Annotated in this window: 320 protein-coding genes, 6 tRNA genes, 1 other RNA gene, 6 pseudogenes and 1 CRISPR repeat array (1 of these 334 cut by a window edge); of the genes and pseudogenes, 141 read left to right on the top strand and 192 right to left on the bottom strand. The window is 68.1% G+C overall.

Annotated features, from left to right (window positions below; genetic code table 11):
• The 3 genes from SLW52_RS13840 to SLW52_RS13830 all read right to left on the bottom strand — a co-directional run.
• On the bottom strand, positions 1-240 hold a 240-nt coding region (locus tag SLW52_RS13840; RefSeq protein WP_320740299.1), incomplete at its 3' end, for a hypothetical protein.
• Positions 240-6842, bottom strand: coding sequence for a non-ribosomal peptide synthetase (locus tag SLW52_RS13835; protein ID WP_320740300.1), 6603 nt, complete (start codon positions 6840-6842; stop codon positions 240-242). The genes SLW52_RS13840 and SLW52_RS13835, both read right to left, overlap by 1 nt.
• Complete coding sequence (locus SLW52_RS13830; protein WP_320740301.1) at positions 6842-16453, bottom strand: non-ribosomal peptide synthetase; 9612 nt, start codon at positions 16451-16453, stop codon at positions 6842-6844. The genes SLW52_RS13835 and SLW52_RS13830 overlap by 1 nt, the downstream gene beginning before the upstream one ends.
• A gap of 932 nt (positions 16454-17385) precedes the next feature.
• Between SLW52_RS13830 and SLW52_RS13825 the strand changes: the two genes are divergently transcribed.
• Entirely contained in the window at positions 17386-18849 is a 1464-nt protein-coding gene (locus SLW52_RS13825; RefSeq protein ID WP_320740302.1) for a serine hydrolase domain-containing protein, read from the top strand.
• A 165-nt stretch (positions 18850-19014) separates the two neighbouring features.
• On the opposite strand, the gene SLW52_RS13820 is transcribed toward SLW52_RS13825, so the two are convergent.
• From SLW52_RS13820 to SLW52_RS13810, 3 genes are all read right to left on the bottom strand, one after another.
• Entirely contained in the window at positions 19015-19215 is a 201-nt protein-coding gene (locus SLW52_RS13820; RefSeq protein WP_295936069.1) for a hypothetical protein, read from the bottom strand.
• Positions 19216-19468: 253 nt separating this feature from the next.
• Complete coding sequence (locus SLW52_RS13815) at positions 19469-20719, bottom strand: ATP-binding protein (RefSeq protein WP_320740303.1); 1251 nt, start codon at positions 20717-20719, stop codon at positions 19469-19471.
• Positions 20716-21405 carry a response regulator gene (locus tag SLW52_RS13810; RefSeq protein ID WP_320740304.1) on the bottom strand — a complete coding sequence of 230 codons (690 nt, stop codon included), beginning with the start codon at positions 21403-21405 and terminating at the stop codon, positions 20716-20718. Before SLW52_RS13810 ends, SLW52_RS13815 begins: the two co-directional genes overlap by 4 nt.
• A 109-nt stretch (positions 21406-21514) precedes the next feature.
• Here SLW52_RS13810 and SLW52_RS13805 point away from each other — a divergent pair, with 109 nt between their 5' ends.
• From SLW52_RS13805 to SLW52_RS13785, 5 genes are read left to right on the top strand one after another with little or no spacing between them, the layout of a single operon-like run.
• The gene (locus SLW52_RS13805; RefSeq protein ID WP_320740305.1) at positions 21515-22975 is read left to right on the top strand and encodes an efflux transporter outer membrane subunit; all 1461 of its coding nucleotides are present in this window, start codon (positions 21515-21517) and stop codon (positions 22973-22975) included.
• A 29-nt stretch (positions 22976-23004) separates the two neighbouring features.
• Entirely contained in the window at positions 23005-23823 is an 819-nt protein-coding gene (locus tag SLW52_RS13800) for a MipA/OmpV family protein (protein ID WP_320740306.1), read from the top strand.
• 23 nt (positions 23824-23846) lie between these two features.
• Complete coding sequence (locus SLW52_RS13795) at positions 23847-24965, top strand: efflux RND transporter periplasmic adaptor subunit (RefSeq protein ID WP_267122481.1); 1119 nt, start codon at positions 23847-23849, stop codon at positions 24963-24965.
• Positions 24962-28036, top strand: coding sequence for an efflux RND transporter permease subunit (locus SLW52_RS13790; RefSeq protein WP_320740307.1), 3075 nt, complete (start codon positions 24962-24964; stop codon positions 28034-28036). The genes SLW52_RS13795 and SLW52_RS13790 overlap by 4 nt, the downstream gene beginning before the upstream one ends.
• Positions 28033-29904, top strand: coding sequence for an alpha/beta hydrolase (locus SLW52_RS13785; RefSeq protein ID WP_320740308.1), 1872 nt, complete (start codon positions 28033-28035; stop codon positions 29902-29904). The genes SLW52_RS13790 and SLW52_RS13785 overlap by 4 nt, the downstream gene beginning before the upstream one ends.
• Before the next feature lie 401 nt (positions 29905-30305).
• Here SLW52_RS13785 and SLW52_RS13780 read toward each other — a convergent pair.
• The 4 genes from SLW52_RS13780 to SLW52_RS13765 form a co-directional block, all read right to left on the bottom strand.
• Positions 30306-30381 (bottom strand) — tRNA-Glu (locus tag SLW52_RS13780).
• Positions 30382-30425: 44 nt separating this feature from the next.
• Positions 30426-30501, bottom strand: a tRNA-Ala gene (locus SLW52_RS13775).
• 114 nt (positions 30502-30615) lie between these two features.
• Positions 30616-30691: transfer RNA gene (locus SLW52_RS13770), tRNA-Glu, on the bottom strand.
• A gap of 46 nt (positions 30692-30737) precedes the next feature.
• Positions 30738-30813 (bottom strand) — tRNA-Ala (locus SLW52_RS13765).
• Positions 30814-31245: 432 nt separating this feature from the next.
• Between SLW52_RS13765 and SLW52_RS13760 the strand changes: the two genes are divergently transcribed.
• The 3 genes from SLW52_RS13760 to SLW52_RS13750 all read left to right on the top strand — a co-directional run bounded on the left by SLW52_RS13760 (position 31246) and on the right by SLW52_RS13750 (position 35839).
• Positions 31246-31332, top strand: a tRNA-Leu gene (locus SLW52_RS13760).
• 163 nt (positions 31333-31495) lie between these two features.
• Positions 31496-31876 carry a response regulator gene (locus tag SLW52_RS13755; protein WP_043092069.1) on the top strand — a complete coding sequence of 127 codons (381 nt, stop codon included), beginning with the start codon at positions 31496-31498 and terminating at the stop codon, positions 31874-31876.
• A 159-nt stretch (positions 31877-32035) separates the two neighbouring features.
• Positions 32036-35839 carry a PAS domain-containing protein gene (locus SLW52_RS13750; RefSeq protein WP_320744248.1) on the top strand — a complete coding sequence of 1268 codons (3804 nt, stop codon included), beginning with the start codon at positions 32036-32038 and terminating at the stop codon, positions 35837-35839.
• A 79-nt stretch (positions 35840-35918) separates the two neighbouring features.
• On the opposite strand, the gene SLW52_RS13745 is transcribed toward SLW52_RS13750, so the two are convergent.
• From SLW52_RS13745 to SLW52_RS13735, 3 genes are all read right to left on the bottom strand, one after another.
• Positions 35919-38282 carry a Tex family protein gene (locus tag SLW52_RS13745; protein ID WP_267098541.1) on the bottom strand — a complete coding sequence of 788 codons (2364 nt, stop codon included), beginning with the start codon at positions 38280-38282 and terminating at the stop codon, positions 35919-35921.
• A 96-nt stretch (positions 38283-38378) separates the two neighbouring features.
• Positions 38379-40013, bottom strand: coding sequence for a hybrid sensor histidine kinase/response regulator (locus SLW52_RS13740; protein ID WP_148828217.1), 1635 nt, complete (start codon positions 40011-40013; stop codon positions 38379-38381).
• A 75-nt stretch (positions 40014-40088) separates the two neighbouring features.
• Positions 40089-40304, bottom strand: coding sequence for a hypothetical protein (locus SLW52_RS13735; RefSeq protein ID WP_017907884.1), 216 nt, complete (start codon positions 40302-40304; stop codon positions 40089-40091).
• Between the two features lie 177 nt (positions 40305-40481).
• Here SLW52_RS13735 and SLW52_RS13730 point away from each other — a divergent pair, with 177 nt between their 5' ends.
• Positions 40482-41693, top strand: a complete 1212-nt coding sequence (locus SLW52_RS13730; protein WP_267109504.1) for an FAD-dependent oxidoreductase — start codon at positions 40482-40484, stop codon at positions 41691-41693.
• 150 nt (positions 41694-41843) lie between these two features.
• Here SLW52_RS13730 and SLW52_RS13725 read toward each other — a convergent pair whose 3' ends face one another.
• From SLW52_RS13725 to SLW52_RS13700, 6 genes are read right to left on the bottom strand one after another with little or no spacing between them, the layout of a single operon-like run.
• A complete protein-coding gene (locus SLW52_RS13725) occupies positions 41844-42299 on the bottom strand; it encodes a hypothetical protein (protein WP_320740310.1) in 456 nt (151 codons plus the stop codon).
• Positions 42296-42496 carry a PspC domain-containing protein gene (locus SLW52_RS13720; RefSeq protein ID WP_026144177.1) on the bottom strand — a complete coding sequence of 67 codons (201 nt, stop codon included), beginning with the start codon at positions 42494-42496 and terminating at the stop codon, positions 42296-42298. The genes SLW52_RS13725 and SLW52_RS13720 overlap by 4 nt, the downstream gene beginning before the upstream one ends.
• Before the next feature lie 28 nt (positions 42497-42524).
• Positions 42525-42893 carry a DUF5329 family protein gene (locus SLW52_RS13715; RefSeq protein WP_052250737.1) on the bottom strand — a complete coding sequence of 123 codons (369 nt, stop codon included), beginning with the start codon at positions 42891-42893 and terminating at the stop codon, positions 42525-42527.
• 58 nt (positions 42894-42951) lie between these two features.
• Positions 42952-44028: a class III poly(R)-hydroxyalkanoic acid synthase subunit PhaC gene (locus tag SLW52_RS13710; protein WP_320740311.1), complete on the bottom strand. Its 1077-nt coding sequence runs from the start codon at positions 44026-44028 to the stop codon at positions 42952-42954.
• Entirely contained in the window at positions 44025-45146 is a 1122-nt protein-coding gene (phaE, locus tag SLW52_RS13705; RefSeq protein ID WP_043092075.1) for a class III poly(R)-hydroxyalkanoic acid synthase subunit PhaE, read from the bottom strand. Before phaE ends, SLW52_RS13710 begins: the two co-directional genes overlap by 4 nt.
• 45 nt (positions 45147-45191) lie before the next feature.
• Positions 45192-45806, bottom strand: coding sequence for a CDP-alcohol phosphatidyltransferase family protein (locus SLW52_RS13700; RefSeq protein ID WP_017909499.1), 615 nt, complete (start codon positions 45804-45806; stop codon positions 45192-45194).
• 141 nt (positions 45807-45947) lie between these two features.
• On the opposite strand from SLW52_RS13700, the gene SLW52_RS13695 reads away from it, so the two are divergent.
• Positions 45948-46706 carry a 3-hydroxybutyrate dehydrogenase gene (locus SLW52_RS13695; protein ID WP_267101936.1) on the top strand — a complete coding sequence of 253 codons (759 nt, stop codon included), beginning with the start codon at positions 45948-45950 and terminating at the stop codon, positions 46704-46706.
• A 543-nt stretch (positions 46707-47249) separates the two neighbouring features.
• On the opposite strand, the pseudogene SLW52_RS13690 reads toward SLW52_RS13695, so the two are convergent.
• The 5 genes and pseudogenes from SLW52_RS13690 to SLW52_RS13670 all read right to left on the bottom strand — a co-directional run.
• Positions 47250-47366, bottom strand: a pseudogene (locus tag SLW52_RS13690) (7,8-dihydro-8-oxoguanine triphosphatase); the annotation flags it as partial.
• A gap of 172 nt (positions 47367-47538) precedes the next feature.
• Positions 47539-47655, bottom strand: a pseudogene (locus SLW52_RS13685) (7,8-dihydro-8-oxoguanine triphosphatase); the annotation flags it as partial.
• Between the two features lie 176 nt (positions 47656-47831).
• Complete coding sequence (locus SLW52_RS13680) at positions 47832-48320, bottom strand: 8-oxo-dGTP diphosphatase (RefSeq protein WP_017909497.1); 489 nt, start codon at positions 48318-48320, stop codon at positions 47832-47834.
• A 69-nt stretch (positions 48321-48389) separates the two neighbouring features.
• The gene (locus SLW52_RS13675; RefSeq protein WP_017909496.1) at positions 48390-48896 is read right to left on the bottom strand and encodes a DUF1249 domain-containing protein; all 507 of its coding nucleotides are present in this window, start codon (positions 48894-48896) and stop codon (positions 48390-48392) included.
• 155 nt (positions 48897-49051) lie between these two features.
• Entirely contained in the window at positions 49052-49873 is an 822-nt protein-coding gene (locus SLW52_RS13670; protein WP_010342958.1) for a pyruvate, water dikinase regulatory protein, read from the bottom strand.
• A 145-nt stretch (positions 49874-50018) separates the two neighbouring features.
• Between SLW52_RS13670 and ppsA the strand changes: the two genes are divergently transcribed.
• Both ppsA and SLW52_RS13660 read left to right on the top strand, forming a co-directional pair.
• Positions 50019-52394: a phosphoenolpyruvate synthase gene (ppsA, locus tag SLW52_RS13665; RefSeq protein ID WP_017909495.1), complete on the top strand. Its 2376-nt coding sequence runs from the start codon at positions 50019-50021 to the stop codon at positions 52392-52394.
• 5 nt (positions 52395-52399) lie between these two features.
• A complete protein-coding gene (locus tag SLW52_RS13660) occupies positions 52400-53350 on the top strand; it encodes a mechanosensitive ion channel family protein (RefSeq protein ID WP_267092264.1) in 951 nt (316 codons plus the stop codon).
• Positions 53351-53442: 92 nt separating this feature from the next.
• On the opposite strand, the gene orn is transcribed toward SLW52_RS13660, so the two are convergent.
• The 3 genes from orn to mntR all read right to left on the bottom strand — a co-directional run bounded on the left by orn (position 53443) and on the right by mntR (position 55077).
• Positions 53443-54015 (bottom strand): oligoribonuclease, encoded by a 573-nt coding sequence (orn, locus tag SLW52_RS13655; protein ID WP_152182633.1) that lies wholly within the window; start codon positions 54013-54015, stop codon positions 53443-53445.
• A gap of 100 nt (positions 54016-54115) precedes the next feature.
• Positions 54116-54616 carry a tRNA adenosine(34) deaminase TadA gene (gene tadA, locus SLW52_RS13650; RefSeq protein ID WP_320740312.1) on the bottom strand — a complete coding sequence of 167 codons (501 nt, stop codon included), beginning with the start codon at positions 54614-54616 and terminating at the stop codon, positions 54116-54118.
• Complete coding sequence (mntR, locus tag SLW52_RS13645; RefSeq protein ID WP_026143893.1) at positions 54613-55077, bottom strand: manganese-binding transcriptional regulator MntR; 465 nt, start codon at positions 55075-55077, stop codon at positions 54613-54615. Before mntR ends, tadA begins: the two co-directional genes overlap by 4 nt.
• Positions 55078-55224: 147 nt before the next feature.
• Here mntR and SLW52_RS13640 point away from each other — a divergent pair, with 147 nt between their 5' ends.
• Positions 55225-56571: an Nramp family divalent metal transporter gene (locus SLW52_RS13640; protein WP_320740313.1), complete on the top strand. Its 1347-nt coding sequence runs from the start codon at positions 55225-55227 to the stop codon at positions 56569-56571.
• Between the two features lie 80 nt (positions 56572-56651).
• On the opposite strand, the gene SLW52_RS13635 is transcribed toward SLW52_RS13640, so the two are convergent.
• The 3 genes from SLW52_RS13635 to SLW52_RS13625 form a co-directional block, all read right to left on the bottom strand.
• Positions 56652-57017, bottom strand: coding sequence for a nuclear transport factor 2 family protein (locus SLW52_RS13635; protein WP_320740314.1), 366 nt, complete (start codon positions 57015-57017; stop codon positions 56652-56654).
• A gap of 225 nt (positions 57018-57242) precedes the next feature.
• A complete protein-coding gene (locus SLW52_RS13630; protein WP_267102602.1) occupies positions 57243-57695 on the bottom strand; it encodes a VOC family protein in 453 nt (150 codons plus the stop codon).
• An 81-nt stretch (positions 57696-57776) separates the two neighbouring features.
• Entirely contained in the window at positions 57777-58598 is an 822-nt protein-coding gene (locus SLW52_RS13625) for an AraC family transcriptional regulator (protein WP_319019739.1), read from the bottom strand.
• 572 nt (positions 58599-59170) lie between these two features.
• On the opposite strand from SLW52_RS13625, the gene SLW52_RS13620 reads away from it, so the two are divergent.
• Positions 59171-60688: an MASE1 domain-containing protein gene (locus SLW52_RS13620; RefSeq protein ID WP_320740316.1), complete on the top strand. Its 1518-nt coding sequence runs from the start codon at positions 59171-59173 to the stop codon at positions 60686-60688.
• Here the strand turns inward: SLW52_RS13620 and SLW52_RS13615 are convergent.
• A complete protein-coding gene (locus SLW52_RS13615) occupies positions 60672-61091 on the bottom strand; it encodes a hypothetical protein (RefSeq protein WP_267098529.1) in 420 nt (139 codons plus the stop codon). The genes SLW52_RS13620 and SLW52_RS13615 overlap by 17 nt on opposite strands.
• A gap of 299 nt (positions 61092-61390) precedes the next feature.
• Here SLW52_RS13615 and SLW52_RS13610 point away from each other — a divergent pair, with 299 nt between their 5' ends.
• Together SLW52_RS13610 and SLW52_RS13605 are read left to right on the top strand one after the other, a co-directional pair.
• The gene (locus tag SLW52_RS13610; protein WP_043092084.1) at positions 61391-61834 is read left to right on the top strand and encodes an Rrf2 family transcriptional regulator; all 444 of its coding nucleotides are present in this window, start codon (positions 61391-61393) and stop codon (positions 61832-61834) included.
• Between the two features lie 2 nt (positions 61835-61836).
• The gene (locus SLW52_RS13605) at positions 61837-62757 is read left to right on the top strand and encodes an NAD(P)/FAD-dependent oxidoreductase (protein WP_017913847.1); all 921 of its coding nucleotides are present in this window, start codon (positions 61837-61839) and stop codon (positions 62755-62757) included.
• A gap of 151 nt (positions 62758-62908) precedes the next feature.
• Here SLW52_RS13605 and SLW52_RS13600 read toward each other — a convergent pair whose 3' ends face one another.
• The 4 genes and pseudogenes from SLW52_RS13600 to SLW52_RS13585 all read right to left on the bottom strand — a co-directional run bounded on the left by SLW52_RS13600 (position 62909) and on the right by SLW52_RS13585 (position 69542).
• Positions 62909-65074, bottom strand: coding sequence for an ATP-binding protein (locus tag SLW52_RS13600; protein WP_295843720.1), 2166 nt, complete (start codon positions 65072-65074; stop codon positions 62909-62911).
• A 483-nt stretch (positions 65075-65557) separates the two neighbouring features.
• Positions 65558-65749, bottom strand: a pseudogene (locus SLW52_RS13595) (LysR family transcriptional regulator); the annotation flags it as partial.
• 16 nt (positions 65750-65765) lie between these two features.
• Positions 65766-68474, bottom strand: a complete 2709-nt coding sequence (locus SLW52_RS13590; protein WP_320694694.1) for an AAA domain-containing protein — start codon at positions 68472-68474, stop codon at positions 65766-65768.
• Positions 68475-68651: 177 nt separating this feature from the next.
• On the bottom strand, positions 68652-69542 hold the full coding sequence (locus tag SLW52_RS13585; RefSeq protein WP_043092087.1) for a LysR family transcriptional regulator: 891 nt from the start codon (positions 69540-69542) through the stop codon (positions 68652-68654).
• Between the two features lie 107 nt (positions 69543-69649).
• On the opposite strand from SLW52_RS13585, the gene SLW52_RS13580 reads away from it, so the two are divergent.
• From SLW52_RS13580 to SLW52_RS13570, 3 genes are read left to right on the top strand one after another with little or no spacing between them, the layout of a single operon-like run.
• Complete coding sequence (locus SLW52_RS13580) at positions 69650-71221, top strand: proton-conducting transporter membrane subunit (protein WP_320740317.1); 1572 nt, start codon at positions 69650-69652, stop codon at positions 71219-71221.
• Between the two features lie 24 nt (positions 71222-71245).
• Positions 71246-73681 carry a DUF2309 domain-containing protein gene (locus SLW52_RS13575; RefSeq protein ID WP_320740318.1) on the top strand — a complete coding sequence of 812 codons (2436 nt, stop codon included), beginning with the start codon at positions 71246-71248 and terminating at the stop codon, positions 73679-73681.
• Between the two features lie 4 nt (positions 73682-73685).
• On the top strand, positions 73686-74120 hold the full coding sequence (locus tag SLW52_RS13570; RefSeq protein ID WP_295909860.1) for a helix-turn-helix domain-containing protein: 435 nt from the start codon (positions 73686-73688) through the stop codon (positions 74118-74120).
• Here SLW52_RS13570 and SLW52_RS13565 read toward each other — a convergent pair whose 3' ends face one another.
• The 3 genes from SLW52_RS13565 to SLW52_RS13555 form a co-directional block, all read right to left on the bottom strand.
• Entirely contained in the window at positions 74121-74642 is a 522-nt protein-coding gene (locus tag SLW52_RS13565) for an arsinothricin resistance N-acetyltransferase ArsN1 family B (RefSeq protein ID WP_152244511.1), read from the bottom strand.
• A 31-nt stretch (positions 74643-74673) separates the two neighbouring features.
• Positions 74674-75105 carry an arsenic resistance N-acetyltransferase ArsN2 gene (gene arsN2 / locus SLW52_RS13560; protein ID WP_017908088.1) on the bottom strand — a complete coding sequence of 144 codons (432 nt, stop codon included), beginning with the start codon at positions 75103-75105 and terminating at the stop codon, positions 74674-74676.
• A gap of 125 nt (positions 75106-75230) precedes the next feature.
• The gene (locus SLW52_RS13555) at positions 75231-75545 is read right to left on the bottom strand and encodes a metalloregulator ArsR/SmtB family transcription factor (RefSeq protein WP_017908089.1); all 315 of its coding nucleotides are present in this window, start codon (positions 75543-75545) and stop codon (positions 75231-75233) included.
• Positions 75546-75586: 41 nt separating this feature from the next.
• Between SLW52_RS13555 and arsH the strand changes: the two genes are divergently transcribed.
• Together arsH and SLW52_RS21090 are read left to right on the top strand one after the other, a co-directional pair.
• Complete coding sequence (gene arsH / locus SLW52_RS13550) at positions 75587-76321, top strand: arsenical resistance protein ArsH (RefSeq protein WP_017914550.1); 735 nt, start codon at positions 75587-75589, stop codon at positions 76319-76321.
• A pseudogene (locus SLW52_RS21090) lies at positions 76318-76571 on the top strand (ArsC/Spx/MgsR family protein); the annotation flags it as partial. The gene arsH and the pseudogene SLW52_RS21090, both read left to right, overlap by 4 nt.
• Before the next feature lie 84 nt (positions 76572-76655).
• Here the strand turns inward: SLW52_RS21090 and guaA are convergent.
• The 3 genes from guaA to folD form a co-directional block, all read right to left on the bottom strand.
• The gene (gene guaA, locus SLW52_RS13545) at positions 76656-78221 is read right to left on the bottom strand and encodes a glutamine-hydrolyzing GMP synthase (RefSeq protein ID WP_017917281.1); all 1566 of its coding nucleotides are present in this window, start codon (positions 78219-78221) and stop codon (positions 76656-76658) included.
• 127 nt (positions 78222-78348) lie between these two features.
• Positions 78349-79806, bottom strand: a complete 1458-nt coding sequence (guaB, locus tag SLW52_RS13540) for an IMP dehydrogenase (RefSeq protein ID WP_150410736.1) — start codon at positions 79804-79806, stop codon at positions 78349-78351.
• A 269-nt stretch (positions 79807-80075) separates the two neighbouring features.
• Positions 80076-80987, bottom strand: a complete 912-nt coding sequence (gene folD / locus SLW52_RS13535; protein WP_043092093.1) for a bifunctional methylenetetrahydrofolate dehydrogenase/methenyltetrahydrofolate cyclohydrolase FolD — start codon at positions 80985-80987, stop codon at positions 80076-80078.
• 51 nt (positions 80988-81038) lie between these two features.
• On the opposite strand from folD, the gene SLW52_RS13530 reads away from it, so the two are divergent.
• Positions 81039-81335, top strand: a complete 297-nt coding sequence (locus SLW52_RS13530) for a DUF1244 domain-containing protein (RefSeq protein WP_017913743.1) — start codon at positions 81039-81041, stop codon at positions 81333-81335.
• Between the two features lie 4 nt (positions 81336-81339).
• Positions 81340-82113, top strand: a complete 774-nt coding sequence (locus tag SLW52_RS13525; protein ID WP_320740319.1) for an alpha/beta fold hydrolase — start codon at positions 81340-81342, stop codon at positions 82111-82113.
• A gap of 402 nt (positions 82114-82515) precedes the next feature.
• Here SLW52_RS13525 and SLW52_RS13520 read toward each other — a convergent pair whose 3' ends face one another.
• From SLW52_RS13520 to ndk, 11 genes are all read right to left on the bottom strand, one after another.
• Positions 82516-84363 carry a monovalent cation:proton antiporter-2 (CPA2) family protein gene (locus SLW52_RS13520; RefSeq protein ID WP_320740320.1) on the bottom strand — a complete coding sequence of 616 codons (1848 nt, stop codon included), beginning with the start codon at positions 84361-84363 and terminating at the stop codon, positions 82516-82518.
• Between the two features lie 483 nt (positions 84364-84846).
• The gene (gene moeB / locus SLW52_RS13515) at positions 84847-85983 is read right to left on the bottom strand and encodes a molybdopterin-synthase adenylyltransferase MoeB (RefSeq protein WP_295935681.1); all 1137 of its coding nucleotides are present in this window, start codon (positions 85981-85983) and stop codon (positions 84847-84849) included.
• Positions 85984-86148: 165 nt separating this feature from the next.
• Positions 86149-87366 (bottom strand): gephyrin-like molybdotransferase Glp, encoded by a 1218-nt coding sequence (gene glp, locus SLW52_RS13510; protein ID WP_320740321.1) that lies wholly within the window; start codon positions 87364-87366, stop codon positions 86149-86151.
• Positions 87363-87974, bottom strand: coding sequence for an NTP transferase domain-containing protein (locus SLW52_RS13505; RefSeq protein ID WP_320740322.1), 612 nt, complete (start codon positions 87972-87974; stop codon positions 87363-87365). Before SLW52_RS13505 ends, glp begins: the two co-directional genes overlap by 4 nt.
• Before the next feature lie 7 nt (positions 87975-87981).
• Entirely contained in the window at positions 87982-89379 is a 1398-nt protein-coding gene (gene der / locus SLW52_RS13500) for a ribosome biogenesis GTPase Der (RefSeq protein ID WP_017910713.1), read from the bottom strand.
• A gap of 18 nt (positions 89380-89397) precedes the next feature.
• Positions 89398-90753 carry an outer membrane protein assembly factor BamB gene (bamB, locus tag SLW52_RS13495; protein ID WP_320740323.1) on the bottom strand — a complete coding sequence of 452 codons (1356 nt, stop codon included), beginning with the start codon at positions 90751-90753 and terminating at the stop codon, positions 89398-89400.
• On the bottom strand, positions 90753-91391 hold the full coding sequence (locus tag SLW52_RS13490) for a tetratricopeptide repeat protein (RefSeq protein ID WP_017913736.1): 639 nt from the start codon (positions 91389-91391) through the stop codon (positions 90753-90755). The genes bamB and SLW52_RS13490 overlap by 1 nt, the downstream gene beginning before the upstream one ends.
• 64 nt (positions 91392-91455) lie before the next feature.
• Entirely contained in the window at positions 91456-92331 is an 876-nt protein-coding gene (locus tag SLW52_RS13485) for a RodZ domain-containing protein (RefSeq protein WP_320740324.1), read from the bottom strand.
• Positions 92328-93119: a type IV pilus biogenesis/stability protein PilW gene (pilW, locus tag SLW52_RS13480; protein ID WP_267099864.1), complete on the bottom strand. Its 792-nt coding sequence runs from the start codon at positions 93117-93119 to the stop codon at positions 92328-92330. Before pilW ends, SLW52_RS13485 begins: the two co-directional genes overlap by 4 nt.
• Positions 93120-93132: 13 nt before the next feature.
• A complete protein-coding gene (rlmN, locus tag SLW52_RS13475; RefSeq protein WP_017910708.1) occupies positions 93133-94314 on the bottom strand; it encodes a 23S rRNA (adenine(2503)-C(2))-methyltransferase RlmN in 1182 nt (393 codons plus the stop codon).
• Positions 94315-94349: 35 nt separating this feature from the next.
• A complete protein-coding gene (ndk, locus tag SLW52_RS13470) occupies positions 94350-94775 on the bottom strand; it encodes a nucleoside-diphosphate kinase (RefSeq protein ID WP_002812972.1) in 426 nt (141 codons plus the stop codon).
• Positions 94776-94990: 215 nt separating this feature from the next.
• On the opposite strand from ndk, the gene SLW52_RS13465 reads away from it, so the two are divergent.
• From SLW52_RS13465 to SLW52_RS13455, 3 genes are all read left to right on the top strand, one after another.
• Positions 94991-95623, top strand: coding sequence for a TetR family transcriptional regulator (locus SLW52_RS13465; RefSeq protein WP_017916933.1), 633 nt, complete (start codon positions 94991-94993; stop codon positions 95621-95623).
• A 34-nt stretch (positions 95624-95657) separates the two neighbouring features.
• Positions 95658-98030 (top strand): 3-hydroxyacyl-CoA dehydrogenase/enoyl-CoA hydratase family protein, encoded by a 2373-nt coding sequence (locus SLW52_RS13460; protein ID WP_320740325.1) that lies wholly within the window; start codon positions 95658-95660, stop codon positions 98028-98030.
• 163 nt (positions 98031-98193) lie between these two features.
• Positions 98194-99399 (top strand): acetyl-CoA C-acyltransferase, encoded by a 1206-nt coding sequence (locus SLW52_RS13455; RefSeq protein ID WP_017913732.1) that lies wholly within the window; start codon positions 98194-98196, stop codon positions 99397-99399.
• A 449-nt stretch (positions 99400-99848) separates the two neighbouring features.
• On the opposite strand, the gene galU is transcribed toward SLW52_RS13455, so the two are convergent.
• From galU to cmk, 8 genes are all read right to left on the bottom strand, one after another.
• The gene (galU, locus tag SLW52_RS13450; protein WP_295925210.1) at positions 99849-100730 is read right to left on the bottom strand and encodes a UTP--glucose-1-phosphate uridylyltransferase GalU; all 882 of its coding nucleotides are present in this window, start codon (positions 100728-100730) and stop codon (positions 99849-99851) included.
• Positions 100730-102640: a nucleoside-diphosphate sugar epimerase/dehydratase gene (locus SLW52_RS13445; protein ID WP_284467288.1), complete on the bottom strand. Its 1911-nt coding sequence runs from the start codon at positions 102638-102640 to the stop codon at positions 100730-100732. The genes galU and SLW52_RS13445 overlap by 1 nt, the downstream gene beginning before the upstream one ends.
• Positions 102640-103629, bottom strand: a complete 990-nt coding sequence (locus SLW52_RS13440) for a glycosyltransferase family 4 protein (protein WP_320740326.1) — start codon at positions 103627-103629, stop codon at positions 102640-102642. The genes SLW52_RS13445 and SLW52_RS13440 overlap by 1 nt, the downstream gene beginning before the upstream one ends.
• Positions 103629-104807 carry a lipopolysaccharide assembly protein LapB gene (gene lapB / locus SLW52_RS13435; RefSeq protein WP_017910701.1) on the bottom strand — a complete coding sequence of 393 codons (1179 nt, stop codon included), beginning with the start codon at positions 104805-104807 and terminating at the stop codon, positions 103629-103631. The genes SLW52_RS13440 and lapB overlap by 1 nt, the downstream gene beginning before the upstream one ends.
• Before the next feature lie 6 nt (positions 104808-104813).
• A complete protein-coding gene (locus tag SLW52_RS13430; RefSeq protein WP_043092107.1) occupies positions 104814-105113 on the bottom strand; it encodes a LapA family protein in 300 nt (99 codons plus the stop codon).
• Between the two features lie 73 nt (positions 105114-105186).
• The gene (locus SLW52_RS13425; RefSeq protein ID WP_010342890.1) at positions 105187-105492 is read right to left on the bottom strand and encodes an integration host factor subunit beta; all 306 of its coding nucleotides are present in this window, start codon (positions 105490-105492) and stop codon (positions 105187-105189) included.
• Between the two features lie 80 nt (positions 105493-105572).
• Positions 105573-107252 (bottom strand): 30S ribosomal protein S1, encoded by a 1680-nt coding sequence (gene rpsA, locus SLW52_RS13420; protein WP_010342889.1) that lies wholly within the window; start codon positions 107250-107252, stop codon positions 105573-105575.
• A gap of 230 nt (positions 107253-107482) precedes the next feature.
• Positions 107483-108154, bottom strand: a complete 672-nt coding sequence (gene cmk, locus SLW52_RS13415) for a (d)CMP kinase (RefSeq protein ID WP_017910699.1) — start codon at positions 108152-108154, stop codon at positions 107483-107485.
• A 172-nt stretch (positions 108155-108326) separates the two neighbouring features.
• Between cmk and ykgO the strand changes: the two genes are divergently transcribed.
• From ykgO to SLW52_RS13390, 5 genes are all read left to right on the top strand, one after another.
• Positions 108327-108452 (top strand): type B 50S ribosomal protein L36, encoded by a 126-nt coding sequence (ykgO, locus tag SLW52_RS13410; protein WP_010342887.1) that lies wholly within the window; start codon positions 108327-108329, stop codon positions 108450-108452.
• A 127-nt stretch (positions 108453-108579) separates the two neighbouring features.
• Positions 108580-108909: a hypothetical protein gene (locus SLW52_RS13405; protein ID WP_017913727.1), complete on the top strand. Its 330-nt coding sequence runs from the start codon at positions 108580-108582 to the stop codon at positions 108907-108909.
• A gap of 149 nt (positions 108910-109058) precedes the next feature.
• Positions 109059-110096 carry an agmatine deiminase family protein gene (locus SLW52_RS13400; RefSeq protein ID WP_320740327.1) on the top strand — a complete coding sequence of 346 codons (1038 nt, stop codon included), beginning with the start codon at positions 109059-109061 and terminating at the stop codon, positions 110094-110096.
• A 141-nt stretch (positions 110097-110237) separates the two neighbouring features.
• On the top strand, positions 110238-111122 hold the full coding sequence (locus tag SLW52_RS13395) for a carbon-nitrogen hydrolase (RefSeq protein ID WP_320740328.1): 885 nt from the start codon (positions 110238-110240) through the stop codon (positions 111120-111122).
• 158 nt (positions 111123-111280) lie between these two features.
• Positions 111281-112561, top strand: coding sequence for a TraB/GumN family protein (locus tag SLW52_RS13390; RefSeq protein ID WP_191091331.1), 1281 nt, complete (start codon positions 111281-111283; stop codon positions 112559-112561).
• Positions 112562-112703: 142 nt separating this feature from the next.
• Here the strand turns inward: SLW52_RS13390 and SLW52_RS13385 are convergent, their stop codons facing one another.
• From SLW52_RS13385 to SLW52_RS13375, 3 genes are read right to left on the bottom strand one after another with little or no spacing between them, the layout of a single operon-like run.
• Positions 112704-115790: an efflux RND transporter permease subunit gene (locus tag SLW52_RS13385; RefSeq protein ID WP_320740329.1), complete on the bottom strand. Its 3087-nt coding sequence runs from the start codon at positions 115788-115790 to the stop codon at positions 112704-112706.
• A complete protein-coding gene (locus tag SLW52_RS13380) occupies positions 115787-119293 on the bottom strand; it encodes an efflux RND transporter permease subunit (RefSeq protein WP_320740330.1) in 3507 nt (1168 codons plus the stop codon). The genes SLW52_RS13385 and SLW52_RS13380 overlap by 4 nt, the downstream gene beginning before the upstream one ends.
• Positions 119293-120411: an efflux RND transporter periplasmic adaptor subunit gene (locus tag SLW52_RS13375; RefSeq protein WP_320740331.1), complete on the bottom strand. Its 1119-nt coding sequence runs from the start codon at positions 120409-120411 to the stop codon at positions 119293-119295. The genes SLW52_RS13380 and SLW52_RS13375 overlap by 1 nt, the downstream gene beginning before the upstream one ends.
• A gap of 194 nt (positions 120412-120605) precedes the next feature.
• Here SLW52_RS13375 and SLW52_RS13370 point away from each other — a divergent pair, with 194 nt between their 5' ends.
• On the top strand, positions 120606-120989 hold the full coding sequence (locus tag SLW52_RS13370) for a cytochrome c (protein ID WP_026143839.1): 384 nt from the start codon (positions 120606-120608) through the stop codon (positions 120987-120989).
• A 7-nt stretch (positions 120990-120996) separates the two neighbouring features.
• Positions 120997-121458: a cytochrome c gene (locus SLW52_RS13365; RefSeq protein WP_017911097.1), complete on the top strand. Its 462-nt coding sequence runs from the start codon at positions 120997-120999 to the stop codon at positions 121456-121458.
• A gap of 350 nt (positions 121459-121808) precedes the next feature.
• Here SLW52_RS13365 and SLW52_RS13360 read toward each other — a convergent pair whose 3' ends face one another.
• Positions 121809-123524: a transmembrane repetitive protein gene (locus tag SLW52_RS13360; RefSeq protein WP_320740332.1), complete on the bottom strand. Its 1716-nt coding sequence runs from the start codon at positions 123522-123524 to the stop codon at positions 121809-121811.
• Positions 123525-123537: 13 nt separating this feature from the next.
• Complete coding sequence (locus SLW52_RS13355; RefSeq protein WP_017915596.1) at positions 123538-124134, bottom strand: NfuA family Fe-S biogenesis protein; 597 nt, start codon at positions 124132-124134, stop codon at positions 123538-123540.
• 86 nt (positions 124135-124220) lie between these two features.
• On the opposite strand from SLW52_RS13355, the gene SLW52_RS13350 reads away from it, so the two are divergent.
• The 4 genes from SLW52_RS13350 (at position 124221) to SLW52_RS13335 (ending at position 127877) form a co-directional block, all read left to right on the top strand.
• A complete protein-coding gene (locus tag SLW52_RS13350) occupies positions 124221-124562 on the top strand; it encodes a 4a-hydroxytetrahydrobiopterin dehydratase (protein ID WP_267085686.1) in 342 nt (113 codons plus the stop codon).
• A gap of 5 nt (positions 124563-124567) precedes the next feature.
• Positions 124568-124999, top strand: coding sequence for an energy transducer TonB (locus SLW52_RS13345; protein ID WP_152236258.1), 432 nt, complete (start codon positions 124568-124570; stop codon positions 124997-124999).
• Between the two features lie 85 nt (positions 125000-125084).
• Positions 125085-125906, top strand: a complete 822-nt coding sequence (gene zupT / locus SLW52_RS13340; RefSeq protein WP_320740333.1) for a zinc transporter ZupT — start codon at positions 125085-125087, stop codon at positions 125904-125906.
• Between the two features lie 126 nt (positions 125907-126032).
• The gene (locus SLW52_RS13335) at positions 126033-127877 is read left to right on the top strand and encodes a DUF3300 domain-containing protein (RefSeq protein WP_320740334.1); all 1845 of its coding nucleotides are present in this window, start codon (positions 126033-126035) and stop codon (positions 127875-127877) included.
• A gap of 51 nt (positions 127878-127928) precedes the next feature.
• Here the strand turns inward: SLW52_RS13335 and SLW52_RS13330 are convergent, their stop codons facing one another.
• Positions 127929-128918, bottom strand: coding sequence for an RluA family pseudouridine synthase (locus tag SLW52_RS13330; RefSeq protein ID WP_320740335.1), 990 nt, complete (start codon positions 128916-128918; stop codon positions 127929-127931).
• A 394-nt stretch (positions 128919-129312) separates the two neighbouring features.
• On the opposite strand from SLW52_RS13330, the gene SLW52_RS13325 reads away from it, so the two are divergent.
• A complete protein-coding gene (locus SLW52_RS13325; RefSeq protein WP_320740336.1) occupies positions 129313-132864 on the top strand; it encodes an Rne/Rng family ribonuclease in 3552 nt (1183 codons plus the stop codon).
• 600 nt (positions 132865-133464) lie between these two features.
• On the opposite strand, the gene SLW52_RS13320 is transcribed toward SLW52_RS13325, so the two are convergent.
• Complete coding sequence (locus SLW52_RS13320) at positions 133465-134112, bottom strand: response regulator (RefSeq protein ID WP_026143418.1); 648 nt, start codon at positions 134110-134112, stop codon at positions 133465-133467.
• A 460-nt stretch (positions 134113-134572) separates the two neighbouring features.
• Here SLW52_RS13320 and SLW52_RS13315 point away from each other — a divergent pair, with 460 nt between their 5' ends.
• A complete protein-coding gene (locus SLW52_RS13315; RefSeq protein WP_320740337.1) occupies positions 134573-135034 on the top strand; it encodes a GNAT family N-acetyltransferase in 462 nt (153 codons plus the stop codon).
• Between the two features lie 27 nt (positions 135035-135061).
• On the opposite strand, the gene SLW52_RS13310 is transcribed toward SLW52_RS13315, so the two are convergent.
• Positions 135062-136249, bottom strand: a complete 1188-nt coding sequence (locus tag SLW52_RS13310) for a DUF2252 family protein (protein WP_017914456.1) — start codon at positions 136247-136249, stop codon at positions 135062-135064.
• 346 nt (positions 136250-136595) lie between these two features.
• Between SLW52_RS13310 and SLW52_RS13305 the strand changes: the two genes are divergently transcribed.
• From SLW52_RS13305 to SLW52_RS13295, 3 genes are all read left to right on the top strand, one after another.
• Positions 136596-137174: a DUF3617 domain-containing protein gene (locus SLW52_RS13305; protein WP_320740338.1), complete on the top strand. Its 579-nt coding sequence runs from the start codon at positions 136596-136598 to the stop codon at positions 137172-137174.
• Between the two features lie 200 nt (positions 137175-137374).
• The gene (locus tag SLW52_RS13300) at positions 137375-137779 is read left to right on the top strand and encodes a hypothetical protein (RefSeq protein WP_320740339.1); all 405 of its coding nucleotides are present in this window, start codon (positions 137375-137377) and stop codon (positions 137777-137779) included.
• A 29-nt stretch (positions 137780-137808) separates the two neighbouring features.
• Entirely contained in the window at positions 137809-138558 is a 750-nt protein-coding gene (locus tag SLW52_RS13295; RefSeq protein ID WP_320740340.1) for a BPL-N domain-containing protein, read from the top strand.
• A gap of 68 nt (positions 138559-138626) precedes the next feature.
• Here SLW52_RS13295 and SLW52_RS13290 read toward each other — a convergent pair whose 3' ends face one another.
• The 5 genes from SLW52_RS13290 to SLW52_RS13270 all read right to left on the bottom strand — a co-directional run bounded on the left by SLW52_RS13290 (position 138627) and on the right by SLW52_RS13270 (position 142576).
• Positions 138627-139931: a hypothetical protein gene (locus SLW52_RS13290; protein WP_320740341.1), complete on the bottom strand. Its 1305-nt coding sequence runs from the start codon at positions 139929-139931 to the stop codon at positions 138627-138629.
• Positions 139924-140517, bottom strand: a complete 594-nt coding sequence (locus SLW52_RS13285; RefSeq protein ID WP_320740342.1) for a hypothetical protein — start codon at positions 140515-140517, stop codon at positions 139924-139926. Before SLW52_RS13285 ends, SLW52_RS13290 begins: the two co-directional genes overlap by 8 nt.
• Entirely contained in the window at positions 140504-141082 is a 579-nt protein-coding gene (locus tag SLW52_RS13280) for a hypothetical protein (protein ID WP_320740343.1), read from the bottom strand. Before SLW52_RS13280 ends, SLW52_RS13285 begins: the two co-directional genes overlap by 14 nt.
• On the bottom strand, positions 141079-141741 hold the full coding sequence (locus SLW52_RS13275) for a hypothetical protein (RefSeq protein WP_320740344.1): 663 nt from the start codon (positions 141739-141741) through the stop codon (positions 141079-141081). Before SLW52_RS13275 ends, SLW52_RS13280 begins: the two co-directional genes overlap by 4 nt.
• 121 nt (positions 141742-141862) lie before the next feature.
• Positions 141863-142576: a DUF2306 domain-containing protein gene (locus SLW52_RS13270; RefSeq protein ID WP_320740345.1), complete on the bottom strand. Its 714-nt coding sequence runs from the start codon at positions 142574-142576 to the stop codon at positions 141863-141865.
• 114 nt (positions 142577-142690) lie between these two features.
• Here SLW52_RS13270 and SLW52_RS13265 point away from each other — a divergent pair, with 114 nt between their 5' ends.
• On the top strand, positions 142691-143611 hold the full coding sequence (locus tag SLW52_RS13265) for an AraC family transcriptional regulator (RefSeq protein ID WP_152236300.1): 921 nt from the start codon (positions 142691-142693) through the stop codon (positions 143609-143611).
• A gap of 285 nt (positions 143612-143896) precedes the next feature.
• A complete protein-coding gene (locus SLW52_RS13260; protein ID WP_320740346.1) occupies positions 143897-145069 on the top strand; it encodes an integrase arm-type DNA-binding domain-containing protein in 1173 nt (390 codons plus the stop codon).
• A 437-nt stretch (positions 145070-145506) separates the two neighbouring features.
• Here SLW52_RS13260 and SLW52_RS13255 read toward each other — a convergent pair whose 3' ends face one another.
• From SLW52_RS13255 to SLW52_RS13090, 34 genes are all read right to left on the bottom strand, one after another.
• The gene (locus tag SLW52_RS13255; protein WP_320740347.1) at positions 145507-145935 is read right to left on the bottom strand and encodes a hypothetical protein; all 429 of its coding nucleotides are present in this window, start codon (positions 145933-145935) and stop codon (positions 145507-145509) included.
• 182 nt (positions 145936-146117) lie between these two features.
• Complete coding sequence (locus tag SLW52_RS13250; protein ID WP_320740348.1) at positions 146118-147203, bottom strand: hypothetical protein; 1086 nt, start codon at positions 147201-147203, stop codon at positions 146118-146120.
• A gap of 653 nt (positions 147204-147856) precedes the next feature.
• On the bottom strand, positions 147857-148348 hold the full coding sequence (locus tag SLW52_RS13245; RefSeq protein ID WP_320740349.1) for a hypothetical protein: 492 nt from the start codon (positions 148346-148348) through the stop codon (positions 147857-147859).
• Positions 148349-148576: 228 nt separating this feature from the next.
• A complete protein-coding gene (locus SLW52_RS13240; RefSeq protein ID WP_320740350.1) occupies positions 148577-148804 on the bottom strand; it encodes a hypothetical protein in 228 nt (75 codons plus the stop codon).
• A gap of 46 nt (positions 148805-148850) precedes the next feature.
• The gene (locus SLW52_RS13235; protein WP_320740351.1) at positions 148851-149063 is read right to left on the bottom strand and encodes a hypothetical protein; all 213 of its coding nucleotides are present in this window, start codon (positions 149061-149063) and stop codon (positions 148851-148853) included.
• Positions 149060-149695, bottom strand: a complete 636-nt coding sequence (locus tag SLW52_RS13230) for a hypothetical protein (protein WP_320740352.1) — start codon at positions 149693-149695, stop codon at positions 149060-149062. Before SLW52_RS13230 ends, SLW52_RS13235 begins: the two co-directional genes overlap by 4 nt.
• 232 nt (positions 149696-149927) lie before the next feature.
• Positions 149928-152555 carry a glycoside hydrolase TIM-barrel-like domain-containing protein gene (locus SLW52_RS13225; RefSeq protein ID WP_320740353.1) on the bottom strand — a complete coding sequence of 876 codons (2628 nt, stop codon included), beginning with the start codon at positions 152553-152555 and terminating at the stop codon, positions 149928-149930.
• Positions 152556-156602, bottom strand: coding sequence for a DUF1983 domain-containing protein (locus tag SLW52_RS13220; RefSeq protein ID WP_320740354.1), 4047 nt, complete (start codon positions 156600-156602; stop codon positions 152556-152558).
• Positions 156593-156985 carry a peptidoglycan endopeptidase gene (locus SLW52_RS13215; RefSeq protein WP_320740355.1) on the bottom strand — a complete coding sequence of 131 codons (393 nt, stop codon included), beginning with the start codon at positions 156983-156985 and terminating at the stop codon, positions 156593-156595. The genes SLW52_RS13220 and SLW52_RS13215 overlap by 10 nt, the downstream gene beginning before the upstream one ends.
• A 1-nt stretch (position 156986) precedes the next feature.
• Entirely contained in the window at positions 156987-157448 is a 462-nt protein-coding gene (locus SLW52_RS13210) for a DUF1833 family protein (RefSeq protein ID WP_320740356.1), read from the bottom strand.
• On the bottom strand, positions 157445-157801 hold the full coding sequence (locus tag SLW52_RS13205; RefSeq protein ID WP_320740357.1) for a hypothetical protein: 357 nt from the start codon (positions 157799-157801) through the stop codon (positions 157445-157447). The genes SLW52_RS13210 and SLW52_RS13205 overlap by 4 nt, the downstream gene beginning before the upstream one ends.
• On the bottom strand, positions 157801-160470 hold the full coding sequence (locus SLW52_RS13200) for a phage tail length tape measure family protein (RefSeq protein ID WP_320740358.1): 2670 nt from the start codon (positions 160468-160470) through the stop codon (positions 157801-157803). The genes SLW52_RS13205 and SLW52_RS13200 overlap by 1 nt, the downstream gene beginning before the upstream one ends.
• Before the next feature lie 163 nt (positions 160471-160633).
• Positions 160634-161107 carry a hypothetical protein gene (locus tag SLW52_RS13195; RefSeq protein WP_320740359.1) on the bottom strand — a complete coding sequence of 158 codons (474 nt, stop codon included), beginning with the start codon at positions 161105-161107 and terminating at the stop codon, positions 160634-160636.
• Entirely contained in the window at positions 161104-161862 is a 759-nt protein-coding gene (locus tag SLW52_RS13190; RefSeq protein ID WP_320740360.1) for a hypothetical protein, read from the bottom strand. The genes SLW52_RS13195 and SLW52_RS13190 overlap by 4 nt, the downstream gene beginning before the upstream one ends.
• Before the next feature lie 33 nt (positions 161863-161895).
• A complete protein-coding gene (locus SLW52_RS13185; protein WP_320744247.1) occupies positions 161896-162327 on the bottom strand; it encodes a hypothetical protein in 432 nt (143 codons plus the stop codon).
• A complete protein-coding gene (locus SLW52_RS13180) occupies positions 162320-162643 on the bottom strand; it encodes a hypothetical protein (RefSeq protein WP_320740362.1) in 324 nt (107 codons plus the stop codon). Before SLW52_RS13180 ends, SLW52_RS13185 begins: the two co-directional genes overlap by 8 nt.
• Positions 162640-163407, bottom strand: coding sequence for a hypothetical protein (locus tag SLW52_RS13175; protein ID WP_320740363.1), 768 nt, complete (start codon positions 163405-163407; stop codon positions 162640-162642). The genes SLW52_RS13180 and SLW52_RS13175 overlap by 4 nt, the downstream gene beginning before the upstream one ends.
• A complete protein-coding gene (locus SLW52_RS13170) occupies positions 163404-163712 on the bottom strand; it encodes a hypothetical protein (protein ID WP_320740364.1) in 309 nt (102 codons plus the stop codon). The genes SLW52_RS13175 and SLW52_RS13170 overlap by 4 nt, the downstream gene beginning before the upstream one ends.
• Entirely contained in the window at positions 163712-164224 is a 513-nt protein-coding gene (locus SLW52_RS13165; protein ID WP_320740365.1) for a hypothetical protein, read from the bottom strand. The genes SLW52_RS13170 and SLW52_RS13165 overlap by 1 nt, the downstream gene beginning before the upstream one ends.
• Positions 164221-164505 carry a hypothetical protein gene (locus SLW52_RS13160; protein ID WP_320740366.1) on the bottom strand — a complete coding sequence of 95 codons (285 nt, stop codon included), beginning with the start codon at positions 164503-164505 and terminating at the stop codon, positions 164221-164223. The genes SLW52_RS13165 and SLW52_RS13160 overlap by 4 nt, the downstream gene beginning before the upstream one ends.
• The gene (locus tag SLW52_RS13155) at positions 164502-164966 is read right to left on the bottom strand and encodes a hypothetical protein (protein ID WP_267122338.1); all 465 of its coding nucleotides are present in this window, start codon (positions 164964-164966) and stop codon (positions 164502-164504) included. The genes SLW52_RS13160 and SLW52_RS13155 overlap by 4 nt, the downstream gene beginning before the upstream one ends.
• Complete coding sequence (locus SLW52_RS13150) at positions 164966-165394, bottom strand: structural protein P5 (protein WP_320740367.1); 429 nt, start codon at positions 165392-165394, stop codon at positions 164966-164968. The genes SLW52_RS13155 and SLW52_RS13150 overlap by 1 nt, the downstream gene beginning before the upstream one ends.
• A 71-nt stretch (positions 165395-165465) precedes the next feature.
• The gene (locus tag SLW52_RS13145; RefSeq protein WP_320740368.1) at positions 165466-166506 is read right to left on the bottom strand and encodes a major capsid protein; all 1041 of its coding nucleotides are present in this window, start codon (positions 166504-166506) and stop codon (positions 165466-165468) included.
• 37 nt (positions 166507-166543) lie between these two features.
• A complete protein-coding gene (locus tag SLW52_RS13140; protein ID WP_267116486.1) occupies positions 166544-166909 on the bottom strand; it encodes a head decoration protein in 366 nt (121 codons plus the stop codon).
• Positions 166910-166924: 15 nt separating this feature from the next.
• On the bottom strand, positions 166925-168223 hold the full coding sequence (locus tag SLW52_RS13135) for a S49 family peptidase (protein WP_320740369.1): 1299 nt from the start codon (positions 168221-168223) through the stop codon (positions 166925-166927).
• Positions 168220-169839, bottom strand: coding sequence for a phage portal protein (locus SLW52_RS13130; protein WP_320740370.1), 1620 nt, complete (start codon positions 169837-169839; stop codon positions 168220-168222). Before SLW52_RS13130 ends, SLW52_RS13135 begins: the two co-directional genes overlap by 4 nt.
• On the bottom strand, positions 169839-170060 hold the full coding sequence (locus SLW52_RS13125; RefSeq protein WP_267116483.1) for a gpW family protein: 222 nt from the start codon (positions 170058-170060) through the stop codon (positions 169839-169841). Before SLW52_RS13125 ends, SLW52_RS13130 begins: the two co-directional genes overlap by 1 nt.
• Before the next feature lie 154 nt (positions 170061-170214).
• Positions 170215-170694 carry a hypothetical protein gene (locus SLW52_RS13120; RefSeq protein ID WP_320740371.1) on the bottom strand — a complete coding sequence of 160 codons (480 nt, stop codon included), beginning with the start codon at positions 170692-170694 and terminating at the stop codon, positions 170215-170217.
• A 92-nt stretch (positions 170695-170786) separates the two neighbouring features.
• The gene (locus tag SLW52_RS13115; RefSeq protein WP_320740372.1) at positions 170787-171191 is read right to left on the bottom strand and encodes a hypothetical protein; all 405 of its coding nucleotides are present in this window, start codon (positions 171189-171191) and stop codon (positions 170787-170789) included.
• Entirely contained in the window at positions 171191-173281 is a 2091-nt protein-coding gene (locus SLW52_RS13110; RefSeq protein ID WP_320740373.1) for a terminase gpA endonuclease subunit, read from the bottom strand. The genes SLW52_RS13115 and SLW52_RS13110 overlap by 1 nt, the downstream gene beginning before the upstream one ends.
• The gene (locus tag SLW52_RS13105) at positions 173281-173844 is read right to left on the bottom strand and encodes a hypothetical protein (protein ID WP_320740374.1); all 564 of its coding nucleotides are present in this window, start codon (positions 173842-173844) and stop codon (positions 173281-173283) included. Before SLW52_RS13105 ends, SLW52_RS13110 begins: the two co-directional genes overlap by 1 nt.
• Positions 173845-174282: 438 nt before the next feature.
• Positions 174283-175689: a VapE domain-containing protein gene (locus tag SLW52_RS13100; RefSeq protein ID WP_320740375.1), complete on the bottom strand. Its 1407-nt coding sequence runs from the start codon at positions 175687-175689 to the stop codon at positions 174283-174285.
• A 96-nt stretch (positions 175690-175785) separates the two neighbouring features.
• On the bottom strand, positions 175786-176844 hold the full coding sequence (locus tag SLW52_RS13095) for a DNA primase (protein WP_320740376.1): 1059 nt from the start codon (positions 176842-176844) through the stop codon (positions 175786-175788).
• Positions 176841-177056 (bottom strand): hypothetical protein, encoded by a 216-nt coding sequence (locus SLW52_RS13090; RefSeq protein ID WP_320740377.1) that lies wholly within the window; start codon positions 177054-177056, stop codon positions 176841-176843. Before SLW52_RS13090 ends, SLW52_RS13095 begins: the two co-directional genes overlap by 4 nt.
• Before the next feature lie 290 nt (positions 177057-177346).
• Between SLW52_RS13090 and SLW52_RS13085 the strand changes: the two genes are divergently transcribed.
• The 3 genes from SLW52_RS13085 (at position 177347) to SLW52_RS13075 (ending at position 178936) form a co-directional block, all read left to right on the top strand.
• A complete protein-coding gene (locus SLW52_RS13085) occupies positions 177347-177610 on the top strand; it encodes a hypothetical protein (protein ID WP_320740378.1) in 264 nt (87 codons plus the stop codon).
• A gap of 213 nt (positions 177611-177823) precedes the next feature.
• Positions 177824-178141, top strand: coding sequence for a hypothetical protein (locus tag SLW52_RS13080; RefSeq protein ID WP_320740379.1), 318 nt, complete (start codon positions 177824-177826; stop codon positions 178139-178141).
• A gap of 423 nt (positions 178142-178564) precedes the next feature.
• Positions 178565-178936: a hypothetical protein gene (locus SLW52_RS13075; RefSeq protein WP_320740380.1), complete on the top strand. Its 372-nt coding sequence runs from the start codon at positions 178565-178567 to the stop codon at positions 178934-178936.
• A gap of 11 nt (positions 178937-178947) precedes the next feature.
• Here the strand turns inward: SLW52_RS13075 and SLW52_RS13070 are convergent, their stop codons facing one another.
• On the bottom strand, positions 178948-179208 hold the full coding sequence (locus SLW52_RS13070) for a hypothetical protein (protein ID WP_320740381.1): 261 nt from the start codon (positions 179206-179208) through the stop codon (positions 178948-178950).
• Between the two features lie 84 nt (positions 179209-179292).
• On the opposite strand from SLW52_RS13070, the gene SLW52_RS13065 reads away from it, so the two are divergent.
• Together SLW52_RS13065 and SLW52_RS13060 are read left to right on the top strand one after the other, a co-directional pair.
• Positions 179293-179859, top strand: coding sequence for a helix-turn-helix transcriptional regulator (locus SLW52_RS13065; protein WP_320740520.1), 567 nt, complete (start codon positions 179293-179295; stop codon positions 179857-179859).
• Positions 179860-179898: 39 nt separating this feature from the next.
• Positions 179899-181464, top strand: coding sequence for an MASE1 domain-containing protein (locus SLW52_RS13060; protein ID WP_320740382.1), 1566 nt, complete (start codon positions 179899-179901; stop codon positions 181462-181464).
• Here SLW52_RS13060 and SLW52_RS13055 read toward each other — a convergent pair.
• Positions 181380-181808 (bottom strand): hypothetical protein, encoded by a 429-nt coding sequence (locus SLW52_RS13055; protein WP_320740383.1) that lies wholly within the window; start codon positions 181806-181808, stop codon positions 181380-181382. The genes SLW52_RS13060 and SLW52_RS13055 overlap by 85 nt on opposite strands.
• Before the next feature lie 209 nt (positions 181809-182017).
• Here SLW52_RS13055 and SLW52_RS13050 point away from each other — a divergent pair, with 209 nt between their 5' ends.
• From SLW52_RS13050 to SLW52_RS13005, 10 genes are all read left to right on the top strand, one after another.
• Entirely contained in the window at positions 182018-182302 is a 285-nt protein-coding gene (locus SLW52_RS13050; RefSeq protein ID WP_320740384.1) for a hypothetical protein, read from the top strand.
• Entirely contained in the window at positions 182299-182616 is a 318-nt protein-coding gene (locus SLW52_RS13045; protein ID WP_320740385.1) for a hypothetical protein, read from the top strand. The genes SLW52_RS13050 and SLW52_RS13045 overlap by 4 nt, the downstream gene beginning before the upstream one ends.
• A complete protein-coding gene (locus tag SLW52_RS13040) occupies positions 182613-182834 on the top strand; it encodes a hypothetical protein (RefSeq protein ID WP_320740386.1) in 222 nt (73 codons plus the stop codon). The genes SLW52_RS13045 and SLW52_RS13040 overlap by 4 nt, the downstream gene beginning before the upstream one ends.
• Before the next feature lie 226 nt (positions 182835-183060).
• Positions 183061-183285, top strand: coding sequence for a hypothetical protein (locus SLW52_RS13035; protein WP_320740387.1), 225 nt, complete (start codon positions 183061-183063; stop codon positions 183283-183285).
• A complete protein-coding gene (locus SLW52_RS13030; protein ID WP_320740388.1) occupies positions 183282-183665 on the top strand; it encodes a hypothetical protein in 384 nt (127 codons plus the stop codon). The genes SLW52_RS13035 and SLW52_RS13030 overlap by 4 nt, the downstream gene beginning before the upstream one ends.
• On the top strand, positions 183662-183829 hold the full coding sequence (locus SLW52_RS13025; RefSeq protein ID WP_320740389.1) for a hypothetical protein: 168 nt from the start codon (positions 183662-183664) through the stop codon (positions 183827-183829). Before SLW52_RS13030 ends, SLW52_RS13025 begins: the two co-directional genes overlap by 4 nt.
• Positions 183826-184164 carry a hypothetical protein gene (locus tag SLW52_RS13020; protein ID WP_320740390.1) on the top strand — a complete coding sequence of 113 codons (339 nt, stop codon included), beginning with the start codon at positions 183826-183828 and terminating at the stop codon, positions 184162-184164. The genes SLW52_RS13025 and SLW52_RS13020 overlap by 4 nt, the downstream gene beginning before the upstream one ends.
• Positions 184158-184334, top strand: a complete 177-nt coding sequence (locus SLW52_RS13015) for a hypothetical protein (RefSeq protein ID WP_320740391.1) — start codon at positions 184158-184160, stop codon at positions 184332-184334. Before SLW52_RS13020 ends, SLW52_RS13015 begins: the two co-directional genes overlap by 7 nt.
• On the top strand, positions 184316-185224 hold the full coding sequence (locus SLW52_RS13010) for a recombination-associated protein RdgC (protein ID WP_320740392.1): 909 nt from the start codon (positions 184316-184318) through the stop codon (positions 185222-185224). The genes SLW52_RS13015 and SLW52_RS13010 overlap by 19 nt, the downstream gene beginning before the upstream one ends.
• Positions 185221-186099, top strand: coding sequence for a KorB domain-containing protein (locus SLW52_RS13005; RefSeq protein ID WP_320740393.1), 879 nt, complete (start codon positions 185221-185223; stop codon positions 186097-186099). Before SLW52_RS13010 ends, SLW52_RS13005 begins: the two co-directional genes overlap by 4 nt.
• A gap of 197 nt (positions 186100-186296) precedes the next feature.
• Here the strand turns inward: SLW52_RS13005 and SLW52_RS13000 are convergent, their stop codons facing one another.
• The gene (locus SLW52_RS13000) at positions 186297-186872 is read right to left on the bottom strand and encodes a hypothetical protein (RefSeq protein ID WP_320740394.1); all 576 of its coding nucleotides are present in this window, start codon (positions 186870-186872) and stop codon (positions 186297-186299) included.
• Positions 186873-186904: 32 nt separating this feature from the next.
• Between SLW52_RS13000 and SLW52_RS12995 the strand changes: the two genes are divergently transcribed.
• Positions 186905-187063: a hypothetical protein gene (locus SLW52_RS12995; protein ID WP_320740395.1), complete on the top strand. Its 159-nt coding sequence runs from the start codon at positions 186905-186907 to the stop codon at positions 187061-187063.
• 157 nt (positions 187064-187220) lie between these two features.
• Here the strand turns inward: SLW52_RS12995 and SLW52_RS12990 are convergent, their stop codons facing one another.
• On the bottom strand, positions 187221-187922 hold the full coding sequence (locus SLW52_RS12990; protein ID WP_320740396.1) for a hypothetical protein: 702 nt from the start codon (positions 187920-187922) through the stop codon (positions 187221-187223).
• A 31-nt stretch (positions 187923-187953) separates the two neighbouring features.
• Between SLW52_RS12990 and SLW52_RS12985 the strand changes: the two genes are divergently transcribed.
• From SLW52_RS12985 to SLW52_RS12965, 5 genes are read left to right on the top strand one after another with little or no spacing between them, the layout of a single operon-like run.
• Positions 187954-188112, top strand: a complete 159-nt coding sequence (locus SLW52_RS12985; RefSeq protein WP_320740397.1) for a hypothetical protein — start codon at positions 187954-187956, stop codon at positions 188110-188112.
• Complete coding sequence (locus SLW52_RS12980; RefSeq protein WP_320740399.1) at positions 188105-190090, top strand: DNA cytosine methyltransferase; 1986 nt, start codon at positions 188105-188107, stop codon at positions 190088-190090. The genes SLW52_RS12985 and SLW52_RS12980 overlap by 8 nt, the downstream gene beginning before the upstream one ends.
• Positions 190091-190145: 55 nt before the next feature.
• Entirely contained in the window at positions 190146-190571 is a 426-nt protein-coding gene (locus SLW52_RS12975; RefSeq protein WP_320740400.1) for a hypothetical protein, read from the top strand.
• On the top strand, positions 190568-191350 hold the full coding sequence (locus SLW52_RS12970; protein ID WP_320740401.1) for a hypothetical protein: 783 nt from the start codon (positions 190568-190570) through the stop codon (positions 191348-191350). The genes SLW52_RS12975 and SLW52_RS12970 overlap by 4 nt, the downstream gene beginning before the upstream one ends.
• Positions 191343-191555 carry a hypothetical protein gene (locus tag SLW52_RS12965; protein ID WP_320740402.1) on the top strand — a complete coding sequence of 71 codons (213 nt, stop codon included), beginning with the start codon at positions 191343-191345 and terminating at the stop codon, positions 191553-191555. The genes SLW52_RS12970 and SLW52_RS12965 overlap by 8 nt, the downstream gene beginning before the upstream one ends.
• Before the next feature lie 11 nt (positions 191556-191566).
• Here SLW52_RS12965 and SLW52_RS12960 read toward each other — a convergent pair whose 3' ends face one another.
• Positions 191567-191800 carry a hypothetical protein gene (locus SLW52_RS12960; protein ID WP_320740403.1) on the bottom strand — a complete coding sequence of 78 codons (234 nt, stop codon included), beginning with the start codon at positions 191798-191800 and terminating at the stop codon, positions 191567-191569.
• Here SLW52_RS12960 and SLW52_RS12955 point away from each other — a divergent pair.
• Both SLW52_RS12955 and SLW52_RS12950 read left to right on the top strand, forming a co-directional pair.
• Positions 191799-192494, top strand: a complete 696-nt coding sequence (locus SLW52_RS12955) for a hypothetical protein (RefSeq protein ID WP_320740404.1) — start codon at positions 191799-191801, stop codon at positions 192492-192494. The genes SLW52_RS12960 and SLW52_RS12955 overlap by 2 nt on opposite strands.
• A complete protein-coding gene (locus SLW52_RS12950; protein WP_320740405.1) occupies positions 192481-192696 on the top strand; it encodes an AlpA family phage regulatory protein in 216 nt (71 codons plus the stop codon). Before SLW52_RS12955 ends, SLW52_RS12950 begins: the two co-directional genes overlap by 14 nt.
• A gap of 65 nt (positions 192697-192761) precedes the next feature.
• On the opposite strand, the gene SLW52_RS12945 is transcribed toward SLW52_RS12950, so the two are convergent.
• From SLW52_RS12945 to serS, 3 genes are all read right to left on the bottom strand, one after another.
• Positions 192762-192851: transfer RNA gene (locus SLW52_RS12945), tRNA-Ser, on the bottom strand.
• 101 nt (positions 192852-192952) lie between these two features.
• On the bottom strand, positions 192953-193942 hold the full coding sequence (locus SLW52_RS12940; protein WP_010342573.1) for a LysR family transcriptional regulator: 990 nt from the start codon (positions 193940-193942) through the stop codon (positions 192953-192955).
• 383 nt (positions 193943-194325) lie between these two features.
• Positions 194326-195606, bottom strand: coding sequence for a serine--tRNA ligase (gene serS, locus SLW52_RS12935; protein ID WP_017914468.1), 1281 nt, complete (start codon positions 195604-195606; stop codon positions 194326-194328).
• A 131-nt stretch (positions 195607-195737) separates the two neighbouring features.
• On the opposite strand from serS, the gene SLW52_RS12930 reads away from it, so the two are divergent.
• Together SLW52_RS12930 and SLW52_RS12925 are read left to right on the top strand one after the other, a co-directional pair.
• Entirely contained in the window at positions 195738-196394 is a 657-nt protein-coding gene (locus SLW52_RS12930) for an energy transducer TonB (protein WP_295940188.1), read from the top strand.
• A 105-nt stretch (positions 196395-196499) separates the two neighbouring features.
• On the top strand, positions 196500-196760 hold the full coding sequence (locus SLW52_RS12925; RefSeq protein ID WP_320740406.1) for a hypothetical protein: 261 nt from the start codon (positions 196500-196502) through the stop codon (positions 196758-196760).
• A gap of 67 nt (positions 196761-196827) precedes the next feature.
• Here the strand turns inward: SLW52_RS12925 and aroA are convergent, their stop codons facing one another.
• The 3 genes from aroA to serC form a co-directional block, all read right to left on the bottom strand.
• Positions 196828-198141 (bottom strand): 3-phosphoshikimate 1-carboxyvinyltransferase, encoded by a 1314-nt coding sequence (gene aroA, locus SLW52_RS12920; protein WP_320740407.1) that lies wholly within the window; start codon positions 198139-198141, stop codon positions 196828-196830.
• Positions 198142-198732: 591 nt separating this feature from the next.
• Positions 198733-199881 carry a prephenate dehydratase gene (pheA, locus tag SLW52_RS12915; protein WP_017916069.1) on the bottom strand — a complete coding sequence of 383 codons (1149 nt, stop codon included), beginning with the start codon at positions 199879-199881 and terminating at the stop codon, positions 198733-198735.
• 79 nt (positions 199882-199960) lie between these two features.
• Positions 199961-201046, bottom strand: coding sequence for a 3-phosphoserine/phosphohydroxythreonine transaminase (serC, locus tag SLW52_RS12910; RefSeq protein WP_267087238.1), 1086 nt, complete (start codon positions 201044-201046; stop codon positions 199961-199963).
• A 154-nt stretch (positions 201047-201200) separates the two neighbouring features.
• On the opposite strand from serC, the gene msrP reads away from it, so the two are divergent.
• Together msrP and msrQ are read left to right on the top strand one after the other, a co-directional pair.
• Positions 201201-202169: a protein-methionine-sulfoxide reductase catalytic subunit MsrP gene (gene msrP / locus SLW52_RS12905; protein ID WP_267124490.1), complete on the top strand. Its 969-nt coding sequence runs from the start codon at positions 201201-201203 to the stop codon at positions 202167-202169.
• Positions 202170-202303: 134 nt separating this feature from the next.
• Complete coding sequence (gene msrQ / locus SLW52_RS12900; RefSeq protein WP_150409404.1) at positions 202304-202933, top strand: protein-methionine-sulfoxide reductase heme-binding subunit MsrQ; 630 nt, start codon at positions 202304-202306, stop codon at positions 202931-202933.
• Here the strand turns inward: msrQ and SLW52_RS12895 are convergent.
• The gene (locus SLW52_RS12895) at positions 202902-203699 is read right to left on the bottom strand and encodes an FHA domain-containing protein (protein ID WP_152239092.1); all 798 of its coding nucleotides are present in this window, start codon (positions 203697-203699) and stop codon (positions 202902-202904) included. The genes msrQ and SLW52_RS12895 overlap by 32 nt on opposite strands.
• A gap of 116 nt (positions 203700-203815) precedes the next feature.
• On the opposite strand from SLW52_RS12895, the gene SLW52_RS12890 reads away from it, so the two are divergent.
• Positions 203816-204091, top strand: a complete 276-nt coding sequence (locus SLW52_RS12890; protein ID WP_017916064.1) for a polyhydroxyalkanoic acid system family protein — start codon at positions 203816-203818, stop codon at positions 204089-204091.
• A gap of 382 nt (positions 204092-204473) precedes the next feature.
• On the opposite strand, the gene SLW52_RS12885 is transcribed toward SLW52_RS12890, so the two are convergent.
• Positions 204474-205193: a hypothetical protein gene (locus SLW52_RS12885; protein WP_320740408.1), complete on the bottom strand. Its 720-nt coding sequence runs from the start codon at positions 205191-205193 to the stop codon at positions 204474-204476.
• A gap of 87 nt (positions 205194-205280) precedes the next feature.
• Between SLW52_RS12885 and SLW52_RS12880 the strand changes: the two genes are divergently transcribed.
• The 3 genes from SLW52_RS12880 (at position 205281) to SLW52_RS12870 (ending at position 208521) form a co-directional block, all read left to right on the top strand.
• Positions 205281-206546, top strand: a complete 1266-nt coding sequence (locus SLW52_RS12880; RefSeq protein WP_017916054.1) for a patatin-like phospholipase family protein — start codon at positions 205281-205283, stop codon at positions 206544-206546.
• Between the two features lie 122 nt (positions 206547-206668).
• Positions 206669-207319: a phasin family protein gene (locus tag SLW52_RS12875; RefSeq protein WP_267122451.1), complete on the top strand. Its 651-nt coding sequence runs from the start codon at positions 206669-206671 to the stop codon at positions 207317-207319.
• 200 nt (positions 207320-207519) lie between these two features.
• Positions 207520-208521 (top strand): restriction endonuclease, encoded by a 1002-nt coding sequence (locus SLW52_RS12870; protein ID WP_320740410.1) that lies wholly within the window; start codon positions 207520-207522, stop codon positions 208519-208521.
• Between the two features lie 159 nt (positions 208522-208680).
• Here the strand turns inward: SLW52_RS12870 and SLW52_RS12865 are convergent, their stop codons facing one another.
• From SLW52_RS12865 to SLW52_RS12855, 3 genes are all read right to left on the bottom strand, one after another.
• Entirely contained in the window at positions 208681-210669 is a 1989-nt protein-coding gene (locus tag SLW52_RS12865) for an SDR family oxidoreductase (RefSeq protein WP_017911925.1), read from the bottom strand.
• 278 nt (positions 210670-210947) lie between these two features.
• A complete protein-coding gene (gene hutC / locus SLW52_RS12860) occupies positions 210948-211679 on the bottom strand; it encodes a histidine utilization repressor (protein WP_267117763.1) in 732 nt (243 codons plus the stop codon).
• 49 nt (positions 211680-211728) lie between these two features.
• A complete protein-coding gene (locus SLW52_RS12855; protein ID WP_320740411.1) occupies positions 211729-213126 on the bottom strand; it encodes a formimidoylglutamate deiminase in 1398 nt (465 codons plus the stop codon).
• A gap of 63 nt (positions 213127-213189) precedes the next feature.
• Here SLW52_RS12855 and hutI point away from each other — a divergent pair, with 63 nt between their 5' ends.
• From hutI to SLW52_RS12820, 7 genes are all read left to right on the top strand, one after another.
• On the top strand, positions 213190-214392 hold the full coding sequence (hutI, locus tag SLW52_RS12850; protein ID WP_320740521.1) for an imidazolonepropionase: 1203 nt from the start codon (positions 213190-213192) through the stop codon (positions 214390-214392).
• Positions 214389-215927 (top strand): histidine ammonia-lyase, encoded by a 1539-nt coding sequence (hutH, locus tag SLW52_RS12845; RefSeq protein ID WP_152239085.1) that lies wholly within the window; start codon positions 214389-214391, stop codon positions 215925-215927. The genes hutI and hutH overlap by 4 nt, the downstream gene beginning before the upstream one ends.
• A 124-nt stretch (positions 215928-216051) precedes the next feature.
• Positions 216052-216915: an N-formylglutamate deformylase gene (hutG, locus tag SLW52_RS12840; RefSeq protein WP_320740412.1), complete on the top strand. Its 864-nt coding sequence runs from the start codon at positions 216052-216054 to the stop codon at positions 216913-216915.
• A gap of 50 nt (positions 216916-216965) precedes the next feature.
• A complete protein-coding gene (hutU, locus tag SLW52_RS12835) occupies positions 216966-218633 on the top strand; it encodes a urocanate hydratase (RefSeq protein ID WP_295930012.1) in 1668 nt (555 codons plus the stop codon).
• 140 nt (positions 218634-218773) lie between these two features.
• Positions 218774-219598, top strand: coding sequence for a hypothetical protein (locus SLW52_RS12830; protein ID WP_320740413.1), 825 nt, complete (start codon positions 218774-218776; stop codon positions 219596-219598).
• 93 nt (positions 219599-219691) lie between these two features.
• A complete protein-coding gene (locus SLW52_RS12825) occupies positions 219692-219949 on the top strand; it encodes an acyl-CoA-binding protein (protein ID WP_048490289.1) in 258 nt (85 codons plus the stop codon).
• A complete protein-coding gene (locus SLW52_RS12820) occupies positions 219949-220575 on the top strand; it encodes a TetR/AcrR family transcriptional regulator (RefSeq protein WP_152245787.1) in 627 nt (208 codons plus the stop codon). The genes SLW52_RS12825 and SLW52_RS12820 overlap by 1 nt, the downstream gene beginning before the upstream one ends.
• A gap of 42 nt (positions 220576-220617) precedes the next feature.
• On the opposite strand, the gene SLW52_RS12815 is transcribed toward SLW52_RS12820, so the two are convergent.
• From SLW52_RS12815 to SLW52_RS12805, 3 genes are all read right to left on the bottom strand, one after another.
• Entirely contained in the window at positions 220618-221106 is a 489-nt protein-coding gene (locus tag SLW52_RS12815; RefSeq protein ID WP_242004189.1) for a GNAT family N-acetyltransferase, read from the bottom strand.
• 157 nt (positions 221107-221263) lie between these two features.
• Positions 221264-221962, bottom strand: a complete 699-nt coding sequence (locus SLW52_RS12810) for an SGNH/GDSL hydrolase family protein (protein ID WP_267104066.1) — start codon at positions 221960-221962, stop codon at positions 221264-221266.
• A 161-nt stretch (positions 221963-222123) separates the two neighbouring features.
• The gene (locus tag SLW52_RS12805; protein WP_267101906.1) at positions 222124-222540 is read right to left on the bottom strand and encodes a hypothetical protein; all 417 of its coding nucleotides are present in this window, start codon (positions 222538-222540) and stop codon (positions 222124-222126) included.
• A 162-nt stretch (positions 222541-222702) separates the two neighbouring features.
• On the opposite strand from SLW52_RS12805, the gene SLW52_RS12800 reads away from it, so the two are divergent.
• Complete coding sequence (locus SLW52_RS12800) at positions 222703-223557, top strand: hypothetical protein (RefSeq protein WP_320740414.1); 855 nt, start codon at positions 222703-222705, stop codon at positions 223555-223557.
• 202 nt (positions 223558-223759) lie between these two features.
• Here the strand turns inward: SLW52_RS12800 and SLW52_RS12795 are convergent.
• The 7 genes and pseudogenes from SLW52_RS12795 to ligA form a co-directional block, all read right to left on the bottom strand.
• Positions 223760-225457: pseudogene (locus SLW52_RS12795) on the bottom strand (PQQ-binding-like beta-propeller repeat protein).
• A 375-nt stretch (positions 225458-225832) separates the two neighbouring features.
• Positions 225833-228649: a DNA gyrase subunit A gene (gyrA, locus tag SLW52_RS12790; protein ID WP_320740416.1), complete on the bottom strand. Its 2817-nt coding sequence runs from the start codon at positions 228647-228649 to the stop codon at positions 225833-225835.
• 210 nt (positions 228650-228859) lie between these two features.
• A complete protein-coding gene (gene mtnA / locus SLW52_RS12785) occupies positions 228860-229924 on the bottom strand; it encodes an S-methyl-5-thioribose-1-phosphate isomerase (RefSeq protein ID WP_320740417.1) in 1065 nt (354 codons plus the stop codon).
• A gap of 61 nt (positions 229925-229985) precedes the next feature.
• On the bottom strand, positions 229986-230630 hold the full coding sequence (locus SLW52_RS12780; protein WP_320740522.1) for a DUF3011 domain-containing protein: 645 nt from the start codon (positions 230628-230630) through the stop codon (positions 229986-229988).
• Positions 230631-230829: 199 nt separating this feature from the next.
• Positions 230830-231780: an EF-P lysine aminoacylase EpmA gene (gene epmA, locus SLW52_RS12775; protein WP_320740418.1), complete on the bottom strand. Its 951-nt coding sequence runs from the start codon at positions 231778-231780 to the stop codon at positions 230830-230832.
• Entirely contained in the window at positions 231780-232265 is a 486-nt protein-coding gene (locus SLW52_RS12770; RefSeq protein ID WP_320740420.1) for a GNAT family N-acetyltransferase, read from the bottom strand. The genes epmA and SLW52_RS12770 overlap by 1 nt, the downstream gene beginning before the upstream one ends.
• The gene (gene ligA, locus SLW52_RS12765; protein WP_320740421.1) at positions 232262-234778 is read right to left on the bottom strand and encodes an NAD-dependent DNA ligase LigA; all 2517 of its coding nucleotides are present in this window, start codon (positions 234776-234778) and stop codon (positions 232262-232264) included. Before ligA ends, SLW52_RS12770 begins: the two co-directional genes overlap by 4 nt.
• 441 nt (positions 234779-235219) lie before the next feature.
• Here ligA and SLW52_RS12760 point away from each other — a divergent pair, with 441 nt between their 5' ends.
• The gene (locus tag SLW52_RS12760) at positions 235220-236350 is read left to right on the top strand and encodes a pyridoxal phosphate-dependent aminotransferase (RefSeq protein ID WP_320740422.1); all 1131 of its coding nucleotides are present in this window, start codon (positions 235220-235222) and stop codon (positions 236348-236350) included.
• Positions 236351-236711: 361 nt separating this feature from the next.
• On the opposite strand, the gene zipA is transcribed toward SLW52_RS12760, so the two are convergent.
• The 7 genes from zipA to SLW52_RS12725 all read right to left on the bottom strand — a co-directional run bounded on the left by zipA (position 236712) and on the right by SLW52_RS12725 (position 243560).
• Positions 236712-237449, bottom strand: coding sequence for a cell division protein ZipA (gene zipA, locus SLW52_RS12755; protein ID WP_148828584.1), 738 nt, complete (start codon positions 237447-237449; stop codon positions 236712-236714).
• A 114-nt stretch (positions 237450-237563) separates the two neighbouring features.
• On the bottom strand, positions 237564-241067 hold the full coding sequence (gene smc / locus SLW52_RS12750) for a chromosome segregation protein SMC (RefSeq protein ID WP_320740423.1): 3504 nt from the start codon (positions 241065-241067) through the stop codon (positions 237564-237566).
• Positions 241068-241398: 331 nt separating this feature from the next.
• A complete protein-coding gene (rplI, locus tag SLW52_RS12745; RefSeq protein WP_010342531.1) occupies positions 241399-241848 on the bottom strand; it encodes a 50S ribosomal protein L9 in 450 nt (149 codons plus the stop codon).
• Between the two features lie 191 nt (positions 241849-242039).
• Entirely contained in the window at positions 242040-242270 is a 231-nt protein-coding gene (rpsR, locus tag SLW52_RS12740) for a 30S ribosomal protein S18 (protein ID WP_002804494.1), read from the bottom strand.
• Positions 242271-242281: 11 nt separating this feature from the next.
• Positions 242282-242716 (bottom strand): 30S ribosomal protein S6, encoded by a 435-nt coding sequence (rpsF, locus tag SLW52_RS12735; protein WP_010342529.1) that lies wholly within the window; start codon positions 242714-242716, stop codon positions 242282-242284.
• Between the two features lie 99 nt (positions 242717-242815).
• Positions 242816-243280: a CbrC family protein gene (locus tag SLW52_RS12730; protein WP_267100408.1), complete on the bottom strand. Its 465-nt coding sequence runs from the start codon at positions 243278-243280 to the stop codon at positions 242816-242818.
• On the bottom strand, positions 243213-243560 hold the full coding sequence (locus SLW52_RS12725; protein WP_017907178.1) for an iron-sulfur cluster assembly accessory protein: 348 nt from the start codon (positions 243558-243560) through the stop codon (positions 243213-243215). The genes SLW52_RS12730 and SLW52_RS12725 overlap by 68 nt, the downstream gene beginning before the upstream one ends.
• Before the next feature lie 137 nt (positions 243561-243697).
• Between SLW52_RS12725 and asnS the strand changes: the two genes are divergently transcribed.
• From asnS to SLW52_RS12705, 4 genes are read left to right on the top strand one after another with little or no spacing between them, the layout of a single operon-like run.
• Entirely contained in the window at positions 243698-245092 is a 1395-nt protein-coding gene (gene asnS, locus SLW52_RS12720) for an asparagine--tRNA ligase (RefSeq protein WP_017907179.1), read from the top strand.
• Between the two features lie 22 nt (positions 245093-245114).
• Positions 245115-245420 carry a hypothetical protein gene (locus SLW52_RS12715; protein ID WP_320740424.1) on the top strand — a complete coding sequence of 102 codons (306 nt, stop codon included), beginning with the start codon at positions 245115-245117 and terminating at the stop codon, positions 245418-245420.
• On the top strand, positions 245417-245731 hold the full coding sequence (locus tag SLW52_RS12710) for a hypothetical protein (RefSeq protein WP_017907181.1): 315 nt from the start codon (positions 245417-245419) through the stop codon (positions 245729-245731). Before SLW52_RS12715 ends, SLW52_RS12710 begins: the two co-directional genes overlap by 4 nt.
• 7 nt (positions 245732-245738) lie before the next feature.
• On the top strand, positions 245739-246359 hold the full coding sequence (locus SLW52_RS12705; RefSeq protein WP_267083332.1) for an FMN-binding negative transcriptional regulator: 621 nt from the start codon (positions 245739-245741) through the stop codon (positions 246357-246359).
• Between the two features lie 75 nt (positions 246360-246434).
• On the opposite strand, the gene SLW52_RS12700 is transcribed toward SLW52_RS12705, so the two are convergent.
• From SLW52_RS12700 to SLW52_RS12660, 9 genes are all read right to left on the bottom strand, one after another.
• Positions 246435-247145 carry a response regulator transcription factor gene (locus SLW52_RS12700; RefSeq protein ID WP_017912470.1) on the bottom strand — a complete coding sequence of 237 codons (711 nt, stop codon included), beginning with the start codon at positions 247143-247145 and terminating at the stop codon, positions 246435-246437.
• Between the two features lie 334 nt (positions 247146-247479).
• Positions 247480-248532 (bottom strand): hypothetical protein, encoded by a 1053-nt coding sequence (locus tag SLW52_RS12695; protein WP_320740425.1) that lies wholly within the window; start codon positions 248530-248532, stop codon positions 247480-247482.
• A 48-nt stretch (positions 248533-248580) separates the two neighbouring features.
• Positions 248581-249363: a hypothetical protein gene (locus SLW52_RS12690; RefSeq protein WP_320740426.1), complete on the bottom strand. Its 783-nt coding sequence runs from the start codon at positions 249361-249363 to the stop codon at positions 248581-248583.
• 41 nt (positions 249364-249404) lie between these two features.
• Entirely contained in the window at positions 249405-249593 is a 189-nt protein-coding gene (locus SLW52_RS12685) for a hypothetical protein (RefSeq protein WP_017910929.1), read from the bottom strand.
• Complete coding sequence (locus SLW52_RS12680) at positions 249586-250044, bottom strand: hypothetical protein (RefSeq protein WP_148828591.1); 459 nt, start codon at positions 250042-250044, stop codon at positions 249586-249588. Before SLW52_RS12680 ends, SLW52_RS12685 begins: the two co-directional genes overlap by 8 nt.
• Positions 250044-250304, bottom strand: coding sequence for a hypothetical protein (locus SLW52_RS12675; RefSeq protein ID WP_017910927.1), 261 nt, complete (start codon positions 250302-250304; stop codon positions 250044-250046). The genes SLW52_RS12680 and SLW52_RS12675 overlap by 1 nt, the downstream gene beginning before the upstream one ends.
• 46 nt (positions 250305-250350) lie before the next feature.
• Entirely contained in the window at positions 250351-250983 is a 633-nt protein-coding gene (locus tag SLW52_RS12670; protein ID WP_026143450.1) for a DUF2589 domain-containing protein, read from the bottom strand.
• Between the two features lie 13 nt (positions 250984-250996).
• Positions 250997-251575: a DUF2589 domain-containing protein gene (locus SLW52_RS12665; protein ID WP_173003349.1), complete on the bottom strand. Its 579-nt coding sequence runs from the start codon at positions 251573-251575 to the stop codon at positions 250997-250999.
• A 70-nt stretch (positions 251576-251645) separates the two neighbouring features.
• Positions 251646-252185 (bottom strand): glycosyl hydrolase 108 family protein, encoded by a 540-nt coding sequence (locus SLW52_RS12660; protein WP_017910924.1) that lies wholly within the window; start codon positions 252183-252185, stop codon positions 251646-251648.
• A 194-nt stretch (positions 252186-252379) separates the two neighbouring features.
• On the opposite strand from SLW52_RS12660, the gene can reads away from it, so the two are divergent.
• The 8 genes from can (at position 252380) to SLW52_RS12620 (ending at position 261450) form a co-directional block, all read left to right on the top strand.
• A complete protein-coding gene (gene can, locus SLW52_RS12655) occupies positions 252380-253042 on the top strand; it encodes a carbonate dehydratase (RefSeq protein WP_017910923.1) in 663 nt (220 codons plus the stop codon).
• 37 nt (positions 253043-253079) lie between these two features.
• The gene (locus tag SLW52_RS12650) at positions 253080-253601 is read left to right on the top strand and encodes a 3-hydroxyanthranilate 3,4-dioxygenase (protein ID WP_267092380.1); all 522 of its coding nucleotides are present in this window, start codon (positions 253080-253082) and stop codon (positions 253599-253601) included.
• Between the two features lie 31 nt (positions 253602-253632).
• A complete protein-coding gene (locus tag SLW52_RS12645) occupies positions 253633-255777 on the top strand; it encodes an FUSC family protein (RefSeq protein ID WP_320740429.1) in 2145 nt (714 codons plus the stop codon).
• Between the two features lie 139 nt (positions 255778-255916).
• Positions 255917-257188 (top strand): kynureninase, encoded by a 1272-nt coding sequence (gene kynU / locus SLW52_RS12640; RefSeq protein WP_148828595.1) that lies wholly within the window; start codon positions 255917-255919, stop codon positions 257186-257188.
• A 46-nt stretch (positions 257189-257234) separates the two neighbouring features.
• Positions 257235-258599: an NAD(P)/FAD-dependent oxidoreductase gene (locus SLW52_RS12635; protein ID WP_320740430.1), complete on the top strand. Its 1365-nt coding sequence runs from the start codon at positions 257235-257237 to the stop codon at positions 258597-258599.
• An 83-nt stretch (positions 258600-258682) separates the two neighbouring features.
• A complete protein-coding gene (gene sbcB, locus SLW52_RS12630) occupies positions 258683-260122 on the top strand; it encodes an exodeoxyribonuclease I (RefSeq protein WP_320740431.1) in 1440 nt (479 codons plus the stop codon).
• A complete protein-coding gene (locus tag SLW52_RS12625; protein ID WP_017914978.1) occupies positions 260119-260805 on the top strand; it encodes a DUF2461 domain-containing protein in 687 nt (228 codons plus the stop codon). Before sbcB ends, SLW52_RS12625 begins: the two co-directional genes overlap by 4 nt.
• Positions 260806-260913: 108 nt before the next feature.
• A complete protein-coding gene (locus SLW52_RS12620) occupies positions 260914-261450 on the top strand; it encodes a DUF2939 domain-containing protein (protein ID WP_267114857.1) in 537 nt (178 codons plus the stop codon).
• Between the two features lie 139 nt (positions 261451-261589).
• Here SLW52_RS12620 and SLW52_RS12615 read toward each other — a convergent pair whose 3' ends face one another.
• From SLW52_RS12615 to SLW52_RS12595, 5 genes are all read right to left on the bottom strand, one after another.
• On the bottom strand, positions 261590-262402 hold the full coding sequence (locus SLW52_RS12615; RefSeq protein ID WP_320740434.1) for a fused MFS/spermidine synthase: 813 nt from the start codon (positions 262400-262402) through the stop codon (positions 261590-261592).
• Positions 262399-263364: a 5'-nucleotidase gene (locus SLW52_RS12610; RefSeq protein WP_320740436.1), complete on the bottom strand. Its 966-nt coding sequence runs from the start codon at positions 263362-263364 to the stop codon at positions 262399-262401. The genes SLW52_RS12615 and SLW52_RS12610 overlap by 4 nt, the downstream gene beginning before the upstream one ends.
• A 134-nt stretch (positions 263365-263498) precedes the next feature.
• Entirely contained in the window at positions 263499-264269 is a 771-nt protein-coding gene (locus SLW52_RS12605) for an NAD kinase (RefSeq protein WP_026143327.1), read from the bottom strand.
• Between the two features lie 201 nt (positions 264270-264470).
• Positions 264471-265097: a hypothetical protein gene (locus tag SLW52_RS12600; protein ID WP_295939992.1), complete on the bottom strand. Its 627-nt coding sequence runs from the start codon at positions 265095-265097 to the stop codon at positions 264471-264473.
• 279 nt (positions 265098-265376) lie between these two features.
• Positions 265377-270494, bottom strand: a complete 5118-nt coding sequence (locus SLW52_RS12595; RefSeq protein WP_295839442.1) for an NAD-glutamate dehydrogenase domain-containing protein — start codon at positions 270492-270494, stop codon at positions 265377-265379.
• A gap of 241 nt (positions 270495-270735) precedes the next feature.
• Here SLW52_RS12595 and SLW52_RS12590 point away from each other — a divergent pair, with 241 nt between their 5' ends.
• Genes SLW52_RS12590 through SLW52_RS12580 form a run of 3 tightly spaced genes read left to right on the top strand, consistent with a single transcriptional unit; the run spans position 270736 to position 275855 of the window.
• On the top strand, positions 270736-271389 hold the full coding sequence (locus SLW52_RS12590; RefSeq protein ID WP_152236462.1) for a TetR/AcrR family transcriptional regulator: 654 nt from the start codon (positions 270736-270738) through the stop codon (positions 271387-271389).
• The gene (locus SLW52_RS12585; RefSeq protein WP_017907604.1) at positions 271386-272669 is read left to right on the top strand and encodes an efflux RND transporter periplasmic adaptor subunit; all 1284 of its coding nucleotides are present in this window, start codon (positions 271386-271388) and stop codon (positions 272667-272669) included. The genes SLW52_RS12590 and SLW52_RS12585 overlap by 4 nt, the downstream gene beginning before the upstream one ends.
• A 12-nt stretch (positions 272670-272681) precedes the next feature.
• The gene (locus SLW52_RS12580; protein WP_017907603.1) at positions 272682-275855 is read left to right on the top strand and encodes a multidrug efflux RND transporter permease subunit; all 3174 of its coding nucleotides are present in this window, start codon (positions 272682-272684) and stop codon (positions 275853-275855) included.
• Positions 275856-276193: 338 nt separating this feature from the next.
• Here the strand turns inward: SLW52_RS12580 and SLW52_RS12575 are convergent, their stop codons facing one another.
• The gene (locus SLW52_RS12575) at positions 276194-277342 is read right to left on the bottom strand and encodes an acyl-CoA dehydrogenase family protein (protein ID WP_017907602.1); all 1149 of its coding nucleotides are present in this window, start codon (positions 277340-277342) and stop codon (positions 276194-276196) included.
• 126 nt (positions 277343-277468) lie between these two features.
• On the opposite strand from SLW52_RS12575, the gene SLW52_RS12570 reads away from it, so the two are divergent.
• The 4 genes from SLW52_RS12570 (at position 277469) to SLW52_RS12555 (ending at position 283431) form a co-directional block, all read left to right on the top strand.
• Positions 277469-278458 (top strand): metalloregulator ArsR/SmtB family transcription factor, encoded by a 990-nt coding sequence (locus tag SLW52_RS12570; protein WP_193312655.1) that lies wholly within the window; start codon positions 277469-277471, stop codon positions 278456-278458.
• The gene (locus tag SLW52_RS12565; RefSeq protein WP_320740438.1) at positions 278455-279600 is read left to right on the top strand and encodes a homocysteine S-methyltransferase family protein; all 1146 of its coding nucleotides are present in this window, start codon (positions 278455-278457) and stop codon (positions 279598-279600) included. The genes SLW52_RS12570 and SLW52_RS12565 overlap by 4 nt, the downstream gene beginning before the upstream one ends.
• Before the next feature lie 103 nt (positions 279601-279703).
• Positions 279704-282466: a methionine synthase gene (gene metH, locus SLW52_RS12560; RefSeq protein ID WP_320740439.1), complete on the top strand. Its 2763-nt coding sequence runs from the start codon at positions 279704-279706 to the stop codon at positions 282464-282466.
• Positions 282467-282519: 53 nt separating this feature from the next.
• On the top strand, positions 282520-283431 hold the full coding sequence (locus SLW52_RS12555) for an NAD(P)-dependent oxidoreductase (protein ID WP_295839427.1): 912 nt from the start codon (positions 282520-282522) through the stop codon (positions 283429-283431).
• A 250-nt stretch (positions 283432-283681) separates the two neighbouring features.
• Positions 283682-284825: direct repeats of the CRISPR family, unit length 31 nt; unit sequence GTCGCGCCCTCACGGGCGCGTGGATTGAAAC.
• A 120-nt stretch (positions 284826-284945) separates the two neighbouring features.
• Here the strand turns inward: SLW52_RS12555 and SLW52_RS12550 are convergent.
• The 7 genes from SLW52_RS12550 to SLW52_RS12520 all read right to left on the bottom strand — a co-directional run bounded on the left by SLW52_RS12550 (position 284946) and on the right by SLW52_RS12520 (position 291927).
• Entirely contained in the window at positions 284946-285803 is an 858-nt protein-coding gene (locus tag SLW52_RS12550) for a transporter (RefSeq protein ID WP_320740442.1), read from the bottom strand.
• A 39-nt stretch (positions 285804-285842) separates the two neighbouring features.
• Positions 285843-287990 carry an acyltransferase family protein gene (locus SLW52_RS12545; protein ID WP_320740443.1) on the bottom strand — a complete coding sequence of 716 codons (2148 nt, stop codon included), beginning with the start codon at positions 287988-287990 and terminating at the stop codon, positions 285843-285845.
• Positions 287991-287992: 2 nt separating this feature from the next.
• Positions 287993-288694, bottom strand: coding sequence for a DUF2058 family protein (locus SLW52_RS12540; RefSeq protein WP_320740445.1), 702 nt, complete (start codon positions 288692-288694; stop codon positions 287993-287995).
• 27 nt (positions 288695-288721) lie between these two features.
• Positions 288722-288958, bottom strand: coding sequence for a SlyX family protein (locus tag SLW52_RS12535; RefSeq protein ID WP_017908102.1), 237 nt, complete (start codon positions 288956-288958; stop codon positions 288722-288724).
• Positions 288948-290294, bottom strand: coding sequence for a UDP-glucose/GDP-mannose dehydrogenase family protein (locus SLW52_RS12530; protein ID WP_017908103.1), 1347 nt, complete (start codon positions 290292-290294; stop codon positions 288948-288950). The genes SLW52_RS12535 and SLW52_RS12530 overlap by 11 nt, the downstream gene beginning before the upstream one ends.
• A 15-nt stretch (positions 290295-290309) precedes the next feature.
• Positions 290310-291260 (bottom strand): FKBP-type peptidyl-prolyl cis-trans isomerase, encoded by a 951-nt coding sequence (locus tag SLW52_RS12525; RefSeq protein ID WP_148827766.1) that lies wholly within the window; start codon positions 291258-291260, stop codon positions 290310-290312.
• 100 nt (positions 291261-291360) lie between these two features.
• Entirely contained in the window at positions 291361-291927 is a 567-nt protein-coding gene (locus tag SLW52_RS12520; RefSeq protein ID WP_267126770.1) for a glutathione peroxidase, read from the bottom strand.
• 129 nt (positions 291928-292056) lie between these two features.
• Between SLW52_RS12520 and SLW52_RS12515 the strand changes: the two genes are divergently transcribed.
• From SLW52_RS12515 to SLW52_RS12490, 6 genes are read left to right on the top strand one after another with little or no spacing between them, the layout of a single operon-like run.
• Positions 292057-292299: a hypothetical protein gene (locus SLW52_RS12515; protein WP_010344229.1), complete on the top strand. Its 243-nt coding sequence runs from the start codon at positions 292057-292059 to the stop codon at positions 292297-292299.
• A 2-nt stretch (positions 292300-292301) separates the two neighbouring features.
• Positions 292302-292664 (top strand): GntR family transcriptional regulator, encoded by a 363-nt coding sequence (locus tag SLW52_RS12510; RefSeq protein WP_017908106.1) that lies wholly within the window; start codon positions 292302-292304, stop codon positions 292662-292664.
• Positions 292661-293542, top strand: a complete 882-nt coding sequence (locus tag SLW52_RS12505; protein ID WP_017911485.1) for an ABC transporter ATP-binding protein — start codon at positions 292661-292663, stop codon at positions 293540-293542. The genes SLW52_RS12510 and SLW52_RS12505 overlap by 4 nt, the downstream gene beginning before the upstream one ends.
• Positions 293539-294531: an ABC transporter permease gene (locus SLW52_RS12500; protein ID WP_193312654.1), complete on the top strand. Its 993-nt coding sequence runs from the start codon at positions 293539-293541 to the stop codon at positions 294529-294531. The genes SLW52_RS12505 and SLW52_RS12500 overlap by 4 nt, the downstream gene beginning before the upstream one ends.
• Positions 294532-294574: 43 nt before the next feature.
• Positions 294575-295396, top strand: coding sequence for a DUF2807 domain-containing protein (locus tag SLW52_RS12495; protein ID WP_017908109.1), 822 nt, complete (start codon positions 294575-294577; stop codon positions 295394-295396).
• A gap of 45 nt (positions 295397-295441) precedes the next feature.
• Complete coding sequence (locus SLW52_RS12490) at positions 295442-296002, top strand: DUF2884 family protein (RefSeq protein WP_152238381.1); 561 nt, start codon at positions 295442-295444, stop codon at positions 296000-296002.
• 100 nt (positions 296003-296102) lie between these two features.
• Here SLW52_RS12490 and SLW52_RS12485 read toward each other — a convergent pair whose 3' ends face one another.
• Positions 296103-296966 carry a DMT family transporter gene (locus SLW52_RS12485; RefSeq protein ID WP_026143342.1) on the bottom strand — a complete coding sequence of 288 codons (864 nt, stop codon included), beginning with the start codon at positions 296964-296966 and terminating at the stop codon, positions 296103-296105.
• A 161-nt stretch (positions 296967-297127) separates the two neighbouring features.
• Here SLW52_RS12485 and SLW52_RS12480 point away from each other — a divergent pair, with 161 nt between their 5' ends.
• Together SLW52_RS12480 and SLW52_RS12475 are read left to right on the top strand one after the other, a co-directional pair.
• Positions 297128-298495 (top strand): PLP-dependent aminotransferase family protein, encoded by a 1368-nt coding sequence (locus tag SLW52_RS12480; RefSeq protein WP_320740523.1) that lies wholly within the window; start codon positions 297128-297130, stop codon positions 298493-298495.
• Positions 298496-298574: 79 nt separating this feature from the next.
• Positions 298575-299015 (top strand): hypothetical protein, encoded by a 441-nt coding sequence (locus SLW52_RS12475; protein ID WP_017915026.1) that lies wholly within the window; start codon positions 298575-298577, stop codon positions 299013-299015.
• Between the two features lie 217 nt (positions 299016-299232).
• Here the strand turns inward: SLW52_RS12475 and SLW52_RS12470 are convergent, their stop codons facing one another.
• Positions 299233-300666 (bottom strand): class II fumarate hydratase, encoded by a 1434-nt coding sequence (locus SLW52_RS12470; RefSeq protein WP_267085782.1) that lies wholly within the window; start codon positions 300664-300666, stop codon positions 299233-299235.
• A 319-nt stretch (positions 300667-300985) separates the two neighbouring features.
• Positions 300986-301990 (bottom strand): YiiG family protein, encoded by a 1005-nt coding sequence (locus SLW52_RS12465; RefSeq protein WP_295913887.1) that lies wholly within the window; start codon positions 301988-301990, stop codon positions 300986-300988.
• A 399-nt stretch (positions 301991-302389) separates the two neighbouring features.
• Between SLW52_RS12465 and SLW52_RS12460 the strand changes: the two genes are divergently transcribed.
• From SLW52_RS12460 to SLW52_RS12420, 9 genes are all read left to right on the top strand, one after another.
• Positions 302390-303709, top strand: a complete 1320-nt coding sequence (locus tag SLW52_RS12460) for a hemolysin family protein (protein ID WP_320740451.1) — start codon at positions 302390-302392, stop codon at positions 303707-303709.
• A gap of 36 nt (positions 303710-303745) precedes the next feature.
• Positions 303746-305113 carry an adenylosuccinate lyase gene (gene purB / locus SLW52_RS12455; RefSeq protein WP_320740453.1) on the top strand — a complete coding sequence of 456 codons (1368 nt, stop codon included), beginning with the start codon at positions 303746-303748 and terminating at the stop codon, positions 305111-305113.
• Between the two features lie 240 nt (positions 305114-305353).
• The gene (locus tag SLW52_RS12450) at positions 305354-305956 is read left to right on the top strand and encodes a DUF3060 domain-containing protein (protein WP_295957333.1); all 603 of its coding nucleotides are present in this window, start codon (positions 305354-305356) and stop codon (positions 305954-305956) included.
• A 287-nt stretch (positions 305957-306243) separates the two neighbouring features.
• On the top strand, positions 306244-307485 hold the full coding sequence (locus SLW52_RS12445; RefSeq protein WP_320740456.1) for a cupin domain-containing protein: 1242 nt from the start codon (positions 306244-306246) through the stop codon (positions 307483-307485).
• 7 nt (positions 307486-307492) lie between these two features.
• Positions 307493-308389 (top strand): GNAT family N-acetyltransferase, encoded by an 897-nt coding sequence (locus SLW52_RS12440; protein WP_320740457.1) that lies wholly within the window; start codon positions 307493-307495, stop codon positions 308387-308389.
• A 185-nt stretch (positions 308390-308574) separates the two neighbouring features.
• Positions 308575-311400, top strand: a complete 2826-nt coding sequence (locus tag SLW52_RS12435; protein WP_148829755.1) for a 2-oxoglutarate dehydrogenase E1 component — start codon at positions 308575-308577, stop codon at positions 311398-311400.
• A 47-nt stretch (positions 311401-311447) separates the two neighbouring features.
• Complete coding sequence (gene sucB / locus SLW52_RS12430; RefSeq protein WP_267122415.1) at positions 311448-312662, top strand: dihydrolipoyllysine-residue succinyltransferase; 1215 nt, start codon at positions 311448-311450, stop codon at positions 312660-312662.
• Positions 312663-312811: 149 nt separating this feature from the next.
• Positions 312812-314248 carry a dihydrolipoyl dehydrogenase gene (gene lpdA, locus SLW52_RS12425; protein WP_017915813.1) on the top strand — a complete coding sequence of 479 codons (1437 nt, stop codon included), beginning with the start codon at positions 312812-312814 and terminating at the stop codon, positions 314246-314248.
• A gap of 145 nt (positions 314249-314393) precedes the next feature.
• Positions 314394-314987, top strand: coding sequence for a TIGR00730 family Rossman fold protein (locus SLW52_RS12420; RefSeq protein ID WP_152235794.1), 594 nt, complete (start codon positions 314394-314396; stop codon positions 314985-314987).
• Between the two features lie 716 nt (positions 314988-315703).
• On the opposite strand, the gene SLW52_RS12415 is transcribed toward SLW52_RS12420, so the two are convergent.
• On the bottom strand, positions 315704-318589 hold the full coding sequence (locus SLW52_RS12415) for an EAL domain-containing protein (protein ID WP_320740460.1): 2886 nt from the start codon (positions 318587-318589) through the stop codon (positions 315704-315706).
• A 219-nt stretch (positions 318590-318808) separates the two neighbouring features.
• Here SLW52_RS12415 and SLW52_RS12410 point away from each other — a divergent pair, with 219 nt between their 5' ends.
• From SLW52_RS12410 to SLW52_RS12390, 5 genes are all read left to right on the top strand, one after another.
• Positions 318809-319363, top strand: coding sequence for an RNA polymerase sigma factor (locus tag SLW52_RS12410; RefSeq protein WP_017915811.1), 555 nt, complete (start codon positions 318809-318811; stop codon positions 319361-319363).
• Positions 319360-320508 (top strand): hypothetical protein, encoded by a 1149-nt coding sequence (locus SLW52_RS12405; RefSeq protein ID WP_320740461.1) that lies wholly within the window; start codon positions 319360-319362, stop codon positions 320506-320508. The genes SLW52_RS12410 and SLW52_RS12405 overlap by 4 nt, the downstream gene beginning before the upstream one ends.
• Positions 320509-320569: 61 nt before the next feature.
• Complete coding sequence (locus SLW52_RS12400; protein WP_017908536.1) at positions 320570-321163, top strand: YigZ family protein; 594 nt, start codon at positions 320570-320572, stop codon at positions 321161-321163.
• A complete protein-coding gene (locus SLW52_RS12395; protein WP_295935290.1) occupies positions 321160-322926 on the top strand; it encodes an ABC transporter transmembrane domain-containing protein in 1767 nt (588 codons plus the stop codon). The genes SLW52_RS12400 and SLW52_RS12395 overlap by 4 nt, the downstream gene beginning before the upstream one ends.
• A 118-nt stretch (positions 322927-323044) precedes the next feature.
• Complete coding sequence (locus tag SLW52_RS12390; protein ID WP_010344257.1) at positions 323045-323257, top strand: hypothetical protein; 213 nt, start codon at positions 323045-323047, stop codon at positions 323255-323257.
• Positions 323258-323607: 350 nt separating this feature from the next.
• Here SLW52_RS12390 and SLW52_RS12385 read toward each other — a convergent pair whose 3' ends face one another.
• The 6 genes from SLW52_RS12385 to hrcA form a co-directional block, all read right to left on the bottom strand.
• On the bottom strand, positions 323608-324720 hold the full coding sequence (locus SLW52_RS12385; RefSeq protein WP_320740462.1) for a prephenate dehydrogenase: 1113 nt from the start codon (positions 324718-324720) through the stop codon (positions 323608-323610).
• The gene (gene pdxY, locus SLW52_RS12380; protein WP_017917723.1) at positions 324717-325637 is read right to left on the bottom strand and encodes a pyridoxal kinase; all 921 of its coding nucleotides are present in this window, start codon (positions 325635-325637) and stop codon (positions 324717-324719) included. Before pdxY ends, SLW52_RS12385 begins: the two co-directional genes overlap by 4 nt.
• A 428-nt stretch (positions 325638-326065) precedes the next feature.
• On the bottom strand, positions 326066-327196 hold the full coding sequence (dnaJ, locus tag SLW52_RS12375; protein ID WP_267085548.1) for a molecular chaperone DnaJ: 1131 nt from the start codon (positions 327194-327196) through the stop codon (positions 326066-326068).
• Positions 327197-327354: 158 nt separating this feature from the next.
• Positions 327355-329280, bottom strand: a complete 1926-nt coding sequence (gene dnaK, locus SLW52_RS12370; RefSeq protein ID WP_017908541.1) for a molecular chaperone DnaK — start codon at positions 329278-329280, stop codon at positions 327355-327357.
• 145 nt (positions 329281-329425) lie between these two features.
• A complete protein-coding gene (gene grpE / locus SLW52_RS12365; RefSeq protein ID WP_010344263.1) occupies positions 329426-329947 on the bottom strand; it encodes a nucleotide exchange factor GrpE in 522 nt (173 codons plus the stop codon).
• A gap of 166 nt (positions 329948-330113) precedes the next feature.
• Entirely contained in the window at positions 330114-331172 is a 1059-nt protein-coding gene (hrcA, locus tag SLW52_RS12360) for a heat-inducible transcriptional repressor HrcA (protein ID WP_017908542.1), read from the bottom strand.
• 111 nt (positions 331173-331283) lie between these two features.
• On the opposite strand from hrcA, the gene recN reads away from it, so the two are divergent.
• Positions 331284-332945 carry a DNA repair protein RecN gene (gene recN / locus SLW52_RS12355; protein ID WP_267122409.1) on the top strand — a complete coding sequence of 554 codons (1662 nt, stop codon included), beginning with the start codon at positions 331284-331286 and terminating at the stop codon, positions 332943-332945.
• A gap of 323 nt (positions 332946-333268) precedes the next feature.
• Here recN and fur read toward each other — a convergent pair whose 3' ends face one another.
• Positions 333269-333691 (bottom strand): ferric iron uptake transcriptional regulator, encoded by a 423-nt coding sequence (fur, locus tag SLW52_RS12350; RefSeq protein WP_026143876.1) that lies wholly within the window; start codon positions 333689-333691, stop codon positions 333269-333271.
• 103 nt (positions 333692-333794) lie between these two features.
• On the opposite strand from fur, the gene bamE reads away from it, so the two are divergent.
• Positions 333795-334193 (top strand): outer membrane protein assembly factor BamE, encoded by a 399-nt coding sequence (gene bamE, locus SLW52_RS12345; RefSeq protein WP_017908545.1) that lies wholly within the window; start codon positions 333795-333797, stop codon positions 334191-334193.
• A 27-nt stretch (positions 334194-334220) separates the two neighbouring features.
• Here the strand turns inward: bamE and SLW52_RS12340 are convergent, their stop codons facing one another.
• A complete protein-coding gene (locus tag SLW52_RS12340) occupies positions 334221-334475 on the bottom strand; it encodes an RnfH family protein (protein ID WP_152235801.1) in 255 nt (84 codons plus the stop codon).
• A 5-nt stretch (positions 334476-334480) separates the two neighbouring features.
• Entirely contained in the window at positions 334481-334912 is a 432-nt protein-coding gene (locus tag SLW52_RS12335) for a ubiquinone-binding protein (protein ID WP_026144297.1), read from the bottom strand.
• 58 nt (positions 334913-334970) lie between these two features.
• On the opposite strand from SLW52_RS12335, the gene smpB reads away from it, so the two are divergent.
• The gene (gene smpB, locus SLW52_RS12330) at positions 334971-335474 is read left to right on the top strand and encodes an SsrA-binding protein SmpB (RefSeq protein WP_010344270.1); all 504 of its coding nucleotides are present in this window, start codon (positions 334971-334973) and stop codon (positions 335472-335474) included.
• 577 nt (positions 335475-336051) lie between these two features.
• Here the strand turns inward: smpB and SLW52_RS12325 are convergent.
• On the bottom strand, positions 336052-338301 hold the full coding sequence (locus SLW52_RS12325) for a S8 family serine peptidase (RefSeq protein WP_320740524.1): 2250 nt from the start codon (positions 338299-338301) through the stop codon (positions 336052-336054).
• 46 nt (positions 338302-338347) lie between these two features.
• Here SLW52_RS12325 and SLW52_RS12320 point away from each other — a divergent pair, with 46 nt between their 5' ends.
• The 5 genes from SLW52_RS12320 to SLW52_RS12300 all read left to right on the top strand — a co-directional run bounded on the left by SLW52_RS12320 (position 338348) and on the right by SLW52_RS12300 (position 341175).
• Positions 338348-338773 (top strand): hypothetical protein, encoded by a 426-nt coding sequence (locus SLW52_RS12320; RefSeq protein ID WP_267100482.1) that lies wholly within the window; start codon positions 338348-338350, stop codon positions 338771-338773.
• 107 nt (positions 338774-338880) lie between these two features.
• Positions 338881-339232, top strand: a transfer-messenger RNA (tmRNA) gene (gene ssrA / locus SLW52_RS12315).
• Positions 339233-339621: 389 nt separating this feature from the next.
• Positions 339622-339798: a hypothetical protein gene (locus tag SLW52_RS12310; protein WP_267085543.1), complete on the top strand. Its 177-nt coding sequence runs from the start codon at positions 339622-339624 to the stop codon at positions 339796-339798.
• On the top strand, positions 339795-340616 hold the full coding sequence (locus SLW52_RS12305) for an enterotoxin A family protein (RefSeq protein WP_167336245.1): 822 nt from the start codon (positions 339795-339797) through the stop codon (positions 340614-340616). Before SLW52_RS12310 ends, SLW52_RS12305 begins: the two co-directional genes overlap by 4 nt.
• 235 nt (positions 340617-340851) lie before the next feature.
• Positions 340852-341175, top strand: a complete 324-nt coding sequence (locus SLW52_RS12300) for a hypothetical protein (protein WP_152182078.1) — start codon at positions 340852-340854, stop codon at positions 341173-341175.
• A 93-nt stretch (positions 341176-341268) separates the two neighbouring features.
• Here the strand turns inward: SLW52_RS12300 and SLW52_RS12295 are convergent.
• Positions 341269-341398, bottom strand: a pseudogene (locus SLW52_RS12295) (IS30 family transposase); the annotation flags it as partial.
• Between the two features lie 423 nt (positions 341399-341821).
• On the opposite strand from SLW52_RS12295, the gene SLW52_RS12290 reads away from it, so the two are divergent.
• A complete protein-coding gene (locus SLW52_RS12290) occupies positions 341822-341995 on the top strand; it encodes a hypothetical protein (protein WP_167336246.1) in 174 nt (57 codons plus the stop codon).
• Between the two features lie 505 nt (positions 341996-342500).
• The gene (locus SLW52_RS12285) at positions 342501-343493 is read left to right on the top strand and encodes a GGDEF domain-containing protein (protein ID WP_052250742.1); all 993 of its coding nucleotides are present in this window, start codon (positions 342501-342503) and stop codon (positions 343491-343493) included.
• Positions 343494-343878: 385 nt separating this feature from the next.
• On the opposite strand, the gene SLW52_RS12280 is transcribed toward SLW52_RS12285, so the two are convergent.
• The 6 genes from SLW52_RS12280 to SLW52_RS12255 form a co-directional block, all read right to left on the bottom strand.
• Entirely contained in the window at positions 343879-345336 is a 1458-nt protein-coding gene (locus SLW52_RS12280; RefSeq protein ID WP_320740464.1) for an efflux transporter outer membrane subunit, read from the bottom strand.
• The gene (locus tag SLW52_RS12275) at positions 345330-346064 is read right to left on the bottom strand and encodes an SDR family oxidoreductase (protein ID WP_017909475.1); all 735 of its coding nucleotides are present in this window, start codon (positions 346062-346064) and stop codon (positions 345330-345332) included. Before SLW52_RS12275 ends, SLW52_RS12280 begins: the two co-directional genes overlap by 7 nt.
• 31 nt (positions 346065-346095) lie before the next feature.
• Positions 346096-349266, bottom strand: a complete 3171-nt coding sequence (locus SLW52_RS12270) for a multidrug efflux RND transporter permease subunit (RefSeq protein WP_017909474.1) — start codon at positions 349264-349266, stop codon at positions 346096-346098.
• 140 nt (positions 349267-349406) lie between these two features.
• A complete protein-coding gene (locus SLW52_RS12265; RefSeq protein WP_267122405.1) occupies positions 349407-350612 on the bottom strand; it encodes an efflux RND transporter periplasmic adaptor subunit in 1206 nt (401 codons plus the stop codon).
• A complete protein-coding gene (locus SLW52_RS12260) occupies positions 350609-351382 on the bottom strand; it encodes an SDR family oxidoreductase (protein ID WP_267085539.1) in 774 nt (257 codons plus the stop codon). The genes SLW52_RS12265 and SLW52_RS12260 overlap by 4 nt, the downstream gene beginning before the upstream one ends.
• A complete protein-coding gene (locus SLW52_RS12255) occupies positions 351379-351603 on the bottom strand; it encodes a hypothetical protein (protein ID WP_017912790.1) in 225 nt (74 codons plus the stop codon). Before SLW52_RS12255 ends, SLW52_RS12260 begins: the two co-directional genes overlap by 4 nt.
• Positions 351604-351729: 126 nt before the next feature.
• Between SLW52_RS12255 and SLW52_RS12250 the strand changes: the two genes are divergently transcribed.
• Positions 351730-352827 carry a LysR family transcriptional regulator gene (locus SLW52_RS12250; protein WP_043092204.1) on the top strand — a complete coding sequence of 366 codons (1098 nt, stop codon included), beginning with the start codon at positions 351730-351732 and terminating at the stop codon, positions 352825-352827.
• Between the two features lie 90 nt (positions 352828-352917).
• On the opposite strand, the gene SLW52_RS12245 is transcribed toward SLW52_RS12250, so the two are convergent.
• From SLW52_RS12245 to SLW52_RS12235, 3 genes are all read right to left on the bottom strand, one after another.
• Positions 352918-353625, bottom strand: a complete 708-nt coding sequence (locus SLW52_RS12245; RefSeq protein ID WP_198526544.1) for an OmpA family protein — start codon at positions 353623-353625, stop codon at positions 352918-352920.
• Positions 353626-353716: 91 nt separating this feature from the next.
• The gene (locus tag SLW52_RS12240) at positions 353717-355171 is read right to left on the bottom strand and encodes a wax ester/triacylglycerol synthase family O-acyltransferase (RefSeq protein WP_017909015.1); all 1455 of its coding nucleotides are present in this window, start codon (positions 355169-355171) and stop codon (positions 353717-353719) included.
• 95 nt (positions 355172-355266) lie between these two features.
• A complete protein-coding gene (locus SLW52_RS12235; RefSeq protein WP_320740465.1) occupies positions 355267-356688 on the bottom strand; it encodes a deoxyribodipyrimidine photo-lyase in 1422 nt (473 codons plus the stop codon).
• Between the two features lie 497 nt (positions 356689-357185).
• Between SLW52_RS12235 and SLW52_RS12230 the strand changes: the two genes are divergently transcribed.
• Complete coding sequence (locus SLW52_RS12230) at positions 357186-357698, top strand: hypothetical protein (protein WP_043092206.1); 513 nt, start codon at positions 357186-357188, stop codon at positions 357696-357698.
• An 82-nt stretch (positions 357699-357780) separates the two neighbouring features.
• Here SLW52_RS12230 and SLW52_RS12225 read toward each other — a convergent pair whose 3' ends face one another.
• The 6 genes from SLW52_RS12225 to SLW52_RS12200 form a co-directional block, all read right to left on the bottom strand.
• On the bottom strand, positions 357781-359199 hold the full coding sequence (locus SLW52_RS12225; protein ID WP_017909018.1) for a replicative DNA helicase: 1419 nt from the start codon (positions 359197-359199) through the stop codon (positions 357781-357783).
• Positions 359200-359462: 263 nt separating this feature from the next.
• Positions 359463-360017, bottom strand: coding sequence for an NADPH-dependent FMN reductase (locus tag SLW52_RS12220; RefSeq protein ID WP_320740466.1), 555 nt, complete (start codon positions 360015-360017; stop codon positions 359463-359465).
• Between the two features lie 52 nt (positions 360018-360069).
• Positions 360070-360747, bottom strand: coding sequence for a glutathione S-transferase family protein (locus tag SLW52_RS12215; RefSeq protein ID WP_295932404.1), 678 nt, complete (start codon positions 360745-360747; stop codon positions 360070-360072).
• A gap of 37 nt (positions 360748-360784) precedes the next feature.
• Complete coding sequence (locus tag SLW52_RS12210; protein WP_295932406.1) at positions 360785-361324, bottom strand: GNAT family N-acetyltransferase; 540 nt, start codon at positions 361322-361324, stop codon at positions 360785-360787.
• Between the two features lie 48 nt (positions 361325-361372).
• Positions 361373-362548, bottom strand: a complete 1176-nt coding sequence (locus tag SLW52_RS12205) for an acyl-CoA dehydrogenase family protein (RefSeq protein ID WP_208602417.1) — start codon at positions 362546-362548, stop codon at positions 361373-361375.
• Positions 362549-362648: 100 nt separating this feature from the next.
• A complete protein-coding gene (locus SLW52_RS12200; protein ID WP_026143201.1) occupies positions 362649-363464 on the bottom strand; it encodes a glycine zipper 2TM domain-containing protein in 816 nt (271 codons plus the stop codon).
• 173 nt (positions 363465-363637) lie between these two features.
• Here SLW52_RS12200 and SLW52_RS12195 point away from each other — a divergent pair, with 173 nt between their 5' ends.
• The 3 genes from SLW52_RS12195 to SLW52_RS12185 all read left to right on the top strand — a co-directional run.
• A complete protein-coding gene (locus SLW52_RS12195; RefSeq protein WP_017912800.1) occupies positions 363638-363874 on the top strand; it encodes a DUF6116 family protein in 237 nt (78 codons plus the stop codon).
• Between the two features lie 6 nt (positions 363875-363880).
• Entirely contained in the window at positions 363881-364675 is a 795-nt protein-coding gene (locus tag SLW52_RS12190; protein ID WP_320740467.1) for a TatD family hydrolase, read from the top strand.
• Between the two features lie 481 nt (positions 364676-365156).
• Positions 365157-365246 carry the 5' end (the start) of an EAL domain-containing protein gene (locus SLW52_RS12185; RefSeq protein ID WP_320740468.1) on the top strand. The gene runs 1347 nt beyond the window's last position, so the window shows 90 of its 1437 coding nt (coding positions 1-90); its start codon is at positions 365157-365159; its stop codon lies off the right edge, out of view.

Genomic DNA, 365246 nt, shown 5'->3' with positions numbered 1-365246 from the left:
GTGCAGGCGGCGCTGCATGTGCGACAACGGATACTGCGTCTGGTGCAGCGCCGCGATCGGCGCGGCCTGCCCGTGCGCCGCGGACAACCAGACGACCAACGCCTCCCGATGCGTGCGCACCAGTTCGCGCAGCGGCTCGGTGAACTGCCCTGCCCGCGCCTTGAACGCAAGATTCCCGCCATCCAGATACAGGATGACGCCGGCGTCGCGCGCGGCCCTGACGATCTGTTCCGGCCGCATCAGATCAGCCCTGATTCGACGGCATCGGCGTCGCCCAACACGGCCGTGTCGTCCTCGTCGGCCCGCTGCAGCAGGCGCTCGACGATCGCCGCGACCGAGCGCACGGTTGCCGCGGCGAAGAAGTCGTTGAACTGGAATGCATCGCCGGACAAACGGTACTTCTCGCGGATGGCGGTGATGGCGCGGACCGCCACGATCGAATTGCCTCCGAGCGCGAAGAAGTTGTCGGTGACCCCGAAGCCGTCCTTGCCGAGCAGGCCGCTCCACACTGCGGCGATTTCGGTTTCCAGGCGTGTCGCGGGCGCGACCGGTTCGTGCCGCGTGGTGGCGATGTCCGGGTCCGGCAGGCTGCGCCGATCGACCTTGCCGTTGCCGGTCAACGGGATAGCCGGCAATGCGACAAAGGCCTCGGGCACCATGTAGCCCGGCAGGACCCGGCGCAACGCGGAGTCGAGCCGCTCGGCCAGCACGTCGGGCTGCCACTGCGGTGTGGCAAGCGCGTCCTTCGCGGCCGGCACAACGTAGGCGACCAGGCGCCGCGCGTCGCGATCGCCGGTGGCGACGGCCACCGCTTCAGCGATGCCATCGAGCCCGATCAGGTGGCTCTCGATCTCGCCCAGTTCGATCCGGTAGCCATTGATCTTGACCTGGCTGTCCAGGCGTCCCAGAAACTCCAGGTTGCCGTCGCCCATCCAGCGCGCCAGATCCCCGGTGCGGTACAGCCGGCGTCCCGCGGCATCGGTGATGAAGCTGGCAGCGGTGAGCTCCGGATCGCCGTGGTAGCCCATCGCCAGGCCGATGCCGCCAATGTACAGGTCCCCGCGTACCCAGGCCGGACATGGCTGCCCCGCTGGGTTGAGCACGTGCATGCTCTGATTTTCCAGCGCGGTCCCGTACGGCACGCTGCGCCAGTCGGGATCGACGGCATCGATGCGGTAGCCGACCGACCAGATCGACGCTTCGGTGGCGCCGCCCAGGCTCTGGATGACGGCGTCGGGCAACGCCGCGCGAATCTGCGGCGGCAGATCCAGCGGGATCCAGTCGCCACTCATCATCACGACGCGCAAGGACAGCTCGGCGGCTGCGCGCTCGACCTCGTCGAAGAGCAACTTCGCCAGCGCCGGCACGCTGTTCCAGATGGTGACCGAATGCCGCGCCAGCAGCGCGGTCCACGCCTGCGGATCGCGGGTGTGGCGTGCCGCCGGGATCACCAGCGCGGCGCCCGCGGCCAGGGTTCCGAAGATGTCGTACACCGACAGGTCGAAGTTGAGTTCGGAAATGCCGAAAACCCTGTCGTGCGGGCCCACGTCGAAGCGCGCGTTGATGTCCAGGATCGTATTGACCGCGCCGGCATGATCGATCATCACGCCCTTCGGCACGCCGGTCGAGCCGGAAGTGAAGATCGTGTACGCCAGGTCGGCCGGCGTTTGCAGGGTCGGACGCGACCATCTTTCGCATGCCGCGAGCACCGCCGGCGGATGCAGCAGGACCGCTTCCACATGCAGCGCCGGGTGCAGCGCCACGATATGGTCGCGCTGCACGAGTACCACCCGCGCCTGCGTCTGCGCGACGAGATGGGCGACGCGATCGGCCGGCAGATCCGCATCGATCGGCAGATAGGCCGCGCCGGCCTTGAGGATCGCGATGACCGCGACCACCTGCTCCCAGCCCTTGCGCATCAGCACGGCGACATGATCACCCACGCCGACGCCATGTGCGGACAGCGTGTAGGCCAGCAGGCTGCTTTCGCGGTCGAGGCGGTCGTAACTGAGTACGACCTCCTCGGCGATGACGGCCGGGGCGTCGGCGCAAGCCTGCACCTGGTCGAGAAACAGGTCATGCAACAGGCGCGATGGCCTGGGCACCTCGGTCGCGTTGCTCGCATCGATCACGGCCTGCTGGCCCGCCGGCAGCAGCGCGAGCACTGGCGTGGTGCGCGCTTGCTCGTCCAGCGCGATGGAGGAGACCCATTCGACGTAGGCGGTGAACATGGCATCGACCACCCCCGGGAAGAACAGCGCGTCCACCGTATTCCAGGTCACCGCGATGCTGTCGTCGGCATCGTAGACCTGGCAGTCGAGATAGACCTGGGAGGTCTGGGTGGCGCCGATCGTGGAGGATTCGCTGTCGACCAGTTCGTAGGCGCGGGTCTGGCGCTCGATCTCGCCGTGCGACCCGACCAGGCCGGTGAACACGACCGGCATCAACGCCGCGCCGGCGGTGCCATTGCGCGTGACGAGCTGCCGCAATACGTCCACCCCGCTGTAGGCGCGATGATCGATATCGTCCAGCAGCCGGGTCTGCACCGCCCGCGCCCGGTCGGCAAAGGTCGATCCTGGCGCCACCTGCATCTGCAACAGATTCGAGGAGGTGAAGTCGCCGATCAGCCGGTTGACGTCCTCGTGCAGAGGCATTCGATTGAACAGCGTGACGTTGACCGTGAAGTCGCTTCGGCTGCCCCAGTACGCCAGGATGTCGGCGAATGCCGTCATCAGCAGACACAACGGGGTGACCTGCAGTCCGGTAGCGCAGGCCCGCAGCTGATCCCACACCCGACGATCGAAGCGCTGGTTGCGGCGCACGAACACTGGTGTCTCGAGCCGGGACGGGTCTAGTGCCAGCGGCAGTTCTGGAGCTGGCGGCAATGTCTCCAACCGGTCCCGCCAATACTGCTGCGCGCGCGCGAACACCTCGCCCTTGCGGTGCTGCGCCTCGGCGAGGACATAGTCGCGGAAGGTGATGGCCAACGGCGGCAACGCCAGCGCCGGATCGGCATACAGGCGCATGAGCTCGTCGACGAGAATCGCGCGGCTGCGCGCATCGAGGATGATCGCATCGGTGCACACATGCAGCCGGCCCACGCCGCCGGGCAGCAGCGTCACCCGAAAATCGAAGATCGGCCAGACGTGCACTGAGCGCACTTGGCTGCTCATGTCCGCGCGCAGCCGCTTCAGGTGCAGATCGAGTTCGCTGCGCGGCCGGGCGTTGTAGTCGCGGACCGGGATCGTGTAGGCGGGCACGGAAGGCAGCACGCGCTGCTCGCCCGACTCGGTGATCACCGCGCGCAACATGTCGTGACGGTCGATGACCGCCTGCAAGGCGGCGACCATCCTTGCATGATCGTAGGCCGGAACGTCGTGTTCCACATAGCCCTGGGTGGCGACATTGCCGAGCGCGAACGCGCCACTGCGTCCGAGCCAATACGCCTGCTGGATGGGCGTGAGAGGAAACGGATCGTGGCGGCCGCCGTGGTCGGCCACGAGCGGCGCGGCCGCGACGGTCGGCCTGGACGCCGCGCGTCTGGCGTCGATGCAGCGCGCACAGCCCGCGATGGTCGGCGCATCGAAGAAGTCGCGCAAGCTCAGCTGGACAGAAAGGCGCCGCGCCACCGCCGAGATGATCTGCAGCGACTTGAACGAGTTCCCGCCCAGCGCGAAGAAGTTGGCCTCCACCCCGATCTCGGCGACGCCGAGGACGTCGCTCCATATCGCGGCCAACTCCCGCTCCAGTTGCGTGCGTGGCGCGATGTCTTCGTCCGTCGTGGCGGCGGCGACCGTCATGCCTGCAAGGCCGCGGCGATCGATCTTGCCGCTGGCGGTGCGCGGCAGGTCGGGCAGTTCCAGCAGGACCGTCGGCACCATGTAGGTGGGCAGTGCGTCCGCCACCTGCCGGCCGATTGCCTGCTGCAGTGTCTCCCAGGCGGGCGCATCGCTGGCGCGCACCACGCATGCGGCGATCACGTCGTGCCCTTGCCCGTCCTGCGCCAGCACCGCGGCGGCGGCACGCACCCCCACAACGCCGCCGATGGCGGCCTCGATTTCCTCCGGAGCGATGCGTTGCCCATGCAGCTTGAACTGGTTGTCGCGCCGCCCCAGGTAGCGCAGCGTTCCATCGGGGCGCAGGAATGCCAGGTCCCCGGTGCGATAGGCGCGCCCTCCGTCCTCGGCGGTGGTGAAACAGCGTGCCGTCAGCTCTGACAGATTGAGGTAGGCGAGCGCCAGCGCATCGCTCTCCACGACCAGTTCGGCAGGCTCGAACAGGCCCGCCGGACGTCCATCCTCGCGGAGCGGATACAGGCGCATTCCCGGCATGACGCCGCCGATGTCCCGGCAGTCAGCAACGGCGCGCGACGCCGGCGCCTCCCGCATCGACACCAGGGTCGCCTCGCTGCTTCCGTACAGGTTCGTCACGGTGCAGTGGGCCGGCAGCAGGCGCTGCGCGAGGTGCAGCGCGGCGGCATCTGCGGCTTCGCCGCCGAACACCACGGCGCGTAGCCGGTCCGGGAGCCGTTCGCCTCGCGCCGCGAACAGGAACTTGAAGACGCTCGGCGTGGAGTGATAGATCGTCGCTCCCTGCTCGACGGCGGCGGTCACCGCCTCGGGGCCGTGCCGCTTCAGGTCCACGAGATGCAGGCAAGCGCCCTGACTGAGCGCGGCGAACATGTCCAGCACGGCGGCATCGTGGCCGAACGAGGCCAGTTGCAGGATCCGGTCGGACGCGTCGATCCGCAGCCGCTGAACATAGCAGGAGACGTACAGCGCGACGTGCGCGTGGGACTGCACCACACCCTTGGGGGTGCCGGTGGAGCCCGAGGTATACAGCACGTACGCCTCTTCCGCGCCGGTCGCGTGCGCGACGCCGGGCTCTTGCGGGATCGATGCGATATCGATGAGCGCCGCAGGCGCGAGCCCCGCCGCGACCGCGGCGGTATGCGGATTGTGCAGCACACAGCCGATGCACGCGTCGGCAAGGATGTACGACAGACGCGCCGTCGGATAGACAGCATCCAACGGGACATAGGGTCTTCCGGCCTTGATGCAGCCCCAGATCGCGACGACCATCTCGGCGCTGTGCCCCAGGCACAGCCCGATGCGTCCCTGCGGCGCGGCCGCGAGCACGCCTGCCAGTGCGTCGCTGCGACGATCCAGCTCCGCGTAGGTCAGGCTCAGGTCGTCCGTCACGACGGCAGCGGCGTCGGGACGTGCCGCCACCTGGCGCAGCAGCCGCTGCAGCAGTGGCGTGGTGTCCACGGTCTCGCCGCGGCGGTCCAGCGCCGTCGCCGCCGGGACGTGGGCGAACGGCGCGTAGGCATCGGTCGCTAGCGTCGGATCGGCGATCACGTCCTGGACCAGGCTTGCGAAAGCGTCGGCGAAGCTGGAGATGGTCAATGGATCGAACAGCGCCGCGCGCGCCACCCACGCCACAGCCAATCCCGCCGCGTCCTCGGTGACGTACAGATTCAGTTCGTGCTTGGCCGAGTCGACCTGCCCCGTCTGGTCCGCATGAATGATGCAGCCGGGCAATTCGGTGGCGACCTTGGCATTGTTCTGAAGCACGAACCACACCTGGAAGATGGGGTGATGTGCATTGCTGCGCAGCGGATTGAGTTCCTCCACCACCAGCTCGAACGGCAGGTACTGGAACTCATGCGCGGACAGGATGCGCTCGCGCATGCGCTGCAGGTGCTCGTCGAAGGACTCGCCCGACGCGAATCGATTGCGCAGCACGACGGTATTGATGAACAGCCCGATCAGCGGCTCCAGCGCCACGTCGGTGCGCCCGGACATCGGTGTGCCCATGACGATGTCCGAATGGCCACTTGCACGGTGCAGCAGCAGCGCGAACACGCTCTGCAGGAACATGAACAGCGTGATTCCACGCGCCTTGCAGAACGCCTGCATGCTGGCGAGGGTGCGCATGTCGATGCGCTGCTCCACGCGCACGGCGGCGACGTCCTGAGTGGCCGGGCGCGCCCGGTCCATCGGTAGCGTGTGGACGTCCGGGATCCCAGCCAGCGCCGCCGTCCAGTACTCGACCGCCCGTGCCCGCGCCGGCCCCTCCAGCAGCGCCCGTTGCCAGGCGGCGTAGTCCACGTACTGCAACGGCGGCGACGCGCCCGCGCCCTCCGCGGCCTGCTGCGCGAGGAAGCGCTTGAGCTCCTCGATGAACACGCCCAGTGACCATCCGTCGGAGGCAATATGGTGGAAGCAGAAGATCAAGACATGCGTCCGTTCCGCAATACGCACCACCTGCATGCGCAGCATCGGATCGCGCTCGAGATCGAATGGCGCAAGCGCATCCTCGCGGACCAAGTCGGCCAGCGCGTCCTCGCGCGCCTGTGCGTCTAGCATCGACAGGTCAACGCTACGGAACGGCACGTCGAACGTAGCTTGGACGAACTGGAAGAAGATGCCGTCTAGCTCCACGATGTTAGTGCGCAGAATCTGGTGGCGCTCGACGATCCGGCTAACTGCCTTCTGCAAGGCGCGCACGTCCAGCGCGCCCTCGGCGCGAAACACCCCCTGGATGTTGTACTGCTGGCTGCCTTCGCCGAGGCGGTCGGTCAGCAGCAACTGCTGTTGCGCATACGACAGCGGCGCATCGTCCGCGGCCGCGCGTGGCGCGATCGGCGGCAGCGTAGCGGCGGCGGGCTGCAGCGCTGCGAGATAGGCGATGATCGCATCCTTGTTGGCCACGATGTCCTCGCGCAGCGCCGCGGGCACACCCTTGCCCGCAGTCGTCCTGTACGCCAGGCCGCCTTCCTTCAGGAACAGCACGACATCCAGTTCCAGCGCCCTTTCGATGATCGCGTTGGGTGACATCAGAACGTTCCCTCTTCCAAGTCGGCGCTCATTGCGAGCATTGATCGTTCCTTGGCCAAGAGCCTGCCGTAGCTGCGCCGGGCATCGATGACCCGCGCCGCGGCCGCGATGGTCGGGTTCTGGAAGAATTCCTTCACGCTCATCGATGCGTCCTCGAGATCGAAATCGCGCGCGACCCGGCTGGCCAGGCGCGTCACCAGCAGCGAATGGCCTCCCAGTTCGAAGAAGTCGTCGTCCACGCCGATCGCCTCGGTGGCCAGCAGTTCCTTCCATATCGCCAGCAGCGCCGCCTCCGTCTCGGTCTCCGGCACACGCGTGTGGCGCGCGAACCGCCATCCTGGATCCGATCGGGTCTGCGTCAGCAGCGCCGCCCGGTCGATCTTGCCGTTCGGCGTCAGCGGCATCGCCTCCACGCGGATCATCCTCCCAGGTAAGATGAAAGCCGGCAGTTGCTCGACCAGGCTGGCGCGGATCTGCCGGAACAGCGTGTCGGCCGCCTCGGCGTCCGGCGCCGGCGCCGCGAACGCGATGCAGGTCGCCAGCGACGTCTCCCCGGCCGCATCCTCGTGCACCAGGGTGAACGCATGCCGCACCCGCGGATGGCGCGAGACCAGGGCATCGATTTCGGCCGTCTCCACGCGATAGCCGCGAATCTTGACTTGCTGGTCGGCGCGGCCGATGTAATGGAACACGCCCAGCGCGTCGATGCGGACGAGATCGCCGGTGCGATAGGTGCGGCCCGCGCCCGGCAGGACCTCGTCGGCGAAGCACCTGCGGTTGAGGTCATCGCGATCAATGTAGCCATCGCTGACGCCGACGCCGCCGATGTACAGTTCGCCCACGACGCCGCGCGGCTGCAACTGCCGCTGGTCATTGAGCACGAACGCGAAGCAGTTCGGGATCGGGCGCCCGATCGGAACGGTGACCGCGTGCGCCGCCGCCGCGTCGCGGCCATAGAGGCCGGCAATGGCGATATCCGTGCATTCGCTGGGGCCGTACATGTTCAGCAACTGCGCGCGGCACGAGGGGCTGCGCAACCACGGACGCAGATCGCTCAGCCGGATCGCCTCGCCTCCCAGCGCGAGCAGGCGCACAGAGGCGAGGCGCTGCCAGTGCGCCGGCGATTCCAGCAGCTGCGCCGCCGCGCTCGGTGCGCAGTTGATGACGCTCACGCCCGTCGCGTCGATCAGCGCGGCGATCGCGGCGGGATCGAACACGTCGTCGGGCACGACCAGCGTCGCGCCCGCCAGCAACGGCGTGAACACGTTCTTCTGGGTCATGTCGAACCCGATCGACCCGATCAGCAAGCAACGGTCCGCCGCGGTGAACGCGTAGTCGGAGAGATACCACAGCACGAGGTTGAGAAAGCTGTCCTGACGGACCCGCACTCCCTTGGGTTGACCGGTCGAGCCAGAGGTATAGACCACATAGGCGTGCCGCCCCGCGTCCAGAGGCGGCATCGACCGCAATGCTGCGTCAGCCGCGGCCTGCTCGGCGCAAGCCGCTTCCAGCGCATCGTCGATCCTGCACACGCGCGCCGCGCCGGCGACACGGGACAGGCGCGATGCGGTCGCTTGGTCGCACAGGACCAATGCAACGCGGGCGTCCTCCAGGATGAAGCCCACGCGCGGCGCGGGGTAGCCGAGGTCGATCGGCAGATAGGCGGCGCCGGACTTCATGACCGCCAGCAGCGCGACCACCAGCTCCACGCCGCGGGCCATGTAGATCGCCACCGGCCCGGCAGTGGCGTGGCCGTTGCGGACCAGCCACGACGCTAGGCTGCGCGCGCGCGCGTCGAGTTCGGCGTAGGTCACCTGGCGCTCGCCGTGGATCACCGCCACCGCATCGGGCTGCTGCTGCGCCATGCGCTCGAACCGTGCGCAGATCGATCCTCCGGGGATCAGCGCGGCCGGCAGCGTCCGCGCCGGCGCCAGCAGAGCCTTGCGCTCGGCGTCGCGGACGATGGCGTGTTCGTGGATACCCAGCGCGGGATGGGCGAGCAACGATTCGAGCAGGCAAGTGAAGCTGTCCGCGAACCGCTCGATGGTCTGCGGCTGGAACAGGCTGGTATCGAACAGCCACTGGCAGGCCAGCCCGTCCTCGCCACCGCTGATGGCCAGTTCCAGGTCGAACTTGACCGGACGCGGTCCGTCCTCGTCGAGCACCTTCACTGCCAGACCCGGAATGCGCAGCGAGGCCAGCTTGGCCTGCGGGTTCTCGCCGTAGGAGAACAGCAACTGCACGAGGGGCGAGTGCGCGGCGGTGCGCACGGTTCCGGTCGCCTCCACCACCATCTCGAAGGGCACGTGCTGGTGCGCGAAGCCATCGAGGAAGGCGGCCCGGCTTTCCAGCAGCAGGGTCGCGAATGGGACATTGCGGTTACAGTCGGTTCGCACTACCAGCGTGTTGGCGAAGAAACCGATCAACTGCCCGAGTTCGGCGCGGTGGCGGTTGGCGATCGGGGTGCCGATCACGATGTCGCGGTGCTCGCTCCAGCGCGACACCAGCACCGCGAACGCGGACTGCAGCACCACGAACAGCGTGGTGTCGTGTGCCCTGCCCAGCCCGGCGAGCCGTGCCGCCAGCGCGGCCGGGATCCGGCTCGTCCACGCGCGGCCGCGCAGCGACGCCGTGGCGCCACGCGGCGCGTCCAGCGGCAGGCTGTGGCAGGCGGGCACCCCCTGCAGGCGCGTGCGCCAGAATTGCAGCCCCGCCTCCAGACCTCCGCCCAGCGCCTGGGCCCGCTGCATCGCCGCATGCTGGCCGTACTGCAGGGGCAGCGCCGGCAGCGGATCCGGGCGCCCCTCGAGCATCGCGCCGTAAAGCGCGCCGAATTCGGCGATCAGGCGATCGACCGACCAGCCATCGGCGGCGATGTGGTGCAAGGTCAGGAACAGCACGGCCTCGTCGTCGGCGACGCTCAGCAGGCGCGCCCTCAGCATGAGCGCATCGGCAAGGTCGAAAGGCATCTCCTGCTCTTGCTGGCGCAAGCGCTGCGTCCATTCGGCGCCGGCTTCGCGCGGCACCTGGCGATGTTCCAGGCGCAGGCCCAGATCATGGCGGACCGACTGCACCGGCGCGCCGTCCGCGCCAGTGCTGAAGGTCGTGCGCAGACTTTCGTGACGCGCCACGATGCGCTGCAGCGCCGCTTCGATCAGCGCCGCCTCGACCCGCCCCCGCAGTTGCAGGGCGACCGGCATGTTGTAGTGCTGGCTGCCCTGCTCCAACTGATCGATGAACCACAGGCGCTGCTGTTCGAACGACAGCGGGTAGCTGCCGCCCTGCCCGCCCGCAGTTGACGGCGCCACCGTGTCATCTGCTTCCTGTTGCAATGCGCGCGGCTGGCGGTCAATGAACGCCGCGAGCGCGGCGATCGTCGGATGGTCGAAGAACTGGCGGTAGCCCACGGCGATGCCGAAGCGGTTGCGCAGTGCGGCCAGCGCATCGGACACCAGCAGCGAATAGCCGCCGAGTTCGAAGAAGCCGCGGTCAGGATCGTTGGCCTGTGGCCCGAGCAACTCCACCCACAGATCGCGGACGATGGACTCGGTGGCGGTTAACGACCGCCGCGGTGTGGTGGCGGCCACCACGTCGTCGCGCGCGGCCAGTGCCTTGCGATCCACCTTGCCGCTCTGGTTCAGCGGCAACGCATCGAGCAATACGAAGCTGGACGGCACCATGAAGCCAGGCAGGGCGCCGAGCAGATGCTGACGCAGCGCCTCGATACGCGCATCGCCAGCGAACTCGCCGTCGACCGCCAGATAGGCGACCAGCACGCGGTCACCGCCCGGGACGTCGCGCGTGCCCACCGCGGCCTCGCGAATGCCGGGGAACGCGGCAAGGCGCGCCTCGACCTCTCCACATTCGACCCGGTGGCCACGGATCTTCACTTGCTCATCGAGGCGGCCCTCGAATGCCAGTTCGCCGTCGGCAAGGCGGCGTACGCGGTCGCCGGTCCTGTACACCCGACGGCGCTGCCCGTCCTCGCACTCCAGCTCCACGAAGGCCAAGCGGGTCTGCTCGGGCTTGTTCAGGTAGCCCTTGGCCAGCGCGACACCGGCGATGCACAGTTCGCCGACCGCGCCTTCCGGCAGCGGCCGCAGATCGCGATCGACGACGTACAACGTCAATCCTCCCATCGCGCGCCCGATGGTGACGTCCCCGGAGCTGTCGCTGATGCCGCCGACCGTGGCACAGACCGTGGCTTCGCTGGGGCCGTAGGCATTGATGAATCGGCAGTGGGCGGCCCAGCGGCGCGCCTCGTCCAGCGTGACCGCTTCGCCCGCGGAGATGACATGAGTCAGGGTCGGCCATGCCTGCGGCGACAGGCGACGCAGCACCGTGGGCGGCAGGGTGGCATGGGTGACCCGGTACCGCAGCGCCCAGGCGGTGAGCGCTTGCGCGTCCGGCAACACGTCCTCGGGCACGAGCACCAATTCCGCTCCCGCGGACAGCGTGGTACTCCACTCCGACACCGCCGCATCGAAGCTCGGCGAGGCGAACTGCAGGACACGCGCGTGCGCATCGATGCCGAAGGCATCTGCCTGGGCCAGGGCCAAGTTGATGAGACCGCGATGGCCGATGAGCACACCCTTGGGCTGTCCGGTCGAGCCGGAGGTATGGATCACGTAGGCGTCACTGTCTGGCGACAACCCTACCTCGGCCGCCGCGATCGCGGTAGCCGGCAGCACGGTCAGCGTGGCATCCATCGTTCCATCATCCAGCATGAGCGCCCCGCGCGACTGCACCAGCGCCGCCACCTCCTCGGCCAGGGTGGACGTCGCAAGGACGCAGGCCGGAGCGGCATCGTCCAGCAAGTAGGCAATACGCGCCGGCGGATAGCCCGGATCCACTGGCACATATGCCGCGCCTGCCTTGAGGACCGCCAGCGTGCTGATTATCTGCAGCGGGCCGCGCGGCAGGCACAGCGCCACCCGCTCGCCGGGCCGCACGCCGCGTTGCAGCAGCAGCCGCGCTAGGCGGTTGCTGCGCTGTTCCAGCTCAAGATAGGAGACGGCCTGCTCGCCCCAGCGCAACGCTACGGCGGCAGGGCACGATCGCGCCTGCGCCGAAATCAGTTCATGCACGCCAGCGACCGTGGCCGGTCGCGCCGGCTCCCCCATTGCCGATGGCGTACTCGCGAGGCAGATCTGCGCCATCGCGCGGTCTGGCATGCAGACCAGTTGTTCGAGCGCAGAGGCGAACGCGTCGGCGAGTGAACGCAGGACGTCCGTTTCCATCACCCCGGGCGCTGCAAGCCAGCGGCACGACCACCCGTCTGAGGCGCGGGCCACCAGGCATTCCAACTCGTATTTCGAGACGGGCGCCGGATCTGGCAGCCGCTGCAGCCGCAGCCCGCCCGCATCGATCACATCGGGCAGCTCGTCCTGGAAGGCGAACACGACCTGGAACAGCGGATGCCGGCCTGCTTCGCGCGGAGGCTGCAGCGCCTCCACGATGGCCTCGAACGGAAGGTCCTGATGGTCGAGCGCGCGCGCAGCGTCGCGCTGGAACCGCGCCAGGTAGTCGGCGAAGCGCTCGCCGTGCGTGAAGCGATGGGGATACGCCAGCATGTTGACGAACATGCCCACACTGCCCTCGAACTCCGCGGCCGTGCGGCCGCGCACCGGGCTCCCGATCACGATCGTGTCGCTGTAGCTCCATTTGCATAGGGTCAACGCGAGCGCACTCTGCAGGACGCTGAATTCCGTAGCCGCCGCACGCTTGGCGTACGCGCGCAGGCGATCCACCAACGGACGCGCCAGCACGCTGTCGACCGCATCGGGGGCCGAACCACTAGCCTTGTGGGAACGCGGCGGCGGCAACGCGTGGGTCGGCGGCAGCCCGGCGAGCCGGTCTTTCCAGTATTCCAGTTGCTCCGCCCAGGCATTGCCGGACAACATCGCGTCCTGCCACGCCGCGAAGTCGGTGAACTGGCGCACCGGCGCCGGCATCCATGAGTCGCGACCGCGCGTCGCGGCGGCATGGTCCGCCAGAAACTCCCGTAGCGCGATCTCCACCGATGCGCCATCGGCAGCAATGTGATGAACGCTGAGCAGGAGCACGGACTCTCGACGGCTAAGGGCGATCAATCGGGCACGGAACGGATAATCGTGCCCCAGATCGAACGGCCTCCGTGCGAACGCCTCGTGCTCGGCCTTCGCGGCCTGTACGCGTAGTGTCTCTTCTTCCGCGCTTGCATCCACCTGCTCCAAGCTCCAGCCCCGTACGGGGAGGAGAAACTGCACCAGGCCTTGGTCGCCGTCACGAAAGACGGTCCGCAACGCATGATGCCGCTCAACAAGGCGCTCCAATGCTGTCTGCAGGACGTCGACATGCAACGCGCCTTCGAGTCGGTAGCCGGCGGTCATGTTGTAGCGGGTGCTCCGCGGATCCTGCTGGCTGAGCAGCCACAGCTGTCGCTGCACCATGCTCGCGGGGACTTGTGCATGATCCGCGGCGGCTGCCGGAGGCAGCCTGGCCTGCCATGGCCCCAGCGTGTCCACGCGCGCGGCCAGATCGGACAACCGCGGGTACTTGAAAAGATCCGCCGTTTCGACGTGGTTGCCGGTCGCCGCGCGAAGGCGAGCGACCATCCGCACCGCGAGGACCGAATCGCCGCCGAGTGCGAAAAAGTCGCTTTGTCCGCCCAGGGAGTCGAGTCGCAGACCGAGAAGTTCGGACCAATGCGCTGCGATGAGGCATTCGGTAGCGCTCTCCAGGCTGTGTGGTTGCTCCGCGTTCTGCGGTTCGGCTGCCGGCAGTCGTGCGCTGTCCAGTTTACCGTTGGTATTGATTGGCAGTGCTGGCAGGGCCGTAAAGGTCGCTGGCACCATATAGGCCGGCAGATGCTGCTTGGCATGGGCGCGCGCCGCCTCGAGCATGGTCAAGGAATCCTCGCCCGCCTTCGCACAGAGATACGCCGACAAGTGCGCCGGGCGGTCCGCTACAGCCGCTCGGTGCACCACGGCGGCATCGCGCACCCCGGGGGTGGCAAGCAGGACCGAGCGGATCTCGCCCAGTTCGATGCGGTAGCCGCGCAACTTGATCTGGTCGTCGTTGCGCCCCAGGTAACGGAAGCATGCGCCCCCAAGCTGCCTCACCATATCGCCGGTGCGGTACAGGCGCGTCTCGGGCAGGCCTTGCGGTACCACGAACTGGCGTGCGGTGAGCTCCTCGCGATTGAGGTAGCCGGCTGCGAGCCCGGCGCCTGCAATCACCAGCTCCCCGGTCAATCCGGCCGGAATCAGCCGTTGCCAACGATTGAGCACATAGTGCCGATAGCCTGGCAACTGGTCGCCGATAGCGACGCGAAGTTCCGCCGGCTCGGCGTCATGCACGCGCTTGACCAGCGAATACACCGTCGCCTCGGTCGGGCCGTAGCCGTTCCACAGGACGACGCCACAAGCCAGCAGATCCTGCGCGAGTTCCTGCGGAAGCGGCTCGCCCGCACTGATGACGAGCTGTCCGGAGCAAGGACGCCAGCCAGCGCTACGCAGTTGCTTCAGGCGCGAGGGCGTGCTTTGCAACAACGACAACTTCGCCTTGTTGGCCAAGTCGGCGAGCGCGAACGGATCGGCCAGTTGTGCCGCCGACGGAATCACGCAGGTCCCGGCCGAACCCAGACAGCCGAGCCACTCGACGATCGAGATATCGAAGCCGACGCTGGACATGAACAGCCAGCGCCCTCCCTCGACCGTGCCGAGCCTGGCCAGGAGGCTCCCCAGCAGATTTCGCGCCGACCGCCGATGGATGAGCACCCCCTTCGGCAGGCCGGTGGAGCCGGACGTGTAAAGAACATAAAGCGCGCCGTCCGCGTCGGCGGGTTCGCTGGCGGGGCGCACCGCATGCCCGCCGCGGTTGCACAATTCGAGCAGCGTGACCCTTCGCAGGCCCGTGGGTTCGGGCTGGAGCGCCATGTCGCCAACCAGCAGCGTCGCACCGCAGTCCTCCAGAATGTGGCGCGTTCGCGCCGCAGGACTCTGTGCGTCGATGGGCACATACACGGCGCCAAGACGGACTAGGGCCATCAGCACGATCACCAGTTCCGCCGAGTGCTCCAGCAACACTGCAACGCGGTCGCCGGGGCGGACGCCATTGTCTTGCCACAGTGCGGCAGCGACGGCGTCGATCCGACTGGCCAACTCGGCGTAGGTGACCAGCTGGGACCCGCATTCCAGCGCGATGCGTCCTGGATCGCGGTGCGCAACTTCGGAGATCCGCCCATCCAGGGCGAATGCCTCCGTCGCCTCCACCGCGCAGTGCTGCGCTTCGCGGACAAGCGACGCGCGCTCCTGCCCGGTGACACAGTCCAGATCGAGCAGGCGCCGATCCGGCGCCTCATGCAATTGGTCGATCAGGTGCGTCATGCGCGCCTGGAACGCCGCGATATGCGAGACGGAGAAGCATCCGAGATTGAAGTCGAGCAGAATGCTACTGTCCGCCGATCCGCCATCCCAGAACGTGGCCAGCAACGGATTCGGCTCATGGTCGTGAGAACAGTAAACGAGTTGCGCCGGAACGGTATCGAACGCCAGGGCCGCGCCGGCAGGTACATAGCTGTAAGCGAAGTCGAACGGCTGGCCGTGCGGGCGCCGATTGCCGGACGGATGGAGGATGCCGGTCAAAGGATAGCGGCGATGGCGGAGCAGCTCCCGCTGACCACGCCCGATGCAATCTAGCAGCGAGGCCATGCCGGCATGTACGTCCGGCTCCACCACAAGGGGCAACATCTGGGTGAATAGGCCGATCTTTGCGCGCTCGCGCGCGCCCTGCCGCCCGTGTTGCGGAATGCCGATTACCAGTGCGTCCGCGCTGTAACACTGGCTAAAATAGACCGACAACACGCCGAGCAGGACGGCGTGCGATTCGACGCCCAGCCGAGTCGCCAACTCTCCCAGCTTTCGATACAGCTGAGGCGTCAACGGCATCCGTTGTCGCACGCTGCGCTTCGCATTGTCGGCAACGGCGGTCATGTCGTTGGCAAACAGGCCGTCGGGAAAGCGTGCAACCTGGCCCGACCAATAGCGCCGATCCCGCTCGTATTGCGCGCTTCCAAGGTAGTCGGCATCCCGCGCGGCGAGGTCGGCGTAGCTCGGTTCGTCCATGGTCGCGGATGCATCCGCGCCATCTTCATCGTAGTAGCGGGCGAGCGTGTGGGCCCAGTTCACGAACCCCATGCCATCCACCGCAATGTGGTGCGCCATGCCGACATACCAGTAGACGCTGTCGGACAACTTCAGCAGCGCGGCTCGATGCAGCTCGGCGTCCTCGAGAGGAATGCACTGCGCGAAGAGCGCGTCGATCCAGGCCTCCGCCGCTGCGTTCGGATCCTTCCGCGCGGAGAGATCGATCAGACATAAATCACAGCCGACCGCACTGCCATCAATCAGCGACTGCCGCGCACCATCTTGCGTGTCGGCCACATGGATCCTGATCCGGAACGCTTCGTGGGTCCGTACAAGCCTGGCATGCGCCCGTTGCAGGCGCGGCACGTCAGGGCGGTCGAGCCGGATGTAGCCACCGACGTTGTATAGCGGATTTTCCTGTTCCTTGCACTGGTGAAGGTAGATTCCGGATTGCGCGGATGACAGCGGAAACCACGTGTGCACTGAAAGCTCCCTGCTCAGCAAGAGGACGCCAATCCTGCAGCGCCAACGGTACATTCAGACTTTCATACGACAGATGTGCGCCCGCATGGGGCTGAGCAGCGAGGCCATGCGATACAACGTCAAAAAGAAGTGAGTGATCACTCGGCGCCGGGAAATAAAACACACCGCAATGACAGGCGCAAGTGAATTTTCTTTACAATTTTCACTCACGTTGTTTATGAATAGAGCCCAGCGATGGCCGACAGTGCTCGAGCTCTCCATCCCATCTTGGATTAAGTAATTTTGTCTACAAAAACGACCAAAAACCAATGCATTGACCTGTATGATATTCGCCCGCTAGAAGTTGCCGAGCTTCAGTATTAGCATCTCGTCGGCGCCAAGCTTTCATTAGCCGAGATTGCGCTTTTTTGAATGAACGGCGATACATGGAAGCGTCAGTATTGGACGCACTACCACATCGCAGCCTGATGGATGGATGCGCCGATTTTCCACTTAATTTCAAATGATTTTTCGTCAGAGCGCAGGTAGCTTTTAAGGCCTAAGATCTCTTGCGCTCAAGGGCTGACGCAATTGTCACGATGAACACATAGTCATTTGAGACGCTGTAGACGTAAGAATGTGCGCCATAGTAGAAACGCAAACGTGCGCATACTGTCCACCTCGGGCAGGCAATTCGGATTAAGACGCCTAGCACGAATTAGCGGGCACCGCAAAGCGCTCGCGTTGGCAACACGCTAGATGCTTAATCGGTTCGCAGAAATTCCACTCTACTTTCCGACATGCACAAGTCGTGCAGCCGTTCGTAACCGCAGCGCGTGACGTGTGGCGGGACACGTCGTACCATCCATCCTGTCCGGCTGCTCCACCTCCATCCAGTAAGAGAGCAGGAAAAACGGCGAGCGCAATTGCTACCTTGGCAAGGAATGGATGTGATGGAAATAACGCGTTTGCTTTTGGCGCTACTTGCTATCCTTTTGTCATATTCGGCTGCAGCTGACGATGGAATAGCGTCCAGGCTTGAGTTGCAACTACAGAAGAACCGCGAGCGCTATGGAATCGCCGGGCAGGCGTTGCTGATCGAGCACAACGGCCGCATCTTGTATCGCGGCGCCGATGGTCAAGCGGACATTACTAGCCATCGCACGGTGACGTCCAGCGATGTGTTTCCCGCTTATTCGCTCAGTAAGTTGCTGGTGAGCACATTGATCATGCAATTGGTAGAGAAGGGACAGGTAGATCTGGATGCTCCTGCAAGTCGCTACCTCACCACGCTGCCTCCGCGTTGGCGCGACATCACCGTTAGCCAGTTTCTGGATCATGCGTCTGGTATACCCGAGTACTTTACGACTGAACAGGGTCAGGTCGTGACGCCGCTGGGCGGCTTCCCGCCCAACGTCGATGCGCTCTTCGCATCGCTGGCAGACGTTCCGCTGCAGTTCCCGGCAGGTACCCGCACGCTTTACACACAAACCAACTATGTCGTACTGGCTGCGCTGCTGTCGGCGCACTACCACATGCCCTATGCACGCATCGCTGAGCAGCGCATCTTTTGCAAGCTAGGCATGCGCCATAGCACGTTGGGCGAGCCTGTCTCCGGCGAGCGCCATGTCGTCACCAGCTACATTGGCCGCGACGGTGTACTTCAACCGATGCAAGACATCCCATGGCCAGAGTATGCTTACGGCCACGCCGCGTTGTATCTGACCATTGATGACTTGCACCGATTCCTGCGCGCCATTACGACCGGCAAACTGGTGAGCAAGCGCACCTTGCAACGCGCATGGCAACCTATCCGGCAGGCGGATGGGGCGTTTGGCTGGTTCGCAGGTGGTTGGGAGATCGGCGACACTGATGGCTATCAAATCGTCGGGCACGATGGCGGGGCGCGCGATCGCGTGCGCATCCTCTTCCGCGGCGTGCCTTGGAACGATACATGGATCGTGATCTACTTGACCAATGGCAGCGTACGGAATGTATGGTCGCGCGTTCTGGTCGACAGCGCCATGGCCGCTGCGGCGCCCGAACGCTTTCCTACTTCCGCGCTCTCTGAGTCGCTGATCAACCAAGCAACGTCGGCGTCTCCTCCTGCTGCAGACGCATGGGCAGCCGAGCTGCGGGCGCGCCGCACGCTGAGCGATGATACGTTGCAGGACGTTGTAAGACGAACTGCCGAAAGCGCATTCGAAAATCTTGGCGTCGACACTGCCATTCGGATATTTGCCCTCAACGCGGCACTGTTTCCAGAAGCTGCGGCGACGTGGTCAGACCTCGCCAGTGCACATGCCAGCCGCGGAGATAAAGCCGCCGCAACCATGTTCTTTGCCAAGGCGCATCAGATAGAACGGAGGCATCTCCAATCCGTTGGAACCGATAGCCACAACGCAACAAGGCCTTAATCGCCTGATTGGTTTTGGATGCCTGTCGGTGCTGGCAGATGGCCGCGCTCATGTTACTTACTGGAGATCGCGCGTCGGAAATGGAGCCTTTCTCGCCACGAGCGCCGACCGCTGCGGCATCAAGCGCCCGCAGGGCACAATTGCTGTGCAATGCGGCCGTGGGATTCAGCCGCCCTGCCCCAAGCGCCGCCGGATCTCGGAGCGCTGCTCCGCGCTGAACGCAGCGGCATGGATCTGCAGCAGCGCGATCAATGCCATATGCGCCGCTTTGGTGCGGCGCTGCAGTTCACGAGTAGCGGCCTGTTCGATGGCACGCCATTCTGTGGCGGTGGTTCCTATTGGGGTGGCTGTGCTGGCTACACGCATTGCGAGGTCCGATTGCGAGATTGGGCGGGCCGATGCGGGTCTCGGCCTCGCCGTACTTTATCGCTAAGCGGTCGTTATTGGCTCGTGTCGCGTAGACGGCCAGATGCAGAATCGCATCTACGCTACGCAACCCAGCGTGGGCGATTGACGCGATCTGCGATTTCATGGCGAAGTGCTGTCAACCCAAGACTCACCGTGGCGCGCTGAAGCCGGCCAAGGCCCCCACCACATCCCTCCCCAGCCGTTACGAATCTCAGGCTAGGCGCCGCTTGCTAGGGGGAGCCGCTGCCGCACTGGCCAGTGCATCAGCATCGCCCGCAGGCGCATGCGGCAAGCGCACCCGCGCGCACAGTCCACCGCCCGCGCGGTTGGCGAACTCCAGCGTGCCGCCGTGGGCCTGGCAGATGGCCGCGGCGATCGACAGGCCCAGTCCGCTGCCGCCGGAATGGCGTGCCCGCGAATCGTCGGCGCGCCAGAAACGGTCGCCCATCCGCGCCAGCGCTTCCTCGTCGACGCCGGGACCGCGATCGGCCACGAGGATCAGCACGCCATCGGCATCGGCCTGCGCCTCCAGCGCCAGTTCGCCGCCGGCCGCGGCGTAGCGCAGCGCATTGTCGATCAGCACCGACAGCACCTGGCCCAGGCGGTCACGGTCGGCGCTGATGTGCAACTGCTCCGGAATGCGCACCTGCACCTGCATGCCGGCCTCCTGCAGCGGCTGCGCCGCCCAGGTCAGGCGTTCGCGGACCAGGGCGCCGAGTACGAACCGCTGCGGCTCCAGCATCAGCTGGTTGGCGCGGGCCATCGACAGCAGGTGCAGGTCGCCGACCAGGCGATTGATCTGCTCCAGCTGGCGCTGGACCATACGCAACTGCTCCTCGCTGCTCGGGAACACCTGGTCGAGCATGCCCTGCACCCGCCCCATCGCCGCGTTGAGCGGGGTGCGCAGTTCGTGCGCCAGCATCGCGCTGGACTCGCGCACCTCGCGCTCGTACCGCTGCAGCTGCGTGCTCATGCCATTGAAGTCGGTCGCCAGCCCGGCCAGCTCGTCGGGGGCGCCAGGCACCACCCTGGCGCGCGCGGCGAAATCGCCATCGCTGATCCGCCGCGCCGCCTCGGCGACGTTGGAGAACTGCCGCGACAATGGCCGCGAAGCGAGCAGACCGCAGACCACGATCACCGGAATCGACGCCAGCACCATGCCCGCCAGCAGCCACCAGTCGCGGCTGGCCAGTCCGGGCAGGAAGTCGGCCACGTCGTAATAGGTTTCGAACAGCTCCCACAGGCGCCGCGCATTGCTGTGCGGATCCTCGCGCAGTTGCAGCATCTCCTGCCGCGCCTGCGGCGGCAGGCGGCTCAGGGTGGAGACGTCCCAGATCGCGAAGCGCAGCACCATGCCCAGCGCGATCGCGATGATGGTCAGCACCGCCAGCGCGCTCATGCGCAGGCCTACCCACTGCCACAGCGGCGCGTGGCGTTTGCGGCGGAACCAGGCCCAGTTCATCGGAAGCGGTAGCCGATCGCGCGCACGGTCACCAGCAAGCCGGTGACCCGCTCGTGTTCCAGCTTCTTGCGCAGGTTGTGCACGTGCGCATCCACTACCCGTTCCAGCGCGTCGCTGTCGGGCAGACAGATCTCAAGCAGTTCGCTGCGGGTGAAGGCCTTGAACGGCGTCGTCATCAGCGTCGCCAGGATGTTGAATTCGGTCGGGGTCAGTTCCAGCGCCACCTCGTGGCCGTCGGCATCGCGCACCGTGGCGCGCACCGCCGCGGTGTCCACGGTGAGGCGCTCGTGGCGCAGCGGCTCCTCGCTGGCGCGCGCCGGCCCGGCGCGGCGCAGCACCGCAAACACCCGCGCCACCACTTCCTTGGGGCTGTACGGCTTGACCACGTAGTCGTCGGCGCCGTAACGCAGCGCGCCGAGCTTCTCCGGTTCGTCGCCCATCGCGGTGACCATGATCACCGGCGTGTCGCTGCTGCGGCGGATCGTGGACAGCACCTCGGTACCACTGAGCCGCGGCAGCATCACGTCCAGCAGCACCAGGTCCGGTTTCCACTGCGCATGCACCGCCACCGCCTTCTGCCCGTCCTCGGCGATGGTGACCTCGAAGCCGTCGCGGCGCAGGTAGGCCTCGAGGATGCTGGCGCTGTCGGCATCGTCTTCGACCAGCAGGATCTTCTTCGCGTGCATTGCCCGGTGCCCGTGTTTGGCGTCTTGATGGAATCTTGAAGATTCCTAGAAGGCGGCTTGAACATGCCCGCCGATGCTGGCAGTCGAGTTCGATCACCCGACCGCTGCCATGATTCTACCGTCCCTGCCGCTTCGCCCGTGTCGCACCCGCGCCCTGCTCGGCCTGCTCTCGCTCGCCCTGGGTGGCTGCTCCCTGGCGCCGGTCTACCAACGCCCGCAACCGGCCCTGCCGCCCACCTTCGGCGCGACCAACGCGACCGCGGCCGCCGCACCGGATCGCGGTGAGAGTGCGCTCACCGACCAGGAACTGCAGTTCGTACGGACATTCTCGCCGCAGCACGACCTGACCCCACTCGTCACCCTGGCGCTGGCCCACGATCCGGACTTCCGCAATGCCGTGCTGACCGTGCAGCAGGCACGCGCCCAGTACCGCATCGAACGCGCGCAGCAGCTGCCGCAGCTCGGCCTCGATGCGCAGGGGACGCGCCGCAGCTACGACGACGCGGCCACGCAGGCGCGCTATGGCCAGAAGCTGAGTACCGTCGCAGTCGGCGTGGATGGCTTCGAACTGGACCTGTTCGGCAAGCTGGCATCGCTGTCGGCGGCGGCGCAGCAGCGTTACCTGGCCTCCGAAGACGGCCGCCAGGCGGCGCGCGGTGCGCTGATCGCCGAGGTGCTGCGCGCCTACACACTGGAGCGTGCTGCCCTGCAGAGCCAGCAGCAGGCGCAGACCATCGCCGAGCGTAGTGCGGCGCTGCTGGCGATCGCCACGCGCCAGCAGGCGGTCGGGCTGATCGCCCGCGATGCGCTGGACCGCCAGCGCCACGACGACGACCAAGCGCAGGCGCGCGCGCAGCAGGCCACCAGCGAGCACGCCGCCGCTCGCCGCGCCCTGCAACTGCTCGCCGGCTACGCCACGCCGGACGGCGCCGGCACCTTGCAGGACCTGCTGCCGGGTGCCGGGCAGGACGATGGCCGCACCTGGCGCGACCTCGACTCGCAGTTACTGCTGCAGCGCCCGGACATCCGCCAGGCCGAGGCCGAACTGCGCGCGCGCAATGCCGACATCGGCGCCGCACGCGCCGCGTTCTTTCCGTCGATCCGCCTGAGCACCTCGCTGGGCACCGCCAGCGAGGCATTGAACGGCCTGTTCATGCCCGGCAGCCGCACCTGGAGCTTCATGCCGCAACTCGTGCTGCCGCTGTTCGACGGCGGCCGCAACCGCGCCAATCTGGATCTTGCGCAGTTGCGCAAGGACGGCGCGGTGGCCGACTACGAGAAGACCGTGGAGGCTGCGTTCCGCGAGGTCGCCGATGCGCTGGATGCGCTGCCGGCGCTGCAGCAGCGCGAACGCGGCGAACGCACCAATCTCGAGCGCGAACGCCAGCGTGTGGCGCGCCTGCAGCAACGCGTGGCGCAAGGCCTGCAGGACCGCCCCGAGTTGCTGGCCGGCGACATCCAGGCCGCGCAGGCCGAACTGGCGCATCTGCAGGCGCGCCAGGACCTGTTGCTCGATCGCATCGCGCTGTTCCGCGCGTTCTACGGCGTGCCGCTGCCGCACGTGCCCTGATGACCTTTCCCCCGCACGAGGTTGCTCCGATGAAACATCTCCTGTCCGTTCTGTCGCCCACGCTGACCGTGGCGGTGCTGGCGCTGCCGCCGGCCGCGCACGCCGCAGACACCGATCCGGCCCCCAGCGCCGGCCTGTTCGGCGACCGCACCCAAGTGAGCGTGGGCGCCGGCGCGATGCTGACCCCGCGCTATGCCGGCTCCGCCGACGACCGCGTGCAGGCGGTGCCGGTGTTTTCGATACAGCGCGGCATCCTGTTCGCGGACACGCTGCGCGGCGCCGGCGTCCAGTTCCAGAACGCGCACGGCTTCTCCGCCAGCCAGTCGTTCGGCTACGACCTGGGCCGCCTGCAGCGCAACAGCAGCTGGCGCCCCGGCTCCAAGCGCCTGGCCGGCATGGGCGACGTGCCTGGCGCGATCACCGCGCGCAGCCTGGTCATGCAGCAGCTCACCCCGTACCTGGCGCTGGACGCCGAGGCGGAGTTCGCGCTGAAGGACGGTGCGCGCCGCAACCGCTACCGCGCCGGCGCGCGCTTCACCCTGCTGCAGGCCGCGGCCGACAACGTGACCCTGGACCTGGACGCGCACGTCGGCGACCGCCGCTTCAACCAGGCGTATTTCGGCGTTACCGAGGCGCAAAGCCTGACCAGCGGATTCCAACCGCACCGTGCCGATGCCGGCGTGTACGCCTACACCGTCGGCGCCGAATGGGATCACACCCTGTCGCCGCACTGGACCGCCTCGCTGCTGCTCAACGCCACCCGCTACGTCGGCCCCGCCGACGGCAGCCCGGTGGTGCGTCGCCGCGCCGCTGCCGGCGGCGGCGCCACCGTCACCTACACCTTCTGAACGTTCCCGGGACACCGCCGATCATGACCCTGCGCCCCACCCTGCTTCTCACGCTGTGCCTGCCGCTGGCCGTGCTGGCGCTGTCCGGCTGCGGCCGCGAGGCCGCACCGCCCGCCGACGCGCCGCGCGCGGTCAAGCTGGAAACCGTCGGCAGCGATGCCGCGCGCGACAGCACCCGCTACCTCGCCCAGGTGCGCCAGCAACAACGCGCCGATCTCGGCTTCGAAGGCGGCGGCCGCATCGCCGCCATCGCCGTGGACGTGGGCGACCGCGTGCGCGCCGGCCAGGTGCTCGCACGCCTGGACCCGGAACCGAACAACCTGCGCCTGCAGCAGGCCGAGGCCGGCGTCGGCATCGCCGCGGCAGACCTGCAGCAGCAGCAGACCCAGCTCGCCCAGCAGCAGGCCATGTTCGACGACGGCGCCGCCTCGGCCGCGACCCTGACCGCGGCCAAGAGCGCCTTCGCCGCGGCGCAGGCGAAGGTCCGCAGCGCGCAGTCGGACCTGGCGCTGGCGCGCCGCGCGGTGCGTCAATCGGAACTGCGCGCACCGTTCGACGGCAGCGTGGTGGCACGCCTGCAGCAGCCCGACAGTCTTGTGAGCGCGGGCCAGCCGGTCCTGCAACTGGACGGCGCCGATCGCGCGCAGGTGCTGGCGACGCTGCCGGCCGATCGCGCGGCGGCGCTGCAACCGGGCCAAAGCGTCCTCGCCTACCGCAGCAGCGCACCGCAGCAGGCGCTGCCGCTGCGCCTGCGCAGCGTGTCCGAACGCTTGGACGGCGGGGCCACCGTGCAGGCGCTGTTCGACAGCACCGGCGCCGACGCGGCGCAGCCGCGCAGCGGCGAATCGCTGCTGCTGGCCCTGCCCGACAGCGCCGCCGATCAGGCGCCGAGCGTGCCGTTGAGCGCGCTGATCCCGAGCATGGCCGACGGCCAGACCATGCTGTTCGTGTACCGCCAGGACAGCGGCAGCGTGCGCCGCCGCCAGGTCGTCACCGGGCACGCCGAGGGCGGCCGCGTGCAGATCCTGCGTGGCCTGGCTCCGGGCGAGCGCATCGTCGCCGCTGGCGCCGCCTTCCTTCACGACGGCCAGCACGTCGTGCCGTTCCGTCCCACCACCCGCCTCGGCACCACCTCGCCATGAACCTGACCCGCGCCACCTTGCAATCGAGCCGCCTGGCGCTGTTCAGCGCCGCCCTGATCCTGATCGGCGGCATCGTCACCTTTCTCGGTTTCCCCTCGCAGGAGGAACCCAGCGTGACCGTGCGCGATGCGATCGTGCAGGTCGGTTACCCCGGCATGCCCAGCGAGCGCGTGGAGAACCTGCTCGCGCGTCCGCTGGAGGAACGGCTGCGCGAAGTCAGCGGGCTGAAGAAGATCGTCACCACCATCCATCCCGGCAGCGCCATCGTGCAGGTCACCGCCCAGGACAGCGTCAAGGACCTGCCGGCGTTGTGGCAGCGGGTGCGCAGCAAGGCGGCCGAGGCCGGTGCCGAGCTGCCCGCGGGTACGCAGGGGCCGCTGGTCGACGACGACTTCGGCCGCGTCGCCATCGCCTCGATCGCCGTCACCGCGCCCGGCTTCAACACCGCCGAGATGCTCGGGCCGCTGCGGCAGATGCGTGCTCAGCTGTACGCCGTGCCGGGCGTCGAGCGGGTCACCTTCCACGGCCTGCGGGACGAGCGCGTCTATGTCGCCTTCGACCGCACCAGGCTGGGCGAGGCCGGCCTCACGCCGGCCGCGGTCGCGCAGCAACTGCGCGCGCAGAACGTGGTCGCCGGTGGCGGCCTGGTCGCCGCGTCGGGCATGGCGATGACCGTGACCACCTCCGGCGAAGTGCGCGACCTCGACGACCTGCGCAATGCCCCGATCGCGACGCAGGGCGCCGACGGCCCACGGCAGATCCCGCTGGCGCACCTGGCGCGGATCGAGCTGATGCCGGTGGATCCGCCGGAGGCCGGCGCCATCTACCAGGGCCAGCCGGCGGTGGTGGTGGCGGTGTCGATGGCGCCGGGCAACAACGTCGCCGAGGTCGGCAAGGCGCTGCGCCGCACCCTGGGCGAGACCGCCAAGATGCTGCCGGTGGGTTTCGCACAGCACGTGGTCACCTTCCAGGCCGACGTGGTCGAGCGCGAGATGGGCAAGATGCATCACGTGATGGGCGAGACCATCGTCATCGTGATGGCGGTGGTGATGCTGTTTCTCGGCTGGCGCACCGGCCTGATCGTCGGCGCGATCGTGCCATTGACCATCCTCGGCGCGCTGATCGCGATGCGGGTGCTGGGCGTGGAACTGCAGACCGTGTCCATCGCCGCGATCATCCTGGCGCTGGGCCTGCTGGTGGACAACGGCATCGTCATCGCCGAGGACATCGAGCGGCGCCTGGCCGCCGGCGAGGAACGCCGCGCCGCCTGCGAGGCCGCCGGCCGCAGCCTGGCGATCCCGCTGCTGACCTCCTCGCTGGTGATCGTGCTGGCGTTCTCGCCGTTCTTCTTCGGCCAGACCAGCACCAACGAATACATGCGCTCGCTGGCGATCGTGCTGGCGGTGACCCTGCTCGGCTCGTGGCTGCTCAGCATCACCATCACCCCGCTGCTGTGCATGTACTTCGCCCGCGCGCATGTCGCGCCGGCCGATGGACATGGCGACAGCTACACCTCCAAGCCGTACCGGCTGTACCGGCGCACGATCGAGGCGCTGCTGGCGCACAAGGCGCTGTTCCTGGGCAGCATGCTCGCCCTGCTCGCCCTGGCGGTGACCGTGCTGGCCTCGGTGCCGTACAGCTTCCTGCCCAAGTCCGACCGCCTGCAGTTCCAGATGCCGGTGACCCTGCAACCGGGCAGCGATGCGCGCGAGACCCTGCGCACCATGCAGTCGATCAGCCAGTGGCTGGCCGACCGTCGGCAGAACCCGCAGATCGTCGACAGCATCGGCTACGTCGCCGACGGCGGTCCGCGCATCGTGCTCGGGCTGAACCCGCCGCTGCCGGCGGCCAACATCGCCTACTTCACCGTCAGCGTGCGGCCGGGCAGCGACATCGACGCGCTGATCGCCAAGGTGCGCTCCCGCCTGCGCCAGGCCTACCCGGCGGTACGCGCCGAGCCCAAGCGATTCTCCCTGGGCTCGACCGAATCCGGCGTGGCGATCTACCGGGTGATCGGTCCGGACGAAACGCAACTGCGCCGTATCGCCGCCGGCATCGCCGACGCCCTGCGTGCCCTGCCCGGCACGCTGGACGTCAGCGACGACTGGGACAGCCGCATTCCGCGCTACGTGGTGCAGGTGGACCAGGCCAAGGCGCGCCGCGCCGGCGTCGCCAGCGAGGACATCGCCCAGGCGCTGCAACTGCGCTATGGCGGCGTGGACGCCTCGGTGATCCACGACGACGGCAGCTCCGTGCCGATCGTGCTGCGCGGCGACAGCGACCCGCATGCACGCGGCGGCAATCCCGGCGACACGCCGATCTACCCGTCCTCCGGCGCCGCGCCGCTACCGCTGGCGGCGATCGCCGACATCCAACTGAGTTCGGAACCCTCGACGATCCAGCGCCGCAACCTGAGCCGCGCCATCACCATCACCGGCCGCAACCCGGACCTGACCACCGACCAGGTGGTGGACGCACTGGCCGACAAGGTCGCGGCGCTGCGCCTGCCGCCGGGCTACCGCATCGAGATGGGTGGCGAACTGGAGGACGCCGCCGAAGCCAACCAGGCGCTGCTGCAATACATGCCGCATGCGCTGGGCGCGATCCTGCTGCTGTTCGTGTGGCAGTTCAATTCGTTCCGCAAGCTGTTCATCGTGGTCGCCAGCATTCCGTTCGTGTTGATCGGCGCCACCCTCGCCCTGCTGGTCACCGGTTATCCGTTCGGCTTCATGGCCACCTTCGGTCTGCTCGCGCTGGCCGGCATCATCGTCAACAACGCGGTGCTGCTGCTCGAACGGATCGAGGCCGAACTGGCCGATGGCCTGAGCCGGCACGAGGCGGTGATCGCCGCCGCGGTCAAGCGCCTGCGCCCGATCGTGATGACCAAGCTGACCTGCATCGTCGGCCTGATCCCGCTGATGCTGTTCGCCGGGCCGCTTTGGACCGGCATGGCCATCACCATGATCGGCGGCCTGGCCCTGGGCACGCTGGTGACCCTGGGGGTGATTCCGGTGCTGTACGACCTGCTGTTCGCACGCCGCGCCGGCAAGCCGGCGAAGGTCGCGGCATGAAGCGGCGGCGCTGGCACCGCGCGATCCTGGCCTGTGTCGTGCTGTGCATGGCGATGTGCACCGGCGGCTGTGCCAGCGTCACCCTGCAACGCGTGGATGCGGCGCGCTACATCCAGGCCAAGCGCGGCGACGCGCTGAGCACCGCGCGCCCCAGCGATGCCGCGCTGCAGACACTGAACGTGGCCGGCCTCGACGCGGCACGCTGCACGGCGACGGTGCCGCCGTGCATCGACCGGTTGCTCGGCAATGCCGACATGGACCAGGAACGTACCCTGGCGACGGCGGCGGAACTGTCGCTGCTGGCCGCACAACGTGCCGCCAGGCAACGTCCGGACAGCGATGCCACGCTGGCCGCCTGGCTGCAGACCGCGCGTTACGCCTACGCCTATCTGTTCTTCAGCGCACGCACGCCCAGCGAACGCGCTTTCGAGGAACGCCAGACCCAGGTGCGCGACTACTACAACTACGCCGTGCAGCAGGCGGTGACCGCGTTGTTCGCCCGCTACCGGCGGCATCCGCCGGCCACGCACGAGGCCGGCGCGCAGATCGCCGCCCTGCCCGACTGGACGGTGACGCTGGATGCCAGCGGCGTCGGCAACCCGCAGGACATGCCGATGCCCGAGACGATGCTGGCGGCCAGCGGCCTGCGTTTCGACGGACTGCGCAGCGTGTATCGGCGCGATGGCTTCGGCGCGGAGATGGTCGCGGTCCTGCCGCAGCCGGCGGCGGAGGCCATCCGCAGCACCGACGCCGCTCCTGTCTACAGCGACATGCCCACCCCCAACCTCACGGTGTTGCTGCGTTTCGATGGCCGCACGCTCAAGCAGGTGCTGGCCAGCCACAGCGCGCACGTGGAAGTCCACGACCCCTCGCTCGGCGATCGGGTCACGATGGGCGGTGTCGACGTGCCGCTGGCGGCCAATTTCAGCGCCGGCTACGGCGTGTGGATGGCGCGCGCCGGTTTCGCCGCGCAATCGCTGCGCACCCTGCTCGGCCTCGGGCGCGGCATCGACCGGCCGCACGTGTTCCTGACCCAGCCCTACGATCCGAACCGGCGCGTGCTGGTGCTGCTGCACGGGCTGGCCAGCAGCCCGGAAGCCTGGGTCAACCTGGCCAACGACCTGCTCGGCGATCCGCAGGTCCGCGCGCGCTATCAGATCTGGTTCGTCTACTACCCGACCAACCTGCCGATTCCCTACACCCACCTGCAGGTTCGCAACGCCCTGGAGCAGACGCTGGACCAGTTCGATCCGCAACGCCGCAGCGTCTCCGCACATGACATGGTGCTGATCGGGCACAGCATGGGCGGCGTGCTGGCGCGCTTGATGGTGTCTTCCAGCGACGGCGAGCGGCTGTGGCGAACCCTGTTCGACGGGGCGGCGCTGGATCCGCAGGCGCGCCAGGCACTGCACGCAAGGCTCGGACCGATGCTGCAGTTCGCACCGATGCCGGAAGTCTCCGAAGCGATCTTCCTGGCAACCCCGCAGCGCGGCACGCCCGAGGCCGCCGGCACGGTGGGCGAACTGGCACGCGCCGTGATCGGGCTGCCACGGCGCGTGCTCGACCAGTTCCAGGACATCGCGGGCAAGAACATGCTCGACGGGCTGCCCAACAGCATCGACAGCCTCAGCGACCACGACCCTTTCATCCTCGCCGCGGCGCAGTTGCCGATCTCACCACAGGTGACCTATCACTCCATCATCGGGCAGGAGGATCCGCGCGTGCCGCTGGCGCAGTCCAGCGACGGCATCGTGCCGTACTGGAGCGCCCACCTGCCCGGCGCCGCCTCGGAAACGGTGATCGTCTCCGGACACAGCGTGCAACGCACGCCGCAGGCGATCCTGCAGATCCGCCGGCTGCTGCATTGAACTGGTGCAGCGTTAGCCCCTCAGCGATGCAGCACCAGCCCCACCCAGCCCCTCTCCCTCCGGGAGAGGGGTTGGGGTGAGGATACGGGGCGCACAGCGCCTGCACCAATCTGGCCATGCGAGGCGACGCCCGGACCCTCATCCGCCCCTGCGGGGCACCTTCTCCCGGAGGGAGAAGGGAGCAGCCAAAGCCCCTCTCCCCTCGGGAGAGGGGTTGGGGTGAGGGTACGGGCGCCCTCGCACATCCTGGATGCAGGCAGACAAGGAACAGCAGCACCACTCGCTCGAAGAAGCCAGCGATCCACTCGGCTTCCAGCGCATGCTTGCCGCATCTCGCAGCCGCCGCACACGGCCACCGCACGCATAAAAAAACACCCGGCAGTGCCGGGTGTTTTCGAAAGTGGCGTCCCCACGGGGATTCGAACCCCGGTCGCCACCGTGAAAGGGTGATGTCCTAGGCCTCTAGACGATGGGGACGCGGATAACGATGTTGCTTTGCGGACGGCCTATGTCCGAAAAGTTGGTGGAGCCAGCCGGGATCGAACCGGCGACCTCTTGCATGCCATGCAAGCGCTCTCCCAGCTGAGCTATGGCCCCACGTGTACTGGCAGAAGCGGAATCTTACCCGACTTTCTTCCGATGTACAAACCCCGCACTCAGTGCGTTCGGCAGAGCCGAACCCGGATGCGCGCGAGGAATTCCTGCGAAAAATGGCGTCCCCACGGGGATTCGAACCCCGGTCGCCACCGTGAAAGGGTGATGTCCTAGGCCTCTAGACGATGGGGACGCTGTGTACCGATGTCGCCTTTGCGGACGGCCTATGTCCGAAAAGTTGGTGGAGCCAGCCGGGATCGAACCGGCGACCTCTTGCATGCCATGCAAGCGCTCTCCCAGCTGAGCTATGGCCCCACGTGCTGCGAGGAGCGGAATATTAACGATCGTGATCGGCACACGCAAGCGTTTTTTTCGGAACGTTCGCGACGCCGCACACGCCCTCGCCACGACCGGCTGCATCCGCGCGCACGCCTGCATTGCGCGACGTCTGCGCCTCACGTCCAACGATGGAGGCGACCTGCGGAACTCGCCGCACACGGCCCCAATCCGCCTCCGCAGCCCTCCGCCACTCGTGTCGATGATTGCCGATATCGGCACAACGGGTGGATTTGCGCGCCCCTTGCGCGGTCGGCAGCAACCGAATGCTTCGCCTAACGTGCGACGCACATAGAGAGATGTGCTCGGGAAGTACCCATGGCCACTGCCATTCCCCCCGCCTCCTCCAACGACGGCAAATACAGATGCGCTGGCGGCGCGGCCGAACTGTCGGCTATACTCCGCGGCCGCGCCGAAGTGGCGGAATCGGTAGACGCAGCGGACTCAAAATCCGCCGCCCTTAAAAGCGTGTGGGTTCGAGTCCCACCTTCGGCACCAGGACTACGGCAGCTTCGGCTGCCGTTTGTTTTTTGCGCGACCGCCGCGGCGCACGTCGGCGTCGATCACAGGTAAACGCTTCATCTTCCTGCGCCCGTTTGTCTAGGCGGTGGCAGTGACGGTCCCGCTATACTTTCCGTTCCCAAACCTTAACGAGCAAGCGATGTCGGCATTGCGGGGCCTGCGTATCCTGGTGGTCGAGAACGACGAGATGAACGCCACGCTGCTTGAGTTGCAGCTTGCCCAGGCCGGTGCCGAGGTGGTCGGCATTGCCGCATCCGTGCAGCAGGCCCTTGCGCTGATCGACAGCGAGCGCCCGGACCGGGCGGTGCTCGACTTCCGCCTCTCCGCCGGCGAGACCAGCGAACCGGTGGCCCGGGCGCTCAGCGAACGTGGCACCCCCTTCGTGCTCGCCACCGGCGTGGCCGCCGACGCGCTCCCTCCCGGTTTTGCCGCCGGTGTGGTACTGACCAAGCCCTACCTGTCCGAGCAGCTGATCAAGGCCTTGCAGGACGCTCACGCCAAGACGACCACGCGCCCCTGAGAATCCTCGGCCGTAAGCCCGCCGCCTGGCGGGAACGCTTCGAGGAACTCCGCCATCAACGCCAAGGACTGTTCGCCGCCTCCTGTCCGGTTTCCCGCCGGCAGCGCCACGGGGGCCTTGCTGCGCGCCATCGATTGGCGTGAGCACGAACTGGGCCCGATGGAGCACTGGCCGCGGAGCCTGCTCACGGCGCTGTCGATCTGCCTGAACTCGCGGTTCCCGATGGCGGTGCGTTGGGGCGAGCGCCAGTTCAACCTGTACAACGACGCTTACGTGCCGATCCTCGGGTTGCGGCACCCGCAAGGGTTCGCGCGGCCGATGGAAGAGGTATGGCCGGACGTGTGGCCCGAGGTGCGGGCGCAGGCCGACCAGGTGATGGCCAGCGGCGAATCGACCTGGAACGAACATATTCCGTTGACGATGATGCGCAACGGCTACGGCGAGCAGGTGTATTTCACCTTCTCCTACAGCCCGCTGTTCGACGACGAGGGCCGCATCGCCGGCGTGCTGTGCGTGTGCACCGAGGATACGGCGCGGATCACCCTGGCGCGCGAACGCGACACGCTGCTGAAGGCGCTGGACGCGCAACGTGCGCAGATGGCCGATGCCTTCGAGCAGTCGCCGGCGGCGCTGGCGATCCTGCGCGGCCCGGATTACGTGATCGAGACCGTCAACCGGCGCTACCAGCAGCTGGTCGGACCGCGCGAGGTGGTCGGCCGGCCGCTGACCGAGGCCATCCCCGAAATCCAGCATCAGGGCGTCATTGGCCTGCTCGACAACGTCCGCACCAGCGGCGTGCCATTCATCGACGAGTCGATGACCTTCCAGCTGTGCCGCAGTCCGCACGAAGCGACCTCGGACACCACGCTGGAATGCGTGTACCAGCCGATGCACGACGCCGAGGGCCGGGTCAGCGGAATCCTGGTGCATGGCATCGACCGCACCGAACAGGCGCGCGCGCAGGCGCACGACAGCTTCCTGCTGATGCTCGAGGACACCCTGCAGAACCTGCACAGCACCGAAGCCATCTGCGAGACCGGTGCCGCCCTGCTCGGCCAGCACCTCGGCGCCAATCGCTGCGCCTACGCGATCGTCGAGGCCGACGAGGACGAGTTCGACGTGCGCGCCGACTACGTCGACGGCGCCTCGCACCTGACCGGGCGCTCGCGCTTCAGCGATTTCGGCAGCGACCTGCTGGACTGCATGCGCGAAAACCGGCCGTGGGTGGTGCAGGACACCGAGACCCACCAGCCGCCGATGCGCCTGGACGACCAGAACTACCGTCGTCTAGGCATGCGCGCCGTGCTGACCGCACCGCTGCACAAGGCCGGCCGCCTGGTGGCCGCGATCGGCGTGCACCAGGCCCAGCCGCGCGTGTGGACCTCGGCCGAGATCGAGCTGGTGCGGCTGGTGGCGGCGCGCTGCTGGGAATCGATGCAACGCGCGGGCGCGCAAAGCGCACTGGCCAGCAGTGCCGCGCGCCTGAGCGAACTGGCCGATGCGATGCCGCAGATCGTGTTCACCGCCATGCCCGACGGCCACGTCGACTACTTCAACCGCCGCTGGTACGAGTACACCGGGCTGCCGGTCGGCGAGGCCGGCTACGACAGCTGGCGCCATGTGCACACCGAGGAAGGCCTGGCGCGGGTGATGGAGGTGTGGCCGGAAGCGCTGCGCAGCGGCAAGCCGTACGAGATCGAGTACCCGCTGCGCCGCCACGACGGCGAATACCGCTGGCATCTCGGCCGCGCCCTGCCGATCCGCGACGACAGCGGCCGCATCGTGCGCTGGATCGGCACCAACACCGACATCCACGACCGCCGTCTGGTCGAGCAGCGCCTGCAGGAAAGCGAACTGCGCTTCCGCCAGCTGTGCGACAACGCGCCGGTGATGATCTGGATGTCCGATGCCGACGGCGACTGCGAATACATCAGCCGCCAGTGGTATCTGTTCACCGGGCAGAGCGAGCAGGAGGCGCTGGGCAGCGGCTGGCAGGAAATGATCCATGCCGACGACCTGGCCACGGTCGGCCGCACCCTCGCGCGCGCCTGCGCCGACCGCCGCGCCTACACCGTGGAATACCGCCTGCGCCGCCACGACGGCGAGTACCGCTGGTGCGTGGACACCGCCACGCCGCGCTTCAGTTCGTCCGGCCAGTTCCTGGGCTTCATCGGCTCGCTGCTGGACATCGCCGAGCGCAAGCGCATCGAGAATGCCACCACCGCCGAGCGTGCGGCGCTGGAGATGATCACCACCGGCAAGCCGCTGAGCACGGTGCTGGAGGCGATCGCGCGCGGCATCGAGTCGCAGAGCGATGTCGGCCTGCGCTGCACCATCATGCTGGTCGACGAGCACCGCCAGTGCCTGCTGGAAGGCGCCGCGCCGAGCATGCCGCCCGCCTTCCGCAAGGCGGTGCAGCGCCTGCCGATCGACCCCAACACCGGCTGCTGCGGGCGCGCGGCCTACCTGCGCCGGCAGGTGCTGTGCAGCGACGTGCGGGTGAACCCGCATTGGCAGGCGTATCTGGCGACCGCCCTGGAGGCGGACATCGTCGCCTGCTGCTCGACGCCGATCCTGGCCAGCGACGGCGAAGTGCTGGGCGTGGTCGCGCTGTACTACCCGTTCGTGCATTACCCCAACCCGCACGAACAGGATCTTGCGCGCTCCGCCTCGCACCTGGCCGGCATCATCATCGAGCGCCGCGGCACCGACCTGCGCCTGCAGCAACTGCTCGCCGCCGAGCAGAGCGCGCGCAGCGAGGCCGAACGCGCCAGCCGCATGAAGGACGAGTTCCTGGCCACGCTCAGCCACGAGCTGCGCACGCCGCTGAACGCGATCCTGGGCTGGTCGCGGCTGATGCAGGACGATGCGGTGCGCCAGAAGGACCTGACCAAGGGCCTGGAGGTGATCGAGCGCAGCGCGCATTCGCAGGCGCAGATCATCGACGACCTGTTGGACATGAGCGCCATCCTGTCCGGCAAGGTCCGCCTGGAGGCCGGCGAGTTGGACCTGCGCGCACTGCTCAGCGAGACCATCGATGCGGCGCGCCCCGGCGCGCAGAACAAGGGCATCGACATCGTGCTGGTCGCCGACGAAGCGACCGCCCTGCCCTATCTGGGCGATCGGGTGCGGCTGCAGCAGGTGCTGACCAATCTGATCGGCAACGCCATCAAGTTCACCCCCAGCGCCGGCACGGTCACGGTGACCCTGGACAGCACCAGCACCCACGTCCGCATCGCCGTCGGCGATACCGGCATCGGCATCGACCCGGCGTTCCTGCCGCACGTGTTCGACCGCTTCCGCCAGGCCGACGCCAGCAGCACGCGCAGCGCTGGCGGCCTCGGCCTGGGCCTGGCGATCGCCAAGCAGCTGGCCGAACTGCATCAGGGACAGTTGTCGGTCAGCAGCGACGGCGTCGGCCTCGGCGCAACCTTCACCCTGCTACTGCCGCGCAACGACGTGCAGAGCCTGGATCCGATCCGCCGTGGCAACGACGCCGCGCTGTCCGGCAGCATGCTGCGGCGTGACGGCATTCGCCTGGATGGCGTGCGCGTGCTAGTGGTGGACGACGACATGGATTCGCGGGGTGTCACCCAGCGCTTCCTGCAGGAAGCCGGCGCCGTGGTCGAGGCCGCGGTCTGCGCCGACGATGCCGAAGCGCTGCTGCGCGAACGGCCGTATGCGCTGCTGGTCAGCGACGTCGGCATGCCGCGCCGCGACGGCCACAGCCTGATCCGCAGCATCCGCGCCCGTGGCGCCGGCGCGGCCAGCCGCATCCCGGCCATCGCGCTGACCGCCTACGTGCGCAGCGAGGATCGCGCGCTGGCCCTGGAGGCCGGCTTCGATGCGCACCTGGGCAAGCCGGTGGATCCGGTCAAGCTGCTCGGGCTGGCCGCATCGCTGGTGGCGCCGGCACCGGCCGCGCTCGCCACCGACCAGAGCCAAAGCGCCGAATCGGCCTGAGTCGGCGCTGCGCGGCCGCACCGTGTGGCCGGCACTGGATGCACCGGCGCGAGCGCGCCGGATTTTTTCTGCTGGAACCTCAGCTGCGCTTGGCGCGCGCGAACGCGTCGGCCAGCGCGCTGTTGACCGGCGCCGCGGCAGCCGGCCGCGGCTTGGCATTGCCGCCGCCCGCATTGCCACGCCCGTCGCGCTCGCGCCGCGGCGGGCCGCCGGCGCCACGTGCGTCGCGGTCGCGGTCGGTCGGACGCGCCGGCGCCGGCGTGTCGTCCAGGCGCCGGGTCAGCGCGATGCGCTTGCGCGCCACGTCCACTTCCAGCACCTTGACCTTGACGATGTCGCCGGCCTTGACCACGTCGCGCGGATCCTTGACGTAGCTGTCCGAGAGCGCGGAGATGTGCACCAGGCCATCCTGATGCACGCCGATGTCGACGAACGCGCCGAAGGCGGCGACGTTGCTGACCACGCCTTCCAGCACCATGCCCGGCTTGAGGTCCTTGATGTCCTCCACGCCGTCGGCGAAGCGCGCCGCCTTGAACTCCGGGCGCGGGTCGCGGCCCGGCTTTTCCAGTTCCTTGAGGATGTCGCGCACCGTCGGCAGGCCGAACTTCTCGTCGGTGAACTGGTCCGGCTTGAGGCCGCGCAGGAAGCCGCCATCGCCGATCAGCGCCTTGATCGGCTTGCCGGTGGCACCGACGATGCGCTCCACCACCGGATAGGCTTCCGGGTGCACCGCCGAAGCGTCCAGCGGCTCCTCGCCATCGGCGATGCGCAGGAAGCCGGCGCATTGTTCGAACGTCTTGTCGCCCAGCCGCGGCACCTTGAGCAGGTCCTTGCGGCGCTTGAACGGGCCGTTGTCGTCGCGGTGGCGCACGATGTTCTCGGCCACGCTCGACGACAGCCCGGACACGCGCGACAGCAGCGCCGCCGAGGCGGTGTTGACGTACACGCCGACCGCGTTCACGCAGTCCTCCACCCTGGCGTCCAGCGCCCGCGCCAGGCGATACTGGTCGACGTCGTGCTGGTACTGGCCCACGCCGATCGCCTTGGGCTCGATCTTGACCAGTTCCGCCAGCGGATCCTGCAGGCGCCGCGCGATCGACACCGCGCCGCGCAGCGACACGTCGAGCTGCGGGAACTCCTTGGCGGCGAACTCGGACGCCGAATACACCGAGGCGCCGGCCTCGCTGACCACGATCTTTTCCAGCTTCAGCTGCGGGTTCTGCTTGATCAGGTCTGCGGCCAGCTTGTCGGTCTCGCGGCTGGCGGTGCCGTTGCCGATTGCGATCAGCTCCACGCCATGCTGCGTGCACAGCTGCCGCAGCGTGTGCAGCGACTGATCCCACTGCCGGCGCGGCTCGTGCGGATAGATGGTGTCGGTGGCCAGCAACTTGCCGGTGGCGTCGACCACCGCGATCTTGCAACCGGTACGGATGCCCGGGTCCAGGCCCAGGGTCACGCGCGGCCCGGCCGGCGCCGCCAGCATCAGATCCTGCAGGTTGTCGCCGAACACCGCGATCGCCTCGGCCTCGGCCTTTTCGCGCGCCTGGTTGAACAGATCCAGCAGCAGGTGCATGTGCAGCTTGGCGCGCCAGGTCAGGCGACAGGCATCCAGCAGCCAGCGGTCGCCCGGGCGGCCCTGGTTGGCGATGCCGGCGCGCAGCGCGACGCGGCCTTCGGCGTACTGGTGGCCGGCTTCGGCCTCGCTGCCGGGATCCAGTTCCAGATACACGATCTCCTCGCGGCGCGCGCGGAACAGCGCCAGCAATCGGTGCGAAGGAATCTTGGCCAGTGCTTCGGCGTGATCGAAGTAGTCGCGGTACTTGGCGCCTTCCTGCTCCTTGCCCTCGGCCACGCGGGCGCGGATGACGCCCACCTCGCCCAGCCAGGTGCGCAGTTCGCCGACCAGTGCGGCATCCTCGCCCCAGCGCTCCATCAGGATCGCGCGCGCGCCTTCCAGCGCGGCCTTGACGTCGGCCACGCCCCTGTCGGCATCGACGAAGCCGGCGGCGAAGGTTTCCGGCACCTGGCTCGGATCGGCCAGCAGGCCATCGGCGAGCGGTTCCAGCCCGGCCTCGCGGGCGATCTGCGCGCGCGTGCGCCGCTTGGGCTTGTATGGCAGGTACAGGTCTTCCAGTCGCGACTTGGTGTCGGCTGCGACGATCTCCGCACGCAGTTCGTCGCTGAGCTTGCCCTGCTCGGCGATGCTGGCGAGCACCGCGGCGCGGCGCTCTTCCAGTTCGCGCAGATAGGTCAGGCGCACTTCCAGGTTGCGCAACTGGGTGTCGTCGAGCCCGCCGGTGACTTCCTTGCGGTAGCGTGCGATGAACGGGACGCTGGCACCCTCGTCGAGCAAGGCGATGGCGGCGCGCGCCTGCGCCGGCTGCGCGCCGATCTCGGCGGCGATGGTGTTGGCGATCTGCTGGGCGAGCTGAGTGTCGTGCATTGCGTCCGGCCGAAGCCGCCTTGCGGAAAACCCGCATTTTCGCAGTGCGCGCGCCGCCGGGGAACCCGTTGACAGGCGCGCGCCAAGCTGGCGGCGTCAGGTGACGCCGTTCGGCCCGTCCAGCACCATGCGCACCTTGCGGATCAGTTCCTGGCGGTTGTACGGCTTGGCCAGCACCTCGAACTCGTTGCCGCCGGCATCGGTACGCTCGATCGAGGACTCGGCATAGCCGGTGGTCAGCAGCACCTTGATCTTGGGCCGGCGCCGCCGCGCCTCGCGCGCCAGCATCACCCCGTTGAGGCCGCCGGGCATGATCAGGTCCGAATACAGCAGGTCCACGTGCACGCCGGTGTCGAGCAGCTCCAGCGCCTCGCGCGCGTTGTACACCACGTGCGTGGCATAGCCCTGGTCGCCCAGGAACAGCCGCGCCAGTTCGGCGATGTCCGGCCGGTCCTCGACGATCAGGATGGTCTCGTCGCCTTGGCGATCGAACGGACGGCGCGTGCGCGAATCGCGCGGGGCCATGTTCTCGACGTTGTCGTCGATCGGGAAGTACAGGCGCACGGTGGTGCCGTGGCCCTCCTCCGAATACAGGCGCACCGCACCGCCGGACTGCTTGGCGAAGCCGTAGACCATGGACAGACCCAGGCCGGTGCCCTTGCCCTCTTCCTTGGTGGTGAAGAACGGATCCAGCACGCGCGCCAGCACCTCCGGCGGCATGCCGCTGCCGTTGTCGGTGATCGACACGCACACGTAGTGGCCAGGCAGCAGGTTGTCGTAGGTGGTGGGTTCGTCCGCGCGCACCGAGACGTTGCGGGTCTGGATCACCAGACGCGGCGCCGCCTGGTCGGCCATCGCATCGCGCGCATTGATCAGGATGTTGAGCAGCGCCACTTCGGCCTGTGTCGGGTCGATCCGGCAGTTGCGCAGGTCCGGCGACAGTTCCAGCGAGAACGCGATGCCGTCGCCCAGCGTGCGCTCGGCCACATCGCTCATCCCGGCCACCAGGGCATTGAGATTGAGCACGCGTCCTTCCAGCTTCTGCTTGCGCGCGAACGCCAGCAGCTGCTGGGTCAGGCGTGCGGCCTGACCAGCCGCATCGCGTGCGCGGTCCACGCTCTTGCGCAGCAGCGACGGATTCAGCGGGTCGCTCTCGACCGCGTGCTCGATCAGTTCCAGATACCCGGACATGACCTGCAGCAGGTTGTTGAAGTCGTGCGCGATGCCGCCGGTGAGCTGACCCAGCGCCTCCATCTTCTGCGCCTGGCGCAGCGCGTCCTCGGCATCGCGGCGGCGGCTGACGTCCAGCTGCGAACCGAAGAAATACACCAGCTCGCCGCGGTCGTCATACACCGGAGAGATATACAGCGCGTTCCAGAAGCTGGAACCGTCCTTGCGGTAGTTGAGGATCTCCACCGCCACTTCGTCATGCGAGGTAATGGCGTCGCGGACGCTGCGCACCGTCTCGCGATCGGTGTCCGGCCCCTGCAGGAAGCGGCAGTTATTGCCGATCAATTCCTCGCGACCGTAACCGGTCATTTCCAGGAACGCGCGGTTGACGAAGATGATCGGATTGTCCGGCTGCCGCGGATCGGTCACGATCATCGGCATGCGCGTGGTCTGCACCGCAGCGAAGAAAATATCGCTGCGCTGGTTGGACATGTCGGTGGGGGCGTTCGGGTCGACGGTCGTCGGCGGCGCCGAGGTGTTGCTGGTTTCTGGTGCGGGCATGGTCGGTGGCAGGTCGATGCGAACCGTCGCTGGCCCGCCTAGGCGGGCGGCCACACCGGGGTTCGCACGCCGGCGTCAACGCGAATAATACCTGTGCAGGCGTTCTACCACGATATCGTCCTGCAGCGACTCCAGCGCCATGATCCGCACCTGCCGATCGCTCAATGCCAGCACGCGCTCAACATAGATCTCCGGGCCTGCCTCGGTTTCCTTCATGGACTTGCGGAACCCGTAGGGCACGACGCCCTTCTCTCCGTCCTTGCTGCCACCGATATACAGAACGACCGACATGACGCTTCCTCTACAGGGAATTCGTGGAACTGGCGCGCACCATACACAGCGCCATGTGAGGGACTTCTGCACCGAGATTAATCGCGGCTGTTTGCCCGAACATGACGTCCGCGGCGGCTCACGCGGACTTAACCGGACCTGCGCCTAAGTCGCACATCCTTTCTGCGCCGGGGCGTCATGGATCTCAAGAGCGGTTATCCCTTCTGGTCGGTCCGCAACGGCCTGATGCAGAGCTTTCCGCAGCTGCGCGACGACGTGCGCTGCGATGTCGCGGTCGTCGGCGGCGGTATCACCGGCGCCTTGATCGCCGAAGAACTGAGCGCGCACGGGCATGCCGTGACGGTCCTGGAGCAGCGCGACATCGGCTGGGGCAGCACCGCGGCCAGCACCGCCCTGCTGCAGTACGAGATCGACACCCATCTGATCGATCTGGCCAAGCGCTATGGCGAACCTGCCGCCGCCCTCGCCTACGGCGCCTGCGCGCAGGCGCTGGAGCAGTTGCGCGACCTGGTCCGGCCGCTGCGCGATGTCGACTTCGGCTGGAACGACAGCCTGTACTACGCCAGCAAACGCCGCCACGTGCGGGTGCTGCTGGAAGAGCTGGAAGTGCGCGCGCGACACGGCCTGGACGTGGAATGGCTGGACGCGCAGACGCTGGACGCGGACTACGGCCTGCAGGCGCACGGCGCGATCCTCAGCCACCAGGCGGCACGGGTGGATCCGTACCGCCTCACCTATCGCCTGCTCGGCCGCGCCTTCCGACGCGGCGTCGGCGTCTACGACCGCACCCGCATCGCGCGGATCGTGGTCACTGGCCGCGGCGTGACCCTGCACACCGATCATGGCGCGCAGGTGCGCGCCGGCCATGTGGTGATGGCCGCCGGCTACGCCAACCAGCACTGGCTGGATCAACGCGTGGCCCGCAACCGCAGCAGCTACGCCTTCGTCAGCGACCCGCTCGAGCCTTCCGTCCTCGGCCCATTGCGCGACACCATGATCTGGGAAAGTGCGCGGCCGTATCTGTACCTGCGCAGCACCGGCAACGGCCGCATCGTCGCCGGCGGCGAGGACGACAGCGTGGACGTGCCGGCGCGCCGCGACGCGCGCGTGGACAGCAAGGCACGCACGCTGTCGCGCAAGATCGCCAAGGTGATGCCGGGACTGGAGCTGCAGCCGACCTTCGCCTGGGCCGGCACCTTCGCCGAGACCGAGGACGGCCTGCCGTTCTTCGGCCCGCACCCGCAGCACGGCCCGCGCGTGCAGTTCGCCATGGCCTACGGCGGCAACGGCATCACCTACAGCATGATCGGCGCCGGCCTGCTGCGCGCCCAGATCGAGCGGCATGCGCACCCGCTCAAGCGCCTGTTCGGTTTTTCCCGGCTCGACTGACCCGAGCCACCAACAAGCGCCACTGGTATATCCGTACGAGTGGCTTCAGCCGCGACCGGGGCGTTCCCGGGAAAGCCCGTCGCGGCTGAAGCCGCTCCTGCGCGGCAACGTCGTGCATTGCGAAAGCAGCGGTTTGCGGACGCCACGCGCTCAACCCGTCCCCGGCCACCAACCCCGACCGTACAGCGCATAGCGATCGGCGGCGCGTTCCAATGGATTGCGCACGCTGACCCCGCCGCAGGCCAGGTACACCGGCAGGAACAGCGGCCCGAGCAGCATGTACTGCAGCACGTGCGCACGTTCGTGGTCGCCGAGCCGTACCGCAGGATGCCGGCAGCGACCGGCAGCGTGTTCGTAGGTGGCGCAGGCCACGTCCAGATCGTCTGCGCTGAGCAGGATCACGTTGCCCAGCGTCATCGCCCCGCGTGGCCGCATCGGCACGCGTTCGAACACCAGCGCCAGTTCGCGCCGGCTGAAGCGCAGGCGCGCACCGAAGGCCAGCGCGATGGTCCCGACGAGCATGCCCAGGACAGTGTTCGGCGAGGTCCAGAGGACGCCGACGACGATGCCGGCACGGCGCCAGACCCGCGACAGCGGCCGCGTCAATCGGCTTCGTTGGGAATCAGCAGCCACAGGATCAGATAGACCAGGATGCCGGGGAAGGCGGCCGAGACGATCGACCCGACCACGTACAGCACCCGCAGCAGGGTCGCATTCCAGCCGAAGCGGTGGGCGATCCCGCCCATCACGCCCGCGATCATGCGGTCGTTCAACGAGCGCGACAGCGAACGGGGTTGCGACATGGCAGCGGCTCCAGCGACGGCGGCCGGCTCACTCTACGCGCGCCGGTGCGGGCGCGGCGTGACGGCGCAATGCCGCCAATTGTTGCTCGAACCAGGCCGCCGCCTCCTGCTCCGGCCGGCCAGGACAGGCGACACGGTAGGCGCTTCCGCTGACGCTGCTGCGGCTGGCGCCGCGCGCGATGAACTGCTCGGCGCTGTCCACCAGGTCGCGCGAACGCAGTGCCGCATACTTGCGCTGCAGATGCGCCTCGGCCTCGCGACCGGAGTACCAGGTCCCGTTGCGTTGGAACCGGCACGGCGAGGACTGCAACGCCGCCAGCAGTCCGCGGATTTCACGGTCGGCCGCGGCCGCAGGCGCAGCGATGCCGCACTCCACGCTCAGCCAGGCCAGCGCCATCGCCAACACGACGCCAGCAAGACGCGCCCCTGGCGGCACGACGCGTCGCCGCTGGCGCTCAGTGCCCGCCATCGCGCTCGGCCAGCCACTGATGCAGCGCCGCCGGCACTTCGCGTTGGGCGCGGCCGGAGACGTAGATACCGATATGGCCGCCGCGGAAACTCAGTTCGGCGTAGTCGCGGCTGCCGACCACGCCGCGCAGCGCCCGCGACGCGTCCGGCGGCACCAGGTGGTCCTGCTCGGCATAGACGTTGAGCACCGGCATGGTGACCCGCCCCAGGTCCACCGTGTGCGCACCGATGCGCGCGCGCCCGTGCATCAGCGCGTTGTCCTGATAGAACTGCTTGACGAACTCGCGGAAGGTCTCGCCGGCCAGATCCGGCGAATCGAAGATCCATTTCTCCATGCGCAGGAAGTCCTCCAGCGCCCGCGGATCGTCGAGGATGTCGAGCAGGCCGACGTACTTCTGCAGGTTCAGGCGGAACGGCTTGAGCATCAGGTAGCTGACGTTCATCAGGTCCGCCGGCACGTTGCCCAGCGTGTCCACGAACAGGTCGACGTCGACCTGGCGCGCCCAGTTGGACAGCATGTTGTCCGGGGTGTGGAAATCCACCGGGGTGACCATGGTGATCAGGTTGCGCACCTTCTCCGGCTGCAAAGCCGCGTAGCACAGCGAGAACGTGCCGCCCTGGCAGATGCCGAGCATGTTGACCGGGGCGCCGTCGCCGGCCGCGCGCAAGTGGTCCACCGCGCCGTCGATGTAGCGCAGCAGGTAGTCCTCCAGCGTCAGGTAGCGCTCGGAGCGGTCCGGGTAGCCCCAGTCAAGCACATAGACGTCCTCGCCCAGCGCCAGCAGTCCCTGCACCAGCGAGCGGTCGGCCTGCAGGTCGACCATGTACGGGCGGTTGACCAGGGCATAGACGATCAGCAGCGGCACCTTGGCGGTGGGCGGGCGTTCGCCGACGAAGCGGTACAGCACCACCTTGCCGTCGCGCCACACTTCCTGGCGCGCGGTGGCGCCGTAGTCCACCGTGTCCAGGCCCGGCAGCACGCGCAGACCTTCGAGCAGCTTGCGCTGCAGCTCCAGGGTTTCCTGGACCAGATCGTCGCTGCTGAAACTCAGCGGTCCCTTCATGCGCGACTCCGGCGTGCCGCCGGCGTGGTCCCGGCCCGCCGCGGCTTGGCGGCGGGCGCGGCCTTCGCTGGCTTGGCGGCGTTGGATTTGGATTTGGATTTGGGCGCGGCGGCTGCCGCCCGCGCAGGGGCCGGCCTGGTCGCGCTCTTCCTGGGAGTTTTCTGCGGCGCAGCCGGGGCCGTGGCAACCGGTGCAGGTCCGGCTGCGGCAGTCGCGCCCTGCCCTTCGCCGCGCTCCAGTCGTCGCAGCCGCCGTTCCAGGTCGGCGATGCGTCGATGCGCGGCATCTAGTTCGGTACGCGTGGGCAGGCCCACCTGCTCGCACACCTGCTCGGTCTCTCGCTGCAGCAGGGCGCGCAGGCGCATCTGCGCGTTCGCGACGTCGGCGTAGACTTGGCGGAACTCGGGCGACAGCGCGGCGGCCGCATACGCTTCCTCGGCCGCGTCGATCCACAGGTCGAACATCGCCCGCGCGTTGGTCAGTTGCCGGCCCGGATCCTCGTGCGCGCGCAGCTTCTCCTCGAACAGGCCGAAGGCGCGGTCGATGGCGCCCTGCAGCAGTCCCAGATAGGCCTGCAACTGCGCCTGATAGTCCTGCTGGGCCTTGGCCAGCGCCCGCCAGCGCGCCTGGTGGTTGCGCGCCGGGCCGAACCCGGGCATCTGCAACCATGGGCCACTGTCGCGTTGCAGGCCCTGCAGCCACTGCGCCGCCTGCTGCAGCCAGGGGTCGATCCCGGCCTGGCCGGCCCCGCGCACCGCACCCAGCAGCCACTGCAGCAACTGCTCGCGTTGACCCTGTACCTGTCGCTTCCAGGCGTCGGCGACGTCGGCACTGCTGGCGTCGCGGCCAGCGAACTGCGCTGCCACCTGCTGCATCGCGCCGAGCCAGTCGCCGGCATGCTGCTGGAACTGCGCAAGCGCGTCCTCGGCCTGCGGCGCGCTGCCGCGCGGCAGCCACTGGCTCCAGGCCGCGATCGCCTCGCGCCAGGAACCGGCGCCATCGCCAGCCGCGGGCGACGCGGGGGCCACGGCGCCCTGGCGCAATGCGGCGCTCCAGGCGTCCCAGTACTGCCGCGTCATCGCCTCGAAATCGCCGGCGCCACCGCCGCTAGCCTTCATCGCCACTCTCCAGACCTGGCCCGCGATGATAGCAACCCGCTGCGATCAGGGCTTGGGGATGCGTAGCGTCTTGCTGATCATCAGCGAGCCGGACAGCGCGAACAGCAGCGCCAGCGGGTGCAGCAGCCACGGTCCCAACCGCCACTCGCCCCACCACAAGGCGTCGCCGATATGGCCCAAGTGCGCAGCGATCGCCAGCACGATCACCAGGCCCAGGCTGCTCGGGATCGGCGTGCCCTCGAAGTACGGCACCTTGTCGCCGTCGCCGGCAATCTGCTCGGCGGTGACGTTGTAGCGGGCCAGGCGGCTGACCCCGCAGCAGACGAAGAAACTCAGCACCAGCCAGTCCCAGCCGCCCTGCATGCCGCAGGCGTAGGCCAGCGCGGCCGGGGCCACGCCGAAGGAGATCACGTCGGCGAGCGAGTCCAGCTCGCGGCCCAGGGTCGAGGACGACTTGCGCCAGCGCGCCACCCGCCCGTCCAGCGCGTCGAACACGAATGCCAGCGGGATCAGCGCCATGCCGAACAGCAGGTCGCTGCGGCGGCCGTCCTGCAGGAAGCGCATCGCCGCGAACACCGCGCCGGTGCCGCAGAAGGCGTTGGCGAGGGTGAACCAGTCGGCCAGCTGGAACTCGCGCAGCATGGAGAAGTGGCGTTTCATCGGCATAACGTGGCGGATCCGGCGTGAGCGGCGAGCGACGGCACAGGGTAGCGTGGCGCCGCCGCACTGGCGAGCGGCCGCTGCCAGGCGTCACGGCGCGCTGCTACGCTGATCGCCCCCCACTCCGCGCAGGTACTCCCCATGCAGACCGTCCTGATCACCGGCGCCGCCAGCGGCATCGGCGCCGGCATCGCCCACGCACTGGCCGCCGACGGCCGCCACATCGTCGTCAGCGACCTCGATCTCCAGGCCGCCGAAACGGTCGCCGCGCAGGTGCGCCAGGCCGGCGGCTCGGCCGAGGCGGTGGCGCTGGACGTAGCCAGTGCGGACAGCATCGCCGCGGCGCTGGCGGCCGTCAGCCGGCCGGTGGACGTGCTGGTCAACAACGCCGGGCTGCAGCATGTGGCGCCGCTGCAGGAGTTCCCGATGGACAAGTGGAGCCTGCTGGTGGAGGTGATGCTGACCGGGGTCGCCCGGCTGACCCAGGCGGTGCTGCCGGGCATGCGCGAACGCGGCTTCGGCCGCATCGTCAACATCGGCAGCATCCACTCGCTGGTCGCCAGCCCGTACAAGAGCGCCTACGTCGCCGCCAAGCACGGCCTGGTCGGCTTCTCCAAGGTGATCGCACTGGAGACCGCCGACACCGACATCACCATCAACACGCTCTGCCCCAGCTACGTGAAAACGCCGCTGGTGGACAAGCAGATCGCCGACCAGGCGCGCACCCGCGGCATTTCCGAAGCCGACGTGATCGCCCAGGTGATGCTCAAGCCGATGCCCAAGGGCGTGTTCATCGCCTACGACGAACTGGCGGGCTGTGTGGCGTTCCTGGCCTCGCCGGCGGCGCGCAACATCACCGCGCAGACGATCGCCATCGACGGCGGCTGGACCGCGCAGTAGCGTTGCGGCAAGCGCGCACGTGCGCCTGCTGGATCGCGCGATCGACACTGGTCAAATTTTCGCCATTGCGGCGGCGGCCGTTGCGGCACAACGCCACTGGCATCTTATCCACAGCGTTCGTGCGCTTTCATCCACACCAGCTGTGGAGAAGCGCGACCGGGACTGATGAAATTTTCGCCACCCGGCAAAATCGGGCAGCCATTTCAGCGACTTGGCCAGTTTGCCCACAGGCTTGTGCAGGATCGATCCACAGCCGCTGTGGACAAGACGGACGCGGTGCCGCGCGAGCGTTCGACCGAGCGGCGCGCCGGCCCCTCCGGCCCCTCGCCCATCCGCCGACGCGAAAGGCAGAGGCTGTTCCTTCTCCCGCCGGGAGAAGGTGGCCCGAAGGGCCGGATGAGGGTACGGGCGAAGGCTGGTGCACTCAAGCTTGGCGCCGTACCCTCACCCGCCAGCAAACTCCGCGAGTCGCTTTCGCGCCGTACCCTCACCCCAACCCCTCTCCCGGCGGGAGAGGGGCTTGATGGCAGCGCGAGCGTGTCGGACCCGCGAGTCTCGCCAGGACTGCATGCGTCCGTTGCGGTATGGCATGACCCCGCGGAACGGGCGCGGGTCGCCGTCGAATACCAGCGGCAAGAAGAGGCTGTTCCTTCTCCCGTCGGGAGAAGGTGGCCCGAAGGGCCGGATGAGGGTACGGGCGGAGCCTGGTGCAACCAAACATCGCGCGTCGCTTTCGCGCCGGACCCCCAAACTTCTCGAGTCGCTTTTGCGCCGTACCCTCACCCCAACCCCTCTCCCGATGGGAGAGGGGCTTTTGGGCAGCGCGAGCGCGTCAGACCCGCGAGTCGCGACAGGACTGCATGCGTCCGTCGCGGTACGGCATGACCCCGTGGAACGGGCGCGGATCGCCATCGAACACCAGCGGGAAGAAGAGGCTGTTCCTTCTCCCGCCGGGAGAAGGTGGCCCGAAGGGCCGGATGAGGGTACGGGCGAAGCCTGGTGCAACCAAACTCCGCGCGTCGCTTTCGCGCTGTACCCTCACCCCCCCCCCCGAAATTCCGCGAGACGCTTTCGCGCCGTACCCTCACCCCAACCCCTCTCCCGATGGGAGAGGGGCTTAGCGCGTCAGACCCGCGAGTAGCGCCAGGATTGCATGCGTCCGTCGCGGTATGGCATGACCCCGTGGAACGGGCGCGGGTCGCCGTCGAACACCAGCGGCAGGAAATGGCGATCGCCCTCCCACAGCGGCAGCGTGTCCATCTGCGCGATCGGCACCCAGGCCAGCGTGCCCTCGGCGTTCTCGGCGAACGGCTCGCCCGCGTAGGCGTCGATCAGGAACACGAAGCCCAGCCAGTCCTCGCCGTGCTTGCCGAAGCCCGGCCAGCTGATGGTGCCGCGCAACTGCAGCGCCTCGCAGGTGATGCCGGCCTCTTCCAGGATCTCGCGGCGCATGCCGGCCAGGACGTCCTCGTCCGCCTCCACCTTGCCGCCCAGGCCGTTGTACTTGCCCAGGTGATGGTCGCCGGGCCGGGCATTGCGATGGACCAGCAGCACCTGGCTTCGATCGGGCGAGAGCACGTAGCCCAAGGTGGCGACGATGGGGGTGTAAGGCATGCGGAGAAGGCAGAGGACGACGGGCGCGCAGTATGCCGTAACCGCGCCGTCGCCTGGTCCAGCCTGTGGCTAGACGGCGGGCGTCGCCGCGTCCTGCGCCGCGCGCGGCAACGGCGGCGCCGACCGCAACGTGGCCACGCCGTGGCCGCGCTCGGCCAGGTATTCCAGCCATTTGCCGAGGAAGGTGTTCATGCGCATGCGGTGGCTGATCAGTTCCGCCGGCGGCGGATACAGCCCCATCACGTCCTGCCAGCGGCGGCCGACATAGCAATGCGTGGTCTCGGCCTGGCGCGCGTCCAGGTACAGGCGCACGTAGGCCGACGGGTCCGGCTCGCCGGTCAGCGGGTCGCACAGATCGTAGGTCAGGCGCAGTTCGACGGTGTAGCGGTGACGCTCGATCACGTCCAGGCGCAGGTCCAGGCCGTCGCCGATGCTGGACACGTAGCTGCCGGCGGCCAGGTCGGCCGGCACGAACAGGCGGTTCAGGTGCAGATAGTTCTCGGCGTACAGCCCCATCAGCCAGCCGAAACGGCTGAGCCGGGGGATGCGTTCGCTGCGGGTCATGGCGTGCTGCATGGACCGATCCTACACGCTGGATCGCGCCGGCGGCAGCATTGACGGATCGGCGCCAGCGGCCTACCGTGGAAATCCCTGCGAGGACGTGCGGAAATGCCGTCGCCGCCAGGAACGGCCCCGCCCGACCAGCGCGCGCTGGCCCGTCGTCCCCTCTCTCAGAACATCTCGCGCTGCAGTCCCAGCGTCGCCAGCACCTTGCTGGAAATCTCCTCGATCGAGGTATGCGTGGTGCTCAGGGTCGGAATCCGCTCCATGCGGAACATGGTTTCGGCCGCCGCCACTTCGCGCCGGCAGGTCTCGGCGTTGGAGTAACGCGAATTCGGCCGCCGCTCCTGGCGGATCTGCTGCAGCCGCTCCGGATCGATGGTCAGCCCGAACAGCTTGTTGCGATACGCGCGCAGCCGCGGTGGCAGCCGATCGCTCTCCAGGTCCTCGTCGGTCAACGGATAGTTCGCCGCGCGCACGCCGTAATGCAGCGCCAGGTAGATGCAGGTCGGGGTCTTGCCCGCGCGCGACACCGCCACCAGGATCACGTCGGCTTCGTCGTAGGTGAGCGCGATGCCGTCGTCGTGCGCGAGCGCGAAGTTCATCGCGTTGATGCGGCGGTGGTAGGTCTCGAAGTCGACCAGGCCGTGCGCCTGTCCCACCCGCGAGTGCCGCGGCGCGTTCAATTCGCGCTCCAGCGGCTCGATGAAGGGCGCGAACACGTCGAGCATCAGCGCCCCGCTCTCGGCCAGCAGCATGCTCAGTTGCGGATCGACGCAGGAGTTGACCACGATCGGCCGAACCTGATAGCGCTCCCCTGCGGCATGGATGCGCTGCGCGGCGTCGCGGGCTTTTTCCGGATCGTCGACGAACGACATGCGGTCGGTGACGAAGCTGAAACCGCTGAACTGGGTGAGCAGGCTATGCCCAATGGTTTCAGCGGTGATACCGGTTCCATCGGACACGTAGAACACCGGTCTGATCGTCGACATTGCCTGCATTCTCCTGGCTGAAACCCAACGGATGCGCCCGCTTCGCTTGTGCCGGCTCGGGTGCGCACTGCATCATATCGGCTTCTTCCCTCACGGACGCGGCCATTCAGCCCGCCTCGGGCGATGGCCTAACGGAGCATCGCGCTTGAACGAGAACATCCTGTGGTTGCATGAGCTGCGCCTGGCCGACCTGGCTCGCGTCGGTGGCAAGAATTCCTCCCTCGGCGAAATGATCGGCAATCTGGCGGGGCTCGGCGTGTCCGTGCCGGGCGGATTCGCCACCACCGCCGAAGCGTTCAAGGCCTTCGTCGCCCACAACGATCTGTACCAGCGCATCTTCGACAAGCTGGCCACGCTGGACGTGGAAGACGTGGGCGCGCTGACCGCCGCCGGCAAGGAAATCCGCGGCTGGGTGATCGACGCACCGCTGCAGCCGGAGCTGGACCAGGCGATTCGCGACGCTTACGCGCAACTGTGCAACGAGAACGGTGGCGGCGACATCGCGGTCGCGGTGCGCTCCTCGGCCACCGCCGAAGACCTGCCCGACGCCAGCTTCGCCGGCCAGCAGGAGACCTTCCTCAACGTGACCGGCGCCGACGACGTCGTGCACAAGGTCAAGGAAGTCTTCGCGAGCCTCTACAACGATCGCGCCATCGCCTACCGCGTGCACCACGGCTTCAAGCACGAGGACGTGTTCCTCTCGGCCGGCGTGCAACTGATGGTGCGCTCCGGCGTCGGCGCCTCCGGCGTGCTGTTCACCCTGGACACCGAGTCCGGCTTCCGCGACGTGGTGTTCGTTACCTCGAGCTTCGGCCTCGGCGAAATGGTCGTGCAGGGCGCAGTCAATCCCGACGAGTTCTACGTCTACAAGCCCACCCTCAAGGCCGGCAAGCCGGCGATCCTGCGCCGCTCGCTGGGCAGCAAGCTGATCCGCATGGTGTATTCGGACGTGCCGGGCGAGCGTGTGCGCATCGAGGACACGCCGGCACAGCTGCGCAACACCTTCTCGATCAACGACGAGGACGTGCAGGAACTGGCCAAGCAGGCGCTGGTGATCGAGCAGCACTACCAGCGGCCGATGGACATCGAATGGGCGAAGGACGGCGTCAGCGGCAAACTGTTCATCGTGCAGGCGCGTCCGGAGACGGTGAAGTCGCGCGGCCACGCCACTCAGATCGAACGCTTCGCGCTGCAGCAGCGCGGCGAGGTGATCGCCGAAGGCCGTGCCATCGGCCAGAAGATCGGCGCCGGCGTCGCCCGCGTGGTGCGCAGCCTGGAGGACATGAACCGGGTGCAGCCCGGCGACGTGCTGGTCGCGGACATGACCGATCCCGATTGGGAGCCGGTGATGAAGCGCGCTTCGGCGATCGTCACCAACCGCGGCGGCCGCACCTGCCACGCGGCGATCATCGCCCGCGAACTGGGCGTGCCGGCGGTGGTCGGCACCGGCAATGCGATGGAGCTGGTCGAGGACGGCAAGGAAGTCACGGTCAGCTGCGCCGAAGGCGACACCGGCTACATCTATGGCGAGCGTCTGCCGTTCGAGCGCACCACCACGGACCTGGGCAACATGCCGCCGGCGCCGCTGAAGATCATGATGAACGTGGCCAATCCGGAGCGCGCGTTCGACTTCGGCCAGTTGCCCAACGCCGGCATCGGTCTGGCGCGCCTGGAGATGATCATCGCCGCGCACATCGGCATCCATCCCAACGCGCTGCTGGAGTACGCCAAGCAGGACGCGGCGACCAAGAAGAAGATCGACGAGAAGATCGCCGGTTATGCCGACCCGGTGAGCTTCTACGTCAACCGCCTGGCCGAAGGCATCGCCACGCTGACCGCGTCGGTGGCGCCGCACCCGGTGATCGTGCGCCTGTCGGACTTCAAGTCCAACGAGTACGCCAACCTGATCGGCGGCAGCAACTACGAACCGCACGAAGAGAACCCGATGATCGGCTTCCGCGGCGCCAGCCGTTACGTCGATCCGAGCTTCGCCGCCGCGTTCGCGCTGGAATGCAAGGCGGTGCTCAAGGTCCGCAACGAGATGGGCCTGGACAACATGTGGGTGATGATCCCGTTCGTGCGCACCCTCGAGGAAGGCCGCAAGGTCGTCGAGGTGCTGGCCAGCAACGGCCTGCGCCAGGGCGAGAACGGCCTGAAGATCATCATGATGTGCGAGGTGCCGTCGAACGCGCTGCTGGCCGAGGAATTCCTGGAGATCTTCGACGGCTTCTCGATCGGCTCCAACGATCTCACCCAGCTCACCCTGGGCCTGGACCGCGACTCCTCGATCGTGGCGCACCTGTTCGACGAACGCAATCCGGCGGTCAAGAAGATGCTGTCGATGGCGATCAAGGCCGCGCGCGCCAAGGGCAAGTACGTGGGTATCTGCGGCCAGGGCCCGTCCGATCACCCGGATCTGGCCGAGTGGCTGATGCAGGAAGGCATCGAATCGGTCTCGTTGAACCCCGACACCGTGGTCGACACCTGGCTGCGCCTGGCCAAGCTCAAGAGCAAGGGGTGATGCCGATGCAGTCGTGGCTGACGGCACTGACGGCGGCCACGACCGCTGCACCGGCGACGCGGGCGGCGCGCCCGTTCGACTGGCGACAGCTGGACTGGGCGCAGTACGCGCTCAACTGGGGCGTGGCGCTCCTGATCCTGGTGGTCGGGATGTGGGTCGCCAAGCGCCTGAGCGAATGGCTGCGCAGCGCGCTGCTGCGCGCCAGGGTGGAAACCACCCTCAGCAACTTCCTGCGCAACGTCGCCTACGCGTTGATGCTGGTGCTGGTGCTGGTCACCGCGCTGCAGAAGATCGGCGTGCCGCCGACCTCGCTGTTCGCCGTGCTCGGCGCCGCCGGCCTGGCGGTGGGCCTGGCGCTGAAGGACTCGCTGTCCAACATCGCCTCCGGGGTCATGCTGATCGTGCTGCGGCCGATGCGCGACGGCGACCACGTGGTGGTGGCCGGCCAGGAAGGCGTGGTCGACGAGATCCGGATCTTCCAGACCCGCATCCGCACCTTCGACGAGCGCATGGTGACCCTGCCCAACAGCACCATCACCACCGCGCCGATCGTCAACTACAGCACCCTGCCCAACCGGCGCCTGGAGATCACCGTCGGCGTCGGCTACGGCGACGACCTGAAGAAGGCGCAGGAGCTGTTGCTGAAGATCGCCCAGGACAATCCGAACATCCTGAAGACGCCCGCCCCGTTCGTGCAGGTCACCAACCTGGGCGAGAGCACGGTGGACCTGATGCTGTTCGGCTACGCCAAGAACAGCGATTTCGGCGCGGCCAAGAGCAGCACGCTGGAGCAGATCCGCAACCAGTTGCTGGAGAACGGGCTGAGCATTCCGTATCCGCAGCGCGACCTGCACGTGTACCACCACGATGCCGACGGGCGCCCGATCGCCGAGCTGCTGACCAAGGGCGTCACCGACGACGGCGAGACCAAGCCGGGACCGCCGCTGGCGCGCTGAGCGGCGGCGTCATTTCCTGCACTGCCTGTGCATCCGCCCGATGATCGTCGGGCGGTCTTCCGTATGCGCCTCGACGGCGTCTGGATCGCGGATCAGCCCTCGCCCTGCCCGCCCAGCCTGCCCATGAACGGGCGGTAGTAGCGCAGTTCGTCGATGGAATCGTGCACGTCGCTGAGCGCGGTGTGCGAGGAGGTCTTGGTCAGGCCGGCCGACACCGTCGGCGCCCAGCGCCGCGCCAGTTCCTTCAGCGTCGACACGTCCAGGTTGCGGTAGTGGAAGAAGCGCTCCAGCCGCGGCATCTGCCGGTGCAGGAAACGCCGGTCCTGGCAGATCGAGTTGCCGCACATCGGCGAAGTGCCAGACTTGCACCACTGGGTCAGGAACGCCATGGTCTCGGCCTCGGCCTGGGCCAGCGTGACCTGGCTGTCGAGCACGCGCTGCCACAGGCCGGAGTGGCGGTGCTGGTTACGGTTCCACTCGTCCATCGCCTCCAGCGTCTGCAGCGAATGGGCGATGGCGAACTCCGGGCCCTCGGCCAGCACGTTGAGTTGCGCGTCGGTCACCACCGTGGCGATTTCGATGATCGAATCGCGATCGGTATCCAAGCCGGTCATTTCCAGATCGATCCAGATCAGCCGATCGTTCGCCACGTGCGCTTGCGCCATATCACCGTCCTGTCGTTCGCGGCGGCGAGGCCGGCGCGGAAGTGTCGTATCAGGCTTCAATGATACCGCGCGGCCTGCGCGACCGGCAGGGGCTGGCCGCTCACGCGCCCAGCGGCGGCTTGCCGCGCTTGGCGCGGAAATAGTTGGTCAGGCGCGTGCTGGCCTCTGCCGCCAGCACCCCGCCGCGGACCTGCACGCGGTGGTTGTGGCGCGGATCGGCGAGCAGGTCGAACACGCTGCCGCAGGCGCCGGTCTTGGGATCGGTGGCGGCATAGACCAGTTCCGCCACCCGCGCGTGCACCACCGCCATCGCGCACATCGCGCACGGCTCCAGGGTCACGTACAGGCGGCTGCCGACCAGGCGGTGATTGCCGAGCCGGCGGCCGGCCTGGCGCAGCGCGACGATCTCGGCATGCGCGCTGGGATCGTGTTCGGCGATGTTGAGGTTCCAGCCCTCGCCCAGCACCTCCTCCTCGGCCGAGACCAGCACCGCGCCGACCGGGATCTCGTCGAACTCGCGCTCGGCACGCTCGGCCAGGGCCAGCGCATGGCGCATCCAATGTACGTCGCGCGCCAGTTGCGCGTCGTCGCCGACGCTCATCGCGACGCGCCGTGCTTGCGCACGAACTCGGCGAAGACCGCCAGCGTCGCTTCGCTGACGTGGTGCTCGATGCCCTCGGCATCGCGGCGCGCGGTGTCGGCGTCGATGCCCAGGGCCAGCAGGAACTGCTCCACGGTCTGGTGGCGCTGCCGGCTGGCCGCGGCCAGCGCCTCGCCCTCGGCGGTCAGAAACACGCCGCGGTAGGGCCGCTGCACCACCCAACCGCCCTTGACCAGGCGCTTGAGCATCTTGGCCACGGTCGGCTGGGCCACGCCCAGGCGCGCGGCGATATCCACCTGCCGCGCTTCGCCGCCGTCGGCGAGCAGGTCGGAAATCAGCTCCACATAGTCCTCGATCAGCTCCAGGCGGTGCGCCTCGCGCACCTGGCGGAAGCTTTCGACCTGCACTTCGGCGTCGAGCAGCACCGCCGGCGGCGCCATCGACTTCCCGCTTTTCTGCATCGCAACGCCCTTGTCCTGTGCCGGCGCCCGCCGGCCACCCGCCTATTCTGGCCGAATCCGGGCTATCGCAGCGATCTGAATTGCCAATGCTAATCCATATAGCACCTGCTATATACTCGTTCGCACCCCGCCCCACGTGTCATTGCCATGGCCGCCCCCCTGCCCCTGCCGAGTTCCGCTGCCGCGCACGCCAGCCGCGGAGAGGCGCGTCCCAGCCTGGGCGCGATGCATGCCAGCGTGGCCGTGCCGCGCAGCGGCCTGGGCTGGCGCCGCTTCCTGGCCTTCCTCGGCCCCGGTTACATGGTCTCGGTCGGCTACATGGATCCGGGCAACTGGGCGACCGACATCGCCGGCGGTTCGCACTTCGGCTACCTGCTGCTGTCGGTGATCCTGCTGTCCAACCTGATGGCGATCGTGCTGCAGGGCCTGGCCGCGCGCCTGGGCATCGCCACCGGGCTGGATCTGGCCCAGGCCTGCCGCGCGCACTACTCCAAGCCGGTGAACTTCCTGTTGTGGCTGGCCTGCGAAGCGGCCATCGTCGCCTGCGACCTGGCCGAAGTGATCGGCACGGCGATCGCGCTGAAGCTGCTGTTCGGCATCCCGCTCACCGCTGGCGCGATCATCACCTCGATCGACGCGCTGCTGGTGCTGTTCCTGATGCGCCGCGGCTTCCGCGCGCTGGAAGCGTTCGTGATCGCCCTGCTGACGGTGATCTTCGCCTGCTTCCTGGTGCAGATCGTGCTGGCCGCGCCGCCGCTGCGCGAGGTGCTGTCAGGCTTCATCCCGCGTGCGCAGGTGGTGACCGATCCGGCCGCGCTGTACCTGGCGATCGGCATCATCGGCGCGACGGTGATGCCGCACAACCTGTACCTGCATTCCTCGATCGTGCAGACCCGCGCCTACGAGCGCACCGACCAGGGCCGCCGCTCGGCGCTGCGCTGGGCGCTGGCCGACAGCACCATCGCGCTGAGCCTGGCGCTGTTCGTCAACGCCGCGATCCTGATCCTGGCCGCGGTGTTCCACGCGCACGGCCGCACCGACGTGCAGGAGATCGAACAGGCCCACGAACTGCTCGCGCCGATGCTTGGCGTCGGCCTGGCCTCGACCCTGTTCGCGGTGGCGCTGCTGGCCTCCGGCATCAATTCCACCGTCACCGCTACCCTGGCCGGGCAGATCGTGATGGAGGGCTTCCTGCATCTGCGCCTGCCGCCATGGGCGCGGCGCCTGCTGACCCGTGGCCTGGCAATCGTGCCGGTGGTCGCAGTGACCTCGCTGTACGGCGAACAGGGCACCGCCAAACTGCTGGTGCTGAGCCAGGTGGTGCTGTCGATGCAGTTGCCGTTCGCGGTGATCCCGCTGGTGCGCTTCGTCACCGACAAGCAGCGGATGGGACCACTGGTGGTGCGCCGCGGCCTGGCCTGGCTGGCCTGGGCGATCGCCGCGCTGATCGTGGTGCTGAACCTGAAGCTGCTGGCGGATACGTTGTTGCACTGAGCGATCCCGCCGCCGACGCCGTGCGCAGACGCGGACAGGATGGCCGCGCTGCGAACGGACGTCCGAGCACATGCGCGTCGCTACCTGTCCTGGGCTGCAGCCAGCGGCACCACGTACGCCTCCAGTTCCGCCATCCGCCCATCGCGAAACCGCCAGACGTCGCAGTAGGAGAGCAACGACGTCCCGGCGTCGCCGGTCTCGAGCGTGATCTGGCCGAGGGCCACGACGTGGCCGTCGCCGGTGATGTACTTGCGAACGTCGAACTGCGGCGGCTGCCGGTAGGCCTCGGCCATCCACTCCCTGACCGCCTGCTTGCCCCGCAATGTGCGCTCGCCGATGAAGTGCCAGGTCGTATCTTCGGTGCAATGGGCGAGAAAGCCTTCGTAATCGCCTGCAGCGATGGCGGCGTTCGCGGCCTGCAGGACGTGCTGGTTCGCCTCGGTCATCGGATGGCCTCCTCTGGCTGGGAACGGTCGAGATGGCGCCAACCTAGCGTCGCCCGTGTCACACCTGCGTACACACCTCAGCGGCTCGCCGCGCGAGCGACCGGCGACGCACGCAAGCATTGCAACGACCCGATACAGAAGTCTCGTGCATCGGCAGTGATGGCGAAACCTGAGTTCTCGCTGGCACGCACCGGCATGCACGGGCGCTGACGATCTCGCGCCCTCTCAGGTTGTCGGTGCTTTCGCGAACAGCCCCGTATAGCGCCGCTGCATCTCCTCCGGCGTCACCGACTCGATCGCATGGCCGATCAGCCAGCGGTGGCCGAAGGGATCGCGCACGGTGCCGGAGCGTTCGCCGTAGAAGTGGTCCTGCATGCCGCGCTCGAGCGTGCCGCCGGCGGCGAGCGCGCGGGCGACCAGCGCGTCGGCATCGTCCACGTGCAGGTGCAGCGTGACCGGCGTGGCGCCAAGGTGTTCGGGGCTGCGTACGCCCATGTCCGGATACTCTTCCGACAGCATCAGCGTGTGGCCATCCAGATCCACCTCGGCATGGCCGATCCGTCCATCGGGCTCGGTAAGGCGGAACAGTTCGCGCGCACCGAACGCGCGCGCGTAGAACGCCATCGCGGCGGCGGCGTCGCGCACGCACAGATAGGCATACAGTTCGTGGATCGCCATGGCATGTCCTCGTGTGGGCCAGGCGCCCATTGTGGAACCCTGGGTGCGCCGCGTCTTGCAGGAAATTGACCTGCGCCGCGATCAGCGCGGCACATGCCGGGGGGCGGCGGGATCGGCCGCCCGCCGCCAGGCGGACGGAGTGACACCGGCCACGCTGCGGAAGGTGTTGGTCAGGTGCGCCTGGTCGGCGAAGCCGCTGGCGGCGGCAATGTCGGCCCAGCCCAGCGAGCGGTCGCACGCCAGGTCCAGCGCGTGCGAGAAGCGTTGCAGCCGCAGCCAGGCGTTCGGTGCCAGACCGGTCGCCTGCCGGAACAGGGCGATGCAATGCCGATGGCTGAGTCCGCTGGCGCGCACCAGGGTCTCCACGCGCAAGTCCGGATGCCAGCCACCGGAACGCAGCACGCACAGCGCCGGATGCCGCACGGGCGGGCGGCCGCCGGCGCGGTCGACCAGCCACCGTTCGAAGGCAGCCAGGCGCGCCGGCGCCTCGGCGCATGCATGCAACCGCTCCAGCAGCGCATCGACCTCGCCGGCAGGCAGCAGCAGTTCCAGCGGCGTGTGATGCCCGGCCAATGCGGATTCGGGCACACCGAGCAACACGCTGGTGGCGCCTGGACGCAACATCGCACCGACCGAGACCGCAGGCTGCGTGACATCGCGCACGTGATACGCCGTGCGTACCCCACCCACCACCGCGTGGCCGAGGCAATGGCCGCACAGGTCGTCCGCGTGGTCGAACACCCGCAACGGTGCACCGCCGATCCGCACGGCGAGATGCGTGGCACCGGTCGGCAGCACGTGCTCGCGCGCAGGCAGCCGCAGGACCGCAGACACCGGTGCGGGCTCGTGCGCCCACACCGCTGTCACCAGACCGCGCAATGCGGAAACGGGAGGTCGATGCATGGACGCCATGGCGCGATGCTACGCCTGTCATCGGCCCCGTCGGTAGTCCGCCCGACGACGCGCCTCCGCCGCCACTCCCGACGCGATGATCGAGCGCTGTCGCACAGGCTCGGCCGCACGTCGCCGGCATCGATCCGATTCGGTCACGCAGCAGTATCGGACGCCCTCGGAATGCCTCCGCGACGCACCTGCAGTGATCATGCCGCATCCGTTGTGGCAGGGCGTTTCAGGTTTGCTGGCGCACATCCTTGCCCTGCTGTCGCAGTCACTTTCGAGGAGCACGTGGCCATGCATCATCGCACCTAACCATGCTCGCGTGGCTCGACATCGAAGCGGTCGAAGACATGCTGCCGCCTGCACGAGCGACGCGCAGAATCACGCAGACGACACAGCGGCACGACTGCAAGCGCCCCCTTGCCGGCTCGCGAATCCGGGCGAAAGAACACCCGGCATTCGCCTGCATGCGCCGCGCACTTGCGACGCATCTCACACTGTCGTCGACACCGCCAACTGTCTACCCTCGCCGCCGATCCGGCTTATACAGTAGCCGCGACATACCACGGATGGCGGGAATGGCCGCGGCAAGAGATATCGCCAAAGGCGTTCTACTGAGCGCCACTTACTGCGCCGCCTTCCTGCTGGCCTGGCGGTGTTCCGTGGACCAGTGGTATCTGCCGGCCGGCGTGCGCGTCGCCAGCCTGCTGTTCCTGCCCGCACGGCGCTGGCCGTGGTTGCTGGCCGGCGATGCCGCCGCGCTGCTGACATTGCGCATTCCCATGAGCGAGACCTGGGGCGCGAGTGCCACCTGGGCGTACCTGAGTCCGTTCCTGCTGATGCCCGCCGTGTCGCTGCTGCCGGTCCTGGCGCGTCAGCGGGTGCCTGACCTGGCACGCAACGATCACTGGCTGCTGCCGCTGACGCTGGCGACCGCGCTGTGGAGCACGCTCTGCAACATCGCGATCAACACCGCGCTGGGCGGCCCCGCCGGGCCGGCGCCGCTCGATGTGCTGCTGCGCTACTGGCTTGGCGACTACCTGGGCACCTTGATGTTCGTGCTGCCGGCGTTGCTGTGGCTGCGCCGGGACGAACCCACGCGAGTGCGGGCCTCGCTGTTGCGCGAGGGGCTGGCGTCGATCGCCGTGGTCGTCGTGCTGTCGGCGTCGATCGCCGTGGCCGGCGACGCGCTGCTGCGACAGTTGCTGATGGTCCTGCTGGTGGTCCCGGCGATCGTACTGACGCTGCGCCATGGCTGGCGGGGCGCGGCGCTCGGCGTGGTCATGGCGAACGTTGCGGTGGCCCTGTCCATGCCCAAGGTCGTCGCACCGGGCATGCACGATGCCGATGCGTTCGTGGTGCAGATCCTGCTCGCCGCCACCGCCACGGTGATGTTCGCGTTCGGATCACGGATCTCCGCCGCCTATCGGCATATGCGCGACGACGGACGCCTGCGCGAACAGGCGCTGGCCTTCGCACAGGCCGGCTACCTCTCCGCCGAACGCACGCTGCGCCGACGTGTGGTCGACTACACCGACCTCAGCACCCAGATCAACAAGCTGCGCCGCGATGTGGTGGAAGATCTGCGCGCACGCGGCCATTACGCCGCCGCCATGCAGATGACCCGCACCGGCGTGATCCAGGCGCAGTTGCTGGACGAGTACGTCACCGCGCTCTACCCCCTCGGTATCGAGACGCATGGGCTGTACCACACGCTGCACTCGCCGACCTTCGCCAACCTGTGCGCCACGGAGTTCCGCTGCCGCCTGCATGGCGATCCGCGGCGCCTCTCGCTGGGTCTGCAACTGGTGGCCTATCGCTGCATCCTCGACGCCATCGAGACGCTGCCCGTGGCCCACACGCATCTGCTGCAGGCAAGGGTATGGCGTGCGAAAGGACGACAGGGCATCGCCATCCGCATCACCGCCGATGCGGCGATGCTGAGCGCGTTGCGGCGCCGTCCGGAAGCGCCCGAGCGGGAACTGGCGGTCCGCCTGCAGGCGCATGGCGGCACCTGCCGGCGCCGCCATGCGTTGAGCTTCAGCTTTCTGGTGTCCGAAAGCCCGATCTCCGGCGGCCTCACTCCACCGCCGTGACCTCCCACGCGTCACCGCGTGCATCCGAGCGCAGGCGCACCACCACATCGGCCGTCCGGTAGATCACGCGTGACGGCACCGCAGGCGATGCCGTCAGCGAGACCCGCCCCACGTCGCTGCCCATCGGCAGCACCCACAAGGTCTTGCCGATGCGGCCGACCGCGGCACGGACCACGCCGCTGGCGTCGTTGATCTGCAGGTAGTTCACGCCATCGCGCGAGAACTCATAGACGCGCCAGGCCGAATCCGTGGCGAGATTCAGCGCCTTGGGCACGCTTTCGCCCAGTCCCTTGCCCACCACCCCATGCCCGCCGGAGGGGCAGCAGGACTGCGCCTGCGCCTGAAATGACAGCGCCAACCCCGCTGCGACCACGATTGCCAAGCTCTTCGCCTTCGTTTCCATTGCATCGATCCTTTCCCACCCGGGGAATTCCGCCTGCATCTCAGGCGGGATCAAGGTACGTGGTCCGGGCCGGGAAGCGGTCGACAAACAGCATCGCCGCCATGGCGAGAGATCAGGTCGTTGCCTGTCCACGATGAACAAGCGTCGTGCCGGAGCTCGCCGCTGTTTCGATCGCACTCGCCGTGCGTTGCGGGCGCCAGACGCGCACATGTTCGCGGCACACCCCGTTGAACGCGATCGACAGCGCCGGGACGCAACCACGCTTGACCTGCCGCAAATTTCGAAACATCATTAGTTACATGAAACGCGACAGCCGCCTGTCCTCTGTCCTGCATGCCCTGCTGCACATGGCCGAGCACGATGGTCCCATGACCTCCGACGCCCTGGCCCAATGCCTGGGCACCAATCCCGTCGTGGTCCGGCGGACCATGGGGTACTTGCGCGAAGCCGGCATCGTGACCTCGGATCGCGGGCACGCGGGTGGATGGCGCATCCATGCCGACCTGGCCACGGTCACCCTGCGCCAGTTGCATGAAGCGCTGGGCGAACCGGCGCTGTTCGCCATCGGCAATCGCCACGAATCCCCGGAGTGCCTGGTTGAGCAAGCGGTGAATGCCGCACTCGAGGGAACGTTCGCAGAGGCAGAGGCGTTGCTGTTGAAGCGGCTTTCGGACATCACCCTTGCCGACCTGGCCGCCGACTTCGCGCGCCGGCATGCGGCGGCACGACGGACGAGGAGTTAGGCATGCACCACGACATCATCGTCATCGGCGGCAGCTATGCGGGCATGGCCGCCGCCCTGCAACTGCTGCGAGCGCGGCGTTCCGTGCTAGTGATCGATGCGGGCCAGCGCCGCAATCGCACGGCCCACCATGCACATGGCTTCCTCGGCCAGGACGGCGTGCCGCCTGGCACCATCGCGGCGACCGCGCGCCAGCAGCTCAGCGCCTATCCGACGCTGACGTGGCTGGACGCACACGCCCTGACCGCCACTGGATCCTTGGACGTCTTCCGGGTGACCACCTCCGATGGCGGCACCCACCAGGGTCGCCGGATCCTGCTCGCCACCGGCGTGGCCGACCAGCTTCCGGCCGTCGACGGCCTCGCCGAACGCTGGGGCACGGCCGTCTTCCACTGCCCGTACTGCCACGGCTACGAACTGGACCAGGGACGCATCGGCATCGTCGGTGCCGGCCCGCTGTCCGTGCACCAAGCCGAACTGCTCACCGAGTGGGGCAATGTGACCTTACTCGTCAACGGCGCACTGCAGCTCGACGACGCGGCCAGGGCTCTTCTGAGCGGCCGCGGCGTGGCGATCGAGGAGGCGCCCATCGACAGGATCGAGGGGCATGCCGACGTGGTCCTGGCCGACGGTCGGCGCCTGGTCTTCGCCGGCCTGTTCACGGCGACACGCACCACCCCGTCCTGTCCCCTGGCCGAGGCCATGGGCTGCGTGCTGGAGGAGACGCCAATGGGCACCCAGGTCCGCATCGATGCCGAGCATGGGACCTCGGTCGCCGGCGTCTTCGCCTGCGGCGACCTGGCGAAAGCGCCGCATTCGCTGTCATTGGCCGTGGGCAGCGGCGCCATGGCCGGCGCGCAGGTTCACCGCTCGCTGGTATGGCCGGAAACCTTCGCGCCGCCAGCATCAACGCGCACAGGATGACGCGCGCTCGGATTCCACTGCGGTATCGGTCTACGCCGGGCGAATCGCGCAGGCGCGATCATGGCAGGTGTAGCCGTTTGTCTCGGCTGCCCGTCCGCCCATGGCCACAACGCACCAGACGCGACGTGCGCGTACGCTGGACCTGACCAAGTCAGTCGAGCCCGGCAAACAGTCCGTGCAACTCGGCAAACCCCACCGGTTTGACCAGGTGAGCGTCGAACCCTGCATGCGCCGAATCGCGGCGATCGCTGTCCTGCCCCCAGCCGGTCAGCGCGACGATGGTGATGTCCTTGCCCCAGTGGCAATCGCGAATGCGGCGGCACGCCTCGTGCCCGTCCATGCCGGGCATGCCGATGTCCATCAGGATCACCTCGGGGCGCATGCGCGCACCGATCGCCAGCGCTTCCTCTCCGCCGCCAGCGGTGCGCACAGCGTGTCCGTCCAGTTCCAGCAGGGCGGCCAGCGCCAGCGCGATATCCGCATTGTCGTCGACCACCAGGATCCGGCGCATCGTTTGTGCCGGCCGGACATCCCCCGTGGCCGACACGGCAACCGGCGCGGCGTCGCAGGGAAGCCGCACGACGAACGCGCTGCCCTTGCCGGCCCCCTCGCTGCGCGCCTCGACGGTGCCGCCGTGCATCTCGACCAGCCGCCGAACCAGCATCAGGCCGATGCCGAGTCCACCTTGCGCACGCTCCAGGGTCCGGTCCACCTGGGTGAACAGTTCGAAGATGGCATCGACCTTGTCCGGCGGAATGCCGGATCCGTTGTCCGCGACCACGACCTCGACGCTGCCCGCGCCCGCCTCGACCCGCACCTCGATGTCTCCCCCGGGTGGCGTGTACTTGCACGCGTTGGTGAGCAGATTCCCGAACACCTGGGTGAGACGGACCGGGTCTCCTTGCAAGGGCAGCGGCGTCTCCGGCAACACCACGCGCAAGCGATGCCGCTGCTGGTCCAATGCAGGACGGCAGACCTCGACGGCCTGCTGGATCACCTCGGCCAGCAGCAGCGACTCGCGCCGCAATTCCAGTTTTCCCTGCTTGATGCGATTGACGTCGAGCAGGTCGTCCACCAAGCGCACCAGCTGCCGTACCTGCCGTTCCATGACCTCGTGCGCCTTCCGCGACAACGCCTCGTTGCCATGCGAGCGCTTGAGCACTTCCAGCATGTTGCGCAACGGCGCCAACGGGTTGCGCAGCTCGTGCGCGAGCATGGCCAGGAACTCGTCCTTGCGCCGCCGCTCCTGCGCCAGCTCCGCTTCGATCTGATGCCGCTCCACCAGTTCGGCGGCCTGGCGTGCGAGCAGGTCGATGTAGCGCAGCGCGTCCGGGTCGGGGCCGCCCGGCCAGCGGTAATGATTGTTGAGCATGCCCAACAGCCGGCCATCGCGGCTGAGCAAGGGCATGCACTGGATGGAGCGGATCTGATCCTCCAGCACGATCTCCAGCCCCAATGTCCCCTGCAGGCCTTCCAGCTTCTCCACGTCGGCGACGACCAGACGCTGCACCTGCTTCGCCGCTTCCCCGCAACTGGCATCCCACCCATCCTCGCGGAAATGCTCGACCAACCGCGGGCCCAGTCCCTGATGCACGACGATCCGCAGGGTTTTCCTGACCGGATCGAAGATCTGGATGTTGCCCTTGTCGGTTCCCGAGATGTCGGCGGCCGCCGCGAGGATCTTCTGCAGCAGCGGCTCGAACTCTCCCGGCCCCACCAGCTCGGCACTCAGTTCCTGCAGGCGGGCGAGCGCCGCCATTTCCTTGCGCAGATGCGCGGCGGCCCGTTCCCGCTCCACCACGATGCTGGTCACCAGCGCGCCGAACTCGGCGACCTTGCGCTCCCACGCAGTAGCCTGCCGCGCTTCCGCAAGACACAGAAAGAACGATCCGACCGCCTTGCCGCCCTGCCCGATGGCCGGGTGCGAATAGCACGCCAGGATGCCGTTTTCCAGGCAAAGCGAGCGCCAGGGCGCGGCCCATTGCGGCGCGTGCTCCACGTCCTCGCACTCGACCGGATGCCCCTCATGGATGGCGGTCCCGCAGGTACCGATGAGCGCTTCCCCGATCGGCAAGCCGCGGATGGCCGCGGCGAATGTCGGCGGGAAGTGCGACGAGTAGCCGCCGCCCATCGTGCGGCGGTCCTCGCTCGCCAGGAGTACGCACGCGCGCGCGCCCGGAGCAAGCCGCGCCACGGCGTCGGTCAGTGCATCCAGGCATTCCTCCATCGGCGCGCCGGACGCGATCATGAGCAGCGCTTTTCTCTGCTCCGCATCCAGGCATGCATCACGTTGGGCCTGTGCAAGTTCTCGGTACACGCGCACCTGCTGGATGGCGGCGCCGGATGTTATCGAATAACACCAGCGCGATGGATTTCGGAGCGAATGGATATACGCAAAAATGGAAACGCTTTCCGAAGAGATGCGAAAACGATGGTGGCATAGGTCACGCGTGAAGCGCGTGCGACGTGCATCTAAGTCTATGGGTGAATGCCTCGTTAGACCTCAAGCCGTGTGAGCGCTGCATGCACGGGAGTCGTGCGCTCCACGCTCGCCAAGCTGCGTGAGGGGGCAATGACGCTTGTTCGCAAGGGCCGCAGCCCCCATCGCGTCGTCAACCGCCCCTTCGAACCGCTGCGGTTGAAGGACATCGCACGATCGAGACAAGCGCATATCGCCGTGTTCGCGTCACGGGATGGCATGCCACATGTCGTCGCTTGCCTGCGCGACGAACGCGCAGCGGTCGCTCATCGCTGACACACCTAGGGTTCGTCGCAGTTGGCGAGACGTTTCGGCGAGGCGCTACGCGCCACCCGCCGCAGCCGCTGGCTGCAACAGCAGCCGCACCAGCGGATTCGGGAAGCGCCGCGACATGGTGACGGCGTGGAAGGTCTCCACGATGTCCGGCAATTGATCGCCTTCCACCAGCACGCCCGCGGCGATCTCGTCCTTGACCACGATCGGCGGGAGCACGGCCAGGCCGATGTCCTCGCGCACCTTGTCAGGCTATTCAGCTCTCGGCCACAGCACTCATCCACTCTACAAGAAAATCGGTGATCTTCTCCTTGATGCCGCTTTCCACAGTGCGCAAGCGCAGGATGGCAATGCCGCTTTTGGACAAGATTCCGTTCTTCAAGCGATCCCGCTCCATCTGCTCGGGCCGGTCGTGAAGGCCGCCATCGACTTCAATTACCCCCACTGGGATCTTTCCAACCCGGAAATAAACAACAAAATCGCAACTGGCACGCGCCATGAAGGCCCGCTCGCGTTCCGTCAACTCCGGGTTGCTCGAGGCTGCGACTTGATCCAGCTTGACTTGATCGTGGAACATCAAGGCATGGCACTCGGATGTGGACAGAACCTCGCGCAGTAGCTGTGCCACGATCTGCTCGGACTTGTACTGTGAATCTTCGGGGCGCAAGCGAGCATTCAAGCGGGCCAGGGACTGGTCGTACTCGCGGTACAGCAGATCAAATGCAGAGATCACAGGCGCCCGCACGACTTGCGCACCCTCGGCGTAATAGCTGATATAGCGCACCAAGGCAGCGATGTGGCCATTGTCGGCAAATACGTCATCGCCAGTCACAAGGGTGAAGCGCTGCTTGGCTCGCGATACCGCCACATTGATCATGCGTGGGTCGTCAACGAAGCTCAGGCGCTTCGGATCCTGGTTGTAGCGCTTCTTGTCCAGCACCGTGGAGAAGACGATCTCATCGCACTCTCGACCCTGGAACTTATGCACCGTGTCTTTCACGAACTCCGCCGGCAGGCGCGAATCAGAGAGATTCACCTGCGCCCGGAACGGCGCGATGAATCCACGCCCATCGCCATCAATGCCAACCGCGTCATCCTCATCATCGAGCACCTTGAGCAGGGAATCCAATTCGCGGAGATTGGTGTTCTGACGGGTGTGGTTGCCCTTGGCGGTCACAATCAGGCGCAAAGGCGCTTCGCTTTGATCTTCGGTCATCGGCACCAATGCGTTATCGTAAAACTGCTGGTTGCAGAACTGGATGATCCTGGGATGGCAGCGATAGTGCTCTTTGAGCAGTGTCCTTGGTAGCGCCTGCTTGAACACGGCGATACACGAATCGAGCAGGCTGTAGCGCTCGCAATCGTAGGCCTCGGCGGGCGCTGACAGACCCAGCTTAACTGGAATGTGTGCCAACTGGCGGTTGTCGCCGACAACAATAAGGTTCCTCGCACAGCCCAGTGGCAAGATGCCCGGTACGATGTCCTGGAGCGAGGCCTCGTCGATGATCACGTAATCAAGGATCGTCTCCGGTGCGATCGAATTGATGATGGAGTGCGTACCGCTTCCCAGGATCGGGAAGCGCTTCAAGAAGACATCGAACCTTTGCCGGTAGGTTTTGCCATCGAAGCTGTCCGATGGCAGGGGCAGACTTTGTAGGTGCTGCTTCAGATGGCGCATGGACGCAGAAGTCATTGCATCCAACAAGGCAGTAAAGTTTCCTTGCGCCAGCGATTTGCGGCAAGCCTGCAACTCCGCCGCCTTTTCCTGCAGCGCCTTGTCGTAGTAGTGCATCTGCAGCGCATGAAACACGGACAGTCGCTCATCTGCGTTGGCGAAAGGCTTGACACGAAGGATCCCGAAGTTGAACAACAACTCGATGCGATCCCGCAGGCGGACACGCTCTTGGCCGAGATGGGCCAAGTAGGCCATCAAGTCTGCGGTCTTGTGCGGCGTCAACCCGTACTTTTCCAGCGAGACGGCAGCATGCACGCCGTTTTCCGCCTGCCATTGCTGGAGATAGCGCCGCTCGATGGTCAACTCGTCGAGTTCGGCCTGCAATTGCGCCAACCGATTGCGATCGCGCAACTGCTGCGTCAAGCGACCCAACAGACCCTGGATCTCCTCCAGCGTCGGCGCCGGCTCGGGTGCGTCAGATGGCCATGGCGGCAGATCGGCGAAAAAATCGTCGCGGTTTTCCTGATTGCCGAGTTTAGCGACCAGATAGCCCAGTCCGCACTTCTCCAACTTCTCGTAGACGTTTTCTACTGCTGCATTGTTGTTGGACAACACCGCCACTGTCTGCCCACGCAGCAGGATGTTGGCAAGGATGTTGAGAATCGTCTGGGTCTTGCCCGTCCCGGGCGGACCCTCGATCACGCTGACCTGAGCACGGAACGCATGCTCGACCGCCGCCAACTGGCTCTCGTTCAGACCGAACGGATAGATCAGGCCCGGCCCGGGGAGCAGCGTGCCGTTGTGTCCCGTGCAGTAGGCATGCAAGGCCGTTTCGACACTGACAGGCAGCCTGCCCAGCTGGTCTACGACATTGGCCGCGATCTTGCTATCTGTTTGCGACGTTGCATGCGCCTGCCGCGCCTTAGCCACCCTGATGAAATATTGCAGAACCGGCGCGCCGTTCTTCACCATCGGCGCAATGAAGTCGATTCCCTCCATTTTGAAAACGTAGGGCTTGTCGGCAGCGCCAGGGTAATGCACCACGGCATACCGCTCGCCATATATCGTCGCCTTCGCGACAGGCGTAACGTTCGTGCTGCCTGATCTGGTCAGCAGCACATCATTCAGTTCGCGAGTGGGAACGATGACGCAATCTTTGAGCGCGTGTAAAACGGCGCCCTTATTTAAGTAGGAACATATCAGCTGCAGACCTGCGCGCTTATCGCTCCAGATCAACCAATTGACGATCTCTGCAGTCTTGTCCTCGCCACCCACCTGGATCGACACCATACGTCTCTGTCCGTGTACTTGGCCGTCGTTCACCCTTCGACCGACAGCCAGATGCCGTTACTTATTCACATGACTTCATATTGCCAGTCTCTCTTCCGACGCAGGTAGACGGCCCAAGCGTTGCATCACGTAGCCTAGAACCTGCCTGAAGATCGGGTAATCACGGGGAAAAAGGAACTACAGGCTTTCTGCTGTTGCCGTCGGCAGCAGCAGCAGCCGCACCAGCGGATTCGGGAAGCGCCGCGACATGGTGACGGCGTGGAAGGTCTCCACGATGTCCGGCAATTGATCGCCCTCCACCAGCACGCCGGCGGCGATCTCGTCCTTGACCACGATCGGCGGGAGCACGGCCAGGCCGATGTCCTCGCGCGCCAGCAGGCGCATCATCGCCATGTCCTCCACTTCCGCCACGATCTGCGGGCGCACGCCCAGACGATCGGCCAGGGCGTCGAATCCCGCGCGCACGCTGTTGTCCACCGTCGGCAGGATGATGGGATGCTGGCGAAGCCGATCGGCGATGCTGGCGGCATGACCCAACCGGTCCGGCGTGCCCACCAAACTGACCGGGCGCTCGGCGAGCCGATGGGTCACGAACGGGGTCAGCGCGTCGGTGGCCGGCGCCTGGTTGAGCAGGACCACGTCGAGATTGAGCGCCTCCAGCGCCCGCAGCAGTTCGCCGGCACTGCCCGAGCGCAGGATCAGGTCGATGTCGGTTCGGCCGAGCAGCGGCCGCAGGAACTCCAGCTGGAAGTTGCGCGACAGCGTGGCCAGCGAGCCAACTCGCAGCGCCTGCCGCGCGGCGCCGGTCTGCCGCAGCGTGCCCAGCAGTTCGTCGCCGGTGGCGAAGATCGCATCGGCGTGGTCCAGCGCGATCTGCCCCGCCTCGGTCAGGTGCAGTTGCCGCCCGCGCCGCTCGAACAGTGCATGGCCCAAACGCTCCTCCAGCTTGCGGATCTGCACCGACAAGGCGGACTGGGTGAGGTTGAGCCGCTCGGCAGTGCGGGTCAGGTTGCCGTCGTGGGCCACGGCCCAGAAGTAACGCAGGTGGTTGTAGTTCAAAGCAGCCATCGTTCGATAATAACGAACGATATCGTGAAAACAATGAATTTTTGCTCAGCCCCACCGATCGCTATCGTGGCGCCGCCCGCCACTGCGCTCGATCCAAGGGGATTGCCTTGTCGCTCTATCTGCTGCCGCTCTCTGCCCCACTCCTGCTGCTGGTCGCGGCCGTGTTCGGCTTTGTCCGCAGCGGCCGACGCCCCCGCTTCCTCCCCGCCTTCGCCGAACGTGCCGCGCTCGGCGCACTGCTCGTCGCCATCGCCTCGCTGGCGCTGCTGATCGCCCGCGGCGCCGGCGGCAGCGCATTGATCGGATGGAGCGGCATCGGCCTGTCGGTCCGGCTCGATGCGGTGAGCACCACGATGCTGCTGCTGGTCGCCTTCGTCGGCTGGATCGTGGTGCGCTATACCCGCACCTATCTGGATGGCGAAGCGCGGCAGGGCTATTTCACCGGCTGGCTGTGCGTCGCGCTCGCCGCGGTGCTGCTACTCGTGCAGGCCGGCAACCTGGTCCAGGTCGTGGTGGCCTGGATCGCCACCAGCATCGCGCTCAATCGTTTGCTGCTGTTCTATCCCCAGCGTGTGGCCGCGCAACGCGCCGCGCGCAAGAAGCGCCTGTTCTCCAGCATCGGCGCCATCGCCCTGATCTGCGCGGCACTGCTTGTCTGGAAGAGCCTGGGCACCACCGACATCGTCACCATCAACACGCTGGCGCGGAACGGCCAGCATGGCGGTGCCCTTACCGCGGCGGCCGCCTTGATGGCGCTGGCCGCGGTGCTGAAATCGGCGCAGTTCCCCACCCATGGCTGGCTCACCGAGATGATGGAGGCGCCCACGCCGGTGTCGGCGCTGCTGCATGCCGGCGTGGTCAACGGCGGCGGCTTCCTGCTGATCCGCTTCGCCGACCTGATGCTGGCGGCCCCCGGCGTACTCGCCGTGCTGGCCATGCTGGGCGGGTTCACCGCGCTGTTCGGCGCGCTGGTGATGCTGACCCAACCCGCGGTCAAGACCTCGCTGGCCTGGTCCACGGTCGCGCAGATGGGCTTCATGATTCTGCAGTGCGGGCTGGCGCTGTTCCCGCTGGCGCTGCTGCACATCGTCGCGCACTCCCTCTACAAGGCCCATGCCTTCCTGGCCTCCGGCGGCGCCGTCGAGCAGGTGGCGTCCATTCGCCGGCCTGGGCAGGTCGCCGTGCCCAATGGGGCGGCGGTGTGCCGCGCCTTCCTGATCGCGCTGGCGATCTATGTCGGGATCGGCGCCGCCTTCGGGTTCGCCTTCGGCTTCGAGCACAAGTCGCCGCAGGCGCTAGCCCTGGGCGCCATCCTGATCTTCGGCGTCGCCTATCTGCTGGCCCAGGGTCTGGCCGATGCCGCACCCCGTCCGCTCACCCGAAAAACCGTGCTCTACGCCAGCGCGGCCGCGGTCGGCTACTTCGCGCTGCAGACCGCAGCCGAATGGCTGACCACCGGGGTGCTGCCAGCGACGCCGGCGCCGGGTCGGCTGGAGTGGACGCTGATGGCGCTGGCGGTGCTGAGCTTCGGCCTGGTGGCGGTGGCGCAGGCGCTGTTCCCGCTGTGGGCGACGCACCCGGCCGCCGCCGGACTGCGCATGCATCTCGCCAATGGCCTGTATGCCAACGCCACGCTCGATCGCCTGCTCGGCGGCTGGTCCGTCCGCAAGACCTCGTGACTCCCTAACCGCCAGGACACCGCCATGCTGATGACCACCACCGACGCACCGTCCTTGTCTCACGAGCTGATCATCGCCGCCGCCGCGTGTGCGGCGCGGGCCATTCCCCCGCTTTGGCCGCTCGCCTCGAGCGTGGCGGTCAACCCCTTCCTCGGCCAGACCGGCGAACCGCTGCCGATCGCGGCGGCGCGGCTGCGGCGCGCCGCCGGCATCGCCGTGACCATGCCGCGCGCCTGGTATGCGCAGCGACTGCAGTCCGGCGAGATCGCCGAAGAAGATCTGCAGGCGGCCTGGCACAACGCGCCGGCGGCGCTGCGTCCGCCGAGCGTGTCCGCACTGAAGCTCGTCATCGAAGCCACGCGCCCTGCCCCGCAGGCGATCCCGACCGTCGCCGATCTGGCACGCGATGCGTCGCTGGTCGACTGGCCGGGCATCGTCGAAGAGCGCATCGGACACTGGGCCGCCAGCTACTTCGACCAGGGCCAGGCGCTGTGGGTCGCCGGGCAGTCCGGCGGCGCCTACAACGCGTGGCGGCTGGTCGCGACACGCGATCTGACGCCGGAAATCGCCGGACTCACCCGATTCGCCCAGCAGGTGGCGGACGCGCCAGCGACTGCCGAAGAGGCGATCGTCGAGGGCGTCGCCCGCCTCGGCCTCGCGCCCGACGCGCTGGACGGCTATTTCCACCGTCTGCTGACCACGCTGGGCGGCTGGAGCCAGGTTGCGCGGTATCGGCTCTGGCAAGCGGAGTTGAGCGGCGGAACCGATGCCTGCGTCACCGATCTGCTCGCCATCCGCATCAGCTGGGAAGCCGCCCTGCTGGGCAAGTTCGGTTCGGAGATCGCGCCCGAGTGGCGAAGCGCCGTCGCCGCTTACGCCACGCCGGTGGCAGCGACTTCGGACGACGTCGTCGACAGCATCCTGCAGGAAGCGGCCGAACGAGCTGCACAGCGGCGGCTCGGCAGCGTGCTTGCAGCCCCCGCCTCGGCCCCGGTCGCCCCCGACCGGATGACGTTGCAGATGGCCTTCTGCATCGACGTACGCTCGGAAGTGTTCCGCCGCGCGCTGGAAAGCCTGGATGCCGGCATCCAGACCCTGGGATTCGCCGGATTCTTCGGGCTGGGCATCGGCCATCGCCGGTTTGCCTCGGACGTGGTCGAGGCACGCCTTCCGGTGCTGCTGACGCCAGCGGTGCACACCTGCGCGGGAGCGGCCACGCCGTCATTGTCCGAGGCGGACCTCGCCGCGCGGATCGCGGCGCGCGCGAAGCGGGCCTGGGGACGCTTCAAGCTGGCCGCCATTTCCTCGTTCGCCTTCGTCGAGGCCACCGGCCCGATCTACGTCGCCAAGCTGCTACGCGATGGCTTGGGACTGACGCGGCACTCGGCGCCGAACGATCCCGCGCCGCGCCCGGCCGAGGCGCTCGACCTCGACACGCGCCTGACCATGGCCACGCGCATCCTCACCGCGATGTCGCTCACCAGCGGGTTCGCGCGACTCGTGGTGATCGCCGGCCACGGGGCAAACGTGATCAACAATCCGCATGCCAGCGCCCTGCACTGCGGCGCCTGCGGCGGCTACTCGGGCGAAGTGAACGCGCGGCTGCTCGCCGCGCTGCTCAACGACCCCGAGGTGCGCGCCGGGCTTGCCGAGCGCGGCATCGCCATTCCCGCCGACACGCTGTTCGTCGGCGCCCTGCACGACACCACGACCGATGCGGTCACGCTCTACAGCGCCGACCATGCTTCGCCCGCGCATACCGCCGACCTCGACCAGGCGACGCGTTGGCTGCACGCCGCCGGCACGCTGGCGCGCGGCGAGCGGGCACTGCGCCTACCGCGCGCGCAGCGCAGCCAGGACATCGCGCATCGCGCCCGCGACTGGGCCGAGCTGCGCCCGGAATGGGCCCTGGCCGGCTGCCAGGCCTTCATCGCCGCGCCGCGCGCGCGCACGGCCGGGCGCGACCTGGCAGGACGCGCCTTCCTGCACGACTACGATTGGCGGCGCGACGAGGGTTTCGGCGTGCTGGAATTGATCCTGACCGCCCCGGTGGTGGTCGCCAGCTGGATCAGCCTGCAGTACTACGGCTCGACCGTCGCGCCCGAGGTCTTCGGCGCCGGCAACAAGCTGCTGCACAACGTCACCGGCGGCATCGGCGTGGTCGAGGGCAACGGCGGCCTGCTGCGCGGCGGACTCCCCTGGCAGTCGGTCCACGACGGCGAACGGCTGATCCACGAACCGCTGCGGCTGTCGGTGCTGATCGAAGCACCGACCGAGGCGATCACCGACATCCTCGAACGCCATCCGCAGGTTCGCGCGCTGTTCGACAATCGCTGGCTGCATCTGTTCGCGCTGGACGACCAGGGCCGCATGGCGTCGCGCTACACCGGCGATCTTCGCTGGGAGGCGTGTCCTGGCGATGCGCCGCCCAAGCGCAGCGCCGTGCCGGCACACGCGTGACCGGATGTCACCTGGTCACATCGACCCACCTGTCGACGTCCCTGCACCTGATGCGGGCGGCTGCCTGGCGACGCGTCAGATCCTGGATCGCATCGGTGACAAGTGGAGTCTCTACATCGTCGCCATGCTGGCGAACGGCCCGCAGCGCTTCAACGCATTGAAGCGTGGCATCGACGGCATTTCCCAGCGCATGCTGACGCTGACCCTGCGCGGACTGGAACGCGACGGATTGGTCACGCCCACGCTGTATCCGACGATTCCTCCGCGCGTCGATTACGCACTGACCGACCTTGGACGCACGCTATTGAAGCCGGTCATGGCGCTGGTCCATTGGGCGAACGAGAATCAACGCGCCATTGCCGAAGCGCATCGACGTTTCGACGAGGCGCCGGAGCAAGATCAGGTCTTGGTTCAGGGCGACGTCTACCAGCGGCGTTAGTCAGACTCCGTTTTCGTGGGGCGCGACTGGAAGAAGCAACTGCCAGTAAGCGACATCCACCCAACGGCCGAGCTTGTAACCGACCTGCTCGAAGTGCGCGACCTTCTTGAACCCCAGCGCCTCGTGCAGCCGGGCACTTGCATCGTTCGGTTGAGCGACACCGCCGATGACTGCGTGCAACTCCAGCCGTCGCAGTGTTTCCAGCAGCGCGCCATACAGGACAGCGCCCAGCCCTCGCCCGCGATGCCCATCAGCCAGGTAGATCGTGGATTCCACCGAACGCTGGTACGCCTTTCTCGCTCTCCATTGTGTGGCGTAGGCATACCCGGCAACCTCGTCGCCCACCAGCGCCACCAGCCACGGAAGGCCGACGCTCTGTACGTCTTCAATGCGCCTGGCCATGTCGGCCGACGTCACGGCATCCAGTTCGAACGTGACGCACGTGTTGGCGATGTAGTGGTTGTAGATGTCCGCGATGCGCTGGGCATGCACGGGACTGGCCGAAACGATGGTCGCTGTCACGGTCACCGGCTTCCTTTGTTGATGGTCTGGATCACAGCCGCTTCGACATGCAGACGGCGCTGGACGGACAGAGGCGTTCGAACTGGCTCGACGCCCCGACCAGCGGCGGCACCTGCCCCCGGTCGCACTGCACGTAGCCCATGGCGGCGAACACATCCTGCGCCGTCGTGGTCAGCAGATACAAGGCAAGCACCTCACGCTGCACAGCCAGGCGCTCCGCCTCCCGAACCAGCCGACGCCCGAGGCCATCACCGCGATGCCCCTCCGCGACGCACAACGAACGCAGCACGCCATGTTCGCCATGGAATTCGACAGCCACGGTGCCGAGCAACCCACCCCGACGCGCGGCAAGGAACTGTCGCGACGCGTGACCGGCGATCAGGTCGGAGGTGGGCAACCCCGAGGACTGCAGCAGTTCTTCCGTCTGCGGATCGAACTGCGCCAGGCTGATCACCACGTCCATGACATCACCTCGGTATGTGCAGAAGAACGACACGGCGGTTGGCGACTGCCTGGCGATGCGCCGTCGGCACGACATGAGCCGCGCCCACGCTCATGTCGCAGCCATTCCGCATCGAATGCCAAGCGTCAACAAGTCCGCCCCTCTCCGCAACGCGCGTCGCCGCCGCAGCAGTTCTCGGTCAGGTAATCGAGCAGGCGCGTCATCGTGTCGAACTCGGCGCGATAGCAGACCGTCCTGCCCCTTTGCTCGGCGCGGATCATTCCGACAGCAGCCAGCTCCTTCAGGTGGAAGGACAGGGTCGGCCCCGGCAGGGTCAGCGCGCTGGCGATCTCGCCCGCCAGCTTGCCCGCCGGTCCGGCCTGGACGAGCAGCCGGAAGATGGCCAGACGGGTCTCGTGGCCCAGTGCCGACAAGGCCTTGGTTGCGGTCAAATGTTCCATTATTTTAGAATAATGGAATTAATGAACCCAGGCAATCCATCATGGACCTTCCCAATCTGGATGCAACGCTTGCGCCCGCAGCGGATCGCGCGCGCCTGGCCGCCGGCGATGCCGAGCACAAGCCGCGCATCCTGATCCTGTATGGATCGCTGCGTCCGGAGTCCTACAGCCGAAAGCTGGCACTGGAAGCGCAACGGCTGCTCGACTACTTCGGCGCCGAGACCCGCGTTTTCGATCCGCACGACCTGCCCATGGTCGATGCCGTCGGCCCGGACCATCCGAAGGTGCAGGAACTGCGCGCCGCTTCCCTGTGGTCGGAAGGCCAGGTCTGGGTGAGCCCCGAACGTCATGGCGCGGTGTCGTCGGTCTTCAAGAACCAGATCGACTGGCTGCCCCTGCAGGAAGGCAGCGTCCGCCCGACGCAGGGACGCACGCTCGCGGTGATGCAGGTCTGCGGTGGATCGCAATCCTTCAACGTGGTCAACGCGCTGCGCCTGCTTGGTCGCTGGATGCGGATGGTGACCATCCCGAATCAGTCGTCGGTGCCCAAGGCCTGGCAGGAGTTCGACGCCAATGGCCGCATGAAACCATCGGCGTACTACGACCGCGTGGTGGACGTCATGGAGGAACTGGTGAAGTTCACCTATCTGGTGCGCGGCCGCAGCGACTACATGGTCGACCGCTACAGCGAGCGCAAGGATACGCAGGCCGCCGCTGCACTGGCGGCGGCCGCAGGCGCGGTCGAAGCCAGCCAGGCGGCAAAGACCGCGCCATGAAGGCCGTGATCTGCCACAACCCGGAATGCGGCACCTCGCGCAACACCTCGCCCTGATCCGTCACGCGGGAGCACTCCCACAGGTCGTCGAATACCTCAAGACGCCTCCAAGCCGGAAGCGACTTGTGGAGCCGATCGCCGCATCCGGGCTGACGGCACGAGAGGTTCTTCGGGAGAAAGGCACGCCGTATCACTCGCCGAAGCTACGGCATCCCGAGTTGACGGACAGCGACCTGCTGGACGCGATGCTGGAAGGCGAGCCGGAACACGACCGAAATGCCAAGCCTGCTTCAGGGCGCGCCGATCAGCCAGCGCCGCCCACGAAGGAGGTCACCTCACTCCCACTCGATCGTCGCCGGCGGCTTCCCCGAAATGTCGTAGACCACCCGCGAGACACCGCGCAGTTCGTTGATGATGCGGTTGCTCACCGTGCCGAGGAAATCATAAGGCAGGTGCGCCCAGTGCGCGGTCATGAAGTCGATGGTCTCCACCGCGCGCAGCGCGATCACCCATTCGTAGGCGCGGGCGTCGCCGACCACGCCGACCGACTTCACAGGCAGGAACACGGCGAAGGCCTGGCTGGTCTTGTCGTACAGGTCGGCCTTGCGCAGTTCGTCGATGAAGATCGCATCGGCCTTGGCCAGCAGTTCGGCATACTCGCGCTTCACTTCGCCGAGGATGCGCACGCCCAGGCCGGGGCCGGGGAACGGGTGCCGGTAGACCATGCTGCGCGGCAGGCCGAGTTCGACGCCCAGGCGCCGCACTTCGTCCTTGAACAGTTCGCGCAGCGGCTCGACCAGGCCCAGCTTCATGTGCTCGGGCAGGCCGCCGACGTTGTGGTGGCTCTTGATGACGTGGGCCTTGCCGGTCTTGCTGCCGGCCGACTCGATCACGTCCGGGTAGATGGTGCCCTGCGCCAGCCACTTGGCGTTGCGGAGCTTGTTCGACTCTTCGTCGAAGATCTCCACGAACAGGTTGCCGATGATCTTGCGCTTGGCTTCCGGGTCGCTGACGCCGGCCAGCGCCTGGAAGTAGCGGTCGGCGGCGTTGACGCGGATCACCTTGACGCCCATGTGCTCGGCGAACATCGCCATCACCTGGTCGCCTTCCTGCCAGCGCAGCAGCCCGGTGTCGACGAACACGCAGGTCAGCTTGTCGCCGATCGCCTTGTGCAGCAGCGCGGCGACCACCGACGAATCCACACCGCCGGACAGGCCGAGGATCACCTCGTCGTCGCCGACCTGGGCGCGCACGCGGGCGATCTGGTCGTCGATGATGTTGGCCGCGGTCCACAGCGTGGCGCAGCCGCACACGTCGACCACGAAACGGCGCAGCAGGGTCTGGCCCTGCAGGGTGTGGGTGACTTCCGGATGGAACTGCACGCCGTACCAGCGCTTGACCTCGTTGGCCATGGCCGCGACCGGGATGCGGTCGGTGACGGCGGTGATGGTGAAGCCCGGCGGCACCTGCGACACGTGGTCGCCGTGGCTCATCCACACGTTCAAACGCGACGCGCCTGCGTGATCGGTCAACCCGGAGAACAGCGCATCGGCAGCGACCACCTCGACCTCGGCATGGCCGAACTCGCGCTGGTCCGCCGCTTCGGTGGCGCCGCCGAGCTGCGCGGCCAGGGTCTGCATGCCGTAGCAGATGCCGAAGATCGGCAGGCCGCTGTCGAACACTTCCTGCGGCGCGGCCGGCGCGCCCGGCAGCGTGGTCGATTCCGGGCCGCCGGAGAGGATGATGCCTTTCGCCCCGAAGCCGGCGATCTCGGCCGGATCGTGGTCCCACGCCCAGATCTCGCAATACACGCCCAGTTCGCGAATGCGCCGCGCGATCAACTGCGTGTACTGCGCACCGAAATCGAGGATGAGGATCTTGTCGCTGTGGATGTTGGTCATCTGGGGCCGGGATTGGGGATTCGGGAGTCGGGATTCGCAAGAGCGGGTGGCCGCGCTGCGCACGGCCGGTGGAGACGCGGCGGGCGACGACTCCCCAATCCCGACTCCCCAATCCCGCGGATGGGCGTCAGCCCATCCTGTAGTTCGGCGGTTCCTTGGTGATCTGCACGTCGTGGACGTGGCTTTCGCGCTGGCCGGCACCGGTGATGGTGACGAACTTGGGCTTGGTGCGCATGTCCTCGATGGTGGCGCAGCCCACGTAACCCATGGTCGCGCGCAGGCCGCCGATCAGCTGGTGGATGATGCCGCTGAGCGGACCGCGGTACGGCACGCGGCCTTCGATGCCTTCCGGCACCAGCTTGTCGGCGTCGGAGGCGTCCTGGAAGTAGCGGTCCTTGCTGCCCTTCTCCATCGCGCCCAGGCTGCCCATGCCGCGGTAGCTCTTGTAGCTGCGGCCCTGGAACAGTTCGACCTCGCCCGGGGCTTCCTCGGTGCCGGCGAACAGGCCGCCGACCATCACCGTGGAGGCGCCGGCGACCAGCGCCTTGCCGATGTCGCCGGAGTAGCGGATGCCGCCGTCGGCGATCAGCGGGATGCGGTCCTGCAGCGCCTCGGCGACCATGTCGATCGCGGTGATCTGCGGCACGCCGACGCCGGCGACCACGCGCGTGGTGCAGATCGAGCCGGGACCCACGCCGACCTTGACCGCGTCGGCGCCGGCGTCCATCAGCGCCAGCGCGGCGTCGCCGGTGACGATGTTGCCGCCGATCACCTGCAGCTGCGGGTAGGTCTTCTTGACCCAGGCCACGCGGTCGATGACGCCCTGCGAATGGCCGTGCGCGGTGTCGACGATGACCACGTCCACGCCGGCCGCGGCCAGCAGTTCGATGCGCTGCTCGGTATCGCCGCCGACGCCCACCGCGGCGCCGACCAGCAGCCGCGTGGCGGCGTCCTTGGCGGCGTTGGGGTTGTCGGTTTTCTTCTGGATGTCCTTGACCGTGATCAGGCCGCGCAGCTCGAAGCCGTCGTTGACCACTAGGATCTTCTCGATGCGATGGCGGTGCAGCAGCTGCAGCACTTCCTCGTCGCTGGCGCCTTCGCGCACGGTGACCAGGCGATCCTTCTTGGTCATGATGTGGCGGACCGGATCGTCGAGCTTCTTCTCGAAGCGCATGTCGCGGCTGGTGACGATGCCGACCAGCTCGCTGCCGTCCACCACCGGCACGCCGGAGATGTTGCGGGCGCGGGTGAGTTTGAGCACCTCGCCGATGGTGGTCTCCGGACCGACCGTGAACGGCTCGGTGATGACGCCGGCCTCGAACTTCTTGACCTTGGCCACTTCGGCCGCCTGCTGCGCCGGGGTCAGGTTCTTGTGGATGATGCCGATGCCGCCGAGCTGGGCCATGGCCACCGCCAGGCGGTGCTCGGTGACCGTGTCCATCGCGGCCGACAGGATCGGCAGTTTCAGGCGCAGGTCGCGGGTCAGCCGGGTTTCCAGGCTGACGTCCTTGGGCAGGACGATCGAATGGGCGGGGACGAGCGAGACGTCGTCGTAGGTGAGAGCTTCAGCCTGGATGCGCAGCATCGGCGGACCCGAGTGTGGGGAAGCGCGGCATTTTAACGCATTTGGGGCGGGGATTGGGGATTCGGGAGTGGGGATTCGTCAAGACGCCCCCCTGCGCAGTCGACCGTTTGCCTGGCTGTCAGATGGCCGATTCGAAGGCCTACCGATCCCGGATGCGCCGTGCATGCGCTTTTGCTATTGCCTTTAACGAATCCCGAATCCCGAATCCCCAATCCCGCGCAGCCTTCAACGAATCCCGAATCCCCACTCCCCAATCCCGGCCACTGCCCTCAACGAATCCCCGATCCCGAATCCCGACTCCCCGCCGCCTCAGCAGCCTCGATCGTGTTCTGCATCAGCGTGGCCACGGTCATCGGCCCGACCCCGCCCGGTACCGGCGTGATCCAGCTGGCCCGCTGCGCCGCCGCGTCGAAGCCGACGTCGCCGACCAGGCGGCCGTCGTCCAGGCGGTTGATGCCGACGTCGATCACCACCGCGCCGGGCTTGACCCACTCGCCCGGGATCAGCCCCGGCCGGCCCACCGCCACCACCAGGATGTCGGCGTCGCGCACCCGCGCCTGCAGCACCTCCGGCGGGGTGAACTTGTGGCAGCAACTGACCGTGCAGCCAGCGATCAGCAGCTCCAGCGCCATCGGCCGGCCAACGTGGTTGCTGACGCCGACGATGGTGGCGTTGCGCCCGCGCACCGGCTGGTCGGTGTGCGCCAGCAGGGTGACGATGCCGCGCGGCGTGCACGGGCGCAGGCCGAATTCGCGCAGCGCCAGGTGGCCGACGTTCTCCGGATGGAAGCCGTCCACGTCCTTGCGCGGATCGATGCGGTGGATCAGCCGGCTGGCGTCGGGGATGCCCGGCAGCGGCAGTTGCACCAGGATGCCGTGGATCTTGGGGTCGGCATTGAGCCGGTCGATCAACGCCAGCAGCTCGGCCTCGCTGGTGCCCGCCGGCAGGTCGTAGTCGAACGCCTCGATGCCCACCTTCTCGGCCGCGCGACGCTTGTTGCGCACGTACACCGCCGAGGCCGGATCGCCGCCCACCAGCACCACCGCCAATCCGGGCCGCGGCTGCCCGGCCGCCAGCCGCGCATCGACCCTCGCCTTCAGTTCGTCAAGCAGGTCTTCGGCGATGCGCCGCCCGTCGAGGATGCGGGCCGGGACGGAGGAGACGGGCACGGAATCGGTCATCGGGGCGGGCGGGTGTAGAGTCGGGGGATGTCCATTGTCCCCGATTCCGCCATGACCGACACCACCCGCATCGAGGCCGCCGCCTTCCGCCGCCTGCTGCAGCACCTCAACCAGGACCGCCCCGACGTGCAGAACATCGACCTGATGATCTTGGCCGGGTTCTGTCGCAACTGCCTGGCCGACTGGTACCGCGAGGCGGCGGCCGCCGAAGGCGAAGACCTCAGCAAGGAACAGGCGCGCGAGCGCGTCTACGGCATGCCGTTCGCCGACTGGAAGGCGCAGCACCAGGCCGAGGCCACACCTGAGCAACTGGCCGCCTTCGCCGAGGCGCAGCGCAAGCACGGCTAGCGCGATGCTGCGTTACACCGCGATCGCGGCGGCCATTCTCGCCGCGGCCTATGTGGTGGTCTGTGCCTTGCTCTACCTGGGCCAGCGCGACCTGCTGTATTTCCCGCAGGGCACGCGGGTGGCACCGGCGCAGACCGATTTCGCGCTGCGTCGCGGCGCGGACGTGGAGCTGCGCGGCTGGCAGGTCCATCCCGGCCGCGACAAGGTGCTGCTGTACTTCGGCGGCAATGCCGAGGATCTGCGTTTCGCACGCGCGCAGTTGCAGGCCGCCCTGCCCGACCACAGCCTCTACCTGCTCGCCTACCGTGGCTACGGCGCCAGCGACGGCAAGCCCAGCGAGACCGCACTGGTGGGCGATGCCGTGGCGCTGTACGACCGTGTGCGCGCCGCGCAGCCGCAGGCACAGATCGCGGTGCTGGGGCGCAGCCTGGGCAGCGGCGTGGCCAGCCAACTGGCGGCGCGGCGCGCGGTGGCGCAGCTGGTGCTGGTGACGCCGTTCGACAGCCTGGTGTCGGCGGCGCAGGCGCACTACCGCTGGGCGCCGGTGCGCTGGCTGCTGCGCGATCGCTACGATTCGGCGCGCGCCTTGCGCGCCTATGGCGGCCCACTGCTGATCCTTCGCGCAGGCCGCGATCAGGTGGTACCGCCGACCAGCACCGATGCCCTGCTCGAGGCCCTGCCGCAACGCCCGACCGTGATCGCCTTCGCGCAGGCCGACCACAACGACATCAGCGACGATCCGGGCTACGTGCGGGCGCTGCAGGCGTTCTTGCGCTGAGGCGGCATCGCTCGGGCGGGGTACTCGAAAGGTACCCGGGAGTCGACTGTCATGCAGCCACGACGCGCGAAGTGGTGTGTGCTTCGGAAAGCGCAATGCGTCGGGACTGAAGTCCCTCCCACGGTGCATCCGGCGGGCTCGTCGCAAGTCCCTGTGGGAGCGGCTTCGAGGCACTTCCAATAACCCGCATCCGGCACCATCGAGCCGGATGCTGGTTGCACGGTAGAAGCGGCTTCAGCCCGCGACCGGGCTTTGCCTGAAAAACGCCCCGTCGCGGCTGAAGCCCCTCCTAGAGGACGCTTCCCGAGGCAACTGGAGGTGCCCTTCAGTCGCGACGGGCTCTACCGGTCGTGCGTCATCGGTTCCCCCACGGGCACCGCACACAATGCTGCCTTGCCGTGGCTAATCGCCGCGACGCGGCTCGCCGGGCTCGACCGGCACGCCTTCCGGATTGAGCGTGCGGCTCTCGCGCCGCGGCGGCGTGAACGGAGTCGGGGTCGGCACCACTGGGGTGATGTTGCCATACATCAGGCCCCTGCCAGCACGCACGTCGCCGGCGGCGATCTCCAGTTCCAGCCGCTCGGCATCGCGGCGGCGGATCTCGCGGGCGATGGAACGCGCCTCGCTCTCGTCCATACACAGTTCGATCAGCGCGGCCTGGCCGAATTCCACTGCCGATTCGAAGGTCTCGCGGATGTGGTAGTCCACACCGGCGGCGATCAGCTCCAGCGCGTGCTCGCGGTCGTAGGAGCGCACCAGCAGCTTGGCCTGCGGAAACTCGGTGGTGGCCAGTTCGACGATGCGGTTGGCCGCTTCGCGGTTGTCCACGCACACCGCGATGGCACGGGCGCTGTGCGCACCGGAAGCGTGCAGCACATCCAGGCGGGTGCCGTCGCCGTAGTAGATCTTGAAGCCGAACTTGGCCGCGCTCTGGATCATCTCGATGTCGTTGTCGATGATGGTCACGTCCACGTCGCGCGCCAGCAGCGACTGGCTGGCGACCTGGCCGAAGCGGCCGAAACCGATGATCAGCACGCTGCCGGTGAGGCCGTCGGCTGCATCCACGCCTTCCATCGACGGTGCCTCCACCGGCGCCCAGCGCCGGTACAGCAGCACGAACAGCGGCGTCAGCGCCATCGACAGCACCACGATGGCGGTCAGGTTGGCATTGATCTGCGCGTCGATGACGCCGGCACCGCTGGCGGCGGCAAACAGCACGAAGGCGAACTCGCCGCCCTGCGCCATCAGCACGCCGCGATCCAGCGCCTGCGCATGGCCGCTGCCGGTGAGCCGCGCGACCAGGTAGATGCACGCGGCCTTGGCCGCCATAAAGGCAAGCACACCGCTGAGGATCAGCGTCCAGTTGGCCGCTACCACCGCCAGATTCAGCGCCATGCCGACGCCGAGGAAGAACAGCCCCAGCAGGATGCCGCGGAACGGTTCGATGTCGGCTTCGATCTGGTGGCGGAAGGTCGATTCGGACAGCAGCACGCCGGCCAGGAAAGCGCCCATTGCCATCGACAGCCCACCGAGTTGCATCAGCAGCGCCGCGCCCAGCACCACCAGCAGGGCGGCCGCGGTCATCACCTCACGCGCTTTGGCGGCCGCCAGCAGCCGGAACAGCGGGTTGAGCAGCCAGCGCCCCGCCGCCAGCAGGCCGACGATCGCCGCGGCGCCGATACCGATGCCGATCCAGCGCGACGGCGCAGACGCGTCCGCCGGCACCGGCGCCATCCACGCCACTACCGCCAGCAGCGGCACGATCAACAGGTCTTCGAACAGCAGGATCGCGACGATCTTCTGCCCCGCCGGCAAGGCGATGTCGCCGCGCTCGCCGAGCAATTGCATCACCACCGCGGTGGAGGTCAGCACGAAGCCGGAGGCCGCGATGAAAGCCACCGGCAATGGAAAGCCGAAGGCCAGTCCGACCCCGGTCAGCACGCTCGCGCAGACGATGATCTGCGCGGTACCCAGGCCGAAGATCTGCTTGCGCAGGCTCCACAGGTGCGAGGGCCGCATTTCCAGGCCGATCACGAACAGGAACATGACCACGCCCAATTCGGCGACGTGCAGGATCGCCTGCGGATCGGAGAACCAGCCCAGGCCGAACGGCCCGATCGCCAGGCCGGCGGCGAGATAGCCGAGCACCGACCCCAGGCCGAGCCTGCGAAACACCGGCACCGCCACCACGGCCGCGCCGAGCAGCGCCACCACTTTGATCAACTCACTGCTGTCGGCTGCACTGGTCATGCGCCGATTCTACGCACAAGGCCTCAGCATCCCCATGGATCAGGGTGCGACATGAGACGCGGCGCACTGCGTGCTGCGCGCAAGGAACTTCTTGTGCGACATGCAAGCGGTCGCGCGCTGCGCGCCGCACCCTCACCCCAACCCCTCTCCCGACGGGAGAGGGGCTTGAGCTTGAGCGTGCGCGACGCTGCTTCAGCCATCGAGACCGCATCTCCCTTCTTCCACCGGGAGAAGGTGCCCCGAAGGGGCGGATGAGGGTACGGGGGCCGTCGCGTACAACGAAAGCCAGCGCTGCCCTGCATCGCGAGTCGCTTCGCGCCGTACCCTCACCCCAACCCCTCTCCCGATGGGAGAGGGGCTTGAGCGCGCACGGCGCTGCTTCCGCCATCGAGAGCGCATCTCCCTTCTCCCACCGGGAGAAGGTGCCCCGCAGGGGCGGATGAGGGTACGGATGCCGCCGCGTACAACGACAGCTAGTAGCAGCTAACCCTCAGCCCCACAGAACCGCGCGTAGTCGATATAGCCAGGGAACGGCCGCTCCGGCGCACACAAGGGACACTGCGGATCGGCGGACAGGCGGGTTTCGCGGAAGCGCATCGCCAGTGCGTCGAAGTGCAGCAGGCGGCCGCGCAGGGGTTCGCCGATGTCGAGCAGCAGCTTCAAGACCTCGTTGGCCTGCAGCAGGCCAACGATGCCGGGCAGCACGCCGAGCACGCCGGCGTCGGCACAGTTCGGTGCGAACTCCGGCGGCGGCGGCTCCGGGAACAGGCAGCGGTAGCATGGCGCCTGCCCGCGCCGACGGCCGGCATCGAACACGCTGACCTGGCCTTCGAAGCGCTGCACCGCGCCGTACACCAGCGGCTTGCCCAGCTTCACGCAGGCATCGTTGAGCAGGTAGCGCGCGGGAAAGTTGTCCGAGCCGTCCAGCACCACGTCCACGTCCTGCAGCAGCCGCTCGACGTTGTCCGCGGTGACCCGCTCACGCACCGCCTCCACCCGCACGCCCGGATTCAACGCGCCCAGGCTCGCCGCAGCCGACTCCACCTTGGCCTGGCCGATCCGCGCGTCGCCGTGCAGGATCTGCCGCTGCAGGTTGCTGCGTTCGACCACGTCGTCGTCGGCGATGCGCAACTGCCCCACCCCGGCCGCGGCCAGGTAGAAACCGGCCGGCGAGCCCAGGCCGCCGGCACCGACCAGTAGCACGCGCGCGGCCTGCAGCCGGCGCTGGCCCTCGACCCCGACTTCGGGCAGGCGCAGATGCCGCGAATAGCGGTCGAAGAAGTCCTCCTGCTCCGGTTCCAGCGCCGGCCGCTGCAGCGGCAAGCCTTCGCGCTGCCAGCGCGTGGTGCCGCCCAGCACGGAAGCGACACGGGTGTAACCGGCCTGCTCCAGGAACAATGCGGTGTCGTGCGAACGCTTGCCGCTCTGGCAAATCAGCAGCACCTCGGTGTCGGCGCCAAGATAGGCAGCCGGGTCGGCCTGCAACTGCGCGCGGGCCACGCCCTGCGCGCCCTCGGCCATGCCGGTGACGCGCTCGTGCTCCTCGCGGATGTCGATCAGGCGCGCGCCCTGCGCCTGCCGCGCCTGCGCCTGTGCCGGGGTCAGTTCTCGAATGCCCATGCGCGCATTATCGGCGCAAACCGGTTCCGCGTCCGCTGTCGACGGCGCGGCTGAAGGAACCTCGCGACGCGCTTGCCCGGGAACGCCCCGTCCCGCTGAAACCATTCCCACAGGCATCCTGTATCCGGCTTGATGATGTTGGATGCAGGTGCTTAGGGGGTGCCCTCAGTACGGCACCACCTCGACCACGTCGCCGGCCTGGAACTGGCGTGCGCCCTCCTCCAGCCGCAGCAGCACGTCGCTGTCGGCGGCGCCGCGCAGGCGATGCGAGCCGTCCGCGGGATTCGGCTCTGCCCACAGCTGACCGTGGGCGTCGCAGCGCATGCGCCCGCGCAGAAACTCCAGCCGGTCGTGGCGTTTGTCCCAGCCGGCCGCCAGCCGGGCGCGCCAGGCCCGATGCGGCTCGCTGCGCCGCTGCAGCGCATCCAGCAACGGTCGCCCGATCGCCAGGAAGGTCGCCAGCACCGACACCGGATTGCCCGGGAGACCCAGGAACAGGGCGCGGTCCCACTCGCCGAACAGCAACGGCATGCCCGGGCGCATGCGCACCTTCCAGAACAGGATGCGGCCGTGCTCGGCCAGCAACCGCGGCAGGTAGTCCTTCTCGCCGGCGGAGACGCCGCCGCAGGTCAGCACCACGTCGAACGCCGAGGCCGCGTCGGCGAGCATGGCCTGGATGCGCTGCGGATCGTCCGGCAGGGTCGGCCAGGCGGTCGGCGCCAGGCCGAGCAGGCGCAGTTGCGCCATCAACATGTCGCGGTTGCTGTTGTAGATCTGCCCCGGCTGCAACGGCAGGCCCGGCTCGACCAGTTCGTCGCCGGTGGCGAACACCGCCACGGTCGGCCGCGCCGCCACCATCAACTGGTCCACGCCCAAGGCCGCGGCCAGGCCGATGCGTGAAGGCGTCAGCAGCATGCCGGCCTCGAGCACACGCTCGCCGGCGCGCACGTCCTCGCCACGCGACCGCACGTGTGCGCCGACGGCGATGTCGGCGGGGACCTGCACTACGCCGTCATGCTCGTGCACGTTCTCCTTGATCACCACCGTATCGGCCCCGGCTGGCAGTGGCGCGCCGGTCGTGACCCGCAGGCATTCGCCGGGCGCGAGCGCCTGGTGCCGATCGGCGCCGGCGAACTGCTCGCCGGCCAGCCGCAAGTCGGTCGCCGCCCCCGGGGTCAGATCGGCATGGCGCAGCGCGAAGCCATCCATCGCGCTGTTGGCGAACGGCGGCAGGTCGATCGGCGCATCCAGCGGTTCCAGCAGGATGCGGCCATCGGCGCGCGACGCTGCAAGGCGCTCGCTGTTGACGGGACGGGCACGCGCAGCGGCAGCGACGATCGCCAGCGCGTCGGTGTAGGCGATCCGGGAGGGATAGTCGGTCATGGTGGCGGCAGGATACCCGCTGCAGCCAGGTCCTGCGGCGTGTTCAGATTGCCCAGCACGATTTCCGGCAGCGGCACCGGCTGCATCCGCAGGCGCTGCTGCAAGGCGCGCGGCGCGTAGCGGGCGGCTGTCAGGGCCTCCTCCAGCGCCGGGCGCAGTGCGGCCAATCGGTACAGCGCCACCAGCGGCTGCGCGCCGGCGGCATCCTCGACCCAGGCGCCATCGCACTCGTCAGAGGCTGCGACTGCGGCCATCATCGCAGGCAGATCACGCGGCAACATGCAGATGTCGACCGGCACGGTCAGCAGCCAGGGCGTGGCACAGGCAGCGGCAAGCGCGTCCAGCCCGGCGATGGGTCCCAAGGAACGTTCCGCCCCGGCCGGTGCCGCGACGCGGTCCGGCACGGCCTGCAGGCCGATGGCGGCATAGCGCGGCAAGCTGCGGTTGGCGCTGACCAGCACTTGGGCAACCTGAGGCGCCAGCGCCTGCACCAGCCATTGCACCTGCGCCTGCCCGTCGCGCTGCAGCCAGGCCTTGTCGCATCCGCCCAGGCGCTGCGCGCGGCCGCCGGCGAGAATGCCGAGGGTGATCGCGCGCCGCGTATCCATTATGCGACTACTTGCCGCGGACGTGCTTCATCAGGCGCCGCTTCTTGGCGATCTGGCGCTCGGTCAGCACGTTCTTCTTGCCTTCGTACGGATTGGCGCCTTCGCGGAACATGAAGCGCACCGGCGTGCCGACCAGCTTGAAGCGCTTGCGGAAGAAGTTCTCCAGGTAGCGCTTGTACGACTCCGGCAGCACCTTCAGGCGCGTGCCGTGGACGATGAAGGTCGGCGGATTGCTGCCGCCCGGATGCACGTAGCGCAGCTTGGAGACGTGACCGCGGATGCTCGGCGGCGGATTGCTTTCGTAGGCGATTTCCAGCGCCTGGTTGACTTCGCTGGTGCTGAACTCGCGCACCGCCGAGGCGTGCGCGCGATGGATCGCCTGGAACAGTTCGCGCATGCCCGAACCGTGCTTGGCCGAAATGCGCACCGCCTCGGCCCAGGCCACGAAGCCGAGCTTGCGCGACAGCAGGTCTTCGGCCTGCGCACGCTGGTAGTCGCTCTGCCCGTCCCACTTGTTGATCGCCACCACCAGGGCACGGCCGGCATCGAGGATCGCGCCGAGCACGGTCGCGTCCTGATCGGTCACGCCCTCGCCGGCATCGAGCATCAGCACCGCGACCTGGCATTGCTCGATGGCCTGCAGCGTCTTGAACGCGCTGAACTTCTCCACCGCCTCCTCGACGCGGCCGCGGCGACGCAGGCCGGCGGTGTCGATCAGCCGGTACAGGCGGCCGTCGCGCTCCAGGTCCACCGCGATCGAGTCGCGGGTGGTGCCGGGCACCTCGGAGGCGATCATGCGCTCCTCGCCCAGCAGGCGATTGACCAGGGTCGACTTGCCCACGTTCGGGCGGCCGACGAAGGCGATGCGCATGCGCGCCGGATCGGTGTCCAGGGTCTCGCCGGCGCCCTCTTCCGGCAGCCGCTCCAGGACCTCGTCGAGCAGGTCGTCGATGCCGTGGCGATGCGCGGCGGAGACCGCGATGGCGTCGCCGAGGCCGTAGCGCGCGAATTCGGCGCGCACCTGGTCCTCGTCGGTGCCGTCGATCTTGTTGATCAGCAGCAGGGTCGGCCGCGCCAGCTTGCGCAGCCAGGCCAGGATCTCGTCGTCGAGCGCGGACGATCCCTCGCGACCATCGACCACGAACAGGATCAGGTCGGCCTCGCCGGCGGCGGCGCGCGCCTGCTCGGCCGTGGCGCCGGCCAGGCCTTCCTCTTCGCCGGAGATGCCGCCGGTGTCGACGATCACGAACGGGGTGTCCGGCTGCAGCCGGCATACCCCGTAGTGGCGGTCGCGGGTGACGCCGGGCTGGTCGTGGACCAGCGCGTCACGGCTGCGCGTCAGCGCATTGAACAGCGTGGACTTGCCGACATTCGGCCGTCCAACCAGGGCGACCAGCGGCAGCATCGCGACATCCTTCTCTTGTTATTGACCCAACCGGAACGCGGTCAGGTCGCCTTTCGTGTTCTGCATCAGCAGGATCCCGTCCGCGACCACCGGCTGCGCCACCAGCGGCTTGCGGCCGACCCGCTCGCGCGCGGCGAACTCGCCGTTGTCGAGCCGGAGCCAGTGCAGATAGCCCTTGTAGTCGCCGACCACGGCGTAATCGCCCTGGATCGCCACGCCGGTCAGCGACCGGCGCGCCAGCCCCGGCTGCGACCACATCGCCGATCCGGAGGCCTTGTCCAGCGCCCACACGGTGCCGGCGTTGTCGGCCACCACCACGTTGCCGGAACTCACGCCGACACCGCCGGCGCCGCCATGATCGCGGTTCCACAGCGGGCGGCCGCTCGGGCCTTCCAGCGCCACGGTCTCGTTCTTGAAGCTGGTCGCATACAGCGTGGTGCCGTCGAGCACCGGAGCGCCGTCGACGTCGGCCATGCGCTCCAGCTCGGTGCGGCCTTCCGGCACGCCGATGGTCTGCTCCCACAGCACGCGACCGTCCTGCATCGCCAGCGCGGCCAGCGTGCCGTCGTCGTTGCCGATGAACAGCACGCCCGGACCCGCCACCACCGGCGCATTGCCGCGCACGGTCAGACTCGGCAGTTCCTGCGCATTGAACCAGCGCTGCTGTCCGGTCGACGCATCGAAGGCGGTGGTGCGGCCGTCGTTGCTGCGCACGAACACCATGTTCTGCGCGATCACCGGCGCGGCGATCACTTCGTTGGGCACCTTGGCGCGCCACTTCTCGGTGCCGTTGGCGGCATCGAGCGCGATCACGGCGCCGTCCAGCGCACCGACGACCACCAGGCCGTCGCCCACGCCCGGGCCACCGGCAAAGCGCGGCAGCGGACGCTTCTTTTCGAGCCGCTTGCGCTCCTTGGCCTGCTGCTTCTCGTTGCGCAGGCGCTGCTTGTAGGCGGCGCGCTCGTCCTTGGACAGGTTCTTGCCGGACTCGCTCTCGACCTGGCTCTTCGGCTGGTCCTCGGCCTGCGACAGCTGCTGCTTGCGCGCCTGCTTGGCGTCGTATTCCCAAATGGTCTTGCCGGTCTGCAGATCCAGCGCGTACACCGTGCCGGAGGTCGCGGCCGCATACACCTTGCCGTCGGCCACCACCGGACGCTGGCGCACGCCGATCTGGCGCTCACCCTTGCCGGCATCGGTGGACCACAGCTTCACCACCTTCACCGACGGGGTGAACTTCACCAGTTCGGCCGGCTCGGCGGCTTTCTTGGCGGCCGCATCCTTGCCGGCGAACCAGCCCTTGACGGTGGTACAGCCCGACAAGGCCAGACCCAGCAGGGCCACGGTGGCGACACGCTTGAACATGACTACCTTCATCAGATCGGCTCCGCGGCATTCGGCACGCTGCCGCCCGCATCCATCAATTTCGTTTCGACCACGCGCCGCTGCGGCGAGGCCACGTCCAGGCTGGTCAGCGCCTTGGCGTACGCATCGCGCGCCGCCTCGCGCTTGCCCTGCGCGATCAGCGCATCGCCGCGAATCTCCAGACCCTGCGAATCGGTGGCCGAGGCCACCAGCGCCAGCGCGTCCTGCGGCTTGCCGCCGGAAATCAGCAACCGCGCCACGCGATGGTCGACCAGCACCTTCATTTCGCCGTCGGCCTTGAGCGCGCGCAGCGTGGTCAACGCGGCATCGGACTTGCCGGCATCGACCTGCGCCTTGGCCAGGCGCAGCGCCGCCAGTTCGGCGTAGATGTTGGTCGAGCCCTGCTGCAGTTCGGCCATGTCCTTGGCCGCCTTGTCCAGCTGATTGGCCTGGATGCTCTTGAGCACCGCTTCGTAGCGGGTATTGGCCTGGGCCAGATCGTTGGACCGCTGCTTGGTCCACCACTGCCAGCCGATGATCGCGCCAAGGCCCAGGACGATGCCGCCGATCAGGCCGGCGCCGTTTTTCCTGAGCCAAGTGCGGACGCGTTCGCTTTGTTCGTGCTCGTCGAGCAGGTCGTCAATCGCCATGCGTACTCTCGCCCCGCCGCTGCGACGGGACATGAAATGTTGAAGATGAGGAATCGCGCCGCCGTCACTCGGAGGCGGGCACCACGGAACCGTCAGAGGATACCGCAAAGCGCGCCACGTTCGCGCGCCTGAACGGGGTCAGATCCACGGTACTCCCGGATTGCTGAACCTGGACCGCAGAGGCATTGCCCAGCACCACACGCCCGACCTGCCCCGGCGCATACGTGCGGGTCTCGCCGGCCTTCAGCAGCGCCTTCTCCACCGGCGTGCCGTCGGGCGCGAGGATCTGCACCCAGCTGTCGCCCTGGAACGACAGGCTCAGACTGTTCTTCTCCGGCTCTGCCGTCGGACGCGGCATCGGCGTCAGCGACGCGATGTACGGCGCCGCGGCGCTTGGCGCCGGACGCGTGGCCGCCGGCGTGGTCGGTGCCGGCGCAGCAGCACCGTTGGCCGGCGTCGCCGTCGCGGCAGCGGTCGTGCCCGGCGTGCCAGGCACCACGTCCAGCGAGGCGGTGCTGGGGCCGTTGTCGTCGGCGAAATGGCTACGGGTGGCGTACCACACCGGCACCGCAAGTCCGGCGGTGATCACCACGTAGACCATGCGCCGCGTGGCGCTCTCGAGCATGCGCCGCAGCGGCGGCGTGTGCGTGTGGCTGATCAATTCGACCGGCTGCACCGGCGCGATCTGCGCGGTCTGCAGCAAGGGCTCCAGGTCGACGCCGAGCAGGCGCGCGTAGCTGCGCAGCTGCCCGCGGACAAAGACCGGCGCGCCAAGGCGCTGCCACTGCTCCGACTCGAGTGCCTGCACCACATGCACCGGCATGCGCAGTCGGCTGCCGACGTCGTCGATGCTCAGGCCGGCCGCTTCGCGCGCTTCGCGGAGCTGTTGCCCGCAGCCTTTGGCGCCATCGAAAGCGTTCGGATTGGAATCACTGATCACAATGCACTAGCCCCGGGTGTCGTGGTCGCGGCGTCGGGAAACTCCTTGCGCAACCGCTGTTGGTAACGGCCGGCGGCAGCCTTGTCGCCCAGCCTTTGCTCAATCTGAATAGCAAGTTGTAACACGGAAGCGGTGGCAGGCGCAGCCGCCAGACGCCGCTCGGAGAAGGCCCGCGCCTCGAAAAAGCGCCCTTGCGCGACCTCGTTGCGGGCCATCGCCTCGAGCGCGTACGCGTTGTCCGGATCCAGCTCCAGCGCCTTGCGCAGGTCGCGTTCGCCACGCTCGCGCTGGCCGACCTGCAGTGCGCAGCCACCGGCGTTGGCCAGCGCCGAGGCTGGCGTGGCGTAGTCCTGCAGCGCGAGCGCGCGGTCGAACCAGGCCAGCGACTCCGCCGGCGAGCCGTTCGCGCACAGCCAGGCGCCGTAGTTGTTCAAGGTCGCGCCGTTGCTCGGCGCCAGCTCGGCGGCCTTGCGGTAGTACCCACCGGCGGTCGCGGCATCGCCCTTGCGATCGGCGACCACCGCCAGCACGGTCAGTGCGTCGACCGAGTCGGCGTCCATCGCCAGCGCCTTGCGCGCGTGCGTCTGCGCTGCATCCAGGTCGTTGGAGGCGAGCCCGTTGGCGGCCAGGCCGAGTTGTTCCTGCAAGGCCACGCGCGACTTCACCGCGCGGCTGTCGCGGAAGGAATAATGCGGCTGCACCTGTTCGGCGGTGCGCACGGTGCCGGTCTTGGCAGCGATCCAGTTGCAGCCCGGCAAGGCCAGCACTGCGATCGCCACCACCGCGATGGAACGCCCTTGGCTACGCCGCCGCATCCCGATCCGCCCGCGTCTGCAATTCGCGCTTGAACTCGGCCTGCCGGCGGGTACGGTCCATGACCTGCCCCTTGAGCTGCCCGCAGGCGGCATCGATGTCGTCGCCGCGCGTGCGCCGCACCATGGTCAGCACCTGTGCGTCCAGCAGGATCTTCTGGAATGCACGGATCTCGGTCTCGCCGGAGCGCTCGTAGCGCGTGCCCGGGAACGGATTGAACGGGATCAGGTTGACCTTGCCGGCGTTCGACGCCTGCACCGCGTTGTCGAACTGGCGCATCAGCCGCGCCAGTTGCCGCGCATGCTCGGGCTGGTCGTTGATCCCCTTCATCAGGGTGTATTCGAACGTCACCGACTCGCGGCGCTTGTTGGCGCGCAGGTAGCGCGCACAGGCGTCCATCAGTTCGGCGATCGGGTACTTCTTGTTGAGCGGAACCAGGGTCTCGCGCAGCGCGTCGTTGGGCGCATGCAGCGACACCGCCAGCGACACGTCGCTCTCGCTGGACAGGCGGTCGATCTGCGGCACCAGACCCGAGGTGGACAGGGTCACGCGCTTGTTGGCCAGGCCGTAGCCCAGGTCGTCGCGCATCACGCTCATCGCGCGCACGACGTTGTCGAAATTCATCAGCGGCTCGCCCATGCCCATCATCACCACATTGGTGAGGCGGCGCATCTGGTGCGGCACGTTGCCCAGATGCCGCGCCGCCACCCACACCTGGCCGATGATCTCGGCAGTGGAAAGGTTGCGGTTGAAGCCCTGGGTGGCGGTGGAGCAGAAGGTGCAGTTGAGGCCGCAGCCGACCTGCGAGGACACGCACAGCGTGCCGCGCGTCTTGTCGGGGATGTAGACGGTCTCGATCGCGTTCTTGCCGTCCACGCCCATCGCCAGCAACCACTTGTGGGTGCCGTCGGCGGAAGGCTTGTCGAACACGATGTTGGGGACGACGACCTCGGCATGCTGCTGCAGCTTGGCGCGCAGCGCCTTGCCGAGGTCGGTCATCTGGTCGAAGTCGGTGACGTAGCGGTGGTGGATCCACTTCATCACCTGGTGGGCGCGGTAGCGCGCTTCGCCGAGGGTCTCGGCGAAGAAGCGCTCCAGCCCCTCGCGATCGAGGTCGAGCAGATTCTGCTTGGCCGCCGCGCCGGTCCGCACGGGATCGGCGATGGCCAAGGGAGGATGGACGACCTCGTTCACGACGACCTCGCTTAGCGCGAAACCACTTCGGTGGCGGCGAAGAAATACGCCACTTCGTTGGCGGCGTTCTCGACCGAATCCGAGCCGTGCGCGGCGTTGGCGTCGATCGAATCGGCGAAGTCGGCGCGAATGGTGCCCGGCGCGGCGTCCTTCGGGTTGGTGGCGCCCAGCAGGTCGCGGTGCGCGGCCACGGCGTTCTCGCCTTCCAGCGCCTGGATCATCACCGGGCCGGAGATCATGAACTCGACCAGCGCGTTGAAGAACGGACGCTCGCGGTGCACGGCGTAGAAGCCCTCGGCCTCGCGGCGCGACAGCTGCTTGTACTTGGCGGCCACGACCTTCAGGCCGGCCTTCTCGAAGCGCGAGTAGATTTCGCCGATGACGTTCTTGGCGACGGCATCGGGCTTGATGATGGACAGGGTGCGCTCCAGCGCCATGGGAAGTTCTCCGTTGGGCGGGCCACTGAAGGCCCGAGGTTAACATGAAAAAAACCCGCGTCAAAACGCGGGCTTAGCCAGAATTGCGATGGACAATTCTATCCAATCGGCGCCGGCTTTGCACGGCCGGCCCTGAATCGTGCTGCAAAGCAGCATGACGCGCCCACCGCCCAGGCCTAGACTCAAACAATCGTTTGATTGATTCTGGCGGCCGCATGGCAAAGCAAGCGCACTTCTCGACCAAGGACCGCATCCTCAGCGCGGCCGAGGAACTGTTCGCGCAGCACGGCTTTTCCGGCACCTCGCTGCGCCAGGTCACCAGCCAGGCCGACGTCAACATCGCCGCGGTGAACTACCACTTCGGGTCCAAGGAAAACCTGGTCAACGAGGTGTTCCGGCGGCGCATGGACGAAATGACCGCCGCACGCATGGCGCAGCTGGAAGCCGCGCAACGGCAGCATCCCGGCCAGCTCGGCCCGGTGCTGGCGGCCTTCGTCGAGCCGGCCCTGGCGATGGCCCAGGAGCGGCAGAGCGGCGGCGCCTTCGTGCGGGTGATCGCCCGCGCCTATGCCGAGAACAACGACAGCCTGCGCCAGTTCCTGTCCGACCACTACGGCCATGTGCTGCGCGAGTTCGGCAAGGCCATCGCCGCCTGCGTGCCCGGGCTGAGCAAGCAGGAACTTTACTGGCGCCTGGATTTCCTGGCCGGCGCCCTGACCTACGCCATGGCCGACTTCGGCCTGATCAAGCGCCCCGCCGGCGTCAGCGAGGGCGCGCACCGTGCCCACGCCGCCCGCGAACTCATCCGTTTCGCCGAAGCCGGCTTCCTCGCCCATTCGGTTCCCTGATCCCGCAAACGTTGACCCACAGAGGCTGATCGCTATGTCCAATCCCCTGCTCGTCCGCCGTGCCGCCGTCCTGGGCGCGGGCGTGATGGGTGCGCAGATCGCTGCGCACCTGACCAACGCCGGCGTCGACACCGTGCTGTTCGACCTCCCCGCCAAGGAAGGCCCTGCCGATGGCGTGGTGCTCAAGGCGATCGCCAACCTGACCAAGCTCAGCCCGGCGCCGCTGGCCAGCACCGCGCTGGCCGAAGCCATCACCCCGGCCAACTACGACTCCGGCCTGGAGCAGCTGCGCGGCTGCGACCTGATCATCGAAGCCATCGCCGAGCGCATGGACTGGAAACAGGACCTGTACAAGAAGATCGCGCCGTTCGTGGCCGACCATGCGGTGCTGGCCTCCAACACCTCCGGCCTGGGCATCAACGCCCTGTCCGACGTGCTGCCGGAACAGCTGCGCCACCGCTTCTGCGGCGTGCACTTCTTCAACCCGCCGCGCTACATGCACCTGGCCGAGCTGATCCCGGCCAAGCACACCGAGCCGGCGGTGCTGGAAGGCCTGGAAAGCTTCCTGGTCACCACCCTGGGCAAGGGCGTGGTCTACGCCAAGGACACCCCGAACTTCATCGGCAACCGCATCGGCGTGTTCTCGATCCTGTCCACCATCCACCACACCGAGCAGTTCGGCCTGGGCTTCGACGAGGTCGACGGTCTCACCGGTCCGCTGGTCGGCCGTCCCAAGTCGGCGACCTACCGCACCTCCGACGTGGTCGGCCTGGACACCATGGCGCACGTCATCAAGACCATGGGCGACACCCTGCCGAACGATCCGTGGCATGCCTTCTTCAAGGCGCCGAAGTGGCTGGAGGCGCTGATCGGCAAGGGCGCGCTGGGCCAGAAGACCGGCGCCGGCATCTTCCGCAAGGTCGGCAAGGACATCGTGGTGCTGGACCTGCAGAAGCAGGACTACCGCCCGGCCGACCGCGCCGCCGCACCGGAAGTCGTCGAGATCCTGAAGATCAAGAACCCGGCCGAGAAGTTCGCCAAGCTGCGCGAGAGCCCGCATCCGCAAGCGCAGTTCCTGTGGGCGACCTTCCGCGACCTGTTCCACTACAGCGCCTACCACCTGGCCGACATCGCCGAGACCGCGCGCGACGTGGACCTGGCGATCCGCTGGGGCTACGGCTGGGCGCTGGGTCCGTTCGAGACCTGGCAGGCCGCCGGCTGGAAGCAGGTCGCGCAGTGGATCGCCGACGACATCGCCGCCGGCAAGAGCATGAGCAGCGCGCCGCTGCCGAACTGGGTGTTCGATGGCCGCGACGGCGTGCACGCCGCCGAAGGTTCGTACAGCCCGGCGCGCGACGCCAAGCTGCCGCGCTCGGCGCTGCCGGTGTACAAGCGCCAGCGCTTCCCCGATCCGCTGCTGGGCGAGAAGTTCGCGCAGGGCGAGACCGTGTTCGAGAACGACGGCCTGCGCATGTGGCACGACGGCGACGACATCGCCGTGGTCAGCTTCAAGACCAAGATGAACACCGTCTCCGACCAGGTGCTGGACGGCCTGCAGGAAGCGGTGCGCCGCGCCGAGAAGGACTTCAAGGGCTTGGTGCTGTGGCAGCACAAGGAACCCTTCTCCGCCGGCGCCGACCTGGCCGGCGCGCTGGGCCTGCTGCAGGCCGGCAAGGTCGATGCGTTCGAGGCGATGGTCGCCAACTTCCAGGCCACCAGCCAGCGCATCAAGTACTCGCTGGTGCCGGTGGTCGCGGCGGTGCGCGGGCTGGCGCTGGGCGGCGGTTGCGAGTTCCAGATGCACAGCGCCAAGAGCGTGGCCGCGCTGGAGAGCTACATCGGCCTGGTCGAGGCCGGCGTGGGCCTGCTGCCGGCCGGTGGCGGCCTCAAGGAGATCGCGGTGCGCGCGGCGCAGGCGGCGGGTCCGGGCGGCGACGTGTTCGCCGAGCTGAAGAAGACCTTCGAGACCGTGGCCATGGCCAAGGTTTCCACCTCGGCGGTCAACGCCAAGGAACTGGGCCTGCTGCGCGGCACCGACAAGGTGGTGTTCAACAGCTACGAATCGCTCTACATCGCCAAGGCCGAGGCGCGTGCCCTGGCCGAGGGCGGCTATCGCCCGCCGCTGCCGGCGCGACGCATCCAGGTCGCCGGCGACGTCGGCATCGCCACCTTCAAGATGCTGCTGGTCAACATGCTGGAAGGCCGCTTCATCAGCGAATACGACTACGAGATCGCCACCCGCATCGCCACCGTGCTGTGCGGCGGCGAGGTCGACCGCGGTGCGCTGGTGGACGAGGAATGGCTGCTCAAGCTCGAGCGCAAGCACTTCGTCGAACTGGCCCAGCAGGAAAAGACCCAGGCGCGCATCGGGCACATGCTGAAGACGGGTAAGCCGCTTAGGAACTGAGATTCGGGAGTCGGGATTGGGGATTCGTTACGGCGGATCCCCAATACCTGATGCCACCCTCGCCTCCCACCATTTATCAGCCGGGCAAAGCATTCGACGCCGGGATCCGCTCTGACGAATCCCCAATCCCGAATCCCCAATCCCGGCTTTCGGAGAAAGCCAAATGAGCAAACAGATCCAGGAAGCCTACATCGTCGCCGCCACCCGCACCCCGGTCGGCAAGGCACCCAAGGGCATGTTCCGCAACACCCGTCCCGACGACATGCTGGCGCACGTGCTGCGCGCGGTGGTGGCGCAGGCGCCGGGCATCGACACCTCGCGCATCGACGACGCGATCATCGGCTGCGCGATGCCCGAGGGCGAGCAAGGCATGAACGTGGCGCGCATCGGCGTGCTGCTGGCCGGCCTGCCGAATTCGGTGGCCGGACAGACCATCAACCGTTTCTGCTCCTCGGGCATCCAGGCCGTGGCGCTGGCCGCCGACCAGATCCGCCTGGGCAACGCCGACCTGATGCTGGCCGGCGGCACCGAATCGATGTCGATGGTGCCGATGATGGGCAACAAGGTCGCGCTGTCGCCGAGCGTGTTCGCCGACGACCATGTGGCCATCGCCTACGGCATGGGCATCACCGCCGAGAAGGTGGCCGAGGAATGGAAGGTGTCGCGCGAGGACCAGGATGCCTTCGCCCTCGCCTCGCACCAGAAGGCCATCGCCGCGATCGCCGCCGGCGAGTTCCGCGACGAGATCAGCCCCTACGAGATCCTCTCGCACCAGCCCGACCTGGCCGGCAACGTCATCGCCCTGCGCAAGAAGCTGGTCGATACCGACGAAGGTCCGCGTCCGGACAGCTCGATCGAAGGCCTGGCCAAGCTGCGCCCGGTGTTCCGCAATGGCCAGTTCGGCGGCAGCGTCACCGCCGGCAACTCCTCGCAGATGAGCGACGGCGCCGGTGCGGTGCTGCTGGCCTCCGAGCAGGCGATCAAGGACTACGGGCTGACCCCGCTGGCTCGCTTCGTCAGCTTCTCGGTCGCCGGGGTGCGTCCGGAAGTGATGGGCATCGGTCCGATCGAGGCGATTCCGAAGGCGCTCAAGCAGGCCGGCCTGAGCAAGGACCAACTGGACTGGATCGAGCTCAACGAAGCCTTCGCCGCGCAGTCGCTGGCGGTGATCCGCGACAGCGGCCTGGATCCGTCAAAAGTCAATCCGCTGGGCGGCGCCATCGCCCTGGGCCATCCGCTCGGCGCCACCGGCGCGATCCGCACCGCGACCCTGGTGCACGGCCTGCGTCGCCACAAGCAGAAGTACGGCATGGTCACCATGTGCATCGGCACCGGCATGGGCGCCGCGGGGATCATCGAGGCGCTGTAAGCGCGCGGCGCCCTCCCCTCATCCGGCCATGCGGGCCACCCGACGGGAGAGGGGAGCAGTACACAGCCCCTCTCCCACCGGGAGAAGGGTTGGGGTGAGGGTCCGGCGCGAAGCGACTCGCGATGCAAGGCAGCGCTGGGTTTCGTTGTACGTAGCGGCACCCGTACCCTCATCCGCCCCTTCGGGGCACCTTCTCCCGGTGGGAGAAGGAAGGAGAGATCTCGATGGCTGAAGCAGCGTCGCGCACGCTCAAGCCCCTCTCCCTCCGGGAGAGGGGTTGGGGTGAGGGTCCGGCACCAAGCGTTGTTGTCAGACCAGCGCAAAAACAGAAAAAGGCAGCCTCACGGCTGCCTTTTTCTGTTTGTCACCTGATTCGGCCTATCTGGATCGGATCAGTGCCTGAAGCTCATTGGCCCGTGCGCCGCCTACAGCGGCGCACGGCACCAGGCTTACTCCTCGGCGAGCATCTGGGTCAGCTTCTCGCGCGCCGGCTTGGCCAGCTTCTTGTTCTCCAGCGCAAACCGGATGGTCGCCTCGACCAGGCCCAGATGGGTCCCGCAGTCGAAACGGGTGCCCTCGAAACGGTAGGCGTCCACTTCCTCGCTCTTCAGCAGCGCGGCGATGGCGTCGGTCAGCTGGATCTCGCCGCCCGCACCGGTGCCGGTGCTTTCCAGCAGTTCGAAGATCTTCGCGCTGAGCACGTAGCGCCCGACCACCGCCAGATCGCTCGGCGCGTCTTCCGGCTTGGGCTTCTCGACGATCTGCGCGATGCGGCCCTTGCGGCCGTCGAAGGCCTCGGTGGCCACGATGCCGTAGCTGGCGGTGTTCTCGTGCGGCACGTCTTCCACCGCGATCACGCTGGCGCCGCTGCGTTCGTTGAGATCGGCCATCTGCTTCAGCGCGCCGTCGCCACGGTTCCAGATCAGGTCGTCCGGCAGCAGCACCGCGAACGGCTCGTCGCCGATGACCGACTTGGCGCACAGCACGGCGTGGCCCAGGCCCAGCGCTTCGGCCTGGGTCACGAAGATCGCGCGCACGCCGTCCGGCAGCACGTGGCGGATCATTTCCAGCTGTTCGTGCTTGCCGGCACGCTCCAGCTTCTGCTCCAGTTCGTAGGCCTTGTCGAAATAATCCGCGACTGCGTGCTTGTAGCGGTTGGTGACGAAGATCAGGGTGTCGCAACCGGCCTCGATCGCCTCGTCCACGGCGTACTGGATCAGCGGCCGATCGATGATCGGCAGCATTTCCTTGGGAACCGTCTTGGTGGCGGGAAGGAAGCGGGTACCCAAACCTGCCACCGGGAATACTGCCTTGCGGATTCTCTTGCTCATCAGAGCCTTCTGGCCTCGCGTGCGGGGAATGGAACGATGGTAGCGGAGCCGTCGTGACCGTCTTGCTGACGCAAGGGCGCGAACTCCGGCATGGTCATGCGCAACACCTTCTCGATGGTGTCGCTGTCGTAGTCGGCCACGGCGGCGCGCAACTGCTGCACGCCGCGCAGCACGTCCTCGCGCGAGAAGCTGCGCACGCCGGCCTCGAGGATCTTCGGGTGCGAGGTGGGCCGGTAGTTCTCGTCGGCGTAGAACAGCGTCTCGTGCAGCTTCTCGCCCGGACGCAGGCCGGTATAGACGATGGCGATGTCGCGCCCGGGCTGCTTGCCCGCCAGGCGGATCATCTGCTCGGCAAGCAGTCGGATCGGCACCGGCTCGCCCATGTCCAGCGTATAGATGGCGCCATGCGACGCCGAGGCCGCCGCCTGCACGATCAGCTGGCTGGCTTCGGGAATGGTCATGAAGTAGCGCGTCACCTGCGGATCGGTGACCGTCACCGGGCCGCCCTGGCGGATCTGCTCCCGGAACAGCGGCACCACGCTGCCGGCCGAGTCCAGCACGTTGCCGAAGCGCACGGTGACGAAGCGCGTGCTCACCGCCTGGTCGTCCAGCGACTGGCACACCATTTCGGCGTAGCGCTTGGACGCGCCGAGCAGGTTGACCGGATTGACCGCCTTGTCGGTGGAAATGAACACGAAGGTCGAGACCTTGGCCGCGACACAGGCGCGCGCCACGTTCTCGGTGGCCAGCACGTTGTTGCGCACCGCCTCGCGGCACTGCCGCTCCAGCAGCGGCACCTGCTTGTAGGCGGCGGCATGGAACACCGCGTCCGGCTCGGCCACCTGCATGGCGTGGCGGATCACCGCCGGATCGCCGCAATCGCCGAGCACGCAGTCGATCTCCAGATCGGGGAAGGTCCGGTGCAGGTCGGCATGGATGGTGATCAGCGCCAGCTCGTTGATCTCCAGCAGCACGATCTTATGCGCACCGTGACGCGCGCACTGACGGCACAGTTCCGAGCCGATCGAGCCGCCGGCGCCGGTCACCAACACGGTACGCCCGGACAACCAACCCTTGATCAGTTTCCAGTCCGGGGTCACCGGCTTGCGCCCGAGCAGGTCCTCGATCGCGACCTCCTTGAGCTCGCCCGGCAGGTAATGGCCCTCGAGCACGTCGAGCAGGCGCGGCACGGTGCGGAACGGCAGGCCGGTGCTCTCGCAGATCGCCACCACCCGCTGCATGCCGGCCGCGTCCAACGACGGGATCGCGATCACCAGCAGCTTGGCGGCGGTTTCCTTGGCGATCGCACCGGCTTCGTCGATGCGGCCGAGGATCGGCAGGCCCTGCAGCTTGGCGCCGTGCAGATGGCCGGCGTCGTCGACGAAGCCGACCGGATGATAGGCACCGGAACGGCGCAGGTCGCGTACCAGCGCCTCGGCCGCACGGCCCGCGCCGACGATCAACACCCGCCGCGCGGTATCGTCCGAGTGCGCGATCTGATAATCCTTCCAGGCGCGGTACAGCAGGCGCGGTGCGCCCAGCAGAGCTGACAGCGCGAACGGGTACACCATCAGCACAGAGAGCGGGATCGCGTCGAAGCGGCTGTAGGCCAGCCCCAGCACGATCGCCACCAGGCCATAGAAGCTGGCCTTGAAGATATTAAGCAGGTCCGGGACGCTGGCAAAGCGCCACAGGCCGCGGTACAGGCCGACCTTCCAGAACACCAGCCCCTGCGCCACCAGCACGATGGCGGTGTTGAGGTTCCACAATGGCAGCGGGTGCTCGCCGGGGAGCATGGTGTAACGCGCCGCGTGCAGCAGTTGCCAACAGACCCAGACGATGACCAGATCGTGGACAACCACGGAGGCCTTCGGAAACAGCTCGGTGACTCGGTCGCGCGTGGAAAGCATCAGTGATCCGTGAGAGTTCGGCGCATCCGGTTGCGCAAGGCCAGCCAAAGCACACCTGCCGAACAGAACCAGGCGATCGTCAGACCGGCCTGCGTGCCCGCATCCAGGGGCCTGCCCAGCCGCGCAATTGTAATCGCGACAATGCTGAACAGACCGTAGGCGAGCGTGACGACAGTATGGCTACTGCCGGTGTGTACCCAACGCTGGTAAAAATGTTGCGCGTGCGGTTGCCACCAGCGTTCGCCGGCGAGCATGCGCGAGACGAGCGTGAAGCCTGCGTCGATGGCAAAGGCCGACAGCGGCAATGCCGGCAGCCAGGGCGCCTGTCCGCCGGCGACGAGGCACCAGGCGAACAGCGCGGCGATCAGGTAACCAAGCGCGCCGCTGCCGACATCGCCGAGGAAAATGCGCGCCCGGGGGTAATTGAACGGCAAAAATCCCGCGCAGGCCACCAGCAGCACCCAGCACGGCCAGCGCAGCGGCGCCGGCAGCAGGCAGGCGAATCCCAGGGCGGCGAGCATCGCCTGGCTGCTGGCCAGGCCATTGATGCCGTCCATGAAATTCCAGATATTGATTAGCGAAACCGTCGCCAACCACACCAGCGCGACCATCCACAGCGGCTGGCTCGCCTTGTAGACAAGTGCAGCCAGCAGGGTCGCGGCGACCGCATGCACCAGCAATCGCAGCGCCGCCGATAGCGACCGGTGGTCGTCCCACCAGCCGACGCCAGCGACCAGCACCAGGCCGGCGGCGACGGTGGCGATGCCCGCGCCGTGCTGCGGCCATTGCAGGGCCGCCCAGCCGCAGGCCAGCAGCACCGCCGCCACGATCGCCACGCCGCCGCCGCGCGGCGTCGCCACGGTGTGGCTGCGCCGCTCGCCGGGCGTGTCCATCAACTTGCGTTTGAGTGCGTACTGGCGCGACAGCCAGGTGCCGGCCGCGCTGAACACCCCGAGCGCCAAGAGCAGCGCGGCTCCTGCGATGGGCACTACACCACCGCGTAGTTGAGCAGGGGCTTGACCGTGCCCCACTCCTTGCAGCTGGGGCATTGCCAGTGGTGGGTGCGCGCGCCGAAGCCGCAGCGGGTGCAGCGGTAGCTGGGATTGCGCACCAGCAGCTGGTCGGTGATGTGCTTGAGATCCTGCAGGGTCGCGGTGGAATCGGCGCCCTCGGCCAGGGTCAGGTCGATCAGCGCGGACTCGCCGCGCACCGACGGCCGGTCCTTGAGCTGCCGGCCCAGGTAGGAACGCGCGGCGGAAATGCCTTCCTGCGATTCCATCAGGCGGGTCAGCGCCAGCACCGGAGCGATGCCGCGGTAGTGCTCGGTCATCTCCGACAGGAACGCGCGCGCGCCGCTGAGATCGTTGCCGCGGCGGTAGCACTCCATCAGCGCCGGCATGATCTCCGGCAGGTAGTCCGGGTCGTGGCGCGCGGCGCGCTCGAAGGCGCGGATGGCGGCCTCGTCGTTGCCGTCGTCGACATCAATGCGCCCTTCCAGGATGCCGGCACGCACCGACTTGGCATCGGCCTGGTAGGCGCGCGCGATCGCCTCCCGCGCCAGATCGTTCTTGCCGGAGGCGCGGTAGCGGTCGGCCAGCTCGCATTCGAACTGGGCGATCAACTTGCCCATCGGCTCGCCGGTCACCTCTTCGTAGCGGGTGGCGTTGTCGATGGCCTTTTCCCAGTCGCGTTCGGCCTGGTAGATGCCGATCAGGTGCTTGAGCGCCTGCGGCGCACGCTGGTCGATCTGCGCCAGCTCGGTGAACACGGTTTCGGCGCGGTCCAGCAGCCCCGACTTCATGTAGTCCTCGCCCAGCGCCAGCAAGGCCTGCACGCGTTGCGCGTCGCTCAGATCGCCGCGCTGGACCAGGCCCTGATGCAGGCGGATGGCGCGGTCGACCTCACCGCGGCGACGGAACAGGTGGCCCAGCGCGACCTGGGTCTCGAAGGTTTCCTTGTCCAGTTCGGCGATGTGCAGGAACAGCTCGATCGCCTTGTCCGGCTGCTCGTTGAGCAGGTAGTTGAGGCCGCGGAAATAGGTGCTGGACAGCCGGCTGACCTGGGTATCGCCATGGCGCTGGCCGCCACGGCGGCCGATCACCCAGCCGCTCAATGCCGCCAGCGGCAGGAACAGGAAGAACCAGAACCACTCGGTCAGAAAGTCCATCGAAGATCAGCGTCCGTCCAAGGGCTGGTGGGCATGGGTGGAAACCGGCGCGACGGCCGGGGTCGCGGCGTTCGCGGCCTTGTTGGCGCGACGCAGCTTGGCATACAGGGGGATCACCAGGGCCGCCAGGACCAGCGAGGCGCCGATCAGCACGCCGGCGAACAGCGAGACGATGATGGCGATGCCGGAGGTGGTGGCGATGCTGGAGAACACGAAGTTGATCTGGATCGGCTGCGAATTGAGCGACCCGATGACCAGGCCGGCCAACAGCAACACCAGCAGGATCAGCAGTCGTGCGATCTTCATGAGCAACTCCAGCGTCGGGAGACACTAGATTAGCCGAACAGGCATGGATTCCGGCAAGCGCCGGACGCCGGGCTCAGGGCGTGTCGGATTCGACCGGGACGACGCCGCTCACGCGCTCGCGCAGCTCCTTGCCGGGCTTGAAATGCGGCACGTGCTTGCCGGGAAGCGCGACGGACTCGCCGGTCTTGGGATTGCGTCCCAGGCGCGGCGGCCGGTAATGCAGGGAAAAGCTGCCGAAGCCGCGGATCTCGATGCGATCGCCGCCGGACAGGGCGCCGCCCATCATTTCCAACAACGACTTCACCGCCAGATCGACGTCGTCCGACTTCAGATGCGCCTGCTTGCGCGCCAGGATTTCGATCAGCTCGGATTTGGTCATTTACGGATGCGTGCAGTGGGGTCGCAACCTGGCACGGCCCGGGAACACCGGGCCGTGCCAGTAACGCTGCGTGTGGCGGATTACTCGGACTTGTTGCCGTTCAGCTGCGCACGCAGCAGCGCGCCCAGCTGGGTGGTGCCGCCCGACGCGGACTGGTATTCCTCCAGCACTTCGCGCATTTCGGCATCGTCCTTGGCCTTGATCGACAGCTGCAGGGTGCGGCCCTTGCGGTCCATGCCCACGAACTTGGCTTCGATCTTGTCGCCGACCTTCAGGTGCTGGCTGGCGTCGTCGACGCGCTCGTTGGCGATGTCGCGCGCGGCGACGTAGCCTTCGATGCCGTCGGCCAGGTCGATGGTGGCGCCCTTGGCGTCCACTTCACGCACCACGCCCTCGACCTTCGAGCCCTTCGGGTTGGCGGCCATGTACTGGCCGAACGGATCCTGCTCCAGCTGCTTGACGCCCAGGCTGATGCGCTCGCGCTCCGGGTCCACCGCCAGCACCACGGCTTCCAGCGTGTCGCCCTTCTTGAAGTTGCGCACGATGTCTTCGCCGGTGGTGTTCCAGCTGATGTCGGACAGGTGCACCAGGCCGTCGATGCCGCCGTCCAGGCCGATGAAGATGCCGAAGTCGGTGATCGACTTGATCTGGCCGGACACCTTGTCGTTCTTCTTGTGGGTGGCGGCGAAGGTTTCCCACGGATTGGCGGCGACCTGCTTCATGCCCAGCGAGATGCGGCGACGCTCTTCGTCCACGTCCAGCACCATCACTTCGACTTCGTCGCCGACCTGCACGACCTTGGACGGGTTGACGTTCTTGTTGGTCCAGTCCATCTCGGACACGTGCACCAGGCCTTCCACGCCCGGCTCGATCTCGACGAACGCGCCGTAATCGGTGACGTTGGAGACCTTGCCGAACACGCGGCTGTTGGCCGGGTAACGACGCGCGATGTTGTCCCACGGGTCCTCGCCCAGCTGCTTCAGGCCGAGGCTGACGCGGTTACGCTCGCGATCGAACTTCAGCACGCGCACGTCCAGCTCGTCGCCGACGTTGACCACTTCGGACGGATGGCGCACGCGCTTCCAGGCCATGTCGGTGATGTGCAGCAGGCCGTCGATGCCGCCCAGGTCCACGAACGCGCCGTAGTCGGTCAGGTTCTTGACCACGCCCTTCAGGATCGCGCCTTCCTGCAGCTTGTCCATCAGCTGCTCGCGCTCTTCCGAGTGCTCGCTCTCGACCACCGCACGACGCGAGACCACCACGTTGTTGCGCTTGCGGTCCAGCTTGATCAGCTTGAACTCCAGTTCCTTGCCTTCCAGGTAGGCCGGGTCGCGCACCGGGCGCACATCCACCAGCGAACCGGGCAGGAACGCGCGGACATCCTTGATGTCCACGGTGAAACCACCCTTGACCTTGCCGCTGATGCGGCCGGTGATGGTCTCGTTCTTCTCCAACGCTTCTTCCAGCTCGTCCCACACCATGGCGCGCTTGGCCTTCTCGCGCGACAGCACGGTCTCGCCGAAGCCGTTCTCGAGCGAGTCGAGCGCGACCTTGACCAGGTCGCCTTCGGCGACGTCGATTTCGCCAGCGTCGTTACGGAACTGCTCGATCGGCACGATGCCTTCGGACTTCAGGCCGGCGTTGATCACCACCACGTCGCCGCGGACTTCCACGACGGTACCGGTGACGATGGCGCCGGGCTTCAGCTTGGCCAGGTTGGCTTGGCTGGCTTCGAACAGTTCGGCAAAAGATTCGGTCATTTGAAATTACTCTAGTGGACACACGGACAGGGCGTTTTCTTCTGGAAAACAGCGACTGTCCACCTGTTAGTCGGCCCGAACAGCGGCCGGGTGTGGAATGGAAAAACCGCAGCGCGGAATTGCGCAGCGGAGCCTTTGACGCTATCGGTGGAACATGGATGTTGCGGGTGTAACGAGGAACCGGTGGCGTGCACGACGCCACCAAACTGCTGCCCTGCCCTGCGTGCCGCTCAGACCGGCAGCAACTGCAGGACGCGGCCCACCACCTGGTCGATGTCCATGCCGGTGGTATCGAGGAGGACGGCATCGTCTGCCGGCCTCAGCGGGGCCACCGCGCGTTGCGCATCGCGTGCGTCGCGGGCCATGATCTCGCGCAGCAGGTCGTCGAATATAACCGAAACCCCTTTTTCCTTCAACTGTTTATGCCGGCGCTGGGCGCGCTCCTCGGCGCTGGCGGTCAGGAACACCTTGTACGGGGCGTCCGGAAAAATCACCGTGCCCATGTCGCGGCCGTCGGCGACCAGCCCCGGCGGGGTGCGGAAGGCGCGCTGGCGCTGTTTCAGCGCCGCGCGCACCTCGGGGATGGCGGCGATCGCCGAGGCCACCGCACCGGTGGTCTCCAGGCGCAGCTCGTCGGTGGCATCGGCGCCGTTGATCCGCACCCGCAGGCCGCCATCGGCGACCTCGTCGAAATCCACCCGGGTGTCGAACGTGCAGCGCACCAGGGCGGCGGCGTCGGAAATGTCCAGATTGGCCCAGCTGGCCGCCACCCCGACCGCCCGGTACAGCGCCCCCGAATCCAGGTAATGCCAGCCCAGGCGGGCGGCGACGATGCGGCTGACGGTGCCTTTGCCGGCCCCAGAAGGGCCATCGATGGTCAGGACGGGAGCGGGCTCGTTCATGCGGTTCCTCGGACGGGGGGCGGCGCATTGTAGCGCCGACGCCGGCCGGGCTGGCGCAAGCAGTTGAAACCATGAAGAAAACCAGGCTACAATCGCCGGCTTACTGATCCCGCGCCATGGTTTCGGCCGTGCCGCCCTCCTTCGAATCCACAAGTTTACGCCGAGGTGTGCCATGAAAGTCCTGTCCTCCCTGAAGTCGGCGAAGGCCCGTCACCGCGACTGCAAGGTGGTCCGCCGCCGCGGCAAGGTCTTCGTGATCTGCAAGTCCAACCCCCGTTTCAAGGCGCGTCAGCGCTGATCCGACCCGGCCTGCCCTGCCGCGCCGCGCGCAGCGGTGGCCGGTCGTCGACGAAAGCCGCCTTCGGGCGGTTTTTTGTTATCGAAGTTTGCTGTAATCGGCGCTCGTCCTCTGGGGAGTACACGTGATGAAGCATCGTCTGTCCGTCCTGCCGCTGCTGGCCGTGTTGGGCCTGGCCGGCGGCGCCCACGCCGAGACCCTGCTGGTCGACCGGGTCAAGGAAGAGCCCGCTGCGGCGCTGCCGACCCGCGGCCTGAGCATGGCCCAGGTGCAGGCGCGCTACGGCGCACCGCAGCAGAAGCTGGAGCCGCGTGGCGGCCAGAAGCGGCAATGGCCGACCATCAACCGCTGGGTCTATCCGGCCTTCACCGTGTACTTCGAGAAACAGAAGGTGGTGGACGTGGTCGCCAACAAGGCCGACGCCAACGAGATCGGCCCGAAACCCGCGATCCGCTGACGCCGACCCTGCGCCCGGTCGCGCGTGCGCCTGGCCGAGCACCCCAGCACTGCCGCGTCGCGGCGCAAAGCTCCCGCGCCCCGCCGGTGCGGGATACGAACGACACACACCCTGGCGCGATGCCGGGCACAACCTGAGTAGTGGTCGCAATGACTGATCGTCTTCGCCTTCCCGCGGAATGGGAGCCCCAGTCCGCCATCCTGATCGCCTGGCCGCATGCCGGCACCGACTGGGCCGAGCGCCTGGCCGAGGTCGAGGAAACCTACATCGCCCTGGTCGCGGCGATCGTGCGCTTCCAGCGGGTGCTGATCTGCGTGGCCGACGCCGATCTGCAGATCTACGCCGAGGCGCGGCTGCGCTCGGCGCGGGTGGACATGCAGCGGGTGCGCTTCGTCGAGGCCGAGTACGACGACACCTGGCTGCGCGATTCCGGCCCGATCGCCCTGGCACGCGCCGGCGGCGGCTTCCAGTTGCTGGACTTCCGCTTCACCGGCTGGGGCGGCAAGTTCCAGGCCAGTCGTGACGACCAGTTGGTAAGCGTGCTGGCCGAGCAGGGCCTGTTCGCCGACAGCGACGTGCGCCGCATCGACTTCGCCCTGGAAGGCGGCGCCATCGACTGCGATGGCGCCGGCACCCTGCTGACCACCTGGCAGTGCCTGCACGAGCGCCACCCGCAGCGCAGCCGCGAATCGCTCAGCCACGACCTGGCCGACTGGCTGGCGCAGCAGCGCGTGCTGTGGCTGGACCACGGCTACCTGGAAGGCGACGACACCGACGCGCACATCGACACCCTCGCCCGCTTCGCCGGGACCGATGCGATCGTCTACCAGGCCTGCGACGACGCCGGCGATTCGCACTACGCCGAGCTGCAGGCGATGGGCGCCGAACTGGCCGCGTTGCGTACCGCCGACGGCGCGCCCTATCGCCTGTTCCCGCTGCCGTGGGCGCAGCCGGTGATCGATCAGGGCCGGCGCCTGGCCGCGTCCTACGCCAATTTCCTGATCGTCAACGGCGCGGTGCTGATGCCGGCCTACGGCGACGCGGCCGATGCGCAGGCGCAGGCGGTGATGGCGCAGGCCTTCCCGCAGCACGAGATCGTGCCGATCCCCTGTCGCGCGCTGATCTGGCAGAACGGCAGCCTGCACTGCATCACCATGCAGCTGCCGGCCGGACTGCTGGCGGACTGAACCGCCGCGCCTGCGCCGCACGCCGGCGCAGCACCGAGCACCCGCGCCGCCGCCACGCGTGGCGCGGGATTCATCTCCCCGGAACCTGCCGCGCGGCCATCCGCGCTAACATGCCGGTTTACCGCGAACCTTGATTCCGCAATGAGCCGAAACACTCTTTCCGTCGCGCTGATCCAGGAGCGCAACCACGGCGACGCCGCGGCGAACCTGGCAGCGATCGAATCGCGTGTGGCCGAGGCCGCCGCGCAGGGCGCGCAGCTGGTGCTGCTGCAGGAACTGCACAACGGCGCGTACTTCTGCCAGCACGAATCGGTGGACGAATTCGACCTGGCCGAGCCGATTCCCGGCCCCAGCACCGAGCGCCTGGGCGCGCTGGCCAAGCGCCATGGCGTGGTCCTGGTCGGCTCGCTGTTCGAGCGCCGCGCCGCCGGGCTGTACCACAACACCGCGGTGATGTTCGAAAAGGACGGCAGCCTGCTGGGCAAGTACCGCAAGATGCACATCCCCGACGATCCGGGTTTCTACGAGAAGTTCTACTTCACCCCGGGCGATCTGGGCTTCACCCCGATCCAGACCTCGGTCGGCCGCCTCGGCGTACTGGTGTGCTGGGACCAGTGGTACCCGGAAGCGGCGCGGCTGATGGCGCTGGCCGGTGCCGAACTGCTGCTGTATCCGACTGCGATCGGCTGGGACCCCAGCGACGAACAGGCCGAGCAGGAACGCCAGCGCGATGCCTGGATCCTCAGCCATCGCGGCCATGCCGTGGCCAATGGCGTGCCGGTGCTGAGCTGCAACCGGGTCGGCCACGAGCCGTCGCCGCTGGGCGCGTCGGGCATCCAGTTCTGGGGCAACAGCCACGTGCTCGGGCCGCAGGGCGAGTTCATCGCCGAGGCCGGTGGCGAGCCGACCGTGCTGGTCTGCGACGTGGACCTGCAGCGCAGCGAGCACGTGCGGCGGATCTGGCCGTTCCTGCGCGACCGCCGCATCGATGCCTACGGCGACCTGCTGAAGCGCTACATCGACTGACCCGCAGCGCCGTGCCGGGTCTTTGCTAGTGCAGCGCCGTTGACTGCGGCGCGGCGCGACCCGGCCGCAGGCGCCCATGCCGATCGCGGCCGATGCCCTCACACCCCCATGCCCGCTGAGCCCCGGCGCTGCCGAGGCGCCCTCCGATGAGTGATGGAATGAACGAACTTTCCCAGGCCGACGGCGACGATGCGCTGTTCGACGGCCAGCCGTACCGCATCGTCGAACGCGATGGCATCCGCTACACCCTGCTCGGCACCGCGCACGTGTCCCTGGCCAGCGTCGCCGCGGTGGAACGGGCGATCGGCAGCGGCCGTTTCGATGCGGTGGCGGTGGAACTGGATCCGCAGCGCCTGCAGGCGCTGACCGATCCGGACGCGCTGACCAAGCTGGACCTGGTGCAGGTGATCCGCAAGGGCCGCGTGGCCCTGTTCGCCGCCAACCTGGCGCTGGCCGCCTACCAGCGGCGCCTGGCCGAGCAACTGGGCATCGAGCCCGGCGCCGAACTTAAGCGCGCAGTCCTGCTGGCGCGCGAACGGCAGTTGCCGGTGTACCTGATCGATCGCGAAGTCGGCCTGACCTTCAAGCGCGCCTCCAGCCGGCTCGGCTTCTTCGGCAAGCTGAAGCTGGCCAGCGGCCTGCTCGGCGGCTTGTTCGCCTCCGACGAGGTCGGCGAGGCGGAGATCGAGAAGCTCAAGCAGGGCGACATGCTCGAAGCCAGCTTCGGCGATTTCGCCAGCGAAAGCCCGGCGCTGTACGACACCATCATCGCCGAGCGCGACCGCTACATGGCCACGCGCCTGCGCGAGGAACAGGCGCAACAGCGCGCGCTGCCGCTGGCCGGCAATGCCGAACCGCTGGATGGCGCCCCCGGTGCCGGCGTGCGCGACGTGCTGGCGGTGGTCGGCGCGGGCCACCTGGCCGGGCTGGCGCGGCACCTGCAGGGCGACCAGGACGACCCGGCGACGCTGCGCAAGGCGCTGGAAGAGGTGCAGACCAAGAAGAAGGTGCCGTGGATCACCCTGACCCTGACCGCGCTGGTGCTGGGCGGCGTGGCCTGGGGCTACTGGCACGGCGGCTTCGCCCTGGGCACCGACCTGCTGCTGCAGTGGGTGCTGTTCACCGGCGGCCTGGCCGGGCTGGGCTGCATCCTGGCCGGCGGGCATCCGCTGAGCGTGATCGCCGGCGCCATCGCCGCGCCGCTGAAGCCGTTCCGCCCGGGCGTGCCGGCCGGGGCATTCAGCGCCCTGGTCGAAGTGCACATGCGCAAGCCGGCCTATGGCGATTTCCTGGCCCTGCGCGACGATGCGCAGAACCTGCGCGGCTGGTACCGCAACCGCGTCTCGCGGGTGGTGCTGACCTTCCTGCTGACCAACCTGGGCAGCATGCTCGGCGTGTGGCTGGCCGGCTTCCGCATCTTCGGCAAGCTGGCGGGTTGAACACCCGCCGCGCGGCGGCGGCAACTGTCACCGCGCGGGTTCGCCTTTGTGGGAGGGACTTCAGTCCCGACGCCTCGGCGCTACGGCGTCGGGGCTGAAGCCCCTCCCACATGTCGTTTGGAGCAGCGACAGAGCCTCCGGATCAGGACACCATCTGCGCGGCGACGTCGCGACGCCCACGCGCGCGCCGCACCAGGTTGGCCACGCCGTTGCTCAGATCGTCCAGGATCGCGTAGATGGTCGGCAGGAACAGCAGGCTGACCACGGTCGAGAACGCCAGGCCGCCGGCGATGGCGCGCGCCATCGGGTAGTAGGCCGGACCGTCGCCGAACATCTGCGTGGTGGTCAGCGAGATCGGCACCATCGCCAGGATCGCCGTGCCCATGGTCATCATGATCGGCCGCAGGCGCTCGCGCGAGCCTTCGATCAGCGCCTCGGTGCGGCCCAGGCCGCGCCGGCGCAGATTGTTGATGTGCTCGATCATCACGATGCCGTTGTTCACCACCACGCCCATCAGCACCAGGATGCCGATGAAGGCCATGATCCCGAAGCTGGTGCCGGTGATCCAGAACAGCCAGAACACGCCGAACACCGAGAACAGCACGCCGCTCATGATCGCCACGGGAAACAGCAGCGATTCGAACATCGCGGCCATGACCACGTAGATCATCACCAACGCGATCAGCAGGTTGAACAGCATCTGCTTGCTGGCCTGGTCGTCGTCCTGGCCGTCCGCGCCGTCGAAGCTGTAGCGGTAGCCGACCGGGAAGCTGACCGCGTTGAGGGTGTCCTCGATCGCCTGTTTGGCTTCCGGCGCGGTGACCTTGGCACCGAGGTTGGCGGTGATGGTCAGCGTGGTCTGCCGGTTGGTACGGGCGATCTGGGTCGCGGCCGCGCGCGGCTGCGTTTCGACCAGGCTCAGCAGCGGCACGCTGCGCCCGTCCTGGGTGCGCACGTTGAAGCTGTCCAGGTCTTCCGGCGAGGTCTGTTCGGCGCCGGCGAAACGCACCCACACCGGCACCTCGTTGTCGCCGTGGCGGAACTCGCGCAGCGACGCGCCGCGCAGCGCCAGGCCGACAAAGCTGGCGACCTGCTCGGCGCTGAAGCCGAACGCGGCGGCGCGCTCGCGGTCCACCCGCACCGCCAGTTCGGCGCTGCGATCGCCGCTGTCCACGCGCACGTCGCGCAGCTCCTTGCGCCGCGCCAGCACCGGCACCACGTCGTCGGCGAGTGCGCGTAGCGCCTCGGTGGAATCGCCGACCAGTTGCACCTGCACGGTCTGCCCGCCGCCGTTGCCGCCATCGCCGCCGTTGCTGTTGCCGACGTGGAAATCCACCCGCGCCGAGCGCGGCAGTTCCTTGCGGATGCGTTCCATCAGCGTGGGCAGGTCGCGGACCTGCTTCAGATCGACGGTCAGCGTGGTGCTGCTGCCCTCCTCCTCGCTGAACCAGGAATACACCTGGGTCACGTGGTACTGCGCGCGGCGCGCGTCGATGAAGCGTTCCAGCCGGGTCACTTCCTCGGCCATCTGCTCGCGCGTGTAGGCGCCCTTCCATTGGTAGCCGATGAAGACCTGCTCGCCGCCGTCGCCGCCGAACATGTCCTTCTTGGTCTGCAGCATCGGGATCACGCTCAGCGCGCTGATCAGCAGGATCGCGCACACGCTCCAGCCGCGGTGCGCCAGCGACCAGGCCAGCACCCGCGCGTAGCGGCGCTGCAGGCGCGGGATCAGCCCATGCGGGGAATGCAGCAGCGCCGGGGTGCGCATGCGCGCCGACAGCATCGGGATCAGGCTCACCGCCACCAGCCACGACGCCAGCAGCGACACCGAGATGGTGATGGCGATCTGCGACATGAAAATGCTGATGTTGTTGGTCTCGCCGAACAGGTTCGGCAGGAACACGATGCAATGGCACAGGGTGCCGGCCGACAGCGCGATGGCGACATTGCGGGTGCCGAGGATGGAAGCGCGCTGCGGCTGGTCGGGCATGCGCTCGCGCTCCTGGTAGATGCTCTCCACCACCACCACCGCGTTGTCCACCAGCATGCCCACCGCCAGCAGCAGGCCCATCATGGTCAGGATGTTGAGGGTGACCCCGGCGAAATACATGAAACCCAGGGTGATCGCGAAGCAGATCGGGATCGCCAGGGTCACCATCAGGGTCGACGGCCAATGCCGCAGGAAGAAGAACAACACCGTCACCGACAGCAGCAGGCCGACCGCGCCGGCTTCGGCCAGCTCCGCCAGCGACGAGGTCACCGCCTTGCCCTGGTTGTCGATGACCTTGATCTGCACGTCGCTCAGCGCCGGCTGCTTGCGGATCTGCTCGACCTCGGCCAGCACCGCGCGCGAGACCTCGACCAGATTCGCGCTGCGCTCCTTGAACACGTCCAGGCCCACCGCCGGGCGCCCGTCCAGGCGCCGCCCGTAGCTCATCCGGGTCGGTTTCAGCCGCACCTCGGCGATGTCGCCCAGGCGCAGGCCCTTGGCGTCGATGACCAGGTCGCGCAGCTCCTGCAGGTCGCGCAGTTCGCCGACCGGCTGCACCCGCAGGCGCTGGCCGTTGTCGTCGATCTGCCCGGCCGACAGCGAGAAGTTGAGCTTGCCCAGACGCTCGCTGAGCTGGTTGAGGCTGAGGTTGTGCGCGCTGAGCCGGTCCGGGGCGATGGCGATCTCGACCTCGTTCGGCGGCGCGCCGGACACCGACACCTTGGCCACCCCGGGAATGCGCTCCAGGCGGCGCTTGAACTCGCGGTCGAGCATGTCGTACGCGCCGGTCAGGTCGGCTGCGCCGGCCAGGCGCACCTTCAGTACCGGCTGGTCGCTGCTGGACCACTTGAACACGTTGTAGCGCCGCAGGTCGGCCGGCAGGTCGGCGCGGATCGCGTCGATACGCTCGCGCGCATCGGAGGCGGCGATGGCGATGTCGCGGTCCCAGTCGGAGAACTCGATGAAGATGTTGGCGCCGTCGGCGGTGGCGGTCGAGCGCATGCGCTTGATCCCGGTCATCGTCGCCAGCGCTTCCTCGGTCGGCCGCACCAGGTTGCGCTCGACCTCGTCCGGAGTGGAGCCGGTGTACGGCAACTGCACGAACAGGAACGGCGCGGAGATGTCCGGCAAGGCCTCCAGCGGCAGGCGGAAGGCGGCGATCAGCCCGACCACCACCAACGACACGAAGCACATGATGGTGGTGACCGGACGGCGGATGCTGAACTCGGCGACGCTCATGCTGGTGCGCCCTCGCCGTCCTGCAGGCGCCGCTCGCCGTTTTCACGTTGCCGCGCACGTCGCCCGCGTTCGGCGTAGTACGCGTCGGCGCGGCGGTCCAGGCGGTCGTAGACCACCGGGATCACCAGCAGGGTCAGCAGCGTGGACACCAGCAGCCCGCCGATCACGGTGATCGCCATCGGCGCGCGCACCTCGGCGCCCTCGCCGCTGGCGATCGCCAGCGGCAGGAAGCCGAACAGCGTGCACAGCGTGGTCATCACGATCGGCCGCAACCGCGAGCGTGCGCCTTCGATCAGCGCCGCGCGCTTGGCCACGCCCTCCTCGCGCAACTGGTTGACCTTGTCGATCAGGATGATCGCGTTCTTGGTGACCAGGCCCACCAGCAGGATCAGGCCGATGAACACCACCACCGACACCGGCTTGCCGGTCAGCAGCAGCGCCAGCACCGCGCCGACCAGCGCCAGGGGGATGGTGAACAGGATGACGAACGGGTGCAGCAGCGACTCGAACTGCGAGGCCATCACCAGGTACACCAGGAACACCGCCAGACCGAACGCGAACAGCAGCGAGCGCGCCGACTGCGCCAGTTCCTCGCCCTGCCCGCCGATGTGCATGCCGACGCCGGCGCCGAGCGGGTCGCGCGCCACCATCTCGCCCACCTCGCGCACCGCCGTACCCAGGTCGATGTCGCGCAGATTGGCCGAGACGATCGCCACACGGATCTGGTCGGCGCGGTGGATCTCGCTGGGGCCGGTGGTGGCGACCACGTCGGCGACCGCGTCCAGGGTCACCGGCCGGCTGCTGCCCGGATTGACGATCAGCCGGCGGATGCTGTCGACGCTGGCGCGGTCGCTCTGCTGCGCGCGCACCAGCACGTCGATCTTGCGGTCGCGGAAGCTGTAGCGGGTGGCGACGTCGCCGCGCACCTTCTTCACCACCACGTCGGCGATCTGCCGGGTGGTCAGCCCCAGCGCGCCGGCACGCTCCTGGTCGAAGCGGATCTGGATCTCCGGGAAACCTTCTTCCACCGTGGATTTGACATCGGCGAAGTGGCCATTGCCGCGCAGCAGCGCCGCCAGCTTCTGCCCGGCGTGCTGGATGGTCTGCAGGTCCTGGCCGCGCAGTTCGATCTCCAGCGGCGTGGAGAAACTGAACAGCTCCGGCCGGCTGAAACCGACCTGCACGCCCGGGTGGTTGCGCATCGTCGCGCGAATGCGCTCGCTCTGCTGCGCCTCGAACTGCGCGCTGCCGCCGCCGGCCATGGCGATGGTCAGCTTGCCGATGTTCTCGCCGCTCTCGGTGGGGTTGGCGTCGAGCCGGGTGCCGCTGCCGCTGACCCCGTACAGCGCCTGCACGCCCGCGTCCTTGCCGTGCACCTCCTGCAGTTCGCGCACCAGCGCATCGGTCTGCCGCAGCGGCGTGCCGGCCGGCAGCTTCACCGTCATCTCGAAGCGGTCCTGCGCCAGCTGCGGGATCAGGTCGGCGCCCAGCAGCGGCGCCACCGCCAGGGTCGCGGCGAAGGCCAGCGCCGCCAGCCCCAGCACCCAGCCCGGACGCGCCAACGCGCCCGGCAGCAGCCGCAGATAGCCGCGCTCGGCCAGCGCATACGGCGCCATCGCCACATCGCTGGCCTTGCGCATCACCGGCGCGACCACCGCCACCGCACCGCGCCACAGCCGCACGACCAACCAGGCCACGCCAAAGAACACCCCACGCACCGCCGCACCTGCGCCGCGCCGGCTCCAGGCCAGCGGCTTCAGCCAGCCGCGCCGCGGCTGCCAGTGCGGCGGCGCCGGTTCGACCAGGAACGCCAGCGGCGCACGGCCCTTCAGCGAGCTGAGCATCGGGATCAGGGTCATCGACACCACCAGCGAGATCGCGATGGCGATCGCCACGGTCAACGCCTGGTCGCGGAACAGTTGCCCGGCCACGCCCTCCACGAACACCAGCGGCAGGAACACCGCGATCGTGGTCAGGGTCGAGGCGACCACCGCCATGCCCACCTCGCGGGTGCCGACGATCGCCGCATCCAGCACGCTCAGACCGCGCTCGCGCGCCTTGGCGATGCTTTCCAGCACCACGATCGAGTCGTCCACCACCAGGCCAGTCGCCAACGCCAGGCCGCCCAGCGACATCACGTTGAGGCTCAGGCCGAGCCGATCCATGAAGAAGAACGTGGTCACGATCGACACCGGCAGCGACAGCCCGATCACGAACGTGCTCCACCCATCGCGCAGGAACAGGAAGATGATCAGGATCGCCAGCAGGCCGCCGATCACCGCATCCTTCTTGACTTCGCCGATGGCGTGTTCGATGAAGCGCGACTGGTCCTCCAGCGTGGTCAGTTCGGCGTCGGCGGGAATCTGCGCCTGCAGTTGTTCCAGGCGCTTGCGCAGCGCCGCCGCGGTGGCCACGGTGTTGGCGTCGCCCTCCTTGTAGATGGCCAGTTCCACCGCCTCCTTGCCGCCCAGGCGGATGATCGCCTCGCGCTCCTTGTAGCCCTGCCGCACCTGCGCCACGTCCTTGAGCCGGATCGGCATGCCGCCAGCGACGGTGGTGGTGGTGCTGGAGGTCGCGCTCTGCGCCGCCGACGCCGCCGCAATCGCGGCTTCCGAGCCGGTGGAGGCGGCGATCGCATACATCTGCTGCAGGGCCGCGTCGGCCGCGTTGCCGCCGGCGCCCTGGGTGGTCAGCAACAGGTTGCGAATCTCGTCCAGGTCGGCGAACTGGTTGACCGTGCGCACCAGGTAGCGCTGCGTCCCCTGCTCCAGGCGTCCGCCGGAGAGATTGACGTTCTCGTCCTTGAGCCGCGCGATCACCGTGTCGATCGGCATGTTGAGCTGCGCCAGCCGCTGCTGGTCGATGTCGACCTGGATCTCGTCCTCCAGCCCACCGCCGACCTTGACCGCGGCCACGCCCGCCACCGGCTCCAGCTTCTTCTTCAGGTCCTCGTCGGCGTAGCGACGCAACTGGGTCAGCGCGCGCACCGCCTCGGCGTCGGTGTGCGCGGCGGTCTTGCTCGACAGCACCAGGCGCATGATCGGTTGGGTGGAGGGATTGAAGCGCAGCAGCACCGGCGCCTTGGCCTCCAGCGGCAGCGACAGCGCCTCCATCTTGTCGCGCACCTCCAGGCTGGCCTGGTCCATGTTGGTGCCCCAGGCGAACTCCAGCACCACGTCGCTCTGTCCGGTGCGCGAGACCGACTTGAGCTTGCGCAGGTTCTTGACCACGCCGACCGCTTCTTCGACCGGCTCGGTCACCAGCGTCTCGATCTCCGACGGCGCGGCGCCGGCGTACTCGGTGCGCACGGTCAGGGTCGGATAGCTCAGGTCCGGCAGCAGGTTGACCTTGAGCCCGTGCAGCGCGATCGCGCCGAACAGCAGCATGGTCAGCGTGATCATCGCGATGGTCACGCGACGGCGGGTGGCGAACTCGACCAGGCCGCCGCCTTGCGCGGCGGCGGGCGCAGGCGGTGCGTGCGCGTCGGAATCGGCGCCGTGCATCAGCGCGCTCCGCCGGTGGTGGCCGGGGCGGCGTCGGCAACCTTGCGCTGCGGCGCGATCACCTGCACGCGGCTGCCGTCGCGCAGCGCGACCTTGCCGGCGGTGACCACCTGGTCGCCGGCCTGCAGGCCCTGGCGGATCTCCACCCACGGCCCTTCGGCATAGCCCAGGGTCACCGGCACCCGCGCGACCTTGCCGGCGACCACACGGAACACCGCCGGCTCGCCGTCGTCGAGCAGCGCCAGCCGCGGCACCACCAGCGCATCGGCGCGCTGGTCGTAATCGATGCGGATGCGGCCGAACATGCCCGGCTGCAGCGCCTCCGCCCCTTCGTCGAAGGCGCAGACCACGCGGAAGGTGCCGCTGCCGGCATCCACCACCGGCGCGATGCGGTCGACCCGGCCGCGGAACTGCTTGCCCGGCAGCGCATCGGCCAGCAGGGTCACCGGCTGCCCGGTCTTGAGCGTGGCCAGTTCGCGCTCGGGCACGTTGAGCGTGGCTTCCAGCCGCGAATCGTCGACGATGCGGAAGATCGGCGTATTGATCTGCACGAAGTTGCCGGTCTTGATCGAGCGCGAGGCGATCACTCCGGAGATCGGCGCCACCACCGTGGCATAGGACAGTTCCAGCGCCGCCAACTGGTGTTGCGCGCGCACGTTGGCCAGGTCGTACTTGATCTGGTCGACGTCGGCGGCGCTGACCAGTTGCTGGCCCACCAGCTGCTGCGAGCGGCGGTAGTTGTTCTCCAGCTTGCGCAGTTGCGCCTCGCTCTGCGCCAGCGCCAGCCGCGCGCGGTCGGGGTCCAGCCGCACCAGCGGCTGCCCGGCGCGCACCTGCTGGCCTTCCTCGGCCAGCACCGCCAGGGCCACGCCGGAGGTCTTGGCCACCACCTGCGATTCGGCGCGCGCCTCCAGCGCCGCGGTGCCGCTATAGCTGGCCGCCACCGCACGGCGGCTGGCCGCTGCCACCTCCACCGGCACCGCCTCCGGTGCCTTCTCGCTGTCGGCGGCCTTGGCCTTGGCCTCCGCCGCCGGCTTGCAGCCGCTCAGCAGCAGCGTGGTGGTGACCAACAGCGCGGCAGCGCAAGTGGCAGTGCGGCGCGTGAGCGGTCGCGTCATCGTCGTGTCCTTGGTGGATGGCGTGAATGGTGTTGTAGATAAGTAGATCACCAATCGACGTCGTGCCGAATGCCCCAAAGGTCACGGGTCGCCCACCGCCGCCAGTTTCGAAGCCGCGAAAGGTGAGGCTATACTCGGGCCGTTCCGTGTTCCCCCACGCCGGAACCCCAATCCGTCCTCCGGACCACGAAACCATGCGCACGCAGCCGCTAGCCGCTTGTTTTGCTCTGGCCGTACTCGTTTCTGTTGGGGCCGCCCCGGCGATGGCGCAGACCGCGCCGGCGCCCGCCGCTCCCGCTGCCGCAGCCGCGGCACCCGCGCCTGTTCAGGGCAACGCGGCCAACGGCCGGGTGCTCACCTACACCTGCCAGGGCTGCCACGGCGTCACCGGCTACAAGAACGCCTATCCCAGCTACCGCATCCCCAAGATCGGCGGGCAGTCGGCGCAGTACCTGACCCAGGCGCTGACCGAATACCGGCTCGGCAAGCGCAAGCATCCGACCATGCAGGCCCAGGCGGAAAGCTTCTCCGACCAGGAGATCGCCGACATCGCCGCTTTCCTGTCCACCCTCAAGTAGGCCTCCCATGCCGAACGCCGCGCACGCCTTGCGTCCCGCCCTCGTCCTGCTTGCCGCCCTGTGCCTGGGGGCCTGTTCGCAATCGCAGGTGGAATCCACCAGCAAATCCGCCGGCGACCCCGGCCACGCCAGCGGCGAGCACGGTTCCGGCTCCTCCGCCGGCCTGCCCGGCGGGCGCATCGACGCCGGCGACAAGCTGGCCCACGCCAAGGGCAAGGCCACCGGGCAGAGCTGCATCGACTGCCACGGCGCCGACGGCAACGCGCCGATCGACCCGACCTATCCCAAGCTCGGCGGCCAGTACGGCGACTACCTCGCGCACGCGCTGCAGGCCTACCGCGGCGGCACCCGCACGCATCCGCTGATGAGCCCGCAGGCAGCGCAGCTGAGCGACCAGGACATCGCCGACCTGGCCGCCTACTTCGGTTCGCGCAGCAGCCAGTTGCGCGATTTGCACGGCGTGAACTGAGCGCGCCGCGCGCAGGGACCGCGCACGCCACATGACGCGCGCGGTCGCCTGCACCAGGCTGCGCCGAGCAGCGGCGACGGGACTGCGCACAGCGCGCGCTCCGGATGCGACATCGTCGACGCGTGACCAGCTCGCCGCCACTTTCGCGTGGTGCGCGATCCGGTGTCGCTTCTACCCTATCCAACGACGTGAGGCACACACGTAAGAGCGGCTTCATCCGCGATGAGCCCTCGCAGGCAACGCCGTGCTAGCTGAAGTCGTCCACTCGGACCAAACCGCGCCCGGTCCGCGTGTGCCGCAGCTGGTGATGTGCGGCGCCCGCATGTGTGAGCGGGCGGGTACCCCGCCACTCAGCGACTGCCGTTGTCTTCCTGCAGCTCGCGCTTGAACGGCACGTTCGGCGGCGGCCGCGCGCCAGCCGGCTGCTCGTTGAGATTGGGGTCGGTGATGCTGCAGCCGCCGCCCACCTGCAGGATCGAGACCACACAGGAAATGCTGCTGGTGGTGCCCGGGATCGGGATCTTCACCGACTTGATGCCGCGCCGCACCCACTCTTCCAGCAGCGTCGCGTTCGGCAGCCAATACTTGTCGAACGAGGTCGGCGTGTAGTCGTACGGCGGACGCTTGAGCCACTCACCGGCCTTTTCGATGCGCTCGCGCGTCCAGGTGTCGGTCTCCGAGCCGGGCGCGCTGCGCGCCGGCGCCTGGTCGTTGCCGCGGCCATCGGCCAAACGCACGCTGCCGTCGGCATTGAACAGGCCGCCGCCCTTGCTGGCGCCGGCACCGGCATCGCCGGGGCGGTTGCGTGCGGCCGCGCCCCAGTCGTCGCCGCGCTGCGGCGTGGCCCAGCCACCGTCACGTGCGACCGGCGCCGGACCGCTGCCCGGGCTCGCGGCCTGGCTGCCGGGCGGCGCGGTGCCGGCCGCGGGCGCGGTCGGCTTGGCAGTCGCACTGGCCGCAGCGCCGGCCGGCGCCGGCTGCGGGGTCTGCGCGCTCGCCGGCGTCGTGTCCGGGCTTGCGGCCGGGGCAGCCGGCGGTGCCGGCGTGGGTGCGCTCGCGGTGGCGGTGCTCGGCGTCGGCACTTCGATCTGCCGCACCTGCGGCACGTCCGCACTGGGCAACACCGGCGTGGGCGTCGGCGTGCGCAGCTGTGGTGCGGGAACCTGCACCTGCGGCAGCGGTGCCGGCACTTCCCGTTCGCGCACCTGTACCTGCGGTGCGACTGGGCGCGGCACCGCGATGTCGCGCGACCGCAGTTGCGCCACGGTCGGCACGTCGGTGACCACTTCGACCTCGCGCACCGGCACCTGCACGTCGGGCGGCACCACCGCGCGCGGTGTCGGCACCGCTACACGCACGCTCGGTGGCGGCGGCAGTACGAAGTCACGGGTGGGCGTCGGCGTTTCGGTCACCTGCAGCGGCTGCTCCGCCGGCGGCGGTGGTGCACTGGCCGTGGTCGGCGTGGTCGGCGTGGGCGCCGGCGCTGCCGGCGTCGGCTCCGCAGGCTGTGCAGGCGCAGCAGCGGCGGGCGGCGTCGGCCGCGGCCGCGCGGACGCGGCGCGCTGCGCACGCGGCGGGGTCGGCGACGTCGCCTCCGTGGATGCGGCCGCCTCGGCCGGCGCCCCGCCGCCGCTCTCGGCGGGCGTGCCGCGGCCGACGAATTCCACCTGCACGCGTCCGGCCTGGTCCGCATCGGTCAGCGGCGGCAGCCAGCGCACGAACGCCACCCACAGCAGGAAGATGGCGAACAGCAGATGCAGCAGTAGGCTGAGCAGCACGGCGATGCGCCGCCACCAGCGCTGGTCGTACGGCGCCGGATCCCAGTGCTGCCACCACAACCGGCGGAACGCCTGCCACAGCGGCAAGGCCGGCAGGCGCAGGGTCGCCGGCGGCTGCGCCGGCGGCATCGCCGCGATCAGTTCGGGGGCCGCGAACGGCCTCGGCAGCGCAGGCTGCGCCGCGATCCAGTGCGCCCATGCATACGGCAGGCCGGTGCGGCGATCGCGCAGCAGCTTGCGCGGCGTGCGCGCCAACAACACATTGAGGATGTCGGCGGCGCGCGTCACCGGCAGCGAAACGTCAGGCGGCCGAATCGCGCGGGATGTAGGGAGCGCTGCCGCTGTCGTGGTCGGTGGCGTCGCGCACCGCGGTCACCCCCGGCACGCGGCCCATCAGCGTCTTCTCGATACCCTGCTTCAAGGTCACGTCGGCCATGCCGCAGCCGTGGCAGCCACCGCCGAAGCGCAGCAGCACCACGCCGTCGGCGGAGACTTCCTGCACCGCCACGCGGCCGCCGTGCTGGGCCAACTGCGGATTGACCTCGTTCTCCACCACCCAGCGCACCCGCTCCACCAGCGAGGCCGCCTCGCCCGGCGCTTCGCCCTTGATCTTGGGCGCCTTGATGGTGAGCTGCTGGCCGGTGCCCTGGGTGACGTAGTCGATTTCGGCGCCGTCGAGCCAGCCGACGCTGTCGGCCGCCACGTACAGGGTGAAACCGTCGCAATCGATCGCCCATTCGTCGCCGGCCAGGTCCGCCGGCTCGGCGAACTCCAGCCGCGCATCGGCACGCGGGGTGCCGGCATCGACCGCGCTCAGGCGCACGCCCATGCCGGGCACGGCCTCGCGTTCGAGCAACTTGCGGAAATGGGCCTGTGCGTTGTCTGAGATCTGGATCATGCGGGTATTCTAGACCCTTCCACGCCCTGCGCTCATCGCGGGCGGTATCTTGACCGGCCCTGTCCGTTCCACCGCAGAGACCTTCCATGAACGACCTGATCCCGCTCGCCCAGGCCCATTGCTCGCCCTGCAAGGGCAGCGAATACAGACTGACCCAGGCGCGCCTGGCCGAACTGCTGCCGCAGGTGCCCGGCTGGGAAGTGGTCGAGAACGGCAACGCGATCAGCCGCACCTTCCGCTTCCCCAACTATTACCACACCCTGGCCTTCGTCAACGCACTGGCCTGGATCGCGCACCGCGAAGACCACCACCCCGACCTGGGCGTGCACTACGACCGCGTGGTGGTGCGCTATTCCACCCACGACGTCGGTGGCCTCAGCGAGAACGACTTCATCTGCGCCGCCAAGGCGTCCGCCCTTCCGGAATGATCACGATGACAGCCACCGCCCGCCATCTGCTCCCCCTGGCCTGCCTGAGCGCCGTGCTGCTCAGCGCCTGCGGTCAATCCCAGCAATCCCAGCAACACACCGTGACCCAGCCGCCGACCGAGGTCGCCGCGGTGAAGACACCGCCGCCGGACTACCCGATCGACGTGGCCTGCGCCGGCATCGGCGGCACCGTGGTGCTGAAGGTGGTGGTCGGCGTGCAGGGCAAGCCCACCGAAGTCGACGTGGTCACCGGCAGCGGCCAGGCCAAGCTCGACGCCTCGGCGCAGGAAGCGGTGCGCGGCTGGACCTTCAATCCCGCTACCCGCAACGGCCAAGCGGTGCCGTGGACCATCCAGGTGCCGGTCAACTTCAATCCGCCGCAGCCGCGCCCGGACCGGTGCTTCGCGCTGGACGCGCAGGCGCACAAGGCCGGCTGAGCCACGGGCGCGCACCGCGCGCCTTCACGCGACGCCCGCACCACGCCGGGTCTGATCGACGCCTCTTCCTCGGAGCCGCCGGCGCATGCTGGAGATCCCGCTGCACAATGTCCTGGTCGCGCTCGCCGTGACCCTCGGCGCCGGCCTGGCCACCGGCGTGGGCAGCGTGCTGGTGTTGTTCAGCAAGGGACCCAATCCGCGCCTGCTCGCCTTCGGCCTGGCGTTCTCCGCCGGCGCGATGGTGTATGTGTCGCTGACCGAAATCCTCGGCAAGTCGATCACCGCCTTCAGCGCCGCCTTCGATCCGCGCCTGGGCCAGGCCTATGCCACCCTGGCATTCCTGGCCGGCATGGTGCTGATCGTGGCCATCGACCGGCTGGTGCCCAATCCGCACGAAAGCCTCAACAGCCGCGATCCGCTGTTCCGCGACGACAACCGCGCCTACGTCAAGCGCGTCGGCCTGCTCACCGCGGTGGCGATCACCGCGCACAACTTTCCGGAGGGTCTTGCCACCTTCTTCGCGACGCTGGAGAGTCCGGCGGTGGGCATGCCGCTGGCCTTCGCCATCGCCGTGCACAACATCCCCGAGGGCATCGCCATCGCAGTGCCGGTGCATTACGCCACCGGGCGCAAGTCCTATGCCTTCGCCGCCAGCCTGCTGTCCGGCCTGGCCGAGCCGATCGGCGCGCTGATCGGCTACGTCGCGCTGGCGCGCTTTTTGTCCGAGGCGGTGTTCGGTGCGGTGTTCGGGCTGATCGGCGGGGTGATGGTGTTCCTGGCCCTGGACGAATTGTTGCCGGCCGCCAAGCGCTACGCGCAGGGGCACGAGACGGTATACGGCCTGGTCGCAGGCATGGCCACGCTGGCGCTCAGCCTGGTGCTGTTCCGCCTGTCCGCACCGGTCTGATGGCAGCGGCCGACGCCGGCTGAACGCGCGCTCGCTGGCCTGCGCGAGCGCGCCGCGCAGAAAGGTCGCAGACACCCAGGGCGGCGCATGCTGCGGCGACCTTCGCCCCGCTCGATGAGGTGTCGCATGGATTTCCGTCCCCTGCCCCCGGCCAGGCTGGCCCTGTTCACCGCACTGAGCGTGGTGGCGCTGGGCGCCTGCCAGCGGCAGGACACGCCCACTCCTGCGGCCCAGGCCGATGCGCCCGCCCCGGCCGCGGCACCCGCACCTGCCCCCTACGTGGCCCCGACCGCCGACCAGCTCTATCAACTGGTCGCGCCTATCGCGCTGTTCCCGGACAAGCTGCTGGCGCAGACCCTGGCCGCCTCGGTGTACCCGGACCAGGTGGTGTCCGCGCAGGATTGGCTGCGCAACAACCGTACCCTGTCCGCCACCGACCGCCTGCAGGCGGCCGCGGCGCAACCCTGGGACCCCAGCGTCAAGGCGCTGACCGCCTTCCCCGACGTGGTCGACCAGTTGGCCGGCAACGGCGACTGGACCCGCGCGCTGGGCGACGCCTATGCCCACGATCCCAACCAGGTGCTGGACGCGGTGCAGGTGATGCGCCAGCGCGCTCAGGCGCAGGGCCACCTGCGCAGCACCCCGCAGCAACGCGTGCAGGTGGTGCAGCGCACCGTGGTGGAATCGGCCCCGGCCTACGCCGACGCGGTGCCGCCGCCGACCCGCAACATCGTCATCGAACCGGCGCAGCCGGACGTGGTCTACGTGCCGCGTTACGACCCCGACGTGGTCTACGGCGCACCGGTCAACGTCTACCGCGAGTACCGCTATCGCCCGCCGCGCCCCTACTACGACACCGGCGACCTGGTCACCGCCGGCATCATCTCCTTCGGCGTTGGCGTGCTGGTCGGCGACGCGCTCGAACACCACCACCACAGCGTGTTCGGCTGGCTGGAACCGGCGCCGCCGTGGCACAGCTGGGGCTGGAACAACTGGGGGGTGAACTGGAACGCGCCGCCGTCGGCGCCGAACTACGTGGTCTACCGCAACAGCGTGTACGCGCCGCGCACCACCATCATCAACAACCACTACGACAACCGCAGCTACGTGCACAACGACTACCGCGGTGCGCCGCCGCCGGCCGCGCCGATGGGCGGTCCGGGCGGGCAGCAGGCCTTCGCTGGCGCGCGTGCGCCGGCGGGCGCCGCGATGGCCGCCGCGGCGATGGCGGCGCGTGCGCCGGCAGCGGCGTTCGGACCCGCGCGGGCCCACCCCCCGGCGATGCCGCAGACCATGCCGCATTTCACCAGCCAGATGCTGCAGGCCGGCCGCCCGGTGGCAGCGATGCCACCGCCGGTGCAGCGCCTGCCGGCTCCGGGCACGCCAGCGGCCATGGCCGCCGCACGTGACCAGCGCCTGCTGCCCGGTTTCGCCCAGCATGCCGCGGCTCCGCAACGCAGCGTGGCGATGGCCCAGCCGAACGCGCCGCGCGCGGCTCCGGCGATGCCGGTCCCGCAGTTCCATGGCCGCCCGGTACCGCAGGCGCTGACGCCCAGCCAGGCGCCGCGCGAGGCCATCGCCAATCGCGGCATGCCGGAAGCGCGCTTTGCGGAACCGCCGCGGCGCGGCGACCCGGGCATGCAGCCGTCCGGTTTCGCCCGCGAGATGGCACGCACGGAGCCGCCGCGCCAGGCACTGCCGAGCGAAGCCCCGCGCGCGCAGGCCTGGCATGCGCCGGCGCCCGAGCGCGAGGCGCGCGCGCCGCAGATGCCGCGCGAGGCGATGCGTGCGCCGATGCCGGAACCGCGCCAGGAGCAGCGTCAGGAACAACGCCAGGAGCAGCGCGTGGCCCGCTTCTCCCCGCCACCGCGCATGCCCGAGCCGCGGCCGGCCGAGTCGCATCCGGCACAGCAACGGCAGGCACCCGCCCATCACGACGGACATCACGACCACGACCACCACGAGAGCTGAGCACGATCCGGGGGCGGCCACGCTGCCGCTCCCGGATTCAGGAGCCTCGCCTCAGCCGAGGCGGTTCAGCGCTTCGGCCAGTTCGTCGGCCAGCGGGGCATTCAATAGATAAGGCGTCTTGCCGTCGTCCAGGCTGAACTCCAGCGAGGCGGCATGCAGGAACAGGCGCTTGAGCCCGATCTGTTCGCGCAGGCGCTTGTTGACCGCCGGATCGCCGTACTTGTCGTCGCCGGCGACCGGATGTCCCAGATGCTGGGCGTGCACGCGGATCTGGTGGGTGCGACCGGTCTCGATCCGCACCTCGCAATAGGAGTGCCCGCCACGCCGCTCCAGCACCCGGAAGTGGCTCAGCGACGGCTTGCCGGCCGCGTTCACCTGCACGTGGCGCTCGCCGCCCTGGCGCAGGCCGATGTGCAGCGGCGCGTCCACGCTCATGGTGCCGTCGGGCATGCGCCCGACCAGCAGGGTCAGGTAGCGCTTGCTGATGCCGCGGCCCTGGACCCGGTCGTCCTCGCGCATCAGCGCCTGCAATTCGGTCAGCGCCGAGCGCTTCTTGGCCACGATCAGCAGCCCGGAGGTGTCGCGGTCGAGCCGGTGCACCAGCTCCAGCGACTGATTGGGACGCAGCGCACGCAGCGTCTCGATGGCGCCGAAACTGATCCCGCTGCCGCCATGGCTGGCGACGCCGGATGGCTTGTTCAGCGCCAGCAGCCGCGCGTCCTCGTAGACGATCGCCGCCTCCAGCCGGGCCATGAACGCATCCGGCGGCGCGCTCTTCTCGCCCTCCTCGGTCAGCCGCACCGGCGGGATGCGCACCTCGTCGCCGGCCTCGAGCTTGCGCTCGGCCTTGGTGCGGCCGCCGTTGACCCGCACCTGGCCACTGCGCATCAGCTTGTAGATCAGGCTGCGCGGCGCGCCCTTGAGCTGGCCGAGCAGGAAATTGTCTACGCGCTGTCCGGCCCTGTCTTCCGGGACCTTGAGAATGCGCACCGCGCTGGTCGCGACATCGCGCGGCTTTGGAGGGATCGCGGGGGAAGTCATCAGGCAGTTTATTCTGTTACACTCGGGGGGCGAGATAAGGGTTTGATTTCGTTGGAAGTTAGTTGAGGGCCAGAAGCCCGGCTTACGACGATTCCGGCACAGTGCGCGACCACCGCCCCCGGGGCGGCCATGTTAGCGGCTCACCGGCCTACCCGGCCATCGCCGGATGCCGCAAGCGTCCGCGCTGAACATGCCCCGTGCGGCGCCCAGCCTGGCTGGAGTCGCCGCCGGTCCTGAACCACCTAAAAGCAAGAAGCGCTCCCGCGGCTCGCCGTGGTGTCGTAGCGCTGGAAACCCAAGACGCCCACCCCGCGCCTGCGCGATGGGCGACGAAGCGTGACCAGAAGCGAAACCCCATGGCGTTCCGCGCGGTAGCAGCGCGAGGAACGCAACAATGAAGCGAATGCTGATCAACGCCACGCAGGCAGAAGAACTGCGTGTGGCCATCGTGGACGGCCAGACCCTGTACGACATCGACATCGAGCAGCCGTCCAAGGAACAGAAGAAGTCCAACATCTACAAGGGCCGCATCACCCGGCTCGAACCCTCGCTGGAAGCGGCCTTCGTCGAATACGGCGGCGAGCGCCACGGCTTCCTGCCGCTGAAGGAAATCTCCCGCGATTACTTCCAGGCCGGCGTCGACCACAACAAGGCGACGATCCGCGAACTGCTGCGCGAGGGCCAGGAAGTCGTGGTCCAGGTGGACAAGGAAGAGCGCGGCAACAAAGGCGCGGCCCTGACCACGTTCATCTCCCTGGCCGGCCGCTACATGGTGCTGATGCCGAACTCGCCCAGCGCCGGCGGCGTCTCGCGCCGGATCGAAGGCGAGGACCGCGCCGCGCTGAAGGAAGCGCTGGACAAGCTGAACATCCCCGACGACATGGGCGTGATCATCCGCACCGCCGGCGTCGGCCGCGATGCCGAAGAGCTGCAGTGGGACCTGGACTACCTGCTGCAGGTGTGGAAGTCGATCGCCGAGGCCGCCCTGGCCAAGCCGGCGCCGTTCCTGATCTACCAGGAGTCGCGGCTGATCATCCGCGCCCTGCGCGACTACCTGCGCGCCGACATCGGCGAGATCCTGGTCGACACCGCCGAGATGTACGGCGACGCCCAGGAGTTCATGCAGCAGGTGATGCCGCAGAGCCTGCGCAAGCTCAAGCACTACACCGACGACATCCCGCTGTTCAACCGCTTCCAGATCGAGTCGCAGATCGAGGCCGCCTACGAGCGCAGCGTGCGCCTGCCGTCCGGCGGCTCGATCGTGGTCGACCAGACCGAGGCGCTGACCGCGGTGGACGTCAACTCCTCGCGCGCCACCAAGGGCAGCGACATCGAGGACACCGCGTTCCAGACCAACCTGGAGGCGGCCGAAGAGGTCGCGCGCCAGCTGCGCCTGCGCGACCTCGGCGGCCTAGTGGTCATCGACTTCATCGACATGGCCTCCAACAAGCACCAGCGCGAGGTCGAGAACCGCCTGCAAAACGCGCTCAAGTACGACCGCGCGCGGGTGCAGATCGGCCGCATCTCGCGCTTCGGCCTGCTGGAGATGAGCCGCCAGCGCCTGCGTCCGTCGCTGGGCGAATCCAGCCAGATCGTCTGCCCGCGTTGCGACGGCCACGGCCGCATGCGCAGCGTCGAGTCGCTGTCGCTGTCGATCATCCGCGTCGCCGAAGAGCACGCGATGAAGGAGAACACCGGGCAGGTGCTGGTGCAGGCCCCGGTGGAGATCGCCAACTACCTGCTCAACGAGAAGCGCCGCGCGCTCAGCGAGATCGAGAAGCGCCACGACGCGCCGATCGTGATCGTCGCCGACGAGCAGCTGCACACCCCGCACTACGAAGTGACCCGCCTGCGCGAGAACGAGCTGGGCGAGGAAAGCACCAAGCCCAGCTACCAGCGCGGCACCCCGCGCAAGCTGCCGGTGCACGCGCTGACCAAGGCGCAGTTGAACATCCCGGCGCCTGCGGTGACCAATGTGAAGCACTCGCAGCCGGCCCCGGTGCGCGAAGTGGTCGAAGAACCGGTGGCCGCACCGGCACCGGCGCCCGTGGTTGCGCCGGCACCGGTCGCGCCGCCGGCCACCGGGGTGGTCGGCTGGCTGAAGCGCATCTTCGGCGCCGGCGAGAGCCCGGCGCCGGCCCCGGCCGCCGCCGAGCCGGCACAGCGCCAGCGCCCGCAGGACGGCAACCGCAACCGCAACGACCGTGGCGATCGTCACGACCGCAATGCGCGCCGCGACGGCAACCGCAACGGCGGCCAGGGCGGCAATGCCGCGCGCGGCAACGGCAACAACGGCGGCGGCAACGCGCGCCGCGACGAGCGCCGCACCGGCAACGGCGCCGCCGCGCCGGCCGGGCAGCAGAACCAGCAGCCCAAGGCGCCGCGCAACGAGCAGGCCACGCAGCAGGCCACGCAGCAGGCCAAGCCGCAGCAGCAGCCGCAACAGCCCAAGCCGCCGAAGCAGCAGCAGCCGCAGAACCCGCCGCGCCAGCCGAAGCCGCAGCAGGAGCCGGCACAGGCCGCCGTGCAGGGCGACAAGCCGCAACGCCAGCCGCGCGCCGACGAAGCCGTCGCCAAGCAGCAGGCCGCGCCGGTCGCCACCGCACCGGCGACCCCGGTGCAGGACGCCACCACCCTGGCCGCCGCCGCGGTCGCCGGTGGCGCGATCGCCGCGTCGCAGGAACCGGCAGCAGCCGTCGACGCGGCAGCCGCCGCACCGGTGCAGCCGGCGCAGACCGCGGCAGCAGCGAGCATCGATGAACGCGAAAACGCCGCCGAAACCGCGCAGGCCGTGCCCGCCGGCGAAGGCGCCGAGGGCGAGGACGGTACCGGCGATGCCGGCGGCCGCCGCCGTCGTGGCCGTCGCGGTGGCCGCCGCCGTCGCCGTGGCAATGGCGAAGCCGGTGCTGCCGGCGATGCCGCCGGCCTGGACGATGCCGACCTGGATGCCGGCGACAGCGACGGCGAAAGCGCGCCGGCGCCGAGCCGCAGCCAGCCGGAGTTCGACTTCGACGACGACGGCGCCACCGATGCCGCTCCGGCCAAGTCGCAGCCGCCCGTGCAGGAAAAGCGCGAGCCGCAGGAGAAGCGTGAGCCGCGTCGCGAGCGTCCGGCTGCTGTCGGTGCACCGGCACCGGCCGACGGCGCTGCCCAGGCCCCCGCGCCGATCGCCGCCGACCCCGTGCCTACGCCGGCCACCGCACCGATGCAGCCGGCCGCCCCCGTCGAGGCCGTGACCGCATCGCCTGCGCCGACCGCGCCGGCCGCTGCAGCCCAGGGCGTCAGCGCTGCCGCCGTGGCCCACGCCGACACCGTGGTCGCGGCCACACCGATGGCGGCCGCAGTCGCCGAGGACAAGCCGGTCGCGCAGGAAACCGTCGCCACCGAGCGCACCGCGGCACCGGCCGAACCCGCAACGCCGGCCGTCGCGCCGCAGCCGCAGGCGGTCACCACCGCCATCGAGCAACCGACTGCCAACGCCGCCAAGGCGCCGGTCGCCGAGCCGGACGCGGCGGATGCCACGGCCACCGTCGAGGATCCGGCGGGCGTGACCACGCCGACGGCGACCACCGTCGCGCCGAGCGCAGCGCCGGCCGCCACGTCCACCGCTCCCGCGGAACCGCGTGCGGAAGACGCTGCCGCGGCCAAGCCGGCCTACGCACCGGTACAGACCACCCTGCTCGATGCCTTCGCCGAGGCACCGGCGGCGGTTCCGCACAGTGGTCAGGCAGCGGCCGCAGCGTCGACCGAGGCCGCATCGGTCACGCCGGCACGCGACGACAGCGCAACGTCCGTCGCTGCTCCGGCGACGCCGGCGCAAGCGGAGATCGCGGCTGTGGACGAGGCGGCGCGGAAGGAACGTGCTGCTGCCGCGGCGCAGTCCGCAGCGCCTGCGCCGCATGCCGCGGACAAGGCGGACGGCGACGAGCACAAGGATCGCGGCTGATCCCCGCCCCTGCCGGTGCAGCATGAAAGAAGCGGCCTTCGGGCCGCTTTTTTTGTGGACGCCCGTGAAGCGTTTCCATCGCTACGGCTCAAGACGATCGTCTGCACGCGTACTGCCTTTCGCGCGTCCTGTTCGGCGCGGCAGCAGCGGCTTCAAAGCCACGGCGAAACTCGCTTTGCCGTGACTCGACGAGACACACCATCACCTCCGCAGAAGCGGCTTCAGCCGCGACGGGGCTTTCCCGATGCGCCGGTCGCGGCTGAAGCCGCGCCTGCGAAAACACGCGATGCGTGGAGTACGTGCTGCGCGGAAGGCTACCGAAGTGTCTTGAAGATCCACCACCACATGCACGTCCGCGTCGTTGCGCGCTCGCTGCAGTCGCGAGCGATGCATTCGCGCAGAGCACGCACTCCCTACTCCACCGCTTTCGCCAAACCCAGCCATTTCGACCGCGGCACGCGCCAGTGCCGGGGGCGTCGGCGATAGCCGCGGACGCGGGTTCGCAATCGAGCCACTGCGAGCAGGTCCGCACGTTGGCGCAAGCACAACGCAAAAGCGGCCCGAAGGCCGCTCTCGTGTCAGCTCGGCAGGAACCGCCGACTACAGCGGATGCGTCGGATCCAGCAAGCCGTATTGCGTGGCCAGGCGCGCCAGGGCGATGTTGTCCTGGATGCCGACCTTTTCGAACAGCCGCGCCTTGTGCGTATTGACGGTCTTGGCGCTGAGGCTCAGGCGCTTGGCGATGTCTTCCTGGCGCAGGCCGCGGGTCAGCAGCAGGGCCACTTCCAGCTCGCGCGGCGACAGCGCGTCGAATGGCGAACCGCCGCCTTCCAGATTGGCCAGCGCCAGGTTCTGCGCGATGTTGGCGCCGAGGTAGCGCTTGCCCATCGCCACGTCGCGGACCGCGCGCAGCAGCTCCTGCGCGTCGCCGGCCTTGCCGACGTAACCGGAGGCACCGGCTTCCAGCAGGCGCTTGGGCAGCGGGCCGTCTTCCAGCACCGAGACGATGATGACCTTGGTGCCGTGGTCGCCCTTGACGATGCGCTCGGTGACTTCCAGCCCACTGACGCCGGGCATGTGCAGATCGCACAGGACGATGTCCGGCTTCAGCTGCCGGATCTGCGGGAGCGCATTTTCGCCACTGTCGGCCTCGCCGACGATCTCGATATCCGTTTGATTCGACAGGATCAGCTTCATGCCCGTACGGACAAGAGCGTGATCATCGACCAGAAAAACCCTGATGGCCATCTCGTATAACCCCAACGCAGCGGATACCGCACCATCCAGACTATCTGCGTGAATTATTCAGGGCAATACGAATTTGTAGACAAACGAAGACGCTTCACGGAGTGCTCATCTGCACTTCGCGAAACGTCATCGTGTCGTCATCAAAACCCTGCCGAGCTTACTCAAGGCTCGGCACGCAGGGTCGAGTGACCTGCCAGCGCTCTCCCCGTAAGGCGCGCGACGGTCCCTGCGTCAGGCCGAGGCCAGTATGCTGGTGCGGCGGGAAAAGCGTTATCAGGACAATCCTGATCTCACGTCAGAATTATCTGACCCTCCCCCTTCCCGCTTCCGGACACCACCCCGCTGCGGATCCCGGACAGGCCCGGCGAAATTTTCCGACACTCGCGTCGGAAATGGCCGATGCGACCTCCACACCCGGCGCAGCCACGACATGCCTGGCCGCCTGCGACACACTGCCCGAGTGAACACGATCCGTCCCTACGTCATGCAGGACCGCGCCGCCTGCCTGGCGCTGTTCGACAGCAACGTCCCGCAGTTCTTCGATCGCAGCGAACGCGCCGGTTTCGACCGCTTCCTGCAGCACGACACCGGCGCCTGGCACTACCTGGTCGTCGTCCGCGCGGGCGCGGTCATGACCTGCGGCGGCCACGCGCTGCGCGCCGACGGCCGCGTCGCCAGCTTCGGCTGGGGCATGGTCGACCGCCGCCTGCACCGCCAGGGCCTGGGCCGCGCACTGACCGAGGCCCGGCTCGACGCCTGCCGCAGTGCCGGCGTCGCGCGGATCGAACTGGACACCAGCCAGCACACCCAGGCGTTCTACGCGCGCTTCGGCTTCACGGTCGAGCGCGTGGTCGCGAACGGCTACGGCGCGGGGCTGGACCGTTGGGACATGGCGCTGGACCTGGACCGCACGCGCGGCTGAAACGGATCGCGCCTCAAGAAGTCGCCGTCAGGCGGCCAACGCGTAGCGGCGGCAGTGCTCCAGATAACCGGCTTCGTGATGCCCGGCGAGCGCGACCACGCTCTCCCACAGCCACGACGGCGTGTCGATGGCCTTGCGCCTGTCGGCATCCAACTGTTGCAGCCACGCGGCCCGCGTCCTGGGCTTCATCTGCCGCGCATGCGCCTTGCCGACGACGAAGGCGAGGTAGCGCGCCGAGCGCACCGCCTCGACGTGATTGAACTGGTCGACTTCCAGTTTCAGGTCGCGCGGCGAGAGTTCGCGAATGAACAGCGAGCGGCCCAGCATGTGCACCGGCATCATCCTGCTGCCCAGGTAGGGCGACAACGCCCGCGCGGCGGCGGTGACGCGTTCGGCGTTGTCCGCCGGCATCCGCGCATCGGGCGCGGCCGGCGCGATCGGTGCGATCGCCTCCTTCAGATCGACCAGCGCATAGGACCAGTGGCCCTTGCCGGTCTTCAGGCCGACGATCGCCGCGTAGCGCAGCAGGCCGAGCGAACTGCAGCCCTTCATCCAGTACGCCGCATCGACCAGACGCACTTCGCGATCCTTGGGTTTCCCCTTCAGCGACAGCACCATCTGCGCCACCTTCGGATCGGCGAACAGCCGTTCCAGCGCCTCGCGTTCTTCCGGCGCCAACGCCCAGAACTTCTCGCCCAGCGGGATACGCGGCTCCACCGCCTGCAGCCGCTCCTTGGCCAGATGCCGCCAGCGCCGGCCGAAGGCCTCGCGGCGGATGCTGCGCACGGTCTCGGGTTCGGCACCGGGGTGATCGCGGGTCGGATCCTCGATGGCGGCGCCATAGCCGTCGATCATCGCCTCCATCATCCGTGCCGTGGTGACGCCGGGCAGGTCCGAGCCGCGTGCCGCGGTGGCCAACGACAGGCCCAGGCGGATCAGATCGTGCGCGGGATTGCCGATCACGCCCTGGTCGAGGTCGCGGATCTGGATCTCGACGCGCCCCTCGCCGTCGGCGACCGGGCCCAGGTTGCCGAGATGGCAGTCGCCGCAGATCCAGATCGCCGGTCCCATCGGCACGCGCCGCGCCGCCGGCGACGCTGCCAGCCATTCGTAGAACTTGAGCGTGTTGCCGCGGACATAGGCGTGGGCGGAGCGGGCCATCTTCAACGTGCGTTTGCGTTCGAGGATGACGGGGCGTTCGGCGAGGCTGGGCATCGAAGGTCGGACCTGGAGCGGATGGCGTGGGGGTCACGCGCGGCGGCGCAGACGCTAGCAGAGCCGAACGGAATGGTCCGTGCACGGCAGGCACCTGGGCAACATACGCAGTGATCGCGGAGATCGCGCGGCCACGCACCGCATGCAGGCGCGGTGGCGGCGTGCGATTGCGCAGGGTTGCTGATTCTTCTGCCGCCGACGCGCGTGCCCGCGGCGGTCGGATCCAGCCTCTCCGCCGCCTCCTGCGTGACCAGGCACGCGCCAACGGCAGCGCCCGGCGTCGACGTCATCTTAATTACGCCCCCGGCTATGCTCCGCGCACCTCACATAACTTAGGGAGAAGTTCATGCGTCTGACCATGCCGGCAACGGTTGCTGTGTGTGTGCTGCTCGCCGCCTGCAGCAAGGGTGGCGACAAGAACGGCGACGACGTCGCGATGTCCAACGCCTCGGTCGCCGATGTGGCCAAGGTGCAGGCGGCCAAGCTGCAGCCCGGCCAATGGGAGATGCGGATCGAGCAGGTGAGCAGCGAGACCAGCGGCGGCTCCGGCAACATGCCGCAGATGCCGAAGGTGCCGCCGAGCACCGCCAAAGTCTGCCTTACCGCCAAGCAGATCAACGATCCCACCAGCCTCTTCGGCAGCGCCTCGCCGATGCAGAAGAACTGCGTGTACGACTCCTTCAGCATGAAGGACGGAAAGATCGACGCGAAGATGCATTGCACGATGGGCGACATCAAGGTCGCAGGCACCAGCACCGGCACCTTCAGCGCCACCGAGATGGCCTCCGAATCGCATTCCACGATCACCGGCCTGCCGGGCGGCATGTCGATGAAGACGCACATGAAGATGGACGGCAAGCGCCTGGGCGAGTGCCAGCCGGGCGACATCAAGCCGGGCGACACCAAGGCGCCGGCCGCCGGCTGAGCCCGCCTGTCCTGATGCCGACGCCCAGCGTCGCTTTTGGAAGCATCCCAGTCCTGTTCCAAGCGCCGCGACGGTGACCCGTCGCGGCGTTTTTCATGCGCGGGCGTCCGCGCTTGCCGCGGCGCGATCCACCCTCCGACCAGTTGCCTGCGCAGCGAGGCACTGGCCTGTTCATACCTGGTTGCAGGCCGATCGGCCGAATGTACGCCTCCAGCGACAGCCGCGTCGCTCCTTGCGTCCTTGCCGTGCCGCCCCACAACGAACAGGAGACACCCATGCGCAACACCCTTCTGGCCACGATCATCGCGCTGGCCGCAGTACCCGCCCTGGCGAGCGCACGTACGCCGGCGCCGGACTGTCACGCGATGATGCTTGCCACGGTGAAGGACGACATGCAGAACACCTGGAACAAGGGCCAGACCTTGCCGGTGGACATCGCGCGCGACACGCCGTCGGGCGGCGCGTTCTGCACGCATGGCGGCAGTTGCCTGCCGCGCAAGGTGGCCGGCAAGGAGGCGGTTCGCCTCACCGATTGCAAGATCGGGCCGTCGATCGGCGACGGCGACTACAGACTGGTCGCATTGCCGCGTTCGCACAAACGCTGAATCTCCGACTTGCGCCAGGAGCGCCGACCATGAAACTTCCATTGCGACTGGCGGCGCTGTGCTGCCTCGCGTTCGCCTGCGTGTCCGCGGCGAATGCGCAACCCACGATCCGTGTCGCGGTCTATCGCGGCGCAGCCGGCTGCGACGATTGCTCAGAAACCGCCAAAGAAGCGATCGAGGCACTGAGTCCGCAGTACAAGGTCGACATCATCGGCCCGAAGGAGGCGCAAGACGTCACGCCCGCCACCCTGCGCGGCTATGCGATCTATGTGCAACCGGGCGGCGGGCAGGACATTCCGGCCGCATTGCGGGCGATGGGCGAGCGCCGGATCGCCGCCATCCGCGACTTCGTCGCGCAGGGCGGCGGCTATCTAGGCCTGTGTATGGGTGCCTATCTTGCCGATGACACCAACATGGGCCTGATCGGCGACGATCTCGATGGCGAGGTCGGCCGACCCGGCTTCCCCGTCACCACCATCGATGAGGAAGCCGTCGCGGTTCGCTGGAAGGGCCGCCCCGACAGCGTGTTCTTCCAGGACGGCCCCTACTTCCCGAAGAGCACCCAGGGTGGCTTCCGTGCGCTCGGCACCTACGCCAATGGCGATGTGGCTGCGGCGCGCTACAGCTTCGGCCGCGGCACCGTCGTGCTCAGCGGTCCGCATCCCGAGGCGGACCGGAGCTGGTTCGAACAGGCCGAGATCCCGCTGGACAGGATGCCCAGGACGCCGGTCCTGCAGGCGCTGTTCGACGAGTTCGCCCTGCCGTCGTCGCAGCCCTGAGTCCATCGGTGCCGACCGCCGCCGGCTGACGCGTCACCGCCCGATGCGGACGACTCGGGCGGCGCGGACTACTTCAACGCCCGCCAGCTCCGCCCCGCACGGAAGGCGCGCTCGAGGGTCGCCGCGAGCAGGCAGATCTTCAGCGTCTGCGGCAGGATGCCGTCGCCCGGGTCGCTAGGCGTGCCCAGCACCACCGACAGCTGATTGGCGATCGCCTGCCACACCACCTGCGGGTGCGGGCCGATCAACCGGGTCAGTCCCATCCAGGCCCAGGCCGAGGCCCAGTCCAGGGCGCGATACAGCACGATCAAGGTGACCAGGGCCGCCAGCCCAGTGGCGCCGGCCAACTGCACGCTGTTGGCCGCAGCGCGATAGCGCGAAACGGTCCCCGCCCAGAAATGGCCGATGAAGTCGCGTAACCACGTCGGCAGCTTGCGCCACAGCCCCAGCGTGCCGTCGACCTTGCTCGACCACTTGGCAGGCGCATTCCATTCGGCGTTGTGCACGTCGTAGCGGTAGATCAGCGCGGCCAACGCCAGCCAGACCACCGGCAACAAGGCCGAGAAGAAGATCACCACCAGCGTGTCCGCCACGCCCGGCGGCGCCTGCTCCACCGCGCCAGGCAACGCAGCATGCGCGACACCGATGGGATGGGTGATGCCCTGCCACAGTTGCTGGCCGAGATCGGCGATGCGCAGATGCGCCAGCCAGCGGAACACGCCGCCCTTCCATTCGGTGAGCACGTACATGCCGACGAAGGTCCAGCCGGCCTCGCACAGCACGATCAGCACGTTCCACGCCGGATGCGCGCTGCGCTGCTTCTGTTTTTTCGCGCCGCGCCGGATCAGCCACAGCAGCGCCACCGACGCCGCCAGCCACCAGCCGCCGGACACCTCGAACAGCGACCCGCGGTAGGTCGGGTCGAACGGATTGAACTGTCCCAAGCCCTCGCGTCCGTAGGCGCGGATGGTCTCGCCGAGAAACCCCCAGGCGGCGTAGTAGGCGAAGAACGGCACCAGCGCCTGCGAGACGATCGCCGACAGGCGGCGCCAGCGCGCCCTACCCTCGTCCTGCGCTGTCGTCGCGTCGGCCTGTTCGGCCAGCGCCGCGCTGGCGATTCCCGGCAAGGCCGGGCGCAGCGTTTCGAACAGCAGCACGAAGATCACCAGCTTGACCAGCACCACCAGGGTCAGCGACAGCAAGCCGGCGAGCCGGTTCTGGTAGCCGATCCACACCGCCGCCTGCAGCAGCAGTTCGTTGAGCAACACGCCGGCCAGCGCCACGGCCAGCAGTTGCGGCAGATAGCGGAACCACAGCCGCAGCGTGTCGCCGATCAGCCCCAGCGGGCCGCCGCGCAGCGCCAACTCAGTCATGGCCTTGCCCCCGCGCGAAACGGAGGTAATGCGGGCGACCGCCGCGCGTGCTCACGGTAAGTTGCAGCTGCGCGGCCACCGCACGCGGCACCAGATAGTAGCCGTCGATCGCCAACGGCACGCCCGGCTTGGCCGCGGACACGGCCAGTCCATCGCAGGCCACGCCGGGCGACTCGCCAGGCTTGGCCAGGGCACGCTGCAACAGGTCCGGCACGGTATCGATCGCGGACCAGGATCGGCCAGTGCTGTCGATCAGTTTGAGCGTGCAATCGCTCCACTGCGCTCCGGCGGCGCCCGGCGCCAGCGCCAGGCGCGTGCGCACGAAGGTGCGATCGGCGGGCAGCCCCGCCTCGAACGGCAGCACGTCGACCGACGCGAGGCGAACGGCGGCGCCGTCGTAGTCCACGGTCTGCGCCATCGCCACATCCACCGGCCGCCATTCGCGCGCATGCAGCAGTTCACGCACGTCGCGCCAGCCGGTCGCGGCCATCGTGCACGGCACCAGCACCACCAATGCCGCCAGTGCGAGCCAGCGCATGCGCCGCTCGGAAACGGCCGGGGCCACGTCGCGGTCAGAGGCGTGCATGCAGCACATCCAGATCGAGCACATCGGTGACCGCCGCTGCGGGCGAGGGCGGCGGATAGCGCACCTGCGCATCGGCCGTCAGTTGCGGGTCGCGGTCTTCCGACAGCAGCAGCGTGCCGCCGGCCCTGGCGAGCGCGGACGGCAGTTCGAACACCAGCACGTCCTTGCGCTCCAACCCGGGCTGCAGCGTCTTGATCGACGACAGCACCGCATCGCCCATCTCGGCGCGGCCGCTGGCGCGGTAGCGGCGGCCATCAGGCGTTGCCCAGACCCGGCCGTACACGCGCGCGGTCGCGCGCGCGACCTTCGACCGCACCGGCACCACCAGCCACACGCCGCCGCTGTCGCGCTGCTGCAGCGCGCCCGCCGCTTTGAAACGGATGGTGCGCGCGAGCTGCGGCGTGCCGGCGTCCACGGCCAGATTGTCGGTCTGCACCCAACCGTCCGGCGCTCCGGAGACCGCGATCGGGCCAGTAATGCGCTCGTAGCGCGGCATCGTCCAGCGCATCCCGGCAAGCAGCACGAAGCCGAGCAGCAGGACCGCGATGGCGGCCAGCCGCTTCACGGTTCACCCGCCTGTGCGCCGGCACGCGCTGCGCCAAGCGGCAACTCCACGACGCCGACCGGATGCGGATCGGTCCATATCGGCTGCGCGTAGAGATTGTCGAAGGCCCTGAAGGTCCTGGCGGTGATGTCGAAGCGCACGCGCCCAGCCACCTGTTCCGTCGCCGGATAGGTCCAGACCAGGGCAATCTGTTCCGGCAGGCCCGGTTGCAACTCGGTAGTCGCCGCGCGATCGCGCACGAGATAGGCGGTCGGGCGTACATCTGCGCCGCGCGGCGGCGCCTTCAACGCCACCGCCTGCACCAGCGATCCGCTGGTCTGCGTGGTGCGATTGGTCGCCTGCAGATACAGCACGATCGCCTTGCGACCGTCGCGCGACACCACCTCGCCATCCGGTAACCGGTCGCTGGTCTCCACGTGGTCGAAGCGCAGCGACCACTCGCCAGCGGCCACGTCCTTCCCAGACTGCAGCGCGGGCGGCACCGGCACGTCCTTGGCCTCGAACAACCCGATGCCCCACCCCACCACGATCGCGGCGATGCCACCGATCCCGGCCAGCATCCGTGTCCGCCACTGTCCTAGAGATGCTTTGCTCACCAAACCGGGTGACCCTTTTGGAAGCTCGGCCGGACGGTAGCACCGGGTTGCGAAGACGTGCAACCCGCAACTGAATGAAGAGAAGCAGTATACCGTCCGCACTGTGGATCCTACTTCCAGACCACCTTGCAAATGCTCCAAGCGAGAGACAAGGCGCTTATCGCGGATCCCACGACGCGGGTACCTATTCTGAGCGCTTGAAATCGGGGCTAACGTCATCTCGCCCGAGGGCCGATGGGCGCGCTTTCATCAGCCACTCGGCCACCAGAAGATTCGGTAGCCAGCATAACCAGGCAATCGCCCGATAGGCCACGACAAATTCGATGCCCAAGACAAACGTCGAGAAAGGCAGGTAAAGACGCAGCGTTACCGCAGACAGGGTCAAGGCGAACGAGCGCATCATCCAGCGCCGATGCTCAGCCAGCCGACCTGTCAGAACCTTACGCAGCGCGATGGCCGTTGTCGCCATCCACGCGATTCCAAGCGCACCGAATCCCGCGCCAGCGACAGGCCCGGTGGATATCCCGGCAGCAAGAAACACGGCGGAGAGGCCTCCGACCATGCAACCCGCGACATACACGCGTCCGGTCGCCCGATGCCACCCTGGGTGACGCAGACGAAGCCGGCGAACGAACTGGAGGGGCCCACAGAGCAGCGCCGTCGCGGCGCTGGTCGCGTGCACGATCAACCAGGGATGCACGTGCCGGTTGGCTGCGACCCCAGGTGGCACCGGACCTCGGTCGAACAGATAGCGATAGGACAGCAGGGCGACCGTGCCGCTCAATACAGCGAGCACGCCCCATGCATAGCCCGACCGTCTGGATTTCGCTGTCGTGCTTGCCTGCGACCGATACGCCGAATGCATCATGCTGCCCCCTGGAGTGACAAATGCGGCCATGGGCCGGACTTCAAGCCGCGGCATGTCCGCCGCGTCCTTCAAGTGCAACACTATCGGTGCCGGGCAGCCGAGCCCATGTTCGATCGTCGAAACATCTGTCGCTATCGTCCAGACATGACCGACCCGCTTTCCGACATCCTCACCCTCGTTCAGCTCGACTCGTATGGATTTCGCGGGTTGGACGCTGGAAGCGACTGGGGACTGCGTTTCCCACCAGCCGACGGCATCCGATGCTTTGCCATCGATTCGGGGGAATGCAGGATCGTGCTGCAGGACGCCCGCTCTCATATCGCCTTGGAACCGGGTGATGTGATTCTTGTGCAAGGAGGAGCCGCCATGCAGCTGTATGCGGGCGCCCCCGTGACGTGGCAGGACGCCATCTCGTTCCTGACACAGGTGCCGCCTGGCCACGTCGCTGAACTCAATGGCGGCGGGGTGTGTCGAGGCATCGGGGGTTTCTTTTCGTTGCGCGGCCAACATGCTGCGGCCATCCTTTCAGCGGTACCGCCGGTGGTCCACATTCGGTCTCAAGATCACAAGGCGGCGCTTCAAGCCAGCGTACGGCGCCTCATCGTCGAACTGCGCGAACCTCGGCCAGGCAGCGATCTGCTCGCTGGACACCTTGCGCAGGCGCTCTTGATCGAGGCCTTGCGCGCCCATCTCGAGACAGGCCAGCAGCAGATGGGATGGCTGGCCGCGCTCGGCGTGCCCGCACTGCATCGTGCCCTGACGGCCATGCACGCGAACGTCAGCCATCGGTGGACGGTCGCAGAATTGGCCGCCGCCGCACGGATGTCGCGCTCCAGCTTCGCCGCACATTTCGAGCGCGTCACCGGCGAGACGCCGATGGATTATCTGACCCGGTGGCGCATGGCCCTGGCGTCTCATCGTCTGCTGACGTCGACGCTGTCGGTCGGTGCGATCGGGATGTCTGTCGGTTACTCGTCTGAAAGCGCGTTCGCGGTTGCATTCAAACGCAACTTCGATGCATCGCCCAGCCAGTATCGCGCGCAATCAATAGCGGCCAAGTTCTGACGCTGTGGGTGTCTTAAGGACGCAAACACTGCTTAGGTCCCACCGCCCTAGATCAACGCAGGCGTCCCACCCTTGGACTCCGCAAACGCCATCACGCCTTGACCGCCAGTGTGGCGGAGAGAGTGTCTGCCTCCGGCACATTCGCGCGTGTTCGCACACGTTCGTGAAACTCGCCGAAACCCTTGCACCTCAAAGCTCTAAACCTTCTCCATCGTTCGCTACTTTTCGCTACAATCCGCGACAACTGGGTGGGTAGATGGGCGGGTACGCGGCATGCCAAGGGAGATGTTCAAGCTGACGGCAAGAAAGGTCGCGACAATCTCGGCACCCGGCTACTTCCCGGACGGCGGCGGCCTTTACCTGCAAGTGACGGCAGCAGGGGCGAAGTCCTGGATCTTCCGCTATCGGTTCGCCGGCAAGCGCCCGGAAATGGGCCTGGGCCCTACGCACACTGTGAGCCTAGCAGAAGCTCGAGAGGCAGCGCTGTCCGCACGCAAGCAGGTCCAAGCCGGTGTCGACCCCCTCGCCAGACGACGCGCAACTCAAGAGGCGGCGGCTTCGACCCCCACATTTTGGAACTTCGCCACAGAGTTCATCGAGCAGCAACGCGCGGGCTGGAAGAACGCGAAGCATGCAGACCAGTGGACCAACACGCTGGAGACCTACGCAAAGCCCTTTATTGGCAGCAAGCGCATCGATCAGATTGGGACTGAGGACATCATGACGATCCTTCAACCGATCTGGACCACGAAGACCGAGACAGCGAACCGCGTACGCCAGCGTATCGAGACGGTACTTGATGCTGCCAAGGTGAAAGGGAAAAGGTCGGGCGAGAACCCGGCGCGATGGAAAGGCCATCTTGCGATGCTCCTGCCGAAGCCCACCACTGTGTCCCCGGTTCAGAACTTTAGCGCCCTACCCTACAGAGAACTACCAGCGTTCATGGCCTCGCTTCGAAAGCGCCATGGCGAGGCAGCACGTGCGCTGGAGTTCACCATCCTTACAGTTGCCCGTACGGGGATGATCCTTGGCGCGGTGCCGTCGGAGATACGTGGCCCAGACTGGACGTGCCCAGCCGAGCGGATGAAGTCAAAAAAGGAACATGTCGTGCCCTTGTCCCCAGCAGCACAGGCGATCATCAAGCCGCGGCTTGAACGAGATTTACTGTTCCCCAACGACGTAAGCGGCGAACCGCTGTCCGAGAACGCCATGCTGGCGCTGCTCAAACGCATGGGCCGTGGTGACGTCACCGTCCATGGGTTTCGCTCGACTTTCAAGGATTGGGCGAGCGAAACGACTGATTTTCCTGACGACCTGTCCGAGGCGGCACTGGCACACGAGATACCGGACAAGTCCAAGGCTGCGTACAAGCGAGGCAAGATGCTGGAAAAGCGGCGAAAGATGATGGAGGCCTGGGCGGCCTACTGTGATTCGCCCGCACTGCCAGCCGGCGAATAGGGGGCGGTACGGCAGCCGCGGCCAGGACCGGCCGCATGAGCGACAGCATTCTCCAGTCCAGCGTAGCCTTTGAAGTCGTCAGGAAGCGCCATGGCCAAATGCGATGATGATGCTTCCCGCCGCCCAAGACAGCTGAAATATCGCTCATGGACCTGGCGACGTCTTGCTCAGGGCAAACGGGTTGAGTCCAGGCTGCGTGATACAAGAACTGCAACTAAGTGGCTCAAACACCATCAGCGGGGACGCTCGGTATCGAAGGCATTCTCAGTGCCTGGCCTATGCACTAATGCTCCGCGCAACGACCTTCGAGGGTGACTAAGCTATCAGCGTGTTGGAGTCGCACCTCTGTGAGTGGCGCCCCACGTTGATTATTTCCGTATTAGGCAGATCAGCAACAACTCATCATTTTTCGGGGCGCATTCACACCTCAGACCTTACTAACCTTGCTTCGATTCATTGCCAGGGCGAATAGGCTCTGGAGGCATTGCCTCTGGATCCTGCCAATGCATTCTATCCGATAAGTAGTATAGAGTCACAAGGGTCACGAAAACCATTTGCATTAATAAAAATACATAACAAAATATAAAGCCCATCCTCACCCACTGCAGGACGCCTTCAGAGACCCATCCCTTAAAGTTTGGAGCTAAGATTTGACCCAAAAGTCCGCTGGAGTAAAGCATAATGGAGAGAAAGGAAAGATATCCAAACATCAGGCTCAAAAACTGCCTGCGCGAAAGCTTCTTATCCTCTCCTGCAACGACGAGATATACTGGATCAGCCTTGATTTTTTGATCTAGAGCTCGGCTATGAAGCGACGCGACGGCGGCAAGTGCAGCAATATAGAACCCTACCAGGACTTGCAACAATTCATTAACTCCGTGAACGAGCCCTTTTTCACCCAATATTGGCACCGGCTTAGGCAAGACGTAAACCCCCGCGACCGCCGCTAGCGAAAACGCAAGCGGAAGCCATATATCCCAATAGCGCTTCGTCTGATTTCTCGCAAAAAGATACTTCAGAGGCGCGAAAAGGGGTGGGATACTTGATCTCATTTCATCAACGCCGTCATGGCCTTTATCAGATCAACGCAAGGTGCAGGATGAGTTTGAGCCAAATCAATATTCTGAAGTACTATGCGATCGACCTGTTTAATCAAAAAGTCCTCTGCGTCTTCGCGATGTGTCCCAAATGTCAATGACCTATTTTTGCCATCTTGGCGCACGTAGTGAACACGAACTTTATCATAACCCTGCCCCCTACAGGCCTCAGCGATTTTGTTCAGCCACCCCTTAACGGGACCATCAAATTCTTTACTTGGCTTCAACTTTGTTATCTGACTGGCAACACGCAGACCCGTCAATTCATCAAAGGATGGCTTATCCTTCTTCTCCTTGATCGCGACGAAATAAGAAATGCGACCTTTTTCCATATCTTTTTCAAGTTTCTGATCATCAAGCCCGTCCAAGTAGAAGCGAGCAGAAGCGGCGACAACATTTCCCTCCTCATCCTTAAAAGAGAAATTCCTTCTGGAGGCAATGAAATGGTTCAACGCGGCTTGCATCTTCGTTTTACCCAACCCACCCACATCTTCCAGAATTGCTGGCCAGTAAGAGTGCCCCTTTCGATGCTTATCTTTTAGTGAAATCACCAAATGCGCCGACGTCGCATTACCTTCGCCCTTCTTTTTCGGCGCGGTTCGACTCGAACCAGTATCAAGGTTCCTAAAGCCTGGATCGGCTCCACTCTTATTCGTATAGGTGAAAAGAAGCACCATGTGAGTCGGGTACGCCGGCACAGGGTACATATGAACAAAATCCAACGTGACAACTTCGTCTTTGTTCGCAGGGTCTGGATGAAAAGTGACGTTTCCTGCAGCTATAGTCTCTTCCAGAATCTGACGCAGTTCGCTAATGGGCATAACATTTGGAGCCTTTGACGGCACAAATCGCACCCCAGCCTCCATATGGATGACCCACCGTTCATCATTCCTCAGCACATCCTTCCCCTTGGCGAACGCCGTAGACTCACTCTCTCCAGCATAAGCCAATTGCTCTTCAGCGCGCTGCTGGCCCCTATTCATGTCTACAAAGACGTCATTGCGAAGGCCGGCAGAACCACCAGTGAGACTGGTCAAGCCAAGCAAGGCATACTACCGAGCACCATGTCAGATATTGCAACAAACGACTACATCCTTAGAAATCCAACGCCGTAGGCGCACGGACCAGCCCGTCAAGCGGCATACGGCTGCTGCGCCGACTCCCGATCGCCGGCGGACTAAGCGGACGGCTGTTCCCCAATGTCCCGTTAAGTGGTTTCTCACCAGGCTAGGACGAACCGCATGCTTTGAGATCAGAGACCCGGAAGCGGATCTTATTGCTTTCGTGTCGCATGCGCTGACATTGATCGCTGAGAATTTCAGGATGCCCGCCCGGCGCTAGTGAGGCGCTCTTCGGTTGAGCGGCCTTGGCCCCAACGCGGGTAGAGGTAAAGTTTCACGGCTCCCATTCGCAAGGGTGAGGGCGCTGGTCACCTTCATGTCAGCACAGCTGGCCCAACTCCGGATGCGACAGCAGCAGCAGCAGTAGGATTGTCTCGGCCTCGACCAGAGTGTCGATTTAAGTCGGCACTCTAACGCTTACCCGCACTCCTGCTCTAGCTGTATTAGTTCAGCTTCGTCACAGTCGGCTAGTGCGGCCATCACCTCACGGCAAGACTAACTCCGGCCGCTGCGCGCTCACAGGGGACAGAAGACCCTGCAGCCGCAGGCTTCTAGATCGTTCGGCGTGACTAGGTCCCCGGCTTGGGAGTTCCCGGGGTTTTCGTCTTGTCGATCACCACCGTCTGAATGTACTCGCCGTTTGCACCGTAAATCACCACGATGCGCGTGGTGGCGTCGTCGTACACGACTTGGGCGCTACAAGGGCACGTCGCCGCAGCGGTCACCATCCCCATCGGCTGCTGCTTGTCGTCGCTCACTACCGCCATGGTCGTTTCACCGGCACGCCCGAGGGGAAGTGTGGACTGCACACCAGGCGTCACGATCGTGACCGAAAGCACCTCGTCCTTCAGCGAGTTGACTTGGACGTAGTCCAAGCCATCCTTCGAAAATTTATAGACCTTGAACTTGGGTGAGAGGCTGATGTTCTTCGCGCCCGCCGGCACACTTTCGCCCAGGCCTGGGATCAGGTCGGTCGGGTTGGGCGTTTTTGTGGCTGCGGTGGCCGTACCGGCTGTGATCGCAAGCAGGATGGCTGGGAAAAGCAGCTTCAGGTTGCGCATCGGGGACGCTCCGAGCAGGTCGACTAGGGAAAAGCTAGACCTAGACTGGGCGTCATACAACAGCCCGGGATCCCGTCCGCCCTTTCTGTCTACCAAAACGTCCAGCGCGATCAGGCCGCAACCCGGTGCTCGTAGAAAGTCCGGACGTACTCGTCGATGTCCATCACGGCGCCGAAATCGCGCTGGTATTTCTTGAACTCGGCATACACCTGCGCGCTGTAGCACATGCTATTCGGCCATCCTCGACTTCACGTTTTCGATCATGATGTCGATGCGCTGGGTGACGTAAGCGCAGTCCTCATGCCGCGCGGCGTCCTCGATCTCGTCGGCATTTCCGGCAAACTCGGCCCAAAAATCGCCGTCGTCCGGGCACTGTTCGAGCATCGCCGGCAGTTTCGCGTCGAGAGGGTCCAGCATGGCGTCCAGCTCGGCTCGGGTCTTGGCGTGGGTTTTCATAAGGGCGGGCTCGTGTCGGGGTCTTCTACAACTGTGAACGGGTCGCTCAACGGCGGGCGTTGGGTGGTGGCGGCAGCACTCCGATCCGGGCAAGCACGTACTCGCGGTCGGCCGGGCCGGCGCTTTCCGCGATGTAGGTCTGGCCCAGGCCGAGCAGCAACATGACCCCCTCGGCAGTGGCGCAGCGCGCCGCCAGCATTGGCAGTTCGGCCTCCAGGGCTTCGATGTGTTCGTCGAGTTCGGATCGACCCAGGTTCATTGGGCGATCCCGGTACGCCGGCGGTAGACGCGGCGTGTTCGATCGTGAGGAGGGTCTAGCAAGGGCGCCAGCAGCGACGCGTCCTCGCCCTCGCGCAGCGGCGGCCTATCAATCGGCGGCCGAACTGGCCAGCTACGGAAGGCGTCTGCAGTCCAACGCACCAGGCCCGCGAAGGCATCGGCCGCTGTCCCCTCGCCCGCTGCCCAGCGCACAGCATCCTCGGCAAGGACGATCGCCGGCATCCCGCCAGCCTCGCCCCCAGGCGCCCAGCCCAGCAGCCCCACGGCCTTCTGGCCACCAGCGGCGGCCAGGAAGAACGGCTCATCACCGGGGGCAGCAAAGTAGCGCCAGCGATCGTCTACCTCGATGTAGAAGCCGCTGACCAAGACGGCGGCGCGCGATACCTCGACACGGCGGGCGTCGATGTCCCAGAGGACAGGCCTTGCGGGGCTCCAGAGCACAGTGCCGACGTCAATTTGGCCATTGCTAAGCCGGCGGATCGACTGCAAGTACTTGCCCGGCTGGACCGACCAAGAATTCGCCCGTCCGCCATACCCGAGGGGCGGCGGTACCAGGCCGGCTGCGGTCGCCCAATGATCCGTGAAGTGGTAGCTGGCGAGGACGAACCGCATGCTGGAACGTAGGAAACGGGGAAGCGGATCCTACGCCTTCGCATCGCAGGGGCTGAGACGGGTGGCTGAAGGTTTCAGAAAGCCGGCCAGGCGTTGCTCAGACGCCCCGCGGGATGAGCTGCCTAAGGCCCCGCGTCCGGTCCTTGCACATTGCAGCAGAACCCCGGCCCGCGCCATCCGACAAATCCGTTTAGGCGGTAGGCGTGCTGCCCGGCGAGATGTAGGGACATCCCTACCCCGAGAAGATCGAACGGTTCGCGAGGATGCGTTGATGGAACAGGGTGTTGCCCCCTGCGAGTTTGCCATTGAGCGCATGGCCGAACACGACCATCGGCGCGTCGGTGTAGTACAGCCGCCCTTTCAGCGTGGCAGCCATCGAAGCTGCGGGTCTGGCGTCAAGGTTGTAAAGGCAGATCGAGTCCAACATTCCGCGCCGCTGCAGCGAGGCCATGTAGCGCAATGTCTCGCGCAGCCCGAAGGCCTGCTCGAAGGGTGCGTAGTTAAACGAACTGCCGTAGGACGAGTAGACCTCGCTCGGGGTCCAGCCCTTGGCAATGAACGACTGATAGATGCCCCGCGTGGTTTCGTTGAGGATCGCCGGCAATGCCATGGCCGTGGCCCCGAGGTCAGCGTACGTGAACTGGCTCGGCTCAACACACGTGCCGGCGATGGAAGCAAATCCGACCTCCGTCGCGGACAGCTTCTTCATCTTCGGCACCCAAGCTGTACGCACGCCGGCGTAGGTCTCGTCAAAGTGATAGGTGCCTCCCCAACGCTGCCCGTCCCGAACGAAGAAGAGACCGAACTTGTAGATCCGGCACGCCGTCATGGCGTAATTCTCGTTGTAACCACCCAGGAACAGCGCCGCCGCGGATGGGATTGCGATCGCCGATCCGCTGTCGACCCCGTAGTCGTTGCTCACCCCATCCCACACCACGGTCAGCACCTTCGTCGAGCGGTTGAGCGTCGCCTTCAGGGTATGGCGGCCTGTATCCAGGGCCCCCAGCGTGACGTAGTAGGCGCCACCAAGGCCGAGCTTGAAGCCGCCGCCCTGATCAAGCATCAGCTCCAGGTAATTGGCCAGCTCCAGCACACGGGCATAGTTGTCGGCCGGAAGCGCAGTCACCTGGAAATCCAGCTCTATGGACCAGATGGACTGGGCTCCTCCATCGTACGTCGGCGTCGTGACCTTGCCGTAGCCGGCATTGGCAGTGCCGTCGCATGCAAGAAAGGTCGCGGTGTCAGCGGGCGGATGATGCGCGCCCGACGTCCCCGGAAACACCAAGCCAGGCGCCACCGCCACCTGCGCGTTGCCCTGCATCCCCTTCAGGCCGTAGGGGTCATAGCCGCGGCCGAAGCCCGCCTGTGGCGTGGCCTCGGCGATGTAGCCGGCTTGCTTGCTCGCGTAGTGGCAGCCCTGCCAAAACCCGACGGTGTTCTTGATACCGGCGCTCGCATCGATCGGGGTTCGCACTTCATCGGCCTTGCCGACTCCCTTTGAACCGCTGAGCTTGCGCTGGTTGGGATCGGCGGTGCTGCAGGTGTAGTCCATGTCCTCGCCGGCGGCCAGCCCCGCGGCGATCTCCTCGGCGGTCCCCGTCACGCCCGTCGTGAGCCTGAAATACCACTCCACGCCAACCGTGTCGATGTTCGGATTCGTCCAGATCGCATCCAGCCGGAAGGCCGTGCCGACGCCGTACTCCGTATAGTTGGCGGCGTAGGTCACGCTGCAATAGGGGAACGCCGCCTTGACGGACGCCGCGATCTCCGCGCACGCAGCGACCCACAGTGCCCATTGCGCGTCGGTGGCCGCTCTCTCGACCTGGCTGAACTCCGAAGCGACGTACCAGCACGATGGCGCGATGCCATTCGCCCGGAACAGCCCGAGGTAGTAGGTGTGGAAGGCCTTGTAACTGTCGATCCAGGCCGAAAAGACTGCAACGGTAGAAAAGTTGAAGAACCCGCGCCAGACCAACGCCTGCGACTCCGCGAGACCGCCATCGTTAACCCGCCCGAGCACGATCGGGACGAATGCCACGTCGTAACCCCGATCAATGAGGTACTTCATCCCACGGATCTGCGACGCCTCGTTCTGCGTACCGCCGGCGCGGCCTGACAGGCGCAGAGCGTTCGCGCCGGTCTTACCGCTGACGCTCCACTGAGCCTCGCTCGACAGCTTGGCGGCGATCTCTGAATTGATCGCTGGCTGGACAACCCCCGGGTCGGTACCTGCGCTGTTGGCACACACAGAGAACCACTGGGTCCACACCATGACGGTTCGGACTCCGGTCAAGCGCGCGAGATCGTCACGGACCATGTGCCGAAAATTCGTTTGCGCCTGTGCCAGCGTGAGGTTGTTCACCAACTCGTCCAGCGTGGTGTTGAAGCCCTCGCCCGATACGGCCACCTGGGGCAACGTATCGAGGTCGAACTCATTGAACGGCGTCAGCATCACTGCGTCGGCGGGGGCGAGTGCTGATGCCATTGCGTCGACAAACGCGGTACCGGCAACGCCGGCAGTACTGGGATAGCGGGCGACTGGAACCGCGACGCCGCCCTGATTGAGGAACAGCGCCAGGTATTCGCCTTCGCCCTCCAGCACGTTGAAGTACTGCCCAGTTTTTGTTGCTGCCAGGCCGGCCGCCACGGTCGTATACACCGATAGCGCGTCGGGGGTGCCATTGAGCGCGGCGAGGCTCGGGACCGTGATCTGCTGGCCATCGCCGCCACTCATCTGCACTGTTGCATCCGACGTCGTGAACCACTCCAACTGCTCGTCGGTAAACAGGTTGTACTTTTGGACGAGCGCGACGATCTTTTCCGCCAGCTCGGCATTGCTCAGGTACCCAGGCGCGGCCATCTATCGCACTCCCATCGCGATCCCGCCAACGGCGGTGAAGTTGAAACGATCACTCCGCAGGCCAGCGTCCCCAACGCGGATGCGGTAGGCCTCCGCTTTGGTCGTTGGTTGATCGGAAATAGTGATCGAGATGGTGGCGTTCTCACCGCTGCCCAGGTAGTACTGCTTGGTCTTCAAGGTCACCCATCCCCCGCTCGTCTGCCGCTCCACGAACCATGCACCCCGCGCCGGGTCACCCGCACTGTTCTCGACGTCGAGGGTCAGCTGAAGAAATGGCACGTGGGTTTCGTTGTCGGCCAGAGGCGCTCCCAGGTTGAAGCTGATCAGCGTCTGGCCGGACGATGCGGCGACGCTGCCAGTCCAGTTGGTCAGTTCCTTCTGCTGCACCTGCCCGATGATCTTGTCCCCATAGACCGTGCCGCGAACTTCGACGTTTCCGCCGAACTGCGCGGTACCATCTTTCGCAATACGCCAACCAACATAGGTACCGGTCGAGCCGTCCCAGTGGTAGTTCAGCGACTTGATTTCCTCGCCAATCTTGGCATTGGTAATCGTTCCGTCACGGATCATCGCAGCGTTCGCATACACGACGCCATTGACGATCTCGAAGGGATAGTAGTACTGGCCGCCGACGGCCTTGTTCAAGAAGACGAAGCGATCTGCCAGCATCGCGATCTCACTCTGCGCGAGTCCGCCGCTAGCGTAGACGCCCAGGCCAATGCCGGCGAGGTAGTGCCGACCATCGACATCGGTTTGCACCTTCACGTTATAGGTCGCGGCAAGATTTCCCTCAAGATCGGTCACAGCCTTTGAAGTCTGCTGCACCGTCGCCATCATTCCATCGGTTGCCGCACCGACCTGCTGCTGCACAATGGCGGCTGCATCCTCCGCGCTGACCTTCGTGCTCTGCAACTGCGAGATGTACCCCCTGTTCGCCACCGCTTTGTCGTTGACCGCGCCGATGTCGAGTGCCTGCTTGATCACCGCCTCCGAGTAAGCATCAACCTGCTCGACCATCTGCGTCAGATCCTGCTCGGTTCGAGTGAGCTGCTGCTTCACCTGCACCAGTTCCTCGCCGAGGCTGTTGCTCAGTGCCTTCTGGACCGTGAGCATGGAGTTAGACAGACTGCCGCTCGTGTTGACGGCCCGGACGGCGAACGTCCAACGGCCAGCCGGCGGCGCGGTGCTCTCGAATGCTGTCGCGTGGTATCCATCCGCATCGCCCAGCGGCGTCATTGCCGACCAGTTCGGGTTTGCCACGCTGCCCTCGATGTAGCGAATCTGCACGCCAGCAAAGTCGGGCGACTGGATTGTGGCAGGCGCGAAAGACCACGCATATCGCCGCACACCTCCAGCCTGATCATCGATCGTCAGCGCATCGACGTTGACCGGCGCACTCCCCGCGCCGGTGGTCGCGTACGTACCGCTCACCGCGACGCCGGCGAGGCCATCGGGGTTATAGGGTCGCACCACGATGGAGTACGTACCGGCACCCGGGATGCGCCACCGGGCCGTGCGGGTAACGGTCTCTGCGACCTGCTCCAGTTCCCCGTTGCCGTCGAGGTCGGACAGGACGACGGTCCGTTCCGCCGGCCCGCTTATGGAGAATGCGGCTTGCAACTCGGTGAACACGGTGTTGCCTTGGACGACCTGGCGCTCGGTGATCTTGAGGTCGCTGGCAACCGGCCTGGTCTGCAACAAGGAGCCGTTCGGCGGCGGTACGTAGGCCCCCGTCTTCACATAGTTCCAGAGTTCTGGCGATTCCGGCACCACCGAAACCGCGGCCCCGTTCAAGTCGCTTTCGGGCGAGATGCTGACGACCCGGACGCGGTATCCCGGCGTCTGCTTGAAGTCGTAGATCCAGATTGTGTCCTGGGCGGGATTCTCTTCCGAATCGCCAGGCAACGGGGCATCTGACGGCCACGCCTCAGCCAACGTGATCCGGGTCGTCTGATCCTCGTTGATCACTGCGCTGCCGACCCGCAGGACCCGGTAGACGCGCTCCCCCGGGATGCGCAGTCCGATGTACGCATTGTTCGCGTTCTGGCCCGGCACCGCATCGTCAACGATGATCACCGGAAGCCCCTGCGCGTTTATCGCCGCGGACACCACGCGACCGCCATAGCCCCACTGGGTTAGATCGTGCTGCAGCGCCAGCAGCGACAGGCGCCGATAGCTGAGGTACTCGATATCGGTGCTGTAGCCGATGCTCTTGTACTGATACAGCGATTGCGCCAGGTGGTAGCGCGCCATCTCCGCTGCATGCTCGCGCTCGGTGATCCCCTCTCCCGTGAGGCGGATCGGATTGAGCATCTCTTTTACGCCCGGCGCAGGCACTTTCACCGGCACCACATCCCACACAGTGCGATCGAAGTAGGAGTACTCCACTCCATCGGCCGCGTTCGCGAGCGTGTAGTCGACCTGAAATGAGGCTTTCTTGATTGTGGCCATATTGACCACGCCGGTCAGCGGCTGGTCTGCACTCGCCCATGCTACGGAGAAGCGGCCGCCCGCCCACGTCTTTTCGCCGAACCCAGCCAGCGCAATCGCATCGAGCACCTCGTCGTGCGACCGCGCCTCACGTAGCCAGAAATCGTACCGATATCCGTTGGCTTCGCAATGCTGCATGAAGCCCTTGAATGCCTCGATGTCGATCTGCTCATCGGGCAGCCCCATTCCAGCAACCAGCGCTCCGGTCTCGTCGAAAAAGCCGCGGGCGTACTGGAGCATCTGCGCCCCGGGATTGGACGTTCCGGTCTCGCGTGTCGTGGCCTGCGCCCAGGCGTTGTTACGCCAGATCGGCATCGCCCTCGGGTGTGCGACGCAACGGATCTCGTTCGGGGCACCGTTGAGCTGACCCGTCGCCTTCATCCTGATGCCGATACAAGCCAGGCCCGCGTAGCTCGCAGCGTCACGCTGGACACTCGTCATCGACGACCAGGTGAACTTGGCGGTGGCGCCGCTACCGTCGGTGTTCAAGCCTGCGATACGCACACGTACGTCGTACTGGCCCTCGGCGACGTCCGCGGCAATCGAAACGCGCTGCGTGGTCTGATTGTCGTTCGAAACGGTGCGCGTGCCCAGCATCTGCCAAGCGCCCGTCCCGGTGGCGCAGTACTGCACCTGAATCGTTTCCCGATTCGTTTTCGGCTTGCCCTTGCTCGTGAGATCGAAGAGCAGATACTCCATCTCGACCTGGATACGCAGGGTGTTTACCGAACTGGTGCGCTGAACCCAGTCGCTCGCCACACCCTTCTTATCGTGCGTGTCGAGCTCTCCGCCCGCGACCGTGTCCGCATTGCTGAAGAGCGGAATGTCCTGCTGGGGCATCCCAGGCATGCCCCGGGTGAAGGTCTGAACGCCCTCAAAGGACGACAGCAGCGCGTCGCCATTGTAGAGCGGCTCGATTCGGTCCACATTGAAGCCGGCGGTCAGCGTCATCGCCAGGAACTGATCGTTACCCTCATATTGGGTGTACGGGTTACTTAGCAGATCAGGCGCGACCTGAACGCTGCCGAGCAACAAAGGGAAGGGCTCGTATTGTCGAGGCTGGTTCCTGCCTCCGCTGAGCGAGTAGACGCTGTCCGGCTGAGAGGCGGTCGGAGAGGCCAGCTTGGGGCCCAGCACCTTGTTGATGACGATCGAGCCGGCGACGTAGACCGCGGTTGCTGCAAGCGCACCGTACGTGCCGGCGACCGCGCCGGCGCCCCACATGCCAGCCGTGGTCGCCCCGTAGCCCCACGTGAAATAGATCAGCGCGGCGTAGGCAATGATGTAGAGCGCGTTTTCGCGCACCGCGCCTCGCACCTCAATGACTTGCCCATTCTTGGGCCTGACGTGGTGCCAAAGGTGCCGCTCTACGACACGACCACCGATGGCGACCGTCCATGACTGGCCGTCCAGATCGACGATATGGCGATGCAGGAACGCGTAGAGGCTTTCGCCGGGGCGCAGGTCCATGGGGACGTGCCGCTGGCCGTCCAGCACCACTGGGTGCGGCGTGATGACCAGTTGCCCAGAGGGCAGCGCAGGCGGAGTCAGATCCATCGATAGTAGCCCTCGATTCGAGCACCGTAGTCCGGCAGCTCGCGGACCCGGTGCAGAGTGCTGAAGCCGAGCGCGCTGCTCGTGTGCAGCACCCATGGCTCGTGATCGAGGAACACATACACACCAGCATGCGTCGGGCGCTCCCTGCCCTGGTCGAACATCAGAACCAAGTCGCCATCCACCGGCGTATCGGTCCGATGGGCGTACTCCTGCGACAGCGCGCCGATGGCCACCTGGCCGGCGGTGCCGCGCGGGCGGCCATTCGGGGGCCGCACGTCGCGGCCAAACAGCCGCTTCTGCACCAACACAACCAAATCGGCGCAGTCCATAGCGTCGGGGTCGTAGGCAATTCCGGTGAAGGGCTCGATGAGGGATGCGTGCATCTCAGAAGATTCCGGGTGCGGTGAACGGCGTGGCACGTCGCTTCACCGCCTGTTGTCGCATGATGTAGTCCACGCCGGCCTGGGCGGTGGCGCTCTGCCCGGTGACGCGCACCGATGTCAGCGGCAGGAAGAACACGCGCTCAATGACGCTCGGGGCGGCTCGGTCCGTGATCAGGATCTTCGCCATCACCGTCTCATTGGGCTGTAGTCGCTCCAGATCCTCGGTCAGGCCGCGGCCGACGTTGTCGATCGTCAACTGCGCGCGCGGCGACTGCCCCGAGGCGTCATCTGGCGGTTTGAAGCCAAAAGGAAACCCGATGTACTCCACGCCGTTGGACATCCAGTCCTGCGCGTCGTTCGCTAGCCGCAGCGTCGCCGCGAACGAGGGCGCGCTCAGTTCCATGAGCACCAGCTCGCCAACGGGGTCGCTGGTGCGTTGCCGGCGTTCCAGGAACGAGCTCATCGCAGGTACTCCATGGTGACGTCCCGCTGCCATGGCCGATCCGCGCCCTCGACAGGACGAAGCTCCCCGATGGCGCCGGCCTTGAAATGTGCCCGCAGAACCCGGCCGCTCAGCGGGTGGCGGAAATCAAACCACCCCACGCGCCGGATGTCGTTGAAGTACCAGTCCTCGAAACTCATCGCGTCGACTGGATTGGCAAAGTCCAAGGTCACTGCGATCTCCGCAAGAACCCGGCTGTTCAGAACGCGCTCCTTAGGCACACCTCTTTCCATCTCCGATCGAGCGACGGACGGATCGAAAGAGGGCCTGATCGAGTCGTAGAGCAGACCAACGTAGGAGGGAAGGCTCGCCATCAGCGCGGCTCCTTCAAACCAAAGCGGCCCTTCATCGCGCTCGCGACTTGGCCACCATCTGCGATGTTACCCGCCACGGCCCCCAGCACCATGTCGACGATCATGCGGTTGCCGTCTACCTTCGCCCCAACCTGCTGTGCGCTCACCTGCCCTCCGGTTTGATTCTGCACGTTGATCTCAAGCTTCATACCGCCCAAGCCGCTCAATGGGGCCACCGGGGCCGACATCCCGACGAGCCCGCCGTTCGCATAGCCTCGGCCGCGCCGGATTGTTCGGAGCATCGCTAGGAACGAGGAAGGTCCGCCGATCGCGGCGATGTCGTCCTGGTTGAGCACGCCCTCGCCTTTGTGCACCCATCCGGCGACCTGGAGCCGCCCGCCTGGGCCGGTGTAGCCGCCGCCGTCCCAGCCCTGCAGCGGAATGGATTCGCGCTCGACGCCCGCCGAGGCCTGGCCGCCTCCAAAGAGGCCGCCGAGCAGCGCCGTAATGCCCTTTCGCATTGCGATTCGCGCAAAGTCGGCCAATATCGAGTTTGTCATGTCGCGGACGCTCAACTTCCCCGTCTGCGTGGCTTTGATCGCCGCCTCCTCGAGACTGCTGAATGCCGACGTCGCGGCACTCTCGACCATCCCCGCCGCGTTGCTCGCGCTATCCCGATAGTTCGCCCAGGCCGCCGACACGCCCTTGCTCCAGTCCGACTGGGCCGCAGCCATGCGGTCGTAACCGTCACGAATCACCTGCACGCGCTGGTCAGTGGAAGCGCGCACAGCACTGGCCTCTGCCTCGGCGGTCTCAGGATCGATCTTCCCGGCGCTCTTGAGCAGCGCGAGCTCGGTCAGCCGCTGCGCCTGCTCGCGATAGACGTCATTGAGCTTCTGCTGAATCTCGTACTCGCGATCGCCGGCGCCGACGCGCGCGACCATCGCATCCATCTGATCCTTGAGTGCCACGGTGCTCGCATCGAGCGCGGCCTTGTAGGACGAGATCGCCCGCTTCCGTTCTTCGAAGAACTTCCGCTCCTCGGCGCCCAGAACCTCCAGCTTCGCCGCCCCTTCCGTTCGTACCTTGGCGAGTTGCGCCTCCAGCTCGCCGATCTGCTTGCTGACCTCAACGCCTTCCTTCCCAGATGCGCTCCGACTGCGCAGATAGTCAATCTGCTTCTGCAGCGACGCCGCTTCCTCGTCCGTCGCGCGCTCGGTCAGCTCGCGCATGCGCCCGTAGTAGTCCTCGGCAGTGACTTCCCGCGCTTGGAACTGCGCTTGCAGCACCTTGGTGCTGGTGGCGATCTGGGCGTCTTCCTTGGTCCAGGCGTCCTTCAGCGCCTGCAGACCGGCTGAGCGCTTGGCGGTCTCCTCACCATGGCCCTTGGGGGCGGCTTCGGCGCGGATCGCACGCTCCCGCGCATCGAGCACTTTCGGGTCGGTGATACCAGCTTCGCCGGCAAGCTTGCGCATCTCCTTGATGCGCTCGGCGAGCCGGCCTTGCTTATCGAGGTACTGGGTCTCGAACTTCTCCCGGGCCCGCGCTTGTGCAGAATCCACTTCCGAGTAGATCCCCGCGAACTTGACTTCAACCGGCTTCTTGTTCGCTTGCTTTTGCAATTCCGCAATTTGCTGCTCGAACCGAGCGATCAGCATGGTGCGATTGGCTGCACTCAATCCCTGATAGACACCACCGCCCTGCTTGATCCCGGCGATGTTTGACTGAAGCTGCTTTATTTTGTCGGTCGCGGTCTCATCGCGCCCGATGCTCTTCATGGCGTCCCAGGCCTCCAGCGTGGCGTCTCTCACAGCCCGCCACGCCCTCTCCATATAGCCAAGGTTCTCAGTGACGTCCTTGGATCGCTCCTTCAGCGTATCCGCGTAGAGCCGGAACGCACCCGCAACTGCCTGCACCTGGTTCCCTTGCTCCACGAGGGTCTTAATGTTCTCCAGCTGCGTCTGATCGAGGAAGTGCATGGTCTCGTTCAGGGCCAAGAGCGCCTCAACGGGATCAGCCTTGATCTTCTCGAACTCCGCGACCGTCTGAGCGACGGCCTTTCCGGTAGAGACGCGCATCACCTCCGCGGCCGTGCCGACAAGCTCGATCTGCTCTGCCGTGAACTTGCCCGATGCTGCGACTTCATTCAGTGCCTCCGTTGCACTGCCGACCGTGACCCCGTCCAGATCATCCATCTGGGCGGCGAGTTCCTGGAGCCGCTTTGCTGCCTGCCCGGAGGAATCTCCCACCCCGATCATGGTCTGTCGGAGCGTCGTCCCCTCATCGCTGCCCTGCTTCCAGGCAAGCGCAAGCGCCGCGGCGGCGGCCGCGGTCACAGTCAGGGGATTGACCATTCCCACGATTGCCGCGGATACCCCGGACAGCGCAGGTCCGATGCCACCAAAGCTGTCCTTGATCTGACCACCCTGCTGCACGAGGACGGTGAACCAGGGCATGCCCCCTTGCAGGCTCGTGAAGACGTCGGTGAACTGCGCCGGGAGCTGGCGCATCGCGTTGGCCGTCTGGCCTGCTGAAATGCCGAGTTGTTTGATCGGGTCGTTCGACGCTAAGGGCGTGCTGGCTTGCTTGCGGAGATCAGCCAGCTGCCCACGTAAGAGCGCGAGCCCTTGCTTGATGTCGTTTACATCCGCACTGATGCGAACACGCAGGTTTGCAGAGGTATCGGCCATCAGGTACGCAGTCCGTCCAGATACTTGACCCATGCGCCGGGCTCCAGGCCCATCGCGCATCGCACCGCAGTCGCCACAGCAGCCTCACGCGCGCGCTCCCGTCGCGCTTCATCTCGCGCGGCGGCCTCCGTGAATGCCATAGCCTGACCCAACGTGTACGTCATCACGTCTCGCCGCTGGTGTCCGTTCGCGATGAGGAAATGGAGGATGTCTGCCCAGTTGGGGCCTGATTCGTCGCGAGGGTCGACGGAACCGACTTGCCCGCCGCCGCGAGCATCCTGGGCAGACGCTGGTCGAAAAAATCCTGGTTGAGCTCCACCACTGCCTCGACCAGGGTCGCGATGTCCTGCAGGCTCGCGCCCGCAATCCATTCCTCCGGCCGCCCAGTGACGATCGCGCCGGCCTTCGCCAGCGCGTCCCCGTCCTGCTCCATCACATCCATCATCAGCGCGGCGACTTCGATGGTCCCGCCGGCTGCCGCCATGCTGGCGGCGATGAGGACGCGCCCGATGATGGGGCGCGTTGCGGTAATGAAGGGCCCGATCTGCGCCAGCGTCAACGGAGATACGGCCAACTCTTCGCCGCGGAACGTGATCGAGCGCGTCGGCGGGCTCAGGACTGCGAGATCGTCGGTCACTTCTCGGCATCCCAGGTGAAGTACTGCGACACCCCGGCCGGCTTGCTGGTATCGCGGCTGAGGGTTCCCGTCACCGTGCCACCGCCATACTGCTCGCCGATCAGCGCCAGTTCACCGATCACTCCGCCAGAGACGCGATAGGCCTGCGCCCTCACGCGCTTGCCGCTGTTGGCCTCGTTCGTACCGATGAACAGCAGCTCGTACTCTTCGCTGGGGTTGACCAGAGCCTGCATCCGCTCGCTGGCGGCATTGGCGTACGTCACCTTCAGATTGGGCGCGCCGTCGACCGGATCGGGAATGTTCGAGCCGGCGGGGATGTACAGCGCACCGCTCTTGATATCCCAGTCCTTGCCCTGCTCGTAAGCGGCACCGCCTGCGGCCGCGCCCTTCACCGCCGTGATACCAGAGGCGATATTGGCCAGCGGCGTCACGCCGTCCTTGTAGGCGACCACCAGCTCGTCGACGACGTTGCCGGCGACGATCACGCTGGCAGTGCCTCGCAGCACATCAGCGAAGTTGGCCGCGCTGAAGTCGTGCATGGTGAAGCTGATCTGGACCTCGGTCACACGCTCCACGGAGTTGCGCGTGCCGCCCCCGGGCTGCGTGGAGTCCATCAGCGTGACGCGATTGGTCTGCGGAGAGAACGAGAACGCCGAACAGTTCCCGATGCCGCGGAACGGCTTTGCCGCGCCACGCTTGCGCAGGTGGATTTCACCGCTGCCCAGGTAGCTGTAGTCGGGGGACGTGAGTGCCATGCTGTGATTCCTCTGGTTGGCCGCGACGCGGCATTACTTGGGTATGTGACTCTGGTAGGTCAGGAGCGCCCCGACCCAACCGGTTCCTGCCTCCGGCTTCACCGGCTCCATGGAGACGTACTGCGGATATTCGATTCCGGCGGCGAACCTGGCCTGCTGACCGTCCAGCGCCCGCTCGATGTCGGAAATCGCGGCCTCCAGACGGCCCTGCTCATCGTCCGGCGGCGCCGGCAGCTTGATGACCACCCCGACCGTGGTGAGACGGTGCGTGCGTAGCAGCGCGGCCTGAGCTGCGCGCTCTTGCTTGAGTAGCAGCACGGTCATCACCGCCTCTGCGCTCGCATCCACCTGGCCGGGTTCCAGCGTGAATGCAGCCCCTGCGTCTGTCGCGAAGCCGTTCACCTTCAGCACCCGCTGAAGGCATGCGCCAATTGCCTCGCGAAGGAGTACGCGTGCGCTAGCCATGCGCCACCACCCAACGGGCCGAGGACTCGTCCTGTTGCACACGCTTCTCCAGCACAAGCGATTCCCCGGGAAGCACAAGCCTTCCGAAGCGCATCGGCTCCACTTCCGCCAACTGCAGCTTCACTTGCGTCTGAGGTGCACTCACAGGCGCGCCGTCATCACCGAACTCCACATAGTCACGGTCGATCAGCACCGTGCAGGGCACCCCAACAGCGCTCCCAGGCGCGAAGTAGTCCGCGCGGTCGCCCACGCCTGCATCGGCGAACGCTCCGAACGCCACCGCATCGAACTGCCGCAAGAACTCGCGCTGGCTCATTCGCCGCCCCTGGCCATCGCCGACTGCATGGCCTTGACCATTTCGCGTTCGAAGTAGAAAGGCATCAGCTTTTCCCAGGTCCGCTGTGCGAGCCCGAAGATGTCGTACCGCGGCCGATAGGTCGCACGCCGCGTGAAGACGAAGATGCTCCGCACGGCGCTGCCGAAGCCGGTATCGATGCGCTCGTAGATGCCGGGCCGCAGGCGGCCCCGCTTCTTCATCACAACGAAGTAGTTGCCACCGCGCTTGCGCTTTGCCCGGCGGCGCTTTGCACTGACGTCGCTCTGGTTCTGGTAGGCATCCCGCTGTGCGCTGAGCTGCGACAAGATCGCGGTGATCTGGCTGCCTCGCACATTCCCATACTGGTCCGTGGCAGCACCCCGACCCGTCACGGCGAACTCGCCCCGCGGCATCAGTCCCTTGGCCTGCAGCAGCGCCTCGAAGCCTTTGACGCGGCGCTGGCCACCGGCAACCTCCGCAAGCAGGTACTTCGACGGCGGGGTGCCCTTGAACGCCTCGTCGCGCAGGAAAATCTCGGCATAGAGGCGATCCTTCGTCGCCTTGCGATACATCGCAGCGTTCACCGTCATCGGCGTCGGACGATCGAACACCTGCGGCGCTTTGCGCTTCCAGGCCTCCCGGACCTCGAATGCCGTGGCGTTGCAGGCCTGCATGAGCGCGAACGGCATCTGCGCGCGCTCGAGTTCTCCGAACTGGCGATCGAGGATGCCGCCGGCATCGACGCTGATACGCAGATCGCTCATCGATCCCCCGTCGATGCCGGCGCGCCCTGGAGCTGATCGATCTCGTCCAGGTTTGCTTCGTAGTACTGAAGGCACTTCTTGCGGCCGCGCGCGACGTCCGGCATCTCCTCGAGGGCACCGTCTACTGTCCACTTGCAGCGCTTCCGCAACCGCGCGGGGATCTCCACATAGCGGACCTGGGGGACGCTGATCACCGAGGGAGCCGGGACCAGCACTGCCGCTGCGGGCGAGGACGGGCGTACGCTCGTCTTGTTGCATGCGGCCAGGACGATCGCGGCAAGCAGAGCGGTCAGAGACGTGCGCATCAGTAGCCCCCCAGTGTCGGGCATGCAGCCGCCATCGCCTTCAGCGCGGCCGTGCACTCCGCAGGCCGCCTGTCGTATTGCTGCTTGAACGCGTTGGCGCTTGCGTCAGCCTGCGCGCGGGCAGCATCGGCTTCCGCAAGTAGCGCCTCGTTCCGCGCGCGCAGTTGCTCCAGCTTGTCGGCCTCGGCCTGCAGCTTCGCTGCGATCGTAGCCAACGCGGCGTCCTTGTCCGCGACGTTCCCTGCCAGTTCGGCCGCACGCAGCTGGGCAGCCTCGGCCGCAGCGACCTGGTCGGCGATGCACTGCTTGACCTGCCTAGTCACGACGATCACGCGTTGACCCTGCCGATAGGAGGACAACGCCGCGAGCGCGAACCCGACCGCGAGTACGGCGCAAACCACTTTCAGGATGCTGCCTGGCTTACGCAACCACGCGATCGCGTCGCTAATCCAGCTGAGCAAGGTCGTCAGGAGCTCGGACAGGAGCTTCACTGCTGCAGCGATCATGTTCATCGGTCTGTCTCCCGGCGGCGCCAGGGGTAGATCAGCAGCACGGTCAGCGCCAGGCGAACGAGCAGCACGTACCAGGGCGCCCTCAGTTCGCGGTGCGACAGGTGTGCCAGGAAGATGCCCAGCATGCCCACAGCCAACCCAATCAGACAGGCGCCACGCAGGACATACGCCACACGATCCCGCGCCCGCGTTCCAGATTGGAAGGTCAGCAAGAGCTGCCAGGTGGTGCCGCAGAAGACAGCGAAAGCGCTCAGGACGTTGAGCAGGTATGCGTCGATCACGATGCCTCTCCCGCGCGTCCAGCGAGTCGGTCGGTCAGCCGCTGGAGGCTTCCCAGGTAGTGGGGCAACATGGGCTTGATCACGAAGCCGCTCAGCCCGCTGACAGCCATGCCGACCGGCTTGATGGACGGTAGCCACACTGATGCGACAACCACGATCCAACCAGCAGCCAGTGCAAACGCCAGAACGAACAGACCCAGCAGCCCAACGCGGAGAAGGAGAGTCACCCACCGGCCTGCCAGGGAGCCATCTTGGGGCAGCGACACTTTTCCCGCGTCGATCTCGCTCAGCAGCAGCAAGCTGATCAGCGCGCCGACGATCGCCGCCAGGAACCAGGACTGGGGAATGCCGAGAAAGAGTCGCTCGCTGCCGGCGATGACCTCGGCGACAACCGCGCTGCCGCCCGTCACCGCGCCGATCAGCGCGGACACCTTCAGCCCGAGGGAGGGTTCGAGATCCATCAGCGCTTGATCCCGGCCAGACGCAGGCCTTCCCAGATTGTTTGGTCCGGCCAGAAGTCACCACCGTTCTCGTGGCGCGCGATGGACTTCGCCAGTTGGAAAGCCGTGGCCGGCGCACCCACGTCCACGCTCGCATCGGGTTCCACACCGAGGGCACGCGACACCTGCGCGACGTAGGCCGCCGTGTCGTTCTCACTGGGCGGGGCCCAGCGACCAATCAGGCCGGCAACGGTGCGGAGGCCATACTTGTTCTGGTAGGTCACCAGAATCTTCACTATCGCCCGGAAGCCGTAGGGAGCAGACGTGAAGACCGCGAAGCGTGCCTCGCTCGCCAGCGCCGCGGCAGTGCGGTCCTCGCCCTGCCACACGGTCCGCGTGCGGTCGATGTTTCCGGGGTTGTTGTTGCGGACGCCGCGGGGCTTGGACATGAGAGGGACGCTCGGCAGAGTGAGGGGTCGCGTCGGGCCGCGCCTGCGGCGCGTCCCGACGCCAGGGCGGATCAGGTGCGCTTGCCCTTGATCAGCGCCTTCGGGCGCACGCAATAGCTCAGCGCGTTCATCTGCGCCTCCAAGGAGCGGCCCTTGCCGTTCGGGGATGGGTACTGCTTGGCGTAGCGCGGCAAACCGTTGGTGTTCACGGTTTCCTCGTAGTCCGCCGGCGCGTAGATGGTCCGCCACAGACCCGGCACGCCGACCGGAAACAGGTGGCACTTGTCGCTGTCGACGAACGCAAGGTTGCCGACCTTGCCCCGATAGTTCTCCCAGATGATCCCGCCGAACTCGAACACGCCGTACACCGCCCCGTTGGGGGTGACGTAGCCGTCGCGCAGAACCTGCGCCATGGGCGTGCCCTTGTAGCTTTCACGCACCTCGGGATGCGACAGCATTTCGTCGAAGAAGTTGTCGCCACAGAATGCGTGGATGCCACCGACGGGGACACCGCCCAGCGCGTCTGCCATCTTCCGGACGGCCCCGGCGCACTTGCGACGCAGCGCACCAGGGGCCGGATTGGCGTTGTCCAGGTCGAAGTCGATTTCGGCCTCCTGCGCGACGCCGAACTCGGTGAACAGGTCGTAGGCCAACGACCCGTCGGCGTTGAGGATCAGCCCCTTGATGGCGCCGACACGCTGGTACTCCAGGGTCGGGTCCAGCTTCCACTGCACGTGCTGACGCAAGCGCGCATTGACGCGATCGATGATCCCCTCGAGCTGACTGGCCTGCCCGAAGGCACGGATGTTCTGCACGCTATCGGCAGCAATGAAGTCGTCCACCTGGTAGTGCGGCACCACCAGGCTACGTGCCTTGCGCGTGCTGGACGCGAAGGCTTCGCCGGGGCCGCCGCGCGGCGTCGGATTCACGAGCTTCAACTCGCCGGAATCCTCTTCGATCAGAATCGAGGTGGTGGGAACGCCCTCCTCTTCCCAGCCAGCGACCTGGCCGGCACGCCCGGGAACGAACGGCATGGCATTGATGGAGTCGGTCAGCGACGTGACGCTGAATGCGTCTTCGGCGAAGACGTCGGACATGAGAGCTACGGACATGGAATTGATTTCCTTGGAGTCGGCGGGATCTGCGGGTTCAGCGCAGGACGATGCCCAGCTCGTTGAGCTGTGCGATCGCGGCGGTTTTCTGTGCGGCGGTGGTACCGGCCGGCCAGAGCAGGGCATCGGCCTTGACCTCGGCGTTGCGCTTGATCACGACGATGGCCTGGTCGGACGCCGTTGCATCCGTCGTCGACCACAGGACGCCGGCCGCCTTCTCCACACCGGTGTTGGCGGCAGGGCCAAGCGGCGCGTACTTCCCGGAGGCAGTGATGACGCCGAGGACGGCCCCGGCCACGCACAGATTCCCCGCGGCCAGAATCTCGTTTTCACGCGAGTACGTGCCGGGCGCCTCGGAGAGCAGGAAGTCGCCGGTCCGGCTGAGTTCGGTCTTGGTGCTCATTGGCTGCGGAGTTCCTTACTTGGAGGTCGAGGTCGCCGCGCGGCGGCGGGCGAAGATGTCGGAAGAAGACAGCCGCGCGGGCGCGGCCTTGGCGCTGGCATCCCCCGGCCGTGCATGCCCCGCTGCGGTGGGTGCGTCCCGACGGACGGCATCGAGGGTGATGCCGCGGTCTTGCGCAGCTCTCAGCAGCGCCAGCGCGAACGCCTCGGGACTTGTCGCGTTGTCGATCGCGGTGGCGAGCTCGGCTTCGAAGCCGGAGCGCGACAGCGACTGCAGGTGCAGTACGCGAGTGCGCTCGGCCTTCACGGCCTCTTCGGTGGCCGCCGCGCGGCCCGCTGCCTCGCCTTCCGCGCGTGCTGCAGCAATGGCTGAGCTGTTGTCGGCGATCACGATCTGGTCGGCCGTATGGCCAGCCGCCAGCGCGCTGCGCAGGTCTGCGGTGGTGGAAACCGTGACCTGCCCGTTGGTGTTGCTCATGGGCGTTTTCCTCTTGGGAGCGCTGGCAGAACCGGCCAGCTCGGTGATCACGGCTTCGAGTGATCCGATGCGATCGGCCATGCCGGCCTTGACTGCTTCTGCGCCAAGCAGCACGCCACCGCGGCCGAAGTCGCTCAGCACGGTGTCCACAGGCACCCCGCGATTGCGCGCCACGGCCCCCACGAACACCTCCGCGAGCGAGTCCACGATCGACTGCACCTTGGCGCGCCCCTCGTCGGTCTTCGGGTCCAGGCGCTTGTCGGGCGATTGGCTGGAGACGATCTCCAAGGTGCGGACACCAGCCTTGGCGTCGCGCTCGCTCGTGTCGAGGTAGGACATCACCACGCCGATCGAGCCGACCATGCCGGTCTCTGCGATGACCAATTCGTCGCAGGCGCTACCGAACCAGTAGCCCGCCGAAGCGGCCAAGTCGCCGACATATCCAACGATCCGCTTGGACCCGCGGGCGGCGTAGATCATGTCGGCCAGCTCACCGATGCCGCTCGCTTCCCCGCCTGGGGTATTGAGCTCCAGCACGATCGCCTTGACGTACGGATTGTCGAGCGCAGCCTGGATGTCGGTGGCTAGCACCTGGGTGCTGGTCGCGCCGGAGATCTCGGTGAACAGGTTCGCGTAGCGAAACATGGGGCCTGTAGCCGGGATCACCGCCACACCATCGCGCATCGTGACGCGACGGGTGTTGTCCAAGGGACGACCGAGACGGGACTGCAACGCCTGCGGATCGCCAGCGCGCTGCGCCACCGCCAGGATCGTCTCGAGGGACTCACGCTGGATCAACCAGGGGCGGCTTGCCGCCAAATGGAATGCGTCGCTCACGCGAAGTCCTCCTGGTCTGGCTCGGCATGATCTTCTTCATCATCCACAACCGCCGCTGCAGACTGCGAGCCGCGGCCTGTCTCGAATAGCCCGTCAGCCTTGCGGCGCTGGACCTCGCGGACGCGCTGCGCGTAAACGGCGTTCCAGTCCTCACCGTTCATCGCGGCCGTCTCCATCGCTTCGTTGCTGACCCCGATTCGAATGCGCGTCTCGGCAGCGGCAGCTTCCTTTTGCTCATCCATCGACCCGCGCGCCGGACCGATCCACAGGGCTCTTGTCCACGCGCGGCGGCGAATGGGATCCGCGTATCCCGGCAACACCAAGCGCCCGGAAGCTACTTCTTCATCGACATGGAGCGCATACAGCGGCTGGCAGAACTGCTGGACCAGGAACCACCGGCGGAGATTGAAAAAGCGCCAGGCCTCCAGCATGGCGGCTCGGGCCGCGGAGTAGCTGCGGTCGAACTGGAGCATCAGCACGTCCAGCGGCAATTCCAGACACGCGCCGATCTGCTTCACGATCGCAGTGAAGAAGGGATCGAAATTGACATTCGGCCGATTCAGGGCCTGGCTGGTCGCTTTTTCACCGGGAGCCAGATCCACGACAGCGCCATTGCCCAGCGCGATGGTCGGCTGCTCATCGGACGTACCGACGAAGCCGATTGCATTGCCCTGCTCGTCGTGCATTTCCTTGTCGCGCTCGATGAAGACCGTGAACATGGCGCTGATCACGGCGGCCATCAGCTCCGCGTCCCCGTAGCGCTCAAGCTGCTTCAGCGGCTCCAGAATAGGTGCGAGATACGGCGCTCCCCGCACTTGGCCGGGACGCTCCTTGTCGTTCCAGATGTGGAGCACACGGCGCCGGCCGGTCTCCTCACCGAAGTACGGGTAGAACTGCCAGGCCGGCATCCGGACATCCACGGCATCGCCCGGATGCGTGTTGCGGATCCAGCACCCGACAGGCGTGGCACCGAAAATCGCGATCCCGTCGATGCAACTGGGTGTATCGCCGGCTTCATTCGGGTTGCTGATGCGGTCGGCCTCGACCAACTGCACTTTCAGCTCGGAGACGCCACCGTGACGCAGCTCATGCGGCGTGAGAACGAAAACATCCCCGCTGGCCATCGCCGACAGCAGCGACAAGGCCTGCAGGCCGTAGAAATCCAGCGCGGCCTCGGCGTCGCATTCGGCCGGCTCCTCGGCCCAGCGCTCCCAGCTGGCGCGCAGCTTGGCGCTGATCACCTCTGCTTCGTCACCCGAGATGCCGAGCGCCGCGTGGTCCACCGCCGGGCGGCAGACGAGTCCCGTGCCAACCACACTGGTTCGGCAACGCAATAGGGCGCTGCGCCCAATGGGCGTGTTGCGCATGGCGTCGCGGCTACGGGCGCGGAGAGTCGTGAGCTCGTGACGCTGCAGGTCCGCCGTGGCGCTGCCCGTCGGCGCCAACCAACGCTGCAGGCTTCGCAGCGTGCGAGACGCGCCCCGCCAGCGAGTGCCCTGTACTTCGTCCGCGGACGCCTGGGGCGCTGGAGCCTCCACGCTGAGCGCGGCGCGCACAGCCCGATCTTGGCCGATGGCCCCACGCAGGCGATCCGCGGCGACTGTGGCGCTGCCCATCAGCCTGGCACCACGTAGCGGATGCGGCTGCGGCCGCCTGAGGCGCTGGCGCCATTGATCTGACGACGGAGTTCAGCGATGTACGCGTCGAGCGTTTTTAGGTCCGTCTTGGTGTACTCGACACGCCGCTCCCCGATCGACAGCGACGCCGTGGCCTTGCCCAACATCAGCTGATGCCGTACGGCAAGTGCTTCGTCCAGTTGTTGCTGCGGCGTCGACATAGGCATCCGTCTGAGGATTCGCGAGGCCCGAAACGCAAAGACCCCGCACAATGGCGAGGTCTTTGCTGATCGCGGCACCTCGCCGCAACCTATTCTTGTCATGCAGTGTCTAGACGCAACGCAGTCTGCGCACGCGCAGGTGCGCCATCTCGCTCTACGGATTGGCTTCGGCAGGATCCAAGTGGCTGTTGTAGCGCAGGACGTAGCCCTGCCCCAGATCGACCTGTTTCACCTCGCCACGCGTGTCCGCAGGAACGGTGGTTCTCCCGGAGAACACGACCTGATCCGAAGGCATGAGCTCCATGCACTGCCCTTTCTTCAACTTGGCGAACTGCTCATCGAAATGGCGCGGCACATGGCGCTCGAGTTGGACATCGAGGCGATCACCGACAAGCGTGGCCAGCAACACATAGCCTTCCGGCAGGGCCTTTGAGGTCATCGAGACGCCGCTGTTGCAGGACATCACCATGTGTCCGGCCCGGTGCAGGAACTCAATCCTGCCAGGCTTGGCGCGTGCCGCCACCACGCCCTGTCCGAACTGCACTTGCCCGTCGCGCAGTACCTCAACGGCGACCAATGCCTGATCCAGCTGCGCACCGGCGGGCACTCCCGCCAAAGCGCCGATCAACGCCATCCCACTCACCACGCCAAGCATACGTACCTCCATCAGGTTCGGGCCAATGCAACAGCATCGGCCACTTCGCGGGAAGTTTGAGGCCGGGGTTGTCACTCCTGGACCAACGTCACGCCGTTGAGCTGCTCGCTGGAAGCATGGTCGACGGCGAAGAGCAGAGCACCCGCGACGAACGCATGTGCGGACGCCAGGTACGCATAGTAGCTGGCGCGGCTGATCTTCAGGCCGAGGCGGGCCATGCGTGCCAGCCGGTCGGATTCGGTCAGCCCAGCCAGGAAGTACTCTGTGCGCAGCACTCGCGCTTCCTTCCAGCGTCCACTGCGCTCCATCCCGCGCACGATGGACTCTACTCGCGACGGGCCAGGATCGAGCGGCGCTGATTCGTCAAGAACGTGGAGCCGCTCCGTCCCCGTGGCACTGCTACGCGTCACTTGGTCACCGACCACGGCAGAGGCCCAAGCGCGCAGTTGCTGGTTGGTCGCAAGGTCGGTCCGCATCAGCGCACTCCAGGGCTGCGCACGCCCCTGCGATAGCGCGGCACATATGGCCCAATCGCCGCCGGCTGCGGGACGGCCGCCTCGGGTTCCTGAGCCTCCTCCTCCCGCGAATCTGCGTCACCATGAGTCGGCGCGTCGAACAGACCCGCGGTGAGGGGGTGGTACTGCTGCTCAAGGGCTTCCCACTGAGACTCTCGAATCACGTCGGCCTTCACCGCCGGCGCCAGAGACGCCCAGACTGCGTAGACCGCCGTGTCCAATGGTTCGTTGCGCGCGCCCTTCGGCTTGACCCAATAGCCGGACTCCTTGTCGTAGTACTCGACCGTCAGGCCCTTGTAGTAGCCCGCGGGCAAGGCTCCCGGATCAGGGTTCAGCGGGTCCGCGACTTCGTCGCCGCGCCCCCCGGGGAAGCGCAGCATGCGCGCATCGATCACCTCCGCCTCACCATCTGCCTCTGCCCGCTGCTTCGCCACAAGCGCAGCACTCAGCCAGCCATAGACCATGTGCTTCAGCACGGACGTACCCACGCCCCAGACACCGACGCTGCGCGCGATCGTCTTCTCTCGCGCGTTGACCTCGGTCTTGGATGGCCGATACACAGCACGCTCCGTCTTGCGCTCATTGCGGCCGCGGATGAGGTACACGGTTTGCTTGATGTAACCGTGCGGGGTCTGGACGACGCGCGCCTGGCCGGACTGTCCCACGAGCCGCTTCACGAACTGAGCGACTACCTCGGTCCAGTTGCCGCCGTCCACGGCCACAGCGGTGATGGCCATGTCGATCCCGCCGCGCGTCTTCCAGGTCCCGAGCAAGTACTCATCCAGGGCGCTGTAGGTGTCGAGGATCGTCGGGTCGATATCGATCACCGCATAGTCCACGACCCAGCGGCGCTGCGCGCGCCCCGTCGCGATGAGTTGTAGCTCCGCGCGGTCGTGCTGTAAGTCGACACCGACGGTCAGGACCAGCCCGCCTGCAGGCACGATCCCCCGGTGCACCCCGGGTTCGGCAAGCTTCGCCACTTCCTCGTCGTCCTGCTCCTGGCGCTCGCCCGCATACGGGCGTCCCAGGATCAGGTTGTGGTAGCCCTGGAGCTTCGACGGGTCGCGCTCTGCCTCCGCCTTCGCCTCCGCCAGGTCTTTCCAGGAAAGCCCAAGGCCGAGCGGCGCGTACGCCGCCCAGGCGTGGTAGCTGCGGTGATAGGGGCTCGCCTTGGGGTTCGTGGGACGCCAATAGGCGCTGCCACCGAAACCCCGTTCGGCGAACAGCGTGTCCTTGTGGTGCTCTTCGATGACGCACCCGCTCACAGCGCAGGCGAATGTACCGTCCGGCTGCAACCGCTCCTCTTCGAGAACCTGCTCACCACCGCAGTGCGGGCAACAAACGACGTACACGCGCTGGTCGCCTTCTGCATGCCCGGCTTCGATTGCGCTGCCGCCCTCGATGGTCGGCGTGCACGCGCGGTAAATCTTGCCTCGGTCGCCATAGGACATGGCGCGCGCAGCCAGCTGTTGGTCGGCCGGTCCCTGCCCGCCCACGTCCCTCGGGTACTCGTCCACCTCGTCGGCGAAGATGTAGCGCGCGGTGCGTTGGCGCAGCTGCTTGGCCGAGTTCGTCCAGATCACCCACAGTGTCCCGCCGGGATAGCGCTTCTCCAACGTGTTGTCGGTGTCCAGCTTCGACAACAGGTCGGGCATTTCTGCCACTGCGGGGTCGAACTTCGAAGTAGCCCAACTGCGGGCCAGATCTTTCACCGGCTGCGCCACGATCATCGAATCCGCTCCGCGGTCGATGATGTAGCCCGTCCAGTTGATGCCGATCTCGGTCGCGCCGATCTGCGCCGACTTCATGAAATCCACTTCACGGACCGGCGAGTGGTCGCTCAGCGCGTCCATGATTTCCCGCAGGATCGGATTCCGCGCAGTGCGCCATGGACCAGGCTCCGCGCCCGCGCCCTTGGCAATGATCCGGTGCGCGTCCGCCCACTCGCTGACTGTCTGCAGTGGTGGCAGCTGCCACGCGCGTTCCCAGGCATCACAGACAACGGTTTGTGGATCGGCGAGCTCCACATCATGGGCAATTAGCTCAAGCATTAGCCGGCCTCCTCATCCGCGTCAGCGCTAGCGTCCCGCGCCGACGCGCCAAGGAGATTGCGAGCGCTCATCTGCATGGCTTCCGCGATCTGCCGCACCTCCGCGTCCAGCATGGCCTCGACCGCGCGCGGGTCACTCTCGGCAGCCAGCTTCGCGCGGAGCCGGCCGGACATGTTCATCATGCTGTTGAGCGCTTGTCGCACCAGGGTGAACACCGCGCGCTCTACGCCCTTCACCCGCGTCAGCTCCTTGGAAAGCTCGCCGAGCTCCAGTTCAGCAGTGCGCGCTCGCGCCAGCCTTTCGCGCCGTACCGCTTCCTGCACGCTCGGAACATCGCCGGGCGGCACACGAGCAGTCGGGACGTCGCGGCGCAGCTCGGCGCCGGGGGACCGATCGCCACCACGCACCGGATCCGTGACGTCGTCCAGCAGCGCGTCGCTTTGCGCGACCAGGATGCGTTTGCCGTCCGCGTGCATCACGAGCTTACCCAGGCGGCGCATCCGGCGGATGTAGCTGTCGCTGCAGCCGCGATGAACGGCGTAATCGGCGACCGACAAGGCCATTTCGGAACCGGCGGAACTCACGCGAGCCCCCGTGTTCCGAACGGAACCAAATCCCGGAACGAAACACGCACGAATACTGGGGTCCGAATTACCCGCACCCGTTCCGGCCCCAGGAGGACCCTCGCCCGAATGTTAATTTCACGTGAAGTCGGAACCACCTCGACGGCACGCCCCGCCCCCCGCTGCCCGTTCGGTGACCTCGTCCGCACCGTCCGCACCTTCCTGTCGAGGTCTGGACGGCCGAAACCGTTGGAGCGTCTACCTTGTCCTGACTGTCCACACTGTCCACACCTATTTGAGGTTTTGGGTAGATGGTGATTGGTGGTTGTGTGCATATGCGCGCGCGAAAGGTCTGGACGGTGTGGACAGCCTTGACCTGCAAGGCTTGAGGTCTGGACAGAGGTCTGGACAGGTGTGGACGCGAGGCCCGTGGTCTGGTCAGAAGTCCGGCACATCGCCCGCCTCCTGAGCCGCGTCCTCTCGGCTGGCGCCGGCCAGCCACTCATCGATGGATATCCCGACGCGGAACCACCGGGGCTCGCGCCCGCCCTCGGGCCAGCGGCGCCGATGGTTCTCCCAGCCCAAGGTCTTGAGGATGGCGGACACGCGCATCTGCTCCGGCTTGCCGTGCTTGCCTGGGTCCAGCCCAATGGCGTGCACGAGCACCTCGTCGGTGGTCGTCCAGTCGATCTTGGTGCCGAACTTGAGCCGCCCCGGATAGCGATCCTCGGCCATCCGCATATCGACCCATCGCTCGACGCGGCCCTCCCAGCTATCGCCCACGTAGCGCGCGGCCTGCTGCTCTTGCGCGTCGTCCGGTAGCTGCCACCACTGAAACCCGTCGTCGAACATCTGCGCCGCCTCGGCCCACAGTTGCTCGCGCTGGCTGACGATCTCATCGATCCTGACCTCGCCATCGGTGCGGGCCGGGAGGAAGCGCCGCCCACCGGTAGGATCGCGGAGGTACTGATGCTCATTGGTCGTGCCGGCGAAGACGCACTCGCGACGGTAGGATCTCGGCACGCGCTCGTACGGAGCACGGAACTTGTCCACGCGCCGGGTGATCGCGGTCTTGACGCTGGTCACGTCCGCCTTGGAGAACGAGTCCATCTCCCCGATCTCCACGCCCCAAGCGCCCTGGATCACCTGATAGAAGTCCTTGCTGCTTGGGGACTCGCTGGTTTCGACGAACCACTGGCTGCCGAACAGAGCGCGCAGCGCGCTCGACTTGCGCTTGCCCTGTTCTCCCTCGAGCACGAGCATGAAGTCGACCTGCGCACCGACCGATGGCTGCTTGGCGTCGAACCACAGCACGCGCGCCACGGCGCTTACCATGAAGCACTGGGCTGCGCGCCGGCTGTAGGCAGTGTCCGCCGCGCCGAACAAATCGACGAGCATGCGCTCTACGCGCGGGCTACCGTCCCATTTGAGGCCAGCAAGAAACTCGCGGATAGGATGCCGTCGATAGCGCCGCGCGACGGCGATCACCGCCTTGAGCACCTGCTCGTCGCTGCACCGCATTGCGTATCGGTCTGGGTGTTGCAGCCATGCCGCGAGCTCGTAAGCGTCCGAGTCGATGAATTCTTCCCGGCTGCCGCCGCGCCATGGCGGGTCGCGCTCCAGCTTGACCTGGTTGCTGCTGTCGTTGAGCCACCACAAGCCGGCCAGGCGCTCGTCGTGCTCCATGATCAGAATGAGGTTGTGCAGCGTCCCCTCGACGTTGTTGTCGCGGTTGAACGTGAGCTGCGACTTCCACGCGTCGGGGTTGCTGTCGCCGCCCCCTGGCGGCGATGTGCCGCGTCCACCGTCGAAGACGGTCAATGTCTTTCGCTTCGACGAACTCACAGGCAGCCTCCCGCTTCCCTGCGCCCACACGGCTGCCGCCGGCACGCAGCGAATGGCTGGCGCTGGGCAGGTCCCCGGTCATGCCCAACTGACACGCTAGCCCTCATTGCCTGGCACCACCGTCACCTCGACGACTCTGCTTGCTGCCCATGCCGCGAGCTGCCGCGGCGACCATCCATCGCGCTCGAGCGCATCGGCAATGTCCCAGCCGTCAGGCATACCCTCGGTATCGATCAGACGTACGCTGCGCGCCCCTGCGCGCATCGCGAGCTGAGCAATCCCGGGGACGTACTGGCCCGCATCATTCCTCCAGCCCAACATGGCCTTGCGGCCAGCCGCGTCGGCATCCGGCCACAACACGACGTTGCGCCCCTGCAGCGGGGTCCAGTCCGTCTTGCCGACGGCATTACTGCCGCCTGCCCACGAAGCCGCCGCATACGTTCCCCACGCGCCAGCGCCAGCGCCGCGGCACTTTTCGCCCTCGACGATCAGCACGTCCGCCTGTGGCTTGGCAGCCAGTGCGTCAAGCCCGAGCATCGGCCGAGGAGCGGGAAACGCTTGGATGCACCACTGGCGTTTACCGTCGGGGCCAACGCACCAGGTCACCTGGGGCGTCCACTTCTTCGCCTTTCCGGTCGCCCTGTCCTTGAAGTCGGCCCGAAGCACGTATCCCAGCAGGCGACCGGCAGCATCCCGGTAGGCATCCGCCCGAGTGACTCCCATGCGGCGCAGGCGCCGGCGCTTGGGGTTCCAGACCGGCACGGTCCACTGCGCACTGGCCATCAGCTCGGGGGCATCGTCCGGCACCGGCATCAGCGGAACCCACTTCACATCGAGCGGTGCAGCGTCTTCGACCTGCACATCGTCGCGGGCGCGCTGAAAGTCCTCCGCGCCCAGCTGCACGCAGGCCTCGCGAAAGCCGCACCCCGTAATCGCCATCAGAAACCCGATCACGTCGTGGTGCGCGCCGCAACCGAAGCAGTGCACGAAGCCTTTGCCGGGGTTCACGGTGAATGATGGTGTCGATTCCTTATGGAACGGACACAATCCGGTGAACTCTGGCCCGTTGCGTCGCAGCGGCACGTACCGCCCAACGATCGCAGCGAGATCCGCTTGGTCCTTCAGCCGCTTGACGTCGTGACGTTGCTCGCTCATCGCGCCAGGCCCTTGGCCATCTGCTCGCGCCGAACCTGCGCCTTGAACTGCACCCGCAAGTAGTCGGCAAGCCGTGCCCGGCATCCGATGCCGCCAGTGCACACGTTCTGGTGCGGGCATGCCTCCGGCAACGCGGCGATGGCTTCACCCCACTGCTGGCGCGGCCGCCGCGATATCTCGAGTGCGCGGGTGATGCACATGCTGACGCTCATCGCGGCCGCTCCAGCGGCAGGGCGAGTTGCGGAGCCTGCACAGGCGCATCCAGCCGACGCAGGCGCTCGCGCTCGGCCAGTGCATCCTCGCCACTCAGGCCTGGCGCATTGCCATAAAGCACCTGCTCGGCTTCGGCAATGTGCCGCTGTGCCGTGGGGCTCGGGGTCCGACGGCTCCCCCGCTCCGCTCTGCTAGTCGCGCTTCCGACCATGGTCGCACCTGTCAACGAAGTGGCGTCCGTCCACCGGTACGATGCAGGCACCACCCCAGCACCGTACCGGAGACAGACATGAGCTCTAAGGAAGTCAACAACGCCCGCAAGCAGGCCCATCAGGCGGACGCAGAATTGAATCTGCACCTTGAGATTTTCGGCGATGGCCTCGCCAAGGAACGAGGATGGAAATACCTGCTGGGCATTGATGCGATCCGCTACTACCTCATGCAGAAACATCACTGGACTCCTGCCCAACTGCGGGCGATGTCATACGAAGACCTGCGATTTGCAATGACCGAAGAGATTCAATCCTCGACCGCGCCAAGAGATGCGATTTGAGCGCTTCTACATCCGTCCGTTCCGCCTCCAAGGCAAGCAGACGGGCTTTTGAATCTGCAAGCCGCGCCAATGCGGCGACCATCGATAGATCAAACATTTCCGGGAGCCCTCAGCAGCTGCGCCGTCTCGCAAGCATCAGTACCGTCTACGAAGGAGCCGCCCCCCCGCCGGTAAGCTGCACGCACCACACGAGCAGCCCGCCGGGAGGGCGACATGCAAGAAATCCAACAGCTTCGAGCCGAGGTGGAAGCACTCAGAACTCGGCTGGATGTAGCGCATGGGCGAATCAACGCGCTCATCCAAGTAGTGACGCAGTTGGTCTTGGACCGTGAGAACTCGACAACGCAACTCATGGTCAACCTCGCAGCAGCCATCGAGCGAACCGAAGCCGATATCCTGCAGTTGCCGATGTCAGAGACAGAAGCGGATCACTACCGGCGGACGGCCCATCCGTTCGTTGAGTACTTGAACGCGGTGCGCCTCGGGCTTCAGCTTCCGTCTGCAGATGGGCGACCATCTGGGCCGGACTGAGCCATACACCCAAGCCCATCGCGACCCCGTCCTCGACCCGTATCGTGGGGACATAGGCAGGGTTGGCGATGAGCAACTCGGCCAGCGCAGCCCCATGAATCCACTGCCCATCTAGCGCTAGCGCCCGAAGAGTCGGGACGCAGTTATCGCCATGCGGTCCGAACTCGCCTTGGCTCTGGCCGTCGGCGGCCCGCCGATCTGCGCGCAAGGCGAGTCGCGGCGTGGCGGCGCAAAGCATGGCGGCAGCGGCCGGAGCCCGTAGCCAGTTTCGGAAACGGCGACGGCACTTTTCGGTCAGCGACATCCGTAGACCCTCGACGAGGCGCGTGTCCTGTTAGGTACGCAGGGGCGGCAGTAAGCTGCAGGCACGGCAGGACCAGCCTGATGCGCCTTGCAACCAGCACGTGAGACGGACACATGGACATGACTTACTCGCTTTTCGGCGCTGCCGCGGTTGGCATCGCGGCCATGGGCTTGCTGGCTTATCACAAGCCCAGGCTCTTCCTGGCGATACAGCGACCTATCGCGTTCGTCCTCGCCATGGCCCTCACCGCTGGCGTGACCTGGCATGTCGCGGTGCAGTACACGGCGGGCATGATCATCATCAACACCCAGGACACCAGCACCCGGATCTCGGATGCCGCGGAGGCTGCCCAGCTCCCCGCGTGGTACTTCACGGTCCTCGCCCTGCTGGCGGTCGCGCTCTTCGGGCTGGGTAAGCTCGCGAAGCACCGCACCGGCCGCGATCAGGCGCAGGCCCACAGCACGGGCGCCGCCGGGGATAGCGAACGGTAGAAGCGCCTTCATCAGGCGCCCTCGATCGGCACGATCCGGCGCTCGTCGGGGTCGTCACCCGTCTGTGCGGGTCCAGGCGGCGCGAACGGACCGAAGACGTCGACGCGCGTTACGCGCAGGAAAGGCGGGATGCCCCGATATTTCCAGTTCTGCACCCGCCGAGTGCCTTGAGGCATCTCGTAGCACAGCAACCGGGCGATCTTGGCTGGCCCGCCAAGCCTGTCGATCAGGTCAGCATCTACGTGCAGCTTTTTCGACTGGTTCGCTTCCATGGCGGCAACATTACACGTATCGTGTAAATCCAACAACACGATACGTGTAATACTTTGATACACGGAATGTGTACCTTGCCCGCCATGGATCTAGGCTCTCGCATCAAGGCTGCGCGTATCGCGGCGGGCTACTCTCAGGGCAAGCTCTCGGAGCTGTGCGGCTGGGATTCCCAGTCTCGCCTGTCGAACTATGAAAACGGCACGAGGGAGCCAACCCTGGCTGACCTCCGCGTGATCGCCAACAAGGTCGCGCCAGGCGGATACACGCTCGCCAGAATCCTGTTAGGCGACCAGGTCGTCGAAGCGCGCCCCCCCGTGTTCCGCGTGACTGCCGCGCACGTCATGGATGCCGCGCAGATCGTGACCATGACCCTGCCGGCTCCCCGCAAGCTCGACCCAATGGAGCCGGCTGACGCCCAGATGCTTGCGAGCACGATCGAGGTGCTCGTGCACAGAGAGGCGTTGACGGCCACTAGAGAGGCGCCGACGGCCGATACGGCGCCGCCATCCCCGTTTCAGACGCTGGAAACGCAGCTTGCTGATGGTGAAGCCGAGGTCGCGGCTCTTCGGGAGCAGATCCGCAGGCAAAAAACGAGCCAATCGGAATCAAGCGCACCCGCCACGCGGAAAGTGTCTACGCGCAAGGGTTGACCTGCCTGTAGCTTGACGGCCTATGGAAGGGGCCGAAATATGGGACAGGGATTCAGGCGTGTAGGACAGGCGATCGCCGTTGCGGGCCTCTATTACCTTGCCTATCGCTTTGCGTGGTTCCACTCCGCCGACCAGTTCTTTCTGCCGGCGGGCCTGCGCGTAGCATCTCTCCTTTTCCTCCCATACCGATACTGGCCCAGCATCTTCATCGGGGATGCCGCAGCCATGATTTCCCTGCGGGTCCCGTTTGCGGAGGAGCACGACCTTCCGTTGACCTGGGCGTACGGCAGCGCGCTTGCCTTTAGCCCTTTGCTTGCAGGTGGGCTGATTGCCCTGCGGCGCTACTGGCCGACTGGCGTTGAGGACGAGCGGCTTATCCCGTTCGCCCTGCTGGCAATCACGGTGTGGGGTGTCATAGCAAACATATCCCTTAACGCGGTTCTTTCCGGACCAGTTGAAGCCGCACTTGCAAGCTACTTCTATAAGGTTTCAGCGGGCCAGTACCTGACGTCGCTCGTCGCCGTGCTGCCCATGCTGATCTGGCTCCGGCGCAGCCAGGTCGCCAACCCTGCGCGGCTCGCTAGAGACGCAGCCATAGGTCTAGCGCTCCTGCTGGGCGCATACCTCGGCGCCAGATGGTCGGACGCGACTTGGCAACGCCTGACGCTACTCGGCTTGATGGTCGTCCCGACGCTGGCCCTGACCGTGCTTCACGGCTGGAGGGGAGCAGCTATCGGAATCGTAGCCGCGAACCTATCGCTCGGCCTGTCTATCCCAAGCACGGGCCTCCCAGGCAACCGGGATCTTGCGGTCTTCGTCGCCCAGCAAACGCTGGCTGTTATGGGGACTTTCCTGCTGCTGGTCGGCGCAACCATCTCAAAGGAACACGAGCGTGCGCGCCGCCTGCGCACGCTCACGCATGAGCAGCGCTTGCTCGCCAGAGCCGATCACCTTTCCCAGGAACGATCCCTTCGCGATCAAGCGGAATCGCTCGCGGCTGCACAGCAGCAAAGGAACGAGTGGTTCAGAGAAACGGCGCAGCGCCTGAAGGACGAGGGCCACTACGAGTTGGCCATGGAGCTCAACGCCCAGAGCGTTGCCAGCACGCGCATCGCCTATCAACAGGCATCAGACCTCTACCCGTTTCAAATCGAAATGCGCGGCCTCTTCTCGACGCTGCGCTCTCCTCAGTTCTCCGCCAGGATCGGCTGTGTACCGGTTTCGCTGGGTCTAACGGGCAGCCTCGACAGCCACAGCGTCACGCTGCAGCTCGTTGCATACCGCTGTATTTGCCACGCTCTCGATACGCTCCCGGCAGAGAGCTACAAGGTCAGCGTCAAAGCTGGCAGCACGAACGGAACGCGATGGATCGCGGCGACGGTGCTGAATGCTGGCGAGAAAGCCATTCGCACTAAGGAGTCGCGAATGGCCGAGGTGCAGTTGGATGCCAAGATGCGAGCCTACGCCGGAAAGCTGAAGCGCAGCGCCCGAAAGCGGAGCTTCATGCTGTCCGACGACGATCAGTTCTTGCGCCGCGGGACGACGATCCAGGACGGTTTGTCGCTACCCCTCACCAGCCTGACAATGAAGTCTTCTGAGCTGTAAACGACCGTCCCGAGGTCCGAAGCCTGGGAAACAACAACGCGGTCAGCGTCGGCGCCCATCGGCATTACCCAAGCCACGTCGCCTACCCGGCCAACCGCAGCATGCACCTTCCCGTAGACGTCGTTCACCTGCACGTAGTTGATCCCGTCGCGCTCGAACTGGTAAACGCTCCACGCCGGATCCACAGATAGATTTCTCGCCGGTGGGTTGGCTTCACCCAGGCCGGTCGCTGCCTTCGTCGTGGGAGAAGTGCCGCCCGAGGGGCAGCATTGCGCAAAGGCGCCACCCGAGATCAATGTCGCCGCGGCGCCAACGACTCCCAACACCATGTATTCCTTAGCCATGCCTGTCTCCCTTTGCATGCCTGCCCGTTGCAGGCGCACCCTAGCTTACCGCTCCTACGCTCCCCAACTCCCACATCGGAGTGTGACCAAAAGCTGAACAAAACTGGGTAGGGCTACCCTCCGTCTACACATTATGTGTTGCTCAATTACACGTTTCGTGTAATTTACTCCTGCGCCCGGCGCATGCCGCCGGGGCCAGGAGAACTGAAATGGCTTTCGCAACCATCAGCACCGGCGGCGCCACCGATGAAACCGACTCCGCTGCCGCCCAGGCCGACGGGGTGTCCGAGGCATGGTCGAAGCCCTATTACGGTGTGCAGCACCTCGGCGAGTGCAGCACGCGCAGCACCTGGGCCACGGTGGTGGATCACGGCTCTTTCGCCGCCTGTACTGTCTGGCTCCCGGGCTGCGGGTTCCGCCCAACGGAGACGCAGCACGAAGATGCCGCCGCGGCGCGAGCGCACGCGGAAGAGCGCGTAGGCGGTGCGCAATGAGCGGCGAACGGCTGAAGGTCCCTTGCCACGGGTTGGAGCTGATCCTCAGCAAGCGCGATAGCGCCTCGCCAGGGCTTGGCGAGTGCTGGATGCTGGAACTCTACAGGCGCGGCCCCGCTCATTCGATCCAGGTAGTCGGCATTGTCGGGAGGTACGGCGACGCGCCGCGCTTCGTTGCTCCCGATCCGGAGTGTCTGCATTCCACCCACTGCGTGTGGCTCGGATCCAGTTGCGTGGACGTCCCGAAGCGGTCGTGGCTGAAGCTGAAAGCGCAGTGCGAGCAGGTGGATGCACGCCAGGTGGTGACCGCATGAGCGCGCTCTCCTGCTTCGCCTTAGGCGTCCTCGTGGCCGCGGTGGTCTCCGCCTTCCGCGTCAAGGATGTGAGCGACGCGTCGGCCACCTTCGCCAGCGTTCCCGACGCGGCCCAGTACTTGATTCGGCAGGAAAACGCCGGCTACTACTGCTGGATGCGCGCTGCGCGCGGCGGACTGATTCAGGTGCGGTGCTACCGCCGACAGGAGCGCGCGTGATGGCCGCCTCCGCCTCCGTGGATCTCCTGGCTGTGCTGGATCTGGCCGCCTCTCGCGAGCGTGCTGCGGGCCAGCCAGACGGCGCACAACTGGCAGCGCGTGCCGGGGTGCTCGAACTGCTGGACCACGTTCGCTCGACCCGATGCCACTGCTGTGCAGCGTCGCCGCCATGGCCGGCGATCGAGTGCGACCGCTGCAAGTTGCTTCAGCGCTACGGGAGCCAGCCATGAGCCTCTCCCTGGCCACGCAGAAGCCAAAGCCTAGCGATCGTGCCTGGGCCGCCTACGCCGCGGTCTACCTCGCCGCCCGCCGCCTCCGCTACAGCCACCGCTGCTCCATCCGCGCCGCGCGTGCTGCGCGCGCCACCGTCCTTGCCGGCCGCACCTCCGCTGCCGGCGCTATCGCCAAACTGCGCGGCGACCTGCGCGCCGCTGCCGGGAGCCGGCCATGAACCCGCAGAACCGCATCATCTCGATCCACGTCGATGCGCCCGACTCCATCGAAGGCCAGACCGACCGTTGGGTGGACGTGCACGCGACCATCGTGCGGGAGCACATTGCGGTGCACCCGACGTTCAAGCGTGAGCTGCGCCTGCGCTCCGAGCAGTGGACAGCAACGCACGTCCCGACGGGCAGATCCTTGTGCCGGGCCGCGAGCGAATCGCTTGCCGTCGCCGCGGCCGCCGCTTTTGCGCGCCTGCCGGTCGACTGGGGCGTCACCACCGAGGCGACTGCCAAGCAGTGGCCGGCGGAACTGCTTAACCATGCTCACGCGATCAGATGTATGGCGGCCGTTGGCGATCTCCAGGCTCTGAAGGAGTCGAGCCGGTGAAGCGCTACGACCCGAACCCGGAGCAGCGCGCCGCGATGGATCGCGCCAAGAATCCGCGCCTGCATCCGTATCGACGGCATATGGCGTCCCCGCGCGAAGAACGTGCGCACTTGCGCCAGGCCGAGCGTGTCATTCCCAAGCGCAACCGGTTGGTGGAGCTATGAGCCGAATCCAGCAAATCCTCAAGGAGCAGGGCGTCTACCTGCTGGGCTATGGCCTGGATGCCATCGTGCAGCGCGACCTGCCAGATGTCCTGCCCGACACGTCGGCCCAAGAGGCCGAACTGGCGGCACACATGCTCCATCTGCCCATGATCTCGCCGGCGGCGCGACTGAAGCGCTACGAAGCCGCGCGCAAGGCCGTGCCCGATCGTCACTACGCCCTACGCGTTCAGTTCGGGAACAACTACAAACGCGCCTGGGCTCGGGAGAAGCACCCACCCCTACAGCAGGGCGCTCAGATCGTCTCCCTCATCGACCGGAAGCTCCGCCGATGCTGATCGTCACCGTCTCCATTCCCGGCGTCGCCGAGCCCCAGGTCGTCCGCGCCGAAACGCGTGAAGCGGGCCTGTCCGATGCCCTCTACGCCCTGGGTCTGCACTTCGCGCCCGAGGGCACCACCGTCGAATCGCAAGCTATCGAGGACGCGCAATGTTCTTTCGCAACCTAACTTTCTTTCGCTTCCCCACATCGATCGACTTCTCGAAGGTCGACGCGCTGCTGCCGGAAGCGCAGCTCAAGCCCGTCGGCCCGATGGAAATGACTTCTCGCGGCTTTGTCTCGCCGTTCGGCGTCGGCGATGAGGCGCTGTCCCACCAGGTCGGTGACTTCCTGTGGCTGACCATCGGCGGGCAGGACAGGATGCTGCCGGGGTCGGTGGTCAACGACCTGCTCGCGCGCAAGGTCGCCGAGATCGAGGAGAAGGAAGGCCGGCGCCCCGGTGGCCGCACGCGTAAGCGCATCAAGGAGGACGTGATCGCCGAGCTGCTGCCGCGCGCTTTCGTCCGCGCCTCGCGCATCGACCTGTTCCTCGACTTGGAGCACGGCTACGTGGCTGTGGATACGTCCAGCCGTAAGACTGGCGAGAACGCCATGTCCGAGATCCGAAGCCTGCTCGGCAGCTTCCCGGCGTTGCCGTTGAACGCCGAGGTCGCGCCGCGCTCGATCCTCACCGCATGGATCGCCGGCGAGCCGCTGCCCGTAGGTCTTAGCGTGGGCGAGGAATGCCAGCTCCAAGACCCCATCCAGGGGGGCGCTGTGGTGCGATGCCAGCATCAAGAGCTGCGCTGCGACGAGATCGACAAGCACCTGCAGGCGGGCAAACAGGTGACGCGGCTGGCGCTACGCATGGACGACCGCATTTCGTTCGTCCTCGGGGACGACCTGGTTATCCGGAAGCTGAAGTTCCTGCAAGGAGCGGCGGACGAGGCCGCCAAGGCAAGCGGCGACGGAATCCGAGCCGAACTGGATGCGCGTTTCGCCCTGATGACTGGCGAGGTCAGCCAGCTGTTTCTGTTGCTGGAAGCGGCGTTCAAGATCAGCACGGCGGGTGACCAATGAGCGCGCCCACCTTCAAGTCGATGATCAAGGACGGCACCGCCAAGCGCGCCGATGCCCTGAAATTCCGTATCGAGGACATCCACGAGGAACCTGGGTTCAACCTGCGCGACGAACACGCGGTCGACGCGGATGGCGTGTCGTTCGAAGAGAACATTGAGCGCCTGGCCAACCACATCCGCGCAGGCGGCATCCTGCCGCCGCTGGAAGTGCGCCCGCGCCCGGAAGGCGGTGTGTATGTGGTGGATGGGTACCAGCGTCGGCGCGCTTGGCTGAGGGCCAAGGACGACGTGTGCGATGCAGCCGGCGAGCTCTGGCTTTCGGTCGTTCCCTTCCTAGGCAACGACGCGGAGCGCACGGCGCGCATCATCACGAGCCAGCACAACCGCAAATTGACCATGCTGGAGCTGGGCCGCGGCTATGCCAGACTCGCCGCGTTCGGCTGGTCGCCGGAGGAGATCGCCACGCGAGTGGGCAAGACGCGCCAGCACGTGGACCAGGTGCTGATTCTCGCGCGTGCCAACTCCGACGTGCAGAAGCTGGTGCGCGAGGGCGTCGTCGCTCCGACGGCGGCGATCGAGACGGTGCGGCATCACGGCGAGGACGCCGGCGGCATGCTGGCGGCGGCGGTCGCGAAGGCCAAGGCCGCCGGCAAGCACCGCGCCACCACCGGCACGATCCGCGGCAAGTCCCTGCCCCGGAAGATCGTCACCGCCCTGGACGACGTCACGGCACAGATCGACAAGGCGCTGCCCGACGACGTGCGCACCGCCTTGCAGGCCGGCGAGGTCGAACACGTCACGCTGCCTGGCGAGCTCGTTAAGCAGCTGATCGAGATCCGCGAGCGCATCCCCAGCCGACAAGAACGCGCGGCATGAACCAGAAGATTCCACACGAAACACTCTGTGACGAACTTGCAGCCGCCCGCGCCGCTCTATCTCGACGATCGGGCAGAGCCCGACACGCGGACGTCAAACGCTATGCGGCGCGTGGGCGAATCGGACTTCGCACCTATGATCGAACACAGGAGGGCAGCGTGAGCAGCGGCGAGTTCGGCGTTGTCGGCCAAACTGAGTTACAGCTTGCGCAAAGCAAACTTCGTGCCGTCGATCGCCGCTTCAGCAGCCTCGATTGCTTCATGAAGCTCGGTGGTCAACTTGTCGAACATCGGTGCCAGCTTCTTGAGCCTCACGGTGAAGCGGTCACTTGCCAGAAGTCTCTCAGTGCCTGGGAGTTTGAGAACACTAACTACCCTCTCCCATGCTGCAAGCCGCTGCCTAAGGACAGAAATCGCGCTGAGAACTTTATCGAGTTCGGGGTCGAGGTCGAGAAGAGGGATTTCTATGGACAGTCCAAGAAGCATCTCAATTTCAACCTCCTTCGGCTGATAGTCGCCGTCGGCGAAGGTGCTTCGCACGCTCGAAACACCGTCGAGCCTGTAAGAAAGGCGCCCAAGACTTTCCCTGAAGGCCCTCAGCGCGACGTACGAACGGTAACGTCCGCGCCTGACTTCGCGTCGATACGGAAGCAAGACTGCAAGCAAGGTAGCAACTGCAGAAGCCCACCCTCCGATGGCCGCGACCGCGTTCCATTCCAGTACGCACACCTTGCTCAAAGGTGCGCACTGAAACACCCCATACATCCATTCCATTCGTTTCCCCTTTCCTTGTGAGCATTTCTGCCATGACGAGCGTCCAACAAAGCAGCCGTTTAGCGGCGCTGCGATGGGCGGTCGAGCGCGACCGCCAGGCAGCCGCCAACGACGAGCTGGCGTGCCTCAACGTGCTGCTTGCCCTGCAGCAGTTGCGCGACGATCAGCAGGTGGAGGTGCACCGTGGCTGACGTCTTCCACGCTCCAAAGATCCGTGTCACACGCGCCGCGAGCTCGCGCCCTAAGTTGGTCGGCGCCCCCCTGTGCGGTGCTGACGGGCGAAGCACCGGCGCTGCGCGAGCGCACCGCGGCCTGTGCATGCACTTCAAGCTGCTTGCTATGACTTCATCACGGGTCAGCTTCAGCAGCCGCAAGCTCATCCTCATAGCTGCCCCAATCCACGTTCGTGAAATCTCCAAACGCTTCAGCGAGTCTGATCGATTCGCGAAGGATCAAACGGATCTGATTTCGGAGGTTATCAAAGTCCTGCGCGCCGCCCCCGTAGCCTGCAATCACGTATCCACCTTCCATGTCGTCGACTCTCGCAAAGCGCTGACTAACTCGCTCGCCGGTACTACTGATATCCCGAGTCATTCCGATGACCTGGGCGACAAGAGCGCCAAGATGGTTCGGCAGAGTGTGCAGTTGTTCCAAAACACCCTTAGACGCGGGAAGAAAGTCTTGGCGCAACTCACCTATCGCGCGCTCAAAAAGAAGGCCAGCATCGACATCTCCTGTCAAGTACAGCGTCCTGGTGGCGTCGTAGTTGCGAAGCAACATAGCCAGCTTCGACGGCAAGACACCGATTTCAATTTGAAGCAGGCTTCCGAGTATCCGAGCGGTGCCGTGTATTTGGGCGAGCGAATCGCTGTGCTGGCGCTCCGCAATCGTCTTTGCTTCACCTGCGATAGCCGTAGCGCGGCTCGATGTCTTGTATGCGAGCACCGCTACCACAGTCGTTGCAATTGCTGCGAGTGCACCTACAAAGACCGCCATCCAGTCAGCCAGGTTTCCCACATCGTCCGCAAGCGGACAGAACTCGATCGCCATATCGCCTCCCTGTGAAGGTTCCCATTCTGCCATGACCAATCTGCACCCCAACGATAAGCTCGCCGCGCTCGATTGGGCGCTGGCAAAGGCGCGCGAGGCGGCTACTGGCGACGACCTGGTCCGCCTCAGCGTTCTGCCGGCGCTGCAGCAGGTGCGGGACGATGCGCAGCGGGATGTGCGCCGTGGCTGACGGATCCCGCGACTTCAATTTCCCGCCGCCGCAGATCTCGCGGCTACGCCCCGGCGAGATCGTGGTCGACCTGTTCGCAGGCGGCGGCGGCGCCAGCGAGGCATTGAAGCAAGCCACCGGCCTGGATCCAGCATTGGCCTACAACCACGACGAGTGGGCCATCGGCATGCACGCTGCCAACCACCCTCTTACGATCCACCATCGCGAGGATATCTGGCACGCGGATCCCCGCAAGGATGTCGCCGGCCGGCCGATCGGTTGGTTCCATGCCAGCCCGGACTGCACGCACTTCAGCCAGGCTAAAGGCGGCCAGCCCCGCAGCCGCAAGACCCGCGCGCTCTCGTGGGTGGTGTTGAAGTGGATCGGCCAGCTGCTCCGCGCCGACGAGCGCGAAGGCACCAACACCGCGCCGCGCATCGTCTCGCTGGAGAACGTGTGGCAGATCCTGACATGGGGTCCGTTGGTGGCAAAACGCTGCAAGGTGACCGGTCGCGTCTTCAAGATGGACGGCACCGTGGCAGCGCGTGGCGAGCACGTGCCGGTGGCGAATCAGCAGTTGGTCCCGGATAAGCGCCATAGCGGCCGCACCTGGCGGCAATTCGTCGCTGCGCTGGAATCGAAGGGCTACCGCGTGGAGTGGCGCAAGCTGACTGCCAGCGACTACGGCGCCGGCACCAGCCGAGAGCGGCTGTTCCTGCTGGCACGGCGCGACGGTGAGCCGATCGTGTGGCCGGCACCGACGCACGGCGCCGCGCCCGGCCTGCAGCCGCGCGTGCGCGCCGCCGACTGTCTTGACTTCTCGCTGCCCTGCCCGTCGATCTTCACCCGCAAGCGGCCGCTCGCAGATGCGACGCTGCGCCGCATCGCCAAGGGCGTAATGCGCCACGTGCTGCAGTCGGCCGATCCTTTCATCGTCCCGGCCACGCACCAGGGCTCAGATCGCGTCAACGACGTGCCGGCGCCTCTGCCGACGATCACCGCCGCGAACCGCGGCGAGTTGATGCTGGTCGCGCCAGAACTGGCGCCCTTCATCACCGAGCACTCGAACGCCAGCAACCAACGCACGATAAGCGCCACGGAACCGCTGCGCACGATCTGCGCCGGGGTGAAGGGCGGGCACTTCTCAGCCGTTGCACCGGCGCTGGTGCAAACTCGCTACGGTGAGCGCGAGGGTCAGGCGCCCCGCGCCCTGGACCTGCAGAAACCTCTGGGAACTGTCGTCGCCGGTGGCGTCAAGCATGCCCTGGTCGCGCCGATCATGGTGCAGGCAGCTCACGGTGAGGGCCGCCCGGGTGGCGTGCAGCGCTGGGGTCACGGCAGTACGGACGCGCGCGCACCCGTCGGCATGGTTACAGCCAGCGGGAGCGGTGGTCACTCGGTCGCGTGCGCCTATCTGGAACAGGCCAACGGGGGCTTCTATGAAGGTGGCGGCCGCGACGCGCGGGAGCCGATGAGCACCATCACCGGCAGCGGAAGCCAGCAGCAACTGGCGACCGCGCACCTAATCACAATGCGCCGGCATGCGCACGGCCAGACCGCCGGCGCTCCGCTGGGCACCGTATGTGCCGGCGCTGTCCACCATGGTGTGGTCGAATGCACGCTCAGCCCCGAGCAGGAAGCCGGCGCGCTGCAGGTGGCCGCGTTCCTGGTGCAGTACTACGGCAGCGGCATCGCCGTGGATCTGCGTGAGCCTCTGGACACCGCGACGACGCGCGACCGAATGGCGCTGGTCACGGTGGTAATCCAGGGCACGCCCTATGTCATCGTCGATATCGGCCTGCGCATGCTCAAGCCGCACGAGCTATTCCGCGCGCAGGGGTTCCCCGCCGATTACCGAATCACGCACACCGCTGACGGTCGCGCCATCAGTACCAGCGGCGCTGTGCGCATGTGCGGCAACAGCGTCAGCCCGCCGCCGCTCTACGCCCTCGCAGCAGTGAACTTGGACGCTGCTGAGCAACTGGTTGCCGCCGCATGATCGGCCAACCCTTCCCCATAACGCAACGCTGGCGCGCCGCGCCGAAGGAGACAGCATGAACACGACCCTGACCCCAGAAGCCTTGGGCCTCGCCATCGCCGCAGCACGTGAGGCCGGCGAGTACGCCGAGCTGCCTAGCCGCGTGTACGACGCGCTGGTCGCTGGCTGGCAAGCGTTGCGGGCAACCCCTTCCGACGCTTCCATGGGCGAGCAGTTGGTGGTGCCGGCGCACCCGTGGGTTAGCGTGACCGATCGCCTACCGACCGAAGAGGATTACGGCGATCACGAGGACGTGCTGGTGCGCTTCCGGTACACGGATACGCCTGGTCGCGCGTGGACGATCGGGGAAAGCTCGTACTTGCCCGGCGATCCGTGGAACAACGGGTGGCTCTTCGGCTCTTGCGACTACGCCGAGGTTTCGCACTGGGCGCGGAAGGACGATGTTCTGGCACTGATCGACAGCAAGGCGGCGCGGCCGTGAGCGGCGTTGGGCAGCGGGCGCGGGAGTTGCTGGCCGCGGAGTTCGACAGGGACGAAATCACCGCCGCCGCGGGAAGGCGGTTACGCCACGACAACGAAACCGCGGTAGAGGCTGCGGCGCTGCGCGTGATCGTTGCCGCCCTCGCCTCGCAGCCGCATGCCGCGGCCAGCGCGCTGCCACCATTGCCAATCGCCTTCTTCGACGAGTTTGGCCGCGGCGCCGACGATCGGGTGCAGGACTACGCGCGTGCCGCGGTCTCCGCCTGCCTGCTGGTGGAGGTGTCGCCGGACTTCACCGATACGGCGCGCGGCGCTCTCGCATGGGTGCTGTGGCATCACCAGGGCGGCAGCAGTCCGGTGGGCCAGCCGCTTCGCTTCGCCCTCGGAATGGGTGACTACGACCCCATGAGTGAGTCGCAAATCGCCGAGGCCAAGCGCTATGCCGCATGGGCCGGCGCAACTACCGAAGCCTTCCATCGCACGCGGGCGCAGGTGTCGCCGCCGATCCTGGCGAAGGATCATGGCGGAATGCGGGTGAGCTATTCGGGCCTGCTGCGGCAGGTCCGAGGCGCGCTGACACGCGCCGATGCCGCGCCGGATCTCGCAGAGATGCTGCGCCAGCTCGAAAGGCACATGGAAGAGCTGGGGAAGCGTTGGTACAGCGGCGACATGCTGGTGGTCGATGAGCTGTTGCAGCTGTACTGCATTGAGCCTGTCGCCAGAGAAGCGCTCAAAGCCGCCGCGCCGGCGCCGGCGCCGGAGGGCCGCAGCCATGGGTGAGATCCAACTCAACCGCGCAGACTTCTTGCGCTTGGTCAACAACGAGGACGCGTCTCCCGATGCGAAGGTGATTGCGTCGTTCGCCCTGGCGTTCTTCGCGGTGGTCGAGGCCGGCGGCGAAATCGAGAAGGACACCGCCGCCATCGCCCATAAGCTCATGCGCATGGCCGCCAGCGAGATCGACCAGGCGCTGGAGGATCGGTGATGGCAACTCAGTCAGGCGTCCACGTTATTCGCCCATGCCCAGTCGTTGCCAAGGCCTTCCGCGACCCGCTCCGCCTCTTCTTGCGTGGCGTGCAGTGCATAGGACTCCGCTGTGTACCTCGGCGCGCCGCCGCCCTGCGGAACGACATGCACGGCCGCGCGCCAGAAGCTCGTGGGCGCCTCATTCGTGACGTACCGCGAGGAAATCAGCAGCGTCCAGCCATTCACATCGAGAGAGCGAGCCATGCGTGAGCGTCCTGTTCTGTTCAACGGCCCCATGGTCCGCGGCATCCTCGACGGGCGCAAGACGCAGACGCGGCGCGCGGTGAAGCCGGCACCGGATCCGCGCGTCGACTGGATCCGCAGCGACATGACCGACGTCTGGCGCGCCGGCGTCAAGATTGGCGAGGTGCCGAAATTTGGAAGCTGGCGCTGCCCTTTCGGTCAGCCAGGCGACCGGCTGTGGGTACGCGAGAACGGGCTGGAGCATCGGCGAGCCCGGCTTTTCATCCACGAAGCCACGCCTGGACGTTGGTGGACCCCTGAAGATGGTGGGCGGTACGGAGCGAGCTACGACTCGGAGACCACGCGCGAAAGCCTATTGCGCGATCACAAGGTCCGGCCCTCGATCCACATGCCGCGTTGGGCCTGCCGCCTGGTGCTGGAGATCACCGACGTGCGCGTCGAGCGGCTGCAGGATGGCGACGGCGATACGGACTTCGAGAGCCGGTATCTGGCAGAGGGTATCAACCGCATCCATCACGGGGACGGCGCCTACTACTACAACGCGTTCCGCGCCGACCCGCACCCGAAGAACTACCGCCATCCGGATGCGGCCTTTCGCGAGCTCTGGGAAAGCACCGGCGGCGACTGGGACAGCAACCCGTGGGTGTGGGTAATCAGCTTCAAGAGACTGGAGGTGTGCAATGGCGGCGGCTGAGAAACTGGAAGAGCTTTGCGCCCTCGCGCGCGTACGCGCCATGACGGGCATGGGCACCACCTTCATCTATGGCGAGATCAAGGACGGCCGGTTCCCCAAGCCGATCCGCGTTGGCCGGCGCTCTCTGTGGGTTCTTTCCGAGGTGCAGCGCTGGGTCGCCCAGCAGATCACCCGAAATCGACCACCACAGCCGGGTGGGTAGATGGATGGGTAGCAACAACCCCAAAACCGAAAAACCCCGCTTCTTGCGGGGTTTTTTGCACATCTTGGCGGAGAGAGTGGGATTCGAACCCACGGAAGGTTTGACCCTTCGCCGGTTTTCAAGACCGGTGCCTTAAACCGCTCGGCCATCTCTCCGTTTGCGAACGCGGCGGTAACCAAGAACCGTCGGTAAGGGCGGGCATTTTCGCACGCCCGCGGCGGTTTTGCTCGGCCGACGTGCGCGGCCGGCGTCTGGATCAACCCGCCTCGACCGCCATCGCGCCCAGGGTCGAGTGCCGGGCCTTGGTGCGTTCGGGGCAGTTGCCGCCGCAGTCCAGGCGCGAGGCTTCGATCTGTCGCGGCAGGTGTTCGGCGAGGAAGTCGATGAACACGCGCACCGCCGGCAGCAGGCCGCGGCGCGAGGCGAACACGGCGTGGCAGATGCCCTGCGGCAGCGACCATTCCGGCAGCACCACTTCCAGTTCGCCGTTGCGCACGGCTTCGGCGCAGACGGTCTCGGGCAGCAGGGTGATGCCGAAGCCGTCCTTGACCATGGACTGCAGCAGGGGGAAGTCGAAGCCGGCCACGCGCGGCTGCAGGTCGACGCGGCGCACTTCGCCGGCCGGGCCGTGCAGTTCCCAGCGCTGCCGGGCTTCGTCCTCGCTGATGCTGAGGGTGACGTGCGAGGTCAGCTCCTCGGGATCCTTGGGGCGGCCGGCGCGGTCCAGGTACTTGGGGCTGGCGACCAGCAGTTCCTGCACCTGGCCGAAGCTGCGCATCACCAGGCTGCCGTCGTCGTCCAGGCGCGAACGCACGCGCAGGGCGACGTCGTAGCCTTCGTTGATGATGTCGACGCGGCGGTTGCTGATGTTCAGTTGCAGCCGCACCTTGGGGTACTGGTCCAGGAACATCGGCAGCAGCTTGGGCAACTGCATCTGCGCCAGCGACACCGGCACGCTCACCCGCACCAGCCCGCGCGGTTCGGCGCTGAGCCGGTCGACCACTTCGCGTGCGGCCTGCGCCTCGGCCAGCATGGTCTGGGCGTGGCGGTGCACGCTCATGCCCAGGTCGGTGACGGCGAAACGGCGCGTGGAGCGCTGCAGCAGGCGCACGCCCAGGTCGCTCTCCAGCTGGCTGATGCGGCGGCTCAGGCGCGACTTGGGGATGCCCAGGGCGCGCTCGGCGGCGGCGAACCCGCCGTGGTCGACCACCATGGCGAAGTAGTACAGATCGTTGAGGTCGTGCATGTTCTTTCGATATTTAGAACGATGGGGACAATCGGATCCGGTTCATTCTACTCCTACAACGATTTGCGCTGCAGGGACGCCCGTCGCGCTCGCGCGGTGGCTCAGGCACGGATAGAGACGGACGCAGGGTAACCCCGGCCGGGCTAGCGCGAAGTGACGGGGACGGGAGCTCGGCGCACGCGGAACGCCGCTGCGGCGCGTGCTGCAGCGGGCACTGCATGCGAACGCCCTGCCCCGTCCGGGTCGAAGCCCCATTTGTGGCGCAAGGCGGGGCACTGCCCGCATCAGGACACGTTGCCTGAGCGCAGGGACGGACAGGAGGACGTCGCCGCAGCAACGGCGACGCGAGGCGCGCCCGGGGCCGACGCCCCGGGCCCGAGCGATCAGCCGATCCGCTCGGCCCCGCCCATGTACGGGCGCAGCGCGTCGGGCACGGTGATCGAGCCGTCGGCGTTCTGGTAGTTCTCCATCACCGCGATCATGGCGCGGCCGACCGCGGTGCCGGAGCCGTTGAGCGTGTGCAGCAGCTCGGGCTTGCCGGTGGCGGGGTTGCGCCAGCGCGCCTGCATGCGCCGCGCCTGGAAGTCGCCGCAGTTGGAGCAGGAGGAAATCTCGCGATAGGTCTGCTGCGACGGCAGCCAGACTTCCAGGTCGTAGGTCTTGCTGGCCGAGAAGCCCATGTCGCCGGTGCACAGCAGCATCTTGCGGTACGGCAGGCCGAGCGTTTCCAGCACCACTTCGGCGCAGCGGGTCATGCGCTCGTGTTCGGCGGCGCTGTCTTCCGGGCGGCACACGCTGACCAGTTCCACTTTCTCGAACTGGTGCTGGCGGATCATGCCGCGGGTGTCGCGGCCGCCGCTGCCGGCCTCGGAGCGGAAGCACAGTGAGTGCGCGGTCATGCGCAACGGCAGGCGCTCGGCCTCGACGATCTCGTCGCGCACCAGGTTGGTCAGCGAGATCTCCGAGGTGGAGATCAGGTAGCGCTTCTGTTCGCCCAGCGCGGTGGCGAACATGTCTTCCTCGAACTTCGGCAACTGGCCGGTGCCGTACAGGCTGTCGGCGTTGACGATCACCGGCACGTTGGTTTCCTGGTAGGCATGTGGGCCGGTGTGCAGGTCCAGCATGAACTGCGCCAGGGCGCGGTGCAGACGCGCGATCGGCCCGCGCAGCACGGTGAAGCGCGCGCCCGACAGCTTGGCCGCCGCCTCGCCGTCCAGCCAGCCGTGGCGCGCGCCGAGTTCGACGTGGTCCTTGACCTCGAAATCGAAGCTGCGCGGGCTGCCCCAGCGCTGCAGTTCGACGTTGTCGGCTTCGTCCTTGCCCACCGGCACGTCGGCCTGCGGCAGGTTGGGAATCTCCAGCGCCAGCGTCTCCAGCTGCGCGCGGATCTCGTCCAGGCGCTGCTCGGAGGCCTTTAGCTCGTCGCCGAAGCCGGCCACTTCGGCCATCAGCGCGCTCGCGTCCTCGCCCTTGGCCTTGGCCTGGCCGATCGCCTTGGAGCGGCTGTTGCGCAGGCTCTGCAGTTCCTGGGTCCGCACCTGGATGCGCTTGCGGTCGGCCTCCAGGGCCTCCAGGGCGGCCACGTCCAGCGCATAGCCGCGACTGGTGCGCAGGCGCTCGGCGAGGTCGGCGGGCTGTTGGCGAAGCAGAGCGGGATCGAGCATGGGCGCGGGGTGCCAGGGGAACGAACCCGGGATTATCGCCTGTCCGTCGCGGTTTTGCCGACTCGCGCCCGCCGCGGCGCGCGATTCACTGCGGCTATGCCAGAATCGAACGGTTCCCTACGGTGAGTCCCATGTCCACGTCGCCCTCGTCCTCCAAGCCCGGCATCGTGCTGCATCTGCCGCGGCGCCTGCTCGCGATCGTCGGCATCGCCTTCGCCGCCGGCCTGCTGCTGTTCCTGGTGGTGTGGCTGGTCGGACGCAAGGACAACGATTTCTACAAGCCGCAGCCGGCGCAGCAGGTGCAGCAGGACACCGAACAGGTGAAGCCGCTGCCCGAGCCGCTGCCCGCCGGCAGCGCCGCCAGCAGCATGCCGCAGGCCAAGCCGGCCCCCGCCGGCGACGCGCCGAAGCTGGTGGAGACCACACCGGCGCCGCCGCCGACCACAGAAGCGCCGGCACCGGCCGCAGGCGGCGATGTCGCTGGCAACACGGCCACCGCGCTGGCACCGGGCAACCGCCCGGTGCCGCTGGAAGGGCAGACCCCGCCGCCGCGCTATCCCCCGGCGGCGCTGCGCCGCGGCGATGCCGGCACGGTAGTGGTGCGGGTCGAGGTCGATGCCAGCGGTGCGCCCGCCGGCGTGGCCCTGCTCCGGCGCAGCGGCTCGCGCGATCTGGACCGCGCGGCGATGGAAACCGTGCGCCGCTGGAAGTTCCGCCCGGCGCAGCAGAACGGCCGCGCAGTGCCGGCCAGCATCGAGATTCCGTTCGACTTCAAGCCGGGTCCGTAACTGAACCGCCGCCCGGACGCGCGGGCGGCGTTCACATCGGGGTGACACCCCTGAGGCATGTCCTGGGTGACACTGGACCCGTCCCACGGCACCGGAGTTGCCGCCATGCCCACCCCGTACAAGTCGACACAGCCGCTGGACGCGTGGAAGCGCCCCGCCCGCCCGTCGTCTGCGCGCGGTGAAGTGCATGCGCGGGCCGATCGCGGGTCGCCGTGGGCCTGGATGATCGTGATCGCACTGGCTCTGGCGGTGGCCTGCTGGTGGCTGGCGGTGGACCGCGACGACGACGGTAGCGGCTACCGCGCTACCCAGTCGACACCGTCGACACCCGCCAACGATCCGCCGCGTCCACAGCCGACGCACTGACGTTTCGACAGCCCTACTTGCCTCTTCCCCCGGCCGCGCTTGCACGCGGCCGGTGCTGCGCAGGCGATCAGGCGGTGCGCAACGCGAAGCCCGCGCCCCGCGCCAACGTGTCGAAAACCGGGAACGACGTCGCCACGTTCGCCACGTCCTGGATCCGCACCTCGCCCTGCGCCAGTTGCCCGGCGATGGCGAAGGCCATGGCGATGCGATGGTCGCCGTGGCTCTCGATGGTCCCGGCGCCCAGCGTGCCGCCGTGGATGGTGGCGCCGTCCGGGGTCTCATCGACGACGATGCCGAGGCTGCGCAGCCCGGTGGCCATCGCCGCCAGGCGGTCCGACTCCTTGACCCGCAGCTCCGCCGCACCGCTGACCACGGTCTGGCCGTCGGCGGCGGCGGCGGCGACGAACAGCGCCGGGAACTCATCGATCATGTCCGGCACCACGCTCTCGGGAATCGTAGCGCCGCGCAGCGCCGCGTAGCGCACCCGCAGGTCGGCCACCGGCTCGCCGCCGTGCTCGCTGTGGTTGTGCTCGACGATGTCCGCGCCCATCAAGCGCAGCGCGGCCAGTAGACCCGTTCGGCGCGGATTGAGCCCGACCGCCTTCAGGGTGATGTCCGAGCCGGGAATGATGCTGGCGGCGACGATGAAGAACGCCGCCGAGGAGAAGTCCGCCGGCACCGCGATATCGGTGGCGCGCAGACGCTGGCCGCCGCGCAGGCGCGCCTGGCCGGGCGCGAACTCGATCTCCACGCCGAACGCGGACAGCATGCGCTCGGTGTAGTCGCGGGTGGGATGCGGCTCCTGCACCGTGGTGACACCGTCGGCATACAGACCGGCCAGCAGCACCGCCGACTTGACCTGGGCACTGGCCACCGGCGAGACGAAGTCGATGCCGCGCAGCGGCTGGCCGCCATGGATGCGCAGCGGCGGCACGCCATTGGCCTCGGTGTCGATGCGCGCGCCCATCAGCGCCAGCGGCTCGGTGACCCGGCGCATCGGCCGCCTGGACAGCGATGCATCGCCGACCAGCACGCTGTCGAACGGCTGCGCCGCGAGCAGCCCGGCGAGCAGACGCATGCCGGTGCCGGCGTTCCCGCAATCCAGCTCGCCCTGCGGCGCCTGCAACCCATCCACGCCCACGCCATGCACGATGCGCTGCGACGGTGACGGCGTCTCGATCCGTACCCCGAGCCGCGCGAAGATCGCCGCCGTCGAACGCGTGTCCTCGCCCTCGAGAAACCCCTCGATCCGCGACGTGCCATCGGCCAACGCCGCGAACATCACCGCCCGGTGCGACACCGACTTGTCCCCCGGCACCGTCAGCGTGCCCTGCAGCGCAGTGCCGCGCGTTGCGATCCAGCCTTGCTCGTTGCTCATCATCGTTCCTGAAAGTCCAACCACCCGAAGATCCACCATCACCCGGCGACATCGGCGCCGCTACCGCGCGCTTGCGCTGCTGCCACGACGCCTACACCAAGTCAGCCACCGCCGTTGCCGTTGCTCTTGCTGTTGCTCTTGCTGTTGCTGTTGCTGTTGCTGTTGCCGTTGTTCTTGCTTTCGCTGTTGCTCTCAATCCCCCGTAAGGGCTGGCGGACACGGCGGGTAAAACCCCGTGAGGGGCGACGCGCAGGATGCGCGTCGTTTTCGGCAGGCACATGGATGTGCCTTCCGAAAATTCCCGTCGTGTCCGCGGACCCCGCGCGCAGCGCGGGGCAGCCCGCCCGGGGGTGTGTTTCTTTTGGTTACTTTTCTTTGCACAAGCAAAGAAAAGTGACTCGCGCGCAAGCGCGAAAGCTGTTGCCGTTAGCTGTTGACGTTAAAGCTGTTGCTGCTGAAGAAGTTGCTGCTGAAGAAGCGGTTTCACATTCCAGGGAACGCCCCGTCGCGGCTGAAGCCGCTCCTACAGGTGCACATCTCCTAGTGACCAAAGCGCCCTGCAGCGGTTAGAGACGAAGCAACCGCGGAACCAAATCAAGGCACCGCCACCGGATACGACCCCAACACCTTGATCTGCGCCGAATGCGCCTTCAACTCCGCCAACGCCAACTTCATCGCCTCATCCTCCACATGCCCCGCCAGATCGATGAAGAACCCGTACTCCCACTTCGCCTGATGCGACGGCCGCGACTCGATCCGATTCATGCTGATCCCATGCCGCGCGAACGGACTGAGCACATCGAACAACGCACCCGGCTTGTCGTGGATGAACACCAGCACCGACGTACGATCGTGCCCCGACGGCGGGAAGATCTGCCGCCCGATCACCAGGAAGCGCGTCGTATTGTCCGCGTCATCCTCGATCGACTTCATGATGACCTTCTTCAGCGCATACACATGCGCCGCACTCTCCCCACCGATCGCCGCCGCATCGTCGGCATTGCGCGCCCGGCGCGCGCCCTCGGCGTTGCTGGAGACCGGAATCTTCTCCACCTTGGGCAGGTTCGCGCGCAGCCAGCCGGCGGTCTGCGCGAACGACTGCGGATGCGCATAGATCCGCTCGATCGCGTCCAGCCGCCCGCTGCGCGAGAGCAGGAACTGGTGCACGCGCAGCTCGGTCTCGCCGCAGATCTTCAGGTTGGAGGTGAGGAACATGTCCAGGGTGACCTGGATCGTGCCCTGCCCCGAGTTCTCCACCGGCACCACGCCGAAGTCGGCGTTGCCGCTTTCCACTTCCTGGAACACTTCCTCGATGGTGGCCATCGGCAGGCCCACCGCCGAGCGGCCGAAGTGCTTGAGCACCGCCTGCTGGCTGAAGGTGCCTTCCGGCCCCAGGTAGCCGATCTTCAGCGGCTCCTGCTGCGCCAGGCACGCGGACATGATCTCGCGGAACACGTGCACCAGCACTTCGTCGCTGAGCGGGCCCTGGTTGCGGTCCACCACCATGCGCAGCACCTGCGCCTCGCGCTCGGGCCGGTAGTAGTCCACCGCCGCGGCAAGCTTGCCCTTGGCCTTGCCGACCTGGTGCGCGAACTGCGCGCGCTCGGCGATCAGCGCCTGGATGGTGCGATCGATCTCGTCGATCTTGGCGCGCACGTCGGCCAGGGCCGGCGTGGCGGCGGGTTTCGCGGACTTGGCCGGCTTGGCGTCGGCGGCGGGAGATTTCTTCGGCTTTGCGGCCATGGATCGGGGGTTCCTCGGTGGTCCGGATCGCCGGCGCGATCCGGTCGCGGCTGAAGCCGCTCCTACAAAAATCGGCGACTCAGCCGTGGCGCTGCTGGAAGTCGTGCATGAACGCGACCAGCGCCTGCGCGCCGGCCAGGGGCATGGCGTTGTACAGCGACGCGCGGATGCCGCCGACCGCCTTGTGGCCCTTCAGCGCCAGCAGGCCGGCCGCCTTGGACTCGGCGACGAAGCGCGCGGTGAGGGTTTCGTCCGGCAGGAAGAACGGGATGTTCATCCGCGAGCGCACCGCCGCCGCGACTTCGTTGCGATAGAAGCCGCCGGAGGCGTCGATCGCCGAATACACCAGCGCCGACTTGGCCTGGTTGCGCGCGGCGAACGCCTCCACGCCGCCCTCGGCCAGCATCCATTTGAACACCAGCCCGGCCAGGTACCAGTTCCAGGTCGGCGGCGTGTTGAGCATGGAGTCGCGCGCCACATGCGAGCGGTAATCGAAGATGTCCGCGCGCGGCTGGCCGGCGCGTTCGAGCAGGTCGCGGCGGATGATCACCACGGTGACGCCGACCGGGCCGAGGTTCTTCTGCGCGCCGGCGTAGATCAGCGCGTACCTGGAGACGTCGATCGGCTCGGAGGCGATGCTGGAGCTGAAGTCGGCGAACAGCGGCACGTCGCCAACGTCGGGCGTGTCGCGGAACTCCACGCCGTGGATGGTCTCGTTGGCGGTGATGTGCACGTAGGCGGCATCCTCGCGCAGCTGCCAGGCCGCGCGCGGCGGGATGTCGCGGAAGCCGTCGGCCTCGCTGCTGGCGGCCACGTGCACGTCGACGTACGGCCCGACCTGCTTGATCGCGGTCTTGCCCCAGTGCCCGGTCACCACGTAGTCCACGGTCTGCCCGGGCGCGGCGAAGTTCAGCGCCAGCAGCGCCTGCTGGGTGGTGGCGCCACCGGCCAGGAACAGCACGGCATAGTCGTCGGGAATGCCGATCAGCCGGCGCAGGTCGGCGTCGGCCTGCGCCGCGACCTCCATGAACTCGGCGCCGCGGTGGCTCAGCTCCACGATCGAGGCGCCCACGCCGTTCCACTCCAACATCTCCGCCTGCGCCTGGCGCAGGACCGATTCCGGCAAGGCAGCGGGGCCGGCACTGAAATTGAACGCGCGCGTCATGGGGCACCTATCGGACAGGACCCCTAGTATGCCGCAGCGCAACAGCTTGCGGCCCGGGCAATTTAGGTTGCATTTGCATCCATTCGCCCTGCGCATGCGTAGTCTGTGGTGAAGTCCCCGCCACCGCTCGCCCCCTTCGCTCCAGGAGTCCGCCATGTCGTTGCGCGATGCCCTCACCGTCCCCAGCCGCGAGATCACCGACGAGGCGGTCTACCGCGACCGGCGGCGCCTGCTGCAGGCCCTGGCGCTGACCCCGCTGTCCGGCCTGGTCGGCTGCGCCGACGCCGAGCCGCCGGCCCCGCCCAAGACCGTGGTGACGCCGGAGCAGGCGCGCAGCGGGTTCCGCACCAACGAGGAGCTGACCCGCTACGAGGACGTGACCAGCTACAACAACTTTTACGAATTCGGCACCGACAAGACCGATCCGTCGAAGGCGGCCAAGACCCTGCGCACCTCGCCATGGTCGGTGAAGGTCTCCGGCGAATGCGAGAAGCCCGGCACGCTGTCCCTGGACGACCTGCTCAAGGGCCATACGCCCGAGGAGCGGATCTACCGCCTGCGCTGCGTGGAAGGCTGGTCGATGGTGATCCCGTGGCTGGGCGTGCCGCTGGGCGACGTGCTCAAGCGCTTCGCGCCGACCTCCAAGGCCAAGTATGTCGCCTTCACCACCCTGGCCGATCCCAAGCAGATGCCCGGCATCCGCTACAGCTCGATCGACTGGCCGTACAAGGAAGGCCTGCGCATCGACGAGGCCATGCACCCGCTGACCCTGCTCGCCACCGGCCTGTACGGCAAGCCGCTGCCGCAGCAGAACGGCGCGCCGCTGCGGCTGGTGGTGCCGTGGAAGTACGGCTTCAAGAGCATCAAGTCGATCGTCGAGATCCGCTTCGTCGAGCGCATGCCGGAAACCGCCTGGCACGAGCTGCAGCCGTCCGAGTACGGCTTCTTCTCCAACGTCAATCCGGCGGTGGACCATCCGCGCTGGAGCCAGAAGACCGAGCGCCGCATCGCCGGCAAGGCCAGCAAGCTGTTCGCCGAGCGCATCCCCACCCGCCCGTTCAACGGCTATGCCGATCAGGTGGCGTCGCTGTATGCGGGGATGGATCTGAAGAAATGGTATTGAGGAGAGGCTGGGAATGGGGAACTGGGAATCGGGAATGGGAAAAGCGCGGCGCCTGGTGGTTGCCTCGCGCGACGGCTGGAGTCGCAGTCGGTGTGCCGCGTGGCGCCTGTGCCAACACGGCGCGATGACGGCGCATGGCTAAGACCTCCGCTTCGTTGATCGCCGCCAAGGCGGTGGTGCACGCGCTGGCGCTGGCGCCGATGGCGTACCTGGGCTGGCAGTTCTGGCAGGTGTGGCAGACCGGCAGCGATGCGCTCGGTGCCGATCCGGTGGCCGAGGTCGAGCATCGCACCGGGTTGTGGGCGCTGCGGCTGCTGCTGTTGACCCTGGCCATCACCCCGCTGCGGCAACTGACCGGGCAATCGGTGCTGCTGCGTTTCCGGCGCATGCTCGGGCTGTACGCGTTCTTCTACGCGACCGTGCATCTGGCGGCCTATCTGGGGTTGGACCTGCGCGGCTACTGGACGCAGATCTTCGAGGAGATCGTCAAACGCCCGTACATCACCGTCGGCTTCCTGGCCTGGTTGCTGCTGGTGCCGCTGGCGATCACCTCCACCCAGGGCTGGATGCGCCGGCTCAAGCGCAACTGGGGCAAGTTGCACAAGGCGATCTATGCGATCGGCGTACTCGCCGTGCTGCACTTCTGGTGGCTGGTGAAATCGGACATCCGCGAACCGCTGCTGTACGCGGCGATCCTGGCGGTGCTGCTGGGCTGGCGCGGCTGGCGGGCGCTCAGCGCGCGCCGAACCACAGCAGCCCGCTGAGCGCGGCGGCCAGCAGCAAGGCACTGAGCAACAGCCACGGCCAGCGCCGCGCGGTGGCCGGACGTGGCGCCACCGCCGGGGTCAGCGCCAACGCAGCCAAGGCCGGGTCGTCGCGCAGCGGCTCGGCACCGACGACCTGCGGGACCTCCAGCACGAAGCGGTGCTGGGCATCGAACACCACTTGGTCGCCGGGCTGCAGCCAGCAGCTGCGCACGGCCACGCCGTTGACCTGGGTCTGCGCCTCGCCGAAGCCGCGCAGCAGCACCCGCTCGCCATGCCGTTCCAGGCGCGCGTGCTGCTCGGCGCAGGCCGGATCGTCGATGCGGATGTCGCACTCGCGCAGACGGCCGATGCTGCGCACCCGGTCCACGGTGAAACTGCGGCCATGGTGCGGACCGCCGACGCCGCGCAGGACCAGGCGCGGATCGTCGTGCTCGGCCTCGCTGACCTCGGGCAGGCGCTGCAGCGGCTCGCACTTGCCCTGCACCACCATTTCGACGCCGTCGGCGTAGACCGCATCGCCGGCGCGCAGCAGGGCCATGCGCCGCACCGGGCGGCCGTTGACGTGGATGCCGCGGCTGCCGTTGGCGACCTGCAGCCACAGGCCGCGCCGGTCCAGGCAGAACTGCGCCAGCAGCAACGCGCCCTGGGTGTCGTCGACCACGCTGACCTGGCCGGTGGCCAGCCGCACGATGCGATGCACGCCCGCGCGCAGGGGCCGGTCGGGATGTTGGCGGTTGCTGAAATGGACTAGCAGATCGTGCACGGCGGGCAGCCTAGCAGGTTGCCTGCGCGTGCAGAAGCGCGCGCGCTGGACAATGCACCGCGCATACGCACAATGCCTGATCGTTCACGCGGGCACCCGCCCGCACAGGAGCCAGCATGTCCAGCATCGACATCCGCCACGACCACGACAAGACCCCCGCGCAGGCGCGCAAGGCCATCGAAACCGCCGCCAAAAAACTGTCCGAGCGCTTCGACCTGGAATCGCACTGGGATGGCGATTCCCTGCTGTTCTCGCGCTCGGGCGTGGACGGACGCATCGAACTGCTGCCCAAGCAGGTGCACGTGACTGCCGAGCTGGGCTTCCTGCTGTCGGCGATGAAGGGCACGGTGGAAAGCGAGATTCGCCGCGTGCTGTCGGAAAAGCTGGGCTGATCAGTGCATCGAGCCCCTCTCCCCTCGGGAGAGGGGTTGGGGTGAGGGTGCGGTACCAAGCGCTGACGCAATCAGTTGCACGAGGCTTCGCACGGACCCTCATCCGCCCCTTCGGGGCACCTTCCCCCGCAAAAGGGGGCCATGGTCCCGGCGGGAGAAGGGAGCAGCCAAAGCCCCTCTCCCGACGGGAGAGGGGTTGGGGTGAGGGTGCGGCGTCAAGCGCTTACGCAATCAAGCTGCACGAGGCTTCCCACATACCCTCATCCGCCCCTTCGGGGCACCTTCCCCCGCAAAAGGGGGCCATGGTCCCGAGGGGAGAAGGGAGAAGCCAAAGCCCCTCTCCCGCCGGGAGAGGGGTTGGGGTGAGGGTCCGACCGCTGACTCACTCCAACGCAAACGGATCCGGATCGCCCGCGAACAATCGTTCCGACACGGCGCGCTCTGTGGTCTCGATATCGCCGATGAACCCCTCGGCATCGCCCAGCTTGGAGAACGCGTCGAAACCCCGCTCCAGGAATCCCTGCAGTTCCGACAACCCCGCTGCCTTGGCCGGGCCTCGGGCGAAGCGCAGCAGCATGCGCACGCCGGGTGTGTGCACCGCCTTGGCCAGGCCCAGGCCGACGCGGGCGATCAGGTCGATCTGGCGTTGGCGCAGCCGCGGCAAGCCGGTCTGCCGATAGGCCTCGGCATACAGCGCCGCGTCCAGGCGCTTGCGCCGTGGCGCCAGGGCCTGCAGCGCCTCGGCCATGCGCAGGTCCAGGGCGTGGGTCAGCGCACCCAGCTCGATGCCGTCGGCGACCGTGTCCAGCAACGACGCCGGCATCAGCCGCTGCATCATCGGCAACACCTTGACGATGTCGGCGTCGCGACGGCTGAAGTCGCGGTCGCCATAGACGTCGGTGAGAAAGAACATCGCCGCCGGACGCCGCTGCGGATCCTCCAGGAAATGCTCGAAGCTGTGCTCCAGCCGCTCCGATTGCCAGCGCCGCAGTTCCTGCAGCCAGCGCAGCGCATTGCGCGGTTCGCGCGCGGGGTCGTGCAGCGCCTGGTGCCATGCCAGGCGGCGGCCGAGTCGTTCCAGGACGGGAGTGCTGCGCGCCATGGGCGCCGATGATGGTCGCAGCCCGGCACGACCGCAAGCGTCACGGCGCTCGGCTACACTCGCGCCACTGCCTCCTGCGGACCGCGCATGCTTTCCCTCCACAGCGCCTCGCCCCGTCCTCATTCCAACGGCCGCATCGGCCTGGCCATCGCCGGAGGCGGGCCGATCGGCGGCATGTACGGCCTCGGCGCGCTGCGCGCCCTGGACGAGGCGCTCGACGGACTGGACCTGACCCGCCTGGATTGCTACGTGGGCGTCAGCTCCGGTGCGTTCCTGACCGCCGGTCTGGCCAACCGCATCAGCAGCGCCGAGATCTGCCGGATCTTCGTCACCGGCAACAGCGACGATGCGCGGTTCCGCCCGGAAGACTTCCTGCGGCCCAACGTCTACGAATATCTGCGCCGTGCCGCGACCCTGCCGGGGCTGGCCTACGGCTGGTGGCACGACCTGCTCACCGAACCGCGCAAGACCCGCTGGTCGGACCTGATCACCCGCTTCGGCGGACTGGTGCCCAGCGGCCTGTTCGACAACGCCGGGGTCGAGCGTTTCCTGCAGGACGTGTTCAGCCGCCGCGGCCGCAGCAACGATTTCCGCGACCTCGACGCCAATCTGTTCGTGGTCGCCGTGGACCTGGACAGCGGACGTGCGGTGCGCTTCGGCGAGCCGGGCATGGACCACGTGCCGATCTCGTTGGCGATCCAGGCCAGCGCGGCGCTGCCGGGGCTGTATCCGCCGGTGCAGATCGACGGCCACCATTACGTGGACGGCGCGCTGCGCCGCACCATGCATGCCTCCACCTTGCTGGAGCGCGGCATCGACCTGATGATCGGGATCAACCCGCTGGTGCCCTACGACGCCACCCACGCGCCGCGCCGCAATGGCCACATCGACCGCGCGCGGCTGCTCGCCGGCGGCCTGCCGGCGGTGCTGTCGCAGACCTTCCGCACCCTGCTGCAATCGCGCATGCAGGTGGGGCTGGAGAAGTACGCGCGACAGTACCCGCAGGTGGATCAGTTGGTCTTCGAACCCAACGCCGACAACGGCGAGCTGTTCTTCACCAATCTCTTCAGCTACGCCGCGCGCCATCGCGTGTGCCAGCTCGCCTACCGCAACACCCTGTCCGACCTGCGCCGCAACGCGCAAACGCTGGAGCCGCTGCTGGCCGCACACGGCATCGCGCTGCGCCACGATATCCTCAATGACCGCAAGCGCACCTTCCTCGATGGCGTGGACGTGCAGCCGCGGCGCATGACCGAGACCACCGCGCGCCTGCGGCGTGCGCTGGACGACGTCGACCAGGTCATCGCCGGCCGCCGTGCCACACGCCGCACCCGCCGTTCGCCGGAGGCGTAGCGCTGCCGCCCCGGCCGACGGCGCCATCGCTCCCCGCGCACTGCGCACGCTGGTGTGATTACTCTAGTCACAGTCCCGAGTCTCGAACCCCGCCACTCACCCGCCGAAGGAACCGCACCGTCATGGCCACTCTGAAGAAGTCCGCCCGCAAGAAGCGCAGCACCGCCGCTGCCGACGACACCCTGCAGGCGCAGGCGGAAAAGCTGTCCAAGCGCCTGGGCGAATCGGCGCAGCAGGTCTGGCTGGCCGGGGTCGGCGCGTTCGGCCGTGCGCAGGCCGAGGGCGGCAAGCTGTTCGAGACCCTGGTGAAGGAAGGCCTGAGCCTGGAGCAGAGCACGCGCAAGCTGGCCGGCGGCGGGGTCGATGCGGTGCGCGATGCGGTGGAGAACCGGGTCGGCCAGGCCCGCGAGCGCGCCGCCGACACCTGGGACCGCCTGGAAAAGGTGTTCGAGGACCGCGTGCAGCGCGCGCTGCGCCGCCTGGAAGTGCCCAGCCGCGAGGACCTGGGTGCGCTGATCGAGCGCGTGGACGCGCTCAATGGCGAACTGCGCCATCTGCGCGGTGGACGTGCAACACAGGCCGCGGGCAAGGCGCCGGCGGCGAAGAAGGCCGCCAGGAAGACCGCCGCGCCCCGCCCCGCCACTGCCAAGCGCGCGGCACCGGCGCGCCGCCGCGCCGGCCCGGTGGTCGCCAAGGTCGCGCCAGCCAAGCGCGCGGCCGCGCCCAAGCGCGCCAGCCGCAAGCGCAGCGAGACACCGACCACGGCCGAGTAACCGGATTGTTGCAAAGCAGCACGTTTTTCCAGACAATCGAAACGGACCCGCCAGTCCATCAGAAGACCGTTTGCTCCCCTCCCCTCTCGGCTTCGGACTGGCGGGTCTTTTTTGTCCGCCGTCCACCGCTGTCGCCTTGCCGGCGCCGTGACACGCTGGCGATACACTGACTTCCTTACGGCGCGTGTGCGGGTGCGAGCATGTTTTCCTGGATAGCGGCAGCGATCTTGGCAGTCGCGGCATGGCTGGCGGCCAGCCTCTACCTGTGGCTGGTACGGCGCCGCGAGAATGAGGCTAGCGCCGGACTGCATGCGCTGGCCGGCCTGCACTGGCGCGATTTCTCCTACATGGTGCGGCGCGCGATGCGCGAACAGCGCGACCTGCAGGACGCCACCGTCGACGAGCACACGAGCCAGGAACCGCAGAGCGACTTCGTGATGACCCGCGGCGAGGCGCGCTGGCTGCTGTCGTGCAAGCACGGCCGGGCCTACCGGATCGGCTCGGCTGCGGTCAACGAACTGGGCGCGGCGGCACGGCTGATGGGCGCGCAGGGCGGCATCCTGATCACCGAAGGCAAGGTGCAGCGCGACGGCATCGCCGCGGCCGAGAAGCAGGCGGTGGAAATCCTCGACGGCCCGCGCATCTGGCCGATGCTCAAGCCCTACCTGCCCAGCGAACTGGAAGACGGGGTGATCGGCGCCAGCCGCCGCCGCGCACAGCGCCACATCGCCATCGCCGGCCTGGCCTCGCTCGCCCTGGGCGTGGTGACCGGCGTCGGTGCGCTGGCATTGCAGCAGCCCGCAGAGCCTCCGGCAGCCGTGACCGCAACGGCGTCATCGCCTACGCCCGCTGCCGCAGCCGCGCCTACGCCGGCCGCAACCACGCCAACGAGCACCACCGCTGCCGCGCCCCAGCCTGCGCTGGACGATGCCGGCGACCTGGCCGACCCCGATCCCGCCACCGAACAGCGCAACCGCCAGGAACTCTCCAAGGCCCTGGCCGCCACCCCAGGCGTGATCCGCGGCATCTGGCAGACGCAAATGACCCTGGTGGTCGACCGCAGCGGCGACGACGCCCAGGTGTGGCCGCGCATCTGCCGCGAAGTGGAGCGCTACCCGTCCCTGCGCACCGTCCGCATCCAGCTCAACCCGCGCCCCGGCCACGAGGAACCGGTGCGGTGGCGGCAATGCAGGACGTTTTAGGCTGGGAATAGTGAGTGGGGAATGGGGAATCGGTAGAGCGGGCTATCGGCACGCGACGAGCATGCACGAGCGACATTCTTGCCTGGATAGCACATCAGCGGCCCCGCGTGCAGCCAGCGCTTTTGCAATTCCCGATTCTCCATTCCCGATTCCCGGCTCCTACCAATGCACCCCCCGCATCAACGCCGCAAACGCGATCTGCTCCTGGCTGGGCTTGGTCTCGCGTAGCGCCTTGCGGTCGCCCTTGGCCGCGGCCGAGTCGGGGAACAGTTCGAAGGCGGTGTTCATCACCACCTCGTAGGCCTTCGGCGCCACGGCGTTGACCAGGGCGGCGAAGATGCCCAGGCGCGTGGCCACGCGGCTGGGGCGTTCGATGATCGCCTTGACCATCAGGTCGGCGGCCTCGTCCACGCTCAGCGTCGGCACGCTGTCGTACATCTTGGTCGGGGCGATCATCGGGGTCTTCACCAGCGGCATGTTGACCGTGGTGAAGCTGATGCCCTTGCCCGACAGCTCGCCCTGCGCGCAGCGGCTCCAGGCGTCCAGCGCCGCCTTGGAGGCGACGTAGGCGGAGAAGCGCGGCGAGTTGGCCAGCACGCCGATCGAGCTGACGTTGATGATGTGGCCCTTGCGCCGCGCGGTCATGCCCGGCAGCACGCCCATGATCAGGCGCAGGCTGCCGAAGTAGTTCAGCTGCATGGTCCGCTCGAAATCGTGGAAGCGGTCGTAGCTGAGTTCGATCGAGCGGCGGATCGAACGGCCGGCGTTGTTGATCAGCACGTCGACATGGCCATGCGCGTCCAGCACGGTCTTGAGCAGGCGGTCGCAGTCGGCCAGGTCGGACAGGTCGGCGGTGTAGGCGAAGACCTTGCCGCCCTTGGCGTTCATCGCATCGCGCGCGGCATGCAGTTCCTGCTCGCCGCGGGCCACGATGACGGTGATGGCGCCGGCCTCGGCGACGCGCTGCGCGGTGGCCAGGCCGATGCCCGAGGAGCCGCCGGTGATCAGCACCACCTTGCCGCGGACCTTGCCCTTGAGCGAGCGGTCGACGAACAGGTCCGGATCCAGGTGCCGCTCCCAGTGGTCCCACAGGCGCCAGGCGTAGTCCTCCAGCCGCGGCACGGCGATGCCGCTGCCCTTGAGCGCGCGCTCGGTCTCGCGGCTGTCGAAGCGCGTGGGATAGGTGATGAACTTCAGCACCTCGCGCGGGATGCGGAAGTCGCGCAACAGCATGCCGGTGAAGCGGCGGATCGGCGGCAGGCTGCCGACCGCGGCGCGGATGCTCGAGGGCACGAACGCGAACATGCGCGCGTCCACCCGCAAGGTCATCTCCGGCGCGTGGCCGGCGCGGCAGAACACGTTGAGCACCTCGCCCACGCGCAGCGGCTCCGGATCGGTGAGGTGGAAGGTGTGGCCGTCGAGCTTGGGCTTGTGCGCGATGTGGTCCATCGCATCGGCGACGAAGTCCACCGGCACCAGGTTGATCCGTCCGCCCTCGATGCCCAGCATCGGCGCCCACGGCGGCAGCAGCTGGCGCAGCTTCTTGATCAGCGGGAAGAAGTAGTACGGGCCGTCGATCTTGTCGATGGCGCCGGTGCGCGAATCGCCGACCACCATCGCCGGGCGGTAGATGCGCCACTTGATCCGGGTCTCGGCGCGTACCAGCGCCTCGGCGTCGTGCTTGGTGCGCAGGTAGGGATCGTCCAGGCCCTCGGCTTCCTCGAACATGTCCTCGCGGAAGATGCCCGGGTACAGCCCGGCCACCGCGATCGAACTGGTGTGGTGGAAGATGCCGGCGCCGAGCTGCGCGGCCAGTTCCAGCGCATTGCGGGTGCCGTCGAGGTTGGCGATGCGCTGGTCCTCGGCCTTGGCGGTGAGGTCGTACAGCGCAGCCAGATGGAAGAAATGCTTGACCTTGCCGTGCAGCGCCTTGCGTTGCGCCGCGGACAGCCCGCAGTACTCGGCGCCGACGTCGCCGTGCAGCACCACCAGGCGCTTGGGATCCCAGCCCTGCTCGCGCACAAGCGCATCGAACTTGCGCTGCGACTCCTTGCGCAGCAGGACATGCACGACGCCCTTGCGCCGCATCAGCTTGGCCATCAGGTAGCGGCCGATGAAACCGGTGGCGCCTGTCACGAAATACGTCATGCCGAACCATCCCTCGTTCCGCGGCCACGGCCCCTCGCCCGGCCCCGGCGCTAACTTGCCAGAGTGCGGCGGGCAGGACAAACGCACGCCGGCGTATGGCGAACGTGCGGCATCGCAGCATTGCGCATCGCCGAGGCGACTGCGCGTGCCTCATCATCTGTGCTCGTCGCGCGTCGTGTCGCGTCCTGGAAGAGCGGCGTCAGCCGAGACGGCATTCCACGGACACCTTCGTCGCGCCGGCGTACGTGAGTTGCCTGCAGTCGCCGTGCGCGCCAGGCTCAGCGCGCGCCGGGCGAGAACCGCGCGACCAGGTCGTAGGTGTCGCCGAGGAACACCTGGCGCACGAAGGTCACCGCCTGCTCGCCGCGCCAGGTGCGGCGGTCGATCAGTAGACACGCGGTGCCGGCCGGCACCTGCAGGCGCGCCGCCTGCGCGGCGCTGGCCCCGACCGCGCTGATGCGGTGTTCGGCGCGGGTCCAGGGCACGTGCCGCAGCAGCCAACTGCCGGGCACGGTGACCGCGAAGTCCATCTGCAAGGCCTCCGGCACCACCACCGGATTGATCACGCGCTCTTCCAGCGCGAACGGACGGCCGTCGGCGTAGTGCAGGCATTGCAGCGCCAGCAGGCTGCCGCCCGCGGCGACCTCGGCCTCCTGCGGCAACGCCGCGCGCGGCGCGCGCTGCTGCCGCTCCAGCAGTTCGAAACGGTAGACATGGCCGCGCGCGGCGACCTCGACCGGGATGTCCGGGATCTCCAGCGCGACCTGCTCCATGTGCGGATGCGGCCGCGCCACGAACGAACCGGCGCGGCGTCGGCGCTCGATCATGCCGGCGTCGGCGAGCAGCGCCAGCACCTTGTTGACGGTCATCCGCGAGCAGCCGTACTGCGCCATCAGTTCGTGCTCGAACGGAATGCGATGGCCGGGCGGCCACGCGCCGCTGCGGATGTGCGCTTCGATGTCGCGGCGGATGCGCTGGCTGAGCGGCAGCGTCGGCACGGCCGGCGTCATCGGCAATTCGTGCCGCGGCAGGCAGCGCACAGCGCGCGCGGGTCGCGACTCATGCGTCCAGCAACCGGGTCAGCGCACGCGCGTAGCGGGCGGCGACGCCCTCGCGCTGCAGGTGGCGGCCCTCGCGGACCAGCGCACGCCCGAGGCGCCAGACCGAACGCACCGCACCGCCGCGCGCGGCGAACAGCCAGCTGTCGAGCCAGGCGTCGCCGTCGCGCGCCTGCAAGGCCGGATGCGTGGCGTCCAGTTCGACCAGATCGGCCGGGGCGCCCACGCACAGACCGTGTTCGACACCGAGCGCCTGCGCCGCGCCCTGCGCGGCGGACTGGAACAGCAGGCGGCCGCTGGACAGCGCGGTGTCGCCGGTGAGCACGTTGCGCCCGCGCAGGCTCAGGCGCTGGCCGTACTCGAGCAGGCGCAGTTCCTCGGCCGCATCGATCAGCACATTGGAGTCGGAGCCCACGCCGAAACGGCCGCCGGCGCGCAGGAAGTCCTGCATCGGGAACAGGCCGTCGCCGAGGTTGGCCTCGGTGATCGGGCACAGCCCGACCACCGCGCCACTGGCGGCGATGCCCTGCACTTCCGCGTCGTCGACGTGGGTGGCGTGCACCAGGCACCAGCGCGCATCCACCGGCGCGTGCGCCAGCAGCCATTGCACCGGGCGCTGCCCGCTCCAGGCCAGGCAGGCGTCGACTTCGCGGATCTGCTCGGCGATATGGATGTGCACCGGGCCGCCGCACAACGGCAGCAGCGCCGCCAGTTCGTCCGGGGTGACCGCGCGCAGGCTGTGCGGGGCCAGCCCCAGCACCGCGTCGTCCAGCCCCTGCAGGGCACGGCGGCTGCCGTCCAGCAGTGCGGCGAACCCGTCGACGTCGTGCAGCAGGCGCTGCTGCGCCGGGTTCGGCGCGGCGCCGCCGAAATCGGCATGCGCATAGAACACCGGCAGCAGGGTCATGCCGATACCGCTGGTCTGCGCCGCGGCAGCCAGACGCTGCGCCATCTCGGCGCGGTCGGCGTAGGGGCGGCCGTCGGCGGCGTGATGCACATAATGGAACTCGCCGACCCGGGTGAAGCCGGCCTCGAGCATCTCCACGTAGGCCTGCTCGGCGATGGCCTGCAGATCGTCGGGGCTCAGCCGCTGCAGGAAGCGGTACATCAGTTCGCGCCAGCTCCAGAAGCTGTCGCCGCTGCGCCCGCCGATCTCGGTCAGGCCGGCCATGCCGCGCTGGAAGGCGTGGCTGTGCAGATTGCCCAACCCGGGCACCACGATGTCCAGGCGCTGATCGCCAAGGGCTGCGGCCACGTCGCGCTCCACCGTGGCGATGCGGCCGCCGCGCACGCCGATACGCACGTCGCGCGCCCAGCCCTGTGGCAGCAGCGCGTGCGCGCACCAGAATTCGCCCGATCCCGCGTTGCCGTTGGCCTGCTGCTGCGCCTGGGTCTGCACTGGACACCCTCCATCGACCACAATATTGTATATACAAAATAACCGACGAGCCTGCCCGTGACCATGCCCTGCGACACGCTCTGGCACAACGCGCACCTGATGACGCTGGACGCCGAGGACGGCGGCCTGGGGCTGGTCCACGACGGCGTGGTGGCCTGCCGCGACGGCCGCATCGTCTATGCCGGCGCCGCCGCGCAGTTGCCCGGCCCGCTGTCGGCGCAACGCAGCATCGACTGCGGCGGGCGCTGGATCAGCCCCGGCCTGATCGATTGCCACACCCACCTGGTCTATGCCGGCAACCGCGCCGGCGAGTTCGAGCAGCGCCTGCTCGGCGCCAGCTACGCCGACATCGCTCGCGCCGGCGGCGGCATCGTCTCCACGGTGCGCGCCACCCGCGCCGCCGACGCGGACGCCCTGCTCGCCGCCAGCCTGCCGCGGCTGGACGCGCTGCTGGCCGAAGGCGTGACCACGGTGGAGATCAAGTCCGGCTACGGCCTGACCCTGGAGGACGAACTGCGCCTGCTGCGCGTGGCGCGGCGCCTGGGCGAGCTGCGCCCGGTGGACGTGTCGCCGACCTTCCTCGGCGCGCACGCGGTGCCGCCCGGCGCCGAGGCCCAGGCCTATATCGACGAGGTCTGCGAGCGCATGATCCCGGCGGTCGCCGCGCAGGGCCTGGCCGAGGCGGTGGACGTGTTCTGCGAGCACCTGGCGTTCACCCCGGCGCAGACCGAGCAGGTGTTCCAGGCCGCGCAACGCCATGGCCTGGCGCTGAAGATCCACGCGGAGCAACTATCCAACCAGGGCGGCGCGGCGCTGGCCGCGCGTTACGGCGCGCGCTCGGCCGACCATGTCGAATACCTGGACGACGCAGGCGTCGCCGCCATGGCCGCGGCCGGCACCGTCGCGGTGCTGCTGCCGGGCGCGTTCTATTTCACCCGCGACACCCAACTGCCGCCGATCGCCGCACTGCGCGCCGCCGGCGTGCCGCGTGCGCTGGCCACCGACTGCAACCCCGGCACCTCGCCGCTGACCAGCCCGCTGCTGGCGATGAACCTGGCGGCGACGCTGTTCCGGCTGACCGTGGCCGAATGCATCGCCGGCTTCACCCGCGAGGCGGCGCGCGTGCTCGGGCGCCAGGATCAGGTCGGCCGGCTGCGCGCCGGGCTGGCCTGCGACCTGGCGATCTGGGACATCGCCGAACCGGCCGAATTGGTCTATCGCATGGGCTTCAACCCGCTGCATGCGCGTATCTGGAGAGGACAATGAGCGACGACGAGATCCTGCTGCGCCCCGGCGCGGTCAGCCTGGCGCAGTGGCGCGCCGTGTACCGCGGCGCCAGCGTGCGCCTGGACCCGGCCTGCGCCGACGCGGTGCTGCGCAGCGCGCGCACCGTGGAGGCGATCGTCGCCACCGGCGCGCCGGTGTACGGCATCAACACCGGCTTCGGCAAGCTGGCCAGCGTGCGCATCGAGCGCGAGGACCTGGAGGCCCTGCAGCGCAACATCGTGCTGTCGCACGCGGCCGGGGTCGGCGCGCCGATGCCGGTGCCGGTGGTGCGACTGATGATGGCGTTGAAGCTGGCCAGCCTGGCCCAGGGCGCCTCCGGCGTGCAGCCGCAGACGCTAGCGCTGCTGGAAGCGCTGCTGCGCCACGAGGTGATCCCGGTGGTGCCGTGCCAGGGCTCGGTCGGTGCCTCCGGCGATCTGGCGCCGCTGGCGCACCTGGCCACGGTGATGCTCGGGGTCGGCGAGGCCTTCGTCGGCGACGCGCGCCTGCCGGCGGCGCAGGCGCTGGCCCAGGCCGGGCTGCAGCCGCTGACGCTGGGCGCCAAGGAGGGCCTGGCCCTGCTCAACGGCACCCAGTTCTCCACCGCCTACGCGCTGGCCGGCCTGTTCGAGATCGAGCGCGTGTTCCATGCCGCGCTGGTCGCCGGCGCGCTGTCCACCGAGGCCGCGAAAGGCTCGGACACCCCATTCGATCCGCGCATCCACGCGCTGCGCGGCCAGCCCGGGCAGATCGCCACCGCCGCGGCGCTGCGCGATTTGATGCACGCCTCGGCGATCCGCGATTCGCACCGCGACAACGACGTGCGCGTGCAGGATCCGTACTGCCTGCGCTGCCAGCCGCAGGTGATGGGCGCGGCGCTGGACGTGATGCGCCAGGCCGCCACCACCCTGGCCACCGAAGCCAACGGCGTGTCGGACAACCCGCTGGTGTTCAGCGACACCGGCGAGGCGCTGTCCGGCGGCAACTTCCACGCCGAGCCGGTGGCCTTCGCCGCCGACATGCTGGCGCTGGCGGTGTGCGAGATCGGCTCGATCAGCGAGCGCCGCGTCGCAATGCTGGTGGATCCGGCGCTGTCCGGATTGCCGGCGTTCCTGACCCCCAAGCCCGGTCTCAACTCCGGCTTCATGATCCCGCAGGTCACCGCCGCGGCGCTGGTCTCGGAGAACAAGCAACGCGCCTACCCGGCCAGCGTCGATTCGATCCCGACCTCGGCCAACCAGGAAGACCACGTGTCGATGGCCGCGCACGGCGCGCGCCGCCTGCTGGCGATGGCCGAGAACGCGGCCAACGTGGTCGGCATCGAACTGCTGGCCGCCGCGCAGGGCTGCGACTTCCATGCGCCGCTGCGCTCCAGCGCCGCCCTGGAAGCGGCGCGCGCGCTGCTGCGCGTCCGCGTCCCGGCGCTGCAGGACGATCGCTATTTCCATCCGGACATGCTGGCCGCCACCGCGCTGGTGCGCGACGGCGCGCTGGCCGCGGCGGTGGGGATGCGGCTGCCCGAGGTTAGCGTCTGATCTGAAGACCCCGTCGCAGGAGCAGCTCTGCCCCTTTTTGGGATCAGCCGCGACCGGGCTTTACCAGGTAATGCCCCGTTCGCGGCTGAAGCCGCTTCCACAGAACAGCACAACGCGAGGCCGTATGACATCCCTGCCCGACTGGCTCACTGTACACCGCGGCGATGCGCCGCTGATCCTCAGCTTCCCGCACACCGGCACCGACCTGCCGGAAGCGCTGGCCGACCGTTTCGTCTCGCCATGGCTGGCGCAGCGCGATGCCGACTGGTGGGTGCACCTGCTGTACGACTTCGCCAACGCGCTGGGCGCGACCACCGTGCGCACCGCGATCTCGCGCTCGGTGATCGACGTCAACCGCGACCCGGCCGGGGTGTCGCTGTATCCCGGGCAGAACACCACCGGGCTGTGCCCACTGACCACCTTCGACGCGCAGCCGCTGTACCGACCCGGGGCCGAGCCGGATGCGGCCGAGATCGACGCGCGCCGCACGCAGTGGTTCGCGCCCTACCACGCCGCACTGGACGCGGAGATCGCGCGCCTGCGCGCCCTGCACCCGGCCATCGTGGTGTACGACGCGCATTCGATCCGCTCGCGCATTCCGCACCTGTTCGACGGCGAGCTGCCGCAGTTCAACATCGGCAGTGCCGGTGCCTCCGGCGCGGTGGACAGCAGTTGCGCGGCAGCGCTGACCGATGCGGTGGAGCGCGTCTGCGCCGGCAGCGACTTCAGCCACGTGCGCAACGGCCGCTTCAAGGGCGGCTGGAGCACCCGCCACCACGGCGCGCCGGCCGACGGCGTGCACGCGATCCAGATGGAACTGGCCTGCCGCGGCTACATGCACGAACCCGACACGGTCGACCCCGGCAACTGGCCCTCGCCGTGGCAACCCGAGTACGCCGCGCCGCTGCGCGCGGTGCTGCAGCAGGTGCTGCAGGCCTGCCTCGACTTCGTCCGCAGCCCCGCCGCATCCGCCCGCACCACCGCCTGACGCGCGCGCACCGCGTTCCGCCTTCCGCGCATCCACCTGAGGATTCCCGCATGACCCGCCTCGACGCCACCCGCATCATCCAAGCGCCCACCGGCAGCGCCCTCACCGCCAAGAGCTGGCTGACCGAAGCGCCGCTGCGCATGCTGATGAACAACCTGCACCCGGACGTGGCCGAGCGGCCGCAGGAACTGGTGGTGTACGGCGGCATCGGCCGCGCCGCGCGCGATTGGGAGAGCTTCGACGCCATCGTCGAGACGCTCAAGCGCCTGGACGACGACCAGACCCTGCTGGTGCAGTCGGGCAAGCCGGTCGGCGTGTTCCGCACCCATGCCGACGCGCCGCGGGTGCTGATCGCCAATTCCAACCTGGTGCCGCGCTGGGCCAACTGGGACCACTTCAACGAACTCGATAAGAAAGGCCTGGCCATGTACGGCCAGATGACCGCCGGCAGCTGGATCTACATCGGCGCGCAGGGCATCGTCCAGGGCACCTACGAGACCTTCGTCGAAATGGGCCGGCAGCACTACGGTGGCGACCTGTCCGGCAAGTGGCTGTTCACCGGCGGTCTCGGCGGCATGGGCGGCGCGCAGCCGCTGGCCGCGGTGATGGCCGGCGCCTCGTGCCTGGCGGTGGAGTGCCGCAAGAGCAGCATCGACATGCGCCTGCGCACCGGCTACCTGGATACCTGGACCGACTCGCTGGACGAGGCGCTGAGCCTGATCGCCGAGGCCTGCGCGGCGAAGACGCCGCGCTCGGTCGGCCTGCTCGGCAACGTCGCCGACGTGCTGTCCGAGCTGTTGGCGCGCGGGATCAAGCCAGACCTGCTGACCGACCAGACCTCCGCGCACGACCCGGTCAACGGCTACCTGCCGCAGGGCTGGACGGTCGAGCAGTGGGACGCCAAGCGCGTCTCCGCGCCGAAGGAGGTGGAACAGGCCGCGCGCGCCTCGATGGCCAACCACATCCGCGCCATGCTCGGTTTCCACGCCCTGGGCGTGCCGACCGTGGACTACGGCAACAACCTGCGGCAGATGGCGCTGGAGGAAGGCGTGGCCAATGCCTTCGACTTCCCCGGCTTCGTCCCCGCCTACATCCGCCCGCTGTTCTGCCGCGGCGTCGGCCCGTTCCGCTGGGCGGCGCTGAGCGGCGACCCGGAGGACATCGCCAGGACCGACGCCAAGGTCAAGGAACTGATTCCCGACAACCCGCACCTGCACCGCTGGCTGGACATGGCCGCCGAGAAGATCCAGTTCCAGGGCCTGCCGGCGCGGATCTGCTGGGTCGGCCTGGGCGACCGCGACCGCCTGGGGCTGGCGTTCAACGAGATGGTCGCCAAGGGCGAACTGAAGGCGCCGGTGGTGATCGGCCGCGACCACCTGGACAGCGGCAGCGTCGCCTCGCCGAACCGCGAGACCGAGGCCATGGCCGACGGCTCGGACGCGGTCTCCGACTGGCCGCTGCTCAATGCCCTGCTCAACACCGCCAGCGGTGCCACCTGGGTCTCGCTGCATCACGGCGGCGGCGTCGGCATGGGCTTCTCGCAACACGCCGGCATGGTCATCGTCTGCGACGGCACCGAGGCGGCGGCCAAGCGCATCGCCCGGGTGCTGTGGAACGACCCCGCGACCGGCGTCATGCGTCATGCCGATGCGGGGTATGCCATCGCCCTCGACTGCGCCCGCGACAAGCACCTGGACCTGCCCGGCATCCTGCGCTGAGGCCGGCGCCCGTCCGCCGCCTGCGCGCGGCGGGCGGGCGCACGACGCGGCAAAGCGGAACTGCGTCACCCCTCGCACGATGCAGCCTCAAGTTCGGCCGAGCTGCGCCGACAAGGGATGCATCGTTTCAAGGAGCCTGCATGGGCATCCTGATCTACCTCACTCCTGCCGTGGCGCTGTGGGCTGCCGTTGCCACAGCGTTCGCGCATGGCTTGTTCCAGCGTCTGGGGCATGCCTATCGGCGCGACGCGACTGCGAAGGAGACGATCGCGCGGTATCAGGCGGCGCTGAGCCAGCTGAAGGCGCAGGCCGCCGCCAGCGCGCAGGAACTGGAAACGCTGCGCCAGGACCACGAGCGCCTGCGCGCGACCTACGAATACGAGGCAGCGCCCGCAGCGGCGGCGTCCGCCAACGCCGCACCGGCCGCGGCGCCTTCGCCCGCCCCCCCGAAGCCGGGGCCGGCACCGGCGGCGCCTCCGGCCGCGCCGCCCTCGACCATCGCCCTGGCGCAGATCGACATCGCCGACGAAGTCGGCACCCTGCTCGCCCACGTCGCCCGCGTGGCGCGCAGCATCCGCCGCTACAGCGCCTACAGCCGCGGCCACAACGGCCCGGAGCCGGCCAGCGCGCGCTACGACCTGCACTGGCTCTCCGACTGCCTGCACAACCTGGACCAGGTCGGCCATGCGCTGGCGCGCAACAACATGGAAACCCTCACCGCCGCCTGCACCGAACTGCTGACCATGTACGAGCAATACCTGCGCGACGGTTCCGGCTACAACAGCCGCGACACCTTCCAGCGGCTCAGCACGCAGGTGCCGCTGGCCGAGGTCACCGATGCGATCCGTTCCATCGCGGCCAAGGCCTCGCTGGCGCGGCAGGCGCAGGCCGCCCACGAAGAGGCCGCGCATGCGCACGAACGCGTCGCCGACAGCCGCCAGGCCGACGCACTGTCGATGCTATAACCGCGACGTCCGCGCCGGCCACCGGCCGCGCTCCGCGTTGACCCGGCCTCCCGCCCGTGCTGTGATGCCTGCCGGTCAGGGCGGAGCGGGATCATGGCAGACAGCAAGGCGGCCTTCGAGAAAGCGGTCCAGGACATCAAGCAGCGGGCCGAGCGCCCCGACAACGACACCCTGTTGCGGCTGTACGCGCTGTACAAGCAAGGCTCGGAGGGCGACGTCAGCGGCGCCAAGCCGGGCTTCTTCGACTTCGTCGGCACCGCCAAGTACGAGGCCTGGGCCAAGCTCAAGGGCATGCCGCAGGCGGAAGCGCAGAAGAAATACGTGGACCTGGTGAAGAAGCTGCTGGCCTGATGGCCCGCGACACCCGGCGGCGCATCCTCGAGACCGCCCTGGCGATGTTCAACGCGCAGGGCGAGCCGCACGTCACCACCAACCACATCGCCGACGAGCTGGAGATCAGCCCCGGCAACCTGTACTACCACTTCCGCAACAAGGACGACATCATCGAGCACCTGTTCGCGCGCTACGAGGAGCGCATGGACGCGGCGCTGGCGCTGCCGAGCGCGCGTCTGCCGGGGCTGGAGGATATCTGGCTGCAGTTGCACCTGGTGTTCGAGTGCATCTGGGACTACCGCTTCCTGTACCGCGACCTGGTCGAGATCCTCAGCCGCAGCCGGCGCCTGCGCCTGCGCTTCGCGCGCATCCTGCGCCGTGCCGACGCCAGCGTGCAGGCGGTGTTCGAGGGACTCGCGCAGACCGGCGCGATGCGCGCCAGCGCCCAGGAACGCGGCGGCGTGGCCACCAACGTGCTGGTGGTGGCCACGTTCTGGCTCAACTACGCGGCCGCGCGCGGCGAGAAGGACGAGCGAGTGGCGATCCGCCACGGCATCGTGCAGGTGATGCAACTGGTCGCGCCGTTCCTGCGCGACGCCGAACGCGCGCACCTGACCGCGTTGATGGACGCCTATCTGGATTGAAGCACCCTGCTCCGCGCGCAAGCACAGGCGGGGCGGTGCCGCTCAGTCGGCGGCAGCCTGCGCGGCTGGCCCGTCGAGCCGGTAGACCTTGCAGACCAGGCCCGGCGGGGTGCGGTAGGTGCGAAAGCCGATGGCCTCGTAGTACGCCTGCCCGAGCGCATTGTCGGCGGCGATGCTGGCGTCGATCTGCGCCAGCCCGGCGCTGCGCGCGGCCGCACAGGTGGCCCGGAACAGCGCGCTGCCGACCCCACGGCGCGCCGCGCGCGGGTCGACGTGGGTGCCGATGATGCCCCAGCCCTCGGCCACGTCGTAGGCATTGCCGGCACGCGCGATGCGCAGCGACTGGAAGCCGAGGACACGCCCGTCGGCGTCCTCGGCCAGCACGCATTGGAGACGATCGGGATGCTGCAGGTAGGTCGCGCGCACCGTCGCCAGATCGGTCGGCGCCTTGCGCAGGCCGGCCGCGAAGATCGCGTCCTGCACCGCGACCATCGCCTCGGCATCGTCAAGCGTGGCGGGCCGGATCTGCATGGTGTCGGCGTCTCGGGTCTATGGTCGCCGGCAAGTATGCCCGAGCGCGGCCCGTCCTGCGCCGGCGCGAATCCGCGCGCCAGGTCACGCGGGTGGAATGCCCAGCGGGACTGACCGCAGGTTCCTAGGGCGCAGCGGCAGCACAGATCCGCAGCGGCTACTTGAGCAACTCGACCACTTTGTCGGCGATGAGCTGATGCCCCTTGGCATTCGGGTGATTCGATTGCGCCATCAGATCTTGCCGATTCCCCTTGTAAGCCGCGAAGGCCGCGTAGGAATCGACCAACGAGACACCTTGCGTCTTCGCGAGCTTGCGGATCATGCCGACCTGTTCGAGCAAGGTCGACTTGGCCGCCGGCGGATCGCCCTTCAGATCGATGCTCGGCGTCATCAGCACAACGCACGCCTTCGCAGCACGCGCCTCACGGATCATCGCGGTGAGGTTGGAGCGCGCCTGCGCGACAGTCAAATTGCGGTCGTTGAGGCCATAGTCGATCATGATCACTTTCGGCCGATGCCCCAGTCCTTCCGCGGCGAACCGGCTGAGCCCCTGACTGGAATTCTCCCCGCCCACCGCCGAGGTGATCACGTTGATGACCGCAGTCGGGTAAAGCTGCTCCAGCGCATCGGCGACACGTTGCGGATACGCATCCTTGCTGTGCACTGCCGGAACGACGAAATATCCAGCGGGTACGCTGTGCCCGAAGGCCACGATATTGATCGTGTGATTCTGCGGCCAAGCCAGTCTTAGCTCCTGCTTGACGGCGCCAAGACACGTTCCGCCATCCGCGGAAGTGGCGGCATGGGCGACAAACGGAGCGGCCGCCAGGCAGCTCAACAGCAAAATCGTTTTCATCCCTTATTGTGATCAATAGGAGCTGTTTTGGCGAGCGTGTAACCGATCCCTCGAACCGCATGCAAGGGCCACAGTCCGGGCCGGCATGCATGGCACCGCGTGCGCCGCTGCAACACGGCGGCAGTCACGCTGACACCATTCCGGCTGCGCCTGTGCTCGGGCTATCGCGCCGCTGCGCTGCGCTTGCTGGCGCTTCGTGGGCGCTGGGCGGACACGCGCTTTTTGCCCGCAGGCTTGGCCGGCTTGGGCGCGGCCTTACGTTTGCGCGAGGTAGCGCGCGGCGCGGCCTGCAACCCCAGCTTGACCAGCACCGGCTGCAGGCGCGCCTCGACCTCGGCGCTCAACGGCTGCACCTGACCACGCAGCGCCGCCGCGCCCTCGCGCACGCTGCTCTCGGCCTCGTCGGCCAGTTGCGTGGCCAGCGCCTTGAGCGTGGCAGCGCCCTGCGCGGCATCGGCGGCGGCGGCCAGCGCGCGCTTGCGGGTCAGCGCGACCACGCCCAGCCCGGCCAGCCACAGGTGCCGCGGGTTCAGCCGGTCCGGCCGCAGCGCGGAGGGGGAACGCTTCTTGGTCGCCATCGCAGGATCTCCAGAGGGGGCCGGCAGTGGCCCCGATGCGCACCATGCTGGCGCCGGCGGCTTGAGCAAACACACTATCGGCGCCCCACCCTTGCCACGTGCCGGCAGCGGCGCCATGCTCGGCGCGGACGCCGTGGCCCGGCGCCGCACAGGGAGATCCACATGGCAGCAAAATCGGGCGCGTGGGCGCCGTTTCCGTACGACGCCAAGGCCTACGCCTACGCCGGCGAGGCGCTGAAGAAAGCGTGGCCCAAGCTGCACGCTGGCGACCGCGAACCCTATCCGGACCCGGCACGCGCGCAGGCCCTGCTCGACGCAGCCGGCAAGGCCGGCAAGGGCCACGACGCGCAGACCGTGTCGGCCGCGCTGATCGAGGCCTGGCGGGCGTTCCACCATGGGCAGTTCCAGCAGGCCTACGAGGCCGGCAAGGCGCTGGGCGTGTTCGGCGCCTCCGTCGCGGTCAAGGCGATCGGCATCCACGCCGGCTATCTGGTCGAGGACGAAAAAGAGCAGTTGCAGCGGCTGCAGCAGGCCGCGACGCTGGCCGAGGCGGCGATCGCCGCGCTGCCGGACGAGGCCAACAGCCACTACCGCCACGCCTTCGCGCTGGGCCGCTACAGCCAGGGCCTGAGCATCGTCAAGGCGCTCAAGCAGGGCATCGCCAGCAAGGTGCGCGCCTCGCTGGAAGCGGCCCTGGAGCTGGAGCCCAAGCATGCCGAGGCGCACATGGCGCTGGCCCTGTACCACGCCGAGATCATCGGCAAGGTCGGCGCGATGATCGGCGGCCTGACCTACGGGGCGAAGGCGGCCACCGCCGAACAGCATATCCAGCAGGCGCTGAAGCTGGTGCCGGACGCGCCGATCGCCCACGTCGAACACGCCAACGTGCTGCTGTTGCTGTACGGCGACAAGCGCGAGGAAGACGCCGCCGCGGCGTTCGAGAAGGCCGCCAAGCTCAAGCCGCGCGATGCGATGGAAGCGCTGGACGCAGCGTTTGCTCGCGATCAGTTGGAGTAGACGCCGGCGCAAGTTGAGCGTATCGCGATGTTTTCTCGTAGGGGCGGCTTCAGCCGCTGCTACAACGCATCGCATACCCGTGATTGGACACACCGTGAGGCGACCGGCGTGATCGGCGGCGGGAGGCCAATCACCCCCTTCCCGCATCCACCTCGTTCCGCCGCCGCGAAGCCGCATCGCGACCTCGCAGCGACGGCCCGCATCAGCCTGCCGGCGGTAGCGCATAGGCGATCACGTAGTCGCCGCGCTTGGTCTCCATGAAGTGATGGCCGGCGGCGACGATGATCAGGTACTCGCGCCCGTCGACCGCGTACACCATCGGCGTGGCCTGGCCACCGGCCGGCAGCTTGGCCTGCCACAGGGTCTTGCCGCTGGCCAGGTCGATCGCGCGGATCAGGTCGTCGGTCGCCGCAGCGATGAAGATCAGCCCGCTGGCGCTGACCACGGCGCCGCCGTTGTTGGGCGTGCCGATCTCGATCGGCAAGCCGGAGTGGATGCCGAACGGGCCATTGCCGCGCGCGCTGCCGAACGGACGGTCCCACAGAGTCTTGCCACTGGCCAGGTCGATCGCACGGATGCCGCCGTACGGCGGCTGCTTGCACAGCAGCCCGGTGAACGGCAGGCGCCAGCCGGCGTTGACGTTGATCGCGTACGGCGTGCCGGCCTGCGGATCGCCGGCGCCCTCGGCGCCGCCGCTGTCGCCGCGCACCTGGTCGCGCGGCGCCCAGCCCATCCTGTCGGCCTTGGCCCGTGGCACCAGCCGGTTGTAGTTGGGCATGTCGTTGTAGTTGGCGACGATCACCCCACGCTGCGGATCCACCGCCACGCTGCCCCAGTCCGAGCCGCCGTTGTAGCCGGGGTACTCGATCGAATGGCGGTCGGCTTCCGGCGGCGTGTAGATGCCCTTGTAGCTGGCGCTGCGGAACTGGATGCGGCACACCAGTTGGTCGATCGGGGTCATGCCCCACATGTCGCGCTCGGTCAGGTCGCGCTTGCGCAGCTAGTGGTACAGCGAGAACGGCTGCCTCCTGGCGCGGCGCTGCGGCTCCACGCCGCCACCCGGCACCGCGCGTTCCTCGACCCCGCCCAGCGGCTTGCCGGTGCGCCGGTCGAGCACGTACAGCTCGCCCTGCTTGCTCGGCAGCAGCACCGCCGGCACGGTGGTGCCGTCGTGCGGGAAATCCAGCAACGTCGGTTGCGAACCCAGGTCGTAGTCCCACACGTCGATGTGGGTGGTCTGGAAATTCCACACCGGCTTGCCGGTGGTGACGTCCAGCGCGACCAGCGAGGTCGCATAGCGGTCTTCCTGCGGGGTGCGCAAACTGCTCCAGTAGTCGGCCGAGGAGTTGCCCGGGGCGATCTGCCGCAGCGGCGTGTAGCGGCTGCCGGCGTTGTCGCGACCGTAGGCGGCCCAGTCGGCATCGGCGGGCGCGTCGGCCGGCTGCGCGCCGGTGCGCGGGCTCGCCAGCGCCGCGGCCATGCCCGCCGCATGCGCCAACGTGCCTTCGGCCTCGGTCACGCCGTACGGCAGGAACGCCAGCGCGAACGCGCCGACGAACACCAGCGCCAGCACCGCGGCGAGCGTGCGCGACAACCTGCGCGAGAACGGCCGGTCCAGCCGCGGCAGCAGCAGCGCCAGGAACACCATCAGGCCCATGCGCGGCACCCAGCGCCAGTAGTCGGCGCCCGACTCCCATGCCGCCCACAACAGCGAGAGCAGGAAGGTCGCCGCAAACCACAGCGCACCATTGCGCCGCGCGCGCCACAGTTGCACGCCGGAGATCGTCAGGCCGAGGCCGGCGACCAGGTAGTACCAGGAGCCGCCTATCGCCAGCACCACTCCGATCAGCGCGCAGGCCCCGCCGAGCAACTGCAGCGGCCAGCCGCCACGACGCTGCATTCATTCGAATTCGTTCATTGCCACTCCTCGCAGGACACGGCCACGCGGAACATCCGCCGAGGCAGCGGCGCACGCGCGCCGCGCGTCCTTATCCCAGGCAGCCGGTGAATGCCGTGCGTTTCCTGCTGACACACGCTGACACGCAATCTTGCCGTCCTCGTGATCCAGCATCGACCTGGGCATCACGCGGGCTGTGTCGTCGAGGGCGAGGACGACCCGGCGGCATAGTCAGTCGGTGTGACGCGGCGGTCGTACAAATGGCCGCCGTGGCGCCGCGTGCACGCTCGCAGCAGAGCATCCGCATCGTTGCGGTGGCGAGCCCCAAAAACGACGACGCCGGCACGAGGCCGGCGTCGTCGTTCGCTCAGGAGCGCATCACGCCTGCGGCGGTGCAGCCTCGCCAGTGCCTTCGGCGACGCCGTCCTCGCCCGGCAGCACGTCCTCCTCGACCAGCGAGCCGTCCAGGCGTTCCACCGCCTGCAGCTTCTCGCCCTTGGACAGGCGGATCAGGGTCACGCCCTGGGTGTTGCGGCCGACGCGGGAGATTTCCGAGGCGCGGGTCCGCACCAGGGTGCCGCCGTCGGAGATCAGCAGCACTTCGTCGCGGGTGCTCAGCAGCACCGCACCGACCAGCTTGCCGTTGCGCTCGCTGGTCTGGATGCCGATGACGCCCTGGGTGCCGCGGCCCTTGCGCGGATACTCGCCCAGCGGGGTGCGCTTGCCGTAGCCGTTCTCGGTCGCGGTGAGGATGTAGGCATCGGCCTCGTCGCCGTTGCGCGCCTCGGCCTCGACCTCGGCGTCCGCTGCGGCGTCGACGTCGTCGGCGTCCTCGTCCTGGCCCACGGCCGGCTCGGCCACGATCAGGCTGACCACGTACTCGCTCTTGGCCAGGCGGATGCCGCGCACGCCGCGGCTGCTGCGTCCGGTCGGCTTGACCCCGCCGCGGCTCTTGCGCCGCACGCCACGGGCGTCGTCGCCCTCCTCGCCCGCGGCCTCGTCGTCGGCCACGACGCCGTCGTCGGCAGCGGCCTCGTCGATGGCCGCATCATCGGCCTCGTCGTCCTTGGGCCGTTCGGAGAAGCGCACGGTCTTGCCGTTGGAGGCGAACAGCAGCACGTCGCGCTCGCCGTCGGTGAGCGCGACGCCGACCAGGGCATCGCCCTCGTCGAGGTTGATCGCGATCTTGCCGATCTTGCGCTGGAACGCGAACTCGCTCAGCGGGGTCTTCTTGACCATGCCGTTGCGGGTGGCGAAGAACACGTAGCGGCCTTCGGCGTACTCGCGCACCGGCAGCACGGCCTGCACGCGCTCGCCGTTCTCCAGCGGAATCCAGTTGACGATCGGGCGGCCGCGCGCGTTCGGCCCTGCCTCGGGCAACTGGTGCACGGGCAGCCAGAACACCTTGCCGCTGCTGGTGAAGGTCAGCAGCGTGTCGTGGGTGTTGACCAGCCACAGCTGGTCGATGAAATCCTCTTCCTTGGTCGCCGCCGCGCTGCGGCCGCGACCGCCGCGACGCTGCGCGCGGTAGGCGCTGACCGGCTGGCGCTTGGCGTAGCCGGCATGCGACAGGGTCACCACCACGTCTTCCGGCGCGATCAGGTCGAGGATGTCCAGATCCTCTTCGCTGTGGCGGATCTCGGTACGGCGCGCATCGCCGTATTCCTCGCGGATGTTGACCAGTTCCTCGCGGATCACCTGCAGCAGCACATCCGGGTTTTCCAGGATGCGGATCAGCCCGGCGATGGCGTCCAGCAGCTGCTTGTATTCCTCGGTAAGGCGCTCCTGCTCCAGGCCGGTCAGGCGGTGCAGGCGCATTTCCAGGATCTGCGTGGCCTGCACCTCGGTCAGCTGGTAGCCGCCGCCGACCAGGCCGACGCCGCTGGGCAGGTCTTCCGGGCGCGAGGCCTCGGCGCCGGCCGCGTTGAGCAGCGCGCCGACCAGGCCCGGTTGCCAGGTCTTGGCCAGCATGCGCTCGCGCGCTTCGTTCGGGTTCGCCGAGGTCTTGATCAGCTCGATCATCTCGTCGATGTTGGCGAGCGCGACGGTCAGACCTTCGAGGATATGCGCGCGGGCGCGCGCCTTGCGCAGTTCGAAGATGGTGCGGCGGGTGACCACTTCGCGGCGGTGGCGGACGAACGCCTCCAGCATCTGCTTGAGGTTCATCAGCTGCGGGCGGCCGTCGACCAGCGCCACCATGTTGATGCCGAACACCGACTCCATCTGGGTCTGCTGGTACAGGTTGTTCAGCACCACGTCGGCGGCTTCGCCGCGCTTGACCTCGATGTAGATACGCATGCCGTCCTTGTCGGACTCGTCGCGCAGCTCGCTGATGCCTTCGAGCTTCTTTTCCTTGACCAGCTCGGCGATCTTCTCGATCAGCCGCGCCTTGTTGACCTGGTACGGGATCTCGGTGACCACGATCGCTTCGCGGCCGTTGTCCTGGATCTCGATCTCGGCCTTGGCGCGCATGCGCACGCGGCCGCGGCCGGTGCGATAGCCAGCGACGATGCCGGTGGTGCCGTTGATGATGCCGGCAGTCGGGAAATCCGGGCCGGGGATGTGCTCCATCAACCCGTCGACGTCGATCTGCGGATTGTCGATCAGCGCCAGGCAGGCGTTGATCGACTCGGTCAGGTTGTGCGGCGGGATGTTGGTGGCCATGCCCACCGCGATGCCGGCCGAGCCGTTGACCAGCAGGCTCGGGAAGCGCGTCGGCATCACCGACGGTTCCTGTTCCTTCTCGTCGTAGTTGGGCTGGAAATCGACGGTTTCCTTGTCGATGTCGGCCATCATCTCGTGCGCGAGCCGCGACATGCGCGCCTCGGTGTAACGCATCGCCGCCGCGGAATCGCCGTCGACCGAGCCGAAGTTACCCTGCCCGTCCACCATCAGGTAGCGCAGCGAGAACGGCTGCGCCATGCGCACCAGGGTGTCGTACACCGACTGGTCGCCGTGCGGGTGGTACTTACCGATGACGTCGCCGACGATACGCGCCGACTTGTAGTAGGGCTTGTTGCTGTGCGCGCCCAACTCGTTCATCGCGAACAACACGCGGCGATGCACCGGCTTGAGGCCGTCGCGCGCATCCGGGAGGGCACGCCCCACGATCACGCTCATGGCGTAATCGAGGTAGCTCTTGCGCATCTCGTCTTCCAGGTTGACCTGGATGATTTCCTTGGCGGATTCTGCCATTCGGGTTCCGTAAGTCTGGTGGCGGATCGACCACCACGCCGGCCCGCGACAGGCGGGCCCGCCGCGGCCGCACGCCTAGGGCGCACGGCGGTCGATCGAACCGCCGGATTCTATCATGACAGGCGCCCGATTGCCCGGTTTTTGCCGGCGCGAACAAGCACTTGCGCGCCACCGGCCGCCTCTGCCGGGCGCGGCGGCGCTCCCTGGAACTCAGCCGCCGAAGGCGGCGCGCATGCGCGCCGGGTCCGGCTGCTCAATCACTCCGCGCTCGGTGACGATGGCATCGATCAGGTCCGCCGGGGTCACGTCGAACACCGGGTTCCAGGCGGCGATGCCGTCGGCCACGGTGCGGGTGCCGCCGACGCCGAACAGCTCGCCCGGATCGCGTTGCTCGATCTCGATCTGCGCGCCGTCGGCGGTGTCCATGTCCACGGTGGACGACGGCGCCACCACCATGAACCTGACGCCATGGTGGCGCGCGGCGATCGCCAGCTGGTAGGTGCCGATCTTGTTGGCGGTGTCGCCATTGGCGCAGATGCGGTCGGCGCCGACGATCACCCACTGCACCGCGCCGGTCTTCATCAGGTGCGAGGCCGCCGAATCGGCGATCAGGGTGGCGTCGATGCCGTCCTGCTGCAGCTCCCACACGGTCAGCCGCGCGCCCTGCAGCCACGGCCGGGTCTCGCTGGCGAACACCTTGGCGATGCGCTGCTGGGCGACGCCGGCGCGGATCACGCCCAGCGCGGTACCGAAGCCGGCGGTGGCCAGCGAGCCGGTGTTGCAATGGGTCAGCACGCCGCTGCCCGGCACGATCAGGCCGGCACCGAGCGCGCCCATGTGCCGGTTGGCGGCCAGATCCTCTTCGGCGATCGCCTGCGCCTCGCGCTCCAGCACGGACGGCCAGTCGCTGCCTGCCGCGCCCAGCGCGCCGCGCATGCGCGCCAGCGCCCAGGCCAGGTTGACCGCGGTCGGGCGCGCGGCATTGAGCCGCTGCAGGGCCGGCTCCAGCTTCAGCAACGCCTCGGCGCCGTTCTCGGCCTGCACCTCGCGCGCGGCCAGCACCGTGCCCCAGCCTGCAGCGATGCCGATCGCCGGCGCGCCGCGCACGGCCAGAGCGTGGATCGCCGCGGCGACCTGGTCGCTGTCGGTGCAGCGCACGTGTTCGACCGCGAACGGCAGCTTGCGCTGGTCCAGCAGCTCCAGCGCGTCGCCGGTCCACAGGATCGGGCGGATATGGTCGTAGCGGGCGTAATCGATATCGAGGGCGGCGTTCATCGCGCCATTGTAAACGCCGGCGATTGCGGATTGAGGACGCCGCGCCACCGCACCGGCGCGCTCAGTTGACGCTGAACTCGGCGCGGCAGCCCTTGTCCACCCAGATACCATCGCGATCCCAGCCCCAGCTGTCGTCCTGCACGCAGGGCGCGCCGGACAGTTGCCGGCGCAGTTCGACACGATCCTGCACACTGACGCCGCAGCGGCGCCGCGCCTTGCCCTTGGATTCGCACAGCACCGGCCGCGGGCCGGCGGGGAAGCCGGAGCCGTCGGCGGCGCCGATCTCGAACTCGCCGCGGCAGCCGCGCGCGACCCAGATCTCGTTGCGGCGCACGCCCCAGCTGCGCTCCTCGCGGCACGGCACCGACGACAACTGCCGCATCAGCCGCACCGGCGCCCCGCGCAGCATCACCGGGCAGCTTTCCAAGCGCCCATCGGACTCGCAGCGCAACACGCGGCGCATCGCGCTGCGCGGCGCTTCCACCGGATTGGGACGGAATTCGGCGCGACAACCGAGGGTGACCCACACGCCGGTGGCGTCAGACCCCCACTCGCTGCCACGGATGCAGTCGTTGTCGGAGAGTTGCCGCACCAGTTGCACGCCCTGGTCGGTGGACATCGGACAGTGCACCCAGGTCATGTCGCGCGACTCGCAGCGGATCACCGCGACATCGTACGCATCGGTGTCCTGCGCCGGCGACGGCATCGGCCACACGCTTGCCGCCAACCCCAGCCAACACCAGCCACCGAGCCCGTACGCCCACTTCATGCTTGGCTCTGCCCCTATGCCTAGAACCTGAACAACGAAGACCTGCTGGCGCGCGGCGTGCGCATGCCGTGCCCGATCAAACCATCATCGGTGTGGACAACGCAACAAGGCGCCGCGAAAACACGTGACGGCCTGTTCAGGCATGCGCGAAATCGTAGGCGAGCACCTCGCCGATCTGCGCGGTGCCGCGCATCGCCATCAGCAGCCGGTCCACGCCGACCGCGACGCCGGCGCAGTCGGGCAAGGCCGGCAGCGCCTGCAGCAGTCGCTCGTCCAGCGGCGGCAGCACCGCTCCGCGCGCCTGGCGCAGCGCATGGTCGCGCAGGAAGCGCCGGCGCTGCTCGGCGGCATCGTTGAGCTCGTGGTAGCCGTTAGCCAGTTCGTAGCCGCCCAGGTACAGCTCGAAGCGCTCAGCCACCGGCGGGTCGTCGTCGCGCACGCGCGCCAGCGCGCACTGGCTGGCCGGCCAGTCGTGGACCACGGTGAGGCGGTCGGCCGGGAACGCCGGCTGCAGGCAGTGGGTCATCAGCAGGTCCAGCCAGTCGTCGCGGCCCAGGCCGTCGGCATCGATGCGGATCTCGCGTAGCGGCTGCTGCAGCGCCTCCAGCGGCGCAGCGAACGGATCCAGGCCCACGCCCTGCTGGAACAGCTCGCGGTAGCTGAGCACCTGCAGCGTGGCGCTGCGCCCGACCAGGGCCAGCGCCGTGCGCACCAGCTCCACGGTCTCCTCGATCAACTGCCGGTGATCCCAGCCGACCCGGTACCACTCGAGCATGGTGAACTCGGGATTGTGGCGGCCGCCGGCCTCGCCGTTGCGGAACACCCGCCCCAGTTCGTAGCAATCGCCGATGCCGGCTGCGAGCAGCCGCTTCAGCGGATACTCGGGCGAGGTACGCAGCCAGCGCAGCGCCGGACCTGCGTCGACGTGGCCGCTGAAGCGGGTCTGGAAGCTGTCGATGTTCGGCTCGGTGTTGCCGGCCGCCGACAGCATCGGCGTCTCCACTTCCAGCACGCCGCGCGCGGCGAAGAAGCCGCGGATGGCGGCATTGAGCCGGGCGCGCAATTGTAGGGTGGACAGCAGGTCCATCACGGCGCCGTGTCGAGCCGGCGGCTCAGCTGGTCGCGCGCGTCGTCGCGATAGCCCAGGCCCAGGTACAGGCGCTTGGCGGCGGCGTTGTGGTGATTGACCTCCATCCGCAGCATGTCCACGCCCAGCGCGCGGGCGCGCGCCTCGACCAGCGCCACCGCGCGCCGGCCCCAGCCGCGGCCGCGTGCGGCCGGGCCCAGGTACAACTCGTCGAGCAGCAGATAGCGCCCGCCCAGTTCGACGCTGAAACAAGCGGTGATCAGCGCATAGCCCACCACCGCGCCGTCCGGCGCCAGCCACAGCAGCGCCTCGCCCAGTGTCGGCTGCGTGAGCAGCGCCTGCAGGCCGCGCGTCACCCGCTCGGCATCGAACGCGATACCGTCCTCGGCGTAGAACGCCTGCAGCATCCCCAGCAAGGCCGGCTGATCGGCCGCGCCGGCGATGCGCCAGCGCAGTTCCTCCTGCGTGGTGCCAAGCGCGCTCATGCGCCCTGCCCCTGCGACTGCAGGAACGCCAGCAACTGCGCCTCGTCCCACACCGCCACGCCCAGCTCCTGCGCCTTGTCGAGCTTGGAACCGGCAGCCTCGCCGGCGACCACGAACGCGGTCTTCTTCGATACGCTGCCGGCGACCTTGGCGCCCAGCGCCTCCAGTTGCGCCTTGGCCTCGTCGCGGGTCAGCGCGGTCAGGGTGCCGGTCAGCACCACGGTCTGCCCATCCAGCGGGCCGGCGCGACGCTGGGTCTGCGCCGGCGCGGCATCGAGCAGGCGTTGCATCGCCGCCTCGGCGTCCAACAGCGCCTGCTTCTGTGCCGGATCGGCCAGGTACGCAGCCAGGTTGGCGGCGCCGGCCGTGGACAGGCCCGCCCCGGTCCAGCCGCTTTCGTTGGCGCCCAGCAACGCGTGCAACGTGCCGTAGGTGGCGGCCAGGCGCTGCGCGCTCTTGCCGCCGAGCTTGTCCACCGGGAGCGTGCCCAGCAGATGCGCCAGATCCAGGCGCTCGCGCAGTTCCGCCGGCGGCGTGCCCTCGTCGGAAAAGCAAATGCCGGCGGCGATCAGCGCATCGACCACCGCGGCGTTGCCGGGTTGTTCGAAGAACGTGGCGATCGAGCGCGCCACCTCGCCGCCGATGTCCGGCAAGGCCTGCAGCAGCACCGCCGGGGTGCTGCGCACGAACGCCAGCGAGCCCAGCCAGTAGGCCAGCGCCTTGGCCGTGGTCTCACCCAGGTGCGGAATGCCCAGCGCGAACAGGAAACGCGGCAGCGTGGTGGCGCGGCTGGCGTCGATGCCGGCGACCAGATTCTCGGCCCACTTGGTCGCGAGCTTGCCCCCCAGGTCCACTGTCAGGTGCGCGCGCAGGAAGTCGGCGCGCCGCCACGACGTGGTCTCGTCCTCCAACGCGGCGCGGCCGGCCGCATCCAGCGCCAACGCGCCCTTGCTGTCCTCCAGCGACTGCAGCAGGTCGGCGGCAGTGGCCGCGTCCAGCGCGGTCTTCATCCGCACCAGATCCTCCACGCTCAAGGCGTACAGGTCGGCCAGCGACTGCACGAAGCCGAACTCGACCAGGGCATCGGCCTGGCGCTCGCCCAGGCCTTCGATGTCCATGGCGCGACGCGAGGCGAAGTGACGCACGGCCTCCTTGCGCTGCGCCGCACAGGCCAGGCCGCCGCTGCAACGCCAGGCCACCGCATCCTCTTCCTTGACCAGTTCCGAACCGCACACCGGGCACGCCGCCGGCATCGTCCACGGCGCGGTGCCCGGCGGACGCCGTTCCTCGATCACCCGCACCACTTCCGGGATCACGTCGCCGGCGCGGCGCACGATCACCGTGTCGCCTTCGCGCACGTCCAGCCGCGCGATCTGGTCGGCGTTGTGCAACGTCGCGTTGGTAACCGTGACGCCAGCGACCTGCACCGGCTCCAGCCGCGCCACCGGGGTGACCGCGCCGGTGCGGCCGATCTGCACCTCGATCGCACGCAGCACGGTGGATTGTTCCTGCGCCGGGAACTTGTGCGCCAGCGCCCAGCGCGGCGCGCGCGAGACGAAGCCCATCGCCCGTTGCTGGTCGTAGTCGTCGAGCTTGTAGACCACGCCGTCGATGTCGTACGGCAAGCTGTCGCGGGCGGCGCCGATGCGGCGGAAATAGGCGATCAGGCCATCGAAGCCGGTGGCGGTGTCCGCCTCCGGGGCGACGGGGAAGCCGTAGTCGCGCAGCAGTTGCAGGGTCTGCGAATGGGTTTCGGGCAGTTCCAGGCCGCGGACCTCGCCCACCGAATAGGCGAAGAACGCCAGCGGCCGGCGCCGGGTGACCGCCGGATCGAGCTGGCGCAGCGAGCCGGCGGCGCCATTGCGCGGGTTGGCCAGCAGCTTCTCGTTGCGCTCCAGCGCCTGTGCGTTCCAGGTAGCGAAGGCGGCGCGCGGCATGTAGATCTCGCCGCGCACTTCCAGCACCGCCGGCGGCGGCACGCCGAGGTCGCGCAGCTTCAGCGGCACCGAACGCACCTGGCGCAGGTTGGCGGTGACGTCCTCGCCGGTGCTGCCGTCGCCGCGGGTGGCGCCCTGCACGAACACGCCGTCCTCGTAGCGCAGGCTGATCGCCAGGCCGTCCAGCTTCGGCTCCACCGAGAACACCGGCGCGGCCAGGTCCAGTTCGCGCTCGATGCGGCGCTCGAAATCGGCGACCTCGGCGAAGCGCGTGCGATCGTCGGCGTCCTCGGCCACGCCCGGGGTCTCGAAGGCATTGGCCAGCGACAGCATCGGGATCGCGTGGCGCACTTCCGGGAAGCCGCCGTCCGGGCGCGCGCCGACCTTGCGCGTCGGCGAATCCGCGCTGGCCAGCTCGGGGTGCGCGGCTTCCAGCGCCTCCAACTCGCGCATCAGCGCATCGTACTCGGCATCGGGAATCGACGCGTCGTCGAGCACGTAGTAGCGGTGATTGGCGTCGTCGATGCGCTGGCGCAACTCGGCGGCACGCTGCTGGGGATCGGGAATTGCGGTCATGCGCAGCGGAAATCGGGGTAACGGAGAGGGGGCGATAGTAGCTGGAAGGCGGGGATTGGGGAGTCGGCTTGACGGCCGGACGGCCGGGATTGCGGATTGGGATTCGCAACAGCCCGAGCTCGGACTTCTGGTGTCAGCGGCAGTCGGACCCTCATCCGCCCCTGCGGGGCACCTTCCCCCAAGCAGGGGGCCATGGTCCCGAGTGGAGAAGGGAGAAGCCAAGGCCCCTCTCCCACCGGGAGAGGGGTTGGGGTGAGGGTACGGAGCGCGCAACGCCATCGACCTCACCACCCGGCTTTTGCCAATCCCCAATCCCCAATCCCCAATCCCAGCCTCAAGCCCATCCCGAAATCCCAAATCCCGAATCCCGGCCCCTCACTCCCTTGCCCCGCCATTAACACCTCGTTAACGTGACCTCCCCCGCCCGCTCTGGAGAGCCACGTGTCGCTACCGGTCTCGCGCCGTTCCTTCCTGTCCCTGGCTACCTCCGGTTTGGCGCTGGGCGCCGTGGGCCTGGCGCCCGTCGCCGAGGCGGCGCGGCGCAAGGCCGCCGACACTGCTGCGGCAACACCTGACGTAGTGCCAGCAACCGGCACGGTGCACCTGAACTTCAACGAATGCCCGCTGGGCCCTTCGCCCGCGGCGCTGGCCGCGGCACAGGCGATCCTGCCGCGCAGCGGCCGCTACCTGTTCGAGCTGTCGGACGAGCTGATCGCCGCTTTCGTCGGCCAGCAGCGCCTGCCGGCCGACCACGTGGCGGTGTATCCCGGTTCCAGCGAGCCGCTCGCCCGCGCCGCGCGCGCCTTCACCACGCCGCGCGCCGGCGTGGTGGTGGCCGATCCGACCTTCGAGGCGGTGGCCGATGTGGCTGCCGCGCATGGCGCACCGGTGCGGCGGGTGCCGCTGCGCGCCGACGGCGCCCACGACGTCAAGGCCATGGCCAGCGCCGATCCGAACGCCGGACTGATCTACCTGTGCAATCCCAATAACCCGACCGGGTCGGTCACCAAGCGCGCCGACATCGAATGGCTGCTGGCCAACAAGCCTGCGTCCAGCGTGCTGCTGGTCGACGAGGCCTACCTGCACTACAGCGACGAGCCGTCGGTGATCGACCTGATCGGCCAGCGCCAGGACCTGCTGGTGCTGCGCACCTTCTCCAAGCTGTACGGCATGGCCGGGCTGCGCCTGGGCCTGGCGGTGGCCGCGCCGGGGCTGCAGACCAGGCTGGCCGCGTTCGGCCAGAATCCGGTGTCGGTGCCTGCGCTGGCCGCCGGCATCGCCAGCCTGCAGGACCTGCAACTGGTGCCGACCCGCCGCGCCGAGAACGCGCGCATCCGCGACGCCACCATCGCCTGGCTGCAGAGCAAGGGCTACAAGTGCCTGCCGTCGCAGGCCAACTGCTTCATGGTCGACGTCAAGCGCGACGGCGCCGCTTTCGCCGCGGCGATGGCCAAGCAAGGCGTGATCGTCGGCCGCAGCTGGCCGATCTGGCCGAAGCTGGTGCGCGTTACCGTGGGCACCGAAGCGGAGATGCTGCGGTTTCGGGATGCGTTTGTTAAGGCGCGCAAATAGCTTGGGGGCCGGGAATGGGGAATGGAAACTGGGGAATCGTAAAAGCGGGTTGTCGTGCGGCTGAGGCGTGGCTGGTTTTGCCCTGGCATTGCCGTTGCGAATTCGCGATTCGCTAGCCTCGGCGCCAACGCTCGATTGGCGGTGAGTCGGGATTCGGGAAGGGCACTGGGAATTCGCAACAGTCAAAGCCAGGGGCTTTGGCATCGGCGGCGGCCGTACCCTCTTCCGCCCCTTCGGGGCACCTTCCCCCAAGAAGGGGGCCATGGTCCCGGTGGGAGAAGGGACCAGCGCGCGGGGCAATCAGCACCAGGGAATCGCTTTTACGATTCCCCATTCCCGTTTCCCCATTCCCGGCACCAAGCTACCAGCGCGGCGCCTTCGTCAATGGGGGTGCCTGGTGCTGGCGGTCGTAGGCGCGCAGGTCGTCGCGGATGTGGGCGATGCGCTGGCGTCCGAGGGCGTTGCGGCTGTCGTCCAGGACCACGCCGTCGAGCAGTTCGCCCATGCGCTGCACGGTCGGCAGCATCTTCTCCCAGGCGTCGAGCGCGGTCAGCGGCGCCGGCAGGGTCAGGAAGAAGGCGATCGCCGGGGTCTCCATCTCGCGGATGTGCGCCATGTCGAAGCTGCCGGGCTTCATGATGCTGGCCATGCTGAAGATCGGGCCGCGCTCGGGATGCCCTTCCACCAGGCGGTGGAACACGTTCATGTGGCCGAAGGTCAGGCCGGTCTTCTCCGCGGCCACCACGATGTCCTCGCCGCGCAACACCTGCCCGGCACGGGCGGCGACATACAGCGAGACGATCTTGTCGAAATCCTGGCTCGGCCGCTTGCCGAGGTCGGCGCCGGGCGCCTCCGCCGCAGGCAGGCCCAAATCGGGCTGGTGCGCTTCGCCGTCCGCGCCGGGCGCGGCCAGCGCGTCGTCGCCGGCGGCCGGGGCGGCGTCGCCCAGCGAGGGTTCGCGGCGCGGCGCGGCCGGATCGGCCGGCTCCACGCGCCGGCCCTGGCTCGGTTTCTTCGGGCGGCCGAACAGGAAGATCGCCGCAATCAACAGCAAGCCGGCGGCGAGGATGCCGATGCGTAGCATTGCCATGTCGGACATTCAGGGGTTACTCCGGCAAGGGTACACAGGGGGAAAATAACTGGCGGGTGCGCATCGGGTCCGCCAACGCGGGAACCAAGCCTCGACGCGCATCACGTCCTTTAGCATGTCACGTCAGGCCGCGCCCGCCAAACGCGCGGCCTCCTCGAGGTCCACGCTGACCAGGCGGCTGACGCCGGGCTCGCGCATGGTGACGCCGCTGAGCTGATGCGCCGCCTCCATCGTCGCCTTGTTGTGGCTGACGAACAGGAACTGCACTTTCTCGCTCATTTCCTTGACCATCGCTGCCAGGCGGCCGACGTTGGCCTCGTCCAGCGGCGCGTCCACCTCGTCGAGCAGGCAGAACGGCGCCGGGTTGAGCTGGAAGATCGCGAACACCAGGGCAACCGCAGTCATCGCCTTCTCGCCGCCGGACAGCAGCGAGATGCTGGACACACGCTTGCCCGGGGGCCGCGCCATGATCGCCACGCCGGTGTCCAGCAGGTCCTCGCCGGTCAGCTCCAGGTAGGCGTGGCCGCCGCCGAACAGGCGCGGATACAGCGCCTGCACGCCGGAGTTGACCCGGTCGAAGGTGTCCTTGAAGCGGCCGCGGGTCTCGCGGTCGATCTTGCGGATGGCGTCTTCCAGGGTCTCCAGCGCGGTATTGAGGTCGACGTCCTGCGCTTCCAGGTACTCGGCGCGCTGCGCGGCCTCGCCGTACTCGCTGATCGCCGCCAGGTTGACCGGTTCCAGCCGGCGCATGCGTCCATCGATCTGCTGCACCGCCTGCTCCCACTCGGCCGGGTCGGCATGTTCGGGCAGGCCGTTGATCACATCCTCGAGCACGAAGCCCGCCTTGACCACCGCCGCCGACAGCTGCTCGGCGCTGAGCACCAGCGCCTGCTGGTCGAGCCGGCGCTGGGCGATGCGTTCGCGCTGCGCCAGCGCCTGTTCGTCGCGCTGCTGGCGGGTCTGCTCCAGCGCGCGCAGTTCGTTGTCGATGCCATCCAGCAGCGCGCGCGCCTCGCCGAGTGCGCGATCGGTGCGCACGCGCTCGCTGAGCGCGGCCTGGTGCTCGGCCTCCAGCGCCAGCACCGGCGAGTCGCCCTCGTTCAACTGCGCGCTGAGTTCGCCCAGGCGCGCGTCCAGCTGCCCGCGCTGGTTGCCCATGCGCTCCAGCGCCTGGCTCAGCGAGGCGATCTGGGTGCGCTGCGACTCCAGGGTCAGGGCCAGGGCGTGCGAGGCCTCGCGCACCCGCCGCGCGGCGTCGCGGGCCAGGTCGCGCGCCTCGGTGAGCTGGCGGCGCTCGCTTTCCAGCGCATGCCGCACCGATTCCAGGTCGCCCATGCTGGTGACCGCGTCCTCCAGCTTGGAGCGCGCCTCGCGCGCCTGCTCGCGGCTGCTGTCCAGGGTTTCCAGCAGCTGCGCGACCTCCAGCTCGATGCGCTCGATGCGGGTGCGCGCGGCGTCGACCTTGCCCTGCTGGCTCTGCAACTGCCCGGCCAGTTCGGAGGCGCTGCGGTGCGCCTGGTACAGCTGGCGCTGCGCGTCCTCGCGCTGCTGCTCGCCGGCCAGCAATTGCGCGCGCATCTCGCCGAGGCGGTGCTCGAGGTCGGCCTCGCGCTCCTGCAGCGTCTCGATCTGCCCGCGCAGGTTCTGGATCTCGCGCTCGCGCAGCAGCGCGCCCTGCTTGGCCGCGCCGGACCGCGACACGCGCAGCCAGCCCTGGCCCAGGCGCGCGCCGTCGCGGGTGACGATGGAATCGCCCTCGCCCAGCTGCGGCAGCAGCGCCCGCGCCGCACTCAAATCCTCGGCCGCGTGCAGCCGCGCCAACAGCCGGCGGATCGCGATCGGCCCCTGCACCTTGGCCGCCAGCGAGGTCGGCGCGAAGGTCTCGGCCGCCTCCTCGCCGCTGACCAGGGCGATGCGGCCTTCGCCGAGTTCGCCCAGCGCGTCGACCAGTTGTTCCGGCGCCTCCACCAGCACGCCTTCGATCAACTGCCCGAGCGCGCCTTCGACGGCGTTCTCCCAGCCGCTCTCGACGTTGAGCCGTTCGCCGACGCGCGCCGCCGAATCCAGCCCGCGCGCCTGCAGCCAGGCCACCGCCGCGCCCTGCTCCTGGCCGAGTGCGGCCTGCTGCAGGGTTTCCAACGACGACAGCCGGCCGCGCGCGGCCTGCGCCTGCTTGCGCACGTCGGCCAGTTCGGCCTGCGCGCTGCGCTGCTGGTCCTGCAGCGCCGCCACCGCCTGCTTGCGCGCCTCGACCTGCTCGGTCAGCCCGTCCAGCGCGGCGCGCTGGGTCTCGTGCTGCAGTTCCAGTTGCGCGAACGCCTCGGCCAGCGCGTCCAGGTCCAGCCCGGCGCGCTCGGCCAGCAACGCCTCGCGGCGGCGCTCGGCCTCCAGCGACTGCCGGTCCAGGTAATCGACGCGGGTGCGCTCCACTTCGCCGGCACGCGAGGCTTCGGCGGTGTTGCGCTGATGCGATTCCCAGCGCTGCTGCCAGTCGGCCAGGCGCGCCTCGGCCTCGCGCAGCGCTTCCTGCTTGTATTCGTTGTCTTCCTGCAGCTGCTCCAATTGCGGGCCGGCCACGTCCACCGATTCGCGCAGCAGCGCCAGCTTGGCCTCGTCGGTGCCGATGTGCTGGCCGAGTTCGGCCAGCGCCGTCTGCGTCTCGTCGCGTGCCTTGTGCAGGCGCTGCGACAGGTCGCGCTGGTGCTGGATCTGCTGCTCGATCCGGGCCAGGGTGCTGCCGACTTTGTAGACCTCGGCCTGCGCGGTGCTGAGCGCCTCGGCGGCCTCCTCGCGGCGCACGCGGCCGGTCTCGATGCGCGCCTCGGCATCGCGCTGTTCGGCGATCAACTGCTGCAGGCGCGTCTCTTCCTGGCCCAGCGCCTCGCGCAGGCCCTGCAGGCGTCCGTCCAGGCCGCGGTATTCCAGCGCCTTCCATTGCGCGTCCTTGATCCGCCGCTCTTCCTGCAGCGCCTGGTACTGCTCGGCCTGGCGCGCCTGCCGCTTGAGGTGCTCGAGCTGCTTGCCGATCTCCTCGCGCAGGTCGCCCAGGCGCTCCAGGTTCTCGCGGGTGTGGCGGATGCGGGTCTCGGTCTCCTTGCGCCGCTCCTTGTACTTGGAGATGCCGGCGGCCTCCTCCAGGTACACGCGCAGGTCCTCCGGACGCGCCTCGATGATCTGGCTGATCATGCCCTGCTCGATGATCGAGTAGCTGCGCGGGCCCAGGCCGGTGCCCAGGAACAGATCGGTGATGTCGCGGCGCCGGCACTTGGTGCCGTTGAGGTAGTAGCTGCTGCTGCCGTCGCGGCTGACCTGGCGCTTGACCGAGATCTCGTTGAACGAGGCGTACTCGCCGGCGATGGTGTGGTCGGTGTTGTCGAAGATCAGTTCCACCGTGGCCTGCGACACCGGCTTGCGCGCCGAGGACCCGGAGAAGATCACGTCGGTCAGCGAATCGCCGCGCAGCCGGCTGGCCGAACTTTCGCCCATCACCCAGCGCACCGCGTCGATGATGTTCGACTTGCCGCAGCCGTTCGGACCGACGATGCCGGTCATGTTGGTCGGCAGGTGCAGCGTGGTCGGATCGACGAAGGACTTGAAGCCGGACAGCTTGATGGTCGACAGGCGCATGGTGCGGGCAATCCATGGCAGACGCCGCCGGCATTCCGAGCTGCGCTGCCGCTAATGAAGATCCAGGTGAGGTCCTGCTTCCAACCCATTGATGCGGCTACACCGCCGGGCCGACATCGGACACGAGACACTGAGTATAGCGGCCCCCGCGCGAGGCTGGGGCGGCCTACGCCGGGCGGCGGCGATGCGACGGCGGTCGCACTCGCAGCCGGCGGGTCTTGCGCCGGCCGCGCCCGGCCAGGGCCGCATGGCCCGCCGAGGGCGGCGCCGGTCGGCAAAAACGACACGGGCACCTTGCGGTGCCCGTGTCGGTACAGCGATGACGCAAGGATCAGGCGTCGGCTTCGACCACGACCTTGACCGTGGTTTCCACGTCGGCGTGCAGGCGCACCAGCACTTCGTACTCGCCGATGTTGCGGAACGCGCCTTCGCCCAGCACCACTTCGCCCTTCTCCAGCGGCATGCCGGCGGCGGTGAAGGCCTCGGCGATGTCGCGCGGGCCGACCGAACCGTACAGCTTGCCTTCGGTGGAGGCATTGGCCTTGACGGTCACGCTGGCGCCTTCCAGCTTGGCGGCGCGGGCTTCGGCGTCGTCGTGGATCGACTTGGCCTTGGCTTCGTACTCGGCGCGCTTGGCTTCGAACTCGGCGATGTTGGCGGCGGTGGCCGGCACGGCCTTGCCCTGCGGCACCAGGTAGTTGCGGCCGTAGCCCGGCTTGACGTCGACCTTGTCGCCGAGGCCGCCCAGGTTGGTCACTTTCTGCAGAAGAATCAGTTGCATGGTCTTGCTCCGTTATTCGTTAGCGTCGGCACGCGGCCGCCGCAACGGGTGCTGTCCGAATAGGAGAAGCCGGGATTGGGGATTGGGGAGTCGGGATTGCGCCCGACGGCACCGCACTTTTCTAATCGCCAGACTTCGCTTGAATACCCGCACCGGAGGGTGCGGGCCGTATCGCTCCGGGAAACCCGGAATTAAACGTCGTGGTTGTCCGTGTACGGGATCAGCGCCAGGAAACGCGCGCGCTTGACCGCCGTGGCCAGCTGACGCTGGTACTTGGACTTGGTGCCGGTCACGCGGCTCGGCACGATCTTGCCGTTCTCGGTGAGGTACTGGCGCAGGGTGTTGAGATCCTTGTAGTCGATCTCCTTGACGCCCTCGGCGGTGAACTTGCAGAACTTGCGACGACGGAAGAACTTGGACATGAGCGTGCTCCTTAGGCGGCTTCGGCGGCGTCGCCGTCGGTTTCGGTGGCAGCGGCGGGCGCATCGCCCTCTTCGTCGTCGCGACGACGGCGCTCACCGCGCTCGGGCTTGTCGGCCTTCTCGTCCTTGCTCTTCATGATCAGCGACTGCTCGGTGTCGGCGCCGTCGCGCTTGATCACCAGGTGGCGCAGCACGGCGTCGTTGAAGCGGAAGCTCTCGACCAGCTCGCTCAGCACGGCCTGGTCCACTTCGATATTCAGCATGACGTAGTGGGCCTTCACCAGGTTCTGGATCGGGTACGCCAGCTGGCGGCGGCCCCAGTCTTCCAGACGGTGGATGGTGCCCTTGCCGTTCTCGACCAGCGACTTGTAGCGCTCGATCATGGCCGGGACCTGCTCGCTCTGATCCGGGTGGACCAGGAACACGATTTCGTAATGACGACTCATGGTGTTTACCTTTCGGATGTGGCCTTGCGGCCGGACAGCCCCCCGCGGTGCGACGGCGGTGGGGCAAGGACTCCTGCCGGGAAGGCAGGAAGCCGCACATTATGACCGAGATGCCCGGTCACCGACAAGCCAGCCGTCCGCGGCGCCGGACAGGGACGCCACCGCAGCGCACGAAACCAATCGAATCAACGACTTGGACAAACCCATATCCACATGCAGGCGATGCTGGCCGCACTGCAGGCAACGGAACAGGCACGCGACCGTCGCAATACACCAGGGACACAGAGACTGCGGGGCGTCGCCGGCGCAGTAGAACGCCCCCTGGTAGCGCCATGCGCGGGTTTCGCCGCAGCAGTCGCGGACGCCGCCTTCCTGCGCGAAGCACAGCGCATTAGGCGTTGGGGTGATGGAGGAACTCAGGCAGTTGCAGGCGACAACCGGGCCGCCCTGCCCCTGCGCCCTCCACAAGGAGGCCGCGCCGCCGCAGCGGCGACGCTCAGGCCGCGCCGGCGTGCGCGGCGTCGGTGGTGAAACTCTCGCCACAGCCGCACTCGGCGGTGGCATTCGGATTGCGGAACACGAAGGTCTCGCCCAGGCCCTGCTTGGCGAAGTCGATCTCGGTGCCGTCTACCAGCGGCAGGCTGGTGGCATCGACATAGATGCGCACGCCGTCCTGCTCGAACACCGCGTCGTCCGCACGCGCCTCGCGCGCCAGGTCGGTGACGTGGCCCCACCCCGAACAGCCGGTGCGCTCCACGCCAAAACGCAAGCCCAGCGCGCCAGGCGTCTGCGCGACGAAGCGCTGCACGCGGGCGTGGGCGACGGGGGTGAGACGGATGGCCATGACGAACGACTCCGGCGACTGCGAGCGGACATTATAGGAAGGTTGGCGGCCAATCGCCGCCACGCCTCGCAAGCGTTGCGCTCCAGCCAGTACACTTGCCCCTTCCATATCGAGTCGCTGCGGCGAGGATTCAAGTCATGACGGTGGTGAGCGTTGCACATGCGCTGGCCGGGAAGATCCCGGAAGGCGGCGAAGTCACGGTGCGGGGATGGGTGCGCACGCTGCGCGGATCTGCCGGACTGGCTTTCATCAACGTGTCCGACGGCTCCTGCTTCGCCCCGATCCAGGTGGTGGCGACCGACGCCCTGCCCAACTTCGACGAGGTCAAGCGGCTCACCGGCAGTTGCTCGCTGATCGCCAAGGGCGTGCTGGTGAAGTCGCAGGGCAAGGGCCAGTCGTACGAGATCCAGGCCAGCGCGGTCGAGGTGGTGGGCTGGGTCGAGGACCCGCTGACCTACCCGATCCAGCCCAAGCCGATGTCGCCGGAGTTCCTGCGCGAGGTCGCGCACCTGCGCCCGCGCACCAACCTGTTCGGCGCGGTGACGCGCATCCGCAACTGCCTGGCGCAGGCGGTGCACCGCTATTTCCACCAGAACGGCTACAACTGGATCAGCACGCCGATCATCACCACCTCCGACGCCGAAGGCGCCGGGCAGATGTTCCGCGTCTCCACCCTGGACATGGCCAACCTGCCGCGCGACGCGCAGGGCCAGGTCGACTTCGGCCGCGACTTCTTCGGCAAGGAGACCTTCCTGACCGTGTCCGGCCAGCTCAACGTCGAGGCCTACTGCCTGGCGCTGAGCAAGGTCTACACCTTCGGCCCCACCTTCCGCGCCGAGAACAGCCACACCACCCGGCACCTGGCCGAGTTCTGGATGATCGAGCCGGAGATCGCCTTCGCCGACCTGGCCGAGGACGCGCGCGTGGCCGAGGACTTCCTCAAGTATCTGTTCCGCGCGGTGCTGGACGAGCGCGCCGACGACCTGGCGTTCATCGCCGAGCGCGTGGACAAGACCGCGATCAGCAAGCTGGAGACCTTCATCAACTCGCCGTTCGAGCGCATCGAGTACGGCGACGCGATCGGCCTGCTGCAGAAGTCCGGGCAGAAGTTCGAGTTCCCGGTGGAATGGGGCCTGGACCTGCAGACCGAGCACGAGCGCTGGCTGACCGAGCAGCACGTCGGCCGCCCGGTGGTGGTGACCAACTACCCCGAGCACATCAAGGCCTTCTACATGCGCCTGAACGACGACGGCAAGACCGTCGCGGCGATGGACGTGCTGGCGCCGGGCATCGGCGAGATCATCGGCGGCAGCCAGCGCGAGGAGCGCCTGGACGTGCTCGACGCGCGCATGCTGCAGTTCGGCCTGGATCCGCAGCACTACGGCTGGTACCGCGACTTCCGCCGCTACGGCACGGTGCCGCATGCCGGCTTCGGCCTGGGCTTCGAGCGCCTGGTGGTGTACGTGTGCGGGCTGAGCAACATCCGCGACGCCATCCCCTACCCGCGCGCGCCGGGCAGCGCCGAGTTCTGAGCCGGCACGGGGAGCGCACGCCATGATCCTGTTCTTCGCGCTGTGCTTCGTCGGCGTGGCGATCGCCGGGGCCAGCGCGTTCCTGATCTTCTGGCCGCTGACCCTGGTGCACATCCGCGACCGCCATCCGCCGCTGGTGGCGGCGTTCGGGCCGGGTGCCTTCCTCAAGCCGATCGCGCTCGGCTGGCTGCTGGCGCGGCGCTACCGTCCGCTCGGCGACCGCGGGCTCTCCGGGCTGGCCACGCCGGCCTGGCTGTCGCTGATGACCATCTTCTTCGGCCTGGGCATGGCCGCCCTGCTCTGGCTGCTTTCCCTGGTGATTCCATGACCTCAGATTCTCCCTCCCACGATCAGTGGTACCTGGCCAGCCTCGGCCGCCTGCTGGTGTGGGCACGCCTGCGCGTGCGCGACGCCGGCACCGCCGAGGTGCTAGACAGCGACGGCAACACTCTCAGCTACGACAGCGAGGACACCGCCCGCGCGGCGTTGTTCGATGCCGAATTCGTCGCCTTCGATGGCCTGGACGAGGACGATGCGCGGGCGCGCGGCTTCTCGTTGGGCGAGGTGGCGCCGCCGCAGGCCGACGACGACGCCGGCCTGCGCGGGCGCATGACCCAGACCCTGGGCGCGCGCGCCTGATCCGGGGATGCACGTTGCACCCGCCTTCGCCGAACACGACCTGGGCGCGCTCGATGCGCTGATCGCGGACCACCCGTTCGCCACCCTGGTCACCGTCGCCGACGGCCTGCCCTGCGCCACGCCGTTGCCGGTGCTGTACCGGCGCGACGGCGAACGCATCCTGGTCGAAGGCCATTGGTCGCGGGCCAACCCGCAAGCCCGACACGCCGGGCCGGCCTTGCTGATCGTGCACGGCCCGCATGCCTACGTCTCCCCGGGCTGGTATCCGGACAAGGAGGCGATGGCGCGGGTGCCGACCTGGAACTACGCCACCGCGCACCTGCACGGGCAGCTGCACCCCAGCGACGACGAAGCACTGCTGGCCGATGTGGTGGCGCGGCTGAGCGAACGCCACGAACGCGCGCTGGGCAGCGACTGGCGCTACGAGCCGGACAACGACGCGCACCGGCGCCAGTTGCGCGGCATCGTCGGCTTCCGCCTGGAGGTCGAGCGGGTCGAGTTGAAGTTCAAGCTCAGCCAGAACCATCCGCCGGCGAACCAGGCCGCGGTACGCGAGGCGCTGCAGGGCCAGGCCGACACCGGCGCGCAGGCCGTCGCGGCGCTGATGCACGCGCGACGTCCGGACTGAACCACGCCGCCACGCAGCGCGGCCGACCATGCAGTTGTGCGCACCGCCACGGGACGCGCGGCGGCGCGCGCCGCCTCACCCACAACGGCTGGCCGGTCCCTGCCGGTCGTGCCCGGCATGGCGCGCACTGGCCCTGCCTCCCTCCAGCGGCGACAGACCTTCGCGGATCGCGTAGCGCGTCAATTGCGCGATGCTCTGCATGCCCAGCTTGAGCATGATGTGCTCGCGGTGGGTGCCGATGGTCTTGACGCTGATGTGCAGGCGCGCGGCGATCTCCTTGGTCGACAGCCCCTCGGACAGCAACTGCACGATCTCGCGTTCGCGCGAGGTCAGCAGCGTGTAGGCCGAGACCGCGTCGCCGGGCGGACAGCGGTACTCGCTGACCAGCGACTGCGACAGTTGCGGGCTGATGTACAGCTGATCGTTGCCGACTTGCTGGATCGCGCGCAGCAATTCGTGGAAGGTGCTGTTGCGCGCCAGGTAGCCCTTGGCGCCGGCGTCGATGGCTGCGCGCACATTGGCCGCCGCATCGGAGGCGGCGATGCAGATCGCTTTGCTGCGCGGGCTGCGCTGCAGCAGCCGGCGGGTGGCCTCGATGCCGTTGAGGCCCGGCAGCATCACGTCCATCAGCACGATATCCGGCTGCCGTCGGGTCACCAGTTGCACGCACTCCAGTCCGTCGACCGCGTGGCCGACCACGTCGATGTCCGGCGTGTTGTTGAGCAGGGCCACCATGCCCTCCAGCACAATGCTGCGTTCGGCGGCAATCACGATACGTGTGTTCATTCTCTACCTGTGTTGGCAATGGAACTCCCAACGCGCGACCGCGCGGCAACCCGCGTCCCCCTGCAGCGCGACGCGCCCCTTTTTCAATCGATGCGACAGCGCTGAACCTGCGCTTGCATTACGTTCTCAGCTTGTCACGCTGCGTCATGGCGGCCATCGGTTTCAGGCTGATATGGATGGCGACGACGGCTGAACTTGTGCGGATTGCCGCATTCGTCTCGGTTCGTAGACAGAATCCCGTGCTACCGCGCACGCGCTGTGACGCAGAACGAAATCCTGCGCCGACGAACGATGATGGGAACACCGGCGATACGCCGGTGTCGCGCCGGCGGGTTCATTCCGCTGCCGGCGATGGCGATGGCGATGGCGGCGGCGGCAGACGCGCGGCTTCCACCTGCAGCATCCCGCGGGCGAACTCGGCGAGCCGCTGCTGGATCGCCGCCGGCGGTGTGCCGGCCTCGATCGACTGCTGCAGGGCCATCAACTGCGCGGCCAACTCGCCCTGCCAGCGCATGCGCTCGGTGTCGTTGCTGGCGCGCTGCACTTCCAGCGACGCCTGCGCCTGCGCCGAGGTATCGCCGCGCACCAGCGTCTCCATCAGATCGACCAGACGCTGCAGCAGGCGGTACACCGCGGTCGCGGAGAAGCCGCCCAGCATCGCCAGGGTCGGCTTGCCGAAACTGCGCATGCTGCCGCTTTCGAACAGATCCGGCGGCAACACTTCGACCAGGATCAGCCCGGCGATCAGGCCCAGGATCATGCGCGCGCCGTAGGAGGCGTCGTACTTGGGGTCGTAGCTGGCGTCGGCGACGTAGCGGTGCACCTGGAACAGCGAGGAGAACGAGGCGCCCAGGCCGGCGCAGAACAGCAGGAACAGCGCATTCCACAGCAGCACGCTGCCAGAGGAATCCAGGAAGCCCAGGCGCACATTGTCCGCGCTGACCTTGCTGGACAGGGCCGTCGCCACCACCGCGAACAGGAACAGCAGCGAGGTCGTGGTCAGCGCGCGCACCAGCGGCAGCGGGCCGAGCAGGGTCGCCCAGTGCGGGCGGCGACGCTCGGCATCGAGCAGGAACACCGCCTGCGGCGTGGCCGGGCGGATCAGTTGCGCCAGCCGCCGGTGGGTGACCGCCAGTTCGTGCGCGTGCACCTCGATGTCGCCGCCATCGGCGTCCGGCGTGCCGGCGCCCAGTAGCGCCGACAGGCGGGCGATCAACTCCGGCGGCACCGCCATGCCGTGCTCCAGCGCATAGCGCGCCATCGCTTCGCACTCGGCGCGCAGTTGCGGCAGGATGCCCGGCGGCGGCAGCCGCGGCCCGGCACGGCGGGCCGCGGTGAGCCGGCGCCACGCGGCGCCGGCCAGCGTCTTGATCCAGACGAGGTTCATCGCACGACTCCTGGACGGAAACGACGGCCGGCGCGTCTGCGCGACGGATTACGGGTTGGCGGGGACGCGTTCCAGCAGCGCGCTGTCCCGACGCCTCCCGGTGCGGTCCAGGACCTGCAGTTCGAGATTGCCGTCCTGTCTGGCGCGCAGGGTCAACTGGCCGTCGCTCAGCAGATCGCAATAGCCGCCGCGGGCGATATCCAGCGAATACACCGACGTCCCTTCGCGCATGCCGGCGTAATACGCCTGCACCGCGCACTCGCGTGGTGCGCCGTAGCGCAGTTGCACCGTGGGCTTGCCCGGTGCCTGCGAGGTCGCGGCGACGCTCAGGTCCACGGCAACGTCGCGATCGCCGCGCTCGGGGCGCGCCATCCCGCGCCACTTGCCCTGCAGCGGGCTGGACTGACCCGGATCGCCATGCAGCACCACCGGCAGATCCTTGCCGTCGACGTTCAAGCGCAGGTCGTCGCCGCTGCGCTGCAGGCGCAGCGGCTTGCCCATGAGCTTGTCGCAATAGGCCCCGCCATTGATCGACTCCAGTACGAAACCGTTACCCGGCTGCGGCTTGACCAGCAACACGCAGTTCAACGGCGAGGCGAATATCAGCCTGGCATTTCCCTCGCGCTGGACCAGGCGCACGGCGGCTAGGCGCTGCGCATCCAGCGCCAGGGTGCCGCTCCATTCGCCGGGCGGCAGCGCGTCGGCGTTGGCCGCTGCGGCCGGCGCCGCAGGCGTCGGCGCCTGCGGTGCGGCACCGGCGGCGAACGGCATGGCCAGGCACAGCGCCAGCCAGAGCGGGAAACGCGCAACACCACGCGAACGGATACGCATGCGACTCTCCTGTTGGATACGAAAGGAAACGATGGGCACGGTCAGGACAGACCGAACCAGAGCAGCGCCACCACGGCCGCCACCAGGCACAGTACGGCAAGCAGCCACAGCGCCCGGCGTCGACGCCGGCGCAGCCGCTGCGCGCGGGCCAGCGAGCGCAGGTCGATGTGCAGTTCTCGGCACCACAGGTCGGTGTCGTGCCGGGACAGGATGAAGCCGTGTCTACGCATGTGCGGTCTCCTGGGCGGGATCGTGCGGGGCGGGCGCATCGGACAGCTGCCACAGCTTCAGCCGCTGACCGTCGAACAGCACCTCGCCGACCGGGGTGTGGGTGCCGCGGAACAGGATCTGCAGGCGGTGCCCGGGCCGCCGCGGCCGGCGCGGCAACACCTGCAGCAGCAGGCGCGGCGCCTCGTCCGGCACCTCCTCCACGTCCAGTTCGACGTCGAAGGCCAGGGCCAGTTCGCCGATCTGCGGCAATTGCCAGGCGCGCAGCTCCCACAACGGGATCTGCAGCGACGGCGGCTCGGCCGCGTCCGTCGCCACCGGCAGCGTCTCGCCTGCGCCGAAGCAGGCGCGCAAGGCCTGTGCGTGACGCGCGCGGCAGCGCCGCTGCGCATCCAGCAGGGCCGCCGACAGCCCCTGCAGCAGCAGGTCGAACTCGCAGCGCAGGCTGGCCATCAGTCGTCCTTCATCCAGCCGGGCTTGCGCGGGAAGCCCACGTGGTAGCACAGCCACTGCATCACCACCTGGTGCTCGCCGATCTGCAGCACGGCGAAATTCTTCTCGGTGCCGATGATCGCGCCCTTCGGCGAATCGCTCAGGCAGCGGTTGAGCAAGGCCCGCGCGGCTTCGATCTGCTCGGGCGATTGCATCTGCGTCGGGTTGTCGCTGCCGACCACGACCCGCTTGACGAACTTGACTTCAGTAAGGTCGAACATCGTTGACGAGTCCCCCGACGAGATGGTTCAACGGACCGCTATGGACTTACGCGGGAACCGGCTCGGGCTTGCCGATCTTGCGCGGCGCCACCGAGGTCTGCAGGATGTCCAGCACCCGCGCCAGACCTTCCGGCGGTCCCTTGTCCGCGGCATGCACCGAGACGTGGTACTTGGCGGAGTTGTCCGAGCTGCGCGTGTTCTCCTTGCTGGTGGAGACCGAGCCCTGGATATGCACCTTGGCCTTGAACAGGCCGAAGCCGTATTCCACGTCCGCCGACATCGACGCCGAGGCATCGGTCTTCTCCTTCGAGGAGAAGGACGACTTCACTTCCATGTCGAAGGTGATGTCCACGGTCTGGATGCTCAGGCTGGGCACGTTGACGATGGCCAGCAGCGGCACTTCCAGTTCGACCTCCTCCTCGGCGATGCCGCCGGCCTTGTCCGGGTCGTCGACCGGCCGCTTGAAGCGGAAGCTGGCGGTACGGGTGGCGCCGGTTGCCTGCGGATTCTTCGGGTCGGGGTTGTCCGGCGGCAGGAAGCCGATGACGCGGATGAAATCGGCGGTGGCGCGGGCCAGCTTGACCTGCGCGTCGCAGGCCGCATCGAGCGGGCCGCCGATCAGGTCGCCCATCGGCAGACCCTTGAATTGACTTGACATATTGACGAGTTCGTCAGCCATTGCAGTGACTCCTTCAGTTGGTGGGATTGGTTACATCGTCCGTGCCCGCGACGTCCGGCTTGTCGGCCATGACCGTCTTGAACACGCCCTGCGTCTGCGCCAGATGGTTCAGCAATCTGGCCGCTCCGTCAGTCGGTTCGGTCCCCTCCACGCGCAACACGACGTGGACGGCACTCTGGCGCTGGCTCCGCGCGCTGGCGCTGGTATCCACGCGCACGCTGGAACGGGTGGCGGTGCGCTTGGCCTGCCAGGCACCGCGCGGGCCGGGCGACTCCGGCGCGAAGAAGCCGTCGGCCGACTGCAGGCCGCCGAGGTCGCCGAGCTGCGCATCGAAGCTGATCTCCACGTCCTTGATCCGCAGCACGTTGGTCGAGACCAGCGGCAGCAGCGGCGCGCGGTAGTAGTCCTCGTCGCCTTCGGCGGCCTGCGGGTGCTGCGACGGCAGGCGGATGATCACGCTCTTGGGCCGGTGGAACTCGTCGAAGTAATCGCCGAGGTTGGCCATCTGGTGCTGCTCGATGCGGTCCTGCGCCTCGATCACGGCGCCGGCCAGCGCTTCGATCAGGTCGTTCAATGCGGTCGGTCCAGCCATGGTCGCTCCTGGAGAAAGAAGGCCGCCGTCGGCGACGGCAGCGGATCGGCGGCGCTTGCCGCGCGCGCGCTCAGCTCAGGTCGGGGAAGGAGTCGGTGCGCGCCAGCCAGCCCTTGAGGAACTTGCCCAGCGGCGGCTTGGCCGCGACCAGGCGCTGGTAGTAGTCGCGCCGGCCCTGCTTGTAGCGTGCGTACAGATCGCGCTGGTCGGCGGCCTTCAGCGCCGCCAGGGTGGCCGGGCCGAACTTGCCGTCCTCCGGCAGCTGCAGCGCCGGCGCCTGCGCGTTGAGCACGCGCTGCAGCAGCTTGATGGCGTTGTTGCCGGCGTTGACCTGGAAATCGAACAGGATGTTGGCCAGCGGCTGCAGCGCGATCTCGTCGCCGTGCACCGCATTCCAGTAGCAGGTCTTGTAGATCACCCCGGCCTGCGCGTCGGTGAGCGCGCGCAGGTTGTCCAGGGTCGGCTCCAATTGCAGCAGGCTCTTGGCGTATAAGCGAAACGTCGCCAGGGTGATGCCCTTGTTGGTGGCGCCGCCCGGATCCACCGGATCGTTGACGAAGCCGCCCTCGTGCTTGAGCAGGGTCGGAAAGAACGCGTTGAAGTCGGCCATGGGATCCTCCGCTGATGCCCGGTGTGGGCGTGGAGGAAGTCTGCGCAGCGCGCCGCATCGGCGGGATCGGCAAAAGCCCGATCCGGCGGCGCCTGCGCACTGAGGCGCCGTGTGCATGCGGATGCCAGCCATCCGGGTACCGGCGTCGGCGCACGCCGCGCACCGGCCGCGGGCTTCTGGAATAATGCCGGGCTATGAGCAAAATCGAACAACTGCTGGACAACAACCGCTCCTGGTCCGAACGCATCAACCGCGAGGATCCGGAGTTCTTCAGCCGCCTGTCCAAGCAGCAGACGCCGGAGTACCTGTGGATCGGCTGCTCCGACTCGCGGGTGCCGGCGAACCAGATCATCGACATGGCACCGGGCGAGGTGTTCGTCCACCGCAACATCGCCAACGTGGTCGTGCACACCGACCTGAACTGCCTGTCGGTGATCCAGTTCGCGGTCGAGGTGCTGAAGGTGCGGCACATCCTGGTGGTCGGCCACTACGGCTGCGGCGGCGTGCACGCGGGCCTGACCCGTGCGCGGCTGGGCCTGGTCGACAACTGGATCCGCCACGTCACCGACGTGGCCGAGAAGCACGAGCACTGCCTGCAGCAGGCCGGCGACCTCAACGTGCAGCACGCGCGCCTGTGCGAGCTCAACGTGCTCGAGCAGGTGGTCAACGTCAGCCGCACTTCGATCGTGCTCGACGCCTGGGCGCGCGGCCAGGAACTGACCGTGCACGGCTGGGTCTACAGCCTGCGCGACGGCCGCGTGCACGACCTGGGCATGGAACTTGACCGCATCGACGACCTGGCGCCGCGCTACGATGCCGCCCTGGCGCGCATCAGCCAGGACCGCGAGGACCGCTGAGCGGCGCGCCGTTCCGCCACCTCGATCAAGGATCCGCATGCTCCCCGGCCCGCTCAACCTGCACGCCTGGATCGACGCCCACCGGCACCTGCTGAAGCCGCCGGTGGGCAACAAGTGCATCCACGCCGGCGACTTCATCGTGATGGTGGTCGGCGGGCCGAACGCGCGCAGCGACTACCACTACGACGAAGGCCCGGAGTGGTTCTACCAGCTTGAAGGCGAGATGGTGCTGAAGATCCAGGAAGACGGCGCGGTGCGCGAGATCCCGATCCGCGCCGGCGAGACCTTCCTGCTGCCGCCGAAGGTGCCGCACTCGCCGCAGCGCGGCGCGAACTCGGTGGGCCTGGTGATCGAGCGGCGGCGCCTGCCGCACGAGCAGGACGGCCTGCTGTGGTTCTGCGAGCGCTGCAACCACCTGCTGTACGAAGCCTACTTCCCGCTGCAGGACATCGAGACCGACTTCCCGCCGGTGTTCGCGCGCTTCTACGCCTCCGAATCGCTGCGCACCTGCGCCCGCTGCGGCCACATGCATCCGCGGCCGGCGGCCGACGCGCCGTGACCGCCCTGCCCCCGCGCCGTTCCGGCTCGCGATGCTGCGCAGCCTGATCGCGCTCAAGCCGCGCGACGTGCCGGTGCGCGTGGCCCTGCGCAACACCGCCGCGGTGGTCGCGCCGCTGGCGCTGGGCGTGGCCGCCGGCCATGCCGAACTGGGCCTGGCGGTGTCCACCGGCGCGCTCAACACCATGTTCTCCGACCAGCCCGGCCCGTACCGGGCGCGGATGCAGCGCATGCTGATGGCCGCGCTGGCGGCAGGCGTGGCCGCGCTGCTGGGCATGCTGATCGGCGCGCACACCGTGGCGCTGGCGCTGAGCGCGCTGTTGCTCGGCCTCGGCGGCGGCCTGCTGGTGGCGCTGGGCCCGGTCGCGGCGCGGGTCGGGCTGACCAGCATGATCCTGCTGGTGGTCAGCGCCGACGTGCGCCTGCCGCCGCTGCAGAGCGTGGGCGTGGCCACGCTGATCTTCGCCGGCGGCGTGCTGCAGATGCTGATGGCGCTGGCCGCCTGGCCGCTGCAGCGCTACCGCCCGGAACGCTTCGCCCTGGCCGACCTGATGCGGCAACTGGCCGGCATCGCCCGCCAGCGGCCCGGCGCGACCGCCGCGCCGCCGGCCACCGAGGCGGTGCTCGAGGCGATGGTGATGCTGCACGGCGAGCACCGCTCGCGCGGACGTGCGGTGCAGGCGTTCCGGGTCATCGCCGAGCTGTGCGAACGCGCGCGGCTGGAGCTGCTGACCCTGGCCGACCTGCACGGACGCCTGGACGCAGGATCGCCCGCGCGACTGCCGATCGAACGCGTGCTCGAACGCAGCGCGGTGGTGCTGGACCAGCTCGCGCACGCGCTGGACAGCGCCGAGGACCCAGACGCGGCCACTGCGTCGATGACCGGATTCGACGATCTGGTGGATGCGCTGGCGCAAGTGCAGGCGCAGACCGAAGACACCCGCGAACGCCGCCTGCTGCGCATCGCCGTGGCCCGTGCGCAGGGCCTGGGCGGCCAGCTGCGCGCGCTGGCGCGCAATGGCCGCTGGGCCAGCAGCCGCGGCGAGATCCAGGCCGAACTGGCCGAGGCGCAGTTGCCGGCGGCGCTGCGTCCGCTGGCGCCGCTGCAGACCTTGCGGGCGAATCTGAAGCTGTCCTCGGTGGCGTTCCGCCACGCGCTGCGCTGCGGCGTGTGCCTGGCGCTGGCGGTGCTGTTCGCCCGCTGGCAGGCGATCCCGCACGGCTACTGGATCCCGATGACCACGGCGATCGTGCTGAAGCCGGATTTCGGCGGCACCCTCAGCTTCGGCGCGCTGCGCGTGGCCGGCACCTTCGGCGGGCTGCTGCTGGCCACCGTGCTGGCGCACTTCGTGATGGACGGGGCGGTGGTGCGGCTGCTGTTGCTGACCGTGTTCTGCCTGGGGTTCCGCCTGCTGACCCAGGTCAACTACGGGCTCGGCGTGGCCTGCCTGACCGGCATGCTGGTGCTGTTGCTGTCGTTCGAGGGAATGGCCCCGGGCGAGGCGATCGGCGAGCGCATCCAGGCCACCGTGCTCGGCAGCGCGCTGGCGCTGGCGGCCTACGCGCTGTGGCCGACCTGGGAACGCAAGCACATCCGCGCGATCCTGGCGCAGTTGCTGCTCGCCTACCGCGACCATCTCGACGCGGTGCTGGAAGGCCGCCTGCAGGCGCTGCCGGAGACCCGCGCGGCCTCGCGCACCGCGCGCACCAACGCGCAGGCCTCGATCGAACGCCTGCGCGGCGAGCCGCGGCGCAAGCGCAACCTGCGCGAACTGACCCTGGCCGAATCGGTGCTGGCCAACGGCAACCGGCTGATCCGCGCCTCGCTGGCGCTGGAGGCGGTGCTGCGCGATGCACCGCCATTGCCGCCCCTGCCGGAGCTGCAGCAGTTCCGGCAACAGGCGCATGCCGCACTGACCGAACTGGCCGAGAGCCTGCGCACCGGCACGCCGCCGGCGCAGGCCAGCCTGCGCGCGGGCGAGCGGCGCCTGGCCGAGGCGCTGGCCGCGCAGCCGCAGGACGGCAGCGACGGCGGCGCGCTGCCCGCGCTGGCCGACACCAGCGACCGCGTCGCCGACAGCATCGGTACCCTGACCCACCTGGTCCGCAGCGCCTTGCTGCCGGCTGCCGCGGCCGCCAAGGAACAACCGCCGGTGACCGCGCACCGCAGCGGGTGAACGCGCCGTCGCCTCACCCTGGCCGTGCGGTCGCTGCTGCAGAGGGCCACGCGGCCTCGCCCCGCGCCATGCCACGCACTCACCTTCCGTCGTCCTACACGCTCTAGACTCTCGCCCTGCTTCCCGGAACCCAATGCCGATGAACGAGATCCTGTCCCGCCAGCACGCCATCGCCCTCGACGCCGCCGATCCGCTGCGGGCCCTGCGCCAGGAATTCCTGTTCCCGCAGCATCAGGGCGCCGACCAGGCCTATTTCGTCGGCAACTCGCTGGGCCTGCAGCCGCGCGGCGCGCGCGCCGCGGTGCAGGAGGTGCTGGACAAGTGGTCGTCGCTGGCAGTGGAAGGCCATTTCAACGGCGATACCCAGTGGATGACCTACCACGAATTGCTGGCCGCGCCGCTGGCGCGCCTGGTCGGCGCGCATCCGCACGAAGTGGTGGCGATGAACACGCTGACGGTGAACCTGCACCTGCTCATGGTCAGCTTCTACCGGCCCACCCGCGAGCGCCCGGCGATCCTGATCGAGGCCGGCGCGTTCCCGTCCGACCAGCATGCGGTGGCCTCGCAGATCCGTTTCCACGGCTTCGACCCGGCCACCGACCTGATCGAAGTGCAGCCCGACGGCGCCGACGGCACCGTGTCGCTGGCGGCGATCGAGCGCGCCATCGCCGAGCACGGCCCGCGCCTGGCGCTGGTGCTGTGGCCCGGCGTGCAGTACCGCACCGGCCAGGCCTTCGACCTGGCCGCGGTGGCGCGGCTGGCGCGCGCGGCCGGTGCCGCGGTCGGCTTCGACCTGGCCCACGCCATCGGCAACGTGCCGCTGCACCTGCACGATGCCGCGCCGGACTTCGCGGTGTGGTGCCACTACAAATACCTCAACGCCGGCCCCGGCGCGGTCGCCGGCGCCTTCGTGCACGAACGCCACGGCCACGGCGAGACCCCGCGCTTCGCCGGGTGGTGGGGCCACGACAAGCGCACCCGTTTCCGCATGGCGCCCGAATTCGTCGCCGCGCCCGGTGCCGACGGCTGGCAGCTGAGCAATCCGCCGATCCTGAGCATGGCCCCGCTGCGCGCCTCGCTGGACCTGTTCGAGCGTGCCGGGCTGGACGCGCTGCGGCAGAAATCGCAGCAACTGACCGGCTACCTGGAGACGCTGATCCGCGCCCGCCTGGCCGACACCCTGCAGATCATCACCCCGTCCGACCCGGCGCAACGCGGCTGCCAGTTGTCGCTGCGCGTGGCCGGCGGGCGGGAGCGCGGTCGCGCCCTGTTCGAGTACCTGCAATCGGTCGGCGTGCTCGGCGACTGGCGCGAGCCGGACGTGATCCGGATCAGCCCGGTGCCGCTGTACAACCGCTACCGCGACGTCTACCGCTTCGTCGAGGAAGTGGAAACCTGGGCCGGCGTCTGAGCCGCCTTCTTCGCGCGGCGGCCTGCCGCGCCTTCCGGACACCGCATTGAACGCATCCCCCCGCAGCATCACCCTGATCGGCGCCGGCCTGGCCGGCTCCCTGCTCGCCATCCTGCTCTCGCGCCAGGGCTGGCAGGTCACCGTCTACGAGCGTCGTGGCGACCCGCGCGTGCACGACTACGAGCGCGGCCGCTCGATCAACCTGGCCCTGGCCGAACGCGGCCTGCACGTGCTGCGCCAGGCCGGCGCCGATGACGCGGTGATAGCCAAGGCGGTGATGATGCGCGGGCGCATGGTGCATTTCGCCGACGGGCACCAGCAGTTGCAGCGCTATGGCCGCGACGACAGCGAGGTGATCTGGTCGGTCCACCGCAACGACCTCAACATCACCCTGCTGCAACTGGCCGAGCAGGCCGGCGCGCGCATCCACTTCTACCGGCGCCTGCACACGGTGGATTTCGATGCCGGCTATGCGCGTTTCATCGACGACCGCGACGACCAGCCGCACGACATCCGCTTCGACAGCATGATCGGCGCCGACGGCGCCGGCTCGGCGCTGCGCGCGGCGATGCAGCGCAAGGCGCCGATGGCCGAGCACATCGAGTTCCTCGACCACTCGTACAAGGAACTGGAGATCCCGCCCGGCGCCGACGGCGGCTTCCGCATCGAAGCCAACGCCCTGCATATCTGGCCGCGCGGTCACTACATGTGCATCGCCCTGCCCAACAATGAGGGCACCTTCACCGTCACCCTGTTCCTGCCCAACAAGGGCGAGCCCAGCTTCGCCACCGTGCGCAGCGGCGACGAGGCGCTGGCGCTGTTCGCGCGCGATTTCGCCGATGCGCTGCCGCTGATGCCGCAACTGGCCGAGCACTGGGAGCAGCATCCGCCGGGCCTGCTCGGCACGCTGCGCCTGGAGCGATGGCACCTGGACGGCCGCGCGGTACTGCTGGGCGACGCCGCGCACGCGATGGTGCCGTTCCACGGGCAAGGCATGAACTGCGCGTTCGAGGATTGCGCGGCGCTGGCCGCGCACCTGCAGCGCGAGCCGGACCTGGCGCGCGCCTATGCCGCCTTCGAGGCCGAGCGCAAGCCCAACGCCGGCGCGATCCAGCAGATGGCGCTGGAGAACTACGTGGAAATGCGCGACCGCGTCGGCGACGCCGGCTTCCTGCTGCAGCGCGAACTCGGCCAGGCCCTGCAGGCACGACATCCGACCCGCTTCGTGCCGCACTACACCATGGTCACCTTCCTGCGCACGCCGTACGCACAGGCGCTGGAACGCAGCGAAGTGCAGCGCGACATCCTGGTCCAGGCCACGCAGGGCCACAGCGACCTGTCGCGGATCGACTGGAACTGGCTGGAGCGCATCGTGCACGCGCGGCTGGCACCGCTGGAGGGGGCGCATTGAACCGGCGTAGCCTATCCGGACACCCGCTCCTACAAGCATCCCCACGCTCCTAGCCTCGCCTGCCTCGCACCATTCGATTCGTCATGCCCGACAGCTTCCTCTTCTACGACCTGGAAACCTTCGGCGCCGATCCGCGGCGCACGCGCATCGCGCAGTTCGCCGCGGTGCGCACCGATGTCGAGCTCAATGTGATCGAGGAGCCGATCAGTTTCTTCGTCAAGCCCGCCGACGACCTGCTGCCCTCGCCGATCGCCACCCTGATCACCGGCATCGCCCCACAGCAGGCCTTGCGCGAGGGCGTCAGCGAAGCCGAGGCGTTCGCACGCATCGCCGAGCAGATGGCGCGGCCGCAGACCTGCACCTTGGGCTACAACTCGCTGCGCTTCGACGACGAGTTCGTGCGCCACGGCCTGTTCCGCAACTTCTACGATCCCTACGAACGCGAATGGCGCAACGGCAACTCGCGCTGGGACCTGCTGGACATGCTGCGGCTGATGCACGCGCTGCGCCCGGAGGGCATCGTCTGGCCGCAGCGCGAGGACGGCGCCACCTCGTTCAAGCTGGAGCAACTGGCATTGGCCAACGGCGTGCGCGACGGCGATGCGCACGAAGCGCTGTCCGACGTCTATGCCACCATCGGCATGGCCCGGCACTTCCGCCGCAGCCAGCCGCGGCTGTGGGAGTACGCGCTGAAGCTGCGCGACAAGCGCTTCTGCGGCAGCCTGCTCGACGCGGTGGCGATGCAGCCGGTGCTGCACGTGTCGATGCGCTATCCGGCCGCGCGCCTGTGTGCGGCGCCGGTTTTGCCGCTGGCGCGGCATCCGCGCATCGACAGCCGGGTGCTGGTGTTCGACCTGGAAGGCGACATCGAGCCGCTGCTGCGCTATTCGCCGGAACAGATCGCCGATCGCCTGTACACCCCGCAGGCCGACCTGCCCGAGGGCGAACAGCGTATCCCGCTCAAGGAAGTGCACCTGAACAAGGCACCGGCACTGGTCGCCTGGGCGCACCTGCGCGAAGCGGATTTCGCCCGGCTGCGGCTGGACCCCGCGCAACTCCTGGCCAAGGCAGAGCGCCTGCGCGAAGCCGGCCCGGCGCTGGCGGAGAAGGTGCGGCGGGTGTTCGCCAGCGAGCGCGCCGCGGTACCGGCGGATGTCGACGCGTCTATGTACGACGGCTTCCTGGCCGATGGCGACAAGCGCACGATGGCCCAGGTCCGCGCCACCCCGCCGGCGCAACTGGCCGCGCTGGAAGGCCAGTTCCGCGATCCGCGCCTGCCCGAGCTGCTGTTCCGCTACCGCGCGCGCAACTGGCCGCAGAGCCTGTCCATCGCCGAACAGGCGCGCTGGGACGACTACCGGCGGCAGCGCCTGCAGCAGGACAGCGGCCTGTCCGAACTGAGCTTCGACGCCTTCTACGCGGAACTGGCCGGTTTACGCCTGGCTCACCCGCAGGATGCTACCAAGCAAGCCCTGCTCGACCAGTTGGCCGCCTGGGGCCACGAACTGCAACGCAGCCTATGACCAGCTATTTCAGCGACGCCAGCTTCAAGTTCCTGCGTGCCCTGGCGCGGCACAACGACAAGGCCTGGTTCAACGACAACCGGCACAAGTACGAGGAGCACGTGCGGCAGCCGTTCCTGCGCCTGATCACCGACCTGCAGCCGGACCTGGCGCAGGTCAGCGAGCACTTCCGCGCCGACCCGCGCGGCGTCGGCGGCTCGCTGTTCCGCATCCACCGCGACGCGCGCTTTTCCCACGACAAGTCGCCGTACAAGACCTGGCAGGGTGCGCGCCTGTTCCACGAGCGGCGCAAGCAGGTGCCGGCCCCCTCGTTCTACATCCACCTGCAGCCGGGCGAGAGCTTCGTCGGCGCCGGGCTGTGGCATCCGGAACCGGACACGCAGCGCAAGGTGCGCCAGTTCATCTTCGACAATCCCGGCAGCTGGAAGGCCGCCGCGCATGCGCCGGCGCTGCGGCGCCGCTTCGACTTCGAGGAAAGCGAGATGCTGGTGCGGCCGCCGCGCGGCTTCCCGGCCGACTTCGAGTGCATCGACGATCTCAAGCACAAGAACTGGGTGTTCTGGCGCCAGCTCGACGACGCCACCATGACCGGCCCGCGGCTGCGCACGCAGATCGCCGCCGACCTGCAGACGCTGGGCCCGTTCGTGGACTATCTGTGCGCGGCGCTGGACCTGGAGTTCTAGAACGGCAGTGCTTCCCCGTAGGAGCGGCTTCAGCGGCGACAGGCATTCCCGGTCACGCGTCGCGGCTAATCCGCTCCTGCAGAACGCCCACACGCAAGGAGACATGCGATGAAGAAATGGCTGGCCTTGCTGTTCCTCGCCCTGCTCGCCCTCGGCGGCTACGTCGTCGCTGGGCCGTACCTGGCCATCCGCGGCATCGACCAAGCGCTGCGCGAGCGCGATGCCGCGGCACTGGAGCGCTACGTCGACTTTCCCACCCTGCGGGTCAACCTCAAGGCCCAGGTGGACGATGCGCTGGTGCGCCGCGCCGGCCCCGACCTGCAGTCCAGCCTGTTCGGCGGGGCGCTGCTGTCGCTGGCCGGCGGCCTCGGCGGCATGAGCGTGGATGCGCTGGTCACCCCGACCGGCATCGGCGCGCTGATGCAGGGCGACGCGCTGTGGAAACGCGCCAGCGGCGACACCGTCGGCGGCGATACCTACGCCGCGCCGCGCCCGCCACAACCACTGCGCCAGGCCGAACACCGCTTCGAATCGACCACGCGCTTCGTCGCCACCGTGCACACCGCCGACGGTACCGCCGTACCCTTCGTATTCACCCGCGAGGGCCTGCGCTGGAAGCTCAGCAACATCCTGTTGCCGTTGTAGGGCGACTTGCCATCGTCCTGGCGCGTGGTGTCGCCCGGGACCGCATGCATTGTCTCCCCCCGTCGTGCTTGCACCGGCGGCGGCATGGCGTGGACTGAACCGTCTGGTCGACGCAGCCATCCCCCGGCAGCAGCCCTGGCTAACGCACCCCGTCCGCTCCCGTCCTGCCCGCCATCGCTTGCTGCACGCGCCGGAACGGCGTGCGCAGTTGCCAGCGCGCCGACCACGGCAGGCAGGCCAAGGCCGCGTGCACGTCCAACGCCGGCAGTGCACCGGTCCAGGCGAATACCACCTGGTTGTCCATCTGTGGCTCGTCCAGGCGCAGCACGCGGCCGCCGAACAGCGCGCGCAGATGCGCAAGGTGGCGGCGGGTGTCGGTGTCGTACAGGTTCACCGCCAGTACCCCGCCCGGTGCCAGCGCCGCGTGGCAGTCCTCGTAGAAGCCGCGGCTGAGCAGCGCGGCCGGGATGCCGTCGGCGTCGTAGGCGTCGAGCAACAGCAGGTCATAGCGGTCGCGCCGTTGCCGCAGCAACCGCGCGCCGTCGCCGTGCACGGCCTCGAAGCGCGCGTCGTCGTCCGGGATGCGGAACGCCGCGCGCAGGGCCAGCACGTCGGCGTCGGCCTCGATCGCCTCGATCCGCGCCTGCGGCAGGTGCCGGTAGCAGAACTTGGCCTGCGAACCGCCACCGAGGCCGACGATGCCGATCTGCCGCGGGTCCGGGCGCAGCAGCAGCGCGCCGAGCATGCTGCGGGTGTAGCCGACCTGCAGCACGTCCGGCCACCAGGTGTACATGCGGCTCTGGGTCACTTCGCCCTTGAACTGCAGGCTGGTGTAGTGCCAGCCATGGCGCACGTAGGGTCGTCCGGGACGCAGGTCGGCAGGCGCATCCGCTCCCTGCCGCAGCAGGCGGCGCAGCGCGGCCCAGCGGCCGCCGCCGGGCGCCGCGCTCACGGTTTGGCGATGGCGTTGGCGACCCCGTGCGGCACATGCCCGGCGGCGACGCGCTCGCGGGCGGCGCTGTCGATGTTGTGCTGCGAATCGTCGAAGAAGATGTCCGCGCCGAACGCCTGCAGGAACGGGCCCTTGTGGCGGCCGCCGAGGAACAGCGCCTCGTCCAGGCGCACGCCCCACTCGCGCAGGGTGCGGATCACCCGCTCGTGCGCCGGCGCCGAGCGCGCGGTGACCAGCGCGGTGCGGATCGGCGAGGCTTCGCCGGCCGGGAACGCGGACTGCAGCGCGTGCAGCGCCGACAGGAAATTGCGGAACGGCCCGCCGGTCAGCGGCTCGCGCGCGTTCTCGCGCTCGTAGCGGCCGAACGCCTCCACGCCCTGCTCGCGCGAGAAACGCTCGCCCTCGTCACCGAAGATCACCGCATCGCCGTCGAAGGCGATGCGCAGCTGCGTGGACAGGCGATCGGCGTCGATCGCACCGGCCGCCGCGGCCGCTTCCTGCGCATGCTCGCCGGGCGGCTTGGGCAGGATGGTCGCCGCGGCGATGCCATGGCTGAGCGCGCGCCGCACCGACTCCGGATTGGCCGAGAGGAACAGGTCGGTGCCGAACGGCTTGACGTAGGGCCAGGTCGCTTCGCCGGAGGTGAAAGTGGCACGCACGATGCCCAGGCCGTAGTGCTGGATCGAGTTGAAGATGCGCAGCCCGGTGTCGGCGGAATTGCGCGAGAGCAGGATCACCTCCACCGGCGGCGTCTCCGGCGGCGTGCCCTGGTTCAGCGCCAACAGCTTGCGCACCACCGGGAACGCCACCCCGGGCGCCAGCACATCGTCCTCGCGCTCGCGCTGATACGCGCTGTACGCCTCCACCCCCTCCCGCTCGAACAGGGCATGGCCCTCTTCCAGATCGAACAGGGCGCGCGAGGTGACCGCGACGGTGAGCAGACGGGGGGAGTTGTCGGACATTTTGGGCTGTGACTGGGAATCGGGAATGGGGAATAGGGAAAAGCGGTTTGCGGGCGTGGAAGTTATCCAGGGAAAGGGAATTGTCAGGAAACCGCTCTTGCGATTCCCCATTCCCGATTCCCCACTCCCCGCCCCTACACCATAAATTGCTCGCTCAAGATCCGCTCCTCCAGATTGTGCTCCGGATCGAACAGCAGGGTGACCAGGCGGTCGCGGGATTCGCGGATGGTGACTTCGACCACGTCGCGGGTCTCGTGCGAGTCGGCGGTGACGCTGACCGGGCGCTTGTACGGATCCAGCACGCGGAAGCGCACCTCGATGTCGGCCTTGAGGATCGCGCCGCGCCAGCGCCGCGGCCGGTACGGCGCGATCGGGGTCAGCGCCAGGGTGTGCGAGCCCAGCGGCAGGATCGGTCCGTGCGCGGAGGAGTTGTAGGCGGTGCTGCCGGCCGGGGTCGACACCAGTACGCCGTCGCAGATCAGTTCGTCGACCCGGGTCTGACCGTTGAGATCGATGCTCACGTGCGCGGCCTGACGGGTCTGCCGCAGCAGCGAGACCTCGTTGTAGGCCAGCGAGCCGGTGGTGGCGCCGGATTCGGTCTGCGCCAGCATTTCCAGCGGGCGCAGCTTGGCCGGCTCGGCCAGGGCCAGGCGCGCGACCAGGTCGTCGTCGCGGAACTGGTTCATCAGGAAGCCGACCGTGCCCAGCTTCATGCCGAACACCGGCTTGCCCAGGCTGCCGTGGCGATGCAGGGTCTGCAGCATGAAGCCGTCGCCGCCGAGCGCGCACAGCACATCGGCGTCGGCCGGCTCGCAATCGCCGTAGCGCCCGACCAGTTGGGTACGCGCGTGCTGCGCCTCCGGTGCGACGCTGGCGAGGAAACAGATGCGGGGCGAGGACGGCAGGACGGAAGCATTCATGGCCCCGATCATACCCGGGGCGCCATGACCGGCGCGCGGCGGCGAACCGGCGGCACGCGCTTGCAGCCGAGGCAGCGGCCAATCCGCGGCAGTTGCATGCCGCGTCCGCACCGCGCTGTGATGGGACCTGCGGCGACAGCCATTGCAGGCCGGTGCCCGGTACCGGGCCGAGTCGCTCCGCCCGCCTTATCTGCCGGACATGAAGTCGCGGCACGCAGTCTCTGTCGCCTGCTCCTGCATCGCCTGGCGCACCGATGCCGGCACCAACGGGCCCAGATGCTCCCGCACCTGCTGCGCCAGCTCCACGGATCGGATCTCGCCCATCCCCTCCTGCCTGCGCGCATCGGCCAGGCACAGCCAATACCAGGCGCGCGCCAGATCCCGGCACGGCTCCGGGCCGCAGGCCTGGATCCAGGCCAGTTCGGGTTCCCAGCCGGCACCCGAGCACCAGCCGGGACGGCTCCATTCGGCCAGCAGCGCGGCATGGTCCGGGATGGTGCCCACGCCGAGGAAGCGACGGCGGCCGTACGCGCGCATGGCCACGCTGCAGCCACGGATGTCCAGCCAGGTGCGGGCATAGACCGCACGCTTCAGTGCCGCCAGTGCCGCGGCTTGCTCGCCGTTGGCGTCCAGTTGCAGGAACAGCGCATAGGCGGCATCGCCCACCGATTTCCTGGCAAGTGCGCGCAAGCGTCGCAGGTCGCCCTGCCGTGCCTGCTGCAGCGCACGCTGCAGCCGCAGCTCCAGCGGAGGCTGCCGTGCCAGGAAGACGATCAACAACAGGAGCACCGCGGGGATGGCCAGGTACAGCATGTACGCCTCGAAATGCGGCGCTGCAGCCGTGTGCTCGCCCGATGGCCCGGATCGTATCAGCGCGGGCTGTCAGAATCCCGCGGCCTTGCGTGACGCGGTCGGTCGCCGCAGCGGTGCGCCGCCGGCCTGGCTCCAACGAAGAACGTGGGGCGAGCGCGGATCCCCGCCAAGGACGCGCGACAGCAATCGCCTGCCACGCGCCATGCGTCGCCATCGGGCGACGCGGTACCGCAGTGGGCCAGGCCCGCGCGCGCGGGCCTGGCCATCCGGCGCGATCGGTCAGACGCCGTGCGCCGCCAGCTGGCCGAGTCGCTGCACCGCCACCGACACCGTCGGGTAGTCCAGCGTCTTCTGCGCAGCCAGTTCCTGCAGCATGCTCAGGGTGAAGCGCAGGCTGCTGTCGTCGCGCTGCAGCCAGTGCTGCACCTTGGCTTCGGCGGTGCCGCCCGGCAGGCTCAGCGCCTGGCCGGCCAGCACGCCGTGGTGCTTGGCCAGTTCGTCGCGCAGCACGCCACGGGCCACCGCATGCCAGCGGCCGTTGACCTCCAGCGCGTCGATCTGCTCGAACAGCCACGGCAACTGCAGCGCCTCGCCGAGGCGAAAGTGCACCTTCGACACCTCCACCGGCTTGAGCTTGCGGGTGCGCGCCATCTCGATGATGTCGAACGCCGGCTCCAGAAAGCGCAGTTCCGACAGCTGCTGGGCGAGCGCCGGCGGCAGGCCCTTGTCCTGCCACTCCTGCACCAGCGCCTCGTAGCGCGGACGCTGCGAATCGGGCAGCACGCCGGAGGCGACGCGGATGTCGTTGAACGGCTCGTAGTAGCGCTCCACCGCCGCGGTGATGCCCGGCATCGGGCCCGGGCGGAACAGCAGCCAGCGCACGAAGGCGCGCTGCAGCGTCCAGATCACCTCCAGCGCGTCGATCTGCACCGACTCGGGCACCTTGCCGTCCAGCGCGTCGATCTGCGTCCACAGCGCGCGTGCATCCAGCGTCTCGCGGCTGATGGTGTAGGCCTTGGCGACCTCGGCGATGCTGCGGCCGGTGTCTTCCTGCATGCGCATCAGGAAGGTGGCGCCCATCCGGTTGATGGTGGTGTTGGTCACCGCGGTGGCGATGATCTCGCGCTTGAGGCGGTGCCGCTCCATCGCATCGGCGTACTTCTTCTGCAGCGGCTGCGGGAAGTAGCGCTGCAGTTCCTTGGACAGGTACGGGTCCTCGGGGATGTCCGACTCCAGCAGCTGCTGGAACGCCACCAGCTTGGAGTAGGACAGCAGCACCGCCAGTTCCGGCCGGGTCAGGCCCTGGCCACGCGCCTTGCGCGCAGAGATTTCCGCGTCCGAGGGCAGGTATTCGATCTGCCGGTCGAGCAGGCCCTGCGCCTCCAGGGTGCGGATGAAGTGCTGCTTGGAGCCCAGGCGGGTGACGCTCATCCGCTCCATCAGGCTCAGCGCCTGGTTCTGGCGGATGTTGTCCCACAGCACCAGCTCGGCCACTTCGTCGGTCATCGACGCCAGCAGCTTGTTGCGCGCGTCCAGGGTCAGCTTCTTGGCCTGCACCACGTCGTTGAGCAGGATCTTGATGTTGACCTCGTGGTCGGACGTATCCACGCCGGCCGAGTTGTCGATGAAGTCGGTGTTGAGCAGCACCCCGACCTGCGCGGCCTCGATACGGCCGAGCTGGGTCAGGCCGAGGTTGCCGCCCTCGCCCACCACCTTGCAGCGCAGCTCGCCGCCGTTGACGCGCAGGCCGTTGTTGGCGCGGTCGCCGACGTCGCCGTGGGTCTCGCTGGCGGCCTTGACGTAGGTGCCGATGCCGCCGTTCCAGAACAGGTCCACCGGCGCCTTGAGGATGGCGTTCATCAGGTCGTTCGGCGAGAGCTGCTTGACCCCGGCCTCCAGGCCCAGCGCCTCGCGCACCGGCGCGCTGATCTCGATCGACTTGAGCGTGCGCGGGTAGATGCCGCCGCCGGCGCTGATCAGCTTGGCGTCGTAGTCGGCCCAGCTGGAGCGCGGCAGCTTGAACAGGCGCTCGCGCTCGGCGAAGGACGCCGCCGCGTCCGGGTTCGGGTCGAGGAAGATGTGGCGGTGGTCGAACGCGGCCAGCAGGCGGATGTGGCGCGACAGCAGCATGCCGTTGCCGAACACGTCGCCGGACATGTCGCCGATGCCCACGCAGGTGAAGTCCTCGCTCTGGCAGTCGCGGCCCAGCGCGCGGAAGTGGCGCTTGACCGACTCCCAAGCGCCGCGCGCGGTGATGCCCATGCCCTTGTGGTCGTAGCCGACCGAGCCGCCGGAGGCGAACGCGTCGCCCAGCCAGAAGCCGTGGTCCAGCGCCAGGCCGTTGGCGATGTCGGAGAAAGTGGCCGTGCCCTTGTCGGCGGCGACCACCAGGTACGGATCGTCCTGGTCGTGGCGCACCACCTGCGGCGGCGGCACGATCTTGCCGCCGACGATGTTGTCGGTGATGTCCAGCAGGCCCTGGATGAACAGCTTGTAGCAGGCGATGCCCTCGGCCAGCACCGCGTCGCGGTCGCCGCCGACCGGCGGGCGCTTGCAGAAGAAGCCGCCCTTGGCGCCGACCGGCACGATCACCGTGTTCTTGACCATCTGCGCCTTGACCAGGCCCAGCACCTCGGTGCGGAAGTCCTCGCGCCGGTCGGACCAGCGCAGGCCGCCACGCGCCACCGCGCCGAAGCGCAGGTGCACGCCTTCCACGCGCGGGCCGTACACGAAGATCTCGCGGTACGGACGCGGCTTGGGCAGGTCCGGCACCTTGGCCGAATCCAGCTTGAAGCTGATGCAGTGACCCAGCCCGCCATCGGCGGTGCGCTGGTAGTGGCTGGTGCGCAGGGTCGCCTCGATCACGCCCTTGAAGCTGCGCAGGATGCGGTCCTCGTCGAGGCTCGCGACCTGGTCGAACAGCTTCAGCAGCGCGGCCGAGACCGCCTCCAGCTGCGCGTCGCGGCTGCCGCTGCGCGCATCGATCACCGGCTGCAGCGCCTTCAGCGCCGCGGCATCGTCCTTGGCCAGCAGGTGCAGTTGCGCCGTCAGCACGGCCTGTCCCTCGGCGATCTGCGCCTTGCTCTCGTTGCCGGTGGCCGGATCGAAGCGCGCCTCGAACAGCTCCACCAGCAGCCGCGCCAGCAGCGGATAGCGGTTGCAGGTCTCTTCCACGTAGGCCTGCGAGAACGGCACGCCGGTCTGCAGCAGGTATTTGCAGTAGCCGCGCAGCACCGCGACCTGGCGCCAGCTCAGGCTGGCACCGACGATCAGGCGGTTGAAGCCGTCGTTCTCGGCGTCGCCGCGCCAGATCCGCACGAACGCCTCGCACAGCGGCGCGTCGGCAGCGGCCACATCGATGCTGCCGGCCAGCGGCTCGACCTCGAAGTCCTGGATGGACAGCGCGGTGCCGTCGACCACCAGCCGGTACGGACGCTCGGAGATCACCCGCAGGCCCAGGTTCTCCATCATCGGCAGCACGTCCGACAGCGGCAGGTCGTCGTGCTGGCGGTACAGCTTCAGGCGCAGGCTGTCGGCGCCGTCGCGGCGCAGCGCCTGCAGGCTCAGGTGCAGGTCTTCCGGACCGCGCAGCGCGGCCAGGCGCTCGACGTCGCGCGCGGCGATCTGCGCGGTCGACTCCTCGATGTAGCCGGCCGGCAGCGCGCGGCCGTAGCCGGCGGCCAGGCGCAGACCATCGCGCTCGCCGCAGCTGGCCACCAGCGCCTCGCGCAGATCGTCGTGCCAGTTGCGCAGCAGGTGCGCCAGGCGCGATTCCAGTTCGGTGGTGTCGAACTCCAGCGCCTCGCCGGGCTTGGGCCGCACGATCATGTGCAGCTGCGCCAGCGGCGATTCGCCCAGCACCACGTTGGAATCGATGTACTCGCCGTGCAGCGCGTCCTTCAGCAAGGCCTCGATGCGCAGGCGCACGTCGGTGTTGAAACGCTCGCGCGGGATGTACACCAGCGCCGAAATGAAGCGACCGTACTTGTCGCGGCGCAGGAACAAGCGGCTGCGCACCCGCTCCTGCAGGCCGAGGATGCCCATCGCGGTGCGGTACAGCTCTTCCTCGTTGGACTGGAACAGCTCCTCGCGCGGCAGCGTCTCCAGGATATGGCGCAGCGCCTTGCCGCTGTGGCTGCTCGGGGTCAGCTCGGACTTGCGCATCACGTAGTCGAAGCGCTCGCGCACCAGCGGGATCTCCCACGGGCGGCGGTTGTAGGCGCTGGAGGTGAACAGGCCGAGGAAGCGCTGTTCGGCGACGATGCGGCCCTTGGCGTCGAACTCCAGCACGCCGATGTAGTCCATGTAGCCGCTGCGGTGCACCCGCGAGCGCGCATTGGTCTTGGTCAGGATCAGCGCTTCCTTGGTGCCGGACTCGCTGAGGCCGTGTGCGGCCAGCGTGCGCACCGGCCGCGCCGGCGACTTGTCCTGCCCGCGCAGCAGGCCCAGGCCGCTGTCTTCCAGCGGCGCCAGCACGTCTTCGCCGCCCTGCTTCTCCACGCGGTACTCGCGGTAACCGAAGAAGGTGAAATGGTCGGCCGCGGCCCAGCGCAGGAATTCCTGCGCCTCGCGCCGGCCCTTGTCGTCCACCGGCAGGCGCCGCGTGGTCAGGTCGTCGGCCAGCGCCAGCATCTTCTCGCGCATGCCGCCCCAGTCGCGCACGATGTTGCGCACCTCGCCGAGGATGCGCCGGATCGCCGCTTCCACCTGCGCCATGTCTTCCGGCGGCTGGCGGTCGATCTCCAGCGCCATCAGCGATTCCGCCTTGCCCTCGCCCACGTTCTCCAGCGTGCCGCCCTTGTCGCGCTGCATGCGCAGCACCGGGTGGCCGAGCACGTGCACGCCGATGCCCAGCTCGGCCAGCGCCATGCTCACCGAATCGACCAGGAACGGCATGTCGTCGTTGACGATCTGCAGCACCGTGTGCGACGACTCCCAGCCGTCGTCCTTCAGGTTCGGGTTGAACACCCGCACGTTGACCGTGCCCGGCTTGCGCTTGCGTGCGAACTCCAGCATCGACGCGGCCAGCGCCGCCCACTCCTGCGCGCTGTGGTGGGGGAACTCGTCCTCCTCCATGCGCTTGTAGAACTCTTCGGCGAAGGTCTGCGCCTCTTCCTGGCGCGCGGCCGGGTAGCGCTTGCGCAGCGCCGCGAACACCGAGGCCAGGCTGAAGGCGCTGGCGGCCGGCGCCGCGTCGATCACCTTGGCGGTCGCCGGCACGGTCGCGGCCAGCCTGGGCGGCGTCGCGGCCTTGCGCGGGGCGGCGGCCTTGGCCGCAGGCTTGGCGGTGGCCTTGGTCTTGGCAGGCGCCTTGGCCGGCTTGGTGGCGGACGGGGTCGCGGAGGTGCGGGTGGCGGCCGAAGATTTGGAACGGGAAGCGGCGTGTTTGGGTTTCATGACGGAGAGCAGCAACGATGCTCGATGGGAAAGCCGGAATTGTACCGGTGCTCCGTTCAACTACCTTGCTGCATCGCAAACCAATGGAGCGGCCGCGGCGACGCGCCAGATCGCGCAAAGCAACCGCAACACCATCATCACGCGGCGGTCACCATGCTTTGCCAGCCACGCTGTTGTCAGCAAGAACACCCCTGTGTCAAGGCTGTTCTAATTCTAAACTGGACGGTATAGTCCACAATCGATGAGCACTCCCCTCGCCTCCGCCGCACAGCGCCAGGCGCGCGACCAGCGCGTGTACGCTGCCGTGCGCGAATTGCTGGCCGAGGAAGGCATGGGCCTGAGCATGGATGCAGTGGCGGCACGTGCCGGCTGCTCCAAGCAGACCCTGTACAGCCGCTACCGCAGCAAGCAGGGCCTGCTGCGGCGGGCGATGCAGGATCACCTGGACCTGGCCACCGCGCACCTGGAACCGGTGCAGGACGACCTGCGCGGCAGCCTGCTGCGTTTCGCCTGCGAGTACCTGGAACAGCTGTCCGAACCGCGTGTGCTTCAGAGTTGCCAGCTGATCGCCGCCGAGTCGCGGCACTTCCCCGAAGAAGCGCGCGCCATGTTCCGCGACAGCGCCGGCGCGCTGATGCAGCGCCTGAGCGAGCGCTTGCGCGGCGCCATGGCGCGCGACCAGCTCCGGCATGACGATCCGCACTTCATGGCCGAGCTGCTGTTGAGCATGATCGTCGGCATGGATTTCGAGCGTCAGCGCTTCCACAGCGCGCATCGCGGCGACGCCGCCGCGCAGCGCGCCTGGGCCGAGTTCGCCGTGGACGGCTTCTTGCGCGCGTTCGCCGCCGCCCCTTTCCTTCCTTCTACAAAACCAGACCGGAGTACCACCCGATGACCTCCCCGTTGCGTTCTCTCGCCCTGGCCTGCGCCGTCGTGGTGGTGTTGGCGTCCTGCAAGAAACAGGAGCAGCAGCAGGCCATGCCGCCGCCGGAAGTGGGCGTGCTGCAGGCGCAGCCGCAGACCGTGCCGCTTGAGCGCGAACTGGTCGGCCGCCTGTCCGCGTTCCGCAGCGCCGACGTGCGCGCCCGCGTGCCCGGCGTGCTGGAAAAGCGCCTGTACACCGAAGGCACCGACGTCAAGGAAGGCCAGCCGCTGTTCCAGATCGACCCGGCGCCGCTGCGTGCGACCCTGGCCTCGGCGCAGGGCCAGCTGGCCGCGGCCGAAGCCACCTACGCCAACGCCAAGGCCGCCGCCGCCCGCGCGCGCAGCCTGGCGCCGCAGGCCTACGTGTCCAAGTCCGACCTGGACAACGCCGAGGCCACCGAACGCAGCTCCGCCGCGTCGGTGCAGCAGGCCCGTGCGGCGGTGGAAACCGCGCGCATCAACCTCGGCTACGCCACCGTCACTGCGCCGATCGCCGGCCGCGCCGGCAAGCAGCAGGTCACCGAGGGCGCGCTGGTCGGCCAGGGCGACAGCACGCTGCTGACCACGATCGACCAGCTGGACCCGCTGTACGTCAACTTCTCGATGAGTTCCGACGAACTGGCGCAGCTGCGCCAGGCGCAGACCGAAGGCAACGTCGCCCTCAACGCCGAGGACAAGTCCACCGTGCAGATCAAGCTCGGCGACGGCAGCACCTATGCGCATGCCGGCACCCTGGACTTCTCCGGCGCCGCGGTCGACCCGAGCACCGGCTCGGTGACGCTGCGCGCGCTGCTGCCCAATCCGGACCGGGTGCTGCTGCCCGGCGCCTTCGTCAGCTTCTCGGCCAACCTGGGCCAGCGCAAGGACGTGTACCTGATCCCGCAGGCGGCCGTGCTGCGCGACGCCAAGGGCGCCTATGCCTTGGTCGTCGGCAAGGACAGCAAGGTGGTACGCAAGGACCTGACCACGGTCGGCCAGCAGGGCGACAAGTGGATCGTCAGCGGCGGCCTGCAGAACGGCGACCAGGTCGTGGTCAGCGGCCTCCCCAAGGTCAAGGAAGGCGCACCGGCCGTGGCCAAGCCCTGGGATCCGAATGCCGCCGCCCAGGGCCAGGGCCCGGGTGCCGGCGCAGCGCCCGGCCAGGGTGCCCAGGGCGCCGCGGCGCCGGCCAAGGGCGCCGCCCCGGCGCAGGGCGCAGCGCACGGCGATGCGCCGAACGCCGCCTCGCCTTCCGACCAGCCGAAGCAGTAACGGACTCCCCCCATGCCTAAGTTCTTCATCGAACACCCGGTCTTCGCCTGGGTGGTGGCGATCCTGATCTCGCTCAGCGGCGTGATCGCCATCCTCAATCTCGGCGTCGAGTCGTATCCCTCGATCGCCCCACCCCAGGTCACCGTCAACGCCACCTATCCCGGCGCCAGCGCCAGCACCACCGAACGCTCGGTTACCCAGGTCATCGAGCAGCAGCTGACCGGCATCGACCACCTGCTGTACTTCAGCTCGTCGTCGTCCTCCAGCGGCAGCGCCACCATCACCCTGACCTTCGAGACCGGCACCGACCCGGACATCGCCCAGGTGCAGGTGCAGAACAAGGTGTCGCTGGCGACCCCGCGCCTGCCCTCGGAAGTGACCGCGCAGGGCGTGGTGGTGGCCAAGGCCAACGCCGGCTTCCTCAGCGTGATCGCGCTGCGTTCGGACAACCCGTCGATCGACCGCGACGCGCTCAACGACATCGTCGGGTCGCGCGTGCTGGAACAGATCTCGCGCGTGCCCGGCGTCGGCAGCACCCAGCAGTTCGGTGCCGAGTACGCCATGGACATCTGGTTGAACCCGGAGAAGCTGCAGGGTTACCACATGTCCGCCACGGACGTGTACAACGCGATCCGCGCGCAGAACGTGCAGTTCGCCGCCGGCTCGCTCGGTTCGGATCCGGCGCCGCAGGGCCAGTCGTTCACCGCCACGGTCAGCGCCGAGGGCCGCTTCACCTCGCCCGAGCAGTTCGAGAACATCATCCTGCGCGCCGACGGCAACGGCACCGTGGTGCGGCTGAAGGACGTGGCCCGGGTCGCGTTCGGCCCGACCAACTTCGGTTTCGACACCCAGTACAACGGCAAACCGACCGGCGCCTTCGCCATCCAGCTGCTGCCGGGCGCCAATGCGCTGAGCGTGTCCGAGGCGGTCAAGGCCAAGATGGACGAGCTGCAGCCCAGCTTCCCGCAAGGCGTCACCTGGTTCACGCCGTACGAGAGCACCACCTTCGTCAAGATCTCGATCGAGGAAGTGGTCAAGACCCTGGCCGAGGCGATCGTGCTGGTGTTCCTGGTGATGCTGGTGTTCCTGCAGAACTTCCGCGCCACCATCATCCCCACCCTGGTCATCCCGGTGGCGCTGCTGGGCACCTTCCTGGGCATGTGGGCGATCGGCTTCACCATCAACCAGCTGACCCTGTTCGCGATGGTGCTGGCGATCGGCATCGTGGTCGACGACGCGATCGTGGTGATCGAGAACGTCGAACGCATCATGTCCGAGGAGCACCTGGCGCCGAAGGCAGCCACGCACAAGGCGATGACCCAGATCACCGGCGCGGTGGTGGCCATCACCGTGGTGCTGGCGGCGGTGTTCATTCCGTCGGCGATGCAGCCCGGCGCGGCCGGCGCGATCTACAAGCAGTTCGCGATCACCATCGCCATGTCGATGGCGTTCTCCGCCTTCCTGGCGCTGAGCTTCACCCCGGCGCTGTGTGCGGCGTTCCTCAAGCCCACCCACAACGACAACCCGAACTGGGTCTACCGCACCTTCAACAAGTACTACGACAAGCTGGCGCACCGCTACGTCGGCGCGGTGGGCAACACCATCCGCCGCGCGCCGCGCTGGATGGCGGTGTTCGCCCTGCTGGTGGTGCTGTGCGGCTTCCTGTTCACGCGCATGCCGGGCAGCTTCCTGCCGGAAGAGGACCAGGGCTTCGCGCTGGCGATCGTGCAGCTGCCGCCGGGTGCGACCAAGACCCGCACCAACGAGGTGTTCGCGCAGATGCGCGGCGTGCTGCAGCAGCAGAAGGCGGTCGAAGGCATGCTGCAGGTGGCCGGCTTCAGCTTCCTTGGCCGCGGCGAGAACGTGGGCATGGGCTTCATCCGGCTCAAGCCCTGGGACGAGCGCGACATCGCCGCTGGCGACCTGATCCAGCAGTTGAACGGCATGTTCTACGGCATCAAGGACGCGCAGATCTTCGTGGTCAACCTGCCCACGGTGAACGGCCTGGGCCAGTTCGGCGGCTTCGACATGTGGCTGCAGGACCGCAGCGGCCAGGGCGAGGAAGCCCTGCTGCAGGCACGCAACATCGTGCTCGGCAAGGCCGCGCAGCGCCAGGACACCCTGGCCGGCGTGCGTCCGAACGGCCTGGAGAACTCGCCGCAGCTGCAGTTGAAGGTGGACCGCGTGCAGGCGCAGTCGATGGGCCTGTCGGTCAACGACATCTACCAGTCGATCCAGCTGATGCTGGCGCCGGTGTACGTCAACGACTTCTTCTACGAAGGCCGCATCAAGCGCGTCAACATGCAGGCCGACGCGCCGTTCCGCACCGGTCCGGAGTCGCTGCGCAACTTCTACGTGCCCAGCAGCACCGCCTCCGATAGCAGCGGCCTGCCGCAGATGATCCCGCTGAGCACGGTGGTGAGCTCGGACTGGATCTACAGCTCGCCGTCGCTGAGCCGCTACAACGGCTACTCGGCGATCAACATCGTCGGCAACCCGGCGCCGGGCGGCAGTTCCGGCCAGGCGATGAGCGCGATGGAGGACATCGTCAACAACGACCTGCCGCCGGGCTTCGGCTTCGACTGGAGCGGCATGTCGTACCAGGAAATCATCGCCGGCAACACCGCCACGCTGCTGCTGGTGCTGTCGATCGTGGTGGTGTTCCTGTGCCTGGCGGCGCTGTACGAAAGCTGGTCGATCCCGGTGTCGGTGCTGCTGGTGGTGCCGATCGGCGTGCTCGGCGCGGTGGCGTTCTCGCTGCTGCGTGGCCTGCCCAACGACATCTACTTCAAGATCGGCCTGATCACGGTGATCGGCCTGGCCGCCAAGAACGCGATCCTGATCGTCGAGTTCGCGGTGGAGCAGCGGGCGATGGGCAAGACCCTGCGCGAGGCCGCGGCCGAGGCGGCGCACCTGCGTTTCCGCCCGATCCTGATGACCTCGTTCGCCTTCATCCTCGGCGTGCTGCCGATGGCGATCTCCACCGGCGCCGGCGCCAACGCCCGCCACGCCATCGGTACCGGCGTGATCGGCGGCATGCTGTTCGCCACCGTGCTGGGCGTGCTGTTCATCCCGCTGTTCTTCGTGATGGTGCGGCGCATGCTCGGCGACAAACTGGACGAGCCGTCGAAGGAGTTCACGCAGATGCAGGAAGCCGGCCTGGCGCGGCATCAGCCGGATCGCTGAGGCGCCGGGATTGGGGATTCGGGAGTGGGGATTCGTGAATCCTCCTCTCGGACTTGATCCTTCCGCCTTGTAGAGGCAAACAAAGAGCGGCCGCAAGGCCGCTTTTTGTTGTCCGGGAATCTGGTCGGGAAGCGCGACCCAACACCCCATGCAGGCGGAGCGCTCCTTGAAGGCTGAGCGCTCCTTGTGGGAGGGACCTCAGTCCCGGCGCGTTGCAGCCCGAACCTCACTCATCCCTTTTCCACAAAAAGAAAAAGCGGCCTTGCGGCCGCTTCTCCTGATGCCTCAACCGATTCGGGAACCGGCGAATCCTCAGTCCCGAATCCCCACTCCCGGCCTCACCGCAACCCGGTCTCGTTACGCGCGATCACCAGGCGCTGGATCTCGCTGGTGCCTTCGTAGATCTCGGTGATCTTGGCATCGCGGAAGTAGCGCTCCAGCGGCATCTCCTTGGAATAGCCCATGCCGCCGTGGATCTGCACCGCCTGGTGGGTGATCCACATCGCCGCCTCGGAGGCGGTCAGCTTGGCCACCGAGGCCTCGGTGGTGAAGCGCTGGCCCTGCCCCTTCAGCCAGGCCGCGCGCAAGGTCAGCAGCAGCGCCGCGTCCAGCTTGCACTTCATGTCCGCGATCTTGGCCTGGGTCATCTGGAACGCGCCGATCGGCGAACCGAACGCCTTGCGCTCCTTCACGTACTCCAGGGTCGCCTCGTAGGCGGCGCGGGCCAGGCCGATCGCCTGCGAGGCGATGCCGATGCGGCCGGCGTCGAGCACGCTCATCGCGATCTTGAAGCCCTCGCCCGGCGTGCCCAGCACCTCGTCGGCGCTGGCCACGTAGTCCTGGAACTCGATCTCGCAGGTGGCCGAGGCGCGGATGCCGAGCTTGGGCTCGGTCTTGCCGCGGTGGAAGCCGGGCTTGTCGGTGTCGACCACGAAGGCGGTGATGCCGCGCGCGCCCTTGTCCGGCTCGCTCATCGCGAACAGCACGATGTACTTGGCGACCGGGCCGGAGGTGATCCAGCTCTTCTTGCCGTTGATGACGAAGCTGCCGTCGTCCTGGCGCACCGCGCGGCACCGCATCGCGGTGGCGTCGGAGCCGGATTGCGGCTCGGTCAGCGCGAAGGCGCCGATCTCGCGGCCTTCGGCGATGGCGCGCACATACTTTTGCTTCTGTTCCTCGTTGCCGTTCTTGAGGATGCCGGCGCAGAACAGCGAGTTGTTGACCGACATGATGGTCGAATGCGCCGCATCGCCGGCGGCGATCTCGACCATCGCCAGCACATAGGCGATCGGGTCCATGCCGGCGCCGCCGTACTCTTCCGGCACCTCGATGCCCATCAGCCCGTTCTCGCCCAGCAGGCGGATGTTCTCCAGCGGGAATTCGCCGGCACGGTCATGGTGCTCGGCGCTGGGGGCGATGCGCTCCTGGGCGATGCGCCGCGCCACGTCCTGGATCATCAATTGCTCTTCGGTAAAGCTGAAATCCACGTCGAACCCCTCCCGGGCATATTGGTCCGGCCATTGTAGCCGTGCCGACCATACGCCGGCGTGTGCAACTTGACCGGAACCGCCGCCCGGACCAAAATATCTCTATATCGCGATAGGAAGATATTTATGGATCTGGAGGACTGGTCGTCCCGGCTGAAGGTCTTCGCCGACGCCACCCGCGTGCGCCTGCTGGCACTGCTGGAACAGGAGGAGCTGACCGTGGCCGAGTTGTCGGCCATCACCCGCCTGGCGCAGCCGCGGGTCTCGACCCACCTGGCCAAGCTCAAGGAGGCCGGGCTGGTGCGCGACCGCCGCGCCGGCGTGTCGGCCTATTATCGCTTCGACGAGACCCTGCTGGACCCCGCGCAGCGCGCGCTGTGGCTGGCGCTGAGCACCGGCAGCGACGACCCGCTGCTGCGCCAGGACGCCGAGCGCGTGGCCGCGGTGCTGGCCAACCGCGCCGCCGACCAGAACTGGGCCGACTCGGTGGCCGGCGACATGGAGCGCCACTATTCGCCCGGCCGCACCTGGGAAGCGCTGGCACGCACCGCCCTGCCGCTGCTGGAGACCGGCGACGTGCTCGACATCGCCTCCGGCGACGGCGTGCTGGCCGAACTGGTGGCGCCGCACGCACGCCGCTATGTCTGCATCGACACCAGCGCACGGGTGGTGGCCGCGGCCAGCGAACGCCTGCGCCGGCTCGGCAACGTGGAAGTGCGCGAGGGCGACATGCATGCCCTGCCCTTCGCCGATGCCAGCTTCGACCTGGTGGTGATGATGCATGCCCTGACCTATGCGACCAAGCCGGCGCAGGCGGTCTGCGAATCGGCGCGGGTGCTGCGCCCGGGCGGCCGCCTGCTGCTGTGCAGCCTGGCGCGCCACGAGCACAAGGCCGCGGTGCAGGCCTACGGCCACGTCAACCTCGGCTTTTCGGCCAAGGAACTGCGCAAGTTCGTCGGCAAGGCCGGGCTCGAAGTCTCCAGCCTGGAAACCGTGACCCGCGAGAAGCGCCCGCCGCACTTCGAAGTGATTTCGTTGATTGCGGGGAAGCCGGGAATCGGGAGTGGGGAATCGGGATTGGAGAAGGCAAAAGCCAAGGCGGAGGCAGGAGCATGAGTCGCGCGGCTGTTTCACCAATCCCCAATGCCCAATCCCCAATCCCGTGCCTGCACTGGCTAAACTCAGAGCGCACGCAAAAACTGCTGCAGGCCCTGTCCGAACGCATCCTGATCATCGATGGGGCGATGGGCACGATGATCCAGCGCCATGGGCTGCAGGAGGCCGACTATCGCGGCGAGCGTTTCGCCGAGGGCTACGACGCGCAGGCCGCGCATGTGCACGGCCCCGGCTGCGATCATGCGCCGCAGGGCCACGACCTGAAGGGCAACAACGACCTGCTGCTGCTGACCCGGCCGGAGGTCATCGCCGAGATCCACCGCGCCTACCTCGATGCCGGCGCCGACCTGCTCGAGACCAATACCTTCAACGCGACGTCGATCAGCCAGGCCGACTACCACCTGGAACACCTGGTCTACGAACTCAACAAGGCCGGCGCGCAGGTCGCGCGTGCCTGCTGCGACGCGGTCGAAGCGCTGACGCCGGACAAGCCGCGGTTCGTGATCGGCGTGCTCGGCCCGACCAGCCGCACCGCCTCGATCAGCCCGGACGTCAACGACCCCGGCTTCCGCAACACCAGCTTCGACGAGCTGCGCGCCACCTACCGCGAGGCCATCGACGGCCTGATCGACGGCGGCGCCGACACGCTGATGGTGGAGACCATCTTCGACACGCTCAATGCCAAGGCCGCGCTGTACGCGATCGAGGAGGTGTTCGACGCACGCGGCGGGCGCCTGCCGGTGATGATCTCCGGCACCATCACCGATGCCTCCGGCCGCACCCTGTCCGGGCAGACCGCCGAGGCGTTCTACGCCTCGGTCGCGCACGGGCGGCCGCTCTCGGTCGGACTGAACTGCGCGCTCGGCGCCAAGGACCTGCGGCCGCACGTCGAGACCCTGGCGCGCATCGCCGATGGCTACGTCAGCGCGCACCCCAACGCCGGCCTGCCCAACGCCTTCGGCGAGTACGACGAGACCCCGGAGGAAATGGCGGCGACGCTGCGCGAGTTCGCCGAGTCCGGGCTGCTGAACCTGGTCGGCGGCTGCTGCGGCACCACCCCGGCGCACATCCGCGCCATCGCCGAGGCGGTGCACGGGCTGCCGCCGCGCGTGCCGCTGGCGGCGCCGGCGCAGGCCGCCTGATGTCCGTCGCGCGCACGCCCGCCGCCCCCGCCCGCGCAGTCCTGCGCGGGCACGCTGCCGCCTGCGCGTGCGCCGGCACCTCCCCGTTTCCGGAACGCTGACCATGTCCTCCGCCCGCCACACCCGCCTGTCCGGCCTGGAACCACTGCTGCTGACCCCGGACCTGCTGTTCGTCAATGTCGGCGAGCGCACCAACGTCACCGGCAGCGCGCAGTTCCGCAAGCTGATCAAGGAAGAGCGCTACGAGGAAGCGGTGGAGGTGGCGCGCCAGCAGGTCGCCAATGGCGCGCAGATCCTCGACGTCAACATGGACGAGGGCCTGATCGACTCGGAGAAGGCGATGGTGCGCTTTCTCAACCTGATCATGTCCGAGCCGGATATCGCACGCATCCCGGTGATGGTCGACTCCTCCAAGTGGAGCGTGATCGAAGCCGGACTGAAGTGCCTGCAGGGCAAGAGCGTGGTCAACTCGATCTCGCTCAAGGAAGGCGAGGCACCGTTCGTCGAGCACGCGCGCAAGGTGCTGCGCTACGGCGCCGCGGCGGTGGTGATGGCCTTCGATGAGGTCGGCCAGGCCGACACCTGCGCGCGCAAGGTGGAGATCTGCACCCGCGCCTACCGCATCCTCACCGAGCAGGTCGGGTTCCCGCCGGAAGACATCATCTTCGATCCGAACATCTTCGCCGTGGCCACCGGCATCGAGGAGCACGACAACTACGCGGTCGACTTCATCGAGGCCACCCGCGAGATCAAACGCACCCTGCCGCATTGCCACGTCTCCGGTGGTGTGTCCAACGTGTCGTTCTCGTTCCGCGGCAACGAGACCGTGCGCCAGGCGATCCATTCGGTATTCCTGTACCACGCCATCGCCGCGGGCATGGACATGGGCATCGTCAACGCCGGCGGCATGCCGATCTACGACGAACTGGACCCGGAGCTGCGCGAGCGCGTGGAGGACGTGATCCTCAACCGCCGCCGCGACGCCACCGAGCGCCTGCTGGAGATCGCCGAACGCTTTAAGAAGGCCGGGACACGGGACTCGGGACCCGGGACCCGGGAGAAGCTGGCGTGGCGCGAGAAGACGGTACGCGAGCGCTTGAGTCATGCGCTGGTGCATGGCATCGACGAGTTCGTCGAGGTCGATACGGAAGAGGCGCGGCAGCAGGCCGCGCGGCCGCTGGACGTGATCGAAGGCCCGCTGATGGACGGCATGAACGTGGTCGGCGATCTGTTCGGCGCCGGCAAGATGTTCCTGCCGCAGGTGGTGAAGTCGGCGCGGGTGATGAAGAAGGCAGTGGCCTACCTGCTGCCCTACATCGAGGCGGAGAAGCTGCGCAGCGGCGACACCGGCAAGTCCAACGGCAAGATCGTCATGGCCACGGTCAAGGGCGACGTGCACGACATCGGCAAGAACATCGTCGGCGTGGTCCTGGCCTGCAACAACTTCGACGTGATCGACCTGGGGGTGATGGTGCCGACCCAGACCATCCTCGACCGCGCCCGCGCCGAGAACGCCGACATCATCGGCCTGTCGGGGCTGATCACCCCGTCGCTGGAAGAGATGACCCACGTCGCCCGCGAGATGCAGCGGCAGGGCTTCTCGATGCCGCTGCTGATCGGCGGCGCCACCACCTCGCGCGCGCACACCGCGCTGAAGATCGACCCGCATTACGCAGCGCCGACGGTGTGGGTCAAGGACGCCTCGCGCGCGGTGGGCGTGGCGCAATCGCTGATCTCGCGCGAACTGCGCGCGGCCTTCGTGGCCGCCAACGACGCCGACTACGCCGAGATCCGCCAGCGCCACAAGAACCGCGGCGACGCCAAGCGCCTGGTCTCGCTCGCGCACGCGCGCGGGCAGCGCTTCGACGGCGGCTGGGACGCCTACACCCCGCCGGCGCCCAGGCAGCCCGGCCTGCACGTGTTCGACGACTACCCGCTGGACGACCTGGTCCCGCTGATCGACTGGACCCCGTTCTTCCAGGCCTGGGAACTGGCCGGCAAGTTTCCGGCGATCCTCACCGACGAGATCGTCGGCCAGCAGGCCAGCGAGCTGTACCAGGACGCGCGGGCGATGCTGCAGCGGATCGTGGAGGAGAAATGGCTGACCGCCAAGGCCGTGTTCGGGCTGTGGCCGGCGCAGTCGGTGGGGGATGACGTTGTGGTCCTGACGGACCGGGAATCGGGAAACGGGAATGGGGAATCGTCAGGCGCGACCGCGCCGCTCGACCATTCCCGATTCTCCATTCCCCATTCCCTGCACTTTTTGCGACAACAGGTCGACAAGCCCGCCGAGCGCCCGGACTTCTGCCTGGCCGACTTCATCGCCCCGCGCGACAGCGGTAAGCAGGACTGGATCGGTGCGTTCGCGGTGACCGCCGGCATCGGCATCGAACCGCACGTGGCGCGCTTCGAGGCGGCGCACGACGACTACAACGCGATCCTGCTCAAGGCCCTGGCCGACCGCCTGGCCGAAGCGCTGGCCGAGCGCCTGCACCAGCGCGTGCGCACCGAGTTCTGGGGCTATGCCGACGACGAGGCACTGGACAACGAGGCGCTGATCGCCGAGCGCTATCGCGGCATCCGTCCCGCGCCCGGCTATCCGGCCTGCCCCGACCACAGCGAGAAGCAGACCCTGTTCGCCCTGCTCGATGCCGGTCGCAATGCCGGCATGTCGCTGACCGAGAGCTTCGCGATGCTGCCGACCGCCGCGGTGTCCGGCTACTACTTCAGCCACCCGCAGAGCCAGTACTTCGTGGTCGGCCGGCTGGGCAAGGACCAACTCGCCGACTACGCCCGGCGCAAGGGTGTCTCGCTGCAACAGGCCGAACGCTGGCTGGCCTCCAACCTGGACTACGATCCGGAGTGAGCCCACGCCGACCGCAGGCGCCCCACGCGCCTTCGAGTGCATCGCCGATGCCCATGTCCACTCCGACCCCATTGAAGATCGTGGTCACCGGCAGTGCCGGCCGGGTCGGCCGCGCAATCCATATCCGGCTCGCGCGCGAGCACCACGTCAGCGGCTTCGACCGGACGCCCTGCTCCACCGCCGACTGGGTCGGCGACCTCGACGATGCCGCACTGCTGGCGCGCGCACTGCAGGGCGTGGACGCCGTGATCCACACGGCTGCGCTGCATGCCCCGCACGTCGCGCATGTGCCGGCGGCGCGCTTCCGCCAGGTCAATGTCGACGGCACGCGCCGCGTCCTGGACGCCGCGGCGGCGGCCGGCGTGCGCCGCATCGTGTTCACCAGCACCACCGCGCTGTATGGCGACGCAGCCACTCCCGACGGCAGCGCCGGCTGGGTCGACGAGACGCTGGCGCCGCAGCCGCAGACCATCTACCACCACACCAAGCTGGAGGCCGAGGCGCTGCTGCGCGAAGCCGCCGATCAGGGCGGGCCGAGCGTGCGTATCCTGCGCATGTCGCGCTGCTTCCCGGAACCGGTCAACGTGATGGCGGCATTCCGCCTGCATCGCGGCATCGACGCGCGCGACGTCGCCGAGGCCCATGCGGCGGCATTGCGGCATGCCGGGCCGGCAAGCGCGACGTTCGTGATTTCCGGCGCCACCCCGTTCCTGCGCGAAGATTGCGCCGAACTGCACACCGCAGCACCGGCGATCCTGCACCGCCGCGCGCCGACGCTGGTGGCGGCGTTCGCGCAACGCGGCTGGGCACTGCCGGAACGGATCGATCGCGTCTATTCGCCGCAACGGGCGCTGGACGCGCTGGGCTGGCAACCGCGCCATGGTTTCGCGGAAGTGCTGCACCAATACGACACGCATGTGCCCGAGGTGCTGCCGCCCAACGACGGACGCGCCGCCAGCGACTGAGCGCCTGGCTCTGATCGGCACACCGGGTTCGGATGGCGGAGCAAGGATGTGCGCCGTCGGCGCGAACCGGAAGCGCCCGGGGTTTTACCGGCCGGTTCGCGAATCCCGATAAGCACTTGATCGAAAAAGCGAAATGCCTGGGCAGCGTGAAACCTGGCAAGGCAGCCCCGCCCCCTGCACGTCGCCGCACGCCCGTTTCGCGAAATCGGCACTTTTTCCTTAGTCCCGGCCGGCAGTTATGCTGAGGGCTGTCGCGCCCTCACGGGCGCGTGGATTGAAACGATACAACGTGATTTCGAAGGACTTGGAAATCCTGTCGCGCCCTCACGGGCGCGTGGATTGAAACCGCCGCATCATGGCCGGCAGCAAGGGCGTCACCGGTCGCGCCCTCACGGGCGCGTGGATTGAAACGTCGCCTTGTCGGCGCGGTGCCCCCACCAGGATTGGTCGCGCCCTCACGGGCGCGTGGATTGAAACACGATGATGACGTGCTTGCTGATCTCCTTGGCGAGTCGCGCCCTCACGGGCGCGTGGATTGAAACGCGCGCACGCTCCCCGGCAAGGGGTTGTTCGTGAGTCGCGCCCTCACGGGCGCGTGGATTGAAACGCGCCCAGCGGATCGAGGACATCGTGGCCGAAATCGTCGCGCCCTCACGGGCGCGTGGATTGAAACATCTGAACCGTGGTGCAGTTCGCCGGCACATCGGGTCGCGCCCTCACGGGCGCGTGGATTGAAACTTATGACCATGCTCGTCAGGAAATCTTGGGTCTACGTCGCGCCCTCACGGGCGCGTGGATTGAAACCAGCGCTTGAGCTTGGTCTTGCTGCGCATAACCGGTCGCGCCCTCACGGGCGCGTGGATTGAAACAAGTGGAACGAATACGACTTCGCCGAAGGCATCAGTCGCGCCCTCACGGGCGCGTGGATTGAAACCTGCAGCTCGCACGGCCCATCTTCGCCGCCCTGGGTCGCGCCCTCACGGGCGCGTGGATTGAAACGGGAATCCGGCCGGCATCGCGCGGGCGGTCCGTGTCGCGCCCTCACGGGCGCGTGGATTGAAACGTTCAGAGCTCGTTGCCTGTGAACATTGCGATCGTGTCGCGCCCTCACGGGCGCGTGGATTGAAACTGCGCCGGCGTGCTGTTCGCCCTGCTCGTGATGGGTCGCGCCCTTACGGGCGCGTGGATTGAAACGACTGGCCGACGTGGTGCTACATGCCGATTGCCGTGCCGCGCCCTCACGGGCGCGTGGATTGAAACCCCGTGCGGGACAGCTATGACAAGTACCAGGTGTCGGTCGCGCCCTCGCGGACGCGTGGATTGAAACGACGATAGACGGCACCCGTTCTAAGAGCGTTCCCTCGTCACGTCATCACGGGCGTGTGGATTGAAACTCCTTGCCGGCAGGGACTCGCTCACGCATGCCTGTCCCGCCATCCAAGGCGCCTGGGTGGAACCGTGCAGGCCCTTGGTTGCGCGGAGGCGCGATTCACGCCATCACCGCACCATGGACCTCAGCGCAGCAGCACCGAAATGCCGAGGCCGCCCTGCCAGTCCGGGGTCTGCGACGACAGGCCGCGCAGCACCGACAGATCCAGTTGCACGCGGTTGGCGAACAGCCAGGTGACGCCGCTGCCAAGCGCGCGCATCTCGTCCTCGCCGCCGCCGATGCCGGCCTCGACGTAGGCGCTCAGCGTGTCGCCGGCATAGAAGGTGTAGCTCGGCGAGACGCTCCAGCCGGAGCCGTCCTCGCTGTCGCTGACATTGCCGTACAGCGCCAGGCTGCGCCCTTCGGGCAGATCCCAGCCGGCGCTCACGCCCAGATCGTAGCGGTGGCCGGCATCGCCGTACGGCGCGCGCCCGACCGGCAGGCTGGCGCTGCCGAGCAAGGCCCAGCTGACGCGGTCGCTGGCGCTGGGCAACGCCTGCTTCAAGCCGATGCTGGCGTCGCCGCCACTGTGCCCGCGCTGGTCCTGCCCGCCGCCACGCACGCGCTGCCACACCTGGCTGTCGATCGCCAGCTGCAACTCGGTGCGTGCGCTCAGGCCGAACCGCAGCCGGCTGTTGGCGACGTATTCGGTGCTGCGCACGTCGCCGTCGCGGTCGTAGCTGCCATCGAAGAACGCCTGCTCCCAGGCCAATTGTCCACGCTGCAGGGTGGTCGAGGCGAAGCCGATACCAGGCCGGTCGAACGCCGGCGCGTCCTCGGCGCAGGCCACGCCGGCAGTGCCGGTAGTGGCCGCCAGCAGCAGCGCCCCGCGCAGCAGCGCATCGCCGCGGCGGCGCAACTGCCACCGGCGGCCATGGCAGGTGACGACGAACGACGGCACCGCCCGCGATCGCTGCGGCGCGAGAAAAGGCAGAACAGGCATGCGCGAACTCCTTGCGATGCGGGAGCGGAGGGCTGCGCCTCAAGGCGCCGGCGGCGAGTGTGCCTGGATCGCCGCAATGTGCGATGTGAAGCCCGGCAGCAGCACCCGGTTGCCGTAGCCGCTGAGGTGATCGGCATCGAAGAACAGCGGGCGCCCGTCGCGGCTGCCGCTGCAGCGCTGCGCGTCGCACAGCAGCGGCAACGGATCCCACACCGAGGCATGCGGCAGCTGCGCGGCGATGCGCTGCAGGCTCTGCAGCACCGGCGCACGGTAGCGCTCCATGGTCGCGCGTGCGATCGGGATGCCGCGCGCGCAGATCGGATTGCCGCGGTTGAACCAGTCCGAACAGCGATACGGCGGCGCGCGCAGCACCGGCTTGGGCGCTTCGAAGACGATGCGCACGCCGCGCTGCGCCAAGGGCTGCAGCAGCGCGACCGCAGCCGCTTCGCCAGCGCTGCGCGCGGCCTGCGCCTCGGCACCCTCCTGCTCGGCCATCGCCGCGGTCTCGTCGAACAGGCGGTCCTGATCGGCCAGGCGCAGCACGCGCAGGGCGGGCAGAAACAGTACATCGCCGTCGCGCGCGTGCGCGGCGACGTCGGCCAGGGTGCTGCGCTCATAGGCCTGGCAGCCGGGATTGCTGGCCTGCCAGGCCTGCAGGCCGACGATCGGGCAACCGCCGACGCCATACAGCCGCACCGGCACCCCGCTCTGCAGCGCGAAGCGCCGCAGCAGTTCGTTGTAGGCCAGCGCATGCGAGTCGCCGGCCACGAACACCTGGCCGCCGTCATCGCGGTTGGGCAGCGTGCAGGCGCCGCGCTCGAACAGCTTGGCGCTGCCCACCTGCACCGGCACCTGGCGGGTTTGCAGCGCGCACTGCGGAAACTCCCGGCGCAGGCCCTTGGCATAGGCGTACCAGTCCAGCGGATGCCGGCTGACCGTGCTCAACCCGTAATAGCGCTGGGCGTTCTGCAGCAGCGCATGGGTGCCGCCGGCGAGCAGCACCAGGCCCAGCCCGGCGACGATGGTCCGCGCCGGCGTGCGCGCGCGGCCGATGCGGCCATGCCGCCACGGCAGCTCCACCCAGCGGTACGAGGCCAGCGCCAGCAAGGCGACCAGCAGCAGCGCCGCGGCTCTGGTCGGCGCCGATTCCAGACCGACGGTCCAGCGGAACAGCACGAACACCGGCCAGTGCCACAGATACAGCGAGTACGAGACGCGGCCGATCGCCACCGGTACGCGGTGCGCCAGCGCGCGCCGGATCCAGCCGGCCGGGGCGCCATGCAGCAGCGCCAGCAGGGCGAGTGTGCCCAACACCGGCCACAGTCCATCCGGCCACGGCGAGTGGCCGGGACGCGCGCACCACAGGCCGACCACCACCGCCGCCAGCGCCATCGCCAGCAACGGCGAACGCCAGCTCCAGGCGCCCGGCGGCGGCGCCTGCGTCCCGGCCTCGAAGCGTCCGCGCAGCGCCAGCACCTGGTACAGCAACACGCCGCTGCCCAGTTGCCAGAAGCGTGCGGTGGTCAGATAGAACGCGGCCGCCGCATCGCCGGCATCGCGGCTATGCCGCCAGGCGAACGCCAGCGAGGCGGCCGAGGCCAGCGCCACCAGCAGCGTCGACCACACCCGACCGCGGCCGCCACGGTTCCAGGCCAGGAACAGCAACGGGAACAGCAGATAGAACTGCTCCTCCACGCCCAGCGACCAGGTATGCGTGTACGGATTGAATTCGGCCTTGGGCGAGAAGTAATCGTTGCCGGTCGAGGCCAGCACCCAGTTGCTGAGGCCGACGAAGGCCATGCGCCCGGTCCTGGCGCTGGTCTCGCTGAGCCAGGACTCGGGAATGAACAGGCCGCTGGCCAGGGCCGTGACCAGCAGGCACACCACCAGGGCCGGCGCGATGCGGCGCAGGCGCCGCGCATAGAACTGCGCGAACACGCCCAGCTGTCCGGCCGCCGGCGGGCGCTGCAACGACGCGCTGACCAAGAAGCCGGAGATCACGAAGAACATGTCCACGCCGGTGAACCCGCCCGGCAGCCATGCCGGATCGAGGTGGTAGGCGATCACCGCCAGCACCGCGATCGCGCGCAGCCCGTCCACGTACGGCAGATAGCCGCCACCGGTCTGCGCGTGCGGCGGCGTGTGGCCGCGCCCGGCGGCCAGCGTGCCCGTCCCTGGCAGCGCCACGTTTACCAGACCAGATCGTCGGGGATTTGGTACTTGGGATCGGCGTAGGGGTCTTCTTCCGCCGTCGCGTTCGGATCGACCCGCAGCGCCACCGCCGCCGGGAAGATCGCTTCGGCCTGGTCCAACAGCGCCGCGGTCACCAGCAGGTAGCGACCGTTCTGCTGCAGCACGCCCAACTCGCCGGCGTTGAGCGCCTTGAGCTGGTCGGCGGTGACGTAGATGCGCTTGATCTTGCCGCCATAGGGGAAATGGCGGGCGATGTCGGCCTCGGCGTGGTTCAGCGCCTGGCCCTTGAGCAGTTCGTCGAGCTTGGCCCGCGCTTCACGGCGCAGGCGCGCTTCTTCCTGCTTCTGCCGCTCGGCCTCGATGCGCTCGTCCTTCTCGCGCTGGGCACGGATCGCGTAGGCCTTGGCCAGGTCGATGTCCTCGCGGCTGCGCGGCGGCCGCGCGGATTGGCCGCCCGCACCCTGCGGTTTGCCCTGGCCGTGGCCAGGGCCGTTCCCGTGCGGACGGCCGCGCCCGCCGCCGGGCTTGCCGGCGTTGGGCGCGCCGCCGGGAGCGCGCTCACCGCGCGCCCCGGCCGGTGCCGGGCGCTGGCCCGGCCGTCCCTGCGGCCGCGGCGCGGCAGGCGGGGCTTTGCGTTCGGGTTTCGGCGCGGGCTTGAAGCCCAGGCCCAGCAATTGCTCGCGGAGGGTATCGCTCATCGGGACGGCATCGGTCGGTTCGGGGGATCAGTAATGCGGCGGCGGCGGTTCGTCGGCGGGATCGGCGTAGAGTGTGCTGCGCACCTTGCCCAGATCTTCGAGCAGGTGACGCAGCAACTCGGCGTTGCGCTGGCTTTCGATACGCGCTTCGGCCAGGGCATCGCTCATTTCCGACAGCGCCTGCTCCTGGAAGGAGAGGCGCGTTTCCAGCTCGATCAGGCGGTTCTCCAGCAACCGATCCTGGGTGGAAAAATCATGCTGCATGGATCGAACGTCCGCGGCCGATGCCGTAATACGCCAGGCCGAAGCTCTCGATTTCCTGCGGATCGTAGAGATTGCGGCCGTCGAACACCACCGCATCGCCGATCAGCTCCTTCATGCGGGTGAAGTCGGGGCTGCGGAACTGCTTCCACTCGGTGACCACCGCCAGCGCATCGGCGCCTTCCAGCGCGTCGAAGGCATCGTCGCAGAAATGCAGATCGGCGCGCTCGCCGAAGATGCGCTTGGCCTCGTCGGTCGCCTCCGGATCGTAGGCACGGACCGTCGCGCCCGCCTCCCACAGTTGCGCCAGCAGGCGGCGGCTGGAGGCGGCACGCATGTCGTCGGTGTTGGGCTTGAAGGCCAGGCCCCACACCGCGAAGGTCTTGCCCTTCAGCGACTGCGCCGCGCCGTAGTGGCGCTGGATCAGTTCGTACAGGTGGCCCTTCTGCGCCTCGTTGACCGCTTCCACCGCATCCAGCAGCCGGGGCGCATGCCCGACCTGCTGCGCGGTGCGCGCCAGCGCCTGCACGTCCTTGGGGAAGCACGAGCCGCCGTAGCCGGCACCCGGGTAGATGAAGTGCCAGCCGATACGCGGATCCGAGCCGATACCCTGGCGCACCTTCTCCACGTCGGCACCGACGCGCTCGGCGATGTTGGCGATCTCGTTCATGAAACTGATCTTGGTCGCCAGCATCGCGTTGGCCGCGTACTTGGTCAGTTCGGCCGAGCGCACGTCCATCTCCACGATGCGGTCGTGGTTGCGGTTGAACGGCGCGTACAGACGACGCAGGCGCGCGGCCGAGCCGGGCTTGCTGCTACCGATGACGATGCGGTCCGGGCGCATGCAATCGGCGACGGCATCGCCTTCCTTCAGGAACTCCGGGTTGGAGACCACGTCGAACTCGATCGCCTCGCCGCGCGCTTCAAGCTCGGCGGCGATCGCCGCGCGCACCTTGTCGGCGGTGCCGACCGGCACCGTCGACTTGTTGACCACGATGGTCGGCCCCTGGATGTGCTGGCCGATGGTGCGGGCCACCGCCAGCACGTACTGCAGATCTGCGCTACCGTCCTCGTCCGGCGGCGTGCCGACGGCGATGAACACGATATCCCCATGCGCGATGGCGCTGGCCGCATCGGTGGTGAAGAACAGCCTCCGTGCGGCGTGATTGGCCTTGACCATCGGCGAGAGGCCAGGCTCGTAAATCGGGACCACGCCCTTGTTGAGCCCATCCACCTTGGCCTGGTCGATGTCTACGCACACCACATGGTGGCCGACTTCGGCCAGACAGGTTCCGGTGACGAGCCCGACATAGCCGGTGCCGAATATCGCTACGCGCATGTAATCTCCTTTCGGTTATTGAAGGATGTTCAAAAGTTCCACGTCGAAGGTCAACATCGCATCCGGGCCGATCGGGCTGCCCGGCATTCCCTGCGGGCCGTAGCCCAGATTGGACGGAATCCAGAAGCGGTACTTGGACCCCACCGGCATCAGCGCCACGCCCTCGCTCCAGCCCGGCACGACCTGGTTCAGCGCGAACTCGGCCGGCTGGCCGTTCTTGTAGGAGCTGTCGAAGACGGTGCCGTCGAGCAGCTTGCCCTCGTAGTTCACCCGCACCTTGCTGCTGGACGTGGGCCGCGCGCCGCTACCTTCGCGCAGCACCATGTACTGCAGGCCGGACGGGGTGGTGATCACGCCCTTCTGGTTCTTGTTCTGCGCCAGGAAGGCATTGCCTTCCTGCTTGTTCTTGGTCGCCACCGCGGCCTGCTTGGACGCACCGAAGGCCTGCAGCGTGGCCATCGCCTGCTCCTGGGTCATCGCGGTCTGGCCCTTGGCGAATACCGTGCGCACCGCGCCCATCAGCGTCGGCAGATCGATGTCGTTCTGGATCCGCGCCAGCGACGGACCGACCGCACGGTCGCCCAGCATCAGGCCTACGTTCTCCTTGGACACCGGCGGCGGCTGCGTGCCCGGCGCCATGCCCGGCACCGGCTGGCCGTTGCGCGCGGCCAGCTGCGTGCGCAGCGCGGTGTCGGTGGCCTGGGTCTGCTCATCGGACAGCAGCGGCTTGCCCTGCTTGAAGGCGTTCTCGATCGCGCGCTGCATCGCGTCCACGTCGATGTCCTGGGCGATGGGCTCGAACGAACGCGCCACATCCATGCCGATCGCGTAGCTGACCTTCTGCTTCTCGGTGCTCAGCGTCGTCGCCGTGCCGCCGGCCGCCGGCGCCTGCGCGGACGCGTGACCGGCGACCATCGCCATCCCCACCACCAGCGACGCCACGGCGCCGCGCATTCCCATCTTCATTCGCTACTTTCCCTGGAAGTGAACTGTGAACTGGACGCGCCGAACTGGCGCAGACAGAGGCCGGCATTGTCGCATGCGCGGCCGAGATGTTGACCCGCTTTCAGTGCGACGCCGGCTGCGCTTTCAGTTCGCGTTCGATGGCACTGCGCAAGGCCGGATCGTCCGGCGTGACCTTGCTCGGGAATTGCGCGACCACGCGCCCATCGCGCGCGATCAGATACTTGTGGAAATTCCAGCCCGGCGCCACGCCGGTGGCCTGGGTCAGTTGCTTGTACAGCGGCGTCGCCTCGTCGCCGATCACGTGCACCTTCTCGAACATCGGGAACTTGACCCCATAGGTGAGCGTGCAGAATTCCTGGATCTGCTTCTCCGATCCCGGCTCCTGGCCCTTGAAGTCGTTGGACGGGAAGCCGAGCACGCTGAAGCCCTGCGCCGCGTACTGCTGCTGCAGCTTCTCCAGGCCGTCGTACTGCGGGGTGTAGCCGCACTTGCTGGCGGTGTTGACCACCAGCAGCACCTTGCCGCCGTAGGTCTTGTTCAGGTTCACCTTCTCCTTGCCGGCCAGCGGACGGTAGTCCCGGTCCAGCAGAGAGCCGGCCCAGGCACTGCCGACGGTGCCGGCAGCGGCCAGGATCGCGAGGAAAAACAGACGCTTGGAAAGTTTCATGGGGCACCGTCGAGTAGAAGAAGGGAGTGACGCACGACCAGGTCGGAATTTGGGTCTGCAGCGTGTTGACATGCCGTGTAACGGTGTTATAGTTAAATACAACACCACTCACCCAGAGCAGGTCCCACGATGAATCTCAAACGCCTCCAGCGCAGTCTTCCGGCCCTGGTCATCGTCGGCACCCTGCTCTGCGCGAGCTGGATCGGCGCCCAACGCCACCAGGGACGGCCGCTGGATTATGGCGCCAGCACGCCGCACGACGACAGCGCCGCCGGCGCCGCACCTTCTACCGTCCCGGCGGTGCGGCGTCTGCGGGCTTCGCTGTCCGTGCCTTATTTCTCCTTCGCGCGCACCCTGCGCCCACGGAGCTGACCATGAGCGATATCCAATGGAGCGACGGCGCTCCGATCTACCGCCAGCTGAAGGAGCGCGTCATCGCGATGATGCTCGACGGCATCCTCAAGCCCGGCGACGCCCTGCCCTCGGTGCGCCAGGTGGCCGCCGAATACCAGCTCAACCCGATCACCGTCTCGCGCGCCTACCAGGAACTGGCCGACGAGGCCCTGGTCGAGAAGCGTCGCGGGCTGGGCATGTTCATGACCGAGGAAGCGGCGCAGAAGCTGCGCGGCAGCGAGCGCGAGCGCTTCCTCAACGAAGAGTGGCCTCTGGTGCTGGAACGCATCCAGCGCCTGGGCCTGACACTGCAAGACTTGTTGCCACCGGGGAAAACGCCATGACTGCCGCTGTCGCCGCATCCGAATCCGTCGTCTACGCGCAGGGGTTGCGCAAGACCTACAACAACAAGCCGGCGCTGGCCGATGCGTCCTTCGCCATCGCGCCGGGCCGCATCGTCGGCCTGATCGGCCCCAACGGCGCCGGCAAGACCACCGCGCTGAAGGCGGTGCTGGGCCTGACCGCCGTGGAAGGCGAACTGCGCGTGCTGGGCATGGACCCGCGCAAGCAGCGCGACGCGCTGATGAACGAGGTGTGCTTCATCGCCGACGTGGCGGTGCTGCCGCGCTGGATGCGGGTCAGCGAGGCGATCGACTTCGTCGCCGGCGTGCATCCGCGCTTCGATCGCGCCAAGTGCGAGCGCTTTCTGGCCAACACCAAGCTCTCGCCCAAGCTGCGGGTGCGCGAGATGTCCAAGGGCATGATCGTGCAGCTGCACCTGGCCCTGGTCATGGCGATCGACGCGCGCCTGCTGGTGCTGGACGAGCCGACCCTGGGCCTGGACATCCTGTATCGCAAGGAGTTCTACCAGCGCCTGCTGGAAGACTACTTCGACGAGCAGAAGACCATCGTCATCACCACCCACCAGGTGGAGGAGATCGAGCACATCCTCACCGACGTGCTGTTCATCCGCGACGGTCGCATCGTGCTCAGCGCCGACATGGAGCATATGGCCACCCGCTACACCGAACTGCTGGTGCCGGCCGAGCGCATCGAGGCGGCGCGCGCGCTGCAGCCGATCGACGAACGCGGCCTGCCGTTCGGCAAGTCGGTATTCCTGTATGACGGCGTGCCGCAGGCGCAGCTGGCCGCGCTCGGCGAAACCCGCACCCCCGGCCTGGCCGACCTGTTCGTCGCCATCATGAAGGGCACCTACGCATGAACGCTCCCGCCAAATCGATCTCTCCCGTGTCCACCTTCACGTGGCTGCTCAAGCGCGAGTTCTGGGAACACCGCGGCGGTTTCCTGTGGGCCCCGGTCATCACCGGCGGCATCGTCGCCACCCTGTACACGGTGCTGTCGATCATCGGCAGCATCGCCGGCCGCAACCACGGCGGCGGCGTGCGTCTGAACGATGTGCAATGGGAAGGCCAGGCCAACAACGCCCACCAGATCATCGGCGCGGTCGGCGACGGCACCATGCTCGCCGGGGTGATCCTGGCCTGCATCGTGGTCGGCTTCGTGGTGTTCTTCTACGCGCTGGGCGCGCTGTACGACGACCGCCGCGACCGCAGCGTGCTGTTCTGGAAGTCGCTGCCGCTGTCGGACACCGGCACCGTGCTATCCAAGGCCGCCTGGGCGCTGTTGCTGGCGCCGCTGCTGGCGATCGGCATCGGCCTGCTGATCGGCCTGGCACTGTGGGTGGTCACCGCCCTGACCCTGTCGGTCAACGGTATCCCGCAGAGCACCGCGGTCTTCACCGAATCGCACCCGCTGCGCATCATCGGCATGGTCCTGGCCGCACTGCCGGTGCAGGTGATGTGGTCGCTGCCGGCGATCGGCTGGCTGATGCTGTGCTCGGCCTGGGCGCGCAGCAAGCCGTTCCTGTGGGCGGTGCTGATCCCGATCCTGGGCTGCGTGATGGCCAGCATGATGGGCATCCTGCCGATGCTCGATGTCAACCACAACCTGATCTGGTACACCGTGGTCTACCGCGGCCTGCTCAGCGTGCTGCCCGGCAGCTGGGGTCCGGTGCTGAACGAGCAGGTGGCCGAGACCCACATCAGCGGTCCGCAGGATCTGGTCAATGCGATCCATCTCGGCGACAGCTGGGTGCTGTTCCGCGACCCCGACATCTGGATCGGCGCCGCGGTCGGCGTGGCCTTCATCGTCGCCGCGATCTACGTGCGCCGCTGGCGCGACGAAGCCTGATCGCACCTCCGTCTCTCTTCCCTTTTCCGCAAGGAGTTTTCCGATGCGCAAGACCCTCGCCCTGTGTGCCCTGCTGTCGCTGCCGGCCGTCGCCATGGCCGACGACTGCAAGTATTCCGAACCGCGCGAACTGAAGCTGGATCTGACCGGCGTCAAGTCGGTGCTGCTGGACGTGCAGCAGAACGACCTCAAGCTCAGCGGCGCCAGCGGCGACTCCACCCTGCGCGGCCGCGCCTGCGCCTCCGACGCGGACATGCTCAAGGAGCTGACCCTGCGCCAGCGCCACGACGGCGACACCCTGGTGGTGACGCTGAAGCACGAGGGCAAGATCCACGGCATCAGCGTCGGCAACCGCTACGCCTACCTCAACGTGGCCGGCAGCATCCCGGCCAACCTGCCGGTGCAGCTGCAACTGGGCTCCGGCGACGCCGAGATCAGCGGCGTGGCCTCGCTCGACGCCAAGGTCGGCTCCGGCGACCTGCACGCGCAGAACATTCGCGGCGCGGTCAGCGCCACGGTCGGCTCCGGCGACATCGAACTGCGCAATGTCGGCAGCGTGGCCCTGCCGACGCTGGGCTCGGGCGACGTAAAGGCCGACCAGGTCGGCGGCGACGTCAAGGTCGGCACCGTCGGCTCCGGCGACCTGACCGTGCACGGCGTGCGCGGCAGCGTGCAGGTCGACAGCGTCGGCTCCGGCGACGTGCAACTGCGCGACGTCACCGGCAATGTCGCAGTGCAGACGGTCGGCTCCGGCGACCTGGATGTCGGCACCGTCGGCGGCAACCTGAGCGTGCAGAAGGTCGGCAGCGGCGACGTCACCCACCGCGGCGTGCGTGGCAGCGTCAACCTGCCCAAGCCGCGCTGATCCTGCCGCCCGATTCTCCTTCCACATCCACACGAGGACGCGCCCATGCAGTACCGTTCCCTGTCCCTGGCCGGCGTCGCCCTGGCCGTGCTGTTCTCGCTCAGCGCCTGCCAGCGCTCGGCCTCGTCGAACGACCGCGTCGTCGTCGACCACGGTGGCGCGCAAAGCCTGACCTTCCTCAACGGCGACCTCACCCTGAAGGCCGATGGCCAGCCGCCGGCCACCATCACCCGCGACGGCAAGCTGCTGATCGACGGCAAGCCGGTCGCCCTGGACGCCGAGCAGCAGCGCCTGCTGCTGGCCTACCGCAGCCAGATCGAAGCGGTGGGCAAGCAAGGCGTGGAGGTCGGCAAGGCCGGTGCGGCGCTGGGCGTGAAAGCGGCCGGCGATGCCATCAGCGGCGTGCTCAGCGGCGACACCGACCATATCGGCGAGCGGGTCGAGGCGCAGGCCGACAAGATCAAGCAGGCCGCGCTGAAGATCTGCGACCAGGTCGCCGCGCTGCGCGCCGCGCAGGATGCACTGATGCAGAAGGTGCCGGCGTTCCGTCCCTACTCCACCCTCGACGACAGCGACGTCAGCGACTGCAAGCACTCGGCCGCGTAATCGGCGGCAGCCACGCTGCCGCGACCATCGTCCACGAGCGCTCGCTGAGTCCGCGACCCACCCGGCAGTCGTGCAAACGCCTGCCGGGCGGGTCGCGGTCTCAGCGGGCGTAGTGTTTCGCGCCGGCCACGCAGACCATCGCGACCAGGGTCACCGCCAGCATCGTCCAGCTCACGGTTTCGTGCAGCAGCAGCGCGGCCAGGCCCAAGCCGATGAAGGGCTGGAACAACTGCAGTTGCCCGACCGCCGCGATCCCGCCTTGCGCCAGGCCGCGGTACCAGAACACGAAGCCGATCAACATGCTGAACAGCGAGACATAGCCCAGGCCAAGCCATGCCGGCATGCGCACGGTGCCGAACGACGCAGGCTGCGTCAGCAAGGCCAGGGACACCATCAGCGGCAGCGACAGCACCAGCGCCCAACAGATGACCTGCCATCCGCCCAGCGTGCGCGACAGGCGCGCGCCTTCCGCATAGCCCAGCCCACACAGCACCACCGCGGCCAGCATCAGCAGATCGCCCTGCCACGAGGCGTCGATCCCGCCGATCGCCGCATAGCCGACCACGCTGCAGGCACCGGCCAGCGAGAACACCCAGAACGGTGGACGCGGGCGTTCGCCGGCGCGCAACACGGCGAAGACGGCGGTGCACAACGGCAGCAGGCCCACGAACACGATGGAATGCGCCGAGGTGACGTGCTGCAGCGCCAGTGCGGTCAGCAGGGGAAATCCGGCCACGACCCCCAGCGCCGTCATCGCCAAGGCAGGGAGCTCGGCGCGGCGCGGACGCGGTTGCCGAAACCCGAGCAGGAGCGCCAGCCCCAGCGCGGCGGCAATGCTGGCGCGGGCGCAGGTCAGGAACACGGGGGAGAAATCGGCGACCGCGACGCGCGTTGCGGGCAACGACCCCGCAAAAATCATCACGCCGATACATCCATTGATCCAGCCACCGGTGGTTTTTTCCATGCGCGTCTCCTTCTGCATCGCCGTTGCAGTAGACGCCTCGTGGGACCGACACGGCCAGATACGATCCAATACGGTTTCGCAGTACTGTTATGGCTCAAGACCCAGTACAGCTGACGACAGTGGACAGACCCGCAGCACCCGGCACGCGCATCGACGCGGTGATGGCCGACATCCGCGCACGCATCGCCAACCGCACCAGCCTGCCGGGAGCGCGCCTGCCCTCCGTGCGCGCGCAGGCGCGCGCGCTGCGGGTGTCGGTGTCGACGGTGGTGGAAGCCTACGAGCGGCTGGCGGCCGAGGGCGCGATCGCGGCGCGCCCAGGGTCGGGCTTCTATGTGGCCGGGTCGGTGGCCCCACTGGCGCTGGCGCAACTCGGCCCGAAGCTCGACCGGCAGATCGATCCGCTGTGGGTATCGCGGCAGTCGCTGGAAGCGGATGCGCGCGTGCTCAAGCCCGGCTGCGGCTGGCTGCCACCCGAATGGCTGTACGGCGCGGGCATGCGCCGCGCACTGCGCACGTTGGCGCGCGCCGACACGCAGGAACTGACCGAGTACGCCACGCCCCTGGGCCACCCCGGCTTGCGCCAGTTCCTGTCGCGACGGCTGGCGGGCAATGGCGTGCAGGCGCCGCCCGAACATATCCTGCTCGCCGAATCGGGCACGCATGCGATCGACCTGATCGGCCGTTTCCTGCTCTCGCCCGGCGACACGGTGCTGGTCGACGACCCGTGCTACTTCAATTTCCATGCCTTGCTCAAGGCGCATCGCGTGCAGGTCGTGGGCGTGCCCTATACGCCGAACGGACCGGACGTGGCACACTTCGAAGCGGCGCTGCGGGCGCATGCGCCGCGGCTGTACATCACCAATTCGGGGATCCACAACCCCACCGGCGCGACCCTGTCCGCGGCGACGGCGCACCGGCTGCTGCTCCTGGCCGAGGGCTCGGACCTGGTGATCGTCGAGGACGACATCTTCGCCGACTTCGAGACCAGCCCCGCCCCGCGGCTGGCGGCCTTCGACGGCCTGGCGCGGGTCATCCAGATCGGCAGCTTTTCCAAGACGGTGTCGGCGTCGCTGCGTTGCGGCTACATCGCCGCACGTGGCGACTGGATCGAAAGCCTCGCCGACCTGAAGATCGCCACCAGCTTCGGCGGCGGCCGGCTGGCGGCCGAGGCCGTGCGGATCGCCCTGACCGACAGCGGCTACCGCCGGCATCTGGAGACCTTGCGGCGGCGCCTGGCGGAGCAGATGGCCAGGACGGTAGAGCGGCTCCAGGGCCTCGGCGTCCGACCCTGGCTGATTCCACGGGCCGGCCTGTTCCTTTGGTGCAGGCTGCCCGCGGGCATGGAGGCCGCAGCGATCGCGCACGCCTGCCTGCAGGAAGGCGTGGTGCTGGCGCCGGGCAATGCCTTCAGCCAGTCGTTGAGCGCAGGCGATTTCCTGCGTTTCAACGTCGCGCAATCCACCGACGAACGGATGTTCAGCGTGCTCGCGCGCGCCATGCAGTCCGCTTCGACCTCACGCCGCTGATGCGCGGCCAGCGCGCCTCGCCACGACCGCAGCCGCCGCACGTTCTAGAATGCCCGCACTCCCCCACTGCATCGCCTCCATGAAGAAGACGCTGTTCGCCTGGTTCTCGCTGCTGTCGTTATGCCTGCTGCTCGCCGCCTGCGGCGGACGCGGCGGCGAGACCACCTCCTCGCGCGCCGAGCGCAGCAAGCCGCGGGTGGCGGTGGACAGCATGAACGTGATGCTGCGCCGCGCCCCGGCCGCCAATGCCACCATTGGGCCCGACGGCAGCCTGCGCATCGACGATATCGAACTGCCGCTGCCCGCCGCGCAGCGCACCGAACTGCAGCAGTTGTTCATGCACCTGCAGATGCAGCGCCAGCGCACCCTGGAGACCGCGGCGCCGGACCCGAACATGCGCTCGGTGGGCTTCGCGCCGACCCCGGAGATCACCGAAGCGCAGGCGGCCGTGCTGCGCGACATTCCCTCGTTGCAGCCGTATCGCGACAGTTTCGGCAACTTGCAGGCCGAACGCCGCTGAGACGTGCCGGCGCGCGTGCGCCGGCATGAGAGCCCTCAGTAAGAGTTGGTCCCTTCTTTTAGGAGTGGCTTCAGCCGCGATAGGCTTTACCGGGAAGGCCCGTCGCGGCTGAAGCTGCTCCTACGCAGCTTGCGATGAGGTGTCTGGGCGCGATGTGGGAGGGACTTCAGTCCCGACGGCTGTCAGGCTCAACCGCCGGCGTGCGCTCCGTCACCGCTCAACCACCGCCGCCCGCGCCGGCATGGATGCCGCCCTCGGTCAGTGCGGCAGGGTCCAGCAGCCGGCGCAGTTCGTCCTCGCCGAGGCCGCTGTCCTCCTTGGCCACCTCCAGCACCGGCCGGTTCTCCTTGTAGGCGCGCTTGGCGATCGCCGCGGCCTTCTCGTAGCCGATGATCGGATTCAGCGCGGTCACCAGGATCGGATTGCGGTCGAGCGCCTCGCGCACCCGCTCCTCGCGCACCTTGAGGCCGGCGATCGCCGAATCGGCCAGCAGCACCGACACGTTGCCCAGCAACTGGATCGAGTCCAGCAGGTTCGCCGCGATCAGCGGCAGGGTCACGTTCAACTGGAAGTTGCCGGTCTGCCCGGCCACGGTGATCGCGGTGTGGTGGCCGATGACCTGCGCGCAGGCCATCACCGTGGCTTCGGGAATCACCGGATTGACCTTGCCCGGCATGATCGAGCTGCCCGGCTGCAGCGCCGGCAACTCGATCTCGCCGAGGCCGGCCAGCGGCCCGGCGTTCATCCAGCGCAGGTCGTTGGCGATCTTGATCAGCGCCACCGCCAGCGCGTTGAGCTGGCCGGACAGTTCCACCGCATCGTCCTGCGCGGCCAGGCCCTCGAACTTGTTCTCGGCGCTCTCGAAGGTATGGTCGGTCAGCGCCGACAGCGCCTTGGCAACCTTGCCGCCGAAGCGCGGGTCGGCGTTGATGCCGGTGCCGATCGCGGTGCCGCCCAGCGGCAGCCGGCGCAGGCGCTTGAGGCTGTCGTCGATGCGCGCCTGCGCCGACACCAGCTGCGCCGACCAGGCACCGAACTCCTGGCCGAAGGTCAGCGGCATCGCGTCCATCAGGTGGGTGCGCCCGGTCTTGACCACACCCTGCAACTGCTTGGCGCGCTTGTCGATCGTCTTGCGCAGGTGCTTGAGCGACGGCAGCAGATGCTCGCGCGCAGCGAGCAACGCAGCGACGCGGATCGCGGTGGGGACCACGTCGTTGGAACTCTGGCCGAGGTTGACGTGGTCGTTGGGATGCACCGCCGGCCGTGTCTTGCTGCCGTTCTTGCCCTCGCCCTTGGCGGCGCGGTTGGCCAGCGTGGCAATGACCTCGTTGGCGTTCATGTTCGACGAGGTGCCGGACCCGGTCTGGTAGATGTCGATCGGGAAGTGCGCGTCGTGGCGGCCGTCGGCCACCTCCAGCGCCGCGGCCTGGATCGCCTTCGCGACCGCCTTCGGCAGCAGGTCCAGGTCGGCGTTGACGCCGGCCGCGGCGGCCTTGATCAGCCCCAGCGCGCGGATGAAGCCGCGCGGCATCGGCTGCCCGGACACCGGAAAGTTCTGTACCGCACGCTGGGTCTGTGCCCCCCACAAGGCATCGGCGGGCACCTGCAGTTCGCCCATGCTGTCGTGTTCGACCCTGAATGTGTCACTCATCGCGCAATCTCCGCATCTGCAAAAGGGAATCCATCGGCGCCCTCGTCGGACGTCCGGGGAGGCAGGCTGGCGGGATTGCGGCTGGCGCACGCATTATCCGCGGCGCAGCGCCCGGCGTCAGCAGTGTGCGCCGGCGGATGTTAGGAATGTCTGGAGGCGTGCCAGGCGCGCGCGGTGATCGGCGGATGCAGGCAGCCAACGCGGTGACCGTCGACGGTACGCAATGACCGGCCGTAGCGCCGACAAGACGCGGCAGCACGCGTGCTGCCGTGGCGACAGCCGCGGCAGACCGGCGGCATTGCGCCGCCGGCCAGGACGCTTACTGCTGGCGATTGCTCTGGAACACCAGGTCGTTGTAGCTCTTGAGCAAGCGTGCCGGCGAACCCTCCGGCGCGACGATCGGATTGTCCATCGAGCGCTGCTCGAATGCGCTGTACGGAATCTTCTCCGCCACCCGCTTGATGCGCGCCTTGGATTCCTTGCGGAAGTTCTCCGCCGCGGTCTCGAAATCGCTCCAGTCGGACTTGCCCGGCTCCTGGTTGGCGACCTTGGCGTGCGCCTCGTCGGACAGGCTGTTGAAGCCGGCCACCAATGCCGTGGCCTTGGCGGTGTCGAAGTCGTCGTCCTGCATCAGGCCGACGATGTCCTTGGCCTCGAGCATCATCGACAACCGATAGAAGTCGCGGGTGCGGCCCTCGGCCTTTTCCATCGCCTTCAGCTGTTCGCGCTGTGCGGCGTCGTTCTGCGCCTCCAGTTCGTGGCTGAAGGCCTCGCTGGCCTCGTGGAATTCGGACAGCGCGGCCATCAGCGGCGCATGCAGTTGCTTGCCCTTGGCGAACTGGTCGTCCTGGTAGTCCTCGCGGTCGTAGTAGTCGCGCGCCTGGTTGGCCAGCGGCTGCAGCGTCTTCAAGGCGGCCAGATAGCGCTTCGCCGCGGCATCCAGCGCCGGCAGCGACGGCTTGGCCGCGATCGCCTGGGTCATCGGCGCATCGCACAGCTTCATCGCGTACTCGTCGATCGGGGCGGGCCCGTACACGCTGGTTTCCTTGCCGGTGGGGCCGGCCTTGGGGTCGGCCATCCAGCGCACGTACTGCTGCGCGCCTTCGTGGATGCGCCCATCGACCTTGTTGAAGCATTCGATGTAGGCGTTGAGTTTGCCGGTCAGCGCCTGGTCCGCGTCGCTGGCGCCGGCATCGGCGGATGCATGGTTGGCATCGGCACTGGCATCGGAACCGGCCGGTGTCGCCGCAGGCTTGCCACCGCAGGCGGTGAGAAAAACGGACACAGCGGCGGCCAGCGCCGCCAGACGCAAGGAAGATTTCATGGGGAAATATCGAGGTTGAAAACGGTTACAGAAAGTCTAGCAAACGAAAAGATCGTCGCGGCGTGATGGTTGGAGGGCTGGGATGATCAGCCATTCGGCTGCTGAAAGGCCGGGGAGTCGGGATTGGGGATTCGCAACAGCGGTTGCGCGTCCTTCCACGGTATTCGTTGGCGACGCTTTGCCTGTGACGGACTGCGCGAGATGGCGCGCGTCTGCGGCGGCGACGCAGTGCATCGGCTAGACTGCGGCGACGTATCACCGATGGAACTCTCACGCCGCCATGGGCGACGATTCAGACTGTAGATGCCGGCGCACGCTGCGCCGGACCACGCACCCCGCCGTCCCCCCCCCTCCCGCCCGGCGCCATGACGCGCCAGCCGCGCGCGCCGGGGAACGCACATGATCGGCAACCTCCTGCTGCTGGCGCTGGCGATGCTGCTGGTGCTGCTCAACGGCTTCTTCGTCGCCGCCGAGTTCGCCTTGGTCAAGTTGCGCCACACGCAGGCCGTGGGCCTGGCCGAGCACCACGGCTGGCGCGGCCGCCTGCTGCTCAACGTGCACGGCCACCTCGACGCCTACCTGTCGGCCTGCCAACTCGGCATCACCCTGTCCTCGCTGGGCCTGGGCTGGGTCGGCGAGCCGGCCTTCGCGCATCTGCTGCAGCCGCTGTTCGACCTGCTGGGGCTGAGCGAAGAGGCGGCGCGCCTGAGCGCCTTCATCATCGCCTTCAGCGTCATCTCGTTCCTGCACATCGTGCTGGGCGAACTGGCCCCCAAGTCGATGGCGATCCGCCGCCCGGAGCGCATGTCGCTGTGGACCGCCGCACCGCTGTACCTGTTCTACTGGGCGATGTATCCGGCGATCTGGCTGCTCAACACCAGCGCCAACGGGCTGCTGAAGGCCGCGGGCTGGGGCGATGTCGAGCACACCTCGCACCGCTATTCGCGCGAGGAACTGAAGCTGATCGTCGGCCGCCAGCAGCCCGCCGGCGGCGCGCCGGATCACGAACTGACCCTGATGAGCCATGCCTTGGAGCTGCCGGAACTGGTGGCCGGCGATCTGATGCGCGCGCGCGACCATCTGCGCGTGTTCCGCGAAGGCATGGCGCTGGACGCGGTGATGGCCGAGTTCGCCGACAGCCGCTACAGCCGCTATCCGTGGTTCGACCGCGACGGCGAGCAGGTGCTGGGCATCCTGCACATGAAGGACCTGCTGGTGGAGATCGCCCGCGGGCGCAGCAGCGACGACCTGCGTCCGCTGCTGCGCCCGGCGAACCTGATCGCACTGGAAACGCCGGTGCCGCTGGTGCTGGAGCGCTTCCGCACCGGCACCACGCACATGGCGCTGTGCGTGGACGAGCACGGCCGCATCCTCGGCTACTTCACCCTGGAAGACCTGCTGGAAGTGGTGGTCGGCGACATCGAGGACGAGCACCCGCACGTGGTCAAGGACGCGCCGACCCGCGGCGCCGACGGCAGCGTGCTGGTGGCCGGCTCGACCTCGATCTTCCGCCTCGAACGCCTGCTCGGCCGCGACCTGCGCGCGCCGGAGCACCTCAACTCGGTCGGCGGGCTGATCGTGCACCAGTTGCAGCGCCTGCCCGAGGAAGGCGAGCAGTTGGAGATCGACGGCCACCTGTTCACGGTCAAGCGCATGGCCGGTCACCGCATCCAGGCGGTGACGGTACGCCTGGCGCCGGCCGAGGCCGCGCCGACGTAGAATGGCGCCCCCGCCGACACCACCCCACGCCCCGCCATGTCCGATTCCGCCCTGCTCGCCCTGTCCCCGCTCGATGGCCGCTATGCCGGCAAGGTCGACGCCCTGCGGCCGATCTTCTCCGAATACGGCCTGATCAGGGCGCGGGTGAAGGTGGAGATCGAATGGCTGCTGGCGCTGGGCGCCGAGCCGGGCATCGGCGAGCTGGCCGCGTTCTCGCCGGCGGCGGCGCAGCGCCTGCGCGCGCTGGCCGAGGGCTTCGGCGTGGAGCACGCGGCGCGGGTCAAGCAGATCGAGCGCACCACCAACCACGACGTCAAGGCGGTGGAGTACTTCATCAAGGAGCAACTCAAGGACGACGCCGAACTCGGCCCGGCCCTGGAGTTCGTGCATTTCGCCTGCACCAGCGAGGACATCAACAACCTCAGCTACGGGCTGATGCTGGAGCAGGCCCGGCGCGAGGTGCTGCTGCCGACCCTGGACGCGGTGATCGCGACGCTGCGCGCCCTGGCCCATGCGCAGGCCGCGCAGCCGATGCTGTCGCGCACCCACGGCCAGACCGCCTCGCCGACCACCCTGGGCAAGGAGATCGCCAACGTGGTCGCCCGCCTCGAGCGCCAGCGCCGGCAGATCGCCGCGGTCGAGCTGACCGGCAAGATCAACGGCGCGGTCGGCAACTACAACGCCCACGTCGCCAGCTACCCCGACGTCGACTGGCCGGGCTTCGCGCAGCGTTTCGTGGAAAGCCTGGGCCTGGTGTTCAACCCCTACACCACCCAGATCGAGCCGCACGACAACGTCGCCGAACTGGGCGACGCCACCCGCCGCGCCAACACCGTGCTGATCGACCTGGCGCGCGACATCTGGGGCTACATCTCGCTGGGCTACTTCAAGCAGAAGCTCAAGGAAGGCGAAGTCGGCTCCTCGACCATGCCGCACAAGGTCAACCCGATCGACTTCGAGAACGCCGAAGGCAACTTCGGCATCGCCAACGCCCTGTTCGAGCACTTCTCGGCCAAGCTGCCGATCAGCCGCTGGCAGCGCGACCTCACCGACTCCACCGTGCTGCGCGCGCTCGGCACCGCCTTCGGCCACACCCAGGTGGCGCTGGACTCGCTGGCCAAGGGCCTGGGCAAGCTGACCGTGAACCCCGAACGCCTGGACGCCGACCTGGACGCGGCCTGGGAAGTGCTGGCCGAAGCCGTGCAGACGGTGATGCGCCGCCACGGCCTGCCCAACCCCTACGAGCAGCTCAAGGCGCTGACCCGCGGCCAGGGCATCACCGCCGACTCGATGCGCACCTTCGTCGAGACCCTGGACCTGCCCGAGGACGCCAAGCAGCGCCTGCGCGACCTGACCCCGGGCGGTTACGTCGGCCTCGCCGAGCGGCTGGCGCGCGGCGTCTAGGGCGCGTCACCCATTCCCGAGTATGCCGCGTTGGGCCTGGCAGGCGCGCTGCCGGCGTTGCGTGGCGCAGCGCCTGACTGGCCTGCCAGGTCAAGCCGCGCGGCGCCGGCAGCGCGCCTGCCAGGCCCAACCCGAAGGGCCACGGCGCGGCATGCTCGGGGATCGATGGCACGCCCTAGTCCCGTCCATGCTGGGTTAATCGGCCGGGGGCATGCTGATGGCTCACAGCAGAGCCCCGCGATGAGACCCACCCCGTTGTTTGTGTTGCCGCTGCTGGTCCTGGCCGGCTGCGCGCAGGCGCCACGCCCGCCCGCCGGCGATGGCGCACACACTGCCGCCCCGCGCACCGTGGTCATGCAGGCCGCGCCGCCGATCGCGGCGGCGCCGTCGGCCGGCGACATCGCCGATGGCGACGAGCGCGACGCCGAGACGCCGATCCGCATGGCCGCCTCGGCCAGCGGCGACATCGATTGCGACGGTCGCGACCTGAACATCGTCGGCCGCGACGCCACCCTGGTGCTGCACGGGCATTGCGCCACCGTCAGTCTTTTCGGCCGCAACGGCAACCTGCAGATCGAGCGGGCCGACACCCTGCGCGTGCTCGGCGACAACGCCCAGATCGCGATGCGCGGCGATGCCGGGCAGGTCGCCTTGTTCGGCCGCCATGGCCGGCTGCAGATGGCGCGCATCGCGACACTGGACGTGTCCGGCGACCAGAACCAGTTGCAGGCCAGCGAGATCGACACCATCGCCCTGCAGGGCAACGGCAATGCCATCGTCCAGCGCAGCGGCAGCGCCCAGGTCGACGACAGCGGCCGCGACAACCGCATCCTCGTCCAATAGCGCGAGCGGCGCTGCGCCCCCACTGCCCTGACCTACCCGGGGCGTCGCCGTCATCGCCCAGTCCGGATGCGCCTGGCGCCGCCCCTGGCCTGCGCGCACGGGGTCACCCACGATGCGCGGTCGCGACACACCGCCAGGGCCTCCGCACGGCCGCCCATCCGCGCACGGCGGCGCACACGAAGACCAGCGCGATGGCCCCACGCGCCAAACCGGCGGACAATGGCGGGGTCGGCCGGCGCCGCTGCGCGCCTGCCCTTTACCTTCCGCGTCGCAAGGACCCACCGCACATGGCTGCCCGCAAGACCGCCGCTCCCGCCTTCGAACTCCACGCCCGCCCCGGGCAACCGCTGGGCATGCCCGCGGCGACCTTCCTGCGCGACTACTGGCACAAGCGCCCGCTGCTGATCCGCAACGCCTTCCCCGGCTTCGTTTCGCCGATCGAGCCGGGCGACCTGGCCGGCCTGGCCTGCGAGGAAGCGGCGCTGTCGCGGCTGATCGAGCACGACCGCGCCAACGACCGCTGGCGCGTGCGCAGCGGCCCGTTCCAGGAGCACGAATTCCCGGGCATGCGCGACCACGACTGGACCCTGCTGGTGCAGGACGTGGACAAGTGGGACCCGGACATCCGCGCCCTGCTCGAGCAGTTCCGCTTCCTGCCGCGCTGGCGGGTGGACGACGTGATGGTCAGCTTCGCCGCGCGCGGCGGCTCGGTCGGCGCGCACGTGGACCACTACGACGTGTTCCTGCTGCAGGCCCACGGCCATCGCCGCTGGCAGATCGACGCCAGCGTCGCACTGGGCCGCCCGGCGCCGCCGACCGACTTCCGCGACGACGTGGAGCTGAAACTGCTGCGCCAGTTCGACCCGACCCACGACTGGGTGCTGGGGCCGGGCGACATGCTTTACCTGCCGCCGCTGGTGCCGCACCACGGCGTCGCCGAGGACGCCTGCCTGACCTTCTCGGTGGGCATGCGCGCACCGTCCTCGGCCGAGCTGATCGCCGACTATCTGGACACCCTGATCGAAGGCGCCGACGAGGCATTGCGCTACCACGACGAAGACCTGCAGGCGCCGGCCGATCCGTACGAGATCGACGCGGCGGCGATGGGCCGCGTGGTCGAGGCGCTGAACGCCCTGCGCATGAACGACCCGGACAAGCTGGGCGCCTGGTTCGGCCGCTTCATCACCACCTACCGTGCCGCCGGCGACATCCTGCCGCCGGCCGGCCTGCCGCCGGCGGAAGAGATCGCCGCCGCGCTGGAACAGGGCCTGGTCCTGCAGCGGCACCCGTGGGCGCGGCCGGCGTGGCGGCGTGCCAGCCGCGGCGCCATGCTGTTCTGCAGCGGCCAGGAGTTCGCGCTGCCGGTCAAGGACGCCAAGCGCCTGGCCGCGGCCGAGCACATCGACGGCACCGACTACGCCGCGCTGTCGGCGGCCGGCAGGCAGACCCTGCTGGAGCTGATCGAAGGCGGCTTCTACCAGCCGCTGGAGGCCGAGGACGCCACCGACGAGGACGCCGACGCGGCCTGATCCGACCATGCCCGGCCCCGGTTTCCGCATCGCTGCGCTCGACCCCGTCCGCGACGGCGCCGAACTGCGCGCGCTGCGTGCCGCGGCCGGCACCGCCGTGGACCTGACCGACGCCGCCGCCGCGCTGGACGCGCTGGGCGACCATCTGGTCGCGCGCAGCGACGACGGCCAGGCAGTGGGCGCGGCCCGGCTCGGCGCGGACCGGCGGATCGCCGCGCTGGCGGTGCTGCCGGACTGGCGCGGGCGCGGCGTCGGCGGCGCGCTGCTGCGCGGCCTGATCGAGACAGCGCAGCGCCGGCACTGGCCGCAGTTGGAACTGCAGGTGCCGGCCGCGGCACTGGCGTTCTGCGCCCGCCACGGCTTCCTGCCGCCGCCGGGCGGCGTGGCCGCCTCCGCGGAGGCCGTGCCGCTGCGCCGCCGCTTCGACGGCGCGGTGGCGGTGGAGGACGCGGCGATGGCGATCGCCGCCAGCATCGCGGTGCTGGCGCAGGCCCGCCGCCAGGTGCTGATCCACAGCCGCGCCCTGGATCCGGGCCTGCTCGACGATCCCCGCGTGGTGGAGCAACTGCGGCGCTTCGCGGTCGCCGCGCATGCCAAGCAGGTGCGCGTGCTGCTGCACGACGCGGCCGCGCCGCAGCGCGTCGGCGCCCCCTTGCTGGCCCTGGCACAGCGCTTGCCCAGCGTGTTCCAGTTCCGCGAAGTCAGCGATCCGGTGGACCGCAGCGACGCCACCGCCTATCTGGTCGACGACAGCGGCGGCTACTACTTCCGTGGACTCGGTCACCGTTACGACGGCGAGACCGACCTGCTCGGTGGTGGCCGCGCACGCCAGTTGCGCGCCACCTTCGACCGGGTCTGGGAGCGCGCCCGGCCCTGCAGCGAACTGCGCGCACTGGGCTGGTGAGGAAGCCGCGGCCGCGCCGCCGCAACTGCCACGGATGAACCGGGATCGGCCTTGACCACGCCGAATGCACACCCCGGCTGGTTCATGGGGGTATAATTTTTGCGCTTGATTACGCCCGCGCGGCCCTCGCGTCCGCCGGTTCCTGCCGCAAGCCACCCCAAACAAAGCGACCGCACCCCACCATCGTGGACAATCTACTCAAGCAGTTTGCGCAGTCATCGCAACTCGCCGGCGGCAATGCCGCCTATATCGAAGACCTGTACGAACAGTATCTGGTCTCTCCCGACAGCATCGATCCCAAGTGGAAAACCTACTTCGACGGCTTCCAGGGCCGCGATGCCGGTGACGTCCCCCACTCGGCGGTCATCGCCCACATCGCCAGCGCCGCGCGCCAGGCCGCCAACAGCGGCACCGGCCCGAGCGGCGACGAGCGCGAGCGCCATGTCGGCCGCCTGATCACCGCCTACCGTTCGCGCGGCCACCTCGGCGCGCGCCTGGATCCGCTGGGCCTGACCCCGCCGGTGAACCCGCCGGACCTGGGCCTGCCGTTCCACAGCCTGTCGGAAAGCGATCTGGGCAGCGAGTTCAGCACCGGCGGCCTCGGCGGCCAGCCGCGGATGAAACTGCGCGACCTGCTGGCGCGGCTGAAGGCGACCTACACCGGGTCGATCGGCAGCGAGTTCATGCACATCTCCGAGTTCGAACAGCGCCAGTGGATCTACCAGCGCCTGGAGAACGCGGGCGGCAACATCGCCGGCGACACCGCCAGCCGCCGCCGCACCCTGGAGCGGATCACCGCCGCCGAGGGCCTGGAGCGCTACCTGCACACCAAGTACGTCGGCCAGAAGCGCTTCTCGCTGGAAGGCGGCGACTCGCTGATCCCGATGATGGACGTGCTGGTGCAGCGCGCCGGCAGCGACACGGTCAAGGACATCGTGGTCGGCATGGCCCACCGCGGTCGCCTCAACGTGCTGGTCAACACCCTGGGCAAGAACCCGCGCAAGCTGTTCGACGAGTTCGAAGGCAAGTTCGAGCACGCCCACGACGACCGCGCCCACACCGGCGACGTCAAGTACCACATGGGCTTCTCCGCCGACGTGGCGGTGGCCGACGGCAAGTCGGTGCACCTGGCGCTGGCGTTCAACCCCTCGCATCTGGAAATCGTCGACCCGGTCGTGGTCGGCAGCGTGCGGTCGCGCCAGGAGCGTTACGGCGACGCCGCGCGCAAGTCGGTGCTGCCGGTGATCATCCACGGCGACGCCGCGTTCGCCGGCCAGGGCGTGGTCATGGAGCTGTTCCAGATGTCGCAGGCGCGCGGCTTCGCGGTCGGCGGCACCGTGCACATCGTGGTCAACAACCAGATCGGCTTCACCACCAGCGCCCGCGACGACGCCCGTTCCACGCTGTACTGCACCGACGTGGCCAAGATGATCGGCGCGCCGGTGTTCCATGTGAACGGCGACGATCCGGACGCGGTGGCGTTCGTGGCCAACCTGGCCTACGACTTCCGCCAGCAGTTCAACAAGGACGTGGTCATCGACCTGGTCTGCTACCGCCGTTGGGGCCACAACGAGGCCGACGAGCCGGCGGCGACCCAGCCGGTGATGTACCAGACCATCCGCAAGCACAAGACCACCCGCGAGCTGTACGCCGCCCAGCTGGAAAGCGAAGGCGTGCTGCAGGCCGGCGAGGCACAGGCGCTGGTCGACGGCTACCGCAACAAGCTCGACTCGGGCGAATACACCACCGAGCTGGCGACCCGCAAGCCCGACGAATTCGCCATCGACTGGTCCAAGTACCTGTCGGGCAAGCTGTCGGACAAGGTCGACACCACGGTCAAGCGCAAGACCCTGGATCAGCTGGCCAAGATCATCACCACCATCCCGGGCGGCGTCGAGCTGCACCCGCGCGTGGCCAAGATCTACGAGGACCGCGTGAAGATGGCCGCCGGCGAACTGCCGGGCGACTGGGGCTTCGCCGAGAACCTGGCCTACGCCACCCTGCTGGGCGAAGGCCACAAGCTGCGCCTGGTCGGCCAGGACGCGGGCCGCGGCACGTTCTTCCACCGCCACGCGATCCTGCACGACCAGAAGACCGACAGCTACTACCTGCCGCTGCGGCAGCTGGTGGAGAACCCGGAAGACGCCACCGTGATCGACTCGCTGCTCAGCGAGGAGGCGGTGATGGGCTTCGAGTACGGCTACTCCACCACCGATCCCAACGCGCTGTGCATCTGGGAAGCGCAGTTCGGCGACTTCGCCAACGGCGCGCAGGTGGTCATCGACCAGTTCATCGCCGCCGGCGAAGCCAAGTGGGGCCGCATCTCGGGCCTGTCGCTGTTCCTGCCGCATGGCTACGAAGGCCAGGGCCCGGAGCACAGCTCCGCGCGCCTGGAGCGCTTCCTGCAGCTGTGCGCGCTGGAGAACATGCTGGTCTGCGTGCCCACCACCCCGGCGCAGGCCTTCCACATGATCCGCCGGCAGATGCGCATGTCCACGCGCAAGCCGCTGGTGGTGATGACGCCCAAGTCGCTGCTGCGCCACAAGCTGGCGGTGTCGACGCTGGAGGAACTGGCCGACGGCGAGTTCCAGCACCTGATCCCGGACGCCAAGGCCGACCCGAAGAAGGTCAAGCGCGTGGTCGCGTGCTCGGGCAAGGTCTACTACGACCTGCTCGAGGACCAGACCAAGCGCGGCCAGGACGACGTCGCCATCCTGCGCGTGGAGCAGCTGTATCCGTTCCCGCGCGAGCTGCTGTCGGCCGAGCTGAAGCGCTACGGCAATGCCACCGACCTGGTCTGGTGCCAGGAAGAGCCGCAGAACCAGGGCGCCTGGTACCAGATCAAGCACCACCTGCAGGCCTGCCTGGCCGACGGACAGAGCCTGCACTACGCCGGCCGCGCCCGCTCGCCGTCTCCCGCGGCCGGCCACTTCGCCGAGCACGTGGAAGAACAGCTGAAGCTGGTCGCCGATGCGCTGTTGAATCCGTTCAACGACCAAGTCGCTGAATAAACCCCCTTTCACATTTCAAAAAAGACACCACTAGGACGCCCCCTGCAATGGCCACCGAAGTCAAAGTTCCGGTACTGCCCGAATCCGTATCCGATGCCACCATCGCCAGCTGGCACAAGAAGGCCGGAGAGGCGGTCAAGCGCGACGAGAACCTGGTGGACCTGGAGACCGACAAGGTCGTGCTGGAAGTGCCCTCGCCCGTCGATGGCGTGCTGAAGGAGATCAAGTTCGAGACCGGCGCCACCGTGACCAGCTCGCAGATCCTGGCGATCATCGAGGAAGGCGCGACCGCCGCTGCGGCGCCGACCGAGGCCAAGGTCGCCGAGGCGCCGAAGGCCGAAGCGCCCAAGGCCGCCGCCGCGGAAGCGCCGAAGGCCGCCAAGGCCGACGCGCCGAAGGCCGCCGGTGATGTGTCCAGCCTGCCGCCGGGCGCGCGCTTCAGCGCCATCACCGAAGGCGTGGATCCGTCGCAGGTCGAAGGCACCGGCCGCCGCGGCGCGGTGACCAAGGAAGACATCCTCAACTACGCCAAGAATGGCGGCGCCGGCAAGGCCAGCGGTGCGCGTCCGGAAGAGCGCGTGCCGATGACCCGCGTGCGCAAGCGCATCGCCGAGCGCCTGATGCAGTCGAAGAACTCGACCGCGATGCTGACCACCTTCAACGAGGTCAACCTGGCCAAGGTCTCGGCGGCGCGCAAGGAACTGCAGGACGAGTTCCAGAAGGCCCACGGCATCAAGCTCGGCTTCATGAGCTTCTTCGTCAAGGCCGCGGCCAACGCGCTGCAGCGCTTCCCGCTGGTCAATGCCTCGATCGACGGCGACGACATCATCTACCACGGCTACAGCGACATCTCCATCGCCGTGTCCACCGACAAGGGCCTGGTCACCCCGGTGCTGCGCAACGTCGAGCGGCAGTCCTTCGCCGACATCGAGCAGGGCATCGCCGACTACGCCAAGAAGGCGCGCGACGGCAAGCTGAGCCTGGAAGAACTGCAGGGCGGCACCTTCACCGTGACCAACGGCGGCACCTTCGGCTCGCTGCTGTCGACCCCGATCATCAACCCGCCGCAGAGCGCGATCCTGGGCATGCACGCGATCAAGGAGCGTCCGATCGCCGAGAACGGCCAGGTCGTGATCGCGCCGATGATGTACCTGGCGCTGTCCTACGACCACCGCATCATCGACGGCAAGGACTCGGTGCAGTTCCTGGTCGACATCAAGAACCAGCTGGAAAACCCGGGCCGGATGCTGTTCGGTCTGTAAGAGCCGGGAATCGGGAATGGAGAGTGGGGAATGGGACAAGCGCCCATTTCCCTGCCCTGTTCCCGCCTGGACCTGGATGGGAGGCGGCAGGCGCCTGCGCTTTTGCGATTCCCCATTCCCTATTCCCCATTCCCGTGTGAGCGAATGAAATGAGCGAACAATACGACGTCGTCGTCATCGGTGCCGGTCCCGCCGGCTATCACGCGGCCATCCGCGCCGCCCAGTTGGGCCTGAAGACCGCATGCATCGACGCGGCGCTGGGCAAGGACGGCAAGCCGGCGCTCGGCGGCACCTGCCTGCGCGTGGGCTGCATCCCGTCCAAGGCGCTGCTGGATTCCTCGCGCCAGTTCTGGAACATGGGCCACCTGTTCGGCGAGCACGGCATCAGCTTCAAGGATGCCAAGATCGACGTCGCGGCGATGGTCGGGCGCAAGGACAAGATCGTCAAGCAGTTCACCGGCGGCATCGCGATGCTGTTCAAGGCGAACAAGATCACCCCGTACTACGGCTTCGGTGAGCTTCAGCCGGGCAACGTGGTCAAGGTCAAGCAGCACGACGGCAGCGAAGTCGAGCTGAAGGGCACCAACGTGATCCTGGCCGCCGGCTCGGATTCGATCGAACTGCCGTTCGCCAAGTTCGACGGCGAGACCATCGTCGACAACGTCGGCGCGCTGGACTTCACCGAGGTGCCCAAGCGCCTGGCGGTGATCGGCGCCGGCGTGATCGGCCTGGAACTGGGCAGCGTGTGGAAGCGCCTGGGCGCCGAGGTCACCATCCTCGAAGCGCTGCCGGACTTCCTGGCCCTGGCCGATGCCGAAGTGGCCAAGACCGCCTTGAAGGAATTCAAGAAGCAGGGCCTGGACATCAAGCTCGGCGCCAAGGTCTCCAAGACCGAAGTCACCGGCAAGGGCAAGAAGCAGGAAGTGGTCGTCACCTATAGCGACAGCGAAGGCGAGAAGACCCTCAACGTGGACAAGCTGCTGGTGGCCGTCGGCCGCCGCGCCGCCACCAAGGGCCTGCTGGCCGACGGTACCGGCGTCAAGGTCAACGAGCGCGGCCAGATCGAGGTCGATGCGCACTGCCATACGGGCGTCGACGGCGTGTGGGCGATCGGCGACTGCGTGCGCGGGCCGATGCTCGCGCACAAGGGTTTCGAGGAAGGCATCGCGGTCGCCGAACTGATCGCCGGCCTGCCCGGCCACGTCAACTTCGACACCATTCCGTGGGTCATCTACACCGAGCCGGAAATCGCCTGGGTCGGCAAGACCGAGCAGCAGCTCAAGGCCGAAGGCGTGCCGTACAAGGCCGGCAGCTTCCCGTTCGCCGCGATCGGCCGTGCGGTGGCGATGGGCGAGCCCGCGGGCTTCGTCAAGGTCATCGCCCACGCCGAGACCGACCGCGTCCTGGGCATGCACCTGGTCGGCGTCGGCGTCTCCGAACTGGTCCACGAAGGCGTGCTGACCATGGAGTTCAACGGCTCGGCCGACGACCTGGCGCGCATCTGCCACGCCCACCCCACCCTGTCCGAAGCGATCCACGACGCGGCCATGGCGGTGAGCAAGCGGGCGATTCATAAGGCCAATTGAGGCCGGGAAACGGGAATGGAGAATCGGGAATGGCAAGCGCATTCCCGGCACTGCATTCCCACTGCATAACGCCGGGCCCGAGTCCGGCGTTATGCGTTTCGGCTTTTGATTTTCCCTATTCCCCATTCCCGACTCCCCATTCCCGATGAAAAGCATCTGCGTCTACTGCGGCTCCAACGCCGGCAACAAGCCCGCCTATGTCGAACGTGCCACCGCGCTGGGCACACGCATCGCCGAACAGGGGCTGCGCCTGGTCTATGGCGGCGGCAATGTCGGCCTGATGGGCACCGTGGCCAATGCGGTGCTCGCCGCCGGCGGCGAGGTCACCGGCGTGATCCCCAAGCAACTGGCGGACTGGGAAGTGGCGCACCGCGGCCTCACCGAGCTGGAGATCGTCGGCTCGATGCACGAGCGCAAGTCGCGCATGTTCGACCTGTCCGATGCCTTCGTCGCCCTGCCCGGCGGCTTCGGCACCATGGAAGAAATCTTCGAGATGCTGACCTGGCGCCAGCTCGGCATCGGCAACAAGCCCTGTGCCTTCCTCGACGTGGAAGGGTTCTACGCGCCGCTGATCGGCATGATCGATCGCATGGTCGAGGAGCGCTTCCTGCACCCGGACCAGCGCGCCGACCTGTGGTACGGCAGCGACATCGACACGATGCTGGGCTGGATGCGGGACTACACGCCGGCGCAGGCGTCGAAGTGGATTGACGAGAAGCGCCGTAACGCGCTGCGCTGAGAGCATCTCTGATCGGCGGTAAGCATCTGGCGCGTGGCGACGCGTTACAGATTCCGGCGCCTCACTGCTTCCATGGCGCGGATTGATGAAAAACGACGCAACGCGCTGCGCTAGGAGCGTCTGAGGGGCGGCGGGATCAATGCGCGTGGCGACGCGCTACCGACTCCGGCGCCTCACCGCCACTGCGGCGCGGATCGACGAGAAGCGTCGAAACGCACTGCGTTGAGAGCATCCGATCGGCAGTTAGCGCCTCGCGCGTGGCGACGCGTTACAAATCCGGCGCATCACTGCTTACATGGCGCGGATTGATGAAAAGCGCCGCAACGCGTTGCGCTGAGACGCCGAAAAGCGGCAACGTCATGACGCGTGGCGACGCGCCATGAATTCCGGCGCACGATTGTTCCTGCGGCGCGGATCGACAAAAAGCGGCGCAACGCGTTGCGCCAGGCGCATCCGATCCACGGCAAGCGCTTGGCGCGTGGCGAACCGTTTAGGCCGCCGCCCATACCGACAGGACGTGTCCTGCAGGAGCGGCTTCAGCCGCGACGGGCGTGCTCGATAAAACCCATCGCGGCTGAAGCCGCTCCTACGCGGCAACCTGCCATGGCGGCATCTTCAGTCGCTCCAGCATCGGAGGCGCGAATCGAACAAACGCGCCGCAACGCGTCGCGCTGCGAGCAACGGGCGCATGGCGCCGCGCTCCGCACCCGATCGCCTCAAAGCAGCTGCGGCGCGGCGGCCGGGCGCCCGAGCAGATAGCCCTGCCCGTAGTCGCAACCCAGTTCGCGCAGGGTCGCCAGTTGCTGTTCGGTCTCGATGCCTTCGCCCACCGTCTCGATCCCCAGGGTGCTGGCCAGGGCGAGAATGCCGCGCACCAGCGCGTGGCTGCCGGTGCTGCCCTCGTCCTGCAGGCCGGCGACGAAGCTCTGGTCGATCTTCAGCACCGAGATCGGGAAGCGGTGCAGGTAGGACAGCGCCGAGAAGCCGGTACCGAAGTCGTCCAGTTGCGCCAGCACGCCGCGCTCGCGGAGCGCCTGCAGGATGGTCAGGGTGCGCGGTGCGTCGTCAAGCAGCGCCACCTCGGTGATCTCCACGCGCAGGCGACGCGGATCGGCGCCGGCGGTGTCGATCAGCCCGAACAGCCGCTCGGTGAAATCCGGCGAGCGGAAATGCCGCGGCGAGACGTTGACCGAGACGTAGCCGCCCTCGCTCTGCGCCAGGCGCCGGATCACCTGCGCGTACAGCAGCCAGTCCACCTGCTCGATCAGGCCGCTCTCCTCGCCCAGGTCGATGAACTGGCTCGGCACCAGCAGCCCGCGGCTTTCGTGGCGCCAGCGCAGCAGCGCTTCGTGGCCGATCACCTCGCCGTCGCGCAGGCGCACGATCGGCTGGTAGAACGGCTCGAAGTCGCGGTTGTTGATCGCCCGACGCAGGTCCGCCTCCAGATCGAGGCTGCGCAGCGCCGCCTCGCGCATGGCCTCGTCGAACACCACGCAGCGGTCCTGCGTCTGCGCCTTGGCCCGGTACATGGCCGCGTCGGCGTCGCGCAGCATCTCCTCGCCGTTGTGGTAGCGCGGATGCCAGGCGGCGATGCCCAGGCTGCCGGACGGGAACAATTCGCGGCCGGCCACCCACATCGGCTGGCCGAGCACGTGCAGCAGGCGCCGCGCCAGCTCGCGCGCGCCGTCCAGGCCGTGCTCGCACGGCGTCAGCACCGCGAATTCGTCGCCGCCCAGGCGCGCCACCACGTCCTGGCCGCGGATCGTGGAGACGATGCGCTTGGCGACCTGCACCAGCATCTCGTCGCCGGCGGCGTGGCCGATGCTGTCGTTGACCAGCTTGAAGCGGTCCAGATCCAGGAACAGCACGGCGAAGGTCCTGCCGCCGCCGCGGGCACGGGAGATCGCCTCGCTGAGCCGGTCCAGCAGATGCGATCGGTTCGGCAATCCGGTCAGCGCATCGTGCAGCGCCTGGTGGGTCAGGCGCTGCTCGGCACGCCAGCGTTCGGCGATCTGCGCCAGCAATTGCTCGTTGACCTCGGCCAGTTCGCGGGTGCGCTCGTCCACGCGCTGCTCCAGCTCCGCGTGCGCCAGCCGCAGCCGTTCCTGCGCGCGCTGCCGCGCCAGGCCGCTGCCGACGTTGTGCGCAACGAAGGTCAGCAGGCGCTGGTCGTGCTCGGTGAACCGCACCTTGGCGATGTAGCTCTGCACCACGATCGCGCCGATCACCTCGCCTTCGTCGAACAGCGGCACGCCCAGCCAGCTGTAGGGGCGCTGGCCGTATTCCTGTACCTCGCCCTGCGCCAGCAAGGCGTCGATGTCGGGAAGTTCGAGCAGTTGCGGACGCCGCACCCGCATCACGTACTCGGTCAGTCCGCGGCCGCGGCGCCGTTGCGGCCGGTAGGGGGTGAACTCGTCCACCGAGTAGACGAACTCCAGCATCGTGTCGTCGTCGGACAGCAGCGCGATGTACAGGTTGCGCGCGTCGATCAGCCCGCCGACGATGGCGTGCACCTCGGTGTAGAACTGCTGCAGGCTCTCCGAGCGGATCGCCAGCTCGGCGATGCGGAACAGCGCCAGTTGCAGCGTCTCGGCGCGCTTGCGCTCCTGGATCTCGTCCTGCAGGTCGCGGTTGGCGCGCTGCAGTTCCTGGGTCCGCAGGTGCACCCGCCGCTCCAGTTGCACCTGCGCATGGCGCCGGTCCATCGCGGTCTGCACGTGTTGCGCCACGTAGGCCAGCAGCGCGCGGTCGGCGTCGGTGTAGCGCAGCGCGTAGTCGTAGTTCTGCACCACGATCGCGCCGCACACCCGGCCCTCGCGCAGCATCGGTACGCCCAGCCAGTCGCGGCTCTCCGGGCCGTGTTCGGCGTTGTAGCCCACCTGCAGGCGTTCGCGCACCTGCTCCGAGGGCCCACGCACCGCGCGGCCGTGGCGCAGCAGTCCCACGGTGAGGCTGTGCGGCATGTCGCGCAGGAAGTAGGTCTGCTCCGGATCGGCGACGAAGTCGTCGTGGCGGTCGGAGAAGTACAGAAAGCGCATGCTCTGCTGATCTTCGTCGTATTCGACGATGTAGCAGTTCTCCGCGTACATCAGCGATTCCAGCACCGCATGCACGCGCTGCAGCATCTGGCTCATTTCCAGATCGGCGCCGGCCAGATCGGCGATCTCGTACAGCGCCTGCTGCAGCTGCTTGGATTTCTCCAGGCCCTCGATGCGCGCGCGCATGCGCTCGGTGTCGAGCAGGTTGAGGCCGAAGGCGACCGCGGCCTCGCACCAGGCGGCGCGGTACGCTTCGTCCAGCGGCTGTCTCACCTGCGCACCGATGACCACGCAGGCCCCCTCGGCGGTGCGATGTACGTGCAGCACCGTCGGTGTCGTCGACGGTGGCAACTCGGTGGCGGCCAGCGTCTGCGCGACCAGCGCCTGCAGCCACTCCGGCGCCTCCGCGCTGGCGCCGTGGAGGCGCCCGACCACGCCGTCGCCGCAGCCGACCACCACGGCGCTGCCGGGCGGCAGCAACCCGCACAAGGCCTGCGCCGCGTGGGCGGGCGCATGGCCGCCGGAAGCGTCTTCGCGGGCGGTGGCGGACGAATTGAACAGCATCGACAACGATTCTCCTGCAGGGCCCCCCGGAACCGCTCCACGCTCGCCCTTCACCACCAGCATACCCGTTGCATGCACCGATCGACGCCCGATCGACCCCGAAGTGCCGCGATACGCGTTTGTCTACCCATGTTGTCCGAATGTCCGCCATCGACGCCCTCTCCCGGGCCCCCGCCTCCCGACTATGCGGCGGACCGGCGAACGCTTAGGCTTGCCGCCGTGGACGCCCCGGTCGACGCGAGCGACGAAGCCCTGATGCTGGCCTATGCCGCCGGCGACGCACGCGCGTTCGAGACTCTGTACCTGCGCCATCGCGGCCGCCTGTACCAATACCTGCTGCGGCAGCTGCGCGACCGAGCGCTGGCCGAAGAACTGTTCCAGGACGTGTGGCAGCGGGTGATCGCCGCACGCCTGGACTGGCAGCCGCAGGCCGCGTTCACCACCTGGCTGCTGCGCATCGCCCACAATCGGCTTGGCGACCATTGGCGCGCGGCCAAGCACCGCCCGCCGGCGCCGGCCGACGCTGACCTGCGCACCGCGCGCGTGCAGGACCCCGACACCCCGGAGCGGCAGTTGTCCGCCTTCGAACAACGGCGCCAGTTGCAACTGGCGCTGGATGCGCTTCCCGAGGAGCAACGCGACGTGCTGCTGCTGCGCCTGGAGCAGGAATTGAGCCTGGACGAGATCGGGCAGATCACCGGCGTCGGCCGCGAGACGGTCAAGTCGCGGCTGCGCTATGCGATGGACAAACTGCGTGCGAGGTTGGGCGGATGAGCGCCGACGAACCGCTGACCCCGGAAGAGCGCGCGCTCGCCGAACGCCTGCGCCTGGGCCGGCAGGCATTGCCGCCCGCAGCGCTGGATGCGGCGATCCTGGCTGCCGCGCGTGCGGCGGTCGCACCGGGGGCCGCCGAGGTCCCGGAGTATCCCAGCAGCGCCGCGGAGCGCGCGCGGGCGCAGGCCACCAGCGCGATGCCAGCGTCCATCGCCCCGGCCCCCTCCACCTCGGCCGAGCGAGACCCCGCGCCGGCATCGCGCCCCGCCGCATCGGCGTCGCGATCACGCTGGCCGACCTGGCTGGGCCTGGCGGCCTCGCTGGTGCTGGTGGCCGGCATCGCCTGGCGCGCACGCCCGCCGGTGCCCTCGGCGCCGATGCCGTCGGCAGCGCCTGCTCCGGCAGCGACGCCTGCCACCGACGCCGCTTCTGCGCCAGCCGCATCGCCGGCACCGCCCTCCGCGGAACCGGCGCCGGATGCCACCGCGCCGGCGGCCCCCAAGGCCACAGCGCCCGTCCCTGTGGCCTCGGCGCGCAGGGAAGCGGAAGCACCTGCCGCGCCGCTACCGGAGGCGCAGGCGCGCAAGCCGGTGTCCGCGAAGAGCCTGGCCCCTCCCGCGTCACCGGCGATGGTGGCGCCAGTTGCACCGCCGGCCCCGGCACCACCGCCACCGGCGATCGCAGCGGATAACAGCGAGCAGGCTGCCGCACCGGCCGCCGAACAGCAAGCCGCCCCCGCCGCCATGGCCTTGCGCGCACCGGCGCGCGCGGCAACGACGCAGGACACCTGGGCACGCAGCGCGCCCACCGACGACGCCCGCCAGGCCAAGCTGGCGGCCGCCCCGCGCGCGCAGGCGGCAGCGACCGGGTCCTCGGAGGCGCTGTCGCTGCAACCTTCGACGTCGTCTGCCGCGCCCACTGCCGCATCGGCGCAGCCACGGTCCTCCGCTGGCGTCTTGGCGGCCGCAGTGGAAGTGGCCGTGGAGGCCGACGCACAATTGCCCCCGCGGCGCTGGCTGCAACGGATCCGCGAGCGCCGCGACGGCGGCGAACTGGACGTCGCCCGCGCCAGCCTGCTGCGCTTCCAGCGCACCCACCCGCACCGCACGGTGCCTGCAGACCTGCGCCCGCTGCTGCAGGACTGAGCCGCGCGCTGCCGGCGCCTGCGCCGCAGGCCGGCAGCGCACCTCGTCTACAATGCCGCCGATGCCCGATACGCTCCCGCACCCCGTCAGCCACAGCGTGGAGATCAAGCACAGCCGCTTCATTGCCCACGCCGCGCCGATCGCCGACGCCGGCGCAGCGCTGGCGTTCGTGCAGCAGGTGATGGTGGCCGACGCCACCCACAATTGCTGGGCCTACCGCCATGGCGACGAATACCGCTCCAGCGACGACGGCGAGCCCGCCGGCACCGCCGGCCGGCCGATCCTGGCGGCGATCGACGGCCAGGGCTTCGACCGCGTGGTGGTGGTGGTCACGCGCTGGTACGGCGGCATCAAGCTCGGCGCCGGCGGCCTGGTCCGCGCCTATGGCGGCAGCGCAGCCGAATGCCTGCGCCTGGCGCCGCGGCAACCGTTGCTGGCCTTGAGCCTGCTGACCCTGCACTGCGGCTTCGACGACCTGGGCGCGGTGCATGCCGCGCTGAGCGCCTGCGCCGCGGAAAAACTCGATGAACGCTTCGACGCCGGCGGCGCCGAACTGCGCCTGCGCCTGCCCCGCGATCGCGTCGACGCCTTGAAAACCCGCCTGCGCGACGCCACTCGCAATCGGGTCCGCTGTTCGGAACCCGCCCCCGCATGAACACCCCGTCGGCCGACCAGGCCAAGTCGCTGCGCAGACTCGGCAGCCTGCGCACCCTGTGGCCCTTCGTGCGTCGCCGGCGCGGCCTGCTGATCGCCTGGCTGGTGGCGCTGGCGATCTCCTCCAGCGCCACGCTGAGCCTGCCCGTCGCGGTACGGCAGATGATCGACCACGGCTTCAGCGACAGCAGCCGCATCAATCAGTCGTTCGCCCTGCTGTTCGCAGTCGCGCTGGTGCTGGCGGTGGCGACCGCCACGCGCTTCTACTTCGTGTCGCTGCTCGGCGAGAAAGTCGTCGCCGACCTGCGCGAGCGCCTGTACACGCACCTGATCGGCCTGCACGCCGGCTTCCACGACCGCAACCGCAGCGGCGAACTGGTCTCGCGCCTGTCGGCCGACAGCGAACTGCTGCGCGGGGTCATCGGCAGCACCATGTCGGTGGCGCTGCGCAGCACGGTCACCGCGGTCGGCAGCGTGGTGATGCTGTGCGTGACCAGCCCGCACCTGGCCGCCTACACCCTGCTCGGCATCCCGCTGGCGGTGCTGCCGATCGTGCTCGGCGCGCGGCGCCTGCAGAAGATCTCGCGCGCCAGCCAGGATCGCGTCGCCGACGCCAACACCCTGGCCGCCGAGACCCTGGGCGCGGTGCGCACGGTGCAGGCCTACGCGCGCGAAGGCTACGAACGCGGCCGCTTCGGCGAGGCGCTGGCGCAGACCGTGGCGGTGGCGCGGCGCCGGGTCGGCGCACAGGCATTGATCACCGCCGCGGCCATCGTGCTGATCTTCGGCGCCATCGTGCTGGTGCTGTGGTCGGGCGCACACGAGGTCGCCGCCGGCGAATTGAGCGCCGGTGCGCTCGGCCAGTTCGTGCTGTATGCGATGTTCGGTGGCGGCTCGGTGGCTTCGCTGGCCGAGGTCTGGAACGACCTGCAGCGCGCGGCCGGCGGCATGGGCCGCATCGCCGAACTGTTCCAGGAACGCCCCGACATCGCCGCGCCGGCGCAGCCACGCGCGCTGCCGCAGCCGCTGCGCGGCGAAGTGCGTTTCGACAACGTCAGCTTCCGCTACCCGCAGCGCCCCGATCACCCGGCGCTGGACGGCTTCGATCTGCACGTGCGGCCCGGCGAGAGCGTGGCCCTGGTCGGCCCCTCCGGCGCCGGCAAGAGCACGGTGCTGGCGCTGCTGATGCGCTTCCACGACCCGCAATCGGGCAGCGTGCAGGTGGACGGCCTGGACCTGCGCACGCTGGACCCATCGAAGCTGCGCGAGGCCATCGGCCTGGTGCCGCAGCACCCCACCCTGTTCGCCGCCAGCGCCGCCGACAACATCCGCTACGGCCGGCTCGAGGCCAGCGAGGCCGAGGTCGAGGCCGCCGCGCGCGCGGCCGAAGCCGACGCGTTCCTGCGGCAACTGCCGGAGGGCTATGCCAGCGAACTGGGCGAACGTGGCGCGCGCCTGTCCGGCGGCCAGCAGCAGCGCATCGCCATCGCCCGCGCCCTGCTCAAGGACGCGCCGATCCTGTTGCTGGACGAGGCCACCAGCGCCCTGGACGCGCAGAGCGAACACGCCGTGCAGCAAGCGCTGGAGCGGCTGATGGCCGGGCGCACCACCCTGGTGATCGCGCACCGCCTGGCCACCGTGCTCAAGGCCGACCGCATCGTGGTGATGGACCATGGCCGCATCGTCGCCCAGGGCACCCACGCCGAGTTGCTGGCGCAGGACGGGCTGTACGCCGAACTCGCTCGCCTGCAGTTCATCGACTGAGCACGCCGCGCTAACGACGGCGGGACTACGGTCGGACCGCGTCTGCGCTGCGGCCGCGCGCCCGCGGCCGCAGCTCCGGCGTCCCGCATTCGATGCAGCGTTCGACAGGAGGCTTCCGATGTCCTTTCGCCAATTGCCCGCCCTCGGTCCAGACGGCGAGGCCTATCTGATCACCGAGTTCCAGGACGATGCGCCGCGCCAGCAGCAGGCGCAGCACGACCCGCACGCCGACAGCGGACTGCGCTACGAACTGGCCGACGGCCGCAAGCTGATCCGCCGCGGCCAGCAGTTCGTCACCACCGGCGGCGAGTTGACCCTGACCGCGGTCTAGAGTCGCCACCACGCTGTGCCGCCATGCCCCGTCATCGCCACTGGCGTTCGGGGTGCTGGCGGCAAGCTGGTGAATTTTTCGCCACACGGCTTGACAGGCTTGCGCCGCAAGGCGCGCCGAGGGTTATGCACATGTTTGCGCAGTGACGATCCACATGCGCTGTGGATGAATCCAGCGGTGGGCGTCGTGCGTCCATGTGTTCTGGAGCGCAGCTGAAGCCGCGAGGAGCGAAGCGGTGCGCGTTCCGATGGCGCACCGCGTCGGGATTGAAGTCCCTCCCACAGTGCCCCAGCCAACTCGCCGCAAGTTCCTGCAGGAGCGGCTTCAGCCACGACGGCGTGCTGTGCAATTCACCCCGCCAGCACCCGCCCGATCCCACTGGCATCGATCTCTGCCGCCGCGCCACGCACCGCCCCCGCATCGCTGGCCGGATCGAAGCCGAGCCGAAAATGCAGCTCGCCCGCCTGCGTGCGCGAGGAGTGGATCGAAGCGAGATTCACCCCATGGCGCTCGAACACGTGCAGCAGCGCGCGCAAGGAGCCGGCGCGGTCTTCCGGCAAGTACACGCTGAGCGTGGCCTGCTCGGTCAGATCGGCGAGCAAGTACCCCACCCGTTCGTAGCTGTAGTTGCCCTGCGCGATCACCGCCTCGCCCAGCGCCTGCCGGTTGGCGTCGAGAAACTCGGCACGAAACTGCGCGCGCGCCGCATCATCGCCACGGCCGACCTGATCGCGCAGCCGCGACAGCTGCGCGATCAGCCCGTCCAGCACATCGCCGACATGCGGATTGCCGAACTGGATGTCTTCGTAGATGGCCGGATTCAAGGCCAGGATGCGCGCGATGATCGCGGTATCCAGTTCGAACGAGGCCGAGCGGTACGGCAGCAGCGCCTGCAACGGCCCCAGCGCCGGCGCATGCTCGCGCAGCACGCCGGCCTGGGCCAGATGCGTGGCGTGGACCATCGCCTGCACCAGCGCCATCACCCGGTCGTGGTGCTCGGGCGTGGTGCGCACGCACTCGCCTTCCAGCGCCGCGTACAGCTGCTGCAGCCAAGGCTGCCACTGCACCACCCGCGCCTCGCAGACCACCAGCACGCGGCCCTTGAGCGTGGGCGACTTCGGCGGCGCGGTCATCGGATGCAGGCCGGCCACTTCCGCCTGCGAGGCCAGCATCGCCGCCACCGGCGCGGCCTTGACCGAGGTGACGTCCAGCCACAGCTGGTCGCGTTCGCGGCCGCCGGCGCGCTGCACGTACTCACCGATCAACGCCGGCGTGTGCCGGATCGGCGCGGAGAAGATCAGCACCTGCGCCTGCTGCAGCAGCGCCTCCGGCGCCAGCGACTGCGGGTCGGCCGGATCGTGGCCGATCACCTGCAACTGCATGCGCTCGCGGAAGAAGCGGCTCAGCCAACGGCCATAGGCGCCGGCACTGCCGACGATGCCGACGACCGGGCGCAGGCTCACGCCAGGCGCTCGGCGACGAAGCGCAGCGGCGTGGCCAGCGCGGCCGGCGCCGCCGCCAGCACGTCCAGTTCTTCCACGTCCGCGGCCAGGGTCGCCTCCAGCGCCGCATGCACGCCGGCGATGGCGCGGCCGATCGCCGCCTCGAAGCTGTCGCCGCGCAACAGGAAGGCCACCAGCAGCGCCATCAACACATCGCCGGTGCCGGCGACATCCACCGGCAGCAATGGCGAGCACCAGCGGTAGACCGCTTCGCGGCTCACCGCCAGCGTGACCAATTGCCCGGCATCGCCGCCGACGCTGTGCGCAAGCACCCATTCCGGACCGCGCCCCAGCAACACGCGTGCTGCGGCGATCGCGTCGTCCTGCGCCAGTGCCGGCATGCCGGTCAGGCGGCCGAGCTCGAACGCATTCGGCGTCACCAGCCATGCGTGCGGCAACAGGCGCTCGGCGAAGATCGCTTCCAGGCCCGGTTCCACGTAGGGACCGGTATGCGTATCGCCGATCACCGGATCCAGGCAGTAGCGCAGCGTCGGGCACTGCGGCAGCGTGGCGTCGAGCCAGTCGGCGAAGGCGGCACCATTGCCGACGCTGCCGAAGTAGCCGGACACCAGCATGCGCGCGCGTTGCGGCAGGCCGCGTTCGCTGGCGCCGAGCAGCAGATCGGCGAACCAGTCCGACGGCAGCACCTTGCCGCGCAAGGTCGCATAGAACGGCGCATTGCTCAGCAGCGTGGTCGGGATCTCGGCCACGCGCAGGCCCAGCGCGCGCAACGGCGGCACCGCCGCGCTATTGCCGGCGTGGCCGTAGACCAGTTGCGACTGCACGGAAATGACGTCGACCGGCACCGGCCCGTCGGGGCGCTGGCGGCGGCCATGGATGAGATGACTTGCAGCGGAGCTGTCGGCGGAAGCGTTCATCGCCGTAGTGTAGCGCCGGCGCAAGAGCGCCAAGAGGCGCGTGCATGCGCCGTGTTGCGGGGGCTTTCAGCAACAACGGCCTCAGCTGCGACGCTCCGACGAGAAAGCGTCGCGGCTGAAGCCGCTCCTGCAACGGGGGCATGGTGCGGGGAGACGCCCTCGCACAGCCAGCATCGAAACTCCCAATTCTCCGCTGCGCTCAGCGCGCGAAACATTCCAATGTGGGAGGGGCTTCAGCCCCGACGCGTTGGCGGTAAAGCGTCGGGGCTGAAGCCCCTCCCACAAAAGCACTGCGGGAAACAACACCGGGACCATCACGAATCCCGGCTCTCAACAGCCGCAGGCTGGTCATCACCAATCCCGAATCCCGGCTTCCAACAGCCGCAGGCTGGTCATCCCTAATCCCGAATCCCTAATTCCGGCTCACCTCACGACGTCATCCGGTCCCAGAACCCCTTCACCCCATCGATGAAGGTCGCCGACTTGGGCGAATGCTTGCGCGCGTCCTCGCCGGTGAAGGTGGATTCGAACTGTTCCAGCAGTTTGCGCTGGTCGGCAGTGAGGTTGATCGGCGTCTCCACCACCACGCGGCAGTACAGGTCGCCTTCGCTGCGGCTGCGCACCGAGCGCACGCCCTTGCCGCGCAGGCGGAACAGCTTGCCGGTCTGGGTCTCGGCCGGGATGCGGATCTCCGCCTCGCCGCCGAGGGTGGCCACGCGCACGGTGTCGCCCAGCGCCGCCTGCGAGATGCGGATCGGCACCTCGCAGTGCAGGTCGTCGCCGTCGCGCTGGAAGATCGGGTGCTCGCGCACGCGCACTTCCACGTACAGATCGCCCGGCGGAGTGCCGGCCGGACCGGCCTCGCCCTCGCCCGACAGGCGGATGCGGTCGCCGTTGTCGACGCCGGCGGGAATCTTCACCGACAGCACCTTGGTCTCTTCCACGCGCCCGGCGCCATGGCACACGCCGCACGGGTTCTGCACGATCTGGCCGCGGCCGGCGCACTGCGGGCAGGTCTGCTGCATGGCGAAGATGCCACGCTGGATGCGCACCTGACCGCGCCCGTGGCAGGTGCCACAGGTCTCGACCTTGCCGTCTTCCGAGCCGCTGCCGTGGCAGTGCTCGCATTCGCTCAGGGTCGGAATCTCGATGCGGCGCTCGATGCCGGCCACCGCTTCTTCCAGGTCCAGCTCCAGCACGTAGCCGATGTCGGCGCCACGCCGCGGCGCACGTCCGCCACCGCCGGCGCCACCGAAGATGTTGCCGAAGATATCGCCGAAGATGTCGCCCATGTCCGGACCGCCCGGACCGCCACCCATCCCGCCCATGCCGTGCTCGAACGCGGCGTGGCCGTGCGCGTCGTACATGCGCCGGCGGTTGCCGTCGGACAGCACCTCATAGGCTTCCTTGCATTCCTTGAACGCGGCCTCGGCGGCTTGGTCGCCGGGATTGCGGTCCGGGTGGTACTTCATCGCGCAACGGCGATAGGCCTTCTTCAGCTCGTCGTCGCTGGCGGTGCGGACCACACCCAGCACTTCGTAATAGTCGCGTTTGCTCATGGGGCGGGGATTCGAGATTCGGGAGTCGGGAGTCGTTCAATGCAAAAGCGGAGAGCCTCGGCTCTTCCGCTTTTACAAACTTGATGGACAGGGATGGGAGTGAGAACCAACAGGCCAAAGCCTTCGCGAATCCCCAATCCCAAATCCCCAATCCCGGCTTACTTCTTGTCGTCCTTGACCTCGGTGAACTCGGCGTCGACCACGTCGTCGGCGTGGGCCGAGGACGCATGCGCGCCGCCGGCGTTGCCGCCCGACTGCTGCTCGCCCGCCGCCGCGGCCGCGTACAGCGACTGTCCGGCCTCTTCCAGAGCCTTGGTCTTGGCCTCGATCTGACCCTTGTCGTCGCCCTTCATCGCGGTTTCCAGGTCCGCCAGCGCCGACTCGACCTTGCCGATCACGTCGCCGCCGACCTTGCTGCCGTGCTCGGTGATCGCGCTGCGGGTGGCGTGGATCAGGCCGTCGGCCTGGTTACGCGCCTGCACCAGCTCGTGGAACTTCTTGTCTTCCTCGCGGTTGGCTTCCGCGTCGGCGACCATCCGCTGGATCTCGTCGTCCGACAGACCGGAGCCGGCCTTGATCTCGACCTTCTGTTCCTTGTTGGTCTTCTTGTCCTTGGCCGACACGTGCAGGATGCCGTTGGCGTCGATGTCGAAGGACACCTCCACCTGCGGCAGGCCGCGCGGCGCCGGCTCGATGCCGGACAGGTCGAACTTGGCCAGCGACTTGTTGTAGCGGGCCTGCTCGCGCTCGCCCTGCAGCACGTGCACGGTCACCGCCGACTGGTTGTCCTCGGCGGTGGAGAACACCTGCGAGGCCTTGGTCGGGATGGTGGTGTTCTTCTCGATGATCTTGGTGAACACGCCGCCCAGGGTCTCGATGCCCAGGCTCAGCGGGGTCACGTCGAGCAGCAGCACGTCCTTCACGTCGCCGGCCAGCACGCCGCCCTGGATCGCGGCGCCCAGCGCCACGGCCTCGTCGGGGTTGACGTCCTTGCGCGGCTCCTTGCCGAAGAACTCGGCCACCGCCTGCTGCACCTTCGGCATGCGGGTCTGGCCACCGACCAGGATCACCTCGGTGATGTCGCTGGCGCGCAGGCCGGCGTCGTTCAGCGCGGTGCGGCACGGGTCGATGGTGCGCTTGACCAGGTCTTCCACCAGCGCCTCGAGCTTGGCCCGGGTCAGCTTGATGTTGAGGTGCTTCGGGCCCGACGCGTCGGCGGTGACGTACGGCAGGTTGACTTCGGTCTGCTGCGAGGACGACAGCTCGATCTTGGCGCGCTCGGCGGCGTCCTTCAGGCGCTGCAGCGCCAGCGGATCCTTGCGCAGGTCGATGCCCTGGTCCTTGTTGAACTCTTCCACCAAGTAATCGATGACGCGCTTGTCGAAGTCTTCGCCGCCCAGGAAGGTGTCGCCGTTGGTGGCCAGCACTTCGAACTGCTTCTCGCCGTCGACGTTGGCGATCTCGATGATCGACACGTCGAAGGTGCCGCCGCCCAGGTCGTACACCGCGATCTTGCGGTCGCCGCCCTGGCCCTTGTCCAGGCCGTAGGCCAGCGCGGCCGCGGTCGGCTCGTTGATGATGCGCTTGACGTCCAGGCCGGCGATGCGGCCGGCGTCCTTGGTCGCCTGGCGCTGGCTGTCGTTGAAGTACGCCGGCACGGTGATGACCGCCTCGGTGACGGTCTCGCCCAGGAACGCCTCGGCGGTCTTCTTCATCTTCTCCAGCACCTGCGCGGAGATTTCCTGCGAGGCCAGCTTGCGCCCGTCGGCGGTGGCCACCCAGGCGTCGCCGTTGTCGTGCTGGACGATGCTGTACGGCACCAGGCCGATGTCCTTCTGCACTTCGGCGTCGGTGAACTTGCGGCCGATCAGGCGCTTGACCGCGTAGAAGGTGTTCTTGGGGTTGGTGACGGCCTGGCGCTTGGCCGAGGCGCCCACCAGCACTTCGCCGTCCTTGGTGTAGGCGACGATCGAAGGCGTGGTGCGGTCACCCTCGGAATTCTCGATGACGCGGGCCTTGCCGCCGTCCATGATCGCCACGCACGAATTGGTCGTGCCCAGGTCGATGCCGATGATCTTGCCCATTGCAATGACTCCTGAAAGGTCGTGTAGCCGGCCAGTGCCGGGATCTGGTTCGGATATAGGGATGGCTGCAGGTCATTCAAGCCATCGCCGCAAATTAGCGTTCCACCGCCGCCGCGCCGGGTTCAGGCGCGGGCGGCCGGCGCGCTCAGTCGTGCTTGGCCACCACCACCAGGGCGGGCCGCAGCAGGCGGTCGTTGAGCAGGTAGCCCTTCTGGAACACCTGGATCACATGACCCGGGGCCACGCCCTCGGCCTCGGCCTGGCTGATCGCCTGGTGATGCTCGGGGTTGAACGGCTCGCCGGTCGGGTCGAGCAGGGTCAGGCCGTTGTCGGCGGCGACCTTGAGCAACTGCTTGTAGGTCAGTTCCAGGCCGTCGCGCAGCGGGCTGGGCTCGCTGCCGGCGGCGCTCAGCCCCGCGTCCAGACTGTCGAACACCGGCAGCAGGTCGCCGAGCAGGCGCTCGTTGGCGAACTTGCGCGCCTGCTCCACGTCGCGGGCGATGCGCTTGCGCTGGTTCTCCAGGTCGGCGCGCTCGCGCAGGGCGTCGGCCTTGACCAGGGCCAGTTCGCTGCGCAGCGTCTCGATCTCCGCCTGCAGCGGATCGGTCGAGGGCTGCTGCGCCTCGGTCAGGTGTTCGGAATCGAATTCGGGGTGCTCTTGCGTCATGTCCGGGTCCCTGGCGGGGTACGTCCCGCCTTACCGGACCACCTATGTGGGCGGTGCGGGCGGATTCAAGTGAATCCGGGGATTGGGGAGTCGGGATTGGGGATTCGCCTGGTACGGCGGGACGGTCGGCTGGCGGAGGGCGCTGCGGGCGCCCCCTGCGCGTGACTCAGCGGTCGCCGGGCGGGGATGGGTCCAGACGGGCGCCGAGGACGTCGGCGGCGGTCTGGACCAGGGGGATGACCCGGTCGTAGTCCATGCGCTTGGGGCCGATCACGCCCAGCACGCCCAGCACTTGGCCGCCGGCCATGTACGGGGCGGTCACCAGCGACACGCTCTCCAGCGGCACCATGCCGGTTTCCTCGCCAATGAAGATGCGCACGCCCGGCGCGCGGATGGTGCGTTCGAGCAGTTGCAGGAGTTCGCGCTTGCTGGCGAAGACCTCGAACAACTCGCGCAGCCGCTCCAGGTCCGACAGGTCCTGCACGCCCATCAACTTGGTCTGCCCGGCCAGCACCATGTCGTCGCCGGCCGGGGCCAGCGCCTGCTCGGCCAGTTCGACGCTGTGCGCCAGCAGCTGCTCCATCTCGTCGCGCGCGTGGCGCAGGTCGCGCAGCAGGCTGGCACGGATGTCGGCCAGGGCGCGCCCGGCGAAATGCCGGTTCAGATAGTTGGCCACGCGCTCCAGTTCGGCCGGCTCGTAAGCCTTGCGCGGTTCGATGACCCGGTTCTGCACCTCGTTGTCGGCGAACACCAGGATCGCCAGCACCCGCCGCGCGTCCAGCGGCACGAAGTCGATGTGCCGGAACGCGAACTGCTCGCGCTTGGGCGCGCTGACCACGCCGACGAAGTGGGTCATCGCCGACAGCAGCTCCGAAGCGCTGCCCAGCAAGGCCTGGGTGCCGGCGGCATTGGCCATCTCCGCGCGCAGCCGTGCCACCTCGCCTTCGGCCGGCGGGCGCATCTGCACCAGGCTGTCGACGAACACCCGGTAGCCGGTGGCGGTGGGCACGCGTCCGGCCGAGGTATGCGGCGAGCTGAGCAGCCCGGCATCCTCCAGGTCGGCCAGGATGTTGCGGATCGTCGCCGGGCTCACGTCCAGCCCGGCATGCCGGGCCAGGGTCTGCGAGCCGACCGGCTCGCCGTCGCGGATATAGCGCGAGATCAGCGTGCGCAGCAGCTGCCGGGCACGCGGATCGAGGCTGGAATGGACCGGGGAAGCGCGCATGGAATCAACCCGTGAGACTGGTCCTTAGATAATGTCTGCACGCCGGCTTGGCAAGTCATTGGCCCACCTACCCGCGCATGCTAGCGTTGCGCGGCTCCGGATGCAGACCCCATGCTCAGACATCTCTCGATCAAGGATTTCGCCGTCGTACGCGGCACCGAACTGGAATTCGGCCCCGGCATGACCGTGGTGTCCGGCGAAACCGGCGCCGGCAAGTCGCTGATGGTGGACGCGCTCGGCTTCCTGTCCGGGCTGCGTGCCGACAGCGGCGTGGTCCGCCACGGCGCCGACCGCGCCGAGCTGTCGGCCGAGTTCGTCGCCCCCGCCCAGGCCCGCGCCTGGCTGCGCGAGAACGAACTCGACGACGAAGACCACTGCCAGCTGCGGCGCGTGATCCGCGCCGACGGCGGCTCGCGCGCCTGGATCAACGGGCGCCCGGTGACCCTGTCGCAACTGGCCGAGCTGGCCGGCCACCTGGTCGAGATCCACGGCCAGCACGAACACCAGGCCTTGCTCTCGCGCGGCAGCCAGCTCGGCCTGCTCGATGCCTACGCCCGCAACGACGCCGAGCGGGCGGCGGTGCGCGCCGCCGCCGCCCGCTGGCAGGGCCTGCTCAGCGAGCGCGAGACCCTGCTGGCGCAGGGCGACGTCAGCGACCGCATCGGCTTCCTGCAGCACCAGCTGGCCGAACTGCAGCGCGAGGACCTGGACCCGGCGGCGATCGCCGCCCTGGACGCCAACCACCGCCGCCAGGCCCACGCCGCCGCGCTGATCGGCGCCTGCGAGGGCGCGGCGCAGCGGCTCAACGGCGACGAGGCGCCGGCGGTGCTGGACCTGCTGCAGCAGACCCGCCACGAACTCGGCAAGGTCGGCGAGTACGACCCGCGCCTGGCCGAGGTGCAGGCGCTGATCGACAGCGCCGGCATCCAGCTGGAGGAAGCGCTGGCGCTGATCGACCGGGTCCGCGACGACCTGGATGCCGACCCGGCGCAGTTCGACGAGATGGAACGCAAGCTCGGCCGCCTGCACGACCTGGCGCGCAAGCACCGGATCGGCGTGGACGCGCTGGCCGACCACCGCGACGCCCTGCTCGCCGAAGTGGAGAGCCTGCGCGGCGCCGGCGAGCGGCTGGACGTGCTCGACGCCGAGATCGCCCAGGCCACCCAGGCTTGGCGCGACGCCGCGGCCGCCCTGACCGCCACCCGCGACCGCGGCGCGCAGGCGCTCTCGCACGACACCACCGCGCTGATCGGCGAACTGGGCATGGGCGGCGGGCGCTTCCTGATCCAGCTCGAGCCGCACGACACCGAACGGCCGGACCCGGCCGGCGCCGAGCGGGTCGAGTTCCTGGTCGCCGCCAACGCCGGGCAGCCGCCGCGCGCCCTGCGCAAGGTCGCCTCCGGCGGCGAACTGTCGCGCATCTCGCTGGCGATCGAGGTCGCCGCGCTGGGCCTGGACGCGGTCCCGACCATGGTCTTCGACGAAGTGGACTCGGGCATCGGCGGCGCCGTCGCCGACATCGTCGGCAAGAAGCTGCGCGCGCTCGGCGAGCAGCGCCAGGTGCTGTGCGTGACCCACCTGCCGCAGGTCGCCGCCCAGGGCCACGCCCACTACCGGGTCAGCAAGGCGCCGGTCGAAGGCATGACCCAGAGCTCGGTGGAACTGCTGGCCCCGCGCCAGCGCGAGGAAGAACTGGCACGGATGCTGGGCGGGGTCGAGGTCAGCAAGGAAGCCCGCGCCGCGGCCAAGCGGCTGCTGCTCAGCGCGGGCTGAGTGGCTGGCGATCGGGCAGCGCCTGGCAGTGCAGCCCTGCCCAGGCGCCACAGGTCACAGAAAGCATCAAAAGCCCCTCTCCCACCGGGAGAGGGGTTGGGGTGAGGGTTCGGCGCAGAGCGACCAGCTGACCGATCCACCAGGCGACACCCTTACCCTCATCCGCCCCTGCGGGGCACCTTCTCCCGACGGGAGAAGGGAGAATCCTTAGCCCCTCTACCACCGGGAGAGGGGTTGGGGTGAGGGTACGTGGCGAAGCCCCAGTGCATCTGGCGCACAGGAAGGGGCGACACGCTGACCGGATTCACCCGGCAGCGGAAAACTCAGCCCTTCTTGCCGCTCGGCCGCTTGCTGCGCACGTACAGCACCAGCGAGTGCTCTTCCAGCTCGTAGCCGTGATCGGCGGCGATCTTGCGCTGCAATTCCTCGATCTCCGCGCTTTCGAACTCGATGATCTTGCCGGTATCCACGTCCACCATGTGGTCGTGGTGGCCGCCGCGGTCCAGCTCATACACCGCCTGGCCGCCCTCGAAGTTGTGCTTGAGCACCAGCCCGGCCGCCTCGAACTGCGTCAGCACCCGGTACACGGTGGCCAGACCGATCTCGTCGCCGTGGTCCAGCAACTGCCGGTAGATCTCCTCGGCGGTCATGTGGTGCCGCGCCGACTTCTGCTCCAGCAGCTCGAGGATGCGCATCCGGGGGTGCGTGACCTTCAGGCCGACTTTGCGCAGATCGTGGGATTCCATGGCGTCTCCGTTCATAGCTGGTTTATCGCCAGCTGCCTGGGAATGGGTCGCGGCGGTCGCCGGGAGTGTATCATCGACGTGATTTCATTCAGCCCTGTCCCCGATGCGCAATCTCCTGCTGGTCGCCGCTGTTGCCCTGTCCACCGCTGGCTGCGGCATCATTTACAAGCAGCCCATCTACCAGGGCAATCTGATCAAGCCGTCGGCCGTCGAACAGCTGAAGGTCGGACAGAGCAAGCAGCAGGTCAGCGCGCTGCTGGGCAGCCCCTCGATCCCGGATCCGTTCCATGCGCAGCGCTGGGACTACACCTCCACCGAGCGTGTCGATCGCGTGGGCCGTACCGAGATCAAGAACTTCGTCGTGTTCTTCGACAACGACATGGTCACCCGCTGGGAAGGCGACTACTTCCCGGACCAGGACGAAGAGCTGGCCAAGAACAGCGTGCGCCAGTTCGGCCGCAACCTGGCCAAGGACAAGAAGAAGCAGCGCCGCGGCGAATGAGCCGGCGGCCGCGTCGCGCCCCGCCGCTCAGCGCGGCTTGGCGCGGCGTCGCCTGGCGTCCTTCGGGTCGATCAGCAACGGCCTGAGCAGTTCCACCCGGTCGCCGTCCTGCAACAGCCGCGTCGGCGCGGCGACTTCGCCGTAGACCGCGCATGGCATGCCGGGCGTCGCTTCGGGCAACGCGGCGGCGGCCAGCGCATCGGCGACGGTCGCGCCTTCCGGCAGATCCAGCCGCTGCGACACGAAGCGCTCCGGCCAGGCCAGCACCACCTCGATCTGCATGGCGGCTAGGCCTGTTCCCGGTCGGCCACGCGCACGAAGTCGTTGACCATGCGGTCGGCGAGGCTCTGGAAGCCCAGCGCCAGCGCCGGCCCCAGCAGGCGCGAGGCGGGTTCGAAGTCGAGCATCAGGCTGACCTTGCTGGCGTGCTCGTTGAAGCCCTGGAAGGTCCACTGCCCCTGCAGGCGCTTGAACGGACCGTCGCGCAGCTGCATATCGATGCGATCCGGGCGCTGCAGGCTGTTCTCGGTGGTGAACCAGGTGCGGAACGAACCCAGACCCAGGTCCAGCCGCGCCACCAGGACGCGGTCGTTCTGCTCGAGGATATGCGCCGCATCGCACCAGGCGAACCGGCGCGGATAGGCGGCGACGTCGTTGACCAGATCGAACATGCGCGTTGCGGCGTGTTCGACCAGAGCGCTGCGGCGGATGATAGGCATTCGGGACGGAAGTGGGACCAAGACGTTCGGGAGGCCCCGAATCGGAGACAATAGCAAGATGAGCAAGAAACCCGCCAAGGATAAAGCAAACGGCGCGACGGCCAACAAGACCATCGCCCTGAACAAGCGCGCGCGCCACGAATACCACCTGGAGGACCGCTACGAGGCCGGCCTGGCCCTGCAGGGCTGGGAGGTGAAGTCGATCCGCGCCGGCCGCGCCAACATCGGCGAGAGCTACGCCTTCGTGCGCCAGGGCGAGCTGTTCCTGTTCGGCGCGCAGATCACCCCGTTGATCCAGGCCTCCACCCACGTGGTGGCCGACGACCGCCGCACGCGCAAGCTGCTGCTGCACCGGAACGAGATCGACAAGCTGATCGGCCGCGTCGAACGCGACGGCTACACCCTCGTACCCACCGCGATGTACTGGAGCAAGAACAAGATCAAGCTCGAGATCGCGCTGGCCAAGGGCAAGCAGGACCACGACAAGCGCAACGCGGCCAAGGACCGCGACTGGGCCCGCGACAAGCAGCGCATCATGCGCCGGCACAACAAGAATGCCTGAGGAGCTGGGATTTGGGATTCGGGATTGGGGATTCGCAACAGCGAATCTCCTGCCCGCCCCAGCGGCCCTGCCCGCCTCGCCTTTCCCGCAGGAGCGGCTTCAGCCGCGACACAGTGGAGCCGGGATTGGGGATTGGGGAGTCGCAACCGCAGCTCCCATTCCCACAAGCTCAGCCGCAAGTGCGACGCCACAACGCCTTGGCACGACAGCCGCAAGAGCGCACCGCGGTGCATGGATGCCCTTGTGGGAGCGGCTTCAGCCGCGACGCGATGAAGTCGGAACGCGACGTGATTCGGTCGCACCGGCCGCAGAAGACGCGCAGCCCGTTTCATGCCCTCATCCGGAAACATCGGCAGTCACCCGTTGCGGCGAAAGCAGATTCCGACATGAAAGGCGATGCGGCCTCCGAGCCTGTTTCGCCCCTCGATCCCCGCCCCCAAATCCCGGCCTCACCGCGTCGCGGCTGAAGCCGCTCCCACACGGGAGACCGCGCTGCCCAGGGAACCGCCGTTTGCGAATCCCGAATCCCGAATCCCCGACTTTTCAGCAGCCGAATGGCTGATCATCCCCGCCCCACTCACGTCCCGCCAAGCATTCGCATCAAGCTCGGCAGCCCACTGCCCTGCATGTAGCGATCGCGCTGCAGGTCCAGGCACTGCGCCAGCAGCAGTTGCTTGACCCGATCCGGGGCACCGATGAACTCGCGGCGCACCGACAGAAAGGCGGCGATCAACCCCGACACATGCGCCGCGGCCATGCTGGTGCCGCTCATCTCCACCATCCAGGTGCCGGGATCCTCGAGCGCATAGCCGTGGTGCGCCGACAGGATCTTTTCGCCCGGCGCGACCAGATCCGGCTTGTAGCGGCCATCGGCGGTCGGGCCACGCGAAGAGAAGTACGAAATGCCGTAGCTGTGCGGGCTGCTCTTGTGCACCGAACCCACCGCCAGCGATTCCTCCAGGTTGGCCGGGTCGCCGATGCTCAGGTCCAGGTTCAGCGGGTAAGCCTCGCCATCGCCCTGCATCAGCCAGGCCAGGCCGTCGTTGCCGGCCGCGATCACCACCACCACGCCCTGTCGCCACAGCCGGCGCAACTCGTTGCATAGCGGGGTGAAGCCGCAGCCATAGCTCTCGGCGTCGAAGTAGCCACCCAGGCTCAGGTTGACACCGTGCACCACCAGCTCGCCGGCGCACTCATTGAGCTCGGCGACCTGCTGCACGCCCTTGATGATCCACGAGTCGCGACCGTTGCCGTCGTCGTCCAGCACCTTCAGCCCGTACAGCCGCGCCAGCGGCGCCATGCCAGCGAACTGCAGTGGCGCAGTGGTCGGCAAACCGGGCAGCGGCGCCTCGCATTGCCCGGCGATGATGCCGGCCACGTGGGTGCCGTGGCCATTGCCGTCGAGCGTGTCGAAGCCGGCCTCGCCCGGGCGCAACGCGCGCGGGCGTCCGCGCTGGGTGCAGTCCCATTGGGCAAGCACGGTCGCCGGTTGCCCGGTGGTATGGAAGTGCGGATGCGCCGCGGCGATGCCGCTGTCCAGCACCGCCCAGCCGATGCCGCTGCCGAGCGCGCGATAGGCCACCTGTGCCGCGTCCACCTGGATCGTGCTGCGCGACTGGTAGATCAGCGCGCGCTTGCCCGCATCGCGCCACAAACGCTTGAGATTGAGGTCGCGATAGCGATCGCGCAGGCTCTCGATCTCGAACCGGGTCAACCGCGCCGACACGTAGCGCTGCAGCGTGTCCTCCAGTTCGATCTGCGCATCCAGCGCCTCGCCATGCAGGCCGGTGGAGGCCTCGGTGAGCGTGCGCAACGCAGCGATCAGCTCATGCTTGCGCTGCGCCGGATCGCCGGCCTCGGACAACCGCTCCAGTTCGATCAGCACCTCATGCCGGTAATCCGGCGCGCGCGCCTCCAACTGGTCGGACAGGTCCTTGATCAGCACCGGATGCGCGATCGGCTGGTCGAAGCCCACCCCCACCGCGCGCCGCACCTCGGCGCGCACGTCGGGGATGGACAGGTAGCCGGCAGCCGAATGCGGGTTGTGCTGCCAATCCGGATTGATCTTCGACCCGGCGATGTTGTGGAAGCGCCCGCCGGCATCGGCGATGTCGTCGCTGAGATCGTCGTCCAGGGCCACCGGGTCGCGCCGCTCGGCGACGTTGACCCAGCGCGCCACGCAGGGTGGGAACGGCAGCTTCGGCGTGCCGGTCCACTCCTTGAACATGCTGCGCACCACCGGCAGCCCCAGCGGCGAGCCGAGCGTGAGCAGCAGCGACACCTCGCAGTCCTGCTGCTGCAGTTCGCGCAGCACGTCGTAGGCGATCAGCGAACCCTGGCTGTGCGCGATGATCACGAACGGGCCGCCACCGGCGCGGATGCGCTGCAGCAGGCTCTCGCGCATCTGCGTGCGCCGCGCCGGCACGAAGAAGAAGTCGTGCACGTCCTGCAGCAGCGCTGCGGAGATCAGCTTCAGCAGTGCGCGGTTGAGCACGTCGATCACGCCCTGCGCGTGCACGTCGGCGGCTGCAGCCGCCGGTGCCGGCGCCGCCGCCTCCACCTCGTCCAGCACTTGGTGCAGCCGTGCGCGCTCGGCCTCGCTGGCGGCCAGCGTGTCGGCGAGCTGGCGCAGATCGGCCAATTGCGGGGCCACGCCGAGTGCGCTGAGCACGCGCTGCTCGGCCTGGTTCAACACCGGGCCGCGGTCCTGGTCCTGGCAATCGCCCGGTTCCGGCGACGGATAGCGTTCGCGGTTGACCCAGTAGGCCATGCGCGTGCGCTCGCCCATCGCGCGACCGAACAGCGCGCGATCCCATTGGCAGCGCAACACCTCGGCCGGCGGTTTGTTGCCGATGCCATGGATGTAGACGACCGTGCGTGCCCGCCCCTGCGCCAGCGAACCTTCGCCGGTGGCCTTGGGCCGCAGCGCGGTGCCCGCCGGTGGCGCGGCGGCGAGCGTCGCCGAGGCAGGCCTGCTGGCGCCGGGAGCCGCGGCGTTGGATCTGGACGGTGCTGCCGGCCTTGCCGATGCAGGTCCCTTCGTGGATGGAGCTGCCGATGCCGGCGTCGTCTTCTTCGCCGCCTTGGCAGCCCGCGTACCACCCGCTGGCGTCTTGCGCGCTGTTGCTGTCGGCTTGGCGGCAGATCTCGCCGGCGCCTTGGCCGGCGCCTTGCCGGGGGTGGACGTCGAGGACGTGACAGGAGCCTTGGGCGTACGCCCGTTGCTGCGGCCACGCGGCTGTCTGCTTGCCATTGCGCTGCTCCATGCCTGGGGGAATGCCTGGGGGACGGCGGCGTGACAGGGCCGGCGTCGCAGTGAAGCCAGCTTAAGCGGGGCCCGTCTCAAGGCTTGTGACTGGCCTCCCCGATCCCTACACTGTGCGGGTCAGCGTTTGACGTTGTCCCCGGGGGTGCACTGGTTTCGACGGGGGTTGCAAAATCGCTTGGCGCATGCCGAGGGGGCAGCTTTCCTCGTAAATCCAGCCGCAAACTTATAGTTGCCAACGACGACAACTACGCACTGGCCGCTTAAGGCCTAGCCCCGAAATCGCTTGTGTCCGTGCTCGCGACGTAGGGTCATTATCACGGAATCGCCGGTGGTGGCTGCCTGTCAGCCATTGGCTAAATCAAGCAGGCTGGTCCCGGGATGCGCTTCGCACATCGTGCTGTTCCGGGGCGAGATCCAACGATGAGCTAAGCATGTAGTGCCGGGGATGGAGTGCCTTCGGACGGCGGTTCGATTCCGCCCACCTCCACCATCCAACCGCGAGAAACAGCACCAAGTGCATGATCTTGCGAAGGTTTGGCCCGGGGTTTGATGATCGATTTGAGCCTGGTCCAGGTATCAAACGAGGGATCAAACCCCGTGCCGAAGCCTTATTTTCTGCGCCGCCCGGCTGTGCCATAGGCGCGCATCTTCGCTCCCACCGATCTTCGGACCCTCGCTGGCCCGAGCCACTTGGTGCACCTCGTTTTCTACCGATGGGCGATGTCGCCCGTCTGGCTGCCTCGCGTGCCGCTGCAGCACTCTCGGGGGCATTCGATCGGATGCGACAGGACGCGAGCATGAACGACGATTTCCCGAGCCAAGCGCTGTCCGCGTTGCGAGGGAAGCAGGCGCGCCCCCTACACCATCAAGGCCGGGGGCATGGAACTGCCTGCCCATGGGGCTGAATATGAAAACCCAATCGCAAATGCCAATGAGTTTTCGCCTATTTTCATTGGCGAGTTTAATAATTGTACATATTCAATAAATACAATCATTTCCATATTCATCGCCTATGGAGCCATCGCCTTGAGAAATCTGCTGGAGTTCTGGAATTGAAAAATCTGCTCTGTCTATTCTGTCTCATCATCTGTCCTTCACTGGCCTGGGCAAACGACCCACCAGATTTTCTTTTCAGATGCGATACGCGGTCACCCGATGAAATTCAACAAGCCGGCGGGTTCTATCCGCACAACAACGGCAGAATCCGCGACTACGACCTCGCCCATCACTTCACCGGAGAAAGTGTCGAGCATTATACCTCCGCCTTCGTGTCGACGAGCTCGGATTTGAAAGCAGTCGTCAACCATTGCCTGAGCATGGTCGGCAGCGATCAGAGCGCATGGATCTACATGATCATGCCGGGCAGCAATTTCTATAGTGTTTCGTCCTCCCTGCAAAGAGTCCGCGACAGCCATGTGGCGGGCTCCCCGGAATGGCAAAGAATCAATCAACTCATCATCGACTATGACGGCATGTCCGAATATGTGGCGGTCGATGGGTTTCCTTTCGGCAGAGTCATCAGTCACGCCGAGCTCAACCAAGAGATGGTCGACGACTATTACGATGACGAAGACTCGGTGCTGTACTCGAACGACTTCTGGGAGGATCGATGGAATCTTTCGGACGCTTTCAACGCTGATTTCGATGGAGAACAGCCCAGCGACTCACCATACCTGGTGGTAGACGAGCCAGCGAGCCAGGTGGTACTGGCGCTAAATGAGCATGCGATGGAACTACCGCTGCGCTTCGTCTGCGACGCGGCGAACGGCTTCCCGGCATCGAGCAGATCGAGAGCATCCTCGCATTCATGCCCCAGGTACGAAATCATCAAAAGGCTCTATGACAAACAAATAATATCCAGCATTATACTTTGACCATCGACATACCGACGTCCGTCTCCAGCACAGTATTTCCCTGAAAAATCGAACCACCGTTTACCCAGCGGGCATTGCGCTTGCCGGGAGAGTGGGTGGTGCACGTTCCATCTGATGCCCCCCCCAAAAATACTGTAGACGGCCACAAACCAAACAGATGTCCACACCCCACACGAGTCTGCGCATTGCAGTCGTTCGTTTTAGTGGACCCACACGAAAAAACAGGAGCACGACAATGAAAATCAAGCCCCCAGCCTTTGCAATCGCAATCTGCCTTTCGTCATTGAGCCTGAATGCAATGGCAGGCGAATATACCGAAACCGGATACCTGAGAAATGTCAAGGCGAACAATACCGGGAGCACCTGTTTCTTTCAGATCGCGGGGTCACCCACAGGACATAACTTCCAGGGCGGAGAGTGGTATTGCGGAGATATTGCAGGCCAGAACATTCTGAAACTGGCGCAAACCGCACAAATCCTCCAGATGAAGGTCAAAGTCATCCTGGAAGGAGACGGAGCCGCGTACAAGCCGGTAAAGGCCGTTGAATTAGCCAATTAGAACGACTGGATGCCAGGCGGGTGTGGACGACGCGCAGGAGCCGGAGCATACGTGGGGGACCTGAGGATTCCGAGGCCGGCCGTGCCCCCTGCTCTCGCACAGCACCGCCAGCCGGGCCTTGCGCTCCACCAGCCTGCCCACGCAAGAACGGTTGAACGCGCCCTTGATCAGGTCGCCCTTCCCAATGCCTCGGCACTAGGCGTTGCTCCACCTGCTCCGGACGATGCACGATGCACGGCTGTTCGGCACCCAGGAGCGCCTGAGGCGACCATGCGCGGCAGGCCGCGCATGGCCTTGCGCAGCGCCAGCTGACATGCCAACGCACCAGCAGGCGATCTACCTGCCGGTGCGCGAAGAAAGTGGTCCAGCCGCGGATGCCTGCATCCTTGAAGCAGCCCCAGGCATCGCCCCGGCCGCACAGCTGGTAGGCGCATCATGCGTCCGTGTCCGTTACGCCGGCGTCCTTGAGGCGTTGCGAAATGATGTCGGCGGCGTCGTTGCCGTGCGATGACGGCGCATGCCAACCGCGCCGCCGCCAAGAGCGCCTAGGCGGGCACTGGCGATGGCGGCATCGGCGACGCGCCGACATACCCGTCACCGCCGGTCTGTACGGTGGCAGACGCCCTCCTCGATTCGGACACTCCCCATGCCATTGACCCAGGAACAACTGCGTATCCTGCAGGACATCCATGCCACCACCCCGGTCAGCGAAGCCGAGGCGACCTGGGCGGTGCGCGAGGACTACGCGGCGCAAGGCGAGGACGGCGATCTGGCGCTCAGCCAGAAGGGGTTGAAGGCCATCGACGGCAGCGAAGCGTAACCCGCCTCCTGGCAGGCTCATCTTGCTCATCCCATTGTGCCGGCGACGGTAGCGGTGCTGAGACAGCCCGTCAGGGCAGCGCTGGGTCCATTTACGCACCGCGCCGCCCCCACGCGACGATAGTACGGTTCGCCCGGCTAGCGCCCCGTTTCGCCCGTGCCCTCATCCGGCGCTGCGCGCCACCCTCTCCGGCGGGTAGAGGCAGGCGCGAGCGTCCTCGCAACAGCGCTGTACCACCCGCCGCCAGACAACGTCTGCCGCGTGGCGCAGGTTGATCGGCGCGACGCCGATCCCTCCGCCAATGCGATGTCGTCGTGATGCCATGCGTGTCGGCAATCCCGCTGCGCCGCGGTCAGCTTCGGGATATTCACCACAAAAGAACCTCAGGCATGGAACTTGCCTCTACCACCGCAACACCTCTTCGCCATCCTGACGTCGCCATGTTCGTTGCCCGCCCTCGCCAGCCCGCCTGCAATGAACTTGCGCCGCTCCGGAGTCCAGCCCCGTGAGCGCCGGATTGACCCTGCGTCGGCACTTCCGGCTCGGCATCATCAAGACACTCGGTCCGTCCACGGCCGGGGTGCTGCTGCTGTTCGCCGTCTATCAGATGGCGATCGGCGCGCCGTTGACTGCACTGGCCGGCGCCGCGCTGGCCGGCCTGGCCGCGCTGGCGACCTGGCTGGCGCTGCACCGTGGCGACGGCCGCATGGATCCGCTGCTGTCGCTGAGCTGGTTGCTGGGGAGCGCCCTGGCCTGCCATGCACTGCGCCACGCCGCGGTGCCGTGGCTGTACCTGGTGATGATGAGCAATTTCTTCGTGGTGACGCGCCATGTCGCGCTGGCCTGCAATGCCACTCTGATCGCGGTGCTGCTGGTGGTGACCCCGAGCACCCTGGGTGCCGAGCACTTCTTTTCGATGATCTCGGTGTCGTTGCTGATCACCGGGCTGGGCTACATGCTCGCGTTGCGGGTGGAAGGCGATCGCGTGCAGCTGGAACAACTGGCGTCGCACGATTCGCTGACCGGGCTGCCGAACCGCCGCATGCTCGAGCGCAGCCTGTCGCAACGGGTGGCCGATCCGCGTCGTGCGACTCGCCGGCATGGGCTGATCGTGCTCGACATCGATCACTTCAAGGAGGTCAACGACCTCTACGGCCATGCCGAGGGCGACCGGGTGCTGGCCGAGCTGGCCGCGCTGCTGCGCGCGCAGGTACGTGCGCCGGACGAGGTGTTCCGGTTCGGCGGCGAGGAGTTCGTGGTGGTGGCACGGCTGCAGTCCGCGACCGAACTGTCCGCCTTCGCCAGGCGCCTGCACGATGCCACCCGCTCTGCGCTGCGCGGCCCCAACGGCACCATCACCGTGTCGCTGGGTGCGGCGATGCTGTGCGACGAGGTGCAGTGGCACGACTGGTTCTCGCGCGCAGACACCGCGCTGTACCAGGCCAAGAACAACGGCCGCGACCGTTATGTGATCGCCGAGGACGTGGCGCAGGACTGAGCGACCAGCACCAGCAGCGATCTGCCGCATGCCCGGCTGGTCTTCGGTCCGGTCGCCATCACCAAGGGCCGCTCTGATGGCGGGAAGCATCCTGTGGGCATCGACTGTGATGCGGGGCGAAGTGGCGTGCGTTCCGATGGCGCAATGCGTCGGGACTGAAATCCCTCCCACAATGCACCCGCAGGGCTCGCCGCAAGCCATTGCGGGAGTCGCCTGCCATGCAGCCGCGCCGGGCTTCAGCGGGAACGCCCGGCGCGGCTGACGCCGCTCCTGCAGACAAACCTGGGACGCGGCCGGATGGCGGCGAGAGCACATGACGAGCGGTGCCGACCAGGCGCCGCGGTGCGAACGGTCGGCCCGCACCGCGACATGTGCAGCGCTCTGCTCAGCGCGCCTGCACTGCGGACGCCGCCACCGCGGTGGTCGCGACATCCCTTCCAGCCTCCGTGCCCGCGTCCTGCCCCCAACCACCAAGCGCCTTGTACACCCGCACCACGCCGATGTTCACCGCCGCTTCGGCGTCGGCCAGGGCCGCCTCGGCGGTCAGTTGCGTGCGCTGCGCATCGAGCAGAGTCAGGAAATCCTCCGAGCCTTCGCGATAGCGGATCTGCGCCAACGCCTCGGCACGCTGCGCCGCCTGCGTCTGTTCGGCCACGATCGCCAGCCGCGCCTGTTCGTGGGCATAGGCGGTCAAGGCGTTCTCGGTGTCCTCCAGTGCGCCGAGCACGGCTTTCTCGTAGTCGGCCGCGGCGCCGTCGGCCTGCGCCTCGCTCGCGCGCAGGCGTGCCCGCACGCTGCCGATGTCGAACGCCGCCCACTGGATCGACGGGGTCAGCGACCAGGCCTTGCTGCGGCCGTGCAACAAGGCGCCGGCATCGCCGGACAGGAAGCCGACGAAACCGGACAGGCTGATCCGCGGGAACAGGTCGGCGGTGGCCACGCCGACGCGCGCGGTCGCCGCCGCCAGACGGCGTTCGGCGCTGCGCACGTCCGGACGCCGGCGCAGCAACTGCGTGGTATCGCCCAGCGGCAAGGCCCGCGCATAGGCCGGGGTCGGCTGCGGCGCCAGCAGTGCGTCGAGCGCGCCCGGCGGCTTGCCCAGCAGCACCGCCAGCCGGTGCCGCGCCTGTGCGGCATCGACTTCCAGCAGCGGGATGTCGGCCTCGATCGCCTTCAGCCGCGCGCGGCTGCTCTGCACATCCAGTTCGCTGCCGGCGCCCAGTCGCCAACGGGTCTCGGTCAGCCGCTGGGTGTCGCGCAGGTTGTCCAGCGTGGTCCGCGCCAGGGCGATGCGCTTCTGCGTGCCGCGCAGGGCGAAGTAGTTGCGCGCGACCTCCGCGGCCACGGTGACCTGGGCGTCGGCCAGGCCGGCCTGTTCGGCTTCCAGGTTCGCACGCGCCGCTTCGCTGGCACGGCGCTGGCGCCCGAACAGGTCCAGCTCCCAGGCGGCATCGAAGCCGAGCCGGTAGCTTTCGGTGAGCACGCGCGCGCCGCCGGCGTCCGCGTCCGGGGCCTTGCCGCGGGTGTAGTCGCCGCCGGCGGTGACATGCGGCGCCTGGTCCAGACGCTGCTCGGCGAAGACCGCGCGCGCCTCGTGCACGCGCGCCAGGGCGAGGCGGAGGTCCAGGTTGGCGACCAGGCCGTCGTGCACCAGCTGTTCCAGCACCGGGTCGTCGAACTGCGCCCACCAGGACGCGACCGGCGAGTCGGTCGCGAACACCGGCGACGCGGCGCCCTGCAGGGTCACCGGCGGCTGCGCCGGTACGCGGTAGTCGGGGCCGACGCTGGCGCAGGCGCTGAGCAGCGCCAGCGCCAGTGCGCCGAAGACGGGACGGATCACCATGGCAGCACCTGTCCGACATGGGTGTAGCTGCCGGTGGGGCCGTCGGCGTCGAGCAGCGCCATCATCACGCTGCTGCGCGCGCCGTCGGCTACTTCCAGCTCGCCCTCGCCCGCGTTCATGTCGGTCTTCACGTAGCCGGGGTGGATGGTGTTGACCTTGATCGGGGTCTCGCGCAGTTCGTACGCCAACTGGATGGTCCAGGCATTCACCGCGCTCTTGGACACGTTGTAGGCCGGCACCTTGAAGTCGTAGATCGGCGACCCGGGCTGGCTGTGCAGGGCAAGCGAACCGAGCACGCTGGAGACGTTGACGATGCGCGCGGCCGGCGCCTCGCGCAGCAGCGGCAGGAACCCCTGGGTGACCGCGATCAGGCCGAACAGGTTGGTGTCGAAGGTCTCGCGCCAGGTCTCCAGGCTCTGCTGCGACACGCTCAGGCGCGGGTCGTCGCGCAGGATGCCGGCGTTGTTGACCAGGATGTCCAGCCGCCCATGGCGTGCGCGCACCGTCTCCACTGCGGCGGCGATGCTGGCGGCGTCGGTGACGTCCAGGGTCAACGGCTCCACCGGCAGGCCCTCGCCCTGCAGTTCCAGGGCCGCGGCGCTGGCGCGGGTGGCGTCGCGCCCGGCCAGCAGGGTGTGCACGCCGGCTTCGGCCAGCTGCCGCACGGTGTGCAGGCCGATGCCGCGGGTGGCGCCGGTGACCAGGGCGATCTTGTGTGCTGCGTTCATTGCGAAACTCCTGAGAAGGATGGGAAAAGGATCAGCCGTGCGCCGGCGCGTCGGCGTGGGCCGGCGCATGCGAGACCAGCGGCCGCCCGGCCAGCTTGCGCAGGGCGACATAGAACACGGGGGTGAGGAACAGACCGAACAGGGTCACGCCCAGCATGCCGGCGAACACGGTGATGCCGGTGGCAGAGCGCACTTCCGCGCCCGCGCCATGCGAGAACACCAGCGGCACCGTGCCGGCGATGAAGGCGATAGAGGTCATCACGATCGGGCGCAGGCGCAGGCGGCAGGCCTGCAGCGCCGATTCGACGATGCCCTTGCCCTGCAGTTCCAGTTCGCGGGCGAACTCGACGATCAGGATCGCGTTCTTGCACGCCAGGCCCATCAGCACCACCAGGCCGACCTGCACGAACACGTTGTTGTCGCCGCCGCTCAGCCACACCCCGAACAGCGCCGACAGCAGGGTCATCGGCACGATCAGGATCACCGCCAGCGGCAGCGTCCAGCTCTCGTACAGCGCCGCCAGCACCAGGAACGCCAGCAGCACCGCCAGCGGGAACACCACCAGCGCCGCATTGCCCTGGGTGGCCTGCTGGTAGCTCAGGTCGGTCCACTCGATCTCCATGCCGTTGGGCAGCACCTGCTTGGCGATCTGGGTGATCTTGGCCATCGCCTCGGCCGAGGACAGCGAGCGCGCATCCGCTTCGCCGGCCAGGTCGGCGGCCGGATAGCCGTTGTAGCGCAGCACCGGGTCCGGGCCGTAGGTCTGCTTGATCGTCACCATCGAGCCGATCGGCACCATTTCGCCGTTGGCGTTGCGGGTGCGCAGCCGGGCGATGTCCTCCACGCTCTCGCGGAACGGCGCATCGGCCTGGGCGATCACCTGCCAGGTGCGGCCGAACTGGTTGAAGTCGTTGACGTAGGTCGAGCCCAGGTAAGTCTGCAAGGTGTCGAACAGATCGGTCAGGGCCACGCCCTGGGCCTTGGCCTTGACCCGGTCGACCTCGGCGTCGAGCTGCGGCACGTTGGCCTGGTAGGTGCCGATCGGGAAGCTCATGCCCGGGGTCTGCGCCACCGCGCCCTGCATGGTGCTGACCGCGTTCTGCAGCGCGCCGTAGCCGAGGTTGGCACGGTCCTCGATGAACAACTGGTAGCCGTTGCCGTTGCCAAGGCCGAGGATCGGCGGCGGCATGAAGGCGAACGACATGCCCTCGCCCAGTTGCGAGATGCGCTGGTTGATCTCGGCATTGATTTCAAGCGCGCTGCGGTGGCGCTCGGCGAACGGCTTCAGCGGCAGGAACACCACGCCGGTGTTGGGCGTGTTGGTGAACTGCAGCGCGTTGAGGCCCGGGAACGAGATCGCATGCGCCACGCCGTCGGTCTGCATGGCGATGGTGGCGACCTTGCGCAGCATCGCGTCGGTGCGCTCGATCGAGGCGCCCTCCGGCAGCTTGACGCCGGCGATCAGGTACATCTTGTCCTGGGTCGGGATGAAGCCGCCCGGCACCGCCTTGAACATCAGCCCGGTGACCAGCAGCAGCGCCACGTACACCGCGAACACCGCGCCGCGGCGGCCGAGGATGCGCGACACCGCACCCTGGTAGCGGTCGGAACTGCGGTGGAAGAAGCGGTTGAACGGACGGAACAGCCAGCCGCCGAACAGCCGCTCCATGCCGCGCGACAGGCGGTCCTTGGGCGCGTCGTGGCCTTGCAGCAGGCGCGCGGCCAGCGCCGGCGACAGGGTCAGCGAGTTGATCGCCGAGATCACCGTGGAGATGGCGATGGTCACCGCGAACTGCTTGTAGAACTGCCCGGTGACCCCGGACAGGAACGCCATCGGCACGAACACCGCGCACAGCACCAGCGCGATCGCGATGATCGGGCCGGACACCTCGCGCATCGCCTGGTGGGCGGCCGCCAGTGGGGTCAGCCCCTCCTCGATGTTGCGCTCCACGTTCTCCACCACCACGATCGCATCGTCGACCACGATGCCGATCGCCAGCACCAGCCCGAACAGGGTCAGCGTGTTGATCGAGAAGCCCAGCAGGTACAGCGCGGCGAAGGTGCCGACCACCGACACCGGCACCGCGATCAGCGGAATGATCGAGGCGCGCCAGGTCTGCAGGAACAGGATCACCACCAGCACCACCAGCAGCACCGCCTCCAGCAGGGTGTGGACCACCGCGCTGATCGAGTCGCGCACGAAGATGGTGGTGTCGTACACCGCTTCGTACTTCACGTCGTCCGGGAACTGCTTGGTCAGTTCGTCCATCTTGGCGATGACCTGGTCGCGGATCTGCAGCGCATTGGCGCCCGGCGCCTGGAAGATGCCGATGCCGACCGCGTTCTTGCCGTCCAGCTGCGCGCGCAGGGTGTAGTCGCCGGCGCCCAGCTGCAGGCGGGCGACGTCGGACAGGCGCACGGTCTGGCCGTCGGCGCCGACCTTGAGCACGATGTCGCCGAACTCCTGTTCCGTACGCAGGCGGCCCTGCGCGTTGATCAGGGTCAGGAACTTGCTCTCCGGCATCGGCTCGGCGCCGAGCTGGCCGGCGGAGACCTGCACGTTCTGCTCGCGCATGGCCGCGACCACATCGCTGGCGGTGAGCCCGCGCGCGGCCACCCGCTCCGGATCCAGCCACGCGCGCATCGCGTAGTCGCCGCCGCCGAACACCTGCGCATCGCCCACGCCCTGGATCCGCGCCAGTGCGTCCTTGACGTGCAGGCGCGCGTAGTTGCGCAGATACAGGGTGTCGTACTTGCCCTTGGGCGAGGTCAGGTGCACCACCATCAGGAAGGTCGGCGACTGCTTCTGCGTGGTCACGCCCTGCCGGCGCACGTCCTCGGGCAGGCGCGCCTGCGCCTGCGCCACGCGGTTCTGCACCTTGACCGCGGCATCGTCCGGATCGGTGCCCGGGCGGAAGGTCACGGTCATCTGCAGCACGCCGTCGGAGCCGGCGACCGACTTGATGTACATCATGTTCTCCACGCCGTTGATCGCTTCCTCCAGCGGCGTGGCGACGGTCTCGGCGATGACCTTGGGATTGGCGCCCGGATACACCGTGCGCACCACCACCGAAGGCGGCACCACGTCCGGGTATTCGCCGATGGGCAGCAGCGGGATGGCGATCAGGCCCGCGGCGAAGATGACGATCGACAGCACGGCGGCGAAGATCGGCCGGTCGATGAAGAATCTGGAAAAGTCCATGGGTGGTGGTCCTGGAAACGGATGAAACGGGGGGCCGGGCGCGGACGCAGGCATGCCGGTGGCGACGCCGGGCCATCGCGGGCCCGGCGGGCGCGGCCGGCAGGTCATGACCCGGCCGGTGCTGCGTCGGCGCCCGCGACTCAGTCGAGAGCGACGGCCTGACGCGGTGCGGCAGGAGACGCGATCTGCGCGATCGGCTTGGCCTGCACCGGCATGCCGGGCATGAACACCTTCTGCACACCGTCGACGATGACCTTGTCGCCGGCGGACAGGCCGCTGCGCACGATGCGCAGGCCCTCGGCGCTGCGGCCGAGCTGCACGTCGCGCCGCTGCGCCTTGCCGTCCTTGTCGACCACGTAGACGTACTTGCGGTCCTGGTCGGTGAGCACCGCGCGGTCGTCGATCAGCACCGCGTCGAAGCGGCCGCTGCCGAGCAGCCGCACCCGCGCGAACAGGCCGGGGGTGAAGCGGCGATCGGCGTTGTCCAGCAACGCGCGCACGTGGATGGTGCCGGTGCTGCGCACCAGTTGGTTGTCGAGGAAATCGACCTTGCCGGCATGCGGATAGCCGTCCTCGCCGACCAGGCCGACCTGCACCGGCAGGCTGCCGTCGCGCTCGCTCGGGCGCTGGCCGTCGCGCGCCATCTGCGCATAGCGCAGGAAGGTGCCTTCGTCGGCATCGAAGTACACGTGCACCTTGTCCAGCGACACCAGCGTGGTCAGCACGCTGGCGCTGTCGCCGGCGCTGACCAGGTTGCCGGCGGTGACCATCGCGCGGCCGGCGCGGCCGGCGATCGGCGCGCGCACCTGGGTCCATTCCAGGTTCAGGCGTGCGCTGTCCACCGCCGCCTGCGCGGCCAGCACGTCGGCCTGTGCCTGCTCGGCCGCGGCGCGCCGCTGTTCCCAGCTCTCGGTGGAGATGGCCTGCTGTTCGGACAGGGTCTTGGCGCGCGCGGCCTCGCTGGCGCTGAGCTTGGCCTGGGTGCGTGCGCGCGCCAGATCGGCCTCGGCGCGGGCCAGGTCGGCGCGGTAGCTGCGCGCGTCGATGGTGAACAGCACATCGCCCTTCTTCACCTCCTGCCCTTCGACGTAGTTGACCTTGTCGATGTAGCCGGACACGCGCGGGCGCAGGTCGACGTGCTCGACCGCCTCGACGCGGCCGCTGAACTCGTCCCACTGACTGATCTGCTTCTGCAGCGCGGGCGCCACGCCCACGCTCGGCGGCGGCGGCGCGCCCTGTTCGTTGGCCTTGCCGCCGCAGGCGGCGAGCGTGGCGACCAGCAGCGCCACCGCCAGCGGGCGCAGGGCGCCCGGCAGCAGGCGCGACGGCATCGGAATCGGATTCATGGAGAGACCTCGTGGGTGGAGAAGGAAAACGGCAAGGGGGTGAGCAAGGCGCTGCGCGGCTGGGCGAAGTGGCGGCGGTCGATCTCGACCAGCGCACGGTCCGGCCGCTGCGGTTCGGCCAGCAGGTGGACCACGGCGCGGCCGACGCCGAGGGTGGTGAACCACTCCGGGCAGTCGCCGATGGCGTCGTCGCTGCGGCACACCGGCGCGGACAGCGACAGCAGATGCACGTGCACGCCCAGCGGCTTGGCTTCCTCGTGCAGCACCTGGGCGAGCATGCGGATCGCCGCCGCCGCCACCGAACTGTCGCCATGCCCGGACCAGGCGCGCAGCGCGCAGGGACTGCCCAACAGCACGTAGCGGGCGCCGCGCTCGTGCTGCGCCAGCAGCGGCAGCAGATGCCGGGCGGCAGCCAGGTGCGGCAGCAGATCCGCATCCAGGCGCCGGCGCAGCGCCCCCAGCGGTCGCTCCAGCAGGCGCCCGGGGCGCAGCGGGCTGCCCAGGGCAGCGACCACCGCGGCCAGCGGCCGCGGCCGCTGCGCGATCTCGGCGACCAGGGCCGCGGCAGCCGCGTCGGTGCCGACCGAACCGGACAGCACGTCCAGCGCGGGTTCGTCGCGGTGGCGATCGCGCAGCGCGGCCAGGCGGGCGCGATCGCGCGCCACTGCCAGCACCGGGCTGCCCGCCTCCAGCAACGCCTGGACCACGCCCTGCCCGAGCGTGCCGCTGCCCCCGAGGACCAGGACTTCGGGGGCCAACATCCCGCTCACGGGACTTTTCCTCCCGCTGACGGGACAATCGCGATTCGACCCAGCCGGTCGGTGCCGGACGCGCCCAGGCGCAGGCTGCTGCCGCCCTGCCGCCGCGGCGGCGGCGTGAACTCGCGAAACGCCCTCGGGTAAAGGGATTGCGCCGTCGCCACCGGCGCGGAACGGCGCCGCAGCTGGCGATCGGGGCAGGCGAAAAACTGGAACAGAGTGCGCATCGACATGGGCAAAGACCGTCGGTGATGGCGAATGCAGACAAATTAGGCGCCAAAGCCGCACTTGATTAGTCCGAATTAAGGGGAATAATCGTCCCGCTATCGGTCCAATCGTCTCCACCTCAAGGAACCGCCATGAGCCACGATCTCAACGACACCCTGATCTTCGTCAAGGTGGTCGAGCAAGGCAGCTTCATCGCCGCGGCCAACGCCCTCGGCCTGCCCAAGACCACCGTCAGCCGCAAGGTGCAGGACCTGGAAGCGCGGCTGGGCGCGCGCCTGCTGCACCGGACCACGCGCCGGCTCGGGCTGACCGAGGCCGGCGCGGTCTACCACGAGCATTGCCAGCGCATCGCCCGCGAACTGGAGGAAGCCGAGAGCGCGGTGGGCCAGCTGCAGGCCGGCCCGCGCGGCTGGCTGCGCTTCAGCGTGCCCTATTCGGCCGGCATCTCGTGGGTGGCGCCGATCCTGGGCGAATTCCACCGCCAGCACCCGGAAGTGCGCCTGGAGATGATCATGACCAGCGACAAGGTCGACCCGATCGCCGAAGGCGTGGACGTGGCCCTGCACATGGGCACGCTGCCGGATTCGACCATGGTCGCGCGCAAGCTCGCCACCTTCCGCACCCAGGTCTTCGCCAGCCCGTATTACATCGAGCGCCATGGCGAACCGCTGCATCCGGACGATCTGCAGCACCACCGCACGCTGGCGCTGAGCAACGGCCGCGGCGGCGGCAACCGGCTGTGCTGGCCGCTGCGCAACGGCAAGCAGAGCGGCGAATTCCTGGTCCAGCCGATCCTGCTGGCCAACGATTCGGCGGCGCTGATCGGCGGCCTGGTCTGCGGCGAAGGCCTGGTGCTGGCCAGCGACGCGACGATCAAGCCGCTGATCGAGGCCGGCAAGGCGCGGCGCGTGCTCGGCGGCTGGGTCGGGCCGGACCTGGACTTCAACGCGGTGTTCCCGGGCGGGCGCATGCTCTCGCCGAAGGTGCGCGCCTTCGTCGACTTCCTGGTCGACAAGCTCAACTTCGACGTCAGCTACATGATGGCGCAGTGCCCGGCCAAGCTGGCCACACAGCAGGCCGAGGACGGCGCGGAGTTCACTTTGTGCAGCGGCGTGGCGATGAACACGCAATCGCTGGCCAGCCTGCCGCGCGTCGCAGCCACACCGGCGCCGGTGCCGGCGGCGCTGGAGACGGAAGCCGAGGACGAAGAGGACGCGGCACTGGTCTGAGCCGCGCCGCGCACAACGCGTCGCAGCAGCAGCGCAGAAACGCGAACGGGCCGCAGTGCGGCCCGTTCGTCGTTGCGGTCGGCGGATCGGTCAGCCGGCCGAGGCGCGCAGCGGCACCACGCGGATCTCCACGCGGCGGTTCTGCGCGCGACCGGCCTCGGTGCTGTTGTCGGCGATCGGGTACTTCTTGCCCGCGCCCAGGGTCTGGATGCGCTCGGGCTGCACGCCCTGCGCGGTCAGGTAGGCAGCCACCGAGGACGCGCGCTGTTCGGACAGACGCTGGTTGACCGCATCGCTGCCGATGCTGTCGGTGTGGCCGACCACCTCGATCATGGTCTGGTTGTATTCGCCCAGGGTCTGGGCCACGCCGTTGAGCGCCGAATAGAACTGCGGCTTGAGCGTGGACTGGTTGAAGTCGAAGGTGATGCCGTCGGGCAGATTGAGGGTGATGTTGTCGCCGTCGCGGCGCACGTCGATACCGGTGTTGGCGGTGCGCTCGCGCAGCGCGCGTTCCTGCCGATCCTGGTAGTTGCCGATCGCCGCGCCGCTGAGCGCGCCGATACCGGCGCCGATCATCGCGTGCTGGCGGCGCTCGGTGGCGCTGCTGCCGCTGAGCAGGCCGGCGGCGACGCCGACCGCGGTGCCGATCAGCGCGCCGCGGCCGGTGCGGTTCTGCTGCTCGGTGGGATTGCCGTACTGGTCGCGCTGCACGTAGGAGCCGCCGGTGGCGCAGGCGGACAGCACCAGCGCACTGGCCAGGGCCACGGACACGCCGCGAAGGGTGGTCGTTTTCATCATGTTCTCTCCGAACCTGGTTTGACGTGGCCGCAGCATAAACAGGGCCACGCGAGGCGCGGATGAACGCAGCCCGGCGCGCGATGCGCCCGGTTCAGGAAGACGGCAGCAGGTCTTCGGCGTCGGCCGCGCGCAGCGGCTGCTCCCAATCGCCCATCAGCGCCAGGTACAGCAGCTTTTCGAATTCGGCGCCGACCCGCCGCATCACCGCATCCGGATCGGGAATCAGCCGCGCATCGCCGATCAGGCCGAAGTGCACGCGGTGGTTGTAGCTCATGATCGACACGCCGACGCCGATCGAGCCGGTCTGCGGCACCCAGAACATCATCTCGCGCACGCGGCTGCCGGCCAGGTACAGCGGCTGCTGCGGCCCCGGCACGTTGGTCGCCACGGTGGTGGCCTTGCGGCTGAACAGGTCCAGCGCCGCCGACTGCAGCGCCGCCGGCGCCATGCCCACCGCCGCCAGCAGGCCGAACACCACCATCGCCTGGCGCGACTGCTTGAGCTGCTGCATCGACTCGGCCACGCACTGCAGGCGCCGCACCGGATTGGCCTCGCCCACCGGCAGGTCCAGGAACACCAGGCCGAAGTGGTTGCCGAGCTTGCGCGCGTGCTCCAGCGGGCGCAGGTTGACCGGCACGGTGGCGCGCAGGGTCACCCCGTCCAAGCGTTCGCCGCGTTCGAGCATGTAATCGCGCAGGGCGCCGGCCATGGTCGCCATCAGCACGTCGTTGACCGTGCAGTCGCAGGCGCGGCCCACCGCCTTGACCTCGTCCAGGTCCAGCGGCTCGGCCCAGGCCACGCGTTTGCTGACGCCGAGGCGGCCGCGCAGCAGCGTCGGCGGATCGTCGGCCAGCAGCAGCGCATTGACCAGTTCGCGGCCGATCAGCCCGCCTTCGCGCGCCAGCATCTGCGGCAGGTTCGGGTCCTGCGCCATCGCCCGGCCCTTGTCGAGCATGCGTCCGCCGAGCTTGAGGTAGCGGTCCACCGCGCCGACCCGGCGCACCACCTCCTTGCCGTCGTCCTTGAGCCAGGCGCGCCCGAGCTGCGCCGACGGCTCCGGGGTGCGCTGGGTATCGGTCAGCGACAGCAGCACCTGCACCAGCGCGATGCCGTCGGCATAGCTGTGGTGGATCCGCGCCACCAGCGCCGAGCCGCCTTCGTAGCGTTCGATCAGGTGGAACTGCCACAGCGGCTTGGTCTTGTCCAAGGGCGTGGAGGCCATCTGCCCGGCGAAGCGCTCCAGCGCCTTCTTCTGCCCGCGCCCAGGCAAGGCCGACAGGCGCACGTGCCAGTCGAGATCGAAATCGTCGTCGCGCTGCCAGTAGGCGCCGGTGGCGGTCTCCACCGGCTTCTGCAGGAACCGCGGGAAGGCTAGGAAGCGCTTGCGCACCAGTTGCTTGAGCGCAGGCAGGGTCAGCGGCTCGTCGAACATCAGCACGCCGGTGATCATCATCGGATTGGTCGGCCGGTCCATCCGCAACCAGGCGGTGTCCACGCGCGACATCGGTTCGCGCTGCGGCTTGCGGCGAGCTGAGCTGGTGGCCATGCGGGCTCCTGTCCGAGCCCGGAGTGAATCATGGCCCCGCGAAGGGCGTCAATCGCGCCTGCGGCCGTGCTGCGCCGCGCAACACGGCGCAGTGCTCAGCCGGCGGCGGTCTCGCGATAGGCGGCCAGCGCCGCATCGCGGCCGGCGGCCAGGTCCACGATCGGCTGCCGCGGATACTGCGGGGCGGCGCGCGCCAGCCGCTGCGGCGCCTGCCAGGGCGCAAAGCGGTCGGCCACCGGCAGCGCCGCCAGTTCCGGCACCCAACGCGCGATGTACTCGCCCTTCGGATCGAACTTCTGCGCCTGGGTCACCGGATTGAACACGCGGAAATACGGCGCGGCATCGGCGCCGGTGCCGGCCACCCACTGCCAGCCCAGGGTGTTGTTGGCCAGGTCGGCATCGACCAGGGTGTCCCAGAACCAGCGCGCGCCTTCGGACCAATGCACGCGCAGGTGCTTGCACAGGTAGCTGGCGACGATCATGCGCACGCGGTTGTGCATCCAGCCGGTGTGCCACAGCTCGCGCAGGCCGGCATCGACGATCGGCACGCCGGTGCGTCCGCGCTGCCAGGCGTGCAATGTCGCCGCATCGGGCTTGGCCCAGCGAAAGCGCTCGAAGCGCGGATTGAGGTTGCGCTCGGACGTGTCCGGGAAATGGTGCAGCAGGTGGTGGGCGAAATCGCGCCAGCCGAGCTGGCGGATGTAGCCGTCGATCGCCGCGGCGGTGGCGGCGCGGCGCTGCCGTTCCAGCGTCGCGACGATGCGCCATGGCGCGATCTCGCCGAAATGCAGGTGCGGCGACAGCCGCGAGGTGCCGACCTGGTCGGGGCGGTCGCGGCCATCGAGATAGTCGCGCAGCGCGCCGTCGACGAACACGTCCAGCGCCTCGTGTGCGCCCGCCTCGCCCGGCTGCCAGACCTCCCAGAAGCCGCGGTCCCAGTCCAGCGCCGGCGCCAGGCCGAGTCGTTGCAGCGGCAGGCTGTCCAGATCCTTGGGCGGCGCTGGCAGCGCCTTCGGCGCGGCCTGCAACGCGGGCACCTGCCAATGGCTCAAGGCGCTGCGCCAGAACGGGGTGAACACCTTGTACGGGCCGCCCTGCTGCGTCGCCAGTTGCCAGGGTTCGAACAGCAGCGCGCTGTTGTGGCTGTGCACCTCCAGGCCCTGCTCGCGCAGTTCGCGCTTGAGTCGCGCATCGCGCGGCTGCGTGGCCGGCTCGTAGCGGCGGTTCCAGTACACCGCCACCGCGCCGCAGTCGGCGATCACCTGGCGCAAGGCGGTCTCGGCCGGGCCCTGGCGCAGGATCAGGCGCGAACCGCGCGCGCGCAGTTGCGCGTCCAGCGCCGCCAGCGAGCGCTGCAGCCAACTGCGCGAAGCCGCGCCGGCGGCCCATGCGCCCTCGTCTTCCGGGCTGTGCAGATACACCGGCACCGGCGTATGCCCGGCATCCAGAGCGGCCTGCAAGGCAGGTTGATCGTGCAGGCGCAGGTCGCGCCGGAACCAGACGATGGCGTAGCTCATGCGAAGGGACGCAGCGAAGGACGCGCCATGATACGGATCGGGTGCAGCGGCCAGGTGAGCATGCGGCGCGAGTCGCACATGCTTCGACAACGCCGATCCTGGCGCAGCACGTGTCGCGCTGGCCGGATTTCGTAGACATCGCGGCGCGCCGCGCACGCGCGCCTCGTCCGCCCTGCTATAACGCCGTGGCGGGCGCCGTCATGTCGAAACGGCGCCGCGACCGCTGCTGATGGATGACGTTCCGGGGAAGGACGTCATTCGTGCTTTCGCTGCACCGCGCACGACACGGCCACGGCCGTCTCGCGCGCACGGGGAACATCCGCCATCGCTTCTGCGACCTCACGGCCACCACGGCCGGCGAGCGCGGCTGCGTGCGCCCCGAACCGCCCGCGCCCGGACCTGCATCGACAGGGCCGCGACGCGCTGCGGGCAGCCAACGGCGCAGCACGGTCATGCCCATCGCAGACATCCGCAAGACTCTCAGGAGAGCAAGATCCATGGACAAGCGCATCGCAAAAGCCGCCCTCACCCTCGCACTGAGCCTCGCCGCCCCGTTGGCGATGGCCTGCACCGCCGAACCCATCCAGCTACAGAACGAGGTCAGCCTCGACAACGGCATCGAGTGCGGCGGCGGCGGCGGTGGCGGCGGCAGCACGCCGGTCTACACGCTGCAGGGCGTGATCCAGAACCAGGGCTACGAGTCCGACGGACGTCCGGCCGGCGGCAAGCGCCTGAAGATCCGCGCGTACTCGCGCTTCGCCAACGCCAACAACGACCGCGTCGACGCCAACTACATCAACGTGCGCTGCAACGCCTACGACCAGATCGGCAACGGCTACACCACCGACTACGACGAGGAAGGCAATGGCGCGCTGGTCGACGTGCACTTCAAGTCGAACTTCGTCTACGGCATCTATCGCAAGATCACCGTGGTCTGCACCCACCACGCCGAGTACGGCGCCAACACCTACGACGCCACCAGTAACGCCGAGATCGAGATTCCCTACTGATCGCTGCGTCGCGCCCTCAAGCCGGCGCCCGGAACGTACCGGGCGCCGCACTCGCAAGATGATGTGCGCGTAGCGCGCAGGCTTACTCGAACGCGCCTACCGAATCGTGGGCGAGATTGTCGAAGCGGGTGTATTCGCCGAAGAACTTGAGCTTGCACGACCCGGTCGGGCCGCCGCGGTGCTTGCCGATGATGATTTCGGCCAGGCCCTTGTCCGGCGAATTTTCCTTGTTGTAGTAGTCGTCGCGGTAGATGAACACGATCATGTCCGCGTCCTGCTCGATCGCGCCGGATTCGCGCAGGTCGGCCATCACCGGGCGCTTGTCGGTGCGGGTTTCCAGCGAGCGGTTGAGCTGCGACAGCGCGATCACCGGCACCCCCAGCTCCTTGGCCAGGCCCTTGAGCGAGCGCGAGATCTCCGAGATCTCGGTGGCGCGGTTCTCGCTGTTGCCGGGCACCGACATCAGCTGCAGGTAGTCGATCACGATCAGGCCCAGGTCGTGCTCGCGCTTGAGCCGGCGCGCCTTGGAGCGCAGCACTTCCGGCGACACGCCCGGCGTGTCGTCGATGAAGATCTTGGTCTCCTTGAGCATCTTGATCGCGCCGGTGACCCGCGCCCAGTCCTCGTCCTCGAGCTGGCCGGTGCGCAGGCGCTGCGCGTTAATGCGGCCGTTGGAGGAGATCAGGCGCATCGCCAGCTGCGAGGCGGACATTTCCATCGAGAACACGGCCACCGCCTTCTTCGACTTGATCGCCGCGTATTCGGCGATGTTCAGCGCGAAGGTGGTCTTGCCCATCGCCGGACGCGCGGCGAGGATGATCAGGTCGGTCGGCTGCAGGCCGGCGGTCATCGCGTCGAAGTCGTTGTAGCCGGTCGGCAGGCCGGTGATGTTGCCGCCGTTCTCGAAGCGGTTGCGCAGTTCCTCGAACGCGTCCTTCAACGCGCCGGGCATCGCCACGAAGTCGCTGCGCCCGCGCGCGCCGGCCTCGGCGATCTGGAACACCGCCTTTTCCGCCGATGCCAGCAGTTCCGAACTCTCGCGCCCTTCCGGCTGGAAGCCGTCGTTGACGATGGTGGTGCCGACCTCGATCAACTGCCGCAGCACCGCCTTGTCGCGGACGATCTCGGCGTAGGCGACGATGTTGGCGGCCGAGGGCGTAGTGCTGGCCAGTTCGATCAGGTAGGCGCCATCGCCGACCATCTCCAGCTTGCCCTGCGATTCGAACCACTCGCCCAGGGTCACCGCGTCGAACGGGCGTCCCTTCTCGGCCAACTCGCGGATCGCGCGGTAGATCAACTGGTGATCGCGCCGGTAGAAATCGTTCTCGGTGAGCTGGTCGTTGACCCGGTCGTAGGCGTCCGGTGCCAGCATCAGGCCGCCGAGCACGGCCTGTTCGGCCTCGATCGAGTGCGGCGGCACGCGCAACTGGTCGAGACGCGGCTCGCTGCGTTCGCTGCGCTCGCTTTTGCGATCGCCGCGGTAGCCGGGACGGGCGGACATAGGCTGGGTCTTCTCTGTGGGGCGCGGGCGCCGGGCGCGGCCTCACCGCGGCCCGGGCGCCGATTTTAGTCGCCGCGCCCGGCCGGGGCTAGGGCGACGCTCAACACAGGGCGCCTGCCTGAGCGGCGGCACCTGCGTCGTCCCGCCTCGCCAGAGGCTGGGGGCAAGTCTGGGGACAAGCGGTTGAGAACCTCGCCGAGGCCGCGTCGCACAAGGCCCGCCCTGCCCCATCCGCGCACCACGGCACGCGCCGCGGTGGCGCTTCAGGCCTGCAGTTCGTCGATCCAGGCGATGAACTTGTCGACGAAGCCGGCGAGGAACTTGCGCGTGCGCTCGTCGTCGATCGCGCCGTCCTCGGCGATCAGGCCCTCCTTGAACTGCAGAAAGATCTCCGGCTGCCCCAACACCGGCATGTCCAGGTAGGCCAGCACGTTGCGCAGGTGCTGCTGCGCCAGGGCGGTGCCGATCGCCCCCGGCGAGGTCCCGCACACCGCCGCCGGCTTGCCGGCGAAGGCGCTCTCGCCGTACGGCCGCGAACCCAGGTCGATGGCGTTCTTGAGCACGCCGGGAATGGAACGGTTGTATTCGGGGGTGACGAACAGCACCGCGTCGGCGCTGCTGACCTGCGTCTTCAGGCGCCGGCCCTGCGCCGGATAGTCATGGTCGTGGTCCTGGTTGTACAGCGGCAGGTCGCCGATCTCGACGTACTCGAAACTGGCGCGGTCGCCCGCAAGTCGCTCCAGCGCGTGCGCCAGGCGCCGGTTGAACGATTCCTTGCGCAGGCTGCCGACGAACACGGCGATGCGGTACTGGCTCATGGCGTTACTCCTGACCGAATGGACCTGCAGGCTAGCTGCCGGCGCGCGGCAGTCAGGTGAACGCCGTTGACGTCCCGGTCTGCGTCAGGCGTGCCTGCACGTCCTCCGGCAGCGGCGGCAGCGCCACGAAACCCGGCGTCGCGCGCACCCGCTGCAGCCAGTCGCACAGTGCCGGATACTGGGTCAGCGCGATGCCGGCATCGCCGGCGCAATGCGTATAGGCGAACAACGCGATATCGGCGATGCCGTAGGCCGGCCCGGTGAACCAGGCCTGCGCCTGCAGGTGCTGCTCCATCACCGCCAGCGCCCCCAGCGCGCCCTCGCGCAGGCGCGGCAGTTCGGCACGGCGCGGCGAGTCGGGCGGCGTCCAGCCGCAGACGAAGCGCGCCACCGCCACATAGGGTTCGTGGCTGTACTGCTCGAAGAACAGCCAGCTCAGCGCCTGCGCGCGCTGCCAGGGATCGGCGGGCAGATACCCGGTGCCCTCGGCCAACCAGCACAGGATGGCGTTGGATTCGGCCAGCACGCGCCCGTCCTCGCGTTCCAGCAACGGCACCTTGCCGTTGGGATTCTTGGCCAGGAACGCCGGGGTGCGGGTCTGGCCGTTGGCGCTGTCGACCTCGACCCAGCGGTAGCCACAGCCAAGCTGGTCCAGCAACAGCCGCACCTTGTAGCAGTTGCCGGACAGCGCCATGCCGTACACGGTCAGGGGAAAACGTTCGGATGCCATGCGCTGCTCCTGTGTCGAATGCTGCCGTCGTCGTGGCTCAGCCCCGCGCCTGCCACTGCGCGCGCGACTGCCCCCACACTTCCACGTCTAATGCCTGCAGCGGCTCGGGCAGGCGGTCCTGGCGCAGGTAGCGCGAGCCTAGCTTGGCCGCCACCGCCTTGGAGTTGGCGTTGTCCGGCACGATGGTGTGGATCACCTCGGTCCAGCCCAACTGCGCGAACGCCCAGCCGATCGACGCCGCGGCCGCCTCCGGCGCATAGCCCTGGCCCCAGAACGCGCGGGCGATGCCCCAGCCGACCTCCGGACCCGGCCAGCCGTACGGCTGCCAGGGACCGACCCGGCCGATCCACTGCCCGCTACGCTTCTCGATCACCGAGAACATCGCAAATCCCTGCAACTGCCAGCTGCCGACCAGCGAGGTCAGGCTGCGCCAGACCACCGATGGCGCCTGCACGCCGCCAAGGTGATGCATGGTCTCGGCGTCGGCGGAAAAGGCGCAGAACGCCGCGAAATCCTCGGCAGTGGGCGGGCGCAGCACCAGGCGCTCGGTTTCCACGCGCACATCGAAGACGCTCATCGTCGGTTCTCCTGTGAACAGGCCCGCAGCCGGCCGCGGGCCTTGGATTCAAAACGCATTGATGCCGGTCAGTTCGCGACCGACCACCAGTTGGTGCACGGTCTCGGTGCCCTCGTAGGTGATCACCGATTCCAGGTTCAGCGCATGCCGGATCGCGCCGTAGTCGGTGGTGATGCCGGCGCCGCCGAGCAGGTCGCGGCATTCGCGGGCGATGTCCAGGGCCATGCGCACGTTGTTCCACTTGGCCAGCGATACCTGCGCCGGCTGCAGCGTGCCGGCGTCCTTGAGCCGGCCCAGTTGCAGCGCCAGCAACTGCGCGCTGGCGATGCGCCGTGCCATGTCGGCCAGCTTGATCTGCGCGCTCTGCGTCGCCGCCAGCGGCCGCCCGAACAGCATGCGCTCGCCGGCATAGGCCAGCGCCTCGCGCAGGCAGGCGATGGCCGCGCCGATCGCGCCCCAGCTGATGCCGTAGCGGGCCTGGGTCAGGCAGCCCAGCGGCCCCTTCAGACCGCGCACGCCGGGCAGGCGCTGGCTGTCGGGCAGGCGCACATCGTCGAAGAACAGCGCCGAGGTCACCGAGGCACGCAGGCTCATCTTGTGCGCGATGTCCTGGGTGCCGAAGCCCGGAGTGCCGGCCTCGACCAGGAAACCCTGGATGCCATCGTCGGTCTGCGCCCACACGATCGCCACGTCGGCGATGCTGCCGTTGGTGATCCACATCTTGCTGCCGCTCAGGCGCCAACCGTCGCCGTCGCGCACCGCACGGGTCTGCATCGCCGCCGGGTCGGAGCCGCCCTGGGACTCGGTCAGGCCGAAGCAGCCGATCGCCGTGCCGGCGGCCATCGCCGGCAACCAGCGCTGGCGTTGCGCGTCGCTGCCATAGGCATGGATCGGGTACATGCACAGCGAGGACTGCACACTGACAAAACTGCGCAGGCCGCTGTCGCCGCGCTCCAGTTCCTGACAGATCAGGCCGTAGCAGACCGCGTTGAGGCCGCCACCGCCCTGCCCGGCCGGCAGGCTGGCGCCGAGCAGCCCCAGTTGCGCCAGTTCCGGCACCAGTTCGCGCGGGAACCGCGCCTGGTCGAAGGCGTCGCCGATCACCGGCAACACCTTGGCATCGACGAAGCGCGCCACCGCCTGCTGGATCGCGCGCTCCTCCTCGCTGAGCAGCGCGGCTACGTTGAACAGGTCGTCGCAAGGCAGGGGCATGGCGGCATCCACGGCGAAAACCGCATTGTATCGGTCCCGCCCGCACCGCCGCCCGCAGATAGACGAAGGCCGGCGCACGCGCCGGCCTTCGGAGGTGCAACCGCGCTGCGACTCAGCGCTGGCTGACGGCGACGTCGCCGGCCGAGGCGGTCTGGGTGACCAGGCGGCCGTCCAGCACCGGCAGGCGGTCGCTGTTCGGGCGGTCGTCCATGCGCACGGTCTTTTCCTGGCCGTCGTAACGGTAGGTCACGTCATAGCCCTTGACCACGTCCTGCGTGCCCATGGCGATGCGGCTGCCCGGCTTGCTGTCCATGCGCATGGTGCCGGTGGTGCCGTCGTCGTTGCGGTAGGTCACGTTGTAGCCGGTGATGGTCGAGGACTGCGCGGTGCTGTTCTCGGTGTGGCACTGGCGCTCGGTGCGGTCGACCACGCGGCCGCCGACATGGTTCTGGTCGATGCGGTTGCCGATGAAGCCACCGGCCACCGCGCCGGCCGCGGTCGCGGCCTTGCGGCCGTTGCCATGGCCGATCTGGTTGCCGAGCAGGCCGCCGACCACCGCGCCGACCACGGTGCCGCCGACATTGCCGTCGCGCTCGGGCAGGCGCTCCTGCACCACCACGTCGTTGCACACCTGGCGTGGCGTGGTGGTGGTGGAGGTCTGGCGCAGCGGCTCGGTGCCGATCACCTCGGCGTAGCGCTGCTGCTTCTGGGTGATCGGGTCGACCCGGACCACGTCGGCGTACTCGAGCTTGCCGCCGACGCTGTTGTCCATCGCGCTGTCGCCGCGGGTATTGTCCAGGGCCGGGCGCACATCGCCGCTGGCGACGTCCACGGGTTTGTCGCGATTGTTCATGAAGGCCGCGGTGGCGACGCCGCCGACCAGCAAGGCGCCAGCCGCGACCAGAACGGTTGTCGTAGTGCTTTTCATGTGTGCTCTCCTGCGGGCTGACCGCGTTGTCTACGGTGCTGTGATTACCATGCCGAAGCTGAACCGATCCGCTCCCTATTCAGTAACGCGGCGTACACGCGACTGGTAACGCCCCCGGAACGTCGCCATATCAAAGCTGTTAGCGTTTCCACCGCTGCCCCGGAGCACCTGACATGCCCAACCCGATCGTCTATCCGCTGCTGCGCTGGGCGGGCAAATTGCGCTACCCGACGCTGTTCAAGATCACCGCCGGGCTGTTCGTGCTGAGCGTGCTGCTGCCCGATCCGGTGCCCTTCATCGACGAGATCGTGTTCGGCCTGGGCACCCTGCTGCTGGCCAACTGGAAGACCCGCACCCCGGCGCCGGCCACCGAGCCGCTGAACTCGACCGCGCAACGCGTGCGCCGCTGAGCGCCGATGCCGTTGATCGACAGCCACTGCCACCTGGACGCGGAAGAGTTCGATCCGGACCGCGACGCGGTGATCGCGCGCGCGCAGGCGGCGGGCGTGCAGGCGCAGGTGGTGCCGGCGGTGACCGCGGCGTCCTGGGCGAAGCTGCGTGCGGTCTGCGCGGCCGCGCCCGGCCTGTATCCGGCGTATGGCCTGCATCCGCTGTTTCTGGCCGAGCACCGGCCCGAGCACCTGGCCTTGCTCGGCGAGTGGATCGAACGCGAGCGTCCCTGCGCGATCGGCGAATGCGGCCTGGACTTCTTCGTCGAAGGCTTGGACGAAGCCGACCAGCAGCGCTACTTCGCCGGCCAGCTGCAACTGGCACGAGAGTTCGACCTGCCGGTGATCGTGCATGCGCGGCGCGCGGTGGACGCGGTGATCCTGGCGATCCGCAAGGTCGGGCGCCTGCGTGGCGTGGTGCACAGTTTCGCCGGCAGCGCCGAGCAGGCGGCACAGTTGCAGTCGCTGGATTTCCTGATCGGCCTGGGCGGGCCTGTCACCTACGCACGGGCGCAGCGCCTGCGCCGGCTCGCCGCCACGGTGCCGTTGCAACAACTGCTGCTGGAAACCGATGCGCCGGACCAGCCCGATGCCGCGATCCGCGGCCAGCGCAACGAACCGGCACGGCTGCGCACGGTGCTGGACACCATCGCCGAGCTGCGCAACGCACCTGCCGCCTCCATCGCCGCGCAGACCACGGCCAACGCGCAGCGCTTGTTCGGCCTGCCCGACGTGCTTCCCGACACAGCCGCGCCGGGCTGACGCAGGACTGTCCCGCAGACACAGCGCACACCGCTCGCCGGCGTGGTTGCGCCCCGCGCAAGCGCCGCTCGGCACACAGGCACACATGCACGCTGGCCAACGCGCAGCTCCACGCTGCAGCAATCCGCGCGAACGTCGCTTGCCGCGCATCTTTCGTACGAAACTGTGAACTGGGCTACCGGATCACGGTCTTTCGACAGGGTTTCCGCCTGCTGGCTTCTGCTACTGTGCACCGCGCTGAACGGCGAGCGGATCTTTTGTCCGCCAGGCACCGGAGTGTGAACCCGTTTGCTCTCAGCACAAGGCTCGGCGGCCGGCTCGATGGCACGCGTTCTGGCAGATCGGATCATCCTGGCGTGAAACAACCGGCAAGCCGTATCCCCTACCCGCTTCTCCACAGCGCGCGGCGCACGCGTGCGATCGCCTCCTCCGCGGCCGCCCCGGCGCGAGCGGAGCCATCGCGCATGCGAGCGCCACGACGATGAAAAGCGGCGCGAGTTCGGAGAAACACGTCTCCAACGGCGAAAGCTGGGTCTCCCTGAAATTCCGCGACAGCAATCGCAGCCGCAAG

It is taken from the genome of Xanthomonas sp. LF02-5, from assembly GCF_034105325.1.
Classification (GTDB): domain Bacteria; phylum Pseudomonadota; class Gammaproteobacteria; order Xanthomonadales; family Xanthomonadaceae; genus Xanthomonas_A; species Xanthomonas_A sontii.
This window is presented reverse-complemented; position numbering and strand designations above follow the sequence as displayed.

Coding starts and splice junctions, on each gene's coding strand:
- SLW52_RS13835 (WP_320740300.1), bottom strand. CDS start 6,842: ATGTCACCCAACGCGATCATCGAAAGGGCGCTGGAACTGGATGTCGTG.
- SLW52_RS13825 (WP_320740302.1), top strand. CDS start 17,386: ATGGAAATAACGCGTTTGCTTTTGGCGCTACTTGCTATCCTTTTGTCA.
- SLW52_RS13820 (WP_295936069.1), bottom strand. CDS start 19,215: ATGCGTGTAGCCAGCACAGCCACCCCAATAGGAACCACCGCCACAGAA.
- SLW52_RS13815 (WP_320740303.1), bottom strand. CDS start 20,719: ATGAACTGGGCCTGGTTCCGCCGCAAACGCCACGCGCCGCTGTGGCAG.
- SLW52_RS13810 (WP_320740304.1), bottom strand. CDS start 21,405: ATGCACGCGAAGAAGATCCTGCTGGTCGAAGACGATGCCGACAGCGCC.
- SLW52_RS13805 (WP_320740305.1), top strand. CDS start 21,515: ATGATTCTACCGTCCCTGCCGCTTCGCCCGTGTCGCACCCGCGCCCTG.
- SLW52_RS13800 (WP_320740306.1), top strand. CDS start 23,005: ATGAAACATCTCCTGTCCGTTCTGTCGCCCACGCTGACCGTGGCGGTG.
- SLW52_RS13795 (WP_267122481.1), top strand. CDS start 23,847: ATGACCCTGCGCCCCACCCTGCTTCTCACGCTGTGCCTGCCGCTGGCC.
- SLW52_RS13790 (WP_320740307.1), top strand. CDS start 24,962: ATGAACCTGACCCGCGCCACCTTGCAATCGAGCCGCCTGGCGCTGTTC.
- SLW52_RS13785 (WP_320740308.1), top strand. CDS start 28,033: ATGAAGCGGCGGCGCTGGCACCGCGCGATCCTGGCCTGTGTCGTGCTG.
- SLW52_RS13755 (WP_043092069.1), top strand. CDS start 31,496: ATGTCGGCATTGCGGGGCCTGCGTATCCTGGTGGTCGAGAACGACGAG.
- SLW52_RS13750 (WP_320744248.1), top strand. CDS start 32,036: ATGGAGCACTGGCCGCGGAGCCTGCTCACGGCGCTGTCGATCTGCCTG.
- SLW52_RS13745 (WP_267098541.1), bottom strand. CDS start 38,282: ATGCACGACACTCAGCTCGCCCAGCAGATCGCCAACACCATCGCCGCC.
- SLW52_RS13740 (WP_148828217.1), bottom strand. CDS start 40,013: ATGCCCGCACCAGAAACCAGCAACACCTCGGCGCCGCCGACGACCGTC.
- SLW52_RS13735 (WP_017907884.1), bottom strand. CDS start 40,304: ATGTCGGTCGTTCTGTATATCGGTGGCAGCAAGGACGGAGAGAAGGGC.
- SLW52_RS13730 (WP_267109504.1), top strand. CDS start 40,482: ATGGATCTCAAGAGCGGTTATCCCTTCTGGTCGGTCCGCAACGGCCTG.
- SLW52_RS13720 (WP_026144177.1), bottom strand. CDS start 42,496: ATGTCGCAACCCCGTTCGCTGTCGCGCTCGTTGAACGACCGCATGATC.
- SLW52_RS13715 (WP_052250737.1), bottom strand. CDS start 42,893: ATGGCGCTGGCCTGGCTGAGCGTGGAGTGCGGCATCGCTGCGCCTGCG.
- SLW52_RS13710 (WP_320740311.1), bottom strand. CDS start 44,028: ATGAAGGGACCGCTGAGTTTCAGCAGCGACGATCTGGTCCAGGAAACC.
- phaE (WP_043092075.1), bottom strand. CDS start 45,146: ATGAAGGCTAGCGGCGGTGGCGCCGGCGATTTCGAGGCGATGACGCGG.
- SLW52_RS13700 (WP_017909499.1), bottom strand. CDS start 45,806: ATGAAACGCCACTTCTCCATGCTGCGCGAGTTCCAGCTGGCCGACTGG.
- SLW52_RS13695 (WP_267101936.1), top strand. CDS start 45,948: ATGCAGACCGTCCTGATCACCGGCGCCGCCAGCGGCATCGGCGCCGGC.
- SLW52_RS13680 (WP_017909497.1), bottom strand. CDS start 48,320: ATGCCTTACACCCCCATCGTCGCCACCTTGGGCTACGTGCTCTCGCCC.
- SLW52_RS13675 (WP_017909496.1), bottom strand. CDS start 48,896: ATGCAGCACGCCATGACCCGCAGCGAACGCATCCCCCGGCTCAGCCGT.
- SLW52_RS13670 (WP_010342958.1), bottom strand. CDS start 49,873: ATGTCGACGATCAGACCGGTGTTCTACGTGTCCGATGGAACCGGTATC.
- SLW52_RS13660 (WP_267092264.1), top strand. CDS start 52,400: ATGCAGTCGTGGCTGACGGCACTGACGGCGGCCACGACCGCTGCACCG.
- orn (WP_152182633.1), bottom strand. CDS start 54,015: ATGGCGCAAGCGCACGTGGCGAACGATCGGCTGATCTGGATCGATCTG.
- tadA (WP_320740312.1), bottom strand. CDS start 54,616: ATGAGCGTCGGCGACGACGCGCAACTGGCGCGCGACGTACATTGGATG.
- mntR (WP_026143893.1), bottom strand. CDS start 55,077: ATGCAGAAAAGCGGGAAGTCGATGGCGCCGCCGGCGGTGCTGCTCGAC.
- SLW52_RS13640 (WP_320740313.1), top strand. CDS start 55,225: ATGGCCGCCCCCCTGCCCCTGCCGAGTTCCGCTGCCGCGCACGCCAGC.
- SLW52_RS13635 (WP_320740314.1), bottom strand. CDS start 57,017: ATGACCGAGGCGAACCAGCACGTCCTGCAGGCCGCGAACGCCGCCATC.
- SLW52_RS13630 (WP_267102602.1), bottom strand. CDS start 57,695: ATGGCGATCCACGAACTGTATGCCTATCTGTGCGTGCGCGACGCCGCC.
- SLW52_RS13625 (WP_319019739.1), bottom strand. CDS start 58,598: ATGCATCGACCTCCCGTTTCCGCATTGCGCGGTCTGGTGACAGCGGTG.
- SLW52_RS13620 (WP_320740316.1), top strand. CDS start 59,171: ATGGCCGCGGCAAGAGATATCGCCAAAGGCGTTCTACTGAGCGCCACT.
- SLW52_RS13615 (WP_267098529.1), bottom strand. CDS start 61,091: ATGGAAACGAAGGCGAAGAGCTTGGCAATCGTGGTCGCAGCGGGGTTG.
- SLW52_RS13610 (WP_043092084.1), top strand. CDS start 61,391: ATGAAACGCGACAGCCGCCTGTCCTCTGTCCTGCATGCCCTGCTGCAC.
- SLW52_RS13605 (WP_017913847.1), top strand. CDS start 61,837: ATGCACCACGACATCATCGTCATCGGCGGCAGCTATGCGGGCATGGCC.
- SLW52_RS13590 (WP_320694694.1), bottom strand. CDS start 68,474: ATGGTGTCGATCCAGGTGGGTGGCGAGGACAAGACTGCAGAGATCGTC.
- SLW52_RS13585 (WP_043092087.1), bottom strand. CDS start 69,542: ATGGCTGCTTTGAACTACAACCACCTGCGTTACTTCTGGGCCGTGGCC.
- SLW52_RS13575 (WP_320740318.1), top strand. CDS start 71,246: ATGCTGATGACCACCACCGACGCACCGTCCTTGTCTCACGAGCTGATC.
- SLW52_RS13570 (WP_295909860.1), top strand. CDS start 73,686: ATGTCACCTGGTCACATCGACCCACCTGTCGACGTCCCTGCACCTGAT.
- arsN2 (WP_017908088.1), bottom strand. CDS start 75,105: ATGGACGTGGTGATCAGCCTGGCGCAGTTCGATCCGCAGACGGAAGAA.
- SLW52_RS13555 (WP_017908089.1), bottom strand. CDS start 75,545: ATGGAACATTTGACCGCAACCAAGGCCTTGTCGGCACTGGGCCACGAG.
- arsH (WP_017914550.1), top strand. CDS start 75,587: ATGGACCTTCCCAATCTGGATGCAACGCTTGCGCCCGCAGCGGATCGC.
- guaA (WP_017917281.1), bottom strand. CDS start 78,221: ATGACCAACATCCACAGCGACAAGATCCTCATCCTCGATTTCGGTGCG.
- guaB (WP_150410736.1), bottom strand. CDS start 79,806: ATGCTGCGCATCCAGGCTGAAGCTCTCACCTACGACGACGTCTCGCTC.
- folD (WP_043092093.1), bottom strand. CDS start 80,987: ATGACCGATTCCGTGCCCGTCTCCTCCGTCCCGGCCCGCATCCTCGAC.
- SLW52_RS13530 (WP_017913743.1), top strand. CDS start 81,039: ATGACCGACACCACCCGCATCGAGGCCGCCGCCTTCCGCCGCCTGCTG.
- SLW52_RS13525 (WP_320740319.1), top strand. CDS start 81,340: ATGCTGCGTTACACCGCGATCGCGGCGGCCATTCTCGCCGCGGCCTAT.
- SLW52_RS13520 (WP_320740320.1), bottom strand. CDS start 84,363: ATGACCAGTGCAGCCGACAGCAGTGAGTTGATCAAAGTGGTGGCGCTG.
- moeB (WP_295935681.1), bottom strand. CDS start 85,983: ATGGGCATTCGAGAACTGACCCCGGCACAGGCGCAGGCGCGGCAGGCG.
- glp (WP_320740321.1), bottom strand. CDS start 87,366: ATGACCGACTATCCCTCCCGGATCGCCTACACCGACGCGCTGGCGATC.
- SLW52_RS13505 (WP_320740322.1), bottom strand. CDS start 87,974: ATGGATACGCGGCGCGCGATCACCCTCGGCATTCTCGCCGGCGGCCGC.
- der (WP_017910713.1), bottom strand. CDS start 89,379: ATGCTGCCGCTGGTCGCCCTGGTTGGACGGCCGAATGTCGGCAAGTCC.
- bamB (WP_320740323.1), bottom strand. CDS start 90,753: ATGAAGGTAGTCATGTTCAAGCGTGTCGCCACCGTGGCCCTGCTGGGT.
- SLW52_RS13490 (WP_017913736.1), bottom strand. CDS start 91,391: ATGGCGATTGACGACCTGCTCGACGAGCACGAACAAAGCGAACGCGTC.
- ndk (WP_002812972.1), bottom strand. CDS start 94,775: ATGGCGCTGGAGCGCACCCTGTCCATCATCAAGCCCGATGCCGTCGCC.
- SLW52_RS13465 (WP_017916933.1), top strand. CDS start 94,991: ATGGCAAAGCAAGCGCACTTCTCGACCAAGGACCGCATCCTCAGCGCG.
- SLW52_RS13460 (WP_320740325.1), top strand. CDS start 95,658: ATGTCCAATCCCCTGCTCGTCCGCCGTGCCGCCGTCCTGGGCGCGGGC.
- SLW52_RS13455 (WP_017913732.1), top strand. CDS start 98,194: ATGAGCAAACAGATCCAGGAAGCCTACATCGTCGCCGCCACCCGCACC.
- galU (WP_295925210.1), bottom strand. CDS start 100,730: ATGAGCAAGAGAATCCGCAAGGCAGTATTCCCGGTGGCAGGTTTGGGT.
- SLW52_RS13445 (WP_284467288.1), bottom strand. CDS start 102,640: ATGCTTTCCACGCGCGACCGAGTCACCGAGCTGTTTCCGAAGGCCTCC.
- lapB (WP_017910701.1), bottom strand. CDS start 104,807: ATGGACTTTCTGACCGAGTGGTTCTGGTTCTTCCTGTTCCTGCCGCTG.
- SLW52_RS13430 (WP_043092107.1), bottom strand. CDS start 105,113: ATGAAGATCGCACGACTGCTGATCCTGCTGGTGTTGCTGTTGGCCGGC.
- SLW52_RS13425 (WP_010342890.1), bottom strand. CDS start 105,492: ATGACCAAATCCGAGCTGATCGAAATCCTGGCGCGCAAGCAGGCGCAT.
- rpsA (WP_010342889.1), bottom strand. CDS start 107,252: ATGACCGAATCTTTTGCCGAACTGTTCGAAGCCAGCCAAGCCAACCTG.
- cmk (WP_017910699.1), bottom strand. CDS start 108,154: ATGAACGAGCCCGCTCCCGTCCTGACCATCGATGGCCCTTCTGGGGCC.
- ykgO (WP_010342887.1), top strand. CDS start 108,327: ATGAAAGTCCTGTCCTCCCTGAAGTCGGCGAAGGCCCGTCACCGCGAC.
- SLW52_RS13405 (WP_017913727.1), top strand. CDS start 108,580: ATGAAGCATCGTCTGTCCGTCCTGCCGCTGCTGGCCGTGTTGGGCCTG.
- SLW52_RS13400 (WP_320740327.1), top strand. CDS start 109,059: ATGACTGATCGTCTTCGCCTTCCCGCGGAATGGGAGCCCCAGTCCGCC.
- SLW52_RS13395 (WP_320740328.1), top strand. CDS start 110,238: ATGAGCCGAAACACTCTTTCCGTCGCGCTGATCCAGGAGCGCAACCAC.
- SLW52_RS13390 (WP_191091331.1), top strand. CDS start 111,281: ATGAACGAACTTTCCCAGGCCGACGGCGACGATGCGCTGTTCGACGGC.
- SLW52_RS13385 (WP_320740329.1), bottom strand. CDS start 115,790: ATGAGCGTCGCCGAGTTCAGCATCCGCCGTCCGGTCACCACCATCATG.
- SLW52_RS13380 (WP_320740330.1), bottom strand. CDS start 119,293: ATGCACGGCGCCGATTCCGACGCGCACGCACCGCCTGCGCCCGCCGCC.
- SLW52_RS13375 (WP_320740331.1), bottom strand. CDS start 120,411: ATGACGCGACCGCTCACGCGCCGCACTGCCACTTGCGCTGCCGCGCTG.
- SLW52_RS13370 (WP_026143839.1), top strand. CDS start 120,606: ATGCGCACGCAGCCGCTAGCCGCTTGTTTTGCTCTGGCCGTACTCGTT.
- SLW52_RS13365 (WP_017911097.1), top strand. CDS start 120,997: ATGCCGAACGCCGCGCACGCCTTGCGTCCCGCCCTCGTCCTGCTTGCC.
- SLW52_RS13355 (WP_017915596.1), bottom strand. CDS start 124,134: ATGATCCAGATCTCAGACAACGCACAGGCCCATTTCCGCAAGTTGCTC.
- SLW52_RS13350 (WP_267085686.1), top strand. CDS start 124,221: ATGAACGACCTGATCCCGCTCGCCCAGGCCCATTGCTCGCCCTGCAAG.
- SLW52_RS13345 (WP_152236258.1), top strand. CDS start 124,568: ATGACAGCCACCGCCCGCCATCTGCTCCCCCTGGCCTGCCTGAGCGCC.
- zupT (WP_320740333.1), top strand. CDS start 125,085: ATGCTGGAGATCCCGCTGCACAATGTCCTGGTCGCGCTCGCCGTGACC.
- SLW52_RS13335 (WP_320740334.1), top strand. CDS start 126,033: ATGGATTTCCGTCCCCTGCCCCCGGCCAGGCTGGCCCTGTTCACCGCA.
- SLW52_RS13330 (WP_320740335.1), bottom strand. CDS start 128,918: ATGACTTCCCCCGCGATCCCTCCAAAGCCGCGCGATGTCGCGACCAGC.
- SLW52_RS13325 (WP_320740336.1), top strand. CDS start 129,313: ATGAAGCGAATGCTGATCAACGCCACGCAGGCAGAAGAACTGCGTGTG.
- SLW52_RS13320 (WP_026143418.1), bottom strand. CDS start 134,112: ATGGCCATCAGGGTTTTTCTGGTCGATGATCACGCTCTTGTCCGTACG.
- SLW52_RS13310 (WP_017914456.1), bottom strand. CDS start 136,249: ATGCCCAGCCTCGCCGAACGCCCCGTCATCCTCGAACGCAAACGCACG.
- SLW52_RS13305 (WP_320740338.1), top strand. CDS start 136,596: ATGCGTCTGACCATGCCGGCAACGGTTGCTGTGTGTGTGCTGCTCGCC.
- SLW52_RS13300 (WP_320740339.1), top strand. CDS start 137,375: ATGTACGCCTCCAGCGACAGCCGCGTCGCTCCTTGCGTCCTTGCCGTG.
- SLW52_RS13295 (WP_320740340.1), top strand. CDS start 137,809: ATGAAACTTCCATTGCGACTGGCGGCGCTGTGCTGCCTCGCGTTCGCC.
- SLW52_RS13290 (WP_320740341.1), bottom strand. CDS start 139,931: ATGACTGAGTTGGCGCTGCGCGGCGGCCCGCTGGGGCTGATCGGCGAC.
- SLW52_RS13285 (WP_320740342.1), bottom strand. CDS start 140,517: ATGCACGCCTCTGACCGCGACGTGGCCCCGGCCGTTTCCGAGCGGCGC.
- SLW52_RS13270 (WP_320740345.1), bottom strand. CDS start 142,576: ATGGCCGCATTTGTCACTCCAGGGGGCAGCATGATGCATTCGGCGTAT.
- SLW52_RS13265 (WP_152236300.1), top strand. CDS start 142,691: ATGACCGACCCGCTTTCCGACATCCTCACCCTCGTTCAGCTCGACTCG.
- SLW52_RS13260 (WP_320740346.1), top strand. CDS start 143,897: ATGTTCAAGCTGACGGCAAGAAAGGTCGCGACAATCTCGGCACCCGGC.
- SLW52_RS13245 (WP_320740349.1), bottom strand. CDS start 148,348: ATGCGCAACCTGAAGCTGCTTTTCCCAGCCATCCTGCTTGCGATCACA.
- SLW52_RS13240 (WP_320740350.1), bottom strand. CDS start 148,804: ATGAAAACCCACGCCAAGACCCGAGCCGAGCTGGACGCCATGCTGGAC.
- SLW52_RS13235 (WP_320740351.1), bottom strand. CDS start 149,063: ATGAACCTGGGTCGATCCGAACTCGACGAACACATCGAAGCCCTGGAG.
- SLW52_RS13230 (WP_320740352.1), bottom strand. CDS start 149,695: ATGCGGTTCGTCCTCGCCAGCTACCACTTCACGGATCATTGGGCGACC.
- SLW52_RS13225 (WP_320740353.1), bottom strand. CDS start 152,555: ATGGCCGCGCCTGGGTACCTGAGCAATGCCGAGCTGGCGGAAAAGATC.
- SLW52_RS13220 (WP_320740354.1), bottom strand. CDS start 156,602: ATGGATCTGACTCCGCCTGCGCTGCCCTCTGGGCAACTGGTCATCACG.
- SLW52_RS13215 (WP_320740355.1), bottom strand. CDS start 156,985: ATGCACGCATCCCTCATCGAGCCCTTCACCGGAATTGCCTACGACCCC.
- SLW52_RS13210 (WP_320740356.1), bottom strand. CDS start 157,448: ATGAGCTCGTTCCTGGAACGCCGGCAACGCACCAGCGACCCCGTTGGC.
- SLW52_RS13205 (WP_320740357.1), bottom strand. CDS start 157,801: ATGGCGAGCCTTCCCTCCTACGTTGGTCTGCTCTACGACTCGATCAGG.
- SLW52_RS13200 (WP_320740358.1), bottom strand. CDS start 160,470: ATGGCCGATACCTCTGCAAACCTGCGTGTTCGCATCAGTGCGGATGTA.
- SLW52_RS13190 (WP_320740360.1), bottom strand. CDS start 161,862: ATGGCACTCACGTCCCCCGACTACAGCTACCTGGGCAGCGGTGAAATC.
- SLW52_RS13185 (WP_320744247.1), bottom strand. CDS start 162,327: ATGGCTAGCGCACGCGTACTCCTTCGCGAGGCAATTGGCGCATGCCTT.
- SLW52_RS13180 (WP_320740362.1), bottom strand. CDS start 162,643: ATGAGCCAGCGCGAGTTCTTGCGGCAGTTCGATGCGGTGGCGTTCGGA.
- SLW52_RS13175 (WP_320740363.1), bottom strand. CDS start 163,407: ATGAGCGATCTGCGTATCAGCGTCGATGCCGGCGGCATCCTCGATCGC.
- SLW52_RS13170 (WP_320740364.1), bottom strand. CDS start 163,712: ATGCGCACGTCTCTGACCGCTCTGCTTGCCGCGATCGTCCTGGCCGCA.
- SLW52_RS13165 (WP_320740365.1), bottom strand. CDS start 164,224: ATGAACATGATCGCTGCAGCAGTGAAGCTCCTGTCCGAGCTCCTGACG.
- SLW52_RS13155 (WP_267122338.1), bottom strand. CDS start 164,966: ATGGATCTCGAACCCTCCCTCGGGCTGAAGGTGTCCGCGCTGATCGGC.
- SLW52_RS13150 (WP_320740367.1), bottom strand. CDS start 165,394: ATGTCCAAGCCCCGCGGCGTCCGCAACAACAACCCCGGAAACATCGAC.
- SLW52_RS13145 (WP_320740368.1), bottom strand. CDS start 166,506: ATGTCCGTAGCTCTCATGTCCGACGTCTTCGCCGAAGACGCATTCAGC.
- SLW52_RS13140 (WP_267116486.1), bottom strand. CDS start 166,909: ATGAGCACCAAGACCGAACTCAGCCGGACCGGCGACTTCCTGCTCTCC.
- SLW52_RS13130 (WP_320740370.1), bottom strand. CDS start 169,839: ATGGGCAGCGCCACAGTCGCCGCGGATCGCCTGCGTGGGGCCATCGGC.
- SLW52_RS13125 (WP_267116483.1), bottom strand. CDS start 170,060: ATGTCGACGCCGCAGCAACAACTGGACGAAGCACTTGCCGTACGGCAT.
- SLW52_RS13120 (WP_320740371.1), bottom strand. CDS start 170,694: ATGGCGTTGATCGGCGCTTTGGCGGGAGTGCCCGCCGGTGCGCAGCTG.
- SLW52_RS13115 (WP_320740372.1), bottom strand. CDS start 171,191: ATGCGGACCGACCTTGCGACCAACCAGCAACTGCGCGCTTGGGCCTCT.
- SLW52_RS13110 (WP_320740373.1), bottom strand. CDS start 173,281: ATGCTTGAGCTAATTGCCCATGATGTGGAGCTCGCCGATCCACAAACC.
- SLW52_RS13105 (WP_320740374.1), bottom strand. CDS start 173,844: ATGGCCTTGTCGGTCGCCGATTACGCCGTTCATCGCGGCTGCAGCGAC.
- SLW52_RS13095 (WP_320740376.1), bottom strand. CDS start 176,844: ATGAGCGAGCAACGTCACGACGTCAAGCGGCTGAAGGACCAAGCGGAT.
- SLW52_RS13090 (WP_320740377.1), bottom strand. CDS start 177,056: ATGAGCGTCAGCATGTGCATCACCCGCGCACTCGAGATATCGCGGCGG.
- SLW52_RS13085 (WP_320740378.1), top strand. CDS start 177,347: ATGAGCTCTAAGGAAGTCAACAACGCCCGCAAGCAGGCCCATCAGGCG.
- SLW52_RS13080 (WP_320740379.1), top strand. CDS start 177,824: ATGCAAGAAATCCAACAGCTTCGAGCCGAGGTGGAAGCACTCAGAACT.
- SLW52_RS13075 (WP_320740380.1), top strand. CDS start 178,565: ATGACTTACTCGCTTTTCGGCGCTGCCGCGGTTGGCATCGCGGCCATG.
- SLW52_RS13070 (WP_320740381.1), bottom strand. CDS start 179,208: ATGGAAGCGAACCAGTCGAAAAAGCTGCACGTAGATGCTGACCTGATC.
- SLW52_RS13065 (WP_320740520.1), top strand. CDS start 179,293: ATGGATCTAGGCTCTCGCATCAAGGCTGCGCGTATCGCGGCGGGCTAC.
- SLW52_RS13060 (WP_320740382.1), top strand. CDS start 179,899: ATGGGACAGGGATTCAGGCGTGTAGGACAGGCGATCGCCGTTGCGGGC.
- SLW52_RS13055 (WP_320740383.1), bottom strand. CDS start 181,808: ATGGCTAAGGAATACATGGTGTTGGGAGTCGTTGGCGCCGCGGCGACA.
- SLW52_RS13050 (WP_320740384.1), top strand. CDS start 182,018: ATGGCTTTCGCAACCATCAGCACCGGCGGCGCCACCGATGAAACCGAC.
- SLW52_RS13045 (WP_320740385.1), top strand. CDS start 182,299: ATGAGCGGCGAACGGCTGAAGGTCCCTTGCCACGGGTTGGAGCTGATC.
- SLW52_RS13040 (WP_320740386.1), top strand. CDS start 182,613: ATGAGCGCGCTCTCCTGCTTCGCCTTAGGCGTCCTCGTGGCCGCGGTG.
- SLW52_RS13035 (WP_320740387.1), top strand. CDS start 183,061: ATGAGCCTCTCCCTGGCCACGCAGAAGCCAAAGCCTAGCGATCGTGCC.
- SLW52_RS13030 (WP_320740388.1), top strand. CDS start 183,282: ATGAACCCGCAGAACCGCATCATCTCGATCCACGTCGATGCGCCCGAC.
- SLW52_RS13020 (WP_320740390.1), top strand. CDS start 183,826: ATGAGCCGAATCCAGCAAATCCTCAAGGAGCAGGGCGTCTACCTGCTG.
- SLW52_RS13015 (WP_320740391.1), top strand. CDS start 184,158: ATGCTGATCGTCACCGTCTCCATTCCCGGCGTCGCCGAGCCCCAGGTC.
- SLW52_RS13010 (WP_320740392.1), top strand. CDS start 184,316: ATGTTCTTTCGCAACCTAACTTTCTTTCGCTTCCCCACATCGATCGAC.
- SLW52_RS13005 (WP_320740393.1), top strand. CDS start 185,221: ATGAGCGCGCCCACCTTCAAGTCGATGATCAAGGACGGCACCGCCAAG.
- SLW52_RS13000 (WP_320740394.1), bottom strand. CDS start 186,872: ATGGAATGGATGTATGGGGTGTTTCAGTGCGCACCTTTGAGCAAGGTG.
- SLW52_RS12995 (WP_320740395.1), top strand. CDS start 186,905: ATGACGAGCGTCCAACAAAGCAGCCGTTTAGCGGCGCTGCGATGGGCG.
- SLW52_RS12990 (WP_320740396.1), bottom strand. CDS start 187,922: ATGGCGATCGAGTTCTGTCCGCTTGCGGACGATGTGGGAAACCTGGCT.
- SLW52_RS12985 (WP_320740397.1), top strand. CDS start 187,954: ATGACCAATCTGCACCCCAACGATAAGCTCGCCGCGCTCGATTGGGCG.
- SLW52_RS12975 (WP_320740400.1), top strand. CDS start 190,146: ATGAACACGACCCTGACCCCAGAAGCCTTGGGCCTCGCCATCGCCGCA.
- SLW52_RS12965 (WP_320740402.1), top strand. CDS start 191,343: ATGGGTGAGATCCAACTCAACCGCGCAGACTTCTTGCGCTTGGTCAAC.
- SLW52_RS12955 (WP_320740404.1), top strand. CDS start 191,799: ATGCGTGAGCGTCCTGTTCTGTTCAACGGCCCCATGGTCCGCGGCATC.
- SLW52_RS12960 (WP_320740403.1), bottom strand. CDS start 191,800: ATGGCTCGCTCTCTCGATGTGAATGGCTGGACGCTGCTGATTTCCTCG.
- SLW52_RS12950 (WP_320740405.1), top strand. CDS start 192,481: ATGGCGGCGGCTGAGAAACTGGAAGAGCTTTGCGCCCTCGCGCGCGTA.
- SLW52_RS12940 (WP_010342573.1), bottom strand. CDS start 193,942: ATGCACGACCTCAACGATCTGTACTACTTCGCCATGGTGGTCGACCAC.
- serS (WP_017914468.1), bottom strand. CDS start 195,606: ATGCTCGATCCCGCTCTGCTTCGCCAACAGCCCGCCGACCTCGCCGAG.
- SLW52_RS12930 (WP_295940188.1), top strand. CDS start 195,738: ATGTCCACGTCGCCCTCGTCCTCCAAGCCCGGCATCGTGCTGCATCTG.
- SLW52_RS12925 (WP_320740406.1), top strand. CDS start 196,500: ATGCCCACCCCGTACAAGTCGACACAGCCGCTGGACGCGTGGAAGCGC.
- aroA (WP_320740407.1), bottom strand. CDS start 198,141: ATGATGAGCAACGAGCAAGGCTGGATCGCAACGCGCGGCACTGCGCTG.
- pheA (WP_017916069.1), bottom strand. CDS start 199,881: ATGGCCGCAAAGCCGAAGAAATCTCCCGCCGCCGACGCCAAGCCGGCC.
- serC (WP_267087238.1), bottom strand. CDS start 201,046: ATGACGCGCGCGTTCAATTTCAGTGCCGGCCCCGCTGCCTTGCCGGAA.
- msrP (WP_267124490.1), top strand. CDS start 201,201: ATGTCGTTGCGCGATGCCCTCACCGTCCCCAGCCGCGAGATCACCGAC.
- msrQ (WP_150409404.1), top strand. CDS start 202,304: ATGGCTAAGACCTCCGCTTCGTTGATCGCCGCCAAGGCGGTGGTGCAC.
- SLW52_RS12890 (WP_017916064.1), top strand. CDS start 203,816: ATGTCCAGCATCGACATCCGCCACGACCACGACAAGACCCCCGCGCAG.
- SLW52_RS12885 (WP_320740408.1), bottom strand. CDS start 205,193: ATGGCGCGCAGCACTCCCGTCCTGGAACGACTCGGCCGCCGCCTGGCA.
- SLW52_RS12880 (WP_017916054.1), top strand. CDS start 205,281: ATGCTTTCCCTCCACAGCGCCTCGCCCCGTCCTCATTCCAACGGCCGC.
- SLW52_RS12875 (WP_267122451.1), top strand. CDS start 206,669: ATGGCCACTCTGAAGAAGTCCGCCCGCAAGAAGCGCAGCACCGCCGCT.
- SLW52_RS12870 (WP_320740410.1), top strand. CDS start 207,520: ATGTTTTCCTGGATAGCGGCAGCGATCTTGGCAGTCGCGGCATGGCTG.
- SLW52_RS12865 (WP_017911925.1), bottom strand. CDS start 210,669: ATGACGTATTTCGTGACAGGCGCCACCGGTTTCATCGGCCGCTACCTG.
- hutC (WP_267117763.1), bottom strand. CDS start 211,679: ATGACGCCGGCCGTGCCGACGCTGCCGCTCAGCCAGCGCATCCGCCGC.
- hutI (WP_320740521.1), top strand. CDS start 213,190: ATGCCCTGCGACACGCTCTGGCACAACGCGCACCTGATGACGCTGGAC.
- hutH (WP_152239085.1), top strand. CDS start 214,389: ATGAGCGACGACGAGATCCTGCTGCGCCCCGGCGCGGTCAGCCTGGCG.
- hutG (WP_320740412.1), top strand. CDS start 216,052: ATGACATCCCTGCCCGACTGGCTCACTGTACACCGCGGCGATGCGCCG.
- hutU (WP_295930012.1), top strand. CDS start 216,966: ATGACCCGCCTCGACGCCACCCGCATCATCCAAGCGCCCACCGGCAGC.
- SLW52_RS12830 (WP_320740413.1), top strand. CDS start 218,774: ATGGGCATCCTGATCTACCTCACTCCTGCCGTGGCGCTGTGGGCTGCC.
- SLW52_RS12825 (WP_048490289.1), top strand. CDS start 219,692: ATGGCAGACAGCAAGGCGGCCTTCGAGAAAGCGGTCCAGGACATCAAG.
- SLW52_RS12820 (WP_152245787.1), top strand. CDS start 219,949: ATGGCCCGCGACACCCGGCGGCGCATCCTCGAGACCGCCCTGGCGATG.
- SLW52_RS12815 (WP_242004189.1), bottom strand. CDS start 221,106: ATGCAGATCCGGCCCGCCACGCTTGACGATGCCGAGGCGATGGTCGCG.
- SLW52_RS12810 (WP_267104066.1), bottom strand. CDS start 221,962: ATGAAAACGATTTTGCTGTTGAGCTGCCTGGCGGCCGCTCCGTTTGTC.
- SLW52_RS12805 (WP_267101906.1), bottom strand. CDS start 222,540: ATGGCGACCAAGAAGCGTTCCCCCTCCGCGCTGCGGCCGGACCGGCTG.
- SLW52_RS12800 (WP_320740414.1), top strand. CDS start 222,703: ATGGCAGCAAAATCGGGCGCGTGGGCGCCGTTTCCGTACGACGCCAAG.
- gyrA (WP_320740416.1), bottom strand. CDS start 228,649: ATGGCAGAATCCGCCAAGGAAATCATCCAGGTCAACCTGGAAGACGAG.
- mtnA (WP_320740417.1), bottom strand. CDS start 229,924: ATGAACGCCGCCCTCGATATCGATTACGCCCGCTACGACCATATCCGC.
- SLW52_RS12780 (WP_320740522.1), bottom strand. CDS start 230,630: ATGCCGTCGCCGGCGCAGGACACCGATGCGTACGATGTCGCGGTGATC.
- epmA (WP_320740418.1), bottom strand. CDS start 231,780: ATGGACCTGCTGTCCACCCTACAATTGCGCGCCCGGCTCAATGCCGCC.
- SLW52_RS12770 (WP_320740420.1), bottom strand. CDS start 232,265: ATGAGCGCGCTTGGCACCACGCAGGAGGAACTGCGCTGGCGCATCGCC.
- ligA (WP_320740421.1), bottom strand. CDS start 234,778: ATGACCGCAATTCCCGATCCCCAGCAGCGTGCCGCCGAGTTGCGCCAG.
- zipA (WP_148828584.1), bottom strand. CDS start 237,449: ATGTCCGACATGGCAATGCTACGCATCGGCATCCTCGCCGCCGGCTTG.
- smc (WP_320740423.1), bottom strand. CDS start 241,067: ATGCGCCTGTCGACCATCAAGCTGTCCGGCTTCAAGTCCTTCGTCGAT.
- rplI (WP_010342531.1), bottom strand. CDS start 241,848: ATGCAACTGATTCTTCTGCAGAAAGTGACCAACCTGGGCGGCCTCGGC.
- rpsR (WP_002804494.1), bottom strand. CDS start 242,270: ATGTCCAAGTTCTTCCGTCGTCGCAAGTTCTGCAAGTTCACCGCCGAG.
- rpsF (WP_010342529.1), bottom strand. CDS start 242,716: ATGAGTCGTCATTACGAAATCGTGTTCCTGGTCCACCCGGATCAGAGC.
- SLW52_RS12730 (WP_267100408.1), bottom strand. CDS start 243,280: ATGCCACCGCCGAGTGCGGCTGTGGCGAGAGTTTCACCACCGACGCCG.
- SLW52_RS12725 (WP_017907178.1), bottom strand. CDS start 243,560: ATGGCCATCCGTCTCACCCCCGTCGCCCACGCCCGCGTGCAGCGCTTC.
- asnS (WP_017907179.1), top strand. CDS start 243,698: ATGACGGTGGTGAGCGTTGCACATGCGCTGGCCGGGAAGATCCCGGAA.
- SLW52_RS12715 (WP_320740424.1), top strand. CDS start 245,115: ATGATCCTGTTCTTCGCGCTGTGCTTCGTCGGCGTGGCGATCGCCGGG.
- SLW52_RS12710 (WP_017907181.1), top strand. CDS start 245,417: ATGACCTCAGATTCTCCCTCCCACGATCAGTGGTACCTGGCCAGCCTC.
- SLW52_RS12705 (WP_267083332.1), top strand. CDS start 245,739: ATGCACGTTGCACCCGCCTTCGCCGAACACGACCTGGGCGCGCTCGAT.
- SLW52_RS12700 (WP_017912470.1), bottom strand. CDS start 247,145: ATGAACACACGTATCGTGATTGCCGCCGAACGCAGCATTGTGCTGGAG.
- SLW52_RS12695 (WP_320740425.1), bottom strand. CDS start 248,532: ATGAACCTCGTCTGGATCAAGACGCTGGCCGGCGCCGCGTGGCGCCGG.
- SLW52_RS12690 (WP_320740426.1), bottom strand. CDS start 249,363: ATGCGTATCCGTTCGCGTGGTGTTGCGCGTTTCCCGCTCTGGCTGGCG.
- SLW52_RS12685 (WP_017910929.1), bottom strand. CDS start 249,593: ATGCGTAGACACGGCTTCATCCTGTCCCGGCACGACACCGACCTGTGG.
- SLW52_RS12680 (WP_148828591.1), bottom strand. CDS start 250,044: ATGGCCAGCCTGCGCTGCGAGTTCGACCTGCTGCTGCAGGGGCTGTCG.
- SLW52_RS12675 (WP_017910927.1), bottom strand. CDS start 250,304: ATGTTCGACCTTACTGAAGTCAAGTTCGTCAAGCGGGTCGTGGTCGGC.
- SLW52_RS12670 (WP_026143450.1), bottom strand. CDS start 250,983: ATGGCTGACGAACTCGTCAATATGTCAAGTCAATTCAAGGGTCTGCCG.
- SLW52_RS12665 (WP_173003349.1), bottom strand. CDS start 251,575: ATGGCTGGACCGACCGCATTGAACGACCTGATCGAAGCGCTGGCCGGC.
- SLW52_RS12660 (WP_017910924.1), bottom strand. CDS start 252,185: ATGGCCGACTTCAACGCGTTCTTTCCGACCCTGCTCAAGCACGAGGGC.
- can (WP_017910923.1), top strand. CDS start 252,380: ATGAGCAAAATCGAACAACTGCTGGACAACAACCGCTCCTGGTCCGAA.
- SLW52_RS12650 (WP_267092380.1), top strand. CDS start 253,080: ATGCTCCCCGGCCCGCTCAACCTGCACGCCTGGATCGACGCCCACCGG.
- SLW52_RS12645 (WP_320740429.1), top strand. CDS start 253,633: ATGCTGCGCAGCCTGATCGCGCTCAAGCCGCGCGACGTGCCGGTGCGC.
- kynU (WP_148828595.1), top strand. CDS start 255,917: ATGAACGAGATCCTGTCCCGCCAGCACGCCATCGCCCTCGACGCCGCC.
- sbcB (WP_320740431.1), top strand. CDS start 258,683: ATGCCCGACAGCTTCCTCTTCTACGACCTGGAAACCTTCGGCGCCGAT.
- SLW52_RS12625 (WP_017914978.1), top strand. CDS start 260,119: ATGACCAGCTATTTCAGCGACGCCAGCTTCAAGTTCCTGCGTGCCCTG.
- SLW52_RS12620 (WP_267114857.1), top strand. CDS start 260,914: ATGAAGAAATGGCTGGCCTTGCTGTTCCTCGCCCTGCTCGCCCTCGGC.
- SLW52_RS12610 (WP_320740436.1), bottom strand. CDS start 263,364: ATGTCCGACAACTCCCCCCGTCTGCTCACCGTCGCGGTCACCTCGCGC.
- SLW52_RS12600 (WP_295939992.1), bottom strand. CDS start 265,097: ATGCTGTACCTGGCCATCCCCGCGGTGCTCCTGTTGTTGATCGTCTTC.
- SLW52_RS12595 (WP_295839442.1), bottom strand. CDS start 270,494: ATGAAACCCAAACACGCCGCTTCCCGTTCCAAATCTTCGGCCGCCACC.
- SLW52_RS12590 (WP_152236462.1), top strand. CDS start 270,736: ATGAGCACTCCCCTCGCCTCCGCCGCACAGCGCCAGGCGCGCGACCAG.
- SLW52_RS12585 (WP_017907604.1), top strand. CDS start 271,386: ATGACCTCCCCGTTGCGTTCTCTCGCCCTGGCCTGCGCCGTCGTGGTG.
- SLW52_RS12580 (WP_017907603.1), top strand. CDS start 272,682: ATGCCTAAGTTCTTCATCGAACACCCGGTCTTCGCCTGGGTGGTGGCG.
- SLW52_RS12570 (WP_193312655.1), top strand. CDS start 277,469: ATGGATCTGGAGGACTGGTCGTCCCGGCTGAAGGTCTTCGCCGACGCC.
- SLW52_RS12565 (WP_320740438.1), top strand. CDS start 278,455: ATGAGTCGCGCGGCTGTTTCACCAATCCCCAATGCCCAATCCCCAATC.
- metH (WP_320740439.1), top strand. CDS start 279,704: ATGTCCTCCGCCCGCCACACCCGCCTGTCCGGCCTGGAACCACTGCTG.
- SLW52_RS12555 (WP_295839427.1), top strand. CDS start 282,520: ATGTCCACTCCGACCCCATTGAAGATCGTGGTCACCGGCAGTGCCGGC.
- SLW52_RS12550 (WP_320740442.1), bottom strand. CDS start 285,803: ATGCCTGTTCTGCCTTTTCTCGCGCCGCAGCGATCGCGGGCGGTGCCG.
- SLW52_RS12540 (WP_320740445.1), bottom strand. CDS start 288,694: ATGAGCGATACCCTCCGCGAGCAATTGCTGGGCCTGGGCTTCAAGCCC.
- SLW52_RS12535 (WP_017908102.1), bottom strand. CDS start 288,958: ATGCAGCATGATTTTTCCACCCAGGATCGGTTGCTGGAGAACCGCCTG.
- SLW52_RS12530 (WP_017908103.1), bottom strand. CDS start 290,294: ATGCGCGTAGCGATATTCGGCACCGGCTATGTCGGGCTCGTCACCGGA.
- SLW52_RS12525 (WP_148827766.1), bottom strand. CDS start 291,260: ATGAAGATGGGAATGCGCGGCGCCGTGGCGTCGCTGGTGGTGGGGATG.
- SLW52_RS12520 (WP_267126770.1), bottom strand. CDS start 291,927: ATGAAACTTTCCAAGCGTCTGTTTTTCCTCGCGATCCTGGCCGCTGCC.
- SLW52_RS12515 (WP_010344229.1), top strand. CDS start 292,057: ATGAATCTCAAACGCCTCCAGCGCAGTCTTCCGGCCCTGGTCATCGTC.
- SLW52_RS12510 (WP_017908106.1), top strand. CDS start 292,302: ATGAGCGATATCCAATGGAGCGACGGCGCTCCGATCTACCGCCAGCTG.
- SLW52_RS12505 (WP_017911485.1), top strand. CDS start 292,661: ATGACTGCCGCTGTCGCCGCATCCGAATCCGTCGTCTACGCGCAGGGG.
- SLW52_RS12500 (WP_193312654.1), top strand. CDS start 293,539: ATGAACGCTCCCGCCAAATCGATCTCTCCCGTGTCCACCTTCACGTGG.
- SLW52_RS12495 (WP_017908109.1), top strand. CDS start 294,575: ATGCGCAAGACCCTCGCCCTGTGTGCCCTGCTGTCGCTGCCGGCCGTC.
- SLW52_RS12490 (WP_152238381.1), top strand. CDS start 295,442: ATGCAGTACCGTTCCCTGTCCCTGGCCGGCGTCGCCCTGGCCGTGCTG.
- SLW52_RS12485 (WP_026143342.1), bottom strand. CDS start 296,966: ATGGAAAAAACCACCGGTGGCTGGATCAATGGATGTATCGGCGTGATG.
- SLW52_RS12480 (WP_320740523.1), top strand. CDS start 297,128: ATGGCCGACATCCGCGCACGCATCGCCAACCGCACCAGCCTGCCGGGA.
- SLW52_RS12475 (WP_017915026.1), top strand. CDS start 298,575: ATGAAGAAGACGCTGTTCGCCTGGTTCTCGCTGCTGTCGTTATGCCTG.
- SLW52_RS12470 (WP_267085782.1), bottom strand. CDS start 300,666: ATGAGTGACACATTCAGGGTCGAACACGACAGCATGGGCGAACTGCAG.
- SLW52_RS12465 (WP_295913887.1), bottom strand. CDS start 301,990: ATGAAATCTTCCTTGCGTCTGGCGGCGCTGGCCGCCGCTGTGTCCGTT.
- SLW52_RS12460 (WP_320740451.1), top strand. CDS start 302,390: ATGATCGGCAACCTCCTGCTGCTGGCGCTGGCGATGCTGCTGGTGCTG.
- purB (WP_320740453.1), top strand. CDS start 303,746: ATGTCCGATTCCGCCCTGCTCGCCCTGTCCCCGCTCGATGGCCGCTAT.
- SLW52_RS12450 (WP_295957333.1), top strand. CDS start 305,354: ATGAGACCCACCCCGTTGTTTGTGTTGCCGCTGCTGGTCCTGGCCGGC.
- SLW52_RS12445 (WP_320740456.1), top strand. CDS start 306,244: ATGGCTGCCCGCAAGACCGCCGCTCCCGCCTTCGAACTCCACGCCCGC.
- SLW52_RS12440 (WP_320740457.1), top strand. CDS start 307,493: ATGCCCGGCCCCGGTTTCCGCATCGCTGCGCTCGACCCCGTCCGCGAC.
- sucB (WP_267122415.1), top strand. CDS start 311,448: ATGGCCACCGAAGTCAAAGTTCCGGTACTGCCCGAATCCGTATCCGAT.
- lpdA (WP_017915813.1), top strand. CDS start 312,812: ATGAGCGAACAATACGACGTCGTCGTCATCGGTGCCGGTCCCGCCGGC.
- SLW52_RS12420 (WP_152235794.1), top strand. CDS start 314,394: ATGAAAAGCATCTGCGTCTACTGCGGCTCCAACGCCGGCAACAAGCCC.
- SLW52_RS12415 (WP_320740460.1), bottom strand. CDS start 318,589: ATGCTGTTCAATTCGTCCGCCACCGCCCGCGAAGACGCTTCCGGCGGC.
- SLW52_RS12405 (WP_320740461.1), top strand. CDS start 319,360: ATGAGCGCCGACGAACCGCTGACCCCGGAAGAGCGCGCGCTCGCCGAA.
- SLW52_RS12400 (WP_017908536.1), top strand. CDS start 320,570: ATGCCCGATACGCTCCCGCACCCCGTCAGCCACAGCGTGGAGATCAAG.
- SLW52_RS12395 (WP_295935290.1), top strand. CDS start 321,160: ATGAACACCCCGTCGGCCGACCAGGCCAAGTCGCTGCGCAGACTCGGC.
- SLW52_RS12390 (WP_010344257.1), top strand. CDS start 323,045: ATGTCCTTTCGCCAATTGCCCGCCCTCGGTCCAGACGGCGAGGCCTAT.
- pdxY (WP_017917723.1), bottom strand. CDS start 325,637: ATGAACGCTTCCGCCGACAGCTCCGCTGCAAGTCATCTCATCCATGGC.
- dnaJ (WP_267085548.1), bottom strand. CDS start 327,196: ATGAGCAAACGCGACTATTACGAAGTGCTGGGTGTGGTCCGCACCGCC.
- dnaK (WP_017908541.1), bottom strand. CDS start 329,280: ATGGGCAAGATCATCGGCATCGACCTGGGCACGACCAATTCGTGCGTG.
- grpE (WP_010344263.1), bottom strand. CDS start 329,947: ATGACGCAAGAGCACCCCGAATTCGATTCCGAACACCTGACCGAGGCG.
- hrcA (WP_017908542.1), bottom strand. CDS start 331,172: ATGCGCGCTTCCCCGGTCCATTCCAGCCTCGATCCGCGTGCCCGGCAG.
- recN (WP_267122409.1), top strand. CDS start 331,284: ATGCTCAGACATCTCTCGATCAAGGATTTCGCCGTCGTACGCGGCACC.
- fur (WP_026143876.1), bottom strand. CDS start 333,691: ATGGAATCCCACGATCTGCGCAAAGTCGGCCTGAAGGTCACGCACCCC.
- bamE (WP_017908545.1), top strand. CDS start 333,795: ATGCGCAATCTCCTGCTGGTCGCCGCTGTTGCCCTGTCCACCGCTGGC.
- SLW52_RS12340 (WP_152235801.1), bottom strand. CDS start 334,475: ATGCAGATCGAGGTGGTGCTGGCCTGGCCGGAGCGCTTCGTGTCGCAG.
- SLW52_RS12335 (WP_026144297.1), bottom strand. CDS start 334,912: ATGCCTATCATCCGCCGCAGCGCTCTGGTCGAACACGCCGCAACGCGC.
- smpB (WP_010344270.1), top strand. CDS start 334,971: ATGAGCAAGAAACCCGCCAAGGATAAAGCAAACGGCGCGACGGCCAAC.
- SLW52_RS12310 (WP_267085543.1), top strand. CDS start 339,622: ATGGAACTGCCTGCCCATGGGGCTGAATATGAAAACCCAATCGCAAAT.
- SLW52_RS12300 (WP_152182078.1), top strand. CDS start 340,852: ATGAAAATCAAGCCCCCAGCCTTTGCAATCGCAATCTGCCTTTCGTCA.
- SLW52_RS12290 (WP_167336246.1), top strand. CDS start 341,822: ATGCCATTGACCCAGGAACAACTGCGTATCCTGCAGGACATCCATGCC.
- SLW52_RS12280 (WP_320740464.1), bottom strand. CDS start 345,336: ATGGTGATCCGTCCCGTCTTCGGCGCACTGGCGCTGGCGCTGCTCAGC.
- SLW52_RS12275 (WP_017909475.1), bottom strand. CDS start 346,064: ATGAACGCAGCACACAAGATCGCCCTGGTCACCGGCGCCACCCGCGGC.
- SLW52_RS12270 (WP_017909474.1), bottom strand. CDS start 349,266: ATGGACTTTTCCAGATTCTTCATCGACCGGCCGATCTTCGCCGCCGTG.
- SLW52_RS12265 (WP_267122405.1), bottom strand. CDS start 350,612: ATGAATCCGATTCCGATGCCGTCGCGCCTGCTGCCGGGCGCCCTGCGC.
- SLW52_RS12255 (WP_017912790.1), bottom strand. CDS start 351,603: ATGTCGATGCGCACTCTGTTCCAGTTTTTCGCCTGCCCCGATCGCCAG.
- SLW52_RS12250 (WP_043092204.1), top strand. CDS start 351,730: ATGAGCCACGATCTCAACGACACCCTGATCTTCGTCAAGGTGGTCGAG.
- SLW52_RS12245 (WP_198526544.1), bottom strand. CDS start 353,625: ATGATGAAAACGACCACCCTTCGCGGCGTGTCCGTGGCCCTGGCCAGT.
- SLW52_RS12240 (WP_017909015.1), bottom strand. CDS start 355,171: ATGGCCACCAGCTCAGCTCGCCGCAAGCCGCAGCGCGAACCGATGTCG.
- SLW52_RS12235 (WP_320740465.1), bottom strand. CDS start 356,688: ATGAGCTACGCCATCGTCTGGTTCCGGCGCGACCTGCGCCTGCACGAT.
- SLW52_RS12230 (WP_043092206.1), top strand. CDS start 357,186: ATGGACAAGCGCATCGCAAAAGCCGCCCTCACCCTCGCACTGAGCCTC.
- SLW52_RS12225 (WP_017909018.1), bottom strand. CDS start 359,199: ATGTCCGCCCGTCCCGGCTACCGCGGCGATCGCAAAAGCGAGCGCAGC.
- SLW52_RS12220 (WP_320740466.1), bottom strand. CDS start 360,017: ATGAGCCAGTACCGCATCGCCGTGTTCGTCGGCAGCCTGCGCAAGGAA.
- SLW52_RS12215 (WP_295932404.1), bottom strand. CDS start 360,747: ATGGCATCCGAACGTTTTCCCCTGACCGTGTACGGCATGGCGCTGTCC.
- SLW52_RS12210 (WP_295932406.1), bottom strand. CDS start 361,324: ATGAGCGTCTTCGATGTGCGCGTGGAAACCGAGCGCCTGGTGCTGCGC.
- SLW52_RS12200 (WP_026143201.1), bottom strand. CDS start 363,464: ATGAAAAGCACTACGACAACCGTTCTGGTCGCGGCTGGCGCCTTGCTG.
- SLW52_RS12195 (WP_017912800.1), top strand. CDS start 363,638: ATGCCCAACCCGATCGTCTATCCGCTGCTGCGCTGGGCGGGCAAATTG.
- SLW52_RS12190 (WP_320740467.1), top strand. CDS start 363,881: ATGCCGTTGATCGACAGCCACTGCCACCTGGACGCGGAAGAGTTCGAT.